The sequence below is a fragment of the Peristeroidobacter agariperforans genome, from assembly GCF_004138335.1.
In the GTDB taxonomy this organism is placed as follows: domain Bacteria; phylum Pseudomonadota; class Gammaproteobacteria; order Steroidobacterales; family Steroidobacteraceae; genus Steroidobacter; species Steroidobacter agariperforans.
Genome location: NZ_RYFW01000001.1, coordinates 1,320,667 through 1,782,039, shown reverse-complemented (window position 1 = coordinate 1,782,039; position 461,373 = coordinate 1,320,667). Strand labels below are relative to the sequence as shown.

The window sequence follows — 461,373 nt, the reverse complement described above, 5'->3', positions numbered from 1 at the left end:
CGTGCAAAGTGCGGCCGTGAATCTTCTGACCGACGCGCCAGCCGTCCTTCACCATCTCGGGGCGCTTGCGGAGCATTTCCGCCGTCACTTCGAACTCTTCGACCATGATCGGGGCCGGGCCCTTCTCACGCGCCAGCTCGAGACCCGCTTCCCAGCCCGCGAGCGCCATTTCGCGCGATACGTTCTGCGTGAAGGCCACGGACTTCTTCGAGCCGTACTTCATGCACTGCATGGTGATCGCCGAGCCCAGACCCAGGAAGCCCATGCCATGGCGGCGCTTGCGCATGATTTCGTCGCGCTGCTGGCCGAGCGGCAGGCCGTTGATCTCGACCACGTTGTCCAGCATGCGCGTGAACACCTTCACGGCTTTGCGGAACTCTTCCCAATCGAAGCGCGCATTTTCGGTGAATGGATCGAGCACGAAGCGCGTCAGGTTGATCGAGCCCAGCAGGCACGAGCCATACGGCGGCAGCGGCTGCTCGCCGCAAGGATTGGTCGCGCGAATGTTTTCGCACCACCAGTTGTTGTTCATTTCGTTGACTTTGTCGATCAGCACGAAGCCCGGCTCGGCGAAGTCGTAGGTGGACGACATGATCACGTCCCACATGCGCTTGGCCGGCAGCGTCTTATAGATCTTGCAGCAGACCAGGCCGGTGTCGTTCACGACATAGCCGTCCTTGGTCGGCCATTCGCGCCACACATACTGGGAGCGGTCCTGCAGATCTTCGCCGCCTTCGAGCTCGCGCTGGCTGACCGGGAAGGCCAGCTGCCAGTCCTGGTCCTTCTTCACCGCCTCGACGAATTCGTCGGTGATCAGCAGCGACAGGTTGAACTGACGCAACCGGCCGGCTTCGCGCTTGGCGCGGATGAAATCCATTGCGTCGGGATGACCGATATCGAATGTGCCCATCTGCGCGCCGCGCCGGCCGCCGGCCGACGAAACGGTGAAGCACATCTTGTCGTAGATATCCATGAACGACAGCGGGCCCGACGTGTACGCGCCGGCGCCGGAGACATACGCCCCCTTCGGGCGCATGGTCGAGAATTCGTAGCCGATGCCGCAGCCGGCCTTCAGCGTCAGGCCCGCTTCATGGACCTTCGCGAGAATGTCATCCATCGAGTCCAGAATGGTGCCCGACACGGTGCAGTTGATCGTGGAAGTGGCGGGCTTGTGTTCCAGCGCGCCAGCGTTCGAGGTGACGCGACCTGCCGGAATCGCGCCCTTGCGCAACGCCCAGAGGAACTTTTCGTACCATTGGTCGCGCACGTCTTCTTTCTCGACGTCAGCGAGCGCACGGGCGACCCGTTTATAGGTGTCGTCCATGGAGCGATCGACGGGCGTGCCGTCTTTGGCCGAGAGGCGGTATTTTTTGTCCCAGATATCCAGCGAGGCTTCCTGGAACGGAATGCTGTTGACATCCATGGGCTCAAGTTTGATTGCGGTCTTCATGCCGGCAAAGAACTCCGGATTGCGAGCGGGCGCCAATCGTCCCCAACTGACGTCCCAAAACTCCCTCCAGCACGAGCCCCTTCAAAGCCCGTGAGCTGGCGGTCCATCTGACCTGCGCAGTTATCCCGCCGGTCGTGTTTTTCTTTCCACAGCGAGACACTACATATTGTGTCAGGGGCACAAGCCTAGACCTGCCATCTGAAGCCGTCAAGAAACCCTCCTTCGAAAAATAGGCTCGGAAAGCCCCTATAGTTCAAGGGCTTGCTGGCTTTCGCGGGAGGATTTCGGCGCTGCCGAAAAGAGGTTGCCAGTATCTCTGCAAACGCAGCAAACCACAACATCTTGTGTCCACCCGCAATCAACTGTAAGCACACAAGTTATCCACAGAGTGCCCACCGGCGTGTGCACAGGCCTATACACAGGCCATTTCTGCTGCAACGCTTCGCCGCATTGCGGAGTTGTTCCAGTCACAGGCCTCGAAATGCCAAATCAGGCGGATTGCCCATAGAATCCGGGGCTGGGCAGGACCGGCCCGATTCGAACCCAAAAACCTTCAACCATGGTCTTGGCAAACGCGGCAGCGAGCCGCTTTCACGCTCCACACTAGGATTGCTTCATGAGACAGGTTTACGCGCTGTTGGCCGCAACGGCTCTGCTCTACAACGTGGGTGCCGCCGCGCAGCTGCCGGAGAAAGTCGGAGATACGCCGCTGCCCTCGCTGGCGCCGATCGTCAAAAAGGCTTCGCCGGCAGTGGTCAACATCGCCACTCGCGGCACTGTGCGGGAACAGCGGCCGCGCAATCCGCTGCTGGAAGATCCGTTTTTCCGCCGCTTTTTCGATGCTCCAGAGATGGGGCCGCGCGAGCGGCAATTCCAGAGCGCCGGCTCGGGCGTCATCGTCGACGCCAAGAACGGCTACATCATCACCAACGCGCACGTGATCGAGAACGCCGACGAGATCACCGTGACGTTGCTCGATGACCGGCAAGTAAAGGCCGAAATCGTCGGTCGCGACAAGGCGTCGGACGTCGCCGTGCTGAAAGTCCCGGCCAAGAATCTGGTCGAGATGCCGCTGGCCGATTCATCCAAAGCCGAAGTCGGCGACTTCGTGCTCGCGATCGGCAATCCCTTCGCGCTCAGCCACACCGTCACCTCCGGCATCATCAGCGCGCTCGGCCGCTCCGACAACAATCCGGAGTCGTATCAGGATTTCATTCAGACCGATGCTCCCATCAATCCCGGCAATTCCGGCGGCGCGCTGGTTGACCTGAAAGGTCAGCTGGTCGGCGTCAACACCGCGATCTTCTCCGGCAGCGGCGGCAACATCGGCATCGGCTTCGCCATTCCTTCCAACATGGTCAAGGCCGTGATGGGGCAGCTGGTCCAATACGGCGAAGTGAAGCGCGGCATGCTCGGCGTGCAGCTATCTAACAATTTCACTCCCGGCATCGCCGACAGCCTCGGCCTGGAAAATGCGCGAGGCGCGCTGGTCTCGCAGGTCATCGAAGGTTCGCCAGCCGACAGGGCGGGCATCAAGGCCGGCGACGTGATCACGTCGATCAACGGTCGCAACGTCGCCAATGCTGGCGAACTGCGCAACACCATCGGCTTGCTGCGCATTGGCGAGAAGGTCGAGCTGGGCTTGATTCGCGAAGGCAAGCCGCGTCGGGTGAGCGCTGTGATCGGCGAGCGCGATGGCGCCGATGGTGAAGGCGCCGCACAGATTCATCCGGCCCTCGAAGGCGCCGCGCTGACCAACGCTGCAAATAATGCTGGCGTGCTGGTGGAAAACGTTGCCGATGGCAGTCCCGCTCAGCAGGCAGGTCTGCGCGCGAACGATGTGATCCTCGCGATCGGCCGCGCGCGCATCACCACGGTCGAACAATTGCGTCAGGCGGTGAATGGGGCGACGGCGTTCGCGCTGACCATTCGGCGTGGCAATTCGACGCTGGTCTTCACGATCCAATAACAACGATTCAGCAGTCTCCGCGCCCTCTGCCGATCCGGGCAGAGGGCCGATCGTCCCACCCGCTCAGTAGTTGATCGAGCGCGCAGCGCACTCCGGTCGCCGTAGACTATGCGATGAGTAACTCGTCGGGATCGGCTGACATCAGCACGCCGCAAGCAAAAAATATGTTGACCAACCAAATCCGGCTCGGTCTTGCTGCTTACGACGCGATGGTGGACCGCATGAACTACGGTGGGGTCGTGGACTATTGCCGTCTAAACGAAGTGCAAGTACAAGCCTATTCGCCGCTCAAAGGGGGCGGCGACGTGACGAAAAGACCGATGCTGCTAAATCCACCACGAACGGCAGCTCCGAAAATCAGGGTGGCGCAACTGCTAGTCGACGTCGGCGCAAAACACGCGCGTACTCCGGCAGACTATGATTGCGTGGCCACTGCCACATCTCGCCGAAATCGTACCAATCATCGGTGCAACTAAGGCCGATCACATGGTAGACAACTGCTCGGCGGATCGAATTGTGCTCACCGCGAAGGAGTGGACTGTCCTGTTGAGGGCAGTCATGTCCATCGGAGATTTCAACCTGTGCGTCGCTCTCAGAAGTCGCAAATCAATGTGTCGCGTCGACATACGGGACAGTTACTCGTCATCGGCATCGAACCTTCAATCCATTCTATTTGGCAATTGGGACGCTGGGCCTCGAAGAAATTCGATGATCTGTCGCCGCACGCTTGAATCTGAGATTGGAGGGACTGACATAGTCGTGCCTCTTACAAAGCTTGCGGGATCGGCGAGAAACAGATCCAGCATCAGAAAATCCCATACGTGAGAGGTGCTGGTCATGCCTTCAGAGTAGCCGTATCCGGAGCTGGTCCCCGCTCGCCTGCCGTAAACTGCAGTTAGATCTGGACCGATATTACCGCCGCGAATGACTGTTCCCAGGCTGTGGCAGGCCGAACAGAGTTCCATAAACGCTTGTTTGCCTTGCTCAAGGTCAACGGGACCTTCCTGCGGCGAAGCGCTGGAGGCGCTCTCAATGGTTCGGACGGGCTCAAGCTTGTGTGCGACTCGGCTAAGTTGTTCGATAGAGGGCTGGCCAGGCCGCAGGCGCAAGAGCCGGCCGTTTGAGTTGTCCGTAAGAAGATAAATGTGATTATCAGGTCCGACCTTAACCTCGCGAATCCGTTCTTTCAGACCAAGTAACATCGTCTCTCTGGAGATGACATTTGTATCAACGATTCTCAGGCGTTCAAGAGCTCTCCCTGACAGATGGCCGACAAAGAAGTCTCCGTTCCAGGCCGGATAGGTTGTTCCTCGATAGCGAGTCAGGCCAGAAGGAGTCACCGACGGCGTCCACACGAGGATCGGACTTTCGATATTTGGTCCAACTTGCTGAGGAGCAGTAGGTCCTCCGTTGTACTCAAAACCCCAACTCGCGACGGCCCATCCGAAGTTACCTCCGGCTTTTAGTAAGTTGAGTTCATCCCCCCCCCGAGGTCCCGGCTCTACTTCCCAGAGCAAGCCGCTATCGGAGTCATAGTACAGCCCGGTTGGTGCACGATGGCCATAAGACCAGATCTCAGGAAGCGCATTCGAGTTGCGGAGAAATGGATTGTCAGTGGGAATCGAGCCATCGCGATTGAGTCGCAATAGTTTACCGATGTGCGAATCGAGTCGCTGCGCCATCCGTTTGTAGTAGTGACTCTCTGGCACAGCAAGGAGTAGTGTCTTGTCACTAAGGCAAATCATGCGAGCAGAACTGTGCCCGGGCCCTCCCATTTCCTCTCTAGCCCGGAAGATCCGGCTTACCTCGGTAAGTCCGTCGCGTCCGAAACGGGCGCGGTATACGGACGTATGGTGTTCATCCAGTGTGCCTTCCGATATCAGCAAATAGATCGCTTGGTTGGTTTCATAGTCCGGGTCGAGCAAGACGTCCTTGAGACCATTCAGACTGTTTTGGAAACTCGCCGGGACTCCGCTGAGGGGCCTGGGATCCAACCGGCCGTTGCTAAAGATCCGTAACCCTCCTTGCCGTTCCGTAATCAGCACGTCCCCATTAGGCAGCCACGCTAACGAGAATGGGTTTCTTAGACCGCTGGCGAGTTCCTCCACCCAGTATGGTTGGCCCACGGATGGTGCTGCAGCATTGCATGCAGTGAAGTGCTCCTCGGCATGTGCTATGGAGGGGCATCTTACGCAGGCGCATCCAAGGATGCAGAATAAAATCCCATAGTGCCTGAATGTGAGTCGTAGCCATGCTCTAGCTCTTGCTACGAAGCGCATCGGCTCGGCTTGGTACAGCAACTAGGAGCGCTCAGTGCGGATCACATTCTCCTAGACCGGCTGGTGCAAAGGCTCGATCCCCGCGCGTGCTGCATTAGAGATTCGCAATTCAACGCCGATCGAACCGAATCATTTGGCCAGCAAGTGTGTTTGCGATGCAGCAGTCTCCGGAGTCTTCACTCCCGATCCACTAGATCGGCGGCGCTCATACCAAACCGCGAGGGGGCGTCGATGCGCGCATTCTGCGGCTCGCAGTCGAGGAGGGTGAACTGCATGCTGAGCGCCTTTGCCGGAGGCACCGGTCTTCCGACGCTCATCAGGCCGGCCGACATTCAAACGTCCCATCACGGAGCGAACGCAAACGGCCATGCGCACCACCGGGTCAGGCGAGGACTTTGAAATCGAGCTCTGGCCACGCAAAGCTCGCGACCACATGCCCGGGTCCTGCACAACTCCGCAAGTTCACTGAGCGCATGTCGGTCCGGCCGCGCGGTCCCTTCGTTTTAGCGGGCGCGCATAGGCCACATCGCGCTTTCCAGCCGCCTGCACAGCACAGTCAGAAGTCGCGCCGCCAAAGTATTTGCCCCACAGTGCGTCATACTCATCTAAGACATCCGCACTCATCGAAAAGTATGGCATGTACTCGCGCACGGCGACGCGCCACTCTCCCCCTCGACGCTCAAGCTTATCCACATACCTGCCGGCCCAAATGTTCTGGCGATTGAACGCGCTTTCCTTGTCCTTCGGAATCGCCATTACCGTCAAATATGTCTCCACGTGTGCGACGTCGCCGTTGATTTCAATTACCTGATTTGTGAAGAGGTGACCCCATGCTTTCACTTGATTCTTAAATCCTTTCATCATGTGCCCTTGCCAATGCTGCTCCGGCGTGATCGATTCTGCGGTTCCATAGTTAATCTGAGCGTCCGGCCAGAAGGATTTTCTATAGGCTTCTTCATCTAGCCGATCAATGCCACGTCCATAGTTGATGTAAACCTCCCGAACCCTCTCGCGATCAGTGAGTGCTGCGAGCTGTGTTTGGAGTTCAGTGATTGTTCGGGCCATATCGGCGGGCGACATGGGCTTCTGCCTACTGGTTTCGTCGGCGAACGCAACCGTAGCAACCATGACTGCGAGCACTGCGGCCATATGTTTAAGAGACGTGCAGACCATTGACATGGCGAAACCCTCTGTTGTCTTAGTCAAACTATCGAGTCCGGGAGTAAATGCATGCGTGTCGTCTGCCTCGCAATGACCCTCAATCTGCTACGGATTCCGAGCGGGTAGCCCCGCGGTATTACGATAGACCGCACTGGGCTCCTGTCTGATCTCCAACATTTTGAATCTGGAGCAAACAGCCGGGCTCGAGGCACCCTTGCTACCAGCTGACATGATTGGTACTGCTGCCCTTCGGAGGTGCCGATATCGCGGGGCGATCCGGTGTCAGGCATGCAGAATTGCGCACGCGCCCAGGAGTTTGCGACCGGCCTGATCGCGCCCGGAGAGATTCGAACTCCCAACCTCATGGTTCGGAAGGCGGCGGCTAGTTCTGCGCGGCCAGCACCGCCGAGGCGGTGGGAGCGTGTGAGCTTTAACCATCCAACCGTCAGCAGCCGGGAACCCTCTCTAGCCTCAATGCGCTAAAGCGCTGAGCGTCCTAGCGCGTAAAGGCTTAGGGCCCCCAAGAGTGGCAAGGGTAGGGAGAGTTGAGAGAGTTCACGGCTGCGGGCAGCCACGGCTCGGGCGAACCTGAAGACTGATCGTTCAGCCCGTTTGGACTAAACCCCAATCAGCGCAACTCGACACGCTGTCGCATTGATTCGGTGGGCTGGAAAAACGTGTCCTGATCTCGACACAGAACGTAAAGACCGTGCTGAGTCGGATTACCGGTTAAGTGGTCGTTCGGACCGAGCATGTTCGTGACACAGCGCTAAGTCCCGACCGTGATCGCGCCCACCGACCACGCGCGCCAGGCGTCTCCTACCCGTGTACCGGCTCCGGGCTTGACCTTGCCACCGTGGCAAGGTTCATCATGCAGGCCGTTGGAGGAAGTCATGTCTGCCGTCAAAGCTCGAGCGGAATTGTCGGAAGCCAAGGATCAGGGTTACTACAGCATCGGCAAGGCTGCCGACCTGTCGGGGATCACCCCGAAGATGATTCGTCACTACGAATCGCTGCAGCTCATTCCCAAGGCGGCGCGCACCGCCGGTGACTATCGCGTCTACAGCGCGGCCGACATTCATACGCTGCGCTTCATCCGTCGCGCGCGGGGTCTTGGATTCTCGATGGACGAGATCGGGACGCTGCTCGGCTTGTGGCGCAATCAGCGCCGCGCAAGCGAGCAAGTGAAGCGGCTTGCGATCAAACACATCACGGACCTCGATCACAAGATCGCCGAACTGCAATCCATGCGCGCGGCGTTAGCGGAGCTGGCCGAGCATTGTCACGGCGATTCGAGACCCGATTGTCCCATTCTCAGCGATCTCGCCGGGCTGCCGCCGGCGGAGTGAAGTAATGTCAAAGCAGCAGCATCATCATTCAGACAGCAAGCACGAGGACACGACGGCGAAGTCGTGCTGCTCGACTAGCAGCAAACACGCGCAGAAGCCCGCCTCAACAAACAACGGCGAGATGACGCAAGCCGCGGCAGACTCGTGCTGCTCGACTGCGTCGAGCGCACCTGAAACCGTAGCGGCTAGCTGCCGCTGCTCTACTGCGTCGAGTGCTGCTGGGGCAGCAGCGTCTGACTCGTGCTCGCACACCGGCGCAGCGAAGCACGATTCGTCCGGCTCGCATCGCGCGCATTCTCACGCGCAGAAGCCTGCAACGACGGGTTCTTGTTGCTCGCATGAGCGACAAAACCATCAGCATCATGGGCACCATCGCGCGCGCCCTGCGAGCGACGCGCCCATGCCCGCGGGCACCATCTACACCTGCCCCATGCATCCCGAGATCCGACAAGTCGGCCCGGGTAACTGCCCTAAGTGCGGCATGGCACTCGAGCCAGAGCTGCCGAGCGAGCACGTCGACGACAGCGAGCTGCGGAGCGTACGACGCAAGTTCTGGATCTCCCTTGTTCTGAGTATTCCCGTCGTCATCGTGGCGATGGCGCCGCATATGCTCGATCTGGCGATCTCACATACGACAGCAGGCAATCTGCGCTGGCTCGAGCTCCTATTGAGCGCGCCCGTCGTACTCTGGGCCGCAGCCGATTACTACAAGCGCGGCTGGATGGGCGTCGTGCACCGCGCTCCGAACATGTACACGTTGATCGGCCTCGGCGTCTGTATCGCGTTCGGTTACAGCCTCATCGCCACGTTCCTGCCTAACGCTTTCCCTGCCGAACTCCGCGACGGACACGGCATGGTCGGCGTCTATTACGAAGTCGCTAGCTCGATCGTGACGCTCGTACTGCTCGGCGAATGGCTAGAGTTGCGGGCACGCGGCCGCACGAGCGCAGCGATCCGCCAACTCCTCGGCCTCGCACCGAAGACCGCACGCCGCATCGAAGCGGATGGCACGGAACACGACGTTGCACTCGGCCACGTTCACGCCGGGGACAAACTGCGCGTCCGGCCCGGCGAAAAGATTCCCGTCGATGGTGTGGTCGTCGAGGGCAACTCCAGCGTCGACGAATCGATGCTGACCGGCGAACCCATGCCAGTGGAAAAATCCGCCGGCGATGGCGTGACCGGCGCGACCATCAACCAAACCGGCAGCTTGATCGTCGAAGCCCAGCGCGTCGGCGCCGAAAGCCTGCTCTCTCAGATCGTCACCATGGTCGCGCAGGCCCAGCGCTCGCGCGCTCCGCTGCAGCGACTCGCAGATCAAGTCGCCGCTTGGTTCGTACCCGCCGTGATCGTCATCGCGATTGCCACGTTCATCGTCTGGTGGTTCGTCGGCCCCGAGCCGAAGCTCGCTTACGCGCTCGTGAATGCCGTCGCCGTCTTGATCATCGCCTGCCCCTGCGCGCTCGGACTCGCGACGCCCATCTCCATCATGGTCGCCAGCGGCCGCGGCGCGCAGCAGGGCGTGTTGTTCCGAGACGCGCAAGCGATCGAGAACTTCCGCAACGTCGACACGCTGGTATTGGACAAGACCGGCACGATCACCATCGGCCGCCCGACGCTCGATCGCGTGATCGCGTTGCACGGTTATTCGGAATCGCAGGTGCTCAGCTGGGCCGGCGGACTCGATCGCGCGAGCGAACATCCACTGGCGCGCGCCATTGTTGCTGGAGCAGAACAGCGCAGGGTCGAACTCGCAACCGTCACCGGCTTTCAGTCAGTCACCGGCCAAGGCGTTCGCGGCCATGCCGACGGCCACGAGCTTGCGCTGGGGAACAAAGCGCTCATGAGCAACGTTGGCGCGCCGATCAACACTCTTTCGGAGCAAATCGCAGAATTGCGAAGCGAAGGAAAAACGGTCGTGTTCCTCGGCGTCGACGGCCAACTCGCCGGCGCTATCGCTGTTGGCGACGCCATCAAGGAAACAACACCGAGCGCGTTACAGGCCCTGAAGCAAGACGGCCTCCGCCTCGTGATGCTGACCGGCGACAACGAAACAACGGCGCGCGCCGTCGCCAAGCATCTCGCGATCGACGAAGTGATCGCCGAAGTACAGCCCCAGGACAAAGCAAATGTAATCGCGAAGTTACAATCCCAAGGCCGACGCGTCGCCATGGCCGGCGACGGTATCAACGACGCCCCCGCCCTCGCCAAGGCCGATGTCGGCATCGCCATGGGCACAGGCACCGACATCGCAATGGAGAGCGCGCAAGTCACTTTGGTGAAAGGCGACCTGACGGGCATCGTCCGCGCCCGCCACTTGAGCCGCGCGACGGTAGGAAACATTCGCCAAAACCTGTTCTTCGCCTTCGGCTACAACGCCCTCGGCATTCCCATCGCCGCCGGCGTGCTTTACCCGCTCACCGGCTGGCTGATGAACCCCATGCTCGCGGCGCTCGCAATGAGCCTGTCGTCGGTCTCGGTCATCAGCAACGCGCTGCGACTCCGATAATGCCGGAGTGACCACGGACGTGCGGGAACCAACGCCTCGCTCTACTTCGATTCCATTCTCTGCTTCAGCGCGCGTCCCAACACTTCGTAACCCGCAGGACCGATGTGCAAACGATCGGCGGCCAGCAGATTCAGCTGTGGCTGCCCGTCCGGAGTCGCAAACAGGGGAAACAAATCCAGCAACTCCACGTTGTCGTATTTCTCCGCCAGCTCCCGAATGCTGGCATTGAGGCTGGTCAGCTCCGACGCCTTGATCGGCGCCTTATCGCTATTCCTTGGCGGCAAAGTGCACAGGATGACCGGCAGGTCAGCCTGCTGCGTCCGGATGGCCTGTAACATCCGATCGATGTTTCGAGCAGTCTGATCGGTCTTCTGTGACGCGCTCAGATCGTTGGTCCCGATCAGCACGACGATCCCGCTCGGATTCAGCTCGAGCACGTCTTGCTTAAAACGAAACAACAGCCCGCGGCTCACGTCGCCGCCGATGGCTCGATTCGCGATCGGCGTCGGTGCGAGATCGCGCTCGGAGGCCTTCCAGTTGCCCAGCAACGAATCGCCAGCGAGCACCCACGCCCCTTGCTTTCGCTCGCGCTGTTTCCAGAAGGTTGCGCGGTTGTCATTCATCCAGCCGAAGACACGGATCACACCTTCGCCTGGCCAGTCCTTCGCCGCCGTCGGATATGGCGTCGGTCCGTCCTTCGAATTATTCTCGGTCGCGCTGGTAACACTCACCGCACAAGCGCAAATCAGCGCGGCAATTGCCCGCACCCATAACTGCATCTCTCGTCCCCTCGCTCATGAACGGCGCGAAGATACGCGAGTTGCGCCGCTTTAAATATAGGTGCAGATTTCGGACGTCACGAATCGGCGACAGTGCAAACGGCCGCAGCTCGCGTCTCTCTTGTTTCTTTCGCCAGCTCGCGCGCCTTCTCGTAGAACCGCGGCAGATCGCCGTCAACCGAATGCAACACTCGACGCAACCCGGGCACGCAGCCGTAGTACGTCGCGGCAGATACCAGATGAGCGTTATTCAGCGTGCGACTGAACCAGGCGTCGTAACCCGGATAGCCATTCCACTGTTCTGCCTTCAGCTGCGAGTACTGCAGTTTCAGCACGCCAAATTCATATTGTTTGCGATCTCGTTTCTCGTCATCAGACAGGTCCGACCGATACAACGCATCGAGACGCTCGCGAGTCTGTAACAAGAGTGCGACGAACTGAGCATTGCGCTCGCGTTGCTCATTCCACGCATCCAGCTCCTTCAAGCGACCGCGCGCTGCGAGCCAGCGCTGCAAGCCCGCCTCCTCCACCACCGTCGCGAACGCTTCGTTGAACTCCGAATCTCCGGGCACATAGACCACCTGGTGCGCGAGCTCGTGAAACAAGGTTGCCGCGAGTTGCACATCGCTCCAGCCGAGCATGGTGTTGAGCACCGGATCCTTGAAATGACCCAACGTCGAGTAGGCGGCGACGCCGCCTACCGCCGTGTCGCTGCCACGCAAGCGCAGGCGGCGCGCATAAGTCTTCGCGCTGTTTTCTTTGAAGTAGCCGCGATACACGACGCAGCCGGCAATTGGAAAGCACCAGCGCTTCGGCTGTATGGAGAACTCATCGGTCGCGAACACGTTCCAGACGACATAGGGACGGCCGACATCGGCATAGCTGCGATAGCTGTCGTTGTCCGGCAGACCCAACTCCTGTGAAGCGAAGGCCCGCGCTGCCGACACGTATTCGAGCCGCTCGCGCAATTTCTGCGGCGTGCTCGTGTCGGTCAGCAGCTTGGCGATGGGCTGGCGCTTGGAGGTGAGCTCCATTTGACCGGTAGCCGCCTGCATCAAGTAGCAGCCGCTGGCCGACAGCGATGCCGCCAGGACCAGCGCGATCTTGCACAGGCGGCCAATGAAAGTCGGGGTGTGGTCCGTTCCGGGCATCGTTTTGGGCAAGCAGCTCACGAGCGGAGGAAGAAGGGGCCATTTTGTCCCACCGCGTCAAGTGAGACAAAATGTCCGTATGAAGATTTACCTGGTCGGTGGCGCGGTCCGTGATGAGCTCCTCGGCCTGGCCGTGCGCGAGCGCGACTGGGTCGTGGTGGGCGCGCGCCCGGAGGAATTGCTCGATCAGGGCTTCAAGCCGGTGGGCAAGGACTTCCCCGTGTTCCTGCACCCGCAGACCAAGGAGGAATACGCGCTGGCCCGCACCGAGCGCAAAACGGGGCCAGGCTATCGCGGCTTCGACACCAGGTTTTCGCCCGACGTGACGCTGGAGCAGGATCTCGAACGCCGGGACCTCACGATCAATGCCATCGCCCGAGATGAGGCGACGGGCGCACTCGTCGATCCGTTCGACGGGCAGCGCGATCTGCAAGAGCGCTGGCTTCGGCACGTGTCGCCTGCATTCGTCGAAGATCCGGTTCGAGTGCTGCGCCTCGCGCGATTCGCCGCCCGGTTCGCACCGCTGGGTTTTCGAGTTGCGCCTGAAACGATGGAACTGCTGAGAGCAATCGCTGCACGCGGTGAGCTCGATGCGCTCGTGTCTGAACGCGTGTGGCAAGAAACTCAACGCGCGCTGGAAATGCCCGCGCCGCGCCAGTTCTTCGAAGTGCTGCGCGATGGGAACGCGTTGCCGGTGATCTTTCCGGAAATCCACGCGCTCTTTGGCGTTCCGCAGCCCGAGCAATGGCATCCGGAGATCGACACCGGCGTGCACACCATGATGGTGCTCGATCAGGCGACGAAGCTCAGCGAAGACGCCGTCGTTCGCTTCGCCGCGCTCGTTCACGATCTGGGCAAAGGGACGACGCCGACTCACGAGCTGCCTCGTCACATCGCGCACGAAGAAAGAGGTGTCGGCATCGTCGAGGCGCTGTGCGATCGCCTCCGCATTCCGAATGCCTATCGCGAATTGGGCGTGCTGGTGTCTCGCTATCACCTGCACATGCACAAGATCACGGAGCTGCGCCCGCAAACCGTGCTGGAGCTGCTGGAACGTCTCGATGCGTTCCGACGCCCGGCGCGCTTCGAACAATTCTTGCTGGCGTGCGAAGCGGACGCTCGCGGTCGCAAAGGGCTCGAGCAGCGCGAGTATCCGCAGCCCGAATATCTACGCCGCGCACGTGAGGTGGCGGCAGGTGCGATGCTGAGCGCGGAAGAGCGCGAAGGACTGCAAGGGTTCGAAATCGCGAAGCGCCTGCACGACAAGCGCATTCACGCGCTGAAAGAGCTGAAGCGTCAGCACGAGGCCGAGCGCGAATCGACTAAAGAGACGCCGCCAGATCCCGAACACTGAAGCCGCGCAACGGCTGCTCGACACCTTTGGCGAGTCCGATGACTTTGAATCGCTCGCCCATCTCGCCGGGCAGCGTCAATAACATCGCCTGTCGCGCCATCTGCAAGCGCGACGCCAGCTCGTCATCGTTCGTCGGCGCGAGGAACTGCTCGATCCCGGCGCCAATGAGGAAGTGCGCCTGCGTCGTGTAACCAGCGACACTCATGCCCGCCGCCACAGCGGACTCAGCAACCGCGGTGAAATCCACCCATGCGCCGATATCCTGCACACCGACATTGATGAGCGGATCGTCATGGAAACGATGCCGGAAGTGACACAGCATCGTGCCGGCGCTGCGACTGGCTGCGTAGTACTGCCGACGAGGCAATCCGTAGTCGATGAAAAAAGCTGCGCCTTGCTTCATCGACGCGGCGATACCGGCGATCCACTGAGACAAGCGGAGATTGATCTCTGAGGTGTAACCATCGGCGAACGGCTCGCCCAAGTTGAATTCAATTTCGCGCACCGTCGCCTCGAGCGCCGCATTCGCGTGCACCTCGGACCAGTCGAGCCGGCCGAGCTCCCAGGTCACGCCCAACTGATTCACCTTCAAGCCACGAATCCGAAAGCGCTGAATCGGCAGCGCATCGAGCACTTCATTCGCGAGCAGCACGCCGCGAAAGTCATCCGGCAGGCGATCGAGCCACTCGATGCGACCCATCAGGTGCGGCAAGCGACGTTGTAACAACGCGCGCTGCCGCTCGCGCAGGTCGGCGCTGACCTCGAGGATGAGATAGCGCTCGGGTGTTTTTTGCTGTCGGTCGAGCTCGCTCAGCACGTCGGCGGCCATCACGCCGGAGCCGGCGCCCAGTTCGAGCACATGACCGCCGCTGACCGTCTCCAGCACCTGCACGCATTGATTGGCGAGGCAGCGACTGAACAAGGGAGAAATTTCCGGCGCGGTGACGAAGTCGCCTTCGCTGCCCAGCTTGGTCGCGCCCGCACTGTAGTAGCCCAGGCCCGGCTCGTAGAGCGCCATCTCCATGAAGCGCTCGAAGCTGATCCACCCGCCGGCCGCGTCGATTGCGTCGCGAATGCGCTGGACCAGCCGCTCGCTATGCGCCGATTCGTCCGGCGACAGTGCCGGCAATGGCATCGGTACGTTCAAGCGACGCGCTCCGAGTCAGCCGGACTTGCAGCAATCATCCGTTCGTTCACCATACCTGCATGGACACTTCCAACGCACTCGCCAAACGCTCGGTGCTGATCACTGGCGCGGCCCGCCGCATCGGCGCGGCACTGGCCCGTGGCTTTCACGCCGAGGGCGCCAACGTCTGCATCCATTTTCACCGTTCGGCCGGCGAAGCGGAACAGTTGCGGGACGAACTCAATGCCGCTCGCGCCGGCTCGGCCATCTGCGCTGCCGCCAATCTGCTGGATACCGAGGCCCTGCCGGCGCTGATTGAGCGAGTAACCTGTGCGTTTGGCCGCCTCGATGTGCTGATCAACAACGCCTCGACGTTTTATCCCACTCCCCTCGGCACTGTCACGATCAAGCAATGGGACGACCTGATGGGAACGAACCTGCGCGCGCCGCTGTTCCTGGCGCAGGCAGCCGCGCCGGCGCTGAAAGAAGCGCGAGGTCTCATCATCAACATGATCGACATCCATGCTCAGCGCCCGCTCCCGCAGCACCCTGTTTATTCCAGCGCCAAGGCCGGATTGATGATGTTGACCCGGTCTCTGGCGCGCGAACTGGGACCCGAGGTGCGGGTCAACGGCATCGCGCCCGGCCCGATTCTGTGGCCCGACGGCGGCATCGACGCAACGGTGAAGCAGGAAATCATCGACAAGACTTTGCTCAAGCGCAGCGGCTCGCCGCCCGACATCGTGCGCGCGGCGCTGTTCTTCGCGAAGGACGGCCCGTTCGTCACCGGCCAGATTCTGGCGATCGATGGCGGCCGGAGTGTGGGCTGGTAGGCTCGCCGCCCAGCAGTACCTCGACCATCTCATGCTCGCCGCCCTGAAAACTTTCCCAAAGCTCGCGCATGGTTCTATCGAGCGTCGGGTGCCGAACATCGGGCGCGATGTCGGCCATCGGCTTGAGCATGTAAGATCGCTTCACCAGGTCGGGCCGTGGAATGACCAGGCCGGGCTGGTTACTCACCAGGTCGCCGAATAAAAGAATATCGAGATCCATGGTCCGCGGCGCCCACTTCGGCGCGTCAGGCGGACGATCGCAGGCGGCTTCGATCTTCTGCAACTGCTTGCGAACGTCGGCCACCGGATCTTCGGTATTGAAGCCGACCACCAGATTGATGAAATCGGCGCCGTCGAAGCCCACTGCCTTGTTCTTATAAGCCGGCGATAGAGTCATCGGCCCATAGGCCGACGCCAAGGCGCGCAACGCAACCGACAAATGCTTGTCCGGTTCGACGTTACTGCCAGCCGCGACGTAAACAGCGGTCATGGCTGAGTCTGCTGCGTCACGCCCGCATAATCCTCGGCACGCCGCTCGATCTCGATACCGACGTCGCGCGCACCTCGAATGGCGCCGCGCTTATTGAGCCGCACCTTCACCCACGACACCCCGAACTCCGTAACGATCACTTTCGCGATTTGCTCGGTCAGCGTCTCGACCAGCTGATACTGCGATTCGCCTACGAACGCGAGCAAACGTTTGGCGACGCGCTTGTAATCGATGGTGTCATCGATGTGGTCGGTCGCCGCAGCTTTACGAATGTCCGCTGCCATCTCGACATCGATGATGACGGTCTGTTTGACGCGCCGTTCCCAATCCCAAATGCCGACGATGCACTCGACACTGAGCTGGGAGAGAAAAATCTTGTCCATGAATCGGAAGGTGTCAGGGGTTGGAGGTTGGGGGTTGGCCAGAGGGCATCCGCAGCGTATCGAGCGGCCAGCGCGCGGTGGCGCGAATCTTCAAATCTTCGTGCTCGCCCGCCGCGAGGCGGCGATAGCCAGCGTAAGCGATCATCGCCGCATTGTCGGTGCAAAACTCCGGTCGCGGATACAACACTCGCAATCCACGCTTCTCGCCCAACGCCTGCAGCTCGGCTCGCAGCCGGCGATTCGCGCCCACCCCACCGGCAACAACCAAGGTTTTCAACCCCGTTTGTTTCGCAGCGCGCGCGCACTTGGCGACCAGCGTTTCGACCACGGCCTGCTGAAACTCGTAAGCAACGTCGGCGCGCGTCTGTTCATCGAGCTCGCGACCGCGGATCGCAACGACCACCGCCGTCTTCAAACCGCTGAAACTGAAATCCAGCCCCGGCCGGTCGAGCATGGGCCGGGGGAAATCGAAGCCCCCGGGCTTCCCGCTGTCCGCCAGCTTCGCCAGTGCCGGGCCGCCCGGATACGGCAGGCCGAGCATCTTGGCCGTCTTATCGAACGCCTCGCCGGCGGCATCGTCCAGGGAGGAGCCAATGATCTGGTACTCCCCCAACCCGCGCACTTCGGCGAGCAAGGTATGCCCCCCGGACACCAACAACGCCAGGAAGGGAAACTCGGGCGCCGCCGTCTCCAGCATGGGCGCCAGCAGGTGCCCCTCTAAGTGATGAACCCCGACCGCCGGCTTGCCCCAGGCGAACGCCAGACTGCGTGCCAGCGAAGCACCGACCAGCAATGCACCGACCAGACCCGGCCCGGCGGTGTACGCCACCCCATCCAGCTGATCCGCGTCGATTTTTGCTTCAGCCAGCGCTTGCTGGACCAGCGGCAACAGCTTCTTTACATGGTCACGCGAGGCCAGCTCGGGCACGACGCCGCCGTATACGGCGTGCAGTTGAACCTGACTATGCAAAGCGTGGGACAGCAGGCCGCGCTCGCCGTCGTACACGGCAGCGGCGGTCTCGTCACAGGAGGTTTCGATGCCGAGGACTTTCACTTGAGAAGCGTAGGAAAAACGTCCAAAAGCCAATTTTGGGGGCGCGAAGCTTAACCCCCAAGCGGTGAAAACGGGCCTCGATCGTGGCTTTGGGCACCAAAACCGCGAGAATTTTGCTTTTCCTTGCGGTCGCCATTAGACTGCCGCGCTCTCAACCGTCCCCGTACCCGTTTCGAACCGGCTCGAAGCGTCCGAACCGGGGCCGGCCATCCACATTCCGAGGTAGTAATGCCGAGCGTTCGCGTCCGAGAAAACGAGTACTTCGATGCCGCCTTGCGGCGCTTCAAGCGCGCCTGCGAAAAGGCCGGGGTCCTGACGGAACTGCGCCGCCGGGAATTCTACGAGAAGCCCACTCAGGAACGTAAACGCAAGAAGGCCGCCGCCGTGAAGCGCCACATGAAGCGCGTCACCCGCGACGGCAGCAGCCGCGGCCCCGCCCGCGCCCGCGCGTACTGATAGATAGATCTGCTTCCCGGGACGGAGCCTTCTCGCTCCGTCCCTGTCGATTCCCCCGCCGATTGCCAGCTGCTCCGAGCCAAGTCATGTCCTCACTCAAAGACCGCATTACTGAAGACATGAAGGCCGCGATGAAGGCCAAGGACAGCGAGCGCCTGGGCACGATCCGGATGATCACCTCCGCCATCAAGCAGCGCGAAGTCGACGAGCGCATTCAGCTCGACGACAGCCAGGTGCTGGCCGTGGTCGAGAAGATGATCAAGATGCGCAAGGAGTCCATCGCGCAGTTCCAGAGCGGCGGTCGCGAAGACCTGGTCGCCAAGGAACAGAAGGAAATCGACCTGTTGCAGGCCTACATGCCGCAGCAGCTCAGCGACGCCGAAGTCGACGCCCTGGTGGCCCAGGCCATTGCCGAGTCGGGCGCCACTTCCATCAAGGAAATGGGCAAGGCCATGGCGCTGCTCAAGCAGAAGGCGCAGGGCCGCACCGATATGGCCAGTGCCAGCGCCAAACTGAAGGCAAAACTCGGCGGCTGAGACGGTCGGGCTCTATGCCGGCCACGTTGCCGCGCATACTCTTGCATTCGTGTCCGGCCTCATCCCCAAACATTTCATCGAAGAGCTGATCTCCCGGGTCGACCTGGTCGAGCTGATCGGCAGCCGTGTGCAATTGAAAAAGCACGGCAAGGAATACAAGGCCTGTTGCCCGTTCCACGGTGAGAAGACGCCGTCGTTCACGGTGGTGCCGGACAAGAACTTCTACCACTGCTTCGGCTGCGGCGAGCACGGCAACGCGCTCGGCTTCCTGATGAAGCACGACAATCTCGGCTTCATCGACGCGATCGAGGAGCTGGCCGACCGGGTCGGCGTCGAAGTGCCACGCGAGCAAACTCCGGGCCAACGGCCGCCGCCGTCGGATGTTTTATTCGCAACATTGGAGAAAGCCGCGGCTTTCTACAGAAGTGAGTTGATGAATACGGCCCGCGGCAAGGACTACTTCAAGTCGCGCGGCCTGAGCGGCGAAACCGCCGCAACTTTTGCGCTGGGATACGCCCCGGATGCCTGGGATTCGGTACTCAAGCTATTGGGCGGCAGCGACGCCGAGCGGTCGCGGCTGTTGCAGGTGGGCTTGATCATCGAGCGGGACAACCGCTCCGGCCACTACGACCGGTTTCGCGATCGGGTGATGTTCCCGATTCGTGATGCGCGGGGCCGCACCATCGGTTTCGGCGGGCGCGTGCTCGATAAGGGCGAGCCCAAGTACATGAACTCGCCGGAAACAGAACTGTTTCACAAAGGCCGGGAGCTTTATGGCTTATATGAGGCTCGGCAGGCGAGCCGGACCCTGAGCCGGCTGTTGATCGTTGAAGGTTATATGGACGTGGTGCGGCTCCATCAGGCCGGCATCACTTATGCAGTGGCGACCCTGGGTACGGCAACGACGCCGGAGCATCTGGCACGCGTGTTCCGCATCTGTAACGAAGTGACGTTCTGTTTCGACGGCGACCGCGCCGGCCGGGCGGCCGCGTGGAAAGCGCTGGAGAACTCGCTGAGCCAGGTGCGCGAAGGGCGGCAGATCCGGTTCTTGTTTCTGCCCGAAGGCCACGACCCGGACACGCTGGTCGGCGAGGAAGGGCGCGAGGCTTTCGAGGCACGTATCAAACAGGCAATGCCGCTGTCTGAATATTTCATCAATCATCTGAGCGCGCAGGTCGATACCCACAGCATCGACGGGCGGGCGCGGCTGGGCGAATTGGCACGACCGTTGCTTGAGCGCATCCCCGCAGGAATTTTCCGTGAATTGCTGGCGGAGGAAGTAGCCAAAACCGTCGGCCTGAAACGCGATCGTTTGACGTCTATGTTAGGTGAGGGGACGGAAAAAGCCGCCGCTTCGGAACCGGTGCGCAGGCCCGTGAAGCCTCAGGTTCAGTCCGGCCGGCGCAATCTGGTGCGGCAGGCGATTCATCTGTTGGTTCACTACCCTGAAATTGCCGACAAGGTGACGTTGAATCCTGTCTTGAGCACGCTGGAAAGGCCGGGAATTCCGCTGTTGATCGAGCTGATCGAGGAACTAGCCCAGCGCCCGTGCGCTAACACTGGGGCGCTGCTTGAACGCTGGCGGGACCGCCCCGATGTTGAGCACCTGGCGAAATTGGCCGCGCAGGAATGTTTGGTCGATGCCGCCGGCGCCGCCAGTGACCTGGCCGGCGCGGTCCAGCAGCTGGCTGCCGAGGCGATGGAGGCTCGACAGAAGCTTCTGTTAAGCCGGGCGGGCCGGCTGACCGATGCCGAAAAGGCTGAATTGCAGGGGCTGCTGGCCCGCAAACCTCCGGTCGTTCACGGGGCGTGAACGCGAACCTAGCGCCCGGAAAACGATCAAAGTACACTGCGCGGTCTTTTTAAGCCCGCCCACCCCCCGACAGCACGTGAGGGCCACGACTTGAGCAAAACCTTGGCAGCAAAGAAGGAACCGGCGCAGATCGCCGATGAGCGTCAATCGCAACTGAAGCTGCTGATTGCCCGTGGCAAGGAGCAGGGCTACCTGACGTACGTCGAGGTCAATGACCATCTGCCCAGCGAAATCGTCGATCCGGAGCAGATCGAAGATATCGTCAACATGATTAACGACATGGGCATTCCGGTGTACGAGAAGGCGCCGGAATCCGAAGCCCTGTTGTTGACCGAGCCGGTGGTCGCCGACGAGGAAGCCGCTGAAGAAGCCGCCGCCGCGCTCGCCACCGTCGACGCCGAATTCGGCCGTACGACCGACCCGGTCCGCATGTACATGCGCGAGATGGGCACGGTCGAGCTGCTGACGCGCGAAGGCGAAATCCGTATCGCCAAGCGCATCGAGGAAGGCCTGGACGCGGTGCGTACCGCGCTGTCCAGCTATCCCCTCACCTACAACTTCATGCTCAACCAGTACGAGCAGGTGAAGGCCGGCCAGGGCCGCCTGGTCGACATCATCACCGGCTTCATCGACCCGAACGCGCCGGACGAAATCGCCGCGCCGGTCAATCCGAAGCTGGCCGCGGCTGCCGCGCCGGCCGAGGATGAGAACGAGGACGAAGAGAGCGAAGGCGGCAGCGAGGACGAAGAGACCCTCGAGACCGGCCCGGATCCGGAAGAGGCCGCGCGCCGCTTCGTGTCCATCGCCAAGGGCCACCAGCAGGTCCTCAAGGCCATGGCCGAAGACAAGACCGGCAAGGACCCGAAGTCGGTCAAGCTGCGCAAGAAGGTCGCCAGCGAGTTCATGGAACTGAAGCTGTCGCCGAAGATGTTCGACTCGTTGATCGTGCAGCTGCGCGACAACGTCGCCGAGATCCGCAACCTCGAGAAGCAGATCATGATCCTGTGCGTGCGCGATGCCGGCATGCCGCGCAAGGACTTCATCTCGACCTTCCCGAAGAACGAGACCAACACCAAGTGGCTCGACAAGCACATCCGCGCCAAGCGCAAGCACTCGGCCGCGCTCGCGCGCCTGCGTGAGGAGATCGAGAAGCAGCAGAAGAAGCTGATGTCGCTCGAGGAGCGCGTGCACCTGACGATCGCGGAAGTGAAGGAGATCAACCGCGAAGTGGCCGTGGGCGAAGCCAAGGCTCGCCGCGCCAAGAAGGAGATGGTGGAAGCCAACCTCCGTCTGGTGATCTCGATCGCGAAGAAGTACACCAACCGTGGCCTGCAGTTCCTGGATCTGATCCAGGAAGGCAACATCGGCCTGATGAAGGCGGTCGACAAGTTCGAATACCGCCGCGGTTACAAGTTCTCGACCTATGCGACGTGGTGGATTCGCCAGGCGATCACCCGTTCGATCGCCGACCAGGCGCGCACCATCCGCATCCCGGTGCACATGATCGAGACCATCAACAAGCTGAACCGCATTTCGCGGCAGATGCTGCAGGAGATGGGGCGCGAGCCGACGCCGGAAGAGCTGGCGGTGCGCATGGAAATGCCGGAGGACAAAGTCCGCCGCGTGCTCAAGATCGCCAAAGAGCCGATCTCCATGGAAACGCCGATCGGCGACGACGAGGATTCGCACTTGGGCGATTTCATCGAGGACACTTCGGTGGACTCGCCGATCGACTCTGCGACGATGGAAAGCCTGCGCGAAACTACGCACTCCGTGCTGGCTGGCCTGACACCTCGCGAAGCGAAGGTCCTGCGGATGCGCTTCGGTATCGACATGAATACCGACCACACGCTGGAAGAAGTGGGCAAGCAGTTCGACGTGACGCGCGAGCGCATCCGTCAGATCGAAGCCAAGGCGCTGCGCAAGCTGCGTCATCCGAGCCGCAGCGAGCAGCTGCGCAGCTTCCTGATGGATGACTAGAACTAACGTTCAGCTGTCTCAGGTGTGATCACGAAGCCCCCGCAAGGGGGCTTCGTTTTTGCGGGGCTGATGCAACCCTGCCCGGGTCGAGTGTGTCTATATCCACAACGGGAACCGACCACCCCGTCCGGTCGTTTTTTCGACAGCACGGATATTTGTTCGGAGGCTGCAGCAATGAGCTTCTTGTTTTATCTGACTCTGTTCATCGTGATGTGCGTATTCGGCTGGTCCGCGCGCGGCGCATCCTGAGCTCACGGTCATCTGTGTTCAGCGCGCCTTCAGTTTCTTCAGCGCGCGCATGAGCTCACCCTTGCGACTCGTGACGGCATAATTTTCCAGGCCCAGCCACCTCGCCAGTCCACTCAACTGTTTCGCCAGCGGCTCGACCACGCGTGCCGGCACGACACCCGGCTCGACACTTCCGCCCTTCACTTGCAGCTGCCCGCTCTGACGTTCCGATTTCAGATCGACTCGTCCAACGATGCGCTCGCCCAATAGCAATGGCAGCACGTAATAGCCGTGCAGGCGCTTGTGCACCGGCGTGTAGATCTCCAGTCGGAAATGAAAGTCGAACAGACGTTCGGTGCGCTGCCGTTCCCAAATCAACGAGTCGAACGGCGATAACAGCGCGGCCACGTCAGCGACTTTCGAGGCGCGAGGAATCTTCGCTTCGTGGTGCAGATATCCCTGCTGCTTCCAGCCTTCCACGCTGACCGGTAGAAGCTTGCCCTCTTCCACCAACTCGGCGAGCCGCGTCGCCGCCTCGTTCGCCGGAAGCCGAAAGTAATCGCGTAGATCGCGTGCACTCGCCACACCCATGGCGCGAGCGCCAATCATCATCAGCTCGCGCTGTGCGTGCTCTCGAGAGGGCACAGGCGCATTTCGTACCGCCTCGGGCAACACCCGCTCCGGCAACTCATACAGCCGCTCGAAATTCCGCCGACGCGCGGTGGTGACGTCACCGATCCAGAACAACCACTCCAGGATTTCCTTGCCCTGGCTCCAGCCCCACCAGCTGCCCTTCGATTTGCCCGCGTCCGTCAATTCACTCGCGCCCAGCGGACCGCGTTCGCGAATTTGATCGATGGCGCTTTTCACCAGTTCCTGGTGACTGGTCGCATAGCGCTTGAGCCGGCCCCACGTGCCGACGCCCTTGCGCGCGTCGTCCATGCGCCAGCGGAACAATGGATAGGACTCGATGGGGAGCAGCGAGGCTTCGTGACCCCAATATTCGAACAGCAAGCGCTCGTCATAAGCAGCACGCTCGAGCAGCGTGCTTTTGTAATCGCCCCGTCGCGAAAAGACCGGCAGGTAATGCGAGCGAACCAGCACGTTGACGGAATCCATCTGCACGACGCCCAAGCGTCGCACCATCTCCGCCAATGCCTTCCCGCTTCTTGGCGCGGCCCCTGCCGACAGGAACTGCTGTGCCTCCAACGCTACGCGTCGCGCTTCACCGATCGAGAGTGAATCCTTCGCCGCGCCCATGAAGCCACGCATCCCCGACAATCAGGAAGCGCGCAGTGTAGCCGTAAACCCTGACTATCCCCGCCGCTTTTGGGCGCAACGACCTCACATGGCGTGGGTCGTAGCAGTAATGCTCATGCTGGCAGGCCGGGATTGTCTGAAACGCCACCACGCCTGCGCGGCCTGGTAGTGATCCAGGCGCACAGCCTCGCCAATGCGCGGCATGGTCAGACGAATACCGTGCTGCGCCGACAGCGCCAGCATCTTTTCCATGGGCTCATCCCAGGAATGGAAGGCCAGATCGAACGTGGCATTGTGAATCGGCAGCAACCAGTCGCCGCGCAGATCCCGATGCGCCTGCACGACTTGTTCGGGAAGCATGTGCACCCCTTCCCATTGCTTGTCGTACGCGCCGGCCTCAAGCAACGTGAGATCGAACGGCCCATGGCGCCGGCCGATCTCCGCGAAACCGTCGAAATATCCGGTGTCGCCGCTGAAGAAAATCCGATGCGTGCCGGTGTAGATCGCCCACGAGGCCCACAACGTCGGGTTTTTCGCGAAGAAGCTGCGCCCGGAGAAATGCTCGGCCGGCGTGGCGGTGAACTGCAGGCCTTCCAGTTCGACGGTCTGCCACCAATCGAGCTGCTGGATCTTGTTGGCGGGAATGCCCCACTGGATCAGATGATCGCCCACGCCCAACGGCGTGAGAAACATGGTGGTCTTCGCCGCGAGCTTCACGACCGTATCGCGATCGAGATGATCGAAGTGATCGTGCGACAGCACCACGCCGGCCAGCGGCGGCAGCGCCTCCAGCGAGATCGGCGTCGGAATGAAACGTTTCGGACCGGCCCATTGCACCGGCGAGGCGCGCTCGGAGAACACCGGATCGGTGATCCAGAACCGGCCATTCAACTTCATCAGCACGGTCGAATGGCCGAGCCGCCAGATCGAACCCTCAGACGCTTGTTGCAACTGATCCGGGCTCAGCGGCGTTACGGACAAGGCTTCGGGCGGCACGGTGCGGCTCGTATCCTTGAACATGAACTGCCACCACAGTTTCAGCAGCTGCCAGCCGCCGGGCTGCTTGGGCGGCGCGACGTTGTGAAATTGACCGTCGCGAAACCGAGCCGATTGAAACGTTGGCCGATCGCCGTAGGCTGCGCTCATAGCGACAACTCCCGATAACAACACCCAAGCAGGCAGGCGCATGGGCAGTATCTTGCCCCGGGAGACTTAGCCGAGAGTTAGGCGAAGCTGGCGGGTTCTTGCCTATTTCCGCAGATCGTCCGCTTCAGCCCAGTGGATAGAACTGCGGCAGCACCCATGTCAGCGCCAGCCACATGATCAGCGTCAGCGGCAGACCGACGCGCAGGAAATCGCCGAACGAATAGCCACCTGCGCTATAGACGAGCAAATTGCAGTTGTCGGCCATCGGCGTCGCGTATCCCATGTTCACGCCGAACATCACCGCTAGCACGAACGGCTCCGGTGCGAGGCCCAACTGCCTTGCCAGCTCGATCGCAATGGGTGTTCCGATCACCGCGGCCGCGCTGTTTGAAATCACACTGCTCATCATCGCCATGAACAGCATCGTCGCACTCAGCACCGCCACGGGCGGCAGCGACTTCGCCATGACGGCGCCTATTTGCGCGATGAACGCAGCGCCGCCGGTAGTCACCAAGGCCAGGCTCAACGCCAGGCTCGCCACCGTCAGCAGGATCATCGACGAGTCGAGCGACCGCGTCGCGTGGCGCCACTTCAAACACCCGGTCGTCACCATCACCAGCACGCCGCAAATCGCAGCGATGGCGACCGGCGCGATGCGCAACGACGCGATCAAGACGATGCCTGCCATGATGCCCAGGGCCAGCGGCGCCTTCGCCGTCAGCGGCACATTGCTGGTCGCGTCCAGCACCAGCATCTCACTGCGCTTCTTGAGCGCCTCGATCTGCTCCGCCGGCCCCTGCACCAGCAGCACGTCGCCGACACCGAGCCGCAGGTCTCGCAGCGGAGTCCTTTGCCCCGACGCCTCTTCGTCGCCGGGCCGGTGAACCGCCAGTGGGATCAGCTGGTAGTGCCAATCGAAGTTGGCCTGCGCCAAGGTGCGATCTCGCAACGGCGACGCCGGCGTCAGCACTAGCTCGGCGGTCTGCTGATCCGGCGCGGTCAGCGGATGCTCGGCGTCCACGCGTACGTCGCCGGAAAACAGCGTCGCACCGAGCACGCGCGAATACTCCATCAGTTGTTCGGACGTGTCGCGGACAACCAGTTGATCGCCGGATCGCAAGATCACATCGGGCAGCGGCGAGATCACCAGGTCCTCCGAACGCCGCACCGACACCACGGACATCTCACCCTGCGTGAGTTTCTTTGCGTCAGCGAGCGTCTTGCCTGCGACCGGGCTGCTGTCCGAGATGTGCAGCTGAGCATCGAAAATACGCGGCGAGGCATTAACGAACGACGGGTGCGGATGCTTGTCAGGCAGCAGTCTCGGCGCGATCAGCCACAAGAACAGCAGCCCCGGAATCGCCGCCAGCGCCGCCGGCGCAATGAAGTCGAACATGTGGAAGCGCTCGACTCCCAGGCTCGCCGCGCTGCCGATCACCAGCAGGTTCAATGACGTGCCGATCGGCGTACCCATGCCGCCGATCTGTGAGGCGAAGGTCATGGGCATGAGCAGTTTGGACGGCGACATGCTCGAGCGCATGGCCACCGCGGTGAGGATGGGGATCATCAACACCACCTGCGGGGTGTTGTTCATGAAGGCGCTGATGACGGCCGTCACGATGATCACGACCCCCATCGCCAGCAGTGGACTGATCTGCCACACCCGGTGCACCACCCGCCCGATCGGCGCGAGCGCACCGGTGGAGACCAGCCCCTGGCTCGCCATGACCAGCGCGCAGATCGCAATCAAAGCCTCGTTGCCGAAACCTGCGAAGAAGCGGATGGGATCGAGCTCGGCGCCGTCCGGCCCTCGATAGGGAAACAAGCTGAACCCGATCGCCAGCACCGCCACGACCAGCAGGCTGGACGTCTCGATGGGAATGAAGTCGCGCGAGAACAGATAGAGCGCGCCGAGGGTCAGCAGCATGACCGCGATCGCGTGCGGGTCGGGCATGGGGATCGTGGCCATCGCGGTCAAATGAACGACTTTACATTATGGTTCCATTCCGGTCACACGCGCCGTTCGAGCGGTTAGAATGCGCCGCGCCGCCAGGCCGGATTACGGTAAGTCGCACCATTTCATAACGCTTGCGACTCTCGTGTGTGAACTGCGTTGCAGGCTTCAGCCACGCGGCTCTGGCAGCATTCATGGGTCGAAGTCGAATGAGGGCCGAGTGCAATGAATCCCATCGCGGAGATCTCCATCGATCTCACGGCCCAGGAATTGACCGATCCTTCGAGCATCGCGCCGCTCGCCCCGAACGAAATCGAAGTGGACGACATCTGCGAGTTCGACCCGCTGTTGAAGCCGCTGCCGGCGGCGAACAACGACGGCGCCGTGCTGTCCCCGGCCGACCCCATTCCGGACCTGGCCCTGGACGACGACACCATCGAAGTCGAGATCGAGCTGAGCGCCGAGCAGATGGACGCCATGCTCAGCGGGTTGCCTGTTCGTTGAAGAGGCGCGGACGCGCCGACCGCAGCGATCTGACGGTCAGCTCCTGAGGGCGGTTACATGTTGGGCTTGCCCGGGTACTGCCGCATCAACTCGGTCACGACCGCATTGATGGCAACCTTCGGGTTCTGCAGCTCCTCCTCGCTGACGCGACCTTCGGCCACGCCTTCCCACACCAGCTGCTTCTTCTCGGCATCGACGATGTCGAGATTCAGCGTGCCGACCTTGTACGTGACCGTGCGGTCTTCGTCATACAGCGGCCAGGCGTTGTACAGGCCGTAGCGATAGCCGTAGTAGCCATAGCCCACCGACGCGCGGGCATCCGGACGGATTTCGGTGCGCTCGCGAGTGTTCATGTAGAAGTTCACCAGCAGATCCGGATGCTCCTCGCTGAACTTGTAGCCACGAGCTTCCATCTGCGCTGACATGGCGCTCTTCAGATAGCTCGTGACCAGCGTTGAATAACCGCCGCGATCGGTGCCGGTTTCCTTCGGGAATCCGTAAGTGCGGTAGACGGAAAAGTCCGCCGACCGGTCGTAATCGATGCGGGTCTTGGGGCCGCTGGTGGTGGCGCAGCCGGCCGCGAACAAGGCCGCGGTCAGCGCGAACGCCGCTGCGACCCGTGACAAATATGGCTTGCAGGACATGATGGTGTACCTCGTACGCATCAGCTTACTTGTTTAGTCGAATCGTCCCGGCTCAAGTTCCGAAGCGACGCGTTACCAAATGTTCATCCTCGGCGGCTATATGGCGGCTGAACCGGTGCTCACAAGCCCTACAGCAGCAATGAGCCCTGACCCCGTTCCAGATCCAGCAGAATGCGTTTGCGCCACAGGCCGCCGCCGTAGCCCCCATCGCCGCCATCGGCATTGATCACCCGATGACAGGGAATGACGATCGCAATGGGATTCGCGCCGTTCGCATATCCCACTGCCCGCGTTGCCAGCGCATCGCCGATGCGCACGGCAAGCTGCAAATATGACCAGGTTTCGCCGTAAGGAATCTCGCAAAGCGCTGCCCACACGCGCTCCTGGAAGGCAGTTCCAGGACTATGCAACGACACCGCAAATGTTCGGCGCTGACCCGCGAAATATTCCGCCAGCTGCACTCTCAGATCGTTCAGCACCTGATTGCTGCCCGCTTGGAGCGTTGGCGCGTGCCGCTCGCGCAGCTCGTGCAATCGCTCCTGCAGCCGATCGGCATCGCAGAACGATAAGCCACACAGCGCGCTGTCGGTTGCACGAGCAATCAGCGGCCCGACCGGCGATTCGTACCAGTCGATGGAGCGGACCTCGGATGTGGCTGTGGCGTTCACGGGCGCGCACGTTACACCAGCGGGCACGCGCCCACTAGAAGTGGGGTTTATCCGCTTTGCGCCTTTCGGAGCGCTGCTCGCCTTCGACCGGCGTTGGAATCTCGTCAGCCGCCCGCCTGGTCAGCCGCTTCTCTATCTTTGCGAGCACGACGAGCACGATGAGCGCGAACCCGGTGCCGATGGTGGCGAGGAAGTAGTATCCGGCTCCACACGCGACGCCGAGCGCGCCCGCGAGCCACATGTTGGCGCCGGTCGTCAGGCCGTGCACGTTGCCGCGACTCTGAATGATCGCGCCCGCGGCCAGAAACGCCACGCCGGCGGTCACCGCCTCGATGATACGAACCGGATCGGCCGTCTTGCTGCTGTTGTCGCCGGTGAACTGCTCGTGCAGCTCGAACGTGATCAAAGTGAACAAAGCAGCCGCGAGCGATATCAAAATATGCGTGCGCAGACCGGCTGGTTTGTTACGCAGCTCGCGGTCCAGCCCGATGAGGCTGCCAGCCACGACCGCGAACAAGACGCGGAGCGTGGCTTCGAGCGACGGCAGCACCGTGTGGTGTCCGCCCAAGGTGACGAACAGGTCCATGGCCAGGAACGTTGCACTCGGCCGTAGGGTTCCTCTGATGCGGTGTGCTGAAGTGGCTGCTGCAATGGCCAGCCGCGGCATTTGCCATTAATCTCACCCTCATGACTCGTTTCCGCCCAATCCAATTGTCGCTGCTCGCCTTGACCCTGCTGTCGCTAACTGGCGGCACCGCGCTTGCTGCCAAGGATCCGTTCAAGCGGACCCGGGAAGTTTTCCAAACGGCGTATGAACAGGCGACCACGCAGCCGGCCGATGAGAAGAAGGACAGCGAGGCGTTACGCAATTACCCGCTGTATCCCTATTTGCAGGCAGCGCGTATCAAGCGCGCCCTGGGCGAGGCGACCAACCAGCTCGGTCCGGCCGACCAGAGCGCGGAAACATTCATCTCCTACTATGAACGCGAGCCGGTGGGACGCGATGTGCGTGGCGCGTGGTTGTCGAGCCTCGCAGCCCGTCAGCAGTGGCAACCGTTCATGCAACATTACAATGACGCGTCGGCCAGCGATTCGTTGCGTTGTCACAGCTTCAGCGCCCGCATCGCGCTCGGACAAACCGAGGACCTGTCGCTGGACATCGCTCGGCAGTGGCTGACACCCGCCAGCTTGCCGGATTGTGAGCAAGCGTTCACATGGATGCGTGCCCAAAAGGCGCTGACGCCCGAGCTGATCGAGCAACGCGTGCGTCGCGCGCTGGAAAACAACAATCACAGCTTCGCCAAACAAATCGCCGCAGAGTTGCCAGCTGATCGGGCGGCACCGCTGCTGCGTTGGGCAGCGCTGCTGGAAAATCCGCAAAGGCAGATCGATGCGTTGATCGCCTCACCCGCATTGGACATCGAACCGAAGGCGCAACTGGCCGGCTGGCAGCGGCTGGCGCGCGTCGATCGTGACGCTGCGGTGAGTCGCTACGAAAGATTCATCCGCGCGCGCAAACTCACAGAAGAAACGGCCAGTCCGTATGCGCTGGCGCTCGCGCTTGGATTGTCCTGGGACCGCCGGGCGGAAGAGGCGCTCGATTACTTCAAGCGCGTGCAGCTCAAAGACTTCGATGACATGGCTCGCGAGTGGCACGCACGGGCGGCGCTGTGGGCCGGCGATTGGAAACTGGTCGGCAACATCATCGCCGCCATGCCGGATCAGCAGCGCTCGCTGGCTCGCTGGCGTTATTGGGCGGCGCGCGCCGCCGAAAAGAACGGCGACCCGCAGCTGGCGCGGCAGCTCTATGAGTCTGTCCTGGCCGAGGATAACTTCTATTCCATCATGGCCAGCGCCAGGCTCGATCGGCCGGTATCGCCGCATCCTGAAAAGCTGCCGCTCGATCAGGCGCAAGTCGAGCGCATGGAACAACTGCCGCCGATGGTGCGCGCGCGGGAGCTTTTGTTGAGCGACATGCGCAATCAGGCCAACACCGAATGGTCTTTTGGCTTCGAGCAACTGATGGACTCGGCGCGCTCGCAATCCATTCATCTGGCCGCGCGTTGGGGCTGGTACGACCAAGCGATCGCCACGGCAACTCAGCAGCGAGTGTTCAACGATTACCAGCTGTTGTATCCGCAGCCGTACGACGCGGAAGTATTGTCGGCCGCGAAGCTCACTGGCCTCTCACCGCAACTGATCTACAGTGTGATGCGTCAGGAGAGCTTGTTCCGTCCCGATGCGTACTCGTCGGCCGGAGCGCGCGGCCTGCTGCAGATGTTGCCAGAGACCGCCCGGCGCACCGCCCGCAAATGGAACAAACCGCGTCCTTCGCCCGACGACCTGTTCAATCCGGTGATCAACGTGCCGCTCGGCGCCGCCAACCTGCGTGGACTGGTGGATCGTTTCGGCGGGCAGACGATGGTGGCACTGGCCGGTTACAACGCCGGCCCGAATGCAGCAGCGCGCTGGATGCCGCCCGAATCGCTGGACCCGGACATCTGGGTCGAAAACATTCCTTACAACGAGACGCGCAACTACGTGCAGCGCATTCTCTGGCACAACGTGGTGTTCTCGTGGCTCAAGACCGGCGAGCCGCAGAAGGTGGACAACTGGCTGGTGCGGATTGCACCGTTGAGCGCTGCGGCGGTGCTCGGCCTCGCCGAAGAGGACACCTGATTATTTACTAGCCCTGTGCCGATAGCTGGCGCTTACCTGTCGGCTCTGCGTTCTCGGGTTCGGCATTCGCGGCCAGCAGACGATCGATCGCCGCGACCGCCTGCTTCGCGTCAACCACCATACAATTCGCGCCGGCCTCACGGAAGCGCTCGATGGAACGCGGCGCTTCATCGTCCGGGAGCTGCGGACGCATCACGATGATTCGCGTTTCGGGGAGCTCGCTGCGGATACGGCGACAATAGTTGCGCAGTTCCGATCCACGAGTCGAGGCAGCAGCGGCTATACAAATCATCGCGGGCGCCTGCCGAATCGCGGCACGCAGCGCTTCTTCCGCAGTCAGTTCGGGTGACATCAACGCAATCCGGTCGCGCCCATACGCCGTACGCAACATTTCGAGCACCAACTGGTCCGCCGGCGCGCGCACCGTCAAACCGATGATGTTTGTCTTCGGCATCAGCACATTCTCGATGCTCGGCAGCTGCTGCAAGGTCTCGGCGACCACATCCAGCACGAAGTCCGTGTCGTCCTCGCTGATCTCGTTCTGCTCGCGATGACTCAGAACCAACGTCACCGTGGGCACCAGCACCTCGTCGATGACGGCGAGCGGCCCCACTTCGTGCAGCATGCGATTGATCAGCACGCCCGCTTCATCCTCATCGCGCGCCAGCAAGCGTTGATAGAAGCGAACATGAGGCTGCAATGCGGGCTCGTCGGCGAAAATGACGGCGAGAAAACGCAGCGAGCGCACGTGCCGCCCCAGCACGGCGATGCAGACAGTCAGCGGCGTGGCGAGCAGCAATCCCACCGGGCCCCACACCCAGATCCAGAACAGCGCCGAGATCAACAGCGCAAACGAAGAAACACCGGTGCGATAACCAAATACCACCGGCTCGACGAAGTACGCGGTAATCAAATCCAACCCGAGGAATAGCGCCAGGGTCTCCGCGGTTTCGGACCAGCCCGGAAACGTCGCGAACGCGAGCGATGCCGGCATCAACGCCGAGAGCACCGTGCCCACGTACGGCACGAAACGCAGCAGCGCCGTCATGCCGCCCCACAACGCCGCATACGGCACGCCGATCCAGTACAGCCCCAAGCCCACCAGGATGCCGAAGCCGACATTGATCAGCGTCTGCCACACCAGGAACTGGCTGACCCGATAGGCCGCTTCGTTCATCAGGCGCGTGGTCATGGTCACGTTGCCGGCGCCGATCAAGCGTATGAAACGATCGCGCAGGTCTTCGCGTTGCCCGAGCAGAAACGCGACCAGCACGATCACGATGAACGCACTGGCGACCGGCTCGAAGATCGTGCTGAACGATTCGCGCAGGCGCTGCGTTGGCGGCAATTTCGTCGGCACCACCCGCACCGGCTGCGCCTTGCGCTGATCGGGATCGTCATAGAACTGATCGGTCACCCGATCCAGCGTGCGAGTGAACTGTTGAATGGCGGCGTCGTTCCCCATGCGCAACTGACTGAGCTTGCGTCGCATGGATGAGGTGTACTGGCTGATTTCGCCAGACAGCTGCGCGAACTGGTCGTACACGACGTAGCCCATGCCGCCAACCGCGCTCAGCGCCAGCACCATGGTGAGCGCCACGCCGGCAAATCTTGGCAGATGCATGCGATCGAACTGGCGCACCAGCGGCGTGAGCACGAAGGCGAGCACGACGCCCAGCGCCATCGGCAACAGCACTTCCTTGCCGGTGTAGAGGATCCCAACAACCAGCACGAGCGTGAGCAAAGTGACCCACGGACCGTTCAATCGTGCGGGTAATGGATTCTGCGGCACGTGAATTCAGCCCCTGCGGGGACGCTGATAGAAAAGACGACGTTGCAGAAACTCCGCGCCGCAGGCGCGGGTTCCTCATTTCTCGTCGGCAGGGGGCCTGGCTGAGCGAGAGCCCCGCGCAGTGGACGCTCGCAAAGTACGTAGCCGGGTCGTGTTCGACTCGTTTTCGTGGACCGGCGCGGGCGCGCCGATCATCAATTGTTCCAGATGCGCACGGGCCTGATCGATGAACACTGGCACCGTCGCCGCATTGATCGGCCGCGAAACCAGATAGCCCTGGACCTGCACGCCGCGGTCGTTCAGCAGAACGCCCAGCTGCGCCGGCCGCTCGACGCCTTCTGCCGTCACCTGCAGGCCGAGGCTGTGGCACAGGCCGATGATGGAACGCATGATGGCTGACGAGCGGCCACCGGTATCGATCGTGGTCACCAGGCTGCGATCGATCTTCACGCGGGTCAGCGGCAACCGCTCCAGCGAGGTCAGCGAGGAATAGCCGGTGCCGAAATCGTCCAGCGCAATGCTGATGCCGAGCTCGCGCAAGCGCTTCAGCGTCGCGATGGTGTTCGCACCGGTCTGCAACACATTCTCGGTCAGCTCGATCTCCAGACACTGCGCCGGCAATTGATACTGCTTCAGCAATGACTGCAAACGGCTGACGAAGCTCGCGCTCATCAGCTGTTGCGAAGAAATATTCACCGCGACGCGGGCCTTGGGCCAGGGGCCGCTGTGCCACACCGCCGCCGTTTGAATGGCCGTGCGCAGCGCCCAGTCGCTGATGTCGGCGATGAGCCCCGTCTGCTCGGCGACCTCGAAGAAATCCGCGGGAGAGACGACGTTGCCATCGGGCTGGCGCCAGCGTAGCAGCGCCTCGACCGTGTGCGTCTCCAATGTTTCGAAGCAAACTTCCGGCTGATAGAGCAGCTCGAACTCGCCCTGCTCCACCGCCCGCCGCAGCGACTGCTCGACCTTGAAGCGCGACGACGCCGCTTCCAGCAGCTGTGGCGCATACAGACTCCAGCAATTGCGACCCGACGCCTTGGCGCGGAACAACGCCGAATCGGCCGCTCGTAACAAGGCATGAGAGTCGGACGCGTGATCCGGAAAGATGCACGCGCCGACGCTTACGCTGATCCGTAGCTCGCGGCCGTGGACGCTCAGCGAGCGCTGGAATTCCTCCAGCACTGAGCGGCTCAGCCTCTCGACATCCCCTAGCTGATCTACTTCTTCGCAAACAACCGTGAATTCATCGCCACCCAGGCGGGCGCTGAACGAGCGCGAGAACAGGCTGTTCATGCGCAGCCGCTCGCTCACCGCCTGCAGCACGCGGTCGCCGAACGCGTGACCCATGCTGTCATTGATGGTCTTGAAGTTATCCAGATCGATGAACAGCAGCGCAAGTCGACCATTTCTCAAACGCGCACGATCGATGGCTTCGTCCAGATGCGCGAGCAAGTGCCGGCGATTCGGCAGATCGGTCAGCGGATCGTGGTGCGCGAGATGATTCAGCTCGCGCGTGCGCTCATCGACTCGCGCTTCCAGCTCCAGCTGGTGCACCCGAACGGCGTTCTGTGCCTGCTGGAGTTGCTCGGCCATCTGATTGAAGGCTTCGGCCAGCGTGTCGAGCTCGGGCACGCCACCGCGGACAACGCGAGTTCTCACCGCGCCTCCCGCCAACCGACGGGTCGCGTCGGTCAGGCGACGAACCGGCGCCGTCACTCCAGTGACAGTGACGACTGCAATGCCGATCAACAACAGCATCGCGATGCCGCTCGCCCAACCGAGCCGGTGATCGGCCCGGTCCGACGCTTGCACCGCCAGCTGATCGGCATCGGCGAGCGCTCGTCGCGCCGGCTCCACGAGCTTCGTCACGACCATCCCGGAAATCTCGGCGGCGTGATCGCGAAACGTCACCGACTGCTCATTGAACGTTTCGATGCTGGCGAAGGCAGCTCGCCGTCCGGCCACCACGCTGTTGAAATTGTCCTTCACCTGATCGAGCCAGGCCTGGCCGTGCAACGTCGCCAGCTCGGCCGAGTGCTGCTGCAGTCGGGCGCGAAATGCATTTTCACTCGCGATGATGAGCTGCAACGAGCGCGGCGACGACAGGCTCGCAGCGGCGCTGACCTGCTCACGAACGCTGGACAGCGTGCGCGATAAATCCATTAGCTTTTCGCTCGCGAACACCGCGCCCGCGAAGCGCACTGCGTTCGCCTGCGGCGCATTGAGGCTCGTTTCCAACGTCTCGAAGCGCGCCCAGTAGTCGCGCATTCGAGAACGACGCGTCACACTGGTGCGCAGAAGATCGTCACCCGACTTCAGAAAGTCATTGAGCTCGCCGGCGAATGCAGGCGCGGGACGATCATCTTCGGAGAAACGCGAGGCCGCTTCTTGGTAGTCGGCGGCGGCTTCGGTCATGCGCTGGGCGGCGGCCTTGACCGGCTGTTGGGCGATGGTGCTGGTCTCGCTTTGATCGATGACCGCGCGCTCGTACATGGAAACGGCCGCAGCTAGGGATTCGGTGGCGCGCACCAGCGGCTCGTGCTGAACCAGCAGCTCACGAACCTTTTCCCGGGCCTCCCGGGCGCTCTGCTGGGTGGAAATATTGGTGACGATGACCGTCAGGCCGACCGCCGCAAAGCCAATGGCCACGCGCCAGGCCATGCCCGGCCGCCAACGGCCCGGGCGCGCGCCAGGAACTGGACTCGATGTTCCTTCGCCAGAGTCGATCCCATCGGTTCGGCTTGGAGGAAGCTCCATCCAGTATCACTACGTAAGTTAAGAGCCGGCAATGTGCCACCGGCTCTGTCCCTGGTCTGTAGGAACTCGATTGGATTGAGCAGCAAGTCTCGCTTTGCCGGCCATCCGAACCTGGCCTCGCGCTGCGATTTAACTTATCGGCCGCCGACCGGCACCGGTGGCGCAGTGCGTTCCGCAAACTGCCCGTTCCAATACGGGTAATAGGGATACGGCGGCGTCACCGCGCTGACCGCATCCAGCCTCGCCATTTGCTCTTGCGATAGCTTCCAGCCGATCGCACCGAGATTCTCACGCAGTTGTTTCTCGTCCCGCGCACCAATGAGGATCGTCGAGACGGTCGGGCGCTGCAGCAGCCAGTTCAACGCGATCTGCGGGACCGATTTGCCGGTTTCGGCAGCAACTTCATCGAGCACATCCACGATGCGATACAGCCGCTCGTCATCCACCGGCGGACCGATGCTGGCCGTGTCGTGCAGACGGCTCGACTTCGGCAGCGGCTGACCGCGACGGATGCGACCCGTCAAGCGCCCCCAGCCGAGCGGGCTCCACACCACCGCGCCGATGCCTTGATCGAGTCCCGCCGGCATCAGCTCCCACTCATAGTCACGACCGAGCAGCGAGTAGTACGTCTGGTTGGCAACGAAGCGCGAGTAACCGTAGCGATCCGCGGCGGCTTGTGACTTCATCAACTGCCAGCCCGAAAAGTTTGAAGCACCGATGAAGCGCACCTTGCCGGCGCGCACCAGATCGTCGAGCGTGGACATCACCGCTTCGACCGGCGTCATCGCATCGAAGTGATGCAGCTGTAACAAGTCGATGTAATCCGTGCCCAGGCGTTGCAGTGCGCGGTCTGTCGCGCGGATGAGGTGATACTTCGACGCGCCGACTGCATTCGCATCTTCACCGGCACGCAAGGTCAACTTGGTCGAGATCACCACCCGATCCCGCCGCCCTTTGATCGCGGCGCCGAGGATCGACTCGGACGCTCCGTCCGAATACACGTCGGCCGTATCGAAGAAGTTCAAGCCCGCATCGAGGCTCACATCGATCAGCCGCCGCGCCTCTTCCACGTCGGTATTGCCCCACGCACTGAATAGCGGTCCTTTGCCGCCAAACGTGCCCGCGCCAAAGCCCAGCGCCGAGACTTTGAAGCCCGACGCACCCAAGAATCGATATTCCATGCCTGCTCTCCAACGTAGGGGTCGCCCCCAGACCATGGATCGCAGGTTAGGCGTGCGGCCGATGTGTTAAAACCACGCGCATCGACCAGCACTTTCTACGTTTCGTTGAGAATCATGGACCACTTGGGCGACTTGAACCTGTTCCTGCGCGTGCTCGATCTCGGCTCGATCAGCGCCGCCGCTCGCAGCCTGGATCTCTCGGTCGCAGTAGCTAGCCAACGCCTTAAGCGGCTGGAGCGCGGCTTGGGCGTTCGGCTCTTACACCGAACCACGCGCCAGCTGCAGCCGACGCCGGAAGGTGTCGCGCTGGCGGATCAAGGCCGTCACCTGGTCGAAGAACTGGACGTGCTGACCAGCAGTCTTGCGAACAACGCGAAGAGCATCGCGGGCACCCTACGCGTCACGATCCCGGCATCGTTCGGTCGCCAGTACATCTCGCCGTTGCTGCCGCAATTCATGGCGCGCCATCCTCGGCTGCGTCTGGACATCGACCTGTCGGACCAGATGCGCGATCTCGTCAGTGAAGGCCTCGATCTCGCCCTCCGCATCGGCGCCCTGAAGGACTCCGAGCTGGTGGCAACTCGTTTGGCTGCAAATCGGCGCGTCCTCTGCGCATCGCCGGATTACCTGCGGCGTCATGGCACGCCGAAGAAGCCGGAAGACCTCGCCAAGCACGAATGTTTGCTCATGTCGTCGCATCGCGAATCGCCCAACGTCTGGAAACTGCGCGACCCGGAGGGGAAAGAGACGGACGTACGCCTGCAGGGCCGTGTGCGAAGCAATCTCGGCGAGGTCATTCGTGACGCCGCCATCGGCGGCCTGGGCATCGCGCTGCATTCGACCTGGCACGTGTGCGAAGACCTGCGTGCCGGACGGCTCAAGGTCGTGCTGCCTGATTATCAGCTGCCAGACAGCGGCATCTATGCAGTCATGTCCCAGCGGCGGATGGTGCTGCCGCGAGTGCGAGCGTTCGTTGAGTTCCTGAGTCAGCAGTTCGGCAAGACGCCGCCGTGGGAACGATACCTGGCCGAGAAGTCTTCAAAGAAGTGACGTTACTCGAGGAATCGTCATGGTGTACGAGCTTTATTACTGGCCGGGCATCCAGGGGCGCGGCGAATTCGTCCGGCTGGCGCTGGAAGAAGGCGGCGCGGAGTACATCGACATCGCACTGAAGCCCGGTGGCGGCGTGGCCGCCATGAACAAATTTCTCGAAGGCCCGCGCGTGCCGCACCCGCCGTTTGCGCCACCCTTCCTCAAAGTGGGCAAGCAGCTCATCGGCCAGACCTCGAACATCCTGCTGTATCTCGGCGGACCGTTGAAGCTCGCGCCTCGCGATGAAGCAGGCAAACTTTGGGTGCACCAATTGCAACTGACCGTCGCCGACCTGGTCGTCGAAGCGCACGACACGCATCACCCGATCGCGGCCGGCCTCTATTACAAGGACCAGAAGGCAGCCGCAAAGCGCCGCGCCGAAGATTTCCGCGAGCATCGCATTCCGAAGTTCTTCAACTATTTCGAGAAAGTGCTGACGCGCAATCGAACCGCCGGCCCGTGGCTCGTCGGTGGCCGGGTCACCTATGCGGACCTGTCACTCGCACAGGTCGTTGCAGGAATTCGTTACGCGCTTCCCAAGGCGTCGGCGAAGGCGTTGCGCAAACATCCGCGATTGCTGAAACTCCACGACGCCGTATTCGACCGCCCGCGCATCAAGCGCTACGCCGAATCAGGCCGACGCCTCGCATTCAACGACGACGACTTGTTTCGGCATTACCCGGAGCTCGATGGCTGAGGCGGCACCGACACGTGGGTGTAAACCACCTGCCATTTGCCGTTACGTTTGGCCCAGATGTCCGCGAACCGCAGCGTCAGCGCGAACGGCTTGCCTTCCGATGTGCCTTTGAGATGGACGAGCCCGCCCATGACCGCGCCGTCGCCCCAGGCCTTCTCCACCGGCTCCAGCACTTTGAAGGGCTCGATCTTATAGCCGGGCGAGAGATAGTCGGCGATCAGCTCTGACTTGTTCTGCACTTTGCCGCTGCTGTTGACCAGCACGTAATCGTCAGCGACCAGGCGGCGCAGCTCGGCGCCATCCGCCTTCACCTGCGCGTGATCGTAATCGTCGACGGCCTTGCGCAAGTCCGCCGGAATCTCCGCCGCGATCGCAGCTGCTGCCCAAGCGAAACACGCGAGCAGAACAGCCATGCATTTCTTGAACACTTTGAGCACCTCATCCCTTGCCGATGAGGCATGGTACTGGCCGTTATGCCGGCAACAAGGCCGGACGCAGGCCACGATCGGACAACTTGCGCAGGAATAGCGGAAGAATCTTCAACAGCTGGTCCGGCCGATTGTGCTTGTTCTGGCCGTCGTGCATGAGCACGATGTCACCGGCCTTGACCGCGTCGAGTCGCTTCTCGATGCCATCGGCCGCTCCGAGCGGGCCCCAGTCGATGGCGCTGACATTCCACAGCACGACCTGCTCGCCGCAGCGATGCGCCTCGTCACTCATGCAGGCGCGTTCGCGACCGTGCGGCGGGCGATAGAACCCGGGCTGAACACCGAGCACATCGCTGATCGCGTTTGCCCCATCGCGCACCTGTGCTCGCGCAGCCCGTTGCGACATGAACCACGGATGCCGATGGCTGAACGTGTGATTGCCAACGGCGTGCCCAGCCTCGTGAGCTCGTCGCAGCAGATCGGGCAAACGTTGCGCCTGTTGGCCGATCGCGAAGAACGTTGCCTTCACGCCCTCTTGCTCGAGCGCGTCGAGCACGCGCGGCGTCCACTCGGGATCCGGCCCGTCATCGAACGTGAGATAGACGCGGTTGGCGCACATCGCTAGCCGACCTTCAATTTATCCAGATTGCGCGACAGTGCCTCTCGCGTCAGCCAGTAGAGGCGCGGCTCCGCCTGCTCGCGATTGCGAATGCGCGCCGCCGGCGCGAACACCCACATCAGCATCTTGAAATGCGCCGCGAGCAATCGCGTCTTCCACGTCTTCGGCATCGGCGTGCTCACGAAACCGACGACCTCGCCGTGCGCGGGAATCCAAGTCGTGCCCTGAAACACCCGCACATCGGCCAACGAGGGATCGTTATGCGCTGCCTCCGCGAGCTTCCGCAGCGATTCGCGCATCAGCTTGGCAAAACGAAACCCGACCCGGTGCATCGATCCCTCGCCCAAGGCGGCGATGCTCGCATTGTTGAAGTGCAGCCGGCCGATGACGTCGTTATCCCGCAGTAGCGTGCCATCGTCGAATTTCAACTCCGGCCCGCGATAGTGCGAGCGGCCGACGAACAGCACCGGCCCCAGCGTTTTCAATTTGTAGCGCCGGTAGTACCACGCGTCGATCAGGCCGAGCGCGCGCTGCGCGAGCCGATGCATTACCTTCATGGAGTTTGTTGAGCCACTGCCCGGTTGACGGAGGCGAGGTCAAGCGCCAGCTGCGCCACTTTGGTCGCCCCGTCGCGCTGACCGAGCAACCACGCGCGACGCTGCATATTCTGCAATACATCCCGATCGCGCAGCAGTGCATCGACTCGGTCCAGCAGTTCGCCATCGGCGACCAGGCCGCCGACTTCGTGTCGCGTGAGGAAATCGACGTTGAAGCCTTCCTGCCCGCCGAGCGAACGCGTCGCGAGCAGCGGCCGGCCACAGGCCAGCGCCTCGGCGACGGTGATTCCGCCCGGCTTGCCGACGACCACATCGGACGCGCGCAGATAAATGTCCATGCGATCGGTCCAATCGCAAACTTTCAAACGCTGCGGATGCTGGGCCGCGAGCCGATCCAGCACCGCACGCGCTTTGTTATTGGTGCCGGGCATGACGATGACGTGCGTCGACGCCGGACGCTGCAAGAGCGACATCGCCGCCGAGTCCACACTCAGCCCCAAGCCGCCACCGAGCACCAGCACGACCTGCGCATCCTCCGGCAAGCCAATCGCACGCCGCGCCTCTGCCTGCGACAGCGGAAACGCGAAATCCGGCATCAACGGCACACCGGTCACGACTGCCCGCGAGGTTGTCGACGAGCCATCCCCTTCCAGGATGGACGGGTGCGCAACGCAGTAGCGATCGACACCGCGCTGCTTCCAGAAATCGTGCACGCCAAAATCCGTCAGTACTCCGATCATCGAGGCCTGCACCTTGCCGCGTTGCTTCAAATAGGACGTCATGGCGGCAGGAATCATTTGGGTGCTGATGATCACATCCGGCGCGAATTTTCGAATCGCCGGCTCCAGGCGCCGGATCAGACGCAGGTACGTGAATTTCCAGAGCGCCAGCCGGGCGCGCACGCCATTGCCCGCAAGACTGTCACCGTCATATGGCATCGACGCGCACAGCAACGAGTACAACAGCTTGTCCGATGCATATCGGCCGCCTCGCGGAATGCTCTGCCCCTCCTTCGAAGCAACCGAAGCTATCAATTCGAGTACTTCGAGCACGGCGCGCGGCGGACCGGAACGACTCTCCAACACCTGGCGCCACGTCCCGGCTTCCAGGTGATACAGACGCTCATACAAATCGGAGTGGTTTTGCACCAGATCCAGATACGTCGCATGGATGGCGCGCGCTGCGCCGGCGTTCATCAGCGACCAGAAATCGACGGTGGCGACCTGGGCCTGGTCCTGCAGTGCCGCCGCGACCGCTTGCGCGGCCCGCACGTGCCCCAACCCCAGACCCGACGTGAGCAACAGCACTCGAAGCGGCGGACCGTCGTGAGATATCGGCTGATCGTTGTCAGAAAATACGAATGCTTCGTGAGCGGGGTGCGATCCTGAACTGGGTAGATCGAGGCGCATGCCGTATTCCGATGTCCGGCGGCGCCGCCGGGCGTGCAATGAACATTACTCCTTTGAATGCCCCATCGTAGTCCTCGGTTCCGGGCACCGCATGAGGACATTGTTCATTTTCAATCACTTCAGTCGTGATGAGCGGTGCGCTCAATGCTTGGGCGCAGGCCGTTCAGCCAGCGGCGGCATCACCCACATATATATGCCGTCGGCGCCGAGATTGACCGAACGATCCGGCGGCCAGTCTTTGCCCATGTCGAAATCGTGCGAGACCACGCGCGCGCCCGGCCGCAGCTCGGCAAACAGTTTCGGTTTGAGACGGCGATTCAATTCGGGCAAGAGATACAACATGACCACCGTCGCCTCGCGCAGATCGGTCTCGAACATGTCGCCGACTCGGAATGTGACCAGTTGCTCGACGCCCTGCGCTTTGGCATTGGCCCGCGCTTCTCGGATTCGAGCCGGATCGAGATCCACGCCGACGCCACGTGTGCCGAACTGCTTGGCGGCGGCGATGACCATGCGCCCGTCACCGCAACCGAGGTCGTAGACCACATCGGTCGCCTTGATCTTGGCTTCGTAGAGCATCCGGTCGACCACTTCATGCGGCGTGGCGACGTACCAGACGTCGAGCTTGCGCTTGGGTTTGGTCGGCTCGACCTCGGAGCCGGCGGCCACCTGGCAGAGCGCCAGCAGTATTAGCCCCAATAGCGCGAGTGCAGGGTGCGGCACTTGGTTAGACGGTCGCAAGCAACCTCCGCCGACATGATCACCGAACGATCAATCCAACGCCCGAGCCATCTTCCGCCGCAGATGCGTGAAGTCAAGCCTCGGTTATCAAGAAGTTATCCACCGCTTCTGTGGATATCTGGGCGCTGGCGCGACTCACTGCTAGAATTACGCGCTTCGACGATATGGGCCTGTAGCACAACGGTTAGTGCAGGGGACTCATCGATAAAAGGTGCCTTCGTGTGCGAAAGCCACGAAGTGGACGGGATGAATTCAGGGAACCCTTCCGCCTCTCCTCGCGGGGACGGCGTGGCAACCCTGAGCCAAGCCGGCGGTACACCGCCGGAAGGTGCAGAGACTACCTGAGGGCGGGTTCGATGCCGGGACTTCGGTCCTGCGACGAATCCGAGCGCCCTTGATAACAGGCTGGAGCGTCCCGCACCCCACCGCTCACTTCGAATATCCGGCTTCGGTCGAGTGTTCGAAAGGCGCGGGTGAAGAGATAGTCCACTCCCTTTGGAAACATCGGGACCACAGTGAATCCCTTGGTTGCAGGTTCGAATCCTGCCGGGCCCACCATTTCTTTGCGCGCTTCGGTGGCAGACGGATCAGTCAGTCCGGGAACTGATCGCAGCAATACTGCGATGTTGCAGTTCCTCGCGCGCGGACGGGTTGGTCGCATAGCGAGCCAGCGCGGCGGCGAGAACCGTTCCATCGATGCCGAAATTGCGGGGCGCGATGAAGACATCCACGTTCATGAGTGCGCGGTTGCTCGCGACGTGTTTGCGGAAGGCTTCCGTCTCTTGCCCGGGGTCGATCGTGACGATCTCGGCATTGCACAGTCGTATGCCGACGAAGGGGTTGTCCGCATACTCGATCGAAACCACGTCTGCGATGTTGTCCCAGCCGACCTGATAGCGGTACGTGCGTTCGCCGAACGTAATTGCGTCGGGATCGAAGCGCAGGTACTGGCGCCGGTAGAACCCGAGCGCAAGCGCAATCGCGACGCCGACACCGACACCGACCAACGCGATGAACGCGCCCAGCAGCCGAAAGAGCAGCGGATAGTCGATGCCGATGAAGCAGCAGACCGATCCGACGAACATGCACCCGAACGCGATCGCCGGCATGTGAGCGCCTTTCGCATAGATATTGACGCGGCCCGCGACCTTTACCGTTGCTCCCTGCCACTGCTTCTCGCGTCGCTTGCGAAGGATGTTCGTCCAAAAGACGAGTGCGCACGAACCGAAGAATGTGATTGTGACGACAGCGGCGCGCCAATCGTGCGTCACAAGCAATAGCGCGACCGCACAGAATGCCAGGCTCGTACCTAGCAACGCCCAGTCCTGCACGTTGGGGCCGAGCGCTCGTGTGCCTTTGCGTTGCTCGCCCTTCCGTCGCCGCCCGAGCGAGCTATCGACCACTCCGATCAAGGTGGCAAAGCCAATCAGCAGCCAGACAGAAACATCGAAATGGAGCCCGACGAATATTCCGACCGCCAGCACGCTGTACAGGACGATTTCGGTTTTCGACGCGAACATTCGAACTACTCATCTGACCTGACAAGTATCTGCGATGCAGGACCGGACGTTCTGACGAGGCGAATGCTCCGAGTTCGCCGAAGGAAGTGATTGGAAGCTTATTGCCGAAAGCTCGAGGTTTAGCAGACGCAGTTCTCAAAAGCATGCGCCTCACCGTGCGCATGAAACCAAAGTTGACCGCCGCTCGAACTTGGATGATTGGTCAGCCTCCCCCTCTCGTGTCACAGCCGCGAACGTTCGTCCACGCGATGCCAGCCTCGCGTTCAGTACCATCGTCCCGCGAGACCGAGTCGGGGCACGAATCACGCGGACACCTCTCGGGTATGAACAAGAAAGCGGCGCTGGCCCTGCTGGGCCTGAATGACAACAAGGATCGAGTCAGAGTGGCACAGGCATATGGCGAACGGCTGGCTGTGCTACAGGACAAGCTCATGTCGGCGCAGTCCGAACAAGAGCGCAGCGCCCACGGCGCCGAGCTCGCCGAGTTGGGCAAGGCTTATGAAATGCTCACCGGCACAGGCCACCGCGCGAAATCAGATGAAGCGCCGGCGACTGTGATCCGCTCGGGCACGATGCAGTCCTCTGCATCTTCCCCAGATGTATTCGTTCGCATGGAGCCCGGCGCAGTCATCGCGGGTCGTCTGGAGATCGGCGCATTGCTCGGGGAAGGGGGCATGGGCTGTGTGTACGCCGCACGCGATCGTCTGAAAGGTGAAGACGTGGCGATCAAAGTGTTGCGGCACGACTTGCAATTCAGCAGCGCGGCCAAGGATCGTTTCCTCGCCGAGGCAAAAGTCTCCTGCAGCCTGTCTCATCCCAACATCGTGCGCGTGCATGACGTTGGCACCAGCGGCGGCATCTACTACCTGTCCATGGAGCGGCTGAAAGGTCACACGCTGCGCCATCAGATCGAACAGTATCGCAGGAAGAATCGCGCGTTCCGCATTGCCGAGGTCACGGACATCGCACATCAGCTGATCGATGCACTCGATTACGCGCATCGTTACATCATGCACCGGGACATCAAGCCGGAGAACATCTGGCTGGCCGACGATGGCACGGTCAAGCTGATGGACTTCGGCATCGCGCGGGCCTCGAGCGATTCTCAGATGACGCAGACCGGCGTGACGCTCGGCACGGCTTATTACATGTCGCCGGAACAGCGCGTCGGTTCGAAGAAGGTGGACTGGCGCACCGATCAGTATGCGCTCGGTGTGGTGCTGTATGAACTATTGGCTGGCACCTTGCCGACCGGCGCGGTGCAGCCGATCGATTCGATTCGTCGCGACCTGCCGAAACGCTATGCAAAGGCGCTGATGCGAGCGATGGCGACATCGCCGCGGAAGCGCTTCCGATCGTACAACGAGATGCTGGCGGAGATGCAGTTGCCACGCTCGAAGCGGTCGTTTCGTTTTGGCGGCTTGTTGTTGGTCGGCGCCGGACTGACGGCGACGGGGTACGCCGTCTGGAAGGACCCTGCTTGGGAATCAAAGCTGTCCGCCGCGGTCACCGCGCTGAAAGCACAGTTAGCGGGAGCGGACGCGTCCGCCGCAGCAAAGGTGGAGCCTTCCGATACAGGAGGTGCAGATGGCCCCATCTCTGCCGAAGCTCCACCGCCGGAAGAAATGTCCTGGGTCGCGACGGCCCTGGCGAAGCCTGAGCCTCAGTCGGCGCCGGAGTTGCAGACAGTGCGAGTGCCGGACCCGGACTCAGAGTCGAACTCGGAGTCAGCGCCCGGCCTTGAGGCATTGTCGCGTTCAGAGCCGGAACAATTGCCAAGCTCAGCGGTGGAATCGGAGCCCGAGCCGGAGGCATCGCTGCAAGCTCCGGCACCATCGCTCGATGCCGGCATCGATGCGCAAGGCAATCAATGACTGCCGATTCTGAGTCGCTCTGATCAAGCGGCGCGTTACATTTATCCGCCGCTGCTCAGGAGATGACCGCTCCAGTGACCCCCGAATATCGCTGCAAGCAATGGTGCAGATCGACCAGCTCCATCTCCAGCACATGAGGCAGTGCTGGCAGGGCCGGCAATGCGCCGCCTTGCGTGATCGCCGAGATGATTCCGTCGATCGCTCCACGCACTCGCGCGGCTCCATCGTTGACGAACATCGACGCCGCAGTTTCTCGGGCTGCACCACCGCCAAGCTGCTCGATGGCCCAGCACGTTGAGAGTGCGCGATAGGCGAGACGTTCGACGGCCGCGATTACCGGCCACAGCTCCTCGGCGGCAGAGCGCTGAGAGCGAGATGCCACCAAGCTGTCTTCATAAGCGTGGTTGAGTGCGAAGCTCGCGAGTTGCAATGCGCGGCGGGATTTCCTGGCGTCGGGCGTTGTGACTTCGCCGCGAGCGAGATGGCCCGTCGTCTCTGCTACAGATCGCAACACACGCGCCAACTGTTCTGGAATCTGACGTGCTGTAGAGCGAGGCGGCAGCAGCCGAAACACGATCAGCGCGAGGACGCATCCCACCAACGTATCGATGCCTCGCGCCCACAGAAAACCGCCTGCATCCTCGACGGGATGGCCGCCTGCGGCGATCGTCAGCGCTGCGCCGGTGATGAACACGACCGCGAGCGCGTAGTTGCGCGTCACAAGCATCTCGATAGTGAACTGGAGCGCCATGATCGTCAGCGCGAGCCACACGCCTTGTGGATGAATGATGAGAATGGCGCCGGCGAGCAGCAAGCCAATCCAGGTGCCCAGCAGTCGCTCGATGCTTCGCTGGAGCGTGCGCATCCAATCGAATCCCTGGTGCAACATCAGCACGGTCGCGGCCACTGCCCAGTACGCGCGCTCGAAATGAAATATCGACGTAAGCGCACCGGCGAGGACGGCGGCGACACCCACACGCACGATCACGCGCATTGGATTGGAGCCAGGCTGCAGCGCTTCGAGCATTGCGGCGCCGGCGCTGGGATGACCGAGCGGGATGGCGTTCCCATCCAGGGCCGGGACAGTTTGCGGATCACGCACCTGCCCGATGAACTTGTGCAGATCTTCGGTGAGTTGCGGGCGCGGCGATTGATGACGACTCGCGTCGCCCATTGCCTCGGCGAAGCGCAGATGTATCTCCCGATTCAAAGCGCGAAGCCGCGCGACGGCACCGACAGCAGGCACTTGCGAAGGCTGATGATTCACCAACGTCGTCCAGGCCCGATGCAAAGCGAAGGCCGCGCGAAAACGAGCTGCGCTTTCTTCTGGATTGCCGACCGAGTTGATATAGCCGATCACTGCTCTGCCCGCCGCGGTCACTGCACTTCGCTCGGGTGCGCGATAGGAGATCAACGCGCCGGCCATATGGAATACCCACGCGAACGCTCCGCCGCCGAGTACTAACACCGCTGCTCCCACCGGCCCGATGTGCGCTGCCGGCATCGCCGTGCCGGCCGCACATGCAAGCGCGAACATGTACGCGCCGGGCGGCCCGATCTGCAGCGCGTTACTCAACCAGGTCGCGATCATCGCGAGTGCCGCGACTGCGATGACCACCGCCCAACCGACCGGGGCCACCCAGATTCCGATGCCCACGCTGAACGCGAAAGCGAACGCGATCACTGCGAGCTGCATCGCGCGGCTGAAGTAAGGACGCCCACTGCCGTACAGCGCCGTGAACCCACCGATCGAAGCCATCAACCCCGCAGACGTATCACCTGCAAGCCAGCCAGTGAGAATCGGCGCCCCCATACACAGCGCCGCCCGCAACGAAAACCACACCCGCCCCGCCGGCGCCGGCCGCAGCTCGAACAGACCACGAAGAATTTGCCTGGTGGGAGACTGAGAGTTCGATTGAGACATGCCGACACCAATATGGCGAACTCACGCATGGCTTACGCGTGGTTCGTTGCATGTCTGCCTATACCAATAGATGCTGCATATTGGTATCAGGGGGGCGCCATGACTGAAGCCCGGCGCGGCGGCGATCGACTAGCTAAACAAATCCGACTGCCCGCCCTCTTCGCCGCGAGGCTTGATCAAGTCCGGGCCGTCGTTGCGGTTGCTGTTGACCAGATTGCTCACCGGATAAGCAAACATCATTCCGGAGGGAAACTGTTTGAGCGCCGAGAAGGCTTCGGTGGGCGTGCCTGTGAGCCAGGTCTCGTGATCTTCCTGGGCGAGGATCGCGGGCATGCGTCGGTCTTCCTGCGGCAGGAGCACGCGCTTGCCGGCAGTCTTCTTTGAGTTGTGAATATCAGCCATCAACTCATTCGCCGGCATGGTGATGACGGTGCAGGACTCGATGACTTCGCCTGAGTCGGTCACTGACCGATCCCACAGGCCGGCGAGGAAGAAGGGATCCTGATCGACGACGGTAATGTAGTAAGGCACAGCGACTTGCCAGTCCGGCGGCTGAGCCTGCCATTCATAGAAGCCGGATAGAGCCACCAGGCAGCGCTGCCCCCGCCGCCAGGCATCTCGAAAAGATGAATTGGTCTGCAGCGTCTCGATGCGCGCGTTGATGGTGTTGCCCATGGCCTTGCCGCGGGCCCAGTGCGGGATCAAACCCCAACGCAGGTGAGCGCCTTCGCGCTGACCCTCGAATTCGCGCACCACGCGCACGACCGGCACGGGATCGGTCGGCGATACGTTGTAACGCACGCCGAACAATCCCTGCGATCGAAACCGCGACGCCCAGCTGCGACGCTGGATTTCGACCGCGCGCTCGATCGCGGCTTCTTCGGGAGAGACATAACGACCACACATGGCGTCATCCTAACATCCGAGCCTCGAATCCCGCCGAATCCCGCAATGGAACGAATGGCGACCCGGCGCGATTCGATACTAAGATGGGTGGATCATGAAGAGAATCTCCCTGCTGCTCCAGTGCGCGCTGCTGGCCAGCTCGCTGTCGCTGGCCGCGTGCCAGGCGACGCCGCCGGGGCCGCCGCTGCAGCCGGTGGCGAGCGTGGACCTGCCTCGGTACATGGGCGACTGGTACGTCATCGCTCACATTCCGACCTTCCTGGAGAAAGGCGCCTATAACGCCGTCGAATCGTACCGGCTGCGCTCCGACGGCACGATCGTCACGACCTTCACGTTCAATCAGGATTCGCCCGACGGGCCGCGCAAGACTTATCAGCCCAAGGGCTTCGTCCGTGACACTCGGAGCAACGCCGAGTGGGGCATGCAGTTCGTCTGGCCGATGCAGGCGGACTACGTCATCGTCTACCTCGATTCGCAATATCAACAAACCATCATTGCCCGCGAGCAGCGGGACTATGTATGGATCATGGCGCGCACCCCGCGCATTTCGGCGGTGGAATACGACGCGCTGACAGACCGAGTGCGCGCGCTCGGCTACGACATGAGCTTGCTTCGACGCGTGCCGCAGACTCAACCTTGACCGGGAGCTTTCCATGACCAACGTCGGCTTCATCGTCGGCAGCCTTCGCAAAGGCGCGTACACCCGCATGTTGTCTCGGGCGATCGTCGAGATCGCGCCGCCATCGCTCCAGCTCACGGAGATCCGCATCGGCGAGCTGCCGCTATACAACCAGGACCTGGAAACGGACACGCCGCCGCCGGCGTGGACCACGTTCCGCAATCAAGTGAAGAGCAGCGATGCGATTCTGTTCATCACGCCCGAATACAACCGCGGCATGCCAGGCGGTGTGAAGAACGCCATCGATGTCGGCTCGCGCCCGCCAAAACAAAGCGCCTGGCGCGGCAAGCCCGCAGCCGTGATTTCGCTCACCCCCGGCAAGCTCGGCGCGATGGGTGCGCATCAGCAGCTGCGCCTGACGTTGTCCGTCCTCGGCGTTCCGGTGATGCCGATGCCGGAGGTCTATCTGGCAGAGGCAGGCAAGCTGTTCGATGGCGATGGCAAGCTGGTGAGCGAAGACACGAGCAAACTGCTCAGCTCCATGCTCAACGACTTCGACACCTGGATCGGCCGCTTCAAATAGCGGTGCTTACTTCTCTTCGGGAGCCTGGTCCGGCAGCGGCGGAATGACCTGACCGGGATACCAGAACTTCAGGTGGCAGCCTTCGCACACCTGATCCATGGTTTCGCCGGCGTCCATGATTCCTTGCGGACTGCGCTCTTCGGCAGCTTTGAGGAACTGAACACCCACATCGTGCAACGCCTGGCCGAAGCCCACGAACGTTGCGCGATCCGCCGCGATGGCTTTTTCGGCTTGCTCGGCTGTCAAATTTCCTGGCGTACCGTGATCTTCGAGTTGTTTGCCTTCGCGCGCGACATGCCGGCCATCGAGCAGCAGCAGATTCGCAGCCTCGGCCAGGATGATCGCGTGCTTGCGCACTTCGGCCCATTCCTCATCGGTGCGCGGCTGCTTCTCCTCGACACCTTCTGCAGTTTCGGTCGTGCTGACCGATTCCCATAGGAAGTCCGCAGACGGATCGATCATGTCTCTCATGATGTCCTGCATGCCCGCAGTGAGTTTGACCGGGCTCGGCGCAGGCGCTTGGACCGGCGGCTCGGCTTTGCCACACGCTCCCAGCGCGCCAGCAATCGCTACCGTCATCAGAACCCTGGCCACCCGCGGTGAGTTGATCATCCGGCCACCCTGTTTTTTGGAATACAGGTCGCCACTGTACCGGCGCCTCTAGCGGCCTTCATAAAATTAGAGTCAAGATGGCCTGCACTTTGGAATGTGACCGCCCTTAAACCGGAGCACTGCACCGTCATGGCTTTTTTCGAGACTTTGCTCGTGCTCCTGTTCGTCGCCATCCTGCTGTTGCAGGTGACCCGGCGCTTCGCTGTTCCCTACCCGACCATGCTGGCCGTGGCCGGCGTCGTAATCGCGCTGCTGCCTTGGGCGCCGCATCTCCTCATCGAGCCGGAGCTGGCGCTGGCCTTGTTCATCGCGCCGGCGTTGCTGGATTCGGCGTTCGATTTGCCGCCGAGAGAGCTGCGCCGAAATTGGCGGCCGCTGGTGGCACTGGCCGGAGTCGCAGTAATCCTGACCACGGCAGCCGTCGCCTGGACTGCGGTTGCACTCCAGGGAATGCCGCTCGCGGCGGCGATCGCACTCGGCGCCATCGTTGCTCCACCCGACGCAGCAGCCGCTGCCGCCATGCTCGCCCGTGCCGAGATCCCTCGCCGCATGGTCAGCGTGTTGAAAGGCGAAAGCCTGCTCAACGATGGCGTGGCCCTGTTGATCTTCGCCGCGGCTGTGAACATCGCCACCTCCGATAGGCCGGCCACTCACGCGATTCCCGAACTCGCATTCGCCGTGCCCGGAGGAATTCTGTTGGGCATCGCGATCGGCGCGACGCTCGCGTGGATGATGCGTTGGATGTCAGGCACGTTGAGCTCGACATTGATGACCTTCGTGGCCACTTTCGGCGCCTGGATCCTTGCAGAGCGGTTACACCTATCGGCCATTCTCTGCGTAGTTGCGCACGGCATGACGGTCGCCCACATCGTGCCGACGCGGACGCCGCCTCGCGAGCGAGTGCACACCTACGCAGTCTGGGAGGCCGTCGTGTTCTTGCTGAATGTGCTGGCCTTCTTCCTGATGGGCCTGCAAGCGAGCGAGATCCTCAGCCGGTTGAATCCCGCCGAGATCTGGGAAGCCTGCGGTTTCGCCGGCATCGTGTTCGGCGTCGTCGTGGTGGTGAGATTCGCGTGGGTGATGTTGTATATGCGAACCAGCGCCTTCGTGAAATCGAAGCGTGGCAAGCCGACATTCAGCAGCAACGCCCACGCCGTGCTCGTCTCGTGGTGTGGCATGCGCGGGCTGGTGACTTTGGCGACCGCGATGTCTCTGCCCGGCACATTTCCGGAACGCGACTTGATCGTGCTGAGCGCCTTCGCAGTCGTGCTCGGCACGTTGGTCGTGCAGGGTCTGACGCTGCGGCCGTTGATTCGCCACCTGTCGTTTCCGCCCGATCGCTCCTTTGCCAAGGAACTTGCGGCGGCCCGATTGCTGCTGCTGGACGCGGCGCTCAACAGCATGGCGGACCGAGACGACATCGTGGCAGCTCGCCTTCGCGAGACCTACGAAGAGGAAAGAAAGATCGCCGAAGCGGGCAGCCATCCTCGCGACGTGAGCGAGTTCGATGCCGTGCGCCGCCATAACATCGCGGCCAAGCGCAACAAGCTCGCGGAGCTGCGAAGTGAGGGCGCGATCGACGACGATGTCTTTCACGCGCTGGAGCAGGAGCTCGACTGGGCCGAGCTCGCGGTGACGCCGCCGCAGGAATTGGTCGAGAGTTAGTCGGCCTTCTTCTCTGCAGTCGACGGACGCTGCTCCGCCTTCGCGTTCTTGCGGGAACGCCGGCGAGTGATGACGAAGGCCGTCAATCCACCGGCTGAGCTGGCTCCTGCGGCAATCCATGCTGCCGCGGCAAAACATGCTGGGCACATCAGGCGGTCTCCTCGTCGCGAATGTCGTGGGTGACGCTCGACCCAACCGGATCGGCGCCGTAGCGATCGTGGTGCCGGACCCAGGCCATCGGGAATTCGAACGCCCCCTCGTCGCGCCCCTTGGGGGCGATATCCAGGAAGTTGTACGTGTTCACGAACATCTCACAGCCACGGGCGTAGCTCGAATACGTATGAAAGACCTCGCCGGCGGCATCCTTGTAGAAAACGCTGATGCCGTGAGTTTCCTCGGCCGGATACTCGAGCAGCTCGTAGTTGTAATGAGCCGTGTTGTTGGAAATGTCCTGCGGTGTGTGCGAGGCCTGGAAGTCGTAGTTGAAATCCGTGCCGTGCGAGGACACCCAATCGAACTGCCAGCCCATGCGGTGCTTGAATGGGGCGATCTGCGAGTACGGGGCGCGCGACACCGCCATCAACTTCACGTCGCGCTGTTTCAAATGAACGAGCGCGCCGTCGATATGATCGGAGAGGAACGAGCAGCTCGGGCAACCGTGCGGCCAGCCCGGGCTGAACATGAAGTGGTATGTCATCAACTGACTGCTGCCGTCGAACAGATCCGCCAGCGTCCGGCGGCCCTGCGGGCCTTCGAACACATACGGCTTCTCGATGCGCACCCACGGCAGCCCGCGTCGCTCGGCGCTCAGTTGATCGCGCAGGCGAGTCAGTTCCTTCTCTCGTTGCAGCAGGCTCTTGCGGGCTTCCAGCCACTCTTCCCGGGACACGATTGGGTTATTCTTCATCGCACGGCTCCGGCGTGGGTTGATACTCCCAGGACGAACGGGGCGCCGCGATTCCGACAGGGTCGTCATAACTTTTTGCCCGGCTCATGATCTATACCGTCGGCCACTCCAACCACCGGATCGGGCACTTCCTGAAGCTGCTGAGTGGCCCGGGCGTGACCCTGCTAGCCGACGTGCGATCAACGCCTTACAGCCGGTTCAATCCGCAGTTCCGGCGCGACGCGCTAGTCGAGGCGCTCCGCAAGGAAGGGATCGAGTATCTGTTCCTTGGCGAGGAACTGGGGGCGCGGAGCAAAGACCCATCGTGCTACGACGAAGGGCGGGTTAGTTATCGCAAGCTCGCGGCGACGGACCTTTTCCGACAAGGCATCGACCGGCTGTTAACGGCCGCGAAGTCGCACACGGTCGCGATCATGTGCGCAGAAAAGGATCCGCTCGATTGCCACCGCACCATCCTGGTGGCACGCGAGCTAGTGAAGCGCGGCGAGGCGGTTGCGCATATTCTGGCAAGCAGCCAGGTCGAATCGCATGAGCAGGTGATGGAGCGCCTGCGCGAGAAGTTGAAGATCGAGCCGACAGATTTGTTCAGCGACGATGTGGACGAACAGGCTTACGAGCTGCGCGGTCAGCAGATCGCGTATGTCGATCCGAAGGCTGGTCGTCCATTGAAATAGCCGCTGCCGATCGACCGCCGCGCGACCTTCATATTCCGGGCCTGGGGAAAGCAGTTTCTGAAAGAGTGCTGCGGCTAGTGCGTCTGCCGCTTCTTCCCTTCAGCCGCGAGCTTATCCAAGTGCGTGCGAATGTGCGCCGCTTCGGCCGCAGTGTTCGCCAACGAGATTGCCTTGTCGAACGCCACTCGCGCCTCATCGTTGCGGTTCAGCTGCATCAGCAGACCACCGCGCAATCCATGGAAATGAAAGTAACTGGACAGCGCCGACTCGAGCGGCTCGATCATGGCCAGAGCCGCCTCGGGCCCTTCGCACTTCATGACCGCGACCGCGCGATTCAACGTCACGACCGGCGATGGCTGAATCGTTTCCAGCAACGCATACAGCCGATCGATCTCGTTCCAGTTGGTATCTTCCGAGCGCGGCGCCCGCGCGTGAACGGCCGCAATCGCCGCCTGGATCTGATACGGGCCGGGCTGCTGCAAGCGAACGGCTTTATCGAGCAGCGCGAATGCCTCAGCGATCAACTCGCGCCGCCATAAGCGACGATCCTGATCTTCCATCAGGACAATGTTCTGTTCCGCATCGAGACGCGCCGGCGCTCGCGCGTGCTGTAACAACAGCAGCGCATTCAGACCAAGGATCTCCGGATTGCCGCGAAACAGTCGCAGCAGCAGCCGAGACAGACGGATCGCCTCCTCGCACAGCGGCTCGCGAATGTGCAACTCACCGCCGCTCGCCGAGTAGCCTTCGTTGAACAGCAAATAAATCATCGCCGCGACCGTGGACAACCGCTCCGCCCGCTCCACCGCGCCTGGCGTCTCGAACGGCACATCGGCTTGTGAGATCCGACGTTTCGCACGAGTGATCCGTTGCTCCATCGCCGCTTCGCCGACCAGGAATGCGCGCGCGATCTCCTGCACCGACAAGCCCGAAACGATGCGCAAGGCCAGCGCGATTTGCTGAGTCGCCGGCAAGTCCGGGTGGCAGCACACGAACAACAGCCTCAGCACGTCGTCGCGGTAGTCCTCGCTGTCGAGTCGGTCGGCCATGGCAGTTTCGGCATCGCTGGTATCGGAAAGGACTTCTTCATCGGGCAACGCTTGCTGCTTGCTGCGTTTACGCACCTCGTCGAGCGCGAAATTGCGCCCGACCAGAATCAGCCATGCCGCCGGATCGCGAGGCGGGCCATTCACCGGCCACTTCTGCAAGGCGCGCAGGCACGCCTCCTGAAACGCCTCTTCGGCGGTCTCGAGATTGCGGAAGTAGCGCAACAGCGCTGCGACCGCCTGTGGCCGCGCTCCCGTGATCGCAGCGTCGATCCAGCTCAAGTCGCTCATGCGAGCACTCATTCAGCGGCGGCAGTTTTCAGCACACCTGCGTCGAAGAACTGCACCGGACGAATTTCCATACAGCCGGGCTCGTGCACCAGCTCGCGCGCGGCGGCGATGACTTCGTCAAGGGTGTCGCAATCGAACAGGTAGAAACCGAGCATTTGCTCTTTGGTCTCGGCGAACGGCCCGTCGAGCACCACCGTTTCACGACCGGTGCGTACGGTGGTGGCCGTGGTGGTCGGCATGAGACGAGCGACCGGACCGAGCTTGCCTTTGGCAGCAAACTTCGCGAGCACGCCCTGATGATGCGCCATCACGGCGTCGTCCTTCTCCTTCGACCACGCGCCGACGACCGACTCCGAGTTGTAGCAAATGACCGCATACAGCATGGTTAACTCCTCTATGAACCAAGGACGATGCAGTATGACGGATTCCGACACCGCCCCCGTAAGACGAATGAGGGGCGGCGAAAGAGCCAGCTCCTGCACGTCCATGTGCCCGGTGCATTGGGGCCCGGAGTGAAGCTCAGTCGCAGGCGACGGCGGCCAGGACGATGGGCAACTCGTTGATCTTGGAGACGACGATGCGGAAGCCGTCATCGGCCAGCTCGGCCGGATCGAGCTCGATCTGAATCTGGAGATATTCGTCGCCGAGCCGTTCGCTCGCGACCGTGCGCGGGATGAGGTTACGCGCCTGGAAGAATTGCAGTACGCGGACCAGTGCGCCTGGATCCGCTTCCACCACCGCTTTGAGCCGCAGAGCTGCAGCATTGCCGACTTGCATGATTGATCGCCTCTGATTCACCTGAATTCACAATTCGCATCGACACCCCGGCATCCGCAGATGCCGGGCGGCGAATTTGAATTCCGATGATTCGGCGGGCGGTCATATGGCGTGCAATATAGCCCAGCTCTGTCAGCTGCGGAAGTTACCGCAGATCAGCTCGATGGCCCTGTCGGCGATGGCTTCGAGCGCCGCTCGCGATTCCCCAGAGCGCGCTCTAACGGAGATGGTGTGCAGCACCGCCGAGGCCATCAGTGCCAGCGCGGCGGGATCTGCGGACGGATCCAGTTCACCAGCGGCCTTGGCATCACTCAGCCGCAGTTCGATTGCTTGATCCAAGCCACGCAGCGCGCCCAAAAGTTTCTTCCCTACTTCCGGATCCTGTGCGGCTTCGGTGGTAGCAGTGGATATCAAGTAACAGCCACGGGGTCCGCCCTGCTCCAGATAGAGCGATATCGCGTTCTCATAAAAGCGCTGCAGCCCCTCTGCGAGCGAGTGCTCGCGACTCAGCGTTTGCTTTAGAGCTGCCGCGCCGTCAGCGATATAACGATCGAGCGTCTGCAGATACAGCGAGCGCTTGTCGCCAAACGCCGCGTACATGCTGGGTCGGTTCATATCGGTGGCATCGCTGAGTACATCGAGCGATGTAGCCGCATACCCCTGGTCCCAGAAGGCATCCCGCGCCCCGGTCAGCGCAGCGGCGGGGTCATACGCCCGCGGCCGGCCGCGAGCTCGCGTTGCTTTTTTATGTACCATTTCGCATAAAAATACTTGACCGCCGACGACCGGTGGACGAATTATATATCGGTCGGTACAAAAACCCACCAGACCCGGAGCCTGTCCATGAATCTGTACTTCTCACCTCTTGCCTGCTCGCTCGCCACCCGCATTGCGCTGTATGAAGCCGGCGCGCCGGCCGAGTTCACGCAGGTGGACCTCAAGGCCAAGCGCGTGCTCAACACCGGCCGCGATTTCGCCGAAATCAATCGTTTGATGCTGGTCCCCACCCTGAGCGTCGGCGATGGCGCCGTTCTGACGGAGAACACGGCTATTCTGCAGTTCATCGCCGAGCGCTTCCCCGACGCGCAGCTCGCGCCCGCATCGGGACTGCAACGCGCCCGCATGCAGCAGTGGCTGGGCTTCATCGGCACGGAACTGCACAAAGGCATTTTCAATGCGCTGCTGGATCAGAAGGCACCTGAAGGCGCGAAGGAATATGCGCGAACCAAGATCCCGTCCCGCTTCGCGCTGCTCCAGGATCACTTCGCCACGCACGAGTTCGCGCTCGACCGGTTTTCCATCGCCGACGCGTACCTCACGACCATCCTGAACTGGAGCGCATTCAGCGGCGTCGACTTGAAACAGTGGCCGGCGGTGAATGATTACTTCCAGCGCATGCTGAAGCGGCCCAGCGTGGCGCGCGCCATGAAGGAAGAGGTGGCCCTGTATCAAGAGGAAATGCGGCGGGCCAGCTGAAGAACAGCGATCTGCGACGCGCAGATCATCGACTCGCTGCGCGTCACTTTTTACTCGGGATCGGGCATCCTGCCACGCCCCTCGAGCGAGCCAGCAAAAAGGCGCGACTTGTTGCTGCTCGCCGCCGCCTGTGGCGGCGGGATACATCCATGTATCCGGTGATCTCTGTTAGTTATCGCAGCTACGCTTTGCCCTTCTCCGGCAGCGCCACGCTGAATTCCAGCACCTCGTGACCGTCCTCTTTCTCGAGGTTGATCTGCACGGCCTCGGGATCGACATTGATGTACTTGCGGATCACTTCCATCAGCTCACGCCGCAGCGTCGGCAGGTAGTCTGGACCGCCCCGCGCGGTACGTTCCTGGGCAACGATGATACGTAGCCGCTCCTTCGCGACGTTGGCGGTCGGCTGGGAGCGGCGGAAGAATGCGAGTAGTCCCATTCTCAACCTCCGAACATGCGGGCCAGGAAGCCCTTCTTCGGTTCTTCGAGGAACCGTAGCGGCAAGGTGTCGCCCAGCAGCCGGCCGACCGCGTCCTCGTAGGCCCTCGAGACGTCGCTCTGGTCGTTCAGGATGACCGGCGTGCCGGCATTGGACGCCGACAGCACATCCGGCGACTCCGGAATCACGCCGATCACATCGAGACCGAGAATTTCTTTGACGTCCCCGACGCTCATCATCTCGCCGGTGGCGACACGACGCGGGCTGTAGCGGGTCAGCAGCAGATGTTCCTTCACCTTCTCCTCGCCCTTCTCGGCGCGCTGCGTCTTGCTGGAGAGCAGGCCGAGGATGCGATCGGAGTCACGCACCGAGGAAACTTCCGGATTCACGACCACGATGGCGCGGTCGGCGTAGTACATGGCGAGGTGCGCGCCCTTTTCGATGCCGGCGGGCGAATCGCAAATGATGTATTCGAAGCCGTCGGCGATCAGTTCGTCGAACACCTTGCGCACGCCTTCCATCGACAGCGCATCTTTGTCACGCGTCTGCGAGGCGGCCAGGACGAACAGGGTCTCGATGCGCTTGTCCTTGATCAACGCCTGCTTGAGCGTGCAATCGCCCTGGATGACGTTGACGAAGTCGTAAACGACGCGGCGCTCGCATCCCATGATGAGGTCGAGGTTGCGCAGACCGATATCGAAATCGATGACGGCGACCCGCTTGCCTCGGCGTGCCAGGCCGCAAGCGACGCTGGCTGACGTGGTCGTCTTGCCGACGCCCCCCTTGCCGGAAGTTACAACGATGATTTCAGTCAAAGTGGGACTCTCCCCTTGAAGTAGAGTGAGGAAGTTGGTGAGTATTCGATGTCGAAGGAAGGATCGGGCGGGTCTGCACTTCAGCCACCGATGCGGGCGAAGCGCAGATCGTCGCCATCCAGCCAGGCTTGCACGGGCTTGCCGGCCAGCTCGGGCGGCAAGGTCTCGAACACCCGGAACACGCCGGCGATGGAGATCAGCTCGGCATGGAATTCCTGGCAAAACACGCGTGCGGTGACTTCGCCCCGGGCTCCAGCCACGGCGCGCCCGCGCAGCGTTCCATAGATATGTACACAACCGTCGGCAATCACTTCGGCGCCGGCGCCCACCGTTGCGGTGACCACCAGATCCGAATTGCGTGCGTAGACGCGCTGCCCCGAACGAACCGGCTGATGCTGCATCAATGAGGGCGGGTGCAATACCGGCGCCTCGACCGGCGGCGGCGGCGCCTTGGGCACTTCTTTCACCGGCGGCTGCACCGGCGTGGCTTTGCCCTGCACGCGAAACTGCGTCAACACCGGAACATCGAGCGAACGAGCCAGCGTGTCGACCGCCTGCGTGCCGTGGGCCAATCCGACCGCGAGCATGCCGGCGCGACGCACGGCATCGAACACGCCACGCATTTCACTCATCGTGGGCTCTTTTTCCAGCGCGCTCAGGTCCAGGCACACGGCGGTCCGCTCGAAAAACTGCGGCGCCGAAGCTACGCGACCGGTCAACTCATCGAGAATGACCCCCGCATCGGTGGTGCGAATGCGCACCTGCGCCAGACCGACCTGGCCGAAACGGATTTCAACGGCTGGTTCTTTCACAGCTTCGAGGGGTTTATTCATCGCTGACTTTCGCACGGGCCAGGGGGACTTTGCCGAGGCGAAGTGTAGCGGATGCTGCGGCCGCTGCGTGCGCCGATGCAAACTGTCGTACGACGTCGACAGCAGTTTTTTATAGCGCGAGGGAACGATGGGCCGCTCCGATTCGTCATGGCCTAAGGTTCGTCATTCCCTGAGTCTGGCGGCGGCCGCACGCCGTTAGACTTTTCGGCCGGCAAAGATGCCCTCGGCAGGTACACGCATGGCAACGACGCCGCTTTTGTGGACGGGAGGTTGGGATTCCACCTTCCGGTTGCTGACTCTGCTGCTTCGTGAGCAGCAAGAGGTTCAGCCCTACTACATCCTCGACAGCCTGCACTATCGGCCGGCCGTCCCCGCTGAGCGCGAAGCGATGCGACTGATCCGGCAGGCATTGCTGAAGCGCTGGCCCGAGGCGGCTGTCAGATTGGCCGACACCCTCGAGTGCCAGCTCGCCGACATCGAGGCGGACGCCGAAACTCAGCGTTACTACGAGCGTTGCCTCGCCATCGGCTTCATCGGCGGTCAGTACGAATGGCTGGCGCGCTATTGCCGCCAGCACGGCATCGAGGGCATGGAGCTGTCCATTCACCGCGACGATAAAGCCCGCGAGCTGCTCGTCGAGCTGATCGGCCCCGATCGCTATCGACTCGATCCACGCTTCGCCGGCGACTGCCGCTACGAGTTGTTCAAAACGTTCCGCTTCCCGCTGTTCGATATGACCAAGCGGCAAATGCAGGCCGAAGCGCGCGCCGGCGGCTTCGACGAAATCATGAAGCTCACCTGGTTCTGCCATCGCCCGCGCCGCGGCCAGCCGTGCGGAACCTGCAATCCCTGCATCTACACCATCGAGGAAGGCTTGGGTGAACGGGTGCCGCCAAGCGGGCGGTTGCGATATCACCTGCGCGTCGTGCCCAGAATCCGGCACTGGCTGGCGCGGCACCCGGATCTGTACATGCGGGTACGAGCGCTGTATCGCCGATTGCGCCATCCTTCCGTCGCCCCGCCGCGTGCGTCCGCGACTTGAGGAGAGCTTAAGTTCCTGACAGCGCCTGACCGGTTTTCCGCGTAGGGTGACGGCGAACATGAACATCTGGAGACGCCGTCCATGACCGCCACGCAAAGAGATAAAGCCGCCGCGTTCCGATCGTTACACGAACAAGCTCGCGCGTTCGTCATCGCGAACGCGTGGGACGCCGGTTCAGCCATGCTGCTCGCCGGCCTCGGCTTCCCCGCCATCGCGACGTCGAGCGCGGCCTTTGCCAATACGCTGGGCCGACAAGACGGCAAAATCACTCGAGACGAGGCACTCGCTCACTGCAAGACACTGGTCGACGCGGTGACCGTGCCGGTCGCGGCGGATCTGGAGAACGGCTTCGGTCACGCACCCGGCCATGTGGCTGAAACGATTCGACTTGCCGCGCAGACGGGCCTGGCGGGCGGATCCATCGAAGATCACACGGGCGATCCGACCAAACCGATTTATGACTTCGACCAGGCCGTGGAGCGAGTAACGGCGGCTGTGGAAGCAGTAAAGTCGCTGGGCGCGCCGTTCATGCTCACCGCCCGCTGCGAAAACTTTCTGCACGGCCATCCGGATCTCGATGACACGATCAAGCGATTGCAGGCGTTCGAGAAGGCCGGCGCGGATGTGTTGTTTGCACCAGGGTTGCCGGATTTGAAGGCGGTTCGTGCGGTGTGCTCGTCGTTGTCGAAGCCGGTGAACTTCATGGTTGGAATTCCCGGGCGGTCCTTCAGCGTGCCGGAGCTGCAGGAGGCCGGCGTGCGTCGGATCAGCCTGGCGACTTCGTTACACCGGGCGGCGATGAGTGGGGTTTATAACGCCGCGCGTGAGATTCTTGACAAGGGCACGTTTGAGTTCTTGAATGCACTGGTGAGTCCGAAGGAGTTGGGAAAATCGCTCCAGAAATAAGATTCACAAGGTAAGCGCGCCGCCGAGACCAGAACCTCCGCGGCGACGCCTCTCGACCACAACGTCGGGCGTCACGAGTCGCCCTTATCAGCAAGGGCCCCTTCCAAGATGACTCTTCCCCTCGAGAACTCCGCGCCCAGAGATTTCGATTTCATCATTGGAGACTGGACGGTCAAACACAGGCGGCTGAACGAACGCCTGGCCGGCTGCACCTCGTGGACCGAGTTCTCCGGCCGTTCTTCGACACGCAAGACGCTGGGCGGCTTCGGCAACATCGAAGACAACATCCTGCACTTCCCCGAAGCAACGTTCCGAGCGATCGCAGTTCGCTCCTACTGCGCGAAAACCGGCACCTGGTCTATCTGGTGGTTGGATGGTCGCAATCCGATGCAGCTCGACAAACCCGTCTTAGGGAAGTTCAGCGGCAGCACCGGATTGTTCTATACAGATGACGTCTTCGACGGCAAGGCCATAAAGATCCGCTTTACCTGGATCTGTAGTCCGAATGAAGATCCTCGCTGGGAGCAGGCTTTCTCATCCGATGACGGCGCAACTTGGGAAACCAACTGGACCATGCAGTTCACTGCGGTCGGCGAACCCGCTAAGCAGCGCGGCGGGTGAGCGTTGGCGTTCGACTGCATCGATGGCCATCATCTCCAACATCATCGATGCGCTCCGGAAGTTTGGGAGTGCGACGCAGAAGACCGCCCTTCAGCGGCAGGACGAGCAACTGGATGGCAAGCGCGTCATTGATCGAAGGCGCTATGTCGCGCGGAGCGAACTGGGACAGTCTTCTCAGTTCGTAGCTACGACCGAGGCGGAACCCGAGACCATCGTGCCGCTCACGGAGCGGGAACTTGCCCCGATACTCGAGAATGCCGCGTTGGTTGAAGACTTTGTTGTGGCATTTCTCGGCACTGGACTTAGCGACCAGCTTCTCGACAATCTGGACAGTGCATTTGGAGCATGGATGCGCGCAACGGACAAAAAGGGATACTCCGACGAAGCCGTGATAGAGATAGCCGGCGCTGCCTTCGGTGCATTCTGCGCACAATCCCTTGATATGCGTTGGATTCGCCTCACGGACAACTATGGCACAGCCCTGGCCCTCCAGGGACGATCAAAGGACTTTCGCGGCTTCCCGTACCAGGCCATCTCCAAGCGCATTCCGTCGAGAGAATATGGCTTCTTCAAGCCGATATACATTTCACTTCAAGACGCCGCTCGGCGCGACTGGAAGCCGACAGATGCAGCATAACGAGTGCTCGCAGCCGATGCCCGCCGAGCCTCGCGCGGCGCCACCGGCGACGATCTGCTCGATGTTTGAGCAGGCTGGATGGGTTCCTGATCGGCAGATGCCGGTCTCATCTCGCGTACCCAACAATCATCCTGCGTACGCAGTGCTCTCTTCGTTTTCCGGTCTCAGGGTCGGTTCTACCGAGGGGGGCATCGAGTGCGCGGCAAGCGATATCGAGTTCAGGGATGAAGAATCACAGATGGCGGTTGAAACGCGCTGGAGCCGATATCTGAACTCGCAGATCATTTTTGTCGGCTATCAGCACAACGAACACGGTACGCTTTTCATCGATTCGCGTGGGCACGTATATGGCGCGAGCCTCATACATGAAGCTTTTTGGTTGGACGGCGAGGACGTCTGGAGCGGCATCGAAAACGTCTTGCTTGGTCGCCGCAGTCGTCCCGTCCTGCACCCCACTCAGAGTTCGGTCACCTTGTACGGCGAACTCTACGTGCGTGGTGATCCTCGCATTTTCTCGCCGTAAGATTCAGCAGGACCCGACCACAGGTGGTATCACCCCGCGGACGCAGGGTGATACCGGACACGGTCATTTTCCGCCGAGTACCTTTTCCGTTTCCTCCGCCGACAACGGCTGACCCGGATTGATGGTCGGACTTTCCACCCTCTTCTTGGAAGCCGACGCCGGCGCGGACTGGGCCGCGTTGTTGCCGGTCATATCGATGCGGCCGTTGAACACGGCGCCATCCACCAGCCCGACGCGGGGCGCGAAGATGTTGCCGGCGACGCGGCCGGTTTCGTGGACGACGACCGACTCGACGCCGTGCAGGTCGCCTTCGACGCTGCCGTCCACCACAACCACACGCGCATAGATGTTTCCAACCACGGAACCATCGGTACCGATCGTGACGCTCTGGGTGTGATTGATTGAGCCTTCGATCCGGCCCTGCAAGATGAAATCTTCTTCCGCGCTCAACTCGCCTTTGAACCGCAACGTCGGCCCGAGCACGGCGACTTTGCGCTCCGGTGCGGTCGCCTTCGCTGGCGACTCAGCAGCGGGGGAAGAGGTCTGCGATTCAGACAGAGGCATCGAAGACAAAGACGGCACGCGAACCGTGTCCGTGCTCGACTCCTGTCGTTGATCGAATCCGAAGCTGCGCATACGAGGTCTCCAAAATGATTTCTTCAAGGTGAGAACGATCCTGACACGCGGTCCTTCGACAGCATTTACGTTCCCGTCTTACCTCGCAGCTGCGCCGACTTCTTCGAATCCATGTCGACCGCGCCATTGAACTTCGAGCCTTCCACGAGGCACACCGACGGCGCGTGAATATTGCCGCGCAGGTTGCCGGACTCCTCCACATACACCGAACGTTCGGCGTGCAAGTCGCCCTCGACGGTGCCTTCGACCTTGATCGTCTGCGCACTGATGCTCGCTTTGACCTTGCCTTCCTTGCCTACGGTGACGCGCTGGGTGTGTTTGATCGTTCCTTCGATCTGGCCTTGAATCAGCAGGTCCTCGTCGGCCGAGAGCTCGCCCTTGAAGCGCAACGTCGGCGGCAGGATCGACATCCGCTCGCTGGCTGTATCGTACGGATTGCTCATTGTTATCTCCTGGGGTTGCGAACCGCAGCACACTGTAGGCAGCGGCGCACACCGGCAAAGAGAGTTACTTCACAAAATGAACAGCGCGATCCGCATCGCGGCCGATATCACAGAACTGTCACCTTCCCAAAATTGTCACAATGTGCCTGCCCCGAGGGTGATCCCTGAACCGAACCCGCAAGTGTCAAACACAGGTCAGCTCACGCACCGTCCCGGAGCATCAGTGACGCATCTTTTTCAACATGTCGTGCAAGCGGCCTTGGAGCATGCGAGCCATCGCTTCGGAGTAGTGCCGCGACTTTTCCGCATCGTTCTCGCGGCGGTCGGAACGCTTCTTGCGAGCAGAGTTCCGGCGCCGGTTTCTTAGCGCGTGCACGACCTCCATACCGATTTCCAGGGAGTCGTCGTCGCCGAGCACGGCCGCGATCAGCAGGACGCCGTTGTGGGTGAACGCCAGCGGCGGGTAGGTATCGAGTCGGCCGCGGGCGTATCGTTTGGGGAGCTTGATATGCATGCTCTTGTTGAGCATCCATAGTTTGCTGCCGACACGTTTATAGAACGCCGCCAAGCTCAGGCCGAACAGAGCCGCGAGGTCGGCATCCTTGATCGCTTTGCACCCTTCCACGGTGATGACCACAGACGCGAGGGCGCTCGCGTCGATACCCTTGGGCTGGCGCGCGCGCGTCATGGCATCTCCCCGCCGCACGCGCTGGCCGCTAACGCGAGTTGCTTGCCTCGAGCACGTCGATGATCCGAATGACGAAGCGCTGTTGCGTTTTGGTGAGGCGCTGCAAACGCTCGGCGTGGCGCATCGCTCGAGGCGACAAGCGACTTTTTGAAGTACGCGTGGGTTTGGAAAGACCGATCATGTCTTGCACCGGCACTGCAAATGTTCTCGCAATCTGGGCAAGGGTCATCACTGACACCCGGCGGTCGCCGAGCTCGTACGCAAACACCGCCTGCTGCGACACACCGATGGCTCGCGCCAGTTCCGCCTGTGTCATGCCCCTCGATTTTCGCGTGAGCGCGATCTGCGCACCGAGAGATCTGAAATACGCGCGACTTTCGTGCTTGATCACTATCCTGTGCTTCCGTTGTAGTTTCCATGAAGATACAAATCCTTTATTGGGATTAAAATAAGAAACATTTTCCTGCTGTGACCTGGCGATATCCGCTTCGTGATGCTGGCAATCCGATTTCGCCGTGGAGTTTCCGTGCAGCCCGCCTCAATCTCTGTTTCGCAGATTGCCACCCTCTGAGCGGCCGTTGTTTCCTCAAAAGTTAGAAAATGCGCAAACTCTTATCCTCGCAGGGCGCGGGAGTTTTCTCGGAAAGATTGGATGCCCGCGGACCCGCGCATGAAAGCCGTGAGAATTTCCGCGCCGCTTCACACGGCAGCCCGGCTCGCCGATACTGCACTTCTTCGCGGCGAGGGAGCCAAATGTGAACGATCTGAGCTTCAGCGGGTTTCTGGTGCGGGTGGTGCTGTCACTGATTCTCGTGCTGCTGACTTTCAACCCCAGCGGCTATTCGTATGTCCACATGGTCGCCGACGGTTTTCCGAGTGTGACGCCGGTGGAGGCGGTGCTCGGCATCCTGCTGTTGATCGGCTGGATCGTGTTCCTGGGAGCGACGCTCAAGTCCATCGGCCTGATCGGGATGGTGCTGGCGCTTGCGCTGTGCGCCGCACTGGTCTGGCTGGTCGCGTCGTGGGGCTGGGTCAGCCTGGAGAACACCAACGCGCTGATCTGGGTCGGGCTGGTGGTGCTGGCGCTGATCATGGCCATCGGCATGGCCTGGGCTCATCTCTACCGTCGCTGGACGGGCCAGACGACGGTGGATGAGGTCAACGAAGGGCAGTGACGCTTACTCGGCCTGCCTCGCCGGCGCGGTCTTCCAGTAGACCGTGTAGCGCTGGTAATCCAACTCATGGAACGGTCGCAGCGTCACTTCCTTGCGAGGCTCGCTGGTCGTCAACTTGAACGCCAGCGCGTCGCCGGGAACGCGACGCAGACTGGCGGCCAGTTGCTGAGGAGTTCCCGACAGCGACGGCACCTCGATCGATTCGAGTTTCAGATTCGCCTGCTGCTCCTTCGCATACGGCACCGTCGGCCCCGCGGGTGCGGGACCGAGATCGCCGCCCAGCACGACCGGACCATAGACGAACGCGAACTGATCGTCCGATCCGTGCAGCGGTTCGATCCGCACCGAGGTTGGGATGGTCATCTCGAGCACATCGCCCTTCTTCCATGCTCTTTGCAGCGTCGCGTACGAGCCCGGCTTTGCCTCGACGGCCGCCGGTTTTCCGTTCAGTGTCACCGTGGCGTTGCCTGCCGCCCAGGCGGGCACACGAACTCGCAACGACAGCGGCGCGGTCGGCGCCTTGGTCACAGTGAGTGAAGTGCGATTCTCGTTCGGGTACAGCGTGTTCTGCTGCAATTCCAAGCCGCGCTCGTTCCAGTGCAGCACCGACGGAATGAACAAGTTCACATAGAGCGCGTCGGACGTGTGGAAATAGATCGCCGCGCCGTACTTGCTGTGATTCTCCATGCCGCTGCCCACGCAGCACCAGAACGAGTCGTGCGGCGTGCTGTACGTTTTGAAGTGCCCCGCCTTGAGCGACATGAAATACGTGAACATGCCCTGCTTCGGTTCCTGTGAAGCGAGGATGTGGTTGTACAGCGCGCGTTCCTCGAAATCGGCGTACGCAACCTGCGGCTGCCAGCCGAACAGCCGCTCGGTGAGGCGGAGCATGTTATAGGTGTTGCAGGTCTCCGCGGTCGCAGCGCTCAAATGCTCCGACGCCGCGTTCGGTGAGAAGAAGAACTCGCCGTCGCTGTTGCCGCCAATGGCCCACGAGTGGTTTTGGACCACCGTCTTCCAGAAATTCTCGGCGATCGGTCGGCCTTCCGACTGATTCGCGACTTCGTAGCCGCGCGCGGCGCCGATGACCTTCGGAATCTGTGTGTTCGCGTGCTTGCCGGGCAACTCGTCACGCCCCGCGAGCAGCGGGTCGAGAATGGCTCGGTGCTCGAAGCGCTGCGCCGTCTTCAGATATCGATCGTTCCTGGTCAGTCCATAGATATCGAACAGCACTTCGCGCATGCCGCCATGCTCGACCTGCAACATCGTTTGCTGCTGATCTGGCGTCAGGTGCGCGGTGATGTCGTCCACCCAGTTCGCCAGCTTCAAGGTCACTTCTTTGGCTTGCGCACTCTCGCCGAGCGTCCACGCGTCTCTCAAACCGGCGAGCACCTTGTGCTGCGTGTACCAGGGCACCCAGGCGCCATTCTTGAAGAAGAATGCATCCTTGACCTCGACCTTGCCCTGCTTGAAGCCGCGCATGGTCGACAGCTCCACCTCAGGCAGCGCGCCGACATAGCCATCGCCGTAAGCGCGCTGTGCTTCGGCCATCTCGCCGATGATGTAGTCCAGGCGCTGCTTGAAACGCGGATCGTGAGTCGCCGCGTACTGCTGCGACAGAGCCGTCAGATAGTGACCGAGCGTGTGGCCGGCGATGCCTTGCGATTCCCAGCCGCCATACAACTCGCCCTTGGGCTGCAAGCCTGCGTACTTGCGCGTGTTGTGCAGCAGGCGATCCGCATCGAGGCTCAGCAGATACCCGGCATTGCGCTCCATCGCTTGTTTGAACGGACTGTCCAGCAGCTCGACGTCGCCGAGGCCGAAGGTCTTGACTGCCGGCGTCGCCGCTTCCATGGCCAGGCTCGCCATGACCAGCGTTCCGAACAATACAGTTCGCAGCAACTGCATGGCGTCTCCTTACGCTGGCTTGGTGACGATGACGTTCCAGGACAGCGGCTTCAGCTTCGCGCTGACCACTCCTTTGTCGATGGAAACATCGGTGCGCTCCTTCGGTGCGACAGCATCGGGCGACGCCTTGCTGTTGACGGCCTTGAGGTCGCTGTGGTGCAACTCGCTGGCAATCGCCACCTTGCGGCCTTCACCCAGGCCGCGCAGCTCGACATCCAGCTGCATTTCTTCCGTCGCGCTGCGATTGAGCGCGAGGATGGTCACCGCCCCGGTCGCTTCATCGTGAATCACGCTCGACAGCAGCAGCGACGCATTCGGATGCGTCTTGGTCGAGAACGTTTCGGACTGCACCTTCGCACGCAGCACCTGCCCGTGTGCGTGACGCGAAGCCTGCGCGAACGGATGGAAAATGGTTTGCCGCCAGGCCGCACCGCCAGTCTCGGTCATGATCGGGCCGATCACGTTGACGAGCTGCGCGATGCACGCTGCTTTGACGCGATCCGCGTTGTTGATCATGGTGATCAACGCACCGCCGACCACGAGCGCATCTTCAAAGTTGTAGATCTCTTCGATCAGCGGCGGCGCCTTCGGCCAGCCGGGCTTGCGCAGGTCGGCGGGGCTGTGCGCCTTGTACCAGACGTTCCACTCGTCCAACGACAGCATGATGCGCTTCGGCGAACGGCGCTTCGCGGCCACTGCATCGGCGATTGAAGCCACTTCCTTGATGAAGGAGTCGAGGTCTTCGATGACCGTGAAGAAGTCCTTGATGTCGTTGCTGTCGTTGCGGAAGTACGCGTGCAACGAAATGAAGTCGACTTCGTTGAAACAGTGGTCGAGCACTTCGTATTCCCACGACGCGTAAGTGGGCATCGCCCGCTGCGACGAGCCGCACGCCGCGAGCTGCAGATCCCCATCGACCCAGCGCATGACCTTCGCGGTTTCCTTCGCGACGCGGCCGTACTCCTGCGCGGTCTTCTGGCAGATCTGCCACGGCCCATCCATTTCATTGCCCAGGCACCAGAACTTGATGCCGTGAGGCTTCTCGTAGCCGTGCTCACGACGCAGGTCCGAGTAGTACGTACCGCCCGGATGATTGCAGTACTCGAGCAGATGACGCGCCTCATCGGGCCCGCGCGTGCCGAGGTTCACAGCGAACATCGGCTCGACACTGGCCGTGCGGCACCAGGTGATGAATTCATTCGTGCCGAACTCATTGGTCTCGGTCGAGCCCCATGCGAGATCGAGGCGGGTCGGACGCTTGTCCTTCGGGCCCACGCCGTCTTCCCAGTTGTAGCCCGAGAGGAAATTGCCGCCCGGATAACGAACGATGGTCGGGCCGAGCTCGCGCGTCAGCTCCAGCACGTCCTGACGGAAGCCGTCCTGGTTCGCGGTGGGATGGCCGGGCTCATAGATGCCGCCGTAGACACAGCGTCCCATGTGCTCGACGAAAGTGCCGAACACCCGGCGGTCGAGTTCGGAGATGACGAAGTCGCGGTCGACGACGATGCGTGAAGTGAGCATGACGATGATCCAAGGAGCTAGAGAACATGAAACAGCAGGTCGTTGATGCGGTGCTCGGCATCCGCGAGCGCGGCATCGACGGTCTTGTGGCCGGTGATGGCGGCTGACATTTCCTCGCCGACGATGTCGGCCACCGGAAATTGGCGTTGCACGCTGGCCGGCAGAGTCATGCCGGTCGCAGAGAGCTTCGCGATCTCGCGGCGATGAGGCAGCGCATTGAAGCGTTCGCTGTCGATCACGGCTTGGTAGGCGGGCAGATGCCCGGTGCGCGACCACTCGAAGTCATTGTCTGCAAAAAATTTGAGCAGCCGGAACACGGCGTCGCGCTGTTGCGGCGTGCGTTCCTTCGCCGGCATCACCCAGGCATGACCGTCGATGTAGGTCGCATCGCGTGCGGCATAAAGCTGCGGAAATGGTCGGACGGTGTAGCCGTTCGAGAGCGGCCGGTCAGCGCGGCGCGACTCCGCCTCGAAGTCGCCGATCAACCACGTGCCGACGATGAAGACGCCGCCGGCGCCGTTGATGAACGCGTTGGTGGAAGCGGCGTAGTCCAGATTCTTGGTCGTCAGGTCCTCGACATAGATCTGTCGAAACAGGTCCACCACGCGCTTCGCTTCGGGCGATTGCAAATGGATGTGCTGCGGATCGGGAAAGATGGTCGCGTTCTGCTGCATCAGCAATGTGTATAGATTGCGAGCGTAGGACGCTCGCTCGATAGCAAGCGTCTGCACCAGATACGGCTTGCCGGTGGCAGCCTTGAAGCGACGCGCGTGCTCGAGCAATTCCTCCGGGCTGCGCGGCAGGATGGGCTTGCCGTCCTTGACCAGCCCGGCTTGCCGAAAGTAATTCATGTTGATGTGCCACAGCGGCGCCCAGTTATCGATGGGCAGGCCGAAGACGTCACCTTGTATGTTGACGCCGGCCGAGCTGGCGGCCGTGAAGCCCTGCGGATCTACGCCGACGGCGCGCAGATCTTTGCCGAGGGGTTCGATCAGCGCTCTGGACTGGTAATCCGGAATCGAAGACAAGTGCATGGTGACGAGGTCGGGCGGGTCGCCGGCCGCGAGCTGCGCGGCCAGCTGGTTATATCCAGGCCAGGCCACCGGGCTGACACGGACGCGCACGTCCGGATTCTCGGCGCTGAACTTGTTGATCAGCGTCGTCATGATGCCGCACTCGCCTTCCGCGGCTGCGACGTCCGTGCGAGTCCCATACTGGGCGTTGCAAGTGCCAAAGAACCGCTGCACGACGATCTCGTTCGGCGGCTGCTGTACGCCACAGCTGGTGAGCGCGAGGCAGCTCAGCAAGATTGCGATCGGGCGGATCACGTCGCCGCCCCGGAAACTGCGCGCACGATGTACTTCTGGAAGAACATGTAAACAATCAGGACGGGCAAGGAAGCGAACACCGCCTGCGCCATCAGGTAGCCGAGGCCGGCGGACTCGGCGAAATTCTGCTGCGTGGAGGCAATGCCCACGGTGAGGGTGTACATCTGCTGATTGGTGCCGGACACCATCGGCCACCAGTAATCGTTCCACGCGTGCAGGAACGTGAAGATGCCTAGCGTCGCCTGCGCCGGCAACGTCATGGGCAACAGCACGCGCCAGAAGATCTTGAAGCGCGACGCGTTGTCGAGCATCGCCGCCTCGTCGATCTCGGTGGGAATCGCCTTGAAATATTGAGTCATCAGAAACACGCCGAACGGCGCCGACATGCCCGGCAGCATCAGGCCTGCATAGGTGTTGTGCAGATCGAGGTCGCTGAACAGCTGATGCCGCACCAGGATCACGGCCTGCTCGGGAATCGCCAGCCCGAACAGCACCAGCACGAAAATCACATTCCTGCCGGGAAACTCGAGGCGCGCGAAGCCATAGCCCGCCAGCGACGACAGCACCAGCACGCCCAGGCTCATGCCGGTCGAGACGATGATGCTGTTGAGCAGCCACCGGAACACGCCGGAGCCGATCAAGATGTCGTAGTAGTTGATGAGCGTCCACGGCGCCTTCAGCACCGACTGGGTGTCCACCAGCAGCTCTTGATTGGTCTTCAGCGACAGGCCGACCGCCCACAACATGGGGATGACCATGACGATGGCCAGTGCAATCGTCGCCGCCAGGATCAAACGATCGCCGAATCCCCGCCCCACGGCGCCTGATGCGAGCTGTGTCGTCATCAGAATGCCTCCTTGCGGCGCGCGACCAGATACTGCGCGAACGCAGCAATGGCGATGAAGCCGAAGAGGATCTGACCGGCCGCGACGGCGTAGCCGACGTCCCAGCGAGTGAAACCCACCTCGAACAGGAACAGCACCATGGGCCGCGACGCATTGTTCGGTCCGCCCTGGGTCATCAGGTACGCCTGACCGAACAGCTGGAATTGCAGGACCACTTCAATGATCAGAACCAGCGCGAACGTGCGCCGGATCGAGGGCAGGGTGACGTTCCACAGCGTCTTCCACCGACCGGCATTATCGAGCGCGGCGGCTTCGTACAACTCGCGAGGCACCTGCTGTAACGCCGCGAGGAACAGCATCATCGGCAATCCGATGCACCACCAGATCGTGGTGATCGCAATGGCCGGCAAAGCCAGCTCGGCGCTGCTGAGAAACGGGATCGGCGGGCGACCAAAAACTTCCAGCAGATTCGCGACAAAGCCGCCCTCGGGCGCGTACACCACTTTCCACAGCAGCGTCACGATGGTCACCGACAGCACCGATGAGGAGAAGAACACGCCACGCAAGACGGCAGCCGTGCGCGTCTGTCGATTCAAGGCCAACGCCAGGCCGAGGCCGATGATCGCCAACGCCGGCACCGTGAGCAGAATGAAATAGAACGTGTTGCCGACGGCGCCCAGGAACACCTGGTCGTTGGACAGGCGAACAAAATTCTCGAAGCCGACGAAGCGCCGGCCGCCGAACAGGTCGGCCTTGTGCAAGCTCAACCAGAAGCCGCCGAACAGCGGATAAACGAGCAGTATCACGTACAAGCACAGGAAGGGCGCCACATAGAGCATGTGACTCCAGCGACTCTGCTGAGCACCCGCGCGCGCAGGTTGAACGCGCGTCCGACCCAGATCGCTCAACTGACCGGCGGCGGTGCTCAAAGCGCACTCCTGACCAGCACGGCGCAATGACCTTGACTCAGATCGGCGAACGCGCGCCCGCTCATGTCGCGCTCCCGTCCAGCACAGCGTGGTGGCCGCGATCTTGATCGTCGAATAGATGCGCATCGCTGCCATCGAACTTCACGCCGACCTGATCGTTGATGGCAACGCGACTGTTGCCTGTGTCCCCGGCAACGATGGTCAAGCCATCGGAGAGCTTCACGTAAACGAGCGTGCGATCGCCCAAGCGCTCGACGAATTGCGCAACACCTGCCGTCTCGCCCTGCCCGACCGGACAGATCTCCAGCGACTCGGCACGAATGCCCAGCTTGAACGACTTGGATATCGGCAGCGACGCCTTGTCGATGCGCGTCGCGACGATCGCACCGTCCGGCAAGCGCGCCGATACAAAACCATTCGGCCCGTCGCTGAGTTCGACCGGCGAGAAATTCATGGCCGGCGTCCCGACGAAGCTCGCGACAAACGTGGTCGCGGGCCGCGAATAGATTTCCATCGGCGTGCCGATCTGCTCGATCTTGCGGTTGTTCATCACCACGATGCGATGCGCGAGCGTCATCGCTTCGATCTGATCGTGCGTGACGAAAATCATCGCTGCGTCGACGCGCTGGTGAAGTTGCGCGATCTCCAGGCGAGTGCGCACTCGAAGCGCGGCGTCGAGGTTGGAAAGGGGCTCGTCGAACAAGAACAGATGCGGTTCTTTGACGATGGCGCGGCCGATCGCGACGCGCTGACGCTGGCCGCCGGAGATCTGCCCAGGCTTTCGGTCCAGGAGATGCGCGATCTCCAGCATCTTCGCTGCAGCCTCGACGCGTTTATCGATCTCCGCGTCGGGCAATCGAACGTTGCGCAAGCCGAACGACATGTTCTCGCGCACCGTCATGTGCGGATAGAGCGCGTAGTGCTGGAACACCATGGCGACGCGCCGCTCGCCGGGCGCCAGTTGATCGACGCGGCGGTCGCCGATCCAGATCTCGCCGGCGTCGACCGACTCCAGGCCGGCGATCATCCGCAACAACGTCGATTTGCCGCAGCCCGACGGTCCCAGGAACACCATGAACTCGTGCGGCCGGATGCTCAGCGACACGTTGTCGATGACCGTGGCGGCCCCGAAGGTCTTGGTGACGTTCTTTAGCTCGATGCCAGGCATTGGAAGTGACTAGTGACTGGTGACTGGGAGTTAGGACTGCACGAGCGGCCAGCCATCGGCGGTCCATTCCATGGCCGCGATTCGCAGCGTCGCCCGGCCGTCGTGTTCTGCGTCGTACGCGTGATATACGAGATAGTCGCGCTCGCCATCGCGCAAGACCGCTTGATGACCAGGCCCCCGAAACCGCCGGTTGCCCCGAATCACGACCGTGCCGTAGCCATCCATTTGTGACTTGCCGTCGCGGCCCACGTAAGGGCCAGTGACAGCGCGCGAGCGACCGACAACGATGTAGTACGAGCTACTCGCGCCTCGACAGCAGTAATCGAAGGACGTGAACAAATAGTAGTAACCGTTGCGCTCGATCAGGAACGGCGCTTCGATCGCGGCCGGCGCGTTTTCCGGCGCGGGCCGTCGGGCCACGGAATATTTGCGCTGATCATTCGGGATCGGCTTGCCGGCCGCGGGATCGAGCGGAAACAATTTGATGCCGCTCCAGAAACTGCCAAGGCACAGCCAGTGCTGGCCAGCGCGATCGATCAGGTGGTTGGAGTCGATGGCATTGAAGTCATCGCCGCGCTCGGACTTCACGACCAGCCCGCGATCTTCCCATGCGAAGTCCTTGGAAGCGCGATCCAGCGTTTTGTTGGTCACCAGTCCGATGACGGAATGATTCGAGCCGAACGTCGAGCACGAGTAGTACAGGTGGTAGAGCCCGTTGAAATACGCGATGTCGGGCGCCCACAGGCCGCGAGTGCCGGGCACCGCCTGCTGCGCCCATTGGGGAATCTCATCGAACACGCGGCCGTTGAGCTTCCAATTCACCAGGTCCTTGGACGTGCGCCAGGGCAGCAGGCCGGTCGGATCATGGGCCTGGCCGGTGCAGAATAGATGATAAGTATCGCCCTGCTTGATGATGCATGGGTCGTGCACGGGCGAGAGATCGCCGGCGAGCCGGTCGTTGAGAGTGGCTGCCCCTTGCTCATTGGCAGCGCGCGTGGCGGCAGGGGCGCTCGCCCAGACGCCGGCGGACAAACCCAGCGTCGAGCCCACGAACAGCGAGGCGCGTAGCAGGTCGCGCCTGTGGACACTCACGTTTCGCACGTGAGCCTCGACTCGCCGTCGCGGCTGTTCATGGGTCCCCCGGTCATTCACGATTGTCCGAGCGATATAACTCAGACAATTTCATGGTAGCGGCTTTCGATTTGTCAGGCAAATCGAGCCGGCGCATTTTGCAGAGAGGTCGACTGCAGACGCAATCCGAGCGGGTCGTTCGGCGCAATCGGTGCGGACTGAAGCGAAATCCACGCCCAGCGTGCGTAAACTACTGGCGTATGACGCTGCGCGCCGGGCCAAGCACCCGCAGGCGTCACGAGGGAATCATCGATGTCGAGCAAAAAATCATCCGCTGCGAGGGCCAATGCACGAGCTCGACGCAAGTCGTTGCGGCTGCATGGAACCATCGCGCGTGACCTGGGGGTGTTGATCGTGTCGGGACGCTACAAGCCCGGCGACATCCTCAACGGCGAGATCGATGCGAGCGATCGGCTGCAGGTGTCGCGCACCGCCTATCGCGAGGCGGTCCGCATCCTCGCAGCCAAAGGCCTGGTGGAGTCGCGGCCCAAGGTGGGCACGCGCGTCAGCCCGCAAGCCCGCTGGCACATGCTCGATCCCGATGTTTTGTCGTGGATTTTCGAGTTCGAGCCGGACGACACCCTGCTCTCGAATCTGTTCGAGCTGCGCAAAATCGTCGAGCCGGAAGCCGCCGCGCTGGCCGCCTTGCGCCGGACCAATGAAGAGCTCGAAGCCATGGAGAAGGCGCTCCAGGGCATGACCACGCACACGCTGGCCAGCGAAGCCGGTCGGCTCGCCGACCAGGAATTTCACTCGGCGATGCTGCGCGCGAGCGGCAATGCCTTCATCGTGTCGTTGACCAGCGGCGTCGGCGCGGCGGTGTCGTGGACCACCATCTTCAAGCAGCGGCACAACCCTCTGCGCCGCGACCCCATCCCCGATCATCAAAAGGTGTACGAGGCCGTCAAAGCCTCTGACCCGAAAGCCGCGCACGCGGCGATGTTGAACCTGGTCGAGCTGGCGCAGCTCGATACGACCAACTCGCGCAAGCCCAAGATCGCCAAGACTGCGACCGCGGCGCGCAGCTGAAGTAACCCCGCTCCGAAACTCACGCTGGTCAGCCCGAATTGAGGCTGGCCAGCGATGGATTTTGCGTCGAAGTCCCCCACCTTTGGTTGCACGGTCTTGTTGACGGCGGCCTCGGATGTCTTAATGCCGCAGGCGTTGTTAACGCTACCTTGCGCCCGGTGAGCCATGGCAATTGCCCGCCATGGCGCAACTGGGATAATGTCTGAGTAAATCAACGGAACAAGTTTAGGCGGAGAATCTCCCATGCCCCTGACCGGTCAGCTATTCATCGGTCGCGAACGCGTCGCGACCTCGCAAACCTTTCGCGCAGCGAACCCCACCACCGCCTCCTTGATCGACCCGCCCTTCAGCTCGGCTGGGGCCGCCGAAGTGGAGCGCGCCTGCCAACTGGCCAGCGAAGCTTTCGATCAATACCGCGCCCTCGATAACGAAACGCGCGCGAAATTCCTGGAAACCATCGGCGATCGCATCATGGCGCTCGGTGACGAGCTGCTCGAGCGCGCCAATGCCGAGTCTGGCCTGCCGCTCGCGCGTCTGACGGGTGAGCGCGGCCGCACCGTGGGTCAGCTGCGTCTGTTTGCGGACGAGTTGCGCAAGGGCGGCTGGCAAGGCGTTCGCATCGATCCGGCGATGCCTGATCGCAAGCCGTTGCCGCGCGCCGATCTGCGCCAGCGCAAAGTGCCGCTCGGCCCCGTCGTCGTGTTCGGCGCCAGCAACTTCCCGCTCGCGTTCTCAGTCGCCGGCGGCGACACCGCCTCTGCGCTCGCGGCTGGCTGTCCCGTCATCGTCAAAGGTCACTCGGCTCATCCGGGCACGAGCGAGCTGGTCGCACAGGCCATTACTGAAGCCGTTGCTCAGTGCGGTCTGCATCCGGGCGTGTTCTCGCTGTTGAACGGCGATAAGCGCGAACTGGGCGCCGGCCTGGTTGCCGATCCGCGCGTCAAAGCCGTTGGCTTCACGGGCTCGCGTGGTGGCGGCGTCGCGTTGATGAAGATCGCCGCGGCCCGCAAAGAGCCGATTCCTGTTTACGCCGAGATGAGCAGCGTGAATCCGGTGCTGTTGTTGCCGGGTGCGCTCGCCGCTCGCGCCGAAGCACTCGGCAAAGAGTTCGTCGGCTCGCTCACGCTGGGCTCGGGTCAGTTCTGCACGAATCCCGGCTTGGTGTTCGCGCTCGAAGGTCCTCACGTGGATACATTCATTCAATCGGCGGCGGCAGCGCTCGGTGGCGCGGCGCCTCAGGTCATGTTGACTGCCGGCATCTACGACGCCTTTCAGAAGGGCGTCGATCGTCTCGCCACTCACTCGTCGGTGAAGACGATTGCGCGAGGTGCGGATACGCAAGGCAAGAACTGCGGCCGCGGCGCCCTGTTCTCGGTCCCTGCCAGCGCACTGACTCACGAAATCGCCGAAGAGGTGTTCGGTGCTTCTTCCGTCATCGTCCGCTGCGCCAACGAGGCGGAGCTGGTCGATGCGCTGGAAAAGCTGGAAGGCCAGCTCACTGCCACGCTGCACGTCACCGAGCAGGACTACGCCATCGCGCAGAAGCTGTTGCCTACGCTGGAACGCAAGGTGGGCCGCATCCTCGCGAACGGTTGGCCGACCGGTGTCGAAGTGTCGCACGCGATGGTCCATGGCGGTCCGTACCCGGCGACTTCCGACAGCCGCACCACCTCGGTGGGCACGCTCGCGATCGAACGTTTCCTGCGCCCCGTCTGCTATCAGGACCTTCCGGATGCACTGTTGCCGCCGGCCCTGAAGCGTGACGCCCAATCTGCCACGCCGCATCGATTCGACGGCGTCTACCGGAGCTAACATGAGTTTGCGTTTGATACAGGTGCGCGCTGCTGACGGGCAGCGCCTGGTGGCCGCCATCGACGACAACGGCGTCGCTCGTAAAGTGAAAGATTGCGTCAGCACTTATCAGCTGGCGCAAACCGCACTGAACGGCGGCACGTCGCTGGAAAAGTTCGTGGCAGCGCGGCTCTCCGACGACCGGCTGGACCTGGAGGAGCTGCAGAACTGGAATCGTCTGCTGGCTCCGATCGATCATCCGGACGTCGCGCACCTGTATCTCACCGGCACCGGCCTCACGCATCTCGGCTCGGCCGAAGGTCGCGACAAGATGCACAAGGCCGCTGCCGGCGGCACACTCACCGACTCGATGCGCATGTTCAACATGGGCCTGGAAGGCGGCAAACCTGCCGCCGGCCAGGTCGGCGTGCAGCCCGAGTGGTTCTACAAGGGCGACGGCTCTTGCGTGGTCGGCACAGGTGAGGCGCTGCCCTCACCTGACTTCGCGCTCGACGGCAGCGAAGAGCCGGAGATCGCCGGCATCTACATCATCGACGCCGCGGGCAATCCGCGTCGCATCGGTTTCTGCCTGGCCAACGAGTTCTCGGATCACATCACCGAGCGTGGCAATTACTTGTGGCTGGCACATTCCAAACTGCGCCACGCCGCATTGGGCGCGGAATTGCTCGTTGGCGAGTTGCCTGCCGACGTGCGCGGCATGAGCCGAGTGCTTCGTGATGGCAAGACGTTGTGGGAAAAGCCGTTCCTCACCGGCGAAGCCAACATGTCGCACACCATCGCGAACCTCGAGCATCATCACTTCAAGTACCGATTGTTCCGTCGGCCCGGCGACATTCACGTGCATTTCTTCGGCACGGCGACGTTGTCGTTCTCTGAAGGCATTCAAACCAAAGAAGGCGACGTGTTCGAGATCGAAGCGCCGCCGTTCCACCTGCCGTTGCGTAATCCCTTGAAGCGCAGCGAATCGCCGAGCGTGGCTGTGCAGGCGTTGTAAGTCATGAGCCCGATAAAACTCGCCATCGTCGGCTTGGGCAAGATCGCTCGCGATCAACACCTGCCCTCGCTGGCTGCCAACCCGAACTATCAGCTGGTGGCCGTCGCCAGCCCGCACAACAAGCTCGAAGGCACTCCCAGCTATCCCAACATCGAGACCATGCTGCGCGAGCAGCCCGGGATCGAAGCGGTTTCGTTGTGCTGCACGCCGCAGGTTCGTTACGAGATCGCGAACTATGCGCTGGAACAGAACAAACATGTGATGTTGGAGAAGCCGCCGGGCGCGACGTTGAACGAAGTCGCGGGCCTGATGGATCTCGCCCAACAGCGGCGGCTCGCTTTGTTTGCTACCTGGCATTCGCGCGAAGCGGCAGCAGTCGAACCGGCGCGCGACTGGCTGATCGGCCGCAAGATTCGCAAGGTGCAAGTGACCTGGAAGGAAGACGTGCGCGTGTGGCACCCGGGCCAGGCATGGATCTGGAAAGCCGGCGGTCTCGGTGTGTTCGATCCGGGCATCAACGCGCTGTCCATCATCACTCGCATCCTGCCGCAGCCGCTGGTGCTGAAAGACGCCGAGCTGCACGTCCCTTCGAATTGTGAAACGCCCATTGCCGCCGAACTGACCTTGCAGGGTCCGGGCGGTTTGCCGGTGCGCGCGGAGTTCGATTTCCGCCAGACCGGTCCGCAGAGCTGGGACATCGACATCGAAACCGACGACGGCCATCTGCTGCTTTCCAAAGGCGGCTCGGTGATGCACGTCGACGGCAAACAAACGGTGTCCGCGCCGGATCGCGAATACGCGAATCTGTATGCGCGTTTCGCCCCGCTGGTTCGCGAGCGTCGCATGGACGTCGATCTCGCCGCCTTCCGCCTGGTCGCCGACGCATTCATGTGCGGCCGGCGCTCCGTCGTCGATCCCTTCATCGAATAGAGGACAATAGAATGCCGATTCTTCAGGGGGCTCTCCGCCTGACCGCCGCGCTCGGTCTGGCGACGCTCAGTTTCGTTCCTTTCGCCGCCGGCGCCGCCGAATCGGCCGCCGTCTCGGTGACCATTCAGGCCGACAAGCCGGGCGCCAAGATCGATCGCAATCTCTACGGCCAGTTCGCCGAGCACCTGGGCCATGGCATTTACGAAGGAATCTGGGTGGGCGAGGACTCCTCGATTCCGAACACCCGCGGCTATCGCAACGACGTCGTCGCCGCACTGAAGAAGTTGAAAGTGCCCGTCGTGCGCTGGCCCGGCGGCTGCTTCGCCGACGAATATCACTGGCGCGAAGGCATCGGCCCGCGCGACCAGCGTCCGGTGAAAGTGAACACTCACTGGGGCGCGGTCGAAGAGCCGAATTCGTTCGGCACGCACGAGTTCCTCGATTTCGCCGAACTGATCGGCGCGGACGCTTATGTGTCCGGCAACGTCGGCTCGGGCAGCCCGCAGGAAATGGCGGAGTGGGTCGAGTACATCACGTCCGATACGAAGTCGACGCTCGCCGAGCTGCGTCGTAAGAACGGCCGCGAAAAGCCTTGGAAGCTGCCGTACTTCGGCGTCGGCAATGAGACCTGGGGCTGCGGCGGCAACATGCGGCCGGAATATTTCGCCGACCTGTACAAGCAGTTCGCCACGTTCATCAAGGCCCCGCGCGACAACTCTCCGCTGAAGATCGCCAGCGGTGCAAATGTCGCGGATTATCACTGGACCGAAGTGATGTTGTCGCAGGCGGCCAAGCACATGGATGCTTACTCGCTGCACTACTACACCTTCCCCGGCCGCTGGGAGAACAAGGGCCCGGCGATCGGCTTCACCGAAGACGCGTGGGCATCGACGCTGAACCATGCGGTGCGCATGGAAGAGCTGGTGAGCAAGCACTCGGCCATCATGGACAAGTACGACCCGGACAAGAAGGTCGCGCTGTATGTCGACGAGTGGGGCACCTGGTACGACCCGGAACCGGGCCGCAACCCGGGCTTCCTGTATCAGCAGAACACGCTGCGCGACGCGTTGGTCGCGTCGCTGACGCTCGATATCTTCCATCGCCACGCCGACCGCGTGAAGATGTCCAACATCGCGCAGATGGTGAACGTGCTGCAGGCGATGATCCTCACCGACAAGGAGAAGATGACGCTCACGCCGACGTATCACGTGTTCGAGATGTACATCCCGTTCCAGGGTGCAACTTCTCTGCCTGCCGAAGTTCAGTCCCCGACGTACTCGCGCGGCGAGTGGTCACTGCCGCAGGTGTCCGTGTCCGCTGCGCGTGACGTGAATGGCAAGTTGCAGATTGCGTTTACGAACGTCGATCCGAACAAGGGCGCTTCGGTCTCGGCGAAGATCAATGGCGCGAATGTGAAGTCGGCTTCTGGCCGCATCCTCACCGCCACCGCGCTCGATGCTCGGAATACCTTTGATAAGCCCGAGGCTGTGAAGCCCGCGCCGTTCAAGGCGTCGAAGAAGGGCAATGAGCTACGGGTTGAACTGCCGCCGAAGTCGGTGGTGGTTGTCTCGGTGGAGTAAGAGTGGTTCGCAGTGCCGGGGAGAGATCCCCCACCCCGGCACTGCCTACGCGTACGCGGCATCAAGCCAAGGGCAGAAGGCGGTATAACGCGGCAGCAAGTTTTATTTCTTTACTTCTTGCGCCGTGCGCACCGCCGACGTCTCGGGTAACTCCGACCCTTTTCTTACGTCGCGGACGCCACCGACGTCTCGGGCAGCGTCAGGTGGGGGTGTCTCCTTCCGGCAGCTTTTCGGCACAGGGACGGCCGAAACAGCAGGGCTCATCATGGACGTGACGCGAGGAGCGCAATGCGCTCCGGCGGGCGCCCGGTGCCGGCAGGAGACACCCCACCCTGGCGATGCCGAGCCACCGACGCCGAAAACTCAACCTCCGAACAACCCCGGTGCCAACCCACGAACGCGGCCGGCGTCCACCTCGAACAGAACGCCCGCGAATGTTTCTTTGCTGCGATCGAGTCCCTTTGCAGCAGACGTCACAAACATCCGATCCAACTCGGGCCCGGCAAACGTAATGCTCGTTATCTGCGGCGCCGGCATCCGAATCTCTCGATCCAGCTTGGCATCCGGCGACCAGCGGCTGATGCGTGACCCGCCCCAGTGGGCGATCCACAAATATCCTTCCGCATCCGTCGTCATTCCATCCGGGAATCCCATGTCGCCCGTGAACTTCAGCCACTCCGTCTTGTTGCTGAGCTCACCTTGCGGCGACAGATCGAAGCGATAGATCGTCTGTCGGGGTGTATCGGAGTGATACATGAACTCTTGTTTGGGGCTGAACGTCGGACCGTTCGTCACCTTGTAACCCTCGTCGACGCGACGCACGCTCATGTCCGGCCGCAAGCAATACAACGAACCGGTCGTCTCCACGATCGCCGCATCCATCGTTCCAGCCCAAACTCGGCCGTGCCGATCCACCTTCGCGTCGTTCAACCGATTGCCCGGAAGCTGCGGCTCCGGATCGACGATCAGCCGCAACGCCAGCGGCTCCAGATCCAACTCGTAGAAGCCGCTCTGCAGGCCCGCGATGAAGCCGGGTTTGTTGCTGCGCTCCACTACCCAACCGATGCGCTCAGGCATGGACCAGCGTTGGATGCTGCGGTCCGCGAGCGAGTAGCGATAGAGGAAGTGAGAAAGGATATCCACCCAGAAGATGGCGTTGTGCTTTGCGGACCACAGCGGACCCTCGCCCAGCTCGTCCCTCTCCTCACGAGCAACGACTCGCCATGCTTCCGCCATGTTCTTACCCTCGTTACAAATGAAAAAGCTCCCGCGCAAGATGATCTCGCGCGGGAGCTCGAGAGTTTAAATCAGTGATTGTGTCGCGGCACGCCCTTGGTCTGGGCGAGACGCTGATACTTCACTGCCGATTCGAGCACCGCGCCCGTCTCGGCCTGGCCGATGTCGGCGCGCTGCAATTCCTGCCAGGGCGTCTGGCTCGCGGGATACGGGAAGCCGCCGGCGTCCTGCAATGCCTGACGACGCTGATTCAGCTCTTCCTCGCTGATGAGAATATTCGCCTCGCCCTTGCGCAAGTCGATGCGCACGCGATCGCCGCTCTTGAGCACCGCCAACCCACCGCCCACCGCGGCTTCCGGCGACGCATTGAGAATCGACGGCGAGCCCGAGGTGCCCGACTGCCTACCGTCACCGATGCACGGCAAGTTGTGGATACCCGCTTTGATCAGGTTCACCGGCGGACGCATGTTCACCACTTCCGCCGCGCCCGGATAGCCGATCGGGCCCGCGCCGCGCATGAACATCAGCGTGTTCTCATCGATACCCAACGACGGATCGTCGATGCGCGCGTGATAGTCCTCTGGACCATCGAACACGATGGCTCGTCCCTCGAACGCTTCCGGGTCTTTCGGATTCGACAGATAGCGTGCGCGGAACTCCTCGGAGATCACGCTCGTCTTCATGATCGCCGAGTCGAACAGATTGCCGCGCAGGACAGTGAAGCCCGCCCGCCTCTTCATCGGCTCTTCGAACGGCTTGATCACATTCGTATCGAGGATGCTCGCGCCACGGCAGTTGTCGCCGAGCGTGCTGCCATTCACCGTCAGCGCCTTCTCGTTGATCAGGCCCTGACGCATCAACTCGGCGACCACCGCGGGCACGCCGCCGGCGCGATAGTAGTCCTCGCCGAGATATTCACCGGCCGGCTGCAGGTTCACGAGCAAAGGAATATCCAACCCGTACTTCTGCCAATCGTCGATGGTCAGCTCGACACCGATGTGTCGCGCGAGCGCGTTCAAGTGAATCGGCGCGTTGGTTGAACCGCCGATCGCGGAGTTCACGCGAATCGCATTGATGAAAGCCTCGCGAGTGAGGATGTCCGACGGCTTGCGATCGGCCCATACCATCTCGACGATCTGCTTGCCCGTGAGGTACGCGCACTCCTGACGATCGCGCAGCGGCGCGGGAATCGCCGCCGAGCCGGGCAGCGACATGCCAAGCGCCTCGGTGAGGCTGTTCATCGTCGTCGCCGTGCCCATGGTGTTGCAGTAGCCGGTCGACGGCGCCGACGACGCGACCAACTTGATGAAGCCCTGATAATCGATCTCGCCCGCCGCCAGCAACTCGCGTGCACGCCACACGATGGTGCCCGAGCCAGTGCGCATGCCCTTGTACCAACCATTGAGCATCGGGCCGACCGACAGCGCGATCGCCGGCATGTTCACCGTTGCCGCTGCCATCAAACATGCGGGCGTGGTCTTGTCGCAGCCCACGGTCAGCACGACGCCGTCGAGCGGATAACCGAACAGCACTTCCACCAGGCCGAGGTACGCAAGGTTGCGATCCAAACCCGCGGTCGGACGCTTGCCGGTTTCCTGAATCGGATGCACCGGGAACTCCAGCACGACGCCGCCCGCTTCGCGGATGCCTTCGCGCACGCGCTCCGCCAGCACCATGTGATGACGATTGCACGGCGACAAGTCGCTGCCGGTTTGCGCGATGCCGATGATGGGCTTGCCCGATTGCAGCTCTTGCAGCGACAAACCGAAGTTCATGTACCGTTCGAGGTATAGCGCCGTCATGTCCGCGTTGGCCGGATCGTCGAACCAGGCGCGCGAGCGCAGGCGACGCGTTGCGGACGGATTGGAATTGGATGAGCTCATTGGGTTCGCGTCAGGTTCGAAAGCTTAGGGAGCGGCGGAGAAACGCAGCACCATGGTGTTCACGTACGTCTGGCCGGGATTCAGGCGTGCGCTGGGGAAGTCGCTGCGATTCGGCGAGTCCGGAAACACCTGCGGCTCCAGACAGAAGCCATCGCCCTGCCGGTAGACGCGCTTGCTCTTGCCGGTGCTGGTGGCGTCCAGGAAGTTGCCCGAATAGAACTGCACGCCCGGCGCGCTCTGGAGCAGCTCCAGTACGCGACCGGAGGTCGGCTCTTCGACGCGCGCCGCAGGCCGCAATTGCCCGGCCTCGCCATCGACGATGTAGTTGTGATCGTAGCCACGAGCGATGCGCAGCTGCTCGTCGCGGCCATCGCGAACGCGCTCGCCGATGGCGTGGGGCTTGGTGAAGTCGAACGCAGTGCGCGCGACAGCGCGGCGCTCACCGGTCGGAATCAAAGTTGCGTTCACGGGCGTGTACTTGCTCGCGAACAACGTCAGGCGATGCCCGAACACGTCGGTCGGCGTCGCTTCACCCGCCAGGTTGAAGTAGCTGTGGTTGGTGATGTTGACGATAGTCGGCTTGTCGGTGGTGGCGCGGTACTCGATCGACAGCTCGTTTTTGTCGTTGAGCGTATAGGTCGCCGTCACCTGCAGCCTGCCCGGATAGCCGCCTTCGCCGTCGGCGCTGGTGTAGGTGAGCACTGCTTTGGCCGGCGAGCCGGCGCTGACAGACTCGATCTTCCACAGCACTTTGTCGAAACCCTGCTTGCCGCCGTGCAAGTGGTTGGGACCGTCGTTGGTCTCGAGCTGATACTGCTTGCCGTCCAGCGAGAACTTGCCGACAGCAATGCGATTGGCGTAACGGCCCACCGTCGCGCCGAAGTACTGCGGCTGGTCCAGGTACTGTTGAGCAGTGGCGTAGCCGAGCACCACATCGGCGGGCTTGCCGTTCCGGTCCGGCGCTTTCAGCTCCTGAATGACGCCGCCGAGCGCCAGGATGCGCACCGACATGCCCTTGGCATTGGCCAGCTCGGCCGACTCCACCTTGCGGCCATCGGCCAGCGTTCCGAACTCGCCGCGACGGGCTTCCACCGCCCCCGCGACCGATGCGCCAAGACTATTGACCACGAGCACTCCCACCAGCCATCGACCTGCCCTCCTGACACCCTCGCGCCGGTTGCTACCGGACGCCATTGGGACCTTGCCAACCGCAGTGTTGCGGCCCGACGAAACTCGCTGTTGTTGTGTCACGAAAACCCTGGCCGGCGACTTGGATGGGACATTCTAATACTCAGACAAAATGTCATCAATTGTCGCGGTAGACAAGCCGGATTTTCCCGCCAAAAACCTCGTCGAAATGCGCAGACCGCACCCGGCAGCTGGCCCTTTGACGCGCTGATCGAGCACAATCCGCGGGGCAACCCGCCATTAACCCCACCCATGGAGCTCGCAGTGCAAGGAAGTCAAAAGGTCGGCGTTATGGCGCGCTTCGCAGCCGGCGTCGGGTTCACTGTCGCCAGCCTGACCCTGGCTCATTCGGCCGCGGGCGCAGAGCTCGTGATCGAGCAAGTGACGGTCGTGTCGCCCCAGCTGGCCGCGGCTCAACCCAAACAGAATGTGCTGGTTCGCGACGGTCGGATCGTGTCCGTCAGCTCGAAACCAGTCGGCGCGGCCGCAGGCGCAGTTCGCCTCGACGGCCGGGGCAAGTTTCTCACACCTGGCCTCATGGACTCGCATGTCCATGTCGGCGAGGTCCCCGGCTTGCCCTTCGTCCCCGACCCGGCATTGGCCGCGATCGGCGATGCCTACACTCGCCAGCAGCCTCGCAGCTATCTCTATTACGGCGTTACCCAGGTGCTCAATCTCGCCAGTACGCCCGACAGCGCCGCTGCGTTCGAAGCGCAGCCTCAGCATCCCGATTTGTTTCGTTGTGGCCCGGCCATCGTGCTCGACGGCTATCCGTCGGTGTTCATCGATCCGTCCGTTCGACATCGCGCCGTGCCGGATTTCATCTACGAGCCCGCCAACGCCGCGAAACATCCACTGCCCGCCGGGGCGGACGCGGCTCAACACACGCCTGAAGCCGTGATCGGCAAGCTCGCTGCGAGCGGCGTCCGTTGCATCAAGATTTTCATCGAGAACGGCTTCGGTCCCGACTCCAGCTGGCCGATCATGAGCAAAGAAACATTGCAGCGGGTGCGCGCCGAGACCCGCAAGCGTGGCTTGTTGCTGATCGCGCACGCCAACGCCATCGACATGCAGCGCATCGCCGTCGAGTCGCAAGTCGACGTGATCGCGCACGGCTTGTGGAACTGGAACGAATATTCAACCGAACAAGGCGTGCCGCCGGCCATCGCCACGCACCTGCGCGAGATCCACGCGAAGAAGATTGGCTTTCAATCGACGCTGCGGGTGATCGCGGGCCTGGCGGATTTGTTTCGCGAAGACACGCTGAAGGACCCGGCGTACACCAAGGTCGTGCCGCCCTCTCTGCTCGCGTGGTATGCGACACCCGCGGGGCAATGGTTCAAGGAAGAAATGCGCCAGGGCATGGGCGGCGTGCCGGACATGAAGGCCATGCACAACTATATGGTTGTTGCCTCGTATGGCATGCGGGCCACCGAATACCTGCACGACCTCGGCCATCCATTGCTGCTCGGTAGTGACACACCGTCGGCGCCGACGTTCGGCAGCCAGCCGGGTTATGACACCTATCGCGAGATGCGCATGATGGCTCAGTCTGGCGTCCCGCTGCCCGCGATCTTCCGGGCCGGCACCCTCAACAACGCCAGGCAGTTCGGCCTCGACAAGGATTACGGCACCGTGGAAGCCGGCAAAATCGCGAACCTGCTGCTGCTCACGGCAAATCCGCTGGAAACACTGCGCGCCTGGACCAGCATTGATCGCATCATCCTGCACGGCTCGGTCATCAAGCGCGAATCGCTCGCGGCGCCCCGCGAATAGTTCTGCCTGACGGCATGGAAGCGCGCCGTTACAGAAGTGCAAAGATTCTTAACATTCATTAGTGCCAATTGAGCCGGGCGCGGATAGACACCCGCGCGGCGACCGACGCAGACTGGCCAGATAGAAGAAGTTCTGGCTCTCACAGGGGTTCCCAGCCATGAGCATGAAGCACGGATCCAAGCTGCTCGGTATCGCTACTGCCCTGGCGCTCTCGGGCGCAGTCAGCCCGGCATGGGCGCTCAATCCGGGCGACACAGTCGACAACTTCCGCCTGCTCGACCACACCGGCGCCTCGCGCCAGCTCTATTACCTTTCCGACATGAAAGCCGTCGTGCTGATGGCCCAGGGCAATGGCTGCGAAGCCGTTCGCAAGTCGCTGCCGGAGATGCAGGCGCTGCGAGACAAATATCGCGCGCAGGGTGTCGAGTTGCTGATGATCAACTCCAACCTCGCCGACACACGCGACGCCATCGCAAAGGAAGCGAAAGCTCAGGGCATCGAGCTGCCCATCCTGCTCGATGAAACGCAGATCATCGGCGAATCGCTCGGCCTGAAGCGCAACGGCGAGCTGCTGGTCATCAACACCAAAGGCTGGAAGGTTGCCTATCGCGGCCCGGTGTCCGCCGCAGGCACCCCGCACGCGGCCAATGCGCTCGATGCCGTCATCAATGCCCAGCCGGTGAAAACCGCGCAGGTCGATGCCAGCAAAGGCAAAGGTTGCGAGCTGAAGTTCCCCGAAGCCGATCGCAAACAGGCGCACGCGCAGATCTCCTATGAGAAGACCATCGCGCCCATGCTCATCGACAACTGCGTGACCTGTCATCGCAGCGGCGGCATCGGCCCGTGGCAGATGAGCAGCTACGAGATGATCAAAGGCTTCAGCCCGATGATTCGCGAAGTGGTGCGCACCGAGCGCATGCCGCCGTGGCACGCCGACCCGCACTACAACGTGTTCTCCAACGATCGTTCGCTCAGCAAGGACGAGATCAAGAACCTGGTGCACTGGATCGAGGCGGGCTCACCGCGTGGCAGCGGCCGCGATCCGCTCGCGGATATGAAGAAACAATGGCCGGAATGGGCGCTCGGCGAGCCGGATCTGATCGTCGAAATTCCTGCGTTCGAGGTGCCGGCGACCGGCGTGATTCCGTATCAGATGCCGATGGCCGACAATCCGCTCGATCATGATGTGTGGGTGCGCGCCGTCGACTTCCAGCCGGGCGATCGCACCGTGCTCCATCACATCATCGCGACCATGGGCACGAATGCCGAAAGCGTGCGCGATGGCGGCAGTCTCGGCGGTTATGTGCCCGGCGCCGGCCCGATGCTGCTGCCGAAGGAAACCGGTGTGCTGATCAAGAAGGATGCGAAGTTCTTCTTCCAGATGCACTACACCGTGAGCGGCAAGCCCGCACGCGACGTGAGCCGCATGGGTCTGTATTTCCGGAAGGATGCTCCTCAGTATCAGATGCGCAGCGCGGTGCTGCTCAATCCACGCTTGAAGATTCCGGCGAACACCAAGGAGCACACCGAGTCGGCCTCGAAGACCTTCGAGCACGACGTGATCGTCTACAACCTGCTGCCGCATTCGCATTTCCGCGGCAAGGCGTCGGACTTCATCGCGACCTATCCGGATGGGCGCACCGAAGTGCTGCTGTCAGTGCCGAACTACGACTTCAACTGGCAGACCACGTACGAACTGAAGACACCGAAGCTGCTGCCCGCGGGCACCAAAGTCACTCACCACACGACCTGGGACAACTCGGCGCAGAACAAGGCGAATCCCGATCCCAACCGCGTCGTGCCATGGGGTCAGCAGACTTGGGATGAAATGCTCTACGGTGTGGTTCGCTATCGGTATGTGAATGAGAGCGATGCTCCAACTGCGCCACCGGCGAAGGTGTCGCAGAACGCGGCCGAATAGTTATTCAATGAAATAGCTGCAGTGCCCGCGGTATTGAAGCCGCGGGTGCTGGCTTCCCTTCCAGAATCGCCGAGATGATGTCGATGCTCGGCGGCAGATCGGCCGGGTTGTAGGGCTTACCGATGAAGCCCAGCGCCAGGTCCCGATTCTCGAATGCCGACGGATGTTGGGCACTGACGAACACAGCGGCGACGTGCAACTCGCGCAGCCGCTTCGCGAGCTCGACGCCGTCACCGGCGTGCATCAAATCGATATCAATGAGAGCGAGCGCCGGATGACCGGAGCGAGCCAGCTCCAGACCCTCCTCGAGGGTGGCGGCGGGACCTAATGTCTTGTGTCCTGCGTGTTCCAGCTCGGCAACCGTGCTCAACGCGCAGATCGGCTCATCCTCTACTACCAATATCAACATCTTCGTTTTGACTGCGACAGCATCTCCTGAAAATGCCAACGTCGCACAAACACGAAACGTTCCTGCCCCGATAACGAACGTTCACGCAACGTTCGTCGGGGAATCAATCACATAGGCGTTTACACTACGCGCTCAATTCACATAGATGGGATTGCCGAGCAGCGCCAGTTTGCCCGCGGCGTCGCGCACATCGATGCGAATCCAATGAGGCTTGCCGTCGGATGTTTCCTCGAAGGACCACGAGTGCCGCGCCGCCGGGATGGCGGTGCGTCGAGTCGTCTTCCCATCGCGAATGACTTCGACCGTGCCGCCGGTCATCTGCTCGATGCGAGCCGTAAATGTCACTGATTGCTTTGCCGGCACGGACAGCTGGCCGCCCATCGCGACGGTCGACTGCTGATAGGTGGCGCTCAACTCGAGCTTGCGATCTCGCGAGCCTGCGGTGTCGACGAACACATTGCCGGCGCGAATGCCGGCCATGATCCCCTCGGTGCTCAACTCGTTGGCATGAACGACGGTCGTCGGCACACCGATACGGCCTGGCGGCGGGACGCTGTTCGACGTCACGTCATGAGTATCGCTGCCACCGATCGCGGTGAGGCGATGGCCCTTCTGCAGCTGCTCGTGCCAGAACGGAATGCCCGTGACCGGACTCTCGACATCGTTGCCGTTCACGACCTCCACGGCCTGCACGAGCGACAAGTCTGCCGCTGGGTTAGGCGACCAACCGCAGCCCATGCAGGCTTCGCCCGTCGGCACTCGCGGATGATTGATCGACACGAGCGCGCCTTTGTTCTTCGCTGCCGTGAGCAACGCGTTCCAATCAGGGACTTTGGCGCTGCTGACGCGGAAGTCGACCATCTCGCGCAGATTGAATGCGTTGGCATGACCTTGGAACGTGGTCATCTCCATGCCGGGGATCAACAGCAGCTTGTCGAAATACGGCTGCAGCGCGGTCAATTCTTTGACGTGCGAATTGGTGTTGTGGTCCGTGAACGCGATGAAGTCGAGCCCGCGGTTCGCGGCTGCGTCCAGCGTCAGAAACAACGGACAAGGCACCCGCTTCTCGCCGCTCCGGCTCGCGCAGTTGCCGTCGCTGTGTTCGCTGTGCATGTGCAGGTCGCCGCGATACCAGCCGGCTTCTGATTTGAGGGGAGCCGGCTCCGTCGGCAGACCGTGCTTATCGTTGCGCTGAAAATAAACTTCGGCCGTGAACTCGGAAGTTTGACCGTTGCGAATGTTCGGCACGCCGAGCAGCAGTTGCCACCGCCCTGCCGTCACCGGGCCGGATAGATAGGATGGTGTCGCGTCGCTGGCCGAGAGCGTGAATGAGCGTTTGTTTCCGCCGCTCCAGCCGCGGAACTCCTCCTCGAACTTTTCGCCCGGCCCGAGCAGGCCTACGTCGATCGTCGTGCGTGCTTCGCGCCCGGTGTAGTCGAAACGGATCTCCAGCGCCTTGACTCCTTCCGGGACGTCGAACGGCAGCAGACGATAGGTGCGATACGCCTGATCGGTGATGGTGTCGCGGAGAACGAGATCGGGCGCGGCCGCGTGAGAGCTCACGACGGCCGCGCACAGCGCGGCCAGCAGGGCAACTATTCTCAAATCAGAAATCCCACGTCAGCGAGAAACGGAAGTTCCTGCCGTAGATCGGGCGCGCGATGAAGAATGGCGAATTCGCCTCACCGCTGACGAACGTGCCGGCACGCGGGTTGCCTTCGGTCAGGCCCACTTCATTCAGCAGGTTCTCGCCGCGCACGTAAACCGTCATGCGCTCGATCGGCGACCAACTCAGGTTCGCGCTGAGCACGTCGTACGAAGGCAGCTTGGTGATGTTGGCCGCATCGGTGAAGCGATCGCCGAAATACTGATAGTCGATCTCGAAGCGCACCTGTTCGGCCAGCTTGAACGCCGGCGTCACTCGATAGCTCACTTCCGGCACCCGCAGCAGCCGGTTGCCGGTGAAGTCGACCGTCGTCGGCGTGCCGTTGACCAACGTGGTCTGCCGGAAGTCGCCGAACTCCGGATCCTGCCAGGTCGCACTGAAGCCCACGTCCAGCCAATCGGTCGCGTTGTAGGTGCCTTCGAGCTCGACACCCAGCGTTTCGGTATCGGTGAAGACGTTCACCTGATCGTAGTTCCCGGTCGTCGGGTTATAACGAGTATCGCCGAACCGGAACTTGTCGTACTTGGTCTGGAACAGCGTCGCGTACAGCGAGAAGCGATCCGAGTCATATTTGTAGCCCGCCTCGATGAAATCCATCGTGCGAACCACCGGCGTCGCGAAGGCGTTGGTGATGTAATCGCCGACGCTCGGAAGCCGGAACGTCGAGGTATAGCGGGCGAACACGCCCATGCTCTCGGTGAATTGCCAGTTCACGCCCACGGTCCACCCGAAGTCGTCGTAATCCGTGTCGAAGCGGTCGTACACGCCGGTGCCGGTCAGCACGCTGTCATCGGCTGTGCTCTGCAAGACACCGAGGTTGCGCCCAGCGAACTGTTCCACCTTGCCTTCGACGTCGACCTGCTCATAACGCGCACCCAGGTCGATGCGCCACTGGTCGTTCAAGCTCCACTCATCGGAGAAATACAACGCCTTGGTGAACGACTCGCCCTCGCCATTCGCGAACTCCGAGCCATAACGAATGAAGCCATTGTCGCTGAGCGTGCGCACCGGATTACCCGCAGCGTCGACGGCAACCAGGTTGAGCAGGCGAGCATTGTCCCGAACGTCGATGATCGCATTCGCCGAGTAGCGATCGAACGCCTCGTCGACCTTGGCCAGATACAGGCCGATGGCAACGTCGTGCTTCTGGCCTGCGATCTCGAAATTGCGCATCAAACGCAGATCGTTGAGCAACTCATCGAGCGGCACGTGCACCTGGCGGAAGGAACCGTCGCTGGTGAGTCCGTTGCCATTCTGGCTCGCGACGTTGAAGACCTCGTTCGGGGCGTTCACGTAGCGTAGTTGCACGTCGACAGCGCCCGGGACGAGCGTGCCGATGTTGGCGCGCGCCGCCGCGAGTCGAGCCGCAGCGGTCACCGGTGTGTTCGGGAACAGGCCGATGCGCGAGCTCTCCGATTCGCGATAACGCGTGCCATTGCTCAGCTTCCAATCGCCCGGCAGCTGATATTCGAACCGCAACGTGTACTGAGTGAGCTCGACATCGGTGCCGCGGTCGATATCGAGCGGGAAAGTTCCGTCGGCGTCGCGCAGCGTGACACGGCGAGTATCAGGACCCGACAACGTGCCGAAATGCTCATCGATGCCGGGCACGCCGACCACATCGCCGTCGGCGTCGTAGGTCAGCGGCAAGCCGGTGTAGAAGATGACCCGGTCATCGATGCGCTTGACGTTGAAGTCCAGCGAGCCGTTCTCGAACGTGCGGCCCACCGCAAAGCGCAGCTGACCGCCCTTGTTAGCGGTGTAACCGGCATCGCGTACACCATCGTCTTCGCGATAGAAGCCACCGAAGCCGAGCCGCCAGTCGCCGATCGGCAAGTTGTACCAGCCATCCATGCGACGCAGGCCGTAGTCGCTGCTCTCGACCTTGACGGTGCCGCCCGCGACGTCGCCGGGCTTGCGAGTGATGAAGTTCACGACGCCGCCGGGCGCGTTCGACGAGAACATCGACGCCGGGCCGCCGCGCACCACTTCAATACGATCGATGGTGTCGTCGAGGCGGAACGATTGATCGGCGTTCAACCAGCCCAGACCGGGATCGTGCTGCACCGGCAGGCCATCTTCTTCCATGGCCACCGCCGAGAACCCTTCTTCAGGAATGCCGCGCGCACGAATATTTGCGCTGGCTTCACCGCCGGTGGATTCGACCCAGAAGCCCGGCACCGAGCCGAGGGCATCGGCGACACCGAGCGGCGCGTCCATCCGCAATGATTCGGCATTGATGGTCGTGACGGCATAGCTCACTTCCACCTTGCGGATCTCTTCCACACCGGCGCGGCCGGTGACGACGACTTCTTCTAAATTGTTGGCCGAGGTGCCGGCATCCTGGGCGTGCGCGAAACCGGCAACAAACAAAGGCAGCGCTATAGCGAGTTGACGACGAATAGCGTGGCTGAGCTGCGACATATGACCGTTGGCATCCTTAGCTGCGGAAATGCGGCGCATGCTCGTGCTAGCGCGTGACGGAGCAATGACAGCACAGTGACGTGAATGTGACAATCGTCAGTTTTCAGAAGAAACGAAATGTGATTTCCCGCGCTCCTCTTTTGGAACGCAACCAATGCGTCATGGATTTACCCCCGTTCGTTTCCGGAGGTGTAGCTCATGAATAAGTATGTCGGCCTCGTCGCAATCGCCGCGCTGATTGGCGCCTGTGGTCAAAAAGAGCACACCGCTCCGACCGCCGACGCGCCACCGCCAGCCGGCGACGGCCCATCGGTTGCAACGACTACCGAGCCCGAGACCACGGCCACCGCCGAAGCCACCGCTGGAGCGGCCGTGAAACTCTCCCCCACTCAAGGCAACACCGCGAATGGCGCATTGAAGATCACCGCCGCGGGCACGGCAGTAAAAATTTCAGGAATGGTCCAGGGACTGAAGCCCGACAGCGAGTTCGGTTTTCATTTTCATGAGAAGGGCGATTGCAGCGCACCCGATGCGACCAGCGCCGGCGCTCACTTCAATCCCACCAGTCAGGATCACGGCAACCCGCAGGCGCCGCCGCATCACGCCGGTGACATGTTGAATGTGAAGTCGGATGCGCAGGGCGTCGCCGAGGTGGACATCGACAATCCCGATGTCTCACTGCAAACGGGTCAGCCCAATGACATCCTCGGCAAAGCGCTCGTGGTGCACGCCAAGCCCGATGACTACACGACGCAGCCCTCCGGCAACTCCGGCGACCGCATCGCCTGCGGTGTCGTTGCCGTTCAAACGAACTGATCGTTAGTCGATGACTCGAGACGGCGGCGCGTAGCGATACAGCGCCGCCGCGTTGCCTCGTGCCACACACGTTGCACTCGGCTCGCCGCGCACGACGAACCACTCGATGCGATTGGCCATACCCAATGACTGCGCCGCGGCCTCGCCGAAACACAGCTGCCGGGCAGAATCGTTGACGACCAACTGGCGATGCTCCGAGCCGCTCAGCCACAGCGCGGCGTCCGCTGCTTCTTGATCGGCATCTCTCCATCGCGCGTGCCCGAAGTGAACGATCGGACGGTGCACGTTGAGCAGATATTGCTCTTTGAAGCCGACGAAGCCTAGTTCGGCGGTGGGATCGTCGATCTGCTCGACGCGCTTGATGAACGCCGCACCCGAGCGAGTGCTGTTCATCACCGGATTGACCCAGTAGCTCACGGTAAGCAATGCGGCGGCAAGCAAGCCTGCGTAAGCCAGGGCGCCCCGCGCCGGCCTTGCGAATGCGCAGATCAGAGCACCCGCGATGCCAATCGAAAGCAGCGGACCGAAGACGTCGATCTCGTAACTGGCAAGGAGCTCCAGGCGCTGGGCCGGTCGTATCTGGACGTAGACCGCGCCGAGCAAACAACCCGCCGCGATCGCCGCAACCAGAATGAACAACGCTCGCTGCACCGAGCGACGTTGCATCAGATCCAGGAGATACGGACCGCTCGCGAGCGCGACCGCCGGCAGCGCGGGCAGAATGTAGACCCCGCGCTTGCCGCTGCTGAAACTGAAGAACAACACGACCAGCACGATCCATGACGTCAGCAGCCCGATGCGCAGGTCGCCCGCCTGCCACGCTTTACGCCAACGAGGCACGAGCCAGGGCAGCAGCAACGTCAGCGGCAGCCACAAGCCGGGAATCACTTCGACGATGAAATACCAGAACGGCTCGCGGTGATGCCACGCATCCGTGTAACGCCCGACGGTTTGATGAAACAGGATTTCGTCGCGGTATGCCGCGAGCGTCGGATCGGCATTCGCCGCCAACAGCATCGGCACGAGCCACGTGCTCACGGCCAGCAGGAACGCCAGCGGCCCGACGAACCACAGCCCAACGCTCGTGCCGTGTACGCGCGGCGACCAACGCGGGCCACGCAACGCCGCGAAAGGAATCAATATCAACAACGGCAGAAAGCCAACGCCCTTGGTGATCACACCGAACCCGGCGGCAGCCCAGCCAACCGCGTACCAGCGCCACGCCGGGCCAAGTAATAAATGCCGGACCAATCCATACAGCCCAAGCACCACCCAGAACAACAGCGTCGCATCGATCTGCGCCTGGCGCACTTGCCAGACAAATTGAACGCTCAGCAGCAGCGCCAGTGCGGCAGCCAGGCCTGTCTCGCGATTCCACAGCCGACGGCCGAGGTCATAAACAAGGAGCAGACAGGCGAGGCCACTCAGTAATGACGGCAATAAGAACGCGATTCGCAACGAACCGGTCGCGAGCAGCGACAGCCCCATGATCCAGAAGTACAACGGCGGCTTATCGGCATAGACATCGCCGCCGACGCGCGGCAACAACCACTCGCCCGTCGCCACCATGTCACGGACGATCAATGCAAAGCGCGGCTCGTCCGCGGGCCACGGATCGCGCAGCCCGATGCCCGTTGCGATCAGCAGCAGGCCAAGCCCCAGGAGCCAAAACAAGTCGAGCCGGACAGCGCGCGCGCCAGTGTCGCCGACGCGGAACAAATTCTGAATCCAACTCGCCTGCATCGTTCACCTGCATCCGAAAGTGCGGCGATTATGCCTTGGCTGCCGCAAATTGGTGTTGGACGGGGCCTGTGGAAAAAACCAATCGCGTTCGGCGCAAACTTATTTTCGATTGAGCGGGGCGACGCCGGCCGTCCAACGGTCGATGCACACACAACAGTTCCCGGCCGCGCCGCTGCCATTATCTCAATGGCTTCGGGAGCGTTGGGCCGAAGGCATTCCCTGCTCCTCCGATGTCACGTTCGCGTTTGGCGTGTCATTCATTTGGCTGGCGCTGTACAACGTCCGCTTCTGGGAGCTCTCGGCTGCGGCCATGTGGCATCCCAGCGCAGGCTCGGTGCTGTTCATGACATCGCTATTCGTGCTCGCCTGGGTCGTGCTGACATTGCTGCTGCTGTTGTCGCCGACTCGCTGGGTGATGCGTGCCGCCGCCAGTCTGATGTTCGTCATCGCCGCGTTCAGTGCGTACTTCATGAGCGAGTACGGCGCGATCATGAACCAGGAGATGATGCGCAACGTGTTACAGACCGATCATGCCGAAGTCGAAGCACTGCTGAACGCAGAGGTCACTCTGCACGGCGTGCTGCTGGGCATCATTCCCGCCCTGCTCGTGTGGCGGGTGCGTCTGCCGGAAACGAGTTGGCGCGCTCAAATGGGTCAGCGCTTAATTGCCGTTGTCGTCGCGCTCGGCGTAGCGGTTGCGGGGATGTTTGCCAGCTCGGCCGACTACGCCACTTTCTTTCGCGCGCACAAGCCGGTTCGTTACACGCTCAATCCGATAGCGCCGATCGTCAGCATGGTCGGCCTGGTTGCCGGCAGCAACAGGACGAACGCCGCCGCGCCGCTGATCGATCCCGCCGGCAAGATCGAACGTACCGCCGCGGCGCCGGCGAAGCCGTTGGTGTTGTTCCTGGTCATTGGCGAGACCGCGCGTGCCGCAAACTTCCAGCTCGGCGGATATGCCCGCGAGACCAATCCCGAACTGTCGCAGATCTCCGGCCTGACCTATTTCGCGAACACCTCGTCCTGCGGCACGTCGACGGCGATCTCCGTGCCCTGCCTGTTCTCGCACCTGCCGCGCACCCAGTTCAAAGTCGATGAAGCCGGCCGCTACAAGAATCTGCTCGACTCGCTGGACCAGGCCGGCTTCGAGGTGCAATGGCGCGATAACAACTCCGGTTGCAAAGGGGTCTGCGCGCGCGTGACCAACATCGACTACAACCAGCACTCCGATCCGAAGTATTGCCACGACTCGAACTGCTTCGACGCCGTCATGCTCGAGGACCTGCCGGAAACCTTGCGCAAGATCGAGCGCGACACCGTAATCGTGTTTCATCAAAAAGGCAGTCACGGGCCGTTCTACTCGGAACGCTATCCGAAGCAGTTCGAGAAGTTCCAGCCGGCGTGCCGGTCCAATCAACTCCAGCATTGCAGCCAGCAGGAAATCGCCAACGCGTACGACAACACCATCGCCTACACCGATCATGTGCTGGCCAGCCAGATCAGGATGCTCCGAGAGGCCAGCGCACGGCTCGATAGCGTGCTGATCTATGCCTCCGATCATGGCGAGTCGTTGGGCGAGAACGGCATCTATCTGCATGGCCTGCCCTACGCCTTCGCCCCGGCGGCGCAGAAAGAGGTCCCCATGCTGCTCTGGACCTCCGAAGGTTATGTCCGACGCGCGCGGCTACAACCAGACTGCCTGCGCACTGAAGCCCAGCTGCCCATCAGTCATGATTTTTTCTACCACACGGTGCTGGGGGCGGCCGAGTTGCGTAACCAGGCTTATGATCGGCGCCTGGATCTGATCGCCGGCTGCCGCCGTGGAGGGGGTGGCGAGTGAGCAGCGATTGATTTGTCGAACGCGCGCGTCCTACTGAAGAAGTGAGCCCCGAACAAAGCACCGACAGCGTCCTGATCGCCGCCATGTTGCGCGGTGACGAGGCCGCTTTTCGCCGGTTTTTCGAGACTTATTTCCCGCGTGTCTACCGGTTTGCCCTGCCCCGTCTGGGCAACGATGCCGAGGCCTGCAAAGAAGTGGTGCAAGCAACCCTGGTCAAAGCGATGCGAGGCCTGGCCGGTTTTCGCGGCGAGTCGGCGCTTTTCAGCTGGTTGTGCCAGATCTGTCGCCGCCAGATCGTGGACTACCTGCGCGCTCACAAGCGCCATCATGAGAATGTAGTGCTGATCGACGACACTCCGGGCCTGCGCGAAGCGTTGGAATCCATCGCCGCGCCCGCCTCGGACGAGCCCATGCAGGGCTATAGCAACGCCGAAGCCCGCCGCCTGGTGCAGTCGGTGCTCGATCGGTTGCCGGCGCGCTACGGCGATGTGCTGGAATGGAAATATATCGAGGGACGCAGTGTCGAGGAGATCGGCGCACTGCTTGGCGTCGGGCACATAGCAGCGCAATCGCTGCTGGCCCGCGCCCGCACGGCATTCCGCGAGGCGGTGGAGACAGTATTCGGTTCGACAGCGAGCGATGTGCTCGCCGGTATGAGAAAGTAGCGCCATGACGACGGTACGAGACGAACCCGAGTCTAACGACGCCAGCATCGAAGCGTTGCTTCGAGAAGTTGGCGCGCGCGACGAGCCTTCCGCCGCGGCGGCGAGCGAGGTCATGTCGGCCGTGCACGCCGAATGGCTCACCATCGTGCAACAACGCCGGCGCCAGCAACGCGTCGTTGCCTGGCGGCTGGCCGCTGGTGTGATGCTCGCTGTATTGGTCACCACTTTCGCGTATCGATTCATGGCGCCCGCGCCCGAGCAAGTCGCCAGCGTCGCAAGCGTCGATGGCAGTCTGCTGGCGAGCACCGGCGAAACGGCTGCCGAAGCGCGCGAGGTCGGGCAGCTCATTCGCGTCGGCGACATCATGGAAACCGGCCCCCAATCACGCGCCGCCGTTGCTTTCCCTGACGGACTGTCGTTGCGGCTCGATCACGATACCCGGCTCACCGTGGACGCAACCGACCGCATCACGCTGACCTCGGGCGCGGTATATATCGACGCACCGCCTGGCGTTGGCAGCGGCAACGCTCTGACGGTCGACACCGCGGCTGGGTCGGTTCAGCACGTCGGCACTCAATATGAAGTACGAACTCAGGCCGACGCCATGGTGGTCAGCGTGCGCGAAGGCCGCGTGCGTATAACCAACGCGTCGACTTCGAACACCGGCGAAGCAGGTCAGGTGCTGCGCTTGACGGCCAGCGGCGACCTCACTCGAAGCTCTCTCGCGGCCAGCGATCCTCACTGGCAGTGGACCCTGGAAGCCGCGCCCGTGTTCGACATCGACAATGAGTCCCTCGCCACGTTCCTGCAATGGATCGCCCGCGAAACCGGCCGGCACGTCGTTTACTCCACGCCACAAGCCGAAGCTGCAGCGGAAGCCGTGAAGCTGCGCGGCTCCATCGCGGGACTCGATGCCGACGTAGCTCTGACCACCGTGCTGGCGACGACCCAGCTGCGTCGTTATCGAACAGACGCAACCTCGATCGGCATCGAGCTCACGCCGATTGATTCGAACGCTGCCACGCGTCCAACTCGCTGAGCGCCGGCCCGGACGCGAATCGTCGCGGCCGAATGCGGCGGCGGTGGGGGCGCGATGAGATGTTTCACCAGGGTTGCTGTTACGACCGCCGCGTCGACACTGCTCGCCGCACCGCTGGCTCACGGCGCCGATGCGATGGTCGCGATGCTTCCTGGCAGGACCGCTCTGGATCAGTCCCAGCTGCCCTCGGATGCCGAGCTCGAGAAACGCGGCGCCAGCATCGGCCACATCGACATTCGAATCGATGACGTGTTCGAAGATACCCAGTCGTTGTCGGCGCCCTATCGCATGGTCAATGGCTTGCACATCTCCACGCACAGCGAGACGGTGCGTCAGCAGTTGCTGTTCCGAAGCGGCGAGCCCTATCACCGTCGCGTGCTCGACGAAACCGCGCGCCTGCTCCGCCACCAGCGCTATTTCAACGAAGCCTCCGTCAACGTGGTCCGCTACAACGAGGACAACACGGTCGACGTCGAGGTGCGCGTTCATGACGTGTGGACGTTGAGTCCCGGCTTTTCCTTCGGCCGCAAGGGCGGCGAGAACAAGACGCGCCTGGAATTCGAGGACACCAACTTCCTCGGCTTGGGCAAACAGATCTCGGCGGAGCGCACCAACGATGTCGATCGCACCGCCTGGCGCCTGACCTATGTCGATCCTCATCTGTTCGGCAGCTGGTGGTCGCTCTCCACCGCCTACTCATCCATGAGCGACGGCGAGGAGCAGGCAATCGGTCTGTCCCGACCGTTCTACGCGCTCGATTCCCGCTGGAGCGCGAATCTGAATGCTTCCGACGTCGACAGCGCCATCTCGCGCTACTCGCTCGGCAAGCGCATCGCACGCTACGACATGCAGGAACGGCAGTTCGATGTCGGCGGCGGTATCTCCTCCGGCCTGCACGATGGCTGGACCGTGCGCTATCTCGGCGGCTTTCGCTACGACGCGCGCGCATTCGCGACGCGCTTGAACGAGCCTAACGTGGCGATTCCGGACGATCGCACAGTGGCCTATCCCTGGGTCGGCATCGAAATGCTCCAGGACAACTATCTGAGCACGCGCAATCTGGATCAGATCGGCCGGACCGAAGATCTCCACCTGGGCCGCAGCGCCCGTCTCGAAGCCGGGTTCGCCAGCACCGCTTTTGGCTCGACGCGCGACGCCTTGATATTGAACGGCGTGTTGCAGGCGGGCGACGATCTCGGTCACGAGCGTTATCTCATCAACGGTCTAGGCTGGCGCGGGCGCCTGGAAGACGGTTCGCTCCGCGACGCCGTGCTCGACGCCAGCAGCCGGTTCTACCTGCGTCAGTCAGAGCGACGCGTGTTCTTCGCGTCGATCTCGGGATCGATCACATCACACCTGGATCCTGAGAATCAGCTGCTGCTCGGGGGCGACAACGGGCTGCGCGGCTATCCCCTGCGCTATCAGGCGGGCAAGGCCAATGCGCTGCTGACGCTGGAAGAACGTTTCTACAGCTCATGGCAGCCGCTGAAGCTGTTCAACGTCGGCGCCGCGGTGTTCTTCGATACCGGCCGCGCCTGGGGCCAGGACGAATACGCTGCCGCGCCGGCCGGTTGGCTCTCGGACGTCGGCGTCGGCCTGCGACTTGGCAGCGCTCGCTCCGGCCTCGGCAACGTCCTGCACATCGACCTCGCAATGCCGCTGAATCGGCCCGGCGACATCGATTCCCTGCAACTGTTGATCGAAACCAAGAAATCGTTCTGAAGCATGCCGACCGCAATGTTCTATTGGCGCCACTTGCGCGCGCCCTTGGTACTGTTCGTGATGCTTGCTGCCCTGCTAGCCAGCACCACCCTCGATATCTCCATCGCGCACGCGCTGTACTTCGACGAAGCCCGGTCGCGCTGGATTGGCGCGACCAGCTGGTGGACCAATGAACTGATCCATCGTGACGGCGCCTGGCTCGTGCGCAGCGTAGCGGCGCTGGCGCTGGGACTTTGGATAGCGGCCTGGGTGCGTCCCGAACTGCACGAATTGCGTAGACCTGCGCTGTACTGCTTCGTCTCCATCGTACTGTCGGTAGGGCTGGTCGGACTGCTGAAAACGCTGACCAACGTCGATTGCCCGCGCGACCTGACCGAGTTCGGCGGCGCATTCCCGTTCATTCATCTGTTCGAGCAACGTCCCGAAGCGTTGCGGCATGCTCGTTGCTTTCCTGCCGCGCACGCCAGCTCCGGTTACGCGTTGCTGGCCTTATACTTCGTACTCCGCGAGCGCAGTCGAATAGCCGCGCGATGGGGCTTGGCAGCAGGTCTGTCGATGGGCCTGGTGTTCGGCATCGCTCAGCAGTCGCGCGGCGCGCATTTCGTTTCGCACGATGTGTGGAGCGCGATGCTCGTGTGGACAGTCTCGCTATCTCTGTACACTTTCGCTTTCAAGGCCCGGCTGTGGACTGCCGCGCCTCCTCGATCTCAATGGGAGTGCAATGAAGTCAGCGCTGCGGCGCGTCGCCTGCCTGTCGACGGGACTGTTGATGTGCCACCCCGCGCTGGCGCAACTGCAGGGCCGTAGCGTCGGCGATGTGCTCAAGGATCTGCGCGCCCAGGGCCTGATCTTTATTTACAACGACCAGATCGTGCCGGCGGACCTGCGCGTCCAGGCCGAACCGAGCGCGGCTCGTGGACTGGAATTGGCCCGGGAAATCCTGGCTGCGCACGGATTGTCGCTGTCCGAGGCGGCGCCGCGCGTTTATGCCGTGGTTCGCGATTCATCCAACGCTTCGGCGCGACCACAGCCTGCGCAGAAGCAGGAGCCCGAGCAACTGGAAGAAGTCGTCGTGCAAACCAGCCGTTACGTGCTGGCCACCGAGAACATCGCGCCAAAAAATTTCCTGACCCAGGACGAAGTGCAGGCAATGCCGCGACTGGCGGATGAAACATTGCGCGCCGTGCAAAGATTGCCCGGCGCAGCGACCAACGGTGTGTCGAGTCTCGGACCGATCCGTGGCGGCGAGCCGAACGAGACCGCCATTCTGTTGAACGGGCTGCGGCTGTACGAGCCGTTTCATCTGAAGAACTTCTACAGCCCCATCAGCCTGCTCGACTCGCGCATCATCGACGGCATCGAATTCTATTCCGGCGGCTTTCCGGCGCCGTATGGCGACCGCATGAGCGCCATCATCGATGCGCGCACGATCCGGCCTGCCGAGCGCTACTACGAAGCAGGCTTGAGTTTCTTCCACACCAGCGCATTGGCCGCAACCGGCTTTGACGACGGCCGGGGCCGTGCGCTGCTCTCCGCTCGGCGAGGCAATCTCGCCGAGCTGGCGCAGTTCGCGGAAGAAGACTTCGGCGAACCCGACTATTCCGATGGCTTCGCACGCGCCGAATACGCACTCACGGACTCCACGAATATTTCTTTCGACGCGCTCGCCTCCGGCGATCAAATCGTCGCCCGGCGCGACAATGGCACTCAGGAAGCGCGCGCCAAGTATCGGAACATCTACGGCTGGCTCACGCTCGAGCACGATTGGTCGCCTGACCTGTCGAGCCGGGTCATTGGCTCGTTCACCGATCTGGTCAACGAACGGCGCGGCTCGGTCGAACAGCCAGGCCAACGCTCCGGCCGCGTGCAGGATGACCGAACGTTTCACATCGCCGGACTGAGATTGGAAAACAGCTGGGATATCGGCGCCTTCAGGCACCGCTTCGGCGGCGAAGTCCGAAAGCTGTGGGGCGACTACAATTACTCGCTCGACCTCACCGTCTCTCCCAACTATCCGTTCCCAGGCTCGCCAGGGTCCGTGACTACGCGTCGCGTCTCGCCGGCACCGGAGGGCTATGAGAACTCGGCGTATTGGGACGTGCGAACGACGCTCGGGCAGCGCTGGACCCTGGAAACCGGGCTGCGCGTCGATGTGCAGACTTATGACGGCAGCGACGATGGCGAACAGCTGAGCCCGCGCTTCAGCGTGCTTTATGCGCTGTCACCTGCGACCACGCTGCGCGCCAGCTGGGGGCGGTTCTTCCAATCCCAAGGCATCAACGAGCTGCAGGTCGAAGATGGCATCTCGACCTTCTATCCCGCACAACATGCGGACCACGTCATCGCCAGTCTCGAACACGCCTTCGACGAAGGCTTCAATGTGCGCGTCGAGGCCTATCGAAAATACTATCGGGAGCTCAATCCGCGCTTCGAAAACATGCTGGATCCGCTGGTGCTGTTTCCGGAGGCGGAGTTCGATCGCGTAATGGTCGACGCGCGCAGCGCGCGCGCCGAGGGCGTCGAAGTGCTGATGCAGATGCGGCCGCGAGGACCTTGGAGCGGTTGGCTCAGCTACACGTGGTCGCAAGTGACGGATCGGATCGGTAACGAAGACGTGCCGCGCAGCTGGGATCAGCGACACGCCGTCAATCTCGGAGTGACCTGGGCGAGCGGCCCATGGACCGCGACCGTCATCAACAGCTTCCACAGCGGCTGGCCGACTACCGAGCTGCCCGTGAATCCGACGACGGGAGTGCCGAGCATCGACGTCTCGGCGCGCAATCGCAGCCGTTTGGAGGACTTCAATTCTCTGGACATGCGACTGACACGCACGTTCCTCATGTCGCGCGGCGCGCTGGATGTGTTCGTCGAGCTCACGAACGCGACTTCGCGAGACAATCCTTGCTGCGTGGAGTATGAGCTGCGGCAGAACGCGGACGGCTCGACGAGCTACGTCCGCGACTTCAGTTCCTGGCTGCCGTTGATCCCGTCGGCCGGAGTGCTGTGGCGATATTGATCGCGCCGGTTCGCGCGGCATCCAGCCACGCGACGAGATGGCAGTGACCGTGGAAAATACCTAACCGCCTGTGCTTCTCGATCGTGACCCAGCGCACACGCCCCGACCCCGCTCCCGCGTGAAGATTCGCAACCGCAGCACGTATTAGAAGACTCCCGGATCCGGCCTTCCGGGGGCTGCGAGGAACAGAGGTTAGATGAAGATCCTGCATCTCGAGGACAACCCGAGCGATGCGCTCATCATTGAGCGCGGCATTCAGCGACAAGGCATCCCGGCGACATTCATTCAAGTACGCGGTCCGGGCGAATATTCCGCCGCTTTGCAGGCCGGCGGCTTCGATGTGGTGCTGGTCGACAACAATCTGCCGGGCTACAGCGCCGAAGATGCGATTGGCGAAGCCAAGGCTGCTTACCCCGATGTGCCTGTAATCGTGTGTTCCGGAGCGGCGCTCGAATCCGAAGTGGCGGCGAGCTTCGCGGCCGGCGCCAATGACTACGTGCTCAAGGATCATCTTTGGCAGCTCAGTGCAGCGCTGCGCCGGAATATCAAACCGCCCGCGCCAGTGGTGGCGCCTCCGCAAGCAGCGATGATGTTGCTCGTCGATGTGGTGCAGAAGCTGTCGCTGGCTCGCGGACTCGACGCCATCGTCGACATCGTGCGCAAGGCGGCCCGCCAGCTCACCGGCTGCGACGGTGCGACGTTTGTATTGCGCGATGGCGCTCACTGCTACTACGTCGACGAGGACGCGATCTCGCCACTGTGGAAAGGTCAGCGCTTTCCGCTGGAGACCTGCATCAGCGGCTGGGCCATGCTCAACAGTCAGTCCGCGGTCATTCCCGACATCTATAAAGACTCGCGCATCCCGCACGCCGCGTATCGGCCGACGTTCGTGCACAGCCTGGCGATGGTGCCGATCCGTTCCTACGCACCCATCGGCGCCATCGGCAACTATTGGGCGAGTCATCACGAGTGCACGCCTCAGGAGTTGATGCTGCTGGAAGCACTGGCGAACACGACGGCGGTGGCCATGGAGAACGTCGAGGTCTATCAAAACCTGGAGCGTCAGGTCCGCGAGCGCACGCGCGAGTTGCAGACGGTCAACCAGGAGCTCGAAGCGTTTTCATCGGCGGTATCGCACGATTTGCGGGCACCGCTGCGGATCATGAATGCGGAGCTGGACATGGCGCGCGAGCACGCCGGCGTGCTGCCAGCGTCGTCGATCGCTCGGTTGCGCGATTCCACGACGCGCATGGGCTCGCTCATCGACGACTTGCTCCGCCTGTCTCACATCACCCGCACCGAGTTGTATTTGCAGTCCACCGACCTGAGCGAAATCGCCAGCAAGATCATGACCCGGCTGCGCAGCGCCGAGCCGCAACGCGAGGCCGAAGTCAGCATCGCGCCGGGACTGAAGGTGACGGCGGATGCGGGCCTGATGAGCGTGGTGCTGGAGAATTTACTGTCGAATGCCTGGAAATACAGCTCCAAACGCGAGCGCGCCCGGATCGAGCTGAGCTCATACGTCGACGGCGCGGGCCGGGTCGTTTATCGGGTGCAGGACAACGGCGCGGGCTTCAATCCGAATCAAACCGACCGGCTGTTCAAGCCGTTCACTCGCCTGCACGACGCTCGGCAGTTCCCGGGCGTCGGCATCGGCCTGGCCACCGTCCAGCGCATCGTGCAACGTCACGGCGGCGATATCTGGGCGTGCAGCGACGGCCGCACGGGCGCGCAGTTCATGTTTACTCTCGGCGAGCAACGATGATTGCTTACATCGCGGCGTCTTCGAAGCCTTGCAGGACGTGCGCGACGTTGTGACCGATCTCGGCGACGGCATAGCCGCCTTCGAGAATGAACACCGTCGGCAAGTTCAGGGCCGCGAGCTGCGCACCGAGTTTCAAGTACTCCGGCTCGCGCAGCTGGAACTTGGAAATCGGATCGTCGGCGAAGGTGTCGACGCCGAGTGAAATCACCAGCGCGTCGGGCTTGAACTCGTTGATGCGACGGACCGCATCGCCAAGCGCATCGAACCACAACGCATTGCTGCTGCCGGCCGGCAGCGGATAGTTCTTGTTATAGCCGAGACCTTCACCGCTGCCGGTCTCATCGGCATGACCGAGGAAGAACGGATACTCGGTGCGAGGATCGCCGTGGATGGAAAGGAACATCACGTCGCTGCGATCGTAGAAGATGGTCTGCGTGCCGTTGCCGTGGTGATAGTCCACATCCAGCACGACGACGCGTCCGGCGCCGTTGTCACGAAACGCCTGGGCCGCGACCGCAGCGTTGTTGATGAAGCAGTAGCCGCCAAAAAAATCCGGCCCCGAGTGATGCCCGGGCGGACGCGACAACGCGAATGCCGCGCGCTCGCCGCCACTGACGATCTGCTGCGCGGTGAGCGCCATGTCGGCGCCCGTTTTTGCCGCCGCCCAGGTGCCAGCCGTGAACGGCGTGCCGCTGTCGTAGGAATACAAACCGAACTTCCCGGCGAAGTGATCGGGCTCGATGTCGCTGCGGTGGCCGCGCACCGGCCACACCGCAGGCAACGCATCGTTCGTATAGCCCTGAGCGCTCCACAGATCCCACGCTTTTTCCAGAAAGCGAATGTAGCGAGGCGCGTGCACTCGCTCGATGGCAGCGACCGGAAATTCCTTCGGCGCCAGGATCGGCCCGAAGTTGCGCGCTTTCACCGCCTCATACACGAAGTCGGCGCGCTCTGGTTTCTCGAAGCACGGCACCAGCTGGCCACGATACATTTCCTTGTCACCGGCATGCAGACGGTGACGGTCGCTATAAATGATCTTCATGAACGGGCCTTGAGACCCACGGCGACCAGGTTGGCGATCTCGCGGGCGATGTGTTGCTGTTGTAACGGGTCGGTCGGCACGTCGTCCTTGACCAGCCAGCTGAGCAGGCCCGGCAGCATCAGTGCGCGCGCGTGCACGTCCACATCCTTGATGCTGCTCTCTCGCATGCCTTGACGGATCAGCTCGTGATACGCGTCGCCGAGCTGATCGGAGCGCACCGCGAACTTCGCCTGGCCTTCCGCCGACAACGCGCCGTGCCCGACGAGCGGCGACAGTGGATTCAGATCTTCGTTGGGATAAGCGCGCGCCAGCGCGTCCATCGACGCCGACAGCGCTTCCATCCGCGTGCCCGAGTATTCGAGCATGCGGTCTTTGATGAAGAGGAAAATGCGGAACGCGCGCTCGTAGCACGCCGACACGACTTCCTGCTTGCTGCCGATGTGATGATGGAACGTGCGCTTGGTCGTTCCCAACTGACCGGCGATCTCTTCGAGCGACGTTGCATCGATGCCTTTGCGATTGAACGCGCGCGACGCGGCTCGCAACAGCGCCTCGCGCTTGGCTTCGAGCGCGGCGTCTCGATCGAACGCGCTCACCACCTGTGGCGCAAGCTTGGAAAGATCCAAAGGTTGATAGTTCGGCAATTCCGCACGCGTCGAAAATCCTTCGAGCACGGTCGCCATCACTGCGGATCGCAGCCGTTCGGCGCCCATGGGACCGACAGCGTGCGCCCACGGTCGAGCCAACGGCGCCCACGTGACCAGACTGAGAATGACTCGCGCGTTCACCTCGATGTCGCAGGCTCGCAGCACGCCCTCGCGGTGCCCGGTCTCGAGCAGGTGCGCAAGGCGGGCGGTCAGCGCGTCATACAGACCCTGGATGGTGTCGCGCTGAGTCTGGTTCATCATCGCGATTTCGGCCCGGGCCGCGATCTCCGGCTCCTTCGGGTCGAGCATGCGGCTGATGAAATCGATCAGGATGTTGGCCGACGTGCCGCCGACGCGCTCGGCTTCCCGCAAGTGGCGCGCAATGATCTCGGCGGCCCGGCGATAGCACTGGAACACCAGGTCTTCGCGATCGGCGACGTAGTGGTACATCGCCCCGCGCGTAACGCCCAGTTTCGCGGCAATTTCGGCCAGCGACGTGAGCAGCACACCCTTCTGATTCAATTGACGAGCGGCCTCGTCGAGCACGCGCTCGTGACGATTGACCGAGGCTGGCGCCTCGGCGGTGGGCTGGGCCGCGCTGTCTTTGGGGTTCGAGGTCATGGCAGTAAACCGGAGTTACCCATAGTAACCGCAGCGACGCTCCCATTCACCCCGCCCGCGCCGATGTCCGCAATCGGCAGCCCCTCAGGAGGCCGCGAGAGCCGGTTCACAGTTCCGCAACCGCGTTGGCCTGGACGGGGGCCAGTTCCCGACGTCTGCGCTACGCTTTATCCCGAATCCGGGTGACGTAAGCCACTACCCGCTCGCTAGCCACAACCAAAAACACGGCTGACATGGAGTCTTTTTTCAGCTCACATGGCCCCGACGCCGGGGCGACCCGCATCAAGGCCATGCGCTGGCCGGCCAGCGTGCGCCTGGGCCATGCCACCGTCCTGGCCGCCAAAGCCATTCAGATTTCCAGCACCGGCGTCGGCCTGCTCATGGATCGGACGATCAAGGAAGGCGAGACGGCGCTGGTGCGCGTCGACGCCTATGTGAGCGGCAATCCGGTGCGGCTACAGGCGCGGACCAGCGTGGTCTGCTGTACCTGTGTGGGCATGGATGGGTTCCGGATTTCGCTGCGCTTCCAGGAACTGGACGAAGACGCGCAGAGCGCGGTCGACGCGATGCTGCGCGCCCGCTGAGGGCCCTGCACGTCCATGTGCCCGCTGCATCAGGACGTCCCTGTCCAAGTCGGGCGCGCCAGATCGAACGAATCAGCCTCGGATCATTTCAACAGACTGCGCAACATCCACGCGGTCTTTTCGTGCACCTGCAAGCGCTGGGTCAGCAGATCGGCCGTCGACTCGTCGCCACCTTTCTCCGCAGCCGGAAAGGTGCCGCGCGCCGTTCGCGCAACGGCTTCGTGACCGGCAACCAACAGCCGCACCATGTCCATGGCCTCCGGCACGCCCTCGGTCTCCTCGATCGAGGTGAGACGGGCAAATTGGCTGTAGGTGCCCGGAGCCGGGTAACCCAGCGAACGAATCCGCTCGGCTACCGCGTCCAGCGCGTTCCACAGCTCGGTGTATTGCTCCATGAACATCAGGTGCAGCGTATTGAACATCGGGCCTTCGACGTTCCAATGAAAATTGTGCGTTTTCAGATACAGGGAGTAGGTATCTGCCAGCAGCCTGGCGAGGCCGTCCGCAATCTTTTCCCGGTCCTTACCGCTGATGCCGATATCGATGGCAACCGCACCGCCTTTGCTACCGTTTTTCTTGGAACTTTCTTTGGCCATACAGATTCTCCTGACGAGCTCTTGCTGCGTAACTGAACTTATTCATCGTACTGAATCGTCGCACAGGGCTCCAACAGCAAGGCTCTATGTTGACGATCGACGACATCTCGCGCTCCGGCGCACATTGGTGCATGACTGTCACATTCAGTGAGCATTCAGAGCGCATATCTTGCAATACGCGTGGCGGGCCCGCGGGGACGCCACGACCACGAACCGACGAGACACTTCGATGACAGCGAAATTTATTTTTGCCGCGCTGGCAGGTAGCGCGTGCTTGCTAGGCACTGCTGGCGTGTTTGCCAACGACGCCAAAGACAAGCTGGCGGCTGCCGGGCCCTTCGCCACCCTCGACCGCAACGGCGACAATCGCATCAGCCGCTCCGAAGCCGGCTTCGACCGTAAGCTGTCGGAGACATTTGTCGAGCTCGACGCCGACGGCGACGGCTTCGTGTCCGCAGCCGAATTTGCCACGGGTGAAAAAAACCGCACTCCCATCGGCAAGCTCACGCAGCAGTAACCGCATCGGCCGCGTGGCGATCCACCGGTCGGCCGCGCGCCTGCCATGCTTCTATGCCTCCGGCCAACGGCCGGACCCGCTTGAACCCCAGCTCCTGAAGCTTTCTTGCCACGACGGCCGCCGAAGCGTCGTTCGGACAATCGCAGTAGACGACCACGTCCTCGCCAGGCTTGAGCTGTAAGTCGGAGATGTCGCGCACGGCGATGCTGCCCGGAATCCAACCGGACGCCGCGCGGCGCTCCGGACTGCGCACATCGAGAATGGTGGCGGCCGAGCCGGAATCGAGCAGCGTCGTCAGCTCATCGATGGAAATGCGCGACATGCGGATCTGCGCCATGAATCTCTGACGCTGCCACCACTTGAACAACACGAACAGCGCGACGGCAACGATCAGCAACAACAGCGCGAGATGGCCCAGCTGTTCGAGTTGAGCCAGCAACGCCTCGACGGCCTCGTGAAACATCGCGCCCAGCGCGATTGCGCCAGCCGCCCAGAGCGCGGCGCCGATGCCGTCATAAATAATGAAGCGCCGCCAGCTGGTGCCCGACTCGCCGGCGAGTGTCGTCGACACCGCCGCAAAGCCCGGAATGTATTTCGCAAGGATCAACGACGGCGCGCCCCATTTCGCATAGATGTTACGAGTCATGCCGACGCACGAATCGGGTGACAACGAGACACGACACATCAAGCGCAGCAGCTTGTTGCCAAAGCGACGGCCGCCCGCAAACCACGCCAGATCCGCGATCAATGCCGCCAGCGTCGCTACCAGCAACACCGGCCACAGCGATTCGTGCTTGTCGGTGGCGAGCGCGGCCGTCACGATCATCGGCGCATAAGAAGGAAACGGCAGGCCGCCCTGGTCCAGCAGCACGCAAAAGAACACGACCCACAGGCCGTAGCTCTCGATGACGTGCAGCAGCGTGTCCATCCAACCTCACCTGGCGAATTGTGCACCCGATGCCGGTGGGCGAACTGGCATCGGCGTGCGCTTATTGTGCCGGAATGGGGCTGTAGTTATGGCAGTACGCCGGTCTTTTCAATATCCCGGGGAGCGATGACCAGGCGCTTCTGATAGTTGGCGCCGCCATGCTCGAGCTCACCGCTCACCCTGACCCTCTGCCCGAGCAGCTGCCGATATCGCTCGAACTGCTTCGGCGTCAGCGCCAGCTCGATCTCCAACTGGATGACTTCTCGCGGATAACGAGTGTTGGCATCGACGCAGACGCGCTCATCGAGCTGCAACACCCAGACAGTCCGCGGCTCATCGCCTTTGGTCACACTCTCGTAATCGGGCGGCCCGGCGTAGGTGTGCCGCACAAGCGTGCCGGCGATGTCGATCGGGCCGTACTGAAGACACGAGTATTCCAGCGCCCCCGCCGGCGGCGCAGTGAAAAGCACGATGACCAGCAGCGTGCGCCACATACCCTATTCCGATCTGCGCAGCTCGTAACGAAGTTCATCGGCGGTCTCGCCCACCTGCCGCCAGCCCGCAGCTTCATAAAAGCGTGCTGCGCGAGTGCCAGATTCCGTCGTCAGCCACAGCCGATCGTGGCCCTGTTCCCACAACCAGGCAACCATCGTGTCGTGCAGCTGGCGGCCATAGCCTCTGCCTTCGTGCCCCGGCTCGACGAACAGCGCCCAGATGCTCCCGGTCGCGGCGTTGCCCACGGCGAAGGCGACGATATTTCCTTCTGTTTCGATGACCCAGCCCCGGCCAGTGACTTCGATTTCGACGCGGTAGTCCTGTTCAGACAACTGTCGAGAGACCAGACGATTCTCGAGGACGGACATCCGCACACGGTGCATTGCTGGCACATCTGCTGAACAAGCCTGTCGCATCCAGGAGATCTCCATTATCGTGCCTCGGAATGACTCAACCTATCCCATCCAAAGTTCTCGAGCTAGCCGTCGGATTGCAACCTCAGCTGGTCTGGACCAATGAACGCGGCGGCGCCACGTATCGCGCCGGCACTCGCTTCATCAAATGGAATCCGCACGCCACTCGGCTCGATCTCGATAAGGAACGAGTCCGGCTGCAATGGGCAGCGCGCTACCACAATGTTCCTGAAGTGCTGGACTGGGGCTCGAACGAGGACGCTCAGTGGCTGGTCACTGCGGCGCTCGCCGGCACCGGCGCCGTGATGGAACCCTGGATCTCTCAACCGCTGGTCGCGGCGCGCGCCATCGGACGCGGCTTGCGGATACTTCACGAAACACTGCCGGTCGCTGAATGTCCGTTCGAATGGTCGCCCGAAAAACGCACGGGGCATCGTGTTCCATCGGATGAGCTCGGCGTGCCGCCCATCGATCGCTTGGTCGTATGTCACGGCGATCCCTGTTCGCCAAACACCATCATCGGCGCAGACGGCAACCCCGTCGGCCACGTCGATCTCGGCTCGCTCGGCATCGCCGATCGCTGGGCCGACCTGGCGGTGGCGAGCATCAATCTCGATTACAACTACGGCCCCGGTTGGGAACAGGAATTCTTCCGCGCCTACGACATCGAGCCCGACCCGAAGCGCATTGCCTACTATCGTTTTCTCTGGGACAACGAAGACAAGATCGGCGTCTCTACGGCAGAAGGATCTTTGGCATGACGAAACATCGCCCGAAAATCGCGCGCTTGTTATTGGCTTACGTCATTGGATGGATTGCGCTGACGCCCGCGCACAGTGAGCCGGCTGCAGAATCGGTCACGCCGCTCATGCGGCAGATGGCCGGCAAGTGGAGCGTCGAGCCCAAAATGTGGCCGGGAGCGGACGCCAAAGCGATTGAATTGCCGAAAGCGACCGCGCAGCGACGCATCGTGAGCGACGCGTTTCTGCAGGAAGAGATGACGCCCGCCGGCGGATCGCAGCAGGAGGCCTTCACGCGCATCGCCTATGTCAGCTTCAACACGATCAACCAGCAGTACGAATACTTTTCGCTGGACAGTCGCTTGCCTCAGATGATGAGTTACACCCTGCCCGGCGCCAATCAAGCACGCGACGGACAAATCGAACTGCGCGGAACCAGCTTTGTCGCTCCGTCCTGGGGCGACGCCAAGAACGTGCCGTTCATGTACCGCCTCACCATCAGCGCAGTCGAGAGCGGCCGGCAGGTCGTGCGCTTGTTCCTCAAGGAGCAGCGGCCGCAGGCCAAGGAGTTCCTGGCCTTCGAATATCTCTATATCCGGCAGCCCTGACTCAAGTCGACGGCAACAACCGACGCCAGAACTGACGAAGCGTCCCTGCCGAGGAGGATCGTACGACCGGCGCGGGCCGGCCCACGAACACCTGTTTGCGAGCGCTGTGCGCCGCTTGGTTGGCGGGTTCGCCGTAGATCGCGCGACCCTCGTATACCTGTTCCACCAGCTGCAAGCCCGCGTTCTCCAACCGAGCGAGCTGCTCGTCGCTCACTTGACGTTCGAACACACCGGTGGCCGTTTGCCATTCCCACACTGTGCGGCCATCGTCGAACACTGCGCGACCGGACTTCCGGTTCGATACCGGCGCCGACGCCCGTTTCTCACCCGACTGACTCATGACCTCTCCCATTCTTCTTTATCCGGCGGACCCGCGAGCACGTCGTGCCCGTTGCTGGTCAGGTATCTCACCGGTTGCAGAGGTTATCGTTGCGTAAGGGAAAATCATGGATGAGACCAACCCTGAATGGCCCCCTAAGGTCGAGTATCAAGCGAGGCTCAATGCGGATCCTCCCCAGACTGACGGCGGCCCCTTGCCGCGGCAGCGGCAATCCATTGCCGCATTGCTCAATCAACGCTGGCTTTTGAGCGAGCGAAGTCGCGCGGCGTGACTCCGGTCATGCGCCGGAACGTGCGGGTCAGGTAACTCTGATCGCAAAAGCCCAGCGCCGCTGCGATCTCGCAGACCGGCCGATCGTTCTGTAACAGCTAGCGTTGACAGCGGATGACGTCGATAGTCATCCAGGGTCGCGGCGGCGAACACCCCAGAAGGAGCGGACCACGCATCGCCCGATCGGGGAAGTGACGGCTGCTCGCGCGGCATCATCGAGGTGCGACGTCTCGCAGCTCATGGCCGGCGGCCAGGCAGGCGCTCTTCACTTCTTCCTTGATGATCTGCGCCAGCCGCAACGCGCCCGGCCCGGCGCCGTCGCGATCCGCAAACGCGAGGTACAGCGATTGCGTGCGTTGATTCATCTCCCGCATCGGCAGCAACTTCAGCTCGCCTTTCTGCAGCTCGGTGCGAATCTTGTCTTCGGGCAGCCACGAGAATCCGTAACCGCGCGACACCGCGCCAATCGAGGTCGCCATGTTGCTCACCGTCCAGCGACGCGCCACATCGAGCGTCAACGCCTTCTTGTCGCGCTTGGCGCTGCTATCGCGCACGATGATGTGACGGTGCTTGCGCAGATCGCGATATTCCACCGGCCGGCCGAGTTTGTGCAGCTCGTGATCCGGATGGGCAACGGCACTGCCACGCACCGTCATCAACTGCTCCGCCGGCAGCCCGGGCGGCACGATGCCGGTGATCGCCAGATCCACCTTGCCGGTACGTAACGCCTCGGGAGTGCCGTCGAGCACGGTCTCGAACCATTCGATGCGAGTCTGGGGACTTTCTTTGCCGAATCGATCCAGGCACTGAAACATCAGCCAGGTTGGAAACAGGATCTCCACCGCGATGGAGATCTCTGCTTCCCAGCCCGCCGAGGCCCGACCGGCGGCGCGCTCGATGGCGTCGGCCTCTTCGAGCAGCAGGCGCGCACGTCGATACAACATCTCGCCAACCGACGTGAGCCTGGCCTTGCGGCCCTGGATCTCGAAGGCCTTCACCTGCAATGTCGATTCGAGCTTCTGCACGGCATAGGTCACCGAGGATTGGCTCTTATGCAGCGCCTCCGCGGCGCGGGCGTAACCGCCGGCCTCGACGACCGCAATCAGGCAGCGCCACTGCTCCATGCTGATGTGAGGTAACCGCATGGTTGGCAAAGGATTTTTTGTCTCGGCCGGAGGTGTTCGAGTTGCCATCTATCGACTCATTCGATCAATTCTCGCGAATTATTCGGCTTTTTTATCGATCTACTCAATACTTAAATAGTGACCACTGAAAACAAAGCTGATTTGGAGGTCACATGAGCACGTTGCTACAGATCAATGCCAGCCTGGCCGGCGCCAGTGGCCAGTCATCCCGCCTGGCTCAGCGCTTCGTCGCTGACTGGCAGACCAAACATCCCGAAGGCCGCGTCATCACGCGCGACCTCGCGAGCGATCCGGTACCGCACCTGACGGCCGAGCGCTTCCAGGCTTTCCTGTCGCAGCCCGACGCTCGCACCGATGAACAGCGCGCACACGCTGCGTATTCGGATGCACTGATCGAGGAGATCAAGAACGCCGACACCATCGTGTTCGCCGTGCCGATGTACAACTTCAGCGTGCCCTCGACGCTGCGTGCGTACTTCGATCACATCGCCCGCGCTGGAGTGACGTTCCGCTACACCGCCAACGGTCCGGAAGGTTTGTTGAAGGGCAAGAAGGCGTACGTGTTCATCACTCGCGGCGGCTTCTACGCCGACGCGGCCGACACACAGACGCCGTACCTGAAGCAGTTCCTGGGCTTCATCGGTATCACCGATGTGAACTTCGTGTTCGCCGAGGGGCTGGGCATGGGCGAGGAGTCGCGCGAGAAGAGCCTGGCTCAGGCTCACAACGCGATTGGAGAGTTGCTCCCTCGCGCGGCGTAACCGCCGGTGGAATCGGCTAACGGACATCTTGACAGCCGCACGTTCGTCCACGAACGTGCGGCGCATGCGCGTCCTGCTGGTTGAAGATGACAACATGATCGGTCAGAGCCTGAGGCAGGCACTGGCCGAGAATGGGCTGACCGTCGATTGGGTGAAAGACGGCGTGCTGGCGCAAGATGCGCTGGCCCAGGGCGGCTATGCGGCCGTGTTGCTGGACCTCGGATTGCCACGTCGCTCGGGCCTCGAAGTCCTGCGGCGAGCCCGGCAGGACGGCGATCGCACCCCCATGCTCGTGCTGACTGCGAGGGACGGCGTCGACGATCGCGTCGAAGGTCTCGATGTCGGCGCGGATGATTATCTGGTGAAGCCCTTCGAGATGCGGGAACTGCTCGCTCGCATGCGAGCGATCGTTCGCCGCGTCGGCGGACACGCACAATCCACCATCGGCACGGCGCAAACCCAGCTGGATCTTTCCAGCCGCGAACTGACTCACGCCGGCGCCTCGATCCTGCTTTCCGCGAAGGAATTTCGTCTCATGCACGCGCTACTCGAACGGCCGGGCGCGATCCTGTCGCGCACTCAGCTCGAGGAGCGATTGTATGGCTGGGGCGAAGAAGTCAGCAGCAATGCGGTCGAAGTCCTCATCCACGGCGTACGACGCAAACTCGGTGCGGATGTGATCCGCAACGTCCGCGGGCTCGGCTGGCGCGTCAGCAAGGATGCGTCATGAGCAAAGATTCGCTGCGCAAACAACTGATGACCTGGCTGCTGCCGTTGTACGTGGTGGCGGCCATCGTGGCGGCGACCGTGACGTACTACGTGTACGGCAACATGGTCAGCGTCTTCATGGACAATCAGCTGCGCTTGTTTGCCGACTCGCACGCCGGCGCTTCCGGCTCGGCGCCGACGTTGCGTCCGCTCACCCGCCACAACGTGGTCGAGAAGGGCGACATGTTCGTGCAGGTCTGGGATCGCAGGCATCGGCTGGTCGCAACGTCGTGGCCAGAACTGGATCTGCAACGCCAACCTGCTCAAGGGTTTCACGACGTTACGATCGGCGACTCCCGCTGGCGCGTTTACACCTTGCAGTCGCCGGATCGCACCGTACAAAGCGCACAAAGCCTGCGCTTCCGCCGTCACCTGGTGAAGTCGCAGGCATTCCAGGTCGCGCTGCCCGTGCTGCTGATGATTCCAATCTCGGCCTGCTTCCTGTGGTTCGGCATGCGGCCGGCAGTTCGCCGGTTGGAACTGATTTCGCGGGCAGCGGCTCAACAGGACGAACATCGTTTGGCCGATCTTCCGGCTGAGCATGCGCCTTGTGAGATTCGGCCGCTGGTGCTCGCAGTAAATACGTTGCTCGCGCGTTTGCGGAATGCGTTCAGTGCACAGCGCCGGTTCGTGCAGGATGCGGCCCACGAGCTGCGCACGCCGATCACGGCGATGAGTTTGCAGCTGGAGAATTTGAAGTCCCGGATGCCGGACTCTGCCTCGACGGAACAACTGAAGCAGCTCGAAGCCGGCCTGGCGCGCACCAAGCGTCTCGTCGAGCAGCTGCTTCGCCTCGCACGCCAGGAATCGCCGCGGCCGGCGGATCCGCCGATTGCGATTCAGCTGGATGGGCTGCTGAAGTCGACCATCGCGGATTTCATGGTGCTCGCCGACAAGCGCCAGATCGATCTGGGCTATGCGGCCGATATCGATGCGACCGTGCACGCGAACGAGGACGAGCTGCGCAGTTTGATTCACAACTTGCTCGACAATGCTCTGCGCTACACACCGCCCGGCGGGATCGTCGACGTGACGCTGCACCGGGACACTGGCGTGGTGACCATCGAGATCGCCGACAACGGCACCGGCATCCCAACAGAGCTGCTGCCACGTGTCTTCGACCGCTTCTTCCGCATCGAAGGCGCGGAAACCGAAGGCAGCGGGCTCGGCCTTGCGATCGCCAAGAACGCGGCGGATCGCAATCGCATCGGCTTGGAGCTGATCAATCGCGTCGATGGCTCGGGATTGATCGCCCGGATGCGATTTGAAACGGCGAGCGTCACACCGCCGCCCGTCGCGAAGCCGGTGACCATGGATTCGGAAGAAACACCGCCCTCCCAAGAACTCGCTGCCGAAACCCAGCCGCCGCACTAAGTCTGCGCTAAGTCTCCTTCCCTATGCTGGTCTCGCCCCTCGGGAGACCGCCATGCACCTGCCTCGTCTTGCGCTGCTGACCTTCAGCGGCGTCGGCCTCTGTTACGCCGGAACCCTGGTTGCTCAAAATCACGACGACGCACACGACAAATCGTGGCAGGTCAGTGCCGGCGCCGGCGTGATCGCACGGCCCGATTTCCCGGGCAGCGACTCGGTCGAAGTGCTGCCGCTGCCGGCGCTCAATGTCACCTATGGCGACCGCTGGTTTCTGAATGCAGATGGGCTCGGTGCATATCTGGTCAGACGCAATCACAGCTCGTTGACGTTCTCGCTCGCTCCCGATGTCACACAGCGTGATGAATCCGATTCCTCTCACTTGCGCGGCCTCGGCGACGTGAACCGCACGGCCATCGCGCGACTCAAGGGCGCGTACAACCTCGGCCCCGTAACCGCGACTGCAGCCGTATCCACTGACATTGCCGATCAAGGCCATGGCACCGTCGCTGAACTCACATTGCAGAGTCGCGCCGATGTCACGCAACGATTCTCGCTGAACTACGGAATCGCTGCTCGCTGGATCGACGACGAGTATGCGAGAAGTTTTTTCGCCGTCGACCCGCAGCAAAGTCAAAGATCGGGGTTATCCGAGTATGAGGCACAGAGCGGCGTCGGCGACGCGCGGCTGTTCGTCAACGCCGTCTACGCCCTTAGCCCACGCTGGATCGTCGCCGCCGGCGCATCGGCGGCGCAGTTACAAGGCGACGCGAAGGACAGCCCCATCGCCGAAGACGACTCGTACTTTCAGTTCGATGCGGCGGTGATCTATCGGTTTTGACTCGGAGGCTCGAGTGATCAAACATGCCTTGGCAAGCCTTGCCAGCATCGCGCTGCCAATGATCAGCACTGCGGCGCCGGCCGCGCCCGACTACATCCCTGCAATCTGGCGCCAGCAATCACTCGAGTTCGCGTATCAAGGCACTACGACCGCGTACTCCTGCAACACGCTACAACGACGCCTCGAAGCCATCCTCCGCAGCGTCGGCGCGCGCGATGGGATCTCCATCGTCATGCAACGGTGCACGGACCAGGCGGATGCGCACATGCAAATTACGTTGGAGTCGCCGGTGGCAGCGACTGAAGCGAACATCGCCGCTGTGACTCAGCACACCAGCAGGGATCAGTTGCTCGCAAAGGTCCGGAATGAAGCGTTGCCGACGCCAGAGAACATCGAGCGCTTTGCCGCCGAATGGAAAACCGTTTCGATGTCCCGCGACAAAACGCTCAAGCTCGACTCGGGAGACTGTGAGCTGGTGAAGCAACTCCGCCGCGACGTGTTCCCGCGCCTGTCGATTCGCATCGTGCACGACAACCTGCGCTGCTCGGTGTTCGGCAGCCTGGGCCAGCCGCAGCTGTCAGTGACAGCCTTAGTCGCCGCACATACTGGCACTGATGGACCTTCGATTTCCGACCTTACAAAGCGCCGCTGACTTGAGGCATGGCCTGGAATCGGAATGCGCAGCGTAACCGATGAATCAGCGTGAGCTTACGGTCCAATCATCGGCATCACTGCGGACGCTGAGGGTTTCATCGGCCTTCAGGAACTCGGCCAGCGACGCCGGATCGGTTGCATCGAACACGCCATTGATCTTTCTCTCGGCGATTGCCGGATCTTCGATGCGAATCTGACGTGAGCTATATCGCGCAAACTCCGCGACAGCCGCCGACAGCGGCGTGTCTTCGAAAATCAGCCTCCGCTCCGTCCACGAAGTCACTTTCTCCGTATCACGCAGCGACAGGCGAATTGCTGGCTGAGCCTTCGCGACGATCAGTTGATCGCCGACCGCGAGCTCGAATTCGCTGATCGCCTTATGCGTTGCCGCCGCCGATCGCTCGGCGGCATCGCGCTGGTTGACTCGCACGCGACCCTCCAAAACCGTCACGATGGTGCGTGAGTCACTGGCCTTCACGTTGAACGCCGTGCCCACCGCGACAATGTCTGTCGCCCCGGTGCGCACTCGGAAGGGGCGGTGCGGGTCTTTCCAGACCCGGAAGATCGCTTCGCCTTCCAACAGCTCGATCGCTCGAAGGTCCGGTTTGAAGTGCGCGCGCAGTCGCGACTGACTGTTCAGCTCGACGACCGAGCCGTCTTCCAAAGTGATCGAGCGCTGTTCGCCGACCGCAGTCACATACTCGGGTGCAAGCCACTGCTCGAGCTGCGACCGGCCCGCGATCAATCCCACCAGAACGCACACGCAAGCAATCGCGGCGGCAACCGGCCATCGCACACTCTTGCGTTCAGATCGAGTTGCGATGACCTCCGGTTGAAAATCGAGCGCCGTGACATTCCCATCGCCACTCGCCTTCGCCGCCGCGATGAGCTCCGCCACATTGGCCTCGGGCCACAGCTCCCGCCGGTTCAGCCGCCCAGTGAGCCGACTCAGTCGTAAGAACTCATCGACGTGCTGACCCGACGCCCTCAGCCACGCAAAGAACTGCTGCCGCTCCGCTTCGGTGCAGTTCTCATCCGACAGCACCGACAGCCAGTGCGCGGCGCACTGCCGGGCGTGCGTCGTGGCTGGGTCTCGGGTGTTGTCTTGATCGGGTTGCATGCGTCAATCGAACTCGAAGTGCTCGCGGAGTTGCGCGTAACCGGTGGTCAACATTCTGCGGACCATCCGCGGCGTGATGCCCAGATGGCCGGCGATTTCATCGTGCGACATGTCCTCGCGCAGCTTCAGGTACACCACCGCTCGCACCATGGGTGTCATCGTCTGTAAAGCACCGTCGAGCTGCGCCTTGAACTGCGCGTCGTCGAGCAGCGATTCGGGCGTGGCCGCGGCGACCAGGCTTTCCAGCTCGGCGTCGCTGTGCGGCTTGGCGTGCACCGCTCGCATGCGCCATTCCTGCGCCACGTTGCTGGCGACTCGGTACAGGTACGCCTGCGGCTCCTTGATGTGCTCGATCTGCTCGACCCGGAGCAGGCGGACATAGACCTCCTGCGCCAGGTCCTCCGGGTCGATGCGGCCGGGCAGGCGGCGGCGCAGATAGCGCGTCAGGCCCGCGTTCCAGTGGCGGGCCCACTCGGCGATGCGTTGGCTGCGGCCGGAGGGCATGTCTGCGGACGTTTCCCGGATGGCTTCTGGGGAGTTCTGGGGCTATGAGGGGGTCAGGGCCAAAAGCTGCCTCCGAGCATAAGATTTATCGCATGAGCGTGCTATTTCCGCGGACGGCCCCGGCGTACCTTGGCCCCATCGAAAACGAGGAGCCGACCATGCAGAACATCCGACGCAGTAACGAACGCGGCTATGCCGATCACGGCTGGCTGAAGTCGTTCCACACCTTTTCGTTTGCCGACTACTACGACCCCCGGCACATCGAGTTCGGCGCCCTGCGCGTGATCAACGAAGATCGGGTCGCGGCCGGCGCGGGCTTCGGGACGCACGGGCATCGGGACATGGAGATCATCAGCTATGTGCTCGATGGCGAGCTGGCGCACAAGGATTCGATGGGCACGGGCGAGACCATCCGTCCCGGCGATGTCCAGCGCATGAGCGCGGGCCGCGGCGTGACGCACAGTGAGTTCAACCCGTCGAGCGAGAAGCCGGTGCATTTCCTGCAGATCTGGATCCAGCCGAATCAGAAGGGGGTGCAGCCGAGCTACGAGCAGAAGCACTTTCCGGAGAACGAGAAGCGCGGCAAGTTGCGACTGATCGCGTCGCCCGATGGGGCGAACGGCTCGGTCAGCATTCACCAGGATGCGAAGGTGTACGCCGGTTTGCTGGATGGCGACGAGAAGGTTGAGTTGCCGATCGCCGCCGATCGTCAGGTGTATTTGCACTTGGCGCGCGGCAAGGTGACTGCGAATGGCAACGTGCTCAACGCCGGTGATGCGCTGGCGCTGACCGACACGGCGGCGTTGTCCCTGACTGATGGCCACGGCGCCGAGGTGATAGTGTTCGATCTGCAGCGAGCCAGTGGAGTGCGGCAGTGACGATCGAGTTGATGATTCCTGCACGGCGCAAGGACCTGGGCGGCTTCGAAGTCGGCCGGGTCCTGCCCTGGACCAAGCGGCGCATGGTCGGGCCGTTTATTTTTTTCGACCACATGGGGCCGGTGAATTTTCCGCCTCATGTGCCGCGCAAGACCGATGTGAGGCCGCACCCTCACATCGGGCTCTCCACCATCACGTATCTCTACGATGGCGAGATCGTGCACCGGGACAGTGTCGGGTTTCATCAGACCATCCGGCCGGGTGAAGTGAACTGGATGACGGCCGGCAGCGGCATCAGTCATTCGGAGCGGTTCGACAGCATTCGTGAGCTGGGCGGCTCGATGCACGGCATTCAGGCGTGGGTCGCCTTGCCGGAGTCGGTGGAAGAAACATCGCCGGGCTTCGTGCACTTCGATGCGAATCAGTTGCCGTCGCACGCGGACAGGGGATTGAGCATCAAGGTGATCGCGGGCTCGGCCTATGGATTGACGAGTCCGGTGACGACGCATTCGCCGTTGTTCTATGTGCATCTCGAATTGGATGCGGGGCGTACGACGGATGTGTGCGGCGGGTACAGCGAGCGTGCGATCTATGTCGCGAAGGGTTCGGTTCGCATTGAAGGCGAGCAGTACGAGGCGGGGCAGATGGCGGTGCTGTCGCCGGGTACGATGCCGTCGATCACGGCAATCGAGCCGTCGATTGTGATGTTGCTCGGTGGCGAGGCGGTCGGGCCGCGGCACATCTGGTGGAATTTTGTGTCGTCCAGCCAGGAGCGGATCGAGCAGGCGAAGGCGGATTGGAAGGCCGGGCGGATCGAGTTGCCGGTCGGGGATGATCAGGAGTTCATTCCGCTGCCGGAGGATCCGCCGCTGCCCAAGCCGGAGCCGATGTCGTAAGAGTTTTAAGAGGCTCGCAGTGTCGGTTGGGGCGAGCCTCTTACTCCGCCAGCTTCGGATACATCGCCAGCAACTTCCTCAACACGCCGTTGGTCCACCCGAAGCCGTCCTGCAACGGATACTCCCCACCTCCACCGGCCTTATCCGCAACGACGTCGTACTTCTCCACCAGCTTGCCGGTCTCCTTGAACACCTGCAGGTTCTTCCCGACCCAACGCTGCGCGATCGTGGCGGCGAGCTGCTCCTCTGCGTAATTCTGCAGCCCCTTGATCGCCAGCCACTGCAGCGGCGCCCAGCCATTGGGCGCATCCCACTGCTCGCCTGTCACGAGCGTAGTCGTTACCACGCCGTGGGGCTTCAGCAAGCTCGTACGCACAGTGTTCGCAATGGACTTCGCTTGATCCTTGCTCGCAACCATGAAGTACAGCGGATACACCGTTGCCGCCGTCACTTGCGAATTGGGCCGCTTCGCCCGCCAGTCATAGTCGGTGAACGCGCCCGCCTTCGCATTCCACAGATACTTCGTCATCGCCGCCTGCCTGCTCGCGGCTTTCGCTTTCATGTCCGCAGCGCATGCCGGGTCGGCGGTGACTTCACAGCCCTTGGCGATCGTCAGCTCCAACTGATACAGCAAGCTATTCAGATCCGGCGGGATCAGGTCCGTCGTGTGAATGGTCGCGAGCGTCTTGCCTGCAAACCAGCGTGAGCTGAAATCCCAACCGCTCTCGGCGGCCGCGCGCAGGTTGCGATAGATCTCCGGCGAACCCGGACCTGCCTCTTTCGCTGTAGCAACGTCTTCTTTGAAAGCTTCCTCACGCGGCACGTTGCGATCGTCGAAGTAGCGATTCAACAACGTGCCATCCGGCAGCTTCACGACACGCCGGTGCGCGGAGCCTGCCTTCAGGGCTTCAGCGCCGTCCATCCAGAACTGATATTCGCGAATCAGCTGCGGCAGATATTTCTTGTAGATCGTCTCGCCTTCTTCATCGGCCGCCAGCTCGATCATCGCGGCGAAGAACGGCGGCTGGGAGCGGCTGAGGAAATAGCTGCGATTGCCATTGGGGATGTGGCCGAACTGGTCGATCAGCCAGCCGAAGTTGGCGATCATGTCCATGGTCAGGTCGTGCCGGCCGCTTTCCTCCAGCCCCTGCATGGTGAAGTACGAGTCCCAGTAGTAGATCTCGTTGAAGCGTCCGCCCGGCACAATGTAGCGATACGGTAGCGCGATTCGCGACGTGTACTCCCGTTGATCCTCGGGCTTGCGCTCGAGCACCTTCCACAGCGCGTCGATGTGCTGGCGAACGTCCTGCCCGGCGACGGTGTGGAAATCGGCAGCGACGTTCGGCGGCGGCGAGAAGCGCTCGGCGACAAATTTCTTCAGGTCGAAACCCGGTTGGCCCTTGAGCTGGCGATATTCGCTCAGGATCTGCTCGGGCGGGCGGTTCGGCAGAGCGTCGGTGAACGCCTTGCTGTCGGGAAACACGGCGTTGAGCTGCACGTCCTTGAACAGCTCGCCATAAACATCAGCCGGCGTGGGCACGGCCTCCTGCGCCGACGCGACCGCCGCGCCAGCCAACCAAACACCCATGCAAGCGACTCTCAGAACTCGTTGAAGCATGCCTCGCAGTGTCAACCGGGACGGCGGACACTGCAAGGCGCAAGAATCGCAATTCATCCTCAGGGCCAACGGTACGTCACCGAGCCCATGAACGAGCGGCCGAACAACGGGCGCACCATATAAATGTTGCCGATCCCGCCCGAGCCCACGTCGGTGCGCGGATTGCCTTCGGTCAAGCCGATCTCGTCGGTGAGATTGTCGCCGGTCACCTGGAAGGTCCAGTTGGCGCCGACATCGAACATCACGCCCGCGTCGAGCTTGTTGTACTTCGGCAGCACGATGCTGTTCTCGTCGTTGGCAAAACGTTTGCCCGCGTACGTATACGTGAAGTACGCGCGCGCCGCGCCGTCCATGAATGTGTATGTCGGCGTGATTCGCGCCATGGTCTTCGGAATGCGACGAATCACGTTTCCGGTGTTGCCCGCCGCCGCGCCCGTGAATCCTTGGTACGTCGGATCCTGTTGAGTGATGCTGAACCGAATGCCCAGCGCGTCGATGGGCTGGAACTCGCCTTCGAGCTCAATGCCGCGCGTGCGCGTCTCCGCCCGACGCACGATCGTCTGGCCGTTGGACAGAATGTCCTGGAACGGCACGTTGTCGAACTCGGTCTGGAACAACGTAGCGAACACCACCAGCGTTTCGATCGAAGCCTTGTAGCCCAGCTCGATATTCGTCACCTGATCCTTCACCAGCACGCCGTTACGCACATCGTCGAAGTGCGGCAACTTGGCCGAGTCGGTGTAGTGGCCGAACATCCCGTGCTGCGGCGTGAACTCGTAGTTGAAGCCGATGGAGAAGCCGGTGTTGTCGAAATCCTCATCGACGGTGCTGCGATTCGCGCCGATCAAAGAAACGCCGCGGTCGTAAGTGGTCGCCGGGTTGCCGTCGAGATCGGTGGGCACGCCGGGCGCCACTTCCTGCGAGCCCGCGCGGATCGTGCCTTCGATATCTTGCGTGTCGTAGCGAACGCCGAAATCGAAACGCAACGCATCCGTGACTTGCCACTCGTCGGCGGCGTACAGCGAATACGCCATCGCGTCGTAGTCGGTGAGCAAGTTGAAGGTCGAGTACTTCGTGAAGCCGTTCGCGTCAGTCACGCCGGTCAGCGCAAGGCGACGCGGCCGGTCGCTCACGTCCATGAGCAGCGAATTGCCGAGACTCCACGCGTCCTTCATCGAGTAATCGGCGACATACAAACCGAACGTCACCGCATGAGTATCGAGATGCAGGTTCAGGCGCAGATCGTCCTGAATCGCGTCGTATTCCTTGTTCACAACCCAGTGCCCGTGCTCCTGCACCAGCTGATTCGCTGCGTACGGCGTGCCGGTCGATAGCACACTGTAATTTGCAGCCACGCCCAGATCAGCCGCGAAATCCGCGCCTGTTTCGGGAGGATCGCCCGGGAAGATGCCGTCGAAGCGCACTTCGCCGTCGGTATAGCGCAGCAGGTTGGTCATCGAGACCGTGTCGTTGAACTGCCAGTTGAGCTTGCCGCCAAGGGTAGCGAGCTGCGGATGAATGCCGTCCTCCAGATTCGAGCCCCGCAGGCCAACTTCCGCAGCAGTCACGGGCAAACCCGCGCGAGCCAGGTCTTCGCTGTGCAGGGAATACGTGCCCGCGTCGGCGCCATTCACACCGCGCGGATCGGATGGACTGCCGGTCAAAGGAATGGGCACGACAAACATCGAACGATCGTCGATGTACTTGCCGAAGAACTCGATGCTCCCGTTGTCGAAGCTGCGGCCGACCTTGACGCGGAACTGACCGCCTTCATCCGCGGTGTAACCCGGATCCCGAATGCCGTCCGAGGTGCGGTAGTAACCACCGAGTGCGATGCCCCAGTCGTCGCCGAGCGGTGCGCTCCAAGCGACATCGCCGCGATACATGCCGTAATCGCTGAAACCGAGCTTTACCGAGCCGCGTGCGGAATCTTTTGCTGATTGCGTCACGAAGTTCACCGTGCCGCCGACCGCGCCAGCGGTGAAGATCGGCGCGGTGCCGCCACGAAGCGCTTCGACGCGCTCGATGGTGTCGTCGACACGGACGAATTGATCGGGGTTGTAGAACGACAGCTCGAAGACGGGATAGATCGGAATGCCGTCTTCCATCAGGCCGACGTAGCGATAGCCGCCGTCCTGGATGATGCCGCGAGCAAACACGTTGCCTTGAGTCGTGCCGGCCGTCGATTCGACCCAGAAGCCGGGCACCGCCGAAATCAGATCTGCGGAGCTGGACGGCGCCTGTTGCGCGATGTCTTCGGCGTTGAACGTGGAGATCGCGACGCTCGAATCGAATTTGGTGCGCTCGGCCACCGCCGTGCCGGTGACAATCACCTCTTCCACGCCGAACAACGAATCTGCCGGGGCTTGCTCGCCTGCGCCGCCTTGCTCTTGCGCTTGAGGCAACGGCGCCGGCGCAGTCTCCGTCGCTTGAGCGAGGCGCATCGGTGCGGCCATCGACGTCCGTTGTATGGAAGCTTCGGGGCGCGCGGGCGCGTCGGTGCTGATCGCGATCGTCTTGGCGTTGACGCGCCGATATTTCAGGCCGGTGTTCTCGAGCAGCCGCTGCAGAGCTTCCTGACGTGTATAGGAGCCGCTCAGAGCGGGCGCTTCACGACCCTTGCCGATTTCGGAATAGAACACGACCTGATCGCCGCTCTGTTGCGCATATTCACGCAATGCCTGCGACAGCGGCTGAGCGGCGATGTTGAATTCCTGGCGCGTCTGGTCGGTGCTGGTTGGATTCGTCTGAGCCAGCGCGCCGGCCGACGCGACGGCCAGCAGCGATGCGATGATTGCACGCAGCATGTATCCCCCGATTAGAGTTGTGGCGGGCTCGTCAACGAGCCGTTGCCAGCTATGAGGGGGTTACCCCAAAAGTCTGCCCTTGTTCGATTGACGCGGGTACATCCATGTACCTGAGGTGGCCTCTATCACGCGCAGCTCAATAGTGAGGCGGTCGCTCTTGTTCAGCGGTATACACGGTTTGTTCCGTCATCGCGGCCTCCATTTTGCCGTTCAGCACGGCCAGCTCGGCGCGCAGCGCGTCGATTTCCTGTTGCTGGCGATACACGACTTCGCTCAGGTCGTTGTTGGCGCGCTCCAGATAAGCGATCTTCAATTCGATGCGCTCGATGAATTCGGCATTCATGCCGGCAACTTCACTCATCCGACTGCCCTCAGCACCGGTTTGGGCAGCGAGAAACTGAACGTCGCGCCCTTGTCTGGCTCCGCCCTGGCCCACACTTCGCCGCCGTGGCGCGTGACGATCCGTTGCACGATGGCAAGGCCCACGCCCGAGCCTGGATATTCACGCGCGCCGTGCAGCCGGCGGAATACCCCGAACAAGTTCGAGCTGAAGGCGCTGTCGAAGCCGACGCCGTTGTCGCGGATCTCGTAAACCAAGCGCTCGCCCTCCTCGTATCCCGACACGACGATGTGCGGGCTCTCGACCTTGCTCGTGTACTTCACGGCGTTGTCGAGCAAATTCACCCACACTTGCCGGATCAAACCCTCGTCGCCGCGCGCCGCCGGCAACTCGCCGATCTCGATGGTCGGCATCACTGCTTCATTCAAACGCGTGCTACGTGCTTGCTCCGCTGCATATCTCGCGAGCGTCGCCATGTCGAGCCGGCCGAACTCCAACGATTGACGGCCGCAACGCGCGAACTCGAGCAGGTCGTCGATGAGCGACGCCATGTGCGCAACGTTGGCGCGAATGCGTTGCAGATGGTGGCGCGTGTCGTTGCTGATGGTCTTGGTCTTGTCCTCCACCACCAATTGCGAAAATCCGTCGATCGCTCGCAACGGCGCGCGCAGATCGTGCGACACCGAGTATGAGAACCCTTCCAGATCGTTGTTCGCCGTGCGCAGCTCGTGCGCCTGTCGCTCCAACTCGACGTTGAGCTCACGAATCCGTTGCGTCGAGCGCTTCTGTTCTTCGAGCTGCACTTCCAGATCGAGCCGCGCTTGATTGGCGCGATCGCGCTCCTGGCGCAACTCTGCGGCGAGCGACTCGTTCTCGATGGCGAGCCGGATCTGACGCTCGATCGAATCGGTCTGGCGTTTGGCGATCACCAGCACCACCGGGATGTACACCATGAACGCGAGCGCGACCACCACTCGATCCCCGCCCAGCAGCAACTGCGTGACGATGTAGGGCAGGCAGAACGGAATCAGCAAACACGCATAAGCCTTGCGCACCGGAGCCTGCGAACCCATGCCCGCCGCCGTACAGCCGATGAAGAACACGGACATCACGATCTCTCGGGTCGGGTCGTGCGGCAGGAGAAATGAGCCAGCGACGGACCAGGTCGCGCCGCCCAGGACAGCGGCCGCCAGCATCGCCCGGCGCCAGCGGTTGGTCTCGGCCCGGCCCCGCGGCTTGCGCAAATAAGTGGCGGCAATCCGCCAACGTAATAGCAACACCAACAACAGCGCGATGTACCAGACCAGGGCCGGCCCGGGACCGTAGTCCTCCATGGTCAACCAGACCATCATGGCGCCGATCACCACACTGGCGGTCAGCGGCGACGTGGTCAGACGGCACATGAGCGCGACCTGCTCGGCCAGGACGCGCTCCTCGATGTGCTCGCGATTGGAAAGATTGACGGCTTCGGCCATCCGGACAGGCTCCTTGGCCGTACCCATTTAACAGTGGCCTATTATGGATAGGCAATGCACTAACACAACTGGCCAAAGATGCGGATTACCGCCGGGATTTACCCCCTTACGGAGTGCAGGAGTAAGATGCGCGCTCGTGCGGAACCTTGCCGTTCCAGCGCGATTGTCCGGAAGACCAGGTTTAGGAAGGAAGCATCATGACCCGATTCTCTCGCACGACCCCGCCGGCGCTGCTGGCGAGCCTCGGCCTGCTGGCTGCTACCGCGACGCTGGCGGCCGACGCCAAGCCCAGCTTCGAGTCTCTGGACAAGAACGGCGACGGCAAGATCAGCCTCACGGAAGCCTCGAACGACGACGCGCTGTTCGTGGCATTCAAGAGCCTGGACAGCAACAAGGACGGTGAGCTGACTCGCGAAGAATTCGCCAAATACAAATAAGTCGAACCCAGGGGCGCGAGGCTATGGACTTCGCGCCCAAGCTCCGGCCGGACAAGGACACGTTCGCCTGCAGCGGGAGCGTCTGCGCAAGATGCTCCGGCTCTCCCGGCAATGTCTCCCCTTTGTCCTGCCGCGCCCAACCGTGTCGGGTAATATTTTCGTCGTCAACGTCGGGGGAATAACACATGAAGAATGAGTTCTCGTCGTCCACGTCTCGTTGGCTGGCCGGCGCGCTGCTGGCAGCCACGCTGCTCGGCTGCAGCAAGCCGCCGCCGGCCCCGCCCAAGGCGCCACCGACGCCCGAAGAGAAATCCAAGAACACCATCAGCAAGGCCGCGTTCGGCACTCTGCCCGATGGCACTGCCGTTGACTTGTTCACCATGGTGAACGCGAATGGCATGGAAGTGCGCGCCACCAACTACGGCGGCATCATCACGGCGCTGCTCGTGCCCGACGGCGCCGGCAAGGCGACCGATATAACGCTGGGCCTGAAGTCGTTCGACGACTACGTGAAGAACCCGCCGTACTTCGGCGCCATCATCGGCCGCTATGGCAATCGCATCGCCAAGGGCCAGTTCAAGATCGACGATCAAACCTACAAGCTGCCTAAGAACGACGGCCCGAACACCTTGCACGGCGGCGTGAAGGGTTTCGACAAAGTCGTGTGGCAGGCCGAGCCGTTCGAAAAGGAAGATTCGGTGGGCGTGATCTTCACTTACACCAGCAAGGACGGCGAGGAAGGCTTTCCGGGCAACCTGCAAACGCGCGTGACCTATACGCTCACCGACAAGAACGAGCTGTCGTTCGACTATCACGCGACCACCGACAAGCCGACCGTCGTGAATCTCACCCAGCACGCTTACTTCAATCTCGCCGGCGACGGCAACGGCGATGTGCTCGGGCACGAGTTCACGATCTATGCGGACGGATATACACCGGTAAATAAACAACTCATCCCGACCGGCAAAATCGCGCCGGTGACCGATACGCCGTTCGACTTCCGTAACAAGGTGAAGCTCGCCGACCGGGTCAACGCCGACAACGAGCAGATCAAGTTCGGCCAGGGCATCGACCACAACTTCGTGCTGAAGAAAAAGGATCCGAAGGCTTTGACGCTGGCGGCGCGCGTTTCCGAGCCGACCACGAGGCGCGTCATGGAGGTGCACACCACCGAGCCGGGCGTGCAGTTCTATACCGGCAACTTCCTGGACGACACGCTGGCCGCCAAAGCCGGCAAGCCGTACGCCAAGCACAGCGGCTTCTGCCTGGAGACTCAGCATTTCCCCGATTCGCCGAATCAGCCGGAATTCCCCAGCACGGTGCTGCGTCCGGGTGAGGAATACAACAGCAGAACCGTCTATACATTCAGCGTGCGTTGAGCGTGAATTCGCGTCGCGCACAGCGGAATCTTCACATCTCTTGACTCCAATCGGCGCCGCTTGCGGCGCCGATTTTTCTTGACACGCGTTTCATTGACACGCCCCCGCCGCGCATTGTTTTATCCCTCGCAATTCACGGGGGAGACTCACTTAATGAGAAGCGTATTGTCGCGCGCCATCGCAACGGCTCTGGCAGTTTGCGTTGCTTCCGCGGCCGTCGCGGCCCAGCCCGCCAAGGGCCCGCGCACCAAGGACGGCAAGCCCGATCTGAATGGCATCTGGCAGGCCATGAACTCTGCCAACTACGACCTCGAACCGCACGCCGCGCGAGCCGCGATGGCGATGGTGCCCGGTCAGTTCGTTCCGGTGCCCGCTCCGCAAGTCGTGGCGTTGGGCGCCGTGGGCTCGGTGCCCGCGGGCCTCGGCGTCGTCGACGGCGACGCAATCCCATACACGCCCGCGGCGCTGGCCAAGAAGAAAGAAAACCAGAAGAACTGGCTCGAGCTGGATCCGGAAGTGAAGTGCTACCTGCCAGGTGTGCCGCGCGCCACTTACATGCCGTATCCGTTCCAGATCTTCCAGAGCAACTCGCAAACGTTCATTGCTTATGAATATGCGGGCGCGGTCCGAAACATTTATATGAAAGATCCAGGCCCGCCGCCGGCGGACTCGTGGATGGGCCAGTCGGTCGGCAAGTGGGACGGCGACACGCTGGTCGTCGAAGTCACCGGTTTCAACGATCAAACCTGGTTCGACCGTTCCGGCAATCATCACAGCGACAAGCTGAAGGTCACCGAGCGCTACTCGCAGCGCGGTCCGGATCATCTGTGGTATGAAGCGACCATCGAAGATCCCGAGACGTTCACGCGCCCCTGGAAGATCGCCATGCCGCTGTATCGCCGCGTCGAGCCGAACGCCCAGCTGATGCAGTTCAAGTGCGTTGAGTTCGTCGAAGAGCTGATGTACGGCCATCTGCGTAAGAAGCCCGCCACCGAAGGCGCGCCGCCGCCGGCGAAGAAGTAACTCCAACGCAGTCGCTAGTTTTTCGGAGGATAAGGAATATGCGCAGCAAACTTCTCATCGCCGCCGCCGCCGCTGTGATCAGCACCGCACTCGGCAGCGCCGTCGCCTACGCCCACCACGCGTTCGCCGCCGAGTTCGACGCGAACCGTCCGGTCAACCTTCGTGGCCCGGTCACCCGCATCGAGTGGATCAATCCGCACGCGTGGATCCACATCGAAAACAAGAAGCCGGACGGCACGGTCGAAGCCTGGATGGTCGAAGGCGGCACACCGAACACGCTGCTCCGTCGCGGCATCACCAAAGATTCGCTGAAGATCGGCACGGAAATCGTCGTGCGCGGTTATCAGTCGAAGGACGCGCTGTGCAAACCGAAGTGCCGCGCCAACGGCCGCGACGTGACGTTCCCGGACGGCCGCAAGCTGTTCATGGGCTCGTCGGGCACGGGCGCGCCGAAGGACGGCTCGGACGATAGCGAAAAGTAATTCATGAACACGACTGCTACTTCGAGCACTCGTGAAAAGATCGCGCTGGCAGTGTCTGGCGCGATCCTTCTTGGCAGCGCGGTTTACTGGGTACTGCAGATCAGCGACGTCCTGGCGACGTTGCGGCTGGCGTACGGCGGATAACGGCGACTATGGCTGGCTGGCGTCGATCAGCGCCGGCCGCTCGAACCACCTCATCCGGTACGCGTTCATTGCGGTAATGCCGAGCTTCTTCAGCAGATTGTTGTTCACGATCACGCCTACCGGCGCGCCGATCACGGGCAACAGCTGCGCGAGCTTCGCGAGATCGATGTAATCGCGATATTCCTGCTGAAACCTGCGCCAATCGAAATCGTCGATCGAGCCCGGCAGCGTTGCGGTCCGCTCGTGCCAGTGCTGCATCTTCTGATACACGTCGGCTCGATGCGCGTCGCTGGAGAACGCGAGCTGGAAGACATGGAGCAGATACAACCGCTCGCGATAGTCCTCGCCGGAGAAGCCATACAGCGCGGCGATTTCGAACAGCATCTTCAATTTGATGCTCAGGAGCAGCGGAAAGTCGGCAAGGCCCAGCAGAAAGCCGCCAGCGCCGGTGATGCCGCCTTCGACGGCCGCGGTTTTTCTGTATCGATCCACTGTCGTGCGTACGCGAGTCTCGCGATCCTCCAGACTGCCTTCGAGCAGCGGCGCCGACGCGGTGAAGTTCGAGCCCTCCAGCACGGCACGCGTCATTTGTTTGATGACGGCGGTGACGCTGGCGTGCACTTTCTCGGGAATATAGCTGTTGATCTTGCGCTGAACGCCGCTGGTCGCGCGATTCCATAGGCCCGGCGCTCGCTGCATCTCGTGTTGCCAGCGGCGCAGCTCGTCCAGAGCCTGGGTGTCGTAGGCGGTCATGGTGAGGGACGATGCCGTGTTTGTTTCTGCTGTGCAAGACCTCTGGTGGCGACCCCTGTAAATCGCGAGCTGTGCGCTAACATTCCATGCTGACGCATCGAACTCACTACAACCAACAAGGACACCTCATGAACACCTTTGCCCGTTTCTTTACTCGCGCGACGGCCGTCATCGCGCTCGCTGCTGCGGGCTGCGCAGCGCACGCCGCAGATCTCACCACTCAGGACTACATCGACATCGAGCAGTTGTATGCGACTTATAACCACGCCATCGATTCCGGCGATGGCGAAGCGTGGGCAGCGACGTTCACGCCGGACGGCTCTTTCAATACGCGCTTCACTGGTAAAGAGGGGCTGGTTGGATTCGTGAAGATGTGGCGCGAGAAAATGAATGGCGCGAATCGGCGGCACTGGAATACGAACCTGCGCATCACGCCGTCGGCAGAGGGCGCGAACGGCACGGTGATGCTGATGCTGCTCGATGTCGGCGCCAAGCCGCCGTCGATCGTGAGCACCGGCATGTACACCGACGTTCTGGTAAAAACGCCGAACGGCTGGCGCTTCAAGACGCGCGTTGTGAAGGGCGATGCGCCACCGGCGCCTTCAGCAACACCCTGAAGCGGTTAGCGGTTCGCGGTTAGCGGTTGGCGGTTCGCGGTTGGCAAAGAACGAAGGCCCTCCCAGCTAACCGCCAACCGCCAATTAATATTTCTTGTCCGCCCGCGCCGGGCGCCCCGTCTAGAATGAAATCGTCATCGGGGGGACCAACCGCGTGAATTCGGCGTTATTGCAATTCGCTACGTGGCTGAGCGAGCGCTCTTTCAGCGTCGGCCTGCACGAATCCTTTTACATGTACAACTGGATCGAGACGACCCATGTCATGACGCTGATGCTCAGCTTCGGCATGCTCGCCATCGTCGATCTGCGCATGCTCGGCCTGGCCTTCGCGAACGTGCCGGCGTCGAAGATCGCCGAGCGTCTCGACAAGCCGATGTTGATCGGCTTCTCGATCATGTTCATCACCGGCATCCTGCTGTTCTCCGCCATCCCGGTACGCACGACGCAGAGTCTTTGGTTTCGCATCAAAGTGATTCTGCTGATCGCAGCTGCGATCAACGCGTGGCTGTTCCGAGGATATTTGCTCGCTTCGAAAGGCTCGTGGGATGCAGATGCGGTCGCGCCGCGTCGCGCGCGAATCGCCGCAGGTTTATCGCTGGCACTGTGGTGCGGCGTCATCATGACTGGCCGCTTCATCGCTTACGACTGGTTCGATTGCGGCGGTAATAACCCCGCGTTCATCGACTGGGCGGCCGGCTGCGTGGCGGCCGAGTAACCGATCAGGGGAACGCGCATGTTGCTCTCATTCTTCGAATGGCTGGAAGCGTCGAGCCTCGGCGTCTTCATGAAAGACCTGCCGGCGACGTTTGCCATCGTCGAGGCGGTTCACTTGATGGGCCTGGCGCTGCTCGGCGGCACAGTGCTGGCGCAGGACTTGCGATTGTTGAATGTGATCCTGCGCGATGTGCCCTCGAATGTGGTGACGGAGCAGGCGCACCGGTGGTTCAAAGTCGGCCTGTGGATTTTGTTGCTGACCGGCGTGCCGATGCTCGCGGGCGTGGCGACGAAGTGCTATCACAATCCGTTCTATTGGACCAAGATGGTCGCGCTGGTCATCGGCATTCTGTTCGTCTTCACGCTCAAGCAGCCATTGCTTCGAGCGGATCACGCCACGCTCAAGCCAGCGTCCTTGAAGTTGATGGCGCTGGCGTCGATGTCGCTGTGGTTCCTGGTGGCGGCGTCGGGGCGATGGATTGGCTTCTCGGGCTAACTCAGCCGCACGCCTTCCAACAACAGCTCGGTCATGGCCCTCGCCTTGGCGCGGGCCTCGTCAATGCTCGACCCGAGCGCCAGTGACACGCCCATGCGGCGCTGGCCGTGCACTTCCGGTTTACCAAACAAGCGCACAGCCGTATCGGGCTGAGTCAGCGCTCGATCGACATTCTCGAAGCGAACGTCGTTCGACTCGCCTTCCACGAGCAATGCACAGGAAGCAGCGGGCCCGTGCTGGCGAATGACGGGAATGGGCAAGCCCAAAATCGCCCGCGCATGCAGCGCGAACTCGGAAAGGTCTTGCGAGATCAGCGTCACGAGCCCCGTGTCATGCGGCCGCGGCGACACTTCGCTGAAGTAGATCTCATCGCCCGCGACGAACAGCTCGATGCCGAAGACGCCATTGCCGCCGAGATTCTCGGTCACGGCGCGCGCAATGCGCTGCGACTCCTGCAAGGCCGCGTCACTCATGGGCTGCGGCTGCCATGACTCTCGATAGTCGCCGGCGATCTGCAAATGACCGATGGGCGCGCAGAAGCTGGTCTGGCTGTTGTGGCGCACGGTCAGCAGCGTGATCTCGAAATCGAATTTGACGAAGCCTTCGACGATGATGCGCCCGGCGCCGGTGCGCCCGCCCTGCTGCGAATATTTCCAAGCGTGCGCAATGTCCGCCTCGGTTCGCACCGTGCTCTGACCTTTCCCCGACGAGCTCATCACCGGCTTTACCACGCAAGGCATGCCGATATCCCGCACCGCCTGTCGATATTCCTCTTCCGTATCGGCAAAGCGATACGGCGACGTGCGGATCTTCAGCTGCTCTGCCGCCAGCCGACGGATGCCTTCGCGATCCATCGTAAGGCGTGCCGCTCGGGCGGTCGGAATTACCGTGAATCCTTCCTTCTCCAGCTCGATCAGCGCCGGCGTCGCGATCGCCTCGATCTCCGGCACGATGAGGTGCGGCCGCTCCCGCTCGACGACCTGTCGAAGCGCGACCGGGTCGAGCATGTTGATCACGTGCGACCGATGCGCCACCTGCATGGCCGGCGCATTGGGATAACGATCCACCGCGATGACTTCGCAGCCGAAGCGCTGCAACTCGATCACGACTTCCTTACCCAGCTCGCCCGAGCCGAGCATCATCACGCGGGTGGCCGAGGATGAGAGTGGGGTTCCTAAGGTAGTCACGGTGGTAGCTCGACGGGAGGGCCGGTGGCGCAGTATCCGGCGTATAGGGATTGCATACAACCGGCAACGGTCAAACGACATTGCGGCGCGCGGTGCGGCTCATTAGTCTTCGCGCTTTCGTCAGCGAAAGGATGATCATGCCTCGTTCACGCTTGCTGCTGGGATCGCTGCTCGCCACGCTCGCTGCAGCCGCGCATGGCGCAGAACAGAAAACCTGGGACGTGAATGCCCCGCCCGGCGAGCGCCGCGAGATTCCGATCGACGTGCGCTCGGGCACGTGGCTGAGCGTCGACGTGAGCCCCGATGGCAGCCGTGTGTTGTTCGATCTGTTGGGCGACATCTATGAGCTGCCCATCGCCGGCGGCGAAGCCAGGTCGCTCACGTCCGGCCTGGCTTGGGACATGCAGCCGCGCTACTCGCCGGACGGCAACAACATCCTGTTCACCTCCGACCGCGCCGGCGGCGACAACCTGTGGCTGATGGATCGCACCGGCAATGCGCCCCGCCAGCTCACCAAAGAAGATTTTCGCCTGTTGAACGACGCTGCCTGGCATCCCAACGGTCGTTACGTGGCCGGGCGCAAACATTTCACGACGCGCCGCTCGCTCGGCACCGGCGAGATCTGGTTCTACAACCTCGATGGCGGCGATGGCGTGCAGGTCGTGAAGCGCCAGAGCGAGGAGTTTCAGAAGGAGCTCGGCGAGCCGACGTTCTCGGCCGACGGCAAATATCTCTACTACACGCAGAACGTCACGCCCGGCAATCGATTCGCTTATGCGCAGGATGTGAACAGCGAGGTGTTCGCGATCAAGCGTCTCGATCTGGCCAGCGGCGAAACCTCCGACGCAGTCAGCGGTCCAGGCGGCTCGGTGCGCCCGACGCCCTCGCCCGACGGCCGCTATCTCGCATTCATTCGCCGCCTGCGCACGCCCGAAGCGTTGCAGACGGCGCTGTACACGCAGGATCTGCGCTCCGGCGAAATCAAATTGATCTATGCGGATCTCGAGCGCGACATGCAAGAGACCTGGGCCGTGAACGGCGTGTATCCGCGCATGGATTGGATGCCCGACAGCAAATCTCTCGTATTCTGGGCAGGTGGCGGCATCAAGCGCGTAGATATCGCCTCCCTGGCAGTGAGTGACATTCCATTTCATGTCACTGGCACCCGCGCCTCGATCGCGCCGCCTCGCTTCCAAGTCGATGTTGCGCCGGATCAGGTGCAGGCACGCATGGTGCGCTTCGCAACCGTGTCGCCGAACGGTCAGAGCGTCGTGTACGAATCGTTCGGTCGCCTGTGGATTCGCGACGTCAACGGCGGAGCTCCGCGCCAGCTCACCAGCGATGCCGACAACGCGTTCGAACTGTTTCCTTCCTGGTCGCGCGACGGCAAGAACCTCGTGTTCGTGCGCTGGAGCGACGCAACGCTCGGTGAAATTCGAGTCGTCGGCGCGGGCGGCGGCAAGTCGCGTGTCGTGACGAAGCAGCCCGGGCACTACTATCAACCGCGCTTCACTCCGAAGGGCGATGCCATCGTCGTGCAGCGCGCGGCGGGTGGATATCTCACATCGCCAAACTGGTCAGCCGAGCCTGGCCTGTATCGCGTGCCGGCCGCCGGCGGCGAATTGCAGAAGCTCACCGACAAAGGTCGCAATCCGCACTTCATCGATTCGTCCGATCGCATCTATTACACGGAAGACGCCGATTCGGCGAAGGAAAACGAGCCCGCGCACGAACTGGTGAGCGTCGATACCAACGGCACGGATCGCCGCGTGCACGCGCGCTCGAATTACGCCAGCAAAATGGAAGTCTCGCCGAGTGGTGAATACATCGCGTTCCGCGAAAACTTCCACGTCTACGTGGTGCCGATGCCGCCGGGCGGAACCTTGGATCTATCGCCCAAGACGAAGTCGGTGCGCGTCGTGCGCGCGTCAGAAATCGGTGGCGATTATTTGAACTGGACGGACGGCGACACACTGACCTGGTCGCTGGGCCCGACGCTGTATCGTGGCGAAATATCCGCACTGTTCCCGAAGCCGGTCAGCGGCGGCGCCGAGCCTGCGCCCGTCTATGGTCAACGCATCGTGGATCTGAGCAACTCACGCGCAGCCGACAAACCTACTGGTGTCGTGGCGCTCACCGGCGCGCGCATCATCACGATGAACGGCGATCAAGTCATCGATAACGGCGTGATCGTCATTCGCAACAACCGCATCGCCGCCGTCGGCGCCGCGAACTCGGTGCAGATCCCTGCCGAGGCGCAGCGCCTGGACCTCGGCGGTAAGACCGTGATGCCCGGCCTGATCGACATCCACGCACACGGCCCGCAGGGCGTCGAAGACCTCATTCCTCAACAAAACTGGTCGGCTCTGGCGCACCTGGGGCTGGGGGTCACGACCATTCACGATCCTTCGAACAACGCCACCGAAATCTTCGCCGCTGCCGAATATCAGCGCGCCGGTCTCGTGCCCGCACCGCGCATTTTCTCGACCGGCGACGTGGTGTACGGCGCTCGCTCCGAAGGCCTCGCCGACATCGGCAACATCGACGACGCCCGGCATCACATCCAGCGCCTGAAAGCACAAGGCGCGATCTCCGTGAAGAACTACAACCAGCCACGTCGCGAACAACGACAGATGGTTGTAACCGCTGCGCGCGAGAACGGACTGATGGTGGTCGCCGAAGGCGGCTCGCTGTATCCGATGGACATGACCATCATCGCCGACGGCAACACCGGCCTCGAGCACAACAATCCGCCCCAGCATTTCTACGACGACGTGCTGCAGTTCTGGCCGAAAACCGGCGTGGGCTACACCCCGACGCTGATCGTGACGTTTGGCGGCCTGGGTGCAGAGTTCCTGTTCTACCAGGAGTCCGATGTCTGGGCGCATCCGTTGCTGTCGAAGTACGTGCCGCCACATATCGTCCAGCCGCGCTCGGTGCGCCGTCAGATGGCGCCGACGACGGATTATCAACCGGTGCTCGACTCGGCCACGAACGCGAAGAAATTGATGGAGCTCGGTGTGTCAGTACACATCGGCGCGCACGGTCAGCGCGAAGGGCTGGGCTCGCACTGGGAAATGTGGGGTTTCGTGATGGGCGGCATGTCGCCGATGCAAGCGCTGCAAACCGCAACGATTCTGCCGGCGCAGTACATGGGCCTCGATAAGGATCTCGGCTCGATCGAAGCCGGCAAGCTCGCCGATCTGCTCGTGCTCGATGGCAATCCGATCGAGGACATCCGAGTCACGGACGATATTGCGTACGTGATCCAGAACGGACGCATCTATGAAGGCGGCACGCTGGCCGAGAAGCTGACGGGCAAACATCAGCTCGCGCCGCTGTTCTGGCATACGAAGTAGAGTGATGTGGCCGCGGCGGCTCACCACCGCCGCGGCCCGGTTCGCTGTGGCCTCAGCGAGTCTCCTTCTGCGGCACGTAAGCAATACACTCCAGCTCGACTCGCGCATTCATCGCAAGTCCGCTGGCTGCTAACGCACTGCGCGCCGGAAACGGCTTCTTGAAAAACTCACGATAGACCGTATTGAACGCCGGCCACTCCGCGATATCGGCGAGAAACACGGTGCACTTCACCACGTCGCTCAGCGACGCTCCATTGGCTTCGAGCACATGCTTCACGTTCACCAGCGTCTGACGCGCTTCGGGCACGATGCCTCCCGGCGGCAGTTTGGCGGTGGCGGGGTCTTCGCCGATCTGTCCGCTGAGATAGAGAAAATCTCCGGCTCGCACCGCTTCCGAGAACGGCCGGTCCAGCTTCAGTGCGCGCTCCGAGTTCAAGAATTGCGGCTTATCGGCAGCGCCACTGCTCACCGTAGCCAGCAGCGCCAGCACACCAACGATGGTCCTTGCTCCAATCCGACTGCGAATCAGCATATTCGGCCTCTGATGTTATCGTTCGTAAACGACAGCTTAGCCCGTCAGCCGCATCCTAAGCATCTTCGCTGTTTCGATTCGTTGCATGAGGCGTGCAATTCGTGGGCGCCGCTCATCGACGAACGTCAGCCAGGATAATATTGCGCCATGTCGACGCCTGCCGAAATGAACAACCCGATCTGGTCCGCCCTGACCTCCGCGCAAGCTCACTTTGCGATTGGCGGCCCGATCGCCAAACGTTATCCCGCCGAAGTCGCGCCCTTCATCGCAGTGCCCGAGCCGACGGCCGCCGCAGCCGACGCGCTGGCCGGACTCGTGTCACCGGGCGAGATCGTCAATATCGTCAGCGTCACTCCCAAGCTCGACACGGGCTGGGAACTCCTCGCCACCGGCAACATCGTGCAGATGGTCTGGCGCGACGGCGCGCCCTCGCCCGACGAGGACGCGGCAGGCATCACACCTCTCAGTGATGCCGACACACCCGACATGCTCGGCCTCACCGCGCTGGTGTTCCCGGGTTACTTTCGTCGGCGCACGCCCGAGATGGGCGAATACTTCGGCATCCGGCAGGACGGACGATTCGCCGCCATGGCTGGCGAGCGCATGAAGCTGCAGGGCTATGAAGAGATCAGCGCCGTCTGCACGCATCCCGACTTCACGGGCAGAGGTCTCGCCGCGCGCCTGATCAACCTGCTGGTCGCGAAACAATTGAAACGCGGCATCGTGCCGTTCCTGCACGTGAACGAAACGAATGCTCGCGCGCGAGCTTTGTATGCTCGCCTCGGCTTTGCCGATCGGGCGTTGCTGCCGCTGTGGTTGTTGAAGCGGGTCTAGCATTCTCCTCGTTGGCAATTGACGGCCGAGCGCCATCGTGATGCCCTGGCCTGGTCACGTCTTGCGAAGACACTGGCGCGTTCGAGCTGGCAGCCGGTGATCGACCCAGCAATTCCCCTAAGATTTCCTACCTATACGCGCTTCCTACCCCTGACGGCCAACCTTACATAGGCCGTCCCCGTGACGCCGACGGCGACAGGAAAATCAACGGCTTGCAAAGACGGTACGACATTTGCTTTGTCATCCGTTGTCTTATCATCCGGGGAGAGTCCATGAGTCTCAAATCCACATGCCTGAGCGCAGCGCTTCTCGCGCTCTCGGCATTTACGTATGTGCAATCGGCGAGCGCGACGCCGCTGCTGTGCCAGGAGGTCAACAAGAACCACATGTACGTGGACGACTCGCAGGTGTCTTCGTGTCTCGGCGCCGGAGTCGGCAACATCAACGGCAACCCCAATAACGACGCATTCCTGACAGGTGAAGGCGCCGGCTTGGGACTGATTAGTATCGGTGAGGGAGACTTCGCCAAGACCGGCAAGTACACCGGCACGTTCTCGTTCGACGGCAGCCTGTGGGACAGCTGGAGCGAGATCGCGATCGGCTTCAAGTTCGGCACCGGCAACCAGGCCGATGAATGGTTCGTCTATATGTTGAACCCGCTCATTTCCAGCGGCAGCTGGTTATTCTCCGAGTTTGACAAGAAGGGCGGCCAGGGTCTCTCGCACATTACGCTCTACGGCCGCAGTCCGCCGAGCGAGGTGCCGGAACCTGGCACATTGGCGCTGCTCGGCGTGGGTCTGCTCGGCGCTGGCATTGCGCGCCGTCGCAAGCAAGTCTGATACAACAATCACAACGTTTGTCGATACCTGAAGCCCCGCCTCGTGCGGGGCTTTTTTATGCGCCGGTGCGCCTCGATCACCGACGCGCTCCCAGAACGCGCCGGTGCCTGCGGAGCGCAGTGCCTAACATCGGCGTCGACCTAATGGGGAGACGCCGATGAGCGCATACAACAACACCCGGCTTTGGGCCGCCATGATTTTTCTTGGCGCGGCCACGCAGGTCGGGCACGCCGATAGCAACAAGGATTGCCCGCTTTGCCCGCCAATGGCCACAGTGCCCGCCGGCACCTTTCACATGGGCAAGACCGTGAATCGCGGCTACGGCGAGATCGACGGCCCGACGCACACCGTAACGTTCGAGCAGCCCTTCAGAATTGCGAAACACGAAGTCACGCTCGGGGAATTTCGCGCCTTCACGCGGGCGACCGGTTACGTCTCCGAGCGCAAGTGCAACGTCTATAAAGAAGGCACGAACTGGTACATCGACCTGGAGCGCAACTGGGCCAATCCCGGCTTCTCTCAGCCGGAGAATCACCCCGTCGTGTGCGTCAGCTGGAAAGATGCGCAGGCATACATCGACTGGCTGAACGGTCAGACTGGCCGCAACTATCGCCTGCCCTCCGAGGCGGAGTGGGAATACATCGCGAGCACGGCAACTCTCAGCGGCGTTCGTACAGTCACGCATGACAACGCCAACATCGGCAAAGTCGAATGCTGTGGCGGCAAGGTGCAAGGCAAGGATCGATGGATGCAAACTGCGCCCATCGGCAGCTTCCCTGCCGACAACTATGGCCTGCACGACGTGCGCGGCAATGTTTGGGAATGGCAGCGCGATTGTTATCACGATAACTACGAAGGAGCGCCGATCGACGGTGACGCTCGCGCCACGTGCCCGACACCCGGATATCACGTCGTGCGCGGCGGCTCGTATGGCGATGCCGGTGAGTTCCTCGAAGAACGCTTCCGTCTGCGCGGGCCCGAGGATCAAGGCTTCTTCACCGTCGGCTTCAGGTTGGCCGAGTCGTCAGTCGAAGCTGACGCGACACATCCGGTCAGCGCGATGTTCGATGCCACGCGGGCCAGGAACGTCGACGCGGTGGCCAGCTTTCTGGCCAGCTCGGTCGAGCCGGAGATCGTCTACTACTGGGGCGAGACCGTGAAGGGTCGCGACAACATCGTGCAATGGCACCGCGAATGGTTTGCCGAGCATGGCTGGGCCCTGGCCAAGGAAAAACTCGAGCGCGCCTTCACCGATCAGAAACTGGCGGCGTTGAGCTACTCGATCGAATACCTCAAGAGCGCGGAACGAAAGTTCCGCATCCTGATCGATTGCACGCTGGTCAGAGAAGGCAGCGCCTGGAAAGTCGCGCGCATGCAGCAGACGCTGTTGGAAGGCCCGCCATCGTGAACTGCATCACAGTTTGAATCTTCTATTGTCGTCTCAACGTCGCACTTGATTCGGCGTTTGGCGACAGCATCGTTCCGCCGAACAGGATTGATACCATAGCGCCCTGGTCCACGACTCCTACAAGCCTCCGGGGCGCTCCATGTTCATCCGTTTACTCAAGACAGCTTTCGCTGCGCTACTGTGCGCGTCCGTGCTCGGCAGCACGCCTGCGTTGAGCGATCCGCCCGACCATGCAAAGGCGCACGGCTGGCGTAAGAAACACGATCCTCGCTATGTCGGCTACACGGGCCGCGAATGGGAACGTGACTACGGCGTGCGTGAAGGCTCGTGCCATCGCAAGGAAATCGGCACCGTCGTCGGCGCAGTTGCCGGTGGCGTGATCGGCTCGCAGATCGGCGATGGCACCGGCCGCACCGTGGCCATCATCGTTGGCTCGGTGCTCGGCGGTGTGATCGGTCGTGAGATTGGCGAAGAGCTCGACGAGGCCGATCGCGGCTGCTTCGGCCACGCGCTCGAATTGGTCGAGGCGGGCCGTCCGGTGCACTGGCTGAACGAGCGCACTCACGTCGACTATGTGCTCACGCCGCTCGGCATGGCCGACTCGAAGAACTGCCGCAAGTTCAAGCTGAAAGCCAAATCGGGCAAGAAGAGCAAGACCTCCGAAGGCCGCGCCTGCCGCGACGGCGATGGCGTCTGGCGCATGGGCTGACGGTTGTCCGTTTTTGCGCTCGACAGCGCCGTTTAGCGCCGTAGCATGGGCAGCGAGGGATCGCTGCCATGAAACGTTTAGTCGAAATCCGTTCCTATAAGCTCCAGCCCGGCGCGACAGCCGCGTTTCACGACGCGTTCATGACGCGCGCCGTGCCCCTGTTACGTGAATGGGGCACGGACGTAGTTGCGTTCGGTCCCTCCGAGCACGAGAAAGACACCTACTTTCTGATTCGCGCCTACGACGATTTGCGCGACTTGCAGGCTCGCCAGGACGCGTTCTATGGCTCCGATGCCTGGCGCAAAGGACCACGCCAGGCCGTCGTCTCGCTCATCGAAAACTATTTGAACACGGTGCTGTGGCTGTCACCGGCAGCCATCGCGGATCTGCGCGTCTGCACGCAACATTCGTACTAGCACTCCGCCGAGTTGTCATGAAGACTCCTGTGCAGTATCAATAACGCTTCACTGCGGAGAAGCTGCATGTCCTGCGAACACATCGGTCACGTGAAGCCGCTGCCGCCCAAGACCGAGGGGTGCGAGGAATGCCTGAAGTCGGGCAGCCGCTGGGTGCATTTGCGCCTGTGCCTGACCTGCGGTCACGTCGGCTGTTGCGACAGCTCGCCGAATCGTCATGCGACCAAGCACTTCCATCAAACGCAGCACGCCGTCGTGGCGTCGTTCGAGCCGGACGAACGTTGGGCCTGGTGTTTCGTAGATGAGGAAGCCGTGGATCTGCCGCGCGACGCGCTGAAGTATCTGCGCTGAATTACGCGGCGCGCAGCTGCGCGATGAGCTTGTCCTTCTCCACCCACAGGCCGTTCAGCCAGCTCTGCAGTCGCTCGCGAAACACCGGATCGTTTTGATAATCGCCGCCGAGCAGCTCGGCCGGAATCGCCCGCTCGCGAATATTCACTCGCACTTCGCGCACTCGATTGCCGAACAGGTCGGCCATCGTCGGCCGGCCGTCCGGATAGACGATGGTCACGTCCAGGATCGAATGCAGCGCGCCGCCCATCGCATCCAGCACGAAGGCAATGCCGCCTGCCTTGGGCTTGAGCAGATTGGCGAACGGCGATACCTGCTGTTGGTGCTTGGCCGGCGTGAAGCGCGTGCCTTCGACGAAGTTCATCACCGACACCGGGATGTGCATGAACTTTGCGCAGGCGCGCCGGGTTGCAGCGATATCTCGTCCCGCCAGCTCCGGCCGCTTCTCCAGATGCTGGCGCGAATAGCGCTTCATGAAGGGAAAATCGAGCGCCCACCATGCCAGCCCGAGCAACGGCACCCAGAACAGCTGGCTCTTCAGGAAAAAGCGCAACAGCGGCACCCGCCGGTTCAGCGCAGCCTGCAGCACCGGGATGTCGACCCAGGTCTGATGATTCGCCATCACCAGGTAATGCCCGTCGGGGCGCAGCTGCGCTTCGATGTCGAACACGAAACGGGTGTGGGTGAACCAGCGAATCATGGAGGTGTTGACGCCGATCCAGCTGGCGGCGATGGCCATCAACAGCCAGTCACAGACGCGACGGATAGGGCGCAGGGGCAGAACGGCCTTCACCACGGCCACCAGCAACAGCGGCGGAACGTGGATCAGGGTGTTCGTCGTGAACAGCAGCGCGCCGAACGTGGTTCGTAACCAGCTCATCACCAGACTCAGTCGCCCCGGGGTCGAGGCGCGCGCAGCATACTGAAGATGTAGCCGCTGTGGCGATTTTCCGGGGTGGCGGCCCACCCCGCGGAACCCATTGCAAGGGCGGATGGTTGGTGACATGGTGCCCCGCATGAGCCGCAACTCACCGTCATTCTCGTCTCGCCTGTGTGGGGTCGCGGCCTGGCGGCTGGCCGCACTGATCGCCCTTCCCATCGTCGCGCTGGCCTCGGACACGACCGTGAACGGTCCGCTCGGGCCGAATGCCGAGTTCCAGTTCATACGGATGCAATACACCGGCACCAGCCTGTTCGGCGGCCGCGAGCGCTGGCTGACCGATTGGCCCGAGGCCGAGCAGCACCTGATCCGCGGCATCAAGCGCCTGACGCGCATCAACATCGCCGAGGAAGGCAAGTACCTCAGCATCATGGACGACTCGCTGTTCGACTATCCCTGGATCTACGCGGTCGAAGTCGGCCATTGGGCATTGACCGACGAAGAAACGGTGCGGCTGCGCGAATATTTGCTACGCGGCGGCTTCTTGATGGTGGACGATTTCCACGGCACGCTGGAATGGGCCGGATTCGTGCAGGGCATGCACCGGATCTTTCCGGATCGCGCCATCGTCGACATTCCACCCGACGACGCGGTCTTCCACGTCGCCTACGACCTCGACGAGCACGTGCAGATTCCCGGCATTCAATCGTTGTACAGCGGCCGCAACTACGAGAAGGACGGGTTCACGCCGCAGTGGCGCGGCATCTACGACGACGATGGCCGCCTGATGGTGGTGATCAACTTCAACATGGACCTCGGCGATGCCTGGGAGCACGCCGATGTGCCCGAATACTCGCTGCTATACACGACGCGCGCGTACAAATACGCGATCGACTATATTCTCTATTCGATGACGCATTAGCGTCCGTCTCTCATCACAGGTTCGATTCGCGATGACCATTCACTGGCAGTGGCGCAGTTACGCCGAGCTTTCGCCGCTACAGATCCATGCGATCTTCGCCGCCCGACAGACGGTGTTCGTCATCGAACAGGCCAGTCTGTATCTGGACATCGATGGCAAGGATTTGCAGGCGCTGCACCTGGCGGCGTGGTCTGGCGATCGGCTCGCAGCCTATCTGCGTTTGCTGGCGCCGGGCGTGAGCTATCCGGATGAGCCGTCACTTGGCCGCATTCTCACGACCAAAATGGCGCGCGGCACGGGCATCGGCCGGGAGTTGGTCGCGCGCGGCTTGGAAAAGATTTACGAGCTGTATCCGACGCTGCCGACGCGTATCGGCGCACAAGCTCACTTGCACAAGTTCTATGGATCGTTTGGATTCGTGCAATCGTCGGAGCCGTACGACGAGGACGGCATCATGCACATCGAGATGATGCGGCCGGCGGGGCCGTTGGTCCGGAGCCCGCGCGCGTAACTCAGTCGACGTCGCCCGAGCTCTGCGGCAGCTGCAGGTCCAGCTCTTCGAGATCGTCCAGGATCGGCCGCGCCGCCGGCTTGATGCCGCCGAACGGGCGCTTATAAGAAATAAACACGGACGAGCCAAAGTTGTCTTCGAGCGAGTGACCCGCGCTCATGGACATCGTGCCGCGCCCCACGCCCATGCTCTGCTTCACAGCGATGAGGTTCGTGCGCTCGCGTGCCCACGTAGTCTGCGTCGCATACGCGACCGACAAGCTCGAGCGCTCGGTGACGTTCACGCCGACGCTGGCCAGATCCCGCTGCATGATCGGATCGGTCAGCGCCATGCTGCCGATGTCACGAAATTCGCGGCTCTGGAAGCGCGACCGGAACATCAGGTTGAACATCGAGTTGGTGTGTTCGAAACCGACTTTCGACATCCAGCCCGAGCCGCCGCTGACGGCGTTGCTCTGCGCGAAGGCAACCGACGCCGTGCCGATCGAGCCGATGCGTCGAGCGACGCCGAAACCGAGCGCGCCCACTTCATCGGCCAGATATTCGCCGTGCGCTTCGACCGTGAAGCCCATCGGCGCGCCGCATGTGACCGTCGTGTTCGCAAACATCGAGCCATAAGAATTGCTGGTGAGCGCGTAATCTTCGCGCACCCTGCCCAAGCCCACCGAGAAGTCCGAACAGCCTCGCTCGACCAGGCGCGTGCGAGCGATCATCGGCGCGGCGATGGATTCGGAGTGGCCGAGCGCATCCTGCACGGCCAAGCTCCAGCCCTGCTCGCCCGATGGCAGCGAACGATTCACGGAAAGATTCTGCTGGCTCAAGCTCGTGCCGGCCTCCCCTGCCGAGGCGAATAGCGCATCGGCGACGGTAGGCAACACAGCCATGCCGCTGGTCGCGAGCTTGTTGGAATCGATCACATCGTCGCGCGTATCGGCACGGGAGCCGTACTGCATGCCGCCGTAGCGGACCGAGGTGCCCCACATGCCCACGCTGCTGACGGCGTCGCCGACGCGCAGGCTTTCGTCGCCGTTTTGCTGGGTATACGAGGACTGCAGGCGGGTCAGGGTATTGGCGGTGGCCGCCGGATCGAGCGACGCAGCGAAGCTGTAATCGACCTTGGCCGCATCGCTCAGGACCTGGGCGTTGACGGACGAATACGCGGGATTCAGGGAGGTCGCACGAACCGCGACCGTCTCGGGCTCGCTGACCTGAGGCACGGCGCAGGCGGTAAGCGCCAGAGCGGGAACCAGGATGAAGATAGTCCGTATCGTCGCAGTCATCAGCTGAACGTCAACCTTTCGCGGCCGTGTGGCGACACCATGAGTGGTCTGGCGGGCGACATTGCCCCGAACGCCGCGAAGTCTAAGCAACCCGGCTCGACCTGAACATAAGTCAGGCCCTGTAAGTGTGCGGATTACGTCGCAATTTCACGGTGCAGCGGCTAATGTCTGCCGGCGGCGCACCCCGGCTGACTCCAGGCTGTAACTTCCCTCCGGACGCGGTGTTCTCAAGCTAAACGACGACATCACCGTGGCAAGGCAACCCCCGGACACCACCCCGCGCCAGGACGACTTCGCAAGCTTCATGCGTGCTTATCAGGACATGGTCTATTCCACCGCCGCGCGGATCACCGGCCGCGACGGCCCGGCGGAGGACATTGCCCAGCAGGTATTCCTGAAGGCTTACGAGAACTTCGCCCAGCTGCAGACCAGCCCCGCCGCCGGCGGCTGGCTCAAAACCGTGGCTCGCAATCTGGCGCTGAACCATGCCACGCGCTATCGCCGCCGCTGGCGGTTCTTCTCCGAAATGCGCAGCGACGACGATGACGACGCGGATATGGACATTCCGCAGCCGGAAAGCTCCGCCGCCGATTTCGATGACGACACCCGCCGCGCCATCGTCGCGGAGGCCTTGCAGAAATTGCCCGATCATCGCCGCCTGCCGCTGGTGCTGTATCACTTCGAAGAGATGTCCTATGAAGAGATCGCCCAGCAGCTCGGCATTTCACTGTCCAAAGTGAAAATCGACATCCTGCGAGCGCGCGGCGCGCTCGCCAAAATCCTCGCCGCTCGCGGTCTCACGGCGGAATGTTTCTAGAGGCCGCCACCATGAATACTCCCTCGAATCCGAACGAGCCACACGAGCAGCAGCTGGAGCGCTTCATCGACCAGGCGCTGCGCGATCAGCCTCTGCGCCGAGCCCCTGCCGATCTCGAATCCAAAGTGATGGCGGAGATCGCGCGGCGCGCGGCCGCACCCTGGTGGCAAGGCAGCTTCGCCGGCTGGCCGGTCGCGGCTCGCCTGTTGTTCATCGTCGCGTCCGCCGGCCTCATCACGCTGGTGTTGAAAGCATCGGCCATGATCGTCGTGCCGATCAAACCGGGCGCCCTGTTTGCCAATGTGGCGTGGATTCCTTCCCTGTTCGTGACCATCGGCACGGTCTTCCGCGACCTGCCGTCGTTGTGGGTTTATGGCGGCGTCGCGATTCTCGGCGCGCTGTATCTAACGTTGTTCGGGGTCAGCGCGGCTGCCTACCGGACGTTGTATGCGCCTCGTTGACGGCGCACGGTGCTTCGTATGAGACGTTTGTTTCTTTGCTTTTTCGCGATCGCTGTGCTCGCCGGCCTCGGCAGTGCTCAGCCCGCGCTCGCTCAGGAAGAGATCACGCCGCCCGTCGAGCTGGACGACCTGCCCCGCTCCGTCGAGCGCGAGATCGAACAAGCCGAGCGTGAGATCGAACGTGCCCAGCGGGCAGCCGAACGCGCAGCCGAACGCGCCGAGCGGCGCTTCGATAATCGTCACGAACGAGTCATCGTAAACATTGGCGATGATTCGTCGCTCCCTGCCGGCGAATACGCGGACGCCGTGATCGCAGTGCTTGGCTCGGCCTCTGCGGCGGGCGAAGTCGGCGAAGCAGTCGTAGCTATCGGCGGCAATGCATCGGCGACGGGTCTGGTCGGCGAAGGCGTCGTCGCACTGTTCGGCAACGTGTACGTGGACAGCGAGGTTGGCCAGGACGTGGTCGCGATCTTCGGCAACGTGCAGCTCGGCCCGAACGCCGTCATCAACGGTGAAACGGTTTCCGTCGGCGGCGCGATCACACGCGATCCGTCCTCCCAGGTGCACGGCGGCCAACAGCAGATCGGGTTCGGCCAGCACTTCGGCGACCTGAAGTGGCTCAAAGCCTGGTTCGAGCAGTGCTTCTTGTACGGGCGTCCGCTCGCATTCGATCAGAGCGTCGCGTGGGCGTGGTGGCTCGCGGTCGGCTTCCTGGGTCTGTATGTACTGCTAGCGGTGATGTTCGATGGGGCCTTGCAACGCTGTGTCACCACGCTGGAAGAGCGGCCCGGCGAAACGGTGATCGCAACCATCCTGTCCGTGTTGCTGTCGCCGGTCCTGGTCATCGTCATGTTGATCACCGTCATCGGCGCGGCGCTGGTGCCGTTCCTGGCACTCGGAATGTTCTGCGCGGCGCTGTTCGGCAAAGCAGTCGTGCTCGCCACGCTGGGCCGTCGGATCACTCGCTTCACCGGCATCGGTGCATTCGGTCATCTTGGCGTCGCCACGCTAGTTGGCGGATTGATCGTGCTGTTGCTGTACACGGTGCCGGTGCTCGGCTTCATCGTGTCCAACATTGTCGGCGCACTCGGCTTCGGTGTGGTCATCTACACGTTGCTGTTGGCGCAGCGTGCAAGGAGCGCAGCTGCTGCTCCAGTCGTGCAGCCTGTTGCCGTGTCACCCGAACCGCCTGCGCCTGGCATTGGCGGCGATGGCAGCACGGTTCCGCCTCTTCCGGCGCCGTCCGCTCCACCAGTGAGCCCCAGCAATATCGAGCTGAACAGCCAACCGCGGGCGGGCTTCTGGGTTCGCATGGGCGCGCTGACGCTCGATGCACTGATCGTGGCCGTCGTCGTGAACTGGCTGGAGCCGAGCGGCCATCTGTTCCTGGTCGCGCTAGCCGGCTACGGCGCGCTGATGTGGAAGCTGAAGGGCACGACCGTCGGCGGCATCGTTTGCAATCTGCGCGTCGTGCGCACCGACGGCCGGGACATCGAATGGGAAACAGCCATCGTGCGCGCGCTCGGTTGTTTCCTGTCGCTGATCCCGGCCGGCCTGGGGTTCATCTGGATGGTGTTCGACAACAACCGCCAGACCTGGCACGACAAGATTGCCGGTACGGTCGTGGTGCGTGTCCCGAGGAATACGCCGCTCGTCTGATACGGCTGGCGGCGCCTGGGCGCCGAGGCTACAGTGGCGAGTCGTTTTCGCTCGCTTGCTGAACAGTCAATGGAACCCGTGCTCCCGGTCGACTCGCCGGATCAAACAGTTATCGGCGTAGTCTCCGACACTCATGGCCTGCTGCGCCCCGAAGCGCTGAATCACCTGAACGGCGTCGAGCGCATCGTTCATGCTGGTGACATCGGCGCACCGAACGTGCTGGAGAAATTGCAGACGCTCGCGCCGGTCGACGCCATTCGCGGCAACAACGACAAGGGCGCGTGGGCCGAGGCAATCCCTGAAACATTGCTCCTCGAAATTCGTGGGCACCGCATTCACGTGCTGCACGACCTGAACCAGATCGACCTCAGCCCGTCGGCCGCGGGCATCTCGGTGGTCATCAGCGGTCATTCGCACAAGCCCGTCGTGCAACAGCGCGAAGGCGTGTTGTTCATCAATCCCGGCAGCATCGGACCGCGGCGTTTCCGGCTGCCGATCGCGCTCGCGAAGTTGTATATAACCGACGAATCCGTGCGCGCCGAGATCATCGAATTGAAGCTGCCCGGCTGAACGAAGCCGCGGCTCGTTTCGCGCTCGCCGCGATGTCAGTTTCGATGTTGCCGGTAATATTTTCCGGCGATGCTGAACACGATTTCGACACTGCAGAAATCTGCGCGACGTCACATTCCTGTCACCGACCGGAAACTACTCTAATCGGCCCATGTGTGAGCGATTCGTCATAGCGCATCAAACCGCAGTGGAACATGAGTTCCCGATGCTGCATGCGTGGTGGCGTTTCGAGCCCAGCTTCAATGTTTCCACACGTAACAACGTGCCGGTTGTGCGCCTGCACGACGGTGAGCGCGAGGGCGTGATGATGCGCTGGGGCCTGGTGCCCGACTGGGCCGAAGGCGATGAGCGTAAAGCTTGCACGACGCATGCATCGACCGATGAGCTCGATCGTAACAAAGCGTTCAGCGGTGCGTGGTGGCGAGGCCAGCGCTGCATCCTGCCGCTGTCGGGCTTCTATGGCTGGCAGCTCACGCCGCACCAATATTTGCAGCCCTACTTCGCGCGCCTGGTGAATCGTTCGGTGTTCGGCGTGGCGGGAATCTGGGATCGCACGATCAACAAGGACGAGGACGACGTCATCGAAGGCTGCGCCGTGCTCACCGTGCCGCCGAACGATCTCCTGGCCGACGTTCACAATACGGCGCAACGCATGCCGGCCATACTGCACAGGGATGAATACGAGCAGTGGCTGCGGGGCCCGACGGCCCGTGCGCGATCGCTGCTACGGACGTACCCGCAGGACCGGATGGTCGTGCACGCCGTGAGCCCGCGCATCAACTCGCTCAAGTACAACGATGAGCAGCTGATCAAGCCGGTGCTCTTCGGCTGAACGACGCAACCGGCTTGCGCCGGTGCGCCTGCGTTCTCGCTGTTACTTCTGAACCGTCAGCGACGTGTAGCCCAGCCCGTCCGGCTCGCGACCGGCTTTCAAACGGTTCACGATCTTGAGGCCATCCAGATCGATCACCGTCACCGTATCGAAATTCGTGTTGGCCACGAACGCCAGCTGCAACGCGTCCGGCATCAGGATGCCGACCGGCACCGGGCCGCTGCCGAACTGAGACGCCATGCGCTGAGTGTTGTCCAGCTTCTCGCCTTCCTTCTGCATCGGAATGCTGCCGATCTGCTTCTTGGTCACCGTGTCGAAGATAGCGACATCGCCCGACACCGCGTTGGACACCAGCGCGCGCGTACCATCGGACGTGAACTTCACGCGGATCGGCATTTTTCCCGGTTCCAGCGTCGCAGTAATTTTCAACGTCGCCGGATCCACGACCGACACCGTGTTGGCGTCGCGGTTCGTCACCCACACCTCGCTGCCATCGGGCGCCACCGCAATGCCTTCAGCGCCCTTGCCCGTGACGACATCGGTAACGCGTTGATGAGACGCCAGATCGATCGCAGTCATCGACCCCGAACCGATGTTCGCGGTGAACGCGCGGCGATGTTTCGAGCTGACAGCGACCATGTGAGTGCCCACTTGATCGGTCACGATCGTATGCTTCACCTTGCCGTCGTTGACGCCGACGATGAGCAACGCTTTGCTGCCTTCGACGGTCACGGCGACTTCGTCGCCTTGCAGCCAGACGATGCCGTGCGGCCGGCGGTAGGCGCCAAGGTCGATGGTCCGCAACACTTTCTTGGCTGGCACATCGACGACGGTCAACGTCTTGCCTGGATTGGCAGTGTCGCCGTAGTTGGTGACGACCGCCGTCCTGCCGTCGTTGGCGACAGCGACTTCATGCGGCCCGTCTCCCGTGGGCAGCGTTGCCCTGACCTCGTTGCTCGCCAGATCGATGAACGACATCGTGTCGTCGGACTTGTTGAGCACGAGCAACGTGCCCGACGGCGCAGCGCAGGCAGCGCCGCCGGCAGCGAGCAACAACAATGACCAGGCCAGCTTCATCATCTTTGGTTTCCTTTGTTCAATCATTTGGCTTCAGCGCCGCATCAGCGTGCTCTTGCCGAACAGCGATTCGATCAGGTCCACCGCCAACAGTGCGGTCTTGTTGCGAACATCGAGCGCCGGATTCAATTCCATCACATCCAGCGAAGCCATGCGGCCGGTGTCCGCGATCATTTCCATGCACAGCTGCGCCTCGCGATACGACGGCCCGCCCGGAATGGTCGTGAGCACGCCGGGCGCGATCTCCGGATCCAGGAAATCGACGTCGAAGCTGACGTGCAGATGCGTGTCGTCGTCGAGACCGTGCAGCGCTTGTTCCATCGTCTCACGCATGCCGTGCTCGTCGATGTAGCGCATATCGAAGACTTCCAGCCCCTGCTCGTGCACGAAACGCTTCTCGAGCGGATCGACGCTGCGAATGCCGATCTGCCGGATCGACGACGGATCGATGGCCGGCTTGCGGCCGCTCATCTCGGTCAGTTGCGTCGGGCCGAACCCGCACAGGCAAGCCACTGGCATGCCGTGAATATTACCGCTGGGTGAAAGCTCACGCGTGTTGAAATCAGCGTGCGCGTCGAGCCAGAAGACGCGCAGTTTCTTGCCGCGCTCGCGAGCGTAGCGCGCGACTGCGCTGATCGAGCCGATCCCGAGACAATGATCGCCGCCGAGCAGGATGGGCAGCTGGTCGGCCTTCAAGGTTGCATACATTGCATCGTGAACCAGCTGGTTCCATTCGGTGACTTCGGCCAGATGCCGATAACCGTCCACCGGATGCTGCCATGGATTGCCCGGACCATTGAGATTGCCGCGGTCGACGACTTGCAAACCGCGCCCGGCCAGAGCTTCACGAAGCCCGGCCACGCGCAGCGCTTCGGGGCCCATCGACGAGCCGCGATCTGCGGCCCCGGCATCTGTCGGAGCACCGATGAGCGCGACCGTCCTGGTCCTGGCTTTACCCATCTCGGATGACGATGTTCCCGCCGCGATCTGCGTGCTCATGGTCGTGCTCCTCTCGTTACAATCGCGGACGAACGCCGTTGTTCGCCGCGCCCTGATTGTACTCCAGCCCTATGCATGCCCCAGCACTGACCGGTCGGCGTGAATTGCTCACCGGCGTGCTGCTCGCGGCAGCCGGCGCCATCGCGTTTTCCTGCAAAGCCATCATCATCAAGCTGGCTTATCGCTACGGCGTCGATGCGGTGACAACGATCATGTACCGCATGTTGTTCGCTTTCCCATTGTTCCTGGCGCTCTCGTGGTGGTCGGGCCGCAATAAGCCCTCGCCCACCGCGCAAGAGTGGCGAACCCTGCTCGGCCTCGGTTTTTGTGGCTATTACCTCGCGAGCTATCTGGATTTCTCGGGCCTGCAATACATCAGCGCCAACCTCGAGCGGCTGATCCTGTATTTGAATCCCACCGTTGTGCTGCTGGCCGGCAAGCTGCTGTTCAAAACTGAAGTGAGCCGGCGGCAGTGGCTGGCGCTCGGCGTAAGTTATATCGGCGTGCTGGTCGTGTTCGGGCACGACGTGCGCGCCGGGCCGGACATCGCGTTGGGCGCAATCCTGGTCTTTGGCAGCGCCGTGAGCTACGCGATCTATCTGGTATACAGCGGCCAGATCGTACGCCGGCTGGGCGCGCTGCGCGTCACCGGACTGGGTACGAGCATTGCGTGCATCCTGTGTATCGCGCAATTTTTTATCCTGCGGCCGCCGTCGGCGATGATCGTCGCGCCCGAAGTCATCTGGCTGTCGGCGCTGAATGCGGTGTTGTGCACATTCATACCGGTGCTCATCACCATGATGGCGCTGGAGCGCATCGGCGCCGGTAGCACCGCGCAGATCGGCATGATCGGCCCCATGTCGACCATCATTCTGAGCATCCTGATCCTGGGCGAGCCGTTCACGGTCTGGATCGCCATCGGCACCGGGCTGGTCGTGGCCGGCGTCTGGCTGCTGGCGCGGTATCGCATCCGGCCCCATTCGTGACGGAGCGGAAAGTGCGCTGTGCTTCAATGGCCACGCCGAGCCCTTTGTGACTTCTTTATAATGCCGGGCCTTAACTCGAGCATGGTCGAGTATCGGAGCCCGCGTGCAGTCCATCATCTCGGTTCAAAACCTGGTCAAGACCTACGCCTCGGGCTTCCAGGCCCTCAAAGGCGTCGACCTCGAGATCCGCCGCGGTGAAATCTTTGCATTGCTGGGCCCGAACGGCGCCGGCAAGACCACGCTGATCAGCATCATTTGCGGCATCGTCAATGCCACGTCCGGCAGCGTCACGGCCGACGGACACGACATCCGCAAGGATTTTCGCGCGGCGCGCTCCAAGATCGGGCTGGTGCCCCAGGAGCTCACGAGCGATGCGTTCGAAAGCGTGTGGCGAACCATGAAGTTCAGTCGCGGCTTGTTCGGCAAGCCGCCCAATCCGGCCCACCTCGAAAAAGTGCTGAAAGACCTGTCGCTGTGGGACAAGAAGGACAGCCCCATCCTGTCGCTGTCCGGCGGTATGAAACGTCGCGTAATGATCGCCAAGGCGTTGTCGCACGAGCCGCAGATCTTGTTCCTGGACGAGCCCACTGCCGGTGTCGACGTCGAGCTGCGCCGTGACATGTGGGACATGGTGCGCTCCCTGCGCGACAGCGGCGTGACCATCATTCTGACGACGCACTACATCGAAGAAGCCGAGGAAATGGCCGATCGCATCGGCGTCATCAGCAAGGGCGAGATCATTCTGGTCGAGGAGAAGAACACGCTGATGCGCAAGCTCGGGCGCAAGCAGCTCACGTTGCACCTCCAGGCGCCGCTGCAACAGATTCCGACGCAGCTCGCCAACCGTCAGTTGGAGCTGTCGGCGGACGGCGCGCAGCTCATCTACACGTTCGATGCCCAGGCCGATGCCACCGGCATCGCCAGCCTGCTGCGGCAACTCAACGAGCTTGGCATCGACTTCAAGGACCTGCACACCAGCGAAAGCTCGCTGGAAGAAATTTTCGTCAGCCTGGTGCACCAACGATGAACACGTACGGTATCAGCGCCATCTATCGCTTCGAACTGGCCCGCTGGTTCCGCACGCTGGTGCAGAGCTTGTTGTCGCCGGTGATTTCCACCTCGCTGTACTTCGTCGTGTTCGGCGCCGCGATCGGCTCGCGCATGGCCGAGATCGAAGGCGTGAGCTACGGCGCGTTCATCGTGCCCGGCCTGATCATGCTCTCGGTGCTCACGGAAAGCATTTCCAACGCGTCGTTCGGCATCTACATGCCGCGCTATTCCGGAACGATTTACGAAGTGCTGTCGGCGCCGATCTCCGCGATGGAAATCGTGATCGGCTATGTCGGCGCGGCGGCGACCAAATCCATCATGCTCGGCCTGGTGATTCTAGCTACCGCGCGGCTGTTCGTTCCTTTCAGCATCGAGCACCCGTTGTGGATGGTCTCGTTCCTGGTGCTCACCTCGCTCACCTTCAGCCTGTTCGGCTTCATCATCGGCTTGTGGGCGAGCGGCTGGGAGAAGCTGCAGATCGTGCCCATCATGATCGTCACGCCGCTGGCGTTCCTGGGCGGCAGCTTCTATTCCATTGGCATGCTGCCGGAGTTCTGGCAGAAGGTCGCGCTGTTCAACCCGGTCGTGTACCTGATCAGCGGCTTCCGCTGGAGCTTCTACGGCGTGTCGGACGTCGCGGTCGGGGTCAGCCTGGGCATGACGTTCTTCTTCCTGACGCTGTGCCTGATCGTGATCTGGTGGATCTTCAAGACCGGCTATCGCTTGAAGGCCTGATCATGACCGGCGCACTTTCATTTCGTCGGGCCGCCGAGCAGGACGCCAGGCCGCTGGCGGTGCTCGCGGAGAAAACATTCCGCGACACGTACACTCAATTCAACACGCCAGAGAACATGGATGCTCACTGCTCCAAGTCTTTCGGTGAAGAGATTCAGCGCGCCGAGATCCGGGACTCGCGACGAGAGAGCTGGCTAGGGGAGCGCGACGGCAAGCTCGTCGCATTTGCTCAGCTCATTCTCGACAAACCTTGTCCGCCCGTTTCGAACCAGCGCGGCGTCGAGATCCTGCGGTTCTACGTCGATGCATCTCAACACGGCAAGGGCGTGGCGTATCGCCTGATGGACGAGCTCGCAGCCCGTTCCACTGCGCTCGGCGCTGAGGTGCTGTGGCTTTGCGTGTGGGACCAGAACGCGCACGCGACCGCGTTCTACGAGCGATGCCGGTTCGAGAAGGTCGGAACGACGACGTTCATGCTCGGCGCCGAACAGCAGTCGGACTGGGTGATGTGTCGCGACCTGCGTCGGGCTTGAATCTCAGGCCAGCGTTTGCAATTGATCCTGGCACGCGCTGAAATCGCGACAACAACAAGGAGTCGTATGACCGACATGCTTTCCCGTCGTAACGTTTTGCTCGCCACCGGCGCAGCCGCGCTGACGTTGCCCATGCGCTGGGCGCACGCGGCCACGTGGAAGGGCTACAACGACGCCATCGTGATCGATGGCCTGGGCGGGCCCGGCAGTCTCACCATGCAGCCCGGCGACGAGCTCAGCGAAGCTCATCTCAAAGATGTGCGAGACAGCGGCCTGTCAGCAGTACTCATCACGCTTGGGCCGGTCGGCACGACCGCACCGGACGCCGCATTCAAGGAACTGGTGCGCGGCCTCGTCGATGCGGATCGTGACATCGAGCGGCACGCGGACACGTTCGCTCGCGTGCGCACCGTGGCGGACATCGCGGCAGCGAAGAAGGCCAAGCGCACCGGGCTGATTTACGGCGTGCAAGACGGCGTGGCGTTCGAGACCGACCTGGGGCTGCTCGACGATTTGTATCAGCTCGGCCTGCGCGTCGTGCAGCCGACTTACAACCGTCGCAATCTGATCGGCGACGGCTGCATGGAGCCGGCCAACGCAGGCTTGAGCCGCACCGGTTTCGAAACCATCGAGCGGCTCAACTCACTCGGCATCCTCCTCGACCTCAGTCACTGCGGCCGGCAAACATCAGCCGATGCGATTCGCGCTTCGAAGAAACCAGTGGCGTTCACGCACACGGGCGCTGCGGCCATCGCCGATCATCCGCGCCATCGCACCGATGAGGAACTGCGCGCGGTAGCAGACAAAGGCGGCGTATCCGGCGTGTTCTTCATGCCGTATCTGAATGGCGGCAAGCAGCCCACTGCCGCGGACATCATCCGGCACCTCGAACACATGATCAAAGTAGCCGGCGAAGATCATGTGTCCCTCGGCACGGACGGCACGATCTCACCCGCCCTCCTCGACCAGAAATACAAAGATGCGTTTGCTGCAAACATCCGAGAGCGCAAGGAAAAGGGCATCGCCGCGCCGGGCGAAGCCGAGGACGGCTATTTGTTCGCGAGCGATCTGAACACGCCGCGTCGTTTCGAAACCCTGGGCCAGATGCTGGCCGACCGCGGCCACAGCGCCACCCGCATCGAGAAAATCCTCGGACGCAATCTGCTGCGAGTGTTCGGCGACGTGTGGCGCAGCTGAAGCGTTACAGCCCGAACAACACGCTCAGCGCCGCCTGGTCGATGCGGCTCTCGCCGGTGATCTCGTTGGCTTTCAGGTCATCGGTACGTTGATATTCCAGCCGCGCCGTCCAGCGTGGCAGGAACGACCACTGCACACCCGCGCCTACAGTAGCAACTTCGTTGCTGAAGTCGCGCTCGATCGGCGCAGGGACAATCGCGGTGCCGCTGTCGACCTGCGTCCTCATCTCGACTTCCTGCTCGACAAACATCACGCCGCCGCGAACGAACAGTTCCCACTTCTCGTGCACCGGCCACGAGCCGAGCACCGACAACGCGGGGCCACGCGAAGAGACAGTGTAGCCGCGGGTGATTTCGGGCAAGGTCAAAGGCACGGGTCCATCCGCCGGTCGATAGTGCTCGACCAGCGAAGCCTCCCCCGAATCGACATAGGCCAGCTCGGCCGCCAGAAATTTGTTGACCCGATAACCGAGCGCGACATTCCAGGCGGCGTCGGTTTCGTCGGCGACAGACTCCTGTTCCAGAGCGATGAAGACGGGCCCGGGATTGAAGATCGGTGGGAGCGGCCTGCTCGGATCTCCTATGACGCCAATGAATCCACCGGGCGGGTCGATCGTTGGCATGGGCCCGACACCTGCTGCCATATCGATCTTCTGCTCGCCGCGGCCGGCGGCGGCGCCCACATAAAATCCAGGATCCGCCGCTTCAGATATTTCACAGCTCAGCGAAATAACAACCAGCGCTGACGCGGCCGCGCACCGAAACATTCCACCACGCATTGGATCACTCCGTGACTGCGTACGATTGCACCTGCTGATCGGTGCAATCGTACGGCACGGCCGAGCGGTGCGCAGTATATTTTACTTAGTCTGACCGCCCTCGCCGGTGGCCGACGGGGCATTGGAATTCGCCATCGGCGGTCCGGAGAATTCCGTTTCCACGATGACGTTTACTTCATCGCTCACGCCCATCTTCGTGCCCGGAGCGGGAATGCCGTAGGTGATACCGAAGTCGGAACGCTTGAGCACACCCGTCGCGGAGAAACCGATGCGCGCATTCGGATCCATGGGATGGCCGCGATAGCCGCCGTTGAAGCGTGCTTCCAAAACCATCGGCTTGGTGACACCGCGCAAGGTCAACTCACCATTGATGCGCATGGAGCGAGCACCGGTCGGTTCGACGCTGGTCGAGCGGAATGTGATTTCCGGATACTTCGCGCCGTTCAGCCAGCCTTCGCCAATCAGCTCGGCGTTGAAATCCACCTTGGCAGGATCGGGGAAATCCGTCTCCAACGATTTGACATCGATCGCGACCGTGACATTGGAAGCGGCGAGATTGTTTGGATCGAACTGCAGCTGGCCGGTCGCCTTCTTGAAGCGCGCCGTGTAGTTCGAGAAACCGAGATGATCGACGCGGAACAGGATACTGGTGTGCATGAGGTCCATCGTGTACGCCCCGGCCGGCACGTCCACTGGCTCTTCCGCCGGCGCGGCCGCGGCAGCAGGTTGCGACACTTGCGCGGCGGGCTCCTTGGCAGCCTCTTGCTTGGGCGAACAGGCAGCCAGAGCAGCGAGCACGCCGAGTACGAGTAATCGGTTCATTGTGTTGTTCCCTTTGAAGGTAGAGCCATGCATCTTCCTTGAAGACGCACCAGCCCCGGGCCAGCCGACACGGCGCGCCAGAATAACTGTGGCCGGTCCTGCGCATCCCTGCGCTCCCGGCATTCGGGCATCCTGCCCAGCACCGGCTCTCTTGTGAGAAACTGCCGCTTGGCGGGCCACTGCCCGCGCCGGATGATTCGTTCATGAACGCCGTCAATTTCCAGGAGAAATTCTCCCGTTTCAGCGAGCCCTGGAGCCCCAGGGTGATCGCCGAAATGAACGACTACCAGTTCAAGCTGGTGCGCCTGCGGGGCGAGTTCGTCTGGCACCAGCACGCCGACACTGACGAGGTCTTCATCGTCATCGAAGGCGCCATGACCCTGCGCTTCCGTGACCACGAGGTCCCGCTGCGCGCCGGCGAGCTCTACGTCGTCCCCAAGGGCGTCGAACACCAGCCGTTCGCCGCCGAGGAATGTAAAGTCATGCTGGTCGAGCCCAAAGGCGTCATCAACACCGGCGACGCCGGCGGCTCCCTCACCGCCCAGAACGACGTCTGGATCTGACCTCGCCCAGCTGAACGCCCTGCCTCCAAATCCACCGGCGCGGCGAAGAGCCACGCGAGGGTGTTGGAAAGGTGGGTCGCATGATCAGGCTGGCGTTGCTGATTTCGGCGTTGATGTTGACCGGCTGTGCCTCGCACGAGGGCAGGCCGAGCAATGCCCGGATCGGGTCGGTGAGCCCGGTGGATGTGACCGTGACCCGGGATTTTGTCTACACCCCGGCGGACTGGCCGCAGGCGCTGAAGGCGGATTTGTATAAGCCGGCGGGCAACGGGCCGTTTCCGGCGGTGGTCATGATCCACGGCGGGGGCTGGGAAGGCCGCTCGCGGCAGGACATGGACGAGATTTCGCAGCGGGTCGCCGAGCGCGGTTTCGTCGTATTGAACATGTCGTACCGGTTCGCTCCGCAATGGCATTTTCCGGCGCAGCTCCAGGACGTGCAGCAGGCGGTGCTGTGGTTACGCACGCACGCCTCGGATCTGAACGTGTTGAAGAACCGCATCGGCACCTGGGGTTACTCGGCCGGTGCGCATCTGGCGGCGCTGGCCGGCGTCACCGGTCCGAACGATAAATGGTATGTCGAAGGCACCCGCGTGCAGGCGGTCGTAGCCGGCGGTACGCCGGTCGATATCCGCTACTACAAGGATGGCCCGCTGACCAACGGCCTGACTGGCGTGTCCTATGACGAAAATCCCGGCCTGTGGCGCGAAGCCTCGCCGCTGGCGCTGGTGAGCACCGACGACCCGCCGATGTTCCTGTATCACGGCACGTTCGATATCACCGTCGGCGTCAACAACGCGCACGCCATGTACGAGGCGCTGAACGCCAGCAACATCCCGGCCGAGCTATACCTGATCCGCGGCCTGGAACACTTGAGCACGTTCGTGGTCGACGCGCCGGTGGACAACGGCATCGATTTTCTCGACCTGTACCTGCGGACCGCCAAGCCGAAGCTGAGCGAACAGTCATCCGAGGGCAATCGCAGCCTGCGGTGACAGGCCGCGCTGCCCATTTGGGTCTGAATCTAAGCTACCATCGCGCCCATGTCCGGGCGCAGAACAAGCATCAACGACGTCGCCAAGGCCGCCGGCGTCGCGATCAAAACAGTCTCGCGGGTGCTCAACAACGAGCCTAACGTTCGCGAAGAAACCCGCGCGCAGGTGCTGGCCGCCGTCAAACGGCTGAACTACCACCCCAGCCTGTCCGCCCGCAGCCTCGCCAGCCGGCGCTCGTACCTGGTCGGCCTGGTCTACGACAATCCCAGCGCCAACTACACCATCGAAGTCCAGCGGGGCGCGCTGGCCCGCTGTCGCGAAGCCAAGTTCCTGCTGTTGCTGCACGAAGTGGCCGGCCGCACCGAAGAGGTCATGCAGGACATCCTGACATTCGCGAATCAGACCCATCTCGACGGCCTGATCGTCGCCCCGCCGCTGAGCGAGTCCGCCGAACTGATCCGCGCGCTCGACGCTCAGGCGTTGCCGTTCGTGCGCATCGCGCCCAACGAAATCAAACATCGCTCGCCCTACGTCGACATCGACGACGAAGCCGCCGCGCGCGAGATGACCGAATATCTGATCGGCCTCGGCCATCGCAGTATCGGTTTCATCATCGGCCGCCCCGGCCACTTCGCCAGCGGCGAACGTCTGCGCGGCTACAAAACGGCGCTGAAGAACCACAAGATTCCCTATGTTCCCGAGTACGTCCGGCAGGGCGACTTCCTGTTCGACTCGGGGCTGGAAATGACCCGTCAGCTGCTGGCGCTGCCGAAGCGGCCGACGGCAATTTTTGCGGGCAATGACGACATGGCCGCGGGCGCGCTCATGGCGGCCCACGAAATGGGCGTGGCCGTTCCGGCGCAATTGTCGGTGGCCGGCTTCGACGATGCGGCCATTGCCCGCACCGTGTGGCCGCCGCTCACGACCATCTGCCAGCCCACCTACCAGCTGGCTTATCGCGCAGCTGACCTCCTGCTGGAGATGCTGCTTTCCGGAACGACGCCGAAACCGGCGCGCCTGGCGCACACATTGGTGCGCCGGGATTCGACCGCCGTGGCGCCGAACTCGAAACCCAAGTAACGTCGCCCGGCCCTCCAGCGCATATCATCAGGCCAGTCCACGGAATCACGGATCGCGACGAATGCTGAGCCGCCCGGCCGCTAAATTGCTGACGATGGTCGTGCTGGTCGCGGCATCCAGCGTGGCGGCCGCGCAGGAAGGCGCGCCGGTGGCCGATCCCCTGCCGCAACTCACCCCGGACCGCGTCTATGCGCTGGATGCGGCGCTCGAGCGCATTTTGCAGGAGTTCTCCATTCCCGGGCTGGCGGTGGGCATCGTCGAGAACGGCCAGCCGGTTTACATGCGCGGCTTTGGTGTTCGCCACAAGGGAACGGATCAGCCGGTCAACGCGCACACGTACTTTCACGTCGCGTCCATCACTCGCACATTCACCGCCGCCGCAGTCATGCAACTCGCGGAGCGCGGACAGCTCGCACTGACCGATTCGATAGCCGATTCATCCGTGACAGTTGGCCAACTGCTGACGCGCGACGATGCGGCCTTCGACGCACTCGCCGGCATCATCGAAAGCACCACTCACCAAAAATATTCTCAATACCTGCAAACACGCGTGCTGGAGCCGGCCGGCATGGTGGAGAGCACTTTCAACGTGCCGCTCACCGCCAGCAACGTCGCGTGGCCGCACGCTGGCCACGTGTTCGTGCGTCGCGCGCCCAATTATCCTTGGGATGAAAAGGCGCTGCCGAGTGCCGGACTCAGCGCCAGCGTAGCCGATCTCACGCGCTGGGCTGCTCTCCATGTGAATCGCGATCCGTCGCTGCTGGCGCCGAGTTCCTACGAGGCGCTGTTCAAACGTCAGCGCGATGGCGAACGTGACAACGCCGCGATGGCGTTGGGCTGGCAGCTCGAACATCACGGCAGCGAATGGCTGCCCAGCCTGGCGACGCGGCGGCACGGCTTTTCGTCGCTGCTGACGCTCTATCCATCGCAGCAACGCGCGATCGTGATTCTTTCCAACGGCGAGATGACACCAGGAAAGGAAATTCGCGCCGTCATCGAATCAGTATTGGCCGGCGAAGCGTGGCTGCCGCCGAAACCTTCGCTGCTCATGCGCAGCGACTTTCAATGGGCGCTTGGCGGATTGCTGGCAATGTCCGTGCTGCTCGTCGCCGTGTCGGTGCATCGGCGTCGTCGACCGGGGTGAACCGCGCGCGGGCTCAGGATGAGCGACGCTCGATGCAGCGAGAAGCGACGCACAGCATGCGTGTGCTCGCGGTTTCGAGCGCTTCTATGTGAGTCTTGAGGTACTCCAGCTCTTCCTGCAACTCGCGGTAGGTTTCCATCGCCTCCATGAGCGGCACTTCCTCAGCCATGAACTGGCTGGTAAGGGCCTGGTCATCGAGACGCAGCAGCTCGATGGCCGTACGCGCCATGGCGCCCCGTGCCTGCTCCCAGGCGGCGCCGAATTTGTTCGCGTCGATCAACACTGGCGCGAACGTCATCGCCGCCCACTGCTCCGGGGTGGCAAGCCGCTCGGCGAGCTCTGCGTCGGACTCGGCGGCCGGACCGTCGTCGTGGGGAAACCGGGACTCGTCTGCCATTCGCGCCTCCTGCAAGAGGGATCGGCTCAGGCGACGATGTTTACCCTATTTTAGGATAATTCAGACGTCAAAGGCGCGCGCCGAAGTGTATTCGGACGCGCGCCTTCGATTCACCCTGCGCGACTGTTACTTACTCACAGACTTGACGATCGGATCGAGGAACGGAGCGAGCACGGTGTAGTCGCCGTTCCAGTCATCGTCGTTCCAAACGCGGCCTTGCGGCGACGAAGCCGGCGCGGCTTGCGCGCCAGCGCGCACCACCACGATGTCGAGGCTCGGGATGACGACGATCAGGCTGTCACCCAGGCCCCACGCCCAGTACGCATCGCGCGGCACATTCGCCAACTGGCCGCCGGCGTTCGTCCACCACAGCACACCGTAATCAGTCGGCGCTCCCGGGAAGTCCGCTATGCCCGGATTGGGAAGGTTGGCGTTCGCGGCTACCGGCGTGCTCACGGTCGTCACGAACGTCTCCGGAAGAATGCGCTGATCGTTGGCCCACACTCCTTTGCGAAGGAACAGCAGACCGACGCGCGCCATGGCATTGGCGTTCACGAACATGCCTGAAGCGAGCTCGCGATTGTAAGGGACCTTGTTCGTCTGGTCGCGGTACTCGTTGTTACGCCAGTGCACGTCGGAAGTGGCGCCGCCACCCGCGCTGCCCGACGTGCTGTTCACACCGAGCGTGGTCCAGACACTCCTATTAAGCACCGCGGACAAATCGTCACCGAGCACCGCAGTCAGCACCTCGGCCAACCAGTTCAGACCGATATCGGAATAGAGCCACGTCGTGCCCGGCTCATTCACCAGTGTCGCCGCGGCAGGCTCGGGGGCCTCCGTGAGATCATCGTCCTTCAAGAACCCCGCGGTGTGCGTCGCCAGTTGCTCGATGGTGATGTTACCCAGCCAGCCGGTGGTGGCGTTGGCGGCCGGCCTCGCACCGATGGTCGGGAGCTTCGTCTCCGCGCGATCGCTGAGCAGCAGGCCGTTGGCCATGGCCAGCCCCAGCGACATGCCACCAATCGACTTGGTGGTCGACTTCATGTCATAGCGCCTGTCGATCTGGCCCCAGGAACTGACGATGCGGCCGTGACGCACGATCATGCCGGCGTTGTCCGCGGGATTCGCCGTACCGCTGGTCTGCGCGTAGGTCATCGCTTGATCGAGCAACGCCTGATCCATTCCAACCTCTGCCGCTGACGCGACTCGCGCCCAGCCGTGATTGTCCGGATCATCGTTCGCCGCGTCGGACGCCGGATATACCGGGGCTTCCGGCGGAGGCTCTGACGCAGGACTCACGGTGACGTTCACCGTATCGGTGCCGGTGGCACTGCCATCGCTCACCGACAACGTGAGCACATAGTCGCCCTCGGAGGGGAATGTCACAGTCGTAGCAGCGGCATTCGGCGTGCCGAATGTCACACCGCTCGGACCGCTGGTTGCGGTCCAGGTGTAGGTGAGCGTCTGCGATGCATCGTCCGTCGCCGTTCCATTCAGCTGTGCGGTGGCGGTTGGCCACTGGATTGTTTGAGCGGCGCCAGCCTCCACGCTCGGCGCGACATTCGCCGCCGGCGGTGGGTTTTGCTGAACGGGCGCGCTCGGCTGCCCTCCGCCACCACCTCCGCCGCCGCACGCAGCGATGGTCAAAGCCAATGAGATGCTGATCGCCACCTGGCGACAGCGCCGAATCAGTTCGGAACGAGAGATCTGTTGCTCTCGTGACATGACGCGCATTCGATGTTCCCCTCGCATGTTCTCGCGCTGTTACTTGTGCGCGATGCAAACAACGCACTGACTTTCAGAAAGGTCCTGGGCCTAGTCAGAAAAAACCCTGAGCTGTCTATGCAGCTCGCGTGCCGTTCGAAGAGTGCCGCGAATACTTCGTTGCACGCGCTTTTATCAATGTTTCTGTTGTACTTTTTGCAAGGAAACGCGTTGTTGCAGAGAATGTTTTTCCACGCTTGGAACTGCGATGGCGGTCGCACTTTTGGAGCGCGCCCGCGCGCGAGATCGGTCACAAACCCGGCCCTTGGCGCTACGGGTGGCTGCGGCTGTGAGCCCGTTAACATTTGCTAAAAACGGCAGTACGTAGGCTGGGCCATGCTCACTTTCCGGCCGCCATTCGCGCGTTTTTCCGCAATGCCATGATCCGCCGGCTACGCACTCGCATCATCGTATTCGTTGTCGCGTTGCTGGCAGTGGTGCAGGTCGTGGCGTATGTGGTCGTCAGCTCGGCGAACTCCACCAACGCACGCGAGAAAATCGATTCCGAGCTGGCCGTCGGCGAACGTGTGTTTGCGCGGCTGCTCGACCAGAATCGCGAACGACTTGCGCAAGCCGCTCGCGTCATGGCGGCCGACTATGCCCTGCGCGGCGCGATTGCCAGCGGCGATCAGGACACGGTGGTGTCCGCACTCACCAATCACGGCGGACGCATCAAGGCCGACATGACGCTGCTCGTGTCCCTGGATCGGCGCGTCGTTGCCGATACGATCGCGAGCAACGAGCGCGGCCGGCTGTTCGAGTTTCCTCGGCTGGTCGACCAGGCCGCGCGCGACGGCGGCGCTTCATCCATCGAGGTGATCAACGGTCGCGCTTATCAGCTCGTCGTCGTGCCGGTGCTCGCACCGACGCCGATGGCGTGGATCGCCGTGGGTTTCGTCATCGACGACAACGTCGTGTCCGAGCTGCAGCAGCTCACATCGCTGCAGGTGTCTTTCCTGGAGCGGCGGCATGCCGATCATCAATGGGGCGTGCTCGCCTCGACGCTGGGCGCCTCGGCCGTCGATCTTGCACAGCAACTGCCTGCCCTGCCGGGCGCCACGCTCGTGCGTTCCATTGGCGCTGGACAGAGCGAGCAGCAGTTGCGTGTGATCACGTTCGACCGGCATGGCGATCGCGCGCTCGTCGCCGTCCTGCAGCGGTCGGTCGCAACCGCGGTCGCCGCCTTCGATCGATTGCAGCAGACACTCGTAGCTCTCGGCGTCGTCAGCATGCTGCTCTCCATCGGCGGCGCCGTGGCGATCGCCATGAATATCACGCGCCCCATCACGCAACTGACCGAGGCGGCGGCGCGAATCCAGGACGGCGATTATTCCAATCCCGTCAACGTGACCCGCGCCGACGAAATCGGCGCGCTCGCCAAAACGCTCAACCATATGCGCGAAGGCATCGCCGAGCGCCAACAGGAGATCCTGCGCCTCGCCTATCGCGACCAGCTCACCGATCTGCCGAATCGCGCGCTGTTTCACGACCGGCTCGAACACGCCATCCTGAGCGCGCATCGCACGGGCGCAACGCTGAGCGTGCTGATGATGGACCTCGATCGCTTCAAGTACGTCAACGACTCGCTCGGCCATGGCGTCGGCGATCACGTGCTGCGCGAAGTGGCGAACCGCTTGAGCGCACTGCTGCGGCAGGCCGACACCATTGCGCGACTCGGCGGCGATGAATTCGCGATCCTGCTCGAGAACGCCGACGAACGTTACGTCACCAAGGTCGCGCTGAAGATTCTCCAGGCGCTGGAGCATCCCATCCGCTACCAGGATCAGCCTCTCGACGTGGGCTCCAGCATCGGCATTGCTCACTTCCCCGAGCACGGCGAGAACAGCAGCAAGTTGCTGCGTAACGCCGACATCGCAATGTATGTGGCCAAACGAAACAAGGGCGGCTACGCGGTATACGACGCGAGCTACGACACGCACCAGCAGGAACACCTGTCGCTGCTCAGCGAGATTCGCCAAGCCGTCGAAGGCCATCAACTGCGGGTGTACTACCAGCCGAAGGTCGGGCTGCTGTCGGGAGTCGTCGAAGGCGTGGAAGCGCTGCTGCGCTGGGAACATCCGCGTCGAGGTTTCGTGTCGCCGGGCGATTTCATTCCTTTCGCCGAGCACACCGGCTACATCAAGGTGCTGACGCGCTGGGTGCTCGAGCAGGCCATTCGCCAGTGCGGACAGTGGCGCTCGAACGGCACGCCGCTGCAAGTCTCGGTGAACATCTCGGCGCGCGATCTGCTCAATCGCGAGTTGCCCGACCTGATCGTTCAGTTGCTCGATCGCTACGGCACGCCCGCATCGCTGCTGTGCCTGGAGATCACCGAGAGCGGTTTCATGGAAGACCCGGCGCACTCACAGCGGGTGCTGGAACGCTTGCACGAGTTGGGCGTCGTATTGTCGATCGACGACTACGGCACCGGCTATTCGTCGCTGAGCTATGTGGCGCGGCTGCCGGTCGATGAGTTGAAGATCGATCGCTCCTTCGTCAAGCAGATGAGCGACTCGACCACCGCGACCATCGTACGCTCCACGATCGAGCTCGGTCACAGCCTGGGACTGAAAGTGGTGGCCGAAGGCGTCGAGGACGAAGCGGATCTGCGCACCCTGCGTGTTTACGGCTGCGACCAGGCGCAGGGTTATTTCATGAGCCGCCCGTTGCCGGCCAAGGAACTGGAAGAGTGGCTGAAGCACTCGCCTTGGTCACGTCCGGCGAGAGTGCGGGAGGTCTCCGCAGAAGAGACCCGGAACGCTGCGACGAATGTGACGGTTATCCCGACAACATTGTCACAGCGAAACCGCCTTGGTAGCCGTTAACACACGCCCGAGGCGCTCCTACCCTTACCTCCGCGCGGTCAGAGGCTCCGCCTGATCGCCCAGCCCGCCACCGACGGCGAGCGCCAGATCGATCGTATTGAGCAGAGCATCGCGCTGAGCGGCGACCAGATCGATCTGCGCCTGATACAACCCACGGCGCACATCGAGCAGCTCCAGATAAGCGATATCGCCTTGCGCGTAACGCAGCTCCGCCAGCTCGGTCGCACGACTCAACGCCGAGACCTGCTGATCGTTCGCTTCACGCACGCCCGCAATCAACGCCTGGCCCTGCAAAGAGTCCAGCACTTCACGGAACGCCTGCTGCACAGTTCGCGCATATTCCGACTTGCGCTGCTCTCTCACCGCCTCCGCACGGGAAACATTCGCGCGTAGCCGTCCGCCCTGGAAGATGGGCTGCAAAATGCCGCCCGTCGCCGACCAGATTTTCGCCGGACTGGCGAACAGATCGTCCAGCTCCGGACTTGCGCGACCAAACGCACCGGTGATGCTGATGCTCGGGAACAATTGAGCCCGCGCGACGCCGATATCTGCCGCCGATGCATTGAGCGCCGCTTCGGCCGCACCGATGTCTGGACGCTGTGTCAGCACCGACGAAGGCAACGCCGCCGGCAACTCGACGGACGCCGGCAGACTGATTCCCTGCACGCTGATGGCTTCGTCAACCAACGCTTTCGGCGAGTGGCCCAACAATACGCCCAGCGCGTTCGTCAGTTGCACCACCTGCAGTTCGAGCTGGCGCGTCGACACGCGAGTGGCCGCGGCATCGGCTTCGGCGCGCTTGAAAGTGAATTCATCGCTCTCGCCCGATTCGTAACGCAGCTTCTCGAGATCCGACGCTTCCTCTCGCGACTTCAGCGTGTCACGGCCGCGAGCCAATTGCTCGGCGGCGGCGATCAACGAGTAGTAGGTGCGGGCGACTTCGCCGGTGAGACTGAGCTTGGTCGCCTCGCGACCGTACTCACTATTCAGCAGCTGCGCACGCGCCGACTCCGAGGCACGCTGATACTTGCCCCACAGATCCAACTCATACGCTACCGTACCTTGGACGGTGTAGATCGTCTGTTGGGTCGGGAACCCAGGGATGTCTCCCAAGCCCTGCTCGGCCAACGACGCCTCGCTCTGTTTGGTGCGAGTGACGTTGCCCTCGAGGTTCAAGGTCGGCAGCCGATCCGCATTGCTGATGCGCAGGAACGAACGCGCCTCCAGCACCCGGGCCGCCGCGATCTGCGCGTCCGGATTGTGTTTCAAGGCCTCGACGATCAACTCGTTGAGGCGCGCATCGTTGAACAGCGTCCACCATGGATTCGGCAGCGGTGAGGTTTGCGCGGCCTGAGCCGGCAACGCGTCCGGCAGCGGCAGCTCCGGCTTCTGCGGGTCCACTTTCGACACGAAGCAACCGCCGAGGACGGCTGCAATTGCCGCCGTCAGCGTCACTCGAGTCGCGGTTCTTATTACTTGCCTGCTCATTGCGTCACTCTCAATTCGACTCATGAGGCGCGGCCGGCTTCGGCTCCACGCCACCATGCGGCTTGCCCTTGCCATGTTCATCGTCGTAGGCCTCGCCGCCTTTCGCACCGGCGATCCACTTGAAGAACAGCGGCACGAACAACGTTGCGATGAAGGTCGCCGCCAGCATGCCGCCGATCACGCTCGTGCCGAGCGAATGACGGCTGTTGGCGCCGGCGCCGGTGCTGATGGCCAGCGGCAGCACGCCGAAGATCAGCGCCAGCGAAGTCATGATGATGGGACGGAAGCGCAGCTTCGCACCTTCGATGGCCGCATCCATCAGCTTCATGCCTTCGTGATATTTCATCAGCGCGAACTCGACGATCAGAATGGCGTTCTTCGCCGCCAGGCCGATCAGCGTCAGCATGCCGATCTGGAAGTAGATGTCGTTCGCCAGACCGCGCGCGAACACGGCGAGGAACGCACCGAACGCTGCGAACGGCACGGCCAGAATTACCGCCACCGGCAACGTCCAACGCTCGAACTGCGCGGCGAGAATCAGGAACACCATCAACACGCCCAGCAGATACACGCCCTGCGAAGCACCGCCGCTGACCTTCTCCTGATACGCCGTACCGGTGAACGCCAACTCGTAGCCCTGCGGCAACGTCTGCGCGGCGACTTCCTCGATGGCCTTCAGCGCATCGCCCGAGCTGTAGCCCGGCGCCGCCGCACCCATGATCTTCGCGGACGTAAACGCGTTGAAGCGTTCGACGATTTCGGCGCCGGTCACTTCACGAATGCTGGCCAATGCGGTGAGCGGCACCAGGTCGCCCTTGCGCGAGCGCACGTACACGTTACGAATATCTTCCGGATACGCGCGGAAACGCGGCTCCGACTGCAACTGCACCTGATACACACGGCCGTTGCGATTGAAGTCGTTCACGTACAGCGCACCGAACGTGCTCTGCAACGTTTCGAACACCTGGCCTACTTCGACTCCGAGCGTGATCGCCTTCTCGCGATCCAGATCGATGCGCATCTGCGGCACGCTGGCGCTGAACGTTGTCTGCGTACCCGCGAGCTCCGGACGCTTGTTGGCCGCGGCGACCAGCTTCTGCGTCACGCCTTCGAGGTCCTTGATCGAGCCGCTACCACGCGACTGGATATAGGCCTCGAAACCACCGGTCATCGACAGACCTTCGATGGGCGGCGGCTCGACTGCGAAGAAGAAGCCATCCTTCACTTGCGCACCGGCGCCGAACACCGCACCGACCAGCGCGGCCGGAGACAGGTCATCGCTCTTACGCTCGTCCCACGGCTTCATCGGCAACCAGATGATGCCGCTGTTGGTCTTCATCGCCTGGGTCAGCGGATCCATACCAGCCACCGCCACAGCGTTGGCAACGGCGGGATGGTCGCGCACGCCAGCGGCCACGGCTTCCACCGACCGCACGGTGCGATCGAGCGAAGCGGCGTCCTGCAGGAAGCCAATCACGAACACGTAACCCTGGTCTTCCGACGGCGCGAGCGATGTGGGCAGCGCACGGAACAGGCCGAACACCACGACCAGCATCACGACGAACATGCCAGCAGCCATCGCCGCACGCTTCATCACGAAACGCACGCCGCGCTCGTAGCGATTCGTCACACGCTCGAACCACCGGTTGAAACCTTCCAGGAAGCGGTTCTTCACCATGTGATCGTGCTTCAACAGCAGCGCGCACAGCGCGGGCGTCAGCGTCAGCGCGACGAAGCCGGAGATCACGACCGACACGGCAATGGTCACCGCGAACTGTCGATACATTTCGCCGACCAGGCCGCCCATGAACGCCACCGGCATGAACACCGCGGTCAGCACCAGCACGATGGCGATGACCGGACGGGTCACCTCTTCCATCGCCTTCTCGGTCGCTTGCGGCGCCGGCAGGTTCTCGGTCGTCATGATGCGCTCGACGTTCTCGAGCACGACGATGGCGTCGTCGACCACGATACCGATCGCCAGCACCATGCCGAACAAGGTCAGCATGTTGATCGAGAAGCCGAATGCAAACATCGCGGCGAACGTGCCGATCAGCGACACCGGCACGGCCAGCATCGGAATGATGGTGGCGCGCCAGTTCTGCAGGAAGATCAGCACCACGAAGAACACCAGCACCATCGCTTCCAGCAGCGTCTTGACCACTTCCTTGATCGACACCTTCACGTATTGAATGGTGTCGTAGGGAATCGCGTAGGTCATGCCCTTCGGGAAGTCCCTCGACAATTCCTCCAGGCGCGCCTGCACGGCGCCGCCGGTTTCCAGCGCATTCGCGCCCGGCTGCAGCACCAGCGCCATCATCACTGCGCGCTGACCGTCGATCGTCGCCTGGTTGCTGTAAGTCTGCGCGCCCAGTTCGACTCGAGCGACATCCTTCAAGCGCACGAGGCCGCCGGCTTCGGTGGTGTGCACGACGATCTGCTCGAACTCCTCGGGCTCTTGCATGCGGCCTTGCGCAGTCACTGCGTAGGTGAAGTCCACCTGTTCGCTCACCGGCTCGACGCCCACCTGACCCGCGGCGTACTGCGAATTCTGCTGGCGAACGGCGGTGGCGACATCGGACGGCGTGAGACCCAGCTGGGCCAGCTTGTCCGGCTGCATCCAGATGCGGATGGAATAGTCCTGGCCGAACATCTGCACATCGCCGATGCCCGGGATACGACGCAGCTCATCGAGCACGTTGAGCGTGACATAGCTGCTCATCGTCAGCATGTCGACGCTGTTGTCGGGCGAGTGAATCGACACGATCTGCAGGAACGTGGTCGAGGCCTTGCGCACCACGACGCCCTGACGCCGCACCTCTTCTGGCAAGCGCGGCACGGCGGCCTGGATGCGGTTGTTGACGTTGACCGCGTTCATATCGGGATTGGTGCCGATATTGAACGTCACGGTGATCATCAGCGTGCCGTTGCCCGAGTTCACCGAGCTCATGTACAGCATGCCTTCGACGCCGTTGATTTCCTTTTCGAGCGGCGCGGCGACCGTGTCCGCAATGGTCTGAGCCGTCGCGCCCGGATAGACCGCGGCCACCGTCACCGACGGCGGAATGATGTTGGGATAGGCGGAGATCGGCAGCGAGATCATGCCGCCCAAGCCGGCGATCACGATGAACGCCGAGATGACGCAGGCGAAGATCGGCCGCGTGATGAAGAACTTGGAAATCATGCGGTCTCCTTCTGCGCCGGCTGTTGCTCAGCCTGCTTGGTCGGAGCCTCGGGGCCTACGGCGCTCACCTGAATACCCGGCTGCACTTTGAGCACGCCTTCGACGATGTAACGATCGCCGGGCGCGAGCCCTTCGGTGACGATGATGTTGTTGCCGAACGAGCGGCCGACCTGCACCGGACGGAATTCCACTTTCTGCTCGCCGTTCACCAGCCAGATGAACTGGCCCTGCGCGCTCGACATCACTGCCTTGCGCGGCACGGTCACCACGTTGCTCAGCTGCACGCCTTCGACACGCGCCCGGATGAACTGACCGGGAATGAGCTGTGCCTCGGGGTTCTTCAACACGGCGCGCACCCGCACGGTGCCGGAATTCACATCGACGGCGTTGTCGACGAACGTGACTTTGGCGCTGTCCTGATATTCCTGACCGCTTTCCAACACCAGCCGCACGGTCGGCGGCGCGACGCGGTTGGCCGGGGCCAGCGAGCCGCGAATGATCGAGGCCTCGGCTTCGGGCACCGAGAACTCGATATACAAAGGATCGACCTGCACGATCTTGGTGAGCAGGCTGGAGCTCTGTTCGGTGGACACGAGGCTGCCCTCCGACATCACTTCCCGACTGGTCAAGCCCGAGATCGGAGCACGCACGTCCGTATATTCCAGATCGAGCTCGGCCATTCGCCGCGCCGACTCGGCGGCGGCGAGACTCGCCTGCGCCACTTCGAACGCCGACACCACTTCGTCGCGACGGCTCTGGCTGACCGCGTTCTTTTCGAACAACGGCAGCACGCGATCGTGCTGGCGACGCGCTTCGTCCAAGCGCGCCTTGGCAACCGCAACTTCGGCGCGAGCGGACGCCAGGCGCGCACGCACCGGCTCCGGATCGATCAGAAACATCGGCTGGCCCTGCTTCACCGGCCCGCCTTCTTCGTAACGGCGCTTGATCAAGATGCCGCCGACCCGCGCACGCACTTCGACTTCGCGTGAGCCCACGGTGCGCGCGGTATAGGTGAGATCCAGCGGTACGGGGGTCTTTTCCACCGTCTGCACGGTGACTTCCGGCGGCGGGGGCGCGTGCTGCTGCTCCTCACCCTTACCGCAACCGCTCAGCAACACCGCACTGACAGCGATGGCAACCAGAGATCTCACCAATGACTGACGAATGACGTTCATATGCGTCTACCTGACAAACTAAAAAACGTGGCCGCGAGCGCACTGCGCTCGGGCAATCAAAACGGGTGGCGTTGGACGGGAGTCCGGCTTCCTATAACTACCGGGTCAGCTCAGCGATACGCCTCGTCGGCAATCTGCAGCAGCTGCTGCACGACACGCTCACGCTGCTCTTCCGTAAAACATGAGATGCGCAACGATTCCCGCATCATCAGGCCGTCGATCGCCAGCGTCACGACCGCGGCCCGAGCGAAATCCACATCGCTGCTCTCGATCTGCTTGGTGTACTGAGCGATGCGCTCACGAATCACTTCCAGCAGAGTCAGATCGTTCGCGGCAGCGGCGAACAGCGCTGCGCCCATGCCAACGATCTTGGCCCGGGGCTGCTGCGCAAGGATACCGACGATGCAGGCCTTGAGATCCCGGCCATCGGTCTCGCCGGTGCCGGACTTCGCCTGCTCCACGCAGTCGGTCATGCTCTCTACATAGCGTTTGGCCAGCGCACCGAGCAATGACTCCTTGGAGGGGAAGTGGTAGAGCAGGCCGCCCTTGCTCACTCCCGCCGCCTGAGCCACGCCATCGAGCGTCATGCGCGCCGCGCCGACGTCACCGACAACTCGCTCTGCCGCTTCGAGGATCCGCTCGCGGGCCGGGCTGATCGTGTTCGATGCCAACTCCGCCATGGTGAACCTCGCTGTACCGGCTGGACGGTGAATATACCGTCCAGCCGGTACACCTTGTAATAACTTTCCGCTATGCCGCGTGCTGGTTTTTATAGCGCCCCGCCGACGGCGGGCTCCCATGCGGACTCCGGCCGATCCAGGCGGTTGTTTAGAAAATTGAAAATACCTCTGGCTGCTCATTGCTCAGTACTGCATTTCTATGAGTTTTTCTAAACCATCCCAACAGCGAAACGGGGCTGCGTAAAGTACCAGTTAGTCAGCAGCAACGCTGCGCTTCACAGTCCGAGGGCTTGCGTAAATCGCGGGCCTCGGCGAGGCCGGCCAACCTTCGCTGCTCCTCACGACCCTTCGTGCGCCTTCCAGGGCCGCGCATTGAATGTCGAAATGAAGACGAACGAGGTCATGCTTTTGCGACAGCGACCAGCAACAAACCCGCGCCGGGGTTGCGTGTGGGCCGCAATGGACGGCTTACAATGCGCGCCGGCCAATTTTTATCGACTTGTAGATGGAGTGGCGAAACGCATGCCCGACACGAGTGTGTCCTGGTTTGGCGGCGAACGGTTCTTGCCACCTGGACACTGATATATGTGGACACCGGGCATCCAGTGGATGCATGTCATTGCCGACCTGCTGATTGCGGCGGCGTTTTTCACCATTCCCTGCGTGCTCCTCTATGTGGCGCGGCGGCGGCGCGATCTACAGTTCAACCGGCTGTTGGTGGCCTTCGGCGTCTTCATCGTGGCGTGCGGGCTGACGCACGTCATGGAGGTGTGGAATGTCTGGCACACCGATTTCTGGCTCGAAGGCGTCCTCAAGGTAATCGCCGCCCTGGCCTTGGTGCCGACCGCCATCCTGTTGTGGCGCGCGTTGCCCCTGATCCTTTCAGTACCCAGCCAGCGCCAACTGCGCGATGCGAATGAATCGCTCGCGCGCGCGAATCGCGAGCTCGAAGCGTTTACCGCTTCGGTCTCGCACGATCTGCGCTCGCCACTGACCACGATTGCCGGTCAGGCGGGCCTGCTCGAGCTGTCCCTGCCCAATGCCACCGAAGAGCAGCGTCGGCGGCTGACTCGTATTCAAGGCAGCGTGAAGCAGATGTCGGAGCTGATCGATGCGCTGCTGGTGCTGTCGCGCATCTCACGCCACACCTTGCACCGAGAGATCATCGATGTGAGCGCGCTGGCGGAAAGCATCTTTCAAGACCTGCGGCAGAAAGATCCCTCACGCACCGTCGAGGTGGAGATTCAGCCCGGCATGGCGGTGCACGGCGACCGGCGGTTGATCAACGACCTGTTCGTGAACCTGCTCGCGAACGCCTGGAAGTTCACATCGCGAACCGAGCACCCACGCATCGAGGTCGGCCAGTCCCAACACGGCTCGATGGCCACGCTGTTCGTCAAAGATAACGGCGCGGGCTTCGACATGGCGCACGAGCACAAACTGTTCAAACCTTTCCAACGCCTGCACGGCGCCGCCGAATTCGAAGGCACCGGCGTGGGCCTTGCCACCGTCGCCCGTATTATCGATCGCCACGGCGGGCGCATCTGGGCGGAAGGCAAACCCAGCGAAGGCGCAGTGTTCTACTTCACGATGCCGACGTCGCCGATCACGGAGCAGTTTCTGCTGATGCAGCGGGCGATGGCGTGAGCTCGCCAGAGGCTCAGGGTTTTCAGTCCGTTCTAAGCGCATCAACCGGTTCTAATCCCGCCGCTCGTATCGCCGGCAAAATGCCAGCTATCAATCCAACTGCGAGAGCCAACGACTCCGCCGCAATTATGAAGGCCGGCGAATAGCTCACTGGCAGCGCCGGCACGGCAATATCCAGCGCCGCGGCGATACCAAGTCCAGCCAACAAGCCGGCGACGCCGCCGAGCGCAGACAGCACCACGGCTTCGGAAAGAAACACACGCAGCACTTGATTCTTCTGCGCTCCCAACGCGCGCAACAACCCGATTTCCGCTGTGCGTTCGCTGACCCCGATGGTCATGATGGTGAAAATTCCCACGCCGCCGACCAGCAATGAAATGCTGCCCAGCGCGCCCACCGCGAAAGTCAGCACGCTCAACACCGAGCCCAGCGTATCGAGCATCTGCTGCTGGGTCGTAATCGTGAAATCTTCATCGCCGTGGCGGGCGATCAGAATCTTGCGCACACCGGTGACCACCTCTTGCACCGACACGCCCGACTCATGCCGCAGCTGAATCTCGAACACGCTGTCCCGATCGAACAACTCGAGCGACTTCGCGGTGGGAATGTAGACCGTGTCGTCGAGATCGAATCCCAAGGTCGTGCCCTTGGGCTTCATCACACCCGCGACTCGATAGCGCTGCCCACCGACCCGAATCGTCTTGCCCAGCGGACTCTCGCCGCGGAACAGCTCGTGATTCATCTTGCTACCGAGCACAGCGAGACTACGTGGCGCGCGCGGATCGTCTGCGGGCAGGAACTCACCTTGCGCGACCTCAAACCGAAACGCTTCGGCGAACGTCGACCCTACTCCATACACAGTGGTTCGCCGCTTGCGCCCGAGTGCTTCCACCTCGGCGTTCCCTTGCACCATCGCATTCGTCGATATCACATACGGCGCGCGTCCCAACGCTTCAGCATCGTCGACGGTCAGTGGCCGCACGTTGCCGAGCGAGCCAATCGACCCGCCCATGGTCTGCGTCTTGCCCGGCGTCACACTGATGATGTTCGTACCGAACTGCGTGAACTCGGACACGACGAATCGATGCACGCCCTCGCCAATCGATGTGAGCAACACCACCGCAGTCACACCAATGCCGATACCCAGCGCGGTCAACGCAGCGCGCAGCCGGTGCGCCCGCACCGAACCGGTCGTCAGTCGCACCAGATCGGCGAAGCGCATCAGCGCCGCCCCGCCAACGCAGCTACCGGATCAAGGCGGGCCGCACGTCGCGCTGGCATCAATCCGAAAATAACGCCACTGAGGATGGCAACGACGAGCGCCATCACGACCGCCCACACCGGCGGGTTCAAGGGCAACGAGGGATAGATGTTGCCAACGATCCAATCGACACCGTACCCGACGGCCAACCCGGCAATCGCCCCGGCCACGGACAGCAGAATCGCCTCCGTAAGAAACAATGCTGTGATCTGCCGCCGCGTCGCGCCGATGGCTTTGAGCAAGCCGACCTCGCTGGTCCGCTGACTCACCGACACCAGCATCACATTCATGATCAGGACGCCGGCGACGGCGAGGCTGATGGATGCAATGCCGGCCAGCGTGAGTGTCAGGGCAGTGAAGATACGATCGAACGTGGAGAGCAGTGCGTCCTGAGTGATGACCGTAACATCCTCTTCGCCCTGATGCCGTAGCTTGATGACCTCAATGGTTGCGTCCCGCACTCGAGTCATGTCATCGCGGGTGTGAGCTTGAATCAGCAGCCGGAACAACGATTCGGTGTTGAAAAGCGCCTGCGCCGCGCTGACCGGCACGATGATCAGCTCCTGCGAATCCATGCCGATCATGCGGCCTTGGTCCGCCAGCACGCCGATGACCCGGAAGCGCCGGTCTCCGATGCGGAGATTGCCACCGATCGCCTCGCGGCCCGGGAATAACTCACGAGCGATGTTGTTGCCGATGACTGCGACGGCCGTATCGCGACTGAGGTCGCCCGGCGGAAGGAAGTCCCCTCTCGCGAGAACGAACCCGTGCACGGGCATCAGCTCGGAGCTCGAGCCCATCACCGGCGCCTCGCGCTCCAGCGCGCCCACCGATGCCGGCGCAGAACCAATCACCAGCGGCGCGACTCGCTGGACGCCGGGCAGGCGCTGCACAGCCAATGCATCACTCAATGTGAGATCTCGCGGCGTTTCACCAGACAGCATGCCGGGCGAGACACCGCCGGTTTCGGAACGGCCCGGAATGACGATGATCATCCTCGTGCCCAGCGCCTGAAACTCATCGGCCACGTAGCGCCGCGCGCCTTCACCCAGAGAAGTGAGCGCAATGACCGCCGCGACGCCAATGCTCATCGCGAGCAACAACATGATGCTCCGCATCCGTGCCCGCACGGCGGAGTCGAGCGACAGTCTTACCAGATCGCGAAAACGCATGACCTCTCAACCTCACACCTATCGGCGACGTCACCTGGGGCCGGCGCGAACCACCGACACCCTCTTCACGTCGCGTCTTCCACCACCCTGCCGTCTCTCATCCTGATATGCCGCCGCGCCCGCTGCGCCACCTCGGCGTCATGCGTCACGACCAGCAACGTAATTCCCTTCGCGTTCAAGCCCTCAATCGCCGCCAACACTTCCGCACCCGAGATGTGATCCAGGTTTCCCGTCGGCTCATCGGCGAGCAGCACCGCCGGCTGCATCACCATCGCACGCGCAATGGCCACACGCTGCCGCTGTCCGCCGGATAATTCATTCGGCCGATGCCTGGCTCGGCTTTCCAAACTCAAACTCGCCAACAACTCCTGTACTCTCGGCCGTCGCACTTCGGGAGCGACGCCAGCCAACACCAGCGGCAATTCAACATTCTCGAACGCCGTCAACCGCGGAATCAGATGGAACGATTGGAAAATGAACCCGATCTTGCGCGCTCTCGTGTGAGCCAGCTCCTCGTCGTCCAGCGAAGTCGTCTCTCGCCCGTCCAATATATAAGTGCCCGCCGTCGGCCGATCGAGCAGCCCGAGCACATTCAACAGCGTCGACTTGCCCGACCCGGACGGCCCCATGATGGAAACGTACTCGCCGCTCTCGATGCGCACATCGATCTGATCGAGCGCGCGCACTTCCTGATCGCCCATCTGGAAGTGCCGGCAGATGTTCTGCAAATCGATCATCGCTCGGCAGCCTGCCTGGCGCGCGCTCCGTCCACGACCCCTTCGCGATCGACCGTCGTCACCACCAGATCGCCTTCCGCGACCCCGCTGGTGACCTCGACGTACTCCCAGTTTCGCAGACCGGTTTGCACATCCCTCGCGTGAACCCGCTGTTCCGCTGCGTCATATATATAGACACGCTTGCCATCGATGAGGGCACGTGTCGGAACCCGCAGCACGTTGTCCTGCTCCTGCAGAATCACTTCCACATCGGCGCTATAGCCCGGCAGCAAGGTCACCGATTGAATGTCTTCCAGCTCAGCCTCGATTTCGACTGTGCGCGCCTGTTTCTCAACGTCGAGCACGTAAGGCGCCACCCGGCGCACATGAGCAGCAAACGTTCGGTCCCGGAACGCGTCGAGCGACACCCGCGCCGGCATGCCCTCGCGAATTCGCGGGGCGTCGACCTCATCGATGGGGGCCGTCACGTAGATGCAGCGAGTGTCAACTACATCGACAGCGGGCGGCGTCGGAATACCGACAGGCGACGGGGTTACGAACTCACCGATCTCACCATTGATCTCGGCAACGATGCCGGCGAACGGCGCACGTAACAGCGTGCGCTCCATCGACGCCTTCGCCTGCTCGATGCGCGCCTCGGCCACTTTGATATTTTGAGTGGTCGCACGACACGCCGCCGCTCGACTATCAGCGTCGCCTCTGGCGCGCTCGGCCGCATCGATCGACACCAGACTTTGTGTCACCAGCTTGGCCAGACGATCCGATTCGCGCTGAGCGACCTTCGCCGCGACACAAGCTTCTTCAGCCCGCGCGTGCGCGGCGACTGCATCACGTTCAGCCAGGCTCAGCTCGGCGCGAATGTCGTCGTTCCACAGCTCGAGCAGCACTTGTCCGGGCTGCACGCGATCGCCTTTCTTTACCGGCAGTTTGGCGATTTGACCGCCCGAAGGCGGCGCGAGTCGGGCGCGTTGACAGGCCTTGATGGTGCCGGCCCGCGTATTGGTAACAGTTTCAGCGACCGGGCCGCGGCTCACCGTTGCAGTTTCCACCTCGATGGGATCGGGGCGGCTCGCCAGCACACCGATCGCGAGTGCCACCAGCGCCACTCCAGCCACGATATATAAGGTGCGGCGTTTCATATGTTGGCGGTGTCCTGCCCGGCGGGTAGCGCAGATATCGAACTCACAGGCGGATTATCGACCCAACTTGCCGGCGTTGCGCGGCTTTTCACCGACGCGCCTTACTTCTGCGCGGCCCGCGGGATTAGAATCCGTGCGCCCTGCCGGTCGCCGGCATTGGCTTTCTCGCATATACCAATGACCGCGCCGGCATTCGCTACGCGCGCGATCGCTAAAGGACTGAAGGCTTCCATGTCATTCGATCAGAACGCACTCGACAGCCTCCGCATCGAACGCAGCCCGGAACCCACTCGCAACGACCGTAATGGCGGCGTCTATAAATGGTTCATCGCTGCTGTACTCGTTCTAGCCGCAGTGGCCGCGGCATATGCACTGTTCCGCGATAACGCGATCGAAGTGGAAACAGTGACTGCGACCGCGGCTGCCACGAGCGGCGGTGGCGGCGGCTCGGTGCTGAACGCTTCCGGCTACGTCGTGGCGCGCCGTCAAGCCACAGTGTCGGCAAAAGTGACAGGCAAGGTCTCCGAGGTGCTCATCGAGGAAGGCATGGAGGTCAAGGAGGGCCAGCTGCTCGCGCGCCTGGACGATACGACCACGCGCCCGCAGCTCGACCTCGCCGAACGTCAGCTCGATGCGACGACCAAGAATCTGCAGGAAGTCGAGGTGCGCCTGGCGGAAGCTGAACGCAACTTGCGTCGTACGCAGCAGCTGCGCGCCGACAAGCTGGTCAGCGAGCAGGCGCTCGATTCGGCACAAGCGGAGTTCGGCGCCCTGCAGGCGCGACTGGAAGCATTGAAGAGCGAAGTGAAAGTGGCCCAGAGCAGCGTGCGCGTGCGCAACCAGGATCTGGACGATTTGTTAGTTCGCTCGCCCTTCGCCGGCGTCGTGGTCTCCAAGGACGCGCAGCCCGGCGAAATGATTTCGCCGATTTCCGCGGGCGGCGGCTTCACGCGCACCGGAATCGCGACAGTCGTTGACATGGATTCGCGAGAGATTGAGGTCGACGTGAACGAGGCCTTCATCAATCGGGTGAAGGCCGGACAAAAAGCCGAAGCCGTGCTGGATGCGTATCCGGATTGGGTCATCCCCTGTCACGTCATCAACATCGTGCCCACCGCCGATCGCCAGAAGGCGACGGTGCGTGTGCGCATCGGGTTCGATCAGTTGGATCCGCGCATCCTGCCGGACATGGGCGTGAAGGTGAGCTTCTTCGACGACCGCGCCGGCGAGCCGGCAACTGCGTCGTCTCGCCCGGCCGTGCGGGTGCCGAGCGAAGCCATCATGAAAGAGGGTGAGACGACGTTCGTCTGGCGGGTGCGCGAGGACTCGGTGGAGCGAGTCGCGGTGCGCATCGGTGGCGAACGTAGCGGGCAGACAGAAGTGTTGTCGGGAATCGCCGCGGGCGACGTCCTTGTAGGGAAACCGGTCGAAGGGCTCGCCGAAGGCGCCCCGGTCAAAAAGAAAGCGGAGTGACACATGGCTGATGAATCGTTGGTTCGACTGCGTGGCGTGGCGAAGGACTACAAGCGGGGCGCCGAGACCGTGCACGTGCTGCACGCCCTCGACCTGGACATTCCCAGGGGCGATTTCCTGGCGTTGATGGGCCCGTCGGGCTCCGGCAAGTCCACGTTGCTGAACCTGATCGGCGGCATCGACCGCCCGACCGCGGGCAGCATCGAAATCGCCGGCACGCGCACCGACTCGATGACCGACGGCGACCTGGGCAAATGGCGCGCCCACCACGTCGGCTTCGTGTTCCAGATGTATAACTTGTTGCCGGTGTTGACCGCCGAGCGCAACGTCGAGCTGCCGCTGTTGCTGACGAAGCTGCCGGCTGCAGAACGGCGCAAGCGCGCCAACGCGGCACTGGGCCTGGTCGGCTTGAGCGAACGCGCTCATCACAAGCCAAGAGAGTTGTCGGGCGGCCAGGAACAGCGCGTCGGCATCGCCCGCGCCATCGTTTCCGATCCCACGCTCTTGTTGTGCGACGAGCCCACTGGCGACCTGGACCGCAAGTCGGGCGATGAAATCCTGGATCTGTTGCAGGCGCTGAATCAGCAACAGGGCAAGACCATCATCATGGTGACGCACGATCCGCACGCCGCGGCTCGCGCCAAGCACGTACTGCATTTGAATAAGGGTCAGCTGAGCCGCGACGCCGCGGCCTGAGGTGACGTCATGTTCAAATACCTACCTCTGCTGTGGGCCAACCTGGGGCGCAAACGTTTGCGCACCAGCCTCACGTTGGCATCGATCGTCGTCGCGTTTCTGTTGTTCGGACTGATGCAGACGCTGCGCGTCGCGATGACCGGCAGCCCCGAGCTCGCCGGCATCGATCGTTTGATCACGATGCACAAGACCTCGTTCGTGCAATCGCTGCCGCTCGCCTATCTGAATCGTGTCAAAGGCGTCGAGGGCGTCGTGGTGGCGTCGTCGCAGGACTGGTTCGGCGGCGTGTATCAGGAAGATCGCAACCAGATCGCCGCGTTCGCGGTCGAGGCGCCGACCTTCTTCGAGGTGTACAGCGAATACCAGCTCAAGCCCGAAGAGAAACAGGCGTTCTTGCAGGATCGCACCGCCGTCATCGTCGGCCCGATGATCGCGGAGCGCTTCAAGTGGAAAGTGGGCGACACCATTCCCATGCGCTCCAACATCTGGACGCGCAAGGACGATGGCGGCAACTCCTGGCCGATGAAGATCGCGGGTATCTACCAGGCGAGCAACGGCGACAACCAGAGCATGTATTTCCACTACGACTATCTCAACGAGTCGCGTGCCGAGATCCGGGACATGATCGGTTGGGTGGTCGTGAAAGTAGCAGACCCGGGGCGCTCGGCCGACATCGCCCGAAGCATCGACGATTTGTTCCGCAATTCATCGACCGAGACCAAGACCTCGACCGAGAAGGCTTTCATCCAGGGCTTCGCGAATCAGATGGGCAACATCGGCAAGCTGCTCACGTTCGTGGCCGCAGCCGTGTTCTTCACCATGCTGCTGGTCACGGCCAACACGATGGGCCAGTCGATTCGTGAGCGCATCAACGAGATCGGAGTGATGAAGACGCTGGGCTTCTCCGGCGCGGGCGTCACGTTCCTGATTATCGCTGAAGCGATTCTGGTCACTGGGCTGGGCGGCCTGATCGGCTTGGGTCTGGCGGCGCTCGCGAGCAAAGGTATCGGTGCGGCGGTCGCGCAGTTCTTCCCTGTGCTCGGCATGCCGCCTGCGACCTGGGGCATCGGTGTCGTATTGATCCTGCTGCTCGGCGGCCTGGCCGCAGCAATCCCCTGCGCGCAGGCATCGCGACTGAAGATCGTCGACGCCTTGCGTAAGGCTTGAGCAGAAGGATCAGCAACATGTCGAACTCTTGGGATCAGATTACCGCGATCACGAGCATGAACGTGCGCAACATGTCGCAGCGTGCCGCGTCGTCGATCGTTGCGCTCATCGGCATCGCCGGCGTCGTCACCGTGCTCATCGGCGTGCTCTCCATTGCCGAAGGCTTTAAAGCGGTGCTGGACATCTCCGGCTCCGACCAGGTCGCCATCGTGCTGCGTAATGGCGCAACCGACGAAATGGGCAGCGGCTTGCAGCAGGAACAAACCCGCCTCATCGCCGACGCCAAACAGGCGGCGCGCGACGAGCAAGGGCCGATTGTTTCTCCCGAGCTGTACGTCGTGGTCGATGTGCCGCTGAAGAGCACCGGCACCGCGGCGAATGTTCCTTTGCGCGGCGTGGGTCCGCAGGCAGTGAAGCTGCGTAGCAACTTCAAGATCGTCGAAGGCGTGAACTTCACGCCCGGCAAATTCGAAGTCGTCGTCGGCAAGGGCGCGAGCATGCAGTTCTCCGGCCTCACCGTCGGCAGCCAGCTGCGCCTGGGCACCACCAACTGGACGGTCACGGGCATCTTCGAAGATCGCGGCAGCGTGGCCGAATCCGAAATCTGGACCGACGCCACGGTGCTTCAAGGCGCGTACAACCGCGGCACGTCCTACCAGTCGATGCGTGTGAAGCTCACCAGCCCGAGCGCCATGCAGGCGTTCAAGGACGAGCTGTCGACCAACCCGCGGCTCAACGTTCGTGTGTTCAGCGAGAAACAGTATTACGCCGAGCAGTCGAAGATTCTCGTGACGCTGGTGAGCACCATCGGCAGCGCGATCGCGATTCTCATGGGATTGGGTGCGATCTTCGCGGCACTCAATACGATGTACTCAGCCGTCTCCTCTCGCACACGTGAGATCGCGACGTTGCGGGCGCTGGGCTTCGGGCCAGCTCCCGTGATCACCTCGGTGCTTGCGGAAGCATTGCTGATTGGCTTGGTGGGCGGCGTGGTCGGCATGATCGTCTCGTACGTCGCATTCAATGGTGTGCGCGCATCGACCATGAATTTCGCGACTTTCAGTCAACTGACCTTCGCGTTCACGGTCACGCCGCAGCTGCTGGTGCAAGGACTGGTTTACGCGCTGATCCTCGGCTTCATCGGCGGACTGTTGCCCAGCCTGCGTGCAGCAAAGTTGCCGATCACGACCGGTCTGCGCGAACTCTGATACCGGCGCAAACGTTAGGCATCCATGCCAGAGCTGCCTGACGTCGCCGTCTATATCGAGTCGCTCGAGGCCCGCATCGTCGGGCGCCGGCTGGAGCGGATTCTGCTGAAGAATCCGTTCCTGCTGCGCACCGCCGAGCCGCCTTTGCAAAGCTGCGAAGGCCACACCGTCACCCAGCTACGCCGGCTCGGCAAACGCATCGCCATCGGTTTCGATAACGACATGTGGCTGGTGATTCATTTGATGATCGCAGGCCGGCTGCACTGGTATGAGCCGAGTCATCGCGGCAAGGTCCGTGGGCCACTGCTGCAGCTCGACTTCGACAATGGCGTGCTGACCCTGACGGAAGCGGGCACGAAACGTCGCGCCTCGCTGCACGTTGTTGCCGGCGAAGCGCAGCTCGAAGAACACGATCGCGGTGGGCTCGAAGTGCTCGGTGCCGATCCGGCTGTGTTTCGTGAGTACATGAGTGAGCGTAATCACACGCTCAAACGTGCGCTCACCGATCCAACCATTCTCAGCGGCATCGGCAACGCCTACTCCGACGAGATCCTGCACCGTGCCCGGCTCTCGCCAATGATCCAGACGAAGCACCTCGATGACGATGAATGGCGCCGGCTCTACGACGCCATTCAAGACGTGCTGACTGAATGGATCGAGCGCTTGCGGGCCGAAGCCGCTCGCGGCTTTCCGGAGAAGGTCACCGCGTTTCGCAAGGAGATGGCGGTGCATGGAAAGTTCGGCGAGCCGTGCCCGGTGTGCGGCACGGCGGTCCAGCGCATTCGATACGCGGAGAACGAAACAAACTACTGTCCTCGCTGCCAGACCGGCGGCAAGCTGCTCGCCGATCGGGCGCTGTCACGGTTGCTGAAGGATGATTGGCCGCGGACGATCGATGCGCTGGAGAATGCGAAGCGGCGAACGTAACTAGGGCAGCAGCACTGTGGCACCAGTTGTCTGGCGCGATTCGAGCCGACGATGTGCCTCGGCCACCTCGGCAAGCGGCATCCTTGCATGCACAGGCACTTTGACCGCACCGCTCGCCACCACCTCGAACAACTCCTTACTCATTGCCAGGACATCCTCGCGCTTCGCCAGATGCGTGAAGAGCAACTGCCACGTAGCGAACAGCGAGCCCTTCTGCATCAGTAGCATGATGTCGAACGGCTCGATCGCTCCCGACGCCGATCCATAGCTCACGAAGTAACCCAGTGATCGGAGGCTATCGAGCGAGCCTTGGAATGTCGCTTTACCTACGCCGTCATAAACGACGTGCACGCCCTCGCCGCCGGTGATCTCCCTGACTCGCGTCGCGAAATCTTCCTTGCGATAGTCGATGACGAAGTCCGCTCCGTTGGCGCGCACGAGCTCAGCTTTCTGCGGTGATCCTACCGTGCCGATGACGGTGGCGCCCAGATGCTTCGCCCACTGAGTAAGCATCAACCCAACGCCGCCCGCCGCCGCGTGCACAAGAATCCTTTGACCCGGTTCGACACGAAACGTCCGCCGCAGCAGGTATTGCGCCGTCAGTCCTTTCAACATCATCGCCGCGCCCGTTTCGAAGTCGATGGTATCCGGCAGAGGCACGACAAAGTGTGCCGACACGTTGCGCTCTTCGGCATATGCACCTAGCGTTTCGACATAGGCGACACGATCGCCCGGCTTGAATTCGCTCACGCCTTCGCCAGTAGCGACGACCTCGCCCGCCGCCTCATTCCCCGGAATGAACGGCAAAGCCGGTGGCGCATACGCCCCCGTGCGAAAGTAGGCGTCGACAAAGTTGAGCCCGATCGCGCGGTTACGCACACGAACTTCACCAGGCCCGGGCGGCCCGATGGCCACGTCCTCGTAAGTGAGCACTTCCGGACCGCCGTGCCGATGAACTCTGATCGCTTTCACGAATGTCTTTCCTCTGGGATCGGGAGAGGAAGATAGCGACGCGCCCCGCCTTCGCGTAGGCTGATATCAGCAACATCTGAGTTCAACGAAAATGATATCGGAGCAAATCGGCCTGGACCTGCTGCGCACCTTCGTCGCAGTCTGCCAGCAAGGCAGTCTGAGCCGGGTCGCTGCGCAAACCGGGCGCACTCAATCGGCGTTGAGCATGCAAATGCGGCGGCTGGAGAATTTGTTGGAACGTCATCTTTTTCAGCGCACCGGCCGCGGTGTCGTTCCCACTCCCGAGGGCGAGATCTTTCTGGGATATGCCACGCGCATCCTGGCGTTGAGCGACGAGGCATACGCTCGGCTCCGCGAGACAGCCGTCAGTGGCAGTGTACGCATCGGCCTCGCAGAAGAGATTGCCAATTCCGCCTTGCCCGCGGCGCTCGGCCGTCTACATCGCACCCATCCCGACGTTCAACTCGACGTCGTCGTCGAGCACAGCACGGCGCTTGGCCGTACGTGGGATGAGAACACCATGGACATCATGATCGCGCCGACTTCTGCCGTGAGCGCGGCCGATGCCCTGGTCACATGGAATGTCGAGCTGCAATGGGTGAGCGCGACGGACTACCTGCAGGAGCCCGGCCGCCCGCTCGATCTCGTCGCGTTCGCCTCACCCTGCCTGTGGCGTCGACGCATGATCGAAGCGCTCGCAGCGACGGGGCGCGAGCATCGGATCACATTCACGAGTCAGAGTGTCATGGGCCTGCAAGCGGCAATCGAGAACGGGCTTGGCATCGGCCTGCTGCCGCCCGAGTCGATTCGCAACGAAACGATGCGGACCCTCGATGGATTCGCCGGTGTTCCCGGCCCTCTCACCGTTCAATACGGGCTGTATGCTCGCGATCGAAGAGCACGCGTCGTCGATGCAACCATCGACGTGCTGCTCGCTGCTACTTCACCTTACGGCTCTCGTAACGAAAGTCCGGCAATTGCACAGTCAGCGATGTAACGCGACCGGACTTCTTGTTGAACGTGTACTCGCGATCCGAATCGACCGCAAAGAAGCTTCCATCGGTCCGCGCGTGCAGCTCGCGCTTGGCATTACCGACCTTCATGAACAGTTTGCCCTGTTCGAACGTGGCAACGGACGTTTCATCGCTGTACTTGTACTCGCCAACGTAGCTGCGCAGCACCGACGAGGAAACCGTCGCCTCCGGGACCACCGTCTTCGGATCGACGCCGATCTTCTCCAGTTCCTTGCGGGCGCCCTCGTGTCCCGGGTACAGCGCCAATGTTCGTTCGAGCTCGGCCTCGCCCTGTGGCCGGTCCTCCAACGCGAGATACACCTTGCCCAGCTCGAAGTGCGCGCCCGGACTATTCGGATACAGCTCCAGCACTCGCTGCAGCACCTGCCGCGCTTCCTGCGGGCGTTTGACATGTTGCAAGTAGCCTTGGGCATGCATGAGCTGGCGCTCGGGCACCTTGACTTCATACCCCAGATACTTAGAAATCATTTCGAAGCGCTTGTCGAAATACTGCAGCCCGCCCTCTTCATACGCGCGCGCCGGATCGTGCGTGTAGTAGAGCTCGTTCAGCCATTCCATCCCCTCGTAGACACTGCGCATGACAACGGAACCGTGGGTCTCTTCCGGCCAGCGCTGAAAGTTCGCGCCCGCCTGGGGCAGGCTGGCCAGCGAGCCGATGACCTTCTGCGCGCCGCCGAGCATTGCGCCGCCTTCATTGCCCATCGTCATGTAGATGGCGGTTTGCAGATCCTTGTGATCGAGGACGAACTGATCGGCCTGCTTCGCCAGCGCCTGGTTGTCCCACCACAGCGACGGGCTCACCGCGATGTACGCCTTGAAAATGTCGGGCCGGTTGAACAGCGTGTACACGGCGAACAGCCCACCGTATGAGTGACCGATCAAAATCCGCGTCGGGCGCGTGCGATACGCACGATCGATCTCAGGCAGCAATTCATCGGCGATGAAGCTCAAAAACTGGCCGGCGCCCCCTACATTGCCCGGCGGCCGCCCTTCCGCTCCGGCGAACGGCGGCGTGAAGTCACGCTGGCGGTCCGTGTTCTCGATGCCGACGACGATCATGGGCCCGGACCGACCGTTCCTCGCCAACTGCTCGACGGTCGCACTGACGTGATGAATGTGCCCATCGCCGTCGAGCAGGATGGCGACTGGGTAACGTTGATCGGAGAAGTCATAGCCGTCTGGCTTGTGAACGAGGTAAGTGCGTTCTTCGCCCAGCACCTTCGACTCGATCCGGTAGCGATGCGCGACGACGATCGGCTCGCCCTGCGATTGCACCGGCGCACTCGCCTGCGCCAACGAGCCCGACAGTAGCGCGCAGCCCAGAATCCATTCATAGCGCATGACTTACTCCCTATCGTTCCCCTGCAGTGTTCGTTGGATGAACCCGCGCATGACGATCATCGCACCTTGCTCGACGGTGCCATGATCCAGCCCCGCCATTTCGTAGAACTCCACTTTCTTGTGCCCCAGATTGCGCAGGGTCACTGCCATCAGCTCGTTCTCTTCAACGCGCGACTTGAACTCGATGTCCCGGCCGCCGACGATCAGGCAGATGGGCGAGAACTCATTCGCGGCGTGATACAGCGGGGCGTATTCATCGATGATGGGGCGCAACTGTGCAGCGTCGTCGCCGCGTTGTTTCTTGACAGTGAAATGCGTGGTCATTTGGCCGCTGATCGCGATGACACCCGCCAGCGACTTGTTGGAAAGCTGGTGCGCACCGAGCCACTTGGGATCCATGGCGATCATCGTTGCTAGATAAGCGCCGGCAGAGTGACCCGAAACGAACACTTTCTTCGGATCGCCGCCGTAGCGGCCGATGTTCTCGAGCACCCATGCGACCGCAGCTGCGCTGTCTTCCAGATAGGCGGGCGGTTGAGCCTTTGGCGCGAATCGATAACTCGCGGCGACGAGCGCGATGCCTTGATCCTTCAAGTCGGGAAAGTAGCGACTACCGCCGGTCAAGCCGCCGCCATGAAACCACACGACGGTGGTGAAACTTTTCGCGCCTTTGGGATAGTAAACATCGAGCTTGCTCTGTTGTTTCTGGTAATCGTCGGCTCGCGCCAACGCCGCAGCGTCGTAGTAGGCGATGTTGTTCTCGACGCCAAACTCCAGCTTGGCGGCGGTCGCGTCCGCCAGCGATGCGGAGCTCGACAACAGACACCACATCCCGATCGACAAGGCACAGCGAAAAATCATCAGCTCTCCTCCCTGGGCCGATTCGTCAGCGGTCTCAGCCCGAAGTATGCAGCACTTTTGCACGGTTTAGACGCGCTTGCATTTGTCCGAGATAATGCCAGAGTCGGCGCCCAGCGCCGAACTGCCGTTGAAGGGTTCCACCGATGCGAAATTCTTGCCGCTCTCGCCCCGACGCGGGCCGTGCGTTGCGCAACCTCCTCGTCTTCCTGTCACTGGTTGCGCCAGCACTGGTCTCGGCCCAAACCACCGCGCCGGGCGAGCGCGTTTCCATCAACTCCGGCTGGCGCTTCCAGATGGGCGATCCGGCGGGGCTCGCTACGCCGCTGATGTACGACGTGCGCCCTGTTGTCACGCTGACCGAAGACGGCAAGCAAGCAGACGCAAAGCCCGAGGAGGCCGCGAAAGTCGCGGCCGCGCAAGAGCAGGTGTTGAAACCCTGGATCCTGCCTTCGGGGAATGCCTTCATCAAGGATCCGACGCGCCGATATGAGCGCCCCGCGGGAAATCCCGGCAGCGATGTTTCCTATGTGCAGGCGAACTTCGACGACAGCACCTGGCGCAACGTCACCCTGCCGCACGACTGGGCGATCACCGGTCCGTTCATCGCCGAAGGTCCCTATGGCGGCATGGGCCGGCTGCCGAGCTGGGGCATCGGCTGGTATCGAAAGAAGCTGGAGATTCCGGCCCGCGATCGCGATCGCTCGATCTTTCTGGATATCGACGGCGCGATGTCGTACGCCACCGTGTGGCTCAATGGCAAGCTCGTCGGCGGCTGGCCCTACGGTTACAACTCGTTCCGGCTCGACCTCACGCCGCACGTCGCGTTCGGCGGTTCGAATCAACTCGTCGTCCGCCTCGACAATCCGCCGCACTCGGCGCGCTGGTACCCCGGCGGCGGCCTCTATCGCAATGTCTGGTTGACCAAGACCAATCGCGTGCACGTGAGCCATTGGGGCACTCAGGTTACTACGCCACAGGTTTCGAAGTCGTCGGCCTCCATCGATGTGGCTGTCTCCATCGACAATGATTCGCAGACCGAGGCGTCGGTCGGTGTTTCGACGGACATCTATGCGCTGGACAGTGATGGCAGACGCAGCGGCGGTGTCGTCGCGACGATCGAACATGGGAACACGCGCGTCGCCGCCGGCGCGAGCGCTCAAGTGAAAGGCTCTGCAACGGTTGCAAATCCGCGCTTGTGGGGACCGCGACCCACGCAAACGCCGAATCGTTACGTCGCGGTGACGACGGTGTCGCGCGGTGGCAAGGCCATTGACCGATACGAGACGCGCTTTGGCATCCGCTCTCTGCGCCTCGATCCGACGAACGGGGTGTTCGTGAACGACGAGCGCATCCCGCTCAACGGCGTCAACAATCATCACGACCTCGGCGCACTCGGTGCAGCTTTCAATGTGCGTGCGGCCGAGCGTCAGCTGGAAATGCTCCAGGAGATGGGCTCGAATTCGCTGCGCATGAGCCACAACCCACCCGCGCCGGAACTGCTCGAACTGACCGATCGCATGGGCATCCTGGTGATGGATGAAGTATTCGACGTGTGGGAGCGCAAGAAAACCCCGCTCGACTTTCATCTGATCTTTCCGGACTGGCACGAGCAGGATCTGCGTTCGATGCTGCGTCGGGACCGCAATCACCCGTCGATCATCATGTGGAGCGTGGGCAACGAAGTTGGTGAACAGTACACAGGCGAGCACGGCGCTGCGATTGCGAGCAAGCTCGTGGGTATGGTTCGTGAAGAAGATCCGACGCGCCGCACGACGACCGCGATGAACTGGGCGAAACCGGACATGCCGCTGCCCGCCACCGTCGATGTCATCAGCCTGAACTATCAGGGCGCGGGCATTCGCAGCTTGCCCGGCCAGTTTCCCGCATTCCGCGAGCGCTTTCCGAACAAGATGATTCTCAGCAGCGAGAGCGCATCGGCGCTGAGCAGCCGAGGCGAATATCAATTTCCCGTGAGTGGCGGCATCAGCGGGCCGGTGCGGCCGGGCTCGGGCGGCGATCCGAAAACTCACCAGGTCAGCGCTTACGAACTGCACGCCGCCGACTTCGGCTCCTCCGCCGATCGCGCGTTCGCCGCGCAGGATCAGCACCCGTATGTCGCCGGTGAGTTCGTCTGGACCGGCTGGGACTACCTGGGCGAACCGACGCCGTACTACTCATCGCGCAGCTCTTACTCCGGCATCATCGATCTCGCCGGCTTCAAGAAGGATCGCTTCTATCTCTACCAAGCAAAGTGGCGCCCCGAACTGCCGCTAGCTCACCTGCTGCCGCACTGGACCTGGCCAGGCCGCGAAGGCGAAGTCACGCCAGTGCATTTGATTACTTCGGGCGATGAGGCGGAGCTGTTCGTCAACGGCAAGTCGCAGGGACGGAAGAAGCGCGCGGCTTACGAATATCGTCTGCGCTGGGACTTTGTGACGTATGAGCCCGGCGAGTTACGGGCTGTGAGTTACAAGAGCGGCAAAGAATGGGCGACGGCTTCCGTTCGTACTGCCGATGCACCCGCCAGGCTCGAGCTCTCTGCGGATCGTTCGAAGATACAAGCCGACGGTGAGGATTTGTCGTTCATCACCGTTCGTGTGCTGGACCAGAATGGCCTGCCCGCGCCGACCGCGAAGAGCTCCATTCGCTTCACCGTCGACGGCCCCGGCGAAATCGTCGCCACCGACAACGGCGATCCGACCAGTTTCGTACCGTTCCAGTCGCCCGTGCGTGAGACGTTCAACGGACTGGCGTTGGTGATCGTGCGCGGCAAGCCGGATCAGGCGGGGAAGATTACTGTGAGGGCGGAGTCGGCGGCGTTGGAAGGTGCGAGTGTGACGGTGAGCGCGGCCAGGCGCCCTTAGGCGATTGACGCCTTCAGGCGTCGCCTTGGATGATCCCGGCGTCATGCTCGACGCTGCCAGCGAACAATACATCCGCGAGATCAAGCTGCGGCGAGAACGGGTCGCACGGATTTCTCCTAACCCACTTGTCCGAGCTCATTGACAATTCGATGACAACTCCCGCTCCTCGCACTACACCGTCGCATGATTGCGCTCCCATGCACATCGCGAGTGCATCCGACCAAATCTCCGTGCATGCAGCCCCCGATTTTCCGCCAGTTCACGGCCGCTCGGAGTTGGCACGCGTCCTGCATTTATGAAACCGAGCGTCTTAGGACGCGAGTCTCTTCGGTTTCAACGTGCTTACGACGATGGTCAATTATCCCCCTGAGCCATCTCGGATGCAGGCGTGCGCGATGTGATGAACCTCGCGCACGCTATTTTTTTCCCCACCAACTCAACGACTGAAACTCAACGCACGCTCAGCCATTGCGGCACGAGCGGCCAGAGGGTTTGTTCGAACTGGGGACGGAAGAAGCCGAAGTGGCCGATGTGGCGCGCACCGATTTCGCGAGGGGCGATGCGGCGATACTCGACGGGCGCATTCGCGTACAAGCCGTGCAGCGACTTGATGCCCTTCGCAGACATCATCTCGTCGTCCGTAAATGAAAGAGAAAGCATCGGCGTGCGCACGGACGCATAGTCGGCGCGAACGTCATCGCCTTCGGCGCCGACGACGTATTCGCGATTGAGACACCAGCGGCGCCACTGCTGCATCACTCCAAACGGCAGGTCGCCGACTTTGCGCAACCGCTTGCCGGGGAAATAACCGGCGGTGCGCAGAGCGAGTGGCACAAGGAAGAACCAGAGCCACCACACCACAGATTTAGTGCGCCAGGTGTTCTCGAGCCAATAGCCCGTGCCGGTGGCGACGGTGATGACGCGATCGATGCGGTCGCGATTCGGAATGAGGCCGATCAATTGGCCGCCGAGGCTGTGGCCGATCCAGTGCAGCGGCACGTTCGGCATCTCGGACTTCACCATGTCGATGACGGTGGCGCAGTCGTGTCGCGCCCAATCGAAGATGTTCACCGGATAACCGCGCAGCGAGCGGGGCGCGGAGAAACCGATGCCGCGATAGTCGAACGTCGTAACGTGATAGCCCTGCTGCGCGAGCCATTGCGCAAACTGGGTGTAGAACTTCTGAGCCACGCCCATCGCGGACGGAACGATCACCGCCGCCTTGGGCGAATCCATCCTGCAAAACGTGCGAAACACCAGCGAGGTGCCGTCGGCCAGAGTGATGTTATCTTGCGCGGGATCGAGCACTCGTCTCTCCAACTATATGAATGTCACCAACGCCGTTGCCAGCCGTATCAGCTGTCGCGCCTTCCTGGACAAGCCCGTCGAGAAGCAGATCCTGGTCGAGATTCTGGAAAGCGCCAAGCGCGCACCGTCGGGTGGCAATCTACAACCTTGGTTAGTGCACGTGCTCACCGGACAGCCGCTGGCCGAATTCCTCACGGCGATCCGCGGCAAGCTGTCGATGCTGCCGGTCGGCGAAGGCACGGAGTACAACATCTATCCACCCGAGCTGCACGATCCGTATCGTGCCCGCCGCTTCAAGTGTGGTGAAGACCTGTATGCGACGATCGGCATTCCTCGCGACAACAGGCCGGCGCGTGTCCGGCAGTTCTCACGAAATTACGAGTTCTTCGGCGCGCCGGTAGGCCTGTTCTTTTGCATTGACCGGCGGATGGGCCAGGATCAGTGGGCCGACCTGGGCATGTTCATGCAGACCGTCATGCTGCTCGCTCGCGAGCGCGGCCTGCACACCTGCGCGCAGGAAGCATGGGCGATCTGGCACAAGACGATCGCGGAGTTCCTGCAACTGCCGCCGGGCGTGATGCTCTTCAGCGGCATGGCGCTCGGTTATATGGACGAGGGCGCGCCGATCAATTCGCTACGCACCGAGCGCGCTGCGCTCGATGAGTTTGCGACCTTGCAGGGCTTTGAGACTTAGAAGTCGGCGAACTTTGCGTCCAGAATCTCGGCCTCGGCAGCGCAGCCGATCTCGCGCACGGAGTTCGGGCCGGGGAAAAACTGCTCGCTGAGATCCTTGCCGCCGGCCGCGCGCCAGCGCACGGTGGTGGCGATGGTTTTGAAGGTGTGTGAATTCACCAGCCATAGCCGCGTATTCTGCGCGTCGCAGCTGCCTTCGAGCTTGAGCGTGACGAAGCTGCTCGCAGGAGCATCCTCGGCCGCTTGAACCGCTACCGTTCCTATCGTCGCCACGACGCAAAAAGCGAAGATGGCCGCGATCTGTGTCGCTTTGCCCATATCTTATCCTCCCGGTGCATGTGGCTGACCGCTCCCTGCGGGCCCGCCCCCTTGCTCCTTCGTGTTGAACCTTCGAGCTCCGCGCGCTCCCGAGACTTCTGTCGGTCTCGTGGCCTGCGCAACGGAACTAGCGAAATATAGACGCTCTTGCGGCGCTGCGCATGTTCACTATTGACCGGAAGCCGCAATTTCGTCCCGAAATCGATCTACGGGTACCAGCAAGGCAGCGCGTACTGTGAGATGAATCACGTTCGTGGAGTGCGCTTGCGCCCTCGCCTGGGAGGCAGGCGGGTGGCCAAGGGCCTGTCAGGGAAGGTATTCTTTCTGGCCGCCTCGTCATCGAACGGTAACGAAGCTCCCCGCATCGAGCGGGAACTTCGCGGTCCACGATACGTTGGCCCCTTTACCCCCACTGTTTTTAGCGCTAGCTGGAGCCCGCCATGGCGTTCGAATTGATGCCCCTGCCGTTTCCCAAAGACTCTCTTGGCCCGACGATTTCGGCGCGCACGCTGGATCATCACCATGGCAAGCACCATGCGACTTATGTGACCAAGCTGAATGAATTCATCGCGGGCACGCCGCTGGAGAAACAGGATCTCGAGTCGATCATCAAGGCGACCGCCAACAAGACCGGCACCGAGCGCAAGATCTTCAACAACGCCGCGCAGGTCTGGAATCACGACTTCTTCTGGAACTCGCTCGCGCCCAACGGCGGCAGCGCGCCGCCGGAGCCGATCAAGAAGCGCCTCGACGCGTCGTTCGGCTCGTTCGAGAATTTCCGCGACAAGTTCGTCGAAGCGGCCGTCGGCCAGTTCGGCAGCGGCTGGGCCTGGCTGGTCGCGAAGGACGGCAAGCTCGAGATCACCACGACGCACGACGCCGACAATCCCTTGATCACCAGCGGCTACGCGCTGTGGACCTGCGACGTTTGGGAGCACGCTTACTATCTCGATCACCAGCAGAACCGCGCCGGCTTCGTGAAGGCCGTGGTCGAGCAGATCGCCAACTGGCAGTTCGTCGGCAAGCGTCTCGCGGAAGCCGAGAGCAAGTAACTCGCTCGCCGCTCGTCGATTGACAGCTCATCAGGGGACAGAATTCGAATTCTGTCCCCTTTTTTATAGGCATTTACCGCGCTCACGCACGGCCGGCTTCAGTACAAGTGCCGGTTTATCCGGGCTTTGATCGCTCGCAACATGCTGCTGCGTGTCCCTCGGATCATGGGACGGACGCGACCAGCAACAATGCAGCATCAGCACGACTCCCGTACCGAAGCCGCTCTGTATTGGGCAGCTGTCAGCCTCATCGTTTGCGAGGGGCTGTCCATCGAAAAGGCCGCAGACCGCCTCGGCGTCGAGGGTGAAGAGCTCACCCTCATCCTGCACCGGCGCCAAAGCCTGCGCCCCACCGCGTTCGGCGATTCCCCGCTGCCCTCGCCCGCGAAGCCGCACTGACCGACCTCTGACTCATTCTTAATTGCGAGTCATTCTCGATTGCGAATAAAATCGGGCACCTCCCGCCCGTGGCGGGCCGCATCTACTTCCTACAAAGCGCCCAACATGCTCGCATCCGCCTTGAAGTCCGCCGCCGCGGCCGCCCTCTGCTTGTCCCTGACCGCCGGCTGCACCCGTACCGAGCCGAAGGATGCGCGCCAGCCCGTGCTCGAGAACTACGCGCAGATCGTGTTGGCGACGTACGAGGACACGATCAGCGCCGCCCGCGAACTGGACCAGGCCATTGACGCCCTGATCGCCAATCCCAGCGAGGAGACCTTGAATGCGGCCCGTGAGCGCTGGCGTGCCGCGCGCATCCCGTATGCCTATACCGAGGCCTTTCGCTTCTACGGCGGCCCTATCGACGGCGAGAATGGGCCTGAGGGTCAGCTCAATGGCTGGCCGCTCGACGAGAACCACATCGACGCCGTGGTCGTGGACAAATACAACGCCGCGCCGGGCCTCAACATCATTGGCGACGTCAAGCGCTTCCCGAACATCACGCCCGAGCTGATTGCCGAACAGAACGAGCTCGGTGGCGAGAAGAACATCGCCAGCGGCTATCACGCCGTCGAATTCCTGCTGTGGGGCCAGGACTGGAATACGCCGCCCGAGTCCGCCGGCCAGCGTCCCTTCACCGATTTCGTCGTCAAAGGCGATCCAGCAACCGACGTGAACGCGCGCCGAGGCAAATATCTGAAAGCCGCCTCGACGCTGATCATCAGCGATCTGGAGTCGGTGGCCGCACAGTGGCGCGAATCGAAGGAAGCGAACTATCGCACTTCGTTCGTCACCGGGGACGTGTACACCGGTTTGAAGCGCATGTTCACGGGCATCGCGGCGCTCTCCGAAGTGGAAATGGCCGGCGAGCGCATGAACGTGCCGCTGCTCTCCTCCGATCAGGAAGAAGAACAATCCTGCTTCAGCGACCTGACCGCCGACGAGCTGCGCGCGAACGCGGTCGGCATCGAGAATGTTTATTTTGGCCGCTACAAGCGGCTCGATGGAACGACCATCAGCGGCCCGAGCCTGGCCGATCTGGTGAAAGCGAAGGACGCGCGCGCCGCCGAAGAAATCGAAGCGCGCCTCGCTCGCACACGTGAAACGGTGGGCGCGGTGAAGACTCCGTACGATCGTGAAATTCTGGCCGACAACGCCGAAGGTCGTGCTCGCATGCAAGCCGGAATCGATTCGCTGCGCGCGCAGACGCTGTCGTTCTCGCGCGGCGCTCGCTCGATTGAAATCTTTCTGTCCGACCTGGAAGGGCTGGGAGATTAGTAGATCGCGATGACCTGCATTCACCAAGAGCCCGCACACGTCGCCAAGCTCATCGGCCTCGCGGCGCTGTGGGGCGCAATGTCGTTCCTCGGCGCTTGTTCGAAAGGTAAGTCGACCGAGGAGCTGTTACAACCGAACTCCGGCGGCGCCATGACGGTGAAGGAGTCATCGCGCCACGCCTTCTCGCGACCCGCCACCAACCTGACGGTCGCGCAGCGTGGCGAGTTCTTCATCGGCAATGCGTTCTTCAACAGCCCGTGGGTGGTGGCGCCCGCGAGTGCTGGAGCACGTGACGGGCTCGGCCCGCTGTTCAATGCGCGCAGCTGCGACCAGTGCCACAACAACGATGGCCGCGGTCAGCCTCCATTGCAGGAAGACGAGCAGCCCGTGTCGCTCGTCATTCAATTTGCAACGCCGACGCCGGGCCACAACAACGAGCCGCAGGCCGATCCCAACTACGGCGTGAACTTCAACCCGTTCGGCGCCGGCGGCGTCGCGGCGGAAGGAAAGCTTCGCATTCGTCATCGCGAAATTGCGGGCGCCTACGGCGACGGCACGCCATATACGCTGCTCGCTCCCGAATATTCTTTCGAAGAGCTGGCATACGGCGAGCTGGCAGCCGACACGAAGTTGTCGCCGCGCGTTGCGCCTGCGGTGTTCGGCTCGGGCTTGCTCGAAGCGATTCCCGAAGCTCAGATCATGGAGCGCAGCGATCCGGACGACGCCGATAAGGACGGCATCTCGGGCCGGCCGAATCACGTGTGGGATCCACTCGTGGGGCGCGCAGTGCTCGGACGTTTCGGTTGGAAGCTGAATCAGCCCGATATCGCACATCAAACAGCGGCCGCGTTCTCCAGCGAGATCGGCATGACCTCCTCAGTTCGTCCAGCTCACATCTGCACGCCCGTGCAAACGGCTTGCGAATCGGCTCCCAGTGGCGGCGAGCCTGAGATCAGCGACGAGATCTTCGAGCACATGGTCAGGTACCAGCGCATGCTCGCGGTGCCGGTGCGGCGGAATCTGGAGTCGCCCGAAGTGAAGCGCGGCGCGACGTTGTTCATCGAGTCCGGCTGCGAGTCGTGCCATCGCGCGACATTCAAGACCGGCAACGTGAAGGACCAGCCGTGGCTCAGCGATCAGACCATCCATCCGTTCACGGACATGCTGTTGCACGACATGGGCGAAGCCCTCGCCGATGGACGCGCCGATTTCGCGGCCAGCGGCAGCGAATGGCGCACGTCGCCGCTGTGGGGGCTGGGACTGCAAAAGACGGTCAACGGTCACACGCGCCTGCTCCATGACGGCCGGGCGCGCGATGTGCGTGAAGCAATTCTGTGGCACGGCGGTGAAGGCGAGCGGGCCAAGGAAGCATTTCGCAATCTGTCGAAGCAGGATCGCGAAGCTTTGTTGAGGTTCATCGACTCCCTATGAACGCGTCGAATTCCAAAGCGGCGAAGTGGTCGCGTCGTCAGGTGTTGGTGGCGTCGGCGTCGTTGAGCGCCGTCGCGGCCGGCAGCTTATTGTTCTCGTCCGAGAGCAAGGCGCGCACCGGCACATTGCTGTCTGCGTATGAAGATGCGCGTGGCGATCAATACGTGGGCGGCGTGTCTCTGCAGGACCAAAAAGTCTTCGGGGCCCGAGTGTCGATGCGGGCGCACGGGTGCGCCGTTCATCCCACCGATCCCAATCGCGTTTTGTTTTTTGCGCGACGGCCCGGGACACAGGCGTTCGAGCTGGATCGCGTGACGATGCAAGCTCGAAGCGTGTTCACGACCGAGCCGGGACGTCATCTCGCCGGTCACGGCACATATTCCGCCGACGGCTCTTTGATTCTCACACCGGAACATGATTTCGAGCGCGCGAGGGGCGTAGTGGTCGTGCGCGACGCCCGCAACTTTGCAGTCGTTGGTGAGATCGATACGAGTGGCATCGATCCTCACGAAGTAGCGTGGCTCCCGGATCATCGTTCGTTGCTGGTCGCGAACGGCGGCATCATGACGCATCCACGCAGCTTCCGCCGCAAGCTGAATATTCCGACGATGGATCCTTCGCTGTGCGTGATCGACGCGGCCACCGGCCAACGCAAGGAACAGTGGCGGCTGCCGGATCATCTGTTGAGCATTCGCCATGTATCGATGACCAGCACCGGCATCACCGCCGTCGGCCTGCAGTACGAAGGCGAGGACAAAAACAATGCGCCCGGCATCGTCGCTTTGTATCGACCCGGGCAATCGAAGCGGCAGGCGCAGTTCCGTTTGCTCAGCGCGCCGGCGTCGGAGATTCCAAAGTTCCAAGGCTACGTGGCCAGTGTCGCGATCAGCGAAACGCATGATCTCATCGCCGCGGCGTGCCCGTACGGCAACGGTGTCGCGTGCTGGTCGATCAGCGACGAGCGTTATCTCGGCTTCGTCGCCGCTTCGGAAACATATGGTCTGTCGCGAGTTGCCGACGGGTCGATCGTCGCTTCGCAACGCGACGGCACCGCTTACGACCTCGACGAAACTCGACTGCGTTCACAATTTCTGAAAATCGCGAGCTCACAACCGATCCGCTGGGACGATCACTGGGTCGCGACCGTGTAAGCACACGGGCATAATCCACAGCACTCTTGAACCACGCATACCTGGCCGGAGTGCCCGAAGTGATTTCTGAACGCCACGTCGCCCGTCAGTCGCTGTTCGCTTGTCTTGCGCTGAGCCTGTTCGGCGTGGCGCACGCCGCCGACACCAAGCCCACCAATGACAAACTGCCGGGTTGGGCGCCGCCGCCCAAGCCGCACGTCGTGGAGGATCGCTTCCGCGTCGAAGTCATGACGCTGAGCGCGAACCTCGATACCGATGTTCGGATCGATCCCAACCTGGTCACGCCGGGCACGTTGATCAGCGCCGAGGACGATCTCGGACTGGACGACCACAAATTATTGCCGCTGGCGGAGATCACCTTGCTGCCGGGCGATCGTCACTTGATTCGTTTGAGCGGCTTCAGTCTGCGACGCTCGGCCCGCAAGGCGATCGATGAAACCATCGTGTTCGACGATCAGACCTACCTGCCCGACGAGATCGTCGACAGCACGCTCAATCTCACCTCGGTCGGCCTGACTTACGGTTACAGCATCGTGAAGATGCGCAGCTTCGATCTCGCGTTGTCGTTCGGCATCCAGGTCGTCGAAGTCGAAGCGAACGCGGTAGTGCGCAGTCGCGTGGTCCGCGAATCCGAAACGGGCGTGACGCCGCTGCCGCTGGCGGGCATCGAGGGGCGTTACGATTTCAACGATCGCTGGTCGTTCGAAGCCCGAGTGCAATATCTCTCGGTGGAGTTCGACGAGATCGACGGCTCGGTGCTGGATGCGCGCGCCGCGCTCACCTGGCGCATGAATCCGTATCTGGTGTTCGGGCTGGGTTATCGCAACTTCGACGTAGAAGTCGATTCACGCGACGTCGATGATCCGGGCCTCTTCGATCTGAAGATGGCCGGCCCGCTGTTGTTCCTGCGGGCCAGCCTCTAGCCTTCGATCAGGGTTTAGCCCGCAACTGCGGCAGGTCGGCCGGCTGGATCACCAGCGGCGGGTCGACATCGTCGCCATTGCCATCATCGACATGCGGATGGGCTGTCGGCCGCATGTCATCAATAAAAATTTTCGACGCATAGTGCAGCCACGACACCGACGAGCGCACCTTCACATCCGACGGCGGCGTGCGCAGCGTGCGTGACGGCGATTCGCCGAACAACGCTTTGTAGTTGCGGGCGAACAAACTGAAATCCCAGATGCCGAAGCGAGCGGCGATGCGCGTCACCGTGTCACGCTGCGGATCGGCACGCAGCAGCGCGGCGCGAATCTCGCGCAGCTGGCGCACCTTCAACAAGCGCATCGGACCGACGCCGAAGAACTCGTGAAAAATGTTTCTTAGCGTGCGCTCGCTGACCTGCGTCACCCGGCACAGATCGTCGATGAACAACGGCTGGCCTTCGTTGGCTTCGATCAGCTGCAAGGTGCGCGCAATGACGCGACCGCGCGAGAACTGCGGCCGGCCGACATGGCGATCGTGCACCTTCATGCTGCGCTCGAGCACATGAGTGATACAGATCGCGACCTCTTCTTCGATGGCCTGGATGGCCGCCGGTTCGTTGAGATCCAGATTCGCGGCAATCGCCCGCTCGGTCACCCAGCGCAGCCGATCGAGATAAGGCAGCGCAGAGCGCGTGCGCGGACCGCCGCCGGAACGTGCGGTGTTCATCAGCTCCATGGACACCAGCTTGGTGTCCTGCGGCACGCTGACGCCCGCCCAGCGCACCACGTCCTGGCCAGTGAACGTGAACGGCTGGTCTTCGTGCAGCGTAATGAAGGCATCGGGCTCGAGAAAATGCCCGTCGATGCGGATGTGCGTCGGGTCCGTCATCGGCAAGCCGAGCGTGAAACGGCCGGGTTCGCCGTCGCCCGCGAACGTGGTCGGGCTCCCGATCTGAATCTGCTGTAGCGACACCGCTCCCGGACGCACCGCTTCCGCCCACCATTCCGAGGTCGAGCGCGCCGTCGGAATGAAGCGTCCGTCTACGCCTGTTATCGCTTCGGCAAACTCATCGAAGTCCCGAAATACCAGTCTTGCCATGGCTTTTCCTCCCTTGCCTTGACTGAGGTCCGATCAACGATCCGTCGAATTTTCCAGTTTGCAGTAATCTGCCGTTAACTATTATGGCCCGCGCAATTGTTGCCGAATCCTCACAGCCGTACATACGCGGAATGGGCAAAGTCGTGCGTTTTCCGATCCACACCGCCATCGTCCGTTTGCGGCGTCATTCCTGTGGGACAACCCGTCCTGTTGTCATTGCTGGTTTTGTTGGCGGTGGCGCAAGGCGCCGTGATTGCCTATTGGGCATTTCGTGACCGTCGTTTCCGCTCAGCGCACCGTGCCGCCCGCCATCTCCACAGCGCCGACACCCATGCCGGGCGCCTGGCGCTGGTCGGGGAAATCGCCGGCTCCATCGCGCACGAGATCAGCCAGCCGCTCAGCGCCATTCTGACCAACGCCGACGCTGCCGAAAACCTGCTTGGCGAGCCCGATCCGCCGCTCGACGAAATCCGCCGCATGCTCGCCGACATCCGGCGCGACGACCTCCGCGCCAACGATATCGTGCGCCATTTGCACTCGTTGCTGAAGCGTCGCGAACTACAGGCCACCATGATCGACCTGAACGAGGTCGCCGCAACCGCGCTCAGCCTGATTCAGCCCGTCGCGCGCAAGCGACTGGTCACGGTGCGCAGCAGCCTCGACCCGAAGCTACCGCCGATTCGGGGCGACGCCATTCACCTGGAGCAAGTGCTGCTGAACCTGATGATAAATGCCATGGATGCGATGGCCTCTAATACCGCAAACGGCGCCGCTGAGCGTATCCTCGACGTCACGACCAGCCGTTATGACAAATACTCCGCGGCCATTACGGTCACCGATACAGGGCCGGGCATCGCGGCGGCGTATCGGCCTAGGATTTTCGACTCGTTTTTCAGTACCAAGCAGGAAGGCATGGGGTTGGGGCTGGCGATCGCGCGCACCATCGTGCACGCACACGGCGGCAAAATCTGGCAGGAGGGAACCTCGGCCGGGGGCGCCGCCTTCAAGTTCACGATTCCGTTACAGGCGGCGTGAACGGGTCGTAGCGAGGGAAGAGGGGATAAGACGGATGGACACTGGGGACGGTCGCGAGCTCGACCGGGAATGCGCGGCGGCCGATAGCTTCGTCGTTCACATCGTCGACGACGACGACAGCTTTCGCACCAGCCTGCTCAGATTGTTCCGATCGAAACATATCCAGGCGGCGGGCTACGCCACACTGGCCGACTTCGAGCGCACCGACATCGATGGCGCGCCCGGCTGCGTATTGCTGGATCTGTGCATGCCGGACGGCGACGGCCTGGCGATGTTCGAACGTTTGATCGGCGACGACTCGGTGCTGCCGGTGATCTTCGTCAGCGCCTATGCCGATATTCCCATCAGCGTGCGCGTCATGAAATCCGGTGCCTTGGATATTCTGGTCAAGCCGGTGCGCGGCGAGCAGTTGCTGGAAACTATCGATCATGCTCGCAAGGTCGCGCTGCGGCGTTACGCCGCGCGCACCGAAGTTCGCGGCCTGCTGGAACGTTATAGAACGCTGACCGATCGCGAGCGCGCGGTGTTTGCCGGGGTCGCCGAAGGCAAGCTCAACAAACAAGTTGCCGTGGAAGTCGGCGCCTGCGAGCGCACCATCAAGTCCGAGCGGGCCAAGATGATGAAAAAGCTGCAGCTCACCCGCCTCGTGGACGTGGTGCGCGCAGCCGAGATGGTGGGATTGAAGCTGTCGTTCGACGACAGCTCTACAACTGAAAGGCTACCGTGAGCAACACGCCTTCGGCGATATCACGCAACAGCCCCGGCGGCTCTGCCTGATACGACGCGCCCTGCTCTGCCATTGCCGCAATCCACTCGGCCAGCCAATCGATGGACTCACGCCCATAAAACACCACGGCGGCTTCGTGGTTGAGCAGCAAACTGCGCAAGTCCAGATTGATCGAGCCGCACAGCGCCAGTGTTTCGTCGATCACCACCGCTTTGGCGTGCACCATCCGCGGCAGCAAGCGAAATTCCACGCCGGCGGCGGCCAGGTCCCGCATCGGCCGCGAGCGTACGAAATCAGCTAACAAATGATTCGAGCGCTGCGGGATTGCGATCGTCACTTTCACACCCCGTCGCGCCGCCAGACGCATTGCCGCGCGCAAGCTGTCATCGGGCACGAAATACGGTGTGACGACGAGCAGGCGGCGCCGGGCTCGATAGCAGCCGTCGATCAGCAGCGACTGCGCGGTGTCTTCGACCTGATCGGGTCCGCTCGGTAGAAATTGCGCCAGCTCGCCGCCTTCGATCTCCATCGCGACGCGCTCACGAATCGGTGCTCTCGAGTGCGTCGTGTTCCAATCGAGATCGAACTGATGGCCCGCGGCCGCCGCGACCGGCCCTTCCAGATCGAAAGAAAGATCCGGCCAGACCGTACCACGCTCATCGCCGAGGAAATATTCGGCAGCGAGGTTGCGACCGCCGCACCACAAGAAACGATCGTCGACCACGATCAGCTTGCGATGGTTGCGTAAGTTACGAGGACCGAGACGACGCAAACTGAAGAACGGACGAAACACCGCGACCTTCGCACCGGCGCCCTTGAGCTCTCTCAGGTAACGGCGCGGCGCCAGGACAGCAAAGAAGCCATCGAGCAACAGGCGGACTTGCACGCCCTCTCGCGCGCGACGCGCGAGCCGCGCGACGATTTCAGCACCGAAGGCGTCGTTGCCAATGATGAAGGTGCTGATATCGATGGTCCGATGAGCGTCATCGATCAATCTGAACAACGCGGCGCGCGCCTGTGCGCCGTCGGCGTGCAGGCGGACTTTGCACGATGAGGGCGGCGCGAGGCCGAAGCTCTCGATCAACTCCGCCGCCCAATGCGGGCCTTCGACGACCACGCCTGCATACGGAATCGCGACCGGCTTGAGCTTGCGCTGCCCGAACAACAGGTATAGCGGCAGCATGAGATAGGGAACGAGCGCCAGGCCGAGCACCCAGGCTATCGCCGAAGTCGGCGCCCGGCGCTGATCCAGGGCACGGCTGGTGAGGATATAAACCAGGAGCGCAATCGCGCTGACCAGAAAGTGCTGCGAAGGAGTCGGCAGCCAATCGACGATCATTGATCTCGCCCTGCCCGGAAAGGGGGCGGAGGGTAGCAGATCCGCCGCGCAGAGCCGTATAACTACCCAGCATTCCTGGCGATCGGGGCTGGACTCGCCGACTGGCGTTGCCGCTAGTTCTGCTCTTGCAGGCGCTGCATGTATTTTTCGGCCGCTGCGGCGTCGCCAGCGTCGCGGGCATAAGCGGCCAGCGCGCTGAGCAGGTCTTGATCCTTTGGGTGCTGGCGGAGTGCGCGCTCGAGCGTGGCAATGCCCTCTTTGCGTTTGCCCGTGTCGTGGAGCGCCACCCCGAGGACATATGCGTAGCGGGCGTCATTGGGCGCCTGCCTGGCCGCCAGCTCGAGCTGGCTGAGCGACTCGTCATAGTTCCGCTCGCGGATCAACGCGAGGCCGAGGGAATGATGGAGAGCGGCCGTTTGCGTGCCCTCCTGCCGCTGCGACTCCAAGCCTGTACGCAGGACGGCGATCGCCACCGCGTTCTCACCGCTGCGACTCTTGAGATCAGCCAGATTTACATACGCCGGCGCGAAGCTCGGCTCGAGACGAATCGCAGCTTGATAGGCCGCTTCAGCGTCGGCCACGCGGCCCTGCGATGAATACATGTTGCCGACGTTGATGTGAGCGCCCGGTTGATCGGCATTCTCCATCTGCGCGCGTACGTATTCCGCCACTGCAGTCGGATTCAAACGCTCCGGGGGCGCGGAGGCGATGGCCGCCAGCCGCACAGCACGCACTGGATCATTGAGCAGCGGCGCGAGGGCCGACCGCTGCTCCGGCGAATAAACATTGAACGCATCGGCGGCAGCCATGCGCACGAGCGGATCGGTATCGCTCACGGCAGGATTCAGAACATCGAGTCCGGCTTGGCTGGGATGAGCGCTCAGCCGCTCGATAGCAGACGCGCGCACGATCGCGGGCGCATGACCGCCGCCGGCCAACTTCGCGAGGGCCGCACCGTCGCCAGTAGCGAAGGCTTCCGCGAACGTTTCTTCCTGCCGGCGGTTCGGCCCGTACCATTTCGCCACCTGTTCCGCCGCCCACTTCGGCGACCGCTTGTCGTGACAGCTGTTGCACGCATTGGGCGTTCCATGCCGAACGGAAATGTCCGGCCTCGGAATCCGGAAGCTGTGATCGCGACGCGCATCGACCTGCATGTACACACGCGACGGAGCATGGCAGTCCACGCATTGCGAGCCCGGCGCGCCCGACTTGTGAAAGTGGTGCGCAGGCGAGTCGTAATCTTTCTTGTGCAGCCCGGACGTATCGATACTGGCGCGCGCCGCCGGCGCAGCCGAGTTGTGACAACCGGTGCACAGCTCATTCCCCTCACGGCGCAGCTGCAGGGAATGCGGCTCGTGACAATCGCTGCAGCGAACGCCTTTGGCGTGCATCTTCGATTGCAGGAACGAGCCGTACTCGTACACCTCGTCCCGAATCTGCCCGTCCGGAAAATATAAATCTGCCGTGAGCAACGCCGGCAAATGCGTCTGCATCAAGCGTTCGCCGTGACGATAGTCACTGGAGATCACGGACCGCCGGGAATGACAGCGCGCGCACGTTTCGATCTGAGCACTCGCGTCGGGGCCGGCAAAGTCGACGCCGAAATCCTTCTTGCTGGGCGTTGCCGCCGACAGATGCGTGGACGCAGGACCATGGCACGCCTGACACCCGACATCGATCTGAGTCCAGGTGGTGCGATAGCTGTTCGTCTGTAGATCGAAGTTCTTCTGCAGGTCGGTGGAATGACACTCCGCGCACATGAAGTTCCAATTCTGCGAAGGCTGGGCCCAGTGCAACGGATCGAGATGATCGATGCGTTCGTCGGGGTAAAGATGAAACCATCGACGGGCACGAACGTCCCACGCGATCGTGAACGACTGCAGTCGTCCGCGATCCAGCTCGATCAGATATTGCTGGAGCGGCTCGACCCCGAACGTGTACTTGACCTCGAAATCGGCCGGCTTGCCGTCCGGGCCGTCGGTGTTGATCCAATACTTGCCATCGCGCTGGAAGAATCGGGTGCGGACGCCGTTCTTGGTGAAGCTGGCATCGTTGAAATTGCCGAGCACGGTGGACGCGTTCGCCTCCTGCATGGCCAGGTCATGATGCGAGCCGTGCCACGCCTTCACCTGGTCTGCATGGCAACTTCCGCACGCTGACTCGTCAACGAACTTCGCAATGGTCGCGGACGCGGCAGCCGCCGCAGGAGGCGGAGCGATCTGGGCAGGCGATTCAGGCTGGCGATTGAGCAGCAGCGCGACTGCGCCGCCGGCGAGGATGATCAGAACCAGCGACGCGATCCATGCGCGGCGCCCCAACGAGTGCATTTATTTCTTGGGATCGGGGGCTTGCGACGTTTGCGACGGCGGAGCCTGCGGCGCCTTCTGGTCCGGAGGAACCAGCAGCGGCGACAGCATCACGACACCGGGCTCATCGGACGTAACCGGCGCTTGCGCCTCGGCAGCCGCGGCGGCGGCGGCCGCTGCTGCCGCCTGCTCTTCAGCCTGTTTGTTGGCCGTTTCCACTGTCACGTCGAGGTATTTATGGAAAACCCGCAGGAAGCTGTCCACCGCCACCAGGGTCAATGCGATGGGAATTGCAGCGATGAGCAGCGCGACGGCCCACTTGAGCGGCTTGGGGCGGTGCTGTTCATGGTCGAGCGCGGCTTCACGCTCCACGGATTCCTGGGCGCGCTGCTGAATCGCTTTCTGCAGGTCGTACTGGCGCCCCTTCAGGTGCAGGATGCGCGCGCCAGGCACACCATTCTGCTCGGCTGAAGCCGATTCGGGCAGGCACTCTTCGGACTGTTGGCTCATGACGTGCGCTTTCGGTGACAGTCGCAGACGGGACACGCCGCAGCATAACGCGGCGGGCCGCGTGTTCAACTAGTGGGACCCGTCGCGGTGAGGAATATTTGCGGATACCAAGAAGACCAGTGGCAGTACTCCTGGGTTCCCTTGGTCGCGCGCGCCGCCTAGTACCGATGTCCAACATACCCTTACAGCGCTTGACGGGCAGTATCCACGCTGGCGACGATGCTGCAATCAAACGTGGGGCAACGAAAAAATGAACGGCAAAGCCGTGCTGTGGTTAGGAAGTTTATGCGTGGCGCTGGTGTGGTTCGGCGTCAGCATTGCTGAAGACACCGGCAAGCCCGTCCAAAACACGGCCGCAGCGGCGAAGCAGCCGAGCGCCGCCGAGAGCCCCCGCCGGACCTGCATCAATCAATGCGAAATCTCCAACGGTACGTGCAACAGCGAAGTGCGTCAGGCGCGTCAGGAGTGCTCGAAGAACGCTGCCAACAGCGGCCGCGACCCGATGACGATGCGCAATAACGATTACACCTACTTCTGCAGCTACTTCCGCAACCCGGGCAGCCGGCGCGGCCCGGGCAACTACGGCGCTCGCTTTGCTCAGCACTACGACGGGTGCATCGATGTCATGCAACAGAACATCGCGTCGATGCGCTACGACTGTTACCGAAACGAGCGCGACGCGCAGAGCATTTGTCGCACCGAGCTGCGCGAGTGCCAGGCCGCCTGCCAGTAAAGATCGAGCGCTATACGCGCTCGATCACCATGGCGATACCCTGCCCCACGCCGATGCACATCGTGCACAGAGCGTAACGACCCGAAGTCTTTTCCAACTGATTCAGCGCCGTCGTCACCAGGCGCGCGCCGCTCGCGCCAAGCGGATGGCCGATGGCGATCGCGCCGCCATTCGGATTCACATGAGCGGCATCGTCTGGCAGGCCGAGCTGACGCGTTACCGCGAGTCCTTGCGCAGCGAACGCTTCGTTCAGTTCGATCACATCCATCTGCCCGATCTCGAGCTTGGCGAGCTTGAGGACCTTGAGCGTCGCGGGAGCCGGGCCGATGCCCATGATGCGAGGAGCGACACCAGCGGTCGCCGTCGCGATCACGCGCGCACGCATTTTCAAGCCGTACTTGGCCGCTGCCTCTTCACTCGCCAACAACACCGCACAGCTGCCGTCGTTGACGCCGGACGCGTTGCCCGCAGTCACCGTGCCGTCGGGCTTCACCACACCCTTGAGCTTCGCGAGCGCTTCGAGCGAAGTCTCGCGCGGATGCTCGTCAGCGATGAACTTGATGGGGTCGCCTTTCTTCTGCGGAATCTCGACCGGCGTAATCTCGCTCTCAAAAAACTTCGCGGCGTGCGCGCGCGCATATCGCTGCTGGCTGCGTAGAGCAAACGCATCCTGATCGGCACGAGCAATGCCGAACTCCGCCGCAACGTTCTCGGCGGTCTCCGGCATCGAGTCGATGCCATACTTCGCCTTCATCAGTGGATTCACGAAGCGCCAGCCGATGGTCGTGTCTTCGATCTTCGCGGTCCGCGAGAACGCGCTGTCCGCTTTACCCATCACAAAAGGTGCGCGCGTCATGCTTTCCACACCGCCGGCGACGATCAACTCGGCTTCGTTCGAGCGAATCGTGCGAGCGGCGAGATTCACCGCGTCCAATCCTGAACCGCACAAACGATTGATGGTCGCGCCCGGCACCACATCCGGCAGCCCCGCCAGCAGCGCCGCCATTCTCGCGACGTTGCGATTGTCCTCGCCGGCCTGGTTGGCGCAGCCGTAGTAAACATCGTCGACCGCGGCCCAATCGACTTTGGGATTGCGCTGGATCAGCGCCCTGATGGGAATCGCGCCGAGATCGTCGGCACGCACGTTGGCAAGAGCGCCGCCGTAGCGGCCGATGGGAGTGCGGATGGCATCGCAGATGAAGACTTGGCGCATGACTCGAGCTCGATAATAGCTAATAGCGAGTCGATTCTAGCCGCGTTGGGGCGCCTCGCGTAGCATGTGTTTCTTATGCCCGCGAGTAATGTCCGAGGAATTCTCAGCATGCTGGCCGCGGTGGCGACTTTCGCCGTCATGGATCTGAGCATGAAGCGCCTGGCCGAAACTTATCCTGCCATGCAGGTGACGTTCATTCGCGGCCTCGCCTCCATTCCTTTTCTGCTGCTCGCAACTGCCTCGATGGGGCGTTGGCGCGACCTGGTGCCGAATCGATGGGGTCTGCATCTGCTACGCGGCGTACTGCAGGTCGCGACGCTGTACTTTTTTGTCTACGCGGTGAGCCGTCTTTCGTTAGCTACTGCGTACACCATCTTCATGTCGGGGCCGCTGCTGATTACGGCCTTGTCCGTGCCATTCTTCGGTGAGCAAGTCGGTTGGCACCGTTGGGTCGCAGTAATCGCCGGGATGCTCGGCGTGCTCGTGGTCGTGCAACCGAGCGGCGATGGTGCGGCCGTGAGCGGCATGGCGCTGCTTGGCGGAGCCGCGGCAATCGCGTCCGCCACTGCCTATGCTCTCGGTGTGCTGCTGATTCGAGTCCTGAAACCGACCGAGACCAGCGCGGCAACCATGTTCTGGGCGCTGTTTCTGACCGCCGCGTTCGCCGGGATATTCTCGATCAAGGGCTGGGTGCCGGTGTCATGGGATCACTGGCACTGGATCGTCATCATTGGCATCACCGGCGCGCTCGGTCAGCACTTCCTCACTGAAGCGTTCCGATTGGCCGCGCCCCCGGTGATCGCGCCGCTGGAATACACGGCGCTCGCATGGGGCATGCTGTTCGACTGGCTGTTATGGATGACGGTGCCGAACCAGCGCATGCTGGTCGGCGCGGCCATCATCGTTGCCAGCGGACTCTATGTCATTCACCGGGAGCGACTGCAGGGGCGCGTCGCGACACAAACGACCTGAGCCGCGACGGCTTCAGCACGTCCTGGAACAACACCAGCCCGACACCGGCCAGCACCAGCACCGTCGCCATGATCGCGAGCGGCGTGAGGCGCTCGTTCAACACCAGCGCACCGAGCAGCAGCGCCACGACCGGATTGACCAGCGCGTACGTCGCAACTTTCGGCGCGGCCACTTTCGTCAGCAACCACAAATAACAATTGAGGCCGACGATGCTGCCGAACACGACCAGGTACGCAACCGCGGCCAGCGAGCTCCAGGTGACGGTCGAAGGATCGAAATGCGCCCACTCGCCGTCCACGACCGACATGAACAGCTGAAACGCTCCGCCGAACAACATCTGTGCACAGGTGAAGCTCAGCACGGTGCCGGGTTGTACGACTCGCTTCTGAATCAACGTGCCGAAGCTCCAACCCACCGTCGCCAGCAACAGCGACAGCAGATACATCGGATGGGCCTCGCCTGACAGGGAGCGCGTGTGCGTGACGATGGCCACGACGCCGATCACCGCGACGGTCGTTCCAATCAGCGCCTGACGCGTCGGCGCCCGCTTGCTGAAGAACGCCCAATCCAACAGCAGCACGATGATCGGCACCGCCGTGACGATCAGCGCAGCGATGCCTGAAGGAATGCCCTGCTGAGCCCAGACCACGAAGCCATTGCCCACACCGGTGAGCAACACGCCAGTGAGCGCGGCCATCTTCCAATCGACGTTGGCGAGCGGCTTTGAATCGCGCCAGCGCAACCAGACGTACATGGCGAGACCGGCGAGCATGAAGCGCGCCGAGCCGCTGATGAACGGCGGGATCTCGCGGATTGCTACCGCGATGGCGAGATAGGTGGTGCCCCAAAAGAAGTAGATGGCGGCGAAGGCGGCGAGCATGCCTGCCGACAATCGCGTCGTGCTGGCTGAAGACATGAAGAAAATCCTTTGGGTCGGCTGTGTACTCTAGCCGGTACTGGCAAGCAGTACAGACTCAGGTAGACTGACCCACGACCAATACAGTTGAGGTGGCTTATGTCTGCCGAAGAACCGCTGCTCTACGAACGCGTCGCGCGCCTGGTCGAAGCGCAGATCGCGAGCGGCGCCTTGCGCGGCAATGAGCGCATTCCTTCGGTGCGTTCCATGAGCCGCACGGCGAAGGTCAGCATCTCGACAGTGGTGCAGGCGTATCTGCACCTGGAAAACATCGGATTGATCGAAGCGCGGCCGCAGTCGGGTTTCTATGTCCGCCCGCCGATGCGCGCCGCCGTGCCGCCGCCCCGCCCCAAGGTCAGCCGCTCCAGGCGACCGACCTCCATCGCGGCGGAAACGCTCGACACTTGTCGTGAAGCGCTGGCGAGACCGGACATCCTGCAGCTCAACGGCGCGTTCACGTCGCCGACGCTGTATCCGAATCAACGGCTCAACAACCTGATTCGCGAAGTGTTGCGCGACCATCCTGCTCACGCCGGCGAATGTTTGCTGCCGCCCGGTCACGAGGAGCTGCGCCGACAGGTCGCCAAGCGCATGACGTTCGCCGGCGCGCCCGCCGATCCTGCGCACGTCGTGATCACCAGCGGCACGATGGATGCCATCACCATGTCGTTGCAGGTGTTGTGCAAGGCCGGCGACACCGTGCTGGTGGAGTCGCCGACCTACTTCGGCGTGTTGCAAGTCGTCGAGTACCTGGGACTGAAAGTGGTCGAGGTGCCCAACCACACCAGCACCGGCATCGATGTCGACGCCGTCCGAAACATTGCGCGAACGACGCGGCTGGCCGCGGCCGTGCTGATGCCGAACTTCAACAATCCCACCGGCAGCGTCACGCCGGACGATGCCAAGCGCGAGATCGTGGCGATCCTCAGCGCCGCCGAAGTACCCATCATCGAAGATGACATCTACGGCGATCTGCACTATGGCAATACTCGCCCGACGTCGTTGCGTGCGTATGACGACGCGGGCCTGGTGATCACCTGCGGCTCGGTGTCCAAAACCATCGCGCTCGGCTATCGCATCGGCTGGGCGGTTACGCCGCAGTTTCATGCCGATATCGCGCGCGCCAAATTCTTCTCGTCCGTCGCCTGCCCGACATTGCAGCAGTTGGTGCTCGCCCGCTACTACGCGAGCGGCGGATACGACCGGTATCTGCGCCGGGTGCGCACCACACTCGCTGCGAATTCGCAGAGCGCGGTCGATGCAATCATTCGTTACTTCCCGCCGGGGACCCGCGTCGCGCGCCCGAGTGGCGGCATCGTGCTGTGGATCGAATTGCCCGCAGGCGTGGATGGCGTGGAGTTGTTTCGTACCGCCCTGGCCAGCCGCATCGGCATCGCGCCCGGGCTGGTGTTCTCCGCGAAGGCGGACTATCGCAATTACATCCGCATCAGCTGCGGCATGCTGTGGACGGCGACCATCGAGCGCGCCATCGAAAAACTCGGCCGGCTGGTGGCAGGAATCGCCAAGGCGGCTTGAGCGGGCGACGGCGCGCATCGGTGCATCGAGCGATCGTTCAGCACGGCAGTCGGCCGGAAAACTCTCCGGCCGACCCGTTGCCTTGCAGACCGATCTTCAACAAGGCCAACACGACCAGGTTGAGAATCAGCGATGCGGTGAAAGTGACAATTACGAAGGTCATGGCGCTCTCCTCCGTTCCAAATGCAAAATCGTTACAGACTGTGAGTCGTCTGCACGAGCTGACCGTCGGCCCGGGCCTGCGTCAATGACGCCACCTGGGCCGGCTCCTCGATCTGGGTGACGGTGACTTCACCGGCCGGCGTGACCGCCTCGGTGACGTTCCATTCCCAGGCGGCCAATGCGGTCACGTTGATGACCACCGCCGCTGCCAGTGTCAGTGCTGTTCTCGTATTCATGACTGTTCCCTCCAGAGGGGTTGTTGCGAAAACCAACGAGCCGAATGCCGATGCGTCTCGACCGGCTCGGCCCAATCCAGGCGGAGCTGCTCGTCCAGGCCGGGTTGCTCCGGGTCGGGCGCGCTAGCGCGCTGTTCCCGTTCGAGTTTCAGACGGTCGGCTTTCAACTTGGCCAGGGTCATGAACAGGTACTCGTCCATAAAAACCTCCGTTGAGATATGCATCTCGGTCATGGAGGCGTAGTGTGATCCTGGCCATTTATCGCGAATAGCGATACTTTGTGTTCTTGATCTATGATCTAACGTCATATCAGAAGCCATCCTTGCGACTGCCATGAAGCGCATTCCAGTCGGCCCCCTGCGGGCCTTCGATGTGGCCGCCCGGAACCTGAACCTGAGCGCCGCCGCCGAAGAAATGAACGTGACCCACGCGGCGGTAAGCCGGCAGGTAAAGCAGCTCGAGGAGCGACTCGGGGTGAAGCTGTTTGAGCGCTTGCCGCGGGGCTTAAGGTTGACGGCTCAGGGTGCGCTCCTGGCGGAGGGAACCCGTGCCGCGTTCGACCGGCTGGCTAGTGCACTCGAGGATGTATCGACGCCGACCGTGCGGCGGAAGCTGACCATTTCGACTTTCTCTTCTTTCAACGCGCGCTGGCTGATGCCCCGCGTACGCTCGTTCTCTATGTTGTTCCCGGAAGTCGATCTTCAAGTGATGACGAGTGCGCAACTGGTGGATTTTGCGCGCGACGATGTGGACATCGGCATTCGTTTCGGCCGCGGGCACTACCCGGGGTTGCACGTCGTGCCGCTGTTTCAGCCCCGGGAGATCGTGGTGTGCGCGCCCAGCCTGCTGAAGGGCGGCCCTTCGTTGAAAACGATTAGCGACCTGCGCTATTTCACCCTGCTTCACGATGACTCACATCGCTCCTGGACCCGCTGGCTCGAAGCCGTCGGCGCCAAAGGCATCGACCCTCGCCGTGGCATCGTCTGTGGCGATCGCAATTCCATGCTTCAGGCGGCACTCGCCGGCCAGGGCGTGGCGATCGCGTCGGAGGTCTTCGCTGCGGCGGACCTGGTGTCCGGACGATTGGTCAAGGTTTTTGAGAACGAAGTGACGTCGGAGTATTCGATCTACGCGGTGTGCTTACCGCGACGGTTGAATGACCCGATGGTTGCCGGCGTCATGCAGTGGCTGGAGAAGGAGGCTCAAGCGTCGCACGACGTGCATCCGCCGCCGGCGGAATAAGACTGACTATTTCTTCTGACCAAACAGCGCTTCGAGCTCGGCGCGAGCTTTCTCAGCGGCAGATGGCTCGGCAGGCGCATCTGACTTCTTAGAACCGCCGCCGAACAACGCGTCCAACTCCGCCTGTGCCTTCGACGCAGCGTCCGTGCTCTTCGCCGAGTACGCGTCTTCGCGGGGCTTGAAGTAGTCGCAGAAGTTCGCCCGTTCCTTGTCCTTCACTTCCTCAGCCACAGTCTCGCGGCAGTGTTTCGCTACGCTGAGGCTGTACCACTCGCAGAGTTTGCAAACGTGCAGTTCGGCGTGGCATTGGCGGCATTCTTCGAGGCGGCGCAAAGGCAGGGTGAGCTCTGCCAGGGAGGCGCCGCATTTCCAGCACACCAATGCCATGACATCACCGATGCTTCTGCTCGTGGCCGGTGGCGATCTCGTCGTAGCCCTTGCCGACGAATTCGATCAGGCAGATGCCGTGGCCGAAGGGGTCGGCGAGCATGGCGATCTTGCCCCAGTTATTGGTCTTGACCTGGGTCTCGAGCCGGGCGCCGGCATTGCGGGCGCGGTCCAGCGCGCCTTCGATTTCCTCGACCACGAAGTCCAGGTGCACAGGGGTCCAGTGCCGGGCGTACGAACGCAGGTGTCGGCTGGTCGCCGACGCCGTCGTGCCGTTCGGCTTCACCAGCAGATAGATGGGCGAAGTGCCGCCGAGCAGCTCGACCGCGTCCGCGCCGAAACGCCGGCCGACGTGCAGGTTGAAAGCTTTGCAATAGAAATCGGTGGCCTTGGCCAAATCGTCCACGTCGATATTGACCAGCATTTTGACGGTCATCGAGAACCTCGGGTGCGGCGCCGGGAGCGCTCGGTCGCTATGTTAAAGAGAGGGAGATTAACGCGTCGCCGCCCCGAACACAGCAGGTCGCCATCGGACGACTTGCCCCCGCGATCATGACGCGCCGTGATAACTGTCATGCCTTGCGGCGCGCAGATGCGCCTCCATGAAAGGTGGCAGGATAAAGCCATGTACGCCATCAACCCGTTAGCCTCAAACACCCCTCCCCAGGCCGCCCAACGGCGCGTCGCCCGGGTGGTGCAGTCCGTGAGCACCATCGAAGGCGGCGGCTTCCCGGTGCGTCGGCCGTTTCCCATCGCCGGCTTCAGCCACTTCGATCCGTTCCTGCTGATCGATCATCTCGGCCCGGTGCAGTGGCCGCCGGGCGGCCCGTTGGGCGCGCCCGACCATCCGCATCGCGGCTTCGAAACCGTAACCTATGTGCTCGCCGGCGAGAATGAGCATCGCGACTCGTTCGGCAATGCCGACGTGCTGCGTCCGGGCGACGTGCAGTGGATGACCGCCGGCGGCGGAGTGATTCATTCCGAGATGCCGACCGAGCGCTTCCATCGCGAAGGCGGCAATCAGGAAGGTTTCCAGATCTGGGTGAACCTGCCGGCCGTCGACAAGATGATGACGCCGCGGTATCAGACCTTACGTGCCTCGGACATTCCGCAGGCCACGACAGCTGATGGTCGCGTGCACGTCCGGGTCATTGCCGGTGAATCGCTGGGCAAGGCGGCGCGCATCGACACGCGGGTGCCGATTCAGATGCTGCATTTCACGATCCAGCCCGGCGGCGAGCTGTTGCAGTCGGTGCCGGCTGAGCAGAGTGGCTTGCTGTATGTCTTCAAAGGCAAGGCGACGATCGGCAGCGATCGGCGCGAGGTCGGCGAGGGCCAGGCGGCGCTGCTCGGTTCGGGCGACTCAGTGAAGCTCGGCGTGAGCGCCGATGAGACCGGCCCAGCCGACATCCTGTTGCTGTCGGGAAAGCCGTTGAACGAGCCGGTGGCGCGCTATGGCCCGTTCGTGATGAACACGCGCGAGCAGATCGAACAGGCGTTCCGCGATTATCAGAGCGGACGCTTTGGGTTGATCCCGCCGCGGACCTGACCGATCGAGCCGGCGTGGCTTAGAAAGCCGCGCCGGCGATCGTTCAAGTCTTGCCCGGCGCCGCAGCCTCAGCGGCTGGCGCCGGCGTTTCATTCCCGAGCTCCACAGTCTTGCGATTGTCGTCCGGCACGCGATCGATCAGCTTGTTATACGGATCGAAGCCGACTTCGTAGGGCATCGCGTCCACCGTCATCGTGAACTGGCCGCGGGGCTGCGTGATTCGCTTGCGCTCCAGATAGAGCGGCTTCTCCGTACTCTCGCTCTCATCTTCATCACGCGCGAACACGCCGACCTCGATCCAATCGTCCAACGCGAGATTCGTCTCGCGCCCCGCGCCGTCGCTTTCGTGCTTGGCCATTTCGTATTCAATGGTCACATCGTACTTGCCATTGCGCGGGCTCACCGACGCCGACACCACGCGGTTGTCATAGAACACGATCTTGGCCAACAGCTCGTCGATCACCGGATATTTGTCAGTCGTCGTCTGGGCGCGAATGTAATCGACCAGCTCGAGCGTCGTCGTGTACGGCGCCTGCTGATACGCCTTGTCGCGGATGTAGTTCGCCAGCGCACGATTGAGATTCTCCTCGCCAATTTCATCACGCAGGCGATACAGCACCACCGATCCCTTGCCGTAGTGGATGTACTGCTGATCCTCGACGCGCATCAGCGGCAGCTCTTCGATCAGCTCGCCGCCGCGACCGCGCAGATACCGATCCAACTCGTACTTGAGGAAGCGGCGCATGTGCTCGCGCCCGTATTCCTTTTCCATGACCATGAGCGCCGAGTACTGCGACAGCGACTCCATCAGCATGGTCTGGCCCTGCACGTCCGCACCGATGACTTGATGGCCCCACCATTGGTGCGCCATCTCGTGTGCGGTCACATAGAACACATAATCGATGCTGTCGGGATCGGTGAGATCGGCGATGAAGCCGATGCTCTCCGAGAACGGAATGGTGTTCGCGAAGCTCTGCGCGAATCTCGCATAACGCGGGAACTCCAGGATGCGAACCTGATGGTGCTGATACGGCGAGAAGTTGGTCGTGAAGTAGTCGAGCGACTTGCGGGTCGCATCGATCATCCGCTCGACGTTATAAGCGTGCTTGGGATCGTGATAGACCTCGATGGGCAAGCCGTGCCACTCGCCGCGCTTCACCTCCCAGCGCGCCGACAGGAAGCAATAGAACGGCAGCATCGGCCGATCCATCTTGTAATGGAAATAGCGCCGGCCGTTCTCGGTCCACTCGCGCTGCAGATAGCCCGGCGCCAGCGCGATCTGATCCGCACTGGTGCTCACCGTCGCTTCAAAGTTGATCCAGTCGGAATCCACGATGCCCATGGTGCCGCGGGCATGCTCGTCTTCCAGCTTCGCCTTGCGCGGCACGTCGCCCAGGTCGCGCTTGCGACGTTCGTTTCGATCCAGGATCTGACGCGACTCGTCGTAGCCGAAATGCGGCATCTCATTGCTGTTGAAGAACGTGCCGTTCGCATTGAGCGTCGAGCGCAAGTCGCCCGCGCCGGTCGACGCTGGCATGCCGCTGTTGGTGAAGCCTCGTTCCGCGCGCTCGAGGACGAAGTCGAAATCGAGCGCGGCGCCGGGCGCCAGAGGCTCGCGCAGTGCATAGATCCGCACGCCGGCTTCGCGATCTTCCTTCTTCAGGACCAAGTCGGCGGGCTTGGTCACCTCGATGGTCGAGTTGACGTTCGTGTACACGTGCAACTCGGGAATCGCCACGTCGTGTTTGTTGGTCAGCCGATAGTGACCCCGTATGACCGAGCGGCGCTCCTCGGGATAGATATCCACGTCGGCGCGCACATCGAGGACCCGAGGCTGTGGCAGATCCTTGAATTGCCGATATTCCTTCTCCACGCGCGCCTGCCGATCCAGCGCCGCATCCTCAGGCAGATACTCGTTGATGACATTGGTGTTATAGAAAATCCAACCGCCCGTGACGACGAACGCCAGCGCCAGGCTGGCAAGCACTGCGGTCTGCGGACCGCGCAGGCTGCGCAACGCGTCGCGCCAACGACGACTCCAATTGGACGCCGTCCCGCGCACCCAGAATGCGTTCGCGAGCACGATCAGAATCGCGGCGAACAGTGTCCAGTACGTTTGGAACCACGCGTACGGCTGCAGCAGGTGCCCGTACCCATTCATGTCCGAGTACGTCATGACCGGCGCGCCACCGTAGAGATACAAGTTGTGCTCGTAGCCGATCTGGCCCAGCACGATCTGGGCGAGCAACACCAGGATGAGCAGCAGATAGCCGATGAACTTCTGATTGCTGACCACTTGCAGGAACAGCGCCAGCGCACCCATCAACACCCAGGGCCAGGCATCGATGAAGGCGGCCTGCAAATAGACCAGCGGTTCGAGGTTCGTATAACCGTGCCACAACTGATAGCCGATCGCCGCCAGCACGCCGAACCCAACAAAGGCAACGACGACCGCGGTGATCGCGCCGAGCTTTGACAAAAGCGGCACCCAATTCGGCACCGGCAACGAGTCGGTCACTTCGGCAAGCTTGGCGTCACGCTCACGCCACAACACATCGCCCGCGTAGAATGTGACGATGATGATCAGCAGGAACTGATAGCTGCCCTGCATCGACTGCATCATCAGCGCCGTAACCGGATAGATGGGCGTGCCGAACGTGTTGTCGATCGCGAGCGAGCTGCCCAGATAATTGAACAGGCCGAACGCCAGCAGGACCAGGAACGGAATGCTCCGCAGCACCGACTTTGTGTCGAACCACGCGAGATGAATGAATTGACCGAAGGCGGTCGCCGCGTCGAATGATCGCGGCGTCGCTGGCGCGTTGGCGATAGATCGTGGCGCACTGACCGGCGTCTCTTCGCTCTTGCGCGAGCGCTGCCACCAACGTTTCTTCGCCCGCTGCCGCTGCGGCCTGAACAGCAATTGCGTCGCCACCAGAAACACCACCGCGACGCCGGCCCAGATCAAGCGATTCGACAACACCAGGCCGCTCAGCTCCGGCAACTGCGCGTTGCGCTCGGCCACCGACCAGTAGCGCATCACCTGCGCGATGGACTCGCCGCCGAGCGGATCGATCAGCGCGGAGATCGTCTTGTATTGGATGTCCGTGGTGAGTGCGCCGGAGATCGACCACAACGCTACGAACGCAATCACTCCGATGAACACGAACAACAACCGTCGCGTCGTCACCGCGAGCAATGCCAGCAGCGCGCCGCTGAACAGCAGATTCGGAACGATCATGACGCCGAAGCCCCACAGATATGGCGCTAGCGAGAATGGCCCGAGCCGCTGCGGATCGATCCACGGCATGACTGAGCCGAGCATCATGCCCAATGCGGTGATGATCATGACGATCAACGCCATGAACGAGCCCGCGGCGAACCTGCCCCACAGATAGGTCGCCTTGTTCAGCGGCTTGCTGAAGAACAGCTCCTCGGTGCCGAGTTCGAAATCACGCAGCAAGGGCTGCGCGATCAGCGCAACCGCGACGAACAGGCCGAGTGTCGAGAACACATCGAGGAACGTCAGGATGACGTAAGGCGCGTTGCGATTGGCATTGCCGATGCCCTCGCCAATCGTGATCATGTCGCTGGTGGTCGCGGCAAACGCCATCAGCGCGAACACCAGCGCCACGACCCAGGGCAACGGCGAGCGCAGCTGATAACGCAGCTCGAAACGGAAGAATTCGCTGAACATACGCGTCTCCCGGTTGGTTTCAGGCGGCTGCGCGGCTGGCCGGCGTCGCGCCGTGCTGGCGCAGGCGCTGGAAATAAACATCCTCCAGATCCGGATCGACGGCCGCGAAGCCATCTTCGGGGCGCGCCTCGCTGTACACATGGATCAACGGCTCGCCGGCGATGAGGCGCGTCGACAGCACGGTGTAGCGCGACTGATAGTCCGGCAGCGTCGACTTGCTGACCAGCTTGCTCCATACCCGATCGCGCATCGCCGCGATGGCCTCGCGCGGCTCGCCGCTCATCAGCACTTCGCCTCGGCAGATCATCGCCATGCGTGGACACAGATCGGTCACGTCTTCGACGATGTGCGTCGAGAGAATGACGACGACCTGGCCGCCGATATCGGCGAGCAGATTCAGGAAGCGATTGCGCTCTTCGGGATCGAGGCCGGCAGTGGGCTCATCGACGATCACCAGCTCGGGATTGCCGAGCAGCGCCTGCGCGATGCCGAAGCGCTGGCGCATGCCGCCAGAGAATGTGCCGAGCCTGCGCTTGCGCACGTCCCACAGATTCACTTGTCGCAGCAGCGCCTCGACCACGTCGGCGCGCTCGCTTCGATTCAAATAACCTTTCAGCACGGCAAGATGATCGAGCAGGCCGAGCGCGCTCACTTTTGGATAGACGCCGAAGTCCTGCGGCAAGTAGCCGAGCGTGCGCCGGATCGCCATCTTGTTCGCGATCACATCGACGCCGTCGAACGTGATGCTGCCGGTGTCGGGATCCTGCAGTGTCGCGATGGTCCGCATCAGCGACGATTTGCCGGCGCCGTTCGGGCCGAGCAGGCCGAACATGCCGGGCGGAATCTGCAAGGAAACATTGCGTAGCGCGGTCACGCTGCCGTAGGACTTCGACAGGTTGCGAATCGTGAGCATGAGCGTCTCCTCGACGCCGGCTTCCGGCCAGCGCACTCATTTGGACGAGCTTGTCGGGACGAGCCCTGGGCGGGCTTGCGAATCGAATTCTTGTTTTGGATGCGGCCGGCGCTCAGAGGGTTGCAGAACCCTGCGAATATCGACCGTTGCGCTCGGCCCGCTCGCGCAGGTCCTGTTCATGCTGGCGAGCTTCGATGTGGCGGCCTTCGACCGCGTAATAAATAAGGTAGGCAATGCCTATGCCCAGCGGCACCAGACCGAACCACACCGGTAAGTCGTCGCCGCTGCTGAGCGAGCCGGCGACCGTGGCCAGGCCGATGAAGAACCACACCAGCCCGGGCAGCAGCGAGCTGCGGCGCCGGGTGGTGCGACGGCCGTCGAGCAGCTCCAGCGGCAGCGGCGGAACCTCCATGCCGCGCTCGATGGCGGCCATGCGCTCGGCGTGACTCAGCTCGATGAGGCGCACCCGCTTACGGTGATTCAGGGCGATCCAGATGATGAGGGCAGATAGCGGCAGGCCCATCGAAAAGATGACGGCCAGTACCGGGACGAGATCGCTGAGCATGGTGCCTGCCTCGAAGTGCCAAGTTTCCAAACGTGCGGTTGGGACGCGCCCCGCCGGTAAAAAGGTTGCACCGGCCAATGCCGATATAGACGATCTATACGGGGTCGGTGAACAACCCGTTGTAACCGGTCGACGGCGGCGGTGTTAGGACTAATAAATCGCTCACATTGTTAAAGTGAGCCCACTGCAACCTTTTCCCCACCCCCACACGTCCCAACAGCCAATGACGTCCTCGTCAGCTTTCCAGGCAGACGCCGATATTCAAGAGCGGCTGCAGGCCAAGCAATATCGCGAGGCGTTCGCGTTGTTGTTGCCACGTTATCGGGATAAGGTTTTCCGCCTCATATTCAGTATGTTACGCGATCACGCACTAGCTGAAGACTGCACCCAGGACGTGCTCCTGCGCGTCTGGAAAGCCCTGCCGGGCTTCGCCGGGCAGTCGCAGCTGTCGACCTGGATCTATGCGATCGCCAAGAACGGCGCCCTGTCCGAGATCCGCAAGCGCAAGCCGACGGTGTCGCTGGACCAGAGCGACGACGAGGACGGCTACAACCCCGCCGTCGCCGCCCTGGCCGCGCCGGAAGCCGACGACTCGGCCACGGTCAGCGTCGGGCAGCTGCTCGACCAGCTGCCCGAGCGGTATCGCCAGGCCGTGGTGCTGTTCTATATGGAGGACAAGTCCTACGACCAGACCGCGGCCAGCCTCGGCTTGCCGTTGGGCACGGTCAAAGCCTTGCTTCATCGCGCCCGTAAGCGCCTAATCGAGCTGAACAAGGAAGCGGAGGCCGCCACCGCCGCCTGACCATGAAGCAGCCTAACGATCACTCACAATGGGACGACGCCCTCCAGGACTGGCTGGATGGCGAGCTGAACGACGCGGCAAGCGCGGCGTTCGAAGCCCATTTGGCAGCCTGCGGGCTGTGTCAGCGCAGCCTGCCGGAATTCGAGGCACTGGACGAGGCGCTGGTCGAGTCCGCCCCGCAGCTCAAGCTCGACGCCAACTTCGACCAGGCCCTGTTCGCGCAAATCGACGCCATCGATGAGAGCAAGCGGCTGGAAGCCCGCCGCCGGCTCGAGCAGGAATGGCAGGAACAGATGCAGTCCCTGAGCCGCAAGTGGCGCCGCACGCTGGCTTTTGTCATCCCCGGCATCATTGGCGGCATCGTGCTCGCTGTGGCGCTCATGAGCTGGCTGGACAGCTCCGGCATCACCAACAACCTGGTGGCCCAGGGCGCCGCCGAGCTGGGTGGCAACTCCATCGATTACCTCCGTGTCAGCATCACCGCCGTGGTTGGCGCGGCCTTCGGCATGCTGATCGCCCCCTGGCTGGCCCGGCTGGCCGACTGACCGTGTGACGGCGCACTTCGCCGGCGCCCTCCGAATCCTCTAGAATCCCGCGCCCTTGGCGGCTGCCGCCGCGCCTAGCGTGTAACAACAACATCATGGGCCTCCGCTCATCCGACTCCGCCGACGGTGACCGTAACGGCGCGGATCGCAAACTGGTGCTGGCTGCGCTCGGCGTGGTCTTCGGCGATATCGGCACCAGCCCTCTGTACGCCCTGCGCGAATGTTTCAATCCCGAGCACGGCATCGCCGTGAACGAGGCGAACATTCTCGGCCTGCTGTCCTTGATCCTCTGGTCGCTGGTGCTGGTCATCTCGATCAAATACCTCGGCATCGTGCTCCGTGCCGACAACCGCGGCGAAGGCGGCGTGCTCGCACTCAGCACTCTGGTCTCCACGGCCAGCACCAACTGGAAAGTGTGGGCGCCGGTGAGCGCGGTCGGTTTGTTTGGCGCTGCGCTGTTCTTCGGCGACGGCTTCGTCACACCCGCGATCTCGGTGTTGAGCGCGATGGAGGGCCTGACGGTCGCCACACCGAAACTCGAGCGCTTCGTCTTGCCCGGCGCCGTGCTCATTCTCACATCGCTCTTTCTCATGCAGCGTCATGGCACGGGCGCCATGGGCCGAATGTTCGGCCCCATCACGCTGCTCTGGTTCCTGACACTCGCGGCGCTCGGCGTAAGTCACATCGCGGAATCGCCCAACGTGATCTTCGCGATCAACCCGCTGTATGCCGTGCATTTCTTCATCGACAACGGCGTCATGGGATTCGTCACGTTGTCCGCCGTGTTTCTCGCCGTGACCGGCGGTGAAGCGCTGTACGCCGACATGGGCCACTTCGGTCGCTCGCCGATCCGCCGGGGCTGGTTCATGATCGTGTGGCCGGCGCTGGTGCTGAATTACTTCGGCCAGGGCGCGCTGTTGCTGTCCGATCCGACGGCCATCAAGAATCCGTTTTATCTGCTCGCGCCGAGCTGGCTGCTGCCGTTCTTGATCGTGCTGGCGACGTGCGCGACGGTGATCGCTTCGCAGGCCGTGATCTCGGGCGTGTTCTCGATCACGCGCCAGGCGTTGAACCTGGGTTACCTGCCGCGCTTGCGTATCCTGCACTCTTCGGAGGAAGAGATTGGTCAGGTGTATGTGCCGTCCGTGAACTGGCTGCTGTTCGCGGGCACACTGACGCTGATCCTTACTTTCCGTTCGTCGAGCGCACTGGCCGGCGCGTACGGCATCGCCATTTCGAGCACGATGCTGATCGACACCATTCTGGTCATGATGTTGCTCCGGGTGCGCATGGAGCCGCACAACCGCAAGATCATCGCGCTGCTGTCGCTGGTCCTGATCGCGGAGCTGGCGTTCTTCTTCTCCAACCTGCTGAAGTTCGACGACGGCGGCTGGCTGCCGATCGCCGTGGCCATCGGTGTGTATATTTTGATGAGCACGTGGCAGGAAGGCCGTCGCACGCTGGCGTGGCTGATTGCTCGCGAGCAAATGCCGGTGCGCGATTTCATGACGATGGTGGAGAAAGAGCCGCCCACACGGGTCGAGGGCACCGCGGTTTACCTCGCGGCCGAAGCGGGCGGCATGCCGCGCGCGTTGTTGAACAATCTGAAGTTCAATCGGGTCCTGCACAATCGCAACGTGCTGCTCACCTTCGTGCGGCCGGAAGTGCCGTTCGTGCAACCGGAAGAACGCATCGAGGTGCAAAACCTCGGCGAAGGCATGTGCCGGATCGTCGCGCGTTATGGCTTCATGGAAACGCCGAACGTCGTCGCCGCACTTCGGGGCGCTGAAGAGAAAGGCGTGCCGTATGAACCGGACTCGACTGTGTACGTGGTCGGCCGGGAGAACCCGATATTCACCTCGGGCTCGGGCATGCCCCTGTGGCGCAAACGCCTGTTCGCTCTCATGGGTCGCAACAGCCAGCTCGCCGCAATCCATTTCGGCGTGCCGAGTCATCGGCTGCTGGAAGTCAGCAGCCTGGTGAAGCTCTAGGAAAGATCATTTCTGGTGCAGGCGGCGCAGGGTCTGCACCAAGTCGATCAGCCCGCTAATTCAGCAGCTCGGCCATTTCGATCACCGATTTGGCCACGTCTCCCATGCGCCGATTACGCTCCATCGCCATGCGCCGGAGCGTGTGATAGGCCTCGTCTTCACTCAGATTGCGCGCCTTCATCAACAGGCCTTTGGCGCGCTCCACGAACTTTCGTTCAGCCAGCTTCTGCTGGGCGAGGCCCAGCTCGCTGCGCAGGCCGGAGATGAAATCGAACCGGGCCAGGGCAACCTGCAGAATTGCCGGGACGCGCGCTGCTTCGAGCCCGTCGACGACATAGGCCGCGGCGCCCGCGCGCACGCCATTTTCAATGGCCTGCGACGAGGCATCGCCCGCGAACACTGCAAACGGCATGGCCGTCGAGCCCATGGCGTCGAGCAGCCGATCCAGCAGATCCAGCGAAGGCGAACGCGCCTCCAGCAACAGCACGTCGGGCTTGCCCCGTTGCAGCGCCGGTGACAAAGCACTGTCCAGGGGCAGGACGTCGGTCAGTTCATGACCGCCCAGCTGCACGCCCGACTTCAGGATCTCCGCTCCATCGGCGGATTCAGCGATGACGAGCACACGCACGGATGCACGCTCACTTGAGTTAGTAGGTGGAACCGATGTTCCGATGCCTACTGCGTTGCAATCCGTGTGCCAGGGATCCTGAGTCGGATTACTGGGCTTCCAGCCGCGGCCCCGGGTCGGTGAACGCACTGGCCAGGCCGAGCAGTGCCGGCAGCTCAGCGCGTATGACGAACGTCGGCACGCGCGAAACGTAATCGGTGAATCGACCCTTGTCTTCGAACCGGTCGCGGAAGCGCGAGCTGGTGAACATCGGCCCCAATCCAGGCGCGATGCCGCCGCCGATGTAAGCACCGCCGAGCGCACCGAGTGTGAGCACGAGGTTGCCGGCCATCGTGCCGAGCAGCGCGCAGAACATGCTGACCGTTTCGAAACACAAGCGGCATGTTCCTTCCTGCGCGCGCTTGGTGATCTCTGGCGGTGTGAGCACCTCGGGAATCACACCTTCGACACCGCAGATCGCGTCGTACAACGTGACCAGTCCCGGCCCCGAAATCACGCGCTCCGCAGAGACATGTGAGAAACGCTGCTGGAGCTGCTGAAGCACCGCGAGCTCACGCTCGTTCATCACGGACAACGTCACATGACCGCCCTCGCCTTGCAGCGGGATCCAGTGCTCGCCCGAGGGAATCAACCCGGAAACGCCCAGGCCCGTGCCAGGACCGATGACGGCGATCGGTGCGTTCGGCTGCGCTTTGCCGCCGCCGATCTGCTCGAGGTCGCTGCCCTTCAGATGGCGCACCGCCATGGCGAGCGCGGTGAAATCGTTCAGGACGATGAGACGACGCAGCTGCAGTTGCTGCCGCGTGTGGGCAGCCGAGAACTGCCACACGTGATTGGTCATGCGAATGATGTCGCCGGTGACCGGGCCTGCGATCGCAATCGCGGCTTCCAGCGGACGACCGCTGCTCTTCGCACCGACGCGCCGCAGATATTCTTCGGCGGCCGACACCAGATCGGGATAGTCGGCGCACGCCAGCACGACCTCATCGCGCCGATCCATGCCATCGAGCAGCGCGAAGCGGGCGTTGGTGCCACCGATGTCCGCGATCAGGCGCGGAGGAATTGCTGTTCGGCTCATGGGCGGCGGCTCGTCACGGCGCCCAGTACACGTCCATGGGCACTTCTTTCTGGTGCAGCACCGAGCGCACTGGCAACTCGGCCACCGGCCCCGCCGCTTTCGCGCGCTGATAAACCTGCCACTTCGACTCCCCCTCGATATGCAAAATAATACGGCGCGAGTCCAGCAACGCCGACAGATTCAAACTCAGGCGCGCATGCGGCGCCGTCAGCGAGTTGATGGCGATGCAGCCCGGCGGGACCGACCGGTCGAGCGCCTTGCCCAAGGCCAGCGAGCCCGGAAACAGCGACGCGGTGTGGCCGTCATCGCCCATCCCCAGCAGCACCACATCGAACGGGTGCGGCACTCGGGTCAACGCGCGAGTGGCCCAATCGGCACCCGCCTCGGGGGCCGGCGCCGGATTCTTCAATCCCACGAAATGCGCCGCCGCGGCCGGGCCGGTCAGCAGGGTTTCCCGCACCAGTTTCTCGTTACTCGCGGCCGCCGTGGTCTCCACCCAGCGCTCGTCCGCCAGCGTGACCCAGATCTTGGACCAGTCCAGCGCCTCGGCGCGCAGCTGCTCGAACAGCCTGGCGGGCGTACGCCCGCCCGAGACCACCAGGCTGGCCGCACCCCGCTCCTGAATCGCTTCCTCGAGATCGACTTTGATCTCGCCCGACAGCGCATGGGCCAGGGCCAGCGAATCGGGAAAGCGGTGTTCGTGCACCCAGCTCATGGAGTTCTCACTGCCGCTACAACTACCTCTTATTACAGCTCGTTACGCCAAGCGAAGCCATCCCGACCCAACAATGCGCTGGCGGCGGCCGGGCCCCAGCTGCCGGCGGTATAGGTCTTGGGCGCCTCGTCCGACTGATCCCAGGCCTCGCGGATGGGATCGATCCACTGCCAGGCGGCGTCCAGCTCGTCTCGGCGCATGAACAGGGTCAGATTGCCCTTCAACACGTCGGTCAGCAGGCGCTCGTAGGCATCCAGGCGCGGCGCCTTGAACGTTTCGGAGAAATCCAGGCTCAGGTTGACCGGCCGCAGCCGCATCACCTCACCAGGAAACTTCGCCAGCACGGTGAGCTCGATGCTTTCGTCCGGCTGCAGCTGGATCACCAGGCGGTTCAGCGCCTGCGGCGTGTCCGGGCGCTCGTAGATGGACAGCGGCACATCCTCGAAGGTCACCACGATCTCGGACAGCTTTTCCTGCAGTCGTTTGCCGGTGCGCAGATAGAACGGCACGCCGACCCAGCGCCACGAATCGATATCGACGCGCAAGGCGACGAACGTTTCGGTCTTGCTGTTCTCCGGCACGTCCTTTTCATCCAGATACCCGACCACCGGCTTGCCGCCGGCCGCGCCGGCCTTGTACTGGCCGCGCACCGTCTTGTGCAGGACATCGCGGCCTCGCAACGGACGCAACGCGCGCAACACTTTCAGCTTTTCATCGCGCATCGCATCCGGATCCGAGGTGGCCGGCGGCTCCATCGCAATAATGCAGAGCAGTTGCAGGAGATGGTTCTGCACCATGTCGCGCAACGCGCCGGTCTCATCGTAGAAGCCGGCGCGACGCTCGACGCCGAGCTCTTCGGCGACCGTGATCTGCACGTGCTTCACACGGCCCCGGCGCCACAGCGGCTCGAACAGCGTGTTACCGAAACGTAGCGCCAGCAGGTTCTGCACTGTCTCCTTACCGAGATAGTGGTCGATACGGAAGATCTGCTGCTCGCTGAAGATCCGACCGACGCGCTCATTGATCTGTGCCGAGGACGCCTGGTCGTGACCCAGCGGCTTTTCCAGCACGACGCGCGAATTCGGTGTTGCGAGGGAATGTGTCGCGAGGCCTTCGCAAATGGGTGCGAACAGGTCCGGCGCGACCGAGAGGAAGAACGCGCGCCCGTGTTCATCACAACCTTCGAGCTTCTTCTTCAGGCCGGCGAAGTCCTCGGGGGCCGAGGCATCGACCTTCACATAGTCCACGTGCTGTGCAAATTCTGCCCAGCGTTTCTCGTCGTAATCCTTGCCGAGGTAGGTCTGGCAGCTGGCCTGGACTTGCGCGAGATACTCATCGCGCGACAACTCGCTCCGCGCTACGCCGAGCACGCGCGATTTGGGAGACAGATAGCCGGACGCCTTACGGCGATACAGAGCCGGCAGGAGCTTGCGCATGGCCAGATCACCCGTGCCGCCGAACAGGACCAGATCGAAAGTCGGAAGAGGTTGCATGAATACTGACGCCTTGCAGGAAATCTCGATCGCAGCCCGCTAAGTTAGCGCCCTAGTGTGACGCCCGCAAACGAACGACGAGACAATTGGTGGACATTTGTTTCGGCGAGCGGTCTGCAATTCCAAAGTGGGCCAGATGATAGCGTGAAGCGCCGAGGCGATGCGCCGCGTGAGACGGTAGAATCATGGGCACGATTGAGGACCCCCAGCACACATGAAGACCAGCGCACCCCTGCATGAACGCGTGCGCGCCGTAACCGAGAGGATTCGCGAGCGCAGCCAACCCACCCGCAGCGCCTATTTGGAGCGCATGCGAGAAGCACAACGCAGCGATAAACCCACTCGCTCGGGCTTGTCTTGTACCAATCTGGCGCATGGCTTCGCGGCCATGGACATGCAGGACAAAGACAGGCTGCGCGTCGCGCGTTGGCCTAATCTGGCTATCGTTTCCTCTTATAACGACATGTTGTCGGCGCACCGGCCGCTCGAGCGTTATCCGGAGCTGATCAAGCTGGCCGCGCGCGAAGTGGGAGCGGTCGCGCAGTTCGCCGGCGGCGTGCCCGCCATGTGCGACGGCGTGACGCAAGGTCAGCCGGGCATGGAGCTGTCGCTGTTCAGTCGTGACGTGATCGCGATGAGCACGGCCATCGCGCTATCTCACAACATGTTCGACGCCACGCTGTGCCTCGGCGTGTGCGACAAGATCGTGCCGGGCCTGTTGATGGGCGCGCTCACGTTCGGCCACCTGCCCACCATCTTCGTGCCGGGCGGGCCGATGACTTCGGGAATTCCGAATAAAGAGAAGGCGCGCATCCGGCAGTTGTTTGCAGAAGGCAAAGTCGGCCGCGACGCGCTGCTCGAATCGGAAGCGCAGAGTTATCACTCGCAAGGCACGTGCACGTTCTATGGGACGGCCAACAGCAATCAGGTGATGATGGAAGTGATGGGCCTGCACCTGCCGGGCGCGGCCTTCGTCACTCCGAACACGCCACTGCGCGATGCGCTCACCAGCGCTGCCGCCCGGCGCGCCGCGAAGATCACTGCGCTTGGCGATGAGTATCTGCCGCTGAGCCAAACGGTTGACGAGCGCGCCATCGTGAATGCGATCGTCGGCCTGCTCGCCACCGGCGGCTCCACCAACCATACATTGCACCTCGTCGCGATGGCCCATGCCGCGGGCATCGTCATCAATTGGGACGATTTCAGCGACCTCTCGGAGATTGTGCCGTTGCTGGCTCGCATCTATCCGAACGGCGCCGCCGACGTGAATCACTTCCATGCCGCTGGCGGCATTGGCTTCCTGATCCGCGAGCTGATCAGCTCCGGCTTGTTGCATCAGGACACGGTCACCGTCGTCGGCCAGGGGCTCGACGCGTACACGCGCGAACCTTGGCTGTCATCCAATGGTTTGGAATGGCGGCCTGCTCCTGCTCAGAGCGGCGACAACGAAGTCCTGCGGCCGATTACCGATCCGTTCGGCGCCGACGGCGGGCTGAAAGTGTTGCGGGGAAATTTGGGCCGCGGCGTGATCAAGACGTCGGCAGTCCAGCCACAGCATCGCGTTGTCGAAGCGCCCGCGCGCGTGTTCAACGATCAGGAGGATGTGATCAAGGCATTCAAGGCCGGCGAACTGTCGCGCGATTGTGTCGTAGTCGTTCGCTACCAGGGTCCACGCGCCAATGGTATGCCGGAGCTGCACCAGCTGACGCCGACGCTCACGTCTCTGCAGAGCAAGGGCTTTAAAGTCGCGCTGGTCACGGATGGCCGCATGTCCGGAGCCTCGGGCGCGGTGCCGGCTGCAATCCACATGACGCCGGAATGTCTCGCGGGCGGTCCGCTCGAGAAGGTGCAGGACGGCGATATCATTCTTCTCGACAGCTATACCGGCGTGCTCGAGGTGAAGGTTTCCGACGCGGTGCTGCGTAGTCGCGTCGTGCCGAGGCCGGATTTGAGTCGAAACAACTTCGGCATGGGCCGGGAGTTGTTTGCTACGTTCCGGGCCGCCTCGGGGGATGCGGAAGCAGGCGCTGCTTCCGTCTATGGCGGGCTCTGAGTGACCAGTCATTCTTCAATATCATCTACATCGATCTCATGAATATTCGCTCCATTCTCGCGCTCGCTCCCGTTGTTCCCGTGATCACCGTCGAGCACATCGATCACGCCGTGCCGCTCGCTCGCGCCCTGTGCGCCGGCGGCCTGCGTGTTTTGGAAGTCACATTGCGCACGCCGGCAGCGCTGCCCGCCATCGAAGCGATGCGTAAAGCGGTGCCCGATGCGGTGGTGGGTGTGGGAACGCTGGCGCGTCCGGGAGATTTTGTGACGGCGGGGAATGCGGGTGCGCAGTTCGGCGTGAGCCCTGGACTCACTGCGGAGATGGCTGCCGCGGCGCGCGCTGCTTCGTTCCCAATGCTGCCTGGAATCATGACGCCGACTGAGCTGCTGGCGGGATTGGCTTGGGGCTACGACACGTTCAAATTGTTTCCTGCCCAACAGGCCGGCGGCATCGGCATGTTGAAGGCGCTTGGTGCGCCGTTCCCCGAAGTGGTGTTCTGCCCGACCGGCGGCATCAGCCGTGCGACTGCACCGGACTTCCTGGCGCTGCCCAACGTGGCGTGCGTCGGCGGCTCGTGGGTCGCACCGACGGACAAGATCCGCGCGGGCGATTGGGCAGCGATCGAAGCCCTCGCGAAGGACGCGGCTTCGTTAGCGAAGGCGAAGTAAGCGCGTTACTTGCCGTTGGCGGCGCGCTTGGGCTCGACTGCGGGCTCGGGAAGCAGCGCGAGCTCGTCTGCGACCGGAGCGGCCTTTGCAATGAGTGACAGCGTCTGGGCGCCGCTAAGCTCCGCAGGCTTGGCAGGTTCCGGCTTCGTTTCGACCTTGGTTTCAGACTTTGCGGCGTCCGACTTGGTGTCGGAGCGCTGCATGGCCTGCCACTCGCCGGTCGCCAGCAATGTCAGCTCGCCGAACTCCGTCATGCTGCCAGTTGCGATCGGCGACTCGGCGGCAGGCGGCGGCGAGACTGGCGGGCTGACTGCTTCAACGACGTGCCGCTGCGGCAGCAGATCACCAGGCAGCTCGAGCGACTGAGTCGGGGAGCTATCCGACTGGGAACTATCGGGCTTGGCAGCGTCAGAGAGATCCTCACCGGCCAGCGCGGCGTTGGCGAGATCCTGGGCCAAGGTGCCGAGCGGCTGCGTGCTGCTCAGGTCGATCTTCTGTTTGCCGGTCGCCGAGGTGACATCGGTAGCCGCCGGCCACTTCAATGCAGCGAGCCCGGCCATCGTGCCTTCCGGCAATGTTTCCAGCGGCTGCGTGCTGGAAACGGGCGGACGTGTCATTGGAGATGTCGCCGGCGGCCTGGTCACGGGCGACGCCGGCTTGTTCGGTGTCGGAGCAATCGGTTGAAGCGCCGCCATCCGCGCCGCTTTCAGAGCAGCTTGTTTCGCCGCATCGGGCTGTGCCGCAGTCGAAGTGGACGCAGCAGCGACAGGCTTCTTCGCGCTCGAGGGACCGTTCGATACTCGCGGCGGCGGTGGTGCTTCGGCCGCCAGCATTTCCGGCGGCAGCAATTCTTCCGAATCATCGGCCACACCGCGCGCCCGCTCGGTCATCGGCGACTCAGAGCTGAGCCCCTTCACTTGCTGGGATTCGAACACCTCCAGCACATCGCCGACCGACTTGCTCGCCGCGACTTTCGCTTCCAGCTCGGCCTCGCGCTTGGCCCGCTCCTGCTCCTGTTCGAGCCGCCACTTGGGCAGCTCATCCGGCTCCCGCTCGGTAACTTTGCTTTCCAGCGAATCCGGGTCGGAAAGATCGACCACCGTGATCGGCTTGCGCTTGGCCGCATTCATCTCGGCTTCGGTCGGCAACGCCGGCGGCACCGTGAGCGCCGCATCGATCTCCGGCGTCGGCAGATCTTTGGCGACCAGCAACTGCCGCCCGATCAAATCGTAGTAGAGCTGCAAGTATTTCTGCAGCGACCGCACGTACACGTAATTCGCCAGCGCGTGCTTACGCGCGCCTTGCGCCATGTGAGTTCGTTTCTCTGGCGCAAGCTGCATGATGCGAGTGATGCCTTTGATGAAGGCCGCCGGACTGCCCGGCTCGATGGCCACACCGTGCTGGCCGATCAACTCGCCCTGCGCGCCGATGCCGGTCGCCACGACCGGCACGCCACACAGCATCGCCATGACTACATTCATGCGCGACTGATCGTTCACCGAGCTGGAGCAAACGACATCGCAGGCGTTGTACAAACTGTTGATGTCGGAATACTCGCCCAGCAGGTGCACGCGAGTCGACAGCGCACCGCCGCCGATCAGCGCCATCAGCGGCGCATTGCCCTTCTGCACGCCATGACCGGCGAGCACCAGGGCAACGTTTGGATTGGTCTTGATCAGCTCGCCGACCGCGCGAATCAACGTCGTATGGTCGTATTCGGCCTGGAACGGAGCTGCCATGCCGACGACGAACGTTTCGCCCGGCAAACTCAGCTCCTCGCGCAGCTTGCGTCGGGCCGCGAAGTCCGGTTTGAAGCGCGTGGCATCCACACCCGGCGGAATGGTTTCGTGACCGCCATCGGGGAAGCCAACGCGGCGATGTTGAGAAGCGCCCGACTCCGACGCGTACACGATGCGATCGGCGCGCGTGGAGAACTTCGCAGCGTATTTGAGCTTCTGTCGATCGATGAAGCCCGGGTTCTTGGCGAGCGGCACCGTATCCGACACGCTCCACACCAGGCGCGGCTTCCAATCGCAACGCTTCCGGAGCAGCGTCGATATCACTTGCGCCGTGTGACCCCAGGCCTGGATCACATCGGGACGGAAGTGACGCGTCGACTGCACCAGCTCCTGGAAAGCTTTCGGCGAGAAACGTTTGCGCGACAGCGCGAGATCGAACGTGGGCACGCCATTCTGCCGCAGCACCGCCGAGGGCACGGCGCCCGGCGACAGGCATGCGACCTGCGCCTTCACACGCTGACGCGGCAGGCGCGTTAGCAGCGGCATGAAAAGCGACGGCTGCACGGAGCTCGCGACGCCGCCGGCGCTCACGAGGTGCAGTACGCGTATTTGTCGAAGATTGGCGTCGGACACGACCAAACCGTCGCTTGGATTCCAGTTACGGAGTGAATGAGCAAATCCTAGCAGTAGTCCGATTCAACACGCGCGAGGCAGAGTGTGAAATTGTTAAACCCGCCACAGTTCGTGTGACAGCGCGCAGGTGACAAGAATTGGCAGTTGTTGGCCAGTATTTGGCAGGCCGAGAGCCGCATCACAAACACAGCCGCCGCAAGGGCGAAAAATGGCTAGGCGACGGCCCATAGATAAATCGCCGCGTAGGCCCGCAGCGGCCGCCAGGCTTCGGCCAGTTTAAGCAGTTCCGCCGGTGTTGCCACCTTCGCGGCACGGATCAAACCGATGTCGGACGCAGGAAAGGCATCCCGGTCTCTGCCCAAACGAATCGCCAGGTATGCGCGGGTCCACGGACCGAACCCCGGCAATGTTTGTAATGCCGTATCCACTTGCGCCCAAGGCTGCGAGAAATCGACTCGCCCGTCGACGATCGCCTGTGCGAAGGACTGCAACGCCGCCGCCCGCTTGCCTGGCATGCCCATGTTAGAAACATCCGCCGCGACCACACACTCCGGCGTAACCGATCCACATCGCTCCACCAGCCGGCGCATCAGCGTGCCGGCAGCGGCGACCGTCACTTGCTGGCCAAGGATGGTTCGTATGCAAAGCTCGAACGGCGACCACGCGCCCAGCGGCCGCATGCCAGGCAGATTCGCCAGGCGTTGCTGCAGCGGCTTGGAGCGGTGCAGATGCTCATGGATCAGAGCGTGATCATGCTCGACATCGAACAACCTGGCGGCGGCGGCCAATGTTTCATCCGCATTGACGCGACCGTTCGCGGACACGATCAGCCGCGACGGCCTGGCCGCGTACTCCACGGTAATGGTCCGCTTGCCCATGAGACGTTGATAGCGCCCGCCCTCGACGGACTCGAAGCCGGGCGTGAGACGATGCGAGTAATAGTCGAGCAGCACCTGCCACGGGAACGGGGTGCGGACCGGTATGTCACCAATGTTCATTCAGGGCCACCCTAACCGTCAGACCGGCCGGGCTCTATCCGTTTCCTGCGCCGGCTCGTGCTGGCTGGTGACGCCGCCGAGCAGCACCAGGCGCATCGCCTCTTCCACCGACAGCTCGGTCTCTCGCAACTCGTCCTTGTGCAAGTACAGGGTGTAGCCGCCGATCTGATAACTCATGGGGAAGTACACGGCGACCAGGTCCTCGCCGTTCGCACCAAACAGCTTCGGGTTCAGCTGTTCCTCGGTAACGAAGCCGATCATCTGGGCGCTGCCGAAGCGCCACAGCACGACACGCTTCAGGTCGCGGGCTTTGCCGCCGGCGGGCAGGAAGCGGCTGAAATCCTTGAACGCGCCGAAGATGGTCTTGACGATGGGGATGCGCGCCAGGATCGATTCGCCATATCGGAACAGGCGCTGCACGATATATGCGTCGACCAGCGCGCCGACGAACAGGATCAGCAGGAAGGCGACCAGCAGCCCGAGCCCGGGCCAATAGCGATCTTCGGGCAACAAGGCTTGCAGCGGTTCGCCCAGCACCGATTCGGCGGTCTTCGCCAGCCAGAATACGACGTAGACGGTGAGCGCCACCGGCAGCACCGCTGCCAGCCCTTTCAGGAACGTATTCCACAGTCGCCGCATCGTCGATCCGTCAGTCCACCGCCGCAGGAGTGCGAAGTATGCGGCGTACCCGTACAGAAGAACATCGCGGGGCCGAGTTTGCAGCGCCCCAGCGCGCGCCACACTGCTAAAATCCGGCCGCCGCCCGAAATCGCCTGGCCTGACTTCTCGACGAATGCTCAAACCTCTGGTCGCGCTGGTCGCGCTCATCGCCGCTGCTTTTCACCCGCTCGCGCTGGCTCGCGACTCGCAACTGCCCCCTGCCGTTGCACGCGTCATGAATCGCGTCGGCATTCCGGCCAAGAACGTCAGTATCTACGTGCGCGACGCCAACACCAACGCAGTGGTGCTCGAGGTGAACGACAACCAGCCGCGCAGCCCGGCCTCGGTGATCAAGGTGCTGACGACGTACGTTGCGCTGGATTCGCTCGGCCCGAGCTACACCTGGAAAACGCGCGCCTATACCAACGGCTCCCTGGCGAATGGAGTGCTGAACGGCGACCTGTTCGTGGTCGGCGGCGGCGATCCGTACATGACGGCCGAGCATTGGTGGCGTTTCGTGCAGAGCCTGCGCGCAGCAGGGCTCGCGAAGATCAGCGGCGACTTCGTCATCGACCACGGTTACTTCGCACCGGCAGAAGGCAATCGTGCCGACTTCGATTCGCAACCGTTCCGCAGCTACAACGTGCTGCCGGACGCGTTGATGGTGAATTTCCAGACGTCGCGCTTCACGCTCATCGCCAACGAGCAGCGCGGCCGGCCACTGATCCTGGTCAATCCGCTGCCCCACAACCTCGATGTACAAAATCGAGTCCGGCTGACCGGCGGCAAGTGCTTCACATCGGGCGTCACGTTCACGACGCCCGACCCCATCGACAATCCGAACACCGTGGTCGTCGGCGGAGCGTTGCCCGCCTCGTGCGGCAGCTTCTCGATCGGGCGCGCAATCATGACCGCACCCGACTATGCATACGGCACGTTCCGCACTTTGTGGAATCAATCCGGCGGTGCCATGGACGGCGAGATGCGGCTGGAAACATTGCCCGCCAACGCCAGGCCGCTGCACGAGCATGACTCGATGTCGCTCGCCGAAATCATCCGGCTGGTGAACAAATATTCCAACAACGTGATGGCGCGTCATCTGATGCTGACACTCGGCGTGGAGAAATACGGCCCGCCGGCCACGGTGGAAAGCGGCCGCGACGCCATTCGTTTGTGGTTGCAGAATCGCGGCATTGCGATGCCGGGGTTCGTGATCGACAACGGTTCGGGTTTGTCGCGCGCCGAGCGAGTGACTGCGCGCGGCCTCGGCGAAATGCTGGATATGGCATGGCACAGCCCGTTCATGCCTGAATTTGCCGCCTCGCTGCCGCTGTCCGCAACCGATGGAACTTTACGCAATCGTTTCAACTCGCCGGGCATGCAGGGACGCATTCGCTTGAAGACCGGCCACCTCGACAACGTCAGCGCGCTCGCCGGCTTCGTGAACGCCGCTTCCGGAAAAACTTACGTTGTCGTGATCATCGTCAACTCGCCTGGCGCTCAGGGCGGCTCCGGCGAAGCCGTTCATGCAGAATTGATACGCTGGGTGTTTGGCCAGTAGCGCGCGCGCATCATGGAACCGCCGCATCAAACAAACGTTCTGCACACGCTAGTTGCGAAAAAGGAGTGTGTGCATGAATCGCCTAATTATCGCGGCGACCCTGTTGGCATTGGGCTCGGGCGCGGCGTACGCGCAGTCGCCCGATAACGACGAAGGCTTGTATCTCGGCGGCGGCGTCGGCCAGTTCAACATCGAGATCGATGGTCTCGACGGCGTCGATGAAGCCCTCAGCAGTTTGGATGACAACGACACCGCATGGCAGGCGTTCGTCGGCTGGCGCTTGAATCCGTATATTTCGCTGCAAGCAGCGTATATCGATTTCGGGGGGCCCGAAGACGAGTTCGACACCAGCACTGGCGACGGCGGCAGGTTCAGAGCAGAACTGGCTGGCTTCGCACCTGCCATCATCGGCACCTTGCCGTTAGGACCCGTAGAGTTGTCGGCCAAGCTGGGTTACTACTTCTACGACCTGGAGATCACCGGCGATATCGATGACGTCGACTTCGACTCCGATGACAGCGGCGAAGATGTGATGTACGGCGTCGGCGTCGGCATGACGTTCTTCGAACGGCTGCACGCCAAGCTCGAATACGAGAAGATCGATCTGGAAGACGTGGACGATGCGAATGCGTTCTGGCTGACGGGACAGTGGCGGTTTTAAGGGAACGGTCTAGAGCGACCTGGAGCGCCAGAACCATGGAAGCCCGCCGGTGGCGTCACCGGCGGGTTTTTTCTTTCTGCTAGCGTGCCATGGCAGTCAGGCGCACAGCCATCCGCTTCGCGCCCCACTTCCCTGCCGCCCCATTGAACACACCCGGCAGCTGCGTGCCACAGTGCAAACACTTGCCGCCAGCGTCGAGCTGCCACTCACCCAGCTCATACCAGTCGCGCTCGATGACTCGCTGGCCGCAGCCCACGCAATAGGTGCTCGATCCAGCCGGATCGTGCACGTTGCCGGTGTAGACATAGCGCAGTCCATTCGCGCGCGCGATGTTTCTTGCACGAGTCAAAGTGGCGGGCGGTGTATGCGGCTTGTCCATCATCTTCCAATCGGGATGGAACGCAGTGAAGTGCAACGGCACGTCGGGGCCGAGCTTGTCCATGATCCAGCGGGTCATCTGGTCCAGCTCGGCGTCCGAATCGTTCTCATCGGGAATCAGCAGCGTGGTGATCTCGAACCACACTGAAGTCTCGCGCTTCAGATATTCGAGCGTTTCCAGCACCGCGCCCAGCTCGGCGCCGCAGATCTTCTTGTAGAAGCGCTCGGTGAAGCCTTTGAGATCGACGTTGGCTGCGTCCATGTGTTTGTAGAACTCGACGCGTGGCGCTGCATTGATGTAACCTGCCGTGACAGCAACGCTCTTCACGCCGGCCTCTCGGCAAACATCGGCCACGTCCATCGCATACTCCATGAACACGACCGGATCGTTATAAGTGAACGCAACGCTGGCGCATTGCAGCCGTCGCGCAGCCGCGGCCAGCATCTCGGGCGTGGCTTGATCGGCGAGCGTGTCCATCTCGCGCGATTTGCTCATGTCCCAGTTCTGACAGAACTTGCACGCCAGGTTGCAGCCCGCGGTGCCAAAAGAGAGTACCGATGTGCCCGGCAGAAAATGATTCAGCGGCTTCTTTTCGATGGGATCGACGCAGAAGCCGCTGGAGCGCCCGTAGGTGAACAGCTTCACTTGCCCCGCTTCGACACCGCGGACGAAACACAAGCCGCGCTGCCCCTCGTGCATGCGGCACTCGCGGGGACACACGTCGCACTGGACGCGGCCGTCATCTAGAGCGTGCCAGTGTGTAGTTGGCCATTGCGCAGTGGAGTAGTCTTTCATCGCTGTCGGGACCGGCGTATACGTCTGGTTCGTTCAGTCATCATGCGCCCATCAGAGGATCTGGGAAACGCGGTGAGCACGAGAATTCGACCTCCCGCCGTGGCCGGCCTGTTCTATCCAGGCGACGCGGCAGAGCTGCGCGACGCGGTATCGGAGTATTTATCACAGGCGCCGACCGTCGCCGGCCCGGTGCCGAAAGCTCTGATCGTGCCGCATGCGGGCTATATCTATTCCGGCCCCATCGCCGGAGCCGCGTACTCACAGGTCGTACATCGGCGTAAGCAAATTCGTCGCATCGTGCTCATCGGTCCCAGCCATCGCGTCTATCTGCGCGGGATGGCCGTGCCGTCGGCCGAGGGCTTTCAATCGCCGCTAGGTATGGCGCCAGTGGATCGCGAACTCAAGGCGCGTGTGCTCGAACATGAACAGGTCGTCGAAGCCGACGCTCCGCACGCGAACGAGCACAGCCTGGAAGTTCAGCTGCCGTTCCTGCAGACAATGTTCGACGATTTCACGCTGCTGCCCATCGCATTGGGAACTGCCTCTCCACCGGCCGTGGCGGCGGCCCTCGCCGATGTCTGGGGTGACGAAGAAACATTGGTGCTGGTCAGCTCCGACCTCAGCCACTACTTACCTTACGACGAAGCTCGCGCCGTGGATGAGGAGACCATCACGGCGATCTTGCGCAACGATGCAACGCTCACGGGCGAGCAAGCCTGCGGTTGCACAGGGATCAACGGACTGACGTTCCTGGCCCGACAGCGGAGCGCGCGTATCGAAGAGATTGCCCGGTGCAATTCCGGCGACACGGCCGGCGATCGCAGCCGCGTCGTGGGCTACGGAGCGTTCGCGTTGCACGAGTCGGCTCGATGACGCTGAGCCCCGCACAACGCTCCGAGCTGCTGTCGCTGGCACGTACGTCGATCGAGGCATCGCTGCCAACGGGCGAGCGGGCGCCCTATGACGGGCCGCCGTTGCACATCGAATTGATTCGTCCCGGCGCGTCGTTTGTCACATTGCGCGTCGGGGAGGATCTGCGCGGTTGCTGCGGGACCATCGAAGCGACGCGACCGTTGCACATCGACGTTTGGAACAACGCGTATGCCTCCGCCTTCGCCGATCCAAGATTCCCACACCTCACAGCGCATGAATGGACCAGCACGGGCCTCGGGATCTCGGTGCTGAGCGAGCCCGAGCGCTGTGACGTGCTCAGCGAGGCAGAGCTCTTGGAGACGCTGCGGCCGGGATTGGATGGCGTGATTCTGCAGGCAGGCGCGAGGCGCACCACGTTTCTGCCGGCGGTGTGGGAGCAACTGCCCGATGCCCGGCAGTTCATTCGACATCTGAAGCTGAAAGCGGGGTGGCCAGCCGACTTCTGGCCATCCGACATGCAGGTGTGGCTCTACACTACAGAAAGCTTCGGTTAGCTCCTATTCGAGCGGCGCATTCAGTTGTTCATGCAAGGCATCGATCGCCGCGGGCAGCATTTCGGGACGCTGCGCCAGCTCATGCCGTAGCGCATGCACGGTGCGGATGACCATGAACAACTTCAGCAGCCGCTGCGTACTCGCTTCGGTCGAAGGCAGGATGCCGGACTCGATGACGCCGCGCCGATAGCCCTGCATGAAGGCGCGAGTCGTCAGGAGCTGCCATTTCCCGAGCTCAGGCTCCAACCGTTCGCGCAGCTCCGGTCGATGCGCGAGCGCGTGATCCAACGCAACTGTCTTGGCGTACTGGAACGACACCAGCACGCTCGCCACATCGTGCAGCGGTGAATCTTTCTGACGCCGCTCTTCCAACGGCAGCGTCGTGTCGCCTTCGAAGCCCGTGATCAGGAAGTCGTCCGCGGCCACCATGACCTTGGCCAGGTGCAAGTTGCCATGGATGCGTGTGCGCAGACCGTCGATAGGCGCCGCGGTCAGCTCGCGGATGTGAGCAAACAGGCGCTCGCGCGCATTGATCAGTTGTTCCGCGCGAGTGCGCACGCCGTCCGACAACGCTGGCAGTCGTTGATTGAGCGCATTGAGCGCCGCCTCAGTGTCGAACTGCACAGCGCTGTACCAACGCGACAGATCTTGCGAGCGGATCGGTTCCGGTGCGAACGCCACATCTTCCGAGCGCGCCAGGATCGCGTGCATATCACCGATACGCCGGCCCAGTGTCTGCACCTGTGTCGTGAACAGGGCGTGCGGAGCTTCCGGTGCGCTCGAATCCTGCGACGAGATCAAACTTACGTGTCGTTCGAGATGGTTGAGCGTGTAATTCCACACATCGCCCTGGTTGCGCACATAAGAAAACAGCGACACCAGCAGCGTCGGGATCTGATCGTCCCACACGATGTGACCGAGCATCGGCGCGGCGGACTTGAAGCCCGCATCGGTCAGCAGCCGTGACATCTCGAAATCGGGATTCGGCCCGCGCTCGGCGCTGCGATACGCCTTCATGAACAGCACTTCGTCGATGACGATGTTGGTATTGGTAGGCTCGGTGCCCACGTGACGGACATTCTGCAGGTCCGGCTCGGGCAGCGGCGGCAACGGTCCGCGAGCTTCGAAGCGCAGCTCGCCGCCGGCGAACGGTATGGACTCGCCTTGCGCCATGTATTGGATCAGACCGAGACAGAAGATCGGATCGGCGAACGCGTCGATCATCACGCCGGCGCGTGCGTGTTGACGAACTTTGGCCAGCGTCCACTCGGCGGTCTTGAGCACAGCGTCGACGCCGTCCTCCCAACCGATCGTGAGCGGCATGATGTAGCGCCGCCGGCCGATCGCACCATCGACGTCGACGAAGCTGATCAAGTACACGCGCTGTTCGTATCGCCACAGGCTGCGCGGCCCGAGATGAACCGATGCGATCTCACTGCGATGATGCGAGAACCAGCCGCGCGCACCGATGAACTCCGGCAGCACTTCGCTTTCCAGCTGCTGCAGCGTGCGACGCATGAGCCCGCCATTGGCTGATTGAGTCACTTCCGTGAGGAAGGTGGCCAATCCCTCCGTGAGCACGAGCACAGGCAACTCGGTCGCGGGCAGGCGCTCGACGTGCCAGCTCGGCGGCGGCGCCGAATCGCTCAGCTGCAGCCAGAAAAAGCCGTGCGCGGGCAGCGTGAGGAAATAGGGCAAGTCACCGATGGGCGGAAAGGCATTCCGACCGAGCATCTCCACCGGCACGCGACCTTTGTATTTCGACAGGTCCAGCTCCACCGCCTGCGCCGTCTGCGACAGGTTCGCGACACACAAGATCATCTCGTGCCCGTCGCTGCGCACGTACGCGATGATCTTGCGATTCTGCGGTCGCACGAACTCCAGCGAGCCCCGGCCGAAACACTGGAACTGCCGTCGCACGGCGAGCATGCGTCGCGTCCAGTTCAACAGCGACGATGGGTCGCGGCTCTGGGCTTCCACGTTCACGGCCTGATACCCATAGATCGGATCCATGATCACCGGCAGATAGAGTCGCTGCGGGTCGGCGCGCGAGAAGCCGGCGTTGCGGTCGATGCTCCATTGCATGGGCGTGCGCACACCGTTGCGATCGCCGATATAGATGTTGTCGCCCATGCCGATCTCGTCGCCGTAATAGATGATCGGCGAGCCGGGCATGGACAGCAGCAGACTGTTCATGAGCTTGATGCGGTCGACGTCGTTGCCGAGCAGTGTGGCGAGCCGCCGGCGGATGCCGACGTTCACCCGCATGCGCGGCTCATTCGCGTACATCTTGTACATGTAGTCGCGCTCGCGATCGGTGACCATCTCCAGGGTCAGCTCGTCGTGATTGCGCAGGAAGATGGCCCACTGGCAATTGTCCGGGATGTCCGGCGTCTGGCGGATGATCTCGGCGATCGGATACCGATCCTCGAGCGCCACCGCCATGAAGATGCGCGGCATGAGCGGAAAGTTGTACGCCATGTGGCATTCGTCGCCCTCGCCGAAATACTCGCGCACATCCTCGGGCCATTGATTGGCCTCGGCCAGGAACATGCGGCCGGTGTAGCTCTCGTCCATCGCGGCACGCATGCGCTTCAGCACTGTGTGCGTCTCGGGCAAGTTCTCGTTGTTCGTGCCTTCGCGCACGCACAGGTAGGGAATGGCGTCGAGCCGCATGCCGTCGACGCCCATGTCCATCCAGAAGCGCATGACCCGGATCACTGCCTCGACCACTTCCGGATTGTTGTGGTTCAAATCCGGCTGATGGGAAAAGAAGCGATGCCAGTAGTACTGGCGCGCCACCGGATCCCAGGCCCAGTTCGACGATTCGGTGTCCGTGAAGATGATGCGGGTGCCGGCAAGCTTCTTGTCGTCGTCGCTCCATACGTAGAACTCGCGCTCGCGCGATCCCGGCGCCGCAAGCCGGGCGGCCTGAAACCACGGGTGCTGGTCGGACGTGTGATTGATGACCAGCTCGGTGATGACCTTCAGGTCGCGCCGGTGCGCCTCCTGGATGAACTGGCGGAAGTCCTCGAGCGTGCCGTAGTCGGGATGGACGTTGGTGTAGTCGGCGATGTCATAGCCGTCGTCGCGCAATGGCGACGGATAGAACGGCAACAGCCAGATGGTGTTGACGCCCAGCTCCTGGATGTAGTCGAGCTTCTGCGCCAGGCCGGCGAAATCGCCGATGCCGTCGCCGTTGGCGTCCTGAAACGCCTTGACGTGCATCTGGTAGATGATCGCGTCCTTGTACCAAAGCGGGTCGTCGCTCATAGCTGCCCATTTCGTGGATTCGATTCAAACGCTTCGGCCCGGTTGTCGGGTTCCGTCCGACGTCCGGCCGCAGGCCGGCCATGGACATGCGTGAATGGGGTCACAAGGGGCCCATCGAGCCCTCAAGATCGCCCCGTTCCCGCCGATTCCAGCCATGGGCGAGCTTCGCCCGAATCAAGCTCGCCGCGAACTAAGAAAAGCACGTATGTCGAGTACATTGGACCGTCTTCTCGCGCCCGGCATCCGGCTGATGCAGGTGGCTCGCCTGCCCGTCAAGTTCGCGATCATCAGCGCCGCCTTCATGGTGCCGCTGTGCGTTGCCGTCTACGGCGTGGTCAGCTATTCCCAGAGCAACATCGAGTTCGCACAGCAGGAGCAGCTGGGCAGCGCTTTCCTTCCGTCCATGAACGACTTCATGGCGTCACTTTCTGCGCGTCGCGCCGGTGGCGGCGGCAGCGCCACGGCCGCTGGAGCCGACGCGCTCGACCAGGCGCGCGCCCTGAACAGTTCGCAGGACAATGCCCTGACCATCGACCAGGAGCTGCTGCGCTTGCAGGCCAGTTGGAAGGGCGAGAATGTCGAAGACATCGCCGCACAGGCGCTGGCCCTGTACGGATTGATCAGCGACAACTCGAAACTGACGCTCGATCCGGACCTGGATTCCTATTACGCCATGGCCATCGTCATGGACTACGCGCCGAAGCTGGCGGAAACCGCCGCCCGCCTCGACGCCATGGCGCTCAAGATCAAAGCGGCCGGCGTGGTTTCGAGCGACGACGATGTGGCGATTCAGTTCATCGCCGCGCGCGCTTCGACCTATCGCGACTCGCTGGCGCTCGCTATCGAGCGTGCGACCGGCGCCAATCCGTCTCTGCACTCGAAGCTCGACGGCCGGAAGCTCGAGCAGGCGTATGCCGAGTTCAAGTCGCACGCCGACACGCTGCGAAAAGGCGACCTGAGCGCTGCGCAAGCTGGCGTCGGCGGCGCGCTCAGTGAAGAAACACTGGCTGTGTCGACGGCGACCGCCGCTGTTCTGGATGAGTTGCTCGCGATCCGCATCGACGGCTTCGAACAGCGCCGCAACGTGCTGCTGGTGATTACTTTGATCGGCCTGTCGCTGGCCGTGTATCTGATTTCGAGTTTCTATTGGTCGAACCTGCGTGGCTTCGAAGCGCTGATGACCCGGATGCGCAAGCTCGCGCAGGGCGATCTGACGACAACCTATCCGGCGCGCGGCACGGACGAAATCGCGCAGTTGCTCAACGCCTTCAACGGCAGTCGCGAGCAATTGCAGACCCTGGTGCTGCGCATTCGCGAAGTCACCAGCGAGATCGACACCGCCGGTCAGCAGATCGCCAGCTCCAACGACGAGCTCGCCCAGCGCGAAGCGTCACAATCGTCGGCTGTGCGCATCACTGCCGAACGCGCCCAACACGTTCAGGGCAATGTCCAGCGCAACCTCGACAACGCCTTGCACGGCGAGCGCGTTTCCAACGATGCACGCGGCGTCGCGTCCCGCGGCAATCAGGCGGTCGGCCAGGTCGTGCAGACCATGCATGCCATCACCAGCTCCTCGAGAAAGATCGGCGACATCATCGGCGTGATCGATGACATCGCGTTCCAAACCAATCTGCTCGCACTGAACGCGGCGGTCGAAGCGGCCCGCGCCGGCGAGCAAGGCCGCGGCTTCGCCGTGGTGGCGAGTGAAGTTCGCAGCCTGGCGCAGCGTTCGGCCACGGCCGCGAACGAGATCAAGAAATTGATCGGCGCGTCGCTCGAAGACGTGCAGAAGGGCGCGGCGCTGGTCAATGGCGCTGGCGACACGATGAAAGAAATTCTGGCGTCGGTGGAGAGCGTGTCGCACATCATGCAAGAGATTGCGACCGCCAGCCGCACGCAGAGCGACGACATCGCACAGTTGCACCGGTCCATCGATCGCATCGACGGCGACACTCAGCAGAACGCCGCCCGTGTCGAAGAAACCGCCGCCATCGCGCAGTCGCTGCGCAGTCAGGTGGAAACGTTGCTCGATGCGGTGGGCATGTTCACGCTGAGCAAAGATGTAGCGCGGCCGAGCACCGCGGCTGCTGCGCCACCGGCCGTCGCTTCGAGCACGGCATCGGACGAAGAAGAATCGCTGCGCTCCGCCGCTTGACTCGAATCGCCCCGACCATCGCGGATTTTCCTCGCCGCAGGCCAGGCAATACTTAACCCCGTCTGCACAGCGGAGCAAAGAACAGCAAAGCTCCCGGCGCGAATTGACAGCATCGGCCGCGCGCCGCATATGGTCGTTCTCGGCGACGATGTGTGCGGGGACCAAAATGACCGATGTCAACCAGCCGCGGGCAACCTTTCACAGCATGGTCGAGGGCACTCAGGAAGACTGGTCCCGCATCAACCGGGCCATGAAGCCTTTCATCCAGGCCCTGCCCGATCGAGTGCTGGCCCATCTGAATCTACTGGCCGGAGACTTCGGCGGCTTCGCAGTCGATCGCCTCGAACATTGCCTGCAAACTGCGACTCGCGCGCACCGTGACGGGCGCGATGAAGAGTATGTGGTTTGCGCGCTGATACACGACATCGGCGACACACTTGGCCCGCGCAACCACGCCGATGTCGCGGCCGCCATCCTCAAGCCATTCGTGTCCGAGCAGAACTTCTGGATGGTGGAAAAGCACGCGATCTTCCAGGGCTACTACTTCTTCCACTACCTGGGACTGGATCGGAATCTGAGGGATCAGTTCCGGGAGCACGCCTGGTACGACTACACCGAGGAATTCTGCCGTCTCTACGACGGACCGGCGTTCGATCCCGCCTATCCCAGCCTGCCGCTGGAGACCTTCGAGCCCATGGTCCGGCGAGTATTTTCCAACGTCCGTAACTCCATCTACGTGCCTAAAAAACCCGCCGGCTAGCGTGCATCCAAGCGTGCCTGGGGTTGCGAATACCTCAGGCAAATAAAGGGCGAGTCACCAGCTTCCGCCCGCGAGGATTGCATGACCAACCGAGCCCTGCTGCAGATCCTGTTTGCAGCGATCCTGTTGTCCCTGCTCGCCTACACCGTGTGGGCCAGCAATCAACAGCCTGTCTGGCAATGGCAGGGCTGGCGTGGGCCGGACCGCCACTGGACCATCGCGACGCTCATCGACGCCTATTACGGCTTCCTCACTTTCTTCGTCTGGGTGTGCTTCAAGGAACGTGGGTGGCTGTCGCGTGTGCTGTGGTTCGTGGCCATCATGGCCCTGGGCAACATGGCCATGGCGAGTTACGTGCTCTGGCAATTGCAGAAGCTGCCGCCCGGCGCACCGGCCAGTGACATCCTGACTTCTCGCAGCGAGCCGGCGAGATGAACGCGCTGCTGCTCGTGGCCCTCGGCTCGCTGCTGGTCTTCCTGATCATGACTGCGTTGTGGCTGCTCGGCATTCGCAACCGGAACTTCAGCTACGTCGACATCGGCTGGTCTGGAAACTTCGCGTTGCTCGCGCTGCTGTACGCGGCTCTCGCGCCGGGTTGGGAAACGCGCAAATGGGTCATTGCCGCGATGTATGCGCTGTGGTCGGTGCGGCTTGCAGGTCATCTGGCCAAACGCATCGTCGGCGAGCCCGAAGAAGGGCGCTACGTCGAGTTGCGGCAACGCTGGGCGGCCAATCTCAACGCAAAGTTCTTCGGCTTCTTTCAGCTGCAGGCGGTGCTGAACGTGATCCTGGCCCTGCCGCTGTTGATCGCCTGCCTGAATCCCGAACCGAGCCTGCACGTGCTCGAAGCCGCAGGCGTCGCGATCTGGCTGGTGGGCTTGATCGGCGAAAGCATCGCCGATGGCCAGCTCGCCGCATTCAAGCGAGATGCAGCCAACCACGGTCGTGTGTGCGAAGAGGGCTTGTGGCGCTACTCGCGCCACCCGAATTATTTCTTCGAATGGACGATCTGGATCGGCTACGCCGTGTTCGCGCTGGCCTCTCCCTGGGGCTGGCTGGCGCTGGCGATGCCGGCGCTGATGCTGCATTTCCTGATCAACGTGACCGGCGTCAAAGCGACCGAGGAGCAGGCGCTGCGCTCCAAGGGCGAGCGGTATCGCGAGTATCAGCAGCGCACGTCGATGTTTATTCCTCTACCTAGGAAGCGCTTCGGGGAGAAAGCGAATAACGGTTAGTAACCAACCATGATTCGCTAGAACTACTGCCGGCACTGTAGAAAACATTCATACGCATACCACTTGGCCATCAACAACCTCTGAGCTCCGCCATGACAGCAACCGTCGTTACACCGCGTCCCGCCGATCCGGCGATCTCCCTGCCCTTCCGTCTGTTGGCGCGCAATCTGCTGCCTGACTCGATCGTGCGCCATGGCATTCGCAGGCTGCTCGCCGAGCGGCTGCGCGAAGAGAAGCGCACCAGCGAGGAGGCGCAACAGCGCCATTTGATGCGTTTCATCGCCCAACTCAAAGCCAGCCCGATCGCGATCAACACGCGCGAAGCCAACGAGCAGCATTACGAGCTGCCGTGCGAGTTCTTCGAGATGGTGATGGGCAAGCATATGAAGTACTCGTCCTGCTATTTCCAGCCAGGCGTCTCTGCCTTGGACGAAGCCGAAGCGGAAATGCTGGCGCTCACTTGCCGTCGCGCGCGCATCGCGGATGGCGAAGAGATTCTCGAGCTGGGTTGCGGCTGGGGCTCGCTCACTCTGTGGATGGCCGAGCGCTATCCGAATGCTCGTATCACCGGCGTGTCGAACTCACGCACTCAGAAGCAGTTCATCGAAGCTCGGGCGGCGAGTCGTGGCCTGAAGAACATCCAGATCATTACCTGTGACATGAACGACCTGGCGCTGGATCACGAGCGCTTCGACCGCGTCGTGTCGGTCGAGATGTTCGAGCACATGCGCAACTACGAACAGCTGCTGGCGCGCATCGGCTCGTGGCTGAAGCCGGCGGGCACGCTGTTCGTGCACATCTTCACTCATCGCGACTACGCATATCCGTTCGACGTGCGCGACGAGAACGACTGGATGGCCCGCTATTTCTTCACCGGCGGCATCATGCCCAGCGATCATCTGCTGAGCTATTTCCAGCGCGACTTGCGGCTCTCCGACCATTGGCGCGTCGACGGCAATCATTACAGCCGCACGGCCGAGTGCTGGCTGCAGAACATGGATGCCAATCGTGCGCGCATCGAGCCGATCCTGTCAGCCACGTACGGCGCGGAGAACGTGCGGCGTTGGTGGGTGTACTGGCGTGTCTTTTTCATGGCCTGCGCCGAGCTGTGGGGCTATCGCGGCGGCAGTGAATGGTTCGTCTCGCATTACCTGTTTACCAAGTAGCCGCGACGTCGTAGCCTGTCCGCAGCGGGGAAAACGATGTCGAGTTGACGAGTCGGTGGGGTGGGTCATGAGGATCAGGCAATCGGCGAGAACCGTGATAGGAGCGCTGACGATGAGCGCCCTGCTCGGCCTCCCGAGCTTGATTGCCGCGAATGCCTCGCCTTCACCGCCGCGGCCCGAATCGCAGCAGGAGTTCTGGGCACGTTACGACAAGAAGGACTGGTCGGCCGCCCTCGACGAAGCGCGCCGCTTGGTGGAGCTGGCGCGCGCGAATTCACGCGAGCCCATGCAGCTTGCCGAAGCATTGACGCTCCTGGGCAACGCCCAATTGAGCAGCGGCGATCGCGCCAATGCCGAAGCCTCGTATCGCGAGGCTTTGCAGATCACTGAATTGCAAGGCGCTGGCGCAGGGCTGGCCGCAGTAGATCCACTGCGAGGCCTGGGCTACTCGCTGGCGTTGCTCGAACGCCATGACGAAGCCGTTCCCTACCTGGAGCGCGCAGTGCTGATCATCCGGCGCTCATCCGGCTTGTTCGATCCGAGTCAGCAGAGCTTGTTACGTCAACTCGCCACCAGCCTGACGCGAACTGGCCGCGCCGTGGATGGCCAGAAGCAGATGATTTATCTGCAGCGTGTGGGCGAACGCACCTACGGCGAGCGCGATCCGCGCATGTCGCCGGTGTTGTGCGTGGTCGGCGACTGGTATGTCGACCTCGGCAATTTCCTGCTCGGCCGGGATCGTTACCGAGATGCCCTGGAAATCGTCGAGCGCAAACTCGGCAAGGACGATCCGGCGCTGGTCCTGCCCTTGCGCGCTCTGGCGCGCAGCTACATGCAGGAGGTTTATTTCCTCGCGCAGGGTTACCAGCCGATGGACAACCGCAACCAGATGGATACGTTGACGCCGCTGGAATCCAAGGGCATCAATCCCAAATACATCAGCAGCGATGGCGAGCGGGCCTTGCAGCGCGCGCTGGCCATTCTCGATTCGCACCCCGACACGCCGCCTGCGGTGTTGACCGACACACTGATCCAACTCGGCGACTGGTATCAGGTGAAGCACCAGCCCGAGAAGGCGCTGCCCTACTATCGACGCGCCGCTGCGCTGGTGGCGAAGAATGACGAAGCTGCGGCGGAGGCGGCGGTGGCGCCGTTGAGCTTCCCAGTGCGCGTTTACTATCCAATGCCGCCGCTAGCGATGCGCAATCGTCAGCTGGCGACGCCGGAGATCGAGGAAAAGTTCGTGTCGGTGGAATTCACCGTCACGGGCTCGGGCGATGTGCAGGATGCAAAGGTGGTCGAACAGAACGGCACGCAACGCCAGGCTTCGCAGGCGCTCGAAGCGATCCGTGCGGCCCGCTATCGGCCCAAGTTCGTCAATGGCGAGCCGGTCGAGACTCAGGGCGTCGTCAACCGCGAAGTGTTCAAGATCCGCAAGCAGGACGACGACGACGACAAATCGTAGCTTCGCGTTCGTTCAGGACACTACCGGCGCCAGCCCGACGGCTTCGGGCTCAGGCGGCTTGGTTTCATCTTTCTTGGCGTCATCTTTCTTTTCTACTTCCGGCTCCGGCGCGGGCTCCGTCTCTTCCTTGGGCGGCGTCGTTGCAGCGGGCGCAGTCGGAATCGCCGTGGGCACAACGACCTTCTTCTCGGGTGCTGCTGGCGCTGTGGGCGAAGTCGTAACCGTCGGCGCAGCACCCGGCGCCGTTGGCGTCCCCGGGGGGGCCACTGGTGTATCGGCTGTCGCCGATTCCGGCAATAGTCCGCGCATCACAGCCTGCTCCCGGAACTCGACGGCAAGCTTTGCTCCTGCATCTCGCATCGCCAGTGCGGTCGCCACCGACAGCGGCGCCTGGCTCGACAAACCCTGCGACGGCGAAGTGCCATAGCCGGTGAAGCCCCACGAATCGGCGAGCTTGCCGTCGGGCAGATAGACGTTCACGCGATACTTGATGCTGACCGCATAGAACGGTGAGCCGGCGTCGCGCGGCGTGACGAATGCATATTCCTCGATGCTCGGCTCCAGGATCGCGGCGACGCCGCCTGGCACCTGGGTGCCGGCGTTGACGCTCTCCACCGGGATCACTCGCTCGAACATCGCATTCATCAATCGCGTGATGCCATCGGCCTGCGCCTTGCCGAGCTCGACGTGCCACTTGGTGCTCCAGCGCTCTTCCTTGTGCACGTAAGTCGAGAACTCGGTGGGCACGAACAATGCGACGCCAATCGGAATCTTCACTACCAGCGGCGGCGGAATGTTGGTGCTCGCGACCAGCTTCACCGGACCGCAGCCTGCCAGGAGCACCATCGCGGCGCTGAGGCCGCACGCGGCCGCGGCCGTGAGTTGCCGGCGGCGTGCTTGCAGCCATGAGCTCGAGCGAGACAGCAGGCGATGATCTTTCACGATGACCTCAAGGCGCTGGGCCCGCAGCTAAGGCTTGGGAGACCGACTCGCCGGTCGGCCCAGGGGTCGCGTTGTCGCCGATCCGAAATCGGGGACCGCCACGCTGCGGGTCATCCAAGCCGACGAACGAGCCGCCATTGCGTTGACAAAGGATGCGCATCAGCGTCGCAAAACGGATGCTCGTGTACTGCGGGGCATCCGGCCGCACCGGGAAGCCGATGGCGTGAATGCGCACGCGACGCTCGCCGGTTGCATCCTCACGATTGATGATGTCCACGCCCTTGACCACCGAGTCGATCGAGGAGCCGGTGAACTCATCGCCAAACACGTACAGGCTGATCTTCTTGTCCTTGGCGTGATAGGTGCGGATCGCCTCGACGATGCCTTCGATGGGGCTGGAGTTGGAGAACACGTTCCAGGTGCGCAGCCGCTCGATCACCGTGCGCCGTTGATTCGGCGTGTCAGGGATCCACTTGCCGCGGTAACCGCTAAACATGTACGTGCCTTCGTCGCTCATCACCTGGAAGCCCTTCACCGTCGGATAGGTGTTCAGGGTCTCCTCCACCTTCTGCAGCATCATCGGCCACACGTAATTGAACATGGAGCCCGAGGTGTCGATGATGAAGATGATGTATTCGCTGTCTACCGGAATTCCTCCGATAGCATCGTCTTTCTTGCGGCGGAAGCCGGCGCCGAGCAGGCGCTTCATTTCGTCGGTCAGTGTCTGCTGGGCCGAGGCGAGCCGGCCTTCGAGCTGATTGGCCACGTCCGCCTCCTGCTTGGAGGCGTTGAACTTGCCCTTGATGTCGCTCAGGTCGCCCTGCAGACGCGCGATCCGGCGCTTCTCATCCGACAACTGCTCCTGCTTCGCTTTCAAATCGCGATTCAGGATGTCGGCCTGACCTTCGATCTCGATCAACTCGTCCTGCAGGCTGAGCAGCTCCTCCTGCAGGTCTTGCTCGGACTGCTCGATGCTCGGCGTGCGGATGTTGCTCAACACCAGCAGCAGCACCACCGAGCCCAGACCGCAGGTGATGCAGTCCAGGAAGGAGATGCTGAAGATTTCCGTCTCGCGCCGGGGTCGTTTGCTCATGGCCAATCCTTCGACGGGCTCATGAAAGAGCCGCCGGTGTCGCGCGCCGCGAGCCAGAACGCGGCGGGCGCCATTGGATCGCCTTCCATCGGCATCAAAATGACGTTGAACGGCACATCGCGCGGATACTTCGCGAAAGCACGCTCGAACAGTTTGAGGCGCGCGTCGCCGTCGATGGTCTTGCGAATCAGCGGCGCTGCTGCGGCCTGCGTCGGCAGTCCGTCCGTGACCATGATGACGTTGTCAGGCTTCGGATTGAGCGCGTTCATCGCCAGGAACGCGTTCTCGATGCTGGTGCCGTCGGCCGGCACGGTCTTGCGCAGTTTCTCGAGCGCCTCGGTCATCGAATTCGGATCGTTGGCCTTGAGCCACTTGCCCTCCGAGCCCTCCACCAGCGCATAGGTCTTGGTGTTGAACGCGTAGATCTGGAACTGTCCTTCCAGCGGCATTTGCGCGGCGAGCCACTCCACCGTCGACACCGTTCGGCGCCACTTCTGCGACATCAGCTTCTTGGATTCGGGCATGTTGCGCATGCGCAGGACGTTGACGACCGTCTCGTCCAGCATGCTCGCGGACACGTCGACGAACATCAGGATGCGATCGCCGCCGACCTTCAAACCCGTCAAATACTGGCGATCGCCCTGGCCGACGAAGCCGCGCACGCGCGTGCCCGTCGCGCTCGGATCTTTACTAGCGCCTTCCAGACGGCGGTTGCCTTCTTCGAGCGATTTCAAGTCGGCCTTGAGCCGCTCGATGGCCTCGCGCCGCGACAATGTTTCTTTGCTCGAGTCGGCCAGCTCGACCTTGAGCCGCTCGGTCTCTTCGAGCACACGGGTGCCCATGCCTTCGGTGCGCACCGATTCCTTGTCGGTCTCGATCAGCGAGTTCCGCAGCACCACCAGCTTCTGGTAGCCCTCCAGCACCTGCTCTTCCATCTTGGAGACTTCGGCGCGCTGCGTCTGATCCACGGTCTGCGCGCGCAGGCCGCCTTGCGCGTTGATCAACGTATAGACGAGCACGACCGACCCGAATGCACACGTGATGCAATCGAGGAACGACATGCTGAAGACTTCAGTCTTGCGGCGCGCCATCGTCGTTTACCAGTTGAATCAATTCGAGCGTGATGCCCGGCGAGCCGAGCCGCAGCCGATCCCCGACCGTGAGCGCGGTTCGCCCAGAAACTTTTTCGTCGTTGACGAAAGAGCCATAGGTACTGTGATCTTCGACCATGACGGCGCCATTACGCCGCACTACCGTGCAGTGGGCGCGCGAGATGCCGGGCAGCGCGCTCGGCAGTGTCAAAGCACGAGGACGACCCTCGACTGCCCAACCGATGGTCAGCGGCTGTGCGGTGATGCTCCAGGCACGGCCTTGAAACAAAACATGCGTCGGCCGCAGTTGCGGGGGCGTCGATTCGACGTCCGACGTTTGCACCTCGCCAGTGTCGGCGCGCGGTACCGGCAATTGATAAATCAGTGCCAGCGCATCGGCGCCACGTCGAATGCTCGTTTCGTACTGAAGCGCGCCCCAAGCAGCGGCCGCTGGCGGCAGCACTTGAATCGTGCAGTCACGAAGCGTTCGCAGGCGATCGAGTAAGCCCGGCAGCGCCGCGACCCGCTGCGACACTCGCAACTCGATGGGCATGCCGGCGACGCGTGCGTTCTGCACCAGACGTAGCAACTCGAGATAGTGCGGCTCGGCGGCGGCGATCAGCTGTGCCCGTTCCATCTCCAACTGCAGTTCGCGGTCGCCGAATTGGAACGACAGCGTGATCGTCTCCGCTTGTTGCAACTCGCTCAGCCAGGCCGGTAATTGATCCACCAGCCGCTGCTCGCTGGCCGCTTCGTGCAGCGGATCGAAGCGGGTTTTGCGAACGAAGTTCTCGGCGATGAACTGGGCCAGGGTCTGATGAATGCCCAGCAAGCCATGCCGCAAGGCGATCTCGTAACGGCTGCGCTTCAGGCCGGGATACTCGCCGCCGGAATATTCGAGCACGGTGAGCAACGCCTGGTGCAATTCCAGATCGAGATGCAGGACTCGCGCCGGCGCCGGCTCCAGACTGCAGGCAGCGAGTGCGGCGTCGACCAGGCCCGCGACACGCACGCCTGTTTCGTTGATCACACCGAGCAACAATCCCAATTGCTCCCGGCTGTAACCTGCCGGCACCGCGAGCAACACACCTTCGTTGTCCTGCTTGAAACGCCCGAGCAAGGTTTCGGCTTGCGCGAATGCGACGTCCGCAGTCGTGCCTGCGACTCGCGACGGGCGTGTCAGCGGCTGCGTGCTCAAGCCACGCCAGAAATTCGTATTCGCAAGCAAAGGCTTCACGCGCAGCCGTTGAAGTGCGTCCAAGCCCGTGACTGTCGTTTGATCTTCCAACAGCGCGACGCCCGGTGCGTCGGCGATGACGTCCACGTTATCGCCGTGCTTTCGGGCGACGACCAGTGCGGCGTCGATGAGCTCCAGTGCTAGCACTACCTCACCTGCATGTGCCGGATCAGATGCTGGTCGATCCAATGATCGGTGTCGTGCACGAACTGCTCTTGCGCCTGTTGCAGCTGGTGCAGGAAGAACATCAGGATCAGGGTCAGCAGCAGCGCGACGAACGTGGCGTTGAACGCGATACCCAGGCCCGAGGTCACGCCGCTGATATCGCCGGTGACCGCCTTATGGGCTTGCAACAGCGCGTCGCCGATATGACGCACGGTGCCGATGAAGCCGATGGCCGGGATCGCCCAGGCGATGTAACGAATCATCGCCAGACCCGAGTCGAGTCGATCTGCTTCGGAGTCACATACTGCTTTGGAGGTTTCGGCGGAGTCGCGGATGCTGCGCGTCGAGGCGAATCGATCGAGCGTACGTTGTAACGCGCGAACCACCAGCGAGCCCTTCTGCTCCGCCGGCACGGCCTCGAGCTGTCGCGAATAATCCTTGGCGTCTTCGGGCAAGACCTTGATGCCCTCGGGCACGTGGATCAGCTCGCGCTCGAGCAGTTTGCGCTCGCGACGAACCAGGACGGCCTTGTAACCGAGGATGAGCAGCGCCCAGATGAAGTGAATGATCTCGATTTCCTGCTCTGGAGCGTTGATAGTCAGGTAGAACGAGCGCTCAGGCACGTAGTCTTTGTCGACCTTCATGCGGGCCTGCTCTGCGGCAACGAGCTCGTCACCGTTGGGAATGATCCACGACACGTACAGCGCGTGTACGACCACGATGGTCGCGATCAGGGCGACCAGCGTGACGACAAACTCGCTCGGATAGTTGACCGTGCGGGTGGAACGGGGAGCCGGTGCGGCGGCGGTAACCATGTGGGATTCCTGTCGAATCAAATATCGATGGGGAACGACACGTCGAAATCGGCGCGGACCTGCTCCGAGGGTACGAAGCGCTCCGGCGAGCTGCCCTTGCCGGGCTTGGATTTCGGCGCAGGCGGCGCTTGGTCGTCTTCCTCAGTAGTCTTAGTACCCTGCTGAACCTGAGTTTGTTCGTCGCCCTTCGGTGCTGCGGATTCGCCCGGAGGCGGAGTGGCCGCCGGGGTCGCCGGCTTGGCGGGCGCGGGCTCGGCGGCGCTGGCCACCGTGGCGACCGTGCTGGTCGCGCAACACACAGCCAAAAGGGTCAGCAGTCGTAACGGTTTCATATGTTGCCCCTCACCTACTCCGCGCCTGTCTACTCTGCATAACGGGCGACACGGAAGCCCACGTCGTTGGCCTGGCTTTCACCAAAACTCCGCGCCGAGAGGCGAAGCTCCGTAACACTCGCCTGCTTCCAGCTGGAGCCGCGGATCACGTGCTGCTTGCCATCGGCAGGACCGGTCGGATCGACCGCGGCCGCGCCGCTGTCCGAACTGACAGTGTAGTAGTCATGTACCCATTCGGCGACGTTGCCGCCCACGTCGAACAGACCCAAGGGATTGGCTGGGAATTTGCCGGTCGGCGCCGCGGCGGCGTAGCCGTCGTCGTAATCTGGAATGACATCCTGAACGATCAATCGTGCCGTCACATCCGCGTAATTTCCCGAGCGTGGCGTCACTGGCAGCGCATTGCCCCAGGGATAGCGCCGGAATTTGCCGCCGCCTTCGAAGCGCGCCACCCATTCCCACTCCGCGTCGGTAGGCAACCGATAGCCCGTCGTCAGCGGCTGCACGGCGACCATGCGGCCATCCTTGTTCTGGTACGCCGGCGGCAGCCCATCCTGTTGCGACAGCCAATTGCAGTACAAAGCGGCATCGTTCCAGGTCACGCCCACGACCGGCTGATTGTCCAGATCGAGCGTGTGCTGGCCGATGATGCCGGAGCGATGATCGGCTTTGAACTTGCGGAACTGGCCGTTGGTGACTTCACTCACCCCCATGTAGAACGGCCGCTTGAACTGCACGTCACGCTGCGCTTCGTTGGCGCGCCGGCCCGGCTCGCGACGCGGGCTGCCCATGGTGAAAGTGCCGACCGGCATCAGCTTCAGCGACAGCTCCGCCTTGCTACGAATGTTGCTCGGCGTGGCTGCCATCCTGGTCTGTTCGGGCGTGAGCAGCGTGGTCTCGATCTTCTGCGAAACGCCGGGCCGCGGCGTGATGCTGGTCTTGTAGGTGACGAAACCGGTCTTGCGAATCTCGATGTCGTGCGTGGTCGCGACCAGCCGCAATTTCTGATTGGCGGCGCCTGCGGCTTTGCCGTCGACGAACACTTGCGCGTCCGCCGGCTGCACCGCCAGCGTCACTTCGCCGAACACGCCGGAGAGCGGCACGGACAGCGTGCGAGCTTCGCCAGCCGTGAGTGAAATCTCACGCGTCGCAGCTTCGTAGCCAGGCAACGTCAGCACGACGTTGTGTGCGATGTCGGGCCGCAATTCCAGCGAGACCGGCGTTTGTCCGCGATACACGCCGCCGACCGAAACACTCGCCCCCGAAGGCTCGGAACGCAGCGCCAGCTGGCCATCGGGCAAGCCGAGGCGGACCGGGCCGAGATTCATCGGTTCGTTCGCCTTCACCTGCACGTCGGTGGTCCAGGATTTGAAACCGGCCATGCGCAGCTCGACCGGATGATTGCCGGCGAGAATCTGCGTCGTCAGCGGCGTCACACCACGCTCTTCGCCATCGACCACCAACATCGCGCCGGCAGGCTCGGAGCTCACGGTGACTTCGGCCCACGCGGGCACCAGCTTCGGCGTGAATGTTTGACTCTTGCCTTCGCCGACGACGTCCAGCTCACCCGAGAAAGGTTGATAACGCGCAGCGGCGATTGCGATCGTGTGCTTGCCGGGCGCAAGCGTGAATTCGCCCGGCGCATTGCCGAGCTCTTTGCCATCGACGGTGACGCGCGCTTGCGCAGGCACGTCGACCTTCACCTTGCCGGGAAGTTTTTGCAGCTTGAGCGCGAATGTTTGATTCGTTTCTTTGGTGACCTTGGCTTGCAGCTGCGCCGGCGAATAGCCTTGCTGAGTCGCCTTGATCAAATAATCGCCGGGCCGCACCAGCACGCGACCGCCGAAGCGCACCGCCGGCAGCGTGCCCTGGATGTCGACTTGCGCGTCGGCAGGATCGGTGCGCACGTTTACCGACGTCGCGGTGAAAATAAACCAGAGCACGACCGCCACCAGCGCTGCGGCCACGCCGGCAACGATTTTCTTCAGATCGATCGAGACCCTCGGGCCGGGCTTGACCGGACTGCTCGGGCGGAACTGCGTTGGATCGATGCGCTCGGCATCCCCTTCGCCACCTTGCAGGCGGGCGGACGGCTCGATGATGGGCGGCGCCGTGATGTTGCCGCTGCTGCCGTCGTCGACTTCGACGATGCGCTGATCGTCACGTTGCGCGAGCAGCCGCAACCGGGCTGCGCCAAAGTTGATCACATCGCCGCTGCGCAGCCACGTGGAGTTCTGCACGGGTATGCCGTTGTGGAGCACTTCGGCGCCGTCGGCGGGCTGCACGAACAGCTGATCTTCGTGCAATCCCAGATACGCTTCCGCGCCCTCGGGCCGGCCAGCCATGACGATGGCGCTGCCCTCCCCGCCTACTGCGATAGGAAAATCCGTGGCCGTGAATCGGCGCTCGCCCAGGGCCTCGCGAACGATGAGCTCGCTCAAATCTTATCCTCGCAGCGAATCACGACCGGCTCCGGCGCTGTTCCCGGAATCACGCTGATCTCTCGCCGCACGTCGCGATAGCCGGGTCGGGTGCCGACCACGGTATAGCTGCCCGGGACGAGCTCCAGGGAGCGCTGTTCGAACGCTCCGAGGACGCCAACGCGATAAATGGTCACTTGAGTGATGTTGTCCGAACGCAGGGCGACCGGCACCGGCACGTCGGCACGCGCCAGCCACTCGCCCAGTGTCTTGATCTGCTTGCTCAGGATCGGGCCGGGATTGGCGATGCCCGCCGCTCGCGACAATGTTTCTTTCGCCACGACCCGCACCGACTGACTGAACAGACGCTCGGGCTGCGTGAGATACATTTCCAGCTGCTCGTTCAACGCGGCGCGCGGGGATGTGCGAGCGGCGCCCTCATTCGCCGCGGCCACGGTCGAATCGAGCTCGAGCACGCTGCGATATACCTTGAGCGCCTCGGCCCATTTCTCTTGCGACTCGAGCTGCTGGGCTTCCTGCAACTTCACGCCGATCACGCCGGTGCGCTGCTCTTGTTCGATCTGCCGCAACGCCTGCGGAATCTCCGGCGCGTCGGGACGAATGCGGCGTGCAGCTTCGAATGCTTCGCGTGCTTGCGAATAATTTGTGGCCGCGAGGGCGCTGTAGCCTCTCGCCATCGCGCTTGCGAAGGCATCGGCGGCTTGTCGCGAAGTGATGCGTGCGATGCCTTCACTCGCTCGCGTTGCTTCGGCATCGAGGGCCAGCGCCTTCTGGAAGTTTTCGAGCGCGGGCGTCGCGTTGCCTTCCTTCTCCTGGCCTTCCGCCTTGGTCAACAGGGCCAGCACTTGATCCAGCGTGCCTGCGCGCTTCAAGCCACGGGAAGCGACCTGGTTGTTCGGTTCGATCTTCAGCGCCAGCTCGAACGCAGCTTTGGCGTCTTCGGAACGACCGTCCTGCAACGCTTGCGCGCCGGCCTTCAATTGCTCGGCTAATACCTGTGGGGCGCGCTTCTCGACGGCATCGAGCAGCGGCGTAATCTGCTTGAGCTTCTGCTCGGCCGCGGTGTATTCGCGGGCGGTCGCATCTTGATCGGCCGCTGCCAGCATCGAGCTCGCGCGACCGAATTCTTCACCGCCCCACTGAGCGGCGGCACGCGCATTGAGCTTCTGCAGACGCTCGTCGATGACGGCGCGCAGCTCCTCGGCCGCCTGCTTCGCTTTCGCCAGAGCCGCGAAATCGAGTTCTTTTTTCTCGGCTACCGGGTCTGCGGCTTTGGGAGCGACGGCCGCGGCTACAGGCGCCTTCTGAGCGGGCCGCTCGCGCTCCATCACTTTGGGCAACACGAAGAACACTACGCCGATGGCAACCAGACCGAGCGCCACCAGCGACGCAGCCAGGCCGCGCCGGAAACCTTGGCGACGCAGATCGTCCTCGTTGACGCGCGGGCCCGTCGTGCGCTGCCACTCGCTGCGCAACGGTTCGCCCTGGCCCGGCGGCGGACGCAAACCGGGCGGCTCGATTTTCACCGAGGCAGGCTTGATGGGTGCAGGCTCATTCATATCGCTCATCATCGCAGGCGGCGGCAGACTCGCAAGCGCCGCGCGTAATTCTCTTTCGACTCTGCCCATGTCCGCAGGCCGGTCCTCCGGCCGTCGTGCGAGCAGTCTTCCAATCAGCTGCGCAATGGCCGGCGGCACGTGGGCCGGCGGCGGCGCAGGCTCTCGCATTACGTCTCTCGCCGCCGCCGCGTCCGGATAGAACGGCGGATAGCCTGACAATAACTCGTAGAGCAGCGCCCCAAAACCGTACATATCGTCCGCGACACTGACCGGCGCACCGGCGAGCTGCTGCGGGCTGGCACTGAACGGCGAGCCCCGCGTGAGCGTGCCGAAATCCGCCAGCAACGGCGTGCCGTCCGCACTCAACAGCACATTCGCGGGCTTCAGATCCCGATGGACGATGCCCGCCGCGTGCGCTGTCGCCAGTGCCGACGCGATCGGAATCGTCGCTCTGAGGATCTCGCCACAACTGCGACCGCGCAGTTGAGTCAGATCGCCACCCGCGGCGTAATCCATCGCGATCCACGCGTACTGCGCCGACCGCTGCAGCCCTTCGACTCGCAGAATATTCGGATGGTCGAGCGCCGCGACGCGTGCGTACTCGTCGTGCAAAGCCCCGCAGGTTGCAATGTCCTGCGCCAACTCCGACGACAGAATCTTGACCGCGACCGGGTCGCGGCGTTCACGTTCTTGCGCGAGCCAGACTTCGCCGCTGCCCCCGGCACTCAACCGACGCACCAGGACGAGACTGCGAGACAGTTCCTGCCCGCGCTCCAGCATGACGAATGTGTGCTTGGATCGGGCGGCTGGCGAGTTATCCGCCGCCGGTCTCAGCCTTGGAAGCAGCCGCCTTCGAAGCAGTCTCCTCCGGTACTGGGGTCACGGGCACCGGCGTGCCGGTTTCATTTTCGTAGAGCTCTTTGAGCAAGCGCCGCCATTCGGTGTACTGCTCTTCGGCCGTGCCTTTGAGCTGCAGCGTGCGGCCTTCCACTTCGACCACCATGGGTTGCACTTCGGCCTGGAACGATTCGCCCAACTGCTTCAACGAGTCGGAGTGCAGTTTCACTTCCGCACCCTTGTCGAAGCCGCTCTTCACGGCATACGCGCCGCCGAAGATCGCACCGGTGGCAGCGGCCTGCCCGGCATATGTATTCGCTTCCGCACCGACCACGAGGCCGCCGACGATCGCCGCTGCGCCGAGCAGCTTGCGGGTGATCGCGGAACGCTTCGCCTCATCTTTCGCTTCCAGCTCGGAGTAGCTGTAGCGGCGCCAGTTCGTGTACGGCTCGGACATGTTTTCCGCGAACAGCGAGTAGTGCTCGTTGATGGTGTCGAGCAGTGCGTAATCGCGCTCCCGGATCCGATCCATCCGCTGCAGCATCGGATCGTCTTCGGACGGCAGGCGCACGACCTGCTTCACGCCCTTCTTGTCCCGGGTCATGTAATTGCTGAAAGCATACGGCGCCAGATCGGACGCGAAACGCAGCTCGGACACCCGGCGCACGTTTTCCAGATCGGCGGCGGTCATCTGCTGCCGATACATCAACATGTCGTTCGCCAGCGTGTTGTACATGTTCTGGAAGGGATCGCGCGGCTTGCCGGTTTGATCCTTATAAGAGCGCGTGTCCGCGAGCTGGTTGTACTCGCGCTGGAACCACTGCCGGCCGGTCGCGTCGATCACGGTGATTTCGGCGCGCAGCACCTGGCCGGTCGATTCGATGATCTTGCCGGAGACATAAACGTCGAGTGCCTCGGCGTCTTGCGGCATCACGCGCACCTGGCCCCACTGGCCGGTGCCTTCGAGCGTGTTACGCAGCTGCATGGGCAGGAAGCGCGCTTCGGCTTTGCGCACTTCGGGGAAGATGTGCTCTTCCTCCATCTTCTTTTCGTCCTTGGGCAGGTTCTCTTCGAACAGCCGCACACCCACGTCGAGCAACTGCGACTGAGGTATCTCAGTCGCGGCCTGTATGGCCTTCACCCGCTGCTGCGGGCGGGTCTCGTGAGTGACACATCCGGCCGCGCCCAGGGCGGCCACCGACAGGACGATTAGAGCAAGCGTGCGCTTCATAACTTTCAACCTGAGCCGTTCTTGTCGCTGCCTTACCTGCCCCATTGACCTTATTCGTTCCGCCAGTTTTTGCTTTTCGCTCAGCTCATCGAGGAAGGGGGCCCTCAGGTCCCCTTCTTATAATTCCGATACTCCTGCCAGAGTTTCTCGCGCAGCTCCGGATCGGTTTCGTTCATTGCGGCTTCGCGCAACTGACGGGCGACGATGTCGTCGTCGCTGCCATCCGGAATACCCGCGGGCACCGTGTTCGGACCGCTGCCGCCACTGGCGCCGCCGCCCACACCGCCACCGCCACCCTGGCGGCCGCCACCCTGGCCTTGGCCTTGCCCTTCTCCCTGACCCTGACCTTCGCCCTGTCCCTGTCCCTGGCCTTGTCCCTGACCTTGACCATTGCGGCCCTGGCCACTGCCATTGCCTTGACCCGCGCCAGCGCCATCGCCCTCGCCAGCGGCACCTTCAGCACCTGCACCCTGGCCGCCGCTGCCGTCAGTGTTGCCTTGTCCACCGCCTCCGCCGCGACCATTGCCGCGCTGTCCGGCGATATCGGCCTGCTCTCTACGCATTCGGCCGTCGAAGATGCTGAAGGATTCGTCGAACTTGCGATCGATCTGCGCGGTGCGTTCGCCGCCGGTCATCGGACCGCCGCCACCACCGCCGCCGTCTCCAGCGCCGCCGCCCTGCGCACCTTGATCGCCACCACCGCCAGCACCGCCACCTTGGCTTCCTTGGGCGCCGCCACCACCGGCGGCCCCGCCCCCGGCCGACGGATAACCGCCGCCACCCATGGCGCCAGCTCCACCTGCGGCGCCACCGCCGCCTGCAGAACCGCCGCCCTGCATTCCACCGCCACCTGCAGCGCCGCCGGCAGATCCACCGCCCTGCGCGCCGCCACCTTGCATGCCGCCGCCGTTTGCTCCGGCGCCACCGGCCGCGCCACCGCCGCCTTGCATGCCGCCGCCACCTTGCATGCCGCCGGCATTTGCTCCGGCACCGCCGGCTGCGCCGCCGCCTTGCATTCCACCACCGCCAGCCGCGCCGCCTGCTGCGCCACCGCCACCGGCCGATCCGCCGGCCGCGCCACCGCCGCCGCTGGATCCTTTGAAGATGCTTTCGTTCGGGGAGCCGCCGCCGGATGTGCCGCCGCTCGAAGAATCTTGCGAGCCGGCTGAACCGCCACCGCCGCCTTGGGCGCCACCGCCTTGCGCTCCGCCGCTACTGCCGCCACCGCCAGCGCTCGGCAAGCCGCCACTCTGATCTCCGCCCGCACCGCCGGTGCTAGGCGAAGGCAAACCCGCCGAGGGCAAACCAGCGCCCGGCAGTGAACTACCGACAGTCACATTCGGACCGGAAGAACCGCCGCCGCTCTGGCCGCCGCTCGAACCACCCGAAGAGCCGCCCGCGGCGCCGCCGGACTGCCCGCCCGCTCCGCCAGCTGAGCCGCCTTGCGAACCACCGCCCTGACTGCCGCCACCTTGCGATCCGCCGGAGCTGCCGCCCGATGAGCCGCCAGCGTTCGCGCCGCCGCCACTTTGTCCGCCGGACTGGCCACCACCCATGGAGCCGCCCTGACTGCCCTGGGAAGAAGAAGATGAAGAAGGCATACCCGACGAGCCGCCACCGCCGCTCGCGCCACCCGATGAAGGCATTCCGCCGCTGGAACGACCACCGCCGCTCGATCCGCCGCTGGGCATGCTGCTGGATGAACCGCCGGAAGAGCCGCCGCCGCTAGAACCCGACGAACCCGACGATCCACCGGAGGAGCCGGAAGAACCGCCGCTCGGCATGCTGCTCGAGGGCATCGAGGAGGAAGATTGCTGTTGTGGGCAACCGCCCATGAGGAAGGCGGAGACGGAACCGACGAGCACACATTGCACGGCCAGCGTCAGCCGACGCTTGGACGTCGCTGGCAGCTCTGGCGCGGTGGCCGGAATCCGAGTGGGTTGACTCTGCATGTCCTCTCCTTCCTTTCCCCTGGCGCGCATGAGGACGCATGACGCCAAAGGAACTGTGCGACCGATCAGCTGAACGCGCGCTGACCCAAGTCTGTCGAGGTCAGCCCACGTTCGATGAATGTGCCGCCTCCAAGTTCAATGCGCGAAATCCGAGTTCGGCTCAATGCGCCTCTCAATTGGGCGACACCGCCACCGTCTCCTCGTCTTCCGTACCCATCAAAAACGACTTCAGCTGCCCCGCGAGCCGATCGCAGGCGGTGCTCTGCACCGGCGCGATCAGCGGAATCGGAGCGATGGCGCCGATCATTACCGACGTGCCCTTCACGTCGGTGGTGAGACTGCCAGCGCTGATGCCCTGGCGCAGGTCCCAGACCGTCGCTTCGTAATCCGAGGACTTCTCCCACCAGCCCAGCCCCAGACAGCCGGCGCCACCGGGGCCGGCCGCGCACGCGATGCTGCCGCCGCCGTCAGTCTTTTGAGTCACGCCGTCGACCCACACGATGTAGCGCACGCCCATCTCGGCGACACGTTCGGACACGCCGGGACGCGCGAGAAACGCGCTGAAGCCCTGTGCGTTGGCCGGTGCGGTGCTGGGTTCGAGCCACGGATACAGCGCGTCGACGAAATAGTGATCCGCGTAGATCTGGAATGGACCCTTGCTCAGGTTGCTGCGAGGCTCGAATTCCTTGCCCGCGCGTTGCCTCTCGGCAACGCTGGCGGAGACCGACTCGCCGACCAGCTCGCGCTCCAGACAATCGAGAAATTTGTCTTCCGTGCCCGTGCCTTCCAGATGCGGCTTGGCGAGCAGCACGATTGCCTCGTGGGAAGTGATTTGCGTAGGCGCCTCACGCAACTCCTCGATCTTCGCGGTCATGCACCCGCTCGTCAGAAGAGTCGTGCCCAGCGTCGCGATGGCCATCGCGAGACGCGGCGAGACAGTGACACCAGAATTCATTGATCTTCTCCAGGAAGTTCAGGTCGAGGATCAATCCGTCCTGAAGCGTTCGCCGACTTACGGCAATCCGATTCGCTTCCTGCATCGGCTCACCGGTCGCGTCGCGCCCGACCTTTACGATCGAGTATACGCCAGCCATTCATACGTCAATGCCGGGAAAACGCGCAAGCACTTGAGATGCTCAATCGCGAATTATAGGTGCAATGTCAAATGGGCCTTTGGGCCAATGCGTTCGAATGTGACAGCCGCGCGAGCGCGCGACGGCGCTTCAAAGCAACGACATTTGCCGCGACTCTCCGCCACTTGCAGTGGAGCCCGCAACAAACAACGCCGTGTTGTGCACAAATCTCTCGCGATGTTTCAGGCCGTATCGAGTGCACGCAGCCGCAAACCGCTGCGCCAGCAGGTCGGCATATTGTCCTTCGCCGCGCTGACGATGGCCCCAGCGCGGATCGTTGTCACGCCCGCCGCGCATATCGTGCAATCTCGACCAGACGTGCTTGGCCTTCAGCGGCTCGTGTTCATCGAGCCACTCGCGAAATAAATCCTTCAGCTCGTACGGCAAACGCAGCAGTACATAGCCGGCCGAGCGCGCGCCGGCCGCCGCCGCCGCCTCGACAATTTTTTCCAGCTCAGAATCCGTGAGTACCGGAATCACGGGCGCAATCATCACTCCCACCGGTATTCCCGCTGAGCTCAAGCTGCGAATGGCTCGCAGTCGCGCTGCCGGCGACGCCGTGCGCGGCTCGAGCGTGCGCTTGATGTCGTTGTCCAGCGTGGTGACGCTGACCAGCGTGTAAACCAGGTTGTCCTTGGCGAGCGGCGCAAGCAGGTCGATATCGCGCTCGATCATGGCGCTCTTGGTGATGATGGAGAACGGATGCCGACGCTTCGCCAGCACTTCGATGATGCTGCGGGTGACGCGGTACTCGCGCTCGATCGGCTGGTAGGGATCGGTATTGGCGCCGATCGTAATCGGCGAGCAGCGATAGCTCTTCGCCGACAGCTCTTGCTCGAGCAGGCGCGCCGCGTCCGCCTTGTAGAACAGCTTGGTCTCGAAATCCAGGCCCGGCGAGAGATTCAGGTAGCCGTGCGAGGGCCGGGCGTAACAATAGATGCAGCCGTGCTCACAGCCGCGATAGGGATTGATCGACTGGTCGAAGGAAATATCAGGCGATTTATTGCGGCTGATGATGGAGCGCGCCGGTTCCGGCTGCACCGTGGTTTCCAGCGGCGGCAACGCTTCTTCGATCGTGCCCCAGCCATCGTCCACTGCTTCGGCGCGGGTGGGTTCAAAGCGCCCAGCAGGATTCGACACGGCGCCGCGTCCGTTGCGAACAGCAGGGCGAATCGGGCTGGGCATGAACACGATAGTACTGGATATAAAACCAGGCTGGCAACTACTTCTTCTGCTGCTGGGGGAACTCCTGCATTTTCCACAGCACGGGGAACAACCGCGTCCATAGACCGGTAACCACAAGCGTCGCGACGCCGCCGATCAGCACGGCGCGAACCGCGCCCCACCACCTGGCCATCACGCCAGATTCAAAATCGCCCAACTCGTTCGACGCGCCGATGAACACCGAGCTCACCGCGCTCACTCGGCCGCGGATGTAATCGGGTGTATCCAACTGCACGAGCAGATGACGCACATAGACGCTGACCATATCCGCCGCGCCGAGCACGACCAACGCCGCCATCGACACATAGAAACTGGTACTGAGGCCGAACACGATGGTCGCGACGCCGAACATCGCGACGCCGCCAAACATCCACGATCCAACGTGGCGCGAGATCGGACTCAACGCGAGCACCAGGCCGCAGGCCGCAGCGCCGATCCCCGGCGCGGTTCGCAGCAAGCCGAGGCCGGTCGGGCCGACGTGAAGAATGTCACTTGCAAACATCGGCATCAGCGCCGTGGCGCCGCCGAGCATCACCGCAAACAGATCGAGTGAGATCGCGCCGAGCACCACGGGTCGCGAGCGCACGAACTTCAAGCCGGAAAGCAGGGTTTCCAAGCTCAACGGCTCCCGAGTCGTGCTCACCGGCTGGCTCGCGCCGCGAACTTGAAACATCAACAGCGCTGCGGTCAGCGCCAGCGTCATCACGGTCGCATACACGACCGACGGCCCCGCGAGGTACAGCACACCGCCGACCGCCGGACCGATGATGGTAGCGACCTGTTGAGACGATGAATTCAACGCGACGGCGCGGCGGAACGCGTCGGCCGGCACCAGATTCGGCAGCACTGACTGCGAGGCCGGCATCGAGAACGCGCGTGACGCGCCCAGCGCCATCATGATCAGGAAGATCGGCCACGCCGACAGCAGGCCACGCAGCGTCATGATCAGCAACGCCAGCGCGCACATCGAGCTGGTCAGGTAACAGGTGGTCACGATGCGAGCGCGGTTGTAATTGTCCGCAGCGTGACCGGCCGGAAGAATCAACGTCACGAACGGAATGAACTGCGACAGACCGATCAAGCCCAGGTCGAGCGGATCGCCGGTGATGTCATACATCTGCCAGCCGACGGCGACGACCTGGATCTGCGCCCCGAGTGACGCAAGAAAGCGTCCGCCAATGAAGCGCAATACATTGGGGTGGCGCAGCACGCTTTGCGTTTGCGCACTCAGACTGGTCATGCGGTGCCGGGAAGGAAGTCCGTTACAGACACGCCAGGATACTGGGGCGCGCCGCAAAGACCCAGACGGGAGCTATTAGATTTGTGCTAGTCGCTCAAGCCGATCGGGTCGTCGGCTCCCCGGGCGGCGGCGCCGTCGCCGGAACCGGACCGGGCTGCGTCATGCCGGACACATTGTGAGCGCCGGCATGATGGGGCGCGTGGTGTCCGCCGTGTTTTTTATCGTCCGGCTTGAGCTGAGCGGGGAATCTGACCTGTACGACCGTCCCCTCCTCCGAGCGCGTCTCCAGCTCGCCGCGCAACTGGCGTACGAATGCTTCGATGAGCGAGCGGCCCAAGCCGCTTTGATCCGGCGAGCTGGCCGACATGTCGAAACCGGTGCCGTCGTCGCGAATGGTGAGCAGCAAGGTCGCAGGCGACTCTCGCACGATCTGCACCCGGATATGGCCGCCGTCGCGTTCGTTGAACGCGTGCTTGTACGCGTTGGTGATCGCTTCGGTCACCAGCAATCCGAGCGGCACAGCCACGTCGGGGCCGATGACTTCGCTCGGCGAGTCGACCGTCAGCTCGACATTGCGCCCCCGGGACAAGCCACCGCGACGCAACTCGGCGCACAAGTCTTCCAGGAACCACTTCAGGTCGATCTCCTGCAGGTTCTCGGATTCATACAAACGCCGGTGCAACGTTGCGAGCGCGTTGATGCGACTGCGCGCTTCGGCGAATGCAACCTCGGCCCGCGGATCGCGAATCCGGCGCGCGTGCAGGTTGAGCAAACTCATCACCAGCTGCAGATTGTTCTTCACGCGATGATGAATCTCGCGCACCAGGATTTCTTTTTGCTGGAGCGAGTCGCGAAGCTCGTTCTCGCGGGCCGACAACAGATCCGCCATGCGCGAGAACGTTTCTCCGAGACTGCGAATCTCCGCTGGCGCGGCACTGACCCGTTCCGGGCGCACGCTGTGCCGACCGGCCGCATACGCCGAGGTAATGCGCTCGAGATACGTGATCCAGCGCACGACCAGATGCTCGATGCCAAACCAGACGACGGCGATGGCGAGCGCCCACATCAACAACGGAGTGAACACGCCCCACGCAACTTGCAGCGCCAACGGACCGATCGCGGTCAGCACCGGGGTGCCGAGAATGACGAAGATGCGACCGCCGAGCAGCGGACTGATGGCATAAAGCCGCCACGTTCCATCATGGCCGCGCGCGCGGAACGTCTGAGTCTGACCGCCTTGCATGTGCTCACGCAGGTGCTCGTTCACGATGTCGCGCGCTGGCAGCGGCGAGCGGGCCGGCGAACGCTGCGATTCGCCCGTGATGATCTCGCCCTGGCTATCCAGCAGTGCGAATGCGGTGTCGTCGGTCTCGTTGCCGGAGTGATAGCGACGCGTCAGCCAGTCCAGGCCGATGAACAGCGCCACCGCGCCTTGAATGACACCGTCCTCGTTGACCAGCGGTACGGCGGTGATGATGCCCCAGGTGCCCAGCCAGCGACTGACCAGCAGGTCGCTGATGACGAACCCATCGCCGCTCATGACGGAGATGAACCACTGCCGGTCGGCGACGTTCACACCGCTGCGCGTCGGGCCGGAGGCGCAGCTGAAATCGCCCTTTGCGTCGACGACCGACGCGCCCGAGTATTGATCGAGTCCGCCGATGGCTCGCTGCAGAGCGCGCCGGCACGCGAGGCCTTCGCCGGCTCGAACGTCGGGTTGTGCGGCAAGGCTGGTGAGGATCTCGCGCGACGCCGAGATCATGTTGACCTGCTCGGTCGCCGACAGCTGCGCGGCCTGGGCGAGGTTCTGCTCCAGGATCCGCATGCTGCTGTTGTAGCTCGAAATCGCCTGCAAGACCGCGAGCGCGCCCGGCGCCAGCATAGCGATGCCGACGATGAGCACGAGCCGCGGACGCAGGCCGGCATTGCGACCAAACCAGGAACGCGGCGCGGCGACGATCTTGGCGCTCTTCAAGCAGCGACTCCCCGCAGCGGAACAACCTCAGTGCTCAGGACACGCCCGAGCGCCGTTCATTGCTGATATTAGGCTCGCTGAGAGAGTTTACCGCGGGCAACGTCCCGGTCACCTGAGTGGCATCCTCGCCGAGCAGCTCGACCAGGCGGTCGCGAGCGCGCGCAATACGGCTTTTGATGGTGCCCACCGCGACCTGGCACACGTCTGCCGCTTCTTCATAGGACAGGCCGGTCGCACACACCAGCACCAGTGCTTCGCGCTGATCCACCGGCAGCTCCTGCAGCGCGCGGTTCAAATCGCGCAGGTGCAGCTTTGCATCGTGGTCCGGCGCGATGGCCATCTGCGATGCGCAGATGCCGTCCGGATCCTCGATCTCGAACTTTCGATGGCGCAGCTCGGAGTAATAGCAATTGCGCAGAATCGTGAACAACCAGGCTTTCAGGTTGCTGCCCGTCTGGAATTGCTCACGGTTGGTCCATGCCTTCAGCACCGTGTCCTGCACCAGGTCGTCGGCACGCGCCGGGTCGCCGCACAAGGAACGTCCGAAAGCACGCAGTGCCGGCAGCAAGGCCGTCACCTGATCGAGAAATTTATCCTGGCCGGTCATGGGCGGCGCCCCGTGCGTCCCGCTCAAGCGCCACGCTCCTTGTCTTCAAGCTGCTTCAACAGCTGCTTGAACTCGTCGGGCACCGGCTCGTCCATGACGTCGGTGAACATGCGCTTCAAGCGCGATCCGAGCCAATCGGGGACTTGCTCCGTCGCCGCGCTCGCAATCGGTGCTTCGACGGGCTCGTCAGGCTTGGTTTGCTCACTCATGATCATGGCTGATTGGGGTAATGGCGCGACGGATCGCGCATGGTCCATACCTGGGGTCTAACGCTCAGTGGCGGAGAGAACGCCTAGCGCCGTGAAAAAGTTCCAGGGAGTAAGGAACCTTCTCCCCCGTTCGTACATAGTATTGCTGCATTCATCCAGAGCGCTCCATCGCGCCGCTAAAGAACCGTATTCAGGAGTCTCCATGGCCTTAGCTCACGCCATCGCCGAACATCTGCCCTATCTGCGCCGGTACGCCCGCGCGCTGTGCGGCACGCAGAAAAGTGGCGATGCCTATGTCCGGGCATGTCTGGAAGCGATTGTTGCCGATACTTCGGTACTGGATGCCCGCCTGTCTCCAAGGGTTGGCCTGTATCGCTTGTTCCATAAACTCTGGAACAGCGCGCACATCGAGGTGCCGGCGGCGTCGGCAAAGCGCGACGCCGATGGTGTCGAACGGCGCTTGAGCGAGCTCACGCCGGCGCGTCGTCAGGCATTGCTGCTCACCGCGATGGAAGGCTTCAACATCGTCGATGCCGCCCAAATCCTCAGCGTCGACGAAGAGGAAGTGAAACAAATGGTGAGCCAGGCGGTGCGCGAGATCTCCAACCAGCCCAGCACCAAGGTGCTCATCATCGAAGACGAGCCCATCATTTCGCTCGACCTCCAGAGCATCGTGCGCGAGATGGGCCACACCGTCGCGGCAATTGCGACCACCCGCGACGAAGCCGTCCGCGCCGCGCGCAAGACAGAGCCGGGCCTGGTGCTGGCGGACATCAAGCTCGCCGACGGCAGCTCCGGCATCGACGCCGTCCGGCAGATCCTGAGCGAGGTGGAGGTGCCGATCGTGTTCATCACCGCGTATCCGGAGCGTCTGCTGACAGGCGAGCGTCCCGAACCTACATTCCTGGTCACCAAGCCGTTCGTGCCCGAGACGGTGCGCGTCGCGGTCAGTCAGGCGTTGCTGTTCGCCTGATCTTCTCTTTCAGACCCTAAAAAAACGGGGCCTTTCGGCCCCGTTTCTTTTTGCTCGTCCCCCTCGTCAGACTGGAGGCCTGCCGCGCAACGCGCCACCCACCAGCGCCACCAAAGTCAGGACCAGGAAAATAAAGAACAGGATTTTCGCGATACCGGCCGCGGCGCCGGCAATGCTGGTGAAGCCCAGCACGGCGGCAATGATCGCGACTACAAAGAACGTCAGCGCCCAAGACAACATGTGAACCTCCGTACCCTCGTTGAGAACTCCAGCTCGCGACCCTCCTTGTACCGCGCGCCTCTTCAACTTCGGAACGCCTGAGCTTATGTCCGGTTCCGGCGCAGCAATTCGGAACTTCCCGCATGCGTAAACGTTTTTCTGACGAATTTTTACAGCGGAGAAACATCATGAAAACGACTGGAAAGCTGCTTTGGTCCGCGCTGCTGGCAGCGACGCTGAGTGTCGGCCTCGCTGCGTGCGACAAGAAAGGGCCGGTGGAACAAGCCGGCGAGGAAGTCGATGAGGCCGTCGATACGCTCAAGAACGGCGGCGAAGAATCGACCGAGAACAAAGTGGATGACGCCATCGATGAAGCACGCGAAGGCGCCGAAGACACGGCGGATGAGCTGAAAGAAAAGTAAGCGAACGTTGGTTTGCTACCAGGGACAGAGTTCAATCTGTCCCTTTTTATTTGTTCTCGAGGAATTCTTCGATCAGAGCGGCGACTTCACCCGGCCGCTCGTGGTGCATCATGTGGCCGGCGTCGTTGACGACCGCGAAGCTGAGCTGGCGATAGATCGCGCGCAGCCTGGGCTCGGCGAGCTCGTCGCCCATGCGCTTCACCAGATCGGATTGATCGCCCAACACGAATAACAACGGCGCTTCGATCGCGCGCCAGCAAGCTTCGGCCTGCTCGCGTGAGTACAGCACCGGATTGGTTCGCTTGTGTTTGGGATCGGCGCGCAACTCGACCTTGCCGTCGCCTCGCGTTTGTCCCCAGGAGCGCGCAATGAACTCCACGCGCTCCTTGGGAGTGCGGGGGTTGCGACGCGCGAGCACGCGAACCAGCTGCTCGTAATTTTCGTAAACGGCGAATTCCGTGCCGTGCTTCACTTCATCGAGCCATTCGGCATAACGGGCCGGCGCCTGATCGGGTGTCGTGCGCGCCATGCCAAAGCCTTCGAGGCTGACGAGTCGGCGTATGCGCTGCGGCCGCACGCCCGCATACAGCATGGCGATATTGCCGCCCATGCTGTGGCCGACCAGGTCGATGGGCGCATCGGGCGCCAGCTGGTCCAACAGCGCATCGAGGTCGGCGAGATAGTCGGGAAACCAATAGCCATCGGCAGGCCATTGCGTGCGACCGAAGCCGCGCATGTCGATGGCAACACAGGTGCGGTCGGCAGCGAAGCAATCGACGAGGAACTGATACGTTTCGCCCGTATCGCCCCAGCCGTGCAGCAGCACCAGCGGATCCGGGTCGCTGCCGGGCCAGCGATACACATGGAAAGTCAGGCCGCGCGCGTGGAGTTGGTCGTTTTGCAGGGGCCGCAGCGATCGATACATGAGTGTCGTCTAAGGGAGGAATGGCGATACCGTACGCCTTACGGGCACGGCATCGCTCACTTTGGTCAGCGCTCGCTCAATTCTTTTGCGGCGTGCGGACCACGGTGGCACCGGCCTTCTTGCTGGCCTTCTTCTTGCCGACCTTCTTCTTCGGAGCAGCCTTCTTCGGGGCGGCCTTCTTCTTGCCAGCCTTCTTGCTCGCTTTACGCTTCGTTGCCATGGTTACTCTCCGGGTTAGTCCCAATTCAGTCAGATTTCAGTTTTGAGTCACGTTATTCACGTGCCGGCGCATATTACACGGTAGCGCCTTCCTGATGCATGATGGCGGTCGATGGACAACGGCAAGAACATTCACGAACAAGTCACGACCATCGTCGCGCACGCGCGTGGCCTCAGCACGCGCGACCGTGGCGACTACGTGCGGCGCGCCTGCGGAGCCGATGAAACATTGCTGTCGCATGTTCTGCACGCACTTGGCGATGCACTCGGCGAGAAGGCGGCACAGGAGCAAGGCTTCTGGGATGACGTCGCCGCCGGCGAAAGCACGCGCATGTCATCGCTGGAAACGCTCGAAGGGCAACTGCTCGGCCGCTACCGCATCGTGCGCAAGCTCGGCTCCGGCGGCATGGGCGACGTGTATCTCGCCGAGCGCGCCGATGAGGAGTATCAGCAGCGCGTTGCGCTGAAGATCGTGCGCGGCGGGCTGTTCTCGCCGCAGATTCAAAGCCGCCTGCGCATGGAGCGGCAGATCCTCGCAACGCTGCAGCACCCCAACATCGCGCGCCTGCTCGACGGTGGCCGCGCGCCCGACGGCACGCCGTATCTGGTCATGGAGTACATCGACGGCGAACCCATCGACACCTATTGCGACCGTCGGCGGCTGTCCGTGGCCGAGCGGTTACAGCTGCTGCGGACCATTTGCGGCGCCGTCCACTACGCGCATCAGAACCTGATCGTGCACCGGGACCTGAAGCCCAACAACATCCTGATCACCCCCGACGGCGTGCCCAAGCTGCTGGATTTCGGCATCGCCAAGCTGCTCGACTCACGCCACTCGGCGCACACGCTCGCGGTCACGCACTTCGAGTACCGGGTGATGACGCCGGCGCATGCCAGCCCCGAGCAGGTGCGCGGCGACGTGATCACGACCGCCAGCGACATCTATGTGCTCGGCGTGCTGATGTACGAATTGTTGTGCGGCCGGCGGCCGTTCCATCTGGTCGGCACCAGCCTCACGGACATGGAGCGGATCATCTGCGAGCAGGAGGCACTGCCGCCGAGCGCAATGGTCGCGCGCGTGATGACCGAGTCGCCTGAATTGATGGCGGACCTCGCCTCGCATCGCTCGACCACGGCTGCTCGATTGCAGAAGCAGCTGCGCGGCGACCTCGACAACATCATCGGCATGTCGATGCGGAAGGACCCGGAGCGTCGCTATGCATCCGCGGAGCAACTCGCCGCGGACGTCGAGCATCACTTGAACGGGCAGCCCGTTCTCGCAACCAGTGACACTTGGATCTATCGAACCCGCAAGTTCATCAAGCGACACGCGCTGTCGGTGACCGCGGGTGTTGCGATGGTCATCACGCTCGCTGCGTTCTCGGCAGTGACGTACATCCAGGCACAGAAGATTGCGAAGGAACGCGACGTCGCGACCGCCGAGCGGACGCGCGCGGAGCAGATTTCATCGTTCCTCGTAGAGTTATTCGAGCTATCCGACCCGTCGCGGAGTCGCGGTAACCAAGTGACGGCGCGCGAGATGCTGGATATCGGCGCGCGGCGCATTCGATTTGGTCTCGCTGATCAGCCGGAAACGCGGGCCACGCTCCTGGGAACGATTGGGCGCGTTTACGGCAGCATGGGACTGCACGAGAGCTCCGTGGAGCTGTTGCAGGATGCGTTGGACTCGCGCATTCGGATCTATGGCGAGCGTCATCCGGAGGTGGCGCAGGCCCGCGCGGCACTCGGCACTGCCTTGTGTGAGCGCGGCCAGCTCGACGCTTGCTCGCAGCAACTCGATGCGGCACTGGCCATGCAGAAGGAATTGTTAGGAGCCGATGCGGTGGCCGTCGCGCCGACGCTGCTCGCACACGGCCGCCTCACGCAGCTGCGCGGCGATCTCGATGGCGCAGAACGGTACTTCAGCGACAGCCTCGAGATTTATCGACTCCATGGTCAGGACCGGACTTCGGCCGCCGCGTCGGTGATGAACGAGCTGGCCGGGCTGTACACATATCGCAATGATTTCGAGCGCGCGGCCACTTTGTTTCGCGCAGCGCTGGATATCGATCGGCAGGCGCTCGGCAACGATCACCCGCAGGTCGGCGTCCACGTGCTGAACCTCGCCTTCACCTCGCAATCGCTCGGCAAGCTCGATGAAGCGGCGGGGCTATATACGGAAGCACTGCAGATTCTCGAGAAAGTGTTGGGCGAGACGCATCCGATGACGTTGGATGCCAGCGCGAACTACGGCCGCTTCCTGCACCGTCGCGGCGACCTCGCGCAAGCGGAGCAAGTGCTGGTTCGCGTCGTCGATTTGGATCGCAAAGCGCGCGGCGATCAGCATCCTTACGTTGGACATGATCTCGTGAACCTCGGCTTGGTGCGTGTAGATGCCGGCAACGCAGCTCGCGCTGAGCAGGATTTCAGCGCCGCACTCGCCATTTACGGCGCCTCTCTACCCGCCGACCATCCCTTCGCCGCTTCCGCCCTCTCCGGCCTCGGCCGCGCGCAGCTGGAACAAAGCCGCTTGAAAGAAGCCGAACAAACCTTGCGTCAGGCCTCGCAGATCGCCACCAAATCCCTCGCCGCCGACAGCCCTCAACTAGCCGCCATCAACAGCTCTTTGGGTCGCACCCTCCTCGCCCAAAAACGTCCCTCCGCCGCGGCGCCGCTACTGCGCGAGAGCTATCCCATCCTCGCCAAGGCGCAAGGCGAAGACGCGGTGATTACGAAGAAGACGAAGGAAGCGCTGGCCAGCGTGGACAGCGCTCGAGCCGAGTAAGCGTCAACCGCCCAGGAACATCTTGTACGCCGAGTTATCCGTCTCCTCCGCGTACACATATTTCAGTTCGCGGACGTGCAGGTCGAATTCGGTGCTTTCGGACGGTGGGATCTGCACGCCGACGAGGACGCGGCCGTAGTCGGAGCCGTGGTTGCGGTAGTGGAACAGAGTGATGTTCCAGCGGGTGCCGATGGCGTTGAGGAACTTCAGCAGCGCGCCGGGGCGCTCGGGGAATTCGAAGCGGAACAGGCGTTCGTCGTCGAGACCGCGGGCGTGGCCGCCAATCATGTAGCGGACGTGCAGCTTGGCGACTTCGTTGTCGCTCATGTCGTGCACGGTATAGCCGGTGTCCTTCAGCGCCTTGATGGTCGCTTCTTTCTCGCGACGGCCATCGCTCAAGCCCAGGCCGACGAACAACTGCGCGGAAGCAGTATCGCTGTAGCGATAGTTGAATTCGGTGATGCTGCGTCGGCCGAGCGTCTCGCAGAACCGCAGGAAGCTGCCCTTCGCTTCCGGTATCTCCACTGAAATCAGCGCCTCGCGCTGACCGCCGATATCGGCGCGTTCCGCGACATGGCGCAGACGGTCGAAATTCACATTGGCGCCGCAGTTGATAGAAATGAACGTGCGATCGCGGCACTGCTCGCGCTGCACGTAACGTTTGATACCGGCCACCGACAGCGCACCCGACGGCTCGACGATGGTGCGGTTCTCTTCGAAGATGTCCTGCATGGCCGCGCAGATCTCATCCGTGCTGACCAGGATGATCTCATCGACGTACTCACGGGCCAGACGAAACGTTTCCTCGCCGACGCGGCGCACGGCGACGCCATCGGCGAAAATTCCGACCCGATCCAACGTAACGCGCTTGCCCGCCTGCAGCGACTTGTACATCGCATCCGCATCGTCGGGCTCGACGCCGATGATCTTGATCTTCGGAAACAAATACTTCACATACGCCGCGACGCCGGCGATCAGGCCGCCGCCGCCGACCGCGATGAAGATGGCGTCGATCTGCTCGCCCGCGCACTGGCGCAGCAGCTCCATGCCGATGGTGCCCTGGCCGGCAATCACATCCGGATCGTCGAATGGATGAATGAACGCCAGCTGGCGCTCGCTCATCACCTTCATCGCATGCTCGTACGCCTGATCGTAATCGTCGCCATGGAGCACAACCTCGGCGCCGTGATCCAATACTGCCTGCACTTTGATCTGCGGCGTGGTCTGAGGCATGACGATCGTTGCCGGAATGCCGCGACGCTTGGCAGCCAGCGCCACGCCCTGGGCGTGATTACCGGCCGAGGCGCAAATCACACCGCGCTTGGCGGCCGTTTCCGACAGGTGTGCAATCTTGTTGTAGGCGCCGCGAATCTTGAACGAGAAGACCGGCTGCAGATCCTCTCGCTTGAAGAGAATGCTGTTGCCCAACCGGCGGCTGAGCCGCGGCGCCGCGTCGAGCGGAGTGGCGATGGCGACGTCATAGACGCGCGCTTTGAGAATACGTTCGAGGTAATCGTGGGACATACAGGCCAGGATACCGCATTCCTGCAATAATGCGCGCCGCTGCCGGCCACGACACCGACTCACATCTGAACGTCCGCATGAACGATTCGACCAACCGCCTTACGCGCCGTGACCTGATTGCTTCGTCCTTGGCGACATCCCTGGGCGCCGCTGCCCTGGGTTCATCTGCACCGGCCGCGGCCCAGCCCGTCGGCAGCATGCCGGCGACCACCAAGGAGTTGTGGCAATGGTTTCGCACCCAGCCGGTGCTGGATCTGCAGAGAACCTATCTGGACGTCGCCACCGCCGGCCCGACGCTGCGCGCCGCGATGGCGACCGAATATCGCGTCCGTGATTCACAAAGCCTGAACATCGCCTCGTTCGCCGAAGGACAGTGGAGCGCCGAGAGCACGCGCATCGCCACCGCATTCGGCGGCTTCGTCGGCTGCGATGCAGACGAAATCGTATTTACTCGCGGCGCCGGCGAAGCGCTCGCCATGGTCGCCAATGGTCTCGACCTGAGTGCGGGCGATGAAGTCATCACGACCAATCGCGAGCATCCCGCCGTGCTCAGCCCCTGGCTGTTGCTGGCCAGACGCCGCGGCATCGTCGTCAAACAGATCGATCTGCCGGCGCCGCTGAGCGGCCCCGAGCAAGCGCTCGGCTTGTTTGCCGGCGCCGTCACCGATCGCACCAAAGTGCTCATGTTCTCGCACGTCCAGTATGCGGACGGCACGTTGATGCCCGTGCAGGAGCTGTGTCAGTTCGCTCGCAGCCGCAATTTGATCAGCGTGGTCGACGGCGCGCAGGCGCTCGGCATGCTGGATTTCCAGCTGCGCGATCTGGGCTGCGATTTTTATGGAACGTCATTTCACAAATGGCTCGGCGGCAGCAACGGCACCGGCATGTTGTATGTGCGCCGGGACATGCTCGACCGCATCTGGCCGACACTGCCGCGCGGCATCGATGCCTCGCCGCCGGTGCTCACGCCGACGCAATCGAACGGTCACGTCGGCGCGCCGGCGGCACTGCATAAGTTAGGAAACATTGTCCCGCTGAGCTGGGCGCCGCTGCGCGGCGCCGAAGTGGCCCTGGGTTTTCATCAGCAAGTCCTGCGCAGCCGCATCGAAGCGCGTATTCGTGAGCTGACGATCTATGCGCGCCTGCGCTTGCAGCAGCTGCCCGGCGTCGAGGTGCTGACACCGAATCGTCCCGGCTTGTGGGGCGGCATCCTGTCGTTTCATGTGCCCGGCCGCCTCGCCTCCGATATCACGCTCGGGCTGGTGCGCGGCCATCGCGTGTTCGCTCGCGACATGCAGTGGCCCGGCAAGAGCGAAGGCGCGGTCCGCGTTTCACTGCATGCGTTCAACACCCACGACGAAGTGGACAAACTGTTCGCGGGTCTGCAGCAGGTGCTGCGCTAGGCCCGGCAATCATGGTTGAACTGAATTATCTGCTGATCATGGGCAGCCTGAGCGGCTTGGTCGCCGTGCTGGCCCATTCGGTGATCTATTCCCTTTACGAGCTGATCCGCTCGGGCGGCACGCACATGAGCACGGTGAGTTTCACCGACGCGTTCCTGCACCTGGTCTGCGGCACCGGACTCGGGCTGCTGTTCTGGCTCAGCTGGGGATTGGCCGGCATGGTCGACGTGCCCTGGTGGGTCCGAGGCTTATCGTTCGCGATGCTGTGCTGGGCGCCGGTGTCGTTGCCCGCAGTGGTCGCTGCGTGGATCAGCGCTGCGCCGGAACGCGGGCTATCGACCAAGACCATGGCGCTGATGGCGTCACGCTGGGCAATGACCTGCGTGATCGCGGGCCTGGCTTGCGCATGGAGCTGGGAGCGCTCGATGTGAGCGCTCCTCGCCAGCCTGGTTGATCAACGATCGAAGAATTCGCGGGCCACGGACGTGAACCGCTGCGGAGCCGCGCTCAGGAAACCCTGGCCGTAGTCGGGCAGATCGAGCATCGAGCCATTCGGCAACGAGGCGCGAGCGCGTCCCGAGTGCTCCCAGAATTCATCCTTCAAGCGCAGCACCAGCGCCGACTGTTTCACCAGCGGCAGGCGCTCCGACGCAGGATATTCGACCATCGCGACGTACGAGCGTGCGCCGCTGGCGCCCGCGCGCAGCCGATCGCCCAGCTCATCGGTCAAAGCACTGATGGGCGCGCCCGGTCCGCGACGCTCGAGTATCCGGCGCCATTCGTCCGATACATCGCTGCCGTCTTCACGCGAGCCAGGCGACGGCACGTTCTGCAGTAGTGACGCGCGGTCCTGCGCGGAGTAGGACGGCACGCCCCACAGCATCACGCGACGGATGCTCTGCGGACGGGTAATGGCGAGCTCGGCCGCCACCAGCGCGCCGAGCTGATAACCGGCGAGATCGACATTGCGCAGACGCAGGCTATCGATGAAATCGCCGATCGCGGCGGCCAGGTCGGCGACGGTCGCCTTGCTGCTGGCCGGGTCGGAATTGCCGTGGCCCGGCAGGTCGGGCGCATAGACGCTCCGATCGTGTCCCAGCTCGCGCAGGATGGGCGAGAACAAACGGCCGGATCCGCCACTGTGATGCAGGCAGATAACCGGTGTACGCTCGTCAAAACCGCCTCCCGAAGGGTACGCCGTGGACAGATGAATCTGGCCGTGACGGCTCTCGGCGTAGGAACGGCGCACGTGCACGACGGCGGGCTGGGGCAAAGGCAGGCGATTACGATACTTGGCTTGGATCACTCGAAGTCCCCTTTTCTGACGCTCCATGCGACCGACGCCTCCGTGCGAGTTGAGCGTGGCTCTAGCGAGCCGTGCGCGCGGGTCGCGCATTTAAGCTGGGCCGCGCACTTGCTGGACAGTCGAAAGTGTACGTAGCGATGACAGCGAAGAAATGGACCCACTTCTCAGCTTGCACAGCACGGTCAGGCGCTTGGATAGACTAATGTCAATTGCACCGACTGGATTCGAACAGCACGAGGCACACCGATGATCCGCATGCCGCCCATTCGCAGACGCCCGCGCGGGCATTGTCATAAGCAAAACTCGCACAGCGCTCGCAGCGTCGTGGTCGCACTCCTCGCCGGCATCGTGCTCGCGGCCTCCGCGCACGCCGAGCCCTACACCGCCACAGCGATGTGGCAGCTGCAACGACTCGGCACTCCCGATATTTCTCCTGACGGCCGCGTGTCGGTTGTGCCGGTCACGCGCTTCGACGTCGACAAGAACAAGGGCGACACCGATCTGTGGCTGATCCCGACCAAGCCAGGCAAAGCGCGCCAGCTCACCAGCTCTGGCGGCTCGGCCTCATCGCCGGTGTGGAGCCCGGACGGCGAGATGATCGCGTTCGTCGGCAAGCGCGGCGACGATAAGCAACAGCAGCTTTATGTCATCGCGGTCAACGGCGGCGAAGCGCGTCGTGTGACCAATGTTCCGACCGGCGTGATTGCGCCGAAGTGGTTTCCGGATTCGCGACGCATTGCCTTCCTGTCGCAGGTGTGGACCGATCTGGACACGTGGGCCGACATGGACAAGCGCATGACCGAGCGCAACGACGCGAAAATGACCGCGCGCGTGTGGGAGAAAGCGCCGGTCAGCCACTGGGACCATTTTCTCGACGACCGCGACACGCACATATATTCCGTCAGCATCGATGGCGGCGAGCCGCAGGCCATCACGCGCAACGCCGGCGTTTCGCTGGATCGCGCCGAACCCGATGGGAATTCTTATGACATCTCGCCGGACGGCGCCGAGGTCGCGTTCGCGGTCAACAATGACAGCAGCGGCATCGAGCCGAACTTCGATATTTTCACGCTGCCGGTGGAAGGCGGCTCGCCGCAGAATCTCACCAATCTGACCAAGGACAACACCGGCGACGACACCGTGCCGCTGTACAGTCCGGACGGTCGGTCGCTCGCGTTCCGTCGCCAGGTGATCAGAGACTTCTACGCCGACCGCGCGCGGCTCATGTTGTACGACCGTCGTGGCAGCCAGCTGCGCAATCTCACCGAAGAGTGGGACCGTTCTGCCGACGGCCTCGTGTGGGCGCCCGACAGCTCATCGCTGTTCGGCGCCATCGACGACGCCGGCACGCGTCGCATCTATCGCTTCGACATCGGCGGGGGCGAGCCGAAGCCCGTGACTCGCGAGCACAGCTTCGACTCGCTCGCAATCGCGGGCAGCGGGCCGGTGATCGTCGGCCTGCGCCAAAGCTTTACCGAACCGCCCACGCTCGTGAGCATCATCGCGCGCACCGGTGCGGCCACGAAGTTGTCTGACTTCAATGATGCCGTGCTGGCGCGGCTCACTCCGGGCAAGGTCGAGAGCGTCACTTATAAAGGCGCCAACAACGAAGACGTGCAGATGTGGGTGGTTTATCCGCCGAACTTCACGCCGGATCGCAAGTGGCCGCTGTATCTGCTCCTGCACGGCGGCCCGCACAACGGCGTCACCGATGCTTATCAATGGCGCTGGAATGCGCAGGTGTTCGCCAACTGGGGCTATGTCACGGCCTGGCACAACTTCCATGGCTCGAGCGGCTTCGGCCAGGCGTGGACCGACTCCATCACCAAGGAATGGATGGCGCTGCCTTACGAAGACACCATCAAGGCCGCCGACTGGTTCCGCGCCCAGCCGTGGCTGGACACTGAACGAATGGCCGCTGGCGGCGGCAGTTTTGGCGGGTATCTTGCGTCTTCATTGTTGGGCAAGCCGCATCCGTTCAAAACATTGGTGGCGCACGCAGCGGTGTACAACTCCTACACTCAATACAGCAGCGACTACGGGGCGGACAAGAAACGCTACGGCGAATTCTGGGACGACGTCGAACGCTTCGCGCGCAACTCGCCGCACACCTTCGCCGCGAACTTCAAGACGCCGACGCTGGTGATTCACGGCCAGCTCGACCGGCGCGTGCCGGTGAACCATGGGCTGGAGCTGTTCAACGCGCTGCAGAACCGTGGCGTGCCCAGCAAGCTGGTGTACTTCCCCGACGAGAACCACTGGATCCTGAAGCCGCAGAACTCGTTGTTCTGGTACGAGACCTCGCGGCAGTGGCTGGAAAAATATGTGCGACCGGGCCCGGGCGACGCCAGCGCGGTGTCGGCCGCACCGAGCCAGTCGACTCAAACCAAGGTGTCCCAATGACCATTTCGATCAATCGACGTGAAGCGCTGCTGATGGCTGGGGCGGCAACACTGCTCGCGGCAGAAACGTTCGCCGCGGAGACGAAAGTGAAACCCATGAAAGTGCTGATCCTCGGCGGCACCGGCATCAGCGGTCCGCATCTGGTGCGCGAGCTGCAGGCTGCCGGTCACCAGCTGACGCTGCTGAATCGTGGCAAGCGCAATCCTGGCCTGTTCAAGGACGTGGAGACTTTGATCGGCGACCGCGCCGGTCCGCTCGATGTGCTCAAGGGCCGCGATTGGGATGTAGTCGTCGACAACTCCGGCTACTTCCCCAAGCAGGTGAAGCTGAGCGCCGATTTGTTGAAGGGCCACACTCAGCACTACATCTATGTGTCGAGCATTTCGGCCTACGCGGATCTGACGCCCCCCGGCATCGACGAGGACTACAAGCTGGCGGAACTGAAAGATCCCGACGCGACCGAGATCACCAACGACAACTACGGCGGGCTCAAAGCCGCTTGCGAAAAAATTGTCGAGCAGACTTTCGGCGACAACCAGGCCGTGATCCGTCCTTCCTATATCGTCGGACCGGGCGACTCGTCGGATCGTTTCACCTACTGGCCAGTGCGCGTAGCTCGCGGCGGCGAAGTGCTGGCGCCGGGCACTGCGGCCGATACGGTTCAATTCATCGACGTGCGTGATATGGCCGACTTCATGCGCGCCTGTGTCGAGCGCAAGATCAAAGGTCGTTACAACCTGTGCAATCCGCCGGGCTCCGTGACCATGGGCGAGTTGCTCGACGCCAGCAAGCGCATTGCCAAATCGAACGCCTCGTTCACCTGGGCGAGCCAGTCGTTCATCGAGCAGCAGAAGCTGGTCGAGAACGGCGAGATTCCGATCTGGGCGCCGCCGGTCGGCAAAGAAGCCGGCGCGACGCTGGTCAGCTCGGCGCGAGCCGTCGCGCAAGGCCTGCGTTTCCGCGATCTGGATACAACCATCAAAGACACGCTCGCCTGGCACGAGCAGCGTCCGGCCGAGCAGAAAGCCAAATTGCGCGCCGGTCTCACTGCGGAACGCGAAGCCGAGCTGCTCAAGCAACTGAAAACGAAAAGCTGATGTGACATATCTCCGGCGGCGGTCATCAATGGCCGCCGGTGATCCAACTCGACGCGTCCGCCGAACAGAAGAGATGGACTCTCGTCGCCGCTGGAGTGACGATAGCGATCTGCTTCTGGAGACCCGTCATGTCGTCACTCGTCATCCGCTCAGCAGCCCGTTTCCCGACCGCTCGCGTCGCTCTCAGCTGTGTCGCGCTCGCCGTGCTCGGCGCGTGTAGTCGCGGCGGCGAACAAGCCTCCACATTGCCCAGCGAGCCGGCCGAATTGACCTGGGCGCGCACCGCCTTGGAACGCAATCCGCGATACGAAGTACTGGCGAGTGACACACAGACTCGCGTGTTCACGGTCCGCGACCGCTCGACCGGTCAAGTTCAAACCATCAACCTGAACGAGCTGGCCGCCGCGCCGGTCGCGCATTTGAAATCGCCGTCGACAGTTGCAGCGCCGTTGCCTGCGCCGGAAGCGACGACCGCCGCGGCACCGCCCGCGCCCGCAGCAGCACCGGCCAGCCCGGCTGCTCCGGCAAGTCCGGCCGAGCCCGCGCAGCCGGCTCAAGTCGTCGACAACTCACCCGCCGCCGCAGCCGAACGAGCTCAGGCCGCCGAGTCGAATTACACGATCGACCGCACCGGCGGCACGCTGCGTGTCTCCGGTCCTGGCGTCAGCATCGTCAGTTCCGGCAGGGGTAACGCTTCGACTCCAGCGAACGCGGCCGGCGTACGGCCCACCGAGCCCATCATCTGCGAAGGCAAACGCATGCTGAGGCTCGACGACCGCAAGATGTACGTGGAAGGTGACGCGATCATCGCTCGCGGCGGCTGTGAGCTGTACATCACCAACAGCACCATCGTGGCGACCGGCACGGGCTTGATCGTCGAAGACGCCATTGTGCACGTGGCCAACAGCCATATCGAAGGACAGAACGGCTCGTTCAACGCCACCGATCGCGCCAAGATGTTCGTGCGCACCTCCACTTTCGAGGGCGTACCGCGCCGGGCGGAGTTCGCGAGCGTGCTCGATCAGGGCGGCAATCAGTGGAAGTAGCGGTTGGCGGTTGGCGGTTCGCGGTTGGCGGTTGGTGGGGCAGCCGCACTACACTCGCGCCCTGTGGAATCTCCGACCCAACCCCCAACCGCTAACCGCCAACCGCTAACCGCCAAGAGAGTGGCGGGCTTGCTCCTGCTCGCCGCGCTCGTCTCCTGGCCGATTCTTCGCAGCTGCACGCCCGAAACACCCGAGCCAGTCATTCCTCCTGCGCCGGTGCGGGAGGAATTCCACGCCTCCAAGCCTCTGCGCCTGCAACTGCAGAGCGAAGCAGAGAATGCCGATATCGCGTGGCTGCGCTACGAGCTCAACCATCTGCTGACTCGCGGCAAGATGCACGTGTCTGCGGTCTCGACCGATCCCGCCGATCCCAAAGTATTCACGTTGCGCGTGACCCTGGGCGCCGACGGCAAGCAAGCGAACCTCGCGTTGATTGCGCCGGACGAAAACGTCGATCGAGAGAGCCCTCTGCCGTTGCCGGATGACACTCGTCTGGCAACCATCAGCGCGTTCGCCACGGCGCTGCCCCGTTTTCTGAACGCTGCGCATACGACCGGCGATTGGATTTCGCTGATCGGCACCGACGACGCGAAGGCCTACGATACGTTTCTCAATACCTCGCTCGAATGGTCGGGCTCGCAAAGCGCGGGATTCACACAACCGCCCGCAACTCCGAGTCGCGCGCGCTCGGTGGAGCGGCTCGAGTCGCTGATTCGCAGTCAGCCGAAGTTTGCTCGTGCGTGGGGCGCGCTCGCCGCGGGCTATCTGAGCCTGGGCGGCGAAGACGAAACATCGCTGACGCAGCTGGCCGAGAGCAGCGCCGAACACGCACTCACCCTCGATGAAGAAATTGCCGATGCGCACGCCGCGCTCGGTCTCGCCCATTTACGACGCAACGAATGGGTTGCCGCGCGCGAGCAATTCCAGCGAGCCTTGACGCTCGACGTGCAAACCGGCGCGGCGCTCGAAGGTCTTGCCTGCCTGCTCGTCGATGCCGGGAGATATAAAGAAGCCGCGCCGTTCGCCGCTCAAGCCGTCGTCGTACAGCCGCAGAGCATCGGCGCGAACGAATGTTTCTCGTACACTCTCACGACGACGCCTGCTCCGCCGTTACTCCAGTCGACGCCATCGCCGGTGCGCGCGCTCGAAGCCATGCTCGCCGGCGACAATTCGTCCGCAAAAGAAATATTGCGAGGCGCGCTGAGCAGTCAGGATTTCAATCGCTGGGCCGAGCCGCTGCTGCTCGCGGCGGACAATCGCCGCCACATTCCACAGGCACTACAGGCAGTGACGCTGGCCGCGAGCGAGCAGCAGATCGATCCGTCGACGGAAATTCTTTGTGGCACGGCGTTGAAACAACCCGAGTTCGTTTTCAACCGCATGTCCCGTTTGCAGCGTCAAGGCGAACGGTTGCCGCTGCGCGTGCTGTGGATGCCACAAACAAAATTCTTGCGCCAGCATCCGCGCTTCGAACAAGTGGTGAGCGCTGCGGGCCTGCCCGCATTCTGGCAAGAGCAAGGCGTTGCGGACGTGTGTTCTGCGGAACCGCAGCTGTACGGCTGCAAGATGCATTCGGGCACGACGACCAAACCCAGCGCCCGGCGGTGATTGTCCGACCATCCGACGCTCGGCGAAAGGCGCGACTTTCGCCGGCGCTAAGTACTTGATTACCGGTTGGTAAAAAGCCCGCCCTGCGGAATACTTTGCACTGCGGTAAAACGCGTGAAAGTGCGCCATAATGCCGGCCCCGCGACGTCGACAAGCAGGGCGGAACGAATCCGTCAGCCGCGTCATTCCGCCTCGCGGACCGATCAAATCAAGTCAACAGGAGACGCACCGATGGGGGCAATCAACGCCGTGACCGATCTGTCCGTGGAAGACGGGATCGCGATTATCACAATCAACAACCCGCCCGTGAACGCGCTGGGACATGCGGTGCGCGAAGGCATCGTGCAGGCGATGCAGAAAGCGAATGCCGACGCTGCAGTGAAAGCGGTGGTGTTGATCTGCGAAGGCCGCACCTTCCACGCCGGCGCGGACATCACCGAGTTCGGCAAGCCGCCGAAGTCGCCGTGGCTGCCCGAAGTCGTCACCGAAATCGAGAATATGAGCAAGCCCACGGTCGCCGCGATTCACGGCACCGCGCTCGGCGGCGGTCTCGAAGTTGCTCTGGGTTGTCACTATCGCGTCGCTGTTCCTTCCGCGAAGTGCGGCCTGCCTGAAGTTCATCTCGGTTTGCTGCCGGGCGCGGGCGGCACGCAGCGTCTGCCTCGTGTCGTCGGTCCCGAACAGGCGCTGGCCATGGTGACCTCCGGTGCACACATCGATGCAAAGACCGCGAATGCCGCTGGCTTGATCGATGAGATCGTTCCCGAAGGCAGCTTGCGCGCCAGCGCTATCGCCTTTGCGAAAAAAGTCGTCGCCGAGAAGCGTCCGCTCAAGAAAGTGCGCGACATGAACGAGAAGGTCGAAGCCGCACGCGGCAAACCGGAAATCTTCGCTGACTTCCGCAAAGCCAACGCACGCAAGTTCCGCGGCTTCCTCGCTCCCGAATACAACATCCGCACCATCGAAGCCGCAGTGAATCTGCCGTTCGACGAAGGCATGAAGGTCGAGCGCAAGTTGTTCCAAGAGCTGATGGGCGGTGTGCAGTCGGCCGCGCAGCGCTACGTGTTCTTCGCCGAGCGTGAAGTGTGGAAGATCCCGGATGTGCCGGCCGACACACCGACGCTGCCGATCGCGAAAGTCGGCATCATCGGCGCCGGCACCATGGGCGGCGGCATCGCGATGAATTTCGCGAACGCCGGCATTCCGGTCACCATCGTGGAAACCAAACAGGAAGCGCTGGAGCGCGGCCTGGGCGTCATCCGCAAGAACTACGAAACCACCGCGAAGCGCGGCAAGCTCAAGCCGGAGGATGTCGAGAAGCGCATGGGCCTGCTGACCGGCACGCTCGAGCTGGAAAAGCTCGCCGACTGCGACCTGGTCATCGAAGCCGTGTTCGAAAACATGGATGTGAAGAAAGACGTGTTCGGCAAGCTCGACAAGATCGTCAAGCAGGGCGCCATCCTCGCCTCCAACACTTCGTATCTGAACGTCAACGAGATCGCCAGCGCCACCAAGCGTCCCGAGTGGGTGCTCGGCCTGCACTTCTTCTCGCCGGCGAACGTGATGCGCCTGCTCGAAGTCGTGCGTGGCGAGAAGACTTCCAAACAAGTGATCGCGACCGCCATGCAGCTGGCCAAGAAGATCGGCAAGATCGGCGTGCTGGTCGGCGTGTGTCACGGCTTCGTCGGCAACCGCATGCTCGCTGCTCGTCAGGCCCAGGCGCAGGCGATGCTCATGGAAGGCGCGATGCCGTGGGACGTGGATAAACCGCTGTATGACTTCGGCATGCCCATGGGTCCCTTCGCGATGGGCGACCTCGCCGGCCTGGACATCGGCTGGAGCAAAGAAACATCGAAGAGCTCGACGGTGCGCGAAGTGCTGTGCGAAATGGATCGCCGCGGCCAGAAGACCGGCGCCGGCTTCTATGACTACGACGAGCAGCGTAATGCCAAGCCGTCGCCGGTCACCGAGAAAATCATCAAGGACTTCGCCGCCAAGGCTGGGGTCACGCCGCGTCAGATTTCCGAACAGGAAATCCTGGAGCGCTGCATTTACCCGATGATCAACGAAGGCGCGAAGATTCTGGAAGAGAAGATTGCGATCCGCCCGTCCGACATCGACATCGTCTGGATCAACGGCTACGGCTGGCCGGTGTATCGCGGCGGTCCGATGTTCTATGCCGACACCGTCGGCCTCGCCAACGTAGTCGCGAAGCTCAAGGAATACGGCCCGAAGCTGGGCGCCGACTTCAAGATCTCGCCGCTGCTGGAAAAGCTCGCGGCCGAGGGCAAGAAGTTTCAAGATTTGAAGTAACCACCGCCGACGTAAGGAAATCATCCCATGCGTGAAGCAGTCATTGTTTCCACCGCGCGCACGCCGATCGGCAAGGCCTATCGGGGCGCATTCAACAACACTCAGGGCCAGGAACTGGCGGGCCATGCGATCGCCGAAGCGGTGAAGCGCGCCGGCATCGACGGCGCTCTGATCGAAGACGTGATTCTGGGCTGCGCCTTGCAGCAGGGCTCGACGGGCGGCAACGTTGCCCGTCAGGCGCTGCTGCGCGCCGGCCTGCCGGTCACGGTGTCCGGCATGAGCATGGATCGTCAGTGCTCGTCGGGCTTGATGGCCATCGCCACCGCGGCCAAACAGATCGTTCACGACGGCATGCAGATCGCCATCGGCGGCGGCGTGGAATCGATCTCGCTGGTCCAGAACGACAAGGTCAACAAGTTCCGCGCCGCCGATCCGTGGCTGGTCAAGAACATTCCGCAGATCTATATGACGATGATCGAGACGGCCGAAATCGTCGCCGAGCGCTACGGTGTCAGCCGCGAAGCTCAGGATGAATATGCGCTGCAATCTCAACAGCGCACCGCGACGGCGCAATCCGAAGGCCGTTACGACGCCGAGATCGCGCCGCTGCCGTCGACAATGATATTGACGGACAAGGAAACCGGCGCCACTTCCGAGAAGGCCGTGAACCTGAAGCTCGACGAAGGCAACCGCCCTCAGACCACGCTCGCCGACTTGCAGAAGCTGCAGCCGGTGTTCAAGAACGGTCAGCGCATCAAGGAAGGCAAGTTCATCACTGCCGGCAATGCTTCGCAGCTCTCCGACGGCGCAGCCGCCTGCGTGTTGATGGAAGCGAAGGAAGCGGAGAAGCGCGGACTCAAGCCGCTCGGCGCGTACCGCGGCATGATGGTCGCCGCCTGCGATCCGGACGAGATGGGCATCGGCCCGGTGTTCGCCGTGCCGAAGCTGCTGAAGCAGCACGGCTTGAAGATGGACGACATCGGCATTTGGGAATTGAACGAAGCGTTCGCGAGCCAGGTGCTGTACATCCGTGACAAGCTGGGCATCCCGAACGACAAGCTCAACGTGTCCGGTGGCGCCATCTCCATCGGCCACCCATATGGCATGTCGGGCGCTCGTATGACCGGCCACCTGCTGATCGAAGGCAAGCGGCGCGGCGCCAAGTACGGCATCGTGACCATGTGCGTCGGCGGCGGTATGGGCGCTGCGGGTTTGTTCGAAATCTTCTAAATTGGCGGAACCAACGTCGGGACCCAGCGGTCTCAACGGCAGGAATCAGGGGCGGGATGCATGCATCCCGCCCTTTTTTATTTTTTGAGATGCAGGGCGTGTGGAACCGGTGGACAAGCCCCGAAGGATGCTGCACAAAGAGAGGCGAATGCCCACAGCGACGTGAGCGCTCCTCGGAGATCACCGCGGATGTCTGCTTCGGACAAAGAGGTTATAGCGTCGGCGCCACAGGGCCGACCCGCCAAGGCCAGTGGCGGCGATACCAAGTACGCGCGCAAACAACAGGCGATCATCGCTGCGGCCAGCGAGATCCTGAATCGCGACGGCGTCAAGGGCATGACCCTGGCGAACGTCGCGAGCCAGGTCGGCCTGATCACGACCAGCGTGACTTATTACTTTCGCAAGAAGGAAGATCTGGCGGTCGCCTGCTTCCTCGACGCCATTGCTCGTGTCGATGCGCTGGTCGAAACTGCCGCGCAGGAACCGGATCCACCGGCCCGCGTGGAGCGTCTGCTGAAGCTGTGGCTGGAACTGCGCCATCGCGTCGTCTCCGGCGAAGAGCCGCCGGTCGCCTTGTTCGGTGACATGCGCACGCTGCAGAAGCCTCAGCGCACCATCGTCGGCGATGCTTATCGCCGATTTTTCGCCAGGCTGTGCGCGCTGTTCGAATCACCTGAATTCAGCTGGATGACGCCGACGCTGCGCGCTGCCCGCGCGCACATCCTCAGCGAGCAGATCCTGTGGGGCGTGATCTGGCTGCGGCGTTACGACCCCGATGACTTCGGCCGCGTGCACACGCGCATGTGCGACATCCTGCTGCACGGCTTTGCGGGACCGGGTCGCACGTGGCGGAACGTTTCGATCTCGCTCGACGAAATGCTGCCCGCTGCTCAGCAATCCGCTGCGCATGAAACATTTCTGATCGCGGCGACGCGACTGATCAACGAGCGCGGCTATCGCGGCGCTTCAGTCGAGAAAATCTCCGAGCGGCTCAATGTCACCAAGGGCTCGTTCTATTACCACCACGACGCCAAGGACGATCTCGTCGTGGCCTGTTTCAAGCGCAGCTTCGATACCATGCGGCACATTCAGCGCACGGTGCTGGCGCAGAGCGACGATCACTGGGAGCAACTGACGACGCTGGCTGCCGCGCTGTTCGCATATCAAATATCCGAGCGCGGCCCGCTGTTGCGCACATCGGCGCTGGTCGCGCTGCCGCCATCGATGCGGCAGGAAATGATCGAAGCCTATGGCCGGATCTCCAACCGGTTCGGCGGCGTAATTGCCGATGGCATCACCGCCGGCTCGATACGCGCGGTCGATCCGATGATCGGAGCGCAGATGTTCTCGGCGACGCTGAATGCCTCGGCGGAATATCGCTGGTGGGTGCCGGGCGCGACCGGCGAGCAGACTCACGAGCTGTACGCGAAGCCCATGTTGATGGGCCTCTTCGCAGAATGAGAAAAGACGCCCCATAAAAAAGGCGGGATTCGTTGGAACCCCGCCTCCACCGGCGACCCCATCCGTGATCGCCGATTACTCCTTTTTCAAACGCTTCCGTTCCTGCGGGCTGACCGCAGCCGCGCTCCTTCGCTCGCGCAGCTTTTTCGGCCTTAGAACTTCTTGTTCAGCAGCACCTTGAAGTAGCGGCCGTACGGATTGGCGATGAACGGATCGTAGCCGAGGTCCAGACGCACGAACGGCGGATCCTTGTCAGCCAGGTTGATGACCGACGCGGTAAACGTCGTCTCAGCCGGCAACGACAGGCGATACACCAGGTCGTAAGTCAGGAACGAGCCGATCTCGATGCCGCGCGGAGAGGTGGTGGCCAGACCCGCACGCACGTCGGTGACGCCGTCAATGTAACGAGCCGTCAAGCGCACGCCCTGCGGCGCCAGCCAGTTCGTCTGGTAGTCGACGAACGCCGCGCCACGCAGCTCCGGCAGCGTGCCCGCGCCGATGCCCGAGGCGCCGCGAGTGCCGACGAAATCGTCAGCCTTCTGAATCTGGACACCTTCGACGATAGCGGCATCACGCTTGTACTCCAGCGTGTAAGTCGCGTCCGCGCCGATCAACAGATCGCCACCGAGCACTTCATCGAACAGATACGAAATACCGCCGTCGATACCTGACAGCTTCTGATCCGGGCCGTTGATGGTGTTGGTGCGCACACGCGTCAGCGCGCCGATGCTGCAAGTGTTGCCGCTGAACGTGAAGCGCGTCTGCAGCTGATCGAAGGCCGGGTTGTCGCACTGGTTGGCCGAAGTCGGGCTCGTGCCGAAGAACGCCGCGACGATTTCCGAGCCGCTCTCGGTTTCGAGCGCGTCTTCGAAGTCGTAGCTCCAGTAGTCGACCGTGGCATTGAAGCCGCCCGCCTTGAAGATGGCGCCGACGTTGAAGGTCAGCGCTTCTTCAGGCTTCAGGTTCTCACTGCCGAACACGTCATACGTCTTGTATCCGCCGGCCGCCGGCGTGAAGGTCAGCACCGTCGCCGGCGCATTCACCAGCTGCGTCTGCGTCGGACCGCGGAACGTCGTACCCACCGAGCCGCGGAACGTCAGCCAATCGGTCGTCTGCCAACGCAGAGAGAACTTCGGATTGGTCGTCGAGCCCACGCTGCCGCCGTAGTCCTCGTAGCGAACCGCAACCTGCGCCGACAAGCTTTCCAGCAACGGCACATTCAACTCGCCGAACACGGCTTTCACGTCGCGACTCAGGTCCGCCGGTGTCGTTGGGCCGAGGAACGTGAAGATGCCCGACTGCACCGCGCAGTTCATGTTGCCGGTGGACAGCGAGTTCACGCACGGGTTCTTGGTGATGTCGGCCAGATCGTTCGGATCGCGCTCGAGCGTCTCTTCGCGATACTGCACACCGGCCGCCCAGCTGATGTCGCCGGCCTGGAAGCCGATCGGCATCTGGCCGTTCAACACCGCATCGACGATGAACGAAGAAGTCTCGTCTTCGATGGTGTTGTCCTGATACAGCCACGCCGCGAGCTCACGCGAATTGACCGTATTCGGATCGAACGTGACGTTGTTCACCTGGCCGGTGACGATGTTGGACTGCACGGCGCTGGAGAACGGGTTCAGCCACAAGCAGCCATTGGCGCCGGGAGTAGCCGTCGTACAGTTCGGGCCGCCGAGGCCGTTCAACGCCGCCTGCAGGCGCGTGACGACGATGTCCGGAGTGACGATCTCGCGCGTGTTGACCATGTAGGTCACACCCACGTCCCAGTTGAACGCACTCACCTCGCCTTTCAGGCTGGCCGACAGACGCGCGCCGTCGAAGAAACGTTCGTCCTGCTTGCCTTCGCCGGTGAGCGGATTGCCGCCGACACCGTACGGACGCCATTGCAGACCGCTTACGGCCAGCACTTGGGCGTTGTTGATCGCGGTCCGCTGCCCATCGGTCAGCAGCGGCAGGATGGCCGCCAGGCCCGGGTTGCTCTTCGAGATGGTGAAGGTCGGACCCGTGCCAGCCGGACCCTGCGTCGGCGCGTACGAGGGCGAAGAATTCTCTTCCGGCACGTCGTGCGCGGCATACATCGCTTCGACATGGAGCTCGGTGCTCTCGCCGAACAGCATGTTGAATTCGGTGTAGAGGTTGTAGTGCTCTTCCTCTTCGACCAGGTTATCGAACGCGGTGAATTGGAACTGGCACTGCGGGCCACCCCGACTATCTACCGTTGCCAGGTTGCCGAGCGCGGCGCATCCCGGATCGCGGAAATTAGCGTTCGCACCGGTTCCGCCCGGAATGATGAACACACCGGGGTTGCCGAAGCTCGAGTAACCGCCCTGCGGATTCGCCGCGAGCGATTGCAACGCGAAGTCGCGATCCGTGGTGGACAACTCGGAGCGACGGCGATAACCGCCAGCCACCAGCACGTCCCAGCTCTCGCCCTTCATGCCCCACGACAGGTTGGCGTTGTAGTCGCCATCGGAGCCGTCGATGTAGCTGTACGCACCTTCGACGGACATGCCTTCGAAGCCGCGCTTGGTGATGAAGTTCACCACGCCGGCCACGGCGTCAGAACCGTAAGTCGCAGCCGCGCCGTCCTTCAGGACTTCGATGCGGCCGAGAGCCGCCACAGGCAACAAGTTGGTGTCGTAACCGATCGCGCCCGCCGGTGACGGCGCCAAGCGGCGACCGTTCATCAACACCAGCGTGCGGACGGCACCCAGGCCGCGCAGGTTGATGCTGCCGGCGCCGGAAGTGTTCGGCGCGGTGAACTGGTTCGACTCACCCACCACACCCTGGACCGCCGGAATCTGCTTGATCAGCTCGACCATGCTGGGGGAACCCTGCTTGGCCAGATCTTCGGCTCGCAGCACGTCGATGGGCAGCGCAGCGTCTTCCGCGGCGCCCTCGATGTACGAACCGGTCACGACGATCACCTCGATCTCTTCGATGAACGTCGTTTGTTGCGGCTCCGCCGCAGATGCCACACCTGTGCCCAGCGCAGTCGCCAGCAAAGCGGTGTGGATAGTCGAACGCAAATACGAACTCATGAATCCTCCTGACATAGTCCGGGCAATCCGGTGCATCCGCCCGGCCCAAGCACCCCGGCAGACAAATTCGATACCTTTCGCCAATTCGTTTCGGTGAGTTGTCCGATTTGCGCAGCACCCGCGCTGCGCTCGTCGGCATTTTTTACGGTGTTGGAAACTGCGGTATTCACGTAACCGCGTCAAGCGCTTTCCAATGTCAAATCGTGTTTTGTTGCGCCTGTAATACAAAATTCACATAGAACTGTGAAAGCCGTCAAATCCCAAGGAGGCCGAGCGACGGAACTGCGGCCTCGCTACAACATAGGCGCGTTGAAAGTCGGCGAATTCGGGCAGGGAAGCCCCGCTTTCGTATTCAGGGAATGTCTATTTGCAAGGTTGGGTACGAATGCTGCGCCGGAACAACAAGTTGCCTGGGTCTTTTCGCCATGCAGACCAAACGGCGCCTGTGAGGGTGGCTCAAGGTGGCTTTAGAAGCGCGCAAGTCGGCCAAAAGAAAAAGGCGGTCGCGCCGAGCAGCGCAGACCGCCTTTTCGAAAAATCGAATTTGGGAGGCTAGAACATCTCGGACGCATCCGGCGGACGGATCTGCGTCGGGGAGTTGCGGGAGGCGATGTGCTGGCCGGTGATCATCTCGTTATAGGCCTGGCCCGGGCCGACCATCGGATAGACGCCGGCATCCGGGTCGATCATGACTTCGAGGAACGCCGGACCCTTGAACTCGATGAACTCCCGCACCACGCGCTCGATGTCCTGCTTGCGGTCGAGGCGCACCGCGTACGGGAAGCCGTCGGCCTGGGCGGCCTTGATGAAGTCCTTCTTATGAAGCGACTTGTCGCTGGCGGACAGGCGGCCCTTGAAGAACAGCTTCTGCCATTGTTTCACCATGCCGTCGCCGCAGTTGTTCAGCACCACGATCTTCACCGGCAGGTCATAGGTCGTGACCGTTTCCAACTCGCCCAGATTCATACGAATGCTGGCGTCGCCGTCGATGTCGATCACCAGCTTGTCGGGATTGGCGATGGCCGCGCCGATCGCCGCCGGCAAGCCAAATCCCATGGTGCCCATGCTGCCCGACGTGAGCCACAGGCGTGGGCTGCGGAAATCGAAGTACTGCGCCGACCACATCTGGTGCTGGCCAACGCCGGTGCTGATGATGGCGTCGCCCTGCGTCAGGCGGTTGATCTCTTCGATGACGTGATACGGCTGAATCAGCTCGCTGCTGCGGTCGTAGTTCATCGCGTGATCGCGACGTAACTGGGCGCAATGCTGCACCCATTCCGACCAATCGCGCTTGAAGTTGGCGCGACGGCCATACGCCAGCAGCGCACGCAACGCTTCCGGAAGCATGCCCACGTGGTGCCATTGGACCGGCTTCACCTTGTTCACTTCGGAAGCATCGATATCGATCTGCGCGATGCGCCTGGCGTTCGGCGCGAACTTCGGTGGATTGCCGGCAACGCGATCGTCGAAACGCGCGCCCAGCGTGATCAGAAAGTCACAATCGTCGACGGCATAGTTCGCGAACGCCGCGCCGTGCATGCCGAGCATGCGCATCGACAGTGGATGTGTCGTGTCGAACGCGCCGAGACCCATCAATGTGGTCACGACCGGAATGTTGAATTCGATGGCCAGCTCACGCAGCGCCGCCGAGCCGCCAGACTGAATGACGCCGCCGCCGGCGTAGATCAGCGGCCGCTTGGCTTCGCCCAGCATGGTGAAGAACTCGGCACATTGCGCATCGGACAGCGCGCTGCGAAGCAGACGGTTCATGCGATGTCGATAGCCCGGCACCGGCAAGCGCCCTGCGCCCTGGAACGGGCCGCGCCAGTTCTGCACGTCTTTGGGAATGTCGATGACCACCGGCCCCGGCCGACCAGTGCGCGCGATTTCGAACGCGGTCCGCACCGTGGCTTCCAGCTTCGCAGCGTCAGTCACCAGGAAAATATGCTTGGCCACCGAGCCCATGATGCTGGCGACCGGCGCTTCCTGAAACGCATCGCTGCCGATCGCGGCGGTGGGCACCTGACCGCAGATCACGACGATCGGAATCGAGTCCGCCATACAGTCGCGAACCGGCGTGACTGTGTTGGTCGCTCCCGGACCGGACGTCACGACGCACACACCCACCTTGCCGGTGGCCCGCGCATAGCCGGCAGCCATGAAGCCCGCGCCCTGTTCATTCGCCGGAACGACCAGCGGCATGGGCTTGGCGCCTTCTTTCACGCCATCGCGGTTGTGGACGAAGATCGCGTCGTATGTCGGCAGGATCGCGCCGCCGCTGTAGCCGAAGACTGTCTCTACACCCTCATCGGCGAGCACCTGGACGATGACTTCGGCGCCTGACATCTGCTTGCCCGCGAGCGGATGGCTGGCGGCGGTGAGCGCGGCAGGACTGTGTTTCACGACTGTTTCCGGAAAAAAATGCGCCCGATACGCCCATGGCGACCGGGTTTATGCGACCGGGGGAGCCTACAGCAAGGTTGGTGCATGAGTCTATTTGGCACCCCACCGGAGGTAGAACGCTAGGCTGACGGAAGTCAGTCCCGTATGCTTCCGGGCCCTTTCGCTTCTGGACCGCTCCAGCGAAACCGATGACTACTATAGTGACCCCCCAGTCCGGGGCCTGGACCGCCCCCGCCACTTCGAAAGGATCCGCGATGAGCTCCCGCAAGCGCCACATCGTCTCCATCCTGTTACAGAATGAAGTCGGCGCCCTGACGCGCGTCGCCAGCCTGTTCTCCACGCGCGGCTACAACATCGAGTCGTTGAACGTCGCGGCGACCGAAGATCCGACGGTATCGCGCCTCACTCTGGTCACCACTGGCACCGAGGCGGTCGTTCAGCAAATCGTCAATCAGTCGCTGAAGCTCATCGATGTGGTCAACGTCGACGACGTGACGCGCGACCAGCACGTGGAGCGCGAGTTGTTGTTACTCAAACTGCGCGTGTCGGGCTCACAGCTGGCGGCGGTGAACTCCGCTGTGCAAAAGGCAGGCGGTAGAGTCTTGTCGGATGACCCAGAAAGCTATACCGTCGAACTGACCGATAGCGAAGCGCAGATCAACAGGTTCATTGCCGAAGCGGGGAATCTCGGCGAAGTACTCGAAGTCGTGCGCAGCGGTGCACTAGCCATGTTGCGGGGAGCGACCACGCTCCGCGCCTGACGAGGACCCGCACGCTTCGGCGCCCGACACCGGGCGACCAAAGTTCTCTGCAAACATCACGGGGCAGGATGTTTTCGGGGACGAGCTCATTCATTTGAGCTCGTTCTTGGAACCCACGCCTGCGACGATGATGATTGGAGAGACGATGTACCGCCTGTATGACTATCTGCCCTCCGGCAACGGCTACAAAGTACGCCTGGTGCTCAAGCAACTGGCGCTGCCGTACGAGCTGATCGAGCTCGATATCAAAGTGGGCGCGACCCGCACACCCGAATTCCTGGCGAAGAACGCCAACGGCCGCATTCCGGTGCTGGAAATTCCGGAAAAAGGCTGCCTGGCCGAGAGCCACGCGATCATTTCTTATCTGGCCGAAGGCTCGGCGCTGATCCCCGAGGACGCTTACCAGCGTGCGCGCATGTGGCAGTGGCTGTGCTTCGAGCAGTACAACCTCGAGCCGAACATCGGCACGGTGCGCTTCTGGCTGAAGATGCTCGGCAAGACGCGCGTCGAGCTTGGCGAAAAGCTCATCGAGAAGAAAAAGAGCGGTTATGCGGCGCTGGACGTGCTCGAAGACGGTTTGCGCGAGCGCAACTATCTGGTCGCCGATCAGTTCACGCTCGCCGACATCGCGCTGTACGCGTACACGCACGTCGCGCACGAAGGCGGCTTCGATCTCGCGCCCTATCCGAACATTCGCAGCTGGTGCGACCGCGTGTCATCGCAGCCGCGCTGGGCTGCCATCACGTCTGCCTAAGGTAGCAACACGGTCGAGCCCGTCGTACGGCGGGCTTCGAGATCGGCGTGCGCGCGAGCCGCTTCTTTGAGCGGATAGGTTTGACCGATTTGCACCTTGATCACGCCGCGCGCCATCAGGTCGAACACCTCATTCGCCGCACGGGTCAGCGTCTGGCGCGTCGAAGTGAAATGAAACATCGTGGGTCGGGTCAGATACAGCGAGCCACGCTTCGACAACTCCAGCGGCGAAATGGCCGGCGGTGCGCCGGAAGCGTTGCCGTAGCTCACCATCAAGCCGCGCGTACGGATGGTGTCGAGCGAGCGCATGAAGGTGTCTTTGCCAACCGAGTCATAAGCGACCGCGACACCTCGTCCGCCGGTGATCGCCTTGGCCTGGGCAACCCAATCGTCGTCGCTGAGCAGCGCATGCTGTCCACCGAGCTCGCGCACCAGGTCCGCCTTGGCGGCAGATCCGACGATCGCAATCACAGTCGCGCCGAGATGACGCGCCCACTGCACGAGAATCGATCCAACGCCGCCGGCGGCAGCGTGAATCAACAACGCATCGCCCTTCTTCACCCGGTAGACCTGACGCAGCAGCATGTGCGCAGTCAACCCTTTCAGCGTCGAAGCGGCGGCTGCCTGGTCGTCGACGGCGTCCGGGAGCTTGACCAGATCCTCGGCGGAGATGATGCGCGCTTCGGAGTAACCGCCCGAGCCTTGCGCATAGGCGACGCGATCGCCGACTTTCACGTGCTTTACGCCGGGACCGACAGCTTCGATGACGCCGGCTGCTTCTTTGCCCAAGCTCGAGGGCAGCGGCTTCTGATAGAGGCCGTTGCGCTCGTAGACATCGATGAAGTTCACACCGACGGCGCCGTGCCGCAGCCTAACTTCGCCGCGTCCGGGCTCGCCCAGTTCGATGGATTCCCAACGCAGAACGTCGGGACCGCCAGTGTCATGGAATCGAATGATGCCGGTCATGCCGGCATTCTAGGACCGCGGCCGCTCTGGACCAATGAGTCAATACTGCCGTGACGGAACGGCACGATTTACAGGCGGCGCCGCTCGCCGCCTGTCGCTTCGGTGCGGTTTACAGTGCTTGATCGTCCGCTTCGCCGGTACGGATACGCAGCACGCGCTCCAGGTCGGTGATGAAGATCTTGCCGTCGCCGACCTTGCCGGTCTTGGCGGCATTGATGATGGCTTCGGTCACCTGGTCGACCAGCGAATCCTTCACCGCCACTTCAATACGGGTCTTGGGCACGAAGTCCACCACGTACTCGGCGCCACGATACAGCTCGGTGTGACCGCGCTGCCGGCCGAAGCCCTTGACCTCGGTCACTGTCATGCCAGACACGCCGATTTCCGACAACGCGGCACGAACGTCGTCGAGCTTGAACGGCTTGATGATTGCGCTGATGAGTTTCATTCCCCGTGGCTCCTGTCTCGCTTGCGCTAAGGTTTCTCTTTTCCGCCGGGTCGCGTGGCGTGGCCAGACAACCTTGCACTACCGCGGCGAAGCTTTGCAATGCACGTTCTATGCCGCGAACCGGCGACCGAACGCAACCGCTAGCCTGCAGCTTACCAGCCGCCTGCCGGTAAAAAACCGATCGCGGCCGCACCAGTTTAGCGCGCAGCTCCCGCGCGGCGCGCGTGTTTGGTGCAGCCCGCAGCTTTATAAGGCGATTCGGGCACGCTGCCGAAATCGAACCTTCATCCCAATTATGAAAACTCGCGCGTGATCCACATCGCGTCCTCGCGGAAATGGGCAGTTGGCGCCGTTGTGGGTGCAAGAACCCTGTGCGAAAAGGTGCGCCGTCATCACTACAGCGGGTTCAGACAGCAATGGGAGGCAGCACGCGCAGCGACGCCATCGAGCGGTTCGGCGGATGCCTTCACTGGCTGGCTGCAGCCATTTGCAGCGGTGTGACGGGCTGCGCATTTGCGCTGGATCGCGCCGACTCGCAGATTCTGTACTTCGAGCCCGTTCAGCTCGCCGCACCCAGCAGCGCCGCGGGCCAGCAGAAGTCTTCACAAGCGCGCGAGCTGCAGTTCGACGCCTACGGTCGACGCTTCGTCGTGACGCTCGAGCCCAACGATAAGCTGTCGTCGCTGCTCCAAAGCAAGTCCGGCTCTTCAGCTCTGGCGCTGTATCGAGGTCGCGTCAACGGCGCCTCCGGCTCGTGGGCGCGCCTGTCGATGGCAGACGGGAAGATCCAAGGCATGCTCTGGGATGGCGCCGAGCTCTATGTCATCGAGCCAGTGGACGAGCTACAGGATTCGCTGCCTGCGAATACGTCGGCTGATCCGAACGCCACGGCCATCTTTCGGCTCAAAGATGTCGTGATGACTGCCGGTGCGGCTTCGTGCGGCTCCGACACGAGCAACGCTGCCAGCAAAGGTTCCGACGCCTACAACTCCATGCTCGGCGAGTTGAAGGGGTCGCCCGCCATCATGCAGGCGGTCGGCGCAACCAAACGCCTCGAGATCTCCGCGCTCGGCGACGGACTGTTCATGAACCGCTTCGGCGACGACGCGGCGGCGCGCGAGGAAATCCTGCGCCGACTGAACAACGTCGACGGCATCTTCAGCTCGCAGCTCGGCATCGAGATCAGCGTTCCTTCCATCGACATCGGCGACTCGCTGTCGGCCACTACGTCGGCTTCGTCGCTACTCGACGAACTGGGCGACCTGCGCAAGCGCTCGCGGTCGTTGAATTCGCGCGGCCTGACGCACTTGTTCACGGGCCGCAATCTGGATGGCTCGACGGTGGGCATCGCATTCGTCGGCTCGGTTTGCGATCGCCAGTACGGCGCGGGGCTGACCGAGTCGAGCAACTCTCGCTGGGTCGAATCGTTGATCGCAGCTCACGAAATTGCTCATAGCCTGGGCGCGCCTCACGACGGCGATGCCAGCCAGGCCTGCGGCGGCGTGCCCGCCCAGCAGTACCTCATGGCCTCGGCCATCAACGGCAACGACAAATTCTCCGCGTGCAGCTTGAGCGTCGTGCAATCGCGAGTCGCGAGCGCGAGCTGCATCACCGCGCTTCCGAATGCCGATGTCGAAGTGGACGGCAATCTCGGCTCCGTACAGCGCTCGCTCGATAAAGAATTCTCATGGAGCCTGACTGTCCGCAACGGCGGCGGGATGACGACCGCAAACGCGCGCGCCGAGATCGCGCTGCCTTCGGATCTCACTATCGTGGACGCGTCGGTGTCGGGTGGCACGTGCACCAGTGGCGCGGGCCTCATCATGTGCGAGCTCGGCCAGATCCCCGGCGGCAACTCAGCCATCGTCAATGTTTCTCTGCGCAGCGCCGTCGCGATGTCACGCGCGATCACAGTCGAAGTGAGCGCGGCCAACGACAACAATCCGAACAACAATCACGGCACAGGCACGATCATCACGCAGGCCGAAGTGGACTTGGCCGGACCCGTACAGGCTCCGTCCAGCGATGGCGGGGTGGACAGCAGTGAAGGGGTTGGTAGCAGTGGCGGCGGCGGTGGCGCAGCCGGCCCGGGCTTCCTGGCGCTGCTGTTCGGCCTGCTCTGCTTGAAAAATCTCCAGCCGACCCCGACACGTCGTCGTTAGCCTCACCCGGCGCGCTTGAAAGCGCGGTTGCAAGCGCCATTTACGTCGCCATACACGGACAATCCGTGCCCCCTGCCATGGGCGGCATTAGTATCGGTCGCTTGCAACGGCCCGACACTGATCGGGCGTGAGGTGTAGTTTCGCCGTGCCTGAATACAAGGATTACTACAAGATCATGGGCGTCGCCCGCGACGTCGGCCAGGACGAGCTCAAGCGCGTCTATCGCCGGCTCGCGCGCAAATATCATCCCGACGTGAGCAAGGAAAAGGATGCCGAGGCCCGCTTCAAAGAAGTGCAGGAAGCTTACGAGGTCCTGAAGGATCCGCAGAAGCGCGCCGCTTACGATCAGCTGGGCAGCAACTGGCGCCAGGGCCAGGAATTCCGCCCGCCGCCGGATTGGGGCCAGAACTTCGAGTTCTCGAATGCGTTCGGCGACCAGGAAGGCGGCTTCAGCGATTTCTTCTCGTCGCTGTTCGGCGGTGCTGCCCGCGGCGGCGCTCGCGCGCGCGGCGCTGGCGGACGGGGTTTCGCGATGGCGGGCGACGATCAAGTCGCCGCGATCGAAATCGATCTGGAGGATTCCTTCAGCGGCGGCACGCAGACCATCGAGCTGAAGAGCGGACAAGGCGCGGCGCGCACGCTCAAGATCACGATCCCGCAAGGCATCGTCGAAGGCCAGCGCATTCGCCTCGCCGGTCAAGGCAGTCCCGGTCACGGCGGCGGGCCTTCCGGAGATCTGTATCTCGAAGTGCGCTTCCGCAAGCACAAGTTGTTTCAAGTCGAAGGCCGCGATGTGACTTTGACGCTGCCGGTGGCGCCGTGGGAAGCGGCGCTCGGCGCGACTGTGCCGACACCGACGTTGGCAGGGCCGGTCGACTTGCGCATTCCCGCGAATGCGAAAGCGGGACAACGCATGCGACTCAAAGGCCGCGGACTACCGGGCGCGACACCGGGAGATCAATACGTAGTGTTGAAGATCGTATTGCCCCCTGCCGATACGCCGGAGGCGCGCGAGCTATACGAACGTATGCAACGCGAGTTGCCGTTCGATCCGCGAGTAGAGCTGCAGTAGTCGGATCAGTGCACGCCCGTGGCATCGGTGGCGTGCTGCGAATGATCTAGCAGGTAGGCGACGCGACGCACGATGGACAGGTCCACGTGCGTCTTCTCGATGAAGTCCACCGCCCCCTCGCGCATGGCCGCCACCGCGGCGCGCACATCCGCATCTTCTCCCAGCAAAATAACCGGCGTGGACGCGTGATTCGCGCGCAGGCGTTTCAGCAGGTCCAGGCCCGACATGCCGGGCAAGGCCATGTCGGTGATCAGACAACTGCCGCGAATTCCGAGCGGCGACGCTAGATAGCTTTCAGCGCTGTCGTAGTCCTGAACATCCGCGTTCAGCTTACTCAACATAGAACAAAGCATTCGGCGGTCCGTTGCGTCGGCTTCGATTACTGCAACGATGGGGCGGGGGTACGACACAAGAATAGAAGTTCGGTGTGCGCTGAGAAGAAAGCGGCCACGGCCACCATACAAAGTAGGCCCGAGCCGAAGGGAGGATTGGGGGCGGTGGACTCGCCTGTGGGCCGTGGTCGCATGCCGTTATCTTGGCCGACCGCCACCCGTGAAAAAGTCGCACTTGTACTTAAGGAAGACAGCGTTGCTGAACGCTGCTTCATGCAGGGTTTTAAGGGTTTTTTCTAGGGTCGACAACGCGCGTCGTCGACCTGTCGCAAGCCACCGTCAGTTCAGCAAAATCATATCCACCACATGCGCGAATGCGCGCCCTCAAACCTGGCCGACTTCCAGCACCATGCGCACCAGGTGCGCGAGCGAGGACGCCTGCATCTTCTCCATCACGCGCGCGCGGTGGATTTCCACGGTGCGCTGACTCAGCTTCAGGTCGCCGGCGATCACCTTGTTCGCTTTACCGTGCACGACCAGATCGAGCACTTCGCGCTCACGAGGCGTCAGCGTTTCTAATCGGCGACGGATGTCGTTGCGCTCGCCGAGCGCGGCGCGATTGCTGGTGTCCTTCTCCAGCGCCTGGTTGATGCGGTCGATCAGGTCCTGATCGCGGAACGGCTTCTGGATGAAGTCGACCGCGCCGGCCTGCATGGCCTCCACCGCCATCGGCACATCGCCGTGTCCAGTGATGAAAATGATCGGCAATATCGAATGTTTTTCGTTCAGCTTCTGCTGCAGCTCCAGCCCCGACATTCCCGGCATGCGAATGTCGAGCACCAGGCAACCAGGGCGGTCCTCGCTGTACGCCTCGAGGAATTCCGAGCCCGCGCCGTACGTCTCGACCGATTGCCCGACCGACCGAAGCAGCAGCTTCAGCGCGTCGCGCACCGCCGAGTCATCGTCGACGACGAAGATCGTGGGCCGCTGGTTGGTGACGCTCGCTCTCATCATTGCTGACTCCCTGCTGACGCCGGCACGGCCGGCAGTGTGAAAAAGAATCGCGCTCCGCCGCCGGGATTGGCGCTGCACCACAGCTTGCCGCCGTGGGCCCGGACAATGGATCGGCTGATCGACAAGCCGAGTCCGGTACCTCCGGGCTTGGTGGTGAAGAACGGATTGAACAGCTCGGCCATCGCCGCCGGATCGACGCCAGTGCCGCGATCGGCCACCATGAATTCGACGTCGCCTTCGCTGTCCACCGAGGTGCGCAACAGAATCTCACGGCGCACTTCGGGCACCGTCAACATCGCATCGATGCTGTTGCGAACCAGGTTCAGGACCACCTGTTGAATCTGTACCGCGTCCGCCTGCACTTGCGGAGACAGCGGCGAGGGCTCGAGCACGAGCCGCACACCGTTGTGTCGCGCGTCGGTCTGCGCGAGCGTCACCACGTCCTCGAGCAAGCGATTCGCTTCTATCAACTCTCGCCGCACTTCCCGATTCTTCACGAACGTGCGCAGTCTGCGAATGACTTCGCCGGCGCGCAATGCCTGTGCGCCGATGTGATTGAGCGCCGCCTCCACTTCTTCCTGCGAGAAGTCGTTGGCGGCAATCAGCCGCTGACAGGCTTGCGCGTAGGTCGCTATTGCGGTCAACGGTTGGTTCACTTCGTGCGCGATACCGGCTGCCATCTCGCCCATCGTGGATATACGCCCGAAGTGTGCGATTCGGTCCTGCATCTGGCGCGCTTCGTCTTCGGCGCGGCGACGATCGGTAATGTCGTGCAACGTGCCCACTTGCCTCAACACCCGCCCGTCCGGACGCCGTGTTGTTTGAGCAATGTGGTGCACGTAGCGCAGCGACCCATCCGGATGGATGACGCGATACTCGATATCCATGGAGCGGGCGCTGGTCTCCAGCTCGTCGCGCGCCGCTTGCCAGCGCGCGCGATCGGCGGGATGAACCATCGGCTCCAGATATTCGTACACCCCGATGTAAGGCTCGCCATAGCGCCGGCCCAACACCCGATACAAGTGCGGCGACCAGTAGTCCTCGAACTTGCCGTCGGCGTGCACGACGTAGTTGCCGAGGTTCGCGATCTCCTGCGCGATGGTCAGCTGCGCCTCGCTGCGACGGAGCGCTTCTTCGGCGTTCCGGCGCACGGTGATGTCGCGAATGAAACCGACGAAGCGCGGCGGGTCCGTGCCCTGCACGCGGCCGACCGCCAGCTCGGCGGAGAACTCGCTGCCGTCCCGGCGCTTGGCGAGCAGCTCGCGACCGATGCCGATGATGCGAGGCTCGCCGGCCTCGATGTAATGACGCAGGTAGTCGTCGTGCTGGGAGCGGTACGGCTCGGGCAGCAGGATGTTGACCTTCAGCCCGATGACCTCCTGCTCGTTGTAACCGAACATGCGCTCGCCGGCATGGTTCAACAGCTCGATGCGCCCCTCGTGATCGAACAGCACTACGGCATCGACCGCGGCGTCCAGCACTGCCTGGAATTCACGCTCCAGCCTGTGTGCGCGCTCTTCTTGGGGCTCGGCGACTCGCAGTAGCGTCATAGGGTTCCGATCTAACCACGCATGGCAGCAGCACTGGAAGTAGTGCTGCCCGCGATATACTCCCCGCCCGCATGCCTGCAACCGTCTTGCTCATCGATGCGAACGCCGAGGACGAGCAACTGTTCCGCGAGGAACTGGCTCTGATCCGCGATCAGCCGTTCGAACTGGAGGTGGCTCGCACCCTGGCCGAGGGGCTGGGCCGACTGCGCCCGGGCTCGTCTGGCCAGATCGGTCCGGGCGCCGATGTCATCCTGCTCGACCTGCACCTGCCCGACAGCCTGGGGCTGACCACATTCCTGCGCCTGCAGCCCAAGGCCGGCGACCGGCCCATCATCGTGCTGGTCGGCCAGGTCGACGAGGACCTGGGGATCGAGGCGGTGGAGCGCGGGGCGCTCGACTACCTGATCAAACAACAGGTGGTCAGCACACTGCTGAACAAGGCGCTGCGCTACGCCACCGAGCGCACCCACACTCTGCTGGCCTTGAAGGCGTCCGAGACTCGCTACCGCGAGTTGTATGAAAACGTCGTCGCCGGCGTGTTCCAGACCACGCCGGACGGCAAATTCATGGCGGCGAACCCGGCGCTGGTCCGCCTGCTCGGCTATGCCAGCGAGGATGAGCTGCTGGAGCTGCACATCGAGCGCGACCTTTATATGTATCCCGAGGAGCGGGAGAACTGGCTGCGGAACATGGCGGCCGCCGGCGAGATCCGCAACGCCGAGCTGGTCTTGAAGCGCAAGGACGGCCGCAAGATCGTCGTGCTGGAGAACTCTCGCGCGGTGCGTGACGAACATGGTCAGGCCATCTACTACGAAGGCACGCTCACCGATATCACCGAAGCGCACGAGTTGTCGCGGCAGTTATCGTATGAAGCCAGTCACGATGCGCTCTCGGGCCTGATCAACCGGCGCGAGTTCGAGCTGCGACTGCAACGAGCGTTGGACTCGGTACAGTCGGGCGCGCAGCACGCGGTCTGCTACCTGGATCTGGATCAGTTCAAGATCATCAACGACACCTGCGGCCACATCGCCGGCGACGAGCTGCTCCGGCAGCTCGCGCAAGTCCTGCAGGGTCGCGTTCGAAGCAATGACACACTGGCGCGCCTGGGCGGCGACGAGTTCGGCCTGCTCTTGCACGATTGCGGCGTCGACGACGCCATCATGGTCGCGAACGGCCTGCTCAAGGCGGTCGAGCACCACGCGTTTGTGTGGGGAAATAGCACATTCTCGGTGGGCGCGAGTATTGGCCTCGTGCCGGTCACGCCGACCTTCCGACGGGTCACGCAAGTTCTGCAAGCGGCGGATGCGGCCTGCTACGCGGCCAAGGATCAGGGGCGCAATCGCATTCACGTCTACGAGGAAGACGACTCGTTGGTCGCGCAACGTCACGGCGAAATGCAGTGGGTCGCGCGGGTCAAGCGAGCGCTCAACGACAACCGTTTCTTTCTCGAAGCGCAGCCCATCGTTCCCTTGCAGGGCGACCGGCAAGCCAAGCGCAACTACGAACTGCTGGTTCGCATGCGAGACGAGTCGGGCCGCGTCGTGCCGCCCGGCGCGTTTCTGCCGGCGGTCGAACGCTACAACCTTTCATTGCGCCTGGATCGATGGGTGATCACGACCGCTCTGCAATGGATCTCCACGCATCGCTCGCAGATCGAGCGAGTGTCGCGCATCTTCATCAACTTGTCGGGCGACTCGGTGGGCGATCCTCAGCTGCAGGAGTTCATCCGGCAGTCGATCGTCGAACTGAGCGTGCCACCGGAGCGGATCGGCTTCGAGATCACCGAAACGGCCGCCATCGGCAACCTCACGCGAGCGAATCAACTGATCGCCGGCTTGCGGGAGCTGGGCTGCGCGTTTGCGCTCGATGACTTCGGCAGCGGCGTGTCGTCATTCGCGTACCTCAAGGCGCTGACGGTCGACTATCTCAAGATCGACGGGCTCTTCATCGGCAATATCGTCGCGGACCGGATCGATTATGAGATGGTCCGATCGATCACGGACATCGGTCATGTGATGGGGAAGAAGGTGGTGGCGGAGTCGGTCGAGAGTCTGGAAGCGATGGAGAAGCTGCGGCAGATCGGCGTGGATTTCGTGCAGGGATTTGCGGTGGGGGCGCCGGTGTCGATTGACTCGATCGGGGCTTGGTAGTTTAGGAATTAAGAGGCCTGGGTGGTCCGCGTCGCCGGGAGCGTCCTAGCTCTTTCCGGCACCGTGCTCCGCGTCACTCGCGCTTCGCGCGGATTCCTTGGGTCCCGTTCCTGGGCGCACTGCTCCGACAAGGTCCCTCCTGTTCGAAGCTGCCGGAAAGAGCTAGGACACTCCCGACGCCGCCGAAAGGTCAGCTGCGCATTCGCGCCTGACACTTCTCCCACCGTCCAACGCTCTTCTTGAAAGCTCAGGCCAGCACGATCAGCAAATCCTTCGCGTCGACCGTCTCCCCGTGCTTGGTAACGACCTCGGCAATCGTCGCGTCACGATCCGACCGAACCGACGTTTCCATCTTCATCGCTTCGATCGTCAACAACACATCGCCGCGCTTCACCTTGTCTCCTTGCCGAACAGCCACGGTAGCGACCGTCCCAGGCATCGGCGCGCCAACGTGATTCGCATCGGCAGGCTCGGCCTTCCGACGAGGCGGCTTCAGCGCGACCTGGCTGCGATCGGGCACCTTCACGGAGCGCGGCTGACCGTTCAACTCGAAGAACACCGTGCGCGTGCCATCTTCATGGCTGTCGCTCACAGCGACGAAGCGAACGATGAGGGACTTGCCGCGTTCGATGTCGACTGTGACTTCGTCGCCCGGCTCCATGCCATAGAAGAACAGCGGCGTCGGCAACACGCTGACACGGCCATAGTCGAGCCGGTTCTTCATGTAGTCGAGGAAGACCTTCGGGTACATCAAGTACGACGCGAATTCCTCATCCGTGATCTCGCGCCAGGTTTTGCCCTGCGCTTCATCGCGCGCCTTCTTCAGATCGATCGGCGCCAGCACCTCGCCGGGCCGGCCGGTCATGGGAGCCACACCCTTCAGCACCTTCTCTTGCAGAGCCGAGGGGAAACCGCCGTACGGCTGGCCGAGATCGCCGCGGAATAGCGAGACGACGGATTCGGGGAAGGCGATTTCAGTATCGGGATCGAGCACCTGCTCGGCGGTGAGATTGCTGGTGACCATCATGATCGCCATATCGCCGACGACCTTGGACGTCGGTGTGACTTTCACGATGTCACCGAACATCTCGTTCACCTTCGCATAGGCGCGAGCCACTTCCGGCCAGCGCACATCGTCGATGCCGAGCGAGCGCGCCTGCTCACGCAGGTTGGTGAACTGTCCGCCGGGCATGCCATGGACGTACACCTCGGACGCGCCCGAGCGCAGATCGCTCTCGAACGCGCTGTAACAGTGACGCACCTGTTCCCAGTAGCCGGACAGCACGCGCAGGTTCTCCGGATTGAGTCCGGGATCTCGCGGGCTGTGACGCAGAGCTTCGACGATAGAACCCAGGTTGGGCTGCGAAGTGAGGCCGCTCATCGCGTCCAACGCGCCATCGACCGCATCGGCGCCCGCATCGACTGCTGCAAGCACGCTCGCCGCAGCGATACCGCTCGTGTCGTGCGTATGGAAGTGCACCGGCAAGCCGACCTCTTCCTTCAACGCCTTGACCAGCGTGTAAGCGGCGCGCGGCTGGCACAAGCCCGCCATGTCCTTGATGCCGAGAATATGCGCGCCGGCCGACTTCAACTCGTGCGCCATCGACAGGTAGTACTTCAAGTCGTACTTGGTCTGGCGCGGATCGGTCAGATTCCCGGTGTAGCAAATCGCCGCTTCGCAAAGGGCGCCTGATTCGCGCACGGCATCGATGGCGACGCGCATGTTCTCGACCCAGTTCAGCGAATCGAACACGCGGAACAAGTCGATGCCCGACTGCGCCGCCTGCTTCACGAAATACTTCACGACGTTGTCGGGATAATTGGTATATCCGACCGCGTTCGCGGAACGCAGCAGCATCTGTAGCAGCAGATTCGGCATCGAGCTGCGGAATTCCTGCAACCGCTCCCACGGGCATTCGTTGAGGAAGCGCATTGCGACGTCGAACGTCGCACCGCCCCAGCACTCGACCGAGAACAGATCGGGCAGCAGGCTCGCGTAGTACGGCGCGATGGCCTTCATGTCATAAGTGCGGAAGCGCGTCGCGAGCAGCGATTGATGCGCATCACGCATCGTCGTGTCGGTGAGCAGCACGCGCTTCTGCTCGAGCATCCATTGTGCAAACTTCTCGGGCCCCAGCTCGTCGAGCTTCTGCTTGGTGCCGGATGCCGGCGGCGGCAGCTCGACCTTCGGCAGCTTGGGCGGCGCCAATCTCTGCGGCTTCGGACGCGACTTCACTTCGGGATTACCGTTCACGACGACATCGCCGATGAAGTTCAACAGACGCGAGGCGCGATCCTTCTTGCGAGGGAAACGGAACAGCTCAGGGGTCTGATCGATGAACTTGGTCGTGTACTCCGCGGACGCGAACTGCGGATGCAGGATCAGCTGATCGAGGAAGCGCAGATTCGTCACCACGCCACGCACGCGGAACTCCCACAATGCGCGATGCATGCGCGCAATGGTTTCGGCCGGTGTCGGCGACCACGCCGTCACTTTCACCAGCAGCGAATCGTAGGAGCGCGTGATGATGGCGCCCGAATATGCGGTGCCCGCATCGAGACGGATGCCGAAACCGGCGGGACTGCGATAGGCGGTGATGCGGCCGTAGTCAGGAATGAAGTTGTTTTCGGGATCTTCCGTGGTCACGCGACACTGCATCGCGTAGCCATTGAGTCGGATGTCTTCCTGCTTCGGCACGCCACTGTCGGCATCGCCGATCTTCGCCCCTTCGGCGATCCGGATCTGCGCGCGCACGATATCGATGCCGGTGACGGCTTCAGTCACCGTGTGCTCGACCTGCACGCGCGGGTTCACTTCGATGAAATAAAACTTGCCGCTGTCCGCGTCCTGTAGGAACTCCACCGTGCCGGCATTGAGATATCGCACCGCGCGACCGATCTTGAGCGCCTCTTCGCACAGCGACCGGCGCTGCTCGGCATTGAAGAACGTGGCCGGCGCACGCTCGATGACCTTTTGATTGCGGCGCTGAACGGTGCAATCGCGCTCGAACAGGTGTACCAGGTTGCCGTGCGCGTCGCCTAACAGCTGAACCTCGATATGGCGAGCACGACGAACCAGCTTCTCGAGATAAACCTCGTCGTTGCCGAAAGCCGCTTTGGCCTCGCGCCGGGCTGTCGCCACCATTTCGGGCAGCTCTTTCTCGCTCTCGACGATGCGCATGCCACGACCGCCACCGCCCCAGCTCGCTTTGAGCATGACGGGAAAGCCGACTTCCCGAGCGAGTCGCAATGTTTCTGCATCATCGCGCGGCAACGGCGGAGTGGCCGGCATGACCGGCACGCCGGCCGACACCGCCAGGTTGCGCGCCATCACCTTGTTGCCCAGGCGACGCATGATCTCCGGCGTCGGGCCGATGAAAATCAAACCCGCGGTAGCACAGGCTTCTGCGAACTCGGGATTCTCGGACAAAAAGCCGTAACCGGGATGAATGGCATCGACCTGCGCAGCCTTCGCGATGCGCACGATGTCGGCAATATCCAGGTACGTCTCGACCGGCGTTTTGCCCGCGCCGACCAGATAGCTCTCGTCCGCCTTCATGCGGTGCAATGAGAAGCGGTCTTCCTGCGAGTAGATCGCGACGGTGCGGATGCCGAGCTCGGCGGCTGCACGCATGACGCGAATGGCGATCTCGCCGCGATTCGCGATCAGCAGGCTCTTTATTTTCTGAGGCATGACAACACTCGCCGCCCGCACCGAAGCTGCCGGGCCCCTGTAATGGTCGATCGATGGATGGAAGCTGCCAACGGCAGCGAGATGCATCGATCATAGCCGCACGAGGAGCACCTGCAAGACCGAGGCCAATAGGGTTTCGAGATCAAAGTATCGGCAGCAGCGATGACACCGCTGGCATGCCAGGCCAATGCGTGGGAAGACGCGCTGACAGCCTTTTTTCTCAGTGCGCGGCGCCGGCTTCGGCCGAAGCTTCCTTGCGAAATGAGCCAGTGGTGAGCTCGCCGTATTCCTTGTCCATGATGACGATGCAATTGCGGCCGCGCTCCTTGGCCGCGTACAGCGCCTCGTCCGCGAGCTGGATGAATCCGTAGTGACTGCGATCGCTCATGGGCTGGACACAGGCGATGCCGATGCTCACCGTCAAGCGCTTGCCCGACACAGGGGACGCCGCGTGGGCGATGGCGAGAGCTTCGATGCCAGCCTGGATCTGCCGCGCCATATCTTCCGCATGCTGACGGCTCGCGTCGTAGAGCACCATCGCGAACTCTTCGCCACCGTAACGGGCGGCGATATCCAACGGCCGGCGTGCATGACTGCTCAACGACCAGGCGACGCGACGCAGGCACTCATCGCCCGCCTGGTGGCCAAAGCGATCGTTATAGGATTTGAAATGATCGATATCGATCATGAGCAAGGTCAGCGGCCGGCCTTCGCGAGCCGCCTGCGCCCAGACCCGGTCGAGGTGCTCGTCGAACGTGCGCCGATTGGCGATGCCGGTCAATCCATCACGACGCGCCGTTTCGATCAGCAACTGCGATTCGAGGAAGTTGGTGCGGTTGGCGCGCTCCAGCGAATAGCAAACGATCGCGCCGATGGCGTTGGAGAACAGCAATACACCTACATCCACCAGTCGCTGTGACGCCGGCAGGCCGGCGAGCGTCGCGATGATGGGATAGGACACCAGCACCAGCAGCGAAGCACTCAATGCCGGCCGGAACGCCAGGCCAAGCATCAGATAGTTGTAGATCATGGCCAGCACGACCGAGGCGATCAGACTGATGCCCTGGCTGGCTGCAATGACCGCGAGCACCACGACACCCACGCCGAAGAGCATGGCGCCGTAGGGACATACGATGGGATACCAGCGCTGATACAGCCGGCTGTGTACCAGGATGAGCGCGATCAGAAAGATCGGCCCGAGTACGGTGAGGCGGATCAGATCCAGCGGCCCGTGCACGGCGCCCGGCAACACCACGTGCGTGAGCGCCGAAAAGCCGATGACGAAGCCGATGCCCAGCATCAGATTGCGACTGATCTGAGCACGATTCTTGGCGAGATGCGCGCGCCGGAAGCGCCGCTCCAGGTCAGGATCGTCGAACTTCAGGCGCGGAAAGCCGCGCTGGAGTTGCAACGCGTAAGCGGACTGGGGCGGCGCGTCTGCACCGCCTGCGTAACTCGTTCTGGCGACGGCTTCCGAGATTAGTTCGAATCCTGATGATGTTTGCGACGATCGCGCGCGTCCTTGATCAGGCGTCGCCATACTTCGTAGGCATCCCAGCCCCCGGTCGATTCGATGGTTGGCTCGATCACTGTGTCGATACCGATATCCGGCACGGTCAAGGCGCCGAGTTGATCGGCGTTGGCCGCGGATCCTCCGCTGATCTGGCTGACGACGGGTTTGATTAGTGTGCTCATAAAAGTCAGTCGGCGGAGCGCTCTCACGCGGCTTCGGATGAAAAAAACCTGCCCATGTTATTTCTCACCCGACCGTAAAAGCGTGCGCAGTTCTCAGTTTGGGGACTCAGGTCGTCTTCGTTGAGACTTCCGTGCGCGAGACACTCGACAGACGTGGGGACACGTTTGAAATCGCTCTATTATGTTCAAGCGACCAACGCGCTGGCCAGAAGTCGAATGTAACTCTCGCTTTTAACTTGTGCTAGTCGGGGCGAAAAATAAAACTCACCCGCTAAATCGCGGCGCTGCGATATCCGGATTCGCTCGAGCCATTTGAAATTGATCCGCTGACGATCTGCTCGGGCGCCGAACTCATTCTCGATCGAAAGCGGCCGGGGCACTTTCGATACGTCTCGCCAAAGGTGCGACCTTTGCGAGACTACCGCTCAAAATATTTGCTCAGGAACTGGTCGAAAGTCATGTCGTCGGCGGCTTCGACCGAAGCTTGTCGCTCCAGCGACTGTTCGGCTTCGGCACTGAATTCCGCCAGGCGCTGTTCGTTGGGCGGATACAGGTCCACGAAGTAAGCCTTGTGCACGCGAGACATCCGCAGCGCGAACTGCGCGAAGCTCTCGCCTGTCGTGCGCAATTCTTGCAGACTGCGCGCCGACGGCGTGCGATCGACGTCGTCGATCTTGGTCTGTTGCAAGTCCAACGCGGCCGTGTACGGCTTGCGCTCATCGCCTTGATCGAGCAGCTCGCAGATGCCGCGCATCGAGTCGATGAGCTCCAGCGCCCAGGTGCGCAACTCTACAGGCCGCCCATTGCGGTTTAGTTGCAGCCCCGGCTCGCGCCCGCGGCGCGCCACGATGGCGTGATTGGCATCCAGGTGCGCCTGCTCGCCGGCATCGATCCGATCGCTTTGTTTCAGCACACACAGCGCCGCGAAGGCCTCCAGGAAGCGCAACTTGTTCTGATTGACGCCGACCGGGTCGAACGCGCTCACGTCGAGCGCGCGAAATTCCACATACTCGACACCGCCGCGGCGCAACGCTTGCGACGGATGCTCGCCGGAGCGCGCCACGCGCTTGGGACGGATGTAACTGTAATATTCGTTCTCGATCTGCAGCAGGTTGGCGTTGAGCTGCCGGTATTCGCCGTCCACCTTGACGCCAAGTTTCTGATATTCCGGATTCGGCGTGCTGACCGCGGCGGTCAGGTCGCGCACATACTCGTCGAGACTGTTGACCGAAATCTGCACCCCGGCCTGGCTCTTGTTGCGATAACCCAGATCGCTCATGCGCAGCGACGTCGCGTACGGGGCATAAAGCGTGCCGGGCGCGAATGTTTCCAGTTGATGATCGCGGCCGCGCACGAAAGAGCTGCACAATGCCGGAGAGTTGCCGAACAAGTACAGGATCAGCCAGCCGTGGCGCCGATAATTTCTCAGCAACGAGAAATATTGCTCCGAGATGAAATGCGCGTCGGCCCGGTGCTCTTGCAAGACTTCGGCCAGCACCGGCCAGAACTGCTGTGGAAAGGAGTAATTGAAGTGCACGCCGGAAATCGCTTGCATCATCCGGCCGTAACGATTGCCCAGGCCGAGCCGGTACACCTCTTTCAGCTGGCCGATGTTCGAGCGGCCATAGCGTGCAATGGGAATTTCATCATCGCCTGTCAGCATGCAGGGCATGCTGGTTGCCCAGAGCAGCTGCTCGCCCAGGTGGCGGTAGACGAACTGGTGCAAGTCGCATAGATATTGCAGCAGTTGCCAGGACTCGCCGAACGCGGGCGTCACCAGCTCGATCAGGGCTTCCGAGTAATCGGTGGTGATGTGCTCGTGAGAGAGCGCCGAGCCGAGCGCGATCGGATGCGGGCTGTGCTCGATGCGGCCGTCGGCGGAGACGCGCAGCGATTCCTTTTCCACGCCCTTCAGGCCGTTCTGCAGGACACGCGGCTCGCGGGTATTGATCAGCGTCGCCAAGCGACGCTCGAAAGCGCGATCGATGCCGGAGCTGCTCATGTCTCATCAGAACGGTAAATGGCCGGCAAGTTTCACGACCCACGTGCAAGGCGTCAAGCATTCCGCCGGAACGACAAAAGTGAATGACCGAGTGCGTTTGGTAAAGTCCGATACCGCAAAAGCGGCCACTATGCTCTGATTGCCCCATCCCGACCGAGCGCAGGAGATCCGTGGAGCTGCCGACTGTCTTCGATCTCGAGTACGTAACCTCGTATCTGTCGATCGGAGTGGTCGCAGCCCTGGCACTAACGGCTATTGCCGCCCTGGCACGGACCCTGTTCCTGCACGCCCGCCTGGCCCGACGCACCCGGGAGCTGGAATTCGAGCTGGCGCAGCGCCAGCGCGCCGAGTCCGAGCTGCAGACAATCCGTGACGATTTGGAGAATCGGGTCCGTGACCGCACCCAGGCACTGGAAGCGCGCAACGAGGAGCTCAGCCGAGTGCGGCTCGCGCTGGAAACCGCCAATCGACGCCTCCGGCGCCTGGTCGCCGCCGACCCACTGACCGGCATCGCCAATCGGCGCCAGTTCGACCGGGTGCTCGATCGCGAAGTGCGCCGTGCCCGCCGCGAACGGCTGCCGTTGTCGTTGATCTTCCTAGATGTTGACGAGTTCAAGCACTTCAACGACACCTATGGCCACGTCCATGGCGATGAGGTGTTGCGCCGGGTCGCGCGCACCCTGGACGAAAGCTTCCGCCGGGGCGGCGATCTGGTCGCACGCTACGGCGGCGAAGAGTTCGCCGTCGTGTTGCCGGGCATGGATGCTCATCGCGCCGGCCTGTATGCCGAGCGCTTGCGCCGCCGGATCTGGCGGATGGCGATTCCGTGCGGTCAAGCCGGCGAACGCATCACCGTCAGCGGCGGTGTCGCCGCGATCGCGCCGGGCACGCCCGGCTTCGACGACGCCAGGCCGGATGCATTGCTGAAGGCGGCCGATCAGGCGCTCTACAAGGCCAAATGCCAGGGCCGCAATCGCATCGCCATGGCTGCCAGCCAGGACGCCCGTGCACCGACACCGGGCACGACCGAGCGCCCGCTGATCGAGCTCGCCTCCTAGTCTTCCCGGTCTTTCCTGCCCTTGCGCCATTCATGCGCCGTCGGCGTATAGTCGATCGGTCGCATTCATCCTCGAAAACAACAGTTACAAGGAATGTGGGTCGCGAGCGATTAGCATTCCTTGTGCAGGGAGAATCGCATGACAGACAAGAAAACGGTCGGCGGCGTCACGTATCAGAACGCAAGTTCGGATTACTTCGAGAAGCGTGGACTGAAACGTCACGCGCGAGTCTGGTCGCTGTGGGCGCTGGGAGTCGGCGCCGTCATCTCGGGCCACTTCTCCGGCTGGAACTTCGGCATCGGCGCCGGCGGCTGGGGCGGCCTGTTCATCGCCGCCATCATCATCGCGATCATGTATCTGGGGCTGATCTTCAGCCTGGCGGAAATGTCGCCGGCGCTGCCCCATACCGGCGGCGCTTACTCGTTTGCCCGCAGCGCCATGGGCCCATGGGGCGGCTTCATCACCGGCCTGGCCGAGAGCATCGAATACATCATGACGCCGGCCGTCATCGTGTTCTTCATCGGCTCCTATCTCACCGGCATTTTCGAAACTCCTGCCGCGTATCAGCCGTTGTGGTGGATCGGCTGTTATCTGCTGTTCGTGCTGCTCAACTACGCGGGCGTGGAGTTGTCTTTCAAGATCTCTGTCGTCGTGACCGTAATGGCGCTGGCGGTGCTGGTGGTGTTCTGGATCAGCGCGATTCCGCACGCGGATTTTTCGCGCTGGGCGCTGAATATCGCCGCCGGTCCGGACGGCAAGCCCGTCGAGCTGCCACAAGGCGGCGGCAGCTTCCTGCCGTTCGGCTGGCACGGCGTCCTCGCGGCGCTGCCGTTCGCTGTGTGGCTGTTCCTCGCGATCGAAGAGCTGCCGCTCGCCGCCGAGGAGTCGGTGGATCCGAAGCGCGACATGCCCAAAGGGTTGATCTTCGGCATGTTCACGCTGATGGTTTCGGCACTGATGATCATGTTGCTGAATGCGTCGATCGGCTCCGCCGACGAAGGCAAGCTGCACGGCTCGTATTCGCTGGCCACGTCGGCCGAGCCGCTGCTCGATGGCTTCCGCGTGATCTTCGCCGGCGACATCGCCAAGCTGCTGGCGCTGCTGGCCGTCATCGGCCTGATCGCGAGTTTCCACACCATCATCTTCGCGTTCGGCCGCCAGATATATTCGCTGTCCCGCGCCGGTTACTACCCGGCCGCCATGTCTTTGACGCACGGCTCGCGCAAGACTCCTCACATCGCGTTGTTCACCGGCGCGTCGATCGGGCTCGCGGTGATTCTTGCCGTTTGGTTCTCGCGCGGCGCAGAGAAAGGCGGCGCAATCATCGGCGCAACTTTGCTGAACATGGCGGTGTTCGGCGCAATGATCTCTTATGCCTTCCAGGGCATTGCGTTCATCTTGTTACGCAAGAACATGCCGAACATCGAACGACCCTATCGCAGCCCGCTGGGCATTCCGGGCGCGGCGGCAACGGTTGTCATTGCAATCGTCACACTCTACTACCAGCTGCAGGATCCGGTGTACCGGGCCGGCGTGTATTCGGCGCTGGCCTGGTATGTTGCCGGCGTTCTGTACTTCGCGCTCATCGGTCGTCACAAACTCGTGTTGTCGCCCGAGGAAGAGTTCGCACTCACCGGTGGACAGCACGGCCATCCGGAGCGCGAGGGTTACGGCACTACCAAGGTTGACACCGCGTCATGATGGAGCCCCGCCAGGTCAAAAGCGCTGCCGACGCCAAAGCCATCGTCGAGCAGCGCGGTCTGTCGCATGTAAAAGTTGGCGTCTTCGATATCGACGGCATCATGCGCGGCAAATATATGTCGCGCGCCAAATTCATTTCGGCATTGGAGAGCGGCTACGGCTTTTGCGATGTCGTGCTCGGCTGGGACTGTCAGGACCAGCTGTACGACAATGTGAAATTCACCGGCTGGCACACGGGCTATCCGGACGCGCCGGTGCGCATCCTTCCCGAATCGTGCCGGCCGTTGCCGTTCGAAGATGACAATCTATTGTTCTTGAGCGAGTTCACAGGCGCGGGTGAGCAGGTCTGTCCGCGCGGCGTGCTTCGCCGTGTGCTCGACAAGGCGGCCAAGCTCGGTTTCCAACCGTATGCGGGCTTCGAGTACGAAGTGTTCTTCTTCGACGAGACGCCCGAATCGGTGCGCGCCAAGCACTATCGCGATCTGAAGCCGATGGCGCCAGGCTGGTTCGGCTATTCCGTCATTCGCAATTCGACCGCGTCGGAGTTCTATCGGCACCTGCTAGCGACCTGCGAAACCATGGACTTCGGCATCGAAGGGCTGCACGAGGAGACCGGGCCGGGCGTGATCGAGGCGGCGATTGCTTTCGACAGCGCGCTGGCGTCGGCCGACAAGGCGGCGCTGTTCAAGACGTTCGTCAAGGTAATCGCCCAACGCAACAACATGATGGCGACCTTCATGGCGAAATGGTCGCGCGACTGGCCGGGCCAGAGCGGTCACATTCACCTGTCGCTGAAGGACGGCGACGGCAAGCCGGTGTTCTACGATCCGGACCGGCCGCACCAGATGAGCGAGACCATGCGTCACTTCGTCGGCGGCCAGCAGAAGCTGATGCCGGAACTGCTTGCCATGGTGGCGCCGACCGTCAATTCATACACACGGTTGATTCCTGGCTTCTGGGCGCCGACCGATTCAAGTGTGGGTGTCGAAAATAGAACGTGCGCCTTGCGAGTCATTCCGGGCAGCGCGAAGTCGCAACGCGTGGAGTACCGAGTCGCGGCGGCGGATGCGAATCCCTATGTGATTCTTGCCGCGGCGCTCGGCTCGGGGCTGTACGGAATCGAGCATCGCATCGAGCCCGAGCCACTGGTCGAAGGCAATGCTTACGACCATAAGTTTCCCGAGCAGCTGGCGCTGCCACGGACCCTGTGGGATGCCGCCCAGCGTTTGAAACAATCGCGCATGGCGCGCGAGTACTTCGGCGACGCCTTCGTCGATCATTTCGCCGCCACCCGCGAATGGGAAGAGCGCGAGTTCCGCAAGCACATTACGGACTGGGAGCTGGCGCGGTACTTCGAGATCATTTGACGAAGGCCGCAGCGCCGGATGGGGCATATGCAACGAACGATTTCTCCTGTCGATGGCAGCGTCTACGTTCAGCTCGAGCTCGCGACGGCCGCGGTCATAGACGAGGCGCTCGACCGCGCTCGCACTGCCCAGCGCGAATGGCGAAGCACCTCTGTCGCCGACCGCGCAAGCATCCTCACCCGCTTCTGCGACATCTTCGAAAGTCAACGCACCGACATCGCCACCGAACTGACCTGGCAAATGGGCCGCCCCATTCGCTACTCGCCGAGCGAAGTGAACGGCACACTCGAGCGCGCGCGGCACATGATCGCAATCGCCCCGCAAGCGCTCGCCGACATCGACGCAGGACCCAAGGAAAACTTCACCCGCTTCGTTCGTCGCGAGCCGCTGGGCGTCGTGCTCACCATCGCCGCCTGGAATTATCCCTATCTGATTGCCGTCAACAGCATCGTCCCGGCGCTGATGGCCGGCAACGCGGTGGTCTTGAAACATTCTGCGCAAACGCCGCTGTGCGCCGAGCGTTTTGCGACTTGCCTGCGAAAGGCCGGCCTGCCCGATGGCGTGTTTCAAGTCTTGCATCTAAGTCATGCGGACACGGAAAAGGTTATTCGCGATCCGCGGATCGACTTTGTCGCATTCACGGGCTCAGTCGCTGGCGGGCACGCCGTGCAACGCGCGGCGTCGGAACGTTTCATCGGCGTTGGCTTGGAACTCGGCGGATGCGATCCCGTCTATGTTCGCCACGACGCCGATCTCTCGCACGCCATCGAAAACGTGGTCGACGGCGCGTACTTCAATAGCGGCCAGTCGTGCTGCGGCTTACAACGCATCTATGTTCACGAAAGGGTCTACGAAAAATTCGTCGAAGGCTTCGTCGATCTCACGAACAAATACGTGCTCGGCAACCCGCTCGAGCAGAGCACCACGCTCGGCCCGGTCATTCGGACCGCAGCGGCGGATACGATTCGTCAGCAGATCGCCGCATCCATCAGCGCCGGCGCGCAGCCCGCGATCGACGCAGCGAAATTCGCTGACAGCATACCGGGCACACCCTACCTGGCGCCGCAGGTGCTGCTGAACGTCGATCACTCCATGACCGTCATGCGCGAGGAAATTTTTGGCCCGGTCGCCGGTCTGATGAAGGTGAGCTCGGACGAGCAGGCGATTGCACTGATGAACGACACGGCTTTCGGACTGACAGCCGCGATCTGGACGGGCGATGAGGACGCCGCGCTGGCCATCGGCGATCGCATCCAGACCGGCACCTGGTACATGAATCGCTGCGACTATCTGGACCCGGCGCTGGCCTGGGTCGGCGTGAAGGATTCGGGGCGCGGCTGCACGCTGTCAGTCGTCGGTTACGAACATCTCACGCGGCCCAAGTCGTTTCATTTGCGAACGCGCACGCAGTAGCAAGATCGTCAGCAAACCCGTCCGCCCGAAGGAAAACATCATGGCTTCGTTACGCGGCAACTGGAACTACCCCACCTCCGTCCGCTTCGGCCCCGGCCGCATTTCCGAGCTGCCGGACGCGTGCAAGACGTTAGGCATGAAACGTCCGCTGCTCGTCACGGATGCCGCGTTGGCAAAGCTGACGATGATCGAAAGCGCCGTTGCTGCGTGCCAGTCGGCAGGACTCGCCTGTGAAGTGTTCAGCGACGTGCAAGCGAATCCGGTGGAGTCGAATGTCACGAATGGCGTCAATGCGTACCGTCGTGGCGCGCACGATGGCGTGATCGCTTTCGGTGGCGGCAGCGCACTCGACACCGGCAAGGCCGTAGCGTTGATGGTGGGACAGACGCGTCCGATCTGGGACTTCGAAGATCGCGAGGACTGGTACACGCGAGTGAATGTTTCAGGCATGGCGCCGACCGTGGCTGTACCGACAACGTCCGGCACCGGCTCCGAAGTCGGACGCGCCTCCGTGATTACCGATGTGCGCGATCACACCAAGAAGATCATTTTTCATCCCAGGATGTTGCCGTCCATCGTGATCGCCGACCCTGAATTGACGCTGGGCTTACCCGCGAAGGTGACCGCGGCGGTCGGCATGGACGCGCTATCTCACAATCTCGAAGCGTACTGCTCGCCTTCCTATCATCCGCTGGCCGAAGGCATTGCTCTGCAAGGCATGCGTCTGATTCACGATTGGCTGCCAACCGCCGTGCGCGACGGCAGCGACATCGAGGCGCGCTCGCACATGATGGCCGCCTCTTTGATGGGCGCCACCGCGTTTCAAAAAGGACTGGGCGCAATGCACAGCCTGAGTCATCCCTGCTCGGCCAACCTGAACACGCACCATGGCCTGACCAATGCGGTCGTCATGCCTTATGTATTGTCGTGGAACCGTCCGGCACTCGGCGAGAAGATGCAGCGCCTGGCGGCCTACCTGAACCTGCCCCAACATTCCTTCAGCGGCGTGCTGGACTGGATCCTGGAACTGCGAAATACCATTGGCGTACCGGATACATTGGCGGAGTTGGGCGTTACACCTGAGCATGCGGACGCGTTTGCCAGACAGGCGTTCGACGATCCTTCCACCGGCGGCAATCCGGTGCCGGTGACGGTCGCGGAATTTGCTCAGTTGTACCGGAACTGCATCGAAGGACGGCTCCAGACGGCGACTTGATGAACGAAGTGCAAGTTTCATTGGCAATTCATCAGTCGCGAGGCATAGTGAAGACCATGCGTACCGCACTCCTCCTGGGTTTGACATTTGTTGCCGCGACGGTGGCTGCGCCGGCGCATGCGGACGGCATGCGTTGTGGCAGCCGGTTGATCCGCGATGGCGATGCACGCGCCGAAGTACGGGCGTTCTGCGGCGAGCCGGTGGACGTGCAGACGCGCACCATCCTGCGCCGTCCCACTTACACGGTCGGCGGCCGCATCTTCTTTGCAGGCGACGGCCTGATCGAAATCCCGGTGGAAACCTGGACCTACAACTTCGGCCCGAACAAGCTGATGCGCCGGGTGCGCTTCATCGACGGCATCGTCGAGGAAGTCGACACGCTGGGCTACGGGTACAACGATCCGCAGCGCGGCTCTTACGCTGGCCGCTGATTTCGCAAGCGCGCTTTGGTGATCGACCAATAGCGCGCCACCAGCAGCACCGCGCTGATCGTCAGCCCGACGTTCAGCCCGATCCACACCAGTCGCGGTCCTTCGCCACGGTACACAGCGAAGTAGTAAGCGAAGGTGAACCCAACCACCCAGTACGAAAAGACACACAGGGCCATTGGTATGGTCGTGTCCTTGAAGCCGCGCAGCGCGCCTGCTGCGCCGACCTGCACGCCGTCGGAAAACTGGAACAGCGCCGCCATCAACAACAAACTGGCGGCCAGCTCGCGCACCGGCAGATCGCGGGTGTACAGCGCGGCGATCTGATCGTTGAACAGCAAGATCACGATCGCTGATACGGTCATCACGATGGCGCACATCACCACGCCGATCAAACCAGCATTACGGGCGCCGATCAGATCGCCCCGCCCCAACGTGTGACCGACGTGAATGGTCGTGGCCGAGCTGATGGCGAGCGGCACCATGAACATGAACGCTGCGTAGTTCAGCGCGATCTGATGTCCGGCCGCGGTCACGGCGCCCATCCCGCCCATCATCAGCGCCGCCGCTACGAACAAACCGCCTTCGGCCAGAATGCTGCCGGCGATCGGCGCACCGATGCGAGTGAGCTCGCCGAGCACCGGCCAGTTCGGCGGATCGATGCGCGCGAAGAAGTTGAACGGGCGATACGCTCGGTGCACGCGGACGTGTAGAAACATCGCGAAGAACATGAGCCACATGGAGATGGCCGTCGCGACTCCGCAGCCCACTGCACCCAGCCTCGGTGCGCCGAACTTGCCGTAGATGAAAATCCAATTGAAGATGACGTTCACGGTCAGGCCGAGAAAGCCCGTGAACATGATGGGCTTGGTGCGCCCGAGTCCTTCGCTCATATAACGCAGCGAAAAGAACGCGAGCAGGCCCGGCATGCCCCAGCTGATGGCGTGAATGTATCCAACTGCGACCGGCAGCACGTCCTCGGAGATGCCGATCGCCGGCAGGAACCAATCCGCCTGGCGCATGCCCGTGAACAACAGGATTGAAAGCGCCAGCACCAGCCACCATGACTGACGCGCATAGGACGTCACTTTGTACGTATCGTTGGCGCCGTAGGCGTGCGCGACCGATGGCGAAGTAGCCATCAGCAAACCGAAGCCCATGAACATGAAGAGGTTGAAACTGGCGGCGCCGATCGCCAGACCGCCGAGGTCGACCGCGCCCAGCTGGCCCGCCATCACGGTGTCGGCGAAGGCCATGCCGGTGATCGAGAGGTTATTACCTAGCAGCGGGCCGCCGAGCGCAACAATAGCTCGGGCGTCCACGACCAGGCGGGCGCGGCTCTGGATACTCATGGGGTCGAATACTGCCGCCGGCTGTGGCGGTGAATGTGTGGCGTTACGGATCGCGGGCCGCACAGCGTACGGACTAAAGCCGTCCGCGCCAACAGCGATTCCCAACTATTCGCGGCTGACGACGGCTGGCATGCTTGCGCCCCCGTCGTTGCCCGCCATGGAGCCGTCATGCTCGTAGGTTCGTCCGTCCGACGCGTTGCCATCATCGGAGGCACGCGCATTCCGTTCGCGCGCTCGATGGGCGTGTACGCCGAGGCTAGCAATCAGGAAATGCTCACCGCCTCGCTGAAGGGGCTGGTGGATAAATTCAACCTGCGCGGCCAAGTGCTCGGCGACGTAGGCGCCGGCGCCGTACTCAAACACTCCAAGGATTTCAATCTGACGCGCGAGAGCGTGCTCGACAGCGGCCTCGCGCCGGAAACTCCGGCCTTCGATTTGCAGCGCGCCTGCGGCACCAGTCTCGATACTGCCATCGTGCTCGGTTTGAAAATCGCAACCGGTCAGATCGACTCCGCGATAGCCGCGGGCGTCGATACGGCCAGCGATGTTCCTATCGTTTATCCCAGCGCGTATCGCAAATTGCTTCTGCGCAGTGCGCGCGGCCGATCGCTAGGCGAGCGACTCTCGCCGTGGGCCAGTTTTCGTCCCGGCTTTCTCAAACCGCAGCTGCCTGGCGTGAGCGAGCCGCGCACCGGCATGTCGATGGGACAGCATTGCGAAAAGATGGCTCACACCTGGCAGATCCCGCGCGTCGATCAGGATCAGCTGGCGCTGGAGAGTCATCGCAAGGCCGGCGCGGCGTGGGATGAAGGTTTCTATGACGATCTGGTCGTGCCGTTCCGCGGCTTGAAACAGGACAACAACATTCGTCGCGATAGCTCGCTCGAGAAACTCGCCAAGCTCAAACCTGCATTCGCGACGAACGGCACCCTGACTGCGGGCAACTCGACGCCGATGACCGATGGCTCCGCGGCAGTGCTGCTCGCGAGCGAAGAATGGGCGCAGGCGCGCGGACTACCGGTGCTCGCGTATCTCACCTATGGCAAGTACGCGGCCGTCGATTTCGTGCAGAAGGAAGGACTGTTGATGGCGCCAGCCTATGCGGTGCCGCGCATGCTCGCCGACGCCAAGTTGACCCTGCAGGACTTCGACATTTACGAGATCCACGAGGCCTTCGAGGCACAGGTGCTGTGCACGCTCAAGGCTTGGGAGTCGCCGGAGTTCTGCCGCGACCGGCTCGGTCTCAGCGCGCCTCTGGGCAGCATCGATCGGAGCAAGATGAATCTTAAAGGCGGCAGCGTCGCCATCGGCCACCCCTTCGCCGCGACCGGCGCGCGCATCATCGCCACCCTGGCCAAGCAACTTGCCCAGCGCGGCGGCGGCCGCGGCCTGATCTCCGTGTGCACGGCCGGCGGCATGGGAGTCACAGCCATAGTCGAACGCTAATCGGAGTCGGGAGGGTCGTGGCAGGATGCCCGATCCCGACCATTAAAATGCAGCGCTAACCCAAAATGGAGGCGGTCGACAGGGTCTGATGGGAGATACCTGCCGACCGCCGTCCGGACCGCAACTGGAATAAGTTAAACCAGTCGTCGGTCCACTGCGCGAAGGCCGCGATCCCGGGGAGGGGGCAGTAACGAATCGCGACGCTCCGAACAATCGATAGAGGGTGGTGGGTCGGTGGGCGGACGCCAACCCGAAAACAAAAAGATGAAGTGAAAGAAGTGGAGGGCGTCCTTGCCCGGTTGCATGCCCCGACCATGCGGGTCCTTGTGAAGGCATCCCTAATCACACGCACGCAGATCCTAATGGGTATAGCGACAAACCGAGGCAAATACCCTCACAGCCGCCGCAGATACCTTCGCAAGAGCGCCAGGCGACGGATTCGCGAGCGCTTTGCGAGGGCATGACCCACTGACCCTATCCCACTGAGTCACAACGAAAATAGCCCGTGGCACAAACAATTCGCGCGGTGCTGCGGCCCGCTTTCGAAATTGCCCACTCCGCTCGAGCCGCCAGCACCTCAAGCGCGCCGGATCTGGCGTCAATCGGTCCGATCAGCAGTGACTGTTGGTCGACAGGTGCCTCGCGTCATTAGACTTGCGCCCCATGGTCGACTACCTCGGCAATTCTTCTTATCAACACGGCAGCGCCAATCGCATTGGCGTCCTGGTCGCCAACCTCGGCACGCCCGACGGTCCCGATCCCGCTTCGGTTCGGCGCTTCCTCGCTGACTTCCTTTGGGATCCACGCGTGGTCGAGGCGCCGCGGCTGGTCTGGTGGCTGGCACTGCACGGCGTGATCCTGCGCATCCGCCCATCGAAGAGCGCTCATGCGTACCAACAGATCTGGACTCCCGAAGGCTCACCCTTACTCGTGCACAGCTCCGCACTGGTCAAGCGACTCGGCGAAGCATTGCAGCCGCGCTGGAATGCAGCGGTTGCGCTCGGCATGAGCTACGGGTCGCCCTCCATTCCTGAAGCACTCGAAGCGCTGCGACGGCAAGGCGCACAGCGCATCGTCGTTCTGCCTTTGTATCCGCAGTACTCCGGGACGACGACGGCATCGGTGTTCGATCGCGTCACTCGTCAGTTGCAGCGCTGGCGCTGGGTGCCGGAGCTGCGCTTCATCGGCAGCTATCACGACGACGACGGTTATGTCGGCGCGCTCGCAGCCAGCATCGAGCAACACTGGCGCACGCACGAGAGGAACCATCTGCTGTTCTCCTTCCACGGCATCCCAAAGAGGTATGTCGCTGCAGGCGATCCGTATTACTGCCAGAGCGTGAAGACCGCGCGCTTGGTCGCAGAGCGCCTCTCGCTGGGCGAGAAAGAATGGAGCGTGAGTTTCCAATCTCAGGTGGGTCGCGAAGAATGGCTGCGACCGTACACCGACGAACGTTTGCTCGAGTACGCGCGCAGTGGACCGAAGCGTGTGACATTGATATGCCCCGGCTTCGCGACCGACTGTCTGGAAACGCTCGAAGAGATCGCACTTCGCAATCGGCAATCGTTTCTCGAAGCAGGCGGCGAAGCGTACGACTACATTCCCTCGCTGAACTCCAGCGACGCGCACGTGACCGCTCTGACCGATTTGATCGAGCGGCAGATCCAGGGCTGGGCCGATCTGTCGCATCGAACACCCGCCGACGCCGAAGCGACGCTGCGACGGGCGTTAAGTAGCGGCGCACCGCATTGATGTTCGGCCGGTTCCTCGAAATCAGCGTGTACGCGCCCGAGATTCGCGACTCGCTGGCGTTCTATGAATCGCTGGGTTTCGTACAGGCGCCGGTCGGCGAGACGTTCGAGCACCCGTATGCGGTGGTGACCGACGGCCGCTTGTTCCTGGGATTGCACGGCCGCGCCATCCCCTCCCCTGCGCTGACTTTCGTGATGCCGCAACTCATGCACGGCATGGAGCGGCTGGAGCAGCTCGGCATCGAGTTCGAAGACCTGCAGTTGGGCAACGAAGTCTTCAATCGGCTCAGCTTTCGCGATCCTTCGGGACAATCGGTCAACGTGTTCGAGGCGCGCACGTTTTCGCCGCCGCCATTGGAAAGTCAGCCGACGACGACCTGCGGTTACTTTACCGAGTACGGACTGCCAGCCCGCGACGCGGGCCCGATGCGCGTGTTCTGGGAAGCGCTGGGCTTCGTGGCGTGGGACGAGCAACCTGAGCCATTCGCCCGTACGGCGATCACCAGTGACCATCTGAACCTGGCGTTGTATCGTTCACGAGCGTTTCGCCAGCCGGTGCTGACCTTCGAAGATCCAGACATGCGCGAGCGCCTGGCGCGGCTCAAAGAGCGCGGCTGGCAACTTTCCGACGAAATGCCCGACAGTCTCGACGAGTCGAGCAATGCCATCCTGATCGCACCGGAAGGAACGCGGCTGCTGCTGCTACAGTCCGCAGACTGACGACCCGAGGCGGAGACGGACCGCCCTGTGTATACCAAGGACACCAAGGAGAATTCGATGTTCCGGAGTCTCGCCGCCGCCTGCCTGGCGTTGCTCGCCAGCGCGGCAATCGCCGATGAGGGCATGTGGACCTTCGACAATATCCCGCAGGCCGCCATCCAGAAGAAATACGACACGACGCTCGACAAGCCGTGGCTGGATAGATTGCAGCGCTCCATCACACGCTTCGAAAGCGGTTGCACCGGATCGTTCGTGTCGCCCGACGGTCTGGTGCTGACCAATCATCACTGCGCCATGCCGTGCCTCACCGAGATTTCCAGCGAGAGCGCGAACTACGTAGACGATGGGTTCACTGCAACCACGCGCAGCGCCGAGAAGAAATGCCCGACGCAAATCCTCTCCGTGCTGGTGGAGATGGAAAACGTCACGGCGAAGGTTGCTGCCGCCACTGCCGGAATGAAGGACGCGCAAGCGAACCAGGCCCGTAAGCAGGAGCTGAGCAAGCTCGAAGCCGCGTGCACCAAGAACTCCGAAAAGAGCCGCGGCGGACCGCTGGCCTGCGAGTCGGTGACGCTGTATCAGGGCGGCCAATATTATCTGTACAAGTATCGTCGCTATGACGACGTACGGCTGGCGTTCGCTCCGCATCACGCGATCGCGGCATTCGGCGGCGACCCGGACAATTTCAACTTCCCGCGCTGGAGCCTGGATTTCAGCCTGTTCCGTGTCTACGAGAAAGGCAAGCCGATCGATTCGCCGAATCATCTGAGCTGGCGGGTCGAAGGTCCGCAAGTCGGCGAAGCGACGTTCGTCACAGGCCATCCCGGCAGCACCAGCCGCCTGCTCACGGTGGAACAGCTGCGCTTCCAGCGCGACACCTCCGTGCCTTCCTATCTCATTCGTAACTCCGAGTTGCGCGGCCGGTTGATTCAATGGGGCAAGACCGGCGATGAGCCCGCGCGCATCGCCAGTGATTATCTGCAAAGCGTCGAGAACTCGCTGAAGGTTTATCGCGGCTTCCAGACCGCACTGCTCGACGACAGTTTGTTTGCACGCAAGACCTCGCAGGAACGCGAGCTGCGCGAACGAGTGAAGTCGGATGAAAAGCTCGCGGCCACGGTCGGCGATGCCTGGAACGAGGCCGCTGTCGCGCAGGAGCGCTATCGCCAGATCTACGATCGGTATCTCTATCTGGAAGCCGGTGCAGGATTCAACAGCAAGCTCTTCTCATACGCTCGGCAGCTGGTGCGGGGCGCGGCCGAGCGCAGCAAGAGCAACGAGCAACGCCTGCGCGAGTACGCCGACTCCAATCTGCCGAAGATCCAATCGAGTCTGCTGGCGACCACACCGGTCTATCCCGACTTCGAGCAGGTGACGCTGTCGTTCTCGCTCGACAAGCTGCGCGAAGCGCTGGGCCCGGACGATTCGATCGTTCGCAAGCTGCTGAGCACCGAGTCGCCGCAATCGCTGGCTGAGCAACTGGTCACCCGGAGCAAGCTCGCCGATCCGGCGGTTCGCAAGGCGTTGTGGGAAGGCGGTACGCCGGCGATCCAGAGCTCGGACGATCCGATGATTGCGCTGGCTCGTGACATCGATGAGGAAGCGCGCGCGGTTCGCAAGATTTACGAAGACGAAGTGCAAGCGCCGGTCGCGTCCGCGCAAGAGCGCATCGCCAAAGCACGCTTTGCGGTGCTCGGCACGAACACTTATCCCGACGCGACCTTTACGCTGCGACTGAGCTATGGCGCGGTCGCCGGCTGGGTGGAAAAAGGACAGAAGGTGGAGCCGTACACCCGCCTGTCACGGTTGTTCGAACGCACCACCGGCAAAGATCCGTTCCGATTGCCGCAAGTGTGGCTGGACGCGCGCGACCGGCTCGACATGAACACGCCGTTCTGTTTCGTCACGACCAATGACATCGTCGGCGGCAATTCCGGCAGCCCGCTGGTGGACGCGCAGGGTCGTTTGGTCGGCCTCGCGTTCGACGGCAACATCCACTCCATCGCCGGCAGCTTCTGGTACGACGGCGAGGTAAATCGCACGGTCGCGGTTCATCCCGCGATCATGATCACCGCGCTCCAAGACGTGTACGGCGCGAAAGATCTCGCCAACGAACTGCTCGGCAAACGCTGATCTCTCGAGTCACGGCGGGGCCGTCCGGCTCCGCCGTTGTTCAGCGCTTCGCCGCCACCAGGTTGAAGCGCACACGCAAACGGTCCTGCACTTCAAGAGCACCCAGCGCCACGCTGAAGGGCTTCATGCCGAAGTCCGTCTGCAAGATCTCGAACTCCCCGCTCGCGGTCAGGCGTTCGCCGTTCATGACGATAGTGGCGGGCACCACCACGTCGCGGCTCGCGTTCTTGATGGTGATGCGCGCGGTGATCTTTGGAGCTTGCACCGAGCCTTCGACCGTCGCGGACTTCACAGTCACATTCGGATAGCTCTCCCCGTCCAACACTTCCTTGCGGAGCATGTTCTTGCGCGTTCCCTCCTTGTCGGCGTCCGGGATGTCCGGCGGGAAGTCCGTGCCCGCCGCGCGCCTGGCGTCCGGGTCATCGACGATCAGATTCGCCACCGGAAACGACAGCTCGAAACCCGAAGACGCGAATTGGGAACGCATCCAGACACGGCCCTGCACCGATTTGCTGGTCATTACGTGGTTGTGGCCCAGCCGTGCGAAGGTGCCGCCGCGATAGACGAAGATGTGCAGAACGGACGCCTGCGGATCGATCTGGTAAAGCATTGCGCCCGCCGCGCCGGGCGGCGGCGCGGGCTGGGTTGGGGCCGGCTGAGGCGGCACTTCGGGCGATGGCGCTGGCGGCCGCACCGGTCGCGGACAAGCGACAAGTCCGAGACACAGCAGCAGCACTACACTGATACGAGCGAGGCCAAGGCGAGTTGGTTCGATTGCACGTGTGATGGGTGGCATCCGGGTCATCCCGTATGGTTGTCAGATTTGCAGCGCGGCCGGGCCGGGTCGCCGGACGAATAATCGCTTACACTGTCCCCTCTTAAGTACCTGCGGATCGAACAAGTGTTGCAACTGAAGAACGACGAATCTCGCTACGGCGTCGTCGCACAGTTATTTCACTGGACCATCGTCGTGCTGATCATAGTGCAGTTCACCCTGGCCAACCGGGCCGACGCTCTGCCTTTGGGCTCGGCAAAAATTGCGGTGTTGGCCCAGCACAAATCCTTCGGCATCACCATTCTCAGCCTGGCGCTGCTGCGCCTGATCTGGCGCTGGCTCAATCCCGTGCCCGCCGAGCCGCTCGACATCCCGCGCTGGCAGAGGATAGCGGCCCGCGTATCGCACATCGGCCTGTATGCGCTGCTGTTGGTCACGCCCGTCGTTGGCTGGCTGATGTCATCGGCCCGCAACTTCCCTGTCAGCTGGTTCGGACTGGTGACCTTGCCGGATTTCATCGAGCCCAATCGCCCGGCTTATGAATTTCTGCACGAGACGCACGAACTGCTGGCCCAGACACTGTTCTGGCTGGCGCTGCTGCACGTCGCGGCGGCGCTCAAACATCACTTCATCGACAAGGACAACGTGCTTCGCCGCATGCTGCCCGTCAAACTGAAACAGGACCGACCATGATGTTGCCGAAGATTTCACACCGCCTCGCCGGCCGGCTGGTCGTCGGCTGCACCGCCAGCCTCGCCGCCATGCTAGCGCTCGCTGCTTCCCAGTGGAGCTTGCAGCCGAAGGACAGCAAACTGACTTTCGTCGGCGAGCAGGCCGGCGCGCAATTCGAAGGCGGGTTCGACAAGTTCACCGCGGAGATTGCCTTCGATCCCAAGGATCTTGCCGCCAGTCGCTTCGACGTGAAGATCGACACGGCGTCCGTGAACACGCAGGACGAGGAGCGTGACACCACTATCAAGAGCGCCGATCTGTTCGACGTAAAGCGCTTTCCGAGCGCGCGCTATGTCGCGGACAAGTTCACCGACAAAGGCAGCAACAAATTCGCCGCCACCGGCAAGCTCACGCTGCGCAATGTGACCAAGGACGTGCCCATCGAGTTCACATTCGAGAACAAGGGCGGCGACGCCTGGCTGAAGGGCACGGCGAAAATCAAACGTCTGGATTTCGGCGTCGGCCAGGGCGACTGGAAAGACACTTCGCAAGTCGGCAACGACGTGCAGGTGCGCTTCGCGTTGCGCCTGAAAGGCGCTTCATGACCCAACCAGTGTCCATCGGGCCGCGGCACGAGTAACTGCCAACAACGATGACCGCAGCCGCACCGCTTCGATTCATGGGCCCCGACGAATGCGTGGAGGCCACCCTCAACCGCGTCGGCAAGCACGTGGTGTTGGGCTTGCCCGTTGCGATCGGCAAACCGAACACGCTGGTCAATGCTTTCGTGGCGCGCGCCGTTGCCGATCCCAACGTCAGACTGACCATAGTCACAGCTCTGTCACTGCGCGTGCCGCGCGGTCGCAGCGACTTGGAACGGCGTTTCATCGAGCCTTTCACACGCCGTGTATTCGGGAATTATCCGGAGCTGGAGTACCTGCGCCTGATCGAGCGGCAGCAGTTGCCGGCGAACATCGAAGTGCTGGAGTTCTATATGGAACCCGGCGCCTGGCTGAGCAACGAACACCTGCAGCAGCACTACCTGAGCAGCAACTACACGCACGTCGCACGCGACGCGTTGCGGCGTGGGCTCAACGTGATCGCTCAGCTCGTTGCCGCTCCACCCGCCGACGAAGCACCAGGCTTGTTGAGCCTGGGCTCCAATGCGGACATGACTGCCGACCTGCTGCCGCTGATTGCAGCGAGGCGCGCGGCCGGTAGTAGCAAACCTTTTGCGTTGATCGGCCAGGTACATCGCGATCTGCCGTTCATGTATGGCGACGCGCTGGTCACCGCCGATACGTTCGATTTCCTGGTGCAGGATCCAGGCACGACGTTGTTCAGTCCGCCGAACATGCCGATTCCGCCGACCGAACATGCGATCGCATTGAACGTCAGCACCCTGATTCGCGACGGCGGCACGCTACAGCTGGGCATCGGCGAACTGGGCGACGGCATTTGCTACTCCTTGCAGCTGCGCCAGAAGCAGCCGGCGCTCTATCGGGAAGTGCTGGAATCGACCGGCACGCTCGCCCGACACCGCCGACTCATCGAGTCCGAAGGCGGCACGGCGCCGTTCGAGCGCGGCCTGTACGGCTGCACCGAGATGCTCGCCGACGGGTTCCTGGACCTCTATCGCAGCGGCATCCTGAAACGCCGCGTTTATCCCAGCGCGAAATTGCAACGACTCATCGATGACGGACACATCGACGAGCGCGTCAGCCTGCACACACTCGATGCACTCGTCGAAGCCGGCATGAGCCGCATGTCGTTCGCCGACTTCCAGGAATTTCGCGAAGTCGGTTTGTTCCGCGACGACGTTGAATACGATCGCGGCGTGCTCATCACGCCGGACGGCCAGCAATTGCGAGCGACGTTCTCAGATCCTGAACAGCGTGCGCAGATTGCGCAGCACTGCTTGGGCGAAACATTGCGCAACGGCGTGCTCGCCGATGCTGGCTTCTTCTTCGGACCGAAAGGCTTCTACACCGGCCTGCGTGAACTGCCGGCCGTTCAGCGCAAGATGTTCGCGATGCGCGGCATCAGCTTCGTCAACGAGCTGTACGGGCACGAATGGGAATTGAAGTGCGCACAGCGCCGCTATGCGCGCTTCGTGAACACGACGATGATGGTCACCGGCTTGGGAGCCGCCGTGTCCGATGCACTGAGCGACGGTCGCGTCGTCAGCGGCGTCGGCGGTCAATATAACTTCGTCGCGATGGCGCATGCGCTGCCGGAAGCACGGTCCATTCTTTGTCTGCGCTCGACGCGCACGGCCAGCGGCGTTACTTCATCCAACATCGTTTGGAGCTACGGGCACTGCACCGTGCCTCGCCATCTGCGCGACATCGTCGTAACCGAATATGGCATTGCCGACCTGCGTGGCCGCACTGATCGCGAAATCGTCGAGGCGTTGGTCGGCATCATGGACGCCCGCTTTCAGCGAGCATTCGTTGCGGACGCCCAGCGGGCCAACAAATTGCCGAAAGATTGGCGCATACCAGACGCGGCCCGCGCCAATACACCACAACAACTGGCCAGGAAATTTGCGCCCTGGCGCGAGCAGGGTTTGTTTGCCGAATTGCCCTTCGGCACCGACTTCACCGCCGAAGAGATCGTGCTCTCGAAGGCCTTGCGCTCGCTGCAAGCCTCGACACAATCCTGGCCGGGCTGGATGCGTACATTGCTCGGTGCACTGTTAAATGGGGCACCGACGCCCGCCGTTCAGCCCCATCTTGCACGGATGGGCCTGGCGCAAGCCGACTCCTTATCTCAAGCCTTGCAACGTCGGTTGCTGGCGACCGCCCTGCGCAAAGTTTTGCAAACAGGCTGATCCGCCCCTATCTTTGCTTCCCCTCTGCAGGCCCAGGGATGAGCCCCTGCAACCCGCGGAGCGCCTGCTCCGTCCAAATGACTGGGTGTGTGCGGGCACCAAAGCTTTACTTATTCGCACAGGAAGTCATTACATGAACAAGTACGCCGCCCAGCTGTTGGCATGGGTGTTACTCAGCAGCGCCGGCACGTCGGCTTGGGCACAGACGGAAAATTGCAAGTTCAGCTCCGATCGCACCGCCAGCTTCAACGGCCCGGTCAAGAAAGTGGTGGTGTCCGCCGCCGCCGGCGATCTCAAGATTCGTGGCGACGGCAGCGGCGGCGTCAAGGCGGCCGGCAAGGCCTGCGCGTCGTCCGAAAGCTTGCTCGGCAAGATCGCGCTGGAAAGCCGCCGCGAGAACGACATCGTTTATTTAACCGTGGTGATGGCCGAAGGCATGGGCGACATGTTCAGCTTCAATCGCTACGCCTCGCTGGACCTGGATATCAGCGTGCCGCGCGAGGCCGAGCTCGAAGTCAGCGACTCCAGCGGCGATCTGGAGTTGAGCGATGTGGGCGCGGCAAAGGTCGACGACAGCTCGGGCGATCAGCTGCTCAAGAATATCAACGGCAACCTCATCGTCAACGACAGCTCGGGCGAGATCCGCGTGGTGAGCGTCGTCGGCAATCTCGAAGTCGAGGACAGCTCCGGCAACATCGATATCGAAGACGTGCGCGGCGATGTGACGATCAGGACCGACAGCTCGGGCGACATCGCCATCGCCAAGGTCATCGGCAACGCCGAAGTCGTGAATGACAGCTCCGGCGATATCACCATCCGCGACGTGAAAAAGAATGTCACGATCGGCAGCGACAGCTCGGGCGACATCAACGTGAGCGATGTCGGCGGCAACTTCGCGGTGCGCGCCGACACCAGCGGCAACATCCTGCACGAGCGCGTCGGCGGCAGCGTGCGCATTCCGGCGAAGACCTGAGAATTGATTTAGGTCAGTTCGGCGAGCAGGCGCTGGATCATTCCCAGTGCCTGCCGCAAATAGCCGCCACCGAACAGGTTGAAGTGATTCAGCACGTGATACAGGTTGTAGAGGGTGACTCGCGTGGCCGCCCCTGCATCCAGCGGCCAGGCGCTCTGATACGCCGAATAGAACGACGCACCGAAGCCGCCGAACAAGCGCGTCATCGCCAGATCGGCTTCACGATCGCCGAAATACACGGCGGGGTCGAATAACACGGGTTGACCGTTCGCGTCGCTACCCCAGTTGCCGCCCCACAGATCGCCATGAAGCAACGCTGGGGCGGGTCGATAGTCAGTAAAGAAACCGTCCAGCCGCTCGCAAAGTCTTTCGCCGCAGCCGATCAGATCTGCGCCGGCGCCATTGCTCCTGGCCAACTTCAGCTGCGGCCGCAAGCGCTGTTCGCGCAGGAACTCTACCCAGTCGGCGGCTTGGTGATTGGATTGAGGCGTCGAGCCGATCGTGTTGTCACGATGCCAGCCGAACTTCTCACGCGTTACTCGGTGTTGGGCGGCGAGCAACTCACCGAGCTTTTTCTCGCTGCCGGAGGCGCCGCCGCGCAGATCGATCCATTCGAGTGCGAGAAAAGCGATCCCATCCTGCTGGCCCACTGCCAGCACTTCTGGAACACGCACAGCGCGCGCCTTGGCCAACTCCTCCAGGCCCGCCGCTTCCGCCTGAAACATTTCCAGGCTATTGGCGTCGCCATGCTTGACGAACAACGGACCGATCGCGCTTTCGAAGCGCGCACAGGAATTGATCGAGCCGCCGCTGACGCTTCGCTCCGATCCTGCCGCGACTTCAGTCCCTAATGTGCGACTCAGTGCGGCAGCGAGCGACATGACGCTTACAACAGCTCGCGAGCCTGATCTTGCAAGCTGCGGATGGTGGTGCGAATGTCGGCAACACCGCCGCCGTTCGCGAGGATCGCTCTGGAAACATTCGGCAGCACGCGTCCGCGCGCCGACGGCATGCGCTTCAACACGTCTTGAATGGTTGCACCCTGCGCGCCGACACCGGGCGCAAGAATGAAGGACTGCGGCAAGGCATCCACGGTAGCTGCGGCATCGTCGCAGGTCGCTCCGACGACGGCGCCGAGATATTGAAGTCCTTCGCCCTGCTTCCGATTGCGCAGCGTGATCTCTCGGCACAAGTTTTGAGCGACGGTTTCGCCGTTCGCCATGCGAGCCGTCTGCAACTCGCGCCCTTCGGGATTGGAAGAGCGCACGACGACGAACACTCCGCCTTCGGCGCGCACTGCGATTTCCAGAAACGGATCGAGCGCGGCGAGGCCGAGGTACACGTGCGTCGTCACGGCATCGACACGCAAAGTCGTCGTCGACGAAAAATAGCCTTCGGCGTACGCCGCACCGGTGGTGTCGATGTCACCTCGCTTGCCATCGAGCAGCACCAGCACTTCGCGACTGCGCGCCAGCGTCGTCAGTTCTTCAACCGCCTTCAAGCCGGCACTACCGAAGCGCTCGAAGAAGGCCGACTGCGGCTTGAGCAGGGAGATGCGATAGTCCGCCGCCTCCAGCACCCGCTTACCGAACTCGAACGCGCCATCCGGCGTGTTGGGCAGGTTGCACGATTTGAGCAGCGCCGCCGACGGGTCGATGCCGACACACAGCGGGCTGTGCTCGACGATTTTCTGGTGCAAGCGGGCGGCGAACATGGGCATGAGCGGCTACCTTTATCGGCGACGCGCCATTGTACTTTCAGCGCTCCCGATGTGCTCGACGGTAATGAGATGACGCATGCTCATGCGCCGGGCGCCTGAAAGCCGCGCTCACGGAACGTGATCACCAGCGTGTCGCGCACTCCGCCCGGGCCGTCATTTTGAATCGGCGTGGTCTCGTGGATCACTTTCGCATCATCCAGCAACAGTGCCGTCCACGGCGCGCTCATGGTGAAGCGCACGCCCGAAATGCCTTCGGCCTCGAACACGCGAGTCTCGCCGCCGCGCACATGGAACCGGTTCACGAGGATCACGGCGACATAATCGACGCCGTCGCGATGCGCGCCTTCGGGCGTCGGCCGGCCGATGCCTTCGGCGGTGTCGATGCGGAACTGATGTGCTTCGATATGCCAGCGCTGCACGGGCCGCGCGCCAGCGAACAGCTCGGCGAGCCCGCTGATGAGACGACTCCACACAGGTGTTTGCAACACCTCGTCGCTCATGGGCTCGAACCAACGCTCCATGCCACCATGGAGCGCGTTGTATTCAGTGGGTTGCCAGTGCGCGCGATGAGGAACGAGCTGCAGCGGGTGTGCTGGTTCGTAAATGAAACAACTGTGCCGCCGCGAACGATAGCGACCGCCGTCGCGCAAGTACGCGTCGCGAGGCAGTTGATTCCAGCTGGGCGCGAGTCTGCCGAGATCCTCGAGCTTGACGCGGCACTCCGCCGCCAGCTCGTCCGGCTGCAACAACACACAGCCCACTTCGTGCAGCGTCGTCGCTGCATCACCGTTCGCTCTGCTCAGTTTCAAGACGCACTCCCGCCGACAGCTGCACACGAGCAGCCGGCCTGCTGATTTTAGCGCTACTGGCGCAAGAAACGAGACAGATTCCGACCGGCCAATACAGTAACCTTGCGCGCTTGCCCGTACAGGAAGTCGTTAATGATTCGTCATAAAATCGCTGCACTCATCGCTCTTTGCTCGATAGGGCAGGTCCTCGCCGCTGCGCCCGGCGCCAGTTCGCTGCGCACCGTCGCCGAACAATCCGGTAACAAGCGCACCGGTCGTTACGAGGAAGTCGAGCGTCTGTGCCCGGCCTTCCAACAACAGTGGCCGCAACAGGTGCGCTGTTTCGAGTTCGGCCGCACGCCCGAAGGCCGGCCCATGCTGGCGCTGGCCGCTTCTGCCGATGGCGTGCTCGACCCGGCCGCCGCACATCGCGCCGGTCGCCCGATCGTGCTCATGCAGGGCGGTATTCACGCCGGCGAGATCGATGGCAAAGACGCGGGCTTCCTCGCCTTGCGCCAGATGCTCGAAGGCGCGCTCGCCAAAGATGCACTGAAGACTGCGACGCTGGTGTTCGTGCCGGTGCTCAACGTCGACGGCCATGAGCGCTTCGGTCGTTGGAATCGGCCCAATCAAGTCGGTCCGGAAGAAATGGGCTGGCGCGTGACGTCGCAGAACCTCAACTTGAATCGCGACTACGTCAAAGCCGAAGCGCCCGAGATGCAAGCCATGCTGCGCCTGTTGGGCGAGTGGGATCCGATTCTGTACGTCGACCTGCACGTCACCGACGGCGCGAAGTTCGAGCACGACATCTCTTACAGCGTCTCGCCGACGCTGGCCGGGCGCCAGCCGATTCGCCAGGCCGGCGTAGCGTTGCGCGATGAGTTGATGAAGCGCGCGACCGACAAGGGCTCGCTCCCGGTCGACTTCTATCCTTCGTTCATCAGGGACGACGATCCGTCGACGGGCTTTGCGGTCTCGGTCGGCCCGAAGCGTTTCTCGCAGGAGTACTGGGCCAGCCGCAACCGCCTCGGCGTGCTGGTGGAAACTCATTCATGGAAGGACTACCCCACCCGCGTGCGCATCACTCATCACACCATCATTTCCTTGATGGAAATGGCGGCGCGCGATGGCAAGCAGTGGCTGGCGGCGGCGCAGGCGGCCGACCGGGAAGCCTCGACCCTGGGCGGTACCACCGTCGCGCTCACCTACCAGAACACACCGCACTTCAAGACGATCGACTTTCGCGGCTATGAGTATGAGCGCGTGCCCTCTGCAGTGTCGGGCGCACTGCTGACTCGTTACAACGATAAGCGTCCGCAGATCTGGCGCATCCCGTTACGGGATGAAGTGACGCCGGACATCACCGTGACCGCGCCCCGCGGTGGATATCTCATTCCGGCAAGTCATGCGCGCATGGTCGGTGACAAGCTGACTCTGCACGGCATCGAGTTCCGGACGCTCGCGCAAGCGCAGACCGACTCTGAAGTCGAAGTGTTCCGCGCCAGCAAGGCGCAGCCCGCCGGCTCGACCTTTGAAGGTCGCAGCGTGTTCTCGGTCGATGGCAACTGGAACAAAGAAAAGCAGGACATCGCGGCGGGCGCGCTGTTCGTGCCTATCGCTCAGCCGAAGGCCGAGCTGGCGATGGTGTTGCTCGAACCCCGCGATCCGGATTCGCTGGTGAGCTGGGGTTACTTCGCGGCCGCGTTCGAGCGCAAGGAATATATGGAGGCGTACGTGGCCGAAGAGGTGGCCGAGCAGATGCTGAAGCAAGATCCGGCGTTGCGCCGTGAATTCGAGCGTCGCCTCGAAGATCCGAAGTTCGCCGCCGATCCGAGTGCGCGGCTCGACTTCTTCTACAAGCGCCACTCGTCGTGGGACGAGCGTTACAACTTGTATCCGGTGTTCCGCGTGGCTAACGCCCCGCGGTGAGGCGACGTTTCATCGGGCGGCGCCAGTTTCCTGGGCCGCCCGATACTCTAGTCCGTCAACGCTTCTCCAATTCCTCGGCCTTCTTCTCATCGGCCTTGGCTTCGGCGTCCTTGTTCATCTCGCGATAGATATCCGAGCGCCGGTAATAACCATCCGGCTCGTTGGGCTCCAGCTCGATCGCCTTGTTGGCATCGGCCAGCGCCGACTCTGGCTTGTCCAACGACACGTAGACGCGCGAGCGCGTCAAATAGCCGTAGGCGTCGTTCGGCTCCAGCTCGATGTACTTGTTGCAGTCTTCGAGCGCGGCGTCGAACTTGCCCGAAGAGTCACGGGCACGCGCGCGTAGCGCATACAGCTCCGATCGATTGGGGGCCGCGTCGATCGCCTTCCGCAGCAGGTTCTCTGCATCGCGCGGCTGGCCCTTCTGCATGGCCTTGTTCGCCTGCCCCATCAAATCGTCCACCGCTTTGCTGTCCTGTGCTTGCGCCGCCAGCGGCGCGGCGACCAACCAGACGGCCGCGAGCAGACCGGCCGCAATCCGTTTCAATCCCATGTGAGTAGTAAACGCAACCATGACGACCCCCTGACTTTGCCGCCGATTACTGTTGTTGCTGACTCCGTACGGCGACATTATGCGCTCACAACATGCGCCGCTGGTACTACCTCACAAGCCGCGCGAGTTTCATCGGCCGCACTTTTCCAAACGTCGCCGCTGCTCGAGCTGACGCTGTCGCATCTTCAAGCGTTCGCCTTCCTTGGCGCCGTAGCCAGTACGCATTTTGGTACGCACGTCGCGCAAGGACTGTTCGAGCCTAGCGCAGGCGAGTCGATGTTTGGCTGGATCAGGGAGCCGCGCCTGCTTGGGCGATCTGGCTCTTGTTGGCTTGGCTGCAGCCTTTGCCGACGGCTGCTTAGCTGCCGGTGCGGGCGTGTACACAGTAACGCGACTGTCGTCGATTTCGTGAGGATTGGCGTCCGCCGCGCAGGGACGGTCTGAATAAACCGTCCCGGACTGGCCAGTGCAGCGGTAAATGGGGGTTTGTGCCTCGGCCGAATGTGTCAACAGCACGGATCCGAGGATCAGCGTGGCAACTCGCATGGCAGCTCCTGGTGCAGGGGCCGCCACGATGCGACCGGAAAGTCGTCTCGCACAGGCGATTTTGAGGGATTTTTCCGCAGAAATCGCGTGCCCGGTGCACGCGAAATGCGCTAGCTGAGCGCGGTGATGCGCTCCGCCTGATTGCGCAACAGCCGGCCGAAACCGACGGTGTCGTAAAGCTTATTGAGCTCGCCCAGGTCCGGAGGTCGCCGACGCAGCTGCGCCAGCTCCACATCGAGCGGCATATCGCAGGCTATTTCGGTGAGTTGCCGGGCGAGAAACGCGGACTCGCGATGATCGCGCAGCTGGCCGCAGACGAACCCGGCGTTGCGCAGCTTGATCTGCAACACCCGGTCGAGGTCGCTATACAAATGAGCCAGCGACTCGAAGTGATAGAACAAGGTGGACGCCGTCTTGCGACCGACGCCGGGCACGCCGGGAATGTTGTCGACAGCGTCACCCATCAGCGCCAGAAAACAGGCCATGCGCTCGGGGCGCACGCCGAAACGATCTGCGATCCGCTCGTAAGGGAAACGCTTGTCGCTGATGTAATCCCAATACTCGTCGCCGGGCCGTACCAGCTGCGAAAGATCCTTGTCGCGAGTGACGATCACGACTTTGTGGCCTTCGGCGCGGGCGCGAGTGGCGAGCGTGCCGATGATGTCATCGGCCTCGTAATCGCCGCTGACGAACGAGGCAATACCCAGCCCGGCGCACACCCGCTGGCACAGCAGGAACTGACGTTTCAGATCTACCGGCGCGGGCTCGCGATTGGCCTTGTAAGGGGGATACAGGCGCTTGCGGAACGACGTGACCAGGCCGGCGTCGAAAGCGACCGCGATGTGCTCCGGGCGCACGCGCTCGATGAGCTCGCCGAGAAATCGACTGAAGCCGTGCAGGGCATTGACGGCATTGCCGTCCGCATCGACCAGGTCGAGCGGGACGGAATGCCAGGCACGGAACACGAACACCGATGCATCGATCAGATACACCGGACGCTGAACGAGAAAATCAGAATTCAACACTGCAATTTGAGACGGGCGTGCAACGGACTCGAGCGCGGGAAATGCGCCAGCAGATATTCCATCTGGTCCGCCAGCACCCGGCGGCCTTTCAAATAAATGTACTCGGCGTACGTCGGCTTGAACGGCACGGCGATCAACTGCAGGCCGGCCTGTTCGGGAGTCTTCGACGCCTTCAGGTTGTTACAACGACGGCAAGCCGTCACCACATTGGTCCACAAATCCAACCCGCCCTGGCTGAGCGGCCGGATATGGTCCCGCGACAGCAGACTGGACGGGAAACGCTGCCCGCAGTACAGGCACAAATGCGCGTCGCGCTTGAACAATGTCTGATTGTTCAGCGGCGGCGTGTAGTCGTGCCGCAGGTTGCCGGGATTGTGGGTATGGCCGATCGTGGCAATGATGGAATTCACTTCCACGACGGTCTGCAATCCCGAGCGGGCGTTGGTGCCACCGAGCAGCCGGTACAGCCGCGTCCCGCAGGTGTATGCCACCTGCTCCGTGTGGTACAGCCGTACCGCATCCCGGTAGTCAATCCACTCCAGGGGCATTCCTGAGACATCGGTCCGCAGGATCTCTTGGGTCAAGTTGTACAGTTGCGGTTGCACGACTCGGACGCAGCAAGGGGCAGTGCATCCTAAGATACGCGACCCTCGTGTAAAGATTCAACGGCCTAATTCTTTCAGGGAGTTATGGGGCCGAAACCACACCCCGCTTGTCGATCGGCTCACTCTTCTTCAAATACTCGATGAGCGCCTTGCGCTGCTGCGCATCCGGCACCCCCGGGAAAGCCATCGATGTCCCGGGCACGGCAGCGGCCGGCTGCTGCAGGAATTTATCCAGCCGCGCCTCGTCCCAGGCGCCCTGCTGCGCCTTCATCGCAGCCGAGTATTCATCGTAGCCGGGGGCGTCGCCGATGCGCCGACCGACCACGCCGAACAGGTCCGGGCCGAGCCGATGGGTCATGCCATCGGCGATGCCGTGGCAGCCCAGGCACTGGGTCGCGAACAAGCTGGTGCCGTTGTGCTGGCTGGCAGGCTCGAGCAGGGTCAGCGCCCAGTCATCGCTCCAGATCATGATGCGCCCGTCCGGCATCTGCAGGATGTCGCGCACACGCTTGTCGAGAGCGATCGGCTCCTGCACGACCACCCGATCCTCGACGAGCACCAGTCGATAAAGCGCTCGACTGGAGAGCGAGCCGACCAGCAGGTTGTCCTGCCAGACTGGAAACAATTTGCTGTCGATGGTTGCGACCGCAGAGGTGCCGACGCTCGGCACCCACGCCATCGTCGGTTGTCGATAACCCAGGTGCTGACCTTGGTGCGGATTGTGCGGCCACACGTTCGAGCCGTACTCGGTGCCGTAAGTCACATTGGGCCAGCCATAGTTGGCCTGGTCTTGTAACAAGTTGAGCTCATCGCCGCCCTGCTCGCCGTGCTCCGTCAACCATATCTTGCCGTCGCGGGTGCGCGTGAGGCCCTGGGGATTGCGATGCCCCATCGTGAAGATGCGGTGCTCGCGGGTCGCCCGATCGATCAGGATGGTCTTGCCGAAGTCGGCGGCCGGATCCTGTGCGAATATCTGGGTCGATTCCATGCCGGAGAAGCCCGAATCGCCGACCGTGAGCAACAGCTTGTTGTCCTCCAGCAGCAGCAGTTCGCCGCCAATCTCCTCGCCGCGGAAGGCATTCTTGCCTCGCTTGCGATCGGGCCCCTCGAGCGGCACGCAAGGAGTGGTTTCGAACAGTGTCGACCATTTCGCGTTGGCGACGCTCTGCTCGAAATCAGCCAGCGGCGCTGTCAGCTCCGAAACCCTCGCAACGAAACATTGGTCCTTGGCATTCCAATAGTGATGCGAAGCGAACAAGTGCACCTGATCGCCTTCGACCGCGGCAACCACATCGGCGACCCGGAATCGCCAGGTCTGCATCCGCGGCGGCCCCGCTTCGCGCCAGTCCATTGAACGTTTGGGTTGGCGTGCCGATCCGCCGAACGCCTTCGCAAATTCTTCGCGATTCGCGGGCACCTGGGTCGGCAGCTCCGTCACCTTGAAACCTTCACCGCTGGCGGATGCGTCGATCAGATACAAATGTCCATCGCCGGTGCCGAGCAGCGGGCGATCGCCAATCAAGGTCAACCCGCCGCCGCGAGTGGCCGGCTCGGGAATCCATCCTTCACGGATAATCGCGTGCAGCGGATAAAACGCAGTCGAGAAATAGGCGTCGCGCGTAGTGCGCTCGACTTGGGCGGACATATTGAGATGCCCGAAGGAATAGGCGGCCGTCATGCCGGCAACCAGGACAAGGACAGCCAGAGGCAGCCGTCGCAGGCCCAGCGGGCTGATCGCCAACGGCACGATCAGCGCGATGGCTACGACCAACGGAATCAGCATGAAGCGTGGCAGTGAGATCGACACCGTCACGGCCGCTACCAGAAACAAGCTCAACACCGCGAACGAGCGGATGAGCGCCTTGCCCGCAGCCGACCAACTGGCGAGCCGGTCCATGAACAGCGACAGCAGGCAAGCGGTGCCAAACGCACCGAGTGCCACCGCGAGCGCCAGCTTTTGCGGCCGTGGCAGCGTTTGCCACAGCTCGGCGTACTTCAAGACCGGCAGCAAGAGCAGAACGAACGCGCCGCAGGCGTACCACACCAGGCGCTGCCACAGAGGCGGTTGCGCATCGCTCAATCGAACCCATCCCCCTAGTTATCGAACAGGTGAGGGACTAACGCGAGCAGTGGGTCTTTGGATCCCGGCGACGGAAAAATATTACGCGAACAGCGCGCACACAGGGCGCGCTGCCCTGACGAGCCTCAGCGCATCTTCCAGTCGAGCATCAGGCCAATCGTGCGCGGACGAATGATGAAATCCTGCACGCCCAGACCGAAGTCGCCGTACCCGAACGTGACACCGCGCTGGTCGGTCACGTTGTTCACGAATGCGGTCAGGCCGACGCCGGCGAGCTGAGCACTGACGCGCAGGTCGGTCTGACCGTAACCGTTGATGCGCAACTCCGGCGTTTGCAGCGATTGCGGCGCGTCTGAGAGATAGCGATGCGCCAGCGTGATCGTCGGCTCCCACGAGTACGGCAGGCGGGCAACGGCCATTGCCGAGACCTGCCACTCGGAGGAGCCAGGCAATTGCTGGCCATCGCGCAGGATCTCGTTGCCCGCGCTGATCACCGTCTGGGTGAGCTTCGCATCCAGGTGCGTCACATTCAGCGTCAGGTCGAACGAGTCGGTCACGCGCCACAGGCCGCTGAACTCCTGGCCGACGTTGCGCGCCTTACCGGCGTTGGTGCCGTAAGTGAAATCGTCGGGACGATACAAACGCACCTGCAGGTCGCTCCAATCGATCAGGAACACGGTGAAGTCAGTCTGCAACCGGCGGTCGAACGCACTGCTGCGGATGCCGACTTCATAGTTCCACAACGAATCGGTCTTCCAGCCGCTCGGGGTGTTGAAACCCTCCAGCGGCGCGATGGTGTTCGGATTGCCGAAGCGATAGCCCTTCGACGCCAGTCCGTACACCATCAGATCGTCATCGCGGCGCCAGGCCAGCGACAGCTTTGGAGCGAAGCCATCTTCAGTCTGATGGCCAGGCGTCAACGAGAACGAGCCCGGATACAGCACGCCGTAATAGGTCGCCCGGCTGTTGACCTCGGTGTCGAACCAACGGCCGCCGAAGGTCAGCGTCCACTGCTCGGCGAAGCGATAGTTGGCTTCGCCGAACACGGCTTTTTCTTCGCCATCGGTGTTGCCGACGCCCCAATAGAACATGTCGCCGCGCAGATCGGCCGGATCGTTGACCGGCGCCAGGATCTCGTACGAGCCTTCGGACGTGATGTAGTCCCTGAAGGTCTTGTCGGTCGACGTGCCCATCACACCGATCAGGTAGTCGAACTTCTCTCCCTTCGGCGAAGCCAGACGCAGCTCGTAGCTGCGGCTCTCGCTCTTGCCAGTATCGAGATACGGCGTCGGGTTCGGCAGACCTGCGCCATAGAACTCCGTGAAGTCATTGGTCAGGCTGCGCTCCTTCTCGCTGTAGCCGACCAGCGCGGTCAACGTCGCAAAGCCCACATCCTGATCGAGTCGCAGGCTGTGCAGTTGCAGCTCGTATTCCACCGGCTCGCTCACCAGCGTCTCACGCACAAACTCGCCGAGCTCGGGGTAGCGATAGCCGAAGTCCGGCGTGCGATTCTTGTCGTAAAGGCTGAACAGCGAAATCTTGCTGCCTTCGGCCGGCGTCCACACCGCAGAGAACCGTCCGCCCTTGTCGGTCTGCTCGTTGCTGGCCTTGCGGCCGGTGCCGATGTTGTCCAGATAGCCCGCTTCGTGCCGGTAGTAGGCGACGCCGCGAATCGCGAACGTATCGCCGAGCGGCACGTTGAGCATGCCCTTCGCGGAATAGTTCGGGTTGCCGTCGCCGTGGTGCGTGCTGCCGGTGGATGTTTGTACCGCCGCGTCGACGCCATCGGTGCTCGCTTCACGCGCGACATAGTTGATCGCGCCGCCCAGCGCCGATGAACCGAACAACGTGCCCTGCGGACCGCGCAACACTTCCACGCGCTCCACGTCGAATGTATCTACGTCGGGGATGGCAATCGCATAGCCAGGCTCGGTGAGCGGAATTTCGTTGATGTAATAACCCGTCGGCCCCTGGCCCTGATCCTTGCCGACCGATGTGCCGACACCGCGAATGATGGCGGTAGAGTCGCCCAGCGGACCGGCGTTGAAAACCACGCCCGGCGTGCGCGTCAGATAATCCTGAAAGCTCTGCGCGCCGATGGCTTCGAGCTGCTGACCCGACATCGCGGACACCGAGCCTGCGATATCGCGAGCACGTTCGGGCCGCTTGGTCGCGGTGACGATGACTTCATAGAGCGATTCTGAAGTGTCCGCCGCGCCAATGGAGCCCGAGGCCGCAGCCGTGCTGCGAGCGGGAGCGGCTGGCGGCTCCGCTTGAGCCATCATTTCAGTGCGAGCCAGCCGCACAGCGGGGCCGCTCGACGCATCGGCCGTGGGACGTGACGTCACATTCGACAAGTCACGCACCAGGATCGCGTTGGAATCGGTGACGGTGTAACCCAGCCCGGTATCGGCAAGGATTTTCTTCAGCGCATCCAGATCGTCGTAGCGACCGACAACGCCATGAGTCAGCTTGCCCTGCGTCAACTCGGGCGCGAAGAAGATTTCGCGATTGCTCTGGAACGCAAATGCCTTGAGCGCGCTGCCCAGATCCTGCGCTTCGATGTTGAACGTGCGCGGCTCGGTGCGGGTCGCGGCCACAGCCTGCGACAAGCTCGGGGCGCTGCCTGCAGCGGCCAGCACGCATGCAACCATGGCCTTCAGATACGGACGCGCCGCAGCTTTGTTCTGCATGAACCGACTCCCCTTTCTGGTGTTGTGTACCCAGTAAGACGCAGGCCGGCGCAGAACTGGTAAAGCAGGTGTTGGGAGTGGGAGTTGGTCCAAACCTTCTGGCCAACCTCTAATCTCTAACGACTGGCGCCTGTCAGGAGGATGCGCGAATCGTCGCGGCTCGCAACCTCGATGGGGTAGTGACCGGTGACAGTCTCGACGAAGCTCTCGCTGTGCCCCGCCTTGAACACGCCGCTGACGCGCAGTTGACCGAGCGTCGGGTCGGCGAGCTCGATACGCGTCGAGGAGTAACGATTGATCTCATTGATCGCCGTTGCCAGGGTGTCGTTGTCGAACACGACCTGGCCCTGACGCCAGCTCTGCACCTTCGCCAGATCCGCTTTGACCTTCTCGACCGGCGCGTCGTCCGAAACGACCAGCGCCTCACCCGCCAGCAACAACTGTGGAACGGGCGGCGCGCTGATCAGTCGTTGCAACGGCGACAGGATGGGCTCGACCGACACTTTGCCTTCCGCCAGGGTGACGCGCACGGAATCGCCTGCACCCAGTCGCACATCGAACGCGGTGCCGAGCGCAGTCACGCGGCGATCGCCCGCTTCCACGACGAAGGGCCGATCTGGATTCTTCGCGACCTGGAACCATGCCTGGCCTGCGAGCAAGCGAATGTTGCGTTGTTCCGGCGTGAAGCGGATCTCGACGCGACTGTTGGTGTTCAACACCACGGAGGAACCATCCGACAGCGTGATGTTCGAGCGCTCGCCGACAGCGGTGCGGAACGCGCCGCCTTCAGTTGTAGAGCCCATGATCATCGCCGGATGCGCGATGGGGTCAGCCTTGAACAATGGACTGACGGCATACGCGATCGCCACCGCCACACCGACGACCGCAGCGGCAGCTGCGAAACGGAAGAAACGTAAGCGATGCGTAGCGCTCAAGGCTTCACGGCGCAACTTCAAGACGCGCGCGTCCACTCGGGCCGCCGACAACGACGACCACGTGCGCTCGACAGCTTCGAACGCCGCCGGGTTGCGCGGATCGGCCGCCAGCCACGCATCGAACTCGGCGTGGGTTTGGGCCGAATCGTCTTCGTCCAGGCGATTGTGCCAATCCGCAGCTGCGCCGTATGCATCGTCGTGCAGCGGTTCCATGCTCACTTCTCCAACCCCCGCGCCATGTGTTCCTTGGCACGCCGCAAATGAAAACGCACCGTCTCGACACTGATCTGCAGGCTGGCTGCGATCTCCTCCTGTTTCATACCTTCGTACAGACGCAACACGAATACGTGGCGGGTACGCGCCGGCAGCTCGAGCAAGGAGCCGAGCGCCCGATCGAGCAACTGCCTTCCTTGTAAGACGCGCTCCGGGGAGAAATCGTTAGTGGGCAGCTCGCAATTTTCCAACGGGTCGTGGTCCGAGGCGTGCCGCACGGCCCGGCGCCGCACGCGATCCCGGATCACGTTGGCGGCCACCTGAAACACATAGCCTTCCAGATACTCGATGTTCTCGAAGTTCGGCCGATGCGCCAGGCGGATGAAGACCTCCTGCACCAGGTCATCGATGTCGTAGCTTTCGCGGATGCGCTTTTCGAAATAGCTGGTCAAGGGGCGGCGATAGCGCCGGTCCAGATGCACCAGGAATTCCACCGAGTCGGCCGCGGGCGGCGCGGCGGGCACGGGAGCAGCGACTTGTTTGCGCCAACGAAACATCGGGCCAGGGTTTCAGGCGGGAAGTTGCGTCGAGCTTAGAGCCGCGGCCGGCTTCCGAGCAAGCGGCCGCGCTTCGGCTAGTCCTCCAGCTCGATCCAGGTCGGCGCGTGATCGCTCGGCTTCTCCCAGCCGCGCACGTCGCGATTCACGCCCGCCGCCTTGAGCCGGCGCAGCGCCGGCGCGTTCAACAGCAAATGGTCGATGCGCAAACCGGCGTCGCGGCCATAGGCGTTCCGGAAGTAATCCCAAAAGGTATAGATCGTTGCATCCGGGTGCAGGTGCCGGATTGCGTCGACCCAGCCCTGTTCGACGATACGGCCGAACGCTTCGCGCGTCTCGACGCGGAATAGTGCGTCGTTGACCCAACGCTCGGGTTTGTAAACATCGTTGCCGGTGGGAATGACGTTGTAGTCGCCCGCCAGCACGACGGCATTGCCGCTGCCTATCAACTCGGCCGCGTGCACACGCAAGCGCTCTAGCCAGCGCAATTTGTAGTCGAACTTCTCGCCCGGCGCAGGATTGCCGTTGGGCAAATACAAACATCCGACGATCACATCGCGCACCACCGCTTCGATGTAGCGGCTGTGCAGATCCTCGGGATCGCCCGGCAAGGCGCGACGGATCTCGGTGGGCTCGCAGCCTTTGCTGAGAATGGCGACGCCGTTGTAACTCTTCTGCCCGTGCCAGATCACGCCATAGCCCAGCTCGCGAATCGCGGCTTCGGGAAATTTTTCCGACGGCGTCTTCAATTCCTGCAGGCACGCCACGTCGGGCGATGTTTCCTGCAGCCAGCGCTGCAGGCTGGGCAAGCGGGCGTGAATGCTGTTGACGTTATAAGTCGCGATCCGCATGAGTCGGTCAGCCTTGGGCGATGAATGCGTCGATGTTACGAGCGAGCACCACCATCGGCACGTCGCCGCCCATCACCACCGCATCGTTGAACTTGCGGAAGTCGAACTTGTTGCCGAGCGCCTGCTGCGCTTTCTTGCGCAGTCGGTTGATCTCGCTATGACCCACTTTGTAGCCGCACGCCTGGCCCGGCCACGCGCAGTAACGATCGACTTCGCTCGTGACCTCGTCGAGACCCGAGCCATTGGTGCGAGCGAACCACTCGATCGCCTGCTGACGAGTCCAGCGTTTGGCGTGCAGTCCGGTATCGACGACCAGACGGCAGGCGCGGAATGCAATCGACTGCAGATAACCGAGCCGACCGAACGGATCGTTGTCGTAAACACCGAGCTCGCCGGCGAGCTGCTCGGCATACAACGCCCACCCTTCGGCGAACGCGTTGAACGCGAGCAGCGAACGGAACAGCGGCAGCTTGAATGTATATTCGCCCTGCCACACGTGACCCGGAATCGACTCGTGATAGGTCAGCGTCGGCAGCGCATAGGTGGTCCACAGCTTGGTCGTGTGCAGGTTGATCCAGAACTTGCCCGGCACCTTGCCGTCGATCGTGCCGGCGCCGCCGTAGGCTCCGGGCGCGCCCGGCTCCACTTCCGGCGCCATGCGCGTGATCTCGAGGTTTCCTGGCACGAGCGTTGCGAATGCGCGCGGCAATCGTTTGCGAATGTCCGCAACCCGATCGTGCAACAGGGCCATGATCTGCTCGCGCCCCTGGTCGTTGTCAGGAAACAGGAAGCGCTCTTGCTTGCCGAGCGCCGTCATGCGCTCACCCACCGTTCCCTGCGTCAGGCCCTGAGCTTTTAGAATCACATCCATCTCGGACTGCAACGCACGCAGTTCTTGCTGGCCGAGCTCGTGGATTTGATCCGGCGTCATGCGCGTCGTCGTAGCCGCGCTCAATGCCCATGCGTAGTACTCGTCACCGCGCGGCAGTTTCCACACGCCCGCATCGCTGGTGGCTTTCTTACGATGCGCCTCTATTTCGGCGAGCTGACGCTGCAGCGCCGGTGCAATCTTGTCCTGCGCAATCTTGGCCGCCTTCGCTGCGTAGTCGCCTTTCATGTTCTTGGTCCGGTTCGCCAACGAAGTGACGAGCGACCACTCGGCAACGTTGCCGCCGCTGGCCATGCGCAATTGCTTGAGCGTCTTGTCGAGCAGGAAGTCCGGCGCGATCACGCCTTGCGCGGCGGCTGTGTGCAAGCGGCCGGTCTCGCCTTCGATCTGCCCGGCATAGGCTTCGAGCCGCGACAGATAGGCGTCCGCGTCCGCCGGGGTTGCAATCGTGTGGCGCGTGTCGAGCAGGCTCGGGATTTCGAGGAAGGCGCCGGTGTTCTGAGCGCACACGTAAGGCGCGTTCCGATACGACCAGTTCTGATTCAAGGTCGCGACATCGCCATACGGAAACGCGAAGCCTTCAGTGGCGAACTCATGCGAAGTGCGCATGACGTCGACGTCGATCCGAGTGGCATCGCTGAGATTCGACGTATCGATGGCCTTCAGTCGCTGCAGACGTTTCGCGGCCCGCTGCGCGATGGCTCGCTGACCCTCGGCCGAGCGGTCGCTCAGCTTTGCCTTCAACGGCGCGCGCGGCCCGGTGTCGATGCCCAAGCCGGTGGCGCTTTCCGGATAGTCGACCATGATTTCTTCGGCCAGCTCGGCGAGCAGCGCCTCGGCGGCCTTGTCGGCGCCGGACGGGCTGTTGGCCCGAACGGCGGCCGGCAGGTGGGCCACGGCCAGGGCGGCCCCGGTGCCCACTAGGAAATCGCGACGGCTGGCGGTCATCTGAAAGCTACCCCTTTCGAATAAAATACAAGCCGCCGCGGCAACGAGGTGCCGTGAAGCTTGCGGCAAGGTGAGGTGTGCTGAGGATCCAGGCGGGATCCATGGGGACCCGGGCCTGGAATCTGGAGCGGGCGACGGGTCTCGAACCCGCGACCTCAAGTTTGGGAAACTTGTGCTCTACCAACTGAGCTACACCCGCGTTTGGCCGATTCTAGGGGGTGCGGTGCCGCCGATCAATTGGCGGTCGGATTGGGCGGTATACTGCCGCTCCTCGATTCACCCCGCCGATGTCTTCCGTGGCCCTGAGATTCGATTTACGTGACCTGGAGCTGTTCGTGGCCGTCGCCGATGCGGGCAGCATCGCGCGTGCCGCCGAACGGTCGCACACCGTGGCGTCGGCGGTCAGCAAGCGGGTCTCCGACCTGGAAGACAATCTGGGCTGCCCGCTGTTGCTGCGCGGGGCGAAAGGTGTCGAACTGACCGCGGCTGGCCATGCGCTGCTCGCAAGAGCCCGCGTACTGCTGCACCAGGCCGGACAGCTGGACGATGAGATGCGTCGTCATGCCTCGGGCACGCGTGGCTACGTGCGGATGTTTGCAAACATTTCGGCCATCGTCGAATTCCTGCCGGACGCACTCGCTTCGTTCGCCAGACAGCACCCCGACATTCACGTTCATCTCGAAGAGCACGTGAGCTCGGCGATCGCCGCGGCGGTCGCGGACAACTCCGCCGACCTGGGCATCGTCAGCGAGTTGCCGGCGATCGACGGTCTCAGCACGGTGCCGTTCCGGAATGACGACCTGGTGGTCGTGTTGCAACCCGATCATCCGCTGGCGAAGCACCCCTCGCTGTCGTTCGCGGAGTTGATCGATCAGCCGTTCGTCGGCCTGCACGCCGGGAGCTCGTTGCACCGTTTGCTGACGCGCGCGGCCACGGAAGCGGATCGATCGTTGAACTGGCGCGTGCAAGTAACGAGCTTCGATGCGGCCTGCGCGATGGTGGCATCCGGACTCGGCGTCAGCATTGTGCCCAGAGCGGCGACCAGTGCTTACATCCGCTCGTTGTCGCTCGCATCGGTGCCGCTGACCGATCCGTGGGCGCACCGACAATTGTTTCTTTGTATTCGCAGCGGGGCGCCGATGCACTCGGCTGCGAAATTGCTTTACGACCATCTGCAATCCCACGCCATCCAGAAATGACCCCGGAAAAGTCTCAAGATCCGCCCTCGCGTCGCACCGTCCGCAGTTTCGTGATTCGCGGCGGCCGTCAGACCGCCGCCCAACAGCGCGCGATGGATGAGCTGTGGCCAAGCTACGGGGTTGAATTCAGCGAGCAGCCGGTCGATCTGGATCGAGTGTTCGGTCGTCAGGCGCCGCGCATGCTGGAGATCGGCTTCGGCGCCGGCGAAGCCTTGCTCGCCTTCACCCAAGCGCATCCCGAGCTGGATTGCATCGGTGTGGAAGTTCACAAACCCGGCGTCGGTCACCTGCTGCTGGGCGCGGAAGCGGCCGGGCTGAAGAATCTACGCGTGATCTGTCACGACGCCGTCGAGGTGTTACAACAGCAGCTCGCGCCCGCCTCGATTCAGCTGATCCATATTTTCTTTCCCGACCCCTGGCACAAGAAGCGCCATCACAAACGGCGCCTGATCCAGCCGGTATTCGTCGAACTGCTGGCGCGAGTGCTGGCGGTGGGCGGCACATTGCGGCTGGCGACGGATTGGGAACATTACGCCCTGCAGATGCGCGAAGTGATCGATGCTTCACCCTCATTCGCGAATGACGCGCCCGAGACAGGTTTCGTCACCCGCAGCGAGGAGCGCCCGCTCACGCGTTTCGAGCGGCGTGGCCAGCGACTGGGCCACGGCGTCTGGGATCTGAGCTACACGCGCCTGGCGTCACCATCACAATAAAGTCACATTCGGCATCGCTAGAAAAAAGTTCACGTTGCGCCTTGAACACCACGTGAGACCGACGCTGTTGTGAGGGTGATTTCGTAGCGCCGGGTTGATGCCTTGCAGAAAAAATCCCACTTGAATCCCGCGCGGCGCAGGTCTAAAACAAACGTCGATATATAGCGCGTGTCGCCTGACGCAAGGATGCTTCCGCAAGGAGGCTCCCTCACTCCTGCCGGAGGATGGTCAATGACTTCGCCGAGCCCAGTCGTGGGTGATTGGTATCGCCGCTTTAATGGCGCCCTGTTCGAAGTGGTTGCGATCGATCGCGACGACGGCACTGTGGAAGTGCAACACTTCGATGGCACTCTGGAAGAGTTCGACCTGGAGGCTTGGGAAGAACAGGACTTCGAAGAGGCACAAGCCCCGGAGGACTGGACCGGCTCGGTCGACGTCGAGCCCGAGGACTATGAGTCCGACCGGGAGATCACCGCCGCCGGTTCGTGGGTCGATCCGCTGATGAGCCTGGATCGCTCGGAAGCCTCGGGCTATTCCGAGTGGCCGTCGCCGCGGGATTTATAAACTCTCGAAATATTTCTAATTCAGCCCCGCGCTCAAGCGCGGGGCTGGTCGAGCAGTTTGATCTTCTCGCGCATCAGCCAGGCCAGCGCCAATCCTGGCAGAGCCAGCAGCACGCTGATGACGTAGTACATGTCCCAACCGGCATGATCGGCGATCCAACCGGCCGGGCCGCCGAGCAAATATCGCGGCGTCAGCGCTATCGCGGACAGCAGCGCATATTGAAACGCACTGTAGCGCACATCACACAGCGCCATGATGAGCGCGACCGACGCAATGTTGCCCATGGCGCCAGCCATGTTGTCGATACTCACCGCCGCGATCATCAGCGGGTAGCTTTTGCCCGTCAGGGCCAACGCGTAGTACAGGAAGTTGGACGCAGCCTGCATCGCGCCGAATATCAGCATCGACTTCAGCAGGCCCAGGCGCACCATCGCGATACCGCCGAGAATCGAGCCGATCACCGCGCTCGCCGTGAACAGCGCTTTCAACACCAGTGCGATTTCGGTCTTGGTGAAGCCCACATCCATCATGAAGGGCGTGAACAGCCGTAGCGCGAACGCGTCACCCACCTTGAACAGGATCACCAGAGCGATGAAGGCGACGGCGCTCGGCGTGCCCAGCAGTTCGCGCAACGGCACGACCAGCGACTCCTTCAGCGTGCGCGGCGGCTGATGCTCGTAGTGAGGCTCGGGCGCCAGCAGTGTGCCGAGACAGAAGGCGGCCATGACCGCTGCGAGAATCAGAAACGCCGGCTTCCAGCCGAGATAGTCCGCGACCACCAGTGCGAACGCCGCCGCCAACCAGGCCGAAGTTCGATAGCCCAGTTGGTTGGCCGCGGCCGCCAGCCCTCGCTCGTTGGGTTGCGCGACGTCGGTTCGATAAGCATCGAAGGCGATGTCTTGAGTCGCCGAAAAAAACACGATGGCCACGGCGCACACTGCGATCGGGGTCAACGACACTGCGGGGTTTTGCAACGCGAACGCCCCGATCGCCAACGCGAGACCAAGCTGCGTGAGCAGGACCCACCCGCGCCGTCGCCCCAGAAACGGCAGCGGATAGCGATCGATCGCCGGCGCCCACAGGAACTTGAGCAAGTAAGGCAGCGCGACGTAGGACAGGATGCCGATGTTCGTATTGCTGACGCCGCTGTCCTTCAGCCAGGCCATCAAGGCGGCTTCGGTGATCTGATTCGGAAACCCCGAAGACGCGCCGAGCACCATGATGGCGATCATCTTCGGACTGGCCAGAATGTCGCGCCACTTGGGTTTGGGTGCGGCCGTTGCCGGTGTCGTGCTCGCTGCCACTGTGCTCATGGCGGGCGATTATAGAAGGCTCGCCGCCGCACATGGCTGAACCCGCGAGAAATCAGGCTTGATCTATATCCGACGTCGCGCGCAAATCGACTACCATTCCGCGTCATGCGCTCTTTCATCGATCTCTGTCTGCAGCTCGGCGTGCTGCGTTTCGGCGAGTTCAAGCTCAAATCCGGCCGGGTGAGCCCGTACTTTTTCAACGCCGGCCTGTTCAATTCGGGACGGGCGCTGGCGGAGCTCGGGCGCGCCTATGCGCAGGCCATTCAGAGCGCGGGCCTGGAGTTCGATGTGCTGTTCGGCCCCGCCTATAAAGGTATTCCGCTGGTCGCGACCACCGCAGTGGCGCTGCATGACCAGCACGGCCGCGATGTTCCCTGGGCTTTCAATCGCAAGGAAGCCAAGGACCACGGCGAAGGCGGCAACATCGTCGGCTCGCCCCTGCGCGGCCGGGTGCTGATCGTCGACGACGTGATCACCGCAGGAACGGCGATCCGCGAAGCTACCGATATCATCCGCGCCGCCGGCGCACAGCCCGTCGGGGTCATGCTCGCGCTGGACCGGCAGGAGCGCGGCCAGGGTCAGCTGTCCGCCGTTCAGGAGGTGGAACAGACATTGCAGCTACCGGTGACCAGCATCCTGCGACTGGCCGACCTCATCGACTATCTGAGGCAGAGCGGAGATGCGGCACAACTGGCGGCAATCGAGCGTTATCGCGGCGAATATGGTGTGTCGGGCTGAGAGAATGCGCGGCTCAACGGTGCAGCTCAGTGCACGCCGGCGCGACATCGCCAGTGACAAAAACTGTCCAAAGTTGACCCAACGGCGCGCTCCGGCACAATAACCATTCAGCTCCACGGGAATATTTCAAACCGATGCGCGGGATTCGCACACTGCCGATCGTTGTCGCACTAGTCGCATCGGGCGCTGCTTTCGCGCAAAAGGCACAACGGGGCAACGAAGCCTATTTCCGGTGCAAGGACGTGAACGGCCAGCAGCTGTTCAGCGACAGCATGCCGATGGGCTGCCAGGGCCAGGACACCGAGGTGTTGAACGCGCACGGCACGGTGCTGAGAGTGATCGAAGGCGAGCGGACGCGTGCCGCCCGGCTGGCGCGGGAAGCCGGCGAAAGCCTCGAACGCAAGCAGAAGCAGGAACGCGAGCTGCGCGACCGCATGCTCCTGGAAACGTATCTGAGTGTTGAAGACATCGAGCGGCTGCGCGATCAACGCCTCGAGATGCTGGTCGCCCAGCACCGCGCCACCGAGCAAACCATCGTCAACATGCGCGAGCGCCAGAGCCGGCTCGAAAGTCAGATCTCGCGCTTCAAACCTTACAGCTCGAAGCCCGGCGCACCGCCGCTGCCGGACCATCTCGCCGAGGAGATGGTCAACACCGTGAACAGCATGAAGGTGTATGAGGAATCGCTGCAGAAGAACCGGGCCGAGCAAGCCCAAGTCGAAGCGAGCTTCAGCGCCGACATCAAGCGCTTCAAGGAATTGAAGGGAATAAACTAGCTCAGCCGCGGCCCGAGCTGCCGAAGCCGCCGGCGCCACGCTCGGTGGCGACGAATTCGTTCACCACGTCGAACTCGACCTGCACCACCGGCACCACGACCAGCTGCGCGATGCGCTCGCCCGGTTGGATCGTGAAAGTGCTTTGCCCGCGATTCCAGCACGACACGAAAATCTGGCCCTGGTAATCCGAGTCGATCAGTCCCACCAGGTTGCCGAGCACGATGCCGTGCTTGTGGCCGAGCCCCGAGCGCGGCAGCACGATGGCGGCATAGGCCGGATCGTGCAGATAAATCGCGATGCCCGAAGGAATCAGCTGGGTATCGCCGGGCTTCAATTCGAGCGGCGCATCGACACAGGCGCGCAGGTCCACGCCCGCCGAGCCCGAGGTCGCGTATTGAGGCAAGGGATATTCGCTGCCGATCCGAGGATCGAGCACGCGAATCTGCAAACGACGGCGAGCGCCGTCGCCGGAGGTCATTCCATCAGCGGGCATGAGCGGTCAAAGCAGGCGTTGAGTTTTGGTTTTGGGTCGTGCCGCGCGCCCGATAGCGCTCGGCGATCAGCTCGACCAGCTGGCGCGCCAGGGCCGCTTTGCTGGTCAGCGAAAGCTCGCGTTTGCCATCCTGCCAGTAGACGGTGAGAGCATTGTCGTCCTTATCGAACGCCAGGCCGTCACCGACCTTGTTGGCGGCAATCATGTCGAGGTTCTTGTTGATGAGCTTGGTCAACGCATTGCGCTCGACGTGCTCGGTCTCGGCCGCGAAGCCGACCAGGAACGGCTTGTGCTCGCCTCGCGAGACGGTAGCAAGAACATCCGGCGCGCGCGCCAGTGCAAGATTCAATGTGTCGCTGGTCTTCTTGATCTTCTCGCAGGCGATCTCTCGACAGCGATAATCAGAAACCGCGGCCGCGGCGATGAAGATATCGGCGCCGACGACGTTGCTCTGAACCGCGCTCAACATTTGTTCCGCGCTTTCCACGTCGACGCGCTCGACACCGCGCGGTGTCGGAATCTGCACGGGGCCACTCACCAATATGACGTGAGCGCCTGCTTCGCGTGCCGCTTCAGCGACCGCGTAACCCATCTTGCCCGAGCTGCGATTGCTGATGAAACGCACCGGATCGATCTTCTCGCGAGTCGGACCCGCCGTAACGACGACCTTGAGTCCCTGCAGCGGGCCCGCACCACCGCGAGTGGTAAAAACCTCGGCGGCAATTTGCGTCGGCTCGAGCATGCGGCCGACACCCACTTCACCGCACGCCTGCTCGCCGCTCGCCGGGCCGAGCACGCGCACGCCGCGCTCTTTCAATATGCGAATGTTTGCTTGAGTGGCCGGATTCGCCCACATCTGACGATTCATCGCCGGCGCGATCGTGATCGGCGCAGCGGTCGCAAGACACAGCGTCGTCAGCAGGTCTTCGGCAAAGCCGTGCGTGAGCTTGGCGATGAAATCGGCCGTCGCCGGAGCGATCACGATCTCGTCCGCCCAGCGCGCCAGCTCGATGTGCCCCATCGCGGCTTCGCTGCTCTCGTCCCACAGGTCATCGCGCACCGGCTTGCCGGAAACCGCCTGGAACGTGAGAGCCGTGACGAATTGGAGGGCCCCGCGTGACATCACGACCTGGACTTCGGCGCCCTGCTCCATCAATCGGCGCACCAGATCGGGACTCTTGTAAGCCGCGATTCCGCCCGTGACACCCAGAAGAATTTTGCGAGGCTGCGAGCTCATGAACCGGATTATGGGGGCGACCCGGGAGCCCGGCAAACGTCGCTGTCGCATGGAGCCATTCCGCGCAGATATGGACGATTGCTGGCCCGCATAGCGCAACTTGGCGGCGAAAAGCTGACCATTTCGAGCCAAAGCCGCGCCAAATCGAGCCGAAAGCGCCGCCCCGCCGGCCGGCAGACTAGCGCGTCCGGGCAAGGCGTCCGGAGCATCGCCGGGAGACAAGGATGTCGATTCGCAACTGGCCGGAGCACGACCGGCCGAGAGAAAAACTGTTGAAGATCGGCGCGGCAGGACTGAGCGAGACCGAATTGCTGGCCATCCTGCTGGGCGCCGGGGTTCGAGGCCGAAGCGCCCTGGACGTGGCCCGAGATCTGTTGGCCGATTTCGGATCGCTGCGCGCCTTTTTGACTGCGGACCGCCTGAAAGTCTGCAAGACGCGCGGTTTCGGCCCGGCCCGGTATGTAGTGCTCCAGGCAGCGCTGGAGCTGACCCGACGGCACTACCAGGAACTGATGACGGTCGGCTCGGCACTGGAGAACCCCCAGGCCACACGGGAGTTCGTCCAGCTTCGGCTGAGAGACCTGCCGTACGAGGTTTTCTGCTGCCTGCTGCTCGATTGCCGCTACCGGGTGGTCGGTTTCGAGGAGCTATTCCGCGGCACCATCGATGGCGCCATCGTTCACCCTCGCGAAGTCCTGCGACTGGCCCTGTCGCGGAACGCGGCGGCGCTGATCCTGGTCCATAACCATCCTTCCGGCATCGCCGAGCCCAGCCCGGCCGATCGGAGCATCACCGTCCGCCTGAGAGACGCGCTCGCCCTGGTCGACATCCGGGTTCTGGACCATCTGATCGTCGGGGACGGGGTCTGCGAGTCCTTCGCCGAGCGGGGCTGGCTGTAAAAGGATGCCTTTCAGGCATTTTCGGGGCGCGGACGACTTCCCTAAGCCCGCCGCTGCTGGTATAAAGCGCGACTCGTTTTTAGGCCCCCGGTCCCATTAATTTAATGTGAGCCGCGTGCCTCAGATTAGGTACTCCGCCATGTCCAGAGTCTGTCAGATCACCGGCAAAGGGCCGATGACCGGTAACACCGTGTCACACGCCAACAACAAGCGTCGTCGCCGCTTCCTCCCCAACCTGCACGTGCAGCGTTTCTGGGTCGAGAGCGAGCGCAAATTCGTGAGCCTGCGCGTGTCGACCCGCGGCCTGCGCACGATCGAGAAGAAGGGCATCGAGACTGTCGTTGCCGAACTGCGCGCCAAGGGCGTTGCGGTCTAACCGGTAGGAGGCTCAGCCATGCGCGAAAAGATCAAGCTCGTGTCCACGGCCGGCACCGGCCACTACTACACCACCACCAAGAACAAGCGCCTGCATCCGGACAAGATGGAAGTGCGCAAGTTCGACCCGAAGGCACGCAAGCACGTGGCCTACAAGGAAGCGAAGATCAAGTAAGTCGAGCTGGCCCGCTGGCGGCGGGTTGCTTGCTGAATCTGTGAAAGGCCCACCTCGGTGGGCCTTTTGCTTTTGGCGGGAAATAAAAAGCCCGCCTTTTGGGCGGGCTCTTCCGTCGGCACTGAGGCCAACGCCTGGAGATCAGGCGGCGTGCGGCTGCAGCGGCATCGAGTAGCTGCGCAGGGTGCCCGCGAAGTCTTGGAGCACCTTGATGCGGCTGGCCTCGGCCTGCGCGATCAATTCCCGCAGGTGCTGAATGAGCTTTTCATTGCTCATATTCGCGCCGCTCCACATCACCGCGAGGCGCTCGCGGAATTCATGGACGGTCTTGAGCGTCTGATTGGACGCCAGCACTTCGCTCAACCGCGACTTCGCATTCACGTCCAGCAAGGCCGGCTCGCGAACCAGCAACTTGCGGACCCGGCTGCTCAACGCGCCGCCGGCGTTGCCCAGTTCTTCGCGGAAGACCGGCAAGGTCACATTGCGGGTGTAATCCCGCAGCACGTGCATGCGATTCACGATCACCGCGCGGACGTTCTCCAGATCGATGTGCACGCGAGGCTCGACCTTCACCGGTTCAGGCGCGGTCCTCAGCACGCGGGCCAGGCCGAGCGTCTTGAAGACGCGGATGTAAAGCCAGCCAATATCGAATTCCCAACGCTGCACCGAGAACTTCGCCGAGCTCGGGAACGCGTGATGATTGTTGTGAAGCTCTTCGCCGGCGAGCAGCAAGCCCCAGGGCATCACGTTGCGAGCGGCATCGGCACACTCGAAATTGCGATAGCCGTAGTAGTGGCCCACCCCGTTGACCACGCCGGCCGCGAGCAGCGGATTGGCCATCAACTGCGCCGCCATGATGATGATGCCCGGCACGCCGAACAGCAGCAGATCGACGACGATGAGCAGCACGATGCCCATGTTCCGATACTTGGAGTAGACGTTGCGCTCCATCCAGTCATCGGGCGTACCGCGACCGAACTTCTCGGTCACTTGCGGATCGCGGGCGGCGGCCTGATACAGCTCGGCGCCTTCCAGCAGCACTTTCTTCAAGCCGACGATGACCGGGCTGTGCGGATCCTCCGGCGTCTCGCAGCGCGCGTGATGCTTGCGATGCACGGCGACCCATTCCTTGGTGACGATGCCCGAGGTCATCCACAGCCAGAAACGGAAGAAATGGCGTAGCGCGGGGTGCAGATCGAGGCTGCGATGGGTGGCGTCCCGGTGCAGGTACAGCGTCACGCCCATGAACGTGATCTGGATCAGCACGAAGGTCACCAGCACGTATTCCCAGAAGCTGAGATTCAGAATGCCGTACAAGAAGTCTAGATTCACAGGCGCCCCTGCAAGGCTGCAAAGCTTATAGGATTCAAAAAAAACCAGGCTGCCGGACTATAACCAACCCCGAAAGCCCCCACAAATGAGCCATTCCCTGAGCACCAGCAACGCACCGGCGACAGCTATGTTCGAGCCGAACCGGCGACTTTCAATGCGCGGAGCATGGCACCGCTATCATCGCCATCGTCATGCCTGAATTACCTGAAGTAGAAACCACCCGACGCGGCATCGAATCCTCGGTCGTCGGCCGGGTGATCGCGAAAGTCGTCGTCCGCGAGCCACGACTGCGCTGGCGGATACCGAAACAGCTGCCTGAACTGGCCGCCGGGCAGCGCGTGGTTCAGCTGCGACGGCGCGCCAAGTATCTGGTGTTCGATCTCGAGCGCGGCAGCATGATCCTGCACCTGGGCATGTCGGGCAGCCTGCGCGTTCTGCCGGCAGCAACGCCGCCGTCCATGCACGATCACGTAGATATCGTGATGAATACCGGCCAATGCCTGCGATTCAACGATCCGCGACGGTTCGGCAGCCTGCTATGGGCCGAGGACGATCCGCTCCAGCACAAATTGCTGAAATCGCTGGCGCCGGAACCGCTGTCGGAGGAGTTCAACGGTGAATATCTGGCGCGGGCTGCGAAAGGCCGCAGCGTCGCGATCAAGCAATTGATCATGAACGGCCAGATCGTGGTCGGCGTGGGAAACATTTACGCGAGCGAAGCGCTGTTTCGCGCCGGCGTTCGGCCGCGCCGCGCGGCGGGGCGGCTGACGCGGCCCGAATTCGACGCACTGGTCAAATCGATCAAGGACGTGCTGAACGATGCGATTCGCGCCGGCGGCACGACCTTGCGCGACTACATCAACCCGGAGGGCAATCCGGGTTACTTCCGCCAAAAGCTGTACGTTTACGAGAGGACCAAAGATCCGTGTCGAGTGTGCAAGACGCCGATCAAACATTTCGTGCAGGGGCAGCGATCGACGTACTTCTGCCCGCAGTGTCAGAAGTAGCGCTTGTGATGTTGACGCGTTAATAAACGACGCCGACACCCACACCACGCGGATCGGACACAGCCTTGACCTGACCGGTTTGGTAATCCCAGGTCACGATCTGTACGTTGCCGGGCTGGCGCGACTCGCGCAGGTTGTGACCGAACTGCTTCAGCGTCGCCTGTACGTCAGCGCTGAGCGCACCAGGCTCGAACGACAGAACGTCCGGCATGTACTGATGGTGAAAACGGCCCTTCTTCACCAGTTCATCCGGCGCCACGCCGTGCATCCAATCCAGCGTGGCGAGCAACACCATGCCCATGATGTAGCTGCCGCCCGGCGTGCCGAGCACCATCACGCCTTCCGGTCGTTCGACGAACGTCGGCGTCATGCTCGATAACGGCCGCTTGCCCGGCGCGATCGAGTTCGCTTCCGCGCCCACCAGGCGGAAGCCATTCGGCACGCCGGCCTTGGCGACGAAATCGTCCATTTCGTTGTTCAGCAGAATGCCCACGCCCGGCACCATCAGGCCCGAGCCGAAGAAAAAGTTGATCGACATGGTGCCGGCGACCCGATTGCCGTCGGCATCGATGATGGAAAAGTGCGTGGTCTGCATGCCGACCGGCGCTGGCGCGATACTCGGCAACGAATCACTCGGCGTGGCGCGATCCATGCGAATCGACGCGCGCTGGCCAGCCGCGTAGTGCGGACTCATCAACCGCTCCACCGGCACATTCACGAAATCCGGATCGCCCAGATATTCAGCACGATCCCGGTGCACACGCCGCGCAGCTTCGACGATGAGGTGCACGCGCGTCGCGTCGTCGACCGTCTTCAGGTCGTAGCCGGAAAGAATATTCAGCGCATTGATCAAGCCCACGCCACCGGACGACGGCGGCGGCGCAGTGACGATGCGAGCGCCACGATATTCGCCTACCACCGGCTTGCGTTCTTTGACTTTGTACTCGGCGAGATCCTGCAGCGACCAGACGCCGCCCATTTTCTTTACGCCGTCGACCAGCTGCTTTGCGACCTGGCCCTTATAAAACCCATCGGCGCCGCGCTCGGCGAGCGCCGTCAGCGTCTTCGCCAGTTCCGGCTGTTTGATGATGAAGCCGACCGCCGGCACCTGGCCGTTATCCAGAAATACTCTGGCCGCAGCGCCAGCGTTGAAGGTCTCGCGCTTGGCGACGATGCCGCCGCGCAGTCGATTGTTCAGAGGAAAGCCTTCGCGCGCCAGTCGAATCGCCGGCTGCAACACGGTCTTGAACGGCAGCTTTCCATACGTTTTGGAAACATATTCGAAACCGGCGGGCTCGCCTGGAATGCCTGCAGCCAGCGCAGTCGACGTCGACCGACCTTTGACGACATCGCCCTTCTCATCGAGAAACATGTCGTGAGTGGCCGCACGAGGCGCCACTTCGCGCGCGTCGACCATCGTTTCAAAACCATCGGAGGCGCGATGTAACAACCAGAAGGCACCACCGCCCAAACCCGAGCTGCTCGGCTCGACCACCGCGAGCGCGGCGCTCACAGCCACCGCCGCATCGAATGCATTGCCGCCCTGACGAAGAATCTCCATGCCCGCTTCGGTCGCCAGCTGATGCGCACTGGCGATGCCTGCTTTGCCCGGGCGATCCGGCTGATCCGCCAGCGCGGCCAGCGGCAACACGAACAATGCAACGAATAGAACGCGGACACGAAGCAACGGGATGACTTTCATGGGATCTCGAATCGCGCGCGTCTCGTCCGAAATCAATCAGACGAGCGAGCGCTTCAACGGGCGAGGACTACTGCTGCGCGCGGCGCTTGGCCCATGCGCGTTGCAGGGCGGCCTCGACCTTGGGATGAACGAACTGCGCGACGTTGCCGCCGAGACTGGCGATCTCGCGCACCAGAGTGGAGGAAATGAAATTGAACTGCTCGGTGGGGGTCAGGAACACGTAGTCGACCTTATCCGACAGATGCCGGCTCATGGTCGCGAGCTGAAACTCGAACTCGAAGTCGGAGACCGCTCGTAACCCGCGCACCACGACACCGAGGCCGTGTTGTCGCGCGAACTCGACGGTGAGACCCGAGTAACCCGTGATCTCGACGTTGGGAATGTCGTGCAGCACTTCGCGCGCCAGCTCGACGCGCTCTTCCAATGTGAACAGCGGAGCTTTGCCCGGATTGGCGGCGACCGCGACCACGACCCGATCGAAAATGCCGGCGGCTCGACGCACCAAATCATGGTGGCCGTTGGTCATCGGATCGAACGTGCCGGGATACATGGCGCCGGTCATGGCAAAACCTCTTCAGCGGAACGGATGCGAGCCGTCGTGACTCGCAGCAGATGATAGCCGACCTGGCCCGCCTGCTTGGAACGGTACACGCTCCAGCCGGCTGACAGCGGTGGCATCGGCACATTCGAGGGACATTCCACGTAAATGTGCGCTTCCGGTGCCAGCCAACCCTGCGGCAACCTGGCGAACACCGCCTGCAACAGTGTCGAAGCGAATGGCGGATCGAGAAATACCAGGTCGAACGGCTGCGGCGTTCGCTCCAGGAAACGGACCGCGTCTTCGGTTTTGACGGTCGCGCCGGCTGCGCCCAGACGCTCCAAAGTCTGCGTCAAATGCCGGCCCACCTGCGGCTCGCGGTCTACAAATGTCACCGCCGAGGCGCCACGCGACAGCGCTTCGATGCCCAGCGCGCCGCTGCCCGCGAACAGATCCAGGCAGCGCGCGCCGGAGATGTGCGTCTGTAACCAGTTGAATAGCGTCTCGCGAACCCGGTCCGGCGACGGGCGGATCGCTGCGACGTCGGGAAAATCGATCCGCATGCCGCGCCAGCGGCCGCCCACGATGCGTAACTGATTCGGCGGACGGCGGCCGGCCTGGGCGGTGGTTTTGCCGACGGCGCGGCGATTGCTGGGAACTCTGGCCATGTGCGCGGCGGATGATAGCCCCGGCGCGCGCCGCCGTTGCTGTTAGAATTGCGCGCCCCGCCGCGAGACCCTGATCCAAGCTCACGAATGTTCGGTTTCAAGAAGGACAAGCCGCCCGCCGCCCCACCGCCTGCACCTCCTGCCGAGGAGCCGGTCAGCCTGTTCACGCGCCTGCGCACCAAGTTGAACAGGGGCGACTCGTGGCTCACTTACGACCTCGCGAACCTGATTCCCGGCGGCAAGATCGACGAGAACGTGCTCGACGAGCTGGAGATGCGCCTGATCACCGCCGATGTGGGCGTCGACACCAGCGAAAGAATTCTGACGGCGCTGCGTAAAAAAGTGGCGCGCCACGAGCTCGACGACCTGGACGCGCTGCTGGAAGCCTTGCGCGAGCAGCTCATGGACATCGTCCGGCCGGTGCAGGGCCAGATGGTCATCGACAGCAAATACATTCCGTTCGTCGTGCTGGTGGTCGGCGTGAATGGCGCCGGCAAGACCACGACGATCGGCAAGCTCGCCCGCATCATCAAAGCAGCCGACATGAAAGTGATGCTGGCGGCGGGCGACACATTCCGCGCCGCTGCCGTCGAGCAGTTGCAAGTGTGGGGTCAGCGCAATGACGTGCCGGTGATCGCGCAAGCGACTGGCGCAGATCCCGCGGCCGTCGCATTCGACGCCTTGCAGTCCGCACAGGCCCGCAAGTTCGACGTGCTGATTGCGGACACCGCCGGTCGCCTGCACACGCAGTCGAACCTGATGGACGAGCTCAAGAAAGTGAAGCGCGTGATGGGGCGTCTCGATCCCAGCGCGCCGCACGAAGTGTTGCTGGTGCTGGATGCGAGCCAGGGGCAGAACGCGCTCCAGCAAGCCAAGCTGTTTCATGAAGCGCTGGGCGTCACCGGCGTCGTGCTGACCAAGCTCGACGGCACCGCCAAAGGCGGTATCGTGTTCGCCATCGCCAACGAATTAAAACTGCCGATCCGTTACCTCGGCGTCGGCGAGACCGTCGAAGACTTCGTCGGCTTCGAAGCCGAGTCTTTCGTCGATGCGTTGCTCAAGCGGGACTGACTCGATCTGCATGATTCGTTTCGATCACGTTTTCAAACGCTACCCGAACGGCCGCGAGGCGCTCAGCGATCTTTCACTGGAGATCGACAGCGGCGAGGTCGTGTTTCTCACGGGTCACTCGGGCGCCGGCAAATCCAGCCTGCTCAAGCTGATCTCGTTGATCGAGCGGCCGACGCGCGGCCAACTCATCATCAATGGCCAGAACGTCAGCGGCGTCTCGCGTCGCAAGGTCCCGGCGTTTCGCCGCCAGATCGGCATGGTGTTCCAGGATCACAAACTGCTGCACGATCGCACCATCTTCGACAACGTCGCGCTGCCGCTGATCATCGCGGGTGTCGGCACGAAGGAAATCGGCAAGCGCGTGCGCGCGGCACTGGATCAAGTGGGACTGCTGGGTCGCGAACAGAGCGTGCCGCTCGAGCTTTCGACGGGTGAACAACAACGCGTCGGCATCGCGCGGGCGGTCGTGAGCAAGCCGCCGGTGCTGATTGCGGATGAGCCGACCGGCAACCTCGATCCCGAGCTGTCGCTGGAAGTGATGAATATCTTCCGTCGCTTCAACGAAGTCGGCGTGACGGTGCTGGTCGCGAGCCACGACTTGTACCTGCTCGAGCATTTCCCGGTGCGACGGGTGCGGCTGGAATGCGGCCGAGTCGTCGATGACATTCCCGCGGGCATCAGCGCCGGCGAGAAACTCGTCGACCCCGCCAAGCTCATCACCGGCTCCGAAGGAGCGATGTGATGAGCGCCTGGCTGACCCGACACGCCCAGACCTCGATCGGCTCGCTCGGCCGATTGTCCCAGCAAAAGCTGGCCACACTGCTCACGGTGCTCGTCATCGGCATCGCGCTCGCGTTGCCCGCGTGCTTGCACCTGCTCATCAGCAATGCGCAGAACGCAACGGGCAATTGGAACAAAGCCGTCGATCTCACAGTGTTCCTCAAGCGCCCCACTTCCGCGGAAGATGCGAGCCGCACTGCCGGCCGCATCAAGCAGCGCCGTGATGTGAGCAACGTCGAAGTGATCACGGCGGACGCGGCGTTGAAGGAGTTCCGGCACGACTCGGGATTCGGCGCTGCCATCGATGCGCTCAATGAGAATCCGTTGCCGCATACGTTGGTCGTCACCCCGGCCGCGGATTTCACGACCTCTGCCAATCTCGACAGCCTCGCCGCCGACCTGCGCGCGATGCCGTCGGTGGAAGTCGTGCAGCTCGATACGGCCTGGGTGAATCGCCTCAATGCCATCCTCGAGACGGTCCGCCGGGGGTTGATCGTGGCCGCAGCGCTGCTGGCGCTCGGCGTCATGGTCATCGTCGGCAACACCATCCGGCTGGACATCCAGAACCGCCGCGCCGAGATCGAAGTGACCAAGCTCGTCGGCGGCACCGACGGCTTCGTCCGTCGGCCCTTCCTGTACAACGGCATCTGGTACGGCCTGGGCGGCGGCATTACCGCCTGGATCATCACCGCGGCCGTGATTGCCATCCTGCGTGAGCCCATTGGCCGCCTGGCCGGCCTGTACGGCAGCGCCTTCCAGCTGGGCGGCCTGGACGCACGGGCCACCCTGATCCTGCTCGGCAGCGGGATCGTTCTGGGCTGGCTGGGGTCTTACCTTGCGGCCACCCGCCATCTGCGGGCCATCGAACCCACCTAGTCGGTCGATTCTCCTCGCCAATCCGAATGCTCAGTCACGGCATTCGTGACTGCGGTTCACGGGCCGCCTGAAGGCTAAAAGACTTCAGGATTATCAACGGTTTAGCTGAGCGCAAACCGTTCGGAACCTATGGGCGCCGCCGGAACTTTCAAGTCGACTTAGCACTCAAACATCGCGATTGCTAAACTTCTGACCACTGACTGGAGGGGAATCTTCGACATGACATCAACTGCGCTTGTTCGCTCTCACACCGAACTAGCCGCCAGCCCCCTGAACATGCTGGCCGGCCCGGTCGGCAGCCTCGATTCGTACATCGATCGCGTGTCGCGCATTCCGGTGTTGTCGCGGGAGGAGGAGCTGGATCTGGCTCGTCGCCTGCGTGACAACGAGGACCTGGACGCGGCCCGTCAGCTCGTGCTGTCGCATCTGCGCTTCGTGGTTCACATCGCCCGCGGCTACAGCGGCTATGGCCTGCCCGTTGGCGACCTGATTCAGGAAGGCAATGTCGGCCTGATGAAGGCGGTGAAGCGGTTCGATCCGGATGTAGGCGTGCGACTGGTGTCGTTCGCAGTTCACTGGATCCGCGCCGAGATCCACGAGTACGTGTTGCGCAACTGGCGGCTGGTGAAAATCGCCACCACCAAGGCGCAGCGCAAGCTGTTCTTCAACCTGCGCAAGTTCAAGAAGAACCTGGGCTGGCTGACGGACGTGGAGACCAAGGCGATTGCCCGCGACCTCGGCGTGACCACCGCCGAAGTAACCGACATGGAACAGCGGTTGAGCTCGCGCGACCTGTCCTTCGATCCGGCCCCGGATGCGGATGAAGAGGATGGCGCGTACTCGCCGTCGGCCTACCTGCAGCACCCGGAAGCCGATCCGTCGGTCGCCGTGGAACGCGAGCAGTGGGACGAGGACACCGCCGAGCGGCTGTCTCAGGCGCTGGAAACGCTGGACGATCGCAGCCAGCACATCCTGCGCAGCCGATGGATGCAGGACGAGAAATCGACTCTGCACGAGCTGGCCGACAAGTACGGCGTGTCCGCGGAGCGCATTCGCCAGATCGAGGCGAACGCGATCAAGAAGCTGCGCGGCCTGGTGGCCGAGCCGGCATGAGCGAACGAATGGACTGAATCAGCGTTATGGACCCTGTAAACAAAAGGGCCGGACTCGTGAAGAGCCGGCCCTTTTTATTACTCGGGATCGGGCATCCTGCTACGACCCTCGTGCGAGTCGGCAAAAGGCGTGACTTTTGCCTCTCGCCGCCGCAAGCGGCGGGGTACATCCATGTACCCGAATGTTTCTCTATCAACCCTTGGTGATAGGCACGATCGTCATCTCGACACGCCGATTCTGCGCGCGACCCGACTCCGAATCGTTGGAAGCAATCGGATGCGACTCACCCGCGCCGACGGTCAGCAAGCGCTGCTGAGTAACGCCCTGGCCCGTCAGATAATTCGCAACCGACGAAGCGCGGCGCTCCGACAGCTGCTGGTTGTACTGGTCGCTGCCCGTGCTATCGGTGTGGCCGGCCACTTCGATCACCGTCTTGTTGTATTCCTTCAGCACCATCGCAACGCCGCCGAGCGCGTTATAGAAACCTGAATTCAGGTCCGCGCTGTTGGTCGCGAAAGTAATGCTGCTCGGCAGGTTCAACGTGATGTTGTCGCCCGAGCGCGTAACGCTCACGCCCGTGCCTTCGAGCTTGTCGCGCAGCTTCTTTTCCTGCACGTCCATGTAATAACCAACGCCACCGCCGGCCAACGCACCCACGCCCGCACCGATCAGCGCGTTCTCTAGCTTGTCGCCTTTCGTCAGCAAGCCAGCCACCGCGCCCACTGCAGCGCCGATGCCCGCGCCCTTGGCAGCCTTGCTGGTTTGCGACTCTCGCGTATACGGATTGACCGTGGTGCAGCCTGCGAGCAGGCAGGTCACGACGATGCCGACACCGGCGAGCTTGGAAAAACGATCGACCATAGGTTTCCTCTCCGCTGAAAAAATCGCGCGGCACTATGCACCCGCGCCACGCTGGGGATCAGCCTGGAAAAACCGGACTGAACCGGCACTGAATCCGTGAGTGTCTGCCGCGGTGAGCTACCGAAACTAGTAAGGGATTCGCAGTTTTCGATAGATGAAGCTGAGCAACCATAGCGGACCGATCATCAAAAACTGAATGTCTTTGAAAAACGACGGTCGACGCCCTTCGTAGTGATGTCCGATGAACTGACCGATCCACGCCACGACGAACAATGCGATGCAGACGCTCCACAACGGCCACGGCAAGCTTTGCAGTCCGACGATGACCAGCGTCACCAGCCCGGCGAACACCGCCATGCCGACCGCGAGCGACCACGACATGGAGAGGTAATAGACCACGCCCGCCAATAGAAACAGCAAGCCCCAGTTCAGCAGCGGCGATATTTCCTGCCAAGTCCGTGGCGCGGGCACCGACCACAGCAGCCCGATCAAGCTGACGACGATGACGGGCACGCAGATCCAGTGCAGCGTCTTGTTGATGGCGTTGCGATGACTCTCGCCATATTCATCCAGCCATTGCTCCACGGTGCGCATCGATCCCCCCTTGCTCAACGTGATTCTTGAGATTGCTCCTACAAGTTACCCCCGCTCAGGCGCCACCGACAAGAATTGTGGGCTTGCGTTGCAGTACCGGGCTTGCCCGGGCGCACGCCGGCTGGAAAATCAAGCGTTTTTGCTCCTTCCCAACGCCCGCGCCGGCGGCGACGACACCACCTCCGCCCAAGTGCGCACCAAGTGGCTATCGGTCGCGTGCGCTATTATTCGCCCGACCAGGAGAGCCACATGTCAGCCAAACCGAAAGCAGCGCCGTCCGCGGCCCCCGAACTCGATCCCGTCGATCTGTACAACGTCCGTGCCATGCTCAGCGACGAAGAGCGCCTGGTACAGGACTCGGTCGCGAAATTCGTCGACGAGCAAGTCATTCCCATCATGGGCGACTGCTTCGAGCACGAACGTTTCCCGCGCGAACTGGTGACTGGCGTCGCGGAGCTCGGTCTGCTGGGCAGCTCGATCCACGGTTATGGCTGCGCCGGTTTGAATGGCGTGTCGTATGGGTTGATCTGCCAGGAACTGGAGCGCGGCGACTCCGGTTTGCGCAGCTTTGTTTCCGTGCAATCCAGCTTGTGCATGTATCCAATCGACGCGTTCGGCAGCGAAGCGCAGAAAGAGCGCTGGCTGCCGAGCATGGCCAAAGGCGAAACCATCGCCTGCTTCGGCCTGACCGAGCCGCACGGCGGCTCCGATCCGGCCAACATGAAGACGCACGCGAAGCGCCAGGGCAAAGACTGGGTGTTGAACGGCGCGAAGATGTGGATCACCAACGCCCCGATTGCCGATCTCGCGATCGTCTGGGCCCGCACCGACGAGGGCATCCGCGGCTTCCTCGTGGAAAAAGGCTTCAAAGGTTTCACCACGGCCACCATCAAACACAAGATGAGCTTGCGCGCGTCGCTGACGGGCAGCTTGTTCTTCGACAATGTCGTCGTGCCGGAAGAAAACATGCTTCCGAACGTGGTCGGTTTGAAAGGCCCGCTGTCGTGCTTGACGCAAGCGCGCTATGGCATCTGCTGGGGCGTGACCGGCGCGGCGCAGGCGTGTTTGAAAGACGTCATCGACTATTCGAAGACGCGCATTCTGTTCAACAAGCCGCTGGCGGCGACTCAGGCGATCCAGATTCGCCTGGCGGAGATGGCCCGGAAGATCACGACGTCGCAGATGCTGTCACTGCAGCTCGGACGTTTGAAAGATCAGGGCATGATGCAGCCGACCCAGGTTTCCGTCGCGAAGTGGCACAACGCTCGTGCGGCGATCGAAGTGGCGCGAGATGCGCGTGACATTCTCGGTGGCGCGGGGATTAGCGTTGAGTATTCGCCGATTCGGCACGCGCTGAATTTGGAAAGCGTCATCACGTATGAAGGGACGGAGACGGTTCATCAGCTGACCGTTGGTCGTGCTCTGACAGGGATCAACGCGTTCTAACGTTTGTTGTGATTCCGCCGCCGGGGCCCCGGAGTAAGAGGCCTCGGTGGTCTGCGTCAGCTGCGCATTCGCGCGTGACTCTGCTCCGACCGTGCAACCCTCAGATGTGAGTTGAGCTCGCTCGGTGTCGTTACGGCAGTTGCGGCCGCGCTAAGCGCGGCCGCTCTGGTGACGTCGCCGCCGAGATTTCGGGCGGTGGTTGTCGCGGGGGTCTCGGGAAGTTCGCACCCCGGTGACTTTAAGCCCGTCGCCATTCGAGCAAACCGTTGCACGCTTGTTGTACAGCCGGCGCCGCGCATTGCAGCTCGCAGCGCGTTAGCGCGCAGCGAGCGACACTGCCGGCGAACCGACCACTGCCTAAATCGTGCGGCAGCCATCAAAGACTTTACTGCTACAGTGAAGGCGCTCGCGAGTTTCCCGAGACCCCCGCGGCAGCCGCCGCCGAGCCACCAACGCTCCTATCAGATGCGGCAGCAGCAGGCCGCCGGGCCACCACCCCTCCTCTCCGAAAACCTGAACCTCACAAGTCCACGCTAAACGAAGCCGCCGGCTTGAACATCGCATCCTCCTCCACCGCATGCGCAATCCGCGCGCGAGGCGGCGAGACGCGCTCGCCCAAGCGCGACGAAGCGTCCCAGCAGATGATCAGCACGACCAGCGACAACCATGCCCAGGCCTTCTCGCGACGCTGACGATCGCGGGCCAGCGACTTGAAGCTGGGGGCGCGGTCTTGCATCCAGTGGCGGGGCTGTTCCGACGCAGGCAGTTGCGGTGACGAGCCGGCGCGGATGCGGGGGTTGGTGGGAATCGGGCGGTCGATCATGGCGGTTCTCCAACGCCGGTTGAGATCGGCGTTGGGGCTATTACCGCTTCAAAGCCCGGATGCATGATCGCTGTCAGAAGGCGCGGCGCGGGCAGATTGTGATTAATTATGGCCATGGGGCCTCGGGCCGGGCGCGGCGGTACACTGTGCGCCATGAAGAAAGTCATTGCCATCGTCGAAGACGAACCCGCGATCCGCGACAACTATGCTGCTGCCTTTCAGCGCAATGGTTATTCGGTGCGCACCTACGGCACTCGCAAGGAAGCCATCGAGGCGTTCCGCGCCCGCCTGCCGGACCTGGCAGTCATCGACGTTGGCTTGAAAGAAGAACCCGAGGGCGGCTTCGAGTTATGTCGCGAGCTGCGCTCGATGTCGGCCGAGTTGCCAATCATCTTTCTCACCGCCCGTGACAGCGAGCTCGATGCCGTTTCCGGCCTCCGGCTCGGCGCCGACGATTATCTGACCAAGGATCTCTCGCTCACTCACCTGATCGCGCGCGTGACCGCCCTCTTCCGTCGTATCGAGGCGCTGACGCAGCCGTCGAATCGCGATCAAGTGATCTCACGAGGCTCGCTGATGATCGACGCGGCGCGCTTGCACGCAACCTGGAACGATCAGCCCCTCGGCCTGACTCTCACCGAGTTCTGGATCGTGCACGCGTTATCGAAGAACCCCGGCCATGTGAAGAACCGGCAGCAGCTGATGGATGCCGCCAACGTCGTGCTCGACGACAACACCATCACCTCGCACATCAAACGCATTCGTCGTAAGTTCCAGGCCGTCGACGCCTCGTTCGACAACATCGAAACCATGTACGGCATGGGCTATCGCTGGAAGGAAGCCTAGCGGCAGGCTCGCCCAGGCGCACGAACCCTTCGGATGTCGCTTCGTACCAAGCTGCTGCTGCTCAGTCTGCTGACGCTGATCCTGCCGTGGGCCGGCTGGAAATATGCGCAGCAGATGGAGAACACACTGCGCAGCGGCCAGGAGGCGGCGCTGATCACTACGGCCGATGTGCTCGGCCGCGTCGTCGCGAGCGAGCCGGAGCTGCTTTATCGCACCGGCGAGCTGCGCGACACCTTCGATCCGAAGCGCGGCGATTTCTTTGCTCCGCTGCTGCTCACTCAACCGCTGATCGACGGGTTCGCGGATGAATGGCCCGAGCCGACCCGCCCCGTGCCGGGCTTCGGCAACCCTCAGCCGAATGCGCCGCTGCTTCGACTCGGCGTGCACGGTCGCTCCCTGCACGTCTATGCCGAGATCCAGACAGCGCGCCGCGCTTACGAAACGCCGGCCGGCAACGAAGCCGTTCCGGAAAGCGGCTCCGATCGCCTCATCATTCTTACGCGCGACGAATTCAGTCGCGAGCGCGCGTGGTCCATCAGTGCGCTGGCGCCCGGACCGATCATCGTGCGTCCGAGTGACATCGGCTCTCCTTGGCGCCCGCACGCCGAAGACATGCCCTACATCACCGGCGTGTGGCGTGAAACGGCGTCGGGTTATGCCGTCGAGCTCCGCGGGCCGCAGAATTTGTTTGGTACGCAGCTGGCCGTCTACGCACTCGATAAGAACAACGCCACGATTGCCAGCACACGCGGGCTCGCGTGGGTTCACGCCGGATCAGAAGCATTGAAGCAGCGCCTGGAACAGTACGCGCCCGACGGCGTTCGCGTCTCGGTCGTCGATGTGAACGGCTGGCTGCTCGCGCGTGCGGGCGAAGTCACGGTGAACGCATCGTCGACGTATCCGGGCCTGCAAGCCAATGAATACGGCTTCATGCGCTCGGTGTATCGCGGCTTGTTTCCAAGCAGTTCGGTGAAACCTCAAGCCTATGGATTGCCGTACGGAATGTGGGGCGCGCCGGTCGACGAAGCGCGCAAAGGAACGAACGCGGCGATCTGGTTCGATCAGGCCAGTGGCGAACCTTCCTTGGTGCGCGCCGCCGTGCCCGTGCACTACGGCGATGAGATATTAGGTGCGCTGGTCGTCGAACAGCCCGGCGAGCAGCTCGTGCTGGTCCGCGAGCTGGCACTCACTCGTTTGCTGAATCTCACGTTGGTCGCGACACTGTTCTCCGTCATCGTAATGTTGGTGTTCGCCGCACGCCTCTCGCATCGCATTCGCCGGCTGAGTCGCGCCGCGCGAACTGCCTTGACGGCGGAGGGCCGCATCGAGCACAGCATTCCGGGGACGGAGGCGAGGGACGAGCTTGGCGCACTCGCTCGCAGCTACGACACGCTGCTCGGCCGTGTGAAGGAATATACGATCTATCTGCAAACGCTCGGCACCAAGCTGTCGCACGAGCTGCGCACGCCGTTGACCATTGTCAGCTCGTCCCTGGACAACCTGGTCTCGGAAGAAACATTGGCGCCGAACGCGCAGAGTTACGTGGACCGCGCCCGCAGCGGCACCAATCGCATGCACGCGATCCTGACGGCGTTGAGCGAGGCGACGCGGGTCGAGCAGAGCATCGAGCACACCGACCGGGTGCGTTTCGATCTGAGCGAGCTGGTGCGGAACATGGGGCAGGCGTATCGCCAGACGTTTGCGCAGCACCGTATCGAGACCCAGGTGCCGAACGAGTCGTGCATGATCGATGGCTCGCCCGACTTGATCGCGCAGTTGCTCGACAAGCTGATGGACAACGCCAGCGACTTCACGCCTGTCGGCAAACAGATCACGCTGGCACTCGAGATCGGGCCGCGCGAGTACCGGCTCAGCGTCAACAACGAGGGTCCGCCGCTGCCGCCGCAGCTGAACGACCGGCTGTTCGAGTCGCTGGTGAGCAGCCGCGGCAGCGCCGATGGCAAACCCCATCTCGGCCTCGGCCTCTATATCGTGCGCCTGATCGCCGACTTCCACGGCAGTAGCGTCTCCGCAACGAACCTCGCTAACGACAGCGGCGTCGGTATCACCCTGGAGATTCCAAGGACTTAGCAGAAGCCGCACCGCTGCGAGCGATTCCGAGACTGTGCAGCGTCGACAAACCTTACAACGCGGGCTGCCGCCTCGCCAAAATAGTAGTTGCGCAAGCGCGACGATTAGGACTAAGTTCCTGTTCCAGAATGCACCGCAAGCCGAACGGCACGCGGTTTGCTTTGATAGGTCCAACGGCGCCTCTTCCGGGGGCGACGAAGTGGCAGAGAAGCGGGGATGGCACCGCGAGGGGAGTGGGATCGAATCACAAGCGACAAGGATGCGCAGCCTTCCGTCCTGGTAATAACCAGGCGAGGCGGGAGCTAGAAGGGTTGAGCGACAACAGCGACGTTTCCAGATTTAGCCGGCGCCACCAAACAACTCGAAGAGTCGTCGACTCGGAAACGAAAAGCCCCGCGAATGCGGGGCTTTTTTTTGCTTCGAGTTGATAGCGACCGTTACTTTTGTTTCCAGTTGCCGTCCTTGTCCTGATAGAACCAGCCCGGCGCGGCCTTGCTGGCCCAGCGCTCGGCGAACGTGGTGCGAATGTCCATTTCCCATTCGGGATGGCCGTTCGCGTTTGCGATCTCGCGATACAGATTGGTGCGATCGGCATTCTCGTCGGCAACCAGCTTGCGCGTGGAATTGCGCTCCGGCAGCGGCACCAGATTCTGATCGCGGATTTCCACCAGGCCATCGCGGGTCAGGCCGACGGCGCCGGAGTCGTAGTACTTCTTCAGGCGCGCATGCCGCTCTTCCATCGACTGGGTGAGCTGGCGAACCGCCGGTGTGGATACGTTCAGGTCCGCCTGCGCAGCTTCAGCAGTGGGCACCAGCAGGTTCAACACGGAGTGCGCAGCCGCCAACAGCAGGTCGCCTGACTGAACCGGCAGCGAGGAACGCTTGTCGTCCTTCTTGGCCGGCTGACCATCGGCGCCCCACACGTCGTCGATGATCTTGTCAGCCGCCTTCTCGGCGGCGGCCGCCGGAAAGTAAACATTGATGGTGACGCAGGCGGCGACCAGCAGGCACGAGGCCAGGCACAACAACGTAGCGAATTTGTAAGAGGCGGAACGCATCAGAACAAGCTCCTTGAGAGTCGAGCGCGATTACAGTCGGCCGCTCGCGAACCGTCAATCCGAGTTATCGAAGCGACAGTCATTGTAGAACGGGACCTTCGGATTGCGTGGCGGCCAGCAATTGTTCCACCAGGCGTGGCCAGTCCACACGGCGCGAGCTGCCGATGACATCGATGCGCGGCACACCCCGCCCTTTCACCAGGTAGTAATTGCCATTGGCCGCCGGCGCCACGCCATCCATGACACAGACTTCGTTGTGCAACCGACAGGAAATGCCCAGCCGGTCATACTTGAAATCGTCGAAGAAGCGCAGGAAGCCGCTCGACAAGGCCGCGGTCACGCCGGCGCCGCCACCGCCAATACTGCCGATGTTCTCCACCGCACGCTGGCTGATGCGATGACGCGATCGATCCTCCGGCGGCGTATAGAGCCGCGCGTCGAAGGCGATCGGCGTCCAGTTGAACAGCTCCAGCCCATTGATGGCGCCCGACAGCCGCCCCGTGATGCGCCCGAATGAAAACGCGCTGGTCATCGGCTCCAGATCCAGGTTGTCGAGCGCGATGCTCGAGTAGAAGCGCGGCCACTGACCGAAGGGCTCCTCCAGCCGCAAATCACTGATCGTGACTGCGCCGTTGAACACCTGCGCACGCAGCGTCGTGCCGAGCGTGACGATGCCTTCACGCATGCGCAGTTTCGAAATCGTGCCGCCGATCCGCCCACCGAACTCAGGCCAGCCGAAGGCCTTGCACAGCTTCTGCACGCTGACCGGCTGCAGCGTCGCATCGACCAGGAAGGCGATTCCAGGCAGGCCGGCGTTGCGAACGCGGAACGTTTCGAGATCGAGGGCGCCGTCCAACAGCGGAACGCTCGTCGGCTGCGTGAGACGAAACTGCCGGCCTTGAGTCGTGAAGTTCAGCTCGCTCGCACCCAGGTCCAGGCCGAGCAACGCCCCGCCCTGCCACTTCAAGTGCGATTGCGCGACCTGCATCGTGCGGCTGGGTGGCGCATCGTCTTCGTCAGAGTCGTCGCCGGTCGCGTCCGCCAGCCAGTGCCAGTCGCCGCTCAACATCGACAGGTTCAAATTGCTGGCGCCGTCATCGACGGTGACATCGTTGAAGCGCAGATCCATGCGACGCGGCTCGCCGCCGACCAACGACAACTTGCCAGTGACGCTGCCGGCGGTCTGCATGGACTTGAAGTTGGTATCGATCAGCAGCGGCTGCAAGTAGCTCTCATACGCGCCCGGGAACTTCAGTGCAGTCAGCTCAACGTCGAGATCACGCACGGGTTGTTCCAGATCGAGCTGCAATTGCCCGCGTCCGGACACTTGCGCCACATCCGCATGATCGAGGGTGAAACGATCGAGCGACAGCGACTTGCCATCGATCAGCTTGCCTTGCGCCTTCAGCGACATCGCATGCGCTGACAGATCGACGAAGATGGGCTGGGCGAACGCTTGTCCTTGCGACGATTTGACCGCTACGTCAAACGTCCATTGCTTCGCCGTGCCTCGCACGCTTGCATCCACGTGCAGCGACAACTTGTCGCTCGCCAGGCTGCCTTCCTCATTGTTGGCGGTCAGTTCCAGCAACGAGCCAGTGACTTTCGCTTCACTGAGATTTGTTTGCTTGCCGCGCGCGGCGATGTCGAGATCCGCCAGCCCGGTGGCGGTCAGCTCAGGCAGCGGCGCTTTGAGATCAGCCGCAAGCTTCATCAGTCGATCGATGGGCACGCGCTGCAGGCGGACTGTCGCATTCCAACCTGCATCTTGGAGCGTTCCCTGCAAGCCCACGCGACCGTCACCGATGCGCAGGCCCTGCAACGCCACGTCGAGCGAGCCATCGATGCGTCCATAGCTCAAGTTCGCATCGAGGGACTGTTTGCCCAGAGCCGGCAAGTCCGCGAGCACACGCGCCTTCGCGCAAGCAATGACATCGCCGCTCAGCTCCAGCGCCGGACACTCGATGCGCACATCGGTGAGTGTTTGCGACAGCGCGGGCACGTTCAGCTTGCCCACTCGTGCGCGCACCAGCGCATTCTTCTTGGGCAACCCCAGGTCAACGACGACATCGCTCGCGCTCCAGCCGTCACCGTCGACGCGCTCGATATGCAATGTCACGTCATCCACGGCGCGCACGGCTGTTGCGAGCACGACTCCCCCGAGCACCGCGGCTATCGCAGCGAGATTGCGAGCACGAAGGCGGGTCGGTCGCTGCGATTGTTGTAAGCCGGAGACGCTCGTCATCGACGGCATCATGACGAGGCCACTCGGGCCCGCCAAGCAGGCCTGCGGCCGAAATCCTGCACAGACAAATTGACAACGTTGTCACGGCTATGGAATTCTGTCCGGCCAGAACAGCGATCCAACGGGGGCGGACAATGATCGAGGCACGCGCGCGCGCCGGACTTCGCGGCGCCATAGTGGCTGCACTGCTCGTGAGCACTCTTTATGGGTGCGCAAAGAAAGAAGAAACGACGGGCGAGACTCAGCCCAGTCGCATCACTACTGCCTCCAATGTGCATCCGGAAATCTGGCCGCAAGTTTCGCTGCCCGCATTGGATGACACTGCGCTCGAACCGCGCCTGAATGAGTTGATGAGCTCGCTGAGCGTCGAAGAAAAGGTCGGGCAGATCATCCAAGCCGACGTCGGCAGCGTCACTGCCGAAGACGTGCGCAAATACCGACTCGGCTCGGTCTTGAATGGCGGCAACTCCGCACCGGGCGGTGACGATCTCGCGCCGGCGAAGGTATGGCTTGCCGCGGCGGACGCGTTCTATGAAGCGTCGATGGATACGCGCGATGGCAAGCATGCCATTCCGATCATGTGGGGCGTCGATGCGGTCCATGGCCACAACAACATCATCGGCGCCACGTTGTTCCCGCACAATGTTGCGCTGGGCGCAACTCGCAACGCCGACTTGATGCGCAAGATCGGCGCGATCACGGCGACCGAGCTGCGCGTCACCGGCCAGGAGTGGACGTTCGCACCGACGATCGCCGTCGCGCAGGACGTGCGCTGGGGCCGGGCTTACGAGTCGTACTCGGAAAATCCCACGCTGGTTCGTGAGTACGCGCACGCGATCGTGCTCGGCCTGCAAGGCGATCCGGGCAAGCCGGATTTCCTGCGCGGCAATCACGTCATCGCGACGGCCAAACATTTCCTCGCCGATGGCGGAACGTTCGAAGGCCGCGATCAGGGCGACGCCCGCATCACCGAAGAACAGCTGCGCGACCTGCACGGCCCTGGCTATGTCGCCGCGATCGGCGCCGGCGTGCAAGTCGTCATGGCGTCTTTCTCCAGCTGGCAAGGCCAGAAGATCACTGGTCATCACGGCCTGCTGACCGACGTGCTCAAGGATCGCCTGGGCTTCGATGGCTTCATCGTCGGCGACTGGAACGCGCACGGCCAGGTCGAAGGCTGCTCGGTCACGAGCTGCCCCGCGGCCGTCAATGCCGGCCTCGATATGTTCATGGCGCCGGACAGCTGGAAAGGCCTTTACGACAACACGCTCGCGCAAGTGCGGTCCGGCGAAATTCCGATGGCGCGCCTCGACGATGCTGTTCGCCGCATTCTGCGCGTGAAGCTGCGCGCGGGTCTGTTCGAAGCAGGCAGGCCGTCGAGCCGCCCGCCGGGTGGAAAGTTCGAACTGCTCGGCGCGCCGGAGCATCGCGCGGTGGCGAGACAAGCCGTGCGCGAATCGCTGGTGCTGCTGAAGAACACCAACAAGGTATTGCCGCTCAAGCCCAATATGAAAGTGCTCGTCGCCGGCGACGGCGCGGACAATCTGCCGAAACAAAATGGCGGCTGGACGCTGACCTGGCAGGGCACCGGCATCACGAACAAACATTTCCCCAAGGCCGAGTCCATTTTCGCCGGCATCCGTTCGGCGGTGACTGCGGGCGGCGGATCGGCCGCCCTGAGCGTCGAGGGCAAGTACACGCGCAAGCCCGATGTCGCCATCGTCGTGTTCGGCGAAGATCCGTACGCCGAATTCCAGGGCGACATCGCGACGCTGCAGTACAAGCCAGGCGACACCAAAGATCTCGAGCTGCTGAAGAAACTGCGCGCGGATCAGATCCCGGTGGTCGCGGTTTTCCTGTCCGGCCGCCCGATGTGGGTGAACGCCTATTTAAACGCGTCGGATGCGTTCGTCGCCGCGTGGCTGCCTGGCTCTGAAGGGGGCGGCATCGCGGACGTGCTGTTCACGAAGAAAGACGGCGCGGTGAACTACGATTTCAAAGGCAAGCTGCCGTTTGCGTGGCCGCGTACGCCGCAGAAGTTCAACAGCGAGGGCGCGCCGGCAGCGCCGCTGTTCGATTACGGTTACGGCCTCACCTATCAGGACACCGCCGACGTTCCGGCGCTGTCCGAGGAAGTCCCCACCGGCCCCGCGGGCCAAACATCGACGCACAACTACTTCGCCGCTGGCCGTCCGTCGGCGGGCTGGCACCTTGCGGTCGGCAACGGTGCGGGTGCCCGCACGATCCTCGCCACGGCAAGCGGCAATTCACAAGACGATACGCTTACCGTGAGCGCCCTCGATCACTCGGCGCAGGAAGACGCCCGACTGGTGAAGTGGTCTGGCCAAGGCCCGGCCACCCTGGCCCTGCAAGGCGAGGCCCCGATCGACCTGCAGCGCGAGGCCAATGGCCAGCTGTCGGTGACCTTCGAGTACCGCGTGGACACGCCGCCGACCGGCAAAGTCACGCTTGGCATTGAATGCGGACCGGGTTGTCGTGGAGACTTGCCCATCGATGCGCAGCTGCGACAGGCGCCGGCAGGGGAGTGGCGCCAGCTGAAAATGCCGTTGCACTGTTTCCAGGGCAAGGGCGCCGACCTGCGCAATGTCACCGCGCCGTTCCTGCTGACCAGCGCCGGCAAGCTCGAGCTGGGCATTGCCAATGTGCGGCTGGAGTCAGGCTTGAACGACACGGCCGGTTGCGAATAGAGAGTTGTTATAAGTTGTCCGCAATGACCAAAGCACCGCCCCGACGGGCGAAGATCCAGGACGTGGCCGAAGCAGCCGGCGTCGCCATCAAGACCGTTTCGCGGGTATTGAACAACGAGCCCAACGTGCGCGAGGAAACTCGCCAGCGCGTGCTCGCCATCGTCAAGAAACTCAACTACCACCCGAGCCTGTCGGCGCGCAGCCTGGCAGGCCGGCGCTCGTTCCTGATCGGGCTGATCTACGAAAACCCCAGCGCCAACTACATCGTCGACGTGCAACACGGCGCGATGGCTCGTTGCCGCGAGGACCGCTTCCAGCTGCTGATGCACCAGGTCACCGGGCGCGGCGAAGAGATGGAGCGCGATGTGCTCGGCCTGGTCGACCAGACGCATCTGGATGGCTTGATCGTGACCGCGCCGTTGAGCGAATCGGTGGATCTGATGCGCGCACTCGACCGACGAGCCCTGCCCTTCGTCCGAGTAGCGCCGAACGACGTCCCGCATCCAACGCCGTACGTGGACATGGACGACGCCGGCGCCGCGCGCGAGATGACCGAATATTTGATCGGCCTCGGTCATCGCCGCATCGGTTTCATCGTCGGTCATCCGGATCATTTCGCCAGCGGTCAGCGGCTGGTCGGCTACAAGGCGGCGCTGGCCGCGCACGGCATCGAGTTTCGGGATCGTTACGTGCGCCAGGGCTATTTCGTGTTCGAGTCCGGCATGGAAGCCGCCAAGGAATTGCTCATCCAACCGGATCCGCCGACCGCCATCTTCGCGAGTAACGATGACATGGCCGCCGGCGTGTTGATGGCCGCGCACGAGCTGGGTCTCACCGTTCCTGAACGTTTGTCGGTGGCGGGATTCGACGACACCTACATTGCGAAAACCGTCTGGCCGCGGCTCACGACGGTGCATCAGCCCACGTACGACCTGGCATACACCGCGACCAACCTGCTTCTGCAAATGCTACAAACAGGCACGGCCCCACAGTCGATGCGATTGGGGTATCGTCTGGTGTGCCGCGCTTCGACGGCCGTCGTTCACAAATGACAGGATGACCCGTACCGCCGCGTCTCCCGCTCGTGCACGAATACTGTTGTTGATGCTTGCGGTGACGCTCGGCGTCTGCGCATGTACCAACTTCTTCTATAACCGGCTGGACGCGCTGGCCGCCTGGTACATCCAGGACCTGGTCTCGCTCGATGACGACCAACGCAGCGATCTGCGCTCCTGGCTGGAGAGCACGCTGCAATGGCATCGCAGCTCGGAGCTGGCGCGCTACGCGAAATTTTTGCGCGACCTTGCCGGCACAGCGGCGCGTCCCGGCAACGCATCGACTTATCAGGGCATCGAAGCTCAGGTGGAAGAGTTCGGCGCACGCCTCGTCGAACAAGCCACGCCCGAGGCGGCTCGCCTGCTGATGAGCCTGTCGCCCGAGCAACTCACCGAGTTCGAAAACAACCTCACCGAGAAATCCCGTGAGCGCAACGAGAAGGATCTCAAAGCACTCGCGGACGGCAAGTGGCACGAGAAGCGCGCCAAAGACATCGAAAAACAATTGAAGCGCTGGACCGGCTCGATCACCAAGCAACAGCAACTGCTGATCGCCGCGGAGAGCAAGCAGTTCGACAGCACGACCGCGGATTGGCTCGAGAGCCAGGCGCGCTGGCGTAAAGCCATGTTCGGCGCACTCAAGGAACGTTTCACCGCAGGCCAGTCGCCGGCTTCAGTCGAGGAGCGTATTCTCGCGCTGTTGCGTGCGCCCGAAAGTCAGTGGACTCGCGCTTATCAGACCAAGGCCGCGCAGAATCGCGAGCACTCGCTCGTGGTGCTGGGCGCCATCGATGCATCGCTGACGCCGGAGCAACGCAGCCATTTGCAACGCGAGCTGAACCAGCTGGCACAACAGCTCGAGGCGATGACACAAAGCTGATTCACCAACAGCAAATATCTCAAAGGAGCGCCCATGAGCCGTGCACTGTTGCTGGCCATCTCCGTTTCGTTGCTGACCGTCGCGGGCTGCAAGAAAGCCCCGCCACCCGAACAACCGCCCGCCGAGCAGGCCGCACCGGCCGCAACTGCAGCTGCGCCCAGCGCCGAGCTGTCGGCCGAAGACAAGGCTGCAATTTTCGCGTCCATCGACAACATCGAGCGCCTGCCGGGCGATATGGATGAAGACTCGTGGCGCCGGCCGAGCGAAGTGCTGATGTTCCTCCAGGTGCGGCCGGGCATGAAGGTGGTCGATTACCTTGCTGCCGGCGGCTACTACACCGAGCTGCTGTCGCGCGTCGTCGGTCCGAATGGCCAGGTGATCGCTTATAACAATCCCGCCTATCTCAAGTTCTCGGGCGAGAAGCCCAAGCAACGCTACGGCGACGATCGCTTGCCCAACGTCGTGCAGCTCACCACGCCGCCCGAAGAGGCGCCGTTCGAGCCGAATACGCTCGACGCGGCGTTGTTCGTGATGTCGTATCACGATCTGCACTGGAAAGCGAAAGACGGCTCGTGGCCGAGCACGGATCCGGCGCAGTCGCTCGCCAAACTGGTTCCAGCGTTGAAGTCGGGCGCGACCGTCGTCGTGTTGGATCACGCCGCCGTGGCCGGCGCGGATCCGGCCGTGAGCGTCGACGCGCTTCATCGCATCGATCCGGCCATCATCAAGCGTGAGTTCGAAGCAGCGGGACTGGCGTTCGATAGCGAGAGCAAGGCGTTTGCAAACGCCGGGGACGATCACACCAAGCCGGTATTCGACCCGGCAATCCGTCACAAGACGGATCAAGTAATGTATCGATTTAGAAAGAGCTGATCCGGGCGCGGAGGGCTCAGCTCTCCGCCTCGCGTTTGAACGCTTGCGCGAGCTCTTGTTGTTTACGCGGCGGCACCGGGTCGTAGTGGCTCAGCTCCATGGTGTACGCGCCTTCGCCGCCGGTGAGCGATTTGATGCGCGACTGATAGTCGTTGATCTCTGCTAACGGCACCAGCGCACTGATCCGGGTGCGCTGGTTCGCCAACGCCTGGCTGCCACTCACTCGACCGCGACGAGTCGCCAGATCGCCAGTGATATCTCCGGTGGCCGCGCTGGGCGATGTGACTTCGATGCGCACCAGCGGCTCGAGCACGATCGGCGACGCCTCCTCGACCGCGTTGAGAAACGCACGACGACCGGCAGCGATGAATGCTACTTCCTTCGAATCCACCGGATGATGTTTGCCGTCGTGAACGATCACGCGGATGTCCTGTAGCGGGAAGCCGGCGACCGCGCCTTCGTTCAAGGCCTGGCGAATGCCTTTCTCCACCGCGGGAATGTATTGCGACGGAATGACGCCGCCGACCACTTCATCGACGAACTCGAATCCCTCGCCGCGCGGCAGCGGCTCCACGCGCAAATACACTTCGCCGAACTGCCCCGCGCCGCCCGTTTGCTTCTTGTGACGATGATGACCTTCCGCCGGCCGCGTGATGGTCTCGCGATAAGGAATGCTCGGCGACTTGGTCTTGCAGCCGACGCCGTAGCGATCCTTCATGCGATCCAGCAGCACACGCAGGTGCAGATCGCCCATTCCATACAGCACGGTCTCATTCATGCCGGCTTGATGCTCGATGCGCACGCCCGGATCTTCGGCGACGAGCTTATGCAACGCGTCAGAGAGTTTTTGTTCCTCGCCGCGACGCTCCGGCTCGATGGCGACACCGGCCATCGCCGGCGGCAAGGTAATGGACTTGAGGTGATAGTGATCTTCGTCGTGCGAGTCGTGGAGCACCGCATCGAAATGCATCTCCTCGACCTTCGGCACGGCGCAGATGTCGCCGGGAATGGCCTGCGGCACCTCGACATGGTCCTTGCCCTGCAGCCGATACAAATGCGCGACCTTGAAAGGCTTGCGCGCGTCGCCGATGAACAGCTGCGCTCCCGATCGCACCGTGCCTTGATGAACGCGAAAAATGCCGAGCCGGCCGACGAATGGATCGATGTTCACTTTGAAAACGTGCGCGACCACGTGCTGACTGGGATCGGCCTTGACCTTGACTCGCTCGGTCTGCCCATTCTCGCCGCGCAGAAAGGGCGGCGGATTGCCTTCCAGGGGATTGGGCATGAGTCGCGCGAAGATATTCAGCAATTCTTTGACGCCGACGCCGGTCTCGGCCGAGGTGAAGCAGACCGGCACGAGATGGCCCTCGCGCAGGGCGCGCTCAAAAGGGTCGTGCAGCTGCTCCGGGGACAACTCTTCGCCCTGTTCCAGATACAGCGCCATCAGGTCCTCGTCGACCTCGACCACCTGGTCGATGATCTCGGTGTGCGCGGTCTCGACCGATGAGAAATCTGGCGGCTGGATGGCGTCGGGCCCCGGATCGAAGAAGCAGTCCACGACCGACCTGCCGCCCTGGGCGGGCAGGTTCAACGGCAGCAGCTCGCGCCCGAACAGTTCCCGCAGCTGCGCCAGCACCGCTTCGGGCTGGGCATCCTTGGCGTCGATCTTGTTGATGATGACCAGCCGGCACAGCTCTCGGTCGCGGGCGAAATCCATCATCCGCTGGGTGACCGGCTCGACCCCGTTCACGGCGCTGACCACGACCGCGGCGGTCTCCACCGCCTCCAGCACCGTCAGTGCGCGTCCGGCGAAATCCGGGTAGCCCGGTGTATCGAACAGTTGGACGTGACGGTCGGATACCGGGAGATGCACCAGCGCCGCGTCCAGCGAGTGGCGCAACTGCTTTTCCTGCGGGTCGAAGTCACAAACGGTGGTGCCGCGCTCAAGGCTACCGCGGCTGCGGATCACGCCAGCCTCGACCAGCAGGCTTTCGGTCAGGAGGGTTTTACCCGAACCTGCCTGGCCGACCAGCGCGATATTGCGAATGTCCGAGGTCGAATGGGCGCCTGTGATTGCCCCTGGGATTGACATGAGGTGTCACCTCCACGACCACGGCATTTGTGGCCGTCTTGTGTCGCTTAACCGCAGATCGAGGCTCAGCATACTCCTCAACCGGCCATTAAGAAGCTTCCAGCCTATTGGAGCTGTCGCGCCCTACGCTTAACCTACACACCTTGAACTAACTACTCACCCTGCTTCCCCATGAGCAAGCGCGCCCTGATCGTCGACGACTCGCGCTCCGCGCGCGTCATATTGAGCCGCATGCTGGAAGGCTATGGGCTGGAAGTGGATTCCTCCGAGTCGGCCGAGGCCGCTCTGGAATTCCTGCGCCAGGCCCGGCCGGACGTGATCTTCATGGATCACTTGATGCCCGGCATGGACGGCTTCCAGGCGATCCAGGCCATCAAGGGCAATCCAGACACGGCAACCATTCCCGTCGTCATGTACACCTCGCAGGAAGGCGAGTTGTACGTCAGCCAGGCCCGCGCGCTCGGCGCGGTTGGCGTATTGCCGAAGACGGTGAAGCACTCCGACGTGTCGCGAGTCCTGTACCAGCTGCGGTTGTTGCCGGAACGTCGCGAGCCCCGGCCGACGCCGGTCGCAGTCGCCCAGGAAGGGTCGGCCGCGGTGCAGGTGGAGCCGGTCCGTCCGAGCGGTGGCGATGTCGAAAGCATGATTCGCAATGCCGTCGCGCCGCTGCTCAAGGAGCAAAGCGCGGAGATGCGGCGCTTCGTGCTGGCCAGTCTTGAGGCGTTTGCCCGGCGCATCGCGCCCGAGGGCAGGCCCGCGACGGTGCCCGCGCAGACTCCGGCGGCCGCCACCCCCGAGCAGTCGCAGCCGGCCGACGTGCAGACGCAGACTGTCGTCGTGCGTCAAAGCCGATGGCCGCTCGCTGCTGGAGTCGGGGCTATCGCTCTGATTCCAGCATTGGTGCTGGCGCTGTTCTATTCCAAAGAGCTCGAGACCACGAAGGCGCTGCGCGGCGCAGTCACGAGCCTGCAGTCGACCGTCGACGGTCAGCAAGCGCAGCTGACGACGCTGCAAAAGCGTCTCGAGTCCGGTGAGCTGGTCGCGGCCCCCGCCGCCAAGCCCGACAATGTGACTGCCGAGACAGTTCCTTATGGCGAGGCGCCGCTGTCCGGCGCCCGGCTGGAGCGGCTGCGCGACATGCTGGCCCAGCTGCGCGCGAACGGCTTCAAAGGCAAGGTGAAGATTGCCACCTTCGTCGGCGAGTTCTGCCTCACGGGCAACGGCATCGAAGGCTACTCCATGGCCACCGACGACCTGCCGGTGAAGCGTTGCGATCTGGTCGGCAATCCGTTCGAGGACAGCCTGCCGAGCGCCCAGCGCCAGTCGCTGGCCTTCGCCAATCTGCTCTCGTCGCTGCGCCCGGACGGCGGCCTGACCGTCGAGGTCGCCCACGAGGGTCGCCGCCCGACCGTGCCCTATCCCACCTCGGATCAGCTGGTGCGCGTCACTGCCGGCGAGTGGAATCGCATCGCCGCCCAGAACAATCGGGTGGAATTCGCAACTCAACCGGCCGGTTCATGAGTTGTAACCCTCGTCACGGACGTTGCTAGAGGGTTTCATGTCGACGTCGACTCCCTGGCTTCTGTATGGCGCCAACGGCTACACGGGCGAGTTGATCGCGCGTGAGGCGGTCGCGCGCGGCATGCGGCCCGTGCTGGCCGGGCGCTCCAAACAAAAAATCGCGAAGCTGGCCGCCGAGCTCGATTGTCCCAGCGCCGTGTTCGATCTCGACGATCACACCGCGCTCTGTTCGACACTCTCGCAGGTCGCGGCCGTGCTTCACTGCGCCGGTCCGTTCTCGCACACCGCGCCCTCGATGATGCAAGCCTGTCTCGCGACGCACGTCCACTATCTGGACATCACCGGCGAAATCGATGTGTTCGAACTCGCCGCGAGCGTGCACGGCAAGGCGCAACGGTCCGGCATCGTGCTGTGCCCCGGCGTCGGCTTCGACGTCGTGCCGACTGATTGCGTCGCGGCTCGCTTGAAAGAAGTGATGCCGGACGCGACCCATCTGGCGCTGGGCTTCGACAGTCGCGCCGGCTTGAGCAAAGGCACGGCCAAGACGGCGATCGAGTCGGCGGGCAAAGGCTCCTGCGTGCGTCTGGATGGCCGACTGGTCACCGAGAAACTGGCGTCGCGCACCCGTCGCATCGACTTCGGCGCCGGCGAGAAACTCGGTGTCAGCATTCCGTGGGGCGATGTCAGTACTGCGTATTACACGACCGGCATTCCCAACATCGAGGTCTACACCGCGACCTCGCAAAAATCCGCCAACAGCATGCGGCGCGCGAACCTGTTCCGGCCGCTGCTCCGGCAAGGCTGGTTCCGCGAGCTGGCGAAGTTCAGCGCGCAACGGAGGATCACGCCACCCAACAAGACCGAGCGTGACAACAATCCCACGCACGTGTGGGGCGAAGCACGAAATGCCGCGGGGGAAGTCACAACTGCAAGGCTGCGCACCGCCAATGGCTACTCGCTGACGGTGCACGCGTCGCTGGGAATTCTTGGCGACGTGCTGAGCCGCGCTTGCAACCCAGGCTTCACGACGCCAAGCTTGCTGGTTGGCGCTGACTTCGTCAGCAGCCTGCCAGGCTCGTCCACGATCCGCATCGACCCATGATTGACTCCGCTGCCCTGACTTACACTGACACGCTCGTCGCCAAATTCGCACCCACCGGCTGGCTCGCCAACGCGCATTTTCAATCCATCGTGCCCAGCCTGAGCCTGCGCCGGCCGTTCGTCGCCGGGCGCGCCAAAGAAATGCTGGCGGTGGCCGACACCCAGATCGTCGATTGCGGCGAAGGCGTGCGCTTGCTCGGTCACTACTCGAGCCAGGCCGCGGCCGGCAGGCCGGCTTCGCGCGATCTCGCGATCCTGTTGCACGGCTGGGAAGGCAGCTCCGATTCGGTGTATGTGCTGTCGCTCGGCAGCCATCTGTTCAATCAGGGCTGTGACATCTTCCGGCTCAACTTCCGCGATCACGGCCCGAGCCATCATCTGAACGAAGACATCTTCCATTCGTGCCGGCTCGATGAAGTGGTCGGCGCGGTGCGTAGCATTCAGCGCTCGATGCCTGACAAACGCATTACGATCGCGGGCTTCTCCCTGGGTGGAAATTTCGCACTGCGCGTCGCCGCCAAGGCGCCGCAAGCCGGCATCGAACTGGAACGCGCGGCAGCGGTGTGCCCGGTGCTGAGGCCGCACAGCACGATGGAAGTGCTGGAGAACGGCTGGTTCATCTATCAGCAGTATTTCATCAACAAGTGGAAGCGTTCGCTGCGCCGGAAGCAGCAGTGCTTCCCGAAGCGCTACGACTTCAGCAAGATCCTGGCGCAGCGGACGATTCGCTCCATGACCGAGCTGCTGGTGCGCAACTTCGGCGAATTCTCCGACCTGGATGCGTATCTCAACGGTTACGCGATCACTGGCGATGCGCTCGCGCACCTGCAAGTGCCCAGTCACATCCTGATTTCGCTGGACGATCCCATCATCCCGGCGCACGACCTGGAGAACCTGGCGCGCTCGCCGAATCTGCACGTGACCAGCATTCCCAACGGCGGCCACTGCGGCTTCATGGATACCTTCAATGGCGCGAGCTGGGCGGATCGTCAGATCGCGAACATCATGTTTCGCGAAACGTCGGTTGCCGAGCGGCGCAACGCTGCCTAGGGCGCGTTGCTTTTGAATTCTCGCAGCACCTTTCGGTAAGCCGTGGTCGCCACCAACCTCGCACCACGCGCCGCCAGGTGAACGGCAGCTTCGCGAGAGCTCACATTGAGAATCGCCCACCGCCACGGCCCGCGCCATAGTTGTGCGTTGCTGTCAGTGAGCAGTTCCCGATCGCACAACAAATAGTCCGGCACCAGCGCCTCGCACTTCAACGCCGACAGGCTGGAATACTCCGACAAGAGCCAGCCGACCCGATAGGAAGATATCTGCCGCACGTGGTGGACGGCCGCCAGGTCCCGCGACACCAGCACGCACTGGCGCACGACCGGCTTTATCACTTCGCAAATCTTTCTGACGACTACTTCCGCACCGAACACGCGCAAGCTCGCGCGCTTGATCTCGATGAAAGCGGTCACGGCGGGATGGGTACCGATCAGGCTCACTGCCTGAGTCAACGTGGGCACGCCGATATCGGTGTACTTCTGCTGAAACCGATCCGGCTCGCTCACCGAAACTTCGGCCAGCTGCGGCCAGGTCATGGTCAATGCGCTACGGTCCAGCCCGGCCATGCGCTTCAGGTTGGCATCGTTCAGCAGGACGGGTTGCCGATCGGCGCTGAGCTGAACATCGAAGGCAAGGTGACGCGCCCCGAGATCCAGCGCCGAGCGCAGCGCCGGCAGGGTATTTTCGGGATACTCCTCGGCGTTGCCGCGTTGAGCGATCAGATCCGGCAAAGGCGACAACAGTCTGCTGGCACTCATCCGGGCGCGCGGCTCCAGTGATTCGGTAACTATCTTAACCGCAGCAAGGGACCGGGTTGATGCCTCGGACCCGCATTGACCCGTCAAGCGTTGAGAGTCTGGTTCGGACTGGCTATTTTCCTGGCGCATTCACACAGGTTCCTTCCTCATGAATGGATGGCGGGCACGATTTGCGCTGGCAGGGCTGCTGCTCGCGGGGCTGCAGGCGTGCGGTGGCGGCTCTGGAACTCAACAACAGCCTGCCGGCCAGGAGCCTCCACCGACGCCGCCGCCTGCCAACGGCAATTCCGGCCTCGATGCGCGCCCCGCGAATGCTACTTGTACTGCATGGCCTCGACCCAGTGCAGGCAGCGATATTTCCTTGAGTCGATTCACCAACCTGTCGTTCAACGTGCCGGTCGCTCTGCTGCAGACTCCGAACGACAGCTCCCGCTGGTTCGTCGTTCAGCAGGACGGCATCGTCCGGCAGTTCAGCGGCACGAATCCAACGAGCGCCAGCACGTTCATCGATATCAGCGACCGGGTGCGCGATGGCGGCGAGATGGGTTTGCTGGGCATGGCTTTTCATCCCGACTTTCCGACCGACAATCGTGTCTTCCTGTCATACACGCAGGGCAATCCGCTGGTGTCGCGCATCTCGGCGTTCGCCAGCAGCGACGGCGGCGCGACACTCGATCCCGCCACCGAATCCGTTGTGCTCACCATCAATCAGCCCGAACAGAACCATAACGGCGGCAACATCGCGTTCGGCCCCGATGGATATTTGTATATCGGCATGGGCGACGGCGGCAGCGGCGGCGATCCACACGGCGAGCGCGGCAACGGCCAAAGACTCACGACGATGCTCGGCAAGATGTTACGTATCGACGTCAGCAACCCTGCGCAGTACGCCATCCCGCCGACCAATCCATACGCCGGCAATGCGCCGTGTCCGCCCGGCGGCCGCACCAGCGGCGAATGTCCGGAAATCTATGCATACGGGTTTCGCAATCCGTGGCGCTGGAGTTTCGATCGCGACAATGGCGATCTGTGGGCAGGTGACGTCGGCCAGGGAGTTTGGGAAGAAGTGGATCTGGTCACACTGGGCGGCAACTACGGCTGGCGCTGCCGGGAAGGTGCGCACGATTTCAATACTGGCGGCACGCCGGGTTGCACCACTGGCACGCTGATCGATCCCGTCGCGGAGTACAACCACACGCTCGGCATCTCGATCACTGGCGGCTATGTATATCGAGGCGCGCAGAACACCAGCCTGCTGGGACGATATTTGTTCGGCGACTTCAACTCCGGTCGCATCTGGGCCTGGCTTGCCGAGAGCGCCCCGCAACCGCGCGAGCCGACGCAGCTGATCGATACTGAATTGAATATTTCTTCCTTCGGCCAGGGCAATGACGGCGAATTGTATGTGGTCGACTACGGCGGCACTCTGCAACGGATCGACTTCGATTCGGTCGCAGGCGCCGGCACTGCACCTCGGCAGTTGAGCGAAACCGGCTGTGTCAGCTCGACCGATCCCAAACAGCCCGCCTCGGGCCTGATTCCTTACGCAGTCAATGCGCCCTTCTGGTCGGATGGCGCGGAGAAGGACCGCTGGATCGCGCTGCCGGAGGGCCAGGGCATCAGCATTGGCGTCGACGGCGACTGGAGCTTCCCGAGCGGCACGGTGCTGATGAAGAACTTCCGCATCGGCACGCAGCTGGTCGAGACGCGCCTGTTCATGCGTCACCCCGACGGGGCGTGGGGCGGCTTCAGCTACGAATGGAATGCGGAGCAAACGCAGGCAACGCTGTTGGAAGGCGGCGCCACGCGCGATCTCGGTGGCGGCCGCAGCTGGATATTCCCAAGCGAGGGCCAATGTCTCGACTGTCACACGGAAGCCGCGGGGCGCTCGTTGGGACTGGAGACGGCGCAGCTCAATCGCTCGTTCACCTATCCGCAAACCAATCGCTCGGCGAACGAGCTCACGACGCTGAACCACATCGGCGTGCTGACGCCAGCGATCGCCGATGCATCGACTCAGCCCTCGATGCCAGATCCGTACGGCGCGACCGGAACGCTCAGCGAACGCGCTCGCGCTTACCTGCACACGAACTGTTCGCAGTGTCATCGGCCGGGCAGCGCGACGCCGACCAACCTCGACTTTCGTTACACGACCTCTTTGATCGCAACCAATGCCTGCGACGCCGTGCCTCAGGCCGGCGATCTTGGACTGGGTTCGAACGCGCGCGTGATCGCACCAGGCAGCTCGGCCAACTCGCTGGTGGTGAATCGCATGAACCGCCGCGATTCCTCGGCGATGCCGCCGCTGGCATCGCTCACGCCGGACACCGCCGGCGTAACGCTGATCTCGCAGTGGATCGACAGCCTGTCGAGCTGCCAGTAGTCGAGCTATTTATCGCCGCGCTTCTCTTCGAAATGCACGACCGGCGTGCCGCTGGTGACGGCCATGTCGCCTTCGATGATGGCGCCCTTGGCGACCGCAATCGAGCGCGCCTTCAGCGAGCCTTTGATGCGAGCGGTCGCGCGCAGCTCCAACTTCTCCGCCACCGAGACCGAACCGACGACCTCGCCCGCGATGACTGCATTGCCGGCGCGAAGCTCGCCTTCCCAGCGGCTGCCGTCGGATAGGGTCAGCGCCCCCTGCACATCGCCATCGCCGATCACACTGCCCCCGACCACCAGGTCGCCGGCACATTCGAGGTCACCCGTGAACCGCGAGCCCGAGCCAACGAACGTCGGGCTGCTGGACACACGATCGGCAAGACGGCGGCGGGGTGTATCGGCCATGAACATCTCCAGACAAGCGAGCGCGGATTATCGACCGTTGGTCGCGCAGTAGTCATGCAGGGTGCAGTCGGCGAATGGCGTCAGTCCGTGACCCAAGTCACCGAAGCGGTCCGAAGCTGACACTTCGCGTCAGTCGTGCGTCTGCCCGACGGTCATACCACGATCTATAAGTGACTGATTCGGTGCGCCGCCGATCAACTATGGAATTTTTACAGACGCTGGCACAGCGGTTGCACTGAAGAGCTGGCATTTATGCGCTGAACCTCCAAGCTGGCTCGCGAGCGAGCCCTTGAGTTCGATCTCACGCCGCCACGCGTTCTTCCCCGCTGGCGGCGCTTTTTTTTGCCCAACGCACGCGGCTCCCTCCCCCTCTCGACACCGCTATCATGCCGGCTCTCATTGCAGGAGCTTCCATGATTCGATCACTGTTGGTGGGATTGGCGCTGGTCGCGCCGGTAGCTTTTGCGCAGGTCCCGGGCGGCAACGAAGTGCGTACCGCAACCCTGGCCAATGGCATGCAGATCATCGTCTGGCCGGACCATGACATCCCCAACGTCGCGCTCTACAACTGGGTGCACGTCGGCAGCCGCAACGAGGCGCCCGGCATCACCGGCCTGGCGCATTTCTTCGAGCACATGATGTTCAACGGCACCAGCACGCGCGCACCCGGCGAGTTCGATCAGATACTCGAAGCCAATGGCGCGCGTAACAACGCATTCACCAGCGACGACGTGACCGTCTACCAGGATTGGTTCCCGCGCTCGGCGCTGGAAACTGTCTTCGAGCTGGAAGCGGATCGCCTGCAGAATCTCTCATTCGATCCCAAGGTGGTCGAGAGCGAGCGCAATGTGGTGCACTCCGAGCGGCGCTTGCGCGTCGATGACAGTCATCAAGGCCGGCTGCAGGAGCAGGTGCAGGCGACCGCCTTCGTCGCACACCCGTATGCCATCCCCACCATCGGCTGGCCGTCGGACATCCTGTCGTGGACCATCGACGATCTGAAAAAATTCTTCTCGACCTACTACGCGCCGAACAACTGCACGCTGGTGCTGGTCGGCGATGTCGAGCCCGACAAGGCGATCGCACTGGCCCGCAAATACTTCGAGCCCATTCCCAAACAGGAGCCGCCGCGACCGGTGAAGACCGAGGAGCCGGAACAGCTCGGCGAGCGACGGGTCGCGGTGAATGCCGATGCGCAAACCCCGCTCGTCCAGTTCGCATATCACGGCATTTCCGGCAAGGATCCGCGGCGGCCCGCTCTGGATTTGCTCACGCGCGTACTGACCGATGGCGATGCATCCCGCCTGCACCGCGCGCTGGTGGAGGAGCAGAAGCTGGCGATCTCGGCAGATAGTTATTTCACCGCGGGCTTCGATCCTGGCCTGGTGTGGTTCTTCCTTTCGCTGCCAGCCGATGGCGACGCCAAGCAAGCCGAGGCCGAGTTCACTCGACAGGTCGAGCGACTGATCGAGCAAGGCGTAACCAAAGACGAGCTGGCTCGCGCTCGCAGCCAGGCGCTCGCCGATTTCTGGCGCGGCCTCGCGACGATCGATGGCAAAGCGCAGGCGCTCGGCACCTTCGAGGTCCTGCAAGGCGGTCACAAGAAGCTGTTCGATGAGCCGCGCGCTTATGAAGCGGTCACACAGCAGGACATTCAGAAACTCGCCGCAGAGTTGCTGCGATCGACGAACCGAACGGTGGGCGTGTTGAAATCGCCGCCCCCACCGAACGAAGCGCAGACCCAGTCTGGAGGTGCGAAATGAACCGCCTCCGTCGCTTTGTCGTCATCGCCGCGACTGTTTGCTCACTCGCCGCGCCCGCCGCGTTCGCGGCCAGCGCCGTGAAGACACCTGACTTCGAGAGAGTGAAGCTCGCCAACGGCGCCACGCTGCTGTTGATGGAGCGTCACGATGTGCCGCTGATCTCATTCACTGCGGTGATTCGCGGCGGCGCACTGACCGACCCGACAGATCGCCTCGGCACCGCCAGCCTGCTTGCCAGCCTGCTCGAGAAGGGCGCGGGCAATCGCGACGCGAACACTTTCGCGGAAACGGTCGCATCGGTCGGCGGCTCGATCGAGACCGGCGCGAGCACCGAGAGCATCTCTGTGGGCGGATCGTTCCTGGCGCGTGATCAGAAGCTGATGGTCGAGTTACTGGCCGATGTGCTGCAGCGACCGCGCCTGGAACAAGAACAGTTCGAAACATTGCGCGACCGATCCATCGAATTCATTCGCGCCGAGAAAGATTCAGATCGCTCGGCGCTCACGCCCATCTACGGCGCGGCGAGCTTGTTCGGCGCTCATCCCTATGGCCGTTCAGTCGGCGGCAGCGAAGCCAGCCTCGCGGCGATCAAGCACGCCGATGTCCGGCAGTACTACGATGATCACGTCGGCGCAGATCGAGTCATCATCGCCGTCGCCGGTGACTTCAAGACCGCGCAGCTGAAAACCTTGTTGTCGAGCGCCTTCGCCAACTGGCGCAAGGCTGGAAAGTCTCTACCCGTAGTGGGCAAGCAAGCCGAGGTCACTGCGCGTCGCGTGCTGCTGGTCGATGCGCCAGACGCCGTGCAATCGTATTTCTGGTGCGGCAACGTCGGTGTTGCCAGGAGCGATCCGCGGCGGGCTTCGCTCGACATCGTCAACACGCTGTTCGGCGGACGCTTCACCTCGATGCTCAACACCGAGCTGCGCATTCGCAGTGGCTTGAGCTACGGCGCGAACTCCAGCTTCGATCGCATGACCCAGGGCGGCAGCTGGGAGCTCGGCTCGTTCACCCGCACCGAGAAAACCATCGAAGCCATCGACCTCGCGCTCGCCACGCTCGACAAGCTGCACAGCGGATCGATCGACGCCGCGCAGCTCGAATCCGCCAAGAGCTACGTGCTCGGCCAATATCCGCTCGCCCTGGAAACCGGCTCGCAGTGGGCTTATCAGCTCGCAACGCTCGAGTTCTATGGGCTCGACCGCAGCTACATCGACGACTACGGCAACAAGCTCGCGGCCGTGTCGCTCGAGGACGCCAAGCGCGTCATCGACGAAGTCATCCCAACGAGCCAGCAATTGGTGCTGGTCGTGATCGGCAAGGCCGAAGCCATTCGCGATGGGCTGCGTAAATATGGCCCGCTCACCGAAGTAAAGCTGTCGGATCCGGAGTTCCAGGCCAAGCCATGAGTCATGACATCCGCCTGGTGGTATTCGATTTCGACGGCGTGATGATCGACTTCGAACCGCAGCTGCGCCTGCAGTTCCTGGAGCGCCTCACCGGCAGGCCTGCGGCCGATATTCACGCCGCCATCTGGGGCTCGGATTTCGAGCGTGGCGCGGAGGCAGGCGCGTATCGCACGGGTGATGCGTATCTCGCAGCGTTCAACGAGCGCCTCGGTTATCAGCTGTCACGGGACCAATGGGTGGCCGCTCGGCGCTCCGCCATGCGGTTGCGGCCCGACATGGTGGACTACGCCCGCTCGCTCAGCGAACGCGTGCGACTGGCTTTGCTCACCAACAACGGCGCGTTGTTACACGAAGCGTTGCCGGAGCTCGTGCCCGAAGTTTGCGGAGTATTCACGAAGAATCTGCACGCCAGTTATGAATTCGGCGCGCGCAAACCGGACCCGCTGGTGTTCACGCGCCTGCTCGAACATTGCAGAGTACCCGCCCGGCAAGCAGTATTCGTCGACGACGATTCCCAGTTCATACAAGGGGCGATATCCGCCGGCATGCACGGCATTCATTTCCAGAATTTGCCCACACTGCGCGCTGCGCTGGAGCCGATGCTGTCATCCCTGTCTCTATATTCAGCCACCTGATCGGACGCTATGATGCCTGCCCCCAATTCTGGCTAACACGGAAGTGGCGCACGGAAACAGCTTGCTTATGAGCGATTGGCCGCACTCAGTCATTCAAGCCGCGGTACTGCAGTACATTCGCAGTCACGTGAAGCAATCGAACTGGAGCTTCACTCAGCTCGGCGAGGTGCACGATGCGCTGGCGCGAGTGATTCAGTTGAATCCGGGCGAGCTGTGCGTGGTGAGTTGTTTCATCGACGGTCAGCGTTGGTACGTCATGACCACCACTCGCGTGTTCGGCATCTACCGCGGAACACGCTTCGAGTTCTCGCCGCTGCACGTTCGCAAGTGCATCTGGGGCGACTTCAAGCAGGAAGGCAGGGTGCAGATCGAAGTCGCCGAGGTGCAGCTGATCGGCGGCGACAAGATCACGCTCGCCTATGAGGCCGGCTTCGCGTCCATCGCACCGATCTACTACGAACGTTTCTGGCACACGCGCTACCCGACCCTGCCGCGCGTCTAGCATAAGATTTTGACAGCGAGGCCGATCGGCCAGGTCTAAGCTGACTGCTCGTTCCTCGAGGAGAGCAGTCATGGCCAGCATCCATCGTGAAGTTCGTATTCAGGCGTCGGCCGACCAGGTGTGGGACGCGATGCGTGACGTGGGTGCGCTGCATACGCGGCTGTGCCCCGGCTTCGTGATCGACACCAAGATGGAAGCCAAAGATGTCCGCTTGGTGACATTCGCCAACGGACGACAGGCGCGCGAGATGATCGTGAGCGTCGATGACGCCGCGCGACGCGTCTGCTGGGCCATCGTCGATGAACCGTTCGTCCACTACAACGGCGCGGCGCATGTCACGCCGCTGGACGACGGCGCCTGTCGATTCACCTGGCTCTCCGACCTGCTGCCCAACGAACTGGAGCCGACGGTCACGGCGATGATCGAAGCAGGCATTGCCGACATCAAGCGCACCCAGGAACGGACTTAACAAGGCGCATCGAGTCGCTCGGGACGGTTTGCGCACAGACGTGTTCAGGCGAGTTTCTGGCTCACCGATTTGTGTGAAGCTGGTCACATAGATAACAAGTCGTTGGCGATGCTGCAGCGTCCGGGGTCCGACACTGCGGCAAAAAGTGTGGGTAAATCCGCTGAAAAAGCCGCTCCGCCGCAACCGGTGACGCCAAACCCTGACAATTTTTCCGACATGGACAAACGCCGAAAGCCGACTAGACTCGCGGCATCGTTGGTCATTTCCCCAACGAGTTTCCCGCTAGAGATGCAGTATCGGCGCAGCGATTTCGATGTCACCAATACCGTGCAGGTGAGCTCACCCGACGCGGTCCGTCGGGCTGTGGTCGATTTGTTTCGACAGAGCTGGCCGCACTACCCGCTCGACCGGGTGGACACGGCGTTCCGGGATTTCGAGCGCCTGTTCAACGGCCAGTTTCCCGGCTACTACGGCTGCGACACCGTTTATCACGATCTGCAGCACTCGCTCGACGGCACGCTCGCCGTCGCACGCCTGATCGTCAGTTACGATCGCACCCACCTGGCCGATGAGCGCCTCGGCCCGGAGCGCGCCATCCTCGGCGTGGTCACCGCGTTGTTTCACGACGCCGGTTACATTCGTCAGACCGACGACCAGACTCATCGCAACGGCGCCGAGTTCACGCTCAGCCACGTCAGCCGCAGCGCCCAGTTCATCGGTCGTTACCTGCCCACCATTGGCATGGCCGAATGGGTGCCGGTGGCGACCAAGATCGTGCACTTCACCGGTTACGAAGTGCAGTTCGACCAGATCCGCCTCGACGACCCACGCGACCGCAAGCTCGGTCACCTGATCGGCACCGGCGACCTGATCGCCCAGATGTCGGATCGCTGCTACCTGGAAAAATGCCGCGACCGGCTCTATCCCGAATTCGTGCTGGGCGGCATCGCCATGCCCAGCGACTCGACCGGCAAGACTCAGGTGAAGTACAGCTCCGGCCTGGATGTGCTGCGGCAGACGCCCGGCTTCATCGAGGACGTGCGGCGCTCTCGCCTGGATGGCGAGTTCGGCAGCGCGTACAGCTACCTGGAATCGCTGTTCAACGGTCGCAACCCGTATATGGAAGCGATCGAAGCCAACCTGAGCTATCTCAGCGAGGTGCTGCGCACCGGCCGCTGGCCCATGCTCCGTCGCGATCCGCCGTGCTTCACCTGGGAACGCAACCCAGTGCAGAACATCCGCTCGCTGGTCATCGGCCATCTGAAGCAGGTGTGGAAGAGCGGCTGAGCCGGCCTCCCGCTAACATGGCGGGATGCCCGACACTCCCGAACCCAGCTGGCTCAACCTCGGCGTCGCCCTCGCCGTCGGCTTCCTGATCGGCATCGAGCGCGAACGCAGTAAAGGCACCGGCCCGAACCGCGCCGTCGCCGGACTTCGCACCTTCACCCTCATCGCACTCGCCGGCGCACTCGGTCTGTGGATCGGCGGCGTTTATGTCTTCATCGCCGCCGGCGGCGTCATCGGCCTGCTGATCGCGGTGGGCTATGTGCGCACTCGCGATACCGATCCCGGACTCACCACCGAGATCGCCATGGTCGTGACCTTCCTGCTCGGCGGCCTGGCGGTTCGGGATCCCCGTCTCGCCGCCGCGTTGGCCGTGATCGTCGCCATCCTGCTCGCCTTCCGCAGCTCCGCACACAACTGGGTCAAGAACGTTCTGACCGATGAAGAGGTGCGCGACGGTCTGCTGCTCGCGGCCGCCGCGCTGGTCATCCTGCCGCTCACGCCGACCGAACCGATCGATTCGTGGGGCGTCGTGCAGCCGCGCAAGCTGTGGATGCTCGCGGTGCTCGTCATGGCGATCAACGCGCTAGGTTACGTCGCGTTGCGCGCTTTCGGCGCCAAGACCGGACTCGCGATCGCCGGGTTGCTGTCGGGCTTCGTGTCGAGCACAGCCACCATCGGCGCCATGGGCGCGCGCACCAAGAGTCAGCCGGAACTACGTAAGGGCGCAGTCGCCGGTGCTGCCGCCTCGTCCGTGGCAACCGTGATTCAACTCGCAATCGTCGTTGGCCTGGTGAGCACGCCGACGCTGTTGATGCTCATACCTTCGCTGATCGCGTCGGGAATCGCGGCCGTTGCTTACGCAGGCATCTTTGCGCTGCGCAGTTTCCGCGAGAAGTCAGGACCTGGCGATGCGCCCAAAGGCCGGCCCTTCGAGCCCAAGACCGCCATCGTCTTCGTGCTGGTGGTCGGAGTGACGCTGCTGATCTCGGCACTGCTGACCCAATGGCTCGGCGACCGGGGGTTGATGATCGCAGCCGGCGTCGCTGGTTTTACCGATGCCCATGCGGCCGCAATTTCGTCAGCATCGCTGGCCGCGAGTGGCCGGGCGCACACGGAGTTCGCGGCGCTCGCGGTGCTGGTCGGCTTCTCGACCAACATCGTGAGCAAGACGGCCATTGCATTTTCGCTGGGCGATCGACGCTACGCCACTGAGCTGACGCCGGGGTTGGTGCTGATGGCGGCAGCTGCCTGGGGTGCGTGGTCGGTCCGCGCATTTTGATGTCGGGATCGGGCATCCTGCCACGAGCCTCCTGCGAGGGAGCTCTGTAGTTGCGAGGGATTGATGAGTTTACGGTTCACCCGACTGAATGCCCGGTTTCCACATAAGCGCGTCTTCATCACCGGCGCGGGCAGTGGTCTGGGTCTCGAATTGGCAAAGGCGCTGGCCGCCGACGGCTGGACGCTCGGGCTGTTCGATCGCAATCTGGAGCGCCTCACCAGTGTCGAAGCGCAGTTCGCCGAAGCCGGTGTGAAAGTGGTCGCCTATCCGGGCGATGTCACCCAAGCGGACGAGCTCACGGTCGCCGTGAATTCGTTCGCCGCGACTCACGACGGCCTAGACGTGATGATCAACAATGCCGGCGTCGCCGGCGGCGGCTCGATGATGGAAGTGTCGCTGGAAGACTGGCGCTGGATCATCGACATCAACGTCATGGGCGTCGTGCACGGCTCGCGCGCCGCCATTCCTCATCTGCAACGCAATGGCAGCGGCCTGCTGATCAATGTGGCGAGCGCGGCGGCATTCGCGTCGGCGCCGGGCATGATCTCGTACAACGCCACCAAGGCCGCGGTCGTGTCGATCAGCGAAACGTTAGTAAACGAATTGCGCTCGGCCGGCACCCAGGTGTCCGTGGTGATGCCGACGTTCTTTCGCTCTTCGCTGTTGGAAACATTTCGCGGCCCGGCGCACGCGCGGCTGCTTGCAAACAAAGCAACACAGAGTTCGGAATATCCGGTCGAGCAGGCCGCGCGCGATTTGCTGACAGCGTCCGCCGACGGCCAGATCTACATCGTGGTACCCAAAGCGGCCCGCACGATGTGGCGGATGAAACGCTGGATGCCGCTGCGTTTCCTCGATTGGGTAAGGAACTTCAGGCAGCGGCAGCCGCAGGCGGACTGATTCAGACCGGCGTGTCCACCGCCAGCAGGTAGCGCGTGTAGATTTCGGGCAGGCGCGCCAGCACGTGTGGCTTGCCTTCGATGTTGCTGGCGTCCAGGACTCGCCGCAAGGTCGACAGGCTCAGCGATTCCAGCGCCGGTTGTGAAATCGGCGCGTAGCTCAAGTGCCAGGGCTCGGGACTCACGCCGCCGCGATCGGTGCGGTACGGCCGATAAAATCCGAAACGGCGCATGTTCGCATCGAGCCATTGCGACAGCCGCCCGAATATTCCATCCGCCGCGTACTCGGCAGGCAACAACTCGACCGTGTAACCCGGCGGTACCGCGGCGGCGTCGATGACATCCACATCGCTGCCCCAGTGGTGGCGGCTGCCGCCCGGAATCGCCGACCAGCACAGAATCGCATCGACGGCCGCCGAGTCCGACAGCTGCTTGCGATCGAGCAATGCGCCCTGCCGATCGTAGATGGCCCGCTCGCCGCTCCACTTGCGATTCCAGATGCCGACCTGGGCCTGAAAGTCCCGGAAACTGGAGCGCGGCGTGAGATCGATGCCGGCCTCTCGCGCGGCATCTCTCATCGCCAGAAAGGATGCCACTGCTTCATAGTGAAGCATGCAGCGCGGGTCACTCAATTCCACGACATGACTGCGCGCCTGTCCGGTGAGCTCGAGCTCGTTCATTACAATCTGCGTCCTAAGCAACCAAACGATGCCGAAAATAGTTACGAAATAGCGGCTTTTGCCGCGCTTTTTAACATTCTAATCGTTCGGTATGTTAAAAAAACCGACAAGTAGGTCAGGTGTCTCGCCACAGCGGAAAACCCGAGTATCATGCCGGAACGAAGCGGTAGTGCCACCGTGCCGAAGCCGAGGCACTTCGGCAGCACAAGCAGGTAAGTCGCGGAGTATGGGTTGAGATCGCGGGGCCTCAAAATCAGGTTGCTCTCCGTCGCCATCGCGGCGGGCGTCGCCATTGCCGCCACCCTGTTCCTGCTGGAATACCTCGACTATCGCAAGTCCAGCGATGTGCTGGTCCGCCAGGGCGAGCGCTCGCTGTTGAACGCCGAGGCGCAGCGGCTGGACCTGCTGGCGAGCGACATGGCCGCCGCGGGCGCCCAAGCCCTGGAAACAGCGCTGCTCGACCACGACCAGGGGACTGTCGAAAAAGTCGTCGACTCGCTGCTGAACAATCCGTATTCGATTTCGGCGCGCGTCGTAGCGCCGGACGGCTCCATCATCTACGAGACGATTCGGCAAGATCAGTGGATTCAGCAGATCACCGATCGGGACAAGCGCACGATCCGTCGCGGCCTCGGCGGCGTCGAGTCGCTCGGGGCCCTGGAGATCATCGTCGGTCGTCCCGGCCTGGCCGACACTGCACTCGCATTGAAATCGCAACTGGAGCGTGTTCAACAGCGCGACTTCGAGCGCCGCATCTGGATCGTCACCGGCGTGGGCGTGCTCATCACCGGCTTGCTGACGCTGGTCGCCTGGATGCTGGCGCAGCGCCTGGAGCGACCGATCGTCGAGCTGATCCGCTCGGCCGAGCGCATCGGCGAAGGCGATTACACTCGCCCGCACAAAGTCACCAGCAACGATGAGATCGCCGAGCTGGAGATGGCGCTGGATCGCATGCGTCAGAACCTGCGCCAGACGACCATCACCAAGAACTATCTGACCATCGTCCTCAACAGCATGAACGATGCCGTGCTGGTGACCTCGCCGGACGGCATGGTGCGCAAGATCAACGATGCGGCGGTCCGGCTGTTCGGCTACAACGAAGAAGAGATCGCCGGCCAGCCGTTCATCAACCTGATCGCCGAAAACGAGCGTGAAAACTTTTCACTCGAAGCGGCCGGCGTCGAAACCCGCGAGACGGTCATCGCCACGCACAGCGGGCAGACCATTCCGGTGTCGTTGTCGGGCGCACCGATCGCGGGCGACGATCCGCAGTTCCAGGGCACGATCTTCGTCGTTCGCAACATCACCGATCGCAAGCGGGCCGAGCGGCGCATCCGCTACCTCGCTCGTTACGACGCACTGACCAAAGTGCCGAACCGCATGCAGTTCCAGCACATGCTGCAGCAGGCGATCGCCCGCGCGCGACGTAACGATCGCGGCATCGTGCTGCTGTATCTGGACATGGATCGGTTCAAAGAGATCAACGACACGTTCGGTCACGCCGCGGGCGACCGCACGCTCGAAGTGCTCAGCGAACGTTTGATTCGCATCCTGCCGCGTGAAGCTGTGGTCGGGCGCCTGGCGGGCGATGAGTTCGGCCTGTTCATCGAAGGCTTCGCAGACACCGAGGACGAGCGCACACAGGCCGCCAACCTCGCGCGCATGGTGCTCGCCGAAGTCTGCAAAGCGTATTACGTCGATCAGCAGGAAGTGTTCCTGACCGCCAGCGTCGGCATCGCGTTCTGCCCGAAGGACGCCGAGAACGTGATCGACCTGATCCGCAACGCCGACGCGGCCATGTATCACTCCAAACAAAACGGCGGCAACAGCTTCGCGTTCTACTCGCCCGACATGAACGCCGCTGCGGTCGAACGTTTGATGCTGAAGAGCAAGCTGCGCCGTGCGCTCGAGCGTGACGAGCTGATCATGGTGTATCAGCCAAAGGTCGACCTGCGCGACGGCCGCATCGTGGGCGCGGAAGCGCTGCTGCGCTGGCGCCTGCCGGGGCATGGCGATATCCCGCCGTCGCAGTTCATTCCGCTGGCCGAAGAGACGAATCTGATTCTCGGCATCGGCGAGTGGGTGTTGAACCGCGTCTGCGCCGACTATCACCGCTGGCAGGACAAGATCAAAAACCCGGGCCGCGTGTCGATCAATCTGTCGTTGAAACAGCTGCGCCAGGCGAGCTTCATCACTCGCTGCAAATCGGTGTTCCGTCGTCACGAAGTGTCGCCGACCTGCTTCGAGCTGGAAATCACCGAGACGACTTTGATGGTCGACCCGAAGCGCACCATCAAACTGCTGGACGAGCTGTATGCCATGGGCCTGCACCTGTCCATCGACGACTTCGGCACCGGCTACTCCTCGCTGTCGGCCTTGCAACAGTTCCCGATCGGCACGCTGAAGATCGACCAGTCGTTCGTCCGCGACGCCGCCATCAACAGCGACGACGCCACCATCGTTCGCACCATCATCGACATGGGCAAAGCCCTCGAAGTCGAAGTCGTCGCCGAAGGCGTCGAGACCGAAGAGCAATTCAACTTCCTCCGCAACCGCGGCTGCCACTACGGCCAGGGCCGCCTCTTCGGCGACGCCATGACCGCGGACGAGTTCCTATCCCTCGTCCTGACCCAAGAAAGCGGACGCGCCAAGGTCAGCGAGTTGTTCGCGTCGTAATCGCCCCGTCGCCATTGCGCATTCGCCCCCTCCGAAAGGATTTGCTCGTCTGCGCGTGGTCCTCCGCGGGATAGTGCGCGGAACTTCACAACAGCCAAAGTTGCATACCGCGGTGCGCTCCGGGTAGTAAGGCAAGCCATGACTACACCTCAAGGCACTGGCATGGTCGTTCCCCTGCAACGAAAGCCCGCCACGGCGGATTTCGCTGGAGCCATTGGTGAAGCCAACAGGATCTTGGATGAGTTCGGCTTCTCCGCACCGCCGGTCAATCCAGTGACTATCGCACGCGAGCTCGGCGTGAAAGTCTCGTTCGTGAGCATGCCCAGACATCCCAATGTTTCGGGCTTCTATGATGCTCAGGACGATGCCATCTACATCGCGAAGGGCGAATACCCCAAGCGACAGACGTTCACCATCGCACATGAACTGGGACACAGGCTGCTGCATCGGGAATGGGCCGCCAGTAACGACTACCGCGTCATGCTTCGAGATCCAAGCCTCATGATCATTGACGAAAAAGAGCAGGCGGCGAATGCCTTCGCGGCTCACCTCCTCGTGCCCAGGGACATGCTCGACGAATACCGGCACGTTGCTTCGATCGAAGAGCTGTCGCGCTTGTTTGTCGTCTCGATGCCCGTCATTCGGAATCGGCTCAGGCGTGAGTTCGGCGCCTGGCACGTCCGCGCTCAAGGCGGACATCGGGGGACAGGAAGAAGTCGATCCCGATCTCAAATCGGACGTGTGCGGCTGATCGGGAACGCGTAGAACTCGATGGCAGAAAGGCGTTCTTCAGGTTGAGGCAACAGTGGTCCTGCGCGGTAATCGCCTGGATTTCCTGCTTTCTCATCTTTCATATCGCACTCACGCTCGCCATCGGTCTCGGCGGGCTGAACTTCCTCGAGTATCAGTGGCTGATCCCACTCATCACCGTCGAGAACTTTCTGCAGATCGTGGGCATGGGCTATGTAGTGGTCCGATTCCTGTACCCAGGTAAGGCGCTCGCGTTAGCCAGAACCCGACGAACCAGTTAGGATTCGCGCGCAATTTCCGCCCGCTTACCTGACCAGCCCAGCAGAACCGCCGTGCTCTCCTTCTCCTCCCTCGCCCTCCGGCGCGGTCCGCGCCTGTTGATTTCGGATGCGTCCTTCACCGTGTATCGCGGGGAGAAGGTGGGCATCGTGGGGGCCAATGGGTGCGGCAAATCCAGCTTGCTGGCGTTGGTGCTGGGCGAGCTGCAACCGGATGCGGGCAGTGTCGAGTACCCGTCGCAGTTGATCGTCGCGCACGTGGCGCAGGAGCTGGAGGCGACCGACAGGCCCGCGATCGAGTTCGTGATGGATGGCGACGAGGAACTGCGCGAGACCGAAGCGGCGATCGAACGAGCTGAAGCGAGCAACGCCGGCGCCAAGTTGGGCGAACTGCATGCCCGCTACGCCGCGCTCGGCGGCTACGACGCACGCAGCCGCGCGGGCAAGTTGATGCACGGCCTGGGCTTCTCAGCTGCCGATGAGACACGTTCGGTGAGCGCCTTCTCCGGCGGCTGGCGAGTGAGGCTCAATGTCGCGCAAGCGCTGATGTGCCGATCCGATCTGTTGTTGCTCGACGAGCCCACCAACCACCTCGACCTCGACGCGGTGATCTGGCTGGAGCAGTGGCTGCGCAATTACCAAGGCACACTGCTGATGATCGCGCACGATCGTGAGTTCCTCGATCGCACGGTCGGTCGCATCGTGCACATCGAAAACGGCGCGGCGAAAATCTACACCGGCAACTACTCCGCGTTCGAAGAGCAGCGCGCTTCGCAGCTCGCGCAACAGCAGTCCATGTACGAGCGGCAGCAGCGCGAGATCAAGCACATGACGAGCTTCATCGAACGCTTCAAAGCGAAAGCGAGCAAGGCCAAGCAAGCACAGAGCCGTGTCAAAGCGCTCGAGCGCATGGAGAAGATCGCGCCGGCGCACGTCGACTCACAGTTCGAGTTCACTTTCCTGGCGCCGCAGAAGTTGCCCCGGCCGCTGCTCGCGCTGGAGAAACAATCGGTCGGCTACGGCGAACGGGTCGTGCTGGAAAACGTCAACATGACCATCGCGCCCGGCAGCCGCATCGCGCTGCTCGGCCGCAACGGCGCCGGCAAGTCGACGATGATGAAACTGCTCGCCGGCGAGCTCACCGCATTCGATGGCAAGCGCACCGAAGCGCGCGATCTGAAGATCGGCTACTTCGCCCAGCACCAGCTCGAACAGCTGAGTGTGGACGACTCTCCGCTCGGCCACTTGAAACGCCTGGGTGGCGAAGCCGCGGCGAAAGCGACTGAACAGGAATTGCGCGGCTTCCTGGGCAGTTTCGGCTTCAGCGGCGATCGCGTCTTCGAGCCGGTCGGTCCATTTTCCGGCGGCGAGAAGGCACGCCTGGTGCTGGCGCTGACCAGTTACTTGCGACCGAATCTGTTGCTGCTCGACGAGCCCACCAATCATCTCGACCTCGAGATGCGCCAGGCGCTCGCGATGGCGCTGCAAGACTATGAAGCCGCGGTCGTGCTCGTTTCGCACGATCGCCACCTGTTGCGCGCCGTCGCCGACGAGCTGATTCTGGTCGACCAAGGACGCGCGCAGCCCTTCGATGGCGACCTGGACGACTACGCGAAATGGTTCCAAACGCGCGAAGCCGCGGAAACCAGCGCTGAAGAAGAGACCACGGCCGCCGCGCTCAGCGCCGAACAAAAGAAACAACGCAAGCGCGAAGAAGCCGAGCGCCGCAATCGCCTCAGCCCGATCAAGGCCGATATTGCGCGCTTGGAAAAACAGCTCGCGAAACTGGAGCAGGAACGAACGAGCGTCGAGACCGCGCTCGCCGAACCCGACATCTACAACCCGAGCTCGAAGCAAAAGCTGCAGGAACTGCTGCAAAAGCAGACGCAGCTGAAGCGCGACATCGCGAACGTCGAAACCGAGTGGCTCGCCGCCAGCGAGAAACTCGAGGCCGAAATGTCTGCGGGTAGCTGATAACCACGATCGGATAAATGCGATCCTGTTTCCCCCTTTGCGTGCACGGGAGGGGCCAGGGGTCGGATTTGTGTGCTCCGCGTCCGCACAGCGGAAGCGTTTGTAGAGATCCGTCAGGCTCGCACCGGGCGCAAATCTTTGTGCTGTACTGTGCGCCACGCCCATGCTTGGCGGGCGCCAACAGCGGGCACATCAATGGTCGCAGTCTCGGGGGAGACCGTCGCCGCGCCGGCGACAGGGATCGATCGCACGCACCGTCGCGTCATCGTCGCTTCATCGCTGGGCACGATGTTCGAATGGTACGACTTCTACTTGTACGGCTCGCTCGCGGCCGTGATCAGCAAACAATTCTTCTCTGGCGTCAACGAGACCACCGGATTCATTTTCGCGCTGCTCGCATTCGCCGCGGGCTTCGCGGTCCGGCCCTTTGGAGCGGTGATCTTCGGCAGGCTCGGCGATCTGTCCGGCCGCAAGAAAACATTCCTGATCACCATCGTGCTGATGGGCTTGGCGACGGCGCTGGTGGGCGTACTGCCCTCCTATGAAACCATAGGCATCGCCGCCCCAATCATCCTGGTGACCTTGCGATTGTTACAAGGCCTGGCGGTCGGCGGTGAGTACGGTGGCGCGGCGACTTACATCGCCGAGCACGCGCCGCCGGGCCGACGCGCGTACTACACGAGCTGGATTCAGATCACTGCGACAGCGGGCATGATCCTGTCGCTGATCGTAATTCTCGGCTGTCGCTGGCTGATGGGCCCGGAGTTCGAAGTGTGGGGCTGGCGCATCCCCTTCCTGCTCTCGATCATCCTGTTGTGCATCTCGGTCTACATCCGCGTGCAGCTGGAAGAGTCGCCGGTATTCAAGGAAATGCGCGATACCGGCAAGCTGTCCAAGCAACCGGTGCGTGAATCGATCGGCCAGTGGAGCAATCTGAAGCTGGTGCTGCTGGCGCTGCTGGGTGCAATGGCCGGGCAGGCAGTCGTCGGCTATGTCGCGCTGGTCTACATGAATTTGTTTCTCACGCAGACGCTCAAGGTCGATCCTGCGACGTCGAATCTTCTAGTAGCAGCCGCGCTGACGGCAGCGACACCGTTCTATCTGCTCAGCGGCAAGGTGGCCGACAAGATCGGCCGCAAGCCGCAGGTGATGCTCGGCTGCTTGGTCGCGGCCGTGGCAATGTTTCCTATCTTCAAAGGTCTCACCGACTACGCCAATCCCGCGATCGCGACGGCTCAGGCGAGCCATCCGATCGTCGTGATGGCGGACCCGGCCGAGTGCAGCCTGCAGTTCGATCCGATCGGCGGCGCACGCTTCACCAGTTCATGCGACGTCGCGAAGACGGCTCTGGCCAACGCCCGGGTTCCTTATTCGAACGAAGCCGCGCCGGTAGGAATGGTCGCCATCGTGAAAGTGGGCGAGCAATCGCTCGTCGCATTCGACGGCTCGACGCTGCCGGCCGCAGAATTCGCGTCGCGCACCGCGGCCTTCAAACAACAGCTGTCTGCGCTCTTGAAGGACGCCGGCTATCCAACCAGCGCCGATCCGGACCGCATCGACTACGGCAAGGTGTTCCTGCTGTTGTTCATTCTTTCGGTGCTGGGCGTGGTGACCTACGGCCCGATCGCCGCATGGCTGGTCGAGCTGTTCCCCGCTCGCATCCGCTACACGTCCATGTCGCTGCCTTATCACCTCGGCAACGGCTGGTTCGGCGGGTTCCTGCCGAGCATCGCCTTCGCCATGATCGCGTACACCGGCAATATCTATTCCGGGCTGTGGTACCCGGTCATCGTCTGCGCGATGACTCTGATCGTCGGCACATTCTTTCTCAGAGAAACCCACGGCAACGAAGCCGTGTGATCGCTATTTCCTGAGCTGCGCGTCGACCAGCGCGTCGGCCGTGGCCACCAGGAAATGCTGAGGTCCGCTCTTGCCCAAAGCTTGGGCCGACGAGAACGCGCCATCGACGAGCAACAGCAACTGTTCGGTGAGCTCCTCGGGGTTGCGCACCCCTTCGATGTTGTCGACCAGCCCACGCAGGCGCCGACGCAGCTCCTGCATCTCCTCGGTCGCGAGCACGCGCGCCGGATGCTGAGGGTCGGCGAACTCCACCGTGATATTCATGAAGGGGCAGCCACGAAAATGTGAGCTGCTCACGAAGCGGACAATGCCGTTGAGGTGCGCACGCAGGCGGGCGCGTGGCTCCGGGTCGCTCTGCGCAGCCGTCTTGTCCCAGCCCGCCCAGCGGTCTTTTTGCTCCTGCTCCAGCACCGCGACGATCAGCGCGTCCTTGGATGGGAACCAGCGATAGAGGCTGGTCTTGGCCACGCCTGAGCGCGCAACGACGGTGTCCACGCCGACGGCGCGAGCCCCTTCCTTGTAAAACAGGTCCCGGGCCGTGTTCAGAATCCGGTCCCGGACGCTTTCCGTGGGCGCGGCCGCCCCTTCGCTACCGGCGCGCGGTTTTGCACTTGGACTCATGGGCCTCCTCAATCAGCTTGACAGCGCTACAGACCTGTACGTAGCATGCAAACAGACAGGTCTGTAGCGTCTCGTACAGTAGCCTCGGGCACCCGGCCAGTGCAATCGAAGCTCTCTATGCGACATGCCGCCTGTCAGAACTGCCCTACCCCGCGTGGCCAGCGGGGAGGGGCTTTGCGACGGCGTCCGATTACTGTTCCGGAGACGGCAATGAACATGCTCACCACTGGCCTCGCGATCCTGGCCGCGACGACTGCGATTCCCCTCACCACTGCGATCTCCGCTTCGTGCGGCATGCGAGTGGTCCAAAGCGACACCGACTTTCCCGAGCGCTCGCAATTGCGGGGCCAAAAGGGAACGGTGCTGATCAATGTAACCCTCGACGCGAACGGACGCGCCACCGGCGCCGACGTGGAGCGCTCGAGCGGTCACCTGCTGCTCGACCTCGCCGCCAAGCGCAGCGTGCTCGAGAAGTGGCAATTCGATGTCTCCCATTGCTCCCACACGTTCCCGGCGACTCATCAGGTCGCAGTGGAATATCGCAACGAGGAGTATCAGTAAAGCACCCCTTGTCTCCCGCCCGCGCCCACTGCGGGTGGGGTGAGGGCGGGAGCTTCTTTTGAAGCGACTTAACGTCGCTTCAAACCGCGCGAACGACGGTACACGGATGTACCGGCTGGCTAAGGCTCCAGGGACGGCTGCTTGCGATGACCTTAGACAATGCCGGACGCCTGCAGCTGTTCGATCTCAGCCGCGGTCAACCCGGCGTCCTCCAGCACCTCGCGCGTGTGCTGTCCGAGCAAGGGCGGTGCTGACTGATAGCTCAGCGGTGTCTCCGACATTTTGATCGGGTTCGCGACCATGGGCACCGTGCCCGCCTGCGGATGCGGCAGATCGATCCGCATCCCACGACTGCGCACCTGCGCGTGATCGAACACCTGCGCCAGGTTGTTGATGCCGCCCACCGGAATGCCCAGGGGCTCGAACAGCGCGATCCACGCCGACACCGTCCGTTGCTTCAATACCGCCGCCAATAACGGAATCAACACGTCGCGATTGCGCACCCGATCGTCATTGCGCAGGAAGCGTGGATCCCGATGGAACGCCTGACCGGCGGCCTCGCAGAACTTCGCAAACTGTCCGTCATTCCCCACGGCCACGACGAACTGACCGTCGGACGCATCGAACACCTGATACGGCACGATGTTGGCGTGTGCGTTGCCCATCCGCTTCGGCGCTTTGCCGCCGACCAGATAATTCATGTTCATGTTGGCGATCATCGCGACCTGCGAATCGAGCAACGCCATGTCGATGTACTGACCTTGTCCGGTCAGCGACCGGTGCACGATCGCGGCGAGGATGGCCACGGTCGAGTACATGCCGGTCGTGATATCCGCGACCGCGACGCCAACCTTTTGCGGGCCGCCGCCCGGCAGATCGTCTTTCTCGCCCGTGATGCTCATCAGGCCGCCCATGGCCTGGATGATGAAATCGTAGCCGGCCACCTGACGCATCGGCCCGGTCTGGCCGAAACCGGTGATCGAACAATAAATGAGACCCGGATTGATCGCCTTCAATTGCTCGTAGCCGAGGTTATAACGCGTGAGATCGCCGGCCTTGTAGTTCTCGATCAACACATCGACGCGCGCCGCGAGCCTGCGGGCCACCTGCTGACCTTCGGGCTTGGAGATGTCGAGCGTCAGCGACTTCTTGCCGCGATTGGCGCCGAGGAAATACGCGGATTCGCGAGTGTCGTTGCCGTCGCGATCCTTCAAGTAGGGAGGCCCCCAGCTGCGCGTGTCATCGCCGATGCCCGGCCGCTCGATCTTGATCACTTCCGCGCCCAGGTCGGCAAGGATTTGCCCGCACCAAGGCCCTGCGAGCACGCGGCTCATATCGAGCACGCGAATGTGTGATAAAGCGCCCGAGCGCACGTGAGAGGACGACGTATTGGAGCTGGAACTTTCAGGCGTCATACTGCTTCTTGACTTGCATGGTCTTAGGCTTCGGCCGCGCAAACTAATCGCAGCCAGGGCCGCGGAGCAAGGGCGTTTCTATCACCAGAGCTGGTCGGTGCCGCACCATGATCACATTCAATCGATCTGGTTCGATGGTCTCGATGATCCTCGTCGGGGCATTGCTTAGTGGCAATGGGCTGGCCGAAGAACCGGCGCCCGCCGCGACCAATACGGCGGTTTTCGCTGCGAAAACAGCGCCCCCGCACCAGCCGCTGGATCTGCGTGCGCCGCTGATCACGCAGCTCTACACCGCCGAAGAGCTCAATAGAATATTAGCGACCACGTTCATTCGTGAAGACATCGAAGAGGTGCAGGTGGAGGGCGAGCGCGAGCGCCGCCCGACCGATACGCCGGACGTATGGCCCGGGATCGCCGCGCCGGTGTGGGCCCTGCTGAATCCCGCTCAATCGTGGCGCATATTTGCGCCCCTGCCACCGGATCAGACACGCGATCAGAGCTTCGTGCGCGCGAACGCCACCGACACGTATCTACTTGAACCGGCAGGCACGCCGTCGCCTTTCGCTCACTAGGTCGAAGCCAATTCCCCTGGTAGAACGCGGGCGACAGGTCGAACCGTGGCCGTGTCTGTGCGACACTGCGACTCGATTCCCTGGTAAGGCGTGTCCATGACTTCACCGGCTTCCGCCGTTCGCGCCGAGCGCGAACGTGTGCTCTCGTTTCAAGGCGGCTGTAACTTTCGCGACATCGGCGGTTATCGCACTCAGCAAGGCTCCCACACGCGCTGGGGCAAGGTGTATCGCACCGGCGTGCTCACCTACTTCACTGCGGACGATCACGCGCCTTTGACCAGGCTCCAGGTGCGTGCGATTTGCGATCTGCGACGCGCAGAGGAACGCGAGCGAGAGCCGACACGCTGGCCGCACGCAAACGTCAATGCGCTCTCCTGGGACGATGGCATCGTGACACCGACGGTTCGTGGCCTGGCCGCGGATCGGCCGAAAAATGCGGCGGGAATGTTTGATGCGATGATCGCGCTGTACCGCACCCTTCCGGAGTGGATGGGCCCGCGCATCGGCGGCATGTTCTCCGCGATTGCGAATGGCGATGTACCGTTGATCGTCCACTGCGCGGCAGGCAAGGATCGCACGGGCATCGCGGTCGCGGTGCTGCTGCGATCTCTGGGCGTGCCGGAGGAAACCGCGATCCAGGATTATTTGCTGACCAATACGTCGGGCAACTTCGAGGAGTTCATCCGCTCGCGCCACCAGGCGCAACTCGGCGTGACCGACAACCACGCTCCTTTGTTGGCGATGCCGGAAGACATGCGGCGTGTTCTGTTCAGCGCCGACGCCGCGTTCTTGCACGCAGCGTTCGAGCAGATTGGCGATGTCGAGGCCTATCTCGAGAAGACGGCGGGTGTGACGCCAGCCATGCAAGACAAGATTCGCGCGGCACTGCTCGAGTGACACGAGCTCACGGCATGACGGGCGGCTTGTAATCGAGCGTCAGCCCGAACGCCCAGAGCAGCAACAACACCACTGGAACGTGCACGACGAATTGGATCATCGTGAAGCCGATGACGTCGCGTGCGCGCAGCTTCAGGATGCCCAGCAGCGGCAACATCCAGAACGGGTTGATCAGGTTCGGCAACGCCTCGGCGGCGTTGTACACCTGCACCGCCCAGCCGAGGTGGACTTTCAACTCGTTCGCCGCTTGCATCACATACGGCGCTTCGATGATCCATTTGCCGCCGCCCGACGGCACGAAGAATCCCAGCACTGCCGAGTAAACGCCCATCACGACGGGAAACGTTTCGCGCGTCGCCGCCTGAGCGAAAAAACTCGATAAGTGATGCGCGATGCTCTGCCCGTCGCTGCCGACAGCAGACGTGAGAATCGCCGCGATGCCGCCATAGAACGGGAACTGGATCAGCACGCCGCTTACGCCCGGCACACTCTTCGAGACCGCATCGAGAAACACCCGCGGCCGCCAGCACAGCAGCAGGCCGAGCATCACGAACAGAAAGTTGTAAGTGTTGAGGCTCGAGATCGCGAGCGCGGCGCCTTTGCTCGTGAACTCTTGCACGAGCCAGGCGGCACCCAGCGCCGCGATCAGGACGTTGAGCAAAGGGCTGTGCTCGAGCCATTCGCCGGGTCGAGTCGCTAGCACCGTCGATTCAACGGCGGGTGGGTCAACTACGATTCCGAGACGGCGGGCTGTTTGAGCGTTTTCCCCGCGAGGGGTCGTCAGCCACGCGATCGCCAAAGTTACGACGATGAGAATCGCCGTCAGCGCAATCGATTGCCAAAGAAAGATCGTTTCGGTGAATGGAATGACGCCCGTGATCTGCACCAGCGCCGGTGGCATGCTCGCGGGATTCGCCTGCAACTGCGCGGCCGACGACGACAATCCCATCGCCCACACCGAGCCCATGCCCAAGTAGGCAGCAGCGGCGGCAGCACGCAAATCCATGCCGAGATCTTCTCGGCGAGACAGCGCACGCACGAGCAAGCTGCCGAGGATCATGCTCAAGCCCCAGTGCAGCAGCGAAAACAGCATGCTTATGACGGCTACCCAACACGCCGCGCCGCGCCCGGTGCGAGGCACCGCCGCGAGCCTGTCGATCAATCGAGCGGCGGGCGGCGAGCTGGCCACCACATATCCGCCGATGATGATGAAGCACATCTGCATGGTGAATGGGATCAGGCTCCAGAAGCCATCGCCAAACGCCTTGGCCGTCTGCGTCACAGGCGAGCCCAGCGCGATGGCCGCGACCGCAACGACGATCACGCCCAGCACTGCAAAGACGTAGGCGTCCGGAATCCAGCGCTCCGACCAGGCGCAGCAGCGCAGGGAAATGCGTTCCAACCAGCCGGCTTGTTTGTTCATACTTGTATTCGACACACCCGGGCCCGCGAGCCTTCCGGGCTCGCGCCTCTGGTCTCGGCTGCGCGCAGGCTCAGCCTACCTTGATTTGTATCGTATTGTCCGGTCGATCGAGCTTGCTGACAAACTGAGCACGCTCAATGCGCGCGGCGCCTTTGCGATAGGGATTGGGATCGTTGGTGAGCGCCAGCGCTTGGCCATTGATACTCACCTCACTCACTCCATGGCCAGCGCCGCGGATGTCATAACTCAAGGTCACCTGCTTGCCGAACAGTGACAGCCGTACCCGCAGCCCACTCAAGGCCGTGGGAATCACCGGATCCAACGTGATATCGCGCGCTTCGATGCCGAGACCGAGGAATCGCCGCACGATCAAACCCAATCCGATGCCGGCGCCGCTTGAATACACGCGCCAGCCGCCATCGAGCGGCACGGCGCCTCGAGCCACACGATCGTACTCGGCGCTGGCTTGATAGCGATCTTCGAATGCCGCGTCCGAGCTGGAGTAATAGCAATTTGCCTGCCGCAATGTCGCGGTCGGCACGAGGCTCTGAATACCGATGGGATTGGCCTGGCACAACGCTCGGAAGAACCGATCGGTCTCACCGATTCGCGCCAGCGCCTGTGCATAACGCAGGTGCGCGTGCATATACATCAAGCCAATCTCGCGACCGAAGAACGTGGCGCTTTCGGCGCGTTGGAAGAAGCGCTGCGGGCCACCGTGATAGTTCATCGGCCGGTCGAACAATCGCACCCCATCCGGCCCGCTGAGCTTCAGATCGATGAGACGCAGATGCTGTTGGAGCTGCTCGGCATCGAACAGATCCTCCAGGATGGCATGGATCATCGCCAGCGAGCTGTACTTCACGCCGGTGATGCTATCTCGCGGATGGAGCAGATAGTTCACCTTGCCCTCTTCCTCAAAGAGCGCATAGCCCGTGAGAACACCATCCACCAGCAGCACCTGCTGGAAATCGCGTTTGACGTTCGATGCCCAGGTATCGAAGCGCGCCGCTTCCTGCTCACGACCTATGCTTCGTAGTGCATGCGCCAGCGTCGTCAGCACCTGATGATGCAGCGTGACTGTCCAGGCACTGCACATGCGCTCGCGCATCGCCGGATCGGCCGGCTGAAGCGCGTCATTCCAATCGCCGTGACCGTAAGCCGCCAGCGCCGTCCCTTCGACGATGCGACGTTCGATGACTTTCAACGCCCGCTCCACGTGTTTCCACAGCGGCACCGACGGCTTCGTATGTCCCGAGGAGAAGAACGGCACGGGCTCGTCGAGAATCGAGCTGTCGCCCGACGCGATCAGATACTGCGCCAGCGCCAGCAGCGGCCAGAACACGATGTCACCGTGCGAGTCGCCGGCGCGAATGTCGCGTTCACGCTCGAAGAACATGAACCACTGCGGCCAGTCGCCATCGGACGCCTGAGCCTTCATGACCCGAATCAACAAGTCACGAATCGGCGGGAAATTTCCCAAGGCCAGCAGCATCTCAACCGGGCCTTGCGTGACATCACGCGTGCCCCAGCCGCCGCCCGAGTATTGTTCCAAGCCGCGCGGCGATAAGTAATGCACGAACGCGTTGTGCTGGAACCACGGCAGGATCTCGACAAGACGTTCGACTTGTGCCGACAACGCACTTTCCGCCGGCGCCTCGATGCCGTGCAATTCGACCAGCTGCTCACCGCCGGTCGCCGGCACGTCATTGCTTTCAGCAACGAGATTGCCGCGGATCGTCAACCCAAAGCTCTTGCTCGCCGCGATGACCGAACAAACAAACGGTTGTTGGCGAGACCGCCCATCCTCAAACAACAATCCATCGCCGCCGACGCGCTCCAGCTTCGCGCCTTCATGCAGCGAGATCGTGAAGTTTCCTTCGGGAAAGCGGCGGGCAAGGTCACTGCCCTCCGCCGGTTGAATCACTATCGCATCGCCGTCCTGACGCCAGCGCGCTTCGCCCGACACACTGCCATCATCGCCATTGAGCGCGATATGGCTGGAAACAAACCAGCGCACGGCCGCGCCGGACAGCACTTCAACTTGCAGTGTCAGCTCATGCTCGCCGTGCGCTTCGCTACGAACCTCGAGCACTCCGCCGGTGTGTTTGTAGATCCAGCGGCACGCCTTCGGCTGAATCTCGAACGCCGAGGGCAGGTCGAGCAGGCGCCACTGCCCTGCCGATTCCACGAACAGCCGCAGGCCGTGCGACCGGTACAAACCTAGATAACCGTGCACCGTCGACAGCAGGCGATTGAAACTCACATGCCCTTGCGTGAGCATCGAATGAAACACGCCGTTCATCCAAGCTGTCGACGTCAGCGCCAACTCATCGGGTGTTGCATGCCGCCCGGATCGCAGGAGGTGTCCGTGCGGACGCTGGACCCGTAATTCTTTGGCCTTCAATACAACGTGCCGGTCCGCCTCATAGAAGAACGAGAGCACCGCGCCTCGCTCGTCGACTTCTTCATGTCGTCGCCTCGAGCCGAACAATTTGCTCAGCTCCTCGGACTGCAAATCGAGCGCATCGAGCAACGGCGCCCGACTGAACAACGTGGCGTGGTTCGTATCTTCGCTGCTCGTCCCCGCCAGCTCGACGAACGCCGCCTCGGGCAGATCGAGTGCTTGGTCGACCGCGTCGAGATCGCCGAGCGAGGTTGCCTCGGGATGATCCGCACTGAAGCTGCCGAAGAATCCCGTGCTGACACGTTCGCCGGGTTTGATCTCCAGCGGCTGGTCCTGGATCGCAACCATCGAGTGCTCGTGTTGCAGCCGTCGACCGGGCAGACCCTGCACGATGCCGACGGGCGACTGGCCGCCGCGAGTTGCGAGCCCGTGCACTTGCATCGCGTCGGTCGCAAAACTCTGCGCCCGGCGCAAGGAGCCAATGACACACCAGGGGTTGCGTCCAGCCGCGGACAGATTCTGCCGAGAAGCAATCACATGCCCCTGCTTCGGGTGCTGCAGCGGCGTGTGATCGACGTACTGGCTGACATAGAACTCGTTCAGCCGCACGGTGCCGTAAGGCGACAGCGCGATGTCTTGCGCATAGATCAGATCGACCTGCTGAGTCGAGCCTGCAGAATTTTCCAGGCTCACGTGCCAGAACCACACCGGCGCGGCAGCCGCGAGCCGAAGCTGAACCGTGTAGCGAATTCCAGACCACTCACCGCGGCCCGACCAGCCCTCGCCCGAGCGCTCGAAACGTGTCGGGCTGCGCGGCCCGAGCAGTTCGATGTACTGCAACGCGTCGGCGTTCAGCCGTCGCAGATACAAATTCGCCACACCGCCTTCCAACTCGTTGCCAAGGAACAGATTGACGATGGTGTCGCCGTGATCCATGCGCCGCACGGCGCCGTTCTCCAGCAACTCGACCGACAAGCCGGCGGGACTTTCGAGGCGGATGGGTGATAGCGGCATCTGCGACTTTCCTGGCGCGCGCGAACTGCAGTGAAATGCGGTCCTCGCAGTGTAGTGCATGCGCTTCCGGGCGCGGAACCGCAGCGGTACTGACGAGTTGGTTTTAAATAACCCGCCGCGAGGAGACGCTATGAAAATTCGCGAAGCCATGACTCAAGACGTTTGCATGGTCCGGCCCGATCAGACCATCCGCGAAGCCGCTCACATGATGGCCGAGCTCGACATCGGTGCGCTGCCGGTGCAAGAGAACGACCGACTGGTGGGCATGATCACCGATCGAGATATCGCCGTTCGTGCAATTGCCGAAGGCTGGGGCGCGGACACTCAGATTCGTAAAGTGATGAGCAACGAGATCAAGTACTGCTACGAAGATCAGGATATCGAGGAAGTCACGCGCAACATGAGCGACCAGCGCCTGCGTCGCTTGCCCGTGATGAATCGCGACAAGCGCCTGGTCGGCATCCTGTCCTTGGGCGATCTGGCCCGTGAAGGCAGCACACAGGATGACGCGGGCGAAGCGCTGTGTGGCATTTCACGCCCGGGCGGCCAGCACTCGCAAACGGCGCAACGTCCTCACTAAGAAATCTCGATTGTCGCTCACCCTCTGCCTGCGGAGGGTGAGCGCACCTCACTCGGCGACCTCGTCGATCTCGACTTCGACCATGCGCTTGGATCTGCCGATCATCCATGCGATGCCGATGCCGCCGGTAAGATAGTTTTGCTGCCGGACCAGCGGGCTGTCTTCGAACGCCGCATTGTGCAGATTGTCGTAGCGCATGTATGCGCCCACCCAATAGCCCGGGAAGCGCTTGGAGATGGCCGTGAGGAAGTGCGTGCCTGAATAGCCGCCGCGAGCATCGTAGGAACGGCGCTCAGCCGTCGCGAAACGCGGCGCGACTGAGTAGAAATACTCGTGATATTTGTCCGCGCCGAACAGCGGCCCGGCGCCCACGCCGAAGTTCCAGCCCTCGTAGCCGCCGACATTTTCGATGTCGAGATTCAGGCGCGGCGAAAAATTCCAACCCAGCGTCCTGGGCGAGCTTTCCAGGGTGATGGGCACACGCAGCGGCATCACCAGATCGAGCTTCACGTTGGTATCGGACGAGCGCCACAGGTGCACGTCCAGCGACGGACCGAACTCCAGCGTCGGCCGCAGATTCGGCATACCTTGCCGTGCGTCGTTATCGTCGCTGCTCACGGGAATGGTCGCGTTCATGCTGAAGCTCAGCTCCAGATAACGCTTGTCGAACAGCTCGCCGCGCAGACCTTCGCGATCGGCCTTCAGGAACTTGCCGCGATACACGAAGTACGGCAGCGGCACCGGATAAGTGTTGACCTCATCCGAGCCGCGATAGTCCGGAAACGCCATCGCTCCAATGCCCAGGCCCGCTTCCCACAGCGGCTTTTCTTCAGCCTGCGACGCGACCGGCCACGCAAGCACGGCCAGCGCCGCCAACCAGCCTGGCGCGACTCCCCGTATCGAGCTCATCTACAGCAATTCCTCGACTTTGGACTTCAGGTCCTCGGGTTTGGTGGTGGGCGCGAAGCGGTCGACCACCTGCCCGTTGCGGTCGATCAGGAACTTGGTGAAATTCCACTTGATGGCTTCGCTGCCGAGCAAACCCTTGGCGTTGCTCTTCAGCCAGCGATACAGCGGGTGAGCCGCATCGCCATTCACGTCGATTTTCTCGAACATGGGGAAGCTCACGCCATAGTTCTTTTGGCAGAAGCTGCCGATCTCATCGGCGCTGCCCGGCTCCTGTGCGCCGAACTGATTGCAGGGAAAGCCCAACACCGCCAGGCCCTGATCGCGATACTGCTTGTAAAGCGCCTCGAGCCCTTCGTACTGCGGTGTGAAGCCGCACTTACTGGCGGTGTTCACCACCAGCAGCACCTTGCCCGCGAAATCGCGCAGCTGTACCGGCTTGCCGTCGAGGCTGTTGGCCGAGAAATCATAGACGGTGCTCATGACAGCTCCCCTAACGTTGGATCACCGTAAAGCCGGTCGCGAAGTGCGGCGTCTCGGCAAAACAATTGGTCGGCACGCCGCGGTGCTCGGAGTATTGCACCCGCATGTCCCGGCCGACGTTCTTGGTGAGTTCCGCCGCCAGCTCCGGATCGCGAGTGCTGAAATACCAGATCTGCGGCGCGACGCCACTGACGATATACAGCGCCAGTTCGCCTTCGTAGGTCTTGCAGATCCAGCCTTTGCGCGAGAACTTTTGCAAAATGCCGGCGCGCTCGCCTTCCGAATACGACCAGTTCAGGGAGAACCAGGTCCACGCCCCGCCCAGCACGATCGCCAGCACCAGGGTCCAGATCACCAGACGCCGCAACCCGTGGCGCCGCGGTTGAGAGTCGAAGTCGTCGGCCATCTATCGTTGCTCCTGTCTCACCGGCAGCGGCACGTTGCAAACATCGATGCGACCGGCCGGGACTTTGTACCACTCATCCTGCCGGTTACGGCGCGACTCCACCAGATCCGCGAACGTTTGCGTATCCGTCCTTAGCACCTGCAGCCGGGTGCGCTCCGCCTCGGGCACGTCGGCAGCGAGCCTGATTTCAGTAATCGGCGTCCGCTCTTCTGGCTTCTGGTAGAAGCCCATCGCGCCTTTACCGCGCGGCATGGTCGAAAGCAGCTCCATGCCCTGCAACACGCGACCGACCACCGTGATGTTTCGGTCGAGCTGTCGAGGCGCGTTCCCCGTGATCACATACAACTCGGCGCCGCTGCCGCTGTTTACGTCGTTATCGCGACCTGCGCCCACGACCCCGTAGCAATGAACCATCCAAGCCGAACCAGTTGCGGACTCGCGGGCGGCGGGAAAGCCGTTGACGAAACCGGTTTGGGCGGCATAGGTATCGGGATCCGGCAACACGGTGAAGTTCAGCCCCGCCGCCGGCCGCGTGAACTCCGGCGCCAAGGCCTGCTTCGCTTCGCCCATGGGTTTCTTGCCATCCGCCTCGCCCCATTGCACCACGTAGTTGTCTTGCGAACGCGTGATCGCCAGTCCATCGAAATACCTGGCGCGAGCCAATGCCCGCAGATTGGCGGCATGCTTGGGCGCGAAGTCAGGCTGCAGCTCGATGACCACTCGGCCGCCCGCCAGGTCCATGTACAAAGTGTTGTTGGGATCGAGCGGCCGCCAGTCGGACGGCTTGGATGCCGCCAGCACGTCGGCCATGGTGCGGCCGGCAGCTGGCGTGGGGCTGGTCGCGATCAATAAAGGCAAGGCAGCAATAGCAACGACGCGGGCAAGTTGGGTCACGGCCAGTTCCTTGTTAGCTGGCCGCGACTATGCATCCGCGCCGGCCCCAAATCAAACCACGGCCGAGCCTCGTTCCGAAGCCAATACTGGCTGTGAATCTGCGGGGCGGCGGCGTTTCATTCCAAAAACAAACCGAGTGAAACCGAAGCGTCGCACAACCAGCTCATACAGCAGGCAGCAGCTCACCAGCGTCGCGATCAGCACCACCCAATACTTCGTCCACGGGCTCCACGACGCCTGGACCACGTAGTACCCGATTGCGACGATGATGGTCTGATGCAGGATATAAATCGGATAACTCGCATCGCGCGCCCAACGCAGCAGTGGATTGCAGAATGACAGATGGCGATAGCCGTAGCCCAGCAAGGCCATCAGGCACAGCCAGGTGAACACGTTGCCGACGAACGCATCGACTGGCGTGTCGCGATAAATGACGCCTTGCTCGAACAGTAATGTGGCAATGACGTACACACTCACACCGCCGACGGCGAACCGGTGCCGACGCACGGCGAACCACTGCCAGCTTCCGGGCGTCGACGCGAGCAGATAGCCGTACGCCGTCAACATCAAATAGTGATTGAAGGTGTACCAGTCGTCGATCAGGGTGTGAGCTTCGGGAAACAACGGCTTGAGCACGGCTTCGTTGAGGACGAGCGGTAAGGCCATTGCGTAGATCCATGCGCCCGTTTGCAGCCGGTCAGCGCGCTTTCGCCACCAGATCATCAGCGGCAACAGCAGCGGGACGTAGATGTAGAGATAGGCGATGAACCACAGGTGATGCCAGCTGAAGTCGCCTGCCGGATACGGGCTGAGCTGCAGCGTTCGCTCCCAGAAGAATTGCAGGAAGCCGCCGTGCCATTGCCCTTGGAACGAGCGCTCGTAGAAGATCTGCGGCGGCACGATCAGAAACATGCCGATGACCAGCGGCAGCAGCAGCCGCACGGTTCGCTCTTTGAACAGCTGAGCGGCGCTGCGGCGCTGGAGCGCAAACCACATGCCGGCGCCGGCGATCACGAACAACAGCGGCATGCGCAGGCGATGCGAGATATCCATCGGCATCTCCAGCCACTCGATGCGCTGCTCGTTCATCACATGCCAGCCCCAGCCGACGAAGATCATGCCGGTGTGAAAGAACAGCAGCACGAAGATGGCGATGACCCGCAGCCAGTCGAGGAAGTCGTAACGCTCGCCGAGAGCGCTAACCGGCCCGGGCAAGGAATGGGGTGCTTGGATGGCGGCGTGTTCCATGGGTCTCTCCAACGCTGTGGCGATGGTGAGAGTCTGGCGAGCGGCAACAGCGGCCACAGCAACTGAGTGGCCACCGGCGACAGCCGAGTGGCAAGCGGGATTTCAGCGGCCCATGCGGGCGAACAGCGCGTCCTTGTAGCGACGGCTCAATCGCAGCACCATGCCGCCGCGGAGCGCTACCTCGTAGTCGCCTTTGAACAAGGGCGTGAGCGAAGCAATCGCGGAGATATTTACGGCCGCCGATTTGTGAATGCGCGCGAAGCGCTGCTCGCCCAACTGCGCCAGCAGATCCTGCAGCGTCCGACGCAACAGATATTTTCGGCTCGCGGTGTGAACGTGAACGTAGTTGTCATCGGCTTCCAGCCAGTCGATGGAACCGCTGTCGATCAGCTGCAACCGCTCACCCTCGGGCACCAGCAATCGCTCGCTCGATCCGGTCTGGGAGCGTGCCGTAGCCACCGCGGTAGAACGTGACTGCCGATCGCCCAAGCGATCACGCACTCGACCGACAGCCTTGAGCAATCGCTCCTTGTCGTACGGCTTGAGCAGATAATCGACGGCGTTCAGATCGAACGCCTTCACGGCGTGCTCATCGTACGCGGTGACAAATACGATGAGCGGCGCCGTCTCCTGCTCCAGCTGCGCCGCCACTTCGAGTCCGTTGAGGCGGGGCATCTGGATGTCCAGAAACACTACAGCCGGCCGCAGCCGCTCGATCGCAGCCGCAGCCTGCAGCCCGTCCTCCGCGCCCGCGACGACTTCGATGTCACTTAGCTCACCGAGCCAGCGCTGGAGCTTGTCCCGCGCGGGTGACTCATCGTCTGCGATGAGGATGCGAATCACCCCGGTCGCTCCGGCAATGTGACTACCGCAACTACGGAATCGGCGTCGTTCGCCAGCTGTAACGTCGCCTCGCTGCCATAAATGACTTTCAGCCGCTCCCGGCAATTGCGCAGCCCGACGCCTTCGCGTTGTTCGGTCGGCAACGCCGAGCCGGTGTTACGGATCTCCAGCACGATGCGATCGCTCTGGCGGCGGACGGCAACCCGAATACTCACCGGCCCGACACTGCGCTCCACCCCGTGCTTGAACGCATTCTCCAGCAGCGGTTGCAACAGCAGCATCGGCACCTGCGCCTCGAGCAGATTCGGATCGACCTCCCAACTCAGACCAACCCGATCCGCGAACCGCTCCTGCATGATCTGCGCAAACAGCTCCAGCGTGCGCATCTCCTCGCGCAGGCTCGTCATCTCCTTATCGTTGATCTGCAAACTGATACGAAGCAGATCGCCGAGCCGGGCGAGCATCCGGTCGGCACGCTCCACATCGACGTGCATGAGCGCGGAGATGGTGTTCAGCGCGTTGAAAAAAAAGTGCGGCCGCAACTGCGCCTTGAGCTGGGACAGCTGCGCCTCGGCCAACGATTTCTGCAGCTCGAGCAGATGACGGCGTTGCGCCTGCCACTGCTCGAAGGAATCGAAGCCGAAAATGATCCCGAGCCACAACCCCGAGAACAGCACCAGCTTCAGCGACTCGTAACCGATGACGAATAGCCACGGCTCATGTCTGTAGGCCCCGCCGAGCAGTGCATACACCGCGTGACGCACGCCGTACGCGAAGCCGATGAATGTCACGATCAGCACCGGCAACCAGACCAGATGCCGTCCGAACCATTGCAGCGGCTGGTCCAGATAGGGCGCATAGCGCAGCTTGTAATGCCGCTGCAACAGCAACCACATCGTGGCGACGACGCACGACGACCCTTCCCAAAGCAGCGGTTCCCACCAGGCGATGTACGGGTTGTGCAACTCGTCCTGGACTGCGACCAGGATCATGATCAGGCAAAACGCGGCCCACAGCCAAAGCAGCATGCCGGTGGGCGAAATCACCCCGATCAGACGGATTTTAGTAACGGGCGAGGCGGGGGAAACGACAGCCATGCGGCGAGTTTAGTCGCCACATGACTGTCGGACGTCACTTTTGGGGTGAGCGGGACGCGCCGCTCAGGAGGCTTGGGCACGCATCGCCTTGAGGCTGCCGGCCTTGTAACTGCCCGCCGGAACGTTGAATGCGATGTTGAAGCGATTCCAGCCGTTGATGGCGACCACTGCCAGCGTCAGCCGCGCCAACTCTTCATCGCTGAACTGCGCCCGGGCCTTGTCATAAACCGCGTCCGGCACCTGCTGGTTTTCCAGCTTGGTCACTGCCTCGGTCCAGGCCAGCGCCGCTTGTTCGCGTTCCGTGTATAACCCCGGCGCTTCCCGCCACACGCTCACCAGATACAGACGCTGCTCGGTCTCGCCCTCCAGGCGCGCGTCCTTGGTGTGCATATCCAGGCAAAAGCCGCAGCCGTTGATCTGCGACGCCCGGATCTTCACCAGTTCGAGCAACGGGTGTTCCAGCGTGGAATTCTCGAAGCCGTTGGCCAGGCCCAGCAGCGCCTTGAAGATGTCGGGATGCTTCATGAAATTGAACGGTCGATTCTGACTCATCGTGCTCTGTGCTCCATAAATGGGTGTTACAGCCCATTGACGAGCGAGCTCGCCGACCTGTGACAGGCCGGAGCCGAAAATGTCAGCCGACCGGCAGGAACTCGCCGAGCTTGTCGGGATTGGCGACCGTGTAGTGCGCGTAGATGCGCTCACCGTCGGTATCGATGGTGGTGACCGAGTGCAGCTTGCCCCTGAACGACGTGGCGAGCCCCAGCTCGCCATTGATGCGCACCAGGCGCCTTTCGATGCCCCGGGCGTTGCGACGGAAGATCATCTGGAACAACAAAGCGATGCGCTCGGCGCCGTGCAGAATGCGACGCGCAGCCACCGCCTTGCCGCCGCCGTCGGAAACCAGATGAGCGTCGCTGGCGAACAGCGCTTTCAGCGCCGGCAAGTCGCCGACGTTGGCCACCTCGATGAACCGTTCGAGCATGCGCTGGCGCGTCCGCTCGTCGACTCGAAACCGCTGACGCTCGGCCATCACTCGCTCGCGCGCCCGGTGCACGAGTTGACGGCATGCGGCCGCACTCTTGTTGAGCATTTCAGCGATATCGTCGTAGTCGCAATCGAACGCATCATGCAATACGAAGGCTGCGCGCTCATCCGGGCCGAGCCGTTCGAGCAGGCTCAGGAACGCCAGCGACAGCTCGCTCGCCAGTTCAGCTTTCGATTCGGGCGTGACGGGATCGATATCGGCCAGCGGTTCGGGCAACCACGGTCCGATGTATACCTCGCGGCGCGCTTTCGCGGAGCGCAACCGGTCGATCGACAACCGCGTGACGATGGTGGTCAGCCAGGCTTGAGTCGAGCGCACATCCGCACTCCCGGATTCATTCCAGCGCAGCCACGCGTCCTGCAGCACATCTTCCGCATCGGCCCGCGAACCGAGCATGCGATAGGCGATGCCGAGCAGACGCGTACGCTCGGCGGCGAAAGCATTGGCAGTGGCTGTTGGACTGGCACTCATGATTCGTGAAGGCGCAGCGAGACTTAGCTAGACGAGGCTCGGTCTGCCGCTGTGACAAGGCCTGCTCATTATGGCATCGTGACCGCCGATTTTTAGGGTCACCCGTTGCGGAAGTCAGCGTCGGCAATGACCTAACCTGAAGGGGGAAAAAAATGCACAGACCCAAACTGCTGCTCGTCGTTGCATACACATTGCTGCTGCCGTGCCTGGCGCTGGCGCAGGCCAATCAGGCCAGCCGCTCCACCGTTGACGCGTTCTTCGACCGCTTCACCGACGAATGGGTGCGCGCCGATCCCGATCTCGCCACCAGCTCGCGTTACTTCTCGGGCGAGGAACAGAATCGGCTCGAACAGCAGCTCACGCCGCGGACCCGCGCGTACGCGCTCGATCGGATCAAACGCGCCAAGAAAGGTCTGGCGGATCTGGCGAAATTCGATCGCAACAAGATGAACGAGTCACAGCGCGTGTCCGCCGACCTGATGCAGTGGCAGCTCGAGCAGGTCGCTGCCCGCGAAGCCTTCCTCGACTTCGATTTTCCGCTCGAGCAGTTCAACGGCGCCAATGTCGGACTGGTCGAAGCGCTCACGCTGCGCCATCCCTTGGTGAAGCCGGCGGATGCGTCCAACTATGTGACGCGCATGAAGCAGATCGGCCCGCGCATGGATGAGTCGGTCGCCGAAGCCCGCTCTCTGGTCTCCAGGAAGATGCTGCCGCCGCGATTCATCGTGCAGTCGACGCTCACGTCGATGCGCGCCTTCAGCGATGTGGCGCCGGCACAGAATCCGCTGGTAACTGCGTTCGCGCAACGCATTCAGAACATCGAGGGGCTCAGCTCTGCGCAACGCACGGAGCTGCAACAGCAGGCCACGAAGATCGTGACCGAGCAGGTGTATCCGTCCTGGCGCCGGGCCATCGCGATGCTCGAAGGCGTTTTACCGCGAACGACCAACGACGCTGGCTTGTGGCGCTTCGAAGGCGGCGAGCAGGCCTACGCACACGCACTCGGCCGCTTCACGACCACCAAGCTGACGGCCGAAGAGATCCATCAGATCGGCTTGCAACAGGTGGCGCGCATCGAAGGCGAGATGGATAAGATCTTCCGCAAGCTCGGCCGCACCGAAGGCACGATTGCCGCGCGCGCCGCGAAGCTGCGCGAAGACCTGTCTTATCCGGATCCGACGTCGGACTCGAGCCGCGCCGCCATCATGAAAGACATCGACGGCATCATGGCCGACGCGCTCAAGCGCAGTCCGGCGCTGTTCGATTTGCAGCCGAAGTCACCGGTCGTCGCGCAGCCATTTCCTCGCTTCCGTGAAGCAAGCGCGGCCGCCAATTACAATCGCGCGCCGCTCGATGGTTCGCGCTCGGCGATCTTCCAGATGCCGCTGCGCCCGCAACGCATGACCAAGTTCGGTCTGCGCACGCTGGTGTATCACGAGACGGTGCCGGGCCATCACTTCCAGATCGCGCTCGAGCAGGAGAACACGGAGCTGCCGAAGTTCCGGCAGGCGCGCGTGCTCGGCGGCATCTCCGCTCTGTCCGAAGGTTGGGCGCTCTATGCGGAGAAGCTGGTGGCCGACAATGGCTGGTACGACGGCGATCCCGAAGGTCTGCTCGGCATGCTGGATGCGCAGCTGTTCCGCGCTCGCCGGCTGGTCGTGGACACCGGCTTGCACGCCAAGAAATGGACGCGGCAGCAGGCCATCGATTACGGCCTGGAAGCCAGCGAAGTGGAGCGTTACGTCGTGAATCCCGGGCAGGCGTGCGCGTACATGATCGGCCAGCTCCAGATCCTCGAACTGCGGGATCGCGCCCGTACGGCGCTCGGCGACAAGTTCTCGCCGCAGCAATTCCACAACGTCGTGCTGCGCACGGGCAGCGTGCCGCTGGATTTGCTCGGTCGTGAAGTCGACCGTTATGTGGCGGGCGCCACGGCGAATTAGCACGCTAGAAATAAAAACGGGCTGGCGTCGATTACGACGCCAGCCCGTAACTCAGCAGCGGACGATGCTTAGCCGATCACGCGAGAGACGACGTTCGAGATCTCGCTCTCGTCGCCATCAGCCGTAACCGCACGCACCGCGAAGTAGTAGGTGGTGCCCGCCTTCAGGTTCTGAACCGTGTAGGCGTTCGCGCCCGCGCTCGGCACTTCGATGGAGTTCACCATCGCGTTCTGATTCGTGCCGTAGTGGATGCGATAACCCGCGAGGTTCTGCAAAGTCTGGCCGTCGACGGTTTGCGTCGGCACGTTCCAGGTCAACGCGACGTTCGGGCCGGAAGCGACCGGCGTCGGCGCTTCGCTGGAGCTGGAGCCGGTGCCAGTGCCGGTGCCCGAGCCAGAACCGGAGCTGGAGCCCGCAGCCGCCACGGTGATCGCGAAGGCCGGCAGCGAGGCGCTGGTTTTGCCGTCGCTCACGGTGATCACGATGTTGTCGAAGGTGGCTGCGGCGCTCGGCGTGCCGGTCAGCGCGCCCGTAGCAGTGTTGAACTGCGCCCAGGTCGGCTTGTTCTGGATCGAGAAAGCGAGCGTATCGCCGTCATCGTCCTTGGCCTGCGGAGTCACCGAGTAGTTGCTGCCGACAGCGGCCTGAGTAGCGGGCGTACCAGAAATCGTGGGAGCGGCATTGCCGCTGGCGCCAGTGGAGCCCGTGGCGCTCGTGGAGCCCGTCGACGCGCTGCCGCCACCACCGCCACCACCACCGCCGCCGCCGCAACCCGCGGTCACGAGGCCCGTCGTCACCAGCGCAAACAAACCGCCACGCTGCACCCACTTACCGACATTCGCCTTCTGCATCTGATAACCCTTGTTACTTCTGCCGGGCGCTTGCGCGCTCGACGTGAATTTCCAAGGGCGACGCGGTCGTGTGAGCGACCAGACAAATCAGCCGGTGTACTCGCGTACACATAGAACATCCGCGCCATACCGGCACGTGTTGCTCTCGCTAATTTGGCAGCCCCGCTGTCATCGGGCGTGAGCCCTTTAGACCGGTTGCTTTGCGTCCCCGACTTTCGACGGGTTTGCCCTTGACGGTAGCGAGCCTCGATTGCTCCTTTCGAGGTTGTGACTGCCGATGACCGCGCGCATGAGCACGCAGCCAGCACGGCTGTCACCGAATTTCAGTCAGACGAGAAGGTTCAGCTTCCTCGACCCGCTGCGGCGTTCGCTTTCCTTGCGAACCCTTCTAATTCATCAGTGGATGCCAGTGTCACGCTTTCGCGGCTCCTTACCCATCGGAGAGGCACCCAATGACTCGACGCGGGATGGAGCATAACCACCCCCGGCGAATCCTCAATCCTGTCGGCGAATAGCGGCAACGTCGCTGTCTTCAGACGTTACGCCGCGCTCGAAACAAACATTGCCGATGTTTCTTAGCGCGCGCGAGCAGCGAAGTGTGAGCTGGATCACACTTCACCGGCTGGTCGGTCGGATGCGTTTGAAGCCTTTATTTACAGGCTTTTTCGCAACTTGCGGAGGATGGTGACGCCGCTGGGATCAGCGGCGTGGCTTGCTGGTGCGCGGGCTGCGAGCTTTGGACGGCGCGCGTTTGGAATCGTTCTGTGTGCGAAATTTCGGCGCGGAGGGACGGTCACGTCGGAGCTTTTCCACGTGGCTTTTCAGGGCACGGCTGATCTGGAGCGGCTGCCCGGCGACGCGGACCTTCTGCAGCTGAAGGAACACATCCTTGGGCATGCCGGTGGGCAGATCGACGAAGCTGTGATCGTCGCGGATCACCACGCGGCCGATGAGCCGCCCTTCGAGACCGACTTCATTGGCGATCGCGCCTACGATATTCCCTGGTTTGACCCCATGGTCGTGCCCGACTTCGATGCGATAGGTCTCGACGTCCTCGTCGCCGCCTCGGCTTTGGCTGCGCCCGCGCGGGCGGTCGTCCCCGCCAAAGTCACGAGCCTCAGAGCGTCTGCGCGGTCGCTCGCCTTCGTCAAAAGTCGGCGACTCGGCACGCCTGCGCGGCTGCTCCCCTTCGCTCGAGGCACGGCTGTCGCGCGAACCTTGTTCGGCGCGGGTGTGACGCGGTGCTGGGCTGGGAACAGCGAGCTCTTCGCCGTACTCGTTGAACGCGCCTTCCTCGACGCGGCTCGGGCCGCCAGCGCTTTCGTCGTGGGCAGCTGCACCCTCGCCCGCAGCCGCAAGCCTTTCGCGCTCCGCACGCTCGAGCGCCCGGCGCTCACGGCGATTCAGCGGCTTGGGCCCTTGCTCGCCCTGCGCCTCGCCCTCAGGCAGCGAACTCTCAAACTCCGCAGCCTGCTCGAACCGTTCGGTCGACTTGGGCCATCCCGACTCCCGACCTGGGCGCTCGCGCCGCTCCGAGCGCGGCGAGCGCTCTCGCGCCGCGGCTCTGTCGTCGCGAGTCCAATCTGCTGAAGCTCCACGCTCTTGGCTTGCGCCTGAGCTTTCATCCTCGCTCCAGGCTGAGCGCGTGGTGCTTCCCTGTCGCGCGACCGAATCGTCATCTTCGTTCCGGCTCGGACGCGCACCTCGCTCCGGCTCCGAAGCGCTCCCTGCTTGCTCTCGCGCCCGCGCTTCCAGGTCGCGCTCACGCTTCGCGTACTTCTCGTTGCGAGCGGCACGATCCGGGCGAGGGGCTCGTTCGCGGCGGGCGGCACGATCGCCGGAGTCCGATCCTTCAGGCGACCATGCCTCGCGAGTCGAGCGCACCTGCGGCTCGAGCAGCAGCGGCGTCGCACCCTGGGCGATGCTGGCCAGCGCCGCCGCGATATCCATTGCGGACACATTGTTGTCGCGCTCGTAATTCTCGATCAGCGGCAGAAACGGCTGACCGGCATTCGCAGCGATCGCTGCCGTCAACTTCTCGTTGAACTTCGCAACGCGCCGCTCATTCACATCTTCGACCGTCGGCAGCTGCATCTGCTGAATGGTCTGCCGGGTGGCGCGCTCGATGATTCGCAGCATGTTTCTTTCGCGAGGCGCGATGAACAGAATCGCCTCGCCACTACGCCCCGCTCGCCCGGTACGACCGATCCGGTGCACGTACGACTCCGGGTCATAAGGAACATCGTAGTTGACGACGTGACTGACGCGCTCAACGTCCAAGCCACGCGCAGCCACGTCGGTCGCAACGACGATATCGATCTGCGACGACTTCAGTCGCGCAATCGTCCTTTCACGCTGCTGCTGAGCGATGTCGCCATTCAGCGCCTCGACCGCAAAGCCACGCGCCGACAACTTCGCAGCCAGCTCTTCCGTCGCGATCTTCGTCCGTGTAAACACGATCATCGCGTCGAACGACTCGGCTTCGAGGATGCGCGTCAACGCATCGAGCTTGTGCATGCCGCTGACGATCCAGAAGCGCTGCCGGATCTGACTCGCCGTGGTCGTCTTGCTCTTGATCGTGACCTCGGCAGGCTCGCGCAAGTGCTGTTGGGCGATCCGGCGGACCTGCGCCGGCATGGTCGCCGAGAACAAGGCGATCTGCCGCTCGGCGGGGATCTGCTCGAGAATCCATTCGACGTCGTCGATGAACCCCATGCGCAGCATCTCATCCGCCTCGTCGAGCACGAGGTGCTTCAGCGACGACAGATCGAGCGTGCCGCGCTTGATGTGATCCATCGCCCGACCCGGCGTCGCGACGACGACGTGCACGCCACGGCGAAGGCTCTGAAGCTGCGGCGTGTAGCTCTGTCCACCGTACACAGGAAGTACGTGAAATCCCTTCATGTAGGTGGCGTACTTCTGGAACGCCTCGGCGACCTGGATCGCCAGCTCGCGGGTCGGCACGAGTACCAGCGCCTGAGGCACGGCCTCGCGAATATCGATCTTGGTCAGGATGGGCAACGCGAAGGCGGCGGTCTTGCCAGTGCCGGTCTGCGCCTGGCCGACCACATCGCTGCCCGCCAGCAGATGGGGAATGGTGGCGGCCTGGATCGGCGAAGGCGACTCGTAGCCCACGTCCTGCAACGCCCTGAGGACGGCGTCGCCTAGAGCGAGGTCACTAAATGAGGGGCTTTCGCCCGGGGTCTGATCGGAAGGAGCGGGCAAGGAAACCTCGGACTTCGGGCGCGCGAACAGCGGAAAGGCGCGCGAGTGTACACATCCGGCGGCAAAGCCGCAGGAAACAGTCAGTTTCGAAGCGATTTTAGGCCCAAAGGGCCGCTTATGACCAATCAGTACAGTCGTCAGCGCGCGCCCGTACGCACCATTTTCTGGAGCAACTGCTCCAGCAGCCGGGACGGGTCGTCACTGCGGCCCGTGTGCACCGAGGACGTTTGAATCATCGTGCTCCGGGGCGCCACCAGCCAATGGAAGCGCTCCCGCAGCGTCAGCCGCCCGATGGGACCCGACCCGGCGCAGATGGCCGGAATGCTCGCGAGATTCTCACGCACCAGCTCGATATCGACACCGGGCGCGAATCTCAGCAAGCGCTCCTCGTCCAGCTCGATGCGCGCAGCCAGGTAATCCAGCGCCGGGCAGGAGACGATCACGCCGACATTCAAGAACTCTTCGCGTTCGACCCGAGGGACGACGCGAATGATGGCGTAGTCATACGAGCACGGAGCGCGCACGCGTCACCTCCGTGAAAAACAGATGTGGCGACTCCAGCCGTCGCAACAGATATTCCGCGTACGCAGTTCGATACTCGGCCGCGCTGGAGAAAGTTGCATCACCACGCAACAGTGCATCTGGAATCAGGGTAACGATGTGCCGAATAACATCAGGGGTAATGCGCGCGAGCATGAGCTCGTGTGCTTCGTCCAGCGCACTGGCAAACGGCAGCAGCACGTGATCGCGAATCATGGGAAACGCATCTTTGCTTCGTTCCAGATATTGCGCCCACGAGTGGTGAAAGTACAAAGCGGCGCCGTGATCGATGAGACGCAGCTGCCGGTGCCAGATCAGCATGTTGGTGTTGCGCGCCGTGCGATCGACGTTGGTCACGAACGCATCGAACCAGACGATCTGCGACGCGAGCAGCGCCTCCGGCTGAAACACCACGGGATCGAAGGTGATCGCGCCGGGCAGATAGTCGAGCGCGACGTTGAGACCGGCGCTGGCGCGGATCAGATCCTGAATCTCGACATCGGGCTCGGTGCGCGCCAGATCGGGATCGAGCTCGATCAACACGATCTCCGGCACCGGCAGGCCGGCGGCGCGGCCGATCTCGCCGGCGACCAGCTCGGCGATCAGCGCCTTCGGCCCCTGCCCGGCGCCACGCCACTTGATGACGTACATGCCTTCATCGTCAGCTTCGACGATGGCCGGAACGGAGCCACCTTCGCGTAGAGGCGTGACGTAACGGGTGACGACGACGGTTCGCAAGCGTTGGGATCCACACTGCTTCGGCCGCGGGAGTATATAGCCCAGATTCAGGGTGCTGGGAGGTAAGACGATAAATCCGCCGCCGGACGCATCGACTACCCTGACCATGACGGGGCTGATGGTCGAGAGACCAACTCAATCAGGCGCCACGGCGGAGGTTCAACGGCGGCTGGTAGCGCGCTCAATGCGCGCTACCGAGGTGAGATGTGCCGCTGGTTAGAATGAGTCCTCAGACAATCAGACAATGCCGCCGCCGAAACTCTGGCTCGCCGGACGTTTGTTGGCGCACTCCAGCCGATAGTTACTGCGGCGATAAGCAGCCACCGGGTCGATCGCTGCGCCTTTCTGCAGCCTGGCGCGAGCCAGGATCGGCTGCACGTCGGTGGTGAACGCACGCTTCAACGTCTGCGACGCCATCAACGCATCGTTCTGCTGTTGATAGTCGGCAAGCACCTGCCGATCGACCAGCAGCGCCTGCGCGTAAGCCCGCTGCAACTCGATGGCGCTGGTCATCAGGCTTTCGATGGGATCGGTGACGTTGTGGGACTGATCCAGCATGTGCGCCGGCTGGAAGTCCGGCGCCTGGCGCCACTGCGCATCGACCAGCTCGTTGAACACCAGGAACAAGCGGTACGGATCGATCGAGCCGGTGTCCAGATCGTCGTCGCCGTACTTCGAATCGTTGAAGTGGAAGCCGCCGAGCCGGCGGGCGTGCACCAGGCGCGAGACGATCATCTCGATGTTCACATTCGGCGCGTGGTGACCGAGGTCGACCAGGCAGAACGCTTTCGGGCCAAGCGTCTGCGCCGCGAGCAGCGAGCTGCCCCAATCCTGAATCACGGTCGCGTAGAACGCCGGCTCATACATCTTGTGCTCGATGAGCATGCGCCAGTCCGCCGGCAGCGCCGCGTAGATCTGGCGAGTCGATTCGAGATAACGCTCGAACGCACGGCCCAGGTGCTGCTGACCGGGGAAGTTTGCGCCGTCGCCGATCCAGACGGTCAGCGCCTTCGAGCCGAGCAACTGGCCGATGCGAATGCAATCGACGTTGTGCTCGACGGCCTGGGCGCGCACAGCGGCGTCGGTGTGCGTGAGGCTGCCGAACTTATAGGAAAGCTTCTGGCCAGGGCGATCCTGGAAGGTGTTCGAGTTCACCGCATCGAAGCCGAGCCCGAGTGCGGTTGCCCGCTGGCGCAGCGCCGGCATGTCGTCGGTGTGATCCCAAGGCAGGTGCAGCGAAACCGTGGGAGTGGCGCCAGTCAGGCTATGAATGACCGCGCAGTCCTCGAGCTTCTCGAACACATTGCGAGGCTCGCCGATGCCGGGGAAGCGCGCGAAGCGGGTGCCGCCGGTGCCGACGCCCCAGGACGGGATCGCCACTCCGAAGCTCGCCACAGTGGCCGTGACCGCATCGATATCGATACCGCGACGGCCCAGGATCGCGCCGAGCGCTGAGTAGTCGGCGTCGAGATCCTTGGTCAGCTTCGCATTGCCGTCGGCAATAAATGAACGATCGCGCGGGTCGAGGTAAGTGCCAGCCATGATGTTCCCCTTCAGCTCGCAGGAGATCCAGCGCGCGGGCGCGCCGAGCTCCTGCTCTCAGACATCGTCAATTATCGCGTGAATGCGGCGGCGTTACCGGCGTCGACGTTGATGATATTCCCGGTCGACTTCGACGCGCGCTCGGACGCGAAGAAAGCGACCGCCTCGGCCACGTCTTCCGGAAACACGCTGCGCTTCAGCAGGCTGCGCTCGCGATAGATCGATTCGAGCTCGTCGGTGCTGGTCTTGTACTGCTCGGCGCGCTGCTGGGCCCACTCACCCTGCCAAATCCGCGAACCGCGCAACACGGCATCCGGGTTCACGACATTCACGCGAATGCCGGCCGGCGCGCCTTCCAGCGCCAGGCATCGGGCCAGGTGCAGCTCGGCAGCCTTGGCCGTGCAATAAGCAGCAGCGCCCGGCGACGCGGCCAGCGCGTTCTTGGAGCCGATGAACACGATGGAGCCACCAATGTTCTGCGTCTTCAACAACTGGAACGCCTGACGCGAGACCAGGAAGTAGCCGGTGGACAGAATGTCCATGTTCTTCTGCCAGGTCGCGAGGCTGGTCTGATCGACCGGCGACGCCGACGCGATGCCTGCATTGGAAACGCAGATATCGACGCCGCCGAACTTCCATGAGCTGTCGCGGAAGCTGGCGATGACCGCATCCTCGCGCGTCACGTCCATCCAGGTGCTGGCAACGACGTCGTTGCCGTACTGCTTCTTCAAGCCCGCCTCAGCCTCGGCGAGCGCGTCGTGGTCGATGTCACATAGAACGACGCATGCACCTTCATCCATCAAGCGGCGCGCGGTTGCGAGACCGATGCCACCCGCACCGCCCGTGATGAGCGCGATGCGGCCCGCCAAAGGTTTCGGCTTCGGCATGCGTTGCAGCTTGGCTTCTTCCAGGTCCCAATATTCGATGTCGAACGCTTCCTGCTCGGGCAAGCCGCGATACGTCGACACGGCAGCGGCGCCACGCATGACGTTGATCGCATTGATATAGAACTCGCCGGCAATGCGCGCGGTCGCTTTGTCGGCAGCGAATGTGATCATGCCGACGCCCGGCACCAGATAAACGACCGCGTTCGGATCGCGCATCTTCGGCGAGCCGGGCCGCTTGCAACGCTCGTAATAAGCAGCGTAACGCTCGCGATACTGTTCGATCGCCGGCTGCACGCGACGGGCGAATTGTTCGATCGACTCGTTCGCCGCGTCGAACGGCAGCACCAGCGGCCAGATCTTGGTGCGCAGGAAATGATCGGGGCACGACGTGCCGAGATCGGCGAGCGCCTGCAGCTTCTCGCTGCCCACGAATTCCAGCACCGCCGCGCTGTCATCGAAGTGACCGACCTTGCGCGTCGTGCCTGAAATCAAGCCGCGAATGCGCGGCATGATGGCGGCCGCGACTTCGCGACGCTTTTCCACCGGCAGAGGCTGAGACTTGAGCGCGCCGAACGGCAGCTTGCCGCGGCTCTTCTCGGTCAGCCACGTCGTCGCACGATTGATCACATCGAGCGTGTTCTCGTAGCACTCCTTCGCCGTGTCCGCCCACGTGAACACCCCGTGCGCTTCGAGCACCACACCGCGCGCTTTGGGATTCTCACGAGTGAACTTACGCAGCGCGAGACCGAGCTCGTAACCGGGCCGGATCCACGGCAACCAGCCGATCTCATCGCCATAGATTTCTTTGGTCAGCGCCTTGCTGTCGGCGGACGCGGCAATCGCGATCAAGGCATCCGGGTGCATGTGATCGACGTGCGCACGATCCACCAGGCCGTGCAACGGAGTATCGATACTCGCGGCCCGCGGATTCAGATTGAACGTGCAGTGGGAATACAGCGGCACCAGCCCGCTGTCGCTGTCCTTGCCCTTGTAGAACGGCTCGAGCGACAGGAACTTGTCCATATATAAGGTGGCGAAGCCGTCGAGCTTCATGGTGCCCAGGTCGCCGCCCGAGCCCTTCACCCACAGCACCTTCACGTCCTGGCCGGTGAGCGGATCCTTTTCGATGACCTTGGCCGAGGTATTGCCACCGCCGAAGTTGGTGATGCGCTTGTCCGAGCCGAGCAGATTGGAGCGGTACAGCAGCAGCTGTGCCGGCGTCATCCCGGCCGCGAGCGCATCGTTCCAGCGGTTTTCGACCAGCAACGAAGACGACTCGGCTTGCACCGGCTGAACCACACTCATCTAATCTCCCCCACGGGCAGTTTGATCGCGTTCGGGCATAAAAAATCGCTCCGCGCGCTATGAAATGACTGTTTACCACACGAATCGATCATATACAATCAGATGCGAGCATAATCGATCAGCGGTGTTGGAGCCGTGATCGAAGCTGCTTTTTAGGAGGTTCCATGTTGGAACGTGAGCGCCATAGCCTGATTCTGAAGCTCGTCGAAGAGCGCTCCATTGTGAGCGTCGGCGACCTGCTGGATTTGCTCGGCGCATCCGAGGCGACCATTCGCCGCGACATCAACACGCTCGCCGAGCGCGGCGAGGTAAAACGTATTCGCGGTGGCGCCGAAGCGGTGCGTCCGCGGCATCAGCCGCACTTGGTGGGCATGCCGTTCTCGTTGAGTCAGGACATCAGTGTTCCGCAGAAGCGCGCCATCGCTCGCGCGGCCGCGGAACTCATCACCGCCGGCGAGAGCATCATTATCAATGGCGGCACCACCACGTTCGCGCTGGTGGAATTTCTCGCCGATCACGATCTGGACATCCTGACGAATTCGTTTCCGATCGCAGCCAAGCTGCTCGCCACCAGCCGCAATCGGATCACGCTGCCGGGCGGCACCATCTTCCGTGAGCAGAACATCGTGCTCAGCCCGTTCGACAACGACACCATCGAGAACTTCTGGGGCAACAAGCTGTTCACCGGCTGCTACGGCCTGAACCGCTTCGGCATCATGGAAGCCGACCCGTTGGTCGTGCAGGCGCAGACCAAGCTGCTGAAGCGCACCGAGGATGTGATCGTAATGGCCGACAGCAGCAAGCTGCGGCAGAAGTCGGCGATGATCGTCACGGGGCTGGAGCGGATCTCCACCATCATCACTGACGACGGCGCGAAACAGGAAGAGTTGGAAGTGTTCAAAGCCGCGGGCATCAAAGTGATCGTCGCCTCGGTGAGCCAGGACGACGAGTTGCAGAAGCTCGCGTGAGTTAGCAACGCAGCGGCACGGCGAACAACGGCCGGCCGCTCGAATGCGGGGGATGAGAATGCGTAGAAGGGCAATGCTCGTGGGTGCGGTCTCGCTGGCCGCCGTCATGATCGCAGGCTGCGGCGAGCGGCCGCAGACTTCCAATGAAGGCAACGGCAGCGGCGACAAGCTGCGCATCGGCATCGTCGCCAAAAATCTGGGCAGCGGCTTCTTCGACGCGGTCCACAAGGGCGCGGACGAAGCTGCAGCGACGCTCGGCGCGGAGATCATCTTCACCGGCCCGACCACGCCGACCGCCGAAGGGCAAATAGAAACATTGAATGCGCTGATCGCTCAGCGCGTCGACGCCATCGCGATTTCGGCGAACGATCCCGATGCGGTCGTGCCGACGCTGCAGCGAGCGATGCAACGAGGCATCAAAGTCATTTCTTATGACTCCGCCGTTGCGAAGGCAGGTCGCGCAGTTCATCTCGCTCCGTCGTCGGACGAGCTGATTGGCCAGACGGTGGCGCAGCTCGCGTCCGAGTTGGCGCCGGAAGGCAAAGGCAAGATCGCGGTTGTTTCAGCGACGCCCACATCCACCAACCAGAATTCCTGGCTCGCTCAGATGAAGCAGGCCCTGCCGCAGTATCCAGGGCTGCAGTTCGCGGGCGTCGTGTACGGCGATGATGTCGCGGACAAGTCTTATCGCGAGACCGTGGCGCTGGTGAAGCAACATCCGGACCTCGCAGTCGTTGTTTCGTTGAGCTCGGTTGGCATCGTTGCTGCGGCCAAGGCCATCGAAGATCAGGGGCTCACGGGCAAGGTGAAAGTCACTGGCCTGGGCTTGCCGTCCGAGCTGGTCGGGTATGTGCGCAAAGGCGTCGTGCCGAAGTTCGCGATCTGGAATCCCATCGATCTCGGCTACGCGGCGACTCAAGTCGCCGCCCAGCTTGCGCGCGACGCGAAGCCTGAAGACGGCAATGAGATCTCGTTGGGGCGCGTGGGTGCGGTGACGTTCGACGCCGACGGCGTGGGCGCGATGGCCAAACCGTTCATCTACGACCAGAGCAACGTCGAGCAATTCGCGGCGATTTTCTGATGGCGGCGGCGATCCAGCAGGCGCCGGCGCAGCCCATCCTGACGCTGACGCAGGTGAAGAAATCCTTCGGCGGCGCGCACGCGCTGCGCGATGCCAATCTCGATTTGCATCCAGGCCAGGTGACCGCGCTGATCGGCGAGAACGGCGCCGGCAAGTCGACGCTGGTCAAGATTCTTTGCGGCATCCATCAACCGGACGGCGGCGAGCTGATGCTCGATGGCCGTTCCATCCGCGTGCGCGATCCGGAGCACGCACGAGAGCTTGGCATCAACGTCGTGCATCAAGAGTGCGTGGTGTTCGACAACCTGACGGTCGCCGAGAACATCTTCGTCAGCAATCGCCCGAAGAACGGCCGCTTCATCGCGTGGCGCGAGATGCGGACACGCGCGGCGGAAATTCTGCGACAGCTCGATGTTTCCTTCTCGCCGGACATGCCGGCAGGCCAGCTGAGCGTCGCGCAGAAGCACATCGTGCAGATCGCGCGCGCATTGACGAGCGAAGCTCGCGTACTGATCCTCGATGAGCCGACCGCGGCCTTGTCACACCGCGAGGCAGACGATCTGTTCCGCATCGCTCGCCGGCTGCGGGATGCAGGCTGTGCCCTGCTCTTCATCAGCCACAAGTTCGAAGAGATATTCTCCCTGGCCGATCGCTACGTCGTGTTTCGCGATGGCGCGTCGGTGGGCAACGGCATGATTGCCGGCACAGGCAGCGAGCAACTGATTCGCATGATGGTCGGCCGTTCGGTCGAGCAGTTGTTTCCAAAACTGGAGACGACGCTCGGCGAAGAGCTGCTGCGGGTGGAGGGCCTGTCGCGCGCGAGTGAGTTCGACAACATCTCCTTTTCGGTGCGACAGGGCGAAACGCTCGGCATCTATGGATTGGTCGGCGCCGGCCGCACCGAGCTGGCGCAATGTTTGTTCGGCTTGACGGCGCCGAACTCCGGCTCGGTTCATTTAGGCGGCAAGCCGGTGTCGATTGCCAATCCGGCCGACGCGGTTCGTCATGGTCTGGCTTATGTACCCGAGGATCGTCAGCAGCAAGGCGCGATCCTGCCTTTCTCGATTGCCGCGAATGTCTCGCTCACCAATTTGAACTCGCTCGCACCGCGCGGTATCTGCAGCCGGCAACGCGAGTCGGAACTGGCGAACCATTGGATCTCTGCGCTCGGCATCAAAGCGACCGGCCCCGAGCAGAACGTCGGCGACCTGTCCGGCGGCAATCAGCAGAAGGTCGTGATTGCGAAGTGGCTGGCGCGCTCGCCGCGAGTTCTGATTCTCGACGAGCCCACCAAGGGCATCGACGTGGGCGCGAAGTCAGCGGTGCACGCCGTCACCAGCGCGTTTGCCCAGCGAGGCAACGCCGTCGTGATGATTTCGTCGGAGCTGCCCGAGATCCTCGGCATGTCCGATCGCATCCTGGTCATGCGCCGCGGGCGCGTGCGTGCCTTGCTGGATAGAAGTGAAGCGACGGCGGAAAACGTCGTCCAGGCGGCGACCGACGCGTGATTCGAATGATGCAAAACTCCGCCGCCCGGCGCGATCTCGCGCTCGGTGTCATCGTCGTGTCGTTGCTGGCTTCGGTGACGACAGCATTCCCGCTGTTCGCCCGGCCAGGCAACCTCGCTGAAATACTCGACGACAGCGCCATTCTGATTCTGCTCGCGCTGGGGCAGATGCTGGTGATCCTCACGCGCGGCATCGACCTGTCGATCGCCGCCAATCTGGCGCTGTCCGGAATGCTGGTCGCACTGTTGAACAAGAACTATCCCGGCTTGGGCATCGCGCCCGTGCTCTTGATCGCTATTGTGAGCGGCACACTGCTCGGTGCGATCAATGGCCTGCTCGTGTGGCGATTGAAGCTGCCGCCCATCGTCGTCACGCTCGGCACGATGTCGGTGTATCGCGGCGTGATCTACTTGCTGTCCGGCGGCACTTGGGTGAACGACAACCACATGTCGCCGCAGTTTCTCGGCTTCATTCGTTATGAGCTGCTGGGTCTCACCGCGCTCTCGTGGCTCGCGATCTTCGCCGTCGCTGCCTTTGCAGTGGTAATGCGTTACACGGTATTGGGCCGGAATCTCTATACCGCCGGCGGCAATCCCGCTGCGGCGACTTATACCGGCATCGACCCAGGCCGCATGCAATGCATCGCGTACACGATTTGTGGCGCGATTGCCGGCCTGTGCGGTTATTTGTGGGTGGCGCGCTTCGCGGTCGCGTACACCGACATCGCGCTCGGCTTCGAGCTGCAAGTGATCGCAGCCTGCTTGATCGGCGGCGTCGCCATTGCGGGTGGCATCGGCACCGTTGCCGGCGTGGTGCTCGGCTGCCTGTTCATCGGCGTCATTAGAAATGCGCTGCCACTGATCGGCATCTCGCCGTTCTGGCAGATGGGCATCAACGGCCTGGTCATCGTCGTGGCCGCCGTGCTGAGCGCGCGGCGACGCGAAGACAAGCGCGCAATCCTGGAGGCCCAAGCGGCATGAGCGCGCCAAGACACCAACGCCAGCTGCAGTGGAGCCCGTTGTTCGGGCTGATTCTGGTCATCGAGGCGGCATGACTGTGCAAAGATTAAGAAGTCTGCTGCGCTGGGAATCGATGCTCGCACTGGTGCTGGCCATCGAGTTCGTCAGCTTCGCCAGCCTGTCGCCGTACTTCCTGGATGTGTGGACGCTGTCGGATGCTACGTTCAACTTCACCGAGCGTGCCGTCATCGCTCTGCCGCTCGCGCTGCTGATCATCGCCGGCGAGATCGACATTTCGGTCGCAGCCATTATTGCGTTGTCATCCGTCGCAATGGGCCTCGCCGCTGCAGCCGGCATTCAAACGCCGGGCTTGGTTGCGATTGGATTGAGCACGGGACTTGCGGCAGGCATGGTCAATGGCGCACTCGTGACGTTGGGCCGCGTGCCGTCGATCGTGGCGACCATCGGCACGATGACGCTGTTTCGCGGCGTCGCTTACGCGGTGCTCGGCGATCGCGTGCTGAAGGAATATCCGCAGTCGTTCGCTGTGTTCGGTCAGGGTTACCTGGTTGGGCCGTTATCAATCGAGCTGAGCCTGCTCATTGTGCTCGCTGTAGTGTTCGGATTGTTTCTGCACGTAACGCGCTGGGGCCGAACCATCTACGCTTTGGGCGCGAATCCCATCGCGGCGAAATGGTCGGGCGTGCCGGTCGACGGCTATCGCTTTGCGTTGTTTGCCGTGACGGGCCTTTGCAGCGGACTCGCTGCGGTGCTGCTCACATCGCGTCTCGGCTCGACGCGTCCATCGATCGCGCAGGGCTGGGAATTGGAGATCATCAGCATGGTCATTCTCGGCGGCGTGTCGGTGTGGGGCGGCAAGGGCACCATTCCGGGCGTGCTGCTCGCGGCGGTGGTGCTCGGCTTCGTGAACTTCGGATTGGGGCTGTTGAACGTGCCGGGCATCGTAATGTCCATCATCGTCGGCGCACTGCTCATCACCGTGGTCGCCATTCCTGTGATCGCCGAGCGCTGGTGGGGCCGACCGAGCCGTCACCTGTCGTAACCACCCATGACGCATTCGTTGATCGCACTGATCGATATCGGCAAGACCAACGCCAAGGTCTCCGTCATCGATCCGGAGACCGGCGCCGAGATTCGCGGCAGCCGGCGGGCCAATGCTGTCGTTCAAGGTCCCGCGATGCGCGAGCTGGACGTGGACGCGATCAGTCAATGGTTGCTGGATGCATTGCGCGACGCGCCTCATCGAGACCGTATTCGCACCATCGTTCCGGTCGCGCATGGGGCCGCAGCGGTCCTGATCGATCGCGACCATCGTGTGATCGCCGCGCCCGATTATGAAGATACTTGTTTCGAACGAGTGAACGCCGAGTATCGCCGGCGGCGCGACGCTTACCAAAGCACATACTCGCCGGACCTGCCGCTCGGGCTGAACCTCGGCCGTCAGCTGTTCTTCCTGCAAGAAGCTCAGCCGCAGCTCTTCTCCCGAGTTGCGTTCGCGCTGTTGTATCCGCAGTTCTGGGCATGGCGATTGAGCGGCGTAATGGCGAGCGAAGTCACGTCGCTGGGTTGCCACTCCGATCTTTGGCTACCGCGCGAGCAGAGTTTCTCGAAGCTCGCGCAGGCCCGAGGCTGGGACAAGCTGTTTCCACAGAGGACGCTCGCGAGCGACGTGCTTGGGTCGATCTCAGCGGAAATCGCAGCCGCGACCGGCCTGGATCCGCAATGTCAGGTCACCAGCGGCATTCACGACTCGAACGCGTCGTATCTGAAGTTTCTGATTGCACGAGATCGCGATCAACCGTTCACCGTCATCTCCAGCGGCACCTGGAGCGTCGTCATGGCGAACCGCGCGGATCTCACACGGCTTCGCGAAGACAAAGACATGCTCGCAAGCGTCGATGCATTCGGATCGCCCGTGGCAACGGCGAGATTCATGGGTGGTCGCGAGTACGAGGCGACCGCGGGAACGGATGCCCGTCCAAATATGCCGGCGCTGCTCAATGTGATCGAGCGGCAGGCGATGGCCCTGCCGGCGTTTGCGAGTGGCGGACCCTTTGCCGGGCGCGTCGGACGGGTGGTCAATGCCGATTCGTTGTCGGGCTCGGAGCGAGCCAGCCTCGCCACGTTGTATGTCGCGCTGATGTGCGAGTTGCTGATCGAAATGTTGGGCGCCGACGGCGCCGTATTGATCGATGGCCCGCTCGCTACCAATCCGTTATTCGGCTCGATTCTCGGTGCGTTACTGCCTGGACGGTCAGTCGAGTCGAGCTTCGGCGACGGCGGCAACACACGTGCTGCTTGTTATCTGGCGGGCTTCCATGACGCGCCACCCCCGCCGATGACACCGGCAGCGGCTGCAACTCTCAGGTCATTGCCGCCCTACCGGGAGGCCTGGCGGAAATTGGTCCTGAGCTGAGGACTCAGGTGTTGCGCTTGGGGCCGAAGTCCGGCTCCTCACTGCGTTTCTTGTCGCTGGCCTTGTCGTCCTTCTTGTCGCTCTTCTTCTCGCCTTCGGCCGCCGGCTCGCCGACATCTTTCAGATTCTCCCGGACCGCGCGGACCGAGATGCTGCCTTCGAGCGAGCGCGCAAAGGCGCCGACGAAGGCGTTGTGCAGCACGCTGACGATAGTTTCGAGAATGCTCGTCTTGGGATTGTCGATCGTTCCCGTGAACGGAATGCGCGCGGCGACCTGCTCCTTGTCGTCGTTCTCCAGCACATTTGCGGCGAAATCCACCAGACCTTCCCAGATGCGCTTCAGCACATTCTCTTCCGGCTCTTCGCTGCTGTAGATGTTGACGTTCTCGAGGATCGGCTTGGCGTAGCCTTTGAACTTGCCGTCGGCGGCGGCGAGCTCCAGATACAGTTCGAAGTCGCCGGCCTCGGCATCGGCCTTGATGTACTGACGCAGCCACGGATTCACTTGCGGCAGCTTCACGTTGCGCAACTGCAAGTTCACATCGAACGTTGGCTTGTCTTCGAGTGGATTGACGCTGCCGCTGACCTTGGCGGAGCCGCCGTCGAGCACCTGAGCGTCGGCGCGGAAATCAGCGAATGTTTCCTTGTCCTTCTCGACCACGTTGGTGAGGTTGGAGACTTCGGCCTCCAGCCGGGTCGCTTTGATCGCATCCCGGGTACTGATGCCCGGAGCGGTGAACGTCACCGTGCCGTCGTGAATCCGCACCGTGTTGAACTTGAACGGAAACAGCTGTTCGAACCGATCCGTCCAGTTCACGCCTTTGCCGGTCTGCGATTGCTGTTCGTTCTCGGCCTGCACGAAGTTCAGCTTGGGACCGAAGAATTCGCCTTCGGACACCAGCGAGCCACGCAACAGGCTGCGCCACTCGACCGAGAAATCGATGCGATCGCTGCTGAAGAAGGGCACGGGCTGGCCCGAGCCGGTCTTCACGATCTCGATGTTGTTGATGCGGTACGCCCCGCGGATCAGTGAGAGGTCCACGTCTTCGATGTGGCCGTCATAGTCTTCGAGCGCCTGCAGCTGCTCGTTGACACGGTCGCGAATGAGGGTCGGCAGTGCTGCACGGATCGCCACGCCTACGATCAGGATGATCGCGATGGCCAATAACCATTTGTCACGACGTCTCATACCCGTCCGCGGCCACCGACCCCGCGTCGGGCATTGCCGCGCTCCTGTAACTTCTTCGCGGCCGGCGAATGCCGGCTCGTTCTGGGACGCAACGCTTGCCCCAACGGCTCGGTTTCGCAGGTGACGAGACTTTGCTGCCCCTTTGCCGCAAAATTGCAGTTTTACTGACGAGGTCCTGCATGAACGCTCGGCGTTTGACGATTCTGGCGCTCGCCGCTCAGCTCACGATGGTGTTGGTCGGCTGTGGCAAGCAGAATGGGGCTCCCACCGGCCGGGACGCGCCGGTCATCCGCATCGACGGCTCGAGCACCGTGTTTCCGATCGCCGAGGCGGTTGCCGAAGAATTCCAGATCGAGCAGCGCGGCGCGGTACGCGCAACCGTTGGCCTGTCCGGCACCGGCGGCGGCTTCAAGAAACTGTGTCGCGGCGACGTCGACATCTCCAACGCATCGCGCCCCATCCTCAAAGAGGAAATGGAGATGTGCCGCGCCGCCGGCATCAACTTCATCGAGCTGCCCGTGGCGTTCGACGCCATCACCGTCGTGGTCAATCCCAAGAACGATTGGGTGAAGTCGCTCACCGTCGCGGACCTGAAGAAGATGTGGGAGCCGGCGGCGCAAGGCCAGATCACGCGTTGGAACCAGGTGCGCCCGGAGTGGCCCGATGCGCCGCTGATGCTGTTCGGTCCGGGCGCGGATTCGGGGACGTTCGATTACTTCACCGAAGCGGTGACCGGCAAGGCTAAATCCAGCCGAGGCGATTACACCGCGAGCGAAGACGACAACGTGCTGGTGCAAGGCGTCGAGAACAACAAGAACGCGCTTGGTTACTTCGGATTCGCTTATTACATCGGTCACAAGGATCGGATGCGCGCAGTGCAAATCGAGAAGGAAGATGGCACGCAAGTTCTGCCGAGCAATGCGGCTGTAATCGACGGAAGCTACCAGCCGCTGTCGCGTCCGCTGTTCATTTATGTGAGCGACAAGTCCGCGCAGCGCCCCGAAGTGCGCAAGTTCATCGAGTACTACCTGACCGAAGGGCCGGCGCTCGCTGCCGACGTGGGCTTCGTGGCGCTTCCCGAACAGGCGGCGCAGACGGCGCTTCAGCATTTCAAGGACAACCGCCTGGGTACGGTGTTTGGCGGCGTGCCGGAAGTGGGCGTCACCATCGATGAGTTGCTGAAGCGTGAGGCGACGCTGTGATCATTTACCTCCGCTGCTAGCAGGCGCATTCGCCTGCAGCTTTCTCTTCTCGTCTTCACGCGCCCCGGCAAGGATGCCGGGCAGCGCGTAATTGCCTTCGTGGCAGGCGTATTCGTAGATGGGCTCGTCGGTCGCGTAGAACGGATACTCGGCCGTCCACGGCTCCAGGAACGCCACCGGGTCCTCCAGCGTCACGCGATAGTTGATCTTGTCCGGGCCGACGCGCGTGAAGCGCTCGGTGATCTTCATCTTCGGCGTCGAGCCGCGGAACGATTCCTTGTCGGTGAAGTTGGTGGTCTCGACCACCAGCGTGTCGCCTTCCCAGCGCCCGACCGAATCGCCCATCCATTTCTGCACGCCGCTCGGCTTTGCACTCAAACGGATGATGCGCACGTCGTGGACCATCTCCACCAGGATCATGATCGTGTCCCGGCTCTGCACGATCTGATAATGGTTGTTGTACAGGACAGGCAGCATCGGCGGCCCTGAGCTCGAGCCGAACGCCAACAGACAACGCTCCGCGAGCGGCCGCGCCTCGGGACCGTCGAAATTGGTGCGCATCGTCGTGAAGCGCTCGCTCAGCATCTTTTGCCGTTCCGTCGTGAGCGGAATGCGCCCGTTCTTGGGCTCGACGATCAGCGAGCTGCGACGCTCGCCATTGACCTCCACCACGCTCTGGCCGCGATCGATCCAGAAATTGTTATAGCCGCAGTCGGCGCCGGTGAATCCCAGCCCGCAGCTGTGCGGGAGATCCTGCGTGCGAGTATTGGGATCGGTGGGCGCATCCGCCTCGTCGTTGAATTGCTGGTTCTGGGACTCGATGGTCCTGGCCTCATCGGCGCTGATGACCAGCCGCTCCCCGAATTCCTTGGGTCGTTCCAGCGGCGTGATGGTCGCGTTGGTCCAGATCCCTTGCAGGTCCGGCTGACCGTCGGCGGTGCGAGGCAGCTTCCATGCATCGGCCGCGTGGGTCGGGGCTGCTGCCCACAGGGCGAATATCAGAACCGCGCTGAGCCGTCGTCGAGTACCGTCGCTCATGACTTCTTCCCCTTCTCTTTCCAATCAGGGCCGTCGTCTTACCGCGCTCGCATAAAATAGATCTGCGTCGCGCATCGATGCAAATGCGGAACGCAAAGAATAATCTGCGTGCTACAGTCTGCAGAGCAGATCAAAACAAACATACAAGCGAAGGAATCCGCTATGACCGAGCCCGTCCCCAATGGCAACCGCGCTACCTTCAACGAAGTGTTGTGGCGCGAGCTGCAAGCGTTGCGCCCGGAGTACTGCGCATCGAAATCGTTTGAACCGGCAAAATTCACGAGCGGGCGCCCGGACGACGCCGGCACCGATGCGCAGTATCAGGACAACCTGCGCGAGTTGTTTCAAATGATCGGCACGCTCGATGCGGATACCGACAGCAGCAAAGCACAACCGCCGTTGTCCGCGCTGTGCTTGTCGGGCGGCGGCATTCGCAGCGCCACGTTCAACCTGGGAGTATTGCAGTCCCTGGCCAGGAACAAGCTGCTGCCGGAGTTCGACTATCTCTCCAGCGTCTCCGGCGGCGGTTATATCGCCAGCTGGCTGCAGGCCTGGATCCACCGGCAACAGCAGCAAGCAGACACGGCCAAGGAAGTGTTTCAGGACCTCGGCGGCCGCTCCGAGCAACCGGTCAACCCGCTCGCGCCCGAACCGAAGCCCGTCGATCATTTGCGCCAGTTCAGCAACTACTTGACGCCGCGCCTCGGTCTTTTCTCCGCCGACACCTGGACCGCCGCAGCCATCTTCGTCCGCAATCTGCTGCTGAACTGGCTGGTCATCCTGCCGCTGCTGGCCGCGCTCGTCGTGATTCCTCAAGGCGTGTACCTGCTCGTGCAGAGCACGGTCAGCCCGGAGTGGGGACGGACTCTGATGTACGCCTCGGTGCTCGTGGAATTGCTGGCGAGCTTTTCTATTTATTACCACCGCCGCTTCGTGCGGGATCCCGATACACCATCGCAGCGCTATTCGTTGCTCTGCGTGTTTCCAGTGATCGCCGCGGTATCGTTGCTGTCGTTCACCGGACTGGGCTATGCAAACGGTCCAGCCGTCGGGCTCGACGCGCCGTTCTGGTCGGCGGGCAACTCTCCCCTACTGATGTTCTCGGTGCTCTGGTGCACGGTGATCCCGCTAGTGGGCTGGCTGATCGTCGAGCTGCTGTATCGGCTGCGTCACAAGATTCCGTCCGAGTGCGTACACACCGGCAAGTTCGAGTTCGGCGCGCTGCTGCTTTCCGGGCTGGCGGTTTCATTGTTGTTTGCATGGGCCGTGCGGAGCCTGCTGCTGCCGTTCTACAACCACCCCGGCTTGTACGTGATGCTGACGTTGCCGGTGCTGCTCGGTTTGTATCTGCTGGCGCGGACGCTGTTCGTCGGCCTGGCGAGCATGAGCGAAACATTCGTGACCGGCGCCAAGGCGGCGCTGGTCAACGATGGCGATCGCGAATGGTGGGCAAGGCTGTCGGGCTGGATCCTGGCGATTGCGCTGGGCTGGATCGTCGTCACCGCGCTGTGTTTGTTCGGTCAGTATCTGTTCGACAAGATCGCCGATTCCATGAAGCCGCTGGTGGCTGCTGCCGGCGGCCTTTCCGGCATCGCTGCGGCGTTGCTGGGCAGCCGGGACAAGACGGCGACCACGACCGCGACCCAACCTTCGATCATGCAACGAGTCGGACTGGCGGTTGCAGCGCCGATCTTCGTGGTCTGCGTCGTGCTGGTCATTTCGTGGGCCACCGCGACGCTGGGCGGCTGGGTCATCGACAGCTTGCACGTCGCCGACGAGCGCCTGTTCACCGATCCGATGCTGCGTCAGTCGGGATTGCAGCACACCGACATCGATTGGTTCTGGACGCTACCCGGCGTGCTGTTGGGTGCGGCGCTGATCATGGGGCTGATCGTCAACGTGAATCGCTTTTCGTTGCACGGCTTCTATCGCAATCGGCTGGTGCGCGCGTACATGGGCGCGTCTCACACGGATCGCAAGCCCGATCCGTTCACCGGCTTCGATACCTCGGACAACCTGCGCATGCACAAGCTGCGTCCGACCAAAGGGGCGCAGCGCTTGTTGCCTCTGATCAATGTCACGTTGAACGTGCTTCGCGACGGCAACCTTGCGTGGCAGGAGCGCAAGGCCGAGTCGTTCTCGATCACGCCGTACTTCTGCGGCAACTTTCACGAAGGCTATCGCGCGTCTGAAATGTACGGCGGACAGGGCGGCATTTCGTTGGGCACGGCGGTGACGATCTCGGGCGCCGCGGCCAATCCGCACATGGGCTATTGCTCGTCGCCGGCGCTGGCGTTCGTGATGTCGTTGTTCAACGTTCGGCTGGGCGCCTGGCTGGGCAACACCAACGCGCAAGGCGAGAAGGCGTATCACTTGCCCGGCCCGCGCCAGGCGTTGTCGCCGATGCTCGGCGAGTTGTTCGGTTACACCACGCCGGACTTCAAGTACGTGAACTTGTCCGATGGCGGCCACTTCGACAATCTCGGCCTGTATGAAGTGGTGCTGCGTCGCTGCCGTTACATCATGGTCTGCGACGCCGGCTGCGATCCGGATGCGAAGCTCGGCGACCTGGGCAATGCCATTCGCAAGATCCGCATCGACTTCGGCATCCCGATCAAGTTCGAGAAAGAGATCGAGATCTATCCGAACAGCGCCGCCAAGCAGGGCCTGTACTGCGCAACCGCTCGTATCGACTACGATGCCGTCGACCAGGGCACGCCGCCGGGCCGACTGTTGTACATCAAGCCCACCTTGCGCGGACGAGGCGAGCATCCGGTGCCCTATGACGTGTACAGTTACGCCCGGACGGCGGACTCGTTCCCGCATGAGCCCACCAGCGATCAGTGGTTCAGCGAGTCGCAGTTCGAGAGCTATCGAGCGCTGGGCTTCCATTCGCTGGAGCAGATCCTGCGGGGCATGCCGCCCCAGGACTTCGCCGATTTCTTCGCGCGAGTCGCGAACTACATGAGCCCGCACCGGAAGCGTCGGGCCTTCAAGGAACGCGAGGCACTGCCGCTGTCTCGCACGTTATTGGACGACGAGTGAGGTCGATGGCAGCCGCTCATGCCGTCACGGCGCGACATTTTCTGGTGGTTGGGAGCGGCAGGTTTCTGTTGGTCGAATGTGAGTGATTCTGTGGCAGCGTCAACGTCGAATCCGGTGCGAGTACGAACCATCACTGCAGGTGTCGAGCTGAGTGCGGCACTCGAGCTCGAGCGTGTTGAAGCAGCAGTCGCTTTTCTCACGCGCGCGAAGCGAGCGTTCGAAAGTGCCGGCTATGAAGTTCAAACCGCTCGCGTGGCGGTGAACCCCGTCATCGCATCACTCACGCCGGCTGCACGGGACAAGGCGCTGGATCGGTTGCGGCGGATCGATGAGCTGGTCGCATCAGAGGGTGCGATCTTCAATATCGGCCCCATCCTCACCGAGGACCGTTTGGACGACAGCCTGGTGGAATGGTCGCAAGCGTTGGTGAAGGCCACGCGGTCCATCAGCTTTTCGACCACGATTGCCACGCCGGGGGGCGGCGTGTTGCCAAACGTCGCCGCGACTACTGCGAAGATCATGATTGCTCTGGCGAACGCACTTCCCGATGGCATGGCGAACTTCCGCTTCGCCGCCGCCGCGAACATTCCTGCGGGCACGCCGTTCTTCCCCGTGGCGTGGCATCAAGGTTCGGAGTCGTTCGCGATTGGCCTGGAAGGGGCGTCGGTCGTCGAGCGAGCGTTCGCCTCGATGCGCACCGGCGAGGACGCCACCGAGAAGCTACGGAGCGCGCTGAATGAAGTGCTTACGCCGGTGGAAAAACTCGCGCATGAGATCGAGCTGCGTGAACGCCGTCAGTATCTCGGCATCGACACGTCACCCGCGCCTGCGAAAGATCGCAGTATCGCCGCCGCTATCGAGGCGCTCACTCGCACGCCTTTCGGCAGCGCCGGCACGCTCGAAGCTTGTTCCATCATTACGGCGGCGTTGAAGTCGGTGTCGGTCCGCACTTGCGGCTACTCCGGCCTCATGCTGCCCGTTCTCGAAGATCCCCTGCTCGCTCAGCGCGCCGGTGAGAATCGCTACAGCATTCGCGATGTGCTGCTGTATTCGAGTGTGTGCGGCACCGGCCTGGACGTCGTGCCTATCCCCGGCAACACTTCCCCCGACAGCATCAATGGCCTGCTCCGCGATGTCGCGTCGCTCGCGACGCGCCTACGCAAGCCGCTCTCTGCACGCCTATTCCTCGTCCCCGGCAAGAAGGCCGGCGACATGGCTCGCTTCGACGATCCAGTGCTCACCGATTCGGTCGTAATGAAGCTGGACTAAGCCGCGCTCGCGCGCGCGACACACGGGCGGCGATGCGCAGGCCGAGAATGAATATGACCAGTGCTCCAGCCGGTATGTACGCCGGAATGGACACCGCGCGAGCCAGATAACTGTTCGCGAAGATCAACCAGATGTAGTACGAGCCGACGGTGTGAAGCAGCGACCACGCGCGGCGACTGATGAGTCGGGCGGTGCTGTCGAACGAGGTCGCCGCCATCAGCCCGATGAACACATAGGCGAGGCCGCCAAAGATCCATGTGATCGCATTTGTTCCTGCGGCCAGCTCGGCCGGCGCGATCTGACCCAGCGCCAAGATGGCGAGCAGATGAACAAAATGTGAGAGCGCAAACGAGACGCCGAGGTAACGGCGATTGCGCAGCTGCCAGCGAGTCCAGACGTTCGGCCAGAAATAACAAACCGCCGACGCAGTGAATGCGAGCGAGAATAAAGCAAACGAGCTGCGCGCAGTCGCCCGAATGATGCCGCGAACCCCCTCGACCGGGGCACCCGCCATCATCGCTTCCATGGTCACGACCAGTGTCAGCGCAACTGCCACGGCGCCGACAATGGACCAGCCTTCCCAGGCATCCTTGGACCTTCTGTCCATATCCCGCTCCCCTTATCTCGGACTCACGCCCGATTGCTGCGGCGAGCCATCATACTCGTTTCACCGGCAGGTGCGCGCTGTTGGCCGGCAGTCCATGGCGCGCCAGCCGGTGCCCGCCATACAGTTGCGTCCCTGCAAAGCAGCCGGACTAACATTCGCGGTCTCGATGTGACGTTGGAGGAGCGATGCGGACCTTTTTTGTCATACATGGGTCCTTTGTGAAGCGCTGGAGCTACACGCTCGCGGCGCTGCTCGCCATTGTTCCGGCCTCGGTCATGGCCGACTCGCCCCAGGAAGAAGTCACCGCAGTCTGGAAAGCCCAGCAGGTGAACTTCGAATATCGCGGCTACAGCACGATGTACTCGTGCCGGAGCCTCGAAGACAAGCTGGAAATCATCCTGCGAACTGTCGGCGCGCGCGAGAACGTGAGCTTGCAGAGTTATATCTGCGACGAGCAGCTGGGCATCGCCCGCTTTCAGATATCGATGCAATCGCCCGTGATCGCCTCCGAAGAGAACATCCGCGAGCTCACCACCCACGACTCGAAGGACGAGCTGGTCGCTCGCGTGAATGGCGCGCAACTCCCCGGCGCCGCAGATCTGGAACGCTTTCCCGCCGTGTGGAAGAAGGTGTCGTTCGCTCGCGATCGCGACATGCGCTTGGAGCGCGGCGACTGCGAGCTCGTCGAGCAACTGCGCCGTCAGATCCTGCCGCGCATGTCCGTGCAGGTCGTGAAGGACAACATTCGCTGCTCGTCGGCCTTTGGAAACATTGGATCGCCGCGCCTGATCGTTTCGGCGCTGGTGCCGGCCAAGGACCCGCTGAAGCGCTAACCCTCGATCATGTCGCGGATTCGCTCCGCCAACGTCTCCAGCGCGAATGGCTTGGTTATCATCTGCATGCCCGGCGCCAGCAGATCGTTGCTGACCGCCGCATTGTGCGCATAGCCGGTGATGAACAGCACTTTCAGATCCGGACGATGCGCACAGGCGGCATCGGCGAGCTGGCGACCGTTGAAGCCGGGCAGCCCCACATCCGAAATCAGCAAGTCGATGCGCACGTCCGACAGCGCAATCGCCAGCCCGCTCGGCCCGTCGACCGCCTGCAACGATCGATAACCCAGCTCGGCCAGCAGGTCGACGACCAGATCGCGCACCACCTGCTCGTCCTCGACGACCAGCACCACTTCTTCACGACCTGCCGGCAGCAGCGTGACCGGCGCAGGATCCGGCTCTTGTGACAACTCGTGGTCGCCGTGATATGCGGGTAGATACAGTTTCACCGTGGTGCCCCTGGCGACTTCCGACTGAATCTTCGCGTAGCCGCCCGATTGCCGGGTGAATCCATAGATCATGGACAACCCGAGCCCGGTCCCTTGACCGATGGGCTTGGTGGTAAAGAAAGGATCGAACGCGCGGCTCATCACTTCCGGCGACATGCCCACACCGTTGTCGCACACGGCGATGGCGATGTAGTCGCCCGGCATCACATCGCGGAGCTTCGCCTCGTGCGCATCCTCGAGATGCTCGTTGGATGTCTGGATGATGAGCTTGCCGCCTTGAGGCATGGCGTCGCGAGCGTTGATGGTCAGGTTCAGCAGCGCGCTTTCCAACTGATTCTGGTCGCAGCGCGTGAGCCAGAGATTCTGCTGCTCGACCAACTCCAGAGCGATCGCCTCGCCGAGCGTCCGGCGCAGCAGCTCCTCCATGCCGAAGATCAATCGATTCGCGTGCACGGGACGCGGATCGAGAGCCTGCCGTCGAGAAAACGCCAGCAGGCGATGCGTGAGCGCGGCCGCTCGATTCGCAGCGGTCATCGCCGCCGAGACATAAGCGTTCACGTCGATCTGTTGGCCGCGCGCGAGCTTCCTTTGCATCATGTCGAGCGAGCCGATGATGCCCGTCAGCAGATTGTTGAAGTCGTGCGCGATGCCGCCGGTGAGCTGGCCGACCGCTTCCATCTTCTGCGACTGACGCAGCGATTCTTCCGCTTCGGTCAAGCGCTGCTGGTCTCGCAATCGCTCGGTAACGTCCTGCGCATACTGAAAGGCCCCGATCACGCGCCCGAACGGGTCACGCAATGAGGTGTATGTAATCTCGAAGTGCCGATCCGGATCTCTATCGCTGGTCGCCGCCGGCTCGATCAGCGTGAATTCCTCGCCAGCCAATGCGCGGCTCCAGCGGCTGCCCGACAGGGCAAGCTGCTCGCGCTGAGCCTTCATCAATTCCAGCAGGCTCTCACCAACCTTCGGTCGCACGCCAAGGCGATGCTCGAAGCGATCGGCGTACGCTTTGTTCATGGCCAGGAAACGATAGTCGTTGCCGACTGCGGCAACCAAGGCGGTCACTGAGTCCAGCAACTCACCCCACAGCTTGCGTTGTGCAACTGCATCCTCGACCCGCTGTTCCAGCGTCGCGTTGAGTTGCCGAAGGGCATTCTCGGCACGCGCTCGTTCAACCGCTTCCCACGTGCGCTCGGCGGTCTCTCGGGCCAATCCGACTTCAGCGTCGGTCCAACGACGCGGCTCGGCTTGATGCACATACAAAGCACCGACCAATCGTCCGTCCTTGATCAGCGGCACGGTGATCCCGGAGCGCGCGCCGATGGCGCGATAGACATCAGCCCCGTTCGCATCCTTGGTCAATGGATCGTTCAAGCCGTCCTCGAGCCGCACGGTGTGACCGGCTTGCAGCTCTCGAACCAGGCTCATCCCGAAATCGGTGAGTCGATGCTCTCCGGCAAGACTGGCCATGCCCGGCGCCGTCCAATCGCACACGACGAGCGCGCTCTTGCCCGAAGGTTCGATCTCGCCGTAACCGACGCGCCCGGCCCCGAGTTGCCGGCCGACCATTTCCGCCGCGGTCAGCATGATTTCGGAAGCGTCGCTCAGGCTGCGCAGCTTGTCGCTCAACGCCAGCTGAAATGCCAGCTGCCGTTCGGCCCGCACCTTCTTGGTGGTCTCCATGCACAGGACCATGACGCCACCGACATGGCTCGCGGCGTCGGCGTCATCGATGGGGCTGAAGCTGTAGGTCCAGTAGATTTCCTCGCGCTGACCGAAACGGGGGATCATCACGAGGTGGTCTTCGGCCCAGCTCGCCCCGGCGCCCGACATCACACGCTCGATCTGCGGTCCCATGACGGACCACGTTTCAGACCACACTTCGCGCAACGGCGCACCGAGCATCGCCGGATGACGCTCCGGCCCGAGCGAGCCGCGGTAGGCGTCGTTGTAGAAGCAAACGAGCTTCGGTCCCCAGAAAACACAGGCCGGATGATGCGTGGTGAGCAGGATTCTCAGCGCGGTCCGCAACGACTGCGGCCATTGTTCAGGCGAGCCTAGGGGAGTGCGCTCCCATTCGAACGCGCGGATGAGCTCTCCCATCTCGCCGCCCCCGCTCAAAAAGTCGGCAGATCCTTCCACACGAATGACAGGCGAGGTGCTCACGCCCGAAGGTTGCCGCCTTCATGCGTGCTGGTCAACGCACAACCAGCGCGGTTTTCCGTGACTTAAAACATCTGTTGTAAACAGGCAGAATGTTACAGCAAGGCCTGATATACGAGATTGCGCAACAACGATCGGTAATGAGTGCGCAGTTGAATGTCCGATGCTTGCAGCATCATGACGACAACCAGTTTTTCCTGCGGATCGACCCAGAAGTAGGGACCGGTGGCGCCGCCCCAGTAATAATCCCCGATCGAGCCGGGCACCATGCTTCGCCCCGCTTCCTTACGCACGCCGACCCCGAGTCCATAGCCTTGTCCGTATTGAGGCAGCGGCGCGGTCAATCCCAGCTCCAGAGTGAATGCACCATAGCTGGCATCAGGCGGAAGATGATTGCTGGTCATGAGCTCGACGCTCTTTCGTGACAGCAATCTGACACCCTCCAGCTCGCCGCCATTCAACAGCATCTGGCAAAAGCGGGCGTAGTCCTCGGCAGTCGACAACAATCCGCCACCGCCGGAGAACCATTTCGGCGGCTT

403 protein-coding genes, 1 tRNA gene, 3 pseudogenes and 1 riboswitch (2 of these 408 cut by a window edge) are annotated in these 461,373 nt (G+C 62.5%); of the genes and pseudogenes, 204 read left to right on the top strand and 203 right to left on the bottom strand.

Going from position 1 to position 461,373, the window contains the following annotated elements; genetic code table 11:
- A protein-coding gene (locus EK373_RS07745; RefSeq protein ID WP_232831039.1) for an adenosylcobalamin-dependent ribonucleoside-diphosphate reductase crosses the window boundary here: on the bottom strand, positions 1–1,450 show its 5' portion. Its footprint begins 695 nt before the window's first position; only the first 1,450 of its 2,145 coding nucleotides appear in the window; it begins with the start codon at positions 1,448–1,450; its stop codon lies beyond the left edge, outside the window.
- Positions 1,451–2,066: 616 nt separating this feature from the next.
- On the opposite strand from EK373_RS07745, the gene EK373_RS07740 reads away from it, so the two are divergent.
- The gene (locus EK373_RS07740) at positions 2,067–3,419 is read left to right on the top strand and encodes a Do family serine endopeptidase (RefSeq protein WP_129642122.1); all 1,353 of its coding nucleotides are present in this window, start codon (positions 2,067–2,069) and stop codon (positions 3,417–3,419) included.
- A 659-nt stretch (positions 3,420–4,078) separates the two neighbouring features.
- On the opposite strand, the gene EK373_RS07730 is transcribed toward EK373_RS07740, so the two are convergent.
- Positions 4,079–5,698, bottom strand: coding sequence for a PQQ-dependent sugar dehydrogenase (locus EK373_RS07730; protein WP_232831096.1), 1,620 nt, complete (start codon positions 5,696–5,698; stop codon positions 4,079–4,081).
- A 462-nt stretch (positions 5,699–6,160) separates the two neighbouring features.
- On the bottom strand, positions 6,161–6,877 hold the full coding sequence (locus EK373_RS07725) for a nuclear transport factor 2 family protein (RefSeq protein WP_129642119.1): 717 nt from the start codon (positions 6,875–6,877) through the stop codon (positions 6,161–6,163).
- Between the two features lie 875 nt (positions 6,878–7,752).
- Here EK373_RS07725 and cueR point away from each other — a divergent pair.
- On the top strand, positions 7,753–8,208 hold the full coding sequence (cueR, locus tag EK373_RS07720) for a Cu(I)-responsive transcriptional regulator (RefSeq protein WP_129642118.1): 456 nt from the start codon (positions 7,753–7,755) through the stop codon (positions 8,206–8,208).
- Positions 8,209–8,212: 4 nt separating this feature from the next.
- Positions 8,213–10,717 carry a copper-transporting P-type ATPase gene (locus EK373_RS07715; protein WP_407676177.1) on the top strand — a complete coding sequence of 835 codons (2,505 nt, stop codon included), beginning with the start codon at positions 8,213–8,215 and terminating at the stop codon, positions 10,715–10,717.
- 41 nt (positions 10,718–10,758) lie between these two features.
- Here EK373_RS07715 and EK373_RS07710 read toward each other — a convergent pair whose 3' ends face one another.
- The gene (locus EK373_RS07710) at positions 10,759–11,496 is read right to left on the bottom strand and encodes an SGNH/GDSL hydrolase family protein (RefSeq protein ID WP_129642117.1); all 738 of its coding nucleotides are present in this window, start codon (positions 11,494–11,496) and stop codon (positions 10,759–10,761) included.
- Between the two features lie 77 nt (positions 11,497–11,573).
- Positions 11,574–12,659, bottom strand: coding sequence for an aminopeptidase (locus EK373_RS07705; RefSeq protein WP_198683138.1), 1,086 nt, complete (start codon positions 12,657–12,659; stop codon positions 11,574–11,576).
- 67 nt (positions 12,660–12,726) lie between these two features.
- Here EK373_RS07705 and EK373_RS07700 point away from each other — a divergent pair, with 67 nt between their 5' ends.
- Positions 12,727–14,001 (top strand): multifunctional CCA addition/repair protein, encoded by a 1,275-nt coding sequence (locus EK373_RS07700; protein ID WP_129642116.1) that lies wholly within the window; start codon positions 12,727–12,729, stop codon positions 13,999–14,001.
- Here EK373_RS07700 and EK373_RS07695 read toward each other — a convergent pair.
- Positions 13,970–15,148 (bottom strand): class I SAM-dependent methyltransferase, encoded by a 1,179-nt coding sequence (locus tag EK373_RS07695; RefSeq protein WP_198683137.1) that lies wholly within the window; start codon positions 15,146–15,148, stop codon positions 13,970–13,972. The two genes, EK373_RS07700 and EK373_RS07695, sit on opposite strands and share 32 nt — an antisense overlap.
- A gap of 59 nt (positions 15,149–15,207) precedes the next feature.
- Here EK373_RS07695 and EK373_RS07690 point away from each other — a divergent pair, with 59 nt between their 5' ends.
- Positions 15,208–15,960: a pteridine reductase gene (locus EK373_RS07690; protein WP_129642115.1), complete on the top strand. Its 753-nt coding sequence runs from the start codon at positions 15,208–15,210 to the stop codon at positions 15,958–15,960.
- Here the strand turns inward: EK373_RS07690 and folK are convergent.
- The 3 genes from folK to tsaD are packed head-to-tail and all read right to left on the bottom strand — an operon-like array spanning position 15,911 to position 17,887.
- On the bottom strand, positions 15,911–16,450 hold the full coding sequence (gene folK / locus EK373_RS07685; RefSeq protein ID WP_129642114.1) for a 2-amino-4-hydroxy-6-hydroxymethyldihydropteridine diphosphokinase: 540 nt from the start codon (positions 16,448–16,450) through the stop codon (positions 15,911–15,913). The genes EK373_RS07690 and folK overlap by 50 nt on opposite strands.
- A complete protein-coding gene (gene folB, locus EK373_RS07680) occupies positions 16,447–16,833 on the bottom strand; it encodes a dihydroneopterin aldolase (RefSeq protein ID WP_129642113.1) in 387 nt (128 codons plus the stop codon). Before folB ends, folK begins: the two co-directional genes overlap by 4 nt.
- A 13-nt stretch (positions 16,834–16,846) precedes the next feature.
- The gene (tsaD, locus tag EK373_RS07675; protein ID WP_129642112.1) at positions 16,847–17,887 is read right to left on the bottom strand and encodes a tRNA (adenosine(37)-N6)-threonylcarbamoyltransferase complex transferase subunit TsaD; all 1,041 of its coding nucleotides are present in this window, start codon (positions 17,885–17,887) and stop codon (positions 16,847–16,849) included.
- Between the two features lie 228 nt (positions 17,888–18,115).
- Here tsaD and rpsU point away from each other — a divergent pair, with 228 nt between their 5' ends.
- The 4 genes from rpsU (at position 18,116) to rpoD (ending at position 22,672) form a co-directional block, all read left to right on the top strand.
- Positions 18,116–18,343: a 30S ribosomal protein S21 gene (rpsU, locus tag EK373_RS07670; RefSeq protein ID WP_129642111.1), complete on the top strand. Its 228-nt coding sequence runs from the start codon at positions 18,116–18,118 to the stop codon at positions 18,341–18,343.
- Between the two features lie 86 nt (positions 18,344–18,429).
- A complete protein-coding gene (locus EK373_RS07665; protein ID WP_129642110.1) occupies positions 18,430–18,879 on the top strand; it encodes a GatB/YqeY domain-containing protein in 450 nt (149 codons plus the stop codon).
- Positions 18,880–18,928: 49 nt separating this feature from the next.
- On the top strand, positions 18,929–20,692 hold the full coding sequence (dnaG, locus tag EK373_RS07660) for a DNA primase (RefSeq protein WP_129642109.1): 1,764 nt from the start codon (positions 18,929–18,931) through the stop codon (positions 20,690–20,692).
- A gap of 90 nt (positions 20,693–20,782) precedes the next feature.
- Positions 20,783–22,672 carry an RNA polymerase sigma factor RpoD gene (rpoD, locus tag EK373_RS07655; protein WP_322095815.1) on the top strand — a complete coding sequence of 630 codons (1,890 nt, stop codon included), beginning with the start codon at positions 20,783–20,785 and terminating at the stop codon, positions 22,670–22,672.
- A gap of 267 nt (positions 22,673–22,939) precedes the next feature.
- On the opposite strand, the gene EK373_RS07650 is transcribed toward rpoD, so the two are convergent.
- From EK373_RS07650 to EK373_RS07640, 3 genes are all read right to left on the bottom strand, one after another.
- Positions 22,940–24,172 (bottom strand): winged helix-turn-helix domain-containing protein, encoded by a 1,233-nt coding sequence (locus EK373_RS07650; RefSeq protein ID WP_198683135.1) that lies wholly within the window; start codon positions 24,170–24,172, stop codon positions 22,940–22,942.
- A gap of 72 nt (positions 24,173–24,244) precedes the next feature.
- A complete protein-coding gene (locus EK373_RS07645) occupies positions 24,245–25,306 on the bottom strand; it encodes an MBL fold metallo-hydrolase (RefSeq protein WP_198683134.1) in 1,062 nt (353 codons plus the stop codon).
- Positions 25,307–25,430: 124 nt separating this feature from the next.
- Complete coding sequence (locus tag EK373_RS07640; RefSeq protein WP_129642107.1) at positions 25,431–27,275, bottom strand: SLC13 family permease; 1,845 nt, start codon at positions 27,273–27,275, stop codon at positions 25,431–25,433.
- Positions 27,276–27,485: 210 nt separating this feature from the next.
- Here EK373_RS07640 and EK373_RS07635 point away from each other — a divergent pair, with 210 nt between their 5' ends.
- Positions 27,486–27,764, top strand: a complete 279-nt coding sequence (locus EK373_RS07635; RefSeq protein WP_129642106.1) for a hypothetical protein — start codon at positions 27,486–27,488, stop codon at positions 27,762–27,764.
- 53 nt (positions 27,765–27,817) lie between these two features.
- Here EK373_RS07635 and EK373_RS07630 read toward each other — a convergent pair whose 3' ends face one another.
- The 3 genes from EK373_RS07630 to EK373_RS07620 form a co-directional block, all read right to left on the bottom strand.
- Complete coding sequence (locus EK373_RS07630; protein WP_129642105.1) at positions 27,818–28,408, bottom strand: DUF4136 domain-containing protein; 591 nt, start codon at positions 28,406–28,408, stop codon at positions 27,818–27,820.
- 128 nt (positions 28,409–28,536) lie between these two features.
- Entirely contained in the window at positions 28,537–29,076 is a 540-nt protein-coding gene (locus tag EK373_RS33950) for a methylated-DNA--[protein]-cysteine S-methyltransferase (protein WP_157994271.1), read from the bottom strand.
- A gap of 34 nt (positions 29,077–29,110) precedes the next feature.
- Positions 29,111–29,662 carry an MgtC/SapB family protein gene (locus tag EK373_RS07620; protein ID WP_129642103.1) on the bottom strand — a complete coding sequence of 184 codons (552 nt, stop codon included), beginning with the start codon at positions 29,660–29,662 and terminating at the stop codon, positions 29,111–29,113.
- A gap of 101 nt (positions 29,663–29,763) precedes the next feature.
- Here EK373_RS07620 and EK373_RS07615 point away from each other — a divergent pair, with 101 nt between their 5' ends.
- Positions 29,764–31,755: a lytic transglycosylase domain-containing protein gene (locus EK373_RS07615; RefSeq protein ID WP_129642102.1), complete on the top strand. Its 1,992-nt coding sequence runs from the start codon at positions 29,764–29,766 to the stop codon at positions 31,753–31,755.
- A gap of 7 nt (positions 31,756–31,762) precedes the next feature.
- On the opposite strand, the gene EK373_RS07610 is transcribed toward EK373_RS07615, so the two are convergent.
- The 3 genes from EK373_RS07610 to EK373_RS07600 all read right to left on the bottom strand — a co-directional run bounded on the left by EK373_RS07610 (position 31,763) and on the right by EK373_RS07600 (position 37,485).
- A complete protein-coding gene (locus EK373_RS07610; RefSeq protein WP_157994270.1) occupies positions 31,763–33,547 on the bottom strand; it encodes an AI-2E family transporter in 1,785 nt (594 codons plus the stop codon).
- Positions 33,548–33,622: 75 nt separating this feature from the next.
- Entirely contained in the window at positions 33,623–36,208 is a 2,586-nt protein-coding gene (locus tag EK373_RS07605) for a putative bifunctional diguanylate cyclase/phosphodiesterase (protein WP_198683132.1), read from the bottom strand.
- Positions 36,209–36,438: 230 nt separating this feature from the next.
- The gene (locus EK373_RS07600; RefSeq protein WP_129642099.1) at positions 36,439–37,485 is read right to left on the bottom strand and encodes an aldo/keto reductase; all 1,047 of its coding nucleotides are present in this window, start codon (positions 37,483–37,485) and stop codon (positions 36,439–36,441) included.
- A gap of 114 nt (positions 37,486–37,599) precedes the next feature.
- Here EK373_RS07600 and EK373_RS07595 point away from each other — a divergent pair, with 114 nt between their 5' ends.
- On the top strand, positions 37,600–38,535 hold the full coding sequence (locus EK373_RS07595) for a LysR family transcriptional regulator (RefSeq protein ID WP_129642098.1): 936 nt from the start codon (positions 37,600–37,602) through the stop codon (positions 38,533–38,535).
- 19 nt (positions 38,536–38,554) lie between these two features.
- Positions 38,555–39,274 carry a glutathione S-transferase gene (locus EK373_RS07590; protein ID WP_129642097.1) on the top strand — a complete coding sequence of 240 codons (720 nt, stop codon included), beginning with the start codon at positions 38,555–38,557 and terminating at the stop codon, positions 39,272–39,274.
- Here EK373_RS07590 and EK373_RS07585 read toward each other — a convergent pair.
- From EK373_RS07585 to EK373_RS07560, 6 genes are all read right to left on the bottom strand, one after another.
- Complete coding sequence (locus EK373_RS07585) at positions 39,253–39,687, bottom strand: nuclear transport factor 2 family protein (protein WP_129642096.1); 435 nt, start codon at positions 39,685–39,687, stop codon at positions 39,253–39,255. The two genes, EK373_RS07590 and EK373_RS07585, sit on opposite strands and share 22 nt — an antisense overlap.
- A gap of 58 nt (positions 39,688–39,745) precedes the next feature.
- Positions 39,746–40,321 carry a polysaccharide deacetylase family protein gene (locus EK373_RS07580; RefSeq protein ID WP_129642095.1) on the bottom strand — a complete coding sequence of 192 codons (576 nt, stop codon included), beginning with the start codon at positions 40,319–40,321 and terminating at the stop codon, positions 39,746–39,748.
- 2 nt (positions 40,322–40,323) lie between these two features.
- Entirely contained in the window at positions 40,324–40,878 is a 555-nt protein-coding gene (locus EK373_RS07575; RefSeq protein WP_129642094.1) for a YkoP family protein, read from the bottom strand.
- Positions 40,875–42,287, bottom strand: a complete 1,413-nt coding sequence (locus tag EK373_RS07570) for an MGDG synthase family glycosyltransferase (RefSeq protein ID WP_129642093.1) — start codon at positions 42,285–42,287, stop codon at positions 40,875–40,877. The genes EK373_RS07575 and EK373_RS07570 overlap by 4 nt, the downstream gene beginning before the upstream one ends.
- Before the next feature lie 141 nt (positions 42,288–42,428).
- On the bottom strand, positions 42,429–43,028 hold the full coding sequence (locus EK373_RS07565) for an SAM-dependent methyltransferase (protein ID WP_129642092.1): 600 nt from the start codon (positions 43,026–43,028) through the stop codon (positions 42,429–42,431).
- Between the two features lie 587 nt (positions 43,029–43,615).
- A complete protein-coding gene (locus EK373_RS07560) occupies positions 43,616–44,548 on the bottom strand; it encodes a hypothetical protein (protein ID WP_129642091.1) in 933 nt (310 codons plus the stop codon).
- 323 nt (positions 44,549–44,871) lie between these two features.
- Here EK373_RS07560 and EK373_RS07555 point away from each other — a divergent pair, with 323 nt between their 5' ends.
- Positions 44,872–46,422 (top strand): protein kinase domain-containing protein, encoded by a 1,551-nt coding sequence (locus EK373_RS07555; RefSeq protein ID WP_157994269.1) that lies wholly within the window; start codon positions 44,872–44,874, stop codon positions 46,420–46,422.
- Between the two features lie 55 nt (positions 46,423–46,477).
- On the opposite strand, the gene EK373_RS07550 is transcribed toward EK373_RS07555, so the two are convergent.
- Both EK373_RS07550 and EK373_RS07545 read right to left on the bottom strand, forming a co-directional pair.
- Entirely contained in the window at positions 46,478–48,346 is a 1,869-nt protein-coding gene (locus tag EK373_RS07550; RefSeq protein WP_198683131.1) for an FUSC family protein, read from the bottom strand.
- Between the two features lie 129 nt (positions 48,347–48,475).
- Positions 48,476–49,252: an SOS response-associated peptidase gene (locus EK373_RS07545; protein WP_129642089.1), complete on the bottom strand. Its 777-nt coding sequence runs from the start codon at positions 49,250–49,252 to the stop codon at positions 48,476–48,478.
- A gap of 94 nt (positions 49,253–49,346) precedes the next feature.
- Here EK373_RS07545 and EK373_RS07540 point away from each other — a divergent pair, with 94 nt between their 5' ends.
- Together EK373_RS07540 and EK373_RS07535 are read left to right on the top strand one after the other, a co-directional pair.
- Entirely contained in the window at positions 49,347–49,892 is a 546-nt protein-coding gene (locus tag EK373_RS07540) for a lipocalin family protein (protein ID WP_129642088.1), read from the top strand.
- 13 nt (positions 49,893–49,905) lie between these two features.
- Complete coding sequence (locus tag EK373_RS07535) at positions 49,906–50,454, top strand: NADPH-dependent FMN reductase (RefSeq protein ID WP_129642087.1); 549 nt, start codon at positions 49,906–49,908, stop codon at positions 50,452–50,454.
- A gap of 6 nt (positions 50,455–50,460) precedes the next feature.
- Here EK373_RS07535 and EK373_RS07530 read toward each other — a convergent pair whose 3' ends face one another.
- Complete coding sequence (locus EK373_RS07530; RefSeq protein ID WP_129642086.1) at positions 50,461–51,066, bottom strand: hypothetical protein; 606 nt, start codon at positions 51,064–51,066, stop codon at positions 50,461–50,463.
- A gap of 129 nt (positions 51,067–51,195) precedes the next feature.
- Between EK373_RS07530 and EK373_RS07525 the strand changes: the two genes are divergently transcribed.
- Positions 51,196–52,731, top strand: a complete 1,536-nt coding sequence (locus EK373_RS07525) for a cation:proton antiporter (protein ID WP_129642085.1) — start codon at positions 51,196–51,198, stop codon at positions 52,729–52,731.
- Between the two features lie 148 nt (positions 52,732–52,879).
- On the opposite strand, the gene EK373_RS07520 is transcribed toward EK373_RS07525, so the two are convergent.
- Entirely contained in the window at positions 52,880–53,638 is a 759-nt protein-coding gene (locus tag EK373_RS07520; protein ID WP_129642084.1) for a DUF899 domain-containing protein, read from the bottom strand.
- Positions 53,639–53,724: 86 nt separating this feature from the next.
- On the opposite strand from EK373_RS07520, the gene EK373_RS07515 reads away from it, so the two are divergent.
- On the top strand, positions 53,725–54,312 hold the full coding sequence (locus EK373_RS07515) for a DUF488 domain-containing protein (protein WP_129642083.1): 588 nt from the start codon (positions 53,725–53,727) through the stop codon (positions 54,310–54,312).
- A 74-nt stretch (positions 54,313–54,386) separates the two neighbouring features.
- On the opposite strand, the gene EK373_RS07510 is transcribed toward EK373_RS07515, so the two are convergent.
- The 4 genes from EK373_RS07510 to EK373_RS07495 all read right to left on the bottom strand — a co-directional run bounded on the left by EK373_RS07510 (position 54,387) and on the right by EK373_RS07495 (position 57,182).
- Positions 54,387–55,649 carry an RNA polymerase sigma factor gene (locus EK373_RS07510; RefSeq protein ID WP_129642082.1) on the bottom strand — a complete coding sequence of 421 codons (1,263 nt, stop codon included), beginning with the start codon at positions 55,647–55,649 and terminating at the stop codon, positions 54,387–54,389.
- 8 nt (positions 55,650–55,657) lie between these two features.
- On the bottom strand, positions 55,658–56,032 hold the full coding sequence (locus EK373_RS07505) for a YciI family protein (RefSeq protein ID WP_129643413.1): 375 nt from the start codon (positions 56,030–56,032) through the stop codon (positions 55,658–55,660).
- Positions 56,033–56,168: 136 nt separating this feature from the next.
- Entirely contained in the window at positions 56,169–56,426 is a 258-nt protein-coding gene (locus tag EK373_RS07500; RefSeq protein ID WP_129642081.1) for a hypothetical protein, read from the bottom strand.
- A 132-nt stretch (positions 56,427–56,558) separates the two neighbouring features.
- Positions 56,559–57,182: a TetR/AcrR family transcriptional regulator gene (locus EK373_RS07495; protein WP_129642080.1), complete on the bottom strand. Its 624-nt coding sequence runs from the start codon at positions 57,180–57,182 to the stop codon at positions 56,559–56,561.
- 87 nt (positions 57,183–57,269) lie between these two features.
- Here EK373_RS07495 and EK373_RS07490 point away from each other — a divergent pair, with 87 nt between their 5' ends.
- On the top strand, positions 57,270–57,902 hold the full coding sequence (locus EK373_RS07490; RefSeq protein ID WP_129642079.1) for a glutathione binding-like protein: 633 nt from the start codon (positions 57,270–57,272) through the stop codon (positions 57,900–57,902).
- A gap of 181 nt (positions 57,903–58,083) precedes the next feature.
- On the opposite strand, the gene minE is transcribed toward EK373_RS07490, so the two are convergent.
- From minE to minC, 3 genes are all read right to left on the bottom strand, one after another.
- The gene (gene minE / locus EK373_RS07485) at positions 58,084–58,341 is read right to left on the bottom strand and encodes a cell division topological specificity factor MinE (RefSeq protein ID WP_129642078.1); all 258 of its coding nucleotides are present in this window, start codon (positions 58,339–58,341) and stop codon (positions 58,084–58,086) included.
- 2 nt (positions 58,342–58,343) lie between these two features.
- The gene (gene minD / locus EK373_RS07480) at positions 58,344–59,156 is read right to left on the bottom strand and encodes a septum site-determining protein MinD (RefSeq protein WP_129642077.1); all 813 of its coding nucleotides are present in this window, start codon (positions 59,154–59,156) and stop codon (positions 58,344–58,346) included.
- An 80-nt stretch (positions 59,157–59,236) separates the two neighbouring features.
- Positions 59,237–59,989 (bottom strand): septum site-determining protein MinC, encoded by a 753-nt coding sequence (minC, locus tag EK373_RS07475; protein WP_129642076.1) that lies wholly within the window; start codon positions 59,987–59,989, stop codon positions 59,237–59,239.
- A gap of 238 nt (positions 59,990–60,227) precedes the next feature.
- On the opposite strand from minC, the gene EK373_RS07470 reads away from it, so the two are divergent.
- From EK373_RS07470 to EK373_RS07450, 5 genes are all read left to right on the top strand, one after another.
- On the top strand, positions 60,228–61,031 hold the full coding sequence (locus tag EK373_RS07470; protein WP_157994268.1) for an adenine nucleotide alpha hydrolase family protein: 804 nt from the start codon (positions 60,228–60,230) through the stop codon (positions 61,029–61,031).
- An 81-nt stretch (positions 61,032–61,112) separates the two neighbouring features.
- A complete protein-coding gene (locus tag EK373_RS07465) occupies positions 61,113–61,937 on the top strand; it encodes an isocitrate lyase/PEP mutase family protein (protein ID WP_129642074.1) in 825 nt (274 codons plus the stop codon).
- Between the two features lie 108 nt (positions 61,938–62,045).
- The gene (locus EK373_RS07460; RefSeq protein ID WP_129642073.1) at positions 62,046–62,558 is read left to right on the top strand and encodes a DUF1579 domain-containing protein; all 513 of its coding nucleotides are present in this window, start codon (positions 62,046–62,048) and stop codon (positions 62,556–62,558) included.
- Positions 62,559–62,580: 22 nt separating this feature from the next.
- Positions 62,581–63,195 (top strand): DUF3806 domain-containing protein, encoded by a 615-nt coding sequence (locus EK373_RS07455; RefSeq protein WP_157994267.1) that lies wholly within the window; start codon positions 62,581–62,583, stop codon positions 63,193–63,195.
- A complete protein-coding gene (locus EK373_RS07450; protein WP_157994266.1) occupies positions 63,185–63,718 on the top strand; it encodes an SUKH-3 domain-containing protein in 534 nt (177 codons plus the stop codon). The genes EK373_RS07455 and EK373_RS07450 overlap by 11 nt, the downstream gene beginning before the upstream one ends.
- Positions 63,719–63,781: 63 nt before the next feature.
- Here the strand turns inward: EK373_RS07450 and EK373_RS07445 are convergent, their stop codons facing one another.
- The 4 genes from EK373_RS07445 to EK373_RS07430 form a co-directional block, all read right to left on the bottom strand.
- On the bottom strand, positions 63,782–64,354 hold the full coding sequence (locus tag EK373_RS07445; protein WP_129642070.1) for a bactofilin family protein: 573 nt from the start codon (positions 64,352–64,354) through the stop codon (positions 63,782–63,784).
- Positions 64,355–64,419: 65 nt separating this feature from the next.
- A complete protein-coding gene (locus tag EK373_RS07440; RefSeq protein ID WP_129642069.1) occupies positions 64,420–64,797 on the bottom strand; it encodes a bactofilin family protein in 378 nt (125 codons plus the stop codon).
- A gap of 220 nt (positions 64,798–65,017) precedes the next feature.
- The gene (locus tag EK373_RS07435; protein WP_129642068.1) at positions 65,018–65,485 is read right to left on the bottom strand and encodes a hypothetical protein; all 468 of its coding nucleotides are present in this window, start codon (positions 65,483–65,485) and stop codon (positions 65,018–65,020) included.
- A gap of 28 nt (positions 65,486–65,513) precedes the next feature.
- Positions 65,514–65,876 carry a helix-turn-helix transcriptional regulator gene (locus EK373_RS07430; protein ID WP_269813219.1) on the bottom strand — a complete coding sequence of 121 codons (363 nt, stop codon included), beginning with the start codon at positions 65,874–65,876 and terminating at the stop codon, positions 65,514–65,516.
- A gap of 364 nt (positions 65,877–66,240) precedes the next feature.
- Between EK373_RS07430 and EK373_RS07425 the strand changes: the two genes are divergently transcribed.
- Positions 66,241–66,660 carry a DUF6524 family protein gene (locus EK373_RS07425; RefSeq protein WP_129642066.1) on the top strand — a complete coding sequence of 140 codons (420 nt, stop codon included), beginning with the start codon at positions 66,241–66,243 and terminating at the stop codon, positions 66,658–66,660.
- Between the two features lie 3 nt (positions 66,661–66,663).
- On the opposite strand, the gene EK373_RS07420 is transcribed toward EK373_RS07425, so the two are convergent.
- From EK373_RS07420 to EK373_RS07390, 7 genes are all read right to left on the bottom strand, one after another.
- Entirely contained in the window at positions 66,664–68,568 is a 1,905-nt protein-coding gene (locus EK373_RS07420) for a glycoside hydrolase family 127 protein (protein ID WP_129642065.1), read from the bottom strand.
- A gap of 9 nt (positions 68,569–68,577) precedes the next feature.
- Positions 68,578–70,089 (bottom strand): arabinosylfuranosidase ArfA, encoded by a 1,512-nt coding sequence (gene arfA, locus EK373_RS07415; protein WP_129642064.1) that lies wholly within the window; start codon positions 70,087–70,089, stop codon positions 68,578–68,580.
- A gap of 17 nt (positions 70,090–70,106) precedes the next feature.
- A complete protein-coding gene (locus tag EK373_RS07410) occupies positions 70,107–71,417 on the bottom strand; it encodes an extracellular solute-binding protein (protein ID WP_198683129.1) in 1,311 nt (436 codons plus the stop codon).
- Positions 71,414–72,262 carry a carbohydrate ABC transporter permease gene (locus EK373_RS07405; protein WP_129642063.1) on the bottom strand — a complete coding sequence of 283 codons (849 nt, stop codon included), beginning with the start codon at positions 72,260–72,262 and terminating at the stop codon, positions 71,414–71,416. The genes EK373_RS07410 and EK373_RS07405 overlap by 4 nt, the downstream gene beginning before the upstream one ends.
- Positions 72,262–73,101: a carbohydrate ABC transporter permease gene (locus EK373_RS07400; protein WP_129643408.1), complete on the bottom strand. Its 840-nt coding sequence runs from the start codon at positions 73,099–73,101 to the stop codon at positions 72,262–72,264. The genes EK373_RS07405 and EK373_RS07400 overlap by 1 nt, the downstream gene beginning before the upstream one ends.
- Positions 73,102–73,252: 151 nt before the next feature.
- Positions 73,253–74,359, bottom strand: a complete 1,107-nt coding sequence (locus tag EK373_RS07395; RefSeq protein WP_129642062.1) for an ABC transporter ATP-binding protein — start codon at positions 74,357–74,359, stop codon at positions 73,253–73,255.
- A 30-nt stretch (positions 74,360–74,389) separates the two neighbouring features.
- The gene (locus tag EK373_RS07390; protein ID WP_198683127.1) at positions 74,390–75,451 is read right to left on the bottom strand and encodes an arabinan endo-1,5-alpha-L-arabinosidase; all 1,062 of its coding nucleotides are present in this window, start codon (positions 75,449–75,451) and stop codon (positions 74,390–74,392) included.
- A 291-nt stretch (positions 75,452–75,742) separates the two neighbouring features.
- Between EK373_RS07390 and EK373_RS07385 the strand changes: the two genes are divergently transcribed.
- From EK373_RS07385 to EK373_RS07365, 5 genes are all read left to right on the top strand, one after another.
- Complete coding sequence (locus EK373_RS07385; RefSeq protein WP_129642061.1) at positions 75,743–76,519, top strand: FadR/GntR family transcriptional regulator; 777 nt, start codon at positions 75,743–75,745, stop codon at positions 76,517–76,519.
- A 243-nt stretch (positions 76,520–76,762) separates the two neighbouring features.
- A complete protein-coding gene (locus EK373_RS07380) occupies positions 76,763–78,331 on the top strand; it encodes an aldehyde dehydrogenase (NADP(+)) (RefSeq protein WP_129642060.1) in 1,569 nt (522 codons plus the stop codon).
- A gap of 1 nt (position 78,332) precedes the next feature.
- Positions 78,333–79,325 (top strand): AraD1 family protein, encoded by a 993-nt coding sequence (gene araD1, locus EK373_RS07375; RefSeq protein ID WP_129642059.1) that lies wholly within the window; start codon positions 78,333–78,335, stop codon positions 79,323–79,325.
- A 3-nt stretch (positions 79,326–79,328) separates the two neighbouring features.
- Complete coding sequence (locus tag EK373_RS07370) at positions 79,329–80,255, top strand: Gfo/Idh/MocA family protein (RefSeq protein ID WP_129642058.1); 927 nt, start codon at positions 79,329–79,331, stop codon at positions 80,253–80,255.
- An 11-nt stretch (positions 80,256–80,266) separates the two neighbouring features.
- Positions 80,267–81,835: an alpha-N-arabinofuranosidase gene (locus EK373_RS07365; RefSeq protein WP_129642057.1), complete on the top strand. Its 1,569-nt coding sequence runs from the start codon at positions 80,267–80,269 to the stop codon at positions 81,833–81,835.
- Between the two features lie 363 nt (positions 81,836–82,198).
- Here EK373_RS07365 and EK373_RS07360 read toward each other — a convergent pair whose 3' ends face one another.
- The 3 genes from EK373_RS07360 to EK373_RS07350 form a co-directional block, all read right to left on the bottom strand.
- Entirely contained in the window at positions 82,199–83,071 is an 873-nt protein-coding gene (locus tag EK373_RS07360) for an SMP-30/gluconolactonase/LRE family protein (RefSeq protein ID WP_129642056.1), read from the bottom strand.
- A gap of 71 nt (positions 83,072–83,142) precedes the next feature.
- A complete protein-coding gene (locus EK373_RS07355; RefSeq protein ID WP_129642055.1) occupies positions 83,143–84,954 on the bottom strand; it encodes an IlvD/Edd family dehydratase in 1,812 nt (603 codons plus the stop codon).
- Between the two features lie 24 nt (positions 84,955–84,978).
- A complete protein-coding gene (locus tag EK373_RS07350) occupies positions 84,979–86,082 on the bottom strand; it encodes an aldose epimerase family protein (protein ID WP_198683126.1) in 1,104 nt (367 codons plus the stop codon).
- 324 nt (positions 86,083–86,406) lie between these two features.
- On the opposite strand from EK373_RS07350, the gene EK373_RS07345 reads away from it, so the two are divergent.
- Both EK373_RS07345 and EK373_RS07340 read left to right on the top strand, forming a co-directional pair.
- The gene (locus tag EK373_RS07345; RefSeq protein ID WP_157994265.1) at positions 86,407–87,918 is read left to right on the top strand and encodes an amidohydrolase family protein; all 1,512 of its coding nucleotides are present in this window, start codon (positions 86,407–86,409) and stop codon (positions 87,916–87,918) included.
- Positions 87,919–88,075: 157 nt separating this feature from the next.
- Positions 88,076–89,839 carry a redoxin domain-containing protein gene (locus tag EK373_RS07340; RefSeq protein ID WP_129642052.1) on the top strand — a complete coding sequence of 588 codons (1,764 nt, stop codon included), beginning with the start codon at positions 88,076–88,078 and terminating at the stop codon, positions 89,837–89,839.
- Positions 89,840–89,843: 4 nt separating this feature from the next.
- Here the strand turns inward: EK373_RS07340 and EK373_RS07335 are convergent, their stop codons facing one another.
- The 3 genes from EK373_RS07335 to EK373_RS07325 form a co-directional block, all read right to left on the bottom strand.
- Positions 89,844–90,248: a response regulator gene (locus EK373_RS07335; protein ID WP_129642051.1), complete on the bottom strand. Its 405-nt coding sequence runs from the start codon at positions 90,246–90,248 to the stop codon at positions 89,844–89,846.
- 132 nt (positions 90,249–90,380) lie between these two features.
- Positions 90,381–91,853, bottom strand: a complete 1,473-nt coding sequence (locus tag EK373_RS07330) for a CehA/McbA family metallohydrolase (RefSeq protein WP_129642050.1) — start codon at positions 91,851–91,853, stop codon at positions 90,381–90,383.
- A 1-nt stretch (position 91,854) separates the two neighbouring features.
- The gene (locus EK373_RS07325) at positions 91,855–94,338 is read right to left on the bottom strand and encodes a TonB-dependent receptor (protein ID WP_198683125.1); all 2,484 of its coding nucleotides are present in this window, start codon (positions 94,336–94,338) and stop codon (positions 91,855–91,857) included.
- 198 nt (positions 94,339–94,536) lie between these two features.
- Here EK373_RS07325 and EK373_RS07320 point away from each other — a divergent pair, with 198 nt between their 5' ends.
- Positions 94,537–95,154 carry a superoxide dismutase family protein gene (locus EK373_RS07320; protein ID WP_129642048.1) on the top strand — a complete coding sequence of 206 codons (618 nt, stop codon included), beginning with the start codon at positions 94,537–94,539 and terminating at the stop codon, positions 95,152–95,154.
- A gap of 3 nt (positions 95,155–95,157) precedes the next feature.
- On the opposite strand, the gene EK373_RS07315 is transcribed toward EK373_RS07320, so the two are convergent.
- Positions 95,158–96,897 (bottom strand): ArnT family glycosyltransferase, encoded by a 1,740-nt coding sequence (locus EK373_RS07315; protein WP_129642047.1) that lies wholly within the window; start codon positions 96,895–96,897, stop codon positions 95,158–95,160.
- Positions 96,898–97,039: 142 nt separating this feature from the next.
- On the opposite strand from EK373_RS07315, the gene EK373_RS07310 reads away from it, so the two are divergent.
- From EK373_RS07310 to EK373_RS07280, 7 genes are all read left to right on the top strand, one after another.
- Complete coding sequence (locus EK373_RS07310; RefSeq protein WP_129642046.1) at positions 97,040–98,737, top strand: phosphoethanolamine transferase; 1,698 nt, start codon at positions 97,040–97,042, stop codon at positions 98,735–98,737.
- A gap of 41 nt (positions 98,738–98,778) precedes the next feature.
- Positions 98,779–99,402 (top strand): RNA polymerase sigma factor, encoded by a 624-nt coding sequence (locus tag EK373_RS07305; protein ID WP_129642045.1) that lies wholly within the window; start codon positions 98,779–98,781, stop codon positions 99,400–99,402.
- A gap of 4 nt (positions 99,403–99,406) precedes the next feature.
- The gene (locus tag EK373_RS07300) at positions 99,407–100,441 is read left to right on the top strand and encodes a FecR domain-containing protein (protein ID WP_129642044.1); all 1,035 of its coding nucleotides are present in this window, start codon (positions 99,407–99,409) and stop codon (positions 100,439–100,441) included.
- A 54-nt stretch (positions 100,442–100,495) separates the two neighbouring features.
- Positions 100,496–102,163 (top strand): BamA/TamA family outer membrane protein, encoded by a 1,668-nt coding sequence (locus EK373_RS07295; protein WP_129642043.1) that lies wholly within the window; start codon positions 100,496–100,498, stop codon positions 102,161–102,163.
- Positions 102,164–102,166: 3 nt separating this feature from the next.
- Entirely contained in the window at positions 102,167–102,970 is an 804-nt protein-coding gene (locus EK373_RS07290) for a phosphatase PAP2 family protein (RefSeq protein WP_129642042.1), read from the top strand.
- On the top strand, positions 102,885–105,179 hold the full coding sequence (locus tag EK373_RS07285) for a TonB-dependent receptor plug domain-containing protein (protein WP_198683124.1): 2,295 nt from the start codon (positions 102,885–102,887) through the stop codon (positions 105,177–105,179). Before EK373_RS07290 ends, EK373_RS07285 begins: the two co-directional genes overlap by 86 nt.
- Before the next feature lie 196 nt (positions 105,180–105,375).
- Positions 105,376–106,944, top strand: a complete 1,569-nt coding sequence (locus EK373_RS07280; RefSeq protein WP_129642040.1) for an ATP-binding protein — start codon at positions 105,376–105,378, stop codon at positions 106,942–106,944.
- A gap of 4 nt (positions 106,945–106,948) precedes the next feature.
- On the opposite strand, the gene EK373_RS07275 is transcribed toward EK373_RS07280, so the two are convergent.
- Both EK373_RS07275 and EK373_RS07270 read right to left on the bottom strand, forming a co-directional pair.
- Positions 106,949–107,986, bottom strand: coding sequence for a histone deacetylase family protein (locus tag EK373_RS07275; RefSeq protein WP_129642039.1), 1,038 nt, complete (start codon positions 107,984–107,986; stop codon positions 106,949–106,951).
- Entirely contained in the window at positions 107,983–109,254 is a 1,272-nt protein-coding gene (locus EK373_RS07270; protein WP_129642038.1) for a TetR/AcrR family transcriptional regulator, read from the bottom strand. Before EK373_RS07270 ends, EK373_RS07275 begins: the two co-directional genes overlap by 4 nt.
- Before the next feature lie 290 nt (positions 109,255–109,544).
- On the opposite strand from EK373_RS07270, the gene EK373_RS07265 reads away from it, so the two are divergent.
- Positions 109,545–109,838 (top strand): PilZ domain-containing protein, encoded by a 294-nt coding sequence (locus EK373_RS07265; RefSeq protein WP_157994264.1) that lies wholly within the window; start codon positions 109,545–109,547, stop codon positions 109,836–109,838.
- Between the two features lie 83 nt (positions 109,839–109,921).
- Here EK373_RS07265 and EK373_RS07260 read toward each other — a convergent pair whose 3' ends face one another.
- Positions 109,922–110,434 (bottom strand): Dps family protein, encoded by a 513-nt coding sequence (locus tag EK373_RS07260; protein WP_129642036.1) that lies wholly within the window; start codon positions 110,432–110,434, stop codon positions 109,922–109,924.
- A gap of 292 nt (positions 110,435–110,726) precedes the next feature.
- Here EK373_RS07260 and EK373_RS07255 point away from each other — a divergent pair, with 292 nt between their 5' ends.
- Positions 110,727–110,951, top strand: a complete 225-nt coding sequence (locus tag EK373_RS07255) for an EF-hand domain-containing protein (protein ID WP_198683123.1) — start codon at positions 110,727–110,729, stop codon at positions 110,949–110,951.
- Here the strand turns inward: EK373_RS07255 and EK373_RS07250 are convergent.
- The 3 genes from EK373_RS07250 to EK373_RS07240 form a co-directional block, all read right to left on the bottom strand.
- Entirely contained in the window at positions 110,938–111,879 is a 942-nt protein-coding gene (locus EK373_RS07250; RefSeq protein WP_129642034.1) for a rhodanese-like domain-containing protein, read from the bottom strand. The genes EK373_RS07255 and EK373_RS07250 overlap by 14 nt on opposite strands.
- Before the next feature lie 86 nt (positions 111,880–111,965).
- Complete coding sequence (locus tag EK373_RS07245; RefSeq protein WP_129642033.1) at positions 111,966–112,373, bottom strand: DUF4431 domain-containing protein; 408 nt, start codon at positions 112,371–112,373, stop codon at positions 111,966–111,968.
- Between the two features lie 3 nt (positions 112,374–112,376).
- Positions 112,377–112,742, bottom strand: coding sequence for a GNAT family N-acetyltransferase (locus EK373_RS07240; RefSeq protein WP_157994263.1), 366 nt, complete (start codon positions 112,740–112,742; stop codon positions 112,377–112,379).
- A 77-nt stretch (positions 112,743–112,819) separates the two neighbouring features.
- Here EK373_RS07240 and EK373_RS07235 point away from each other — a divergent pair, with 77 nt between their 5' ends.
- Both EK373_RS07235 and EK373_RS07230 read left to right on the top strand, forming a co-directional pair.
- Positions 112,820–113,548: a phosphotransferase gene (locus EK373_RS07235; protein ID WP_129642031.1), complete on the top strand. Its 729-nt coding sequence runs from the start codon at positions 112,820–112,822 to the stop codon at positions 113,546–113,548.
- Positions 113,545–114,135: a DUF1579 family protein gene (locus EK373_RS07230; protein WP_129642030.1), complete on the top strand. Its 591-nt coding sequence runs from the start codon at positions 113,545–113,547 to the stop codon at positions 114,133–114,135. Before EK373_RS07235 ends, EK373_RS07230 begins: the two co-directional genes overlap by 4 nt.
- Before the next feature lies 1 nt (position 114,136).
- On the opposite strand, the gene EK373_RS07225 is transcribed toward EK373_RS07230, so the two are convergent.
- The 3 genes from EK373_RS07225 to EK373_RS07215 form a co-directional block, all read right to left on the bottom strand.
- Complete coding sequence (locus EK373_RS07225; RefSeq protein WP_129642029.1) at positions 114,137–114,475, bottom strand: hypothetical protein; 339 nt, start codon at positions 114,473–114,475, stop codon at positions 114,137–114,139.
- Between the two features lie 227 nt (positions 114,476–114,702).
- Positions 114,703–114,843, bottom strand: coding sequence for a helix-turn-helix domain-containing protein (locus EK373_RS34220; protein WP_129643402.1), 141 nt, complete (start codon positions 114,841–114,843; stop codon positions 114,703–114,705).
- 114 nt (positions 114,844–114,957) lie between these two features.
- Complete coding sequence (locus EK373_RS07215) at positions 114,958–115,938, bottom strand: LysR family transcriptional regulator (protein ID WP_232831037.1); 981 nt, start codon at positions 115,936–115,938, stop codon at positions 114,958–114,960.
- A gap of 104 nt (positions 115,939–116,042) precedes the next feature.
- On the opposite strand from EK373_RS07215, the gene EK373_RS07210 reads away from it, so the two are divergent.
- From EK373_RS07210 to EK373_RS07190, 5 genes are all read left to right on the top strand, one after another.
- Positions 116,043–116,651 (top strand): FMN-dependent NADH-azoreductase, encoded by a 609-nt coding sequence (locus tag EK373_RS07210; protein WP_129642028.1) that lies wholly within the window; start codon positions 116,043–116,045, stop codon positions 116,649–116,651.
- A 64-nt stretch (positions 116,652–116,715) separates the two neighbouring features.
- Complete coding sequence (locus tag EK373_RS07205; RefSeq protein ID WP_129642027.1) at positions 116,716–117,381, top strand: response regulator transcription factor; 666 nt, start codon at positions 116,716–116,718, stop codon at positions 117,379–117,381.
- A complete protein-coding gene (locus EK373_RS07200) occupies positions 117,378–118,793 on the top strand; it encodes an ATP-binding protein (RefSeq protein ID WP_129642026.1) in 1,416 nt (471 codons plus the stop codon). Before EK373_RS07205 ends, EK373_RS07200 begins: the two co-directional genes overlap by 4 nt.
- Before the next feature lie 52 nt (positions 118,794–118,845).
- Complete coding sequence (locus EK373_RS07195) at positions 118,846–119,628, top strand: MipA/OmpV family protein (protein ID WP_129642025.1); 783 nt, start codon at positions 118,846–118,848, stop codon at positions 119,626–119,628.
- A gap of 13 nt (positions 119,629–119,641) precedes the next feature.
- The gene (locus EK373_RS07190; protein ID WP_129642024.1) at positions 119,642–120,280 is read left to right on the top strand and encodes a hypothetical protein; all 639 of its coding nucleotides are present in this window, start codon (positions 119,642–119,644) and stop codon (positions 120,278–120,280) included.
- A gap of 45 nt (positions 120,281–120,325) precedes the next feature.
- On the opposite strand, the gene EK373_RS07185 is transcribed toward EK373_RS07190, so the two are convergent.
- Complete coding sequence (locus EK373_RS07185) at positions 120,326–121,402, bottom strand: FecR family protein (RefSeq protein WP_129642023.1); 1,077 nt, start codon at positions 121,400–121,402, stop codon at positions 120,326–120,328.
- Positions 121,403–121,405: 3 nt separating this feature from the next.
- Positions 121,406–121,906: an RNA polymerase sigma factor gene (locus EK373_RS07180; RefSeq protein ID WP_129642022.1), complete on the bottom strand. Its 501-nt coding sequence runs from the start codon at positions 121,904–121,906 to the stop codon at positions 121,406–121,408.
- 158 nt (positions 121,907–122,064) lie between these two features.
- Between EK373_RS07180 and EK373_RS07175 the strand changes: the two genes are divergently transcribed.
- The gene (locus EK373_RS07175; RefSeq protein WP_129642021.1) at positions 122,065–122,784 is read left to right on the top strand and encodes a pirin family protein; all 720 of its coding nucleotides are present in this window, start codon (positions 122,065–122,067) and stop codon (positions 122,782–122,784) included.
- An 11-nt stretch (positions 122,785–122,795) separates the two neighbouring features.
- On the top strand, positions 122,796–123,680 hold the full coding sequence (locus EK373_RS07170; RefSeq protein ID WP_129643396.1) for a pirin family protein: 885 nt from the start codon (positions 122,796–122,798) through the stop codon (positions 123,678–123,680).
- 40 nt (positions 123,681–123,720) lie between these two features.
- Here EK373_RS07170 and treF read toward each other — a convergent pair whose 3' ends face one another.
- The 4 genes from treF to EK373_RS07150 all read right to left on the bottom strand — a co-directional run bounded on the left by treF (position 123,721) and on the right by EK373_RS07150 (position 129,920).
- The gene (gene treF, locus EK373_RS07165; RefSeq protein ID WP_269813214.1) at positions 123,721–125,298 is read right to left on the bottom strand and encodes an alpha,alpha-trehalase TreF; all 1,578 of its coding nucleotides are present in this window, start codon (positions 125,296–125,298) and stop codon (positions 123,721–123,723) included.
- A 59-nt stretch (positions 125,299–125,357) separates the two neighbouring features.
- Positions 125,358–128,105: a TonB-dependent receptor domain-containing protein gene (locus tag EK373_RS07160; protein ID WP_129642019.1), complete on the bottom strand. Its 2,748-nt coding sequence runs from the start codon at positions 128,103–128,105 to the stop codon at positions 125,358–125,360.
- A gap of 136 nt (positions 128,106–128,241) precedes the next feature.
- Positions 128,242–128,466, bottom strand: coding sequence for a SlyX family protein (locus EK373_RS07155; protein WP_129642018.1), 225 nt, complete (start codon positions 128,464–128,466; stop codon positions 128,242–128,244).
- A complete protein-coding gene (locus EK373_RS07150) occupies positions 128,463–129,920 on the bottom strand; it encodes a sensor histidine kinase (protein ID WP_198683122.1) in 1,458 nt (485 codons plus the stop codon). Before EK373_RS07150 ends, EK373_RS07155 begins: the two co-directional genes overlap by 4 nt.
- Positions 129,921–130,117: 197 nt before the next feature.
- Between EK373_RS07150 and EK373_RS07145 the strand changes: the two genes are divergently transcribed.
- The 5 genes from EK373_RS07145 to EK373_RS33010 all read left to right on the top strand — a co-directional run bounded on the left by EK373_RS07145 (position 130,118) and on the right by EK373_RS33010 (position 133,385).
- On the top strand, positions 130,118–130,357 hold the full coding sequence (locus EK373_RS07145; RefSeq protein ID WP_129643393.1) for an EF-hand domain-containing protein: 240 nt from the start codon (positions 130,118–130,120) through the stop codon (positions 130,355–130,357).
- 185 nt (positions 130,358–130,542) lie between these two features.
- On the top strand, positions 130,543–131,736 hold the full coding sequence (locus EK373_RS07140) for an aldose epimerase family protein (RefSeq protein ID WP_198683121.1): 1,194 nt from the start codon (positions 130,543–130,545) through the stop codon (positions 131,734–131,736).
- Between the two features lie 153 nt (positions 131,737–131,889).
- Positions 131,890–132,759, top strand: a complete 870-nt coding sequence (locus tag EK373_RS07135; RefSeq protein WP_129642016.1) for a hypothetical protein — start codon at positions 131,890–131,892, stop codon at positions 132,757–132,759.
- A gap of 38 nt (positions 132,760–132,797) precedes the next feature.
- A complete protein-coding gene (locus EK373_RS07130) occupies positions 132,798–133,241 on the top strand; it encodes a DUF6152 family protein (protein WP_129642015.1) in 444 nt (147 codons plus the stop codon).
- A 3-nt stretch (positions 133,242–133,244) separates the two neighbouring features.
- Positions 133,245–133,385 carry a hypothetical protein gene (locus EK373_RS33010; RefSeq protein WP_157994261.1) on the top strand — a complete coding sequence of 47 codons (141 nt, stop codon included), beginning with the start codon at positions 133,245–133,247 and terminating at the stop codon, positions 133,383–133,385.
- A 6-nt stretch (positions 133,386–133,391) separates the two neighbouring features.
- Here the strand turns inward: EK373_RS33010 and EK373_RS07125 are convergent, their stop codons facing one another.
- Positions 133,392–134,138 (bottom strand): EcsC family protein, encoded by a 747-nt coding sequence (locus tag EK373_RS07125; protein ID WP_129642014.1) that lies wholly within the window; start codon positions 134,136–134,138, stop codon positions 133,392–133,394.
- A gap of 128 nt (positions 134,139–134,266) precedes the next feature.
- Between EK373_RS07125 and EK373_RS07120 the strand changes: the two genes are divergently transcribed.
- From EK373_RS07120 to EK373_RS07110, 3 genes are all read left to right on the top strand, one after another.
- Positions 134,267–134,755, top strand: coding sequence for a nuclear transport factor 2 family protein (locus EK373_RS07120; protein ID WP_157994260.1), 489 nt, complete (start codon positions 134,267–134,269; stop codon positions 134,753–134,755).
- Positions 134,756–134,909: 154 nt separating this feature from the next.
- A complete protein-coding gene (locus tag EK373_RS07115; RefSeq protein ID WP_129642012.1) occupies positions 134,910–135,470 on the top strand; it encodes a DUF6644 family protein in 561 nt (186 codons plus the stop codon).
- Positions 135,471–135,488: 18 nt separating this feature from the next.
- Positions 135,489–135,965, top strand: a complete 477-nt coding sequence (locus EK373_RS07110) for a DUF6644 family protein (RefSeq protein WP_129642011.1) — start codon at positions 135,489–135,491, stop codon at positions 135,963–135,965.
- On the opposite strand, the gene purT is transcribed toward EK373_RS07110, so the two are convergent.
- A complete protein-coding gene (gene purT, locus EK373_RS07105; RefSeq protein WP_129642010.1) occupies positions 135,962–137,152 on the bottom strand; it encodes a formate-dependent phosphoribosylglycinamide formyltransferase in 1,191 nt (396 codons plus the stop codon). The genes EK373_RS07110 and purT overlap by 4 nt on opposite strands.
- Positions 137,153–138,165: 1,013 nt before the next feature.
- Here purT and EK373_RS07100 point away from each other — a divergent pair.
- The gene (locus tag EK373_RS07100) at positions 138,166–140,511 is read left to right on the top strand and encodes an amidohydrolase family protein (protein WP_407676191.1); all 2,346 of its coding nucleotides are present in this window, start codon (positions 138,166–138,168) and stop codon (positions 140,509–140,511) included.
- 52 nt (positions 140,512–140,563) lie between these two features.
- On the opposite strand, the gene EK373_RS07095 is transcribed toward EK373_RS07100, so the two are convergent.
- On the bottom strand, positions 140,564–141,043 hold the full coding sequence (locus EK373_RS07095) for a RidA family protein (protein ID WP_129642008.1): 480 nt from the start codon (positions 141,041–141,043) through the stop codon (positions 140,564–140,566).
- 147 nt (positions 141,044–141,190) lie between these two features.
- Here EK373_RS07095 and EK373_RS07090 point away from each other — a divergent pair, with 147 nt between their 5' ends.
- The 6 genes and pseudogenes from EK373_RS07090 to EK373_RS07065 all read left to right on the top strand — a co-directional run bounded on the left by EK373_RS07090 (position 141,191) and on the right by EK373_RS07065 (position 145,600).
- Positions 141,191–141,877, top strand: coding sequence for a GNAT family N-acetyltransferase (locus EK373_RS07090; protein WP_198683119.1), 687 nt, complete (start codon positions 141,191–141,193; stop codon positions 141,875–141,877).
- 755 nt (positions 141,878–142,632) lie between these two features.
- A pseudogene (locus EK373_RS34215) lies at positions 142,633–142,716 on the top strand (PEP-CTERM sorting domain-containing protein); the annotation flags it as partial.
- Between the two features lie 157 nt (positions 142,717–142,873).
- Entirely contained in the window at positions 142,874–144,124 is a 1,251-nt protein-coding gene (locus tag EK373_RS07080; RefSeq protein WP_129642006.1) for a formylglycine-generating enzyme family protein, read from the top strand.
- A gap of 139 nt (positions 144,125–144,263) precedes the next feature.
- A complete protein-coding gene (locus tag EK373_RS07075; protein ID WP_129642005.1) occupies positions 144,264–144,833 on the top strand; it encodes a glycine zipper 2TM domain-containing protein in 570 nt (189 codons plus the stop codon).
- 68 nt (positions 144,834–144,901) lie between these two features.
- Positions 144,902–145,249, top strand: a complete 348-nt coding sequence (locus tag EK373_RS07070) for an NIPSNAP family protein (RefSeq protein WP_129642004.1) — start codon at positions 144,902–144,904, stop codon at positions 145,247–145,249.
- A 66-nt stretch (positions 145,250–145,315) separates the two neighbouring features.
- Positions 145,316–145,600, top strand: coding sequence for a ubiquitin carboxyl-terminal hydrolase 14 (locus tag EK373_RS07065; protein WP_129642003.1), 285 nt, complete (start codon positions 145,316–145,318; stop codon positions 145,598–145,600).
- A 1-nt stretch (position 145,601) separates the two neighbouring features.
- On the opposite strand, the gene EK373_RS07060 is transcribed toward EK373_RS07065, so the two are convergent.
- Positions 145,602–146,480, bottom strand: a complete 879-nt coding sequence (locus EK373_RS07060) for an acyltransferase (protein WP_129642002.1) — start codon at positions 146,478–146,480, stop codon at positions 145,602–145,604.
- Positions 146,481–146,616: 136 nt separating this feature from the next.
- On the opposite strand from EK373_RS07060, the gene EK373_RS07055 reads away from it, so the two are divergent.
- Together EK373_RS07055 and EK373_RS07050 are read left to right on the top strand one after the other, a co-directional pair.
- On the top strand, positions 146,617–147,402 hold the full coding sequence (locus EK373_RS07055; RefSeq protein WP_157994259.1) for a DUF4159 domain-containing protein: 786 nt from the start codon (positions 146,617–146,619) through the stop codon (positions 147,400–147,402).
- A 31-nt stretch (positions 147,403–147,433) separates the two neighbouring features.
- Complete coding sequence (locus EK373_RS07050) at positions 147,434–147,913, top strand: GNAT family N-acetyltransferase (protein ID WP_129642000.1); 480 nt, start codon at positions 147,434–147,436, stop codon at positions 147,911–147,913.
- A gap of 1 nt (position 147,914) precedes the next feature.
- On the opposite strand, the gene EK373_RS07045 is transcribed toward EK373_RS07050, so the two are convergent.
- A complete protein-coding gene (locus tag EK373_RS07045) occupies positions 147,915–149,192 on the bottom strand; it encodes a fimbria/pilus outer membrane usher protein (RefSeq protein ID WP_129641999.1) in 1,278 nt (425 codons plus the stop codon).
- Positions 149,193–149,442: 250 nt separating this feature from the next.
- Between EK373_RS07045 and EK373_RS07040 the strand changes: the two genes are divergently transcribed.
- From EK373_RS07040 to EK373_RS07020, 5 genes are all read left to right on the top strand, one after another.
- Positions 149,443–150,009, top strand: coding sequence for an RNA polymerase sigma factor (locus EK373_RS07040; protein WP_129641998.1), 567 nt, complete (start codon positions 149,443–149,445; stop codon positions 150,007–150,009).
- A gap of 11 nt (positions 150,010–150,020) precedes the next feature.
- Positions 150,021–150,470: a hypothetical protein gene (locus EK373_RS07035; protein WP_129641997.1), complete on the top strand. Its 450-nt coding sequence runs from the start codon at positions 150,021–150,023 to the stop codon at positions 150,468–150,470.
- Positions 150,471–150,488: 18 nt separating this feature from the next.
- Positions 150,489–152,129: an RDD family protein gene (locus EK373_RS07030; RefSeq protein WP_129641996.1), complete on the top strand. Its 1,641-nt coding sequence runs from the start codon at positions 150,489–150,491 to the stop codon at positions 152,127–152,129.
- A 69-nt stretch (positions 152,130–152,198) separates the two neighbouring features.
- Positions 152,199–152,699: a metallophosphoesterase family protein gene (locus EK373_RS07025; protein ID WP_129641995.1), complete on the top strand. Its 501-nt coding sequence runs from the start codon at positions 152,199–152,201 to the stop codon at positions 152,697–152,699.
- A gap of 151 nt (positions 152,700–152,850) precedes the next feature.
- Complete coding sequence (locus EK373_RS07020) at positions 152,851–153,531, top strand: SOS response-associated peptidase (RefSeq protein ID WP_129641994.1); 681 nt, start codon at positions 152,851–152,853, stop codon at positions 153,529–153,531.
- Between the two features lie 42 nt (positions 153,532–153,573).
- Here the strand turns inward: EK373_RS07020 and EK373_RS07015 are convergent, their stop codons facing one another.
- Both EK373_RS07015 and rocF read right to left on the bottom strand, forming a co-directional pair.
- On the bottom strand, positions 153,574–154,611 hold the full coding sequence (locus tag EK373_RS07015) for a YVTN family beta-propeller repeat protein (RefSeq protein WP_157994257.1): 1,038 nt from the start codon (positions 154,609–154,611) through the stop codon (positions 153,574–153,576).
- Positions 154,612–154,641: 30 nt separating this feature from the next.
- A complete protein-coding gene (gene rocF / locus EK373_RS07010) occupies positions 154,642–155,568 on the bottom strand; it encodes an arginase (RefSeq protein WP_129643385.1) in 927 nt (308 codons plus the stop codon).
- A gap of 110 nt (positions 155,569–155,678) precedes the next feature.
- Here rocF and EK373_RS07005 point away from each other — a divergent pair, with 110 nt between their 5' ends.
- The 5 genes from EK373_RS07005 to EK373_RS06985 all read left to right on the top strand — a co-directional run bounded on the left by EK373_RS07005 (position 155,679) and on the right by EK373_RS06985 (position 160,108).
- On the top strand, positions 155,679–156,593 hold the full coding sequence (locus EK373_RS07005; RefSeq protein WP_129641992.1) for a DMT family transporter: 915 nt from the start codon (positions 155,679–155,681) through the stop codon (positions 156,591–156,593).
- 103 nt (positions 156,594–156,696) lie between these two features.
- Complete coding sequence (locus EK373_RS07000) at positions 156,697–157,620, top strand: ABC transporter ATP-binding protein (protein WP_129641991.1); 924 nt, start codon at positions 156,697–156,699, stop codon at positions 157,618–157,620.
- A complete protein-coding gene (locus EK373_RS06995; protein ID WP_129641990.1) occupies positions 157,617–158,378 on the top strand; it encodes an ABC transporter permease in 762 nt (253 codons plus the stop codon). Before EK373_RS07000 ends, EK373_RS06995 begins: the two co-directional genes overlap by 4 nt.
- 2 nt (positions 158,379–158,380) lie before the next feature.
- Positions 158,381–158,911, top strand: a complete 531-nt coding sequence (locus EK373_RS06990) for a GNAT family N-acetyltransferase (protein ID WP_129641989.1) — start codon at positions 158,381–158,383, stop codon at positions 158,909–158,911.
- A gap of 66 nt (positions 158,912–158,977) precedes the next feature.
- Positions 158,978–160,108: a dipeptidase gene (locus tag EK373_RS06985; RefSeq protein ID WP_129641988.1), complete on the top strand. Its 1,131-nt coding sequence runs from the start codon at positions 158,978–158,980 to the stop codon at positions 160,106–160,108.
- A 4-nt stretch (positions 160,109–160,112) separates the two neighbouring features.
- On the opposite strand, the gene EK373_RS06980 is transcribed toward EK373_RS06985, so the two are convergent.
- A complete protein-coding gene (locus EK373_RS06980) occupies positions 160,113–160,790 on the bottom strand; it encodes a porin family protein (protein WP_157994256.1) in 678 nt (225 codons plus the stop codon).
- Positions 160,791–160,967: 177 nt separating this feature from the next.
- The gene (locus tag EK373_RS06975; RefSeq protein WP_129641986.1) at positions 160,968–161,708 is read right to left on the bottom strand and encodes a YceI family protein; all 741 of its coding nucleotides are present in this window, start codon (positions 161,706–161,708) and stop codon (positions 160,968–160,970) included.
- Positions 161,709–161,911: 203 nt separating this feature from the next.
- Between EK373_RS06975 and EK373_RS06970 the strand changes: the two genes are divergently transcribed.
- The 4 genes from EK373_RS06970 (at position 161,912) to EK373_RS06955 (ending at position 165,487) form a co-directional block, all read left to right on the top strand.
- Positions 161,912–162,271 carry a cupin domain-containing protein gene (locus EK373_RS06970; RefSeq protein WP_129641985.1) on the top strand — a complete coding sequence of 120 codons (360 nt, stop codon included), beginning with the start codon at positions 161,912–161,914 and terminating at the stop codon, positions 162,269–162,271.
- Positions 162,272–162,351: 80 nt separating this feature from the next.
- A complete protein-coding gene (locus EK373_RS06965) occupies positions 162,352–163,263 on the top strand; it encodes an alpha/beta hydrolase (RefSeq protein ID WP_129641984.1) in 912 nt (303 codons plus the stop codon).
- A gap of 48 nt (positions 163,264–163,311) precedes the next feature.
- On the top strand, positions 163,312–164,343 hold the full coding sequence (locus EK373_RS06960; RefSeq protein ID WP_129641983.1) for a LacI family DNA-binding transcriptional regulator: 1,032 nt from the start codon (positions 163,312–163,314) through the stop codon (positions 164,341–164,343).
- Between the two features lie 61 nt (positions 164,344–164,404).
- Positions 164,405–165,487 (top strand): serine hydrolase domain-containing protein, encoded by a 1,083-nt coding sequence (locus tag EK373_RS06955; RefSeq protein ID WP_129641982.1) that lies wholly within the window; start codon positions 164,405–164,407, stop codon positions 165,485–165,487.
- A 13-nt stretch (positions 165,488–165,500) separates the two neighbouring features.
- On the opposite strand, the gene EK373_RS06950 is transcribed toward EK373_RS06955, so the two are convergent.
- Both EK373_RS06950 and EK373_RS06945 read right to left on the bottom strand, forming a co-directional pair.
- A complete protein-coding gene (locus EK373_RS06950) occupies positions 165,501–165,884 on the bottom strand; it encodes a hypothetical protein (protein WP_129641981.1) in 384 nt (127 codons plus the stop codon).
- A 126-nt stretch (positions 165,885–166,010) separates the two neighbouring features.
- Positions 166,011–167,609, bottom strand: coding sequence for a serine hydrolase domain-containing protein (locus tag EK373_RS06945; RefSeq protein WP_157994255.1), 1,599 nt, complete (start codon positions 167,607–167,609; stop codon positions 166,011–166,013).
- A 419-nt stretch (positions 167,610–168,028) separates the two neighbouring features.
- Here EK373_RS06945 and EK373_RS06940 point away from each other — a divergent pair, with 419 nt between their 5' ends.
- Positions 168,029–170,473 (top strand): putative bifunctional diguanylate cyclase/phosphodiesterase, encoded by a 2,445-nt coding sequence (locus tag EK373_RS06940; protein ID WP_129641979.1) that lies wholly within the window; start codon positions 168,029–168,031, stop codon positions 170,471–170,473.
- Between the two features lie 24 nt (positions 170,474–170,497).
- Here the strand turns inward: EK373_RS06940 and EK373_RS06935 are convergent, their stop codons facing one another.
- The 4 genes from EK373_RS06935 to EK373_RS06920 all read right to left on the bottom strand — a co-directional run bounded on the left by EK373_RS06935 (position 170,498) and on the right by EK373_RS06920 (position 177,000).
- On the bottom strand, positions 170,498–171,961 hold the full coding sequence (locus EK373_RS06935) for an efflux transporter outer membrane subunit (RefSeq protein ID WP_157994254.1): 1,464 nt from the start codon (positions 171,959–171,961) through the stop codon (positions 170,498–170,500).
- Positions 171,962–171,971: 10 nt separating this feature from the next.
- Positions 171,972–175,145, bottom strand: a complete 3,174-nt coding sequence (locus EK373_RS06930; RefSeq protein WP_232831034.1) for an efflux RND transporter permease subunit — start codon at positions 175,143–175,145, stop codon at positions 171,972–171,974.
- Positions 175,142–176,320, bottom strand: coding sequence for an efflux RND transporter periplasmic adaptor subunit (locus tag EK373_RS06925; protein ID WP_129641977.1), 1,179 nt, complete (start codon positions 176,318–176,320; stop codon positions 175,142–175,144). The genes EK373_RS06930 and EK373_RS06925 overlap by 4 nt, the downstream gene beginning before the upstream one ends.
- Positions 176,321–176,430: 110 nt before the next feature.
- Positions 176,431–177,000, bottom strand: a complete 570-nt coding sequence (locus tag EK373_RS06920; RefSeq protein ID WP_198683117.1) for a TetR/AcrR family transcriptional regulator — start codon at positions 176,998–177,000, stop codon at positions 176,431–176,433.
- A gap of 609 nt (positions 177,001–177,609) precedes the next feature.
- Here EK373_RS06920 and EK373_RS06915 point away from each other — a divergent pair.
- The gene (locus EK373_RS06915; RefSeq protein WP_198683116.1) at positions 177,610–178,647 is read left to right on the top strand and encodes a sensor histidine kinase; all 1,038 of its coding nucleotides are present in this window, start codon (positions 177,610–177,612) and stop codon (positions 178,645–178,647) included.
- Positions 178,648–178,669: 22 nt separating this feature from the next.
- On the opposite strand, the gene EK373_RS06910 is transcribed toward EK373_RS06915, so the two are convergent.
- The 4 genes from EK373_RS06910 to EK373_RS06895 all read right to left on the bottom strand — a co-directional run bounded on the left by EK373_RS06910 (position 178,670) and on the right by EK373_RS06895 (position 182,956).
- Entirely contained in the window at positions 178,670–179,869 is a 1,200-nt protein-coding gene (locus EK373_RS06910; protein WP_129641974.1) for an ABC transporter permease, read from the bottom strand.
- Positions 179,869–181,080 carry an ABC transporter permease gene (locus tag EK373_RS06905; protein WP_129641973.1) on the bottom strand — a complete coding sequence of 404 codons (1,212 nt, stop codon included), beginning with the start codon at positions 181,078–181,080 and terminating at the stop codon, positions 179,869–179,871. Before EK373_RS06905 ends, EK373_RS06910 begins: the two co-directional genes overlap by 1 nt.
- A 65-nt stretch (positions 181,081–181,145) precedes the next feature.
- On the bottom strand, positions 181,146–181,817 hold the full coding sequence (locus tag EK373_RS06900; RefSeq protein ID WP_129641972.1) for an ABC transporter ATP-binding protein: 672 nt from the start codon (positions 181,815–181,817) through the stop codon (positions 181,146–181,148).
- The gene (locus tag EK373_RS06895; protein WP_129641971.1) at positions 181,814–182,956 is read right to left on the bottom strand and encodes an efflux RND transporter periplasmic adaptor subunit; all 1,143 of its coding nucleotides are present in this window, start codon (positions 182,954–182,956) and stop codon (positions 181,814–181,816) included. Before EK373_RS06895 ends, EK373_RS06900 begins: the two co-directional genes overlap by 4 nt.
- Positions 182,957–183,187: 231 nt before the next feature.
- Here EK373_RS06895 and EK373_RS06890 point away from each other — a divergent pair, with 231 nt between their 5' ends.
- From EK373_RS06890 to EK373_RS06870, 5 genes are read left to right on the top strand one after another with little or no spacing between them, the layout of a single operon-like run.
- Entirely contained in the window at positions 183,188–184,429 is a 1,242-nt protein-coding gene (locus EK373_RS06890) for an efflux RND transporter periplasmic adaptor subunit (RefSeq protein WP_129641970.1), read from the top strand.
- Positions 184,430–184,432: 3 nt separating this feature from the next.
- Positions 184,433–185,125, top strand: coding sequence for an ABC transporter ATP-binding protein (locus EK373_RS06885; protein ID WP_129641969.1), 693 nt, complete (start codon positions 184,433–184,435; stop codon positions 185,123–185,125).
- A 9-nt stretch (positions 185,126–185,134) separates the two neighbouring features.
- Positions 185,135–186,292, top strand: a complete 1,158-nt coding sequence (locus EK373_RS06880) for an ABC transporter permease (RefSeq protein WP_129641968.1) — start codon at positions 185,135–185,137, stop codon at positions 186,290–186,292.
- Positions 186,293–186,309: 17 nt separating this feature from the next.
- On the top strand, positions 186,310–187,500 hold the full coding sequence (locus EK373_RS06875; RefSeq protein WP_129641967.1) for an ABC transporter permease: 1,191 nt from the start codon (positions 186,310–186,312) through the stop codon (positions 187,498–187,500).
- A 24-nt stretch (positions 187,501–187,524) separates the two neighbouring features.
- Positions 187,525–188,427, top strand: coding sequence for an Fpg/Nei family DNA glycosylase (locus tag EK373_RS06870; protein WP_129641966.1), 903 nt, complete (start codon positions 187,525–187,527; stop codon positions 188,425–188,427).
- On the opposite strand, the gene EK373_RS06865 is transcribed toward EK373_RS06870, so the two are convergent.
- A complete protein-coding gene (locus EK373_RS06865; protein ID WP_129641965.1) occupies positions 188,428–189,399 on the bottom strand; it encodes a quinone oxidoreductase family protein in 972 nt (323 codons plus the stop codon). It abuts the gene before it with no gap.
- Positions 189,400–189,490: 91 nt separating this feature from the next.
- Between EK373_RS06865 and EK373_RS06860 the strand changes: the two genes are divergently transcribed.
- Positions 189,491–190,396: a LysR substrate-binding domain-containing protein gene (locus EK373_RS06860; RefSeq protein WP_129641964.1), complete on the top strand. Its 906-nt coding sequence runs from the start codon at positions 189,491–189,493 to the stop codon at positions 190,394–190,396.
- On the opposite strand, the gene EK373_RS06855 is transcribed toward EK373_RS06860, so the two are convergent.
- On the bottom strand, positions 190,338–191,774 hold the full coding sequence (locus EK373_RS06855) for an alpha/beta hydrolase-fold protein (RefSeq protein WP_129641963.1): 1,437 nt from the start codon (positions 191,772–191,774) through the stop codon (positions 190,338–190,340). The genes EK373_RS06860 and EK373_RS06855 overlap by 59 nt on opposite strands.
- Before the next feature lie 3 nt (positions 191,775–191,777).
- Positions 191,778–192,635, bottom strand: a complete 858-nt coding sequence (locus EK373_RS06850; protein WP_129641962.1) for an alpha/beta hydrolase — start codon at positions 192,633–192,635, stop codon at positions 191,778–191,780.
- Between the two features lie 143 nt (positions 192,636–192,778).
- Here EK373_RS06850 and galB point away from each other — a divergent pair, with 143 nt between their 5' ends.
- A complete protein-coding gene (gene galB, locus EK373_RS06845; RefSeq protein WP_129641961.1) occupies positions 192,779–195,499 on the top strand; it encodes a beta-galactosidase GalB in 2,721 nt (906 codons plus the stop codon).
- Positions 195,500–195,949: 450 nt separating this feature from the next.
- Here the strand turns inward: galB and EK373_RS06840 are convergent, their stop codons facing one another.
- Positions 195,950–196,807: an alpha/beta hydrolase family protein gene (locus EK373_RS06840; RefSeq protein ID WP_129641960.1), complete on the bottom strand. Its 858-nt coding sequence runs from the start codon at positions 196,805–196,807 to the stop codon at positions 195,950–195,952.
- A gap of 16 nt (positions 196,808–196,823) precedes the next feature.
- On the opposite strand from EK373_RS06840, the gene EK373_RS06835 reads away from it, so the two are divergent.
- The gene (locus tag EK373_RS06835; RefSeq protein ID WP_129641959.1) at positions 196,824–197,501 is read left to right on the top strand and encodes a nitroreductase; all 678 of its coding nucleotides are present in this window, start codon (positions 196,824–196,826) and stop codon (positions 197,499–197,501) included.
- Here the strand turns inward: EK373_RS06835 and EK373_RS06830 are convergent.
- Positions 197,498–197,818: a hypothetical protein gene (locus EK373_RS06830; RefSeq protein WP_129641958.1), complete on the bottom strand. Its 321-nt coding sequence runs from the start codon at positions 197,816–197,818 to the stop codon at positions 197,498–197,500. The two genes, EK373_RS06835 and EK373_RS06830, sit on opposite strands and share 4 nt — an antisense overlap.
- A gap of 440 nt (positions 197,819–198,258) precedes the next feature.
- Between EK373_RS06830 and EK373_RS06825 the strand changes: the two genes are divergently transcribed.
- The 6 genes from EK373_RS06825 (at position 198,259) to EK373_RS06800 (ending at position 204,091) form a co-directional block, all read left to right on the top strand.
- Positions 198,259–198,870, top strand: coding sequence for a superoxide dismutase (locus tag EK373_RS06825; protein ID WP_129641957.1), 612 nt, complete (start codon positions 198,259–198,261; stop codon positions 198,868–198,870).
- A 189-nt stretch (positions 198,871–199,059) separates the two neighbouring features.
- Positions 199,060–199,269: a hypothetical protein gene (locus tag EK373_RS06820; protein ID WP_129641956.1), complete on the top strand. Its 210-nt coding sequence runs from the start codon at positions 199,060–199,062 to the stop codon at positions 199,267–199,269.
- A gap of 105 nt (positions 199,270–199,374) precedes the next feature.
- A complete protein-coding gene (locus tag EK373_RS06815) occupies positions 199,375–200,586 on the top strand; it encodes an imelysin family protein (RefSeq protein WP_129641955.1) in 1,212 nt (403 codons plus the stop codon).
- A 9-nt stretch (positions 200,587–200,595) separates the two neighbouring features.
- Positions 200,596–202,017 carry a di-heme oxidoreductase family protein gene (locus EK373_RS06810; RefSeq protein ID WP_198683115.1) on the top strand — a complete coding sequence of 474 codons (1,422 nt, stop codon included), beginning with the start codon at positions 200,596–200,598 and terminating at the stop codon, positions 202,015–202,017.
- Positions 202,014–203,168, top strand: coding sequence for a DUF1513 domain-containing protein (locus tag EK373_RS06805; protein ID WP_129641954.1), 1,155 nt, complete (start codon positions 202,014–202,016; stop codon positions 203,166–203,168). Before EK373_RS06810 ends, EK373_RS06805 begins: the two co-directional genes overlap by 4 nt.
- A gap of 59 nt (positions 203,169–203,227) precedes the next feature.
- A complete protein-coding gene (locus EK373_RS06800) occupies positions 203,228–204,091 on the top strand; it encodes a porin family protein (protein ID WP_129641953.1) in 864 nt (287 codons plus the stop codon).
- 7 nt (positions 204,092–204,098) lie between these two features.
- Here the strand turns inward: EK373_RS06800 and EK373_RS06795 are convergent, their stop codons facing one another.
- Entirely contained in the window at positions 204,099–205,193 is a 1,095-nt protein-coding gene (locus EK373_RS06795; protein ID WP_129641952.1) for a helix-turn-helix domain-containing protein, read from the bottom strand.
- A gap of 210 nt (positions 205,194–205,403) precedes the next feature.
- Between EK373_RS06795 and EK373_RS06790 the strand changes: the two genes are divergently transcribed.
- Positions 205,404–206,228, top strand: a complete 825-nt coding sequence (locus EK373_RS06790; RefSeq protein ID WP_198683114.1) for a sensor histidine kinase — start codon at positions 205,404–205,406, stop codon at positions 206,226–206,228.
- 34 nt (positions 206,229–206,262) lie between these two features.
- Positions 206,263–206,955 carry a response regulator transcription factor gene (locus EK373_RS06785; protein WP_129641950.1) on the top strand — a complete coding sequence of 231 codons (693 nt, stop codon included), beginning with the start codon at positions 206,263–206,265 and terminating at the stop codon, positions 206,953–206,955.
- On the opposite strand, the gene EK373_RS06780 is transcribed toward EK373_RS06785, so the two are convergent.
- From EK373_RS06780 to EK373_RS06770, 3 genes are all read right to left on the bottom strand, one after another.
- Positions 206,933–208,294, bottom strand: coding sequence for a phospholipase D-like domain-containing protein (locus EK373_RS06780; RefSeq protein WP_129641949.1), 1,362 nt, complete (start codon positions 208,292–208,294; stop codon positions 206,933–206,935). The two genes, EK373_RS06785 and EK373_RS06780, sit on opposite strands and share 23 nt — an antisense overlap.
- Before the next feature lie 113 nt (positions 208,295–208,407).
- Positions 208,408–210,621 carry a tetratricopeptide repeat protein gene (locus EK373_RS06775; RefSeq protein WP_129641948.1) on the bottom strand — a complete coding sequence of 738 codons (2,214 nt, stop codon included), beginning with the start codon at positions 210,619–210,621 and terminating at the stop codon, positions 208,408–208,410.
- On the bottom strand, positions 210,622–211,110 hold the full coding sequence (locus EK373_RS06770; protein WP_129641947.1) for a hypothetical protein: 489 nt from the start codon (positions 211,108–211,110) through the stop codon (positions 210,622–210,624).
- 250 nt (positions 211,111–211,360) lie between these two features.
- Between EK373_RS06770 and EK373_RS06765 the strand changes: the two genes are divergently transcribed.
- A complete protein-coding gene (locus EK373_RS06765; RefSeq protein ID WP_129641946.1) occupies positions 211,361–211,843 on the top strand; it encodes a hypothetical protein in 483 nt (160 codons plus the stop codon).
- Between the two features lie 10 nt (positions 211,844–211,853).
- On the opposite strand, the gene pcaF is transcribed toward EK373_RS06765, so the two are convergent.
- The gene (pcaF, locus tag EK373_RS06760; protein ID WP_129641945.1) at positions 211,854–213,056 is read right to left on the bottom strand and encodes a 3-oxoadipyl-CoA thiolase; all 1,203 of its coding nucleotides are present in this window, start codon (positions 213,054–213,056) and stop codon (positions 211,854–211,856) included.
- A gap of 75 nt (positions 213,057–213,131) precedes the next feature.
- Here pcaF and EK373_RS06755 point away from each other — a divergent pair, with 75 nt between their 5' ends.
- Entirely contained in the window at positions 213,132–214,028 is an 897-nt protein-coding gene (locus tag EK373_RS06755) for a DMT family transporter (RefSeq protein WP_129641944.1), read from the top strand.
- On the opposite strand, the gene EK373_RS06750 is transcribed toward EK373_RS06755, so the two are convergent.
- A complete protein-coding gene (locus EK373_RS06750; RefSeq protein WP_129641943.1) occupies positions 213,979–214,944 on the bottom strand; it encodes an EamA family transporter in 966 nt (321 codons plus the stop codon). The genes EK373_RS06755 and EK373_RS06750 overlap by 50 nt on opposite strands.
- A 99-nt stretch (positions 214,945–215,043) precedes the next feature.
- Here EK373_RS06750 and EK373_RS06745 point away from each other — a divergent pair, with 99 nt between their 5' ends.
- Positions 215,044–216,480, top strand: a complete 1,437-nt coding sequence (locus EK373_RS06745) for an aminotransferase-like domain-containing protein (RefSeq protein ID WP_129641942.1) — start codon at positions 215,044–215,046, stop codon at positions 216,478–216,480.
- Between the two features lie 37 nt (positions 216,481–216,517).
- Here the strand turns inward: EK373_RS06745 and EK373_RS33945 are convergent, their stop codons facing one another.
- Genes EK373_RS33945 through EK373_RS06735 form a run of 3 tightly spaced genes read right to left on the bottom strand, consistent with a single transcriptional unit; the run spans position 216,518 to position 217,078 of the window.
- Complete coding sequence (locus EK373_RS33945) at positions 216,518–216,643, bottom strand: hypothetical protein (RefSeq protein WP_269813205.1); 126 nt, start codon at positions 216,641–216,643, stop codon at positions 216,518–216,520.
- A gap of 31 nt (positions 216,644–216,674) precedes the next feature.
- Positions 216,675–216,878: a hypothetical protein gene (locus tag EK373_RS06740; RefSeq protein ID WP_129641941.1), complete on the bottom strand. Its 204-nt coding sequence runs from the start codon at positions 216,876–216,878 to the stop codon at positions 216,675–216,677.
- Entirely contained in the window at positions 216,875–217,078 is a 204-nt protein-coding gene (locus tag EK373_RS06735) for a hypothetical protein (RefSeq protein WP_129641940.1), read from the bottom strand. Before EK373_RS06735 ends, EK373_RS06740 begins: the two co-directional genes overlap by 4 nt.
- A 133-nt stretch (positions 217,079–217,211) precedes the next feature.
- Between EK373_RS06735 and gcvA the strand changes: the two genes are divergently transcribed.
- Positions 217,212–218,120: a transcriptional regulator GcvA gene (gene gcvA / locus EK373_RS06730; protein ID WP_129641939.1), complete on the top strand. Its 909-nt coding sequence runs from the start codon at positions 217,212–217,214 to the stop codon at positions 218,118–218,120.
- Between the two features lie 6 nt (positions 218,121–218,126).
- On the opposite strand, the gene EK373_RS06725 is transcribed toward gcvA, so the two are convergent.
- Both EK373_RS06725 and EK373_RS06720 read right to left on the bottom strand, forming a co-directional pair.
- Entirely contained in the window at positions 218,127–218,507 is a 381-nt protein-coding gene (locus EK373_RS06725) for a hypothetical protein (RefSeq protein WP_198683113.1), read from the bottom strand.
- 4 nt (positions 218,508–218,511) lie between these two features.
- Positions 218,512–218,943, bottom strand: a complete 432-nt coding sequence (locus EK373_RS06720; protein WP_129641938.1) for a VOC family protein — start codon at positions 218,941–218,943, stop codon at positions 218,512–218,514.
- A 267-nt stretch (positions 218,944–219,210) separates the two neighbouring features.
- Here EK373_RS06720 and EK373_RS06715 point away from each other — a divergent pair, with 267 nt between their 5' ends.
- Positions 219,211–220,056: a pirin family protein gene (locus tag EK373_RS06715; RefSeq protein WP_198683112.1), complete on the top strand. Its 846-nt coding sequence runs from the start codon at positions 219,211–219,213 to the stop codon at positions 220,054–220,056.
- A 43-nt stretch (positions 220,057–220,099) separates the two neighbouring features.
- Here the strand turns inward: EK373_RS06715 and EK373_RS06710 are convergent, their stop codons facing one another.
- From EK373_RS06710 to EK373_RS06700, 3 genes are all read right to left on the bottom strand, one after another.
- On the bottom strand, positions 220,100–223,753 hold the full coding sequence (locus EK373_RS06710; RefSeq protein ID WP_129641936.1) for an ABC transporter permease/M1 family aminopeptidase: 3,654 nt from the start codon (positions 223,751–223,753) through the stop codon (positions 220,100–220,102).
- Between the two features lie 19 nt (positions 223,754–223,772).
- Positions 223,773–224,666: an ABC transporter ATP-binding protein gene (locus EK373_RS06705; protein ID WP_129641935.1), complete on the bottom strand. Its 894-nt coding sequence runs from the start codon at positions 224,664–224,666 to the stop codon at positions 223,773–223,775.
- Between the two features lie 112 nt (positions 224,667–224,778).
- On the bottom strand, positions 224,779–225,231 hold the full coding sequence (locus EK373_RS06700; RefSeq protein WP_129641934.1) for a DUF6249 domain-containing protein: 453 nt from the start codon (positions 225,229–225,231) through the stop codon (positions 224,779–224,781).
- Positions 225,232–225,454: 223 nt separating this feature from the next.
- Between EK373_RS06700 and EK373_RS06695 the strand changes: the two genes are divergently transcribed.
- The 3 genes from EK373_RS06695 to EK373_RS06685 all read left to right on the top strand — a co-directional run bounded on the left by EK373_RS06695 (position 225,455) and on the right by EK373_RS06685 (position 228,569).
- The gene (locus EK373_RS06695; protein ID WP_129641933.1) at positions 225,455–226,033 is read left to right on the top strand and encodes an RNA polymerase sigma factor; all 579 of its coding nucleotides are present in this window, start codon (positions 225,455–225,457) and stop codon (positions 226,031–226,033) included.
- A gap of 2 nt (positions 226,034–226,035) precedes the next feature.
- Positions 226,036–226,578, top strand: coding sequence for a zf-HC2 domain-containing protein (locus EK373_RS06690; protein WP_129641932.1), 543 nt, complete (start codon positions 226,036–226,038; stop codon positions 226,576–226,578).
- Positions 226,579–226,673: 95 nt separating this feature from the next.
- Positions 226,674–228,569: a potassium transporter Kup gene (locus EK373_RS06685; RefSeq protein WP_129641931.1), complete on the top strand. Its 1,896-nt coding sequence runs from the start codon at positions 226,674–226,676 to the stop codon at positions 228,567–228,569.
- A 55-nt stretch (positions 228,570–228,624) separates the two neighbouring features.
- On the opposite strand, the gene EK373_RS06680 is transcribed toward EK373_RS06685, so the two are convergent.
- The 4 genes from EK373_RS06680 to zwf form a co-directional block, all read right to left on the bottom strand.
- A complete protein-coding gene (locus tag EK373_RS06680) occupies positions 228,625–229,140 on the bottom strand; it encodes an ANTAR domain-containing response regulator (RefSeq protein WP_129641930.1) in 516 nt (171 codons plus the stop codon).
- A gap of 145 nt (positions 229,141–229,285) precedes the next feature.
- A complete protein-coding gene (locus tag EK373_RS06675; protein WP_129641929.1) occupies positions 229,286–230,275 on the bottom strand; it encodes a glucokinase in 990 nt (329 codons plus the stop codon).
- A gap of 13 nt (positions 230,276–230,288) precedes the next feature.
- Entirely contained in the window at positions 230,289–230,990 is a 702-nt protein-coding gene (gene pgl, locus EK373_RS06670; protein WP_129641928.1) for a 6-phosphogluconolactonase, read from the bottom strand.
- Positions 230,991–231,022: 32 nt separating this feature from the next.
- Positions 231,023–232,483, bottom strand: coding sequence for a glucose-6-phosphate dehydrogenase (gene zwf / locus EK373_RS06665; RefSeq protein WP_129641927.1), 1,461 nt, complete (start codon positions 232,481–232,483; stop codon positions 231,023–231,025).
- Between the two features lie 214 nt (positions 232,484–232,697).
- Between zwf and edd the strand changes: the two genes are divergently transcribed.
- Both edd and eda read left to right on the top strand, forming a co-directional pair.
- The gene (gene edd, locus EK373_RS06660) at positions 232,698–234,536 is read left to right on the top strand and encodes a phosphogluconate dehydratase (RefSeq protein WP_129641926.1); all 1,839 of its coding nucleotides are present in this window, start codon (positions 232,698–232,700) and stop codon (positions 234,534–234,536) included.
- A 38-nt stretch (positions 234,537–234,574) separates the two neighbouring features.
- A complete protein-coding gene (gene eda / locus EK373_RS06655) occupies positions 234,575–235,204 on the top strand; it encodes a bifunctional 4-hydroxy-2-oxoglutarate aldolase/2-dehydro-3-deoxy-phosphogluconate aldolase (RefSeq protein WP_129641925.1) in 630 nt (209 codons plus the stop codon).
- A gap of 5 nt (positions 235,205–235,209) precedes the next feature.
- Here the strand turns inward: eda and EK373_RS06650 are convergent, their stop codons facing one another.
- The 3 genes from EK373_RS06650 to EK373_RS06640 all read right to left on the bottom strand — a co-directional run bounded on the left by EK373_RS06650 (position 235,210) and on the right by EK373_RS06640 (position 239,213).
- On the bottom strand, positions 235,210–237,576 hold the full coding sequence (locus tag EK373_RS06650) for a glycosyltransferase (RefSeq protein ID WP_129641924.1): 2,367 nt from the start codon (positions 237,574–237,576) through the stop codon (positions 235,210–235,212).
- A 212-nt stretch (positions 237,577–237,788) separates the two neighbouring features.
- A complete protein-coding gene (locus EK373_RS06645; protein ID WP_129641923.1) occupies positions 237,789–238,574 on the bottom strand; it encodes a DNA-3-methyladenine glycosylase family protein in 786 nt (261 codons plus the stop codon).
- A gap of 18 nt (positions 238,575–238,592) precedes the next feature.
- Positions 238,593–239,213, bottom strand: a complete 621-nt coding sequence (locus EK373_RS06640) for a DUF502 domain-containing protein (RefSeq protein ID WP_157994252.1) — start codon at positions 239,211–239,213, stop codon at positions 238,593–238,595.
- 154 nt (positions 239,214–239,367) lie between these two features.
- Here EK373_RS06640 and dacB point away from each other — a divergent pair, with 154 nt between their 5' ends.
- Positions 239,368–240,795, top strand: coding sequence for a D-alanyl-D-alanine carboxypeptidase/D-alanyl-D-alanine endopeptidase (gene dacB / locus EK373_RS06635; protein WP_129641921.1), 1,428 nt, complete (start codon positions 239,368–239,370; stop codon positions 240,793–240,795).
- A gap of 73 nt (positions 240,796–240,868) precedes the next feature.
- Positions 240,869–241,456: a porin family protein gene (locus tag EK373_RS06630; RefSeq protein WP_129641920.1), complete on the top strand. Its 588-nt coding sequence runs from the start codon at positions 240,869–240,871 to the stop codon at positions 241,454–241,456.
- Between the two features lie 79 nt (positions 241,457–241,535).
- Here EK373_RS06630 and amrS read toward each other — a convergent pair whose 3' ends face one another.
- On the bottom strand, positions 241,536–242,630 hold the full coding sequence (amrS, locus tag EK373_RS06625; protein WP_129641919.1) for an AmmeMemoRadiSam system radical SAM enzyme: 1,095 nt from the start codon (positions 242,628–242,630) through the stop codon (positions 241,536–241,538).
- Between the two features lie 72 nt (positions 242,631–242,702).
- On the opposite strand from amrS, the gene amrB reads away from it, so the two are divergent.
- Both amrB and amrA read left to right on the top strand, forming a co-directional pair.
- Positions 242,703–243,503, top strand: a complete 801-nt coding sequence (amrB, locus tag EK373_RS06620) for an AmmeMemoRadiSam system protein B (RefSeq protein ID WP_198683111.1) — start codon at positions 242,703–242,705, stop codon at positions 243,501–243,503.
- Complete coding sequence (gene amrA, locus EK373_RS06615) at positions 243,500–244,057, top strand: AmmeMemoRadiSam system protein A (protein ID WP_129641917.1); 558 nt, start codon at positions 243,500–243,502, stop codon at positions 244,055–244,057. Before amrB ends, amrA begins: the two co-directional genes overlap by 4 nt.
- Before the next feature lie 3 nt (positions 244,058–244,060).
- On the opposite strand, the gene treS is transcribed toward amrA, so the two are convergent.
- Positions 244,061–247,330, bottom strand: a complete 3,270-nt coding sequence (treS, locus tag EK373_RS06610; RefSeq protein ID WP_129641916.1) for a maltose alpha-D-glucosyltransferase — start codon at positions 247,328–247,330, stop codon at positions 244,061–244,063.
- A 205-nt stretch (positions 247,331–247,535) separates the two neighbouring features.
- Here treS and EK373_RS06605 point away from each other — a divergent pair, with 205 nt between their 5' ends.
- From EK373_RS06605 to EK373_RS06580, 6 genes are all read left to right on the top strand, one after another.
- A complete protein-coding gene (locus tag EK373_RS06605) occupies positions 247,536–249,485 on the top strand; it encodes a methyl-accepting chemotaxis protein (RefSeq protein WP_198683110.1) in 1,950 nt (649 codons plus the stop codon).
- Positions 249,486–249,651: 166 nt separating this feature from the next.
- Positions 249,652–250,245: an HD domain-containing protein gene (locus EK373_RS06600; protein WP_129641914.1), complete on the top strand. Its 594-nt coding sequence runs from the start codon at positions 249,652–249,654 to the stop codon at positions 250,243–250,245.
- Positions 250,246–250,326: 81 nt separating this feature from the next.
- Positions 250,327–250,680 (top strand): DUF1475 family protein, encoded by a 354-nt coding sequence (locus EK373_RS06595; protein ID WP_129641913.1) that lies wholly within the window; start codon positions 250,327–250,329, stop codon positions 250,678–250,680.
- Positions 250,677–251,480: a DUF1295 domain-containing protein gene (locus EK373_RS06590; protein WP_129641912.1), complete on the top strand. Its 804-nt coding sequence runs from the start codon at positions 250,677–250,679 to the stop codon at positions 251,478–251,480. Before EK373_RS06595 ends, EK373_RS06590 begins: the two co-directional genes overlap by 4 nt.
- Positions 251,481–251,572: 92 nt before the next feature.
- Complete coding sequence (locus EK373_RS06585; protein ID WP_129641911.1) at positions 251,573–252,646, top strand: SAM-dependent methyltransferase; 1,074 nt, start codon at positions 251,573–251,575, stop codon at positions 252,644–252,646.
- A gap of 112 nt (positions 252,647–252,758) precedes the next feature.
- On the top strand, positions 252,759–254,111 hold the full coding sequence (locus EK373_RS06580) for a TonB family protein (protein WP_198683109.1): 1,353 nt from the start codon (positions 252,759–252,761) through the stop codon (positions 254,109–254,111).
- A gap of 12 nt (positions 254,112–254,123) precedes the next feature.
- Here EK373_RS06580 and EK373_RS06575 read toward each other — a convergent pair whose 3' ends face one another.
- The 16 genes from EK373_RS06575 to EK373_RS06490 all read right to left on the bottom strand — a co-directional run bounded on the left by EK373_RS06575 (position 254,124) and on the right by EK373_RS06490 (position 274,194).
- Positions 254,124–255,053: a hypothetical protein gene (locus EK373_RS06575; RefSeq protein WP_129641909.1), complete on the bottom strand. Its 930-nt coding sequence runs from the start codon at positions 255,051–255,053 to the stop codon at positions 254,124–254,126.
- A gap of 7 nt (positions 255,054–255,060) precedes the next feature.
- Positions 255,061–256,146, bottom strand: coding sequence for a hypothetical protein (locus tag EK373_RS06570; RefSeq protein WP_198683108.1), 1,086 nt, complete (start codon positions 256,144–256,146; stop codon positions 255,061–255,063).
- Positions 256,143–257,237: a vWA domain-containing protein gene (locus EK373_RS06565; RefSeq protein WP_129641908.1), complete on the bottom strand. Its 1,095-nt coding sequence runs from the start codon at positions 257,235–257,237 to the stop codon at positions 256,143–256,145. Before EK373_RS06565 ends, EK373_RS06570 begins: the two co-directional genes overlap by 4 nt.
- Positions 257,218–258,621, bottom strand: a complete 1,404-nt coding sequence (locus EK373_RS06560) for an FHA domain-containing protein (protein ID WP_129641907.1) — start codon at positions 258,619–258,621, stop codon at positions 257,218–257,220. Before EK373_RS06560 ends, EK373_RS06565 begins: the two co-directional genes overlap by 20 nt.
- Positions 258,621–259,454 carry a MotA/TolQ/ExbB proton channel family protein gene (locus tag EK373_RS06555; protein ID WP_129641906.1) on the bottom strand — a complete coding sequence of 278 codons (834 nt, stop codon included), beginning with the start codon at positions 259,452–259,454 and terminating at the stop codon, positions 258,621–258,623. Before EK373_RS06555 ends, EK373_RS06560 begins: the two co-directional genes overlap by 1 nt.
- A 17-nt stretch (positions 259,455–259,471) precedes the next feature.
- A complete protein-coding gene (locus EK373_RS06550) occupies positions 259,472–259,786 on the bottom strand; it encodes a hypothetical protein (RefSeq protein ID WP_129641905.1) in 315 nt (104 codons plus the stop codon).
- Positions 259,787–259,815: 29 nt separating this feature from the next.
- Positions 259,816–262,227, bottom strand: coding sequence for a PEGA domain-containing protein (locus EK373_RS06545; RefSeq protein WP_129641904.1), 2,412 nt, complete (start codon positions 262,225–262,227; stop codon positions 259,816–259,818).
- Entirely contained in the window at positions 262,224–264,620 is a 2,397-nt protein-coding gene (locus tag EK373_RS06540) for a serine/threonine-protein kinase (RefSeq protein ID WP_232831095.1), read from the bottom strand. The genes EK373_RS06545 and EK373_RS06540 overlap by 4 nt, the downstream gene beginning before the upstream one ends.
- A complete protein-coding gene (locus EK373_RS06535) occupies positions 264,601–265,854 on the bottom strand; it encodes a hypothetical protein (RefSeq protein ID WP_129641902.1) in 1,254 nt (417 codons plus the stop codon). Before EK373_RS06535 ends, EK373_RS06540 begins: the two co-directional genes overlap by 20 nt.
- A 104-nt stretch (positions 265,855–265,958) precedes the next feature.
- Entirely contained in the window at positions 265,959–267,806 is a 1,848-nt protein-coding gene (locus tag EK373_RS33315) for a hypothetical protein (protein WP_198683335.1), read from the bottom strand.
- 172 nt (positions 267,807–267,978) lie between these two features.
- Entirely contained in the window at positions 267,979–268,761 is a 783-nt protein-coding gene (locus EK373_RS06515) for a hypothetical protein (RefSeq protein WP_129641900.1), read from the bottom strand.
- Positions 268,762–269,029: 268 nt separating this feature from the next.
- The gene (locus EK373_RS06510; RefSeq protein WP_129641899.1) at positions 269,030–270,124 is read right to left on the bottom strand and encodes a PA0069 family radical SAM protein; all 1,095 of its coding nucleotides are present in this window, start codon (positions 270,122–270,124) and stop codon (positions 269,030–269,032) included.
- A 37-nt stretch (positions 270,125–270,161) separates the two neighbouring features.
- Positions 270,162–271,403, bottom strand: a complete 1,242-nt coding sequence (locus EK373_RS06505) for an MFS transporter (RefSeq protein WP_129641898.1) — start codon at positions 271,401–271,403, stop codon at positions 270,162–270,164.
- 94 nt (positions 271,404–271,497) lie between these two features.
- The gene (locus EK373_RS06500) at positions 271,498–273,378 is read right to left on the bottom strand and encodes a sensor histidine kinase (RefSeq protein WP_129641897.1); all 1,881 of its coding nucleotides are present in this window, start codon (positions 273,376–273,378) and stop codon (positions 271,498–271,500) included.
- A gap of 34 nt (positions 273,379–273,412) precedes the next feature.
- The gene (locus tag EK373_RS06495; protein ID WP_198683107.1) at positions 273,413–274,012 is read right to left on the bottom strand and encodes a sigma-70 family RNA polymerase sigma factor; all 600 of its coding nucleotides are present in this window, start codon (positions 274,010–274,012) and stop codon (positions 273,413–273,415) included.
- Positions 274,009–274,194, bottom strand: a complete 186-nt coding sequence (locus tag EK373_RS06490; protein ID WP_129641896.1) for a NepR family anti-sigma factor — start codon at positions 274,192–274,194, stop codon at positions 274,009–274,011. Before EK373_RS06490 ends, EK373_RS06495 begins: the two co-directional genes overlap by 4 nt.
- A gap of 202 nt (positions 274,195–274,396) precedes the next feature.
- Between EK373_RS06490 and EK373_RS06485 the strand changes: the two genes are divergently transcribed.
- Positions 274,397–275,167, top strand: a complete 771-nt coding sequence (locus EK373_RS06485) for a response regulator (protein ID WP_129641895.1) — start codon at positions 274,397–274,399, stop codon at positions 275,165–275,167.
- Positions 275,168–275,233: 66 nt separating this feature from the next.
- On the opposite strand, the gene EK373_RS06480 is transcribed toward EK373_RS06485, so the two are convergent.
- Positions 275,234–275,407 (bottom strand): DUF1328 domain-containing protein, encoded by a 174-nt coding sequence (locus EK373_RS06480; protein ID WP_129641894.1) that lies wholly within the window; start codon positions 275,405–275,407, stop codon positions 275,234–275,236.
- Between the two features lie 167 nt (positions 275,408–275,574).
- Between EK373_RS06480 and EK373_RS06475 the strand changes: the two genes are divergently transcribed.
- Positions 275,575–275,808: a hypothetical protein gene (locus EK373_RS06475; RefSeq protein WP_129641893.1), complete on the top strand. Its 234-nt coding sequence runs from the start codon at positions 275,575–275,577 to the stop codon at positions 275,806–275,808.
- Positions 275,809–275,854: 46 nt separating this feature from the next.
- Here EK373_RS06475 and EK373_RS06470 read toward each other — a convergent pair whose 3' ends face one another.
- Both EK373_RS06470 and EK373_RS33005 read right to left on the bottom strand, forming a co-directional pair.
- A complete protein-coding gene (locus EK373_RS06470) occupies positions 275,855–276,733 on the bottom strand; it encodes an alpha/beta fold hydrolase (protein ID WP_129641892.1) in 879 nt (292 codons plus the stop codon).
- A gap of 76 nt (positions 276,734–276,809) precedes the next feature.
- Complete coding sequence (locus tag EK373_RS33005; RefSeq protein WP_157994250.1) at positions 276,810–276,953, bottom strand: hypothetical protein; 144 nt, start codon at positions 276,951–276,953, stop codon at positions 276,810–276,812.
- Positions 276,954–277,064: 111 nt separating this feature from the next.
- Here EK373_RS33005 and EK373_RS06465 point away from each other — a divergent pair, with 111 nt between their 5' ends.
- Positions 277,065–279,737 (top strand): tetratricopeptide repeat protein, encoded by a 2,673-nt coding sequence (locus EK373_RS06465; protein ID WP_129641891.1) that lies wholly within the window; start codon positions 277,065–277,067, stop codon positions 279,735–279,737.
- Between the two features lie 3 nt (positions 279,738–279,740).
- Here the strand turns inward: EK373_RS06465 and ilvA are convergent, their stop codons facing one another.
- A complete protein-coding gene (gene ilvA, locus EK373_RS06460) occupies positions 279,741–281,261 on the bottom strand; it encodes a threonine ammonia-lyase, biosynthetic (protein ID WP_129641890.1) in 1,521 nt (506 codons plus the stop codon).
- 29 nt (positions 281,262–281,290) lie between these two features.
- On the opposite strand from ilvA, the gene EK373_RS06455 reads away from it, so the two are divergent.
- Both EK373_RS06455 and EK373_RS06450 read left to right on the top strand, forming a co-directional pair.
- Positions 281,291–282,664 carry an aminotransferase class V-fold PLP-dependent enzyme gene (locus EK373_RS06455; RefSeq protein ID WP_129641889.1) on the top strand — a complete coding sequence of 458 codons (1,374 nt, stop codon included), beginning with the start codon at positions 281,291–281,293 and terminating at the stop codon, positions 282,662–282,664.
- An 11-nt stretch (positions 282,665–282,675) separates the two neighbouring features.
- The gene (locus tag EK373_RS06450; protein WP_129641888.1) at positions 282,676–283,095 is read left to right on the top strand and encodes a hypothetical protein; all 420 of its coding nucleotides are present in this window, start codon (positions 282,676–282,678) and stop codon (positions 283,093–283,095) included.
- Positions 283,096–283,118: 23 nt separating this feature from the next.
- On the opposite strand, the gene EK373_RS06445 is transcribed toward EK373_RS06450, so the two are convergent.
- Positions 283,119–283,970, bottom strand: coding sequence for an alpha/beta fold hydrolase (locus tag EK373_RS06445; protein WP_157994249.1), 852 nt, complete (start codon positions 283,968–283,970; stop codon positions 283,119–283,121).
- A gap of 324 nt (positions 283,971–284,294) precedes the next feature.
- Between EK373_RS06445 and EK373_RS06440 the strand changes: the two genes are divergently transcribed.
- The 7 genes from EK373_RS06440 (at position 284,295) to EK373_RS06410 (ending at position 295,128) form a co-directional block, all read left to right on the top strand.
- Complete coding sequence (locus tag EK373_RS06440) at positions 284,295–286,373, top strand: S9 family peptidase (RefSeq protein ID WP_198683106.1); 2,079 nt, start codon at positions 284,295–284,297, stop codon at positions 286,371–286,373.
- Positions 286,370–287,470 (top strand): NAD-dependent epimerase/dehydratase family protein, encoded by a 1,101-nt coding sequence (locus tag EK373_RS06435; RefSeq protein ID WP_198683105.1) that lies wholly within the window; start codon positions 286,370–286,372, stop codon positions 287,468–287,470. The genes EK373_RS06440 and EK373_RS06435 overlap by 4 nt, the downstream gene beginning before the upstream one ends.
- Before the next feature lie 128 nt (positions 287,471–287,598).
- Positions 287,599–288,516: a hypothetical protein gene (locus EK373_RS06430; RefSeq protein WP_129641885.1), complete on the top strand. Its 918-nt coding sequence runs from the start codon at positions 287,599–287,601 to the stop codon at positions 288,514–288,516.
- A 129-nt stretch (positions 288,517–288,645) separates the two neighbouring features.
- On the top strand, positions 288,646–290,124 hold the full coding sequence (locus EK373_RS06425) for a tetratricopeptide repeat protein (protein WP_129641884.1): 1,479 nt from the start codon (positions 288,646–288,648) through the stop codon (positions 290,122–290,124).
- 231 nt (positions 290,125–290,355) lie between these two features.
- On the top strand, positions 290,356–292,437 hold the full coding sequence (locus tag EK373_RS06420; RefSeq protein WP_129641883.1) for a 3-hydroxyacyl-CoA dehydrogenase NAD-binding domain-containing protein: 2,082 nt from the start codon (positions 290,356–290,358) through the stop codon (positions 292,435–292,437).
- Positions 292,438–292,464: 27 nt separating this feature from the next.
- Positions 292,465–293,667 (top strand): acetyl-CoA C-acyltransferase, encoded by a 1,203-nt coding sequence (locus EK373_RS06415; protein ID WP_129641882.1) that lies wholly within the window; start codon positions 292,465–292,467, stop codon positions 293,665–293,667.
- A gap of 189 nt (positions 293,668–293,856) precedes the next feature.
- Complete coding sequence (locus EK373_RS06410; protein ID WP_129641881.1) at positions 293,857–295,128, top strand: TetR/AcrR family transcriptional regulator; 1,272 nt, start codon at positions 293,857–293,859, stop codon at positions 295,126–295,128.
- A gap of 152 nt (positions 295,129–295,280) precedes the next feature.
- Here the strand turns inward: EK373_RS06410 and EK373_RS06405 are convergent, their stop codons facing one another.
- Complete coding sequence (locus tag EK373_RS06405) at positions 295,281–298,175, bottom strand: TonB-dependent receptor (RefSeq protein ID WP_198683104.1); 2,895 nt, start codon at positions 298,173–298,175, stop codon at positions 295,281–295,283.
- A gap of 552 nt (positions 298,176–298,727) precedes the next feature.
- Entirely contained in the window at positions 298,728–300,521 is a 1,794-nt protein-coding gene (ilvB, locus tag EK373_RS06400) for a biosynthetic-type acetolactate synthase large subunit (protein ID WP_129643373.1), read from the bottom strand.
- 311 nt (positions 300,522–300,832) lie between these two features.
- Between ilvB and ilvN the strand changes: the two genes are divergently transcribed.
- Both ilvN and EK373_RS06390 read left to right on the top strand, forming a co-directional pair.
- A complete protein-coding gene (ilvN, locus tag EK373_RS06395) occupies positions 300,833–301,339 on the top strand; it encodes an acetolactate synthase small subunit (protein WP_129641879.1) in 507 nt (168 codons plus the stop codon).
- Between the two features lie 145 nt (positions 301,340–301,484).
- Positions 301,485–302,093 (top strand): glutathione S-transferase family protein, encoded by a 609-nt coding sequence (locus EK373_RS06390; RefSeq protein WP_129641878.1) that lies wholly within the window; start codon positions 301,485–301,487, stop codon positions 302,091–302,093.
- On the opposite strand, the gene EK373_RS06385 is transcribed toward EK373_RS06390, so the two are convergent.
- Positions 302,090–303,058: a quinone oxidoreductase family protein gene (locus EK373_RS06385; RefSeq protein WP_129641877.1), complete on the bottom strand. Its 969-nt coding sequence runs from the start codon at positions 303,056–303,058 to the stop codon at positions 302,090–302,092. The two genes, EK373_RS06390 and EK373_RS06385, sit on opposite strands and share 4 nt — an antisense overlap.
- Before the next feature lie 109 nt (positions 303,059–303,167).
- Positions 303,168–303,506: a P-II family nitrogen regulator gene (locus EK373_RS06380; RefSeq protein ID WP_116807733.1), complete on the bottom strand. Its 339-nt coding sequence runs from the start codon at positions 303,504–303,506 to the stop codon at positions 303,168–303,170.
- Between the two features lie 416 nt (positions 303,507–303,922).
- Between EK373_RS06380 and EK373_RS06375 the strand changes: the two genes are divergently transcribed.
- Both EK373_RS06375 and EK373_RS06370 read left to right on the top strand, forming a co-directional pair.
- Entirely contained in the window at positions 303,923–305,668 is a 1,746-nt protein-coding gene (locus tag EK373_RS06375; RefSeq protein WP_198683103.1) for a M12 family metallo-peptidase, read from the top strand.
- 145 nt (positions 305,669–305,813) lie between these two features.
- On the top strand, positions 305,814–306,740 hold the full coding sequence (locus EK373_RS06370) for a DnaJ C-terminal domain-containing protein (RefSeq protein WP_232831031.1): 927 nt from the start codon (positions 305,814–305,816) through the stop codon (positions 306,738–306,740).
- A 5-nt stretch (positions 306,741–306,745) separates the two neighbouring features.
- On the opposite strand, the gene EK373_RS06365 is transcribed toward EK373_RS06370, so the two are convergent.
- The 3 genes from EK373_RS06365 to EK373_RS06355 all read right to left on the bottom strand — a co-directional run bounded on the left by EK373_RS06365 (position 306,746) and on the right by EK373_RS06355 (position 309,636).
- A complete protein-coding gene (locus tag EK373_RS06365) occupies positions 306,746–307,150 on the bottom strand; it encodes a response regulator (RefSeq protein ID WP_269813168.1) in 405 nt (134 codons plus the stop codon).
- 306 nt (positions 307,151–307,456) lie between these two features.
- A complete protein-coding gene (gene fixJ / locus EK373_RS06360) occupies positions 307,457–308,086 on the bottom strand; it encodes a response regulator FixJ (protein WP_232831029.1) in 630 nt (209 codons plus the stop codon).
- Positions 308,083–309,636: a PAS domain-containing sensor histidine kinase gene (locus EK373_RS06355; protein WP_129641874.1), complete on the bottom strand. Its 1,554-nt coding sequence runs from the start codon at positions 309,634–309,636 to the stop codon at positions 308,083–308,085. Before EK373_RS06355 ends, fixJ begins: the two co-directional genes overlap by 4 nt.
- Before the next feature lie 71 nt (positions 309,637–309,707).
- Here EK373_RS06355 and EK373_RS06350 point away from each other — a divergent pair, with 71 nt between their 5' ends.
- A complete protein-coding gene (locus EK373_RS06350) occupies positions 309,708–311,786 on the top strand; it encodes an EAL domain-containing protein (RefSeq protein WP_129641873.1) in 2,079 nt (692 codons plus the stop codon).
- Positions 311,787–312,033: 247 nt separating this feature from the next.
- Here EK373_RS06350 and pyc read toward each other — a convergent pair whose 3' ends face one another.
- The 4 genes from pyc to gshA all read right to left on the bottom strand — a co-directional run bounded on the left by pyc (position 312,034) and on the right by gshA (position 319,177).
- On the bottom strand, positions 312,034–315,480 hold the full coding sequence (pyc, locus tag EK373_RS06345; protein ID WP_129641872.1) for a pyruvate carboxylase: 3,447 nt from the start codon (positions 315,478–315,480) through the stop codon (positions 312,034–312,036).
- Positions 315,481–315,700: 220 nt separating this feature from the next.
- On the bottom strand, positions 315,701–316,891 hold the full coding sequence (locus EK373_RS06340) for a GGDEF domain-containing protein (RefSeq protein ID WP_157994248.1): 1,191 nt from the start codon (positions 316,889–316,891) through the stop codon (positions 315,701–315,703).
- Between the two features lie 68 nt (positions 316,892–316,959).
- Positions 316,960–317,175, bottom strand: a complete 216-nt coding sequence (locus EK373_RS06335; protein ID WP_129641870.1) for a hypothetical protein — start codon at positions 317,173–317,175, stop codon at positions 316,960–316,962.
- 418 nt (positions 317,176–317,593) lie between these two features.
- Positions 317,594–319,177 carry a glutamate--cysteine ligase gene (gshA, locus tag EK373_RS06330; RefSeq protein WP_198683101.1) on the bottom strand — a complete coding sequence of 528 codons (1,584 nt, stop codon included), beginning with the start codon at positions 319,175–319,177 and terminating at the stop codon, positions 317,594–317,596.
- A gap of 227 nt (positions 319,178–319,404) precedes the next feature.
- Between gshA and EK373_RS06325 the strand changes: the two genes are divergently transcribed.
- From EK373_RS06325 to EK373_RS06300, 6 genes are all read left to right on the top strand, one after another.
- Positions 319,405–320,235: a GGDEF domain-containing protein gene (locus EK373_RS06325; RefSeq protein WP_232831028.1), complete on the top strand. Its 831-nt coding sequence runs from the start codon at positions 319,405–319,407 to the stop codon at positions 320,233–320,235.
- A gap of 138 nt (positions 320,236–320,373) precedes the next feature.
- Entirely contained in the window at positions 320,374–321,936 is a 1,563-nt protein-coding gene (gene eat / locus EK373_RS06320; protein WP_129641868.1) for an ethanolamine permease, read from the top strand.
- The gene (locus EK373_RS06315) at positions 321,933–323,303 is read left to right on the top strand and encodes a glutamine synthetase family protein (protein ID WP_129641867.1); all 1,371 of its coding nucleotides are present in this window, start codon (positions 321,933–321,935) and stop codon (positions 323,301–323,303) included. Before eat ends, EK373_RS06315 begins: the two co-directional genes overlap by 4 nt.
- A gap of 18 nt (positions 323,304–323,321) precedes the next feature.
- Positions 323,322–324,716, top strand: a complete 1,395-nt coding sequence (locus EK373_RS06310) for an aldehyde dehydrogenase family protein (protein WP_129641866.1) — start codon at positions 323,322–323,324, stop codon at positions 324,714–324,716.
- A 40-nt stretch (positions 324,717–324,756) separates the two neighbouring features.
- Complete coding sequence (locus EK373_RS06305) at positions 324,757–325,932, top strand: iron-containing alcohol dehydrogenase (RefSeq protein ID WP_129641865.1); 1,176 nt, start codon at positions 324,757–324,759, stop codon at positions 325,930–325,932.
- A 56-nt stretch (positions 325,933–325,988) separates the two neighbouring features.
- The gene (locus tag EK373_RS06300; protein ID WP_157994246.1) at positions 325,989–326,363 is read left to right on the top strand and encodes a DUF2845 domain-containing protein; all 375 of its coding nucleotides are present in this window, start codon (positions 325,989–325,991) and stop codon (positions 326,361–326,363) included.
- Here the strand turns inward: EK373_RS06300 and EK373_RS06295 are convergent.
- Complete coding sequence (locus EK373_RS06295; RefSeq protein WP_129641863.1) at positions 326,348–327,712, bottom strand: MATE family efflux transporter; 1,365 nt, start codon at positions 327,710–327,712, stop codon at positions 326,348–326,350. The two genes, EK373_RS06300 and EK373_RS06295, sit on opposite strands and share 16 nt — an antisense overlap.
- 168 nt (positions 327,713–327,880) lie before the next feature.
- Between EK373_RS06295 and EK373_RS06290 the strand changes: the two genes are divergently transcribed.
- From EK373_RS06290 to EK373_RS06275, 4 genes are all read left to right on the top strand, one after another.
- Positions 327,881–329,158, top strand: a complete 1,278-nt coding sequence (locus EK373_RS06290; protein ID WP_129641862.1) for an acetyl-CoA C-acetyltransferase — start codon at positions 327,881–327,883, stop codon at positions 329,156–329,158.
- Between the two features lie 663 nt (positions 329,159–329,821).
- The gene (gene hemH, locus EK373_RS06285) at positions 329,822–330,910 is read left to right on the top strand and encodes a ferrochelatase (RefSeq protein WP_129641861.1); all 1,089 of its coding nucleotides are present in this window, start codon (positions 329,822–329,824) and stop codon (positions 330,908–330,910) included.
- A complete protein-coding gene (locus EK373_RS06280; RefSeq protein ID WP_129641860.1) occupies positions 330,910–331,629 on the top strand; it encodes a VOC family protein in 720 nt (239 codons plus the stop codon). The genes hemH and EK373_RS06280 overlap by 1 nt, the downstream gene beginning before the upstream one ends.
- Positions 331,630–331,686: 57 nt before the next feature.
- Positions 331,687–333,762 carry a S46 family peptidase gene (locus EK373_RS06275; protein ID WP_129641859.1) on the top strand — a complete coding sequence of 692 codons (2,076 nt, stop codon included), beginning with the start codon at positions 331,687–331,689 and terminating at the stop codon, positions 333,760–333,762.
- A 40-nt stretch (positions 333,763–333,802) separates the two neighbouring features.
- Here EK373_RS06275 and EK373_RS06270 read toward each other — a convergent pair whose 3' ends face one another.
- A complete protein-coding gene (locus tag EK373_RS06270) occupies positions 333,803–334,372 on the bottom strand; it encodes a YceI family protein (RefSeq protein WP_157994245.1) in 570 nt (189 codons plus the stop codon).
- 291 nt (positions 334,373–334,663) lie between these two features.
- Between EK373_RS06270 and EK373_RS06265 the strand changes: the two genes are divergently transcribed.
- From EK373_RS06265 to EK373_RS06250, 4 genes are all read left to right on the top strand, one after another.
- Positions 334,664–335,230 carry a cytochrome b gene (locus EK373_RS06265; protein WP_157994244.1) on the top strand — a complete coding sequence of 189 codons (567 nt, stop codon included), beginning with the start codon at positions 334,664–334,666 and terminating at the stop codon, positions 335,228–335,230.
- The gene (locus EK373_RS06260; protein WP_129641856.1) at positions 335,227–335,814 is read left to right on the top strand and encodes a YceI family protein; all 588 of its coding nucleotides are present in this window, start codon (positions 335,227–335,229) and stop codon (positions 335,812–335,814) included. The genes EK373_RS06265 and EK373_RS06260 overlap by 4 nt, the downstream gene beginning before the upstream one ends.
- Positions 335,815–335,861: 47 nt before the next feature.
- Positions 335,862–338,042: an acetyl-CoA hydrolase/transferase C-terminal domain-containing protein gene (locus tag EK373_RS06255; protein ID WP_129641855.1), complete on the top strand. Its 2,181-nt coding sequence runs from the start codon at positions 335,862–335,864 to the stop codon at positions 338,040–338,042.
- Positions 338,043–338,175: 133 nt separating this feature from the next.
- Entirely contained in the window at positions 338,176–339,015 is an 840-nt protein-coding gene (locus EK373_RS06250; protein WP_157994243.1) for a DUF4097 family beta strand repeat-containing protein, read from the top strand.
- Positions 339,016–339,023: 8 nt separating this feature from the next.
- Here EK373_RS06250 and EK373_RS06245 read toward each other — a convergent pair whose 3' ends face one another.
- The 3 genes from EK373_RS06245 to EK373_RS06235 all read right to left on the bottom strand — a co-directional run bounded on the left by EK373_RS06245 (position 339,024) and on the right by EK373_RS06235 (position 341,544).
- Entirely contained in the window at positions 339,024–339,896 is an 873-nt protein-coding gene (locus tag EK373_RS06245; RefSeq protein ID WP_129641853.1) for a fructosamine kinase family protein, read from the bottom strand.
- 5 nt (positions 339,897–339,901) lie between these two features.
- Entirely contained in the window at positions 339,902–340,735 is an 834-nt protein-coding gene (gene pyrF / locus EK373_RS06240; protein ID WP_129641852.1) for an orotidine-5'-phosphate decarboxylase, read from the bottom strand.
- 80 nt (positions 340,736–340,815) lie between these two features.
- Positions 340,816–341,544 (bottom strand): 2OG-Fe dioxygenase family protein, encoded by a 729-nt coding sequence (locus EK373_RS06235; protein WP_129641851.1) that lies wholly within the window; start codon positions 341,542–341,544, stop codon positions 340,816–340,818.
- Between the two features lie 132 nt (positions 341,545–341,676).
- Here EK373_RS06235 and EK373_RS06230 point away from each other — a divergent pair, with 132 nt between their 5' ends.
- On the top strand, positions 341,677–343,452 hold the full coding sequence (locus EK373_RS06230; RefSeq protein WP_129641850.1) for a M14 family metallopeptidase: 1,776 nt from the start codon (positions 341,677–341,679) through the stop codon (positions 343,450–343,452).
- Between the two features lie 55 nt (positions 343,453–343,507).
- On the opposite strand, the gene EK373_RS06225 is transcribed toward EK373_RS06230, so the two are convergent.
- From EK373_RS06225 to EK373_RS06180, 10 genes are all read right to left on the bottom strand, one after another.
- Complete coding sequence (locus EK373_RS06225) at positions 343,508–344,026, bottom strand: tetratricopeptide repeat protein (protein ID WP_157994242.1); 519 nt, start codon at positions 344,024–344,026, stop codon at positions 343,508–343,510.
- 635 nt (positions 344,027–344,661) lie between these two features.
- Entirely contained in the window at positions 344,662–345,576 is a 915-nt protein-coding gene (locus tag EK373_RS06220) for a 5'-3' exonuclease (RefSeq protein ID WP_129641848.1), read from the bottom strand.
- On the bottom strand, positions 345,570–346,124 hold the full coding sequence (locus tag EK373_RS06215; protein ID WP_129643366.1) for an HNH endonuclease: 555 nt from the start codon (positions 346,122–346,124) through the stop codon (positions 345,570–345,572). The genes EK373_RS06220 and EK373_RS06215 overlap by 7 nt, the downstream gene beginning before the upstream one ends.
- A gap of 139 nt (positions 346,125–346,263) precedes the next feature.
- Complete coding sequence (locus EK373_RS06210; protein WP_129641847.1) at positions 346,264–348,261, bottom strand: PQQ-dependent sugar dehydrogenase; 1,998 nt, start codon at positions 348,259–348,261, stop codon at positions 346,264–346,266.
- Positions 348,262–348,386: 125 nt separating this feature from the next.
- Complete coding sequence (locus EK373_RS06205) at positions 348,387–350,954, bottom strand: TonB-dependent receptor domain-containing protein (protein WP_129641846.1); 2,568 nt, start codon at positions 350,952–350,954, stop codon at positions 348,387–348,389.
- A gap of 116 nt (positions 350,955–351,070) precedes the next feature.
- Positions 351,071–352,102 (bottom strand): FecR family protein, encoded by a 1,032-nt coding sequence (locus tag EK373_RS06200; RefSeq protein WP_129641845.1) that lies wholly within the window; start codon positions 352,100–352,102, stop codon positions 351,071–351,073.
- Between the two features lie 2 nt (positions 352,103–352,104).
- Entirely contained in the window at positions 352,105–352,659 is a 555-nt protein-coding gene (locus EK373_RS06195; protein ID WP_129641844.1) for an RNA polymerase sigma factor, read from the bottom strand.
- A 77-nt stretch (positions 352,660–352,736) separates the two neighbouring features.
- Complete coding sequence (xth, locus tag EK373_RS06190) at positions 352,737–353,510, bottom strand: exodeoxyribonuclease III (RefSeq protein WP_129641843.1); 774 nt, start codon at positions 353,508–353,510, stop codon at positions 352,737–352,739.
- A 7-nt stretch (positions 353,511–353,517) separates the two neighbouring features.
- Positions 353,518–355,347, bottom strand: a complete 1,830-nt coding sequence (locus EK373_RS06185) for a DUF885 domain-containing protein (protein WP_129641842.1) — start codon at positions 355,345–355,347, stop codon at positions 353,518–353,520.
- A gap of 123 nt (positions 355,348–355,470) precedes the next feature.
- A tRNA-Gly gene (locus EK373_RS06180) sits at positions 355,471–355,546 on the bottom strand.
- Positions 355,547–355,643: 97 nt separating this feature from the next.
- Here EK373_RS06180 and EK373_RS06175 point away from each other — a divergent pair.
- The 3 genes from EK373_RS06175 (at position 355,644) to EK373_RS06165 (ending at position 357,823) form a co-directional block, all read left to right on the top strand.
- Positions 355,644–356,546 carry a LysR substrate-binding domain-containing protein gene (locus EK373_RS06175; RefSeq protein WP_198683099.1) on the top strand — a complete coding sequence of 301 codons (903 nt, stop codon included), beginning with the start codon at positions 355,644–355,646 and terminating at the stop codon, positions 356,544–356,546.
- Positions 356,543–357,259 (top strand): tRNA (guanosine(46)-N7)-methyltransferase TrmB, encoded by a 717-nt coding sequence (gene trmB / locus EK373_RS06170; RefSeq protein WP_129641841.1) that lies wholly within the window; start codon positions 356,543–356,545, stop codon positions 357,257–357,259. The genes EK373_RS06175 and trmB overlap by 4 nt, the downstream gene beginning before the upstream one ends.
- Positions 357,260–357,490: 231 nt before the next feature.
- Positions 357,491–357,823 (top strand): DUF6763 family protein, encoded by a 333-nt coding sequence (locus EK373_RS06165; protein WP_129641840.1) that lies wholly within the window; start codon positions 357,491–357,493, stop codon positions 357,821–357,823.
- Positions 357,824–357,855: 32 nt separating this feature from the next.
- Here the strand turns inward: EK373_RS06165 and EK373_RS06160 are convergent, their stop codons facing one another.
- The gene (locus EK373_RS06160; RefSeq protein ID WP_129641839.1) at positions 357,856–359,136 is read right to left on the bottom strand and encodes an AmpG family muropeptide MFS transporter; all 1,281 of its coding nucleotides are present in this window, start codon (positions 359,134–359,136) and stop codon (positions 357,856–357,858) included.
- A 105-nt stretch (positions 359,137–359,241) separates the two neighbouring features.
- Between EK373_RS06160 and pyrE the strand changes: the two genes are divergently transcribed.
- Both pyrE and EK373_RS06150 read left to right on the top strand, forming a co-directional pair.
- Entirely contained in the window at positions 359,242–359,874 is a 633-nt protein-coding gene (pyrE, locus tag EK373_RS06155; RefSeq protein ID WP_129641838.1) for an orotate phosphoribosyltransferase, read from the top strand.
- A 134-nt stretch (positions 359,875–360,008) separates the two neighbouring features.
- Entirely contained in the window at positions 360,009–360,650 is a 642-nt protein-coding gene (locus EK373_RS06150; protein WP_129641837.1) for a hypothetical protein, read from the top strand.
- A 1-nt stretch (position 360,651) separates the two neighbouring features.
- Here EK373_RS06150 and dut read toward each other — a convergent pair whose 3' ends face one another.
- Together dut and coaBC are read right to left on the bottom strand one after the other, a co-directional pair.
- Positions 360,652–361,143 (bottom strand): dUTP diphosphatase, encoded by a 492-nt coding sequence (gene dut / locus EK373_RS06145; RefSeq protein WP_322095814.1) that lies wholly within the window; start codon positions 361,141–361,143, stop codon positions 360,652–360,654.
- Positions 361,133–362,380: a bifunctional phosphopantothenoylcysteine decarboxylase/phosphopantothenate--cysteine ligase CoaBC gene (coaBC, locus tag EK373_RS06140; protein ID WP_129641836.1), complete on the bottom strand. Its 1,248-nt coding sequence runs from the start codon at positions 362,378–362,380 to the stop codon at positions 361,133–361,135. Before coaBC ends, dut begins: the two co-directional genes overlap by 11 nt.
- Positions 362,381–362,604: 224 nt before the next feature.
- Between coaBC and radC the strand changes: the two genes are divergently transcribed.
- From radC to rpmG, 3 genes are all read left to right on the top strand, one after another.
- Entirely contained in the window at positions 362,605–363,279 is a 675-nt protein-coding gene (radC, locus tag EK373_RS06135) for a RadC family protein (protein WP_129641835.1), read from the top strand.
- Positions 363,280–363,418: 139 nt separating this feature from the next.
- A complete protein-coding gene (gene rpmB / locus EK373_RS06130; RefSeq protein WP_129641834.1) occupies positions 363,419–363,655 on the top strand; it encodes a 50S ribosomal protein L28 in 237 nt (78 codons plus the stop codon).
- Positions 363,656–363,673: 18 nt separating this feature from the next.
- Entirely contained in the window at positions 363,674–363,829 is a 156-nt protein-coding gene (gene rpmG / locus EK373_RS06125; protein WP_129641833.1) for a 50S ribosomal protein L33, read from the top strand.
- A 141-nt stretch (positions 363,830–363,970) separates the two neighbouring features.
- On the opposite strand, the gene EK373_RS06120 is transcribed toward rpmG, so the two are convergent.
- Positions 363,971–365,161, bottom strand: coding sequence for a DesA family fatty acid desaturase (locus tag EK373_RS06120; RefSeq protein ID WP_198683098.1), 1,191 nt, complete (start codon positions 365,159–365,161; stop codon positions 363,971–363,973).
- Between the two features lie 191 nt (positions 365,162–365,352).
- Between EK373_RS06120 and mutM the strand changes: the two genes are divergently transcribed.
- Positions 365,353–366,168, top strand: a complete 816-nt coding sequence (gene mutM, locus EK373_RS06115) for a bifunctional DNA-formamidopyrimidine glycosylase/DNA-(apurinic or apyrimidinic site) lyase (protein ID WP_129641832.1) — start codon at positions 365,353–365,355, stop codon at positions 366,166–366,168.
- 19 nt (positions 366,169–366,187) lie between these two features.
- On the opposite strand, the gene ggt is transcribed toward mutM, so the two are convergent.
- The 3 genes from ggt to rsmD form a co-directional block, all read right to left on the bottom strand.
- Positions 366,188–367,870 (bottom strand): gamma-glutamyltransferase, encoded by a 1,683-nt coding sequence (gene ggt / locus EK373_RS06110; RefSeq protein ID WP_129641831.1) that lies wholly within the window; start codon positions 367,868–367,870, stop codon positions 366,188–366,190.
- A 67-nt stretch (positions 367,871–367,937) separates the two neighbouring features.
- Positions 367,938–368,432: a pantetheine-phosphate adenylyltransferase gene (gene coaD, locus EK373_RS06105; protein WP_129641830.1), complete on the bottom strand. Its 495-nt coding sequence runs from the start codon at positions 368,430–368,432 to the stop codon at positions 367,938–367,940.
- A complete protein-coding gene (rsmD, locus tag EK373_RS06100) occupies positions 368,429–369,076 on the bottom strand; it encodes a 16S rRNA (guanine(966)-N(2))-methyltransferase RsmD (protein ID WP_129641829.1) in 648 nt (215 codons plus the stop codon). Before rsmD ends, coaD begins: the two co-directional genes overlap by 4 nt.
- 87 nt (positions 369,077–369,163) lie before the next feature.
- Here rsmD and ftsY point away from each other — a divergent pair, with 87 nt between their 5' ends.
- The 4 genes from ftsY (at position 369,164) to rpoH (ending at position 372,916) form a co-directional block, all read left to right on the top strand.
- The gene (ftsY, locus tag EK373_RS06095) at positions 369,164–370,147 is read left to right on the top strand and encodes a signal recognition particle-docking protein FtsY (RefSeq protein WP_129641828.1); all 984 of its coding nucleotides are present in this window, start codon (positions 369,164–369,166) and stop codon (positions 370,145–370,147) included.
- Positions 370,148–370,157: 10 nt separating this feature from the next.
- The gene (gene ftsE, locus EK373_RS06090) at positions 370,158–370,889 is read left to right on the top strand and encodes a cell division ATP-binding protein FtsE (RefSeq protein ID WP_129641827.1); all 732 of its coding nucleotides are present in this window, start codon (positions 370,158–370,160) and stop codon (positions 370,887–370,889) included.
- Positions 370,889–371,803 carry a permease-like cell division protein FtsX gene (gene ftsX / locus EK373_RS06085; protein ID WP_129641826.1) on the top strand — a complete coding sequence of 305 codons (915 nt, stop codon included), beginning with the start codon at positions 370,889–370,891 and terminating at the stop codon, positions 371,801–371,803. Before ftsE ends, ftsX begins: the two co-directional genes overlap by 1 nt.
- A gap of 276 nt (positions 371,804–372,079) precedes the next feature.
- Positions 372,080–372,916, top strand: coding sequence for an RNA polymerase sigma factor RpoH (gene rpoH, locus EK373_RS06080; protein WP_232831094.1), 837 nt, complete (start codon positions 372,080–372,082; stop codon positions 372,914–372,916).
- A gap of 192 nt (positions 372,917–373,108) precedes the next feature.
- Here rpoH and EK373_RS34210 read toward each other — a convergent pair whose 3' ends face one another.
- Both EK373_RS34210 and EK373_RS06070 read right to left on the bottom strand, forming a co-directional pair.
- Positions 373,109–373,777 carry an OmpA family protein gene (locus EK373_RS34210; RefSeq protein ID WP_129641824.1) on the bottom strand — a complete coding sequence of 223 codons (669 nt, stop codon included), beginning with the start codon at positions 373,775–373,777 and terminating at the stop codon, positions 373,109–373,111.
- Between the two features lie 126 nt (positions 373,778–373,903).
- A complete protein-coding gene (locus EK373_RS06070) occupies positions 373,904–374,371 on the bottom strand; it encodes an Mpo1 family 2-hydroxy fatty acid dioxygenase (RefSeq protein WP_129641823.1) in 468 nt (155 codons plus the stop codon).
- 249 nt (positions 374,372–374,620) lie between these two features.
- Between EK373_RS06070 and EK373_RS06065 the strand changes: the two genes are divergently transcribed.
- Positions 374,621–375,817 (top strand): acyl-CoA dehydrogenase family protein, encoded by a 1,197-nt coding sequence (locus EK373_RS06065; RefSeq protein WP_129641822.1) that lies wholly within the window; start codon positions 374,621–374,623, stop codon positions 375,815–375,817.
- A 520-nt stretch (positions 375,818–376,337) separates the two neighbouring features.
- Here the strand turns inward: EK373_RS06065 and EK373_RS06060 are convergent.
- Positions 376,338–376,640, bottom strand: coding sequence for a hypothetical protein (locus EK373_RS06060; RefSeq protein ID WP_129641821.1), 303 nt, complete (start codon positions 376,638–376,640; stop codon positions 376,338–376,340).
- A gap of 153 nt (positions 376,641–376,793) precedes the next feature.
- Here EK373_RS06060 and pdsR point away from each other — a divergent pair, with 153 nt between their 5' ends.
- Both pdsR and EK373_RS06050 read left to right on the top strand, forming a co-directional pair.
- Positions 376,794–377,486 (top strand): proteobacterial dedicated sortase system response regulator, encoded by a 693-nt coding sequence (gene pdsR / locus EK373_RS06055; RefSeq protein WP_129641820.1) that lies wholly within the window; start codon positions 376,794–376,796, stop codon positions 377,484–377,486.
- A gap of 33 nt (positions 377,487–377,519) precedes the next feature.
- Entirely contained in the window at positions 377,520–379,577 is a 2,058-nt protein-coding gene (locus EK373_RS06050) for an ATP-binding protein (RefSeq protein WP_129641819.1), read from the top strand.
- A 437-nt stretch (positions 379,578–380,014) separates the two neighbouring features.
- Here the strand turns inward: EK373_RS06050 and EK373_RS06045 are convergent, their stop codons facing one another.
- On the bottom strand, positions 380,015–380,635 hold the full coding sequence (locus EK373_RS06045; RefSeq protein WP_129641818.1) for a YdbL family protein: 621 nt from the start codon (positions 380,633–380,635) through the stop codon (positions 380,015–380,017).
- Positions 380,636–380,714: 79 nt separating this feature from the next.
- Positions 380,715–382,880: a translocation/assembly module TamB domain-containing protein gene (locus EK373_RS06040; protein ID WP_129641817.1), complete on the bottom strand. Its 2,166-nt coding sequence runs from the start codon at positions 382,878–382,880 to the stop codon at positions 380,715–380,717.
- Between the two features lie 134 nt (positions 382,881–383,014).
- Between EK373_RS06040 and EK373_RS06035 the strand changes: the two genes are divergently transcribed.
- Genes EK373_RS06035 through EK373_RS06020 form a run of 4 tightly spaced genes read left to right on the top strand, consistent with a single transcriptional unit; the run spans position 383,015 to position 388,393 of the window.
- Positions 383,015–385,585, top strand: coding sequence for a glycoside hydrolase family 3 protein (locus EK373_RS06035; RefSeq protein ID WP_129641816.1), 2,571 nt, complete (start codon positions 383,015–383,017; stop codon positions 385,583–385,585).
- A 23-nt stretch (positions 385,586–385,608) separates the two neighbouring features.
- On the top strand, positions 385,609–386,637 hold the full coding sequence (locus EK373_RS06030) for a LacI family DNA-binding transcriptional regulator (protein ID WP_129641815.1): 1,029 nt from the start codon (positions 385,609–385,611) through the stop codon (positions 386,635–386,637).
- Between the two features lie 4 nt (positions 386,638–386,641).
- On the top strand, positions 386,642–387,520 hold the full coding sequence (locus tag EK373_RS06025; RefSeq protein ID WP_129641814.1) for a DUF6279 family lipoprotein: 879 nt from the start codon (positions 386,642–386,644) through the stop codon (positions 387,518–387,520).
- A 33-nt stretch (positions 387,521–387,553) separates the two neighbouring features.
- The gene (locus tag EK373_RS06020) at positions 387,554–388,393 is read left to right on the top strand and encodes a class I SAM-dependent methyltransferase (protein ID WP_129641813.1); all 840 of its coding nucleotides are present in this window, start codon (positions 387,554–387,556) and stop codon (positions 388,391–388,393) included.
- Between the two features lie 16 nt (positions 388,394–388,409).
- Here the strand turns inward: EK373_RS06020 and fusA are convergent, their stop codons facing one another.
- Positions 388,410–390,488 (bottom strand): elongation factor G, encoded by a 2,079-nt coding sequence (fusA, locus tag EK373_RS06015; protein WP_129641812.1) that lies wholly within the window; start codon positions 390,486–390,488, stop codon positions 388,410–388,412.
- Between the two features lie 171 nt (positions 390,489–390,659).
- Between fusA and EK373_RS06010 the strand changes: the two genes are divergently transcribed.
- The 3 genes from EK373_RS06010 to EK373_RS06000 are packed head-to-tail and all read left to right on the top strand — an operon-like array spanning position 390,660 to position 394,160.
- Positions 390,660–392,009: a response regulator gene (locus EK373_RS06010; RefSeq protein WP_129641811.1), complete on the top strand. Its 1,350-nt coding sequence runs from the start codon at positions 390,660–390,662 to the stop codon at positions 392,007–392,009.
- Positions 392,010–392,046: 37 nt separating this feature from the next.
- On the top strand, positions 392,047–393,111 hold the full coding sequence (locus EK373_RS06005; protein ID WP_129641810.1) for a saccharopine dehydrogenase family protein: 1,065 nt from the start codon (positions 392,047–392,049) through the stop codon (positions 393,109–393,111).
- Entirely contained in the window at positions 393,108–394,160 is a 1,053-nt protein-coding gene (locus tag EK373_RS06000; protein ID WP_129641809.1) for a YheT family hydrolase, read from the top strand. Before EK373_RS06005 ends, EK373_RS06000 begins: the two co-directional genes overlap by 4 nt.
- Here the strand turns inward: EK373_RS06000 and EK373_RS05995 are convergent.
- Positions 394,157–394,921: a glycerophosphodiester phosphodiesterase family protein gene (locus EK373_RS05995; protein ID WP_157994241.1), complete on the bottom strand. Its 765-nt coding sequence runs from the start codon at positions 394,919–394,921 to the stop codon at positions 394,157–394,159. The two genes, EK373_RS06000 and EK373_RS05995, sit on opposite strands and share 4 nt — an antisense overlap.
- A 361-nt stretch (positions 394,922–395,282) precedes the next feature.
- On the opposite strand from EK373_RS05995, the gene EK373_RS05990 reads away from it, so the two are divergent.
- On the top strand, positions 395,283–397,304 hold the full coding sequence (locus EK373_RS05990; RefSeq protein WP_157994240.1) for a PQQ-dependent sugar dehydrogenase: 2,022 nt from the start codon (positions 395,283–395,285) through the stop codon (positions 397,302–397,304).
- Between the two features lie 5 nt (positions 397,305–397,309).
- Here the strand turns inward: EK373_RS05990 and EK373_RS05985 are convergent, their stop codons facing one another.
- Complete coding sequence (locus EK373_RS05985; RefSeq protein ID WP_157994239.1) at positions 397,310–397,708, bottom strand: bactofilin family protein; 399 nt, start codon at positions 397,706–397,708, stop codon at positions 397,310–397,312.
- Positions 397,709–398,121: 413 nt separating this feature from the next.
- Between EK373_RS05985 and EK373_RS05980 the strand changes: the two genes are divergently transcribed.
- The 8 genes from EK373_RS05980 to EK373_RS05945 all read left to right on the top strand — a co-directional run bounded on the left by EK373_RS05980 (position 398,122) and on the right by EK373_RS05945 (position 405,952).
- The gene (locus tag EK373_RS05980; protein WP_198683097.1) at positions 398,122–399,471 is read left to right on the top strand and encodes a M16 family metallopeptidase; all 1,350 of its coding nucleotides are present in this window, start codon (positions 398,122–398,124) and stop codon (positions 399,469–399,471) included.
- The gene (locus EK373_RS05975; protein WP_129641804.1) at positions 399,468–400,880 is read left to right on the top strand and encodes a M16 family metallopeptidase; all 1,413 of its coding nucleotides are present in this window, start codon (positions 399,468–399,470) and stop codon (positions 400,878–400,880) included. Before EK373_RS05980 ends, EK373_RS05975 begins: the two co-directional genes overlap by 4 nt.
- Complete coding sequence (locus tag EK373_RS05970; RefSeq protein WP_129641803.1) at positions 400,877–401,515, top strand: HAD family hydrolase; 639 nt, start codon at positions 400,877–400,879, stop codon at positions 401,513–401,515. Before EK373_RS05975 ends, EK373_RS05970 begins: the two co-directional genes overlap by 4 nt.
- A gap of 67 nt (positions 401,516–401,582) precedes the next feature.
- Complete coding sequence (locus EK373_RS05965) at positions 401,583–402,017, top strand: hypothetical protein (protein ID WP_129641802.1); 435 nt, start codon at positions 401,583–401,585, stop codon at positions 402,015–402,017.
- A gap of 70 nt (positions 402,018–402,087) precedes the next feature.
- Positions 402,088–402,486 (top strand): SRPBCC family protein, encoded by a 399-nt coding sequence (locus tag EK373_RS05960; protein ID WP_129641801.1) that lies wholly within the window; start codon positions 402,088–402,090, stop codon positions 402,484–402,486.
- A gap of 288 nt (positions 402,487–402,774) precedes the next feature.
- Entirely contained in the window at positions 402,775–403,773 is a 999-nt protein-coding gene (locus EK373_RS05955) for a hypothetical protein (RefSeq protein ID WP_157994238.1), read from the top strand.
- Between the two features lie 25 nt (positions 403,774–403,798).
- Positions 403,799–405,052: an MgtC/SapB family protein gene (locus EK373_RS05950; protein ID WP_129641799.1), complete on the top strand. Its 1,254-nt coding sequence runs from the start codon at positions 403,799–403,801 to the stop codon at positions 405,050–405,052.
- A 63-nt stretch (positions 405,053–405,115) separates the two neighbouring features.
- Positions 405,116–405,952 carry an SDR family NAD(P)-dependent oxidoreductase gene (locus EK373_RS05945; RefSeq protein ID WP_129641798.1) on the top strand — a complete coding sequence of 279 codons (837 nt, stop codon included), beginning with the start codon at positions 405,116–405,118 and terminating at the stop codon, positions 405,950–405,952.
- A gap of 1 nt (position 405,953) precedes the next feature.
- On the opposite strand, the gene EK373_RS05940 is transcribed toward EK373_RS05945, so the two are convergent.
- Entirely contained in the window at positions 405,954–406,631 is a 678-nt protein-coding gene (locus tag EK373_RS05940; RefSeq protein ID WP_129641797.1) for a M15 family metallopeptidase, read from the bottom strand.
- Between the two features lie 231 nt (positions 406,632–406,862).
- On the opposite strand from EK373_RS05940, the gene EK373_RS05935 reads away from it, so the two are divergent.
- The 5 genes from EK373_RS05935 to EK373_RS05915 all read left to right on the top strand — a co-directional run bounded on the left by EK373_RS05935 (position 406,863) and on the right by EK373_RS05915 (position 414,169).
- Complete coding sequence (locus EK373_RS05935) at positions 406,863–409,307, top strand: putative bifunctional diguanylate cyclase/phosphodiesterase (protein ID WP_129641796.1); 2,445 nt, start codon at positions 406,863–406,865, stop codon at positions 409,305–409,307.
- Positions 409,308–409,445: 138 nt separating this feature from the next.
- A complete protein-coding gene (locus EK373_RS05930) occupies positions 409,446–410,072 on the top strand; it encodes an ImmA/IrrE family metallo-endopeptidase (protein WP_198683096.1) in 627 nt (208 codons plus the stop codon).
- Between the two features lie 29 nt (positions 410,073–410,101).
- On the top strand, positions 410,102–410,338 hold the full coding sequence (locus tag EK373_RS05925; protein ID WP_129641795.1) for a hypothetical protein: 237 nt from the start codon (positions 410,102–410,104) through the stop codon (positions 410,336–410,338).
- Positions 410,339–410,389: 51 nt separating this feature from the next.
- Entirely contained in the window at positions 410,390–412,309 is a 1,920-nt protein-coding gene (locus tag EK373_RS05920) for an ATP-binding cassette domain-containing protein (RefSeq protein WP_129641794.1), read from the top strand.
- 195 nt (positions 412,310–412,504) lie between these two features.
- A complete protein-coding gene (locus tag EK373_RS05915; RefSeq protein WP_129641793.1) occupies positions 412,505–414,169 on the top strand; it encodes an MFS transporter in 1,665 nt (554 codons plus the stop codon).
- 3 nt (positions 414,170–414,172) lie between these two features.
- Here the strand turns inward: EK373_RS05915 and EK373_RS05910 are convergent, their stop codons facing one another.
- A complete protein-coding gene (locus EK373_RS05910; RefSeq protein WP_129641792.1) occupies positions 414,173–414,790 on the bottom strand; it encodes a TetR/AcrR family transcriptional regulator in 618 nt (205 codons plus the stop codon).
- 210 nt (positions 414,791–415,000) lie between these two features.
- On the opposite strand from EK373_RS05910, the gene EK373_RS05905 reads away from it, so the two are divergent.
- Entirely contained in the window at positions 415,001–415,351 is a 351-nt protein-coding gene (locus tag EK373_RS05905) for an energy transducer TonB (protein ID WP_157994237.1), read from the top strand.
- 152 nt (positions 415,352–415,503) lie between these two features.
- Here EK373_RS05905 and EK373_RS05900 read toward each other — a convergent pair whose 3' ends face one another.
- On the bottom strand, positions 415,504–416,766 hold the full coding sequence (locus EK373_RS05900; RefSeq protein ID WP_129641790.1) for a CaiB/BaiF CoA transferase family protein: 1,263 nt from the start codon (positions 416,764–416,766) through the stop codon (positions 415,504–415,506).
- 107 nt (positions 416,767–416,873) lie between these two features.
- Here EK373_RS05900 and EK373_RS05895 point away from each other — a divergent pair, with 107 nt between their 5' ends.
- Together EK373_RS05895 and EK373_RS05890 are read left to right on the top strand one after the other, a co-directional pair.
- The gene (locus EK373_RS05895) at positions 416,874–417,338 is read left to right on the top strand and encodes a hypothetical protein (protein WP_129641789.1); all 465 of its coding nucleotides are present in this window, start codon (positions 416,874–416,876) and stop codon (positions 417,336–417,338) included.
- 96 nt (positions 417,339–417,434) lie between these two features.
- A complete protein-coding gene (locus tag EK373_RS05890) occupies positions 417,435–418,235 on the top strand; it encodes a tyrosine-protein phosphatase (protein WP_129641788.1) in 801 nt (266 codons plus the stop codon).
- A 7-nt stretch (positions 418,236–418,242) separates the two neighbouring features.
- On the opposite strand, the gene EK373_RS05885 is transcribed toward EK373_RS05890, so the two are convergent.
- Complete coding sequence (locus EK373_RS05885) at positions 418,243–419,658, bottom strand: short-chain fatty acid transporter (protein ID WP_129641787.1); 1,416 nt, start codon at positions 419,656–419,658, stop codon at positions 418,243–418,245.
- 70 nt (positions 419,659–419,728) lie between these two features.
- Positions 419,729–423,079 (bottom strand): GH36-type glycosyl hydrolase domain-containing protein, encoded by a 3,351-nt coding sequence (locus tag EK373_RS05880; RefSeq protein WP_129641786.1) that lies wholly within the window; start codon positions 423,077–423,079, stop codon positions 419,729–419,731.
- Positions 423,080–423,209: 130 nt separating this feature from the next.
- Between EK373_RS05880 and EK373_RS05875 the strand changes: the two genes are divergently transcribed.
- Positions 423,210–423,659: a CBS domain-containing protein gene (locus EK373_RS05875; protein WP_129641785.1), complete on the top strand. Its 450-nt coding sequence runs from the start codon at positions 423,210–423,212 to the stop codon at positions 423,657–423,659.
- A gap of 48 nt (positions 423,660–423,707) precedes the next feature.
- On the opposite strand, the gene EK373_RS05870 is transcribed toward EK373_RS05875, so the two are convergent.
- From EK373_RS05870 to EK373_RS05830, 9 genes are all read right to left on the bottom strand, one after another.
- The gene (locus tag EK373_RS05870) at positions 423,708–424,568 is read right to left on the bottom strand and encodes a MipA/OmpV family protein (RefSeq protein WP_129641784.1); all 861 of its coding nucleotides are present in this window, start codon (positions 424,566–424,568) and stop codon (positions 423,708–423,710) included.
- Positions 424,569–425,048: a glutathione peroxidase gene (locus EK373_RS05865; RefSeq protein ID WP_129641783.1), complete on the bottom strand. Its 480-nt coding sequence runs from the start codon at positions 425,046–425,048 to the stop codon at positions 424,569–424,571.
- A 10-nt stretch (positions 425,049–425,058) separates the two neighbouring features.
- On the bottom strand, positions 425,059–425,454 hold the full coding sequence (locus EK373_RS05860) for a hypothetical protein (protein WP_129641782.1): 396 nt from the start codon (positions 425,452–425,454) through the stop codon (positions 425,059–425,061).
- Positions 425,455–426,348, bottom strand: a complete 894-nt coding sequence (locus EK373_RS05855) for a peptidylprolyl isomerase (RefSeq protein WP_232831026.1) — start codon at positions 426,346–426,348, stop codon at positions 425,455–425,457. It lies immediately after the preceding gene.
- A 51-nt stretch (positions 426,349–426,399) separates the two neighbouring features.
- The gene (locus EK373_RS05850) at positions 426,400–427,596 is read right to left on the bottom strand and encodes an acyltransferase family protein (protein ID WP_129641781.1); all 1,197 of its coding nucleotides are present in this window, start codon (positions 427,594–427,596) and stop codon (positions 426,400–426,402) included.
- Positions 427,597–427,698: 102 nt separating this feature from the next.
- On the bottom strand, positions 427,699–428,439 hold the full coding sequence (locus EK373_RS05845; protein ID WP_198683095.1) for a LytR/AlgR family response regulator transcription factor: 741 nt from the start codon (positions 428,437–428,439) through the stop codon (positions 427,699–427,701).
- Complete coding sequence (locus EK373_RS05840; protein WP_129641779.1) at positions 428,436–429,536, bottom strand: sensor histidine kinase; 1,101 nt, start codon at positions 429,534–429,536, stop codon at positions 428,436–428,438. Before EK373_RS05840 ends, EK373_RS05845 begins: the two co-directional genes overlap by 4 nt.
- A gap of 63 nt (positions 429,537–429,599) precedes the next feature.
- On the bottom strand, positions 429,600–430,088 hold the full coding sequence (locus EK373_RS05835) for a carboxymuconolactone decarboxylase family protein (protein ID WP_129641778.1): 489 nt from the start codon (positions 430,086–430,088) through the stop codon (positions 429,600–429,602).
- 82 nt (positions 430,089–430,170) lie between these two features.
- Positions 430,171–431,055 (bottom strand): RNA polymerase sigma-70 factor, encoded by an 885-nt coding sequence (locus EK373_RS05830; protein WP_129641777.1) that lies wholly within the window; start codon positions 431,053–431,055, stop codon positions 430,171–430,173.
- Between the two features lie 152 nt (positions 431,056–431,207).
- Between EK373_RS05830 and EK373_RS05825 the strand changes: the two genes are divergently transcribed.
- Positions 431,208–432,998, top strand: coding sequence for a DUF885 domain-containing protein (locus EK373_RS05825; RefSeq protein ID WP_129641776.1), 1,791 nt, complete (start codon positions 431,208–431,210; stop codon positions 432,996–432,998).
- Positions 432,999–433,066: 68 nt separating this feature from the next.
- Here EK373_RS05825 and EK373_RS05820 read toward each other — a convergent pair whose 3' ends face one another.
- From EK373_RS05820 to EK373_RS05790, 7 genes and pseudogenes are all read right to left on the bottom strand, one after another.
- Positions 433,067–433,849 carry a fibronectin type III domain-containing protein gene (locus EK373_RS05820; RefSeq protein WP_129641775.1) on the bottom strand — a complete coding sequence of 261 codons (783 nt, stop codon included), beginning with the start codon at positions 433,847–433,849 and terminating at the stop codon, positions 433,067–433,069.
- Positions 433,850–434,001: 152 nt separating this feature from the next.
- Positions 434,002–434,088: riboswitch (cyclic di-GMP riboswitch) on the bottom strand.
- Positions 434,089–434,548: 460 nt separating this feature from the next.
- Positions 434,549–434,881, bottom strand: a pseudogene (locus EK373_RS34205) (DbpA RNA binding domain-containing protein); the annotation flags it as partial.
- 648 nt (positions 434,882–435,529) lie between these two features.
- Positions 435,530–437,074, bottom strand: a pseudogene (locus EK373_RS34200) (DEAD/DEAH box helicase); the annotation flags it as partial.
- A gap of 137 nt (positions 437,075–437,211) precedes the next feature.
- Complete coding sequence (locus EK373_RS05805) at positions 437,212–437,598, bottom strand: DUF3037 domain-containing protein (protein WP_129641774.1); 387 nt, start codon at positions 437,596–437,598, stop codon at positions 437,212–437,214.
- Complete coding sequence (locus tag EK373_RS05800; RefSeq protein WP_129641773.1) at positions 437,576–438,352, bottom strand: HipA family kinase; 777 nt, start codon at positions 438,350–438,352, stop codon at positions 437,576–437,578. The genes EK373_RS05805 and EK373_RS05800 overlap by 23 nt, the downstream gene beginning before the upstream one ends.
- 237 nt (positions 438,353–438,589) lie before the next feature.
- Positions 438,590–439,894 carry an L-rhamnose catabolism isomerase gene (gene rhaI / locus EK373_RS05795; RefSeq protein ID WP_129641772.1) on the bottom strand — a complete coding sequence of 435 codons (1,305 nt, stop codon included), beginning with the start codon at positions 439,892–439,894 and terminating at the stop codon, positions 438,590–438,592.
- A gap of 71 nt (positions 439,895–439,965) precedes the next feature.
- Positions 439,966–442,086, bottom strand: coding sequence for a bifunctional rhamnulose-1-phosphate aldolase/short-chain dehydrogenase (locus EK373_RS05790; RefSeq protein ID WP_129641771.1), 2,121 nt, complete (start codon positions 442,084–442,086; stop codon positions 439,966–439,968).
- Positions 442,087–442,250: 164 nt separating this feature from the next.
- On the opposite strand from EK373_RS05790, the gene EK373_RS05785 reads away from it, so the two are divergent.
- The 6 genes from EK373_RS05785 (at position 442,251) to EK373_RS05760 (ending at position 449,039) form a co-directional block, all read left to right on the top strand.
- Positions 442,251–443,054, top strand: a complete 804-nt coding sequence (locus tag EK373_RS05785) for a DeoR/GlpR family DNA-binding transcription regulator (protein WP_129641770.1) — start codon at positions 442,251–442,253, stop codon at positions 443,052–443,054.
- Between the two features lie 106 nt (positions 443,055–443,160).
- Positions 443,161–444,135: a rhamnose ABC transporter substrate-binding protein gene (gene rhaS / locus EK373_RS05780; protein WP_407676189.1), complete on the top strand. Its 975-nt coding sequence runs from the start codon at positions 443,161–443,163 to the stop codon at positions 444,133–444,135.
- The gene (locus EK373_RS05775; protein WP_129641768.1) at positions 444,135–445,643 is read left to right on the top strand and encodes a sugar ABC transporter ATP-binding protein; all 1,509 of its coding nucleotides are present in this window, start codon (positions 444,135–444,137) and stop codon (positions 445,641–445,643) included. The genes rhaS and EK373_RS05775 overlap by 1 nt, the downstream gene beginning before the upstream one ends.
- Positions 445,644–445,648: 5 nt before the next feature.
- Positions 445,649–446,623, top strand: a complete 975-nt coding sequence (locus EK373_RS05770) for an ABC transporter permease (protein WP_129641767.1) — start codon at positions 445,649–445,651, stop codon at positions 446,621–446,623.
- Between the two features lie 70 nt (positions 446,624–446,693).
- Complete coding sequence (locus tag EK373_RS05765) at positions 446,694–447,665, top strand: ABC transporter permease (protein ID WP_129641766.1); 972 nt, start codon at positions 446,694–446,696, stop codon at positions 447,663–447,665.
- 6 nt (positions 447,666–447,671) lie between these two features.
- Positions 447,672–449,039, top strand: coding sequence for an FGGY-family carbohydrate kinase (locus EK373_RS05760; protein ID WP_129641765.1), 1,368 nt, complete (start codon positions 447,672–447,674; stop codon positions 449,037–449,039).
- A gap of 4 nt (positions 449,040–449,043) precedes the next feature.
- Here the strand turns inward: EK373_RS05760 and EK373_RS05755 are convergent, their stop codons facing one another.
- Complete coding sequence (locus EK373_RS05755) at positions 449,044–450,228, bottom strand: DUF748 domain-containing protein (RefSeq protein ID WP_129641764.1); 1,185 nt, start codon at positions 450,226–450,228, stop codon at positions 449,044–449,046.
- A gap of 179 nt (positions 450,229–450,407) precedes the next feature.
- Here EK373_RS05755 and EK373_RS05750 point away from each other — a divergent pair, with 179 nt between their 5' ends.
- A complete protein-coding gene (locus tag EK373_RS05750; protein WP_129641763.1) occupies positions 450,408–451,430 on the top strand; it encodes a PstS family phosphate ABC transporter substrate-binding protein in 1,023 nt (340 codons plus the stop codon).
- Here the strand turns inward: EK373_RS05750 and EK373_RS05745 are convergent, their stop codons facing one another.
- Positions 451,431–452,468, bottom strand: coding sequence for a hypothetical protein (locus tag EK373_RS05745; protein WP_129641762.1), 1,038 nt, complete (start codon positions 452,466–452,468; stop codon positions 451,431–451,433).
- 162 nt (positions 452,469–452,630) lie between these two features.
- Here EK373_RS05745 and EK373_RS05740 point away from each other — a divergent pair, with 162 nt between their 5' ends.
- Positions 452,631–455,513, top strand: coding sequence for a patatin-like phospholipase family protein (locus EK373_RS05740; protein ID WP_198683092.1), 2,883 nt, complete (start codon positions 452,631–452,633; stop codon positions 455,511–455,513).
- A gap of 90 nt (positions 455,514–455,603) precedes the next feature.
- Entirely contained in the window at positions 455,604–456,782 is a 1,179-nt protein-coding gene (locus EK373_RS05735) for a DUF711 family protein (protein WP_157994236.1), read from the top strand.
- On the opposite strand, the gene EK373_RS05730 is transcribed toward EK373_RS05735, so the two are convergent.
- Entirely contained in the window at positions 456,751–457,389 is a 639-nt protein-coding gene (locus EK373_RS05730; protein ID WP_129641760.1) for a hypothetical protein, read from the bottom strand. The genes EK373_RS05735 and EK373_RS05730 overlap by 32 nt on opposite strands.
- 218 nt (positions 457,390–457,607) lie before the next feature.
- Here EK373_RS05730 and EK373_RS05725 point away from each other — a divergent pair, with 218 nt between their 5' ends.
- A complete protein-coding gene (locus tag EK373_RS05725) occupies positions 457,608–458,222 on the top strand; it encodes a hypothetical protein (RefSeq protein ID WP_129641759.1) in 615 nt (204 codons plus the stop codon).
- Here the strand turns inward: EK373_RS05725 and EK373_RS05720 are convergent.
- Both EK373_RS05720 and EK373_RS05715 read right to left on the bottom strand, forming a co-directional pair.
- On the bottom strand, positions 458,219–460,774 hold the full coding sequence (locus EK373_RS05720) for a GAF domain-containing hybrid sensor histidine kinase/response regulator (protein WP_129641758.1): 2,556 nt from the start codon (positions 460,772–460,774) through the stop codon (positions 458,219–458,221). The two genes, EK373_RS05725 and EK373_RS05720, sit on opposite strands and share 4 nt — an antisense overlap.
- A 155-nt stretch (positions 460,775–460,929) precedes the next feature.
- Positions 460,930–461,373, bottom strand: partial view of a serine hydrolase domain-containing protein gene (locus tag EK373_RS05715; protein WP_198683091.1) — the final stretch only. It continues 849 nt past the right edge of the window; 444 of the gene's 1,293 nt are visible here — the last part of the coding sequence; its start codon lies beyond the right edge, outside the window; the stop codon is at positions 460,930–460,932.

Bases quoted from the DNA above. Each gene is read 5' to 3' on its own strand.
- EK373_RS05785 (WP_129641770.1), top strand. From the start codon at position 442,251: ATGTTGGAACGTGAGCGCCATAGCCTGATTCTGAAGCTCGTCGAAGAG.
- EK373_RS05730 (WP_129641760.1), bottom strand. From the start codon at position 457,389: ATGGACAGAAGGTCCAAGGATGCCTGGGAAGGCTGGTCCATTGTCGGC.
- EK373_RS06795 (WP_129641952.1), bottom strand. From the start codon at position 205,193: ATGGCAAGACTGGTATTTCGGGACTTCGATGAGTTTGCCGAAGCGATA.
- EK373_RS06035 (WP_129641816.1), top strand. From the start codon at position 383,015: ATGATCGAGGCACGCGCGCGCGCCGGACTTCGCGGCGCCATAGTGGCT.
- EK373_RS07260 (WP_129642036.1), bottom strand. From the start codon at position 110,434: ATGGCCAAAGAAAGTTCCAAGAAAAACGGTAGCAAAGGCGGTGCGGTT.
- radC (WP_129641835.1), top strand. From the start codon at position 362,605: ATGTCGATTCGCAACTGGCCGGAGCACGACCGGCCGAGAGAAAAACTG.
- EK373_RS07210 (WP_129642028.1), top strand. From the start codon at position 116,043: ATGAGCACGTTGCTACAGATCAATGCCAGCCTGGCCGGCGCCAGTGGC.
- EK373_RS06955 (WP_129641982.1), top strand. From the start codon at position 164,405: ATGCTGAGCCGCCCGGCCGCTAAATTGCTGACGATGGTCGTGCTGGTC.
- EK373_RS06855 (WP_129641963.1), bottom strand. From the start codon at position 191,774: ATGCGCTATGAATGGATTCTGGGCTGCGCGCTACTGTCGGGCTCGTTG.
- EK373_RS05790 (WP_129641771.1), bottom strand. From the start codon at position 442,086: ATGAGTGTGGTTCAGCCGGTGCAAGCCGAGTCGTCTTCGTTGCTGGTC.
- EK373_RS06025 (WP_129641814.1), top strand. From the start codon at position 386,642: ATGACCCGTACCGCCGCGTCTCCCGCTCGTGCACGAATACTGTTGTTG.
- EK373_RS07075 (WP_129642005.1), top strand. From the start codon at position 144,264: ATGTTCATCCGTTTACTCAAGACAGCTTTCGCTGCGCTACTGTGCGCG.
- EK373_RS06205 (WP_129641846.1), bottom strand. From the start codon at position 350,954: ATGCAGAACAAAGCTGCGGCGCGTCCGTATCTGAAGGCCATGGTTGCA.
- EK373_RS06295 (WP_129641863.1), bottom strand. From the start codon at position 327,712: ATGAGTATCCAGAGCCGCGCCCGCCTGGTCGTGGACGCCCGAGCTATT.
- EK373_RS07725 (WP_129642119.1), bottom strand. From the start codon at position 6,877: ATGTCAATGGTCTGCACGTCTCTTAAACATATGGCCGCAGTGCTCGCA.
- EK373_RS07420 (WP_129642065.1), bottom strand. From the start codon at position 68,568: ATGCAGTTGCTGCGAACTGTATTGTTCGGAACGCTGGTCATGGCGAGC.
- EK373_RS07315 (WP_129642047.1), bottom strand. From the start codon at position 96,897: ATGCAGGCGAGTTGGATTCAGAATTTGTTCCGCGTCGGCGACACTGGC.
- EK373_RS07095 (WP_129642008.1), bottom strand. From the start codon at position 141,043: ATGCTGATTCGCAGTCGGATTGGAGCAAGGACCATCGTTGGTGTGCTG.
- coaBC (WP_129641836.1), bottom strand. From the start codon at position 362,380: ATGAGCTCGCAGCCTCGCAAAATTCTTCTGGGTGTCACGGGCGGAATC.
- EK373_RS06305 (WP_129641865.1), top strand. From the start codon at position 324,757: ATGGCTTCGTTACGCGGCAACTGGAACTACCCCACCTCCGTCCGCTTC.
- EK373_RS07560 (WP_129642091.1), bottom strand. From the start codon at position 44,548: ATGTTCGCGTCGAAAACCGAAATCGTCCTGTACAGCGTGCTGGCGGTC.
- EK373_RS06785 (WP_129641950.1), top strand. From the start codon at position 206,263: ATGGACACTGGGGACGGTCGCGAGCTCGACCGGGAATGCGCGGCGGCC.
- EK373_RS06950 (WP_129641981.1), bottom strand. From the start codon at position 165,884: ATGGCAGACGAGTCCCGGTTTCCCCACGACGACGGTCCGGCCGCCGAG.
- EK373_RS06270 (WP_157994245.1), bottom strand. From the start codon at position 334,372: ATGCTTTACCAGATCGATCCGCAGGCGTCCGTTCTGCACATCTTCGTC.
- EK373_RS06720 (WP_129641938.1), bottom strand. From the start codon at position 218,943: ATGACCGTCAAAATGCTGGTCAATATCGACGTGGACGATTTGGCCAAG.
- EK373_RS06030 (WP_129641815.1), top strand. From the start codon at position 385,609: ATGACCAAAGCACCGCCCCGACGGGCGAAGATCCAGGACGTGGCCGAA.
- EK373_RS06925 (WP_129641977.1), bottom strand. From the start codon at position 176,320: ATGAACGTCATTCGTCAGTCATTGGTGAGATCTCTGGTTGCCATCGCT.
- EK373_RS06430 (WP_129641885.1), top strand. From the start codon at position 287,599: ATGTCGTCACTCGTCATCCGCTCAGCAGCCCGTTTCCCGACCGCTCGC.
- EK373_RS05770 (WP_129641767.1), top strand. From the start codon at position 445,649: ATGATGCAAAACTCCGCCGCCCGGCGCGATCTCGCGCTCGGTGTCATC.
- EK373_RS06065 (WP_129641822.1), top strand. From the start codon at position 374,621: ATGTCAGCCAAACCGAAAGCAGCGCCGTCCGCGGCCCCCGAACTCGAT.
- EK373_RS06050 (WP_129641819.1), top strand. From the start codon at position 377,520: ATGTCGCTTCGTACCAAGCTGCTGCTGCTCAGTCTGCTGACGCTGATC.
- EK373_RS07250 (WP_129642034.1), bottom strand. From the start codon at position 111,879: ATGGACACGCTGCTGCACGTCATCGAGAGCTACGGCCTGTGGGTCGTG.
- EK373_RS07050 (WP_129642000.1), top strand. From the start codon at position 147,434: ATGACCATTCACTGGCAGTGGCGCAGTTACGCCGAGCTTTCGCCGCTA.
- EK373_RS07740 (WP_129642122.1), top strand. From the start codon at position 2,067: ATGAGACAGGTTTACGCGCTGTTGGCCGCAACGGCTCTGCTCTACAAC.
- EK373_RS07155 (WP_129642018.1), bottom strand. From the start codon at position 128,466: ATGAGTGAAGTTGCCGGCATGAATGCCGAATTCATCGAGCGCATCGAA.
- EK373_RS07160 (WP_129642019.1), bottom strand. From the start codon at position 128,105: ATGCTGCGTGCAATCATCGCATCGCTGCTGGCCGTCGCGTCGGCCGGC.
- EK373_RS05960 (WP_129641801.1), top strand. From the start codon at position 402,088: ATGGCCAGCATCCATCGTGAAGTTCGTATTCAGGCGTCGGCCGACCAG.
- galB (WP_129641961.1), top strand. From the start codon at position 192,779: ATGCGAAATTCTTGCCGCTCTCGCCCCGACGCGGGCCGTGCGTTGCGC.
- EK373_RS05985 (WP_157994239.1), bottom strand. From the start codon at position 397,708: ATGGCCGATACACCCCGCCGCCGTCTTGCCGATCGTGTGTCCAGCAGC.
- EK373_RS06830 (WP_129641958.1), bottom strand. From the start codon at position 197,818: ATGGGCAAAGCGACACAGATCGCGGCCATCTTCGCTTTTTGCGTCGTG.
- pyc (WP_129641872.1), bottom strand. From the start codon at position 315,480: ATGCCTCAGAAAATAAAGAGCCTGCTGATCGCGAATCGCGGCGAGATC.
- EK373_RS06945 (WP_157994255.1), bottom strand. From the start codon at position 167,609: ATGTCACGAGAGCAACAGATCTCTCGTTCCGAACTGATTCGGCGCTGT.
- EK373_RS07205 (WP_129642027.1), top strand. From the start codon at position 116,716: ATGCGCGTCCTGCTGGTTGAAGATGACAACATGATCGGTCAGAGCCTG.
- EK373_RS05740 (WP_198683092.1), top strand. From the start codon at position 452,631: ATGACCGAGCCCGTCCCCAATGGCAACCGCGCTACCTTCAACGAAGTG.
- EK373_RS06465 (WP_129641891.1), top strand. From the start codon at position 277,065: ATGGACAACGGCAAGAACATTCACGAACAAGTCACGACCATCGTCGCG.
- treS (WP_129641916.1), bottom strand. From the start codon at position 247,330: ATGAGCGACGACCCGCTTTGGTACAAGGACGCGATCATCTACCAGATG.
- EK373_RS06820 (WP_129641956.1), top strand. From the start codon at position 199,060: ATGCAGCATCAGCACGACTCCCGTACCGAAGCCGCTCTGTATTGGGCA.
- EK373_RS06930 (WP_232831034.1), bottom strand. From the start codon at position 175,145: ATGATTTCCAAGTTCTTCATCACGCGGCCGATCTTCGCCTGCGTCATC.
- minE (WP_129642078.1), bottom strand. From the start codon at position 58,341: ATGGGACTACTCGCATTCTTCCGCCGCTCCCAGCCGACCGCCAACGTC.
- EK373_RS06315 (WP_129641867.1), top strand. From the start codon at position 321,933: ATGATGGAGCCCCGCCAGGTCAAAAGCGCTGCCGACGCCAAAGCCATC.
- araD1 (WP_129642059.1), top strand. From the start codon at position 78,333: ATGAGTTTGCGTTTGATACAGGTGCGCGCTGCTGACGGGCAGCGCCTG.
- EK373_RS07135 (WP_129642016.1), top strand. From the start codon at position 131,890: ATGAGAAGCGTATTGTCGCGCGCCATCGCAACGGCTCTGGCAGTTTGC.
- hemH (WP_129641861.1), top strand. From the start codon at position 329,822: ATGGTCGACTACCTCGGCAATTCTTCTTATCAACACGGCAGCGCCAAT.
- EK373_RS06420 (WP_129641883.1), top strand. From the start codon at position 290,356: ATGGGGGCAATCAACGCCGTGACCGATCTGTCCGTGGAAGACGGGATC.
- gshA (WP_198683101.1), bottom strand. From the start codon at position 319,177: ATGAGCAGCTCCGGCATCGATCGCGCTTTCGAGCGTCGCTTGGCGACG.
- EK373_RS07065 (WP_129642003.1), top strand. From the start codon at position 145,316: ATGTCCTGCGAACACATCGGTCACGTGAAGCCGCTGCCGCCCAAGACC.
- EK373_RS06910 (WP_129641974.1), bottom strand. From the start codon at position 179,869: ATGCGCTTCGCCGATCTGGTGCGACTGACGACCGGTTCGGTGCGGGCG.
- EK373_RS06860 (WP_129641964.1), top strand. From the start codon at position 189,491: ATGATATCGGAGCAAATCGGCCTGGACCTGCTGCGCACCTTCGTCGCA.
- EK373_RS07395 (WP_129642062.1), bottom strand. From the start codon at position 74,359: ATGCCTGGCATCGAGCTAAAGAACGTCACCAAGACCTTCGGGGCCGCC.
- folK (WP_129642114.1), bottom strand. From the start codon at position 16,450: ATGACCGCTGTTTACGTCGCGGCTGGCAGTAACGTCGAACCGGACAAG.
- EK373_RS06335 (WP_129641870.1), bottom strand. From the start codon at position 317,175: ATGAGCACACTAATCAAACCCGTCGTCAGCCAGATCAGCGGAGGATCC.
- EK373_RS06165 (WP_129641840.1), top strand. From the start codon at position 357,491: ATGACTTCGCCGAGCCCAGTCGTGGGTGATTGGTATCGCCGCTTTAAT.
- EK373_RS06895 (WP_129641971.1), bottom strand. From the start codon at position 182,956: ATGAAACGCCGCACCTTATATATCGTGGCTGGAGTGGCGCTGGTGGCA.
- EK373_RS07295 (WP_129642043.1), top strand. From the start codon at position 100,496: ATGAGATGTTTCACCAGGGTTGCTGTTACGACCGCCGCGTCGACACTG.
- EK373_RS06410 (WP_129641881.1), top strand. From the start codon at position 293,857: ATGTCTGCTTCGGACAAAGAGGTTATAGCGTCGGCGCCACAGGGCCGA.
- EK373_RS06780 (WP_129641949.1), bottom strand. From the start codon at position 208,294: ATGATCGTCGATTGGCTGCCGACTCCTTCGCAGCACTTTCTGGTCAGC.
- EK373_RS07640 (WP_129642107.1), bottom strand. From the start codon at position 27,275: ATGGCCACGATCCCCATGCCCGACCCGCACGCGATCGCGGTCATGCTG.
- EK373_RS05940 (WP_129641797.1), bottom strand. From the start codon at position 406,631: ATGAACGAGCTCGAGCTCACCGGACAGGCGCGCAGTCATGTCGTGGAA.
- EK373_RS07310 (WP_129642046.1), top strand. From the start codon at position 97,040: ATGCACACACAACAGTTCCCGGCCGCGCCGCTGCCATTATCTCAATGG.
- EK373_RS07650 (WP_198683135.1), bottom strand. From the start codon at position 24,172: ATGCGTGGCTTCATGGGCGCGGCGAAGGATTCACTCTCGATCGGTGAA.
- EK373_RS06300 (WP_157994246.1), top strand. From the start codon at position 325,989: ATGCGTACCGCACTCCTCCTGGGTTTGACATTTGTTGCCGCGACGGTG.
- fusA (WP_129641812.1), bottom strand. From the start codon at position 390,488: ATGTCAATCCCAGGGGCAATCACAGGCGCCCATTCGACCTCGGACATT.
- rpmB (WP_129641834.1), top strand. From the start codon at position 363,419: ATGTCCAGAGTCTGTCAGATCACCGGCAAAGGGCCGATGACCGGTAAC.
- EK373_RS05955 (WP_157994238.1), top strand. From the start codon at position 402,775: ATGCAGTATCGGCGCAGCGATTTCGATGTCACCAATACCGTGCAGGTG.
- EK373_RS06940 (WP_129641979.1), top strand. From the start codon at position 168,029: ATGATCCGCCGGCTACGCACTCGCATCATCGTATTCGTTGTCGCGTTG.
- EK373_RS07530 (WP_129642086.1), bottom strand. From the start codon at position 51,066: ATGATCAACTCACCGCGGGTGGCCAGGGTTCTGATGACGGTAGCGATT.
- EK373_RS07070 (WP_129642004.1), top strand. From the start codon at position 144,902: ATGAAACGTTTAGTCGAAATCCGTTCCTATAAGCTCCAGCCCGGCGCG.
- EK373_RS06960 (WP_129641983.1), top strand. From the start codon at position 163,312: ATGTCCGGGCGCAGAACAAGCATCAACGACGTCGCCAAGGCCGCCGGC.
- EK373_RS06375 (WP_198683103.1), top strand. From the start codon at position 303,923: ATGGGAGGCAGCACGCGCAGCGACGCCATCGAGCGGTTCGGCGGATGC.
- EK373_RS06915 (WP_198683116.1), top strand. From the start codon at position 177,610: ATGCATGTCATTGCCGACCTGCTGATTGCGGCGGCGTTTTTCACCATT.
- EK373_RS07615 (WP_129642102.1), top strand. From the start codon at position 29,764: ATGACTCGTTTCCGCCCAATCCAATTGTCGCTGCTCGCCTTGACCCTG.
- EK373_RS07460 (WP_129642073.1), top strand. From the start codon at position 62,046: ATGACTCTTCCCCTCGAGAACTCCGCGCCCAGAGATTTCGATTTCATC.
- EK373_RS07445 (WP_129642070.1), bottom strand. From the start codon at position 64,354: ATGCGCAGCTTCGGATTCGATCAACGACAGGAGTCGAGCACGGACACG.
- EK373_RS07055 (WP_157994259.1), top strand. From the start codon at position 146,617: ATGAGCCGCAACTCACCGTCATTCTCGTCTCGCCTGTGTGGGGTCGCG.
- EK373_RS05760 (WP_129641765.1), top strand. From the start codon at position 447,672: ATGACGCATTCGTTGATCGCACTGATCGATATCGGCAAGACCAACGCC.
- EK373_RS06010 (WP_129641811.1), top strand. From the start codon at position 390,660: ATGAGCAAGCGCGCCCTGATCGTCGACGACTCGCGCTCCGCGCGCGTC.
- EK373_RS07280 (WP_129642040.1), top strand. From the start codon at position 105,376: ATGAAGATCCTGCATCTCGAGGACAACCCGAGCGATGCGCTCATCATT.
- EK373_RS07140 (WP_198683121.1), top strand. From the start codon at position 130,543: ATGAAGAATGAGTTCTCGTCGTCCACGTCTCGTTGGCTGGCCGGCGCG.
- cueR (WP_129642118.1), top strand. From the start codon at position 7,753: ATGTCTGCCGTCAAAGCTCGAGCGGAATTGTCGGAAGCCAAGGATCAG.
- EK373_RS06555 (WP_129641906.1), bottom strand. From the start codon at position 259,454: ATGGTTACCGCCGCCGCACCGGCTCCCCGTTCCACCCGCACGGTCAAC.
- EK373_RS07490 (WP_129642079.1), top strand. From the start codon at position 57,270: ATGAATCTGTACTTCTCACCTCTTGCCTGCTCGCTCGCCACCCGCATT.
- EK373_RS07020 (WP_129641994.1), top strand. From the start codon at position 152,851: ATGTGTGAGCGATTCGTCATAGCGCATCAAACCGCAGTGGAACATGAG.
- EK373_RS07465 (WP_129642074.1), top strand. From the start codon at position 61,113: ATGACCGCCACGCAAAGAGATAAAGCCGCCGCGTTCCGATCGTTACAC.
- EK373_RS06350 (WP_129641873.1), top strand. From the start codon at position 309,708: ATGCCTGCAACCGTCTTGCTCATCGATGCGAACGCCGAGGACGAGCAA.
- eda (WP_129641925.1), top strand. From the start codon at position 234,575: ATGAATATTCGCTCCATTCTCGCGCTCGCTCCCGTTGTTCCCGTGATC.
- EK373_RS06450 (WP_129641888.1), top strand. From the start codon at position 282,676: ATGGTTGAACTGAATTATCTGCTGATCATGGGCAGCCTGAGCGGCTTG.
- EK373_RS06710 (WP_129641936.1), bottom strand. From the start codon at position 223,753: ATGTTCAGCGAATTCTTCCGTTTCGAGCTGCGTTATCAGCTGCGCTCG.
- EK373_RS06645 (WP_129641923.1), bottom strand. From the start codon at position 238,574: ATGAACATTGGTGACATACCGGTCCGCACCCCGTTCCCGTGGCAGGTG.
- EK373_RS06310 (WP_129641866.1), top strand. From the start codon at position 323,322: ATGGGGCATATGCAACGAACGATTTCTCCTGTCGATGGCAGCGTCTAC.
- rpmG (WP_129641833.1), top strand. From the start codon at position 363,674: ATGCGCGAAAAGATCAAGCTCGTGTCCACGGCCGGCACCGGCCACTAC.
- EK373_RS07275 (WP_129642039.1), bottom strand. From the start codon at position 107,986: ATGAAGATCATTTATAGCGACCGTCACCGTCTGCATGCCGGTGACAAG.
- EK373_RS07015 (WP_157994257.1), bottom strand. From the start codon at position 154,611: ATGATGAAGCTGGCCTGGTCATTGTTGTTGCTCGCTGCCGGCGGCGCT.
- EK373_RS06595 (WP_129641913.1), top strand. From the start codon at position 250,327: ATGACCAACCGAGCCCTGCTGCAGATCCTGTTTGCAGCGATCCTGTTG.
- EK373_RS05965 (WP_129641802.1), top strand. From the start codon at position 401,583: ATGAGCGATTGGCCGCACTCAGTCATTCAAGCCGCGGTACTGCAGTAC.
- EK373_RS07550 (WP_198683131.1), bottom strand. From the start codon at position 48,346: ATGTCTCAATCGAACTCTCAGTCTCCCACCAGGCAAATTCTTCGTGGT.
- pcaF (WP_129641945.1), bottom strand. From the start codon at position 213,056: ATGCGCCAAGTCTTCATCTGCGATGCCATCCGCACTCCCATCGGCCGC.
- EK373_RS06185 (WP_129641842.1), bottom strand. From the start codon at position 355,347: ATGACCGCCAGCCGTCGCGATTTCCTAGTGGGCACCGGGGCCGCCCTG.
- EK373_RS07080 (WP_129642006.1), top strand. From the start codon at position 142,874: ATGAGCGCATACAACAACACCCGGCTTTGGGCCGCCATGATTTTTCTT.
- EK373_RS07130 (WP_129642015.1), top strand. From the start codon at position 132,798: ATGCGCAGCAAACTTCTCATCGCCGCCGCCGCCGCTGTGATCAGCACC.
- EK373_RS05885 (WP_129641787.1), bottom strand. From the start codon at position 419,658: ATGAACAAACAAGCCGGCTGGTTGGAACGCATTTCCCTGCGCTGCTGC.
- EK373_RS07180 (WP_129642022.1), bottom strand. From the start codon at position 121,906: ATGCCCTCCGGCCGCAGCCAACGCATCGCCGAGTGGGCCCGCCACTGG.
- EK373_RS06405 (WP_198683104.1), bottom strand. From the start codon at position 298,175: ATGAGTTCGTATTTGCGTTCGACTATCCACACCGCTTTGCTGGCGACT.
- EK373_RS06515 (WP_129641900.1), bottom strand. From the start codon at position 268,761: ATGAATTCTGGTGTCACTGTCTCGCCGCGTCTCGCGATGGCCATCGCG.
- EK373_RS05865 (WP_129641783.1), bottom strand. From the start codon at position 425,048: ATGAGCACCGTCTATGATTTCTCGGCCAACAGCCTCGACGGCAAGCCG.
- amrA (WP_129641917.1), top strand. From the start codon at position 243,500: ATGACGCTGAGCCCCGCACAACGCTCCGAGCTGCTGTCGCTGGCACGT.
- EK373_RS06965 (WP_129641984.1), top strand. From the start codon at position 162,352: ATGATCAGGCTGGCGTTGCTGATTTCGGCGTTGATGTTGACCGGCTGT.
- EK373_RS06765 (WP_129641946.1), top strand. From the start codon at position 211,361: ATGAACGGCAAAGCCGTGCTGTGGTTAGGAAGTTTATGCGTGGCGCTG.
- EK373_RS06280 (WP_129641860.1), top strand. From the start codon at position 330,910: ATGTTCGGCCGGTTCCTCGAAATCAGCGTGTACGCGCCCGAGATTCGC.
- EK373_RS05975 (WP_129641804.1), top strand. From the start codon at position 399,468: ATGAACCGCCTCCGTCGCTTTGTCGTCATCGCCGCGACTGTTTGCTCA.
- folB (WP_129642113.1), bottom strand. From the start codon at position 16,833: ATGGACAAGATTTTTCTCTCCCAGCTCAGTGTCGAGTGCATCGTCGGC.
- EK373_RS06070 (WP_129641823.1), bottom strand. From the start codon at position 374,371: ATGCGCACCGTGGAGCAATGGCTGGATGAATATGGCGAGAGTCATCGC.
- EK373_RS07265 (WP_157994264.1), top strand. From the start codon at position 109,545: ATGCGCTGGCCGGCCAGCGTGCGCCTGGGCCATGCCACCGTCCTGGCC.
- EK373_RS07230 (WP_129642030.1), top strand. From the start codon at position 113,545: ATGACGAAACATCGCCCGAAAATCGCGCGCTTGTTATTGGCTTACGTC.
- EK373_RS07665 (WP_129642110.1), top strand. From the start codon at position 18,430: ATGTCCTCACTCAAAGACCGCATTACTGAAGACATGAAGGCCGCGATG.
- EK373_RS06260 (WP_129641856.1), top strand. From the start codon at position 335,227: ATGATGTTGCCGAAGATTTCACACCGCCTCGCCGGCCGGCTGGTCGTC.
- EK373_RS07195 (WP_129642025.1), top strand. From the start codon at position 118,846: ATGCACCTGCCTCGTCTTGCGCTGCTGACCTTCAGCGGCGTCGGCCTC.
- pgl (WP_129641928.1), bottom strand. From the start codon at position 230,990: ATGAGCTGGGTGCACGAACACCGCTTTCCCGATTCGCTGGCCCTGGCC.
- EK373_RS06815 (WP_129641955.1), top strand. From the start codon at position 199,375: ATGCTCGCATCCGCCTTGAAGTCCGCCGCCGCGGCCGCCCTCTGCTTG.
- EK373_RS05755 (WP_129641764.1), bottom strand. From the start codon at position 450,228: ATGAGACGTCGTGACAAATGGTTATTGGCCATCGCGATCATCCTGATC.
- EK373_RS06580 (WP_198683109.1), top strand. From the start codon at position 252,759: ATGAGCGCCCTGCTCGGCCTCCCGAGCTTGATTGCCGCGAATGCCTCG.
- EK373_RS07355 (WP_129642055.1), bottom strand. From the start codon at position 84,954: ATGAGCTCATCCAATTCCAATCCGTCCGCAACGCGTCGCCTGCGCTCG.
- EK373_RS06565 (WP_129641908.1), bottom strand. From the start codon at position 257,237: ATGGCGCGCCGCAAGACTGAAGTCTTCAGCATGTCGTTCCTCGATTGC.
- edd (WP_129641926.1), top strand. From the start codon at position 232,698: ATGAAGACCAGCGCACCCCTGCATGAACGCGTGCGCGCCGTAACCGAG.
- EK373_RS07455 (WP_157994267.1), top strand. From the start codon at position 62,581: ATGGCCATCATCTCCAACATCATCGATGCGCTCCGGAAGTTTGGGAGT.
- EK373_RS05880 (WP_129641786.1), bottom strand. From the start codon at position 423,079: ATGCCGCTATCACCCATCCGCCTCGAAAGTCCCGCCGGCTTGTCGGTC.
- EK373_RS06975 (WP_129641986.1), bottom strand. From the start codon at position 161,708: ATGAACCGATTACTCGTACTCGGCGTGCTCGCTGCTCTGGCTGCCTGT.
- EK373_RS06230 (WP_129641850.1), top strand. From the start codon at position 341,677: ATGATTCGTCATAAAATCGCTGCACTCATCGCTCTTTGCTCGATAGGG.
- EK373_RS07505 (WP_129643413.1), bottom strand. From the start codon at position 56,032: ATGCTGTATGCGGTCATTTGCTACAACTCGGAGTCGGTCGTCGGCGCG.
- EK373_RS07370 (WP_129642058.1), top strand. From the start codon at position 79,329: ATGAGCCCGATAAAACTCGCCATCGTCGGCTTGGGCAAGATCGCTCGC.
- gcvA (WP_129641939.1), top strand. From the start codon at position 217,212: ATGAAGCGCATTCCAGTCGGCCCCCTGCGGGCCTTCGATGTGGCCGCC.
- EK373_RS06020 (WP_129641813.1), top strand. From the start codon at position 387,554: ATGAGCCGTGCACTGTTGCTGGCCATCTCCGTTTCGTTGCTGACCGTC.
- EK373_RS06275 (WP_129641859.1), top strand. From the start codon at position 331,687: ATGTTCCGGAGTCTCGCCGCCGCCTGCCTGGCGTTGCTCGCCAGCGCG.
- EK373_RS06150 (WP_129641837.1), top strand. From the start codon at position 360,009: ATGCGCGGGATTCGCACACTGCCGATCGTTGTCGCACTAGTCGCATCG.
- EK373_RS07405 (WP_129642063.1), bottom strand. From the start codon at position 72,262: ATGACGACACAGCTCGCATCAGGCGCCGTGGGGCGGGGATTCGGCGAT.
- EK373_RS05875 (WP_129641785.1), top strand. From the start codon at position 423,210: ATGAAAATTCGCGAAGCCATGACTCAAGACGTTTGCATGGTCCGGCCC.
- EK373_RS06435 (WP_198683105.1), top strand. From the start codon at position 286,370: ATGACCATTTCGATCAATCGACGTGAAGCGCTGCTGATGGCTGGGGCG.
- EK373_RS07120 (WP_157994260.1), top strand. From the start codon at position 134,267: ATGAACACCTTTGCCCGTTTCTTTACTCGCGCGACGGCCGTCATCGCG.
- EK373_RS07525 (WP_129642085.1), top strand. From the start codon at position 51,196: ATGGCTTTTTTCGAGACTTTGCTCGTGCTCCTGTTCGTCGCCATCCTG.
- EK373_RS07290 (WP_129642042.1), top strand. From the start codon at position 102,167: ATGCCGACCGCAATGTTCTATTGGCGCCACTTGCGCGCGCCCTTGGTA.
- EK373_RS07605 (WP_198683132.1), bottom strand. From the start codon at position 36,208: ATGGCCTGGCGCGTGGCCATTGGCTTTGCGGCGGTCGGCCTGACGGTC.
- EK373_RS06005 (WP_129641810.1), top strand. From the start codon at position 392,047: ATGTCGACGTCGACTCCCTGGCTTCTGTATGGCGCCAACGGCTACACG.
- rpoH (WP_232831094.1), top strand. From the start codon at position 372,080: ATGCTGGCCGGCCCGGTCGGCAGCCTCGATTCGTACATCGATCGCGTG.
- EK373_RS07470 (WP_157994268.1), top strand. From the start codon at position 60,228: ATGGCAACGACGCCGCTTTTGTGGACGGGAGGTTGGGATTCCACCTTC.
- EK373_RS07215 (WP_232831037.1), bottom strand. From the start codon at position 115,938: ATGGCAACTCGAACACCTCCGGCCGAGACAAAAAATCCTTTGCCAACC.
- EK373_RS06880 (WP_129641968.1), top strand. From the start codon at position 185,135: ATGTTCAAATACCTACCTCTGCTGTGGGCCAACCTGGGGCGCAAACGT.
- EK373_RS05950 (WP_129641799.1), top strand. From the start codon at position 403,799: ATGCCCGACACTCCCGAACCCAGCTGGCTCAACCTCGGCGTCGCCCTC.
- EK373_RS07545 (WP_129642089.1), bottom strand. From the start codon at position 49,252: ATGTGTGGTCGTTATGTCTCTCCCGAAGAAGCCGCGATCGAGCGCGCG.
- EK373_RS07245 (WP_129642033.1), bottom strand. From the start codon at position 112,373: ATGTGGCGCACGCTGCTGGTCATCGTGCTTTTCACTGCGCCGCCGGCG.
- EK373_RS07045 (WP_129641999.1), bottom strand. From the start codon at position 149,192: ATGACTGCGACGATACGGACTATCTTCATCCTGGTTCCCGCTCTGGCG.
- EK373_RS07440 (WP_129642069.1), bottom strand. From the start codon at position 64,797: ATGAGCAATCCGTACGATACAGCCAGCGAGCGGATGTCGATCCTGCCG.
- EK373_RS06900 (WP_129641972.1), bottom strand. From the start codon at position 181,817: ATGATCGATTTGCAGAACATCTGCCGGCACTTCCAGATGGGCGATCAG.
- EK373_RS06875 (WP_129641967.1), top strand. From the start codon at position 186,310: ATGTCGAACTCTTGGGATCAGATTACCGCGATCACGAGCATGAACGTG.
- EK373_RS05895 (WP_129641789.1), top strand. From the start codon at position 416,874: ATGATCACATTCAATCGATCTGGTTCGATGGTCTCGATGATCCTCGTC.
- EK373_RS07170 (WP_129643396.1), top strand. From the start codon at position 122,796: ATGATTCCTGCACGGCGCAAGGACCTGGGCGGCTTCGAAGTCGGCCGG.
- EK373_RS06985 (WP_129641988.1), top strand. From the start codon at position 158,978: ATGACCGACATGCTTTCCCGTCGTAACGTTTTGCTCGCCACCGGCGCA.
- EK373_RS05945 (WP_129641798.1), top strand. From the start codon at position 405,116: ATGAGTTTACGGTTCACCCGACTGAATGCCCGGTTTCCACATAAGCGC.
- EK373_RS05890 (WP_129641788.1), top strand. From the start codon at position 417,435: ATGACTTCACCGGCTTCCGCCGTTCGCGCCGAGCGCGAACGTGTGCTC.
- EK373_RS06455 (WP_129641889.1), top strand. From the start codon at position 281,291: ATGCGCGCCGCTGCCGGCCACGACACCGACTCACATCTGAACGTCCGC.
- EK373_RS06770 (WP_129641947.1), bottom strand. From the start codon at position 211,110: ATGAGCCAACAGTCCGAAGAGTGCCTGCCCGAATCGGCTTCAGCCGAG.
- EK373_RS06870 (WP_129641966.1), top strand. From the start codon at position 187,525: ATGCCAGAGCTGCCTGACGTCGCCGTCTATATCGAGTCGCTCGAGGCC.
- EK373_RS05980 (WP_198683097.1), top strand. From the start codon at position 398,122: ATGATTCGATCACTGTTGGTGGGATTGGCGCTGGTCGCGCCGGTAGCT.
- EK373_RS07145 (WP_129643393.1), top strand. From the start codon at position 130,118: ATGACCCGATTCTCTCGCACGACCCCGCCGGCGCTGCTGGCGAGCCTC.
- EK373_RS06355 (WP_129641874.1), bottom strand. From the start codon at position 309,636: ATGACGCTACTGCGAGTCGCCGAGCCCCAAGAAGAGCGCGCACACAGG.
- EK373_RS07060 (WP_129642002.1), bottom strand. From the start codon at position 146,480: ATGAGCTGGTTACGAACCACGTTCGGCGCGCTGCTGTTCACGACGAAC.
- EK373_RS07690 (WP_129642115.1), top strand. From the start codon at position 15,208: ATGGACACTTCCAACGCACTCGCCAAACGCTCGGTGCTGATCACTGGC.
- EK373_RS07580 (WP_129642095.1), bottom strand. From the start codon at position 40,321: ATGTGCGCCAACCGCGTCTATCTCACGTTCGATGACGGGCCGGATCCC.
- rocF (WP_129643385.1), bottom strand. From the start codon at position 155,568: ATGGGTAAAGCCAGGACCAGGACGGTCGCGCTCATCGGTGCTCCGACA.
- EK373_RS07585 (WP_129642096.1), bottom strand. From the start codon at position 39,687: ATGGCTGTTCTGCTCGCGTGTTTCGCTTGGGCAGCAGCTGCGATCGCG.
- EK373_RS06380 (WP_116807733.1), bottom strand. From the start codon at position 303,506: ATGAAACTCATCAGCGCAATCATCAAGCCGTTCAAGCTCGACGACGTT.
- EK373_RS07575 (WP_129642094.1), bottom strand. From the start codon at position 40,878: ATGAAGGTAATGCATCGGCTCGCGCAGCGCGCGCTCGGCCTGATCGAC.
- EK373_RS06390 (WP_129641878.1), top strand. From the start codon at position 301,485: ATGTACCGCCTGTATGACTATCTGCCCTCCGGCAACGGCTACAAAGTA.
- EK373_RS06510 (WP_129641899.1), bottom strand. From the start codon at position 270,124: ATGCCCAGCCCGATTCGCCCTGCTGTTCGCAACGGACGCGGCGCCGTG.
- EK373_RS07510 (WP_129642082.1), bottom strand. From the start codon at position 55,649: ATGAGCGACTTGAGCTGGATCGACGCTGCGATCACGGGAGCGCGGCCA.
- EK373_RS05825 (WP_129641776.1), top strand. From the start codon at position 431,208: ATGCACAGACCCAAACTGCTGCTCGTCGTTGCATACACATTGCTGCTG.
- EK373_RS05900 (WP_129641790.1), bottom strand. From the start codon at position 416,766: ATGACGCCTGAAAGTTCCAGCTCCAATACGTCGTCCTCTCACGTGCGC.
- EK373_RS05835 (WP_129641778.1), bottom strand. From the start codon at position 430,088: ATGAGTCAGAATCGACCGTTCAATTTCATGAAGCATCCCGACATCTTC.
- EK373_RS07600 (WP_129642099.1), bottom strand. From the start codon at position 37,485: ATGGAATATCGATTCTTGGGTGCGTCGGGCTTCAAAGTCTCGGCGCTG.
- EK373_RS06475 (WP_129641893.1), top strand. From the start codon at position 275,575: ATGAAAACGACTGGAAAGCTGCTTTGGTCCGCGCTGCTGGCAGCGACG.
- EK373_RS06160 (WP_129641839.1), bottom strand. From the start codon at position 359,136: ATGAGCACAGTGGCAGCGAGCACGACACCGGCAACGGCCGCACCCAAA.
- EK373_RS07325 (WP_198683125.1), bottom strand. From the start codon at position 94,338: ATGTCGCAGCTCAGCCACGCTATTCGTCGTCAACTCGCTATAGCGCTG.
- EK373_RS05915 (WP_129641793.1), top strand. From the start codon at position 412,505: ATGGTCGCAGTCTCGGGGGAGACCGTCGCCGCGCCGGCGACAGGGATC.
- EK373_RS05870 (WP_129641784.1), bottom strand. From the start codon at position 424,568: ATGAGCTCGATACGGGGAGTCGCGCCAGGCTGGTTGGCGGCGCTGGCC.
- EK373_RS07200 (WP_129642026.1), top strand. From the start codon at position 117,378: ATGAGCAAAGATTCGCTGCGCAAACAACTGATGACCTGGCTGCTGCCG.
- EK373_RS06920 (WP_198683117.1), bottom strand. From the start codon at position 177,000: ATGGCGGAGTTGGCATCGAACACGATCAGCCCGGCCCGCGAGCGGATC.
- EK373_RS06690 (WP_129641932.1), top strand. From the start codon at position 226,036: ATGAAGCAGCCTAACGATCACTCACAATGGGACGACGCCCTCCAGGAC.
- EK373_RS06750 (WP_129641943.1), bottom strand. From the start codon at position 214,944: ATGTCTTCAGCCAGCACGACGCGATTGTCGGCAGGCATGCTCGCCGCC.
- EK373_RS07730 (WP_232831096.1), bottom strand. From the start codon at position 5,698: ATGCGCTTCGTAGCAAGAGCTAGAGCATGGCTACGACTCACATTCAGG.
- EK373_RS05830 (WP_129641777.1), bottom strand. From the start codon at position 431,055: ATGAGTGCCAGTCCAACAGCCACTGCCAATGCTTTCGCCGCCGAGCGT.
- EK373_RS05970 (WP_129641803.1), top strand. From the start codon at position 400,877: ATGAGTCATGACATCCGCCTGGTGGTATTCGATTTCGACGGCGTGATG.
- EK373_RS06695 (WP_129641933.1), top strand. From the start codon at position 225,455: ATGACGTCCTCGTCAGCTTTCCAGGCAGACGCCGATATTCAAGAGCGG.
- EK373_RS06725 (WP_198683113.1), bottom strand. From the start codon at position 218,507: ATGGCATTGGTGTGCTGGAAATGCGGCGCCTCCCTGGCAGAGCTCACC.
- EK373_RS06245 (WP_129641853.1), bottom strand. From the start codon at position 339,896: ATGTCGCTCGCTGCCGCACTGAGTCGCACATTAGGGACTGAAGTCGCG.
- pyrF (WP_129641852.1), bottom strand. From the start codon at position 340,735: ATGCCCATGTTCGCCGCCCGCTTGCACCAGAAAATCGTCGAGCACAGC.
- EK373_RS06825 (WP_129641957.1), top strand. From the start codon at position 198,259: ATGGCGTTCGAATTGATGCCCCTGCCGTTTCCCAAAGACTCTCTTGGC.
- EK373_RS07110 (WP_129642011.1), top strand. From the start codon at position 135,489: ATGTTGCTCTCATTCTTCGAATGGCTGGAAGCGTCGAGCCTCGGCGTC.
- ftsE (WP_129641827.1), top strand. From the start codon at position 370,158: ATGATTCGTTTCGATCACGTTTTCAAACGCTACCCGAACGGCCGCGAG.
- EK373_RS07620 (WP_129642103.1), bottom strand. From the start codon at position 29,662: ATGGACCTGTTCGTCACCTTGGGCGGACACCACACGGTGCTGCCGTCG.
- EK373_RS06600 (WP_129641914.1), top strand. From the start codon at position 249,652: ATGACCGATGTCAACCAGCCGCGGGCAACCTTTCACAGCATGGTCGAG.
- EK373_RS06755 (WP_129641944.1), top strand. From the start codon at position 213,132: ATGCCCGCGAGTAATGTCCGAGGAATTCTCAGCATGCTGGCCGCGGTG.
- EK373_RS06990 (WP_129641989.1), top strand. From the start codon at position 158,381: ATGACCGGCGCACTTTCATTTCGTCGGGCCGCCGAGCAGGACGCCAGG.
- EK373_RS07400 (WP_129643408.1), bottom strand. From the start codon at position 73,101: ATGCTCTATGTGGCGCCCTTCCTGTGCTTGTACGTGATACTGCTCGTT.
- ftsX (WP_129641826.1), top strand. From the start codon at position 370,889: ATGAGCGCCTGGCTGACCCGACACGCCCAGACCTCGATCGGCTCGCTC.
- EK373_RS07175 (WP_129642021.1), top strand. From the start codon at position 122,065: ATGCAGAACATCCGACGCAGTAACGAACGCGGCTATGCCGATCACGGC.
- EK373_RS06000 (WP_129641809.1), top strand. From the start codon at position 393,108: ATGATTGACTCCGCTGCCCTGACTTACACTGACACGCTCGTCGCCAAA.
- EK373_RS07380 (WP_129642060.1), top strand. From the start codon at position 76,763: ATGCCCCTGACCGGTCAGCTATTCATCGGTCGCGAACGCGTCGCGACC.
- rhaI (WP_129641772.1), bottom strand. From the start codon at position 439,894: ATGGCTGGCACTTACCTCGACCCGCGCGATCGTTCATTTATTGCCGAC.
- EK373_RS06675 (WP_129641929.1), bottom strand. From the start codon at position 230,275: ATGAGCCGAACAGCAATTCCTCCGCGCCTGATCGCGGACATCGGTGGC.
- EK373_RS07320 (WP_129642048.1), top strand. From the start codon at position 94,537: ATGAATAAGTATGTCGGCCTCGTCGCAATCGCCGCGCTGATTGGCGCC.
- EK373_RS06480 (WP_129641894.1), bottom strand. From the start codon at position 275,407: ATGTTGTCTTGGGCGCTGACGTTCTTTGTAGTCGCGATCATTGCCGCC.
- EK373_RS06550 (WP_129641905.1), bottom strand. From the start codon at position 259,786: ATGAAACCGTTACGACTGCTGACCCTTTTGGCTGTGTGTTGCGCGACC.
- EK373_RS07005 (WP_129641992.1), top strand. From the start codon at position 155,679: ATGCATGCCCCAGCACTGACCGGTCGGCGTGAATTGCTCACCGGCGTG.
- EK373_RS05745 (WP_129641762.1), bottom strand. From the start codon at position 452,468: ATGAGCGACGGTACTCGACGACGGCTCAGCGCGGTTCTGATATTCGCC.
- EK373_RS07240 (WP_157994263.1), bottom strand. From the start codon at position 112,742: ATGTCCGTCCTCGAGAATCGTCTGGTCTCTCGACAGTTGTCTGAACAG.
- coaD (WP_129641830.1), bottom strand. From the start codon at position 368,432: ATGACCGGCGCCATGTATCCCGGCACGTTCGATCCGATGACCAACGGC.
- EK373_RS07635 (WP_129642106.1), top strand. From the start codon at position 27,486: ATGAATCCCATCGCGGAGATCTCCATCGATCTCACGGCCCAGGAATTG.
- pdsR (WP_129641820.1), top strand. From the start codon at position 376,794: ATGAAGAAAGTCATTGCCATCGTCGAAGACGAACCCGCGATCCGCGAC.
- EK373_RS33010 (WP_157994261.1), top strand. From the start codon at position 133,245: ATGAACACGACTGCTACTTCGAGCACTCGTGAAAAGATCGCGCTGGCA.
- EK373_RS07235 (WP_129642031.1), top strand. From the start codon at position 112,820: ATGACTCAACCTATCCCATCCAAAGTTCTCGAGCTAGCCGTCGGATTG.
- EK373_RS05905 (WP_157994237.1), top strand. From the start codon at position 415,001: ATGAACATGCTCACCACTGGCCTCGCGATCCTGGCCGCGACGACTGCG.
- amrS (WP_129641919.1), bottom strand. From the start codon at position 242,630: ATGAAAGACTACTCCACTGCGCAATGGCCAACTACACACTGGCACGCT.
- EK373_RS07700 (WP_129642116.1), top strand. From the start codon at position 12,727: ATGAAGATTTACCTGGTCGGTGGCGCGGTCCGTGATGAGCTCCTCGGC.
- EK373_RS33005 (WP_157994250.1), bottom strand. From the start codon at position 276,953: ATGGCAACGAAGCGTAAAGCGAGCAAGAAGGCTGGCAAGAAGAAGGCC.
- EK373_RS07715 (WP_407676177.1), top strand. From the start codon at position 8,213: ATGTCAAAGCAGCAGCATCATCATTCAGACAGCAAGCACGAGGACACG.
- EK373_RS34210 (WP_129641824.1), bottom strand. From the start codon at position 373,777: ATGGTCGATCGTTTTTCCAAGCTCGCCGGTGTCGGCATCGTCGTGACC.
- trmB (WP_129641841.1), top strand. From the start codon at position 356,543: ATGACCCCGGAAAAGTCTCAAGATCCGCCCTCGCGTCGCACCGTCCGC.
- EK373_RS07300 (WP_129642044.1), top strand. From the start codon at position 99,407: ATGACGACGGTACGAGACGAACCCGAGTCTAACGACGCCAGCATCGAA.
- EK373_RS06735 (WP_129641940.1), bottom strand. From the start codon at position 217,078: ATGGACGAGTACCTGTTCATGACCCTGGCCAAGTTGAAAGCCGACCGT.
- EK373_RS07555 (WP_157994269.1), top strand. From the start codon at position 44,872: ATGAACAAGAAAGCGGCGCTGGCCCTGCTGGGCCTGAATGACAACAAG.
- minC (WP_129642076.1), bottom strand. From the start codon at position 59,989: ATGAATAAACCCCTCGAAGCTGTGAAAGAACCAGCCGTTGAAATCCGT.
- EK373_RS07630 (WP_129642105.1), bottom strand. From the start codon at position 28,408: ATGTCCTGCAAGCCATATTTGTCACGGGTCGCAGCGGCGTTCGCGCTG.
- EK373_RS07150 (WP_198683122.1), bottom strand. From the start codon at position 129,920: ATGGCCGAAGCCGTCAATCTTTCCAATCGCGAGCACATCGAGGAGCGC.
- EK373_RS06970 (WP_129641985.1), top strand. From the start codon at position 161,912: ATGAACGCCGTCAATTTCCAGGAGAAATTCTCCCGTTTCAGCGAGCCC.
- EK373_RS33315 (WP_198683335.1), bottom strand. From the start codon at position 267,806: ATGCAGAGTCAACCCACTCGGATTCCGGCCACCGCGCCAGAGCTGCCA.
- EK373_RS07540 (WP_129642088.1), top strand. From the start codon at position 49,347: ATGAAGAGAATCTCCCTGCTGCTCCAGTGCGCGCTGCTGGCCAGCTCG.
- arfA (WP_129642064.1), bottom strand. From the start codon at position 70,089: ATGCTCACTTCACGCATCGTCGTCGACCGCGACTTCGTCATCTCCGAA.
- EK373_RS06905 (WP_129641973.1), bottom strand. From the start codon at position 181,080: ATGCGTTTTCGCGATCTGGTAAGACTGTCGCTCGACTCCGCCGTGCGG.
- EK373_RS06810 (WP_198683115.1), top strand. From the start codon at position 200,596: ATGACCTGCATTCACCAAGAGCCCGCACACGTCGCCAAGCTCATCGGC.
- EK373_RS07435 (WP_129642068.1), bottom strand. From the start codon at position 65,485: ATGACGCGCGCGCGCCAGCCCAAGGGTATCGACGCGAGCGCCCTCGCG.
- EK373_RS06535 (WP_129641902.1), bottom strand. From the start codon at position 265,854: ATGAAGCGCACGCTTGCTCTAATCGTCCTGTCGGTGGCCGCCCTGGGC.
- EK373_RS07030 (WP_129641996.1), top strand. From the start codon at position 150,489: ATGAGACGTTTGTTTCTTTGCTTTTTCGCGATCGCTGTGCTCGCCGGC.
- EK373_RS07285 (WP_198683124.1), top strand. From the start codon at position 102,885: ATGAAGTCAGCGCTGCGGCGCGTCGCCTGCCTGTCGACGGGACTGTTG.
- EK373_RS07595 (WP_129642098.1), top strand. From the start codon at position 37,600: ATGGACCACTTGGGCGACTTGAACCTGTTCCTGCGCGTGCTCGATCTC.
- EK373_RS06225 (WP_157994242.1), bottom strand. From the start codon at position 344,026: ATGGTTGCGTTTACTACTCACATGGGATTGAAACGGATTGCGGCCGGT.
- EK373_RS05765 (WP_129641766.1), top strand. From the start codon at position 446,694: ATGACTGTGCAAAGATTAAGAAGTCTGCTGCGCTGGGAATCGATGCTC.
- EK373_RS06890 (WP_129641970.1), top strand. From the start codon at position 183,188: ATGTCATTCGATCAGAACGCACTCGACAGCCTCCGCATCGAACGCAGC.
- rsmD (WP_129641829.1), bottom strand. From the start codon at position 369,076: ATGGCCAGAGTTCCCAGCAATCGCCGCGCCGTCGGCAAAACCACCGCC.
- EK373_RS06040 (WP_129641817.1), bottom strand. From the start codon at position 382,880: ATGACGAGCGTCTCCGGCTTACAACAATCGCAGCGACCGACCCGCCTT.
- EK373_RS06605 (WP_198683110.1), top strand. From the start codon at position 247,536: ATGTCGAGTACATTGGACCGTCTTCTCGCGCCCGGCATCCGGCTGATG.
- EK373_RS06685 (WP_129641931.1), top strand. From the start codon at position 226,674: ATGGGCCTCCGCTCATCCGACTCCGCCGACGGTGACCGTAACGGCGCG.
- mutM (WP_129641832.1), top strand. From the start codon at position 365,353: ATGCCTGAATTACCTGAAGTAGAAACCACCCGACGCGGCATCGAATCC.
- dut (WP_322095814.1), bottom strand. From the start codon at position 361,143: ATGCCCGCTGATGGAATGACCTCCGGCGACGGCGCTCGCCGTCGTTTG.
- EK373_RS06250 (WP_157994243.1), top strand. From the start codon at position 338,176: ATGAACAAGTACGCCGCCCAGCTGTTGGCATGGGTGTTACTCAGCAGC.
- rpsU (WP_129642111.1), top strand. From the start codon at position 18,116: ATGCCGAGCGTTCGCGTCCGAGAAAACGAGTACTTCGATGCCGCCTTG.
- EK373_RS06630 (WP_129641920.1), top strand. From the start codon at position 240,869: ATGAATCGCCTAATTATCGCGGCGACCCTGTTGGCATTGGGCTCGGGC.
- EK373_RS06705 (WP_129641935.1), bottom strand. From the start codon at position 224,666: ATGCTCACGATTCGCAACCTGTCGAAGTCCTACGGCAGCGTGACCGCG.
- EK373_RS06640 (WP_157994252.1), bottom strand. From the start codon at position 239,213: ATGCGGCGACTGTGGAATACGTTCCTGAAAGGGCTGGCAGCGGTGCTG.
- EK373_RS06700 (WP_129641934.1), bottom strand. From the start codon at position 225,231: ATGCTCAGCGATCTCGTCCCGGTACTGGCCGTCATCTTTTCGATGGGC.
- pyrE (WP_129641838.1), top strand. From the start codon at position 359,242: ATGCGCTCTTTCATCGATCTCTGTCTGCAGCTCGGCGTGCTGCGTTTC.
- EK373_RS07450 (WP_157994266.1), top strand. From the start codon at position 63,185: ATGCAGCATAACGAGTGCTCGCAGCCGATGCCCGCCGAGCCTCGCGCG.
- EK373_RS07025 (WP_129641995.1), top strand. From the start codon at position 152,199: ATGGAACCCGTGCTCCCGGTCGACTCGCCGGATCAAACAGTTATCGGC.
- EK373_RS06195 (WP_129641844.1), bottom strand. From the start codon at position 352,659: ATGTTTCGTTGGCGCAAACAAGTCGCTGCTCCCGTGCCCGCCGCGCCG.
- EK373_RS07090 (WP_198683119.1), top strand. From the start codon at position 141,191: ATGTCGACGCCTGCCGAAATGAACAACCCGATCTGGTCCGCCCTGACC.
- xth (WP_129641843.1), bottom strand. From the start codon at position 353,510: ATGCGGATCGCGACTTATAACGTCAACAGCATTCACGCCCGCTTGCCC.
- EK373_RS07570 (WP_129642093.1), bottom strand. From the start codon at position 42,287: ATGCGCCTCGATCTACCCAGTTCAGGATCGCACCCCGCTCACGAAGCA.
- ftsY (WP_129641828.1), top strand. From the start codon at position 369,164: ATGTTCGGTTTCAAGAAGGACAAGCCGCCCGCCGCCCCACCGCCTGCA.
- ilvN (WP_129641879.1), top strand. From the start codon at position 300,833: ATGAGCTCCCGCAAGCGCCACATCGTCTCCATCCTGTTACAGAATGAA.
- EK373_RS05995 (WP_157994241.1), bottom strand. From the start codon at position 394,921: ATGAGTGCCAGCAGACTGTTGTCGCCTTTGCCGGATCTGATCGCTCAA.
- EK373_RS05820 (WP_129641775.1), bottom strand. From the start codon at position 433,849: ATGCAGAAGGCGAATGTCGGTAAGTGGGTGCAGCGTGGCGGTTTGTTT.
- EK373_RS07335 (WP_129642051.1), bottom strand. From the start codon at position 90,248: ATGTTGATATTGGTAGTAGAGGATGAGCCGATCTGCGCGTTGAGCACG.
- fixJ (WP_232831029.1), bottom strand. From the start codon at position 308,086: ATGATGAGAGCGAGCGTCACCAACCAGCGGCCCACGATCTTCGTCGTC.
- EK373_RS06775 (WP_129641948.1), bottom strand. From the start codon at position 210,621: ATGCACTCGTTGGGGCGCCGCGCATGGATCGCGTCGCTGGTTCTGATC.
- EK373_RS06590 (WP_129641912.1), top strand. From the start codon at position 250,677: ATGAACGCGCTGCTGCTCGTGGCCCTCGGCTCGCTGCTGGTCTTCCTG.
- EK373_RS06060 (WP_129641821.1), bottom strand. From the start codon at position 376,640: ATGATCGACCGCCCGATTCCCACCAACCCCCGCATCCGCGCCGGCTCG.
- EK373_RS07270 (WP_129642038.1), bottom strand. From the start codon at position 109,254: ATGACCTCGAACCCCAAAGACAGCGCGGCCCAGCCCACCGCCGAGGCG.
- EK373_RS05750 (WP_129641763.1), top strand. From the start codon at position 450,408: ATGAACGCTCGGCGTTTGACGATTCTGGCGCTCGCCGCTCAGCTCACG.
- ggt (WP_129641831.1), bottom strand. From the start codon at position 367,870: ATGAAAGTCATCCCGTTGCTTCGTGTCCGCGTTCTATTCGTTGCATTG.
- EK373_RS06835 (WP_129641959.1), top strand. From the start codon at position 196,824: ATGAATGTCACCAACGCCGTTGCCAGCCGTATCAGCTGTCGCGCCTTC.
- EK373_RS06935 (WP_157994254.1), bottom strand. From the start codon at position 171,961: ATGAGCAGGCAAGTAATAAGAACCGCGACTCGAGTGACGCTGACGGCG.
- EK373_RS07520 (WP_129642084.1), bottom strand. From the start codon at position 53,638: ATGAAGAATAACCCAATCGTGTCCCGGGAAGAGTGGCTGGAAGCCCGC.
- EK373_RS07495 (WP_129642080.1), bottom strand. From the start codon at position 57,182: ATGGTACATAAAAAAGCAACGCGAGCTCGCGGCCGGCCGCGGGCGTAT.
- EK373_RS07645 (WP_198683134.1), bottom strand. From the start codon at position 25,306: ATGAGCGCAGCCTACGGCGATCGGCCAACGTTTCAATCGGCTCGGTTT.
- EK373_RS05850 (WP_129641781.1), bottom strand. From the start codon at position 427,596: ATGGAACACGCCGCCATCCAAGCACCCCATTCCTTGCCCGGGCCGGTT.
- EK373_RS07590 (WP_129642097.1), top strand. From the start codon at position 38,555: ATGGTGTACGAGCTTTATTACTGGCCGGGCATCCAGGGGCGCGGCGAA.
- EK373_RS06885 (WP_129641969.1), top strand. From the start codon at position 184,433: ATGGCTGATGAATCGTTGGTTCGACTGCGTGGCGTGGCGAAGGACTAC.
- treF (WP_269813214.1), bottom strand. From the start codon at position 125,298: ATGCTTCAACGAGTTCTGAGAGTCGCTTGCATGGGTGTTTGGTTGGCT.
- EK373_RS05775 (WP_129641768.1), top strand. From the start codon at position 444,135: ATGGCGGCGGCGATCCAGCAGGCGCCGGCGCAGCCCATCCTGACGCTG.
- EK373_RS06585 (WP_129641911.1), top strand. From the start codon at position 251,573: ATGACAGCAACCGTCGTTACACCGCGTCCCGCCGATCCGGCGATCTCC.
- EK373_RS06850 (WP_129641962.1), bottom strand. From the start codon at position 192,635: ATGATTTTTCGCTGTGCCTTGTCGATCGGGATGTGGTGTCTGTTGTCG.
- EK373_RS06995 (WP_129641990.1), top strand. From the start codon at position 157,617: ATGAACACGTACGGTATCAGCGCCATCTATCGCTTCGAACTGGCCCGC.
- EK373_RS07535 (WP_129642087.1), top strand. From the start codon at position 49,906: ATGACCAACGTCGGCTTCATCGTCGGCAGCCTTCGCAAAGGCGCGTAC.
- EK373_RS06485 (WP_129641895.1), top strand. From the start codon at position 274,397: ATGGCCTTAGCTCACGCCATCGCCGAACATCTGCCCTATCTGCGCCGG.
- EK373_RS07225 (WP_129642029.1), bottom strand. From the start codon at position 114,475: ATGAGTCAGTCGGGTGAGAAACGGGCGTCGGCGCCGGTATCGAACCGG.
- EK373_RS06385 (WP_129641877.1), bottom strand. From the start codon at position 303,058: ATGACCGGCATCATTCGATTCCATGACACTGGCGGTCCCGACGTTCTG.
- rhaS (WP_407676189.1), top strand. From the start codon at position 443,161: ATGATCGCAGGCTGCGGCGAGCGGCCGCAGACTTCCAATGAAGGCAAC.
- EK373_RS05930 (WP_198683096.1), top strand. From the start codon at position 409,446: ATGACTACACCTCAAGGCACTGGCATGGTCGTTCCCCTGCAACGAAAG.
- EK373_RS06570 (WP_198683108.1), bottom strand. From the start codon at position 256,146: ATGAGCAAACGACCCCGGCGCGAGACGGAAATCTTCAGCATCTCCTTC.
- ilvB (WP_129643373.1), bottom strand. From the start codon at position 300,521: ATGTCAGGCGCCGAAGTCATCGTCCAGGTGCTCGCCGATGAGGGTGTA.
- EK373_RS06740 (WP_129641941.1), bottom strand. From the start codon at position 216,878: ATGAATACGAGAACAGCACTGACACTGGCAGCGGCGGTGGTCATCAAC.
- EK373_RS07340 (WP_129642052.1), top strand. From the start codon at position 88,076: ATGAGCATGAAGCACGGATCCAAGCTGCTCGGTATCGCTACTGCCCTG.
- EK373_RS07385 (WP_129642061.1), top strand. From the start codon at position 75,743: ATGTCGAGCAAAAAATCATCCGCTGCGAGGGCCAATGCACGAGCTCGA.
- EK373_RS07365 (WP_129642057.1), top strand. From the start codon at position 80,267: ATGCCGATTCTTCAGGGGGCTCTCCGCCTGACCGCCGCGCTCGGTCTG.
- dacB (WP_129641921.1), top strand. From the start codon at position 239,368: ATGCTCAAACCTCTGGTCGCGCTGGTCGCGCTCATCGCCGCTGCTTTT.
- EK373_RS06200 (WP_129641845.1), bottom strand. From the start codon at position 352,102: ATGGAACCGCTGCACGACGATGCATACGGCGCAGCTGCGGATTGGCAC.
- ilvA (WP_129641890.1), bottom strand. From the start codon at position 281,261: ATGTCCCACGATTACCTCGAACGTATTCTCAAAGCGCGCGTCTATGAC.
- EK373_RS06470 (WP_129641892.1), bottom strand. From the start codon at position 276,733: ATGTATCGATCGCTGCGGCCCCTGCAAAACGACCAACTCCACGCGCGC.
- EK373_RS07125 (WP_129642014.1), bottom strand. From the start codon at position 134,138: ATGACCGCCTACGACACCCAGGCTCTGGACGAGCTGCGCCGCTGGCAA.
- EK373_RS07710 (WP_129642117.1), bottom strand. From the start codon at position 11,496: ATGCAGTTATGGGTGCGGGCAATTGCCGCGCTGATTTGCGCTTGTGCG.
- EK373_RS05910 (WP_129641792.1), bottom strand. From the start codon at position 414,790: ATGAGTCCAAGTGCAAAACCGCGCGCCGGTAGCGAAGGGGCGGCCGCG.
- EK373_RS07100 (WP_407676191.1), top strand. From the start codon at position 138,166: ATGCAAGAGACCTGGGCCGTGAACGGCGTGTATCCGCGCATGGATTGG.
- EK373_RS05720 (WP_129641758.1), bottom strand. From the start codon at position 460,774: ATGGGAGAGCTCATCCGCGCGTTCGAATGGGAGCGCACTCCCCTAGGC.
- EK373_RS07035 (WP_129641997.1), top strand. From the start codon at position 150,021: ATGAATACTCCCTCGAATCCGAACGAGCCACACGAGCAGCAGCTGGAG.
- EK373_RS33945 (WP_269813205.1), bottom strand. From the start codon at position 216,643: ATGACCTTCGTAATTGTCACTTTCACCGCATCGCTGATTCTCAACCTG.
- eat (WP_129641868.1), top strand. From the start codon at position 320,374: ATGACAGACAAGAAAACGGTCGGCGGCGTCACGTATCAGAACGCAAGT.
- EK373_RS06290 (WP_129641862.1), top strand. From the start codon at position 327,881: ATGCTCGTAGGTTCGTCCGTCCGACGCGTTGCCATCATCGGAGGCACG.
- EK373_RS07515 (WP_129642083.1), top strand. From the start codon at position 53,725: ATGATCTATACCGTCGGCCACTCCAACCACCGGATCGGGCACTTCCTG.
- EK373_RS06215 (WP_129643366.1), bottom strand. From the start codon at position 346,124: ATGCCCCTGGAGTGGATTGACTACCGGGATGCGGTACGGCTGTACCAC.
- EK373_RS05860 (WP_129641782.1), bottom strand. From the start codon at position 425,454: ATGGCCGACGACTTCGACTCTCAACCGCGGCGCCACGGGTTGCGGCGT.
- EK373_RS07500 (WP_129642081.1), bottom strand. From the start codon at position 56,426: ATGCAAGTCGGCAATGCTGCAGCTCTGCGGCTCAAAGCGGTGGTGGAA.
- EK373_RS06255 (WP_129641855.1), top strand. From the start codon at position 335,862: ATGACCGCAGCCGCACCGCTTCGATTCATGGGCCCCGACGAATGCGTG.
- EK373_RS06490 (WP_129641896.1), bottom strand. From the start codon at position 274,194: ATGAGTGAGCAAACCAAGCCTGACGAGCCCGTCGAAGCACCGATTGCG.
- EK373_RS05840 (WP_129641779.1), bottom strand. From the start codon at position 429,536: ATGGCTGTCGTTTCCCCCGCCTCGCCCGTTACTAAAATCCGTCTGATC.
- EK373_RS06505 (WP_129641898.1), bottom strand. From the start codon at position 271,403: ATGACCAGTCTGAGTGCGCAAACGCAAAGCGTGCTGCGCCACCCCAAT.
- zwf (WP_129641927.1), bottom strand. From the start codon at position 232,483: ATGCAACCTCTTCCGACTTTCGATCTGGTCCTGTTCGGCGGCACGGGT.
- EK373_RS07185 (WP_129642023.1), bottom strand. From the start codon at position 121,402: ATGCAACCCGATCAAGACAACACCCGAGACCCAGCCACGACGCACGCC.
- EK373_RS06805 (WP_129641954.1), top strand. From the start codon at position 202,014: ATGAACGCGTCGAATTCCAAAGCGGCGAAGTGGTCGCGTCGTCAGGTG.
- EK373_RS07360 (WP_129642056.1), bottom strand. From the start codon at position 83,071: ATGGCGGAAGCATGGCGAGTCGTTGCTCGTGAGGAGAGGGACGAGCTG.
- EK373_RS06045 (WP_129641818.1), bottom strand. From the start codon at position 380,635: ATGCGTTCCGCCTCTTACAAATTCGCTACGTTGTTGTGCCTGGCCTCG.
- EK373_RS06745 (WP_129641942.1), top strand. From the start codon at position 215,044: ATGTCTGCCGAAGAACCGCTGCTCTACGAACGCGTCGCGCGCCTGGTC.
- EK373_RS06415 (WP_129641882.1), top strand. From the start codon at position 292,465: ATGCGTGAAGCAGTCATTGTTTCCACCGCGCGCACGCCGATCGGCAAG.